The organism is Phreatobacter oligotrophus (genome assembly GCF_003046185.1).
Classification (GTDB): Bacteria; Pseudomonadota; Alphaproteobacteria; order Rhizobiales; family Phreatobacteraceae; genus Phreatobacter; species Phreatobacter oligotrophus.
Map to the genome: position 1 here is coordinate 1 of NZ_PZZL01000005.1, position 452,524 is coordinate 452,524.

Sequence of the window (452,524 nt, forward strand, 5' to 3'; positions counted from 1 at the left end):
AGCTTGCCGGCCGTGCCGGCCTGACAAACGCCCGACCTCGCTCGGCGGTCGGTCTGTGGTGATCAGAAGATACACCACGTCCTGGGACATCACCCCACGCTGCCGCGTCGAAAGTGCAGTTCCTGTTCGGGCCCGAGGTACACGCCTTCGTCCGTCGCCTGATTGAGGCGGTCGTGAACCTAGAAGTCGGGCACAGCCTTTACCAGACGGGCGACGCAGATCGCGGATGGCTCGATAAAATGCACGAGGCGCGAATGCTGATCAGCACCGCTTCTGGCGAACTAACGACCCTGTGTCGCCCATATATGGCGCTTGCTCCTAGGCGACGCCCGACGCGCCGCACACGCTAGCTAGCAAAAAGCACGAAACCCCGCGAGCCGTTCATCCGGGCGCCGCGGGGTTCTGAGGACGTGCTGGTGGCACGACCTTATGCAATCAGGACGCGATCCTTCCGTCAACCATCTACCGATGCTGCCCATCTTTAGGCGCGTCCTGTTCGAACTCCGCCTGGGTTCGGTCGAAGTACTCCCAAAGGGATGAATTCGGGCGAAGCGCGGGGTCTGGCGGCGGGCGCCGAAGGAGCTCCACCGAACCGGCCGTCACGAGCAAAAGAGGATCAATTTCCTCAACCCCCCAATCGTTCGCGAAAACTGGGATTGGCCCGAACCCGATCCGCCAAGGCACCAACCACTCACCAACGGGAAAGCGGCGCTCTCGCACAACCCGGGCGCCGTAGCGGTCCTCGACGGCGTTGGCGTGGAAACGGATAGCGGCATAGCGCCTAAGGTGGTCGCGCATGGAAGTTTTTGAGCGACGGAAGACGCGGTCCTTTTTCCAGCACTCAAAGCAGGGTTCGAACGACAGCGTTCCCGGGATCCACCGCATCCCGATCCTCGCGTAGGGCGGAAAGGGTCCGTCGTACCCGAACCAAGTTCGTTCCCACCCCGCTTCAACGAGGAGCGAGTCCGCCAGAGTGATTGTGGATTCGAACGTTTGCATGCGCAGATTGAACGCGGCTAAAGCGCGCCGGGCAATCCGGGGGATCCCCGACTAAGCCATTGTGCAACATGAAAAAATTTCGCCTAGTATTCGTTATACAAATTGAGCAAACGCCGGAAGAATTAGCGTATAACAAATTCGACAAATAGCGATTATTGGGGGTTTATTGAATATCCGCGCTCGATTTGGTACATTCAGGTGGCTTTAGAAAGGACAAGGGGCCTCCGAATGCTACCCAACGCCACAAATCAATCCCCCGTCATGAGCCGCCGCGAGGCGGCCACGTACCTGCGGCTTTCCGAAATGACGGTGCACCGCCTCGCATCCGCGGGACACATCCAGCGGGTGAAGATCGGCCGGCGCGCTCTCTACCGTCGCGAAGATCTCGACCGGCTCATTGCACAGGGGGCGCGACGCGCATGACGGACGAGCGCAAGTACCCGAATTCTGGAAAGCAGCCCCACCGCCTAGGCAGAGCCGCGTTTCATATCGCGGCCTTCGAATATGAGCGAAGCCTTCCGCCGCTTTCCTTCGCTACTCCGCCCTGGCCCGAAGGCGCCCAGCCCGCGACGGCCGAAGATGAGATGAAGGCGCGGCTGGCGGCTACCCAACGCAACATCGAAGCCGACCTGCGCGCATCTGCCGTGGAGGAGCTCCGCGACGCCGGAGCTCCGATACCTGTCAAGGGCCCCCGCCCTGCATGGATCGAACCCGCAATTGAACCGAAGATCGAACTGTTTCGAGCTCAGTGGAGAGGCCTGGAGTCGCTCCCGAGCCACGCTGCCGCCCGCGACGTACCCGCCTACTGCATAGTGTACCTCTGCGCCCGATGGGAGCATGGTTCCAGCGACAAGGCGGCGGAGCATCTGAATGGGGACGCACCGAAGAACCGCAGGCCTGTACCCAAAAGCGATGATGTCGAATATCGCGACTCGCGCCTGACCCGCCACCACATCGACCGTGCTGCAAAAAAGGCCAAAGCCGGCCTTATCGAACAGAGCATTCGCGCGCGACGACTGTTTAAGACGGACCTTCTTCCCTGGATCGTTGCGAGCTGGACACGAAGATACAGGGTGATCGATAGGGTTTACGATGAAGCGAAGCGATCGCCGTACTTCCCCGGACTGACGGGCCTGCCACTGTTCGAAGCGATCTGCGCTCGCAAGCCGTTCTACAAGGTGTTCGACGCGATCGACCCCACAGTCCCTGACCTTACGGGCCTGATAGTCGCGCGATTGCGGGCGGCGAAGGAGGCCTAGTTTCGCGCGGCGAACAGCAGCAGCGTTCCTCGACCCACAGAGGAGCGACCCTTGCCCACGACCAATCACCTTCGACCCGAGACCCTGACCATTGCCGAGGCTGCGAGCACCCTGGGGCGATCCCGCTCCTGGGTGCGCGACCAGATCACCCTGGGATGGCTGGAGCGTCTCGACGTGCCCGGCTCTCGGCAAATGCACGTCACAAAACGGAGCGTCCAGCGCATTGCGCCGTGGGCGCGCCAGAAGGCGGCGCCTCGGCCGCATCTGTACCTCATCGTCGACAACACCTGAAACTAATCGGCCGCCGCACCGCTGTAACGGTGCGACGGCCAAGCAACGAGTAAAGGCACTATGTCTATACCAAAAGACGCCGAACGCGTCCAGCTTGGCGACATACTGGCGACGCGACCTTCAGAGCACCCGCCGCAAGCCATACCAGCCGCCGGGCCTAGGAAGACTGACGTAGAAACGATCCGAGTGTTCTACGAAACGGTCTTCAAGCACTGCGGCCCGGGGGGACTACTGTGCCTGCGGTCGGTAGAGCACACGACCGAAAGGCCGGCGACCCGATGGGTGACCATCGGCGGCGGCGCTGCGGCGGCCGCAGCAGAGATGGCCGAGGCAACGGCCACCAAAGCCGAGCCCGCTGTGTTCTGCCCGCCGCTGTGCGTTTTTGGCAACCAGCGCAAGGAAGACGGGATGCCCTTCGCCGGTGAGAGCAACATCGCCGAGGCGCCTGTCCTATCAATCGAACTCGATGAGAATCCCGACACCGGACTGTGGCGCGTCATCGAGGTCATTGGCGTGCCTACCGTTCTTGTTCGCTCTGGCGGCGTCTGCAAGACAACTGGCCAGGACAAGCTGCACGCGCATTGGCGCCTGGCGCTGCCGGCGCGAGACCCCGATGCGATCGCCAAGCTGAAGACCGCCCGCGCCCTCGCCGCCGGACTCGCCAATGGCGACGCAACGAGCATCAGCCCGGTGCATCCGATCCGATGGCCCGGCAGCTTGCACCGCAAGGACCGTTTGCGCCCGCGGCTGGCGACGGCCGAATTTCTAGGCCCCGAAGCACGGGACATTGAACTGGACGGCGCGCTGGCAAAACTTCAGGCCGCGGCCGACAATGCGGGCTTGTCGGTGCACGGCGCCCAGACGCTGCGAGCCCATAAGGCATCGCCGGCCGGCCAACCGCTGGACAGGCGCCACTTGCTGGTATTGGCAGAAGCGATCCCAAACCCCGACAGGCCCGATTGGGAGCGCTGGAGCCGGATCGGAATGGCGTTCCACGCCGCGTCCGCCGGAAACGGAGACGGTCTGGACGCATTCATTCTGTGGAGTGAGAAAGCGGCGAGCGTGATCGATTACGACGCGATCGACGAGCGTTGGTCGCACTGGGACCGCTCTCCGGCCGAGTACATGACCGTCGACACGCTGGTCAGCGAGGCAGAGAAGCACGAGCCTGGCTTTCGTTCCCGATGGACGATCGAACGATGGTTCGACGAGAAAGCCGCAGCCGAGGCCGCCGATCGCTCGTTCTCGCGGTTGGCACAGGCCCCCCATCACTCTGACAATGACGAGCGCTGGCCTAAGCCGGATGACCTTTTCGGCTTTGGCGATGGCTTGGAGCGGCAGGAGCCGCCGACAGGAGCATTGCCGAGCGTCCTCGAGGACTTCAGCCGGGACGCGGCCCGCCGAATGGGCGCAAGCGTGGCGCAGTTCACCGGCGGTACGCTGGCCGCACTGTCTGGCGCCGTCGGGACGAAGTTCAGGATCCAGCCGAAAGACCGCGACGCGTCCTGGGCCGAGTTCGGGGTGATCTGGGTTATGGACGTCCAGCCGCCGGGCGGCAAGAAAACGCCGGTGATCCGGGCCGTGACGCAGCCGCTGGAAAGCCTGGAGGCGGAATGGGTGGAACAAGACGCGCCCGTCTTCCGGGCCTGGCTGGCGCAGGAGAAGCGAAAGCCAAAGGCCGGCGAACCGATAATGCAGGAGCCCGTCAGGCGCCGGTGCGTTGCAAAGGATGTGACGCTCGAAGGCCTTCCCGACATCCTTCGCCAGAACCGATCCATCCTCTACTTCAATGACGAGCTCGCCGCGATCATCGGCGGGGCCGGGCAGTACAAGCAGGGCAAAGGCAACGATCGGCAGAAGCTGCTTACGCTGTACGACTGCAACTCCGTGACCATCGACCGAAAGACGGCCGGAACGGTCCACGTCCCCGTCTGGGGCGCAGCCGTCTACGGGGGCATTCAGCCCGGCAAGCTCCGCGAGTTGATCGCTTCAGTCGAGGGCGATGGTTTCCTTCAACGCTTTCTGGTCATCCATGGCGACGGTACGCGCCGGAAAGGCGTGGACGACGAGCCCGGCCCCTCAAGAGAGCGATACCGGCAATTTATCCGGGAAGTCGCGGCCGTCCGCGAAGCAGTGTCAGAACCCGTCAAGCTTAGCGCCGCGGCCCGTGCCGTTTGGGGGCCGCACGAAGAGCGATGGGAAGCCCTGTTTGACATGCAAGGCGCCTCGGAGGCCTTCCAGGGCCACCTAAGCAAGATGGGCGGCATCGCCTATCGACTTCTCCTCCTCTGCCACGTGGCGAACGAGTGGGAGCCTACAGGCGGCCATCCAGAAACGCGGCTTGTGAGCGCCAAGACGGCGACGCAGGCGGCGCGCCTTGTCAGCTGGTTTCTGACGCAAAGCATCCGGTTCTATGAGGACTATGTCGGTGCGGGCGAAGCGGTCGAGGACGCCAGATGGCTGGCCGACCATCTCCTGACAACGGGGAAGCAGCAGCTCACGCGCCGCGAGATCGGCAGAGTTCGGAACGCCATGGCGGGCAAGCCATGGCGGATGTGCGCAGCGATGCGCCAGCTCGAATGGGCGAACTGGGTGGATGTCGACCCGAAGGGCGGAAGCGATAAGCACGGGCCCGAGTGGTGGACCGTCAATCCGCGCGTTCACGTCGCCTTCGCCGATCGAGCGAAAATCGTCGCTGCGCAGCGCGCAGACATTCAGGAACGCATTCGCACTGCCGGCGAAGCGCGTAGACAAATTGTCCAGGCAGCGTGAGGCGTCGGAAATGTCACTTGCGCGGGTGAAGTCTAAATTCATTCATAGCCCCATTCCTCCTTTTTCTCTCTTGCGCGCGCGTAAGCGACATTTCCGACACCTGCCCCCCAGGCAAGTTTTCGGAGCGCTGCCGGACAAATTGTCCAAGCGAGCGGGCGGCGAGCGGGCGAACAACTTGTCTAAGCCGGAGGCGCGACGGGACGCCCGTCGATACTTCACGGGTTCAACGCCGAGGAACGCCCCGTGACGAACACGCCCCGGCAAGGCTGGTCACAGTCGGCGCGATGGCGCCGGATCGCCAGCGAACACTGCAAGCGGATGAACGCCGACCCGAACCGGCCCCGCTGTGGCGCCAAACGGCGCAGCACTGGCGAGCCGTGCCGGAACGTCGCGATGGCGAATGGCCGTTGCTACATCCACGGGGGCCGCACGCCTAAGGGCGACGACTGGCACAAGCCGCGGTGGCCGGATCGGGAGCGACCTGACGCGAACGAGAAACTAAGCGAAAAGCTGCGCAGCCTCGAAAAGCGCGCCAACCGCCGCAGGCGAAAGCTCAAGACCATGACCGCCGAAGAGCGTGCGGCCCATGACGCCTGGCAGGCGACGCACACGCCAGGACCGGCCGCCGCGCGGCGCCGCAGGCGGGCCCAGAAGCTTCAAAACCAGGAAGCTGCCTGGATCATCGCGGGCGCCTCTCCTCCGCCATCGCCGCGGCCTGCGCCGCCGATCACTGCCATGCCGCCAAAGGAAACTCCGATGAGCAAAAAGATCCTTCCTCCTGACGTATCGCCGACGATGGTGGAGGCTGACCTAGCCGTCCGCGTACGCACAGAAGGCCTTCCCGCTGCCTATAAGGCTGCACTGGAAGTCTGCCAGGATAAGAAGGCCGCCCCCGCCGCGCGAGCGACTGCGGCCGGCTGGATCTTCCGCGTCGCCGGGTTCGACGCGAAAAAGAACGATGACCGGGGGCGCCAGCTTTACGAGATGTCGGCGGACGAACTCGCGGCCGAAGCGCAGCGGGCCCAGGGTGAGCTAGACCGCCTCGAGGCACTTCGCGCTCGCGGGCGGCGCTTTGAAGACGACGCCAGCGATGACGAAGAGTCGGACTGCTCGGACCGGGACCAGATCGAACAGGACGACGGCCCGGAGGCGAACGCTTTCGATTGAGCCGCCCCCGAACCGACCCCTGGCACCCCTAAAGACTTCGCCGTCTAGCGGGTCCGAAATCTGGGGCGTTTCGCCGCCAGTAGCAGAGCCGGAGGGGCGACGGAAAAACGGGCTCTGCCAGTTTCAAAGAGCCAGCAGTTAGGCGAAAAATCGCAGAGTTTGCTCGCCTAAGGTGGTGCGTTGCTAAATTTTGTTTTTCCGCACTTCCCCAAGATGACAACGATACATGACGGTTTTATTTGATAACCGCAACATTTATTCTTCGCTTCCAAAAGCATTGCATAGTGTTGATTGCGCCGATCGACAGCACAATACAAATTCAACAAGGTTTTTCTATTGCAATGTTTGAGCGCCCTGGTCCACCGTTGGTCCATTCCGCTGGATGAAGCGGCACAACGGAGGACCAAGATGCCTAGAAACGAAATGTGGAACTGGGAACATCTCGATAATTGCCGCCGCGCCACCTTAGGCTTCTGCGGTTGCGGCGACTGGATATACCCGGCGCTTGATATCTTTGCCGCCCGGGCGCAACAGGGTGCGAAGATCGAAGTAAAGCGATCTTACATAATCTCACAGGCACCCAACGTGCCGCCCCGCGAGTCGATCTGCTTCAAGATGATTGGAGATGCCGGCGTTGTCACTGAAACACTGATCGAAGTCGCCGGCTTAATGAAAGAACACTCTGTTCTTTGATGTTGGGCTGCAAAAAAGGGCGCCTGTGGCGCCCTTTTTCATTTCCCCTCTAGGGCGCGATATACGCTGGCCCTGCCGATCCCTAGGGCCTTTGCAGCGGCGGATACAGTCAATCCCTCACCCTTCACCAAGCGCACGGCATCGTCGGCCTTAAGAGCCGCGGAAGGCTTGCGGCCCTTGTATTTGCCTTCCGCCTTTGCCTTGGCGATCCCTTCCCGTTGACGCTCTAGCATCAGGTCTCGCTCGAACGCCGCGACGGCGCCGAGAACCGTCACCATGAGCCGGCCGGTTGGCGTCGTCGTGTCCAGATCCATCGACAGGATCCGCACTTGAACGCCCTTTGCCTGCAGCGTGTCCAGGATCGCTAAAAGGTCCTTCGTCGAACGCGCCAGGCGATCCGGCTTGGTGACGACGAAAACGTCACCCTCACGGGCCCATTCGATCGCCCTCGCCAGTTCCGGCCGCTTAGCGTCGACGGATGACAGTTGTTCGGAGAAGACCTTTGTGCACCCGGCGCGCTCCAGGTCTCTCCGCTGCGCCTCCAGCCCCGCTACCTGTTCGATGGTCGACGTCCGGGCGTAACCGATCACAGCGGACATGGCGTTTCCTCCCAAAATGTCCAATAGGCTCAAAAACGATGTGTTGCGAAACGTCCAGAAATCAAGGGGTACTCAAATGGACCGCGTGCCGCCCGATCCCGGACGCGTCCGCTAGGGCAGGCCTCATTGGACAGAGACGGCCCCCTGCCCCGCTGGGCGCCGCGCCACTTATCGATCACGAACGCGTGAGTGGCGCGCCCCTATGTCGGGTGCGGTCGGATGACTGTCGATCGACAGTCGACCCGCGGGGCGGACCCGACCCCTGCCGGGCAGTCCGATTGCCGAGCGACGGCGGGCGCAGGGTGCCCACACAAAATTGCGCCCCAGCCAAAAATCGTGTGCGCGATTTTCCCGGGCCGAAGCCACCTTTCATCGCGCACCCGGGAGCCGGAGGATCGTCCCGCAACGACGAAAGGCAACGTCATGACACGCGCGTACTTTGCTCGAGAAGAGCACCTGCTACCCGAAGACGAAGCGGCCCGCCGCATGATCGTCCACGGCATACACGAGCATCTCTCCGAGATTTCGGATCACACGACCATCGCGCCCGAATGGCGCCTTACCAACGCTCTTCGCGGCCTCCTTGCTCTCCAGGACTACGGCGCCAGGGCTCTCGCCGACGTCGAGGCTGACGGGATCCGCCGCGCACTCGACGATGTGACGCCATGCATCCTCGCCAAGCTTGAAGGCTTGATGCCGATGGCGGCGCTTCAGACCGGGCTTTTCGATTTTCGGGAGCTCGTGGCGCACCACACTGCGAGGCGCCCCAGCTCGGACCGGGAAACGCGAGACCTGATCGACCGGGCGCAGATCTTCGAGAACGAACTGCACAACGTTTCGCTCCGCAAGCTGATGGAGCGTCGCGCGGAGAAGGCGGCCGCCAAGGCGCTAAAGGCAGCGGTAGCGGCGGCTTCAACGGTCGCCGAAATGCCCGCGGCAACGCCGACCACGAACCAGAAAGTGGCGCCTACGGACAGCATCCCTCCTCTGTCTCTTTACTTCGACATTGGCGACGAAGAACTCGACTTGCTCCCGCCCGATCATCCCTGGCTGAAAGACTGAGGGGCGCCCTCATGGCTCGCATCATCGAATTCGAGGGACGCAGAATCGAAGTCCCCGCAGACGCTACTGACGCTGAGATCGCAACCATCCTGGAAGGCCCGGCGGGCCCTCCCAGCGCGCACAAAGCGGCTGAGAAGCCCACCCCGGGCGCTAGCGGCTTCATTGAGGTCGAGGCACCCGACGGCACGATCGTAGAGTTCCCGGCGGGCACGCCCTACGACGTGATGACCCAGGCCATGCGGCAGCGCTTCGGCGGTCCCCAGACCGGCCCCGCCAGCCCCGCCGCTCCGAACTACGGGGTGACGTTCGATGACCTTATCCCCCGGCCGGGGAGCCAGATCACTTTCGACGATCTGATCCCGCAGACGCCGACGCAGCGCGCCATGGCCGAGCAGAACGCGATGACGCGCCCGCCGACGCCGCAGAGCGTGGCGGAGATCGCCGCGCGTCCGCCGGCGCCGCGCACTTGGGGCGACACAGCTTCCGATGCCTGGAACTACGCGGCATCGACTGGCGCCATCATGGGCCGCGAGGGGCGCCGCGTCATTGCGATGGCCGCCGGTGCGCCGGTCGATCTCGTCAACAACCTGCCGCGCGTCCCCGCCATGGCCCAGGCCGCCGTCAATTGGGCGATCCCTGCGGCGCGAAATCTACCGCAGATCCCCGATCCCGGCCGGATAAGCGACATGGGCGGCGGGCGAACGGAGCCCTTCGGCGGTTCGGAGTCGATCGACCGCGCGCTCGGTGCGCCGATCGACGTCGTCGAAGCCGTTATGCGCCCACCCCAAGGCGACGTGCAGGGCCCGCAGATGCCCTGGCGCGAGGGCCCGGTCCCCCAGGACGCTTTCCAGCGCGTGGCCGGCCGGATCGGCGGAGAGCTCGGCGCCGCGATGATCCCGGCCGCCGGCGCCTTGGCGGTCGCCGGGCGCGTTGGCCGCGAAGGCGCACGGCAGATGGGGCCGGTTGCTCGGTTCATGGTCGAGCCCGCAGCGGTCGACCCCACCGGGTTTGTCCGGCGCGAAGCCGCAAACGCCGGCGCCGCGGGTCTTGGCGCGGGCATAGCGAACGAAGCCGTGGGCAATCCGCAGCGCGGCGACAACTTCGTATCCGACTTCGCCGGATCGATGGGCGGAATCGCGACGCTTGGCGCAGGCAAGGCGATCATCGGCGCGGGCGGCAACGCACTTTCGGCGCTCTTTGGCGGCGGTCGCTACGCCGACGAAGTGGCGCGTGAAGCTGTCGCGTCGCGGATCATGGCGAACTCTTCCGAGATCGGCCGCCAGATGACCGAGGGGCGGCCCATCGATACATCGCCACTCGTCGAGGCGCTTCGCCGACCATCCCAGGCCGAGACGCTCATTCCCGGCTATCAGGCGAACATCGCCGACCGCACCGGGGATCCCTCGCTCGCGACCTTCGCCTTCAATCAGGATATGCGCTCTCCAGGCGCCGCCAATTCGCGCACCGCGCGGAACGAGGCCGCCGTCTCGAGCACGATGGATCGCATGGCGCCCGATGGCGACCCCGCTCAATTCCGGGCCGCGCTGCAGTCGGGCCGGGACGTCCAGATTGCCGAGGCGACGGCAGCGGCGCGACAGGCCGAAGCGGGCTTCGCGGCGGCATCGCAGCAAGTCCAGCCCACGATGCGCGACGCGACGGCGCGCGGTTCGTCCATTCGCTCTGCGCTTCAGGACCGCGCCGACGCCGTTCAGACCAACGTTGTGCAGCCGGCATGGGAGCCGATGAACCAACCCGTGCCGACCGACGTCAACCCGTTGGTGCAGCGGTTCGCGCAGCGTGATGCCACGCTGCCGGCAAATGACGCGGCGCGCTTCCGCCCGGCCGAAGCCGACGTCGTCAAAGGGATGGCGCCCGACGCCGCCCCGGCCCCTGTCAGCACCGGCCTTCTAGACGCCAGCGGTCAGCCGATCATGCGCCAGCCGCCGGCGCCGGACCCGCGCGTCCCGATGTCCGAGATCACCGCCGTTCGCGGCGGCCTGTCGGACGACATCATGGCGGCGGAACGAGCCGGCCGCCTGAACGAGGCCCGCGTGCTCCGCGGCTACCGCGTCGACGTCGACGCAGCCATCAAGGAGGCCCTGCCGGCCGAGCTGGCCGGGGCCTATGAGAACGCCCGGGCGCTGACGCGTGACTTCAAGGATCGCTTCGCGCGCCAGGGCACGGCGATCGGGGACACGCTGATGCGTCGCGAGGGCGGCATGTACGCGCTGGACGACAGCGCCGTGCCCGCTCGGTTCGTGCAGCCCGACAGCGGCCGTGTGAACGACTTCCGGGCGTTGATGCGCGAGGTCGGCACCGACCCGCGGGCGCGCAACGGCGTTGCGGACGAGATCCTGGCCGACGTCCAGTCTTCCGGGCTTCTCCAGCGCCCCGAACAGCTTCAGCGATACATGAACGAGCGCGGCATCATGCTCGGCGAGTTTCCGGAGCTTCGGCAGAAGCTGCAGGCCGCCGCTGAGGCCAGCCGCGGTATGACGGCGGCGCAGCAGGCGGCGCGCGAGACGGAACAGCGTCTGACGACGCCGGGCCGTAGCGCGGTCGCCTCCTACTTGAAGTACGCCGACGAGGCGACGGTCGACGCGGTCCGCACAATCACCACGGGTCCGCGCCCGGCCGAAGCAATGCGTGAACTTCTTGACGCCGCCGGCAACACACCGGAAGCGATCGCCAACGCCCGCGCCGCCCTGTGGGAAGCTGTGAAGCGGCAACGGAACCTTGCGCCGGGGCTCGGTGGCGAGGAGCGTTGGAACGGGCGCAAGCTGCAGCAACTCGTCAACGATCCGAAGTTCAACGCTGCGGCCCGCGTCCTGTGGCGCGACAACCCCGAGGAGTTCGACCAGATCCGCGCCGTATTCAATGCGCTTGCAGGCTCGGAGCGCAGCACGGCCGCGCGTCTCCCCGGCACGTCCGGCACCAGGCAAGCCTTGCTCGGCGGCTTCGACCCGGCGCTGAGCGCGGCGTCGGTTGCGAGCCGCATCCGAAGCGTCAACCGTTCTCAGCTTTCGCCGTCGATCGCCGCGATCGATCTCGCAGCGACCTGGCTTCGCCGGCGGTCCGCCCAGGTCCAGAGTCGGGCGATCGACACGATCGCCAGTGCCGCGGTGAACAACCCCGGCATGGCGGCGACCTTGCTCGAGGAGTTCAACCCCGCTGATTGGGCCGCGCGCCGGCGTCTGATCCTTCAGAAGTACGGCGTGCGCGCGACGCAGTTGGTCAATCTCCTGGACGAGGCCCAGGACGACGACCCGGTTAAGGACGCCATCATGCGACAGCCGGAGGGCCGCCGATGAGCCGAGACCTGCGCCCGGATCCCCTCGCCTATCCGCCGCGCGGAATGAGCCGTGAGGAGGCTGCACGTTACGTCGGTGTCAGCGCGACGAAGTTCGACGAACTCGTCGCCGATGGTCGGATGCCGCCGCCAAAGCAGATCGACGGTCGTGTCGTGTGGGACCGTCTCCGCCTCGACGCGGCCTTTTCCGAAATCTCCGAGCGCGTGAATGCGATCGACGCCGCCTTGAAGGGCCGCGGCCGGGCTGCTTGACTGTTGCGATGGTCGAGCCTCCCCGCCCCTACCTCTCGTCGTTCAAGGACCGCCATGGCACGTTTCGATGGCGGTTCCGCCGGGGCGGCCGTTCTGTCTACCTCGCCGGTCAACCCGGGGAGCCGGCTTTCGAGGCGGAGTACGAAGCGCTCATCACTGGTCAGCGGCGCAAGATAGCCGACATGCGGCCGCTCCCCGGGGCGACGGTTCCGCGGTCATTCCGCGCGGCTTGGCGCATTGCCCAGAAGGATCCTGTCTGGCTTCGGAACACGCCTGAAACCCGGGCGCGCCACGCTGCGATCGTCGAAGCATTCCTGACGGCCAAGGTTTCAGCGGACGCTGACCTGACGTGGGCAGACGTTCCCGTCGAGGACCTGAAGCGCCGCCATGTGAAGGCGATCCTGGCAGAACGAGCCGACACCCCCCACGCTGCGCGCCATCTGTTGACGCGCATTCGGCAGATGATCGTCGCAGCGATGGACGAGGAATGGATCGAACACGACCCGACGCACAAGATATCGTGGCGCCCTGAGTACAAAGGCTGGCGCGCCTGGACGGATGCCGAGCGTCAGGCTTTTGAGCGACACTGGCCTGTCGGGACGACGCCCCGGCTCGTCTACGCCCTCGCCATCTGGCAGGGCCACCGGCGGAGCGACATCGCCCGCCTAAAGCCCGACGACATCGCAGGCGACTTGGTCCGGCTCCAGCAGAAGAAAACAGGCAAGGTCATTCAATTGCCGATCGTGTCCATGCTGCGAGAGGTCCTCGCCGCGACGGATCTCACAGGCAAGACGGTCCTGCGCACGAAGTACGGTGACCCGTTCTCGGCTAAGTCGCTCACCGGGCACATGGCCGTATGGACCAAGGCCGCCGGCCTCCCGCCTGGATGCACGATCCACGGTCTCCGCAAGACGCTTGGAAAGCTGATGGCCGAAGGCGGTGCGTCGACACGCGAATTGATGGACGTCCTCGGACACGACGACATCAACCACGCCGAGCTCTACTCGCGTGAGGCCGAACAGGTGCGGATGGCACGGCAGGGCCTTGAGGCGGCCGAACGAGTCGTGCGAGGCGGCAAGCGGAGTGTCTAGGCGGCTGTCTAACCGACTGACTAACACCGTAGCTAAGTTATTGAGATTAAGCGCTTTTGGCGCTCCCTAGGGGACTCGAACCCCTGTTTTCGCCGTGAGAGGGCGACGTCCTAGACCGCTAGACGAAGGGAGCGGACCGCCTCAAGCGGCGGAGGGCGCTTCATAAGCGCAAAGGCCCCGGCCGGTCAAGCGGGCCGCGCTGGGCTGTCGCAAGAAACTGGGGACCCCCGCGGGACGCCGCGAGATGCCGAGCCGGCGCGCCGCTGCGACCGCGATCAGGGCCGCGGCACCTGCGGGCCGCCGACGCGGATGCGGTGGCTTTCCTTCAGCGTCTTGAGGTCATAGATGACGATGGTGGCGCCGGTCTCCGCCTGATAGGTGACGGTGAGCCGGTTCTCGGCGCTGACCGCCGAGACGAGGCGGCCGGGCTCGGCGGGAATGGCGCCCGAGACGACCGTCCCCGGTCCCGGCACCGTCATCAGCCGGTAGACGATGACCGCGAGCACGCTGCCGACGCCGAGGATCATGACGAGGAACGAGATCACCGAGATGCGGCGCATGCGCGCCACCACCGCCTCGCTGGCGGGATCGGCGGCGTCCGTCTCGGTCGGGGCGGGGGTCGGCTGGATCTGGCTCATGGGCTTTGCGGCGACGGCAGGAGGGGCGGCGTGACGCGCACGGCCGACGAGGGAGCGGAGGGCCTCCGGATGGACGGCGTCGAACTGCAGGCCGACACGCCGCGCGAACGGCTGGACCGTCTCTTGGCGCGCCGCCTGCCGGACCTGTCGCGCTCGCGCCTCAAGGCGTTGATCGAGGCCGGACAGGTCAGGATCGGCGGGCGGACCATGACCGATGCCGCCCACAGGGTCAATGTGGGCGACGTGGTGGCCCTTGTCGTGCCGGAGCCCGAGGATCCGACGCCGCAGGGCGAGGATATCCCGCTCGCCATCGTCCACGAGGACGAGGCGCTCATCGTCATCGACAAGCCGGCGGGCCTCGTCGTCCATCCGGCGGCGGGCAACTGGACGGGCACGCTGGTCAATGCGCTCATCGCCCATTGCGGCGACAGCCTGTCGGGGATCGGCGGGGTCAGGCGGCCGGGCATCGTCCACCGCCTCGACAAGGACACGAGCGGGCTGCTGGTGGTGGCGAAGACCGATCGCGCGCATGCCTCCTTGAGCGCGCAGTTCGCCGATCACGGCCGCACCGGCCCGCTCGAGCGCGCCTATGTCGCCTTCGCCTGGGGCGTGCCCGCGCGCGCGAGCTTCACCATCGACGCCGCCCTCGACCGCGACCCTCGCGCGCGGGAGAAGATCGCCGTCCGCCCCTCCGGACGCGACGCGGTGACGCATGTGACCGTCGAGGAGCCCCTCGCGGGCGGGCTCGCGAGCCGGGTCACCTGCCGCCTCGAGACCGGGCGCACGCACCAGATCCGCGTCCACATGGCGCATGTCGGGCATCCCCTGCTCGGCGACGCGACCTATGGCAGCGGCTTCCGCACCAAGGCGGCGAAGCTTCCCGCGCCCGCCCGCGAGGCCCTCGACGCCCTCGGCCGCCAGGCGCTCCACGCAGCGATTCTGGGCTTCGAGCACCCGATAACGGGCCAAACCATGCGTTTCGAGAGCCCCCTGCCCGCCGATCTTGCCCGTCTGGCCGAGGCCCTGCGCGGCGCCTGAGCGCTGCGGGAACCCGCGCCGCCCCGCCGCCGTTGCATCCCCTAGCGGCGTCCTCCCATCACGCCGCCGTCACGGCAACGTGTAACGACACGATGGCCCGCTTCGTAGTTGACTATGGGCTGAGGTGATCGCCGAGCATCTTGCACGAATGCAAGCTTGACCTCGCGAACCTTCCCCTCTCGCGGGCATCTGTCAATGTTCTGCCATGATTGCCCGCAATGATCCGAACAGGTCGGCGGGCGGTATAGCCCAATGACCAGCGGGCCACCCAGGCTTTTGGGGTGGGTGGCTCGGGGCTCGCCGGATGGTCCGGGAGCCGAAGACAAGGAGCGCCCTATGGCTCATGCTGCATCCCTTCCGATCCTCTCGGCCGAAGCCGGGCTGTCGCGCTATCTCGATGAGATCCGCAAGTTCCCGATGCTGCAGCCGCAGGAGGAGTACATGCTCGCCAAGCGCTGGCGCGAGCACGGCGACAGCGCGGCGGCCCACCGGCTCGTGACCTCCCACCTCCGTCTCGTGGCGAAGATCGCCATGGGCTATCGCGGCTACGGCCTGCCGATCGGCGAGGTGGTTTCCGAGGGCAATGTCGGCCTCATGCAGGCGGTCAAGCGGTTCGAGCCCGACAAGGGCTTCCGCCTCGCCACCTATGCGATGTGGTGGATCAAGGCCTCGATCCAGGAATACATCCTGCGCTCGTGGTCGCTCGTGAAGATGGGCACCACCGCCAACCAGAAGAAGCTGTTCTTCAACCTGCGCAAGGCGAAGAGCTCGATCTCGGCGCTGGACGAGGGCGACCTGCGTCCCGACCAGGTCAAGGTCATCGCCACCAAGCTCGGTGTCGAGGAGCAGGACGTCATCGACATGAACCGCCGCCTCGGCGGTGACGCGTCCCTCAACGCGCCGCTCCGCGAGGACGGCGACGGCGAGTGGCAGGACTGGCTGGCTGACGATTCCGACAGCCAGGAGGCCGTGCTCGCCCGCGAGGAGGAGACGGACAACCGCCGTGCCGCGCTCACCAAGGCGCTCGGCGTCCTCAACGAGCGCGAGCGCATCATCTTCGAGGAGCGCCGCCTCAAGGACGACCCGATCACCCTGGAGGAGCTGGCGGAGCGCTTTGGCGTCTCGCGCGAGCGCGTCCGCCAGATCGAGGTCCGCGCCTTCGAGAAGGTGCAGGAGGCAGTGGTGAAGTCGATCCGCGAGATCGAGCGCCCGGCCGCCCAGGCCGCCGCCCTGCCGGCGCACTGAACGCCCGGCCGACAGGTCCGACACAACAAAAAGGGAGGCCGCGAGGCCTCCCTTTTTCATGTTCGGTCGGGGATGAAGCCGGAGCTCACTGGCCCCAGGCCTGCAACGCCTCCTCGAAAGCCCGGTCGCCGCTGGCCCCCTTCTCCACCGTGAGGATGGCGCGGCGGCCGGCGTCATAGCGCATCGGAATGTCGAAGAATGGCCGGGTGCGCAAGGCCTGCAGGTTGTTGTTGCGGTCCATGTCGAAGCCCGACAGGCCGACGAAGAAGAAGCCGTTGGTGACACGCACGGCCTGGCCGACCAGCGGCACGCCGCGGGCCTGCTCGGACACCTTCATCAGCACGCCGGGAACCTCCGCCACGCCGCCGAACTGGAAGTCGCGCGGCAGCGCGTAGAGGATCTCGATCGTGTGGCTCGCCGGCAGCGTCTGGTCGAGGTTGCGGCGAATGGTGATGGTCACCGTCATCCGCCGCTCTGGGATGGACACTTCGCCGAGCAGGGCAAGGTCCGGCGGCTGGCCGGGGCCGACGCTGACCGTCTGGGTGCGCCAGACGACGGTGCCCTGCATCAGGGTGCCGGCGGCATTGCCCGGCGTCTCCTCGAAGAGCGCGGCGCGGGCGGCCTGGCCGGGGACGGCCGGGGGCGCGGCGGGAGCGGGAGCAGCCGCCTGCGGCGCCACGGGAGCCGGGGCCGGAGCCGCGGGAGCGGCGGGCGCTGCTGCGACCGGCGGAGCAGCAGGCGCGGGCGAAGCCGGCACCGGGGATGGCGGCGGCGGCTCGTTGGAGGCAGCCTGCGAATCCGTCGAGCCCTCATTGGCCGGCGGCAGGGCCGCGGCGGGCGGGTCGACGGGAACGATGCGGCGGGGCGTCGGCGCCGGCGCGGCAGGGGCGGGTGCGGGCGCAGCGGGCGCCTGCACGGCCGGAGCCGGCGCGGGATCGCCGCCGACGCGATCGGTCGACTTCGGCCGGTCGGCATCCGGCGCACGCGGCGCGGGCGCCGGAGCCGGCGTCGCCGGCGGGGTCGGCGCGCGGGCCGTCGAGAAGGGCATCCGGTCGGGATAGGTGTTGGCCACGTACCAGCCGAGAGCACCGGCGCCGCCGAGCAGGATCAGCACCAGCACGATGGCGATGAGGCCACCCTTGCCCTTGCGCGGCGCCTCTTCGGCCTCCTCGCCGAGGACGGCGACACGCGGGCGGATGGGACCGCTCGCGGCATCGTTCGCATCGGTGAACGGCGTCGAGCGGCCGACCGACGGCTCGATCCGCTCGGCCTCGACCGAGGGCTCGGGCGTGGTCAGTTGGTCGCGGGCGGAGCGGCGCGCCTGCGCCGTGGCATCGCCCAGCGTCTGGGCGTCATGGGCCGCATCGCTGACGGTGCGGGCACCGGCGATGGAGATCGGCGCGGGCTTCTGCGCGGCGATGCCGAGGGAGGCGAACTCGCGCTCCAGCATGGCATCGAGGCTGTCGCCGGCATTGTCCGCCTCGACCTTGCGGATGGCATCTTCCAGCGCCATGCGCTCGCGGGTGATGTGCTCTTCGGGCAGCGGCGGGTTCATGCCGCGCAGCTGCGCGAGCAGCGCGGCGCGCGCGCGCTCATACACCGCGCGACGGGCTTCCCCGGTGTTCTCCGCCAGAGCCCCGACGGCGCGGGAGATAAGCGGCGTGTAATCGGCCATCGAAACTCGCTTCTTGCCCCCGAACTCTTACTCGAAGGGGTTGCGCACCAGAATCGTGTCGTCCCGCTCCGGGCTTGTCGATAGTAACGCGACGGGACAGCCGATCAATTCCTCGATTCGCCGGACATACTTGATCGCCTGAGCGGGCAATTCGCCCCAGGAGCGCGCGCCCATCGTGGTGGAATCCCACCCCTCGATGGTCTCGTAGATCGGCTTGATGCGCTGCTGCGCGTCCTGGTTCGCCGGGAAGATGTCGATCTGCTTGCCGTCGAGCTCATAGGCGACGCAGACCTTGATCTCCTTGAAGACATCGAGAATGTCGAGCTTCGTCAGGGCAATCCCGTCGATGCCGTTGGTCTTCACCGCCTGGCGCACCAGCACGGCGTCGAACCAGCCGCAGCGCCGCCGCCGGCCGGTGACCGTGCCGAACTCGCGGCCGCGATCGCCCATGATCTGGCCGTTCTCGTCTTCCAGCTCGGTCGGGAACGGGCCGCCGCCGACGCGCGTCGTGTAGGCCTTGGTGATGCCCAGCACATAGTTGATGGCGCTCGGCCCCATGCCCGAGCCGATCGCCGCCTGGCCAGACACGGTGTTGGACGAGGTGACGAAGGGATAGGTGCCGTGGTCGATGTCGAGCAGCGTGCCCTGCGCGCCCTCGAACAGGATGCGCTTGCCGGCGCGGCGCTGCTCGTCGAGCAGGTCGAACACCGTGGTGACGAAGGGCAGGACCTTCGGCGCGATGCCCGCGAGTTCGTCATAGATCGCCTGGGCCTCGATCTCCGGCAGGCGCAGGCCGCGGCGCAGCGCATTGTGATGGGCGAGGAGGCGCTCGATCTTCGGCATCAGCGTGCCGAGATCGGTGAGGTCCGTCATGCGGATGGCGCGGCGGCCGACCTTGTCCTCATAGGCCGGGCCGATGCCGCGGCCGGTCGTGCCGATCTTGGTGCCGGAATTGGCCGACTCGCGCTGCTGGTCCAGCTCGCGATGCAGGGACAGGATGAGGCAGGCATTCTCGGCAATGCGCAGCGTCTCTGGCGTGATCGACACGCCCTGCGCCGACACGCGCTCGATCTCGGCGATCAGGGCATGGGGGTCGATGACGACGCCGTTGCCCACCACCGACAGCTTGCCGGGGCGCACGATGCCCGAGGGCAGCAGCGACAGCTTGTAGGTGACACCGTCGATGACGAGGGTGTGGCCGGCATTATGTCCGCCCTGGAACCGCACCACCACGTCGGCCTGGCTCGACAGCCAATCGACGATCTTGCCCTTGCCCTCGTCGCCCCACTGCGAGCCGACGACAACCACGTTTGCCATGGTTCATATCCTCCACGGCAAGGGAAAACCCCGGCGACGCGTCCGCGCGTCCTGCCGGGGCCCTTGCACTGTGCGGATAATGGATCATCGCGAGGGTGGCAAGTGTGGAGCCGGCCACCTTCCACCGCCGCTTGGTCCGGCGGGCGCGGGAGCGCCGCGCCTCCGGCCCGTCACGACCTTCCCTGGACCTGCTGCACGCGTTTGTCGGCCGGCCAGCGGATCCGCCAGCCGTGGCGGATGTCGCGGCTGGTGCCCGGAGCGAGGTCGAGGCTCCAGGCGACGATGCCGCGCCTCCCGTCCGGCTCGCGCAGGGTCGGCGCCGTCACGCCCGGCAGCGGCTCGACCGTGATCTCCTGCTGTTCAGGCACGGGGATGCGGTCCTCGACCACCACGCGGCGGGCGACCTGCGCGCCGTTGCGCAGGACGAAGCGGAACTCGCGCTCCTCGGTCCGCGAGGTGGAGATGATGCCGGAGGAGCCATCGGTCCGCCGCACGACCTGATGCTCGACGCGCAGGAGGTCGTCGGGGCCGAAGCCGAGCTTCACCTCGTCCTCGCGCGTCGCCGCGCCGATCTGCCCGCGCCCGGCGAAGATGCCATCGCGATAGAGACTCACCGGCCCGGCCATGAGCGGCACATCCTCGCCATGGCGGAAGCGCGCCTCCAGGAAGGCGGTCGTGTCAAGGCTGGGCACGACCCGCGACACGAGGTCGGGTTCGAGCGTCGCGGAGGCGATGCGCAGCGTGCGGGAGCCGTCGCCCGAGGCGACCTGGGCACGGCCCGGCACGACGAAACTCGCCTGGAAGGCACCGACTTCCGCGACGGCCTCCTGCTCAACCGCCCGTGCGGTGGAAGCTTCTGCCTGCTCGCGGGCGGGAGCCGCCGGAGCCGGCATGGCGAGGGGACGCGGCATGCCGGAGACCGCCGATCGGTCGCGCATCGCCTCGGGGTCGTGGAAGCGCAGGACCAGCGGCTGCAGCACCGGCGCAGCCCCTCCCCGCGCCACCCGCGCGGTGGACACGGTGAGCGCGACATCCGTCCAGTCCTCGCCGGTCTGCTGGCGGATGTCGGCGCGGCGGACGAGCTCGAGCTGGGGCTTCGCCGCCGTCGTGACGAGGCGGGCGTCATAGACCGGCGCCCAGCGGGCCTGGCGCACGGCATAGGTGAGGGTCAGTTCGCCGCGGAAGGCCTGGGCAGCCTCCACCGCGATGCGGGCTTCGAGCCGTCGCGGCGGCTGGGCGCGCAGCTGCGCCTCGATCTCCGCGATCGAGCGGTCGAGGCCGCGCTGGGCCTGTTCGGCCTGGCGGATGGCGCGGTCGGCCGCAAGGGTCTCCTCATGGGCCGCCGCGAGGGCCTGCCGCGCCTCGGCGATGACGAGGCCACGCTCGCCGCCGGCCAGCGTGCCCGGAGAGACCAACGCTTCGGCCGCGCGCTTCCTCACCCGCTCGGCGGCGATCCGGTCGTCGAGGGACTGGCGCTCGTCCTTGAGCGTCTCCAGGCGCTGGACCAGCGCAGGGTCGCGCCGCTCCGTCGGCCGCGGCTGGCGGGCATCGACGGCGTTGATGGCAAGGCTCCCGGTGCCCGCGCCCTGCAGGCGGATCGACCCGGGATCGGCGGTGAGCGGCAGGTCGTCGATGACCAGCACATGCTCGCCCGCCGGGACGGAGACGGTGAGGCGGCGGGTGACGCTCGCCCCATCCGGAAACACGGTGACGGCGTCGGGCCGCGAGGCAACGGGAATGTCGGCGGCCAGCGCCGGCAGGGCGGCGGTGCAGGCAAGCGCCAGGGCGAGGATACTCGAGGCGGGCGCGGCGAGGCGGGGCATGGCGATCCTCCGGGTGTCAGGGCACCGCATGAGGACGCCGGAATGGGGCCGCCGCGGGGCTCAACCGCGGCGGCGATCCGTCCAAAATCAGCCGAAGCGGCCGGTGATGTAGTCGCGGGTGCGCGTGTCGGTCGGGTTGGTGAAGATCTGGTCCGTTGCGCCCTCCTCGACGAGAACGCCGAGGTGGAAGAAGGCGGTGCGCTGCGACACGCGGGCGGCCTGCTGCATCGAGTGGGTGACGATGACGATGGTGAAGTTCTGCTTCAGCTCGTCGATCAGCTCCTCGATCTTGGCGGTGGCGATGGGGTCGAGCGCCGAGCAGGGCTCGTCCATCAGGATCACCTCGGGCGAGACGGCGATGGCGCGGGCGATGCAGAGGCGCTGCTGCTGACCACCCGACAGGCCGGTGCCGGATTCCTGCAGGCGGTCCTTCACCTCGTTCCACAGGCTCGCCTTCTTCAGCGAGGTCTCGACGACCTCGTCGAGATCGGTCTTGCTCTTCACCAGGCCGTGGATGCGCGGGCCATAGGCCACGTTCTCGTAGATCGACTTCGGGAACGGGTTCGGCTTCTGGAACACCATGCCGACCCGGGCGCGCAGCTGCACCACGTCGAGGTCGCGGTCGTAGATGTCCTGGTCGTCGATGTTGATGTTGCCGGTGACACGGCAGATCGAGATCGTGTCGTTCATCCGGTTGATGCAGCGCAGGAAGGTCGACTTGCCGCAGCCCGACGGACCGATGAAGGCCATGACCGAGCGCTCGGGAATGTCGACGTTCACGTCCTTGATGGCGTGCTTCTCGCCATAGAAGACGTTGACGTTCCGGCCGGTGATCTTCGGTCGGGTCGCCGCCATCGGGGCGGTGGACTCGACCGCCGTCGTCTGGAAGGTGGGAAGCGAGTTCATCGATACATCCTTTACCTGAGGCACCGGCGGCTCACCAGCGGCGCTCGAACTTCTTGCGCAGGAACACGGCGACCGCGTTCATGAGGATGAGGAAGACGAGCAGCACCACGATGGCCGCCGCCGTCTTGCTCTGGAAGGCCTGCTCGGGGAAATCGGCCCACATGAAGATCTGCACCGGCAGCAGCGTCGCCGCGTCGGTGATGCTGTTCGGCGCGTCCACCACGAAGGCGACCATGCCGATCATCAGCAGCGGCGCGGTCTCGCCGAGGGCATGCGCCATGCCAAGGATCGTGCCGGTGAGGATGCCGGGCATGGCCAGCGGCAGGACGTGGTGGAACACCGCCTGCTGGTGCGAGGCGCCAACGCCCAGCGCCGCCTCCTTCACCGAGGGCGGCACCGCGCGGATCGCCGCCCGAGAGGCGATGATGATGATGGGCAGCGTCATCAGGGCGAGGACGAAGCCGCCGACGACCGGGGCCGAGCGCGGCATGCCGAAGACATTGAGAAACACCGCGAGGCCCAGCAGGCCGTAGATGATCGACGGGACCGCCGCGAGGTTGTTGATGTTCACCTCGATGATCTCGGTGAACCGGTTCTTCGGCGCGAACTCCTCCAGATAGACCGCCGCCGCGACGCCGATCGGGAAGGACAGGCCGAGCGTGATGAGGAGGGTGAGGAACGAGCCGACGATGGCGACCCAGACGCCGGCGAGCTCGGCCTCGCGCGACGCGCCCCCGAGGAAGAACTCCCGGGAGATGCGCTGCTCGACGAGGCCGCGCTCCTTCATCGCCATGAGGAAGGCGATCTCGCGGTCCGGCAGGCGGCGATTGGTCTCGGCCTGTGCGATGCGGACGATCTCCCATGTGCCGGCCGCGGCCGTACCGGCCGACGTCGGGGCGACGAGCACCTCGCCGGTGGCGCTGGAGGCCTCGATCCGGGCGAGCTTGATGATGCCGCCGTTGATCTTCACGAAATAGCTGGCGACCGTGTTGTCGAGGCTCTCCGAGGCATCCGCCCCAGCGATGCGCTGGTTCAGCTGCTCCAGACGCTGGCGCATCTGCGCCACATCGTTCTGGTTGGAGGCAAGCTGGCGACGCTCGCTCTCCACCCGGCCCTGCAGGCGCTCGCGGTCCGCGGGACCGGCGGCCTCGACGCTGCGGACGAGGGCGGCGATGTCGCGCTCGAGGCCTGCGGTGACCCGCTCGCGGCCGGCAAGGTCACGCTGCAGCGTGTCGCGCACGGTGATGAGCTGCGCCTTGATGGCGGCGAGCAGCGGCTGGAAATTGCTGGCCGTGGCGGTGAGCTGCACCTGGCCCGAGGTGCCCGACAGGCTGAGGTCGCCGGCGCCCTTCATCGTATCCGTCGGCGCCAGGAGGCCCTTCAGGAAAAGGTCGGCATTGTCGTCGAGCGGCAGGTAGAAGGTCTGCGTCGTGCCGATCCAGGAGGGGTTCGCCACCACCTGCCGGCGCATGGACGTGGGCGCGCCGGACGACAGGACGTTGCCGAGGGCGCGCCGGGCGGCGCGGTCCGTCGCACCGGGGAAGAAGGTCCGCATGGCGGCGGCGGTGATGCCGTCGAAATTGGCGGTGTCGATCGCCTTCACGAGGTCGGCGCCCGTCGCATTCTGCGGGTTGAAAGTCTCCGGCTTCAGCTCGATCGTCAGCTTCACATAGTTCTGCGTGAAGGCCGGGATGGCCTGGGTGATGATCGTCGACAGGAAGATGACGAGGAAGCCGGCGGCGATCAGCAGAGCGCCGAGGCCGAGGGCCTGGAAGATGAACTCCGACCGGTAACGCGCCTTCAGGCGACCCTTGGCCTGGTCGTTGGTATGCAGATCGGTGGCGATCCTGGGCAGCGAGACGTCAGTCATACTGTTCCCGATACTTGTTGACGACGCGCAGCGCGACGAGGTTGAGCGAAAGGGTCACGACGAAGAGCACCAGGCCGAGGCCGAAGGCGGCGAGGGTCTTCGGGCTGTCGAATTCCTGGTCGCCGGTGAGCAGCGTGCCGATCTGCACGGTCACGGTGGTCACGGCTTCCAGCGGGTTCAGCGTGAGGTTGGCGGCAAGGCCCGCGGCCATGACCACGATCATGGTCTCGCCCATGGCGCGCGACACGGCGAGCACCAGGGCGGAGACGATGCCCGGCAGCGCTGCCGGCAGCACCACCTTGCGGATGGTCTCCGACTTGGTGGCGCCGAGGCCCGCCGAGCCATCGCGCAGCGACTGGGGCACGGCGTTGATGACGTCGTCGGAGAGCGAGGAGACGAAGGGCACGATCATGATGCCCATGACCACGCCGGCCGCCAGCGCGCTCTCGGAGGCGACCTCAAGGCCCAGCGCATGGCCGGTGTTGCGGATGAAGGGGGCAACCGTCAGCGCGGCGAAGAAGCCGTAGACGACGGTCGGGATGCCCGCGAGGATTTCGAGGACCGGCTTGCCGACGGCACGCACCTGGGGGCTCGCGTAGTCGGACAGGTACACCGCCGCCATGATGCCGAGCGGCGCGGCCACGATCATCGCGATGAAGGTGATGAGCAGCGTGCCGGTGAGCAGCGGGATGAAGCCGAAGGCCGCATTGCCGCCGACCTGGTCGGCGCGGAAGGCCATCTGCTGCGGCGTCCAGGTGAGGCCGAAGAGGAAGTCGATGGGGCTGACCATCGAGAAGAAGCGCATCGACTCGGTGATGAGCGAGACGACGATGCCGATCGTTGTCAGGATGGCGATGGTGGCCGAGACCGCGAGGAAGACCTTCACCGCCGCCTCGACCTTGTGGCGGGCGCGGAAGGCGGGGTTGATGGCGCCGAAGCCGTAGATGAAGCCGCCAATGCCGACCGCCGACATGGTCGCGATCATCAGGCCCGTGGAGACCCACTGGCGGGAGGCGAGGACACCGGCCGCCTCGGTGCGGACGGCGTCGCGGATGCCCGCCGTGCCGCCAAAGGCCAGCGCCTGGATGTCACGCCAGAAGCCGTCGAGCTGGGCCGCGCTGGCCGTGCCGAGCTGGCCCGAGAACTGGCCGATCAACATCTGGCGCAGGATATTCGGCGCCACGATGGACCAGACGATGAGGATGAGGAGCGGAAGGCCGACCGTGGTCAGGGCGAGCCAGGAGCCGTGATAGCCGGGCAACGAATGCAGCGAGGCGTAGTTGGCGCCGGCAAGGGAGACGGAGCGACTCCGGCCGATGATGAAGCAGGCGACGGCAACCGCCACCAGGAGGCCGAACAGGGTCAGGAACATCGGAAAACCGCCCGTCTTGACTGGACCCGGCAGGTGCAGGGCCCTGATGCGGGAGGCCCGGCGAACCGGGCCTCCTCATGCGTAGCGCTGGATCAGAGACCGGCCATGCCGGTGGCGGCGCGCGCCGCGCGGGACACCGCCTCGCGACGGTCGGCCGGCAGCGGGACGAGGCCCTTCTTCTCGAGATAGCCGTCATCGCCCATGGCCTGGTCGGAGACGTACTCGTTGATGAACTCCTGCAGGCCGGGGACCACGCCGATATGCTCCTTCTTCACGTAGACGTAGAGGGAGCGGGAGAGCGGGTACTTGCCCGAGGAGATGTTCTCGACGGTGTCCTCGACGCCGTTGATGCGGGCGCCCTGGATCTTGTCGCGGTTCTCCTCGAGGAAGGAGTAGCCGAACACGCCGAAGGCCGACGGGTTGGCGGCAAGGCGCTGGACGATGATGTTGTCGTTCTCACCGGCCTCAATGAAGGCGCCGTCCGCGCGCAGCTGCTGGCAGGCGCGGTTGTCGATCTGCACGTTGGCGCGGCGCTGGACGGCCTTGCAGCCCTCGAGCATGGCGAGCTCGTTGAAGGCGTCGCGGGTGCCCGAGGTCGGCGGCGGGCCGAGGACCTCGATCTTGGCGTTCGGCAGGTTCGGGGCGATGTCCGACCAGTTGCGGTTCGGGTTATCGACCAGCTGGCCCTGGGCGTTCGGCACCTTGGCGGCGAGCGCCAGGAAGATCTGCTCGAGCGTCAGCTGGAGGGCCGGGCCCTGCTTGGAGTTGGCGAAGACGATGCCGTCGAAGCCGACGACGATCTCGATCGGCGTGACGCCGTTCTTCTTGCAGGTGTCGAACTCGGAGGCAGTGATGCGGCGCGAGGCATTCGCGACGTCGGGCGTGTTCACGCCGACGCCGGCGCAGAAGAGGCGCATGCCGCCGCCGGTGCCGGTCGACTCGACGATCGGCGCCTTGCCGGAGCGCTGGCCGAAGCGCTCGGCAACAGCCGTGGTGAAGGGGAACACGGTCGAGGAACCGGTGGCCTGGATGCGGTCGCGAGCCTCGGCCGAGCCGGGCAGCGCGGCGACGGCGCCAAGGGCGACCACCGCAGCGGAAAGAACCAGAGAGAGTTTCACAGGATGCTCCTGTCCTTGGAGGGGCTCGTCCGTCGCACCACCGTGCCGTATGGACGAGGGATGCGGCCCCATCGATAGGGCCGCCGCGCGATACTTCTATGACCTCTTCTTGACAGCTACATGAATTCGAAAATCCATGTTCGTCAGCGGGTTAGAAACGCACACGCGGATTTGTCGCAATGTACGGATGACTCGCGTTAACCCGTGGAATACCGCTGGTGGGCCGCACATTGCTCCCGTGCGCGGCGCCCGCTGCCCCCCGTCCCGCGGGCCGGTATAGTGCGCGTCCCTCGGTTTCCGGCGAGCGCATGCGTCTTTACGATCGACCCTATCTCATCCTCGGCGCGACCACCTTGATCTGGGCCGGCAACGCCATCGCAAGCCGTCTCGCCATCGGCCATGTCTCGCCCATGGTGCTCACCACCCTGCGATGGGTCGGGACGCTGACGCTGATGATCGCCATTGCCGGCGCAGCGTTCCGGTCGGAATGGCCGGTGATCCGCGCCCACTGGAAATGGCTGGCGGTGATGGGCGTGGTCGGTTTCACCGGCTTCAACGCCCTCTTCTACATCTCCGCCGTCTACACCACCGCCGTGAACATCGGCATCATCCAGGGGTCGATCCCGGTCATGGTGCTCGCCGGGGCCTATCTCGTCTATCGAACACCGGTGACCGGGCTGCAGGCCATGGGCATCGTCGTCACCATTGCCGGCGTCGCCCTGCTGGCGGCGCGAGGCGATCTCGCCGTCCTCACCGGCCTTGGCTTCAACCTCGGCGACCTGCTGATGCTCATCGCCTGTCTCGGCTATGCCGCCTACACGGTGGCGCTGCGCGAGCGGCCGCCCATCTCCCCCCGCCCCTTCTTCCTCGGCCTCGCCATCGTCGCGCTGATCTCATCGCTGCCGCTCGTCGGCATCGAGATCGCCCATGGCACGGCGCAGATGCCGGACCTGCGCGGCTGGCTCATCATCCTCTATGTCGCGGTCCTGCCGGGCTTCGTGGCCCAGCTCTTCTTCATGCGCGGCGTGGAGCTCATCGGCCCGGGACGGGCCGGCCTGTGGGTCAACCTGGTGCCTGTCTGGTCGGCGGTCCTCGGCCCGCTGATCCTCGGCGAAATCTTCGCCTGGTATCATGCCGTCGCGCTGCTGCTGGTCCTCGGCGGCATCGCCATTGCCGAGAGCGGCCGGCGCTGACGAGCCGGTGGCGGCAGGCCACCTGCGACAGCCGACCGCGACGCAAATTCACCGGAACGGCTTGCCAATTCCCATACGTCAAGCTTGTATTAGATACAGGGGACAAATGGGGTGATTCAGTCGGTCATGGACGAGACGTCGGATGACGGGAAGCCGTCGCTTCAGGCTTTTCTCCAGGACATTCGCAGCTCCTCCGAGCTCCTGGCGAGGGCGAGCCGAGCGGTTCACGAGATCGGCTTCATGAACCCCGAGAAGGTCGAGGGAGCCCTGCACGTTGCCGCCGCCAAGACGAGCCTCGTCATGGTCGCGGCGACAGAGGATGTCCGCGGCCGCATCGCAGGGTCATTGCCGCCGGGGCCAGATAGGCGCTGAGGGGCTCAGCGCACGGCGTAGCGCATGTAGCCGTTGAGAACCTGGCCGATCCAGGCGAGGCCAATGCCGAAGGCAGAGGCGAGCGCCGCGCCCGCCGCGATGCGGCCGGCATTGCCGCCCTCGAACAGCGCCGCGCCCTGGAGAGCCGGCCAGACGACCCAGAGCACGAGGCCGGGCCCGACGAGGCCGAACAGGATGCCGAAGCCGGCGCCCTTGACGATGCCGTCCCGGCCCCAGCGATCCCAGATCAGGATGAAGAGCAGCCCCCACAGGCCGCCGAGCAGGGCCGGCTGGGTGAGACCGGGGAGGCTCGCCGGCAGCGGCGCCCGCATAGGGAAGAGCTGAACCGGCGACAGGCCCAGCTGCCCGAAGACCCAGACGGCGCCCTGCAGGGCGAGCACCACCGCCAGGACGCCAACGGCGAAACCGAAGGACAGGCGGGCGACGACATACATGGGTCAGGGCTTTCGACGAATCGCGACGGCGTGAGTTTAGCGCAGGCCGTGTGAGGAATGTTTCGCCGGAGAGGTCAGTGCAAGGCCCCTCACCCGTCCCTCTCCCCGCAAGCGGGGAGATGGGACTTCGACGGTCCGCATGACCGGATGGCGCGCGCCAAGCACAACCGCTGTCGCCTCGAACGCGACGCTGTCGCCCCCCTCTCCCCGCTTGCGGGGAGAGGGAAGGGTGAGGGGCCCCGTCGAGGAGCCCGTCCCGTCAGAACGCCAGGCGCCGGGCGCGCTTCACATGCGGGATCTCGTGGATGCGCGCGAGAAGCTCGTCCGAAACGCGCTCGTCCACCGCCACGAAGCAGATGGCATCGCCGCCGGGCGTGTCGCGGCCGAGGTTGAAGGTGGCGATGTTGACGCCCGCATCGCCGAGCAGCGAGCCGAAACGGCCGATGAAGCCCGGCTTGTCGTCGTTGCGGACATAGAGCATGTGATCAGCGAACTCCGCGTCCATGGCGATGGAGCGGATCTCGACGATGCGCGGCTTGCCGTCTGCCAGCACCGTGCCGGCGGCGTGGCGCGGCATGTCCTCGGCCTCCACCGTGATCATGATGCGGCTCTCGAGGTTACCGCCCGGCGCCTCGCGCTTCACCTCGTCCACCGTGATCCCCTTGTCATTGGCGATCGGCACGGCATTGACCATGTTGATGTCGGAGAGGAACGGCCGCAGCACGCCGGTCACCGCGGCGGCGGTCAGCGGGCGCACGTTGAGATCGGCGACCTTGCCTTCATACTCGATGCGGATGCCCTTGATGGGGGCTTCCGTCAGCTGGCCGAGGAAGGAGCCGAGCTTCTCGGCGAGGGACACGAAGGGACGCAGCTTCGGCGCATCCTCCGCCGAGATGGAGGGGAAGTTCACCGCATTGGTGATGGCGCCCGACAGGAGGTAGTCGGACATCTGCTCGGCGACCTGCAGGGCGACATTCTCCTGCGCCTCGGTGGTCGCCGCGCCGAGATGCGGCGTGCAGATCACGTTCGGATGGCCGAAGAGCGGGTTCGCCGTCGCCGGCTCCTCGGAGAACACGTCGAAGGCCGCGCCCGCCACATGGCCGGACTCCAGCGCCTCGCGCAGCGCCACCTCGTCGACGAGGCCGCCGCGGGCGCAGTTGATGATGCGCACGCCCTTCTTCGTCTTCGCAAGCGCCTCGCGGGAGAGGACGTTCTTGGTCTGCGCGGTCATCGGCACATGCAGGGTGATGAAGTCGGCGCGGCGGAGCAGGTCCTCGAGCTCGACCTTCTCGACGCCGATCGACACGGCGCGTTCCGGCGAGAGATAGGGATCGAAGGCGATGACCTTCATCTTCAGGCCGAGCGCGCGGTCGGCGACGATGGAGCCGATATTGCCGCAGCCGATGATGCCGAGCGTCTTCGAGGTCAGCTCGACGCCCATGTACTTGTTCTTCTCCCACAGGCCCGCCTGCGTGGTGCGGTCGGCATCGGGGATCTGCCGGGCGATGGCGAACATCATGGCGATGGCGTGCTCGGCCGTGGTGATCGAATTGCCGAAGGGCGTGTTCATCACGATGATGCCCTTGGCGGTCGCGGCGGGGATGTCGACATTGTCGACGCCGATGCCGGCCCGGCCGATCACCTTGAGGTTCTTGGCATTGGCGAGGATCGCCGGCGTCACCTTGCTGGCCGAGCGGATGGCGAGGCCGTCATAGTCGCCGATGATCGCGGCGAGCTTGTCCTTGTCCTTGCCGAGGGACGGCTGGAAATCGACCTCGATGCCCCGGTCCTTGAAGATCTGGACGGCGGCGGGCGAGAGGGCGTCGGAAATGAGAACGCGAGGTTTGGTCATGATGGGCTCCACGGCCTCCTCCTGCGGAGAAGGGGCGCCTTTGGGCGCGGGGTGAAGAATCGGGCTCCGACCGACCCTCTCCCCCTGTGGGAGAGGGTGGCTGCGGAGCAGCCGGGTGAGGGGAAGAGAAACGTCGGCGATCGATGGAGCCGGCCATCAGCGCGGGCGAGGCCAGTCCCCTCACCCGCCCGCTGACGCGGGCACCCTCTCCCGCAAGGGGAGAGGGTTGCGTCAGCAGCCTCAGGCCGCCTTCTTCAGCTTGGCCTTCTCCAGCGCGAAGGCATAGGCGATCCACGGCATCAGCGCCTTGAGATCGCGCGCCTGCACCGTCGCGCCGCACCAGATGCGAAGGCCGGGAGGCGCATCGCGATAATGGCCGAGGTCGAGGCCGGCGCCTTCCTTCTCCAGCGTCGCGACGACGCCCTTGGCGAAGGCCGCCTGCGCATCCGCCGGCAGGGCCGTCACGGCCGGGTCGGTGAACTTGAGGCAGACGGAGGTGTTGGAGCGCGTCTTCGGCTTCACCGCGAGGAAATCGATCCAGTCGTTCTCCTTGACGAACTTGGCGATGACGCGGGTGTTGGCATCCGCGCGCTTCACCAGGCCGTCGAGGCCGCCGACCTTCTGCGCCCACTTCAGCGCGTCGATATAGTCCTCCACGCAGAGCATGGACGGCGTGTTGATCGTCTCGCCCTCGAAGATGCCCTCGATGAGCTTGCCGCCCTTGGTCATGCGGAAAATCTTCGGCAGCGGCCAGGCCGGCTTGTAGGTCTCGAGCCGCTCCACCGCGCGCGGGGAGAGGATCAGCATGCCGTGGGCCGCCTCGCCACCGAGCACCTTCTGCCAGGAGAAGGTCACGACATCGAGCTTCGGCCAGTCGAGGCGCTGGGCAAAGGCCGCCGAGGTGGCGTCGCAGATGGTGAGGCCCTCGCGATCCCCAGCGATCCAGTCGGCATTCGGCACGCGCACGCCCGAGGTCGTGCCATTCCAGGTGAAGACGACATCGCGGGTCTTGGTGTCGATCTTATTGAGGTTCGGCAGCTCGCCATAGGGCGCGGTGATGGTGCGCACGTCGCTGAGCTTCAGCTGCTTCACCACGTCGGTGACCCAACCCTCGCCGAAGCTCTCCCACGAGACCATGTCGACGCCGCGGGCGCCGAGCATCGACCACATGGCCATCTCGACCGCGCCGGTGTCGGAGGCCGGCACGATGCCGATCCGGTAGCCGGCGGGGACCTGCAGCACCTCGCGGGTGAGGTCGATGGCGAGCTTCAGCTTCGCCTTGCCGACCTTGGCGCGGTGCGACCGCCCGAGGGGCGCGTCAGCCAGAGCTTTGAGGGACCATCCGGGGCGCTTGGCGCAGGGGCCGGACGAAAAGGTATTCACGCGCGGACGCGCGGCAGGGGCAGTCGTCATCTGTGTCTCCATCCTTACAGATGGGCGTGCCCCGTTGGGGGGGCATGTCCCGCTGATGGGGATAGGACCAATGATGGGTCAGGTCAAGGAAAAGACGGGACCGTCGGGCGGCTCAGTGGCCCGCCAGCCCGTCACCGAACATGTAGCGCAGGCCGACGCGGATCTCGTGGGCCGCGACCGTCGTGCGATAGCTCCCGCCCACCGTGTCGATGAAGCGCAGCGAACCCATGTGCAGGTAGCGGTAGCCGATGTCGATCTTGGTCTGCGGCGTCACATCGACCGTCACGCCCGCCATGGCGGCCCAGGCGAGCGTCCACTTGGTCGTGTTGGCTAGGACCGGCGTGAAGACCGTCTCGCCGAGGGCTGCTGCGGCCGGCACCGGCGTCGAGACGAAGTTGGAGGCCGAGAGCCGCGCCGTGCCGAGACCGACGCCGACATAGGGCGTCAGCGGGCCGAAGGCACCGAGATCGGCATAGGCATTGATGAGCAGCGTCTGGGCGCTGACGCCGAAGCTGTTCAGCCGCGATGGCACGGGAAGAGGCCCGACATAGCCCCAGTTGCCCTGGGGCGGTGAGAAGCCCGAGAAGGTCGCGCGGCCATGGATGTCGAGCGTCGCGTCGAGGCGGAAGCTCTTGTACTTGAAGCCGGCGCCCAGGCCCCCGCCGAGCGAGCGGCCCGCCCGGGTGCCGCGCTGCTCGACGAGCGCGTTCGCCGTGTCGTCAAAGACCGCCATGGCCGGCGAGCGGAAGAGATTGGCGGTGAGATCGCCGCGCACATACCAGCCGGAGGAGAAGTCCTCCGGCAGCACGGGCGGCGCGAGAGGCGCATCGGGAAGCGGGGCGCGCCGGTCGGCGGCGAGCGCAGGCGCGGCCATGCAGAGGGCTGCGGCAAAGACGGCGATGCGGTGGGAAAGGCGGGGGTTACGCTTCATCGGACGTCCTGCAACGCTGACGCCGCCCTGCCGGGCGGATGACCATGGCGACACTGTCGCAGACCGCGGTTAAGGGGGATTTAAGGTTAAGAATTAACCACGCAGGCGACCTCGCGGACCCGTGGCCCCACCAGCCCGGACCAAAAGAAAACGGCGCGGGCCAAAGGCCCGCGCCGCTGCTGTGGGGAACGGTGCTGCGAGGTCAGTAGCGGGCGACGACCGGGGCCGGCGCGACCGGGGTCGAGCCGCCGAAGGCGTAGCGCAGGCCGAGGCGGATATCGTGCGAGGTGACCTGGCGGATCTCGTAGTTCTGGACCGCCGTTGTGCAGAGCGGGCACGGCGCGCCGGAGCGGAAGTTGCCGAGGTTGAGGTAGCGGTAGCCGATCTCGATCTTGGTGTTGGCCGAGACATCCCAGGCCATGCCGGCCATCAGCGCCCAGGCGAAGTTGCCGTTGGAGCCGCCATTGATCACGCCCGAGGAGGGGCCGACGCCGACGACCACGCCGGTGTCGAAGGTCGGGGCGAGGCGGTTGTGGGCATAGCCGATGCCGCCGCCGATATAGGGGGTGATGCCCCACCAGGTGCCGAGGTCGATATAGCCGTTCACGAGGGCCACGATCGAGGACATGTTGGTGTGCAACACGTTCTCATAGCTCTGCGGGCCCGTGAGGATGTCACGGCCGACGAACCGGCCGCCGGAGCGATATTCCAGCGAGGCGTCGACGCGGAACCAAGAATTGAAGGCGTAGCCGATGCCAGCGCCGATGAACATCGTCGACGACAGCGAGTGCTGGTAGGTCGCCTGGGTGATGCCGCCGGGCGGGTTCGGGTTGTACTGCCAGCGCTGGGCGGTCTGGGTGCCCAAGCCGACATCGCCGCGCAGGTACCAGCCGCCATTGTCGACCGGCTGCACGGCGGGGATGGATTCACGCAGCACCGGCGGCGCCATGTCGGCGGCGGTGGCGGCGGTGGCGACGAACGCCGCCGTGGCGGCGAAAGCGAGACTGATCAGGCGGCGCATGGCGGTGTCCTGGGAGAGGGCCTCGCCGTGCCAGGCGCGCCCGAGGGTTCAACACCCCGGAGCCTGCCGCAGATTGTTTAAAGTCCACTTAACCCTAACGGACGTGGTGAACGGCGCGTAAAGGCGCGCCCTCCCCCGCCCGCGGCGCCGTCAGGCGGCGGCCTTGGTCACCGCCTCGACGATCTGGTCGACCACCGTCTCGACGAGGTCGCGGTCATCGCCCTCGGCCATGACGCGGATGACCGGCTCGGTGCCCGAGGGGCGGATGACGAGACGGCCGTGATTGCCGAGCTTCACCTTGGCATCGTCGATGGCGGAGACGACGCTCTTCGCCTCCAGCGGCTTGCCGCCCTTGAAGCGGACGTTCTTGAGGATCTGCGGCAGCGGCTCGAAGCGATGGCAGACCTCGGAGACCGGCCGGCCCATCTTCAGGACGACGGCCAGGACCTGGAGCGCCGCCACGAGGCCATCGCCGGTGGTCGAATAGTCGGAGAGGATGATGTGGCCGGACTGCTCGCCGCCGACATTGAAGCCGTGCTCGCGCATATGCTCCAGCACGTAGCGGTCGCCGACCGGCGTGCGGGCGAGCTGCAGGCCGAGCCCGCCGAGGAAGCGCTCGAGGCCAAGGTTCGACATGACGGTCGCGACGATGCCGGGCTGGGCGAGGCGGCCATCCTCGAGCCAGGACTGGGCGACGACGGCCATGAGCTGGTCGCCATCGACCACATGACCCTTCTCGTCGACGATGAGCACACGGTCCGCGTCGCCATCGAGGGCGATGCCGATATCGGCGCGCATCTCGCGCACCTTCTCCACCAGCGTCTCCGGATGGGTCGAGCCGCAGGCATCGTTGATGTTGAAGCCGTCGGGCTTGTCGCCGATCGTCACCACCTCGGCGCCGAGCTCCCAGAGCGCCGCCGGGGCGACCTTGTAGCCGGCGCCATTGGCGCAATCGATGACGATGCGCAGGCCGTCGAGATCGAGGCTGCGCGGCAGGGTCCGCTTGGCGAATTCGATGTAGCGCGCCTGGGCGTCGTCGATGCGCTTGGCGCGGCCGAGATGGCGGGAGCTCGCGAGCTTCCGCGACAGGTCCTGGTCGAGCAGGCTCTCGATCTCCTTCTCCACCTCGTCGGAGAGCTTGTAGCCGTCGGGGGCGAAGAGCTTGATGCCGTTGTCGTCGAAGGGATTGTGGGAGGCGGAGATCATCACGCCGAGATCGGCGCGCATGGAGCGCGTCAGCATGGCAACCGCCGGCGTCGGCATCGGGCCGACCAGCAGCACGTCCATGCCCACCGAGGTGAAGCCGGCGACCAGCGCGTTCTCGATCATGTAGCCCGAGAGCCGCGTGTCCTTGCCGATCATCACGCGATGGCGATGCTCGCCGCGCTGGAACGCGACGCCCGCGGCCTGCCCGACCTTCATCGCCATGTCCGGCGTGATCGGGAAGGCATTGGCGCGACCACGGATGCCGTCGGTGCCGAAATATTTGCGGGCCATGGGTGCAGGTCTCGGGGTGAAGGTCACATCCGCGGCGAAGGAGGCGACGGGCGATTCGCGGGAACCGCCCACCGTCGCAGCCTTATAGGCGCGGCCCGGCGAAATGTCCCCGAATCCGGTTCAAAAATGGTGATGGACTGTGACAGCGGCGCCGGCCGGGCCGGCACCGCGCTGGCGCTTCAGCTCTTGAAATAGGGCTCGACCGGCCCCTTGAGCTTCACCGTCAGCGGATTGCCGTGCCGGTCGCGCGCATTGCCGGCGACAACCCGCACCCAGCCCTCGGAGACGCAGTATTCCTCGACATTGTTCTTCTCGACGCCCTTGAAGCGGATCCCGACCTCCCGGGAGAGGATCTCGGCATCGTAGAAGGGGCTGGCGGGGTCGGTGGACAGCCGGTCGGGCGGTGCGGCGCGGGTCTCGTCGGTCATGCCTGCTTCCGTCGCTGGAGGAGATCAAGGCGCGGACCAATAACGGCCCGGACCGGCCGTGCCAAGCGGCGGCCCTCATCGCTTCAGGAACTGCGGGCCGGCGGCGGCGTTGGCCTTGCAGAAGAGCGTCCATCGCGGACGCCCCCGTTTCCGGGAGAACGACCATGCACCGCCGATCCCTTCTCCATGCCGTCCTCGGCCTCGCTGTGGTCCCGGTCTTGGCGTCGCCGGTCCTTGCCGCCCCTGACACCGCCTTGCGTGAAATGCAGCGCGGACCCGGCGGTGGTGGTGGCCGCGGCGGCGGTGGGGGAGGCGGTCGCGGCGGCGGCGGGGGAGGCGGTCGCGGCGGCTTCGGCGGTGGCGGCGGGGGCGGCAGTCGTGGCTTCGGCGGCGGCGGTCGCAGCTTCCAGGGCAGCCCGGGCGGCTTCCGCGGACCCGGCTTCGGTGGTGGCGCCTATCGCGGCCGCGCCTGGGGCGGCGGGGGCTGGCGCGGCGGCCGGCGCTATTACGGCCGCCGCTATTATGGCGGCGGGGGTTGGGGCTATGGCGGCGGCCCCTATTACGGCGGCGGCTACTATCGTCGTTGCTGGATCAACCGCTGGGGCTACCGCGTCTGCCGGCGCCCAGCCGTGCCTCTGGTCCTTCCCTTCGCGCCGTTCTTCTGACGCGCCAGCCAGCGGGAGGCAGACCGGAGCCGAACGCAAAGCAACCCATCCTCCGACCGTCTATGGTCCGCGCCTCCGAGGGGGCGGGACCAGCCCGTCCCTTGATCAGGACGTACGGAGGAAACATGTCCACCATTTCGACCCGCTCTCCCGCCTCGCGCCGCGGCGTGCTCGGCGCAGGCCTTGCCGGCGCCGCGCTGGCGACGCCGGCCCTCGCCCAGGCCAATCCGAAGATCTCGTGGCGCCTCACCTCGTCCTATCCGAAGAGCCTCGAGACGCTGTTCGGCCTGTCGACGCAGGTTGCCAAGCGCGTCGCCGAGGCGACCGACGGCCAGTTCCAGATCCAGACCTTCGCCGCGGGCGAGATCGTTCCCGCGCTCCAGGCGCTCGATGCCATCCAGAATGGCACCATCGAATGCGGCCACACCCTGTCGAGCTTCTATATCGGCAAGGATCCCGCCTTCGCCTTCGACACCTCCCTGCCCTTCGGCCTCAACACCCGCCAGCACAATGCCTGGCTCTATCAGGGCGGCGGCCGCGAGCTCGTCGCCGAGTTCATGAAGGGCCACAACGTCCACGCCATCCCCTCCGGCAATACCGGCGCGCAGATGGGCGGCTGGTTCCGCAAGGAGATCAAGTCGCTCGCCGACCTGCGCGGCCTCAAGTTCCGCATCGCCGGCCTCGGCGGCACCATCATGGCCCGCCTCGGCGTGGTGCCCCAGCAGATCGCCGGCGGCGACATCTATCCCTCGCTGGAGCGCGGCACGATCGATGCCGCCGAGTTCTCCGGCCCGGCGGATGACGAGAAGCTCGGCTTCCAGCGGGTCGCGAAGTACTACTATTACCCGGGCTTCTGGGAGGGCTGCGCCAACGTCTCGTTCTTCGTGAACCTGGAACGCTGGAACGCCCTGCCCGCCCATTACCGCGCTATCGTCGAGGCCGCCTGCGCCGAGGCGCTCGCCCTGTCGGTCGCCAAATACGACCACCTCAACCCCGACGCCCTGTTCCGCCTCGTCGCCAGCGGCGCGGAGCTGCGCGCCTTCCCGCAGGACGTCCTCGCCGCCGCCTTCAAGGAGGCCCAGGCGCTCTATGGCGAGCTTGCCGCCAGCAATGCCAACTTCAAGAAGTTCTACGATTCCTGGCTGCCCTACTGGCGCAAGGAGCAGATCTGGTTCCGCGTCGCCGAGCTGCCCTTCGACGCCTTCACCTCCTCGCAGGTGCAGGGACGCTGACGGGGGGCTTCGACCGGGAACGACGACGGCGGTCGCGCGTCATTTTGACGAGCCACCGCCGTTGTTTTTTGCTAGCGTGGCGCTGGGTGGTGGCATCTCGTGACGAGGAGATGTTTCCGATGCATCGCAGACTGTTCCTGACGACCTTGGCCGCGGGTGTCGCGGCAGGAGCGGGGCTCGCCTCCGGCACGGCCCAGGCCGCGCCCGTGGGCGCCCCTGCGACCGATCTCGCAGGTGTGCGCGCGGCCCTCGGCCCCGCCCCCGCATCCGAACCCTCCCTGCTGGAGATGCGCCGCCGTGGCGGTGGCTTCCGCGGCGGTGGCCGTCGCTTCCGCGGCGGTGGCTGGGGTGGCGGACGGCGCTGGCGCGGTGGCGGCGGCTGGCGTCGGGGGGGCTGGGGTCCGGGCTGGCGGCGCCGCCGCTACTGGGGCCCGCGTCCGTGGGGCCCCCGTCCCTGGGGTCCGCCGCGTCGCTGCTTCTACAATCGCTGGGGTGAGCTGGTCTGCCGCCGGCCCTATTGGCGCCGTCCCATCTGGTGGTGACGCCTTTGCCTCTCTGACGATCCCGAAGGCCCGGCTGGACGCCGGGCCTTTTCTCATTCGCGACCCGGCCGCGGCTCGATCTGGCCGCGCCGCTGCAGCCACAGCGCCACGATCCAGCAGAGCAGCGCCCAGGCGGCGCCGAGGCACCAGCCTGCCAGCACGTCCGTCGGCCAGTGGACGCCGAGATAGACGCGGCTGATGCCGATGAGCACGGTCATCACCACCGCGACGCCGATGAAGAAGGCATGGACCCGCCGGGGTGCCTCGATGCGCGTCAGCAGCGCGCCGAGCGTCAGATAGGCCACCGCCGAAATCATCGCATGGCCCGAGGGGAAGCTCGCCGTCAGCTCGATCGGCGCCCCGGGGATGAGGTCGGGCCGCGGCCTGTCGAAGACGATCTTCAGCCCATGGCTGAGCGCCGTGCCGCCGATCACCGAAACGAGCACGAAGAGCGCCGCCGCGCGCTTGCCGGCGAGCAGCAGGTAGATCACCGCGAAAGCCACCAGCATCGACAGAACGGCGAGGCCGCCAAGCGCGGTGATGTCGCGCATGATGCCCGGCAGCCAGGAGGGCCCGGGCGCAAGGCCGGGATTGGCCGGATCGCGCATGAACAGCAGCAGCGCCCGGTCGAAGGCCTCGGTCTCGCCGTCGACGACGATGTCCGCGAGGCGGAGGAAAGCCAGCGTGCCACCGGTGATCACCACCAGCGCCACGACGAGGCCGATCTCGTCGCGCACCAGCCTCGCGAGGCGTCCGAGGGTCGAGGGCAGGGGGAGAGGGCTCGCCGTCATGGACCTTGAGGTGGCTGAGCCTGTCCGTGGCGTCAAGGCGAAAGCGCTGCGGCCGGACCTTCTGCCGCACGACAAGGCCCGAGGAACCGGCAGCGCGCCGCGACGTTGGCACCATCAGGCCGCGATGGTCTCCGCCGGCCGCAGACCCATCCAAGGAGGACGCCCATGAACCGCAGAACCCTGCTGACCGCGCTGGCGGCCGGTGTCGCCGTATCGGCCATGCCCTTCGCCTTCACGGGCGAGGCGAACGCCCTGCCCGCCTCGGCTCCCGCCGACCTGACGGGCGTGCGGGAGGCCCTGGCTCCCGCTGCCGCCGCCCCGCAGGACATGCAGTGGCGCCGCCGTCGCTGGCGCCGCCGCTACTGGGGCGGCCGCCCCTGGCGTCGCCGGCGCTGCTGGATCAACCGCCGCGGCTTCCGCGTCTGCCGCTGGTAATCGCGACGATCCGGGTTGCCGGCGACCCCGGCGACCCGGGTTTCTTGATCGACAAGTCGGTTCTGCATTTTCCGCAATCAGGACATGTCGTCGCGGCCTGCCTGCTTAACGAAGGTGCAAGCGTCGCCCGTCATCATGCGATCCATCGCCCGGACCCTGGTCCCAGGTGACGGATGACCGCGTGACCGAATATCTCCACCCGCGCACGATTGCCCTCGCCGTTGTCGTCGTCAGCATGACGGCCGGCCTGCTGCTGCTCATGTCGTCGCGGCGGAACAGCGAGGAGCCGAGCCTCTTCACCTGGGGCATCGCCAATGTGATGGGCAGCATCGGGGTGGCCATGCTGGCCATGCGGAACATCGCACCCGACACCCTGACGATCATTGTCGCCAACGCGCTCACCCTCTCCGCCTACATGGTGAATGTCGCGGGCGTGCTGCAGTTCTGCCGCCGACAGGTGCCCTGGGGTCTGATCGCCTTGCCGCCTCTGGTCTGGCTGCTCCTGTGCCAGGTCCCGGACTTTTACGGCAGCGTCGAGGCGCGCCTCACCTACATCTCCGCCATCGTCGTCATCGCCTCCTTCACGCCGGCCGCCGTCCTGTGGCGCCTGCGCGGCGAAGCCCTGCCGACCCGGATCCCGACCATCGTCTGGTACTGCCTGCACGGCTGCGTCTTCATCGTGCGGCTTGTCATCCCGCTGCTGAACACGGCCCCTGCCCCCACGGAGCTCCAGGCCTCGCCAGTCGTGGTCATCATCATGGTCGAGGCCCTCGTCCACGTGACGATGATCTCCTTCCTGCTGCTGCTGCTGATCAAGGACCGCGCCGAGGAGCGCTATCGCCGCGCGGCCGAGACGGACGTGCTCACCGGCCAGCCAAACCGCCGCGCCTTCATGGCCGAGGCCGAGCGCCTCGTTGCCGAGCCGACGCGCTGGCCGGCCTGCATGCTGGTCATCGACGTCGACCGCTTCAAGAGCATCAATGACACGGTGGGCCATGCCGGCGGCGATACCGTGCTGGTGACGATCGCCACGACCATCCGCTCGCATCTGCGCCCAACCGACACGTTCGGCCGGCTCGGCGGCGAGGAATTCGGCGCGCTGCTGCCCAACACGACGCTGGCCTGCGCCATGACCATCGCCGAGGGCCTGCGCGCCCGCGTCGCCGCCCTCGACATCGCGGCCGGCGGCACCACCCTGCGCGCCACCGTCAGCATCGGCGTCTCGATGATCGCCGGCGGTAAGCCGGACCTCGACACGCTCATCGACCGGGCCGATGCCTGCCTCTACGAGGCCAAGCGCACCGGCCGCAACCGCGTCGTCGCGCGCGAGGACGGGATCAGGCTCGCGGGGTGAGGCGGCACGCTCAGCCGCAGCGCGACACCCGCCCCTCCAGCGGATAGGCCGGGTCGGTATAGCCCGGCGTCGAGGGATGCCCCGCCGGCACCAGCCTGTCGACCAGCGCCTCATCGGCCTTGGTGAAGGCGTAACCCGGCGCGCCGAGATAGTCCTCGAACTGCTCCATGGTGCGCGGGCCGGCAATGGCCGCGGTGACGAAGGCGTTGTTCAGCACCCAGGCGGTGGCGAACTGGCCCGGCGTGATGCCGCGCTTCTCCGCATGGGCCTTCAGCTTTTGGGCGATGACGAGGGATTCCTTGCGCCACTCCGTCTGCATCATGCGGCTGTCGGCGCGGCCGGCACGCGAACCCTCCGGCGGCGGCGCCTTCGGGTCGTACTTGCCGGAGAGGATGCCGCGGGCGAGCGGCGAATAGGGCACGACGCCGAGGCCATAGAAGCCGCAGGCCGGCAGGTGCTCGACCTCGGGCATGCGGTTCATGGCGTTGTAATAGGGCTGGCTGACCACGGGCCGGTCGATGCCCATGCGGTCGGCGAGGTTGCAGATCTCGGCGACGCGCCAGGACCGGTGGTTGGAGACGCCGTAGTGGCGGATCTTGCCCTGCCGGATGAGGTCGCCGAGCGCCCGCACGGTCTCCTCCAGCGGCGTCCCGTGATCCTCCTTGTGGAGGTAGTAGATGTCGATGACATCGGTGCCGAGCCGCTTCAGCGAGGCCTCCACCGCGCGCATCATGTAGAGGCGCGACAGGCCGCGGTCATTGGGGCCAGGGCCGGTGGGATTGGCGAGCTTGGTGGCCAGCACCCAGTGCGAACGGTTCGCCTTGATGGCCCGCCCGGTGATCTCCTCGGAGCGGCCCTCGGTGTAGACGTCGGCAGTGTCGATGAAATTGACGCCGGCCTCGCGCGCCCGGTCGATGATGCGGACGGAGGCCTTCTCGTCCGTCGGGCCCCCGAACATCATCGTGCCGAGGCAGATCGGCGAGACCTTGAGGCCGGAGCGGCCGAGATTGCGCGGGGTCATGTCATTCCTCCCGGATGATCGTTGGACGGCAGTAGGCCGGGACGAGCGACGCAAGGGAAGCCACAGCCACGCATGGCGTGGCCGCTGAAACTGACGGGGCCGACCTCACGCCGCCTGGGCGAGCGCGGCCTTGAGCAGCTTGGTCGCCTGGTCGGCGGTCATGGGCTCGCCGAAGGCGAAGCCCTGGGCATAGTCGCAGCCGAGCTGGAAGAGTTCGACGGCATCCGCGTCGCTCTCGGCGCCCTCGGCCACCACCTCCATCCCGAGGTCCTGGCCGAGCGCGATGATGGTGCGCAGGATCACGGGGCGGACACCGCGCTGGTCGGCGCGCACGAAGCTCTTGTCGATCTTGATCGTGTCGAAGGGGAAGCGCTGCAGGTAGCTGAGCGAGGAATAGCCGGTGCCGAAATCGTCGAGCGACAGGCCGGCGCCGAGCTCGCGGATGCGCTGCAGCATCTGCGCGGCATATTCCGGGTTCTCCATTACCAGGCTCTCGGTGAGCTCCAGCTTGAGGGAGCCGCGGGCGACGGTGGAGCGCGACAGCACGCCCTTGATGTCCTGCAGCAGGTCGTGGCGCAGCAGCTGGCGGCTCGAGACATTGACCGAGACGAAGAGCGGCGGGTCGAGCGGCATGAGCTGCTGCCAGGAGGCAAGCTGGCGGGCCGAGCGGTCCATGACGAAGAGCCCGAGCTCGACGATGAGCCCCGTCTCCTCGGCAATGGCGATGAACTCGCCCGGCGGCAGGCGGCCAAGGCGCGGATGGTCCCAGCGCACCAGGGCCTCGAAGCCGGCAAGGGTGCGGTCGGCAAGGCGGACCACCGGCTGGTAGACGATGGCGATCTCGTTGCGCTCCAGCGCCCGGCGAAGGTCGCTCTCCAGCGCCAGCCGGTCGCTCTTCACCGCCCGCAGCGCCGGCTTGAACACCTCGATGCGGTCGCCGCCCAGCCGCTTGGCGTGATAGGCCGCGAGCTCGGCATCCTTCAGAAGGTCGTCGCGCTTCACCTGCGTGCCGTCCGCCAGGGCGATGCCGATGGAGCCGGTCAGGAAGATCTCGCGGTCGCCGAAGGCGATGGGCGCGCGCAGCGCCTTGCGCAGCGTCTCGGCAAAGCCGGTGATGCGCTCGGGCGTGCGCTCCGACACGAGGATGATGGCGAACTGGTCGCCGGCAAGCCGCGCCAGCGTGTCCTGCGGCTTGATGAGGCGGGCGAGGCGGCGCGAGACGCTGAGCAGGATGGAATCGCCGACCGAGACGCCGACGGAATCGTTGACCTGCTTGAAGCGGTCGATGTCGAGCACCATGACGGTCGGCCGGCGGCCGTCCTCGGCCGCGAGGCTGGTGAGCGAGGCGTCGAGGCGGTCGAGGAAAAGCTCGCGGTTCGGCAGGCCGGTGAGATTGTCGTGGACGGCGTCGTGGAGCAGCCGCTCCTCCGCCGCCTTGAACTCGGTGATGTCGGCGAGCGTACCGACAAGCCGGACGACCTCGCCATCGGAGCCGACGACCGGCCGGGCGCGCAGCACCATCCAGATGAAATGGCCGTCCGTCGCGCGCAGGCGAAACTCCTCGACGAGGCGGCCGCGGCGATGCTCCACCACCGTGTCGAGGGTGGAGCGGATGCGGTCGCGGTCGGCGGGATGCAGCGCCTCGATGAAACGGGTGGCGACCCCTTCGAGCGTGCCGCGCTTCAGGCCGAGCTGCGGCTCGAGCTCGGGCCCGACCCAGATGCGATTGGTGACGACGTCCCAGTCGAAGATGACGTCGCCGGCCCCGGTCAGCGCCAGCGCCTTGCGCTCGGTGTCGGAGACGAGGCCACGCGGCACGCCGGCGCCGGAGAAGGCGTGCTGCATCACCGTGAAGCCGATCAGCATGACGAGGAGCACCAGCGCGCCGAGCATGGCGGGCGCGGCGATCTCGTTGTTGAGGCGGCCGGAGACCATCAGCAAGGCGGCGCCCGACCAGACCATGAACAGGACCCAGGTCGGCAACAGGTTGATGGCACGGTCGTAGCGCAGCACCGAGAGGTAGACGAGGATGACCGTGCCGAGGATGGTCACCGCGCCGATGCCGAGGCGAGCGATGCCGGCGGCGATCGACGGGTCGAACCAGGCCACCGTGAGCATGCCGCCGGCAAAGGCGAGCCAGACCGCCATGAGCACGGTGTAGCGCACGTGCCAGCGGTTGAGGTCGAGATAGGCGAAGAGGAAGATCATCAGCGTCGCCGAGAGGATCGCCTCGGCCACGGCGCGCCAGAAGGCGACGACCTCCGGCGCCAGTTCCATCACCCGCGTCCAGAAACCGAAGTCGAGCGCCAGCGTGCCGAGCACGGCCCAGGCGAGGAGCGCGGCGGCCGGGAACATCAGCGAGCCCTTCACCACAAAGAGGATGGTGAGGAACAGCGCCAGCAGGCCGGCAATGCCGAGGATGATGCCGCGATAGAGCGTGAAGGAGTTCTCGCGGTCCTTGAAGGCATCCGGCTGCCATAGCGTGATCTGCGGCAGGCGCGGATCATGCAGCTCCGCCACGAAAGTGACGGTGGTGCCGGGGTCGAGCGTGATCAGGAAGACGTCCTGGTCGACAGCGGTTTGCCGCTCCGGGCGGAAGCCCTGGCTGGGGGTGAGCGAGACGAGGCGCTGGGCGCCGAGATCGGGCCGCAGCAGCCCTGAGCGGATCAGCCGGTAATGCGGCACGACGACGAGGCGATCGACCTGCTCGTCGGTGGCGTTGGAGAGGGTGAACACGCCCCAGACGGAGCTCGAATCGGTGCGGGTCTGGCGCACCTCCATGCGGCGGACGATGCCGTCGCTGCCGGGTGCGGTTGGAACCGAGACGCGGTCGCCCTCGCCCTGCACGAAGGTCAGGGCGCGGCCGAGATTGATGGCGGGCGACGTCGCCGTGACCGCCACGGCATCGACGCCCTGCGCCAGCGCCGGGGTCATGGCCGCGCCCAGCGCGAGAAGCGCCAGCGTCAGGAACCGGGAGAGAAGGAGAAGCGTCGTCCGCACGAGGACCCGTCGAGGCTTGGCCGTGAGCACTGGTTCTGCAACAGGCGGCACGCCATGAGCCCCGTGTGTGGCGCCATTGCGGCGCTCGTTTCTACGCAACCACCGAGACTTAGCCTCGCGGGGCGGTAACCGGCAAGGGCGGGCAGGGAAATTCGCCCATCAATCCAGCGATTTCGCGTGCGTGTCGAAGGCCTCGGGACGGATCGCGGTGCCGGCCCCCGGCTGCTCCGGACGCACCACGTCACCGTTGGTCACGGTGACCGGCTCCTCGAAGCAGGACCTGATCCACGGGATGTATTCGAAGGAGCTGGTGGCCGGGTGCCAGAAGGACAGGTGGACATGCACCTGCCCCATGTCTCCCGCATGGGCGACGACCGGCAGCCGCGCCGCATGGGCGGCCTCCGCGACGCGGATGTATTCGGTGATGCCGGCGAGCCTCGCCACGTCCGGCTGGACATAGTGCATGGCGCCGCGGCGGATGAAATCGAAGAAGGCCTCCGCCGTATAGAGTTGCTCGCCGAGCGCCACCGGCACGCCGCCTTGCGCGGCAAGGCGCACATGGCCCTCGACATCGTCGTACCAGAGCGGCTCCTCGAACCAGAGGAGGTCGAGGTCGCGCGCCGCCCGGGTGAAGCGCAGGCAGGTCGGCAGGTCCCAGCGGCCATTGGCGTCGGTGGCGATGGTGACGCGGTCACCGACGGCGCGGCGAACGGCGGCGAGCCTGTCGATGTCGCGGCCGATATCGGCCGAGCCGACCTTCACCTTGATGCCCCGGAAACCCTCTTCTTCCACCGCCCGGCGGGCGCCGGAGACGAGCGCCTCGTCGGAGAGGGACAGCCAGCCGATATCGGTGTTGTAGGCGGTCAGCCGCTCCGACGTGGCGCCACCGAGCAGCTTCCAGAGCGGCAGCCCGGCGGCTTGCGCCTTCAGGTCCCACAGCGCCACGTCGACGGCGCCGAGCGCCAGATGGGCGATGCCGGCCCGCCCGATCCATTGCAGCGGCGGATGGCGGGCGACCTTCTGCCAGAGCCGCGTCACATCGCGCTCGTCCTCGCCGATCAGCAGCTCGGTGAGCGAGGTGGCGATGCAGCGGGCGATCAGGCGGTCGCCGGCAATGTCCGCATGGGTGCCTGTGAAGCCGGTCCCGACCAGCCCCTCGCGGGTGTGGATGCGGCAGCCGACCACGCCCCAATGCGACAGCGTGTGGGTCGAGTCGGAGATCGACGAGCCCGTCACCGGCACATGCAGGATGAAGGGCTCGATGCGGCTGATGGTCATGGGGCGCCCCGCCAAAGGTCAGGCGGAGTGTGGGCGCGGGAGGAGGAGCGCTCAAGGCGGTCGGTGGGCATAGCCGTCTTAGCCGCTGATCTGACCAAAAGGGCGCGGCGCTCTTGGGCGCCCCTCACCCTTCCCTCTCCCCGCGAGCGGGGAGAGGGTGACATCGGCGTCCCGCCAGTCCGCAGCCGGCGTGTCAGGCGCAGCCGCTGCTGAACACCCGCGACGCTGCTACCCCCTCTCCCCGCTCGCGGGGAGAGGGAAGGGTGAGGGGCCAGATCAGAAACCGCCGCCAAAACGACAAAGGCGGGCATCGCTGCCCGCCTTCATCAAACCAATCGCCTGAGGTCGCTCACGCCTGCGGCTGCGGCTCCAGCCCGTCATCATTGGCGGGGCGGCGGCCCTTGCCGGCGGTCGGCACGGCGGAGTGGCGCACCTGGCCCTTGTCCGGCTCGCTGTCGCGCACCGGCGGCTTGCCGGCCAGCAGGTCCTTGATCTCGTCGCCGGAGAGCGTCTCGTACTCGAGCAGCGCCTCGGCGAGCATGATGAACTGCTCGCGGTTCTCGGTGAGGATGCGCTTCGCCTCCTCATAACCCTCCTGCACGAGCCGCTTCACTTCCTTGTCGATCTTCTGGGCCGTCGATTCCGAGACGTTCTGCTGCTTGCCCATGGACATGCCCAGGAAGACCTCTTCCTGGTTGTCGCCATAGGCCACCATGCCGAGCTCCTCGGAGAAGCCCATCCGGGTCACCATGGCGCGCGCCATCTTGGTGGCCTGGTCGATGTCGCCGACGGCGCCGGAGGTGACGTTCTCCTTGCCGAAGGTGATCTCCTCCGCCACGCGGCCGCCCATGGCGACAGCGAGGTGCGAGGTGTACTCCTTGTACTTCATCGAGTAGCGGTCACCCTCGGGCAGGAACTTCACCATGCCGAGCGCACGGCCGCGCGGGATGATCGTCGCCTTGTGCACCGGCATGCCGGCGGGAACCTTCAGGCCGACGATGGCGTGGCCCGCCTCGTGATAGGCCGTCAGCTTCTTCTCTTCCTCGCTCATGGCCATGGAGCGGCGCTCGGCGCCCATCATGACCTTGTCCTTGGCGTCCTCGAGGTCGCTCATCGTGACCATGCGCTTGCCACGGCGGGCGGCGAGCAGCGCGGCCTCGTTGACGAGGTTCATCAGGTCGGCGCCGGAGAAGCCAGGCGTGCCGCGGGCGATGATCTTCAGGTCGACGTCGGGCGCCAGCGGCACCTTGCGGGCATGGACCTTGAGGATCTTCTCGCGCCCGTTCACGTCCGGGTTCGGCACGACGATCTGGCGGTCGAAGCGGCCGGGGCGCAGCAGCGCCGGGTCGAGCACGTCCGGACGGTTGGTCGCGGCGATGATGATGATGCCCTCGTTGGGCTCGAAGCCGTCCATCTCGACGAGGAGCTGGTTCAGCGTCTGCTCGCGCTCGTCATTGCCGCCGCCGAGGCCGGCGCCGCGATGGCGGCCGACGGCGTCGATTTCGTCGATGAAGATGATGCAGGGCGCGTTCTTCTTGGCCTGCTCGAACATGTCGCGGACGCGGCTGGCGCCGACGCCGACGAACATCTCGACGAAGTCCGAGCCGGAAATGGTGAAGAAGGGCACGTTGGCCTCGCCCGCAACCGCCTTGGCGGTGAGGGTCTTACCCGTGCCAGGCGGGCCGACGAGGAGCACGCCGCGCGGGATGCGGCCGCCGAGGCGCTGGAACTTCTGCGGGTCGCGCAGGAACTCGACGATCTCCTGCAGGTCCTGCTTGGCCTCGTCGATGCCGGCAACGTCCTCGAAGGTGACGCGGCCATGGGCCTCGGTGAGCAGCTTCGCCTTGGACTTGCCGAAGCCCATGGCCTTGCCGCCGGCGCCCTGGATCTGGCGCGACATGAAGATCCACAGGCCGATCAAGAGGAGGACCGGGAACCACTGGGCGAGGAGCGCCACGAACCACGGAACCTGCTCGCCCGGCGCGCGGGCCTGGACCTGCACGCCCTTGTCGACGAGGCGCTGCGTGAGGCCCGGGAAGGGCGGTGCATAGGTCTGGAAGGTGCGGCCATCGGTGAAGTGGCCGGTCAGCTCGGGACCCTGGATGGTCACGTCGCGGACGCGACCGCCATCGGCCTCGGTGAGGAATTGCGAGAAGGGCAGGTCCGAGGACCCGGCCCGCTGCTGCGGGCTCTGGAAGAGCGTGAACAAGGCCAGCAGCAGGAGGACGATGATCACCCACAGGGCCAGGTTGCGGAAATTGGAGTTCATCGCGTGTCCATCCCCAGGGTCTCACCGCGGACGCGGCGCCGAAGCGGCGCGCTATCCGTGCTCATGCCCGATGCGTCATGCGGCATTACCCGTACCCGTCCAATGTAGGAGCCCGCCGGGGACTTGCCAAGGAGCAGCCTTCCGACCTTTCACGCGTTTGCGATGCAAATCCGCGAGGCGGTCAACCGTTTCCTACCATCAATTACGGGCGGAGCGGCGGGCCGGCTCACGTGCCACGATGACGCGCCCCTGCGGCGAGACCGAAACCAGCGCCCCCTGCAGGTTGCGCCGGAGCGCCTCGCCGCCGGCAATCGCCATCAGCACCTCGCCGGTGAGCCCTTCCAGCGCCTCGAGCCGCGCATCGACATCCGGGTCGCCGAGGCGGGCTATGGCATCGGCGAGGAGGCGCAGCACGTCGGTGAAGGGCGCCTCCAGCCAGGTCGTGCCGTCATAGGCCTCAGCGCCCTGGGTGCCCGCGGGCACCGTCGTCGCCTCGGCGAGCCGCGCGGCGTGGTGCGCGCCCGCGGCGTCGAGCATCTGCATGCGGCCGGCGAGGATGGCGAGCCTTTCGGCATCGAGCCCCTCCCCTTCGAGGTCGCGGAGGATCCGGCGGATGCGGACGCGGGTGAAGCGCGGGTCGTCGTTCGACGGATCGTGGACCGGGGAAAGCCCGGCGACGCGCGCCGTTGCCGCGAGCCGCGCCTTCGGCACGAAGAGGAAGGGGCGCAGCAGCGCGAGCCCGTCCCGCTCGGACGTTGACGCCATGCCCTTGAGGCCGAGCGGGCCGGAGCCGCGCAACAGCCGCATGAACACGGTCTCGGCCTGGTCCTCGCGATGATGGGCGAGGACGATTCCCGTCGCGCCGACCGCACGGGCATGGGCCACGAGCAGCGCGAGGCGGGCGTCCCGCGCGGCTTCCTGCAGGCCGGACGCCGGCTTGTCGCCTTCCCAGGCGAGGATGGTCGCGGGAAGCCCAAGGCGGCGGGCTGCCTCCACCACCATGGCGCATTCGCCCGCAGCCTCGGGCCTCAGGCCATGGTCGACGCTGGCCACATGCAGGGCAGGCCCCTCGCCGGCCAGGGCGCGCCAGCGGGCGGCAGCCACCATCAAGCCGAGCGAATCGGGACCGCCGGACACCGCGAGGACGAGCGCGGAATGGCCGTGGAAGGATGCGAGGAGGTCTTGGATCTCGTCGTCGTCGAGCGGGGCCTCGGCCACCGGCTCAGCAGCTGGCACGGCGCTGCTCGCTCACCACCGCCGTCTTGGTCGCGGGGGCGGCATTGGGGAACTTGCGATTGAATTCGGCATAGGCGGCGCAAGCGGCTTCGCGCTCGCCGAGGGCATTCAGGGACTGGCCGAGGCGCAGCAGGCTCGACGGCGCGCGGCTGGCGCGGGGAAAGTCGGTCGAGACCTTCAGGAACTGCTCGGCCGCCTCGCGATACTGGCGGCGCTGGTACATGGTCTCGCCGAGCTGGTGGGTGGCGTCACCCACCAGACGGTCGCGCGGATGGTTCTGCAGGAAGGCGCGCAGGGCGATCTCCGCCTGCTCGTAGTCGCGGCGGGAGATGAAGGCGACGGCGGCGTTGTACTCGTCGCGCGGCGAGGAAGCGATGATCGGCTGGGTCCCCGTGCTGCCGGTGGAGGCCACCGCGCCCGGGATCGCCGAGCGCGGCTCGGCGGGGTCCAGCGAGGGATCGGCAGCGGCGCGCCCGGCAAGCTGGCCAAGGTCGAGCGGCTGCGCACCGCCGGCGCCACCGGCCGCAGCCGTCCGGGGCGGCGCGGCATTGGAGCCGGGCGGAAGGGTGCCGAGGTCGCGGGGCGCGCCGGGGGCGGCCTGCTGCTCGGAGGGATCGAAGGCGTCGGAGCGTCGCTGCGGCGGCTGGCCCTGTTGCTGCGGCTGCTGGGGCGGCTGGCCGGCGGGCGGCTGCTGCGGCCGGCGGGCGCCACCGCGGGCATTCTCGAGCTCGTTGAGGCGGAACTCGATGTCGGCCTGCATGCGGCGCTGCTGGTCCTCCATCTGGCGGACGCGGAACTGCGACTGTTCCAGCTGGCCGTTGAGCGAGCGCACCTGCGCCTCCAGCCGCTGGATGCGGTCCATGAGGTCGGCGGCGCTCTGCGCGCGCACCGGCGCCACCGCAAGCCAGAGGGCGAGCAGCGCCGTGCCACCCACCATCACTGCCATGTCGAAACGGAACCAGGCCTTGGCCACCCGTCCGGTCATCATCTGTCGTCCTTCAGCCCGAGCAGAGGAAATTCATGCGGGGAATTGGGCGAGATTTCGGCCCATTTCAAGCGAAAACGGCGCCCGGTGGGTCCGGGCGCCGTTGGCTGATGCCGTGAAGACGGGATCAGGAGCCGGCGCCACCGGAGAGCACGGTGACCGTGCGGCGGTTCTGCGACCAGCAGGAGATGTCGTTGCAGACCGCGACCGGGCGCTCCTTGCCGTAGGAGATGGTGCGCATGCGGGCAGCCGAGACACCGCGGGCGGCGAGATAGTCACGCACCGTCTGGGCGCGGCGGGCGCCAAGCGCGATGTTGTACTCGCGCGTGCCGCGCTCGTCGGCATGGCCCTCGACCGTGAAGGAATAGCGGTTGTACTGGTTCAGCCAGACCGACTGCTTGTCGAGCGTGGCGCGAGCCTGGGGGGTCAGCTCGGAGGAATCGGTCTCGAAGAAGACGCGGTCGCCGACATTGACGATGAAGTCCTGGGCGCTGCCCGGGGTCGCCGCACCGGCGCCGCCGGCACCGGCCTGGTTGGTGGGGTTTTGGGCGCAGGCGCCGAGCACCAGCCCGAACGCCATGATGGCAGCAAACTTCAGATTGCGGCCCAGAGCCATGGTCAGCATGATGGTCTCCTTGACCTGAAAATGTGACGGCACCTCTAACAGGAGGTCGGTTAATCGAACCTTCCGCGGAAGGGCCGGTCCGGGCCCGCAGCCTTCACCGACAGCGGTCCGATGCGTCACATCCAGGTGGTTATCGTCCTGAATGATCTGTTCTTTTTGCGATCGCCCGGACGGTGAGGCGTTAAAACCTCGCTGCCCCGCCAATCGCCGGAATGGTCAACCATCGGTTAATGGAAGCCCGGGAATTCGTCGTGTCGGCGCGTGACGCACTGCGACACCACCCCCGCATCGCGGCGGAGCGTGACGAGACTGTGGCAAGCGGGTGGCCATGGGGAGAAGCTGGCCCGGTGCCGCACCCTTCGCCGCGACCGTTGCGGAAATGTCACGCAGGCCGGCGTCCCCAGGGCGTCACCCACAGGGCAAGGACCGATCCGGCGCCGTAAATGACCATGGCGAAGCCGACGAGGGCGAACATGGCCCAGGGCTGCTGGTCGGTGGCAACCAGCGCCCAGCCGCCGAGCGCGATGACGACGAGCCGCGCCGTGCCGGCCAGCACCGGGCCGATCACCCGGCCCGCACCCTGCGCCGCGAAATAGAGGCAGAGGCCGAGGCCGAAGAAGCCGAAGCAGGGCCCGGCCCAGGTGAGATAGGCGGCGGTGGCGGCGATGACCGCGGGATCGCTGGTGAACAGGCGGGCCCAGACCTCGGGGAACAGCCAGCCCGCGACACCGACGCCGCCGGTGACGAGGAAGGCCATGGCCCCGCCGGTCCAGGCGGCGCGGCGGGCGCGGGCGGCATTGCCCGCGCCGATCGCCATGCCGACCATCGGCACCAGCGACACGCCGACGGCGAAGGTGACGGGGATGAGCAGGAATTCGAGCCGCGAACCGATGCCGTAGCCGGCCAGCGCCGCATCGCCGAAGCGGGCGACGAGCCGGGTCAGGATCAGCACGGTCAGCACCGATTGCAGCGACGAGATCATGGCGATGGTGCCGACCTTGAGGATGTCGCTCGCATGGTCCCAGCGCGGCGTCAGGCCGACCAGCGGCAGGACGAACCGGCCGCGCCCGGAGCGCAGCCAGGCGAGCAGCGCCAGCGCGCCGAGGCCATAGGCGATGACCTGCCCGGCCGCGACGCCGGCCATGCCGAACCGCGGGATCGGCCCGAAGCCGAGGCCAAGGCCACCGCCGATCACCACCTGCAGGCCGGCGACCGCCAGCAGGATCGCCGAGGGCACGACCATGTTGCCCATGCCGCGCACCACCGAGGCGAGGAGGTTGCACAGCCAGATGGCGAGCGCGCCGACGAAGACGGCGTTGGAATAGGTCAGCGCCTCCGCCAGCGCCGCACCGCGCCCACCGAGCAGCGCATAGAGCGCCGGGCCGACGCCGATGAACAAGACGCTCATGCCGATGCCGCCGGCAAGCGCGATCAGCACGGTGTGGAAGGCGAGCGAGCGGGCCCTCTCGATGTCGCCGGCGCCGAGCGCCCGGCTGACCGCGGATGAGACACCGCCGCCCATGGCCCCTGCCGACATCATCTGCTGGAGCATCACGACGGGGAAGACGAGCGCCATGCCGGCGAGCGAGGCCGTGCCGAGAAGCCCGACATAGGCCGTCTCGGCGATGGCGACGGCCGCGGTCGCCACCATCGCCATGAGATTCGGGGTCGATAGCCGGAGGATCGTCGGCAGGATCGGCGCGACGAGGATGGGATTGGCGCGGGGCGCGGCGGCAGCGGGGGCGGTCATCGGGTCGGGCTCCGCAGCGTCGATCTATCGGGGGTCATGGCGCGGCCGCCGCAACGGGGCCGAGCCGGGCGAGCGAGCCGTCGAGCTGGGCGACGAGGGCAAGGCTCGCCTCATCGCCGAGCGCCGCGCGCATTTCCGCCTGCGCGGCCTCCCATCCGGCGCGGGCGCGCCGCAGCAGGGCGCGGCCCTCCTCCGTCAGGGTCAGGCGGCGGGTGCGCCGGTCGGCAGGATCAGGCGTCAGGGCGAGCAGGCCGCGCCGCTCCAGCGGCCGCAGCGCGCGGGTGAGGGTCGTCGGATCCATGACCATCCGCTCGGCCAGCTGGCCGATGGAGGGTGCATCCCCCACCCTCACCTGCGCCATTACCCCGAACTGGCTGATGGTGAGGCCATGGGGTTCGAGGTGCCGGTCGTAGATCTGCGACACGCGCCGCGTCGTCCGCCTCAGGCGGGCGCAGATACAGGGAAAGGACGGCGACGGGTCGCTCATGGCTCCACATTATCTGCATATGCAGGCTTCGCTACAGCCTGCACGCGGGGCTGGCCTGCGCCAGGCCTTGATTGCGGGCCGGCAGCCGCCCTACCCTTGCGCCGACGCTGCCCAGAGATCCCCGATGCGTCGCTTCCTCCGCCTCGCCCAAGCGCTGCTCGCCGGTGCCCTGCTTCCGGCAACCGCGGCGCTTGCCGATCCGCGCAGCTGCGCCCAGAGCGCCGACGTGGTGACGGCCGCCGATTATCTGCTCGTTGACCCGCAGAACGCGCACCGTTTCTGGCGCGATCGCTATGGCGCCGAGGCTGCCTACTTGCTGGTCCGCTATGGCGAGCTCCCGCCCGCCGCCGCCCTCTCGCTGGTGGAAAGGCTCGCGGCGCGGCAACGCCCGCCCGAGCGAATCGAGGAGTTGCGGCTCGTCCTGCTGCCGCCGGACCGCCGCCTCTCCGCCCTGGCCAGCGGTGACGCCGCGCTGAGCGCGGCGGCGCGCTCCTCCTCGGTCCAGCGGGCGCTGATCCTCGACGGCGAATGGCCACGGGTCTTCGCCGACATCGCCGCCCGCGCCACGGCGCCCGGCGGCACCGCCTCCGAGGAGACCGCGCTTGCCCGCGCCCTCGATGATGTCGATGACCTCGAGAAGTTGCGCCTCGCGGCCCTTGCCGAGGCGAGCGGCCTGCGCGACCTCGCCGGGACCCTGCTTGCGAGCCGCGCCGACCTCTCGCCCTGGCTCGCCCACATCCGGCGCGGACCACAGGCCCCCACAGGCGAGGCAGAGCTTGCGGCCCTCTTCGCGCCAATCTGGTTCGGCCGCCTCGTTCCCGGACGGGCGCCGCCGCCCCGCGCCGCGCTTCCGGCAGACCTGGCCGCCGCCGCCGACCGCCTGGAAGCAAGCCGCCAGCCCGGTTCTGCCGATCTCGACCGGGCCCTGGCGCTGGCGCAGATCGCCCCGGCGACGCTGATGCTCGCCAATGCCATCAACCAGTCCGGCGACCTGCGCCTCGCCGGCGAGGTGGCAGAGCCCCTGCTCGCGGCGATCCGCGCCGGACGCCAGTCGGCCGCCGATGTCGATGGGCTACGCGCAATGATCCTTGAGCGCAGCGTGGCCGTGCTCGGCCTCGACCAGGCCCGCGCCGTCTATGGCGGGGTCCGGCGCCAGCCGGACATGTGGACGTCGGGCTCGGCGCTGGAAACGCTTGAACGGTCGCTGGCCCGGCGCGCCCTGCTCGCCTTCGCGCGCCGCGAGGGCGAGGCCCCCGCGCGGCCGCAGCTCCTGTCACCGGGGTTCGACTGGGCCGGCTGGCGCAATGCGGCCGAGGCCATCAGGGCGGGCGAGCCGGCGCCCGACAGCTATCGCGGCATCGAGGCGGAACTGCTCCATGCCATGGGGCGGCACGGCCAGGCCCTGCGGCTCTTGCGCGAACTCGGCCCCTATGACGAGAACCGCCAGCGCGCCCACGGAATGCTCGCGACACTCGATCAGGCCTGCACGGGCCTGCTCAGCCCCCATCCGTGGCTGGGGACGCCGGTCTTCCGCTTTCCGCCGCGGCTGCGCTGAAGCCTCAGCGCAGCGTCGGGCTCCAGGCCGGGTCGGAGGCGAAGCTCGGCGTCGGCACCGGGTTTTCCGAGCGCGCGAAGATGTCGGCCTGGAACAGCTTCGGCCCGCCGCCCTGGTCGCGGAAGAACATCACGAACAGGCCGTTCGGCGCGAAGGTCGGGCCCTCGTTGTGGAAGCCCGAGGTGATGATGCGCTCGCCCGTGCCATCCGGCTTGATGACGCCGATGGCGAACTGGCCGCCGCCCTGGCGGGTGAAGGCGATGAAGTCGCCGCGCGGCGACCAGACCGGCGTCGAATAGCGGCCCTCGCCGAAGGAGATGCGGTTCGCGGCACCGCCGCCGGCGCTCATCACATAGAGCTGCTGGCCGCCGCCGCGATCGCTCTCGAAGACGATCTGGCGCCCGTCCGGCGAATAGGAGGGCGAGGTGTCGATGGCCGAGCCGTCGGTGAGGCGCACCGCCGCGCGCGAGCGCAGGTCGAGCGAATAGAGCGAGGCGCCGCCACCCTGCTGCAGCGACAGGACGATGCGCTGGCCGTCCGGCGAGAAGCGCGGCGAGAAGGTCATGCCGGGGAAATTGCCGACCTGCTCGCGCTGGCCGTTCTCGATGTTGAGCAGGTAGACCCGGGGCTCGCCGCCCGTATAGGCCATGTAGGTGATGTCCTGGCTCGACGGCGAGAAGCGCGGGGTCAGGACGAGGTCGCCGCCGCGGGTCAGGTAGCGCACATTGGCGCCGTCCTGGTCCATGATGGCGAGGCGCTTCTGGCGGCGATCCTTGGGGCCGGTCTCGTCGACGAAGACGATGCGGGTGTCGAAATGGCCCTTCTCGCCGGTCACCCGCTCGAAGATCTGGTCCGAGACGAGATGGGCGATGCGCCGCCAGTTCTGCTCCTGGGTGGCGAACTGCTGGCCGTGGAGCTGGTTGCCCTGGGCGACGTCCCAGAGGCGGAACTCGACGCGCGAGCGGCCGTCGGGGCCGCGGCCGGCGCGCCCGGTGACGATGCCGGCGGCGCCGAGCTGGCGGAACTGGGCGAAATTCGGCGGCGCATCCGGATCGAGGGTCGCATTGCCATAGGCCTGGCGGTCGATGATGCGGAAGAAGCCGGACCGGCGCAGGTTGTTCTCGATGACGCCCGACATGTTGCGGCCGAGATCGCCGTCGCCGCCGAGGTTCGGCACGACGATCGGGAAGGGCTGCACCTGGCCGCGGCGGATGTCGATGACCGGCGGCGCGCCCTGGGCCATGGACCAGGGCGAGAACAGGGTCGTGCTGGCGATGGCGGAGCCGGCAGACAGGACAGTGCGGCGTGTGAGGTGCAGGGTCATGGCGGGTCTCTTCGGGCTTTCAGATGGCGCTGCACGCGGCTCGCGTCGAGGGTGTGACAGGGGCCGGGCGCCGGTCCGTCAGCGCATCATTTCCTTGGGGTCGAAGTTGAGGACGACTTCGCGCCAGGTGTCGTAGCGCTCGGGCGGGAGGCGGACGCCACCCTCCTGCGAGCACCGCATCACCGCGCGAACGGCGGAATTGGCGAGGATCTGGAAGGCCGGATCCCCACGTGGATTCTGGATCTCCGGACGGGCCGTCACGGTTCCGTCGCGGTTGAAGGAGACGCGCAAGCGCACCGCCGGGCTGTTGCCCTCGCGCGCCGCGATCGGGATTTCCCAGCAGCGCTCAGCCCAGGCGCGGATGGCGTCGATCTCGCGGCCGGTGATGCGCGAGGCCGCGCCCGTCGCCGTGCCGAGCGAGGCGGTGCGGGCGGGCGCCGTCGCGCCCGTCGCCTCGGTGCGGGAGGCCTGCCGGCGGTCGTTCTCCTGCGCCGAGCTCGAGGCAAGCCGGGCGGCGATGGAATTGGGATCGAAGCGGCGGGCGTCGGCCTGCTCCTGGCGCTGCCGCTCGGCGCGCTCGCGGGCCTCGCGCTGCTGGCGCTCGCGCTGCTCACGGGCCTGGCGCTCGCGCTGTTCACGCTCCTGCCGCTCCCGGGCCTCGCGCTGCTCGCGTTCCTGGCGCTCCTGCCGCTCGCGCGCCTCACGCTGCTGGCGCTCGCGGATCTCCTGCTGGCGGCGCGCCTCGGCCTGGCGCTGCTGCTCCTGCTGGCGGCGCTCTTCCTCGCGCTTCTGCTGGGCGAGGAGCTCGGCCTCCTTGGCGGCCTGGTCCTCACGCTCCTGCGCGGCGACGGCCGCAGGCGTCGGCCGCGGCGCGGGCTGCGGCACCGGCACGGGAGGCGGCGGCGGGGCGGCCTGGGCCTGGCGGACGGGCGGCGTCGGCTCCGGCGGGCGAGGATCGGCCTGAGCCGGGCGCGGCGGCGGGGGCGGCGGCAGTTCGGTGTTCTGGACGCGCTCGCGGGCGACCGGCAGCGTCGCCGGGTCCTGGGTCTGGCGTTCTTCCGGAGCCTGCCGGTCGACGACGCGCTGCGGCGTCGGCGTCTGCTCGCCGCGGCGGTCGCCGCGGGTGGACTGGGCCGGCTCGTCGGAGACGATCTCCACCGGCACGCTCTCGCCCTCGTCGACCTTGGTGGGCGACGTCAGAAAGCCCACGAGCCCGGCGACGACGAGCAACACGTGCCCGCCGACCGAGATCCCGTAGCCGACCTTCTGGGGGTGAAGCGCCAATCCGGTCTCCTCAGCGCGACGCACGCTCGGTGGCGACCAGCGCCACCTTGGTGAAGCCGCCGCCCTTGAGCTGCGACAGCACGTCCATGATCGCCTGATAGTTGGCGGCGGCGTCGCCGCGCACGAAGATGCGCTCCTCGGCGCCGTTGGTCGCGGTGGCGCGGACACGCTCGACGAGGGCGGCCGCCTCGACCTTGTTGTCGCCGACATAGATCTCGCCGTTCTGGCGGACCGAGACGGTGATCGGCGGCTTGTCCTGCTGGATGGCGCGGGCCGAGGCCTGCGGCAGGTCGATCGGCACCGAGACGGTCATCAGCGGCGCGGCGACCATGAAGATGATGAGGAGCACCAGCATCACGTCCACGAAGGGCGTGATGTTGATCTCGTTCATGACGTGTGACCGGCGCTTGCGGCGTCCACTGCCGCGACCGCCCCCGCCTCCTGCGAGTGAAGCACCCATGATCGATGCTCCTTACGCGGCGCGCTGGTCGTAGCCGCCGGCCTGCTGGTCGATCTGGCGCGACAGGATGGCGGAGAATTCGTCGGCGAAGCCCTCGAGGCGGCTGGCGATCTTGTTCACCTCGCCGGCGAGCTTGTTGTAGGCGATAGTGGCCGGAATGGCGGCGACGAGGCCGATGGCGGTGGCGAACAGCGCCTCGGCGATGCCGGGGGCGACGACCGCGAGCGAGGTGTTCTTCGACACGGCGATGGCCTGGAACGAGGTCATGATGCCCCAGACCGTGCCGAACAGGCCGATGAAGGGACCGGCCGAGGCGACGGTGGCGAGCACCATCAGACGGGATTCGAGCCGCTCGACCTCGCGCTGGATCGTGACGTTCATGACGCGGTCGAGGCGCTGCTGCAGTCCGGCGAAGGACCGCGAGGCCGTTTCATGGCTGCGCTTCCATTCGCGCATGGCGGCGACGAAGAGCGCGGCCATGGCAGTCGTCGGCCGCTGGGCCAGCGAGCGGTAGAGCTCCTCGAGGCTCTGCCCGGACCAGAAGACCTGCTCGAAGCGGTCCATCTGCGTCTTGGTGCGGCGATAGACGATGATCTTCTCGACGATGATCGCCCAGACCCAGATCGAGGCCGAGACGAGGCCGAGCATCACGCCCTTGACGACCCAATGGGCGGCCCAGAAGAGGCCCCAGAGCGAAACGTCGTGGGAGACGGCCGCGGCTGCATCGGCGGGGTTCATGGCAATATCCTTCTCGCGACGGGTCCGGCTTGGTGGTCGCGCGAACGCTCCCCGCCCTGATCGACACGACGTTCCAGCGGTTTAAAGCGTGAATTTCGCCCGCTGATGACGCCTTTGAGGGCGAAATGGCCCCCGAATGTGTCTTGACCGTGGCGCGGACCGTGCTTCCGCGTGGAGACCTACCAAGCCATCGGTAAGGTTAAGGTCAGGTTATCTTCGGCACTGCACCATCATGGCGTGCGGGCGTGGCGGAACAAGGGCTGGTGATGGGGAACCACGGAAACACGCCCGGTATCCAACATCCTAGCCGTCGATCAAGTTCGACAGCAGGTCCGCAAGATCGCGCGCATCCATCTCGGTGAGCTTAGCCGCCACGTGGGTTTGGATCGCCTGCCGATAGCACGGCCACATGGTCTTCAGCAGCGCCCTGCCCTCGTCCGTAATCGATATCACCTGGCCACGACCGTCGTCCTGACAGCGTTGTCGTGCAACGTAGCCCGCCTTCTCCAGCCGATCGATCAGCCTGGAGACGTTGTGCTGGGCGATCAACAGACGACCTTCGATCTCGACCGGGCGCAATCTTCCGCGTTCTTCGCGGTTGAGCTCGAGCAGGACGTCGTACCAGGCGAGTGGCGGGAACCCGGCCGCCTTCAACTCCGCTTCGACCGCGCCAAGCACCAGCTGTGACGCCTTCATGAGGCGCGCCCAGGCGAGGATGTGGCTGTCCGACGGGTTGGCGCTCATCCAAGAACCTTAAACATTGGATGCAGATGCATCAAGATTGACAAAAGAATGCATCTGCATTTATCTCAATGCATATGCATGGAGATGTCACCATGGTTCAGCCACTGACCCTCGTGTCGTTTGATCTCTGCCCCTATGTCCAACGCGCGGCGATCGTGCTGGCCGAGAAGGGCATTCCCTTCGAGCGCATCGATGTGGATCTTTCGAACAAGCCCGACTGGTTCAAGGCGATATCCCCGCTCGGGAAAGTGCCTCTCCTGAAGGTCGGCGACGAGGTGTTGTTCGAGAGCTCCGTCATCGTCGAGTATCTGGAGGAAACCCACCAACCGGCCCTTCACCCAGCCAATCCGTTGCGCAAGGCGCGACATCGGGCATGGATGGAGTTCGGATCTTCGATCCTTGCCGACATTTGGGTCGTCGAAACCACCAAGGACCCTGTCGCTTTTGAACAAAAGCTCGCGATCCTGAAGGACAAATTCGCGCGCATCGAGGCGGAGCTAAGCGAGGGGCCCTACTTCTCCGGCCACGGCTTCACGATCGTCGACGCGGTGTTCGCGCCGGTCTTCCGCTACTTCGACGTATTCGATCAGATCGCGGACCTCGGGACATTCGACGGTTTGCCGAAGACCCTCGCATGGCGGCAGGCGCTGGCTGAGCGCCCCTCGGTCAAGCACGCGGTCGTTCCCGACTATCACGAACGCCTTCGCGCTTTCTTGAAGAGACATGCCGGTCAGATTACGCGGCAACTTGCCTGAAACCCTCTACCCTCCTGGGATGCGCAGGACGCGCTCAGGGCAGCGGATAACCCGTCAGCCGGCGCCAAAGAACACCCGCCGCGCCGTCGCCTCCATCGCCGCAATCGTCGCCCCGTCCAGCCCCAGCGCCTCCGGCAGCAGTTCCGCCGCCTTCGCCACCGCCTCATGCTGGGTCCAGGGCCAGTCGCTGCCCCACATCAGCCGCTCCGCGCCATAGGCCTCGACAATCCGGCCGGCGAGGCCACGGATGTCGGGATGGCGCACGCGATAGGGCGCCGACAGCTTCATGTGGATGCGCGGGTCCGCCGCCCATCCCGTGACGAGCGCGGCATCGTCCGGACCCGGCCGGCCGAAATGGTCGATGACGATCACCCCGTCGAAGCCGCGAAGGTACGGCAGCGCGGCGGCGAGGTCGGGAGCATCGGCATGGAGCTCGACATGCCAGCCGAGCGGCGCGGCCATGGCGAGCATGGCCCTCGCATCGGCCGAGGCGAGGACCTCCGGCGAGCGTCCCACGAGATTGTAGCGCAGGCCCCGGATGCCGGCCGCCGCCAGGGCCTCCGCCGCCTCGGGCGTGATGCGCTCCTCGACCACCGCGACCCCGGCAAGACGCCCTTTGGCCGCCGCCAGCGCCGCGAGAAGAAAACTGTTGTCGCTGCCAAGGAAGGAGGGCTGCACCAGCACGCCCTTCTCGGCGCCGATCCCGTCGAGGAAGGCGAGATAGGCGGCGAGCGGCGCGTCGTAGTCCGGCACGTAGCGGGCGGTGGGGATCGCCGGGAGGCCACGCAGGAAGACATGGGCGTGGGTGTCGATGGTGGTCATGCTTGCGCGCCGCTCCTCATTGCTCTAATCCTGTATAGGAATAGAGATCTCCATGACAACTGCCCTTCCGCCAACGCTCGATGACCGGCTGCCACGCTACCAGCAGCTGCGCGACCTGTTCGCGGCGGCCGTTGCTGACGGCCGCTGGCGTCCGGGCGAGGCCATCCCGCCCGAGGACAGCCTCGCGGCCACCCATGAGGTTGCCGTCGGCACCGTGCGCAAGGCCCTCGCCGTGCTCGTGGCGGAAGGCATGCTGGAGCGCCGGCAGGGGCGCGGCACCTTCGTGCGGCGCGGTAGTTTCGGCAATGCGCTGGCCCGCTTCTTCCGCATGACCGATGCCAAGGGCCGGCCGATGCGGCCGGTCTCGCGTATCCTGTCGCGCCAGGTCCTGCCCGCCAGTGCCGAGGTCGCCGAGCATCTCGGCGTCGCCGACGGCGCACCCATCATCGCCCTGACGCGACTGCGCCTGGTCGACGGCGCGCCGCTCCTCTTCGAGGAGGTCCACCTGCCGCGCGATCCCTTCGCGCTCCTCATGGACCTGCCCTTCGCCGAATTCGGCGACCTGCTCTACCCGCTCTACGAGACGGCCTGCGGCAAGGTCGTCGCCTCCGCCCGCGAGACCATCCGCTTCGGCATGCCGCCGGCCGCCGCCGCAGCGGCGCTCGGCATCGACGCGGGCGTGCCCACCGCCATCATCGACCGCGTCGCCTTCGGCTTCGACCAGGCGCCGCTGGAATTCCGCCGCTCCTACGGGCCGGCGGAGCGCTTTTCCTATTCCATCGACATCCGCTGAGGATCACGCCCATGACCGGACGGACCCCCGCCCCGATCGACCGCCGCACGGCGCTGGCCGGCGGCCTTGCCGCACTCGCCGCACCGGTGATCGCCCCCGGCGTCGCACGCGCCCAGGCCTGGCCCGCCCGCCCCGTGCGGGTCGTCGTGCCCTATTCGGCCGGCGGCGGCGCCGACACGGTCGGCCGCATCCTCTTCCAGAAGCTGGCAAGCCTGACCGGCGGCAGCTTCGTCATCGAGAACCGCGGCGGCGCCGGCGGCACGATCGGCGCCAATGCCGTGGCCACGGCCGAAGCCGACGGCTACACGATCCTCTTCGACGCCAGCGCCCACGCCTCCAATCCGACGCTCTTCCCGCGCCTGCCCTATGACACGGTCAAGGCCTTCCGGCCGGTCTTCCTCGCCGCCGTCGTGCCGAACGTGCTGGTGGTCCATCCGAGCGTGGCGGAAAAGACGGTCGCTGAGATCATCGCCGCGGCGAAGCGCGCACCGGGCAAGATCGACTGGGCCTCCTCCGGCAACGGCTCGGCGCAGCACCTGGCGCTGGAGCTGTTCAAGAGCATGGCGGGGGTCGACATCACCCACGTGCCCTATCGGGGCGGCGGACCGGCCCTGAACGACCTCGTGGCCGGCCAGATCAAGTATTTCTTCTCGAACCTGTCCTCGTCCATCGAGCACATCCGCGGCGGCCTGCTGCGCGCCGTCGCCCATACGGCCACCACGCCCGTCGAGGTCATGCCCGGCCTGCCGGCTGTCGCCGACACGCTTGCCGGCTATCAGGCGCTGGAATGGAACGGGGTCTTCGTGCCGGCCGGCACGCCGGATGCCGTCGTGGCGCGGCTCAGCAGCGCCCTGAACGAGGCGATCAGCGATCCGGCCATCAGCGCCCGGCTGACCTCCCTCTCGGTCACCAGCCGGCCCAATACCCCGGACGAGTTCGCCGCCTTCGTGCGGGCCGAGATGGAGAAGTGGGGCCCGATCATCCGCAGCGCCAACATCCGGCTCTAAGGGTTCCTCCTCAGTCGGCGCCCTTCGGCGACGTCACATTGCGTCCGACGCCTTCGGCGTCATGGCCCGCCTGAGCCCATCGGGAATGCGCACCGGCTTGCCGCCGGCGAGGAAGGCGACGCGCACGCTCGCCTCGACCAGCACCTCCTCGCCCCGCAGCACGCGCTGGGCAAGGTTCAGCGTCGCGCCCTTCACCACCTCGGTGCGGGTCTCGACCGTCAGCACGTCGTCGATGCGGGCCGGCCGCAGGAACTCGATGCCCATGGAGCGGACGACGAAGAAGAAGCCGGCGCCCGCCTCCTGCTTCGCCGTCTCGAACAGGTCGCCCTGGGCGACGCCGAGCAGGCGCAGGAAATCGGTGCGGCCGCGCTCCATGAAGCGCAGGTAGCTCGCGTGATAGACGACGCCGGAGAAGTCGGTGTCCTCGTAATAGACGCGCACCGGCAGGAGATGGGTCTCTCCGTCAATGCGGCCGGCCAGGCCCTGGCCATCGGTCATTCCGCTCGTCCCTTGTCGTGGATCGGGCTGCCAGCCTTAGCGAGGCCACGCGTCGAAAGCGAGGCGGACATGTTTCCCTTGCAGGGAAGGTCTGCGGAGCGGCGGCATCGCTTTGCCGCCGGCGGCATGGTTGGGTCCGCCCGCCGCGCAGCCGCGCGGTCCCATTGCATGAGAATCCCATGAAGACCCTTCTCGCCGCCGCTGTCGCCGTGGCCATTTCCTCCGCCGCCTTCGCCCAGACCCCGGACACCTGCGCCGGCTACCTGAAGGCCCTCGCCGACATGCAGGCAGCGATGCGCCAGTCCGGCGCCACCCCGCCGCCGACCGATCCGAACGACGCCAAGATCATCGCCTATTGCCGCGCCAACCCCAACGCGCCGCTGGCCGACGCCATGACCAAGGCGTTCCAGTAAGACGGGATCACGGCCGCCGGCAAAGGCCGGCGGTCACTCCTCCTCGTCGCCCTTGAACAGCATGAATTGCGCCCCTTCCCGCTGCGGTTCGGCAAGGCCGAGATGGCGGAAGGCGTGGGAGGTCAGCAGACGCCCGCGCGGCGTGCGCTGCAGGAAGCCTTGCTGAATGAGGAAGGGCTCGATGATCTCCTCGATGGCGTCGCGCGGCTCGGAGAGCGCGGCCGCCATGGTCTCGATCCCCACCGGCCCGCCGCCATAGTTCAGCGCAATGGCCTTGAGATAGCGCCGGTCCATGGCGTCGAGCCCGGCATCATCCACCTCGAGCCGCGTCAGCGCCTCATCGGCGATCTGCCGCGTCACCGTGTCGGAATCCCGGTAGATCGCGAAGTCGCGCACGCGGCGCAGCAGGCGGCCGGCGATGCGCGGCGTGCCGCGCGCGCGACGCGCGATCTCGTTGGCCCCGTCGGGCGTCATGCCGACGCCGAGGACGCGGGCGCCACGGGTGACGATCAGCTCCAGTTCCTCAACCGTGTAGAATTGCAGGCGGATGGGGATGCCGAAGCGGTCGCGCAGCGGGGTGGTGAGCAGGCCGGCGCGGGTGGTCGCCCCGACGAGGGTGAACTTGGCGAGGTCGATCTTCACCGAGCGGGCGGCCGGCCCCTCGCCGATGATGAGGTCGAGCTGGAAGTCCTCCATGGCCGGATAGAGGATCTCCTCCACCGCCGGATTGAGGCGGTGGATCTCGTCGATGAACAGCACGTCGCGCTCTTCGAGATTGGTCAGCTGTGCTGCGAGATCCCCGGCCTTGGCGATGACCGGGCCGGATGTGGCGCGAAAGCCAACGCCGAGCTCCTTGGCGAGGATCTGCGCCAGCGTCGTCTTGCCGAGGCCCGGCGGTCCGACGAACAGCACGTGGTCCAGCGCCTCGCCGCGGGTGCGGGCGGCGGAGATGAAGACCTCGAGGTTCGACCGCGCCTGGGCCTGGCCGATGAACTCGGCGAGCCGCTGCGGCCGCAGATGCGTGTCGGCATCGTCGTCGCGGCGTTCGGCATCGAGGAGACGGCGGGGCTCGGTCAAGACGACAGCTCCTTGAGGCCGAGCCGGATGAGCGTCTGCGTGTTCGCCTCATCGCCTGCCTTCTTGGCGGCGGCCGCGATGGCGGCGGCCGCCTGCGGCTGGCCATAGCCGAGATTGACGAGCGCCGAGATGGCATCGGCCACGGGGCCGGCGACGCGCTTCTCGTCGACGTCGCCGGCGAGCTTCGCCAGCGCCGGATCGATGTCGGTGAAGCCCGGCGCCTTGTCCTTCAGCTCGGTGACGATGCGCTCGGCGACCTTCGGACCGACGCCGTTCGCCCGGCCGATCGCCGCCTTGTCGCGCATGGCGATGGCATGGGCGAGGTCGGAGGCCTTGAGGGTGGAGAGCACCGACAGCGCCACCTTGGCGCCGACGCCCTGCACGTTCAGCAGGAGGCGAAACCACTCACGCTCGAGATCGTTGGCGAAGCCGTAGAGCCGGATCATGTCCTCGCGGACCATGGTCTCGATGGAGAGCACCGCCGCCTCCCCCGCCGAGGGCAGGGATTGCAGGGTCCGCGACGAGCAATGGACGACATAGCCGACGCCATGGACGTCGATGACGACCCAGTCAGGTCCGTAGCTGTCGATAGTGCCCTTGAGCTTGCCGATCATGATGGGTCCGCCGCTTCGAGACGCCGCTTATAGCGGATTCGGCAAACCACTTGCTCCTCATCCTCCCGAGGACCAGGGGCCGCCCTGTTGCCCCTCACCCTTCCCTCTCCCCGCAGGCGGGGAGAGGGGGCAACAGCGGCGAGATTCATAGGCGGCGATCATGAGTGGCACTCGGGCTGTCGATGAAGCGGGACGTCGAAGTCCCCCTCTCCCCGCCTGCCGGGAGAGGGAAGGGTGAGGGGCCATGCCGAAGCGGCACGCCGCCTGCACAAACCCTAGTCCTCGCCCGTCATGCGGCGCAGCGCCTCCGGCGAATGGTTCTCGCCGACCGCCATGGCGAGGATGCGCGAGATATGGGTCCGCGGCAGGCCAGTTTCGACGGCCCAGGCGTTCACCTGCGCCTGGATCTTCTTCATATCCCCCTTGGAGGTCGGCTGCGCCGCGACATCCACGCCCGCATCGCGCATTGCCGCGACCATGTCCTGCGAGGTGACGAAGCCGTCCCAGCCGACGAAGCGCAGGAAGTACTGGCCCGTCATGCCGCCGAGGCGGGCCCCGCGCTTGCCGAGGAGCTCCAGCAAGCCGACCTGGTCCTCCGCCGGCCATGCGCTCAGGAAGCGGCCGAAGGAGCCATGCTCTCGTGCGATCGCCTGGACGAAGGCGGCGTTGTCGCGCACCGACCTGATCTTCTGCGGGTTCTTCACGATCCGGCCGTCGCGCGACAGATCGTGCCAGAACTCGTCGGGCTGGAAGGTCAGCGCCTGCGGCGCGAAGCCGAGAAAGGCCTCCTCGAAGCCCGGCCATTTCTTCTCGATCACGCTCCAGACGAAGCCGGCGGAAAAGACCCGCTTCGTCATCTCGGCGAGGATCCGGTCGTCGGTCATGGCGGCCAGCGCCGCCCTGTCGGGGACAGCGGGGAGCAGGCCGGCGAGCACGGCCTCGCCGCCCTTGCGCTTGGCCGCGCGTGTCTGGATCGTCTTGAACGTCATCATGCGGCCGTCCCCCACCCCACATTCCACGCCCGAAGACCGCATCACGGCAAGAGCGCGTGCAAGGACGCTGCATCACCTCTCCCCGGCGGGGAGAGGTCGATGAGCGAAGCGAGGCGGGAGAGGGGGAGCCTTCGCGGAAGCGAACAGCCCCCTCTTCCGGCCTGCGGCCGACCTCTCCCCACCGGGGAGAGGTTGGAGGCGGCGCAGTCCCGCCACGCAGAAGGCCCTCACCGCCGCCCGGGGCCCGTCCGGTGATGGGCGTGGGTCACCGCGATGGCCAGCGCATCCGCAGCGTCCATGGTCTTCGGATCGGCCTTGGGCAGGAGGATGCCGATCATCATGTGGATCTGGTTCTTCTCCGCATGGCCCGCGCCCACCACCGACTTCTTGACCTTGTTGGGCTCGTATTCGGCGACGGGAATGCCGGCGAGCGCCGGCACCACCATGGCGATGCCGCGCGCCTGGCCGAGCTTCAGCGTCGCGGTCGCGTCCTTGTTGACGAAGGTCTGCTCCACCGCCGCCTCCTCCGGCGACCATGCGGCGAGCACATCGGTGAGGCCGCGGTGGAGGCTCGCCAGCCGCGTCGCGAGGTCCGCCTTGTCGTCGGAGGTGACGGTGCCGCAGGCGACGAAGGCGAGGCGGTTGCCGGTCACGTCGATGACGCCCCACCCCGTTCGGCGCAGGCCTGGGTCGATGCCAATGATGCGAATCGTGCCGGTCATGGCGCCAATCTAGCCCAAGTGCAGGCGTGCCCCGCGCCGCCCGATATTCCCGTCCGCGGCCAATGCCCTTAAGCGGGAGGGAACCACACGCCGCAAAGGCTCCACCTTGGACCTCCTCGCCTCTCTCGGCGCTCCCCCGCCCCTCGCCGTCATGCTCGCCGCCTTTTTCGCCGGGACGGTGCGTGGCTATACGGGATTTGGATCGGCCATGATCTTCATGCCGGTGGCCGGCGCCTATCTGGGGCCGAAGACCGCCATCGGCATCATGTCGATCATCGATGCGGTGCTGCAGCTCGCCATGATCCGCTCGACCTGGCGCCATGCCCGCTGGGGCGAGATCGGACCGCTCTTCGTCGGCTACGTCGTCGGCCTGCCGCTCGGCGTCTATCTCCTGGTGACGGTCGACCCCTCGCCGGTACGCTGGGTGACCTCGCTGTCGATCGTGCTGGTGCTGACGCTCCTGCTCACCGTTGGAAGGATCGAGCGCTCGCCGGGCCTTCCCGCCACCATCGCCACCGGCGTCACGTCGGGGATCATTTCGGGCCTCGCCAGCCTCGGCGGCATGGTGCTGTCGCTGTTCTGGCTGGCCGGCCCCAGCCACAATGCCGGGGTACGCGGCTCCTCGGTCGCCTTCTTCGTGCCGGCCTCGGTAATCTCGATGAGCCTGCTCGCCTATGCCGGCATCTTCACATCCGAGGTGTTCCGCGGCGCCGCCTGGACGATCCTGCCCTATGCGGTCGGCATCGGCCTCGGCTCATACCTGTTCGACAAGACCGACCCGCGCTTCTTCCGGCCCGTTGCGTTCGGAGTGATCGCGGCGGCCGCGATCACCAGCCTGCCGCTGCTCGACCGGGTGCTGCGCTAGAGGGCGGCCTCAGCCGCCCATCTTCGCCACGAGCGCCTCGGACAGCTCGAAATTCGAATAGACGTTCTGCACGTCGTCGTTCTCGTCGAGATTGTCCATCAGGCGCAGCAGCTTCTCGCCGGTCTCGTCGTCGACGGCGACATTGTTCTGCGGCTTCCAGGTGAGCGCCGTCTTCTTCGGCTCGCCGAACTTCGCCTCGAGGGCCTTCGCCACCTCGGCGAGGGCATCGGACGCGGTGGTGATCTCGTGGCCCGCCTCTGAGGAGACGACGTCCTCGGCGCCAGCCTCGATCGCCGCCTCGAGCATGTCGTCGGCGGAGGCCTTGTCGGCGGCAAACTCGATCGTGCCGACGCGATCGAACATGAAGGACACCGCGCCGGTCTCGGCGAGGTTGCCGCCGGACTTGGTGAAGTAGGAGCGCACTTCCGAGGCCGTGCGGTTGCGGTTGTCGGTGAGCGCCTCGACAATGACGGCAACGCCGCCCGGGCCGTAGCCCTCGTAGCGGATCTCCTCGTAGTTCTCGGTGTCGCCGCCGGCCGCCTTCTTGATGGCGCGCTCGATATTGTCCTTGGGCATGTTCTCGGCGCGGGCCGCGAGGATGGCGGCGCGCAGGCGCGGGTTCATGTTGGGATCGGGCAGGCCCATCTTGGCCGCCACCGTGATCTCGCGGGCGAGCTTGCCGAAGAGCTTGGACCGCATCGCGTCCTGGCGGCCCTTGCGATGCATGATGTTCTTGAACTGTGAATGCCCGGCCATGGGACTCTCTTCGCGATGGTCAGCCGGGCGGGGCGCCGTTCCGTGCGCCGCTCCAACGCGCCGGCTTGGTCAGTCGGCGCGACTTATAGGCAAGCGTGGCGGCGAAATCCAGCGCCGCCAGCCGGCTCAGCGACGGGCGCCGAAAGCGTTGGCGAGCAGGTCGATCTGGCTCGAAATGGCATTGGCGGCAGTGGGCGGCGCGATCTCGGCGAAGAGCAGCTTGTCCATGTGGACGATGCGCTCCTGCAGGCGCATGGCCTTGCCGATGAGGGCGGAGAGCTGCTCCGGCAGCTCGTCCAGCGTCGACTGCGGGGTCGGCGCACCGACCGAGGAGAGGCGAACCTTCGACTTCTCCTGCGCGGCCTGTTCCTGGGTGAGCTCGCCCTCGTTGACGGCACGCTGCAGCAGAAGCCAGGAGGCGAGCTGCATCAGGCGGGTGGTCAGCCGCATGCTCTCCGTGGCGTAGGCGAGAGCCGGCCCGCGATCGAGGCTGCGGCTGTCGTTGCGACCCGGACCGTCGAGATAGGCGGCGGTCTCCTCGACCAGCGACATCCCCTCGCGGAACAGGTCCTTGAAGGCCTGGGAGCTGGCGAGCCGGGTTCCGAAGGCCACGGCGGTCTCGGCGACGGGCGAAAGGCTCTCTTGCGACATCACGCTACTACTCCCTCAGGGGTTCTGGTGTGCCGCCGTTTGCCCGACCCGTAAAGCGAATGCTTAAGGAAAGGTAAACGGCAGTGGTTCAACGGTCGAACCCTGTCGAGCAATCGGGGTGCCACCCCGTCCTGTGCCGCTTCGGGACAGGTCCCTGCGCGGCGAGGCGAGCCCATCGAACGACGAAATCGCGGCGCTGCCAAGGCCGCGCGTCACCGCGCCCGCGACCTGTCCACCGTCCGGTCGGGCGAGGGGGCGCGTCCCGCGAGGCACAAAAAAAGGCCGCCCGAAGGCGGCCTTGAAGTGAAATACAGGGAGGCGTCAAACAGAGTGGACAGGAGCCACTCGCGTCCAGCGAACTGAACGATTTCCTTGATAAAGGAGAAAGGTTAACCAGCTCTTAGCCCTTGCCGGTGCAGCCAGCGATTCTTGCGGCGCGCCGGCCTTGACGGTGGCGTGAAAATGCTGTGCGACATGGGTCCGCGACGGCGGGCGCGGGCCCGCGGCTCTCCAGGACTTGCCGACATGCTCGATCTCGATCTCGCCATCCGCGGTGGCACCGTCGTCACCGCCTCGGACACCATCCGGTGCGACATTGGCGTCAAGGATGGCAAGGTCGCCCTGCTGGCGGGGTCCATCACCGAAGCGGCGCGGACGATCGATGCCTCGGGCCTCATCGTCATGCCGGGCGGCATCGACAGCCATGTCCATCTCGACCAGCCCTCGGGCCCGGACATCGTCATGGCCGACGGCTTCGAAAGCGGCACGCGCTCGGCGGCGGCTGGCGGCAACACCACCGTCATCCCCTTCGCCATGCAGATCAAGGGAACGTCGCTGCGCGCCTGCGTCACCGACTACCACAAGAAGGCCGAGGGCAAGGCCTATATCGACTACGGCTTCCACCTCGTCGTCTCGGACCCGACGCCGACCGTGCTGAACCAGGAGCTGCCGGCCCTGTTCGCCGATGGCTGCACCTCCTTCAAGGTCTTCATGACCTATGACGATCTCGTACTGTCGGATCGCCAGCTCCTTGAGGTCTTCGAGGTCGCCCGCCGCGAGCAGGCGCTGGTGATGGTCCACTGCGAGGGCTACGACAACATCCGCTTCCTCACCGAGCGGCTGGAGGCGGCCGGCAAGACCGCGCCCTACTACCATGGCCCGTCGCGGCCCCAGGTCATCGAGCGCGAGGCGACCCACCGCGCCATCAGTCATGCCGAACTGCTCGACGTTCCGATGATGGTCGTCCACGTCTCCGGCCGCGAGGCCATGGAGCAGATCCGCTGGGCCCGCCAGCGCGGCCTCAAGGTCTATGCCGAGACTTGCCCCCAGTACATCACGCTGGTCGAGGACGACATGAAGGGCCTGAACATGGACATGTCGGGCGCGAAATATGTCTGCTCGCCGCCGCCGCGCGACCGCGACAGCCATGCCGCCATCTGGGAAGGCCTGCAGCAGGGCATCTTCCAGACCTTCTCGTCGGATCACTGCCCCTTCTATTACGACAGCCCCAAGGGCAAGCTCGCCGAGAAGGGCCGCACCTCCTTCCGCTGGGTGCCGAACGGCATTCCCGGCGTGGAGACGCGCATGCCGATCCTCTGGTCGGAGGGCGTCGCCAAGGGCCGCATCTCCATGAACGAGTTCGTGGCGCTGACCTCCACCAACCACGCCAAGCTCTATGGGCTCTATCCGAAGAAGGGCACGATCGCGGTCGGCTCGGACGCCGACATCGTCCTGTGGGACCCGAACCGCAAGGAGACGATCCGCCAGGAGATCCTCCACCACGGCTCGGACTACACGCCCTGGGAAGGGTTCCAGGTCACCGGCTATCCGGTGATGACGATCGCCCGCGGCCGGACCATCGTCGAGGAGGGCAAGGTGCTCGGCGAGCCGGGCTTCGGCGGCTTCCTCGCCCGCGACAAGAGCCCCTACGCCGTCCCGAAGGGGGCGTAAGGGGAGATCTCAGGGCCCCTCACCCTTCCCTCTCCCCGCATGCGGGGAGAGGGGACTTCCACGTTGCGACCCAATCCGTCGCCGAATGCCAAGCGCGACCGTCGTTCAATGAGGCGCGACGCCGCAGCACCTCTCCCCGCATGCGGGGAGAGGGTCGGGTGAGGGGCTGTGGCTCCCACCTGGGCAGCCCGACGGGAGGCCTGTTCGGCCTCGCCCCATCAACCCATCACACCGTCAGCACGATCTTGCCGACATGGGTGCTGCCCTCCATGCGGGCATGGGCCTTCGCGGCCTCGGCCAGGGGATAGGTCGAATCCATCACCACCTTCACCTGCCCGCTCTCGAGGAGCGGCCAGACCTTCGCCTTCAGGGCGTCGGCCAGCGCGGCCTTGAAGGCGATGTCGCGGATGCGCAGGGTCGAGCCGGTGAAGGTGACGCGCTTCAGCATCAGCCAGCGCAGGTCGACCTTGACCTCCGAGCCGTGCAGGAAGGCGATCTGCACGATCCGCCCGTCGGCTGCTACGCAGTCGAGGTTCTTCTGCACATAGTCGCCGCCGACCATGTCGAGGATGAGGTTCGCGCCCTTCTTCCCCGTGATCGCCATGACCTCGGCGCCGTAATCCTGCGTCCGGTAGTTGATGGCGTGGTCGGCGCCCAGCGCCTTCGCGGCGGCGCATTTGTCGTCCGAGCCGGCGGTGGTGATCACCGTCGCCCCGAAGGCCTTGGCGAGCTGGATGGCGGTGACGCCAATCCCGGACGTGCCGCCATGGATGAGGATCGTCTCGCCGGCCTTGAGGCCGCCGCGGTCGAAGACGTTGGACCAGACGGTGAAGAAGGTCTCCGGGATGCCGGCGGCCTCGACCATCGACAGGCCCTTCGGCACCGGGAGGGCATTGGTCTCGTGCACCACGGCATATTCGGCATAGCCGCCGCCGGAGACGAGGGCGCAGACCGCGTCGCCGACCTTGAAGCGCGTCGCGCCATCGCCCAGCGCGACGACCTCGCCGGCAAATTCGAGGCCGGGAATGTCGGAGGCGCCCTTCGGCGGCGGATAGCCGCCAGCCCGCTGCAGCACGTCCGGCCGGTTGACGCCGGCCGCCGCGATCCTGACGAGGATCTCGCCCGCGCCGGGCGCCGGAACGGGGCGCGTTTCCGGCACCAGGGCCTCGGGGCCACCGGGGACGGGAATGGCAACGGCGGTCATGGTGGCGGGAACAGCGGTCATCAGGGCACCGTTTCGACAGCGGGGGGTGAGACGGTGTAGCCTCGCCCGGATCGCATTGCCAGTCGCCCGCCAGACGGGGAGGCCCTCATGTTCGACGATGACCTGAAACCCCGCCCGAAGCCGCCCGCCCACGTGGTGGGACAGGACCTCGCTGCCCTCTCCGTGCATGAACTCGCCGAACGGATCGCCCTCCTGAAGGAGGAGATCGTCCGGCTGGAGGCCGACATGGCGAAGAAGGAAGCGAGCAAGTCAGCCGCCGCCAGCGTCTTCAAGTTCTGAACGGTTGCGACTGCGTATTGTCACTGAGCAGCGCAATGGTTCAGTGGTACCGCTTCCGTTGCGTCATTTTGTGCTAAACCCTCTGCCAACTGTTCAGGCGTGGAGGGGCGTATGCTGGTCGAGATGCTGGGATTGCTGCTGGTCCTGTTCGCGTTGGGCATCCTGGTGTTCTGGCAGTTCAGCGCCATCGAGAAGCGCGACCGGGTCATTCGCGATCTGCAGGCTGAGCTGCGACTGGCCGGAGCGTCCGGTCCGCAGCAGCCTCGGGACGGCCTGATGTCATGACGTCCTTGCCAGCGGCAACCCGTCCGCGCCAAGGCCCACCGTCACCCGCTGCCCGATAACGAGGCCGGTCTCCGCACGGCACATGACCCGCGGCCCCTCGTCCAGCGTGACGAGGGCAATGGCGTAGCCGCCGGGAAGATCCAGTTCGGGAAGCGGCGCGCGCATGACCTGCGTCACCGACCAGACCGTCCCGCCACCGCTGGCCGTCACCTCGCGCACCGCCGTGGAGCCACATTGCGGGCAGCCGCCGCGGCGGAACTGCCAGACGCGGCCACAGGAGCCGCAAGACTGAAGCATCACGCCGCTCATGCCGTCCGCTCCAGCACGAAGCCGGCATGGCTGGAAAAGACCCCGCCGTCGGCATGGCAATAGGCGAGCGGCGGAGGTCCCGCGACCTGGCGATCGCCGGCCTCGCCGCGCATCTGCCGGATGACCTCGACGACATGGGCGAGGAACCCCGCGACCCCGGGATGGCCATAGGACAGGAGGCCGCCATGGAGGTTCAGCGGGAACCTTCCGTCGCGGCCGAAGAGGCCCTCGCGCGCCATGGCGCCGGCCCGGCCCGGCGGTGCGAAGCCCAGCGCCTCCAGGAAGATGGCGAGCGTCGGCGTGAAACTGTCGTAGAGGCCGAGGAGCCGCATGTCGGCGGCGCTCCGCCCCGCGCCGGCAAAGGCCTGGTTCGCCGCGATGCGCGCGCCGAGGCCGAGATCATCCGGCATTTCCGAGACGTGCTGGTGGGTGTGCGCCTCGCCCCAGCCGGCGAGGCGGATGGAGGCCCCCTGCCCCGGCTCCGCCGAGACAACGACCGCTGCCGCACCATCCGATATCGGACAGCAATCGAGAAGCTTCAGCGGCGTCGCCACGGGCTTCGAGGCCATGACGTCGTCGACGCTGATGGGCTTCGTCAGCTGCGCACCGGGATGGGCTGCGGCGTGGCGGCGCATCAGCACGGCGAGTTCGGCAAGATCGCGTTCGCTGGCGCCGGTCTCGTGGAGGTGGCGGGCCGCGACCAGCGCGTAATAGGCGGGAACCGAGGCGCCGAGCGGCACCTCGTGGACGGGATGTCCGACACCCGCGAGGGTCTTCACCGCATCGTCGCGGCTCTGCCCGGTGAGCCGGTTCTCGCCGCCCAGAACCAGCACGTGCCGGCAGGCCCCCGCAGCGATCAGGTGACGGGCGAGGAGAAGGCCCACCACACCCGTCGCGCCGCCCACGGCCGCCTGGTGCGCATGGCGCGGAGTGAGCCCGAGCCGCTCCACCATCACCGTGGCGGTCATCAGGTGGGGGAAGGTCGTGGCATAGCCGCAGACGAGACCGTCCACGGCCTCCAGCGGCAGGCCCGCATCGGCGATGGCAGCCCGCGCCGCCGTCTCCATCAGCGACGGCGCGTCGGAACCCGAATACTTGCCGAAGGCGGTGGCGGCGACGCCGGTGAGAAAGGCCATGCGTCGCCGGGTCCGTCAGGCCGTCGCTTCGAGGACGATGCGGCCGGCGACCTTGCCGGCCTCGAGGTCGTGCAGCGCCTCGTTCACGGCGCTCATGGGCCGCGTCTCGATCGGGATCGGCGGCAGCTTCACCTTGCGGACGAGATCGACGAACTCCTTGAGCTCCTTCAGCGAGCCGACATAGGAGCCGCGGATCGCAATGGCGCGCATCGGGATGAAGGGCAGCGGATAGCGCAGCTCGCCGCCATAGAGGCCGACGATGACGAGCTGGCCGCCCTTGCGCAGGGCGTTGATGGCCAGCGTCGTCGTGCCCTCGGCGCCGACGAAGTCGAGGGCGGCCGCGAGCTTGCCCTCACCGAAGGCGGCAAGCTGCTTGGCAGCGTCCGGCGCATTGGGGTCGAGCGTCGCGGCGACGCCGATGCTCTCGGCGATCTTGCGCTTCTCCGGCGAGGGATCGACCGCGATGACCGGCCCCATGCAGAGCGCCTTGAGAAGCTGCAGCGCCGTCTGGCCGAGGCCGCCAATGCCGAAGACGGCGATCTTCTCGCCCTCGCGGTGCGGACGGATCTTGTTGACGGCGCTGAACACCGTGACGCCCGAGCAGGCATAGGTCGCGGCGAGCGCCGGATCGAGCCCCTCGACATCGACCAGGAATTCCTCGTCGCGCACCAGCACGTGCTCGGCAAAGCCGCCGCGCGCCTGCACACCGAGGAACTGCGGCTGGGCGCAGAGGTTCTCATCGCCCGACTTGCAGAGCGCGCATTCCCCGCAGCCGATCCAGGTGTGGAGCAGACGCCGGTCGCCGGGCTTCACCGAGGTCACGTCCGGCCCGACCGCCTCGACGGTGCCGAGGATCTCATGGCCGAGTGTCAGCGGCAGTTTCAGGCCACGGTCGGAGAGGTTCAGCACCTTGCCGCCGCCGATATTGTACTTGCCCTCGCGGATATGGATGTCCGAGTGGCAGACGCCGCAATGGCTGACCTTCATCAGCACCTCGCGGCCCTTCGGCACGGGACGCGGCTCCTCGGTGAGCACCAGCGGCTCGCAGGAGACATTGAGCCGCCAGGAATGGGTGGTGCGGGCCTGCGTGAAACCGTCCATGGCTGTCCTCCGTTCGGCCGCGCCCGTTGTCCGGGCGTCGCTCAGCTGGAGGGGGACGCTACCACGCGTTGCAGGTGAGACAATGTGCCGAAGGGCCGATCCGCCCTGCGCCGGCGCTCAGGCCGCGGGCGTGGCGATGACGCTCACATGGGCGGCAACGACCCGCCAGCCCTCGGGCATCCGCGCCCAGGTCTGCATCTGCCGACCGATCTTCTCGGTACCCATGCTGGCGCGGCGGAAGAGGGTCGAGGCGGTCGCCATGTCCCGGCCATAGGTGGTGATGACCGTGCGCTCCAGCGTGCGCTCGAGGCCCATGGGCGAACGGCCGGCGCGGAAGGCGGCGATCTCGCTGAAGCCGTAGAGGTTCTCGGTCACGCCGTAGCGGATCGTCTGCGGCGCGTTCCAGAACAGCGCGTCGAGGGTCTCGACGTCGTTGGTGGTGAGGGCCTTTTCATAGATGGCGAAGGCGGCGCTCACCTCGGCGTGGACGTCTGGGTCGTTGATGACCATGGCAGGCTCCGGATGGGGGCGCCGCGGTCAGGGATGGATCCCCGCCGCCAGCGCGGGATGGATCAGGTTGAGGCCCGCCGCCGGATCGGCGGCGGCGACGATGGCGGCGACAGCGCAGGCGGTGACGAGAACCGTGGCGAAGACCAGGACACGCATGACATCCTCCCCGGACATGGGAGAGGAACGCCCTGAGCCGGCGAAGGTCCCGCCGACCGTTCACCTTTGACGACAATCGTCCCGATCATGGTGAACGGTCCGTTAAGCGCTGTCACAGCCGGGCGATGCGCGAGGCGACGACGCCCTCGCGCTCCAGATGGGCGGCGACCCGCACCGCCACGTCCTCGCGCCAGGGCGCGGCGATGACCTGCACGCCGATCGGCAGCGCCTCGCCTTCGGTCCAGACCGGCACGCTCACCACCGGCAGGCCGATGAAGGAGAAGGGCTGGGTGAACAGGCCGAGATTGGCGCGTACCGGCAGGGTCTTGCCGTCGAGCTCGAAGACCTTCTGGCCGAGCGCCGGCGCCCGGGTCGGCGTCGACGGCGCAAGGATCACGTCGACATCGCGGAACAGCTCCAGCAACGCGGCACGGTAGGTGCGGCGCAGTCGCTGGGCGCGGTGGACATGCACGGCCGGCAGCAGCGCCCCGGCGATGAGCCGGTCGCGGGTGTCCGGATCGAAATCGGCCGCGCGGGTCCTCAGCCGGTCGAGATGCAGCGCCCCGCCCTCGGAGCAGGTGATGACGAAGGCGGCGGCGCGGGCGGCGGCGACGTTCGGGATCTCGACCGTGCCGGCGCCCAGCGCCTCGGCGACACGCGCGGTGGCGGCGCGGGCCGCCTCGGTCTGCGTCCCGTCGAAATAGCCGATGGCGCGGGCAACCTGCAGCCCGCCGATGCCACGCTCGATCTCAGGGGTCAGCGGCGGGGCCGGCCGGTCCTGCGAGACCGGATCATCCGGGTCATGGCCGCGCATGGCGTCATAGAAGGCGGCGATGTCGGCGGTGGAGCGGCCGAGCGGGCCCAAATGGTCGAGGCTCGTCACGAAGGGGAACGAACGCGCGCGCGACAGCCGCCCGAAGGTCGGCTTGAGACCGAACAGGCCGCAGAGGGACGAGGGCACGCGGATCGAGCCATTGGTGTCCGAGCCCAGCGCCACCGGCACGAAGCCGGCCGCCGGTGCCGCCCCCGAGCCGCCGGACGAGCCGCCGGTCATGCGGGTGAGGTCATGCGGATTGCGCGAGGGCCCGTCATGGGCGTTCTCGCCGGTGAAGTCATAGGCATATTCGCCCATGTTCAGCGCGCCGAGCAGCACCGCATCCGCCGCCGCGAGCTTCTCGATCAGGGCGGCATCGCGTGGCGCGGGCGGATGGTCGCGGTTGATCTTGGAGCCTGCGACCGTCGGCATTCCCGCAATGTCTAAGAGGTTCTTCACCGCATAAGGCACGCCGGCCAGCGGCCCGACCGGCGCGCCGCCGCGGACCTTGGCATCGACCGCATCGGCCTCGGCCAGAGCGCGCTCGGTGGTGACGGCCGTGAAGGCCCCCACGCGGCTGTCATGGGTGGCGATGCGCACGAGATGGGCCTCGGCTACCGCGCGGGCGGAGAACTGGCCGGAACGGACGCCCGCCGCGATGGCGGTGGCGGAAAGCTGGGTCAGGTCGTCCATGGTCACGCCTCGAACACGGGCGCGGGCTCGTCATGGTCGCCGAGATCGGCGCTGGCGACGAGGGCGGCAAGCCGGAGCGCGATCTGCAGGTTGAGCACGACGCCCGGCCGATAGGTCTCGGTGACCTCGAGCCCGACCAGGGGCGCCATGGCATCGATCAGGCGCTCTGCATCCTCGGGTGTGGGTTCGGCGGCCGACATTGCATCCTCCCTGCCAGCACCACCCCCGCCCCTGCCTGATTAACAGGCAGAGTGCGTCTCGCAGGGCGGCGTTGCATACAGGAGAGCAAGAGCGGGGCCAGCCGACCGTTGGCGGCTCGCCAGCGTCAGTTGCCGCGATAGAGCAGGCGCGCGCGGATCGTGCCGGGCAGGTCGCGGATCTGGTCGAGGATGGCTTCCGCCTCCGGCACCGCGCCATCGGCCTCCAGCACCACATAACCGATCTCGCCATCGGTCTGGTAATACTGGGCGGCGATGTTGATGCTGCGGGCGGCGAAGACGTCGTTGAGGCGGCGCAGTTCGCCCGGCAGGTTGCGCTGCACCTGGATGAAGCGCGTGCCCGCGGGCCGCACCGGCAGCTGAACCTGCGGGAAGTTCACCGCACCGGTGGTCGAGCCAACGTCGGAATATTCCACGAACTTGCGCGCGACCTCGGCGCCGATGCGCTCCTGCGCCTCTTCCGTCGAGCCGCCGACATGCGGGGTGAGGATGACGTTGTCGAGGCCCTGGAGCGGGGTCACGAACGGGTCGGCATTGGACGACGGCTCCACGGGGAACACGTCGACGGCCGCGCCGCGCAGATGGCCGGACTTCAGCGCGTCGGCCAGCGCCGCCAGGTCCAGCACCGTGCCGCGGGCATTGTTGATGAGATAGGCGCCCTTCTTCATGGCGCCGATCTCGCGCGCGCCGATCATGCCCTGCGTCGCCGGGGTTTCCGGCAGGTGCAGCGAAATGACGTCCGAGCGGCCGAGGAGGTCCAAGAGGTCCTCCGCCGGTTCCACGTTGCCGTGGCGCAGCTTGTCGGTGTGGTCGAAATAGATGACCCGCATGCCCATGGCCTCGGCGAGCACGGCGAGCTGCGAGCCGATATTGCCGTAGCCGACGATGCCGAGCGTCTTGCCGCGCACCTCGTAGCTGTCGATGGCCGATTTGTCCCAGGCGCCGGCATGGGCCGCGGTGGACTTGGGGAAGATGCGCCGCATCAGCATGACGATCTCGGCGATCGTCAGCTCGGCCACCGAGCGGGTGTTGGAGAAGGGCGCGTTGAAGACGGGCACGCCCGCGCGGTTGGCGGCGACCAGGTCGACCTGGTTGGTGCCCACCGAGAAACAGCCGATGGCGATGAGCCGGTCGGCAGCGGCAAGGATCTCCGGCGTGATCTGGGTGCGCGAGCGGATGCCGAGCAGGTGCACGCCGCGGATCGCCTTGGTCAGCGCTGCCCCGTCCAGCGCCTTCGGCAGGCGCTCGATATTGGTGTAGCCGGCGGATTTGAGGACGTTCACCGCCGTGTCGGAAATGCCCTCGAGCAGGAGGATCTTGATTCGATCCTTCGACAGAGACAGCGCGGCCTTTGCGCCAGGCGCAGCGGTTTTCTTGGACGAGGGCATGGGAGTTTCCGTCAGCGGCGGTCGAGGCGACACGGCATGACAGGAAGAGGCCGTCCGGGCAAGGGCGGGAAGGCCCCACTATCCCTGGACAGGCCGGGACAGGCGCCGGGAGCCGCTGGTGCGGCTCCCGCGGCAGGGATCACCGCGTGCGGTCGATCATCTGGGTGAGCGTGTCGTGGGTGCGCTTCAGCTCGATGATCGCCTCTTCGATCTCGCGCTTCTGCTGCTCGAGATGGGCAATCTGCTCGAGGCACTTCTCGCGCGACAGCTTGAGCTGCTGGTCGGGGCCGGCATCGTTGCGCTCGTGGGCCTCGATCATCTCGGCGATCTCGGCGAGGGTGAAGCCGAGACGCTTGCCCTTGAGGATCAGCTGGAGACGAACGCGATCGGTCGCGCTGTAGAGGCGGGCGAGACCCTCGCGGCGGGGCGAGAGCAGGCCCTTGTCCTCGTAGAAGCGCAGGGCGCGCAGGGTGACGTCGAACTCACGAGCGAGGTCGCCGATCGTGTAGACGGCCGGACCTGACTTGGCGGCCTCGGCGTCGTCTTCGATCCAAAAGACGTCGTCGTCGTTGCGGGTCATGAAAGACTTCCGTTCCATAATCTGCTCCGTCCTCGCAGGCGAGGAAACCATAAGCGATGAAGGGACCACGTTAGCCGACGAGACGGGTCCTGATCCACCCTTAGGGCCATGCCGATACGTTAGTTACCGTTAGGAGAAGGCGACGTACGCAGACAGCTAGGCCTACAAACACTTACCAGCGGTTTAACGGTTAACGCGTGTTTCCGGGACGCCGAAATTTTTCTGTTAACGCTCCATTTACCATGAGGACCGAGATTGCACGTGGGTCGTGCTGCGGCGGCACCCAAGGATTCGCCACCGAGAATGCCCCGAACGGAACCAGCCGTCCAGCACGGCTGCCGTGACGTCTGTTTCGCCAAGTGTGGACCCGGCATGCGACACACGATCCCCTGGAGCGTGAAAGGCGTCGATCAGGACGCGAGGGAGGCCGCGAAAGAGGCCGCCCGCCGCTCCGGCATGTCGCTGGGCGAATGGCTGAACACTGTCATCGCCGAACAGGCCGCCGACGCGGCCCCGGAAGAGCAGGATACCGGTCTTGCCACCGTCACCCGCCGGCTCGAATCGATTTCCCAGCGCCTCGACGCGGTGACCCGCCGCGAGAGCGCCACCGCCATTCCCGCCGCGACGATTGCCCGCACCGACCAGACCGACATCGTTCGGGCTCTCGACGCCGTGGCGCGGCTCGCCGAGATTTCCGAGCGCCGGTCCGCCGCCGCCATCGAGGCCGTCGAACGCCTCGGCTCGCGCCCCGCCGCCCCGCCGGCGATCGCCCCCGCCGTTCCGCAGGCCCCTGCCCCGCGCCAGGATCATAGCGCCGAACTCGACGCCATTGCCCGGTCGATCCGCAATCTCGACATGCCGGCCCCGCGCCAGCAGCCGGTCGAGCCGCCGGCCGCGCGCCGCGGCCTGCGCGGTGACATCGATTCCGCCATGGCGGAGATCGCCGCCCGCCAGCAGGCGCTTGCCGGTGGACGCGGCGCCCCCGCAGCCGTCGCCGCATCGGCGCCGGTGACCGTGGCCGCACCGCCGCTCGCGCCGGCCCAGCCGATCACCCTCGACCTCAGCCCGATCGCCAACCGGCTCGACACCCTGTCGCGCCAGATCGACACGGTCCTCGCCCAGGCCCGCCCGGCGGCGAAGCCCGCCGACGCCCAGCTCGCCGGCGAGATCGGCCGCCTGTCGCAGCGCATCGACACCCTCGCCACCCCCGTCGGGGACGGCCTGCACAGCGAGATCCGCAGCCTGTCGGGCCGCATCGAGCAGATGCGCCGCGAGCTTGCCGAGCGTGAAAGCGGCCAGCATGACCATGCGGTCGCCAGCCTGCGCGCCGACATCGCCGCCATGGCCGAGCAGCTCTCCGACCTCGCCCCGCGCCGTGCCGTCGAGTCGCTCGAGGCCGAGGTTCATGCCCTCGCCGACCGCCTCCACGAAATCCGCGCCAAGGGCCTGCCGGCCGAGCCGCTGCAGGACCTCATCGGCGAGTTCGAGCGCACCATTTCCCGCCTGATGCCCGCCGAGGGCATTGCCGAGGAGCTCCGCGACATGTCGCGGCGCATCGACGACCTCGCCGCCCGCGGCATGAGCCAGGCGCAGGTCGCCCGTCTCGCCGACGAGACCTCCGCCATTCGGTCCATGCTCGCCGACACGGTGAGCCGCGACGTGATCGACGCGCTCGGCGCACAGATCGCTGCGCTGGGCCGCCGCATCGACGACATGGCCCACGAGATGGCCGAGGAGCGCGCACGCCCCGCTCCCGCCAGCGACGTCACAGCCATCACCGCCGCCATCGAGGCGCGCATCGACGAAATCGCCGATCGCCTGGCCGCGACGCCGCGCCCTGCCGGACCGGCCGCCTCCAATCCCCAGCTGGAAGAGGCGCTGCGCCGCCTCGCCGACAAGCTGGAGGACACCCACACCCGTCCGGACGATCCGAAGGCCCTCGCCGAGATCGAGCGCCACATCCTCAGCCTCGCCGCGAAGATCGACGCCGCCGATGGCCGCTTCGCCCAGCTCGGAACCATCGAGCGCGGCCTCTCCGACCTCTTCGTGCAGATGGAGGAGATGCGGGCGAGCGCCGTGGAGGCCGCCGAGCGTGCGGCCCGCCAGGCGGTCGCCGCCGCGAATGCCGGCGCCACGCCCTCCGAGGGCGAGATCGAGGCGCTGCGCCGGGAGATTGCCGAAGTCCGCCGCGCCCGCGAGGCACTGGACGCAGCTCCGGCTGCCCAGACGGTCGATGCCGTCCAGCAGACCTTCGAGCGTGTCGCCCGTCGCATCGCCGAGATCGAACCGGCCGCTGCGCCCGCCGCCGCCGAGCCTGCCGCAGCCCCGGCCCGCGCCGAACCCGCCGCCGAGCGCCGGGCCGCTGCGCCTGTCGTCTCCGAGCGCGCCGCCTCCCCGGTTGCCCGCCAAGGCGCCCCGTCGCGCCCGCCGGGCAGCGTCGACCTGCCGCTTGAGCCGGGCTCGGGCGCCCCGCGCGTCCGCCCGCCGGCCCCCGGCGCCGCTCCGGCTTCGACCACCAACAAGACCGATTTCATCGCCGCCGCCCGCCGCGCCGCCAAGGCTGCCGCGGCCGAGCCGGCCCAGCGCGACGATGCGGCCGATGCGCCGGCGAAAGCCGGTTTCCTTGCCCGCTTCCGTGGCGGCGCGAAGCCCGCTGCGACCGATGAGGCCGCTCCCGCCAAGGAGCCGCGCTTCCGCCTGCCCGGCAGGGGTAGCAAGGCGGCCGCGCCAAAGGTCGAACCCGAGGTTGAGGCTGCCCAGGCCCCAGCCCCGGTGGCCGCACCCGCCGCCGAACCGGTGATCGAGATCGACGCGGCCGAGCGGCCCGTCGTGTCGGTCAATCGCAAGACCCTGCTCATGGGCATCGCCGCGGCGCTTCTGGTCCTCGCCGCCGGCATCGCCACCATGCCGAAGATCCGCAGCCTCATCGACGCCACCGGCACGCAGCAGGTTGCAGCGCCCCGCGCCGCCAGCGAGGCGCCCGCCGCACCTGCGGCCGTCGCTCCGGTGTCAGCCACGGCTCCTGCCGCTTCGACCGCCGCGCCCGCGCCCGCCGAGGCCGCACCCGCACCCGAACCTGCGGCGACACCACCCGCGACCGAGGCTGCGCCGGAGACCACCGGCTCGGTGGCCCGCACGCCGCCGACGGGCCCCGGCTCCACGCTGTCGCCGTCCGGCTGGCAGCCCATCGATACCCGCACGGGCCGTCCGGTCACCGTGCCGCCGGCCCTCAAGGCTGCGGCGGATGCCGGCGACCCCATCGCCGCCTTCGAACTCGGCACCCGCTATCTCGAAGGCCGCGGCGTCGCCGTCAGCGCCAGCGAGGCGGCGAAGTGGTATCAGCGCGCCGCCGATGCCGGTGTCGTCCCGGCGCAGTACCGCCTCGGCAGCCTTTATGAGAAGGGCACCGGCGTGCTGCGCGACTTCGAGCGCGCCCGCCGCCTCTACGAGCGCTCCGGCGAGGCCGGCAACGCCAAGGCCATGCACAATCTCGCGGTCATGTACGCCCAGGGCCAGATCACCCAGCGGCCGGACTATCGCGCCGCCGCGACCTGGTTCCGGCGCGCAGCCGAACACGGCGTCGCCGATAGCCAGTACAATCTCGGCATCCTCTATGCCCGTGGCCTCGGCGTCGAGCAGAGCCTCGCCGAGAGCTACAAGTGGTTCGCCCTCGCTGCCGCCAGTGGCGACCAGGACGCCGGCAAGAAGCGCGACGAGGTCGCCGCCCGCATCGACGCCCAGACCCTGGTCGCGGCGCGCCTCGCGGTGCAGACCTTCACCGCCAAGACCGAGCCCGAGCAGGCGGTGCGCGTCGCCGCCCCCGCCGAGTGGAACGACGCCCCGGCCGATCCGGCCCAGCCGGCGCGTCCTGCCCCCCGCCGCGCCCAGTCGACGCGCTGAGATTGCTCATTCAGGCCTGACACTCGCCGTGTCACGGCATGGTGAGCAGGCCCTGATTGACAATCATGGTGCACTGCACAATATCCGTTGCTCTAGGGATGTGAACGCCTCGGGATTTTGATTCACGAGGAGATCACCATGGCACGAGCCACCAATGCGCTCGGCACGATCCGCGAACTGTCCGGCCGCGACGCCGACCTTCATCGCGAGCACCTCCTGCGGCTCGACGCCGAAGGCCGTCGCGAGCGTTTCAACGGCGTCGCCGGCGACCACTTCATCCGCGACTATGCGGCGCGCTGTTTCGCCGGCCGCACCCGCGTCTTCGCCTTCATCGACGCCGAGGGCATCGTCCGCGGCGCGGCGGAGCTTCATGCTCCCGCGCAGGGCGAACCGGCCGACATCGCCTTCTCGGTCGAGCCGACCTTCCGCCAGTCGGGCATCGGCAGCCGCCTGTTCGAGGTCGTCATGTCAGCCGCCCGCTATTCGCGCTATCCGGAACTCCGCATCACCTCAACCGCCGGCAACCGCGCCATGCGGGCGCTCGCCCGCAAGTTCGGGGCCCGCTTCACCTTCGAGGCCGGCGAGGTCGTCGGCCTGATCGGCCTCGACGTCAGCCACGGCAAGGTGGCGGCCACCCGCCGCGCGCCAGCCCTACCGGCGGAGCGCTACGCCGCGGCCGTCTGAGACGCCTCACGGCCGAACGCCATAGAAAAAGCCCGCCGGATCGGTCCGGCGGGCTTTGTCATGTCAGGGGAAAGAGGAAGGGCGATCAGGCGGCCTTGGCAGCCTTCGTGGCCTTGGTGGCCTTGGTCACGATGGCCTCGGCCTCGGTGCGAAGGGTCTCGGCGCCCTCGGTGGCGAGGCCGCGCAGCGTGGCAAAGCTGGCCTCGGCGCGGGCGCGGTTGTCGTCGGCAAAGGCCTTGGCGAAGGCAACCTGGCGCTCAAGGGCAGCCTGCAGGCTGGGGGCCGCCAGGACATCGCGGGTCGCGTCGATCACCAGATTGGCATTGGCGACAGCGCCGGCGAAGGCATCACGCATCAGCGCAGCGCCGGTGCCGGCGGCAGCGACGGCGGCCTTCTCGGCCTTGGCGGCGGCGGCGAGGGAAGCCGTCTCGGCCTCGGCAAGGCCGGCCTTGGCCGCATCGGCGGCGCGGACGGCGAAATCCTTGAGAGCGGGCGGCGGGGTCATCGCGCCCGGCGTGCCACCGAAGGCCGCAAAAGCCTGCTTCATCTGGTTCAGGGCGGTGTCGGCTGCGGTCTTGAAGGTCTGGTCGAACATCTCGGTCTCCATTCTCGTGTGTGAGCCATGGTCCGCCGTCCGAGCGCGGCCCGGCGGATCACCGCTATATAGGCCATCTTATTGTGCATTGCAACATGAATGGTGCAACGCACAATCGGCGAACCCTTCCTGCGCGGGGGCGTTGCGCCTATCTCAGGACGGCAAGCCTTCAGGGAGACGGCCGATCATGGCGCCGGAGCAGACCGCGGACACCGAGGCCGCCCAACGCGAGCGTGAGAAGCAGGCCGCCCTCACCCGCGCCAAGCGGATGGCGACGCTGCTGCTGCTCACCAGCATCACCGTCATGGTCATCGCCAAGGCGCTGGAACACCGCCATCCCGCCTTCGGCTTCATCGCCGCCTTCGCGGAGGCCGCGACCATTGGCGGCCTCGCCGACTGGTATGCGGTGGTGGCGCTGTTCCGCCATCCTATGGGCCTGCCGATCCCGCACACCGCCATCATCCAGAAGAACCAATCCCGCATCGCCGACAGCCTCGGCAAGTTCGTCGAGACCAATTTCCTCGCTCCCGGCCCGGTGGGGGCCAAGCTGCGCGAGGTCGACTTCGCCTCGATGATCGCCGCCTGGCTCGCCGATCCCGCCAAGAGCGCCAGCCTGTCGCGCTTCGTCGTCAACCTGCTGCCGCAGGCGGTCGCCGGCATGGACCAGTCGCGCATGAAGGAGTTCCTGGCCGAACGGCTCACGGACCAGCTCAGCGCGCTGAAGCTGGGCCCGCTCGGCGCCAAGCTCCTCGGCGCCATCACCGAGGATCGCCGCCACCAGCGGCTGCTCGACGAGGTCATCGACGCGGTGGAGCGCATCCTCGCCGACCAGGCGACCATCGACGGCATCCGCGACAAGATCCGCCAGGAGCTGCCGACCCTCTTCAACCTGTTCAAGGCCGATGCCTATCTGCTCGGCCGCATCCTGAAGTCCACCGGCAGCTTCCTCGACGAGGTCCGCACCGATCCCGACCACGCGCTGCGGCTGGAATTCGACCGCTTCGTCGAGAACTTCATCGTCAGCCTGCGGGAGAGCCCGGATTACGAGGCCCGCGCCGAGAAGCTGAAACAGGACATTCTCGGCCGCCAGGAGGTCCGCGACCTCGCCCAGACGCTCTGGCGCAACCTGGTCGACTATGTCGAGCGCGACGCCTCCTCACCGGATTCCCGCATCGAGGCGCAGGTGACATTGATCCTCAGCCATGTCGGCGAGAAGCTCGCCACCGACCCGCGGCTGAAGGCGGAGATGAACGACGGCTTCGTCGTCACGCTGTCCACCCTGGTGGAGCAGCAGAAGAGCGGCGCCTCCCGCTTCATCGCCGATCAGGTCAAGGCCTGGAACATGCAGCAGCTCATCCGGTTGATCGAACTGAATGTGGGGCGCGACCTTCAGTACATCCGGCTCAACGGAACGCTGATCGGCGGTCTCGCAGGCCTCGTGCTGCACACGATCGAGGTGCTGATCCGCGCGTCTTGATGTGGTCATCGCCGAGGCCTAGCGTCGCTGCCGCCCGGGCAGGCATTCCCGGCGTCGTTCCCCGCTTTTGCCATGACCGATGGAGTTGCCCCATGACGCCCAATCCCCAGCCCTTTCTCGATATGTTCAAGAAGCTCGGCGAAGACCTGAAAGTGCCGGCCATGGACCTTGAGCCGATCCTCGCCCATCACCGCAAGAACCTTGAGGCGCTGGCCGCCAGCGGCAAGGCTGCGGCCGAGGGTGCGACCGCTCTCGCTGCCAAGCAGCGCGAGATCATGGAAGCCGCGGTGAAGGACATCCAGGAGGCCGCGCAAGGCTTTCGCATGCCCGGCAGCGCCCAGGAGATGATGGCGGCCCAGACCGACTTCGCCCGCCGCGCCATGGAGGCCGCGGTCAGGAACACGCGCGACCTCGCCGAACTCGTGCAGAAGTCCAACAGCGAGGCTGTCCGCGTCATCCATGACCGGATGCAGGAGAGCTTCGAGGAGATCCGCCAGGCGTTCCAGCGCAAGGCCTGAGCCGCCTGAAGACCTCCGCCATCAGCGGCCGCGCGAGAAAAATCCGCGCGGCCTTTGAACCTGCAACGCTTGAAACGCGACCCAAGGGCTCGAACGGCACGCCTGACACGCACCGCGTGTACATGGCCGCCATCCCAACCCCTGGAGTTTCGCCATGTCCTACGTCGCAACCTCGGCTTCCAAGCCGGCTTCCACCCTCTCGCTCCTCGCCGATCGCATCGCCGCCAGCGTCATCCGTCTCCTGCGCGAGATCAGGATCCGCAACGCGTCGAATGAGCTGCGCGGCCTCAGCCCCGCCCTCCTGAAGGACATGGGCATCGCCCGGTCCGATATCGATCGGGTGGTCCGTCAGGGCCGCTGAACCACGGCGCGGGCGGCGGTCACTCCGCCGCCTGCTTGCCCCTGCTGGCGTCGAGCGCCGCGCGGATGCGGTCGGCGAGCGGCAGGTCCGCGACCCGCCGGCGGCGACCGCCGGTCGCCGGAACCGCGGCGAGGATCTGGTCGATCCGCGAGTCCGGGCCTTCCAGCATGGCGGTGACGCGCGCCACTTCGATGGCGACGTCGTCGATGCGGGCGCGCAGATCCTCGGCCTGCCGGGCGTCGCGCGCCAGGGCCGTTTCAGCGGCCTTGGTCAGCGAGGATACCTGCCGCTGGATGCGGGTGCGGTCCTCGCGCACTTTGGCGAGCGACCCTTCCAGCATGTTCTTCTCGGCAATCGCCGTCTCGGCGGCAACCTGGAGCCGCCGCGCGGTCTCCGCGGCCTCGTCCCGCACGGCCTGGATCTCACGCGCCAGACGGTCGCGCTCGCCCTCGATGCGGGCTGCCGCGCGCTCGGCGGCGTCGCGGGCCGACTGTTCGCGGGCGGCCCGTTCCGTCTCGCCGGCAAGGGCCGCTTCCAGCCGCTGGCGCTCCTCGTCGAGCTTGGCGACCTTGGCCTCCTCGGCGGCGAGGGCCGCGGCGAGCCGCTTGACCTCGGCGGCCCGCTCGGATGCGGAGCGCGCTTCGGCCGTGAGCCGCGTGGAGGTCTCGGCGAGTTCCCGGCCGCGCGCGGCGAGGTCGGACTTGAGCCCGGCCACCTCCTCCTGCTCCCGCTTCAGCTGCGCCTGCAGATCGGCGAAGCGCTGGCGCTCGGCAGTCAGCAGGTTGGATGTCTCGGCATAGGTCAGGCGATGGGCGGCAAGGTCGCTGTTCGCCGAGGCGAGTTCCGCCGTCAGCGTGGCGATCTGGCTCCTCTGGTTGTCACCCTGGGTGCGCAGCGCCACGATTTCCACGCGCTGGGCATCGCTCTCGGCCACCTTCGCCTTGTGTTCGGCGGTCAGCGCAGCAAGAGCCGCATCGCGGGCGGCGATGGTCTCATTGGCGGAGGCGATCTCGGCCGATTTGGCGGCGATGGTCTCCCGCGCGTCGGCGATGACCCCTTCGAGCCGGCTCACCTCGGCCTCCCGCCCGGTGATGGTCGCGGCACGGCGGTCGAGCTCGGCCTCGAGGTCGCGGATGGTCTCGGTGCGCCGGGCGAGGTCGATGAGATGGCGGTTCGCCGCCTCGCGCTGGCGCTCCGCCTCGATCTCGGCCTGGCGGACGCGCAGCGCGCCTTCAGCCCGCACCTGATCCTTCTCGGCCTTGATCTCGGCCATGGAGAGCGGCATCGCCGCCTGGACGCGCCGCGTCGTGAGCCGCACCGCCCGCTGCCAGACAGCCCCCATCAGCGCCAGCGCCAGGAGGCCGGCGACGACGAAGCCCAGGACAAAGACCATGGCGGTCTCGATGGTCACGGCTCAGCGCCTCCTCTGACGGCCTGTTCCCTCTTCTGCCATGGGCGCAGCGCCGCGGGAAGGGCCGAGACGGTGGTACGAGAGCCCTTGGGGCTCCCGCCGCACCGCTCGCGATCAGAAGGGGTTCCAGGTCGGCCGGGAGGTGAACTTGAGGTAACCGCCATTGACGCCGAGGCGGGCGCCGACGCCCGTGCGGATCGGCACGACCAGCATGTTGTCGGCGCCGAGCGCCGTCATGCCGAGGCCGCCCACGAGATAGGCGGAGCCGTCGATGCCGATGAAACGGCGCTCCAGGTCGCTGACGTCGCGGACCCGGTAGGCCAGCATCATCGTGCGGGCGCCATCGCCGCCGAAGTCGAAGCCGAGCGAGGGGCCCTGCCAGTAGACCTTCGAGTCGCCGCCGCCCTTGGTGTAGAGCATGCCCTCGCCATAGCGCAGGCCCGCGACGAAGGCGCCGGAGCCCTCCTGTCCGAGGATATAGGCGCTCGGGCGGCCCCACTGCTGGGTGGCGCGCTCGACGAGATTGGCAAGGCCCCGGCTGGTGCCGCCGAAGAAGCGATGGCCGGCGCTCAGCACCTCATTGCCGGAAAACGTGCTGGGGGACTGCGAATCGTAAGACCGCTGGGCGAAGGCCGGACCGGCGACGAGGCTGGCTCCGAGGCCGGCAAGAAGGGTTCGGCGGTCGAGGGAGGCGGGGCGGCGCATGATGACCTCTCGATTGGCTCCGCGGTTCTGCGGATGGCGGAACGAACTGCCTACAGACTAGACCGGCGATGGTAACCATTTGGTCACCAGACGCGGATTTCAGCACGCGCGGTAAGACTCCGGTTACCCTCCGCCGGCATGGTCCGGTGGTGTCGGGATGCGAGATTCGGGACCAAAAATGTCAGTGATGAGGCAGTTCCTTCGTCCGCTGCTCCTCACCCTCGCGGTGACCGGTCTTTATGCGGGTGTCGCCGTGGTCATCGGCATGACCGGCGACGAGAGCCGCGCCGCGACCACCGAGCGCGTGGTCACCGATCGCCTCACCGGCCTGGCCATCTACGGCTACGACCCGGTCGCCTATTTCACCGAGAGCGAGCCCCGCGAGGGGGTCGCTGCCTATGAACTGTCCTGGGCGGGCGCCACCTGGCGCTTCAGCAACGAGGGCAACCGCGACGCCTTCATGCAGGACCCCTCGGTCTATGAGCCGCGCTATGGCGGCTATGATCCCGTCGCCATCGGCACGGGCGTTCCCACCCCCGGCCATCCCGGCGTCTGGCTGGTGCACAACCAGCGGCTCTACGTCTTCCATTCCGAGGCGAACCGGGCGCTGTTCATGACCAGCCCGGCCGAAGCGATCCAGCGGGCCGAGGGTCACTGGGCGCAGGTGAAGGCCCAGCTCGTCCCCTGACGGTTCGGCAGGGTCACGGGCGCCGCTTGTCGGCGAAGAAGGCCCAGATCTCCTCGTCCGTCTCCATGTCATGGTTCGGCTGGCCGAGCATGGCGCCGACCACCGGGCGCATGCGGCGCTCCGCGCGCGTGGGCGTGTGATGGCCGCCGCCATCGACCCGGTAGAGCCGCGCTGCGTGCCGGCATCCGGTGCCCTCGAGGATGGTGATGCGGGAATTGTCGGTGCTGTCCTGGTCGGGAAGCGCGCGCTCGCCCGTGCCGGTGCAGCCGTTACGGCCGCGGTAGAACGTGAGCGTGTCGGGAACCGAGACCATGCCGCTGTCCGGGTCCGACCCGGAACCGCGGCCGCCAAAGGGCGTGATGCGATCCTCCGTGCCCGCCACCATCACCACCGGCACGGCCGATGCGGGGCATGACCGGGCCCAGATGATCGACAGCGAGGCCAGCAGCGGCGCGCCGGCGGCGAAAAGATCGCCGGCCTCGCAGAGCAGCCTGTGAACCATGTGCCCGCCGCCGCCGACGCCGACGACATAGACCCGGCGCCGGTCGAGCCGGCCGCGAGTCTCCAGTTCCGAAAGCAGGGTGCGGATGAAGGCGACGTCGTCGACCCGCGCCAGCGGGTTGAAGCGGCGTCCGTCCGTCGGCCGCCCGTCGTTCCAGGCGCCGCGCACGCCCTGCGGATAGATGAGGATCAGCTTCTCCCGGCCACCGACCTCGTCCCAGGTGAAATAGCGGCGGATCTGCTCCGGGCTGCCGTTCTCGTCATGCAGGACGAGGACGACCGGCGCCCGCCGTCCCTGGGCGTGGTCGACCATGAGCGCCGTGCGATTGCCGCCCGGTAGCTGGAAGCTGAGCGTCGTCGTGGTCGACTGGCCGGGCGCGGGCAGCACACCCGCGAGCACGACGAAAACCATCGCCAGGCCGGCGAGCGCCTTCCTTCCCGAACGGATGAGACCGCCACGAATCATGTGTGAATTGGGCGCTCATCACTGCCGAATGACAATCCGGCTAAGCTGGTAGGACCGCGTCAGACGATACCGTTCTTCAGCGGCTCGCCGCGGCCCAGCCGGCCGAGATTCTCCACGAGGACGTCGACCACCCGCCGCTCGTAGGAGGCCGTCTCGCCGCCGGTATGCGGGGTGATCAGCACGTTCTCCATGGTCCAGAGCGGCGAGGCCTCCGGCAGCGGCTCCTCGCGCGTCACGTCCAGGCCGGCGGCGGCGATGGTGCCGGCCTGCAGGGCGGCGATCAGCGCGTCCTCGTCCACCACCTTGCCGCGGGCGCAGTTGATGAGATGGGCCGTCGGCTTCATCGCCTTGAGGCGCTGGGCGTTGATGAGGCCCTCCGTCTCGGGGGTGAGCGGGCAGGTCAGCACGACGATGTCGGCCTCGCCCAGCGCCCGGTCGAGATCGGCCGGGCCGACGAGTGCGTCGACATTCTCGACCCTGACCGACGTGTCGCGCTTGAGGCCGACGACGCGCATGTCGAAGGCCTTGGCGAAGCGGGCGAGACGCCCGCCAATGCCGCCGAGGCCGATGATGAGCATGGTCTTGGCCGCGAGTTCATCCTCGCGCGCCAGCGGATCGGAGATCATCCCGCGCCAGTGCTTGCGCGCCTGGTTGTCGCGCGCCGTGTGAATCATGCGCGACAGCGCAAGCGTCAGGCCCATGGCGTGCTCGGCAACGGCGATCGCATTGGCCCCCTGGGCGCTGGCGAGGCGGATGCCCTTCGCCTTCAGCGCGTCGAGGCCGAAGACGTCGATGCCGGCGCTTACCGACTGGATGAACCTCAGCTTGCCGGCCTTCTCGATCGGCGCGTTGCGCCAGAAGGCGGAGACGCAGACCACGTCGAAAGCGTCGATCCGCGCATGGAAATCGGCCGCCGAGCGGAACTCCTCGAAGCGGATGCCGGTGTTGCGCCGCGCGAACTCGGCGCCCAGCTGGTAGGCCGAATGGCCGAAGCCGATGGTGATGTCGGAGAGCGGGGGCAGCGCGGTCATGGCGGATCCTGGGGCGACGAAGGCGCCGATCTTCCCGATCGCGGCTCCCATGGCAATGGGGTGCGGCGCGGCCGGCCCATGCGACGCATAGCCGGTCCACAGGACGGCATGGGCCTTGCTAGCCTCATGCGCCCCGCGGGCCCTCCCCGCCACCACAAGAGACGGATCCAATGTCCGACGCGTCCACCCCGCCCGTCCTTCCCAGCCACGGCCGCTACGCCTACAGCGCCATCACCAGGCGCCCCGTCTATGACTGGCCGGAGGGCAAGCGCCTCGCCCTCTATCTCGGCGTGAACCTCGAGCATTTCGCCTTCGGCACCGGGCTTGGCGCCGAGCTCGCCCCCGGCGGCCCGCAGCCCGACGTGCTGAACTATGCCTGGCGCGACTATGGCAACCGCGTCGGCGTCTGGCGGATGATCGAGCTCTTCGACCAGCTCTGCCTGCCGACTTCGGTCCTCGTGAACTCCTCCATCTACGCCTACTGCCCGGAGGTGATGGAGGCGTTTCGCGCGCGCGGCGACGAGATCCTCGGCCACGGCCGCACCAATTCCGAGCGGCAGGGCATTCTCGAGGAGGCTGGCGAGAAGACCCTGATCGAGGAGACGACGGCCGTCATCCGCGCCGCCGAGGGCAAGGCGCCGAAGGGCTGGCTCGGACCCTGGATCTCGCAGAGCCACGTCACGCCGGACCTGCTGGCCGAGGCCGGCTACACCTATCTCCTCGACTGGTGCCAGGACGACCAGCCCATCTGGTTCGCCACCCGCAACAACGGGCGCATCCTCTCCCTGCCCTATCCGCAGGAGCTGAACGACATCCCCGCCATCGTCGCGCGCAAGGACTCGGCGAGCCAGTTCGCCGACATGATCATCGACCAGTTCGACGAGATGCTGGAGCAGTCCAAGGCCATGCCGCTGGTCATGGGCATCGCGCTGCACCCCTACATCGTCGGCCAGCCCTATCGGCTGCGGCAGCTGCGCCGGGCTCTGGCCCATATCGTGGCGAAGCGCGACGAGGTCTGGGTCACCACGGCCGGGGCCATCGCGGCCCATGTCGCGGCGCTGCCCGAGGGCATCATCCCGGGATCGCGGGGGGCCTGAGCCCCCCGCTGCCGCGGTCAGGTCATCCGGTAGCTCATCTCGCGCTCCGAGCGCGCGGGGAGGAACGCCCGGTTGAACACCTCGGCCGGCGAGGGTGCGCGCGGCAGCTCGTAGCCGGTGACCACCATGCCGATGGCGCGGGCGAGGCGATCATCCTTCACGTCGCCGGCGCCGATCTCCTTGAGCTCCGGCGAGACGATCAGCTTGTCGAAGGCGTACTGCAGCCGGCGCTTCTCGACGGGGATGTTGACCAGGCCGTCATAGTTGCGGACCGCCGCCATGCCCATTTCCTGGTCGCCCGCGACCTCGAGATTGGCGCGGTTGACAGCGCGCACGAGGCCGGCCACGGCCTGCGGGTTCTCGCGGATCAGCTTCTGCGAGACCATCATGCCGTTGGAATAGAGGTCGAGGCCGTAGTCGCCGAAGGCGAACCAGACGAAGTCCTTGTCGGGGTCCTGCCGGTTGAGCACCAGGTTGAAGTAGCTGGTGATGTTGAAGACCAGCGCCGCGTCGATCTGGCCCTGGATCAGCATGGGCTCCTGCAGGTTCGGCGCCATGCTGGTGACGGTCAGCTTCGACAGGTCGAGATTGTTGGCGCGGGCGAAGACCGGCAGCAGGCGGGTCGTGGGCGTGCCCGGGGCGCCGCCGAGCTTCTTGCCTTCGAGGTCCTTGATGGTGGTGATGCCGGCCGACTTCTTCGCCACGAAGGAGAAGGGCGGCTGGTTCCACATCTGGTAGACCATGACCGGGGTCTCGGTCGGCCGCGTCGCTGCATTCTGAATGATCGCATTGATGTCGCCGAAGCCTGCATCATAGGCACCGCCCATGATGCGGGTGACGGTGGCGCCCGAGCCCTCGCCCTGGTCGATGGTCACGTCGAGGCCGGCGGCGCGGAAATAGCCCTTGTCGCGGGCGACGAAATAGGGGGCGTCGGAGCCCTGGGTCTTCCAGCCCAGCGTGAACTTGATGGGCGTCAGCGTCTGCGCACGCACGGCCGGGGCAAAGAGGGCGAGCCCGAGGCCGGCCGTGGCGGCGCGCCGCGAGATCATGTGGCTTGGGGTCTTGCCGATGGTCATGGGTCTGGCTCCGCTGGTGGGCCGCAGGGCGCGGCCGATCCGTCACGGCGCGGTTTCACGCAAGAACTTTGCCATATGGGGCAGACAGCTCGCCGCAGGCGTCAGCCGGCGGGCGGGAAGCTCACCAGCCGCCGGTAGAGATGCCAGGTCGCATGGCCCCAGAGCGGCAGGACGAGGAGCAGCCCGGCGAAGAACGGCGTCATGGCGAGGAAGACCGTCACCGCGGTGATCGCCCCCCATCCCAGCATCACCGTCGGGCTCGCCTGGACCGTGCGCACCGAGGTGATGATCGCGGTCACCACGTCGTAGTCGCGGTCGAGGAGGAGCGGGAAGGACACGACAGTGATGGAGAAGGTGAACAGCGCCATGCAGGCGCCGACGCAGGTCCCGACGGCGAGGAACGTCCAGCCGTCGGTGGTGAGGAACAGCGCCTTGGCGAAGAGCACTGGATCGAGGCTCGCGAAGCCGAAGAACAGCGCGTAGAGCATCCGCACCTGGTACATCCAGATGATGAAGATGAAGATGGTGAGGAAGGCTAGCCAGGAGAGCTCCCGCCCGCCCTGCCGCCAGACCGTGCCGAGCACCGCGCTCCAGGTCGGCGTGACGCCCTGCTCCCGCAGGCGCGACACCTCATAGAGGCCGACCGCCACGAAGGGGCCGATCAGCGCGAAGCCGGCGGCGAGCGGAAACACCGCCCAAGCGTAACCGAACTGCGCCGGCAGGATGATGAGCGCGAGGCCGCCGAGCCAGTAGATCGCCCCGAAGAACAGTCCGAAGAGCGGCGCAGCCTTGAGGTCGGCCCAGCCGGCCTCCAGCGCTCCCTTGATGTCGTCGATGGTCGCGGCGCGCACCATCGGCTCCGGCTGGCGCGGCAAGGCGGCGGCGGCATCATTCACGTCGGTCATGGCAGGGCTCCCCGAAAGCATGTTGGCCCGCCTGCGGTGACACCGCGGCGGCATGGTTCAACCGCCGGCGTCGAGGCCGGCGGCAGTCGGGGGATGGGTCAAGGATGGCGCGGCGGACCGCGCCGTCAAGAGTTTTGGGGGACTGCTCTCAGCTGGCGAGGCGCTGGGCCGTCTTCAGCGGCCAGGAGGTGACGCCCTGCAGGCTGCGATAGGCCTCGGCATATTCGCGCTTCAGCCGGGCGATGAACTCGCCGGCGCTCTCCACCGCCTTGATGGCGCCGATGCCCTGGCCGGAGCCCCAGATGTCGCGCCAGGCCTTGCTCTTCTCCGAACCGCCGGAGCCAAAGCTCATCTTGGACGGATCGCTCTCCGGCAGGTTGTCCGGATCCATGCCCGCATTGACGATGGAGGCGCGCAGGTAGTTGCCGTGCACGCCGGTGAAGAGGTTGGAATAGACGATGTCGCCGGCCGTGCCCTCGACGATGGCGTTCTTGTAGGCCTCGGAGGCATTGGCCTCCTTCGTGGCGATGAAGGCCGAGCCCATATAACCGACATCGGCGCCCATGGCCTGGGCCGCAAGGATCGAGCGGCCGGTGGCGATGGCGCCCGACAGCGCCAGGGGCCCATCGAAGAACTCGCGGATCTCCTGGATCAGCGCCAGCGGCGACAGCGTGCCGGCATGGCCGCCGGCGCCCGCAGCCACCGCGATCAGGCCATCGGCGCCCTTCTCCAGCGCCTTCTTGGCGTGGGTGATGTTGATGATGTCGTGGAAGGTGATGCCGCCATAGGAATGCACCGCCTCGTTGATCTCGGGCCGCGCACCGAGCGAGGTGATGACCACCGGCACCTTGTATTTCACGCACAGCTCCATGTCGTGCATGAGCCGGTCGTTGGACTTGTGGACGATCTGGTTCACAGCGAAGGGCGCCGAGGGAGCGTTCGGATGCGCCTCGTCATAGGCGCCGAGCTCTTCGGTGATGCGCTTCAGCCAGTCCTCCAGCACCGGGCCGGGCCGGGCGTTCAGCGCCGGGAAGGAGCCGACGATGCCGGCCTTGCACTGGGCGATGACGAGGTCCGGATTCGACACGATGAACAGCGGCGAGCCGATCAGCGGCAGCTGGAGCCGGCTGGCGAGCGAAGCGGGAAGAGCCATGGGGAGCGTTCCGGACCAATTGTTTCGTGACGTGTATCGACACGACGCATGAAAGCCGATCGACCGGGATGAGGGAAGCCCCGCCGGACGGCGGAGGCCGGCGGCGTCAGATGTCGAGGGCCATCTGGCCGGCCTTCGCCGCGGGCCTGGTCGGCTCCGGCGAGAGCGCGTCGAGAAAGGCTTCCGCCTCCTCAAGGATCTGCGCCTTGCGGCCGGCCTCCATCTTCTCCCAGGTCTTGTAGGGCATGGCCATGCGGGGGTTGCCCTTGAGCTTGCCCGCATTGGCGTCGATGAAGTGCCAGTAGAGCAGGTTGAAGGGGCAGGCCCCCTCCCCGACCTTCACCTTCGGGTCATAGGCGCAGCCGGCGCAATAGTCGGACATGCGGTCGATATAGGCCCCCGACGCCGCATAGGGCTTGGAGGCGAGCAGGCCACCGTCGGCGAACATCACCATCCCGTGGACATTCGGCAGCTCGACCCAGTCGAAGGCGTCGACATAGACGGCGAGATACCAGGCCTCGATCTCCGCCGGGCGGATACCGGCGAGCAGCGCGAAATTGCCGGTGACCATGAGCCGCTGGATATGGTGGGCATAGGCGTGGCGGCGGGTGTCGCCGACCACCTCGGCGATACAGGCGAGATCCGTCTCGCCGGACCAGTAGAACCACGGCAGCGGGCGGGTCGCACCCAGCGCGTTGGTCTCGGCATAGGCCGGCATTTGGTGCCAGTAGATGCCGCGGACATATTCCCGCCAGCCTAGGATCTGGCGGATGAAGCCCTCGACCGCATTGAGCGGCGCGGCGCCCCTGCGATAGGCGCTCTCCGCCGCGAGGCAGACCTCGCGCGCCGTCAGCAGGCCGGCATTGAGATAGGGCGAGACGAGGCCGTGATAGAGGAAGGGCTCCCCGCGCTTCATCGCGTCCTGCACGTCGCCGAAGAACGGCAGCGCCTCGGTGATGAAATGGTCGAGCGCCTCAAGCGCATCGGGGCGGGTGACGGCCCAGCCGAAAGGCTCGAGGTCACCGAAATGGTCGGGGCAGCGCGACGCGACCAGGGCCATCACTTCGCGGGTGATGGCATCGGGCGCGAAGCGCAGCCGGGAGGGCAGCCGCGCGCCTTTCGGCAGCGGCTTGCGGTTGTCGGCATCGAAGTTCCATTGCCCGCCGACCGGCTCGCCCTCTTCCATGAGAAGGCCCGTCTCCCGCCGCATCTCCCGATAGAAGAACTCCATGCGGAAGCCCTTGCGGCCCTCGGCCCAGCGGGCGAAACGGCCGCGCGAGGCGATGAAGCGGTCGTCCTCGCGGATCTCCACCGGCAGGCCGGTCTCCGCGCCCCATGTCTCCATCATGGCGCGGACGCGCCACTCGCCCGGCTCGGTCGCGACGATGCGCTCGACCGCGTGGCGGGCCAGCGCCCGCTTCAGCTCGCCGGTGAAGCTGCCGGTGTTCTCGGGATCATCGAGGCGGACGTAATCAACCGCGATGCCCTCGGCCTTCAGCTCCTCGGCGAAGTGCCGCATCGCCGAGAGGATGAAGACGATCTTCTGCTTGTGGTGCGGCACGTAGCGGGTCTCGTCCGCTACCTCGACCATCAGCACCACGTCGCGGGCCGGGTCGAGGCCATCCAGAGCCGCGACCTCGCGCGTCAGCTGGTCGCCGAGGACGACGCGCAGGACGGCCACGTCTTCAGCCCTTGGTGCGCAGCATGGAGCGGCCGCCATCGACGCCGATGATCTGGCCCGTGATCCAGCCGGCATCGCGGTCGAGGAGGAGCGCGCCGAGCGCCGCGACATCATCCGCCTCGCCGAGGCGCGGGATCGCATGCAGCGCGGCGATGGCCTTGGCCATGGTCTCGTTGGAGGTCAGGCCCTGCGCCAGCGGCGTGCGGGTGAGCGAGGGGGCGACGCAATTGACGCGGATCTTCGGCGCGAGCTCTGCGGCGAGCGCCACGGTGAGCCCCTCGACGGCACCCTTGGCCATGGAGACGGAGGCATGGGCGGAGAAGCCCTGCGCCACCGCGACCGTCGAAACGAGCAGGATGGAGGCGGTCTCGCCCTCATAGGCCTTCAGGGCGGGAAGAGCCGCCTGGACCGCGCGGACCGCGCCCAGCGCATTGATCTCGAAATCCCGGGTGAAATCGGCATCCGTCAGCCGCGCCACCGGCTTCAGGTTGATGGAGCCAACGCAATAGGCAAGGCCGGCAAGGCTCGGGCCGGCGGCGGCCGTGGCGGTGGCGATGGCCTCGCGGTCAGTGACGTCGGCGGCGGTCCAGGTGGCGCCGATCTCGCCGGCGAGCGCCGCGAGGCGATCGGCGTCCCGCGAGACCAGATGGACGCCATAGCCCTTCGCACGCAGCCGCCGCGCCAGCGCCGATCCGATGCCGCCCGCGCCGCCGTAGATGAGATAGGTGTCCGCCATGATGCCCTGCCTGCCGCCGGCCGAGCCCGATGCTCAAGCCCGCCGGTGAGGGTGATACGCGTCAGGGCGGGGGGCGGTTCAGGGGAAGGGAGTGCCGGCGTGGCGAAGATGATCCGCAAGGCGGACCTGCCGACCAAGACTTGCGCCAGCTGCGGCCGGCCTTTCGCCTGGCGCAAGAAGTGGGAGCGCGTCTGGGACGAGGTCCGCTATTGCTCGGACCGCTGCCGTGGCGCCCGCCCCTCGGCGAAGGGCGGGCAGACGAAGGCATCGTAATCCGGCTCAGCCGTAGCGGGCCTCATAGCGCGCCTCGCCCTGCGGCGGCGGCGGAATGGCATGGCCCTCGTCGGCATACTGGTTCAGCTTGTTGCGCAGCGTCCGGATCGAAATGCCGAGGATGTTCGCGGCATGGGTCCGGTTCCCCAGCGTGTGGCCGAGCGTGTCGAGGATGAGGTCGCGCTCGACATCCGCCACCGTGCGGCCGACGAGGCCACGCGTCACGGCTTCCGCTGCGATCGCCGCCTGCGCCGCCACCGCATCGGGGCCGCGGCGCTCGTCGAGGCGGGCGCCATCGGGGGTGCGGATGGCGTCGACATCGATCTCAGGACCGGTCGAGAGCAGCACGGCGCGATGCAGCGTGTTCTCGAGCTCGCGGACATTGCCCGGCCAGCGGGCGACGGTCAGCTGCCGGCGCGCCTCGGCCGAGAGCACTTTCGGCGGCATACCGTTGGCCTCGGCATATTTCTTGGCGAAATGGCCGGCGAGTTCGAGGATGTCGGCCGGGCGCTCGCGCAGCGGCGGCAGCTTCAGGTTCACGACGTTGAGGCGGTAGAGCAGGTCCTCGCGGAAGGTGCCCTTGCGCACTTCCTCGGAGAGGTTGCGGTTGGAGGTGGCGAGGATGCGGATGTCCACCGGCACGGGCCGGGTGCCGCCGACGCGGTCGATCACCCGCTCCTGGATGGCGCGCAGCAGCTTCGACTGCAGGCGGATGTCCATCTCGGAAATTTCGTCGAGCAGCAGCGTGCCGCCATTGGCCTCCTCGAACTTGCCGACGCGGCGGGCAACCGCGCCGGTGAAGGCGCCCTTCTCATGGCCGAAGAGCTCGCTCTCCAGGAGATTGTCGGGGATCGCCGCGCAGTTCACCGCGACGAAGGGCGCCTTGGCGCGGTTCGACTTGGCGTGGACGTAGCGGGCGAGCACTTCCTTGCCCGTGCCGCTCTCGCCGGTGATGAGGATGGAGGCTTCCGAGGCCGCCACCTGGTTGGCGAGCTGGACGACCCGGGCCATGGCCTCGTCGCGGTAGATCAGCTGCTTGGCATCGTCCGCCACCGCAGCCAGGACGGCGGCGATCAGCTCCGGATCGGGCGGCAGCGGGATGTATTCCTTGGCGCCCGCATGGATGGCGGCGACCGCGGCGCGCGCATCGTTCGAGGTGCCGCAGGCCACCACCGGCACCGCGATCATCTCGTCGGCGAAGGCCTGGACGAGCTGGCGCACATCCACCGCCACGTCGATCATGACGAGGTCGGCGCCCTTGGCGCGCATGACGCGGAGCGCGGTTTCCACGTCCTCCGCATTGGTGACGGCCGCGCCCTTCTCCACCGCCATCTTGGTGGCGATGGAGAGCTGGCCCTTGAGAGTTCCGACGATCAGGAGTCGCATCGTCCCGGTCCCTTCAGCGTTCGGCCTTGATGATTTCAGTCATGGTCACGCCGAGACGGTCCTCGACGAGGACCACCTCGCCGCGGGCGACGAGACGATCGTTCACATAGATGTCGATGGCTTCACCGACCTTGCGGTCGAGCTCCAGCACGGTGCCGGGACCGAGCTTCAGCAGCTCGCCCACATCCATGCGGGAGCGCCCCAGCACGGCGGAGACGTTGACGGGAACGTCGAAGATGGCCTCCAGATCGGCCGCCTCCTTCGCTGCCGCGTCATCGTCGCCTTCGACGGGAAAGCCGGCATTGGCGCCGGGAACGACGTCCATCCCCTCGCTCTCGAGATCGGGAAGGGTCATGCCGGGATCATTCGGGTTGCTCATGAGAAGTCTCCGGTCACGGCATGGCTGGAGGCGATGTAGCGGCCGACCGCCTCGGCGATCCGGGCGGCAATCTCGTCGCGGTCGAGCATGATGCCGCCCGTCGACCATTCGATGCGGCAGTCACCGACCGCGATGGACGGTTCGGCGAGGATGACGAGGCGCCCGTCGAAGCCGCGCTCCGCGGCAAGGCGCGTCAGCTCGGTGCTGGCATCATCGAGCAGGGCATCGTTCACGCGGACGACGAGATGCGGCACGCCGCGCAGGTTGGCGAAGCAATCAGCGACCAGGCGGCGGATCTCGTCCATCGGCTCGCGCGCCACCAGCGTGCCGGCGAGCTTGTTGGCGACCGCCACAGCGATGTCGATGGCCTCGGCCTCGAGCCGGCCCTCGATGCGCTCCAGCGCCGCCACCGCCCCGTCGAGCCGGTCGCCGAGCACGCCCAGTGCCAGCGCCCGCTGCCGCTCGATGGAGGCCATGGCCTGCGCTTCGCCGGCGACAAAGCCGGCGGCCTGCCCTTCCTGGCGGGCCAGCGCGAGGAGCTGGTGATGATCCGTCAACGCGATCTTCGGCTCGGCGGCGCGTTTCGCCTCCTGCGCGAATTCCGTGTCGAAGAGGAATTTGACCGGTGCCGCCACGTTCCGTTCCTCAGAAGACCAGTTCGTCGTCGGCGCGATTCTTGGTGATCATGATCTCGCCCTTGGCGGCGAGATCCTTGGCGAGGTTGACCAGGATGCCCTGGGCCTCGTCGACGTCCTTCAGACGCATCGGACCCAGCGCCTGCATGTCGTCCTGCATCATCTTCGCCGCGCGGGTCGACATCTGCGCGAGGAAGAAGTCGCGCATGGTCTGGCTGGCGCCCTTGAGCGCGACGGCGAGCTTGTCCTTGTCGACCTGGCGGACCAGCGTCTGCGCCGAGCCGGCATCGAGCTTGGCGAGATCGTCGAAGGTGAACATGAGATTCTTGATGCGCTCGGCGGAGTCGCGGTTCTGCTCCTCCAGCGCGGTCAGGAAGCGCGTCTCGGTCTGGCGGTCGAAGGAGTTGAAGATCTCCGCCATGGCCTCGTGGCTGTCGCGCCGCGAGGTCTGCGAAAGGTTCGACATGAACTCGGTGCGCAGCGTCTGCTCGATGCGCTCCAGCACGTCCTTCTGGATCGCCTCCATCTTCAGCATGCGGCCGACGACGTCGAGGGCGAACTCCTCGGGCAGGATGGCGAGGACGCGGCCGGCATGCTCCGGCTTGATCTTGGACAGCACGACCGCGACCGTCTGCGGGTACTCGTTCTTCAGGTAGTTGGCGAGCACCTGCTCCTGCACGTTGGAGAGCTTCTCCCACATGTTGCGGCCCGCCGGGCCCCGGATCTCCTCCATCAGCATGGAGACGCGCTCGGGCGGCATGAACTGGGCGAGGAGGCGCTCGGTCGCGTCGAAATTGCCCATCAGGCCGCCGGCAGCCGACAGGCGCCCGACGAATTCGAGCATGAGGCTTTCGACCACATCCGGCTCGACAGTGCCGAGCTGCGACATGGCGATGGAAAGCACGCGGATCTCGTCGTCGTCGAGCAGCTTCCAGATGCGCGCCGAGACCTTGTCACCGAGCGTCAGCATGAGGATCGCGGCACGCTGTTGACCGGTGAGGTTCTTGGCGGCGAGGGTGTTCACGCGCCCGTCGCTGGCGAGGGCGGCAAGGGCCTGTGTGAATTCGGCGTCGCGTTGGATCTGGGCAACGGTCACTGCTTCGGCTCCGCGTCATTCAGCCACTGACGAATGATGGCCACGGTCTCATGCGGGTTCTTGTCGACGAGCTCGCTCACCTTGGTGAGGGAGGCCTGGTGCACCTCGCCCTTGATCTGCGCCATCTCGATCATCTTCATCGTGGCGTTCTCGATGCCGGGGACGAGCGGTGGGGCTGCGAGCTTGCCGGCGGTCACGCCCTCTTCGCCCTCGGCGTTGCCGCCCGCGGCCCCCGATGCGCCGCCCGCCGCGCCGCCGCCGGCGGATGAAGCGCCTGCGGCGATGGCGGCCGCGCGCTCTTCCTCCGGCGCCATGATGCGGCGCATCAGCGGCCGGACCACGAAGAGCAGCACGAGGAGCGACACCAGCAGCAGCACCGCCATCTCGATGGCGTAGCGGATGTCGTCCTTGGTGAAATCGTAGACCATCCACCAGGGCTTCGGCGCCTCGGGAGCGGCGAGCTGCGGCGCCTCGGCAAAGCGCAGGTTGACAATCTCGATCTGGTCGCCGCGGCGCTGGTCGAAGCCGATGGCCGAGCGCACCAGCGCGCCGATGCGGTCGAGCTCCTCGGCCGAGCGCGGCTGGTAGTTGACGTTGCCCTGCGCGTCGCGGGCATAGATGCCGTCGACCAGCACCGCCACCGAGACACGCTTCACCCGGCCCGCCTCGATCACCTCGGTCCGCTGGGTGCGGGCGATCTCGTAATTGACCGTTTCCTCGGTCTTGCGGCTCGCCTCGCGGGAATTGTTGCCGGCGCCGCCCTGGTTGGCGCCGGGCAGTTCGTTGCCCACCGTGACCTGGCCCTCGCGGCCCTCGTTGGAGCTCGACTGCTCCTCGCGGGTCTGGGTCGATCGCACGACGCGGCGCTCCGGGTCGAAATCGTCGAGCGTCTGGGTGATGCGGTTGAAGTCCATGTCGGCCGTGACCTGGACCCGGGCGCGGCCGGGGCCGACCACCGAGGCGATGATGCTCTCGACCTGTTCGCGCAGGCGGCGCTCCTGGCCGGCCTTCCGCTCGTCCACCGTCGAGCCCATCATGCCCGAGGCATCGCCCGCACCATCGGCGAGAAGGCGGCCGCCCTCGTCGACGATGGAAATGCGCTGCGGCGACAGGCCGCGCACGGCGGAGGCGACAAGGTGGCGGATGGCGCGGATCTGCGCCGGCTCGAGGCCGCCGCGCACCCGCAAGACGATGGAGGCCGAGGGCTCGGAGCGCTCGCGGGAGAACAGCGCCCGCTCGGGAAGGACGAGATGGACACGGGCGCTCTGCACGCGCTCGATGCCGCGGATGGTGCGGGCAAGCTCGCCCTCGAGGGCGCGCAGCTGGTTCATGCCCTGGACGAAGGAGGTCGAGGAGAGCGCATCGCCCTTGTCGAAGATCTCGTAGCCGACGCCGCCGCCGCGCGGCATGCCGCCCTCGGCGAGCTGCAGGCGGACGCGGGCCACCTGGTCCTGCGGCACGAAGACCTGTGCGCCGTCATTGCGCAGCTGGAAGCGCACCTGGCGGCGCTCCAGCTCCTTCACGATGGCGGAGGAGTCTTCGAGGGTGAGGTCCGAGAACAGCAGCGACATCTGCGGCTGGCTCATCCTCAAGATGATATAGACGAAGAAGCCGACGAGGCCGAGCGCGACCGCGCCCATGGCCGCCAGCCGCGGGGCCCCCAGTTTCTTCGTGAACTCCAGCATGCCGTTCAAGACGCCACCAGCCGCCCGATGAAGCTTCGTCCGGCGCCGCGCCGAACCGCTGGGCAAGATTTGCCGGGTTGGTGGTTACCGGATGGTTAACGCGGCGACGCTTTTCGGCTCGGGCGGTGTTGTTCCGCCTTCAAAGGTGCCGGACCGAGTGACGGGGGTCGTCGGCGGCTGTCACACCGTCAGCATGTGGAACCGTACTGGAGGCCGGACGGCAATCTCTGACACGTCATCACAACCCGCACGAAATCCCTCTCTCGAGGATTGACCCTCGGGTCGATGGTGATTTCCCATCGCACGGTCTCAGTGGCAGTTGGAGCGGCAAAGCCGTTCACTGCTGTAGACGTCGTGGCCTCCTTCATGATCCTGCAACCCTGCAGACAACGGGACTCGTAACCCAGCAACAAGCCACTCGCGCCCTCACGGATCGCAAATTCTCGGATTGCTTCTTCCAGTCTCTCGCCTTTGTGCCCTCCAGAAGTCCAGGAGGAGGGCAGGCCATGCTCATTCACAACGCGATCCAAGGGGCGGTGATCGAGATCGGAGCCATGAATATGCACGGCGATCCACGAACATCCGCCCAAGAGACCTATCAGGGGGAAAAACAAAAGGGTAATCCTGAAGGGTCTGAGCAAACCAAAATCCATTGGGACATTTCCATTCGCGACCGGCGCTCGCACAGGAATAGCAGCAAGATCCATACAAGCCTGATGCTACACTAGTCATGACCGGCAAAGTCAACGTCAAGACTGCTATATCACTGGCCGCATTCTGGCCATGACGCGGGCAATCATCCTGCCCTCCGGCGCCGTTCGCACGGTCGCACCCTGCGTCCAGTTCGCGCACCCCGATTTAACCCCCCGTTAACCACACGCCCGGCAAATCTTGCCGGGCCCGTTCACCTTTGCGGGCCGGGGACCCCGCATGACCGATGTGACGTCAGGATCGCGGCCAGCCAACGCCATCGGCATGAATGCCGGCGACGTGGCAGCCTGGCTGCGCCGGCCGGACCTGTGGATGGCCGCGGGTGTCATCGGCATCCTGATCATCCTGATCTTCCCGCTGCCGGCGATCATCCTCGACCTGATGCTGGCGGTGTCGATCATCTCCTCGGTCATGATCCTCATGACCGCGCTGTTCATTCACAAGCCGCTGGAATTCTCCTCCTTCCCGACGGTGCTGCTCATCGCCACCATGCTGCGGCTGGCGCTGAACCTCGCCTCGACGCGCCTCATCCTGTCGCATGGCCACGAGGGCACGGCGGCCGCCGGCCACGTCATCGAGGCCTTCGGCAATTTCGTGATGGGTGGCTCCTTCGTCATCGGCATCATCGTCTTCGCCATCCTGGTGATCGTGAACTTCATCGTCATCACCAAGGGCTCGGGCCGCATCGCCGAAGTCGCGGCGCGCTTCTCCCTCGACGCCATGCCCGGCAAGCAGATGGCGATCGACGCCGACCTGTCGGCCGGCCTCATCGACGAGAAGACCGCCAAGACCCGCCGCAAGGAGCTGGAGGACGAAAGCGCCTTCTACGGCGCCATGGACGGCGCCTCGAAATTCGTGAAGGGCGACGCCATTGCCGGCCTGCTCATCACCTTCATCAACATCATCGCCGGCCTCATCATCGGCGTCGCCCAGCAGGGCATGCCCTTCATGGAGGCGGCCCGCACCTACACGATCCTGACGGTCGGCGACGGCCTCGTCAGCCAGATCCCGGCGCTGGTCATCTCGACCGCGGCCGGCCTGCTCGTCTCCAAGGCCGGCGTCACCGGCTCGGCCGACCAGGCCATGATGAAGCAGCTGACAGGCTATCCGAAGGCGCTCGGCCTCTCCGCCGCCGTCATGGGCGCCATGGCGCTGCTGCCCGGCATTCCCTTCATTCCCTTCGCCGGCCTCGCGGCGCTCGCCGGCTATGCCGCCTACACGCTCGGCGAGGAGGCCAAGCGCCTGTCGCGGGAGGCCGAGGCGACCGTGGCCACCGAGGCGGCCGCCGCCGCGGCGCCGCCGGCCGAGGAGCCCATCGCCTCGATCCTGAAGATCGACGACCTGAAGATCGAGCTTGGCTACGGCCTGCTGCCGCTCGTCCAGTCCGAGGGCGGTTCGGACCGCCTGACCGACCAGATCAAGGCGCTGCGCCGCCAGCTGGCCGCCGACATGGGCTTCGTCATGCCCTCGGTGCGCATCCTCGACAACGTCCAACTGCCGCCGAACCAGTACATCATCCGCGTCAAGGAGGTGGATGCCGGCCAGGGCCAGATCTGGCCGATGCAGTACATGGTCATGGATCCGGCCGGCGGCCGCGTCGATCTCCCCGGCGTCCACACGACCGAGCCGACCTTCGGCCTGCCGGCGACCTGGGTCGATGCCGCGCTGAAGGAAGAGGCGAGCGTGCGCGGCTACACGGTGGTCGATGCGGCCACCGTGCTCTCGACCCACCTCACCGAGATCCTCAAGGCCAATGTCTCCGATCTCCTCAGCTATTCCGAGGTGCAGAAGCTGCTCAAGGACCTCCCGAAGGAGCAGGGCGACCTCGTCAAGGACATCGTCCCCGGCCAGATCACCATTTCCGGCATCCAGCGCGTGCTGCAGGCCCTCCTCACCGAGCGCGTCTCGATCCGCGACCTGCCGACCATCCTCGAGGGCATTGCCGAGGCGGTCGCCTTCACCCGCTCGCCCTCGCAGATCGCCGAGCATGTGCGCACGCGCCTCGCCCGCCAGCTCTGCGCCCAGTTCGCCGGCATGGATGGCGGCCTCGCCCTCATCGCCCTGTCGCCGCAATGGGAGCAGGCCTTCGCCGACTCCATCGTCGGCCAGGGCGACGACCGCCAGCTCGCCATGCAGCCCTCGCGCCTGTCGGAATTCATCATGCTGGTGCGCGACGCCTTCGAGGACGCCGCGCGCATGGGCGAGGCGCCGGTGCTCCTCACCAGCCCGGGCATCCGGCCCTTCGTGCGCTCCATCGTCGAGCGCTTCCGCGCCCAGACGCCGGTACTCAGCCAGGCGGAAATCCATCCCCGCGTCAGGCTGAAGACCGTCGGCAGCGTCTGAGGCGGGAGGGTGCCCTCTACTGCCAGAGGCCCTTTCGCTGTAGCCAAGTCTGGATGAGCTGGGCGACGTCGCCGGAATTGCGGTCCATCATCAGCATATGGCTATTGCCGCGAATGCCGGCCGCCGGCAGGTCCACGACATCGACCGAACCACCTGCAGCTCTGATCCGCTCGGCAAAGGCCACGCCGTTACGCCGGATCGTCGGCCAGCGGCTGTCCTGCTCGATGAAGTCCCCATAGATCATCAGCGAAGGAATGCTCTTGAGCACGTCAACCTTCGCGGGATCGCCGAAACCGGCAGGCTCGACGGCGACCAGTGCCAGGACCTTGTCGGGACGGGCCTGGGCCACCTTGAAACCGAACTGCCCAGCCTGGCTGTGGAACACGATCACGCAGGGACAGACCTTGTCGACCAGCGCCACATAGGCCGCGATCGTCGGCTCGTCGGTGGTGGTCCAGCGCGGCGAGAGCTGGCGCGGGAACTGGTCATAGGCCTCGACCGGAAACTGGCTGCCGGGCAGCACCCGGCGCTTCGCCGGATCATCGCTATAGGAGCCCTCGCCCTGGCCGATGCGAAACCGCTCGAACGGGTTGCCGATCGGCACGTGAATCGCGGGAGCGGACCAGACCTCCGGCGGTGCCCAGCCGGACCGGCCCCGCTCGACCGCATCGGAATTGTAGACCGTCCAGCCCCGCCGGAGAAACCAGTTGAGCCAGCCTTCCCGGCCATCGGGCGTCGTCTCGTAGGTGACGCCAGACAGTCCGCCGCCGTGCCACAGCAGCAGCGGCACCCGCCCGCGCTGCGCCCGCGGCCGGAACCATTGCACATACATCTGCTCGACGGCATAGCGACCGTTGGGGTCGACCTTCGCCGGCGTGCCGCCGGGCGTGAAGGTGATCTCGCGCACCGGCTGGCCGGTGATCTCGGCGAGACGCCCGCCCACATGGAATGAGCCCATGCCGACGATCTCCAGCGGCGGCTCCTCCGCCATTGCCGGCACGGCCGCAAGAGCCAGAACACCTGCAAAAACAGCGCAATAGAAACGGTTCATCGCAATCCTCCCGGCAGGACTTATCGCGTCACTGCTCGACCGCGACTATCCGAACGGGGTCCAGGGCGGTCAACGATCACGGCCGCAAGGCATCCACGCGCGGCCGTGACAGAGTGGCTCTATTCATTCCGTTTCGTCACAACTGAGACTTGGAAGCAGATAATTGTTTCCATGAGGGAACGGATCGATCGTGATCCCGCGCCGCCGACCGGCGCCGTTCACGGAGGTTCCCATGCCCATCATCCAGGTGAAGTTCGCAACGCCCGCACCCGTCGCCCCGGCCCCGAAGGCCATCGCCGAGACCGTCGTCCGCCTCACCGCCGAGATCCTGCGCAAGCGGCCGGACCTCACGGCCGTGACCATCGACGAGGTTCCCGCCACCCACTGGTTCGTCGCCGGCCCGTCGCTCGCCGAGCAGGGCAAGGCCTCGTTCTTCCTCGACATCAAGATCGTCGATGGCACCAACACCAAGGACGAGAAGGCCGCCTATGTCGCCGCCATCTTCGCCGCCATGGCGGACCTGCTCGGCGACCTGCATCCCGAAAGCTACGTCTATGTCCACGATGTCCGGGCGGAGGCCTATGGCTTCGGTGGCCGCACCCAGGAGCATCGCTACATCGCCGGGCGGCTGTCGCAGGCCGCCTGAGGCCGCCCCGCGCCGGGACGGCCGGTTAACCTTTCCTTCAGGCTTTCCTCGACGCGAGGCCCGCCTCCGCTACAACGGAAGGCCAAGGGGCTTCGGCCCCGGCAACCTCTCGCCGATGGGGCTCCGCATGTCTCCGACCCAGGCCGTGGCGGCCACGATCACCGCCAACTTCGTCGTCTGGACGCTCATCATCGTCGCTGGCGTCCACTACTTCATCTGACCGCAAAGGCTCTTGCCGATGCACCCCAAGCCCCGGCCCCGGCCGGGGCTTTGTCGTTTCAGGCGTCGGGCGTGCTCGGGATTTCGCCGCGCCTGACCTTCTCGGCATGGGCGGTGGTGCCGCCGCTCGCGAGGAGCTTCGCCTGGCCGATCCAGTCCTCCCGCTCGATGCGGCCGGGAAAGGCGAGATAGCCGCCGACCCAGAGGGCCTCCTGCGGCGTCCAGGCCGCGATCTGGTCGAAATGGTAGATGCCGAGCTCATGCAGCTTGCGCTCGTTCTGCGGGCCGATGCCGCGAATGAGCTCGAGTTCGTCGGGCTTGCCGGCGCGCGGTGCGGTCTCTCCAACCGGCTTCGTGCCCTGCGCCATGGCCTCGGCGGCGGTCGGCTGGGGCGCCGGCGTCGCAGCCGCTGCCTGGGGCGCCGCGGCCGCCGCGGCGTTGCGCCGCTCGGCGGCATCGCCGACGAGGCGCGCGACGGATCCCGTCGCATCGGCCACGGCCTTGACCGCGCCGGCCGTCGAGGTCGCGGCCCCCACCATGTCGCCGAGCGGCGAGCCGACACTGTCCTCGACCTTGTCGGTGAAGACGCGCAGGAAGGCGCCGACGACGCAGCCGATCAAATAGGCGCCGATGAAGAGCACGGCCGTGTCGAGCCACAGGCCCGGCCGGCCCGGCACCCATTTAAGCGCCGCCGCCACCACCATCAGCGCGAAGGCGATCATCGCCGCCGCGGCAAGCGGGCTCGGGCCCTCGTCCTCCTTGTCGGAGGTCACCCAGCCCACGGCGAGCCCGCCGACGAGGGCCACGACGAGCGGAAGGGCGAAGGTCTGGACCAGATAGAGCATCGCCCCCTCCTCAGTTGCGCGGCCGCACGTGGAACTCGACCCGCCGGTTCAGCGCCCGGCCGGCCTCGCTGTCGTTCGGCGCGACCGGCCGCATCGCGGCATAGCCGACCACGACCAGGCTGTCCGCGGACACGCCGCGCCGCAGGAGCTCCTCGCGCATGATCGCGGCCCGGTCCTCCGAGAGCTTCTGGTTGCCGCCCGTCCAGTTGTGGATGTCGGCATGGCCGGCGATCTCGATCCGCTCGTCCGGCGCGCAGCGCTTGATGGCGGCGGCCAGGCGGTCGAGCACCGCCCCGTGCTCGGCCTTCTGCTCGGCGCGCCAGTAGTCGAAGAGGATGCGGTCACCCTCGAGCGCCGTCTGGATGATGACGGAACAGTCCGGCCGCGGTGCGGGCGGCGCCGGGGGCGGCGGCGCGACGGGCGCCGCTGCCGTTGCCAGCGAGGGGGCCGGAACCGGCGGAGGCGGTGGCGGCGGGGTCAGGTCGGCCGCCAGCGGCGGCGCCTCGGGGGGCGAGGGGATCGCCGCCTCCACCTCGACAGGCGGAGTGGGAGGCGGCGGCGGCGTGAGGTCCACGGCCAGCGGCGGCGGCGGTGGGGGCGGCGGGATGTCGGCGACCGGCAGGGCGATGTCGGTGATGCCGACCACCGGCGGCCCGAGGCCGGCCACCGCTTCCCGGATCTGCACGGCAAGGGCGGCATCGCTGGCCCGCCCCGCGAGGGTCAGCCGGTTGCCGGTGAGCTGCACCGAGCCTTCCGTGAGACGGAGGAGCTGGGTCAGGGCCGTCTCGGTCAGGAGACCGAAATCGACGCCGCTCGGAAAACCGGAGGCGAGCCGCGTCTCGTCGGAAACGGTCATGCCGCCGGCGAGGCGGCGCGCCAGCGCCATGACCCGGTCCCGCGCCTCGGCGGAAGGCGCAAAGCCCATCAGCGTGACGCCGTCGGGACCGCGCCGCGCGCTCCAGGTAAAGGGGCTGATCACGGGGGGCGCGACGATGAGGTCGCCCATCGTGTAGCCGTCGTTCCGGCCGCGCACCGCAGCGGCGAGCGTCTCGAAGGCTTCGTGGTTCGCGGCAACACCGGTGAAGGAATAGACCGTGCCGGCAATGCGCGCCGCACCGTTCGCCAGGCCCTTGAGCTGCTCGATGGCCGCAAGGGCCTTGGCCTCCAACGCCGCAGGCAGCGTCGGAACCACCGTCATGGCGTCGGTGACCGGGCCGGTCGTCGCCGCACGGGCGGCCGCAAGAATGCGCTGGCGCGCCTCCTCGGACGGCACGGATCCCTCCAGCCGGATCGCCCCGTCCTCCGCCTTGATCACCGACCAGTCCGCGACCGGCGGGAGGATGGCGGCCGGGGCCGGCGGCGGCTCGGCGGCGGCTGGGGTCGGGACGGTGACGTTGATGCCCCCGGTGGTGACGCCCTGCGGCAGCGTGGCGAGCGCCCGTTCGATGTCCGACTTGGCGGCGGCATCGGCCGCCGTGCCGGTGAAGCGGAAGGCATTGCCCGCAATGCTCGCCGAACCCGGCGTCACCTTGCCGAGCTGGGCGATGCCCATCTCCGCCGCACGGGTGGCGGCAGCGGGAATGTCGCGGGCGAGCGTCATGAGGTCGCTGACCTCGGCACCGGGGAAGGCCTTGCGGGCCGCCTCGACCAGCCGGGCGCGGGCGCCATCGGGCGCCACCTGCCCGGAGAGGACAATGATTTGGCCCTCGCGCCGGGCCGACCAGCCGAAGGGATTGGCAGGGGCGAGGAAATCATTGGCGGCATCGGCGCGGCGGATGCCGAACTGCGCTTCCGACAGATCCTCGGCGCGGGGGGCCGCGTCGAGCTCGGGAGCCGTGCCGGTGATGATGGCGTCGCGGCCGCGCATGGTCACCTGCGCCCAGGGCTTGCCGTCGACGGTGGAGACCGCCCCGATCGCATCGGTGGCGCGGCGGGCAAGGTCGGCCTCGATGGCCTCCTGCTTCGACCACAGCACACCGCCGGCCAGCAGCGCCAGCGGCAGGAGACCGGGAAGCCAGCGACGCGGCTGATGCAACATGAACTCGCCCTCATTCCATCGCCGCCGACCGGCGCCGGCTGTCCGGAACGGCGAAATCTCCTTACGGAAGATCGACGAAGTCAAGATCGGCCTTTGCGAATCGGTCATTATTCCCGGCGCAGGCTGCGCTTCCGCCTCCAGTCCGGGAGGATCACGTGAACGTCGAGGCCATCAGGTCCAGTCCGGCCGTCACGGCCCTCACCGCCGGCCCCCCCGCCGCGGCGCTGGAAGCGCTTGGCCTCAAGGCCGGCGACACCGTCGCGGTGAAGGTCGCGGCCATGACCGCCGAGGGCCTCGCCCGGCTCATGGTCGGCGGCGGTACGCTCGAGGTGAAGACCGATCGGCCGCTGACGCCCGGCACGACCTTGAACCTGACGGTCCAGCAGGACGGCGCGGCGGTGAAGCTGATGCTGGCCATGCCGGCGACGACCCCGGGTGCGGCCTCATCGGGTCCAACGCCCTCGTCGACGACAGCCCAGCCCGGCCTGCCGGCTGCCCCCGCTGCGCCCGCTCAGGGACCGGCCGCATCGCCCTCGCCCTCGCCGGCTGGCGCTCCGCTTCCCCTGCCCCCTCAGGCAACCGTCGCCGCAGCCGTCGTCGACCTGCTCGCCCGCGGCCTCGTGCCCGCCGCCACCGCCCAGCTGGGCGACGGCGCACGCGTGGCGCTCGCCGCCCGGGGCGCGCCGGCGACGACCCTCGTGGCCCTCGACAGCGAGACCGACACCTCGCCCGCCGCCCTCAAGGTCGCGGTGACCGAGGGGGTGCGTGCTGCCGCCGGTCGACAGGAGAGTCTCGCCACGCTCTTCGCCGATCTCGGCGCAGCTGGCCGCGGGGCCAATGCGAAGCTCCTGCCCCAGCCCGTCGCCAATGCCCTGGCGGAGGTCCTCGGCTTCCGCATCTCGCTGGAGAGCCTCGCGACGCCGAAAGGGCTTCAGGCCGCGCTCGCCAATGCCGGGACGCTCATGGAGGCGCGGCTCGCCGCCCTGCCCGAGGGGGCCCCGCTGCCCCCGGACCTGAAGACGGCGCTGCTGCGGCTGCGCTCGGCGCTGACCGACTGGACAGCCACCCTGCCCGACACGTCCGGCGAGACGCCGAAGCCCGCCGCGCACGAGAAACCGCCGATCCGCGGCGCCCTACCCCATGGCCAACCGCCGCAGCCGGCGACGCTGGCCGATGGCGTCCCGGCCAGTGAGCTTGCGCGCACCCTCACCGAGCGCACCGAGGCGGCGCTCGCCCGCCTCACCCTTCTGCAAGCGGCCTCGCTGCCCGACGGCCAGGCGCCGCGTGCCGAGGCGGCAGCCCAGACCCTGCAGATGGAAGTGCCCCTCCGCCTCGGGGCGGAGACCGCCATCGCGCAGTTCCAGATCCAGCGCGACCCGCCCGAGCCTGATGAGCGGCGGCCCGGCGCGTCGGCGCAGCGCGGCTGGACCATGCGCCTCTCCCTTGACGCAGAGCCCCTCGGGCCCCTGCACGCGGCGATCCGCTGGCGCGATGGCCATGTCGGCGTCGATATCTGGGCCGAGCGCGCCGGCACCGCCGCGGCGCTCGATGCCGAACGCGCCAACCTGTCGGAGGCGCTGGAAGCCTCGGCCTTCGCCATCGATAGGCTGGTCATCGCCGAGGGACGGCCGCCGGACCCGAAGCCCGCGGCCGTCACGCCCCACCGGCTGGACCGCTCGTCATGAGCGAGGCGCCGGCAGCCGGAAAGCCCGCCATCGCCGTGGCGCTGGAATATGAGATCGGCAAGGACGCGGCCCCGCGCGTCACCGCCTCCGGCCGGGGCCTCGTGGCCGAGAAGATCATCGAGACCGCCCGCCAGCACGGCGTCGCCATCGAGGGCAATCCCATCCTCGCCGAGGCGCTGGCCGGCGTCGCCGTGGACGACCACATCCCCGAGGAGCTCTACCGCGCAGTGGCCGAGGTCATCGGCTTCGTCCTGCGCGCGGCCGGAAAACTGCGCTGACCTCACTCTTTCGGGCGGCATTTGGTCCGCTGGCGGGCCGAACGCGCTTGGACTATAGGCTGAAGGTCAAGAACATCCCCGGGAGGATTGCATGACCACCGTCGAAGCCGCCCCTGCTCGGCCCTGGACGAAATTCTATTCCGTCGGCATGCGGCACACGATCGACGAGGCCCCCCACCCGAACCTCGCGGCCATGGTCCGCTCGGTGGCGCGCACCTATGGCGGCAAGACGGCCTTCTCGCTGTGCCTGCCGAACGGCATGGGCGGCTCGCTCTCCTATGCCGAGATTGACCGGTGGTCGGACGCCTTCGCGCTCTACCTGCGCGATGTGCTGAAGCTGCCCGCCGGCGCCCGCGTCGCGCTGCAGACGCCCAACGCCCTCGCCTTCCCGATCGTCGCCTTCGGCACGTTCAAGGCCGGCTGCGTGCTGATCAACATCAATCCGCTCTACACGGCGGAGGAGATGGGCAAGGTCTTCGCCGACGGCGAACCCGACGTGCTCGTCATCATCGACATGTTCGCCGGCAAGCTGCCGGCGGCCTTCGCGATCCACACGGTGAAGACGGTCGTGATCTCCTCGATCACCGACTTCATGCCCTGGCTGCAGGGCACGCTCGTGAGCCTGGTGCAGAAGTACAAGGACAAGTCGGTGAAGCCGGCGCCGGTGCCGCACACCACCTTCCGCGCAGCTCTCGCTGCGGGCGAGGCGCGCAAGGGGTCCACCCCGATCGCCGCCTATGCCGAGAATGTCGGGCTCGATACGCTCGCCGTGCTCCAGTACACCGGCGGCACGACCGGCGTGTCCAAGGGCGCCATGCTGACGCACGGCAACCTCGTCATGAACATGGCCCAGTCGCTGGAGATGGTCGCCTCCAACATGGTCAAGGGCGAGGAGACCATCCTGACGGCGCTGCCGCTCTATCACATCTTCGCTTTCACGGTGAACATGCTGGGCTTCTGGTACCTTGGCGCGCACAACGTCATGGTGCCCAATCCGCGGCCGCTGACGAACCTGCAGAAGGCCTTCGAGAAATATCAGGTCTCGATGCTCACCGGCGTGAACACGCTGTTCAACGGCCTCAACAACGAGCCCTGGTTCCGTGACAACCCGCCCAAGGCGCTGAAGAGCTCCTGCGCCGGCGGCATGGCGCTGCAGGACGCCGTGGCCCGGCGCTGGCAGGAGGTCACGGGCACCCCGGTCATCGAGGGCTATGGCCTGACGGAATCCTCGCCAGTCCTGACCTTCAACCCGCTCGACGCGGTGAAGGAGGGCACGATCGGCGTTCCCGTCCCGTCCACCGACATCAAGTGCGTCGATGACGAGGGCCGCGAAGTGCCGCTCGGCCAGCCCGGCGAGCTCATCGCCAAGGGCCCGCAGATCATGGCGGGCTACTGGCGCAAGCCCGAGGAGACCGCCCGCACGATCCGCGACGGCTGGCTTTATACCGGCGACATCGCCACCCAGGACGAGGACGGCTATTTCCGCATCGTCGACCGCAAGAAGGACATGGTGCTGGTGTCCGGCTTCAACGTCTTCCCGAACGAGGTCGAGGACACGCTGGCCAAGCACCCGGCAGTGCTCGAGGTCGCCGTGGTGGGCGTGCCGGACGGCGCGGCGGGCGAGGCGGTGAAGGCCTTCATCGTCGTGAAGCCCGGCGCCGAGCTGACCTCCGACGAGGTCCGCGCCTTCTGCAAGGAGCACCTGACCAACTACAAGGTGCCGAAGCTCGTGGAGTTCCGTTCGGAACTGCCGAAGACCAATGTGGGCAAGATCCTGCGCAAGGACCTGCGCGCCGAGGAACTCGCCAAGGCCAAGGCCTGATGCGACATTCTACAACTTGATCCGTCGCGCGGCGGTCATCCCGCCGCGCCAGTTGCATCGGCTCCGGGCGCCGCTAACCTGCGGCACCCGGAGCGCGCCATGCACGACGATCACGACCACGATCACGACCACCATCATCACGCCCATGGTCACGGCCACCACCACGGTCATGACCATGACCATGACCACGACCACAGCGAACTCTCGCCCATGGATGCGCGGGTGCGGGCGCTGGAGACGATCCTGGTCGAGAAGGGCTATGTCGACCCGGCCGCGCTCGATGTCCTGATCGAGACCTACGAGACCAAGGTCGGCCCGCATAACGGCGCCCGCGTCGTGGCGAAGAGCTGGGTCGATCCGGCCTATCGCGCCCGGCTTCTGAAGGACGCGACGGCCGCCGTCGCCGAGCTCGGCTATATGGGCCGGCAGGGCGAGCATCTCGTGGCGGTCGAGAACACGCCCGACACCCACAACATGGTCGTCTGCACCCTGTGCTCCTGCTACCCGTGGCCGGTGCTGGGCCTGCCGCCGGTCTGGTACAAGTCGGCGCCCTACCGCGCCAAGGCGGTGCGCGATCCGCGCGGCGTACTGGCGGATTTCGGCGTCACCCTGCCCGCGGACAAGGCCATCAAGGTCTGGGATTCCACCGCCGAGGTCCGCTACCTCGTCATCCCCGAACGGCCGGCGGGAACGGAGGGGCTGTCGGAGGAGGACCTCGCCGCCCTCGTCACCCGTGACGCGATGATCGGCACCGGCCTTCCCCGCGCGCCGGAGACGGCGGCATGAGCTACGTGACCCATGCCGATCTCGGCGGCCGCAAGGACCTCGGCCCCATCCAGATCGAGACGGACGAGCCGCTGTTCCATTCGCGCTGGGAGGCGCGGGCCCTCGCCCTGACCCTCGCCATGGGCGCCACCGGCTCCTGGACCATCGACCAGTCGCGCGCCGCCCGTGAGCAGCAGCCGGGCTATCTCGGCATGAGCTATTATGAGATCTGGATCGGCGGCCTGGAACGGCTGATGGCCGACCGCGGCCTCGTCTCCGAGGCCGACCTGTCCGCCGGCCATGCCGTCGACCCGGCGAAGCCGGTGGCCCGCGTCCTCTCAGCGGAGGCCGTGCCGGCCGTGCTCGCTCGCGGAGGCCCGACCGAGCGTCCGGCGACGAGCCCCGCACGCTTTGCCGTCGACGACCGCGTCAGGACAGCCACCATGCCGGTCCCCAAGGGCCACACGCGCCTGCCGCGCTATGCCCAGGGCAAGACGGGGACGATCACCCATTGCCACGGGGTCCATGTCTTCGCCGACGCCAATGCCACGACGGCGGGTGAGGCGCCGGAATGGCTCTACACCGTGCGCTTCGACGGCACCGAGCTCTTCGGCGATGAGGCCGATCCCAAGACCAGCGTCTCCGTCGACGCCTGGGACAGCTATCTGAGCCCCGCATGACCGTGTCAGCCGCAACGCCCGACCTTGCCGCCCTGCCGCACATTCCCTGCGATGCCGAGGGACCGGTCTTCCGCGAGCCCTGGGAGGCGCATGCCTTCGCCCTCGCCGTGACGCTCCACCAGAAGGGCCTGTTCACCTGGCCGGAATGGGCCGAGGCCCTCTCGGCCGAGATCACCCGCGCCCAGGCGGATGGCGATCCGGACACCGGCGAGACCTATTACCGCCATTGGCTGAAGGCGCTCGAAGGCCTGGTGATCCGCCGCGGCGTCGCAACGCCGGCGGCGATCGAGGCGACGACCGAGGCCTGGCATGCCGCCGCGGCCGCAACGCCGCATGGCCAGCCGATCGTCCTGCCGGGCCGCTGAGCCCTGGGCGCCGGCATTGGAATAGGCCATGCGGTCTAGGCCGCCGCCAGATGCGGCCCATGGCTTGACCTTCGGGAAGGGCTGCACTCAACGTCTCCCGCAGGTGCCGTCACTCCCGTTGCCGCCGCCACGGACCGGATCCTGGGCACCCCCGGCGCCGTGCGGCCCCTCCGAGATTCCCATGCGCGCTCTGCTGCTCGCGGCCTTCGCCGCCCTCTTCCTTTCCGTGGCCGGCGAAGCCAATGCCCAGGCCCGGCAGGACTTCGCCATCGTGAACCAGACCGGCTACACGATCGATGAGGTCTATGTGAGCCCGACCTCCGCCAACAACTGGGGTGACGACCTGATGGGCGATGAAAGTCTGGAGAACGGCATGACGCTGAACGTCAGCTTCCCGGTCGACACCACCGCCTGCCGCTATGACATCAAGGTCGTGTACGACGACGAAACTCCGGTGGAGTTCCGCAACGTGAACCTGTGCCGCATCGCCCGCGTCACGCTGTTCTACAACCGCGGCAGCGGCGAGACGCGCGCCGTCGCCGAGTGATCGGAACGGGGCCGGCCGGGCAGCGCCCGCCGGCCCCGCACCGCCTTACTTGACGGCCGAGAAGGCCGTCGGCGTGAGGAACGAGCTTGCGACATTGGACAGGATCGGCCCGTCAGCCTCGCTGGCGTTGCGCGCTGCGATCCAGTCCGGATCCTGCTGAAAAGCGGTCCATTTGCGCTCCCGCTCCGCCATCGACTCCCAGGCGACGAGATAGGTCAGGTCGTTGTTCGACGGGCCGATCACCGTGGTGAAGAAACCCGCCTGGCGAATGCCGTGCTTCTCCCAGAGTTTCAGCGTGTGGTCCTGGAAGCGCGCCAGGAGCTTGGGAAGCCTGCCCGGCAGGCAGGTATAGACGCGCAGTTCATAGATCATGGTGGTCCTCCCTCTGGGGAGCGACAGACTGCCCAAGCCACAGGCCGGCGCAAGTGCGCCTGGCGCGGGCCGGCCCGGCGCGTCCGCGCTGCCGCCACGCCCCGACGCGCTGAGGCCCGCAGCGCCGCGAGAGGCGCCCTTCGCCGAATGCACGGCTGAAGGAACCAATCGGCTCTATATCGGCTTGCCAGACAAAAGACCCCGCGACAGCGAGGACCTGGGCGCCGGATTGCTTAATGACATTTTTATGACAGAGTCGCTGTCTCGAATTTGTCCAGATGATTCGTTCTGATGGTTAGGCCCGGCGGGGCGCGACAGGAGAGCCTCACCGATGGCCGGCCCCGACAACGAGACCGAAGACATCGCAGCCGGTGACATGCTGGACGACGACGGCTCGGGCGCCGGCCGCAAGCGCCTGCAGTTTGCCGCCCTGCCCTACCGGCTGACCCCGGAAAGCGGCCTTGAGATCCTCCTGATCACCTCGCGCACCACCCGTCGCTGGATCATCCCGAAGGGCTGGCCCATGGGCAACCTGCCGCCCCGCAAGGTGGCCGCCACCGAGGCGGAGGAAGAAGCCGGCGTCGCCGGTCACGTCGGCCGACAGCCGATCGGCCGCTACGGCTATGACAAGGTCCTGTCCAACGGCACGACGGTGCGCTGCGCCGTCGATGTCTTCGCCCTCGAAGTCCAGAAGCAGCGCTCCTCCTGGCCGGAGCGCAAGCGGCGCGAACGGCGCTGGGTCCCGGCCCTTGAGGCCGCCGACATGGTCGGCGACGCGGAACTCGCCCCGATCATCCGCGCCTTCGCCACGCACAGCGCCACCGAGCAGGCGGCCATCGATTCCGGCACGATCACGCTGGCCTGACATCCGACTCGCGGCCGGCTGTCCGAGGCGCTAAAGGACGGGTCCCCGCGGCCTGCCGCCTCTCCTCGTCCGATCGCACACCATGTCCGACAAGCGCGTCCTCATCGCCGGCGGCGGCATCGGCGGCCTCGCCACCGCCCTCACCCTCCACCAGATCGGCGTCCCCTTCACGGTCTTCGAGGGCGTGCGCGAAATGCGCCCCCTCGGCGTCGGCATCAACATCCAGCCCAATGCCGTGCGCGAGCTCGGCGACCTTGGCATCGGCGAGGACATGCTCGACCAGGTCGGCGTGCCGGCGCGCGAATGGGCCCTCGTCGGCCTCAACGGCAATGACATCTATGCTGAGCCGCGCGGCCGGCTCGCCGGCTACAACTGGCCGCAATATGCTGTCCATCGCGGCCGCTTCCACGTCATGCTCTATGACACCCTGGTGGCCCGCGCCGGCGCGGATGCCGTGCGCCTCGGCTGCCGCGTGACCGGCTATCGCAAGGAGGGTGACGGCGTCGTCGCCCTCGTCGAAACGGCCAGCGGCGAACAGTTCGAGGAGCGCGGCGCGCTGCTGGTCGGCGCCGACGGAATCCATTCGGCCGTGCGCGCGCAGATGCATCCCGGCCAGCCGCCGATCCACTGGGGCGGGGCGCTGATGTGGCGCGGCACGAGCCTCGCGAAGCCCATCCGCACCGGCGCCTCCTTCATCGGCCTCGGCACCCACCGCCACCGCATGGTGATCTATCCGATCTCCCATCCGGATCCTGAAACCGGCCTCGCCATGATCAACTGGATCGCCGAGGTGGTGGTCGACGCCGGCGAGGGCTGGAAGCAGCGCGGCTGGTTCCGCGAGGTCGGCATCGACGACTTCATCCATCATTTCGAGGACTGGCGCTGGCCCTGGCTGGACGTGCCGGCGCTCATCCGCGGCTCGGCCGGGGCCTATGAGAACCCGATGATCGACCGCGACCCCGTGCCGACCTGGCAGGACGGGCCCGTCGGGCTGCTCGGCGATGCCGCCCACGCCATGTATCCGACCGGCTCGAACGGCGCGAGCCAGGCCATCATGGACGCCCGCATCCTCGGCGCCTCGCTGCTCGCGGAGGGCATCACGCCGGCGGCCCTCGCCGCCTATGACGCGCGGCTGTGCGGGCCCATCTCGCAACTCGTCCTGCGCAACCGCGGCGCCGGCCCCTTCGGCCTCCTCAACCTCGTCGACGAGCGCTGCGGCGGCACCTTCGACAATATCGACGACGTCATCCCCGCCGAGGAGCGCACCGCCTTCATGGCCGGCTACAAGGCGGCGGCGGGCTTTGCCATCAGCCAGCTCAACGAGGCGCCGCCGACCATCCTGCCCGGCGCCCGGATCGGCTGACGGCAGAAACGAAAAGGGCGCCGGAGCGAGTGCTCCGACGCCCTCATTCGGGGCGGCCCGGCCGCCATCCCTAACCTCACGGCGCGGGACGCGGCGCCCCGAGCTCGGGATAGTTCGGCAGCATCGCCGCGCCGTTCAGCGGCTTCGGCTGCTGCTGGTGGCAGGTGGTGCAGAACACCTTGGCATTGTCGCCCTCCGGGCCCAGCCGCTCCGGCGGCTGGATCGGCTGCAGCGGCGCGATGTGGTTGATGTTGATGTCACGCACCATGCGGATGCCGTGATAGGCGGTGGCGCGCTGCGGCGGACTGCTCGACCACGTCCCGAAATTGTTGGAGTTGTGGCAGAAGGTGCAGTTGACGCCGAGGCCCTCCGACATGTGGATCATCAGGCCGTAGGTGCGCTCCGTGTCCTGGATGGTCCGCGTATTGCCGGCCGGCAGCACGGTGGTGCTGACCGAGCGGATCTGCCCGGTATAGGCGAGCAGCTCGGTGAACGGATCCGTCGGCAGGGAGGTGAGGCCCACCAGCCGCCCGACGACGTTCTGGCCCTGGCGGCTCGCCGTCATGCCAGCCGCGCCCATCGGGCCGCTGTCCTGCTTGAACGTGTATTGCGGCTGAGGCTGGCCGCGATGGCAGGTGTAGCAGGTGACGCCGGTCTGGCCGACATGCGAGGTCCAGGTCGTGTTCAGCGAGCGCGTCATGATGAGCATCTGGCGCGCCACGCGGTACTGGTACTTCGACTCGTCCGCCATGTTCTCGAGGTTGTGGCAGTAGCCGCAGCTTTCCTCCTGCGGCGCCACCCACTCGGCCATGGAGGCCATCACCCTCAGGAACTCGGTCTCGCTGAGATCGCCGAGAACCTTGACGTTCTGGTAGATCGTCGAGACCCGCGGGCCCGTCGGATCCGCCGGGGGCTGAGCCTCCGGCGCCTGGTTGGCGGCCTCGCGCGCTGCCAGCGTGCGGGGATTGGCGACATTGCCCATGGACTGGCCGCGATAGCCGCGCTGCTCGGTGGCCGGAGGCGGAGCCTCGCAGCCGGCGATGAAGAGCGTCGCGCCCAGGAGAAGGGCCGTCAGGCAGGTGCGTGCGGAGTTCATCGCGTCGCTCCCGGCAGAGTGGAGGGGTCGATGGCAGGCACGTAGGGCAGCGACGGATAGCCCGGGGCGAAGTCGTGCTTGATCGCCCAGAGATACCAGTTGTCCACCACAGTGCCGGTGAGGAGGATGCCGATGCCGCCGGTCAGCGGCGTCAGCACGGCGAACCACCAGGCCCAGCGATGGATGGATTCCATCGTGGCATTGAAGCCCATGGTCCAGCGCCAGAACAGGGCGGCGCGCTCGGAGGCCGTGCCGCGGTCGACGATCTGCTCGATCTCGCGCTCGCCGCCGTAGCGGGACACGGCGAGGATCGTCGCGCCATGCATCGCGAAGAGCAGCGCCGACCCGTAGAGGAAGGTGATCGAGAGCGCGTGGAACGGGTTGTAGAAAAGGTTGCCGTAGCGGATCGAGAAGGCGGCCGTCCAGTCGAGGTGCGGGAAGATGCCGAAGGGCACGCCCTCGCTCCAGGACCCCATGAGCAGCGGCCGGATGAAGCCGAGCACGAGGAACAGCCAGATCGCCGCGGCGAAGGCCCAGGCGACATGGGTGCCCATGCCGAGCGCCCGCGCCCGCCGGTAGGTCCTGATCCACCACAGGATGACCGAGATGGTCAGGAAGAAGCCGGTGAGCAGCCACCAGCCGCCCTCCGCCATGGGCGGGATCGACAGGCCGTATTTCGGCGCCGGCGGTTCGAGCGCGAGCCAGAAGAGCTGGCGGACGAACTGCACGGGATCCCAGTTCACCGACGCCCACATGTTGAGGCCGATGATCTCGAAGGCGATGATGCCGAAGAGCAGCGAGACGCTGCCGTACCAGCCAAGATAGATCGGGCCGATCTGGGCATCGCCGATCTTGCCCAGCCAGTAATTGTGGAAGATCGAGGTGCCGCGCTTGTAGATCTGGCTCTCGATGGGCGGCCCGGTGTCGTCCGGGCCCCTGACCTGGATGCGGGTGAAGATGTTCTGATAGTCGATGGCAAAGCTCACGACACCCTCCTCAGCGCCAGATCGGCAGTTCGAGCCACCAGTTCCACCACTCGGGCCAGCCGAGGGTCCAGAAGGGGCCGGAGATGACGATGCAGACCGCGCTCCAGAACACCGCGGCCAGCGCCAGGAAGAGCCCGAGGCGATGGATGCCGATCGTGCCGACCGAGTAGCCGATCGTATCGCGGAAGAAGGCGTTCTCGTGCTCCGGCGTCTTCACAGCCTCGCCCTTCGGCGGGTTGGTGGCGGACAGCACGAGCGCCCCGTGGAGCGACAGCGCCAGCGTCGTCGTGAAGAAGAAGGTCACGGCGAGCATGTGCGCGGGATTGTAGTGGAAGTGCAGGTACTGGTAGCCGACGTTCGACACCCAATCGAGGTGGCTGAAGATGCCATAGGGGAACGCGTGTCCCCAGGCGCCCATCAGGACCGGGCGGATGACCTGCAGGGTGACATAGGCGAAGATCGCCATGCTGAAGGCGACGGGCACGTGGAGGCCCATGCCAAGCTTGCGGGAGATCTCGACCTCGCGCATCGCCCAGGAGCCGAAGGCGCCGATGGCGCAGATGGTGATGATCTGCCACAGCCCGCCCTCGGCGAGCGGGGCCAGGCCAAGACCATATTTCAGGTCCGGCGGCGCGATGTTGATCCGCCAGACGTTCCAGGTGTCGCCGAGCGCGGCGCCCCACAGGATCAGGCCGACGCCCAGAAGCGAAAAGAAGAAGGTGGTGACCCCGAAGAACCCGACCCAGAACGGTCCGACCCAGAAGTCGAACAGGTCGCCCCCGACCAGGGTGCCGCCACGCACGCGATATTTGGCTTCGAAGCTCAGCAAGGCCATGGTCGGCTCCTCTCGGCAGTGCATGCGCATGCGATGGGGTTGACCGGGGTCACCGGAAGCGTTGCGCGGGAAGCGCTTGGCCGCCGATGTCCCCGGGTCTTTCGCGTCAAACGCCCGCGATGGTGATCGTCGTGCCGGCGACCGTGATGGTCGGGGCCGAGATCACGTCGGCGCGGGGCGCAGGGCGGGCGCGAGGGCCTTCGATCCAGTTGAAGCGATCGGTGCTGAGCAGGATGAAGTGGATCAGCAGAGCGAGCGCGAACAGGAACGTGGCCATTGCGACGAGGACCCGCCTGGGGTCGAAGATGAGCCAGAGTTTCCACATGAGATCTTCTCCCGTCAGCCAATGAGCGTCTGAGCCACGACCGTGGCGCCGTCGATCATCGACTGCGCGTAGCCGCGGGGTCCGGGGAGCCAGGGCCGCCACTGCCACGCCAGGAAATGGGCGATGATCGCGACGACCGTGAATCCGACGAAACCCTGGATGAAGTACTTGTGGAACTCCTGAGCTTCCTCCTCGGTGAGGCCCGAAAGGGACTCTTTGTCAGCCATGATGGACTACTCCTCGTTTCGGCCCGAAGGCCGTCGCCGAGCCTTTCGGCACGGCAGGGTCGCCGAAGGGCTGACGCCCTCCGGCCATTCGCCCGGTGACCCGGGCGAGGCGGACCGTTCAGCCCATGAAGGCGAACGGAATGGCGGAAGCCGCGGCCGCGCGGGCCTCGGCGAAGAGGGACAGGCTTTCGGGGGAAACGGTGCGCTCGCCGCGCAGGCGCGCGATGGCGGTGACGCACAGAAAGAAGGGGAACGAGGCCAGCATCAGCAGCCGGAATTCGATCCGGTCCATGCGGCGTGACCGCGAGGAGGCGGGCATGCGGGCGGCGTGATCCATGGCTGGTCTCCCTGCCGGTCGCGTGGCGCGACCTTGTCAATTGGACTGCACTGCGAAGGCGTGGCGCTTCAGGCGCCGTAGGCAAAGTCAGTTGGGCGGACGGCCGAGCTGGCCGGCGGCGCGCGTCACGGAATCGGGCCGGACGACGCCGACACCGGTCGCGCGGGCGTCACGTTCGGCGCTGTCGCGCAGGCGCTTGGCCGCGGAGATGCGCACGAGCACCGGATGGGTCTCGACGACCGCATCGAGCATGGCGCGGGCCTCTTCGCTCCAGGGCAGCTCGTCCTCGAGCCGCGAGGGCGTCGCCTCGATGCGGTCCATGTCGCTGGCGAGCGGCAGGATGTGGAAGAGCGCGTCGAACAGCGCGTTGCAGACCTCCTGGAGGAGGTAGGTCGCGCCCGCATAGCCCATGAACGGCGTGCCGGTGTGGCGGCGGATGATGGCACCGGGAAAGGAGGCGGGGATGAACACCGCCCGCGCCCCGCAATCGGCGAGATACATGCGCTCGTTGAAGCTGCCGAAGAGAATGAGCGGCGTGCGGTCGCGGATCGCCTGGCGCACCGCCTCGTTATCCGGCTTCACGCCGGCGCGGCGGGAGACGGCGAAGTGGCAGGGCAGGCCGAGCTCCTCGGAGAGGAAATGCTTGAGGCCGCGCGCATAGGTGTCGGTGGCGACGACGCCGAAACTCGCCGTGCCGAGGAAGTCCTGCGTCACCGAGCGCCACAGGTCCCAGAGCGGCTTGATCGTCGTGTGCTTCTCGCGCGCGATGAAGGGCTGCGGGTCGACGCCGGCGAGTTCGCCGAGCTTCTCGAGGAAGGCGGTGGTCGAGTGCAGGCCGATCGGCGCCTGCAGGTAGGGGCGCTCCAGCCGCTCGCAGAGGAGCCGCCCGAACTCGCGATAGAGGCAGATGTTGACGTCCGCATCGGCGAGCTTCGCCACGTCCTGCAGGTGGCTGCCGAGCGGGAACTCCATGTTCACCTCGCAGCCGATCCCCTCGACGAGGCGGCGGATCTCGGCGAGATCGGAGGGCATGTTGAAGGTGCCGTAGGCCGGCCCGATGATGTTGACGCGCGGCTTGGCGCCCGCCTCGCGGCGGCGCTCCGGCACCTTGCGCGGGCCGAACTCGGTCCACAGCCAGGACAGCGCGCGATCGGCGCTCTGCCACTGGTCCTCGTCGATGGTGCGCGGCAGGAAGCGCTTGATCGCTGTGCCTTCCGGCGTCACGCCGCCGCCGATCATCTCGGCGATGGAGCCGGTGACGACCACGGCCGGCAGGTCGGGATCGAGGGCGCGGTGGGCGCGGCGCATGGCCTGCTCCGTGCCCTTCTGGCCGAGCTCTTCCTCGGCGAGGCCGGTGACGACGATCGGCAGCTCATGCGGCGGCAGGGCGTCGGTGTAGTGCAGCACGGAGGTGACGGGGAGGTTCTCGCAGCCCACCGGGCCGTCGATCACCACCTGCAGGCCCTTGATCGCGGTGAAGACATAGACCGCGCCCCAGTAGCCCCCTGCCCTGTCATGATCGAGGACGAGCATCAGAGCATCTCCTCGGCCTTGCGCTTCTTGGCGAGCGCATCGAGCTGGCGGCGGTACTTGGCGCGGAAATCCGGCCGCGGATCGGGGGTCTTGGACCAGACGCCGGCCGTGTCGCCGGAACCGACGCCCTCGAAGAAGGCCTTCATCCGGTCGAAGCGCGGCTTGTTGCCGAGCGCCGCATTGACGACAGTGGCGAGCGAACCCGCTCCGGCGAGGCCGAAGAGCGGCCGGGCCGAGATGAGGTTGGTGAAGTAGAGGGCGGGAATGGCCCGCTCCTTCGCCTTCTGCACGACCGGCGTCGTGCCGATGGCGAGGTCCGGCTGGTGCGCGTCGAGCGCCTCGAGATCCTGCTCCAGCGAGGCGCGGTAGCGCACCGTCACGCCGCGCGCCTCGAGCCAGGCGCGATCCGGCTCTGACCAGGGCGTCTGCGGGCAGGCGGTGCCGACATAGCGCAGGTCCGCGCCGCTCTCGACCAGCAGGCGGCCGACGAGCAACTCCGAACCCTCGTAGCCCGACAGGGTGATGCGGCCGGAGATGCGGGCCCGCTCCAGCGCGGCGCCGATCAGCGGCAGCGCGCGGTTCTGCGCCTCGGCGATGCGCTCGGGCGCAACACCGGCGGCCTTGCCGATGGCGGCGAGCCAGTCGGCGGTGCCGTCGCGCCCGACCGGGGCCGAGGCGACGACCGGACGGCCGGCGGCCTCAAACTCGCGGATGCTCGCGGTGTAGAAGGGATGGATGGCGGCGACCGCCACGCAGTCGAGCGCGGCATAGAGCTCGCGCCACTCGCGGGTCGGCACGGCGGGGCCGGCGGCGAGGCCCATCGGGTCCAGCAGAGCGCCGATGCCCATGGGATCGGCGGGGAACATCTCGCCGAGCAGCGTCACGGTCGGCCGATGGTTGGCGCGGGCGACACGGGGCGCCTGGACGGGGCCCTTTTCCGCCTCGCCGCGGGCATAGCGCAGCATGGCGCCGGCCAGCACGTCCTTGGCCTCGGCATGGGTCGGCACGCCGAAGCCCGGCACGTCGATGCCGATGACCCGCACGCCGTTGATCTGCTTCGGCAGCAGCTTCAGCGGCACGCCGGAGGCGGTCGGCACGCACAGATTGATGATGACGATCGCGTCGTAGAGCGCCGGATCGGCGAGGTCATGGACGGATTCGCGGATGTCCTCGAAGAGCTTGCCGGTGACCAGCGATTCCGAATTGAACGGCACGTAGCCGACGGTCCGCCGCGCGCCGTAGAAGTGCGAGGTGAAGGTGAGGCCGTAGACGCAGCAGGCGGAGCCTGAGAGCACGGTCGCGGTGCGCCGCATCCTCAAGCCGACGCGCAGCGAGCCGAAGGCCGGGCACATGCTCTGCGGCTGGTCATGCGGGCCCTTCGGATAGTCGGCCGCATATTGGTCCAGCACGTCGCTCTTGCCGGCGGCGCGCGCCGCCTCCTCCATCTGCGCCTTGCCGCCATGGCAGCCGGGCTCCGACGCCTCGGGAGGCATCGGCTTGGCAGCGGCCGAAAGGGGCTTGGCGAGGGTGTCGAGGAGGCGAGCCATCGTCACACCGTGTCGTAGATGATTTCGAGGGAGGGCTGCTGCAGCAGCACGCCGCCGCGCAGGTCCGCCTGGCTCGCCGGCTGCAGCACCACGCCGCGGCCGACCGCATCGCCCTTGAACAGGCCGAGAAGGGCGTCCTGGTTCAGCGGCTTCGGCCTGACGGGCGGAGCCCCCGCGACGTTCTGGGCGAGCTCGGCGAAGAGCGAGGCCCACTGGCTGTCGGGATGGCCGACGATCTCGTAATTGGCGCTCTTGCGCCTCAGGTCGTCGTCCTGCGGGATGGCCGCCAGGATGGGGATGCCGGCTTCCGCCGCGAAGGCCGAGGCCTCGCCCGTGCCGTCGTCCTTGTTGATGACCATGCCGGCGACGCCGACATTGCCGCCGAGCTTGCGGAAGTATTCCACCGCCGAGCAGACATTGTTGGCGACATAGAGCGACTGCAGGTCGTTCGAGCCGACGACGATGACCTTCTGGCACATGTCGCGGGCGATCGGCAGGCCGAAGCCGCCGCAGACCACGTCGCCGAGGAAGTCGAGCAGGACATAGTCGAAGTCCCACTCGTGGAAGCCGAGTTTCTCGAGCAGCTCGAAGCCGTGGATGATGCCACGCCCGCCGCAACCGCGGCCGACCTCGGGGCCGCCGAGCTCCATGGCGAAGACGCCGTCGCGCTTGAAGCAGACGTCCTCGATGCGGACCTCCTCGCCGGCGAGTTTCTTCTTCGACGAGGTCTCGATGATGGTCGGGCAGGCCCGGCCGCCGAAGAGCAGGGACGTCGTGTCGCTCTTGGGGTCGCAGCCGATCAGCAGGACACGCTGGCCCTGCTGCGCCATCATGTAGGAGAGATTGGCGAGCGTGAAGCTCTTGCCGATCCCGCCCTTGCCGTAGATGGCGATGATCTGGGTCTGCCGGGTCCCAGGAGCAGCCGCCGTGTCCTCGGCCTCCTGGATCATGGCATCCAGCGCGGGGCCGGTCGTGGCGGCGTTCGGCTCGAGAGCCGTGAGCGGCGCGTTCATGCGGATGCCCTCCAGGTGATGAGTGCCTTGACGCAGTCGGGGTCTTCGAAGGCCGTGCGATAGGCCTCAGCTGCGGCAGGCGGGGGAAAGCGGTGTGTGACGAGACCGTCGAGGCTGAGACGCCCCGAGCGCACCAGGGTCAGGGCGCGGTCGACGTCCTCGGGCCGGAACTCCGCGGCGATGCGGATCATCGCCTCGCGCATGAAGGCCGGCGGGAAGGTGAAGGCGAGCGGCTGCTCGTAGAAGCCGGCAAGGACGACGGCGCCGCCGCGACGCAGGCGCGCGATGAGCGTGTCGAGTAGGCCGGCATCGCCGCTGGCATCCATGATGATGCCGCGGTCGGCCGTGGCGTCCTCGGCGGGATCGATGACGGGATAGCCGGTGGCGCCGCTGCGCCGGCTGGCGCGGGTCTCCCACACGGTCGGCGCCGGGGCGCCCTCGGCCATCGTGACCCGGGCGATGAGGCGGCCAAGCACGCCGTGTCCGACGATGAGCTCGGGCAGGCCGCCGACGCGGATGGCGTGGCAGGCGGTGGCGGCAAGGGCGAGGAGGATGGCCTGGTCACCCATCGCGACATCGACGGGCGTGGCGCGATCGGCGGCGACGATGAGGCGCTGGGCGGCGCCGCCGAAGAGGCCGCGCACCGACTTGAAGCCGCGTGAGCCGGGAACGAAGACGCGCTCACCGATCCGATGGCGGGCATTCGCGCCGGCATCGACGATCTCGCCGACGGTCTCGTAGCCGGGAACGAGGGGATAGCCGAGGCCCGGGAACGGCGGCATGCGGCCGGACCACAGCAGCCGCTCCGTGCCGCTGCTGATGCCGGACCACAGCACGTCGACGATGACGTCGTTCTCAGACAGGCCCAAGAGTTCGACGCGGTCGAGATCCAGGCGGTGCGGCTCACGCAGGATGACTGCCAGCGTCTTCACGATCGACCTCCAGGGTCGTGCCCGCCTAAAGACTGGGCATAAGTCATCTTAGGATGACACGACAGAGTGTCAATTATTTTTTACGTTCAGGAGTGACGCGTCGCCGTGACAAGGCCGGCGAAGAGCGGCCGGCGGGTCGCAACGCGGCGCGGCGCCTGGAAACCGGCCTCGACCAGCATGGCCATCAAAGTGTCAGGCGAGCGGGCGCGGCCCTGGCCCATGGCGAGCAGGTAGAAGCCGAAATAGGCATCGGCCATCGGCGCGACCGCTGCCGATTCCGCCATGGGCTCGGCGATGACGATGCTTCCACCCGGCACCAGGGCCTCGTGGACCCGCTTCAGGAGGGGGCACACCACGGCATCTTCATGGTCGTGGACGACACGGACCAGCGTGACGAGATCCATGCCCGCAGGGAGCGGATCGTCGGGGAATCGGCCGCCATGGATCATCACCGATTCGGGCAGGGCCGGATTGTGTGCGGCATGGGCCGTCACCGCCGGCAGGTCGAAGAGGTGGAGCTCGGCCGCGGGCGCGCGGCGGTGGAGCGCGGCGAGGAAGGTGCCGTTGCCGCCACCGACATCGAGCACGACCCGGTGCTTGTCGACCGGATAGGCGTCAAGGATGTCGTCGGCCACCAGCGCCTGCGAGCGCGCCATGAGCGCGGTGTAGTCAGCCGCCGAATCCGCCGCCTCCGCCGAGCCGCCATCGCCATAGGCCCAGAAGCGCCTGAGATGGGAGGGCGGAGCCTCGCCGCGCAGCAGCGCGATCGGGTCGGCGAGGTCCGCATAGAGCATGGCATGGTGCTCGACCATGGCGAGCGCGCCGGGATTGCCGGTCAGCGCCGCGCCCTTGAGGCCGAGGCCAACCGTGTCGCCTCGCCATTCCAGGAGGCCGAGGGCGATGGCCGCCCGCACCAGCCGGTCCGCCGCCTCCGGCGAGAGGCGGGCACGTGCAGCAATGTCGGAGAGCGGCAGAGGCCCGCGCGTCAGCATCGCGAAGAGGTCCAGCCTCACGCAGGCGAAGAGCACCTGCGAATAGACAAAGCCGGCACACAGATCGAAGAGGTCGCTGGCATGGCGATGCGCCGTGCCCCGGGTCAGCGGGAACGAGGCCGAGAAACGCTGAAACGCCGGATCGGCGACGAGCCGATCACGGCGCTGCTTCAGCCAGCCGGCGAGCCGCTCGAAAGGGCCCGCGCGCCGGTCCGGCATGGTGGCGGTCATGCCGCAGTGCGGACGAGCCCCGCCGGCAGGAAGCGCTTGGTCTCAAGCAGGATGGCGGCGCGCAGCTGCGCCTGGCCGGGGCAGACCGGGACGGCGGCAATGGCCTCGACCACCGTGCGGTCGAGCAGCGCCAGCGCCTCGTCGAGGCCCATCTCATGGGCGACGTTCGGCCGGCCCAGCAGGCTATCGCGGTTGCTGGTCTTGCCCGTCTGCTCGGAGGTCGCGGCGATGTCGCTGATGTCGTCGGCGACCTGATAGGCCTCGCCGAGACGTTCGCCGAGATCCCGCCATGCCAGCGGATCGGCGCCGGCGGCGAGTGCACCGGCCGCCGTGGCGCCGGCGAAGAGCGACGCGGTCTTGGCGCGGTGATAGGCGGCGACCGAGACGGTCGGCTCGCTCTCCCAGGCCTGGCCGGCGCAGATGCCGGCCGGCGCACCGACGGCCTGACCGACGAGCCGGACCAGACCGCCGAGCTTGCGGGCATCGCCGGGCACGCCGCGGGCAATGGTCTCGAAGGCGAGGACGATCAGCGCGTCACCCGCCAGGACCGCGACCGGCTGACCGAAGGCGCGATGCACCGAGGGCTTGCCGCGGCGCTCGTCGGCATCGTCGAAACAGGGGAGGTCGTCATGGACGAGCGAGGCGCAGTGGAGGAACTCGATGGCCGCCGCCGCGGCATCGGCCGCATCGGGATCCGAACCGCCGCAGGCCTCCGAGACGGCCATCACCAGCCTCGGCCTGATGCGGTGCCCCGCCGGAAACACTGCATACCGCAGAGCCGCCGCAAGACCGGGGGGACAATCGGCGCCCTCCGCCTTGGTAAGAGCGACGTCCAGGGCCTTTTCGATCCGAATGCCGAGATCCATGGCCTTCCCCCTTCATGTCAATTTCATTTGACACTTGGAACCGTCATGTAAACTGTATCTGACACTTTCCGCTGTCAATGGGAATCTGGTGGCGCCGTGCAGGACCGTGTCGTCATCGTCGGGGCAGGCATTGCGGGGCTCACCGCGGCGATGCTGCTCGCCCACCGGGGATGTGCGGTCACGCTGGTCGAGGCCTCCGACCACACCGGCGGCAAGATCCGCGCAGTGGAGACCGGCGCGGGCCCGCTCGATTCCGGCCCCACCGTCTTCACCATGCGCCCGGTCTTCGAGGCGCTCTTCGCCAGCGTCGGCGAGAGCCTTGGGGATCACCTCGCGCTGACGCCCCTCGGCGTGCTGGCCCGCCACCACTGGCCCGACGGATCGACACTCGACCTCTTCGCCGATCCCGCCCGATCGGCCGAGGCCATCGCCGCTGTCGCCGGCCCTGCCGAGGCCGACGGCTTCCGCCGCTTCTGCGCCGATGCGGCCAGGGTCTATCGCCTGCTCGATGCGCCCTTCATGCAGACGGAGCGGCCGTCCATGCTCGGGCTGACGGCATCGCTCGGCCTCGGCGGGCTCGCCATCCGGCCCTTCGAGACGCTGTGGAGCGTCCTCGGCAGCTATTTCCGCGACCCGCGCCTGCGCCAGCTCTTCGGCCGCTACGCCACCTATTGCGGCTCCTCGCCCTTCGCGGCGCCGGCGACGCTCATGCTAATCGCCCATGCCGAACAGGAGGGCGTCTGGAGCCTGCCCGGCGGGATGCAGGACCTTGCCCGCGCCGTCACCGCACTCGCCCTTGCGCGCGGCGCAGAGCTGCGCAGCGGCTGCCGCGTGGCGGAAATCGTGGTGCGGCAGGGGCGCGCGGCCGGCATCCGCCTTGCCACCGGCGAGGAGATCGCCGCCGATGTGGTCATCCATGCCGGCGATGTCGGCGCGCTGGCCTCGGGACTCCTCGGCCCGGAGGCCCGGCGCGCCGTGCCGGCCCCCGACCCCGCCCTGCGCTCACTCTCCGCCGTCACCTGGTGCTTCGCCGCCAGGGCCGAGGGCTTTCCCCTCGCCCACCACACCGTCTTCTTCTCGGCCGACTATGTCGCCGAGTTCGCAGCGCTTGCCGCCGGCAGCCTGCCCGACGATCCGACGATCTATGTCTGCGCGCCCGACCGCTCTGGCGGATCGCCGCAGGCGAATGGCGCCGAGCGCCTCTTCTGCCTCGTCAATGCCCCGGCCCGCGGTGACGACGGCCGGCCTGATCCCGGGGAGATCGACCCATGCGAGACGCGTATGATGCAGCGGCTGGCGGCGGCCGGCCTCACCCTGTCGATCAGCGACCGGACGGTGACCACGCCGGCGGATTTCGCCCGGCGCTTTCCCGGTACGTCGGGAGCGCTCTACGGTTCGGCGACCCACGGAGCCATGGCCTCGTTCCGCCGCCCGGGCTCGCGGTCGGCGATTCCGGGGCTCTATCTGGCGGGGGGCAGCGTCCATCCGGGAGCGGGCGTGCCGATGGCGGCGACCTCCGGCCGGCTCGCGGCATCGGCCGTGATGGCGGACCTGACTTCGCGCTCGACGTCCCGAAGGACGGCTATGCTTGGTGGTATGTCGACGCGTTGAGCGATGACGGCCGCCATGGCCTCGTCATCATCGTCTTCATCGGCTCGGTCTTCTCGCCCTACTATGCGTGGCGCCGCCGCTCCGGCCCCGCCGATCCCCTGGCGCATTGCGCGGTGAACGTCGCGCTCTACGGGCCGGGTGGGCGCTGGGCCATGACCGAGCGCGGGGCGGGCCCGCGCGCACGCGCCAGCGACCACCTCGCCATCGGCCCGAGCCAGGTCTCCTGGGATCGCGGCCGCCTGACCATCGCCATCGACGAGATGGCCGTGCCCATCCCACGGCGGGTGCGCGGCACGGTCACGGTGACACCGACCTCCGCGCCCAGCCGGGCCTTCCACCTCGACGCCGAGGGTCATCATCGCTGGCGGCCCATCGCACCGGCGGCACGGGTGGAGGCGCGGTTCTCCGCCCCCGACCTGTCCTGGTCCGGCCACGGCTATTGCGACACCAATGATGGCGACCGGCCGCTCGAGCGCGACTTCCTCACCTGGAACTGGTCGCGCGAGGTGCGGGCCGCGGGCGGGCGCATCCACTACGACGCGCGCCGCGCCGATGGCGGCCGCACCACCCTCGCCCTCGGGCTCCAGCAGGACGGCCGGCTCGCCCCCGTCGAGGCGCCAGATCCTGCACCCCTGCCGCGAACCGGCTGGCGCGTGGCGCGCGAAACGCCGGCGGTGGGCGGGCATCGGCCGAGGGTGATCATGGGGATGGAGGACGCGCCCTTCTATGCGCGCGCCGTGGTCGGCACCGATTGGGGCGACGGGCCCGCGACCTTCGTCCACGAGGCGCTGTCGATGCCGCGCTTCAGCAATCCGATCGTGCAGGCCATGCTGCCCTTCCGCATGCCGCGACGGGCGGGGACCTAGGTCTTCGGTTCATCGCCGCGCGCGGCGGCCTCGCGCGCCTTGCGCTCGCGCTCTTCCCTGAGCTTTTTCAGCGAGCGGAGCTGATGCCACGCGAAGCCCAGGACCAGGCCGGCGGTCAGCACGAATTCCGCGGCGAAGAGCCAGTCGCTGCTCACGGCGCGCTCCTCAGGCGGTTGCGGTCAGGCGCGAGGCCCGCGTCCGCCCACGCCGTGGCCGCAGCACCCGGCCGGTGCGCGCCGAACCGGGTTCGCGGGCGAGCCGTTCGAAGATGTCCATAAGCCTGTCGAGCCCCTGATCGGCCATCAGCCCCTCGCCGCCCTCGGGCCGCACCGCATCGATCAGGAACTGCACCTCGGCCAGCGCCTTCTGGCGCGTCGGGCCACTGGCGAAGCCGGCATCCAGCAGGGCCCGGCCGACCAGCGCCAGCTTGCGGCCCTGCGGCACGACGCTGCGCTGCGCGATGCTGTCATAGCCGCGCGCCGCGAGCAGGATGCCGATTTCCTGGTAGATCAGACGCGCCGCATGGATGGCTGGCCGGCAACCGCCCGGCAAGGCGCCGATGCCACTCTGCGAGCGCCGGTAGAGCCGGTCGGCTTCGGCGAGCAGGCGCTCCACCAGGCCGGCAATCCGACGGTCGAAACGCGGATCGGCGAGGAAGGCGGCGGGCGAGAGCCCGGCCTCGGCCATCCAGTCGAGCGGCAGGTAGATGCGGCCGGCGCGGGCGTCCTCGCCGACGTCGCGGGCAATGTTGGTGAGCTGCATGGCGACGCCGAGATCGCAGGCCCGGGCCAGCACGCGCGGATCGCGGCGTCCCATCAGCAGGGTCATCAGCGTGCCGACCGTGCCGGCGACGCGCGCGCAATAGGCGATGAGGTCGGAGAAGGTCTCGTAGGTGCGCCCGCCGACATCCCAGGCGAGCCCCTCGATCAGGGCATCGAAGACGCTGCGCGGCAGGTCGTGGACCCGCACCACGATGGCCAGCGCCCGGTCCACCGGATCCTCATCCGGCGTACCGGCGAAGATCCCGTCGAGGCGCGCATGCAGGCGCGCGATGGCAGTGGCGGAGTTCGGCGACAGGTCCACCGCATCATCCGCCACCCGGCAGAAGGCGTAGAGGACCGTCGCGGGCTCCCGCACGGAGGCGGGCAGCAGCAGCGAGGCCGCGAAGAACGAGCGCGAGCCCGCCTGCAGCAGGCGGCGGCAGGCTGCGACATCGGCGGGATCAGGTCGCGACCGTGCTGCCATGGGGAACCACCTGGTCGAGGATGCGGGCCGAGGAGAGCACGCCCGGCAGGCCGGCGCCGGGATGGGTTCCCGCGCCGACGAGATAGAGGTCGCGGATGTCCTCGGAGCGATTGTGCGGCCGGAACCAGGCGCTCTGCAGCAGCACCGGCTCGAGGCTGAAGGCGGCGCCGAAGGGCGCGAGCAGCTCGTCGCGGAAATGGCCGGGATGCATGACGCGCGAGGTGACGATCTGGTCGCGGAAGCCGGGCATGACCGTCCGGTCGAGCTCGGCGGCGATCCTCTCGCGATAGGTCTCGGCAAGCCGATCCCAGTCCTGCCCGCCGGCGAGGTTCGGCACCGGCGAGAGCACGTAGAAGGCATCGTGGCCGGGCGGCGCGAGGCTCGGGTCGGTGGCGGTCGGCCGATGCAGGTAGAGGCTGAAATCCTCCGCCAGCGTCTTGCGGCGGAAGATGTCGTCGAGCAGGCCCTGGTAGCGCGGTCCCAGCAGGATCGTGTGATGCGGCACGTCGGCGCGGCGGCCCTTCGTGCCGAAGTACCAGACGAAGAGGCTCATGGACTGCGAGGCGCGCTTGAGCTTGGCCGGACGCCAGCGTTTCGTCGCCCCCTCCGGCACGAGCTTGCCATAGGTGTGGGTCACGTCGGCATTGGAGACGACGAGGTCGGCCCGGATCGCCTCGCCATCGGCCAGCACGACGCCGCGTGCCGCCCCGTCCTCGACGATGATGCGCGACACATCGGCGTTGAGCCGGACCGTGTTGGCCTGGCCCATGATGAGGTCGACCATGCCGGTGACCAGCGCGCCCGTGCCGCCGCGGGCGAAATGCACGCCCCAGCGCCGTTCGAGCGCGGCGATGAGCCCGTAGATGGCGCTTGCCGAGAAGGGATTGCCGCCGACGAAGAGCGGGTGGAAGGACAGGGCGATGCGCAGCCGCTCGTCCTTCACATATTTGCTGACGAGGTGGTGCACCGAGCGATGGCCGGAGAGCCGGAGCAGGTCCGGCGCAACGCGCACCATGTCCATGAAGGAGCCGAAGGGCACGTGACCCAGTTGCTCGAAACCGATGCGGCAGATCTCCTCGCTCTGCGCCATGAAGCGGTCGTAGCCCGCGACATCGGAGGGCGAGAGCTGGCCGACCGCGGCGCGCATCCGGTCCGGGTCGCCCGTGCAGTCGAGCGTCGAGCCGTCATGGAAGCGCAGCCGGTAGAAGGGGTCGAGCGGGACCATGTCGACATGGTCGGCGAGGCGCTTGCCGCAAAGGGTCCACAGGTCCTCAAAGAGGAACGGCGCGGTGACAATGGTCGGGCCGGCATCGAAGGTGAAACCGTCCTGCCGGAACACGCGGGCGCGTCCGCCTGGCTGGTCGTGCCGCTCCAGCACGGTGACGCGATAGCCGCGCGCACCGAGGCGGATGGCAGCCGCAAGCCCCCCGAAGCCGGAGCCGATGACGATGGCATGGGGTCGCCGGTCATCGACCGGCACGGGATGGCGCAGCGGTGCAGTCATGGGCCCCTCCCCCTCATGGTGTTGCCCCGATCGGCGCGACCGCCTCGGCGGGCAGGGCCGTCACCCGGTCGAACCAGTCGAGAACCGTGGCGGCGACGCGCTCGGGCGCTTCCTCATGGGCGAGATGGCCGAGGCTGCGCAGCCGAGCGACCTCCGCATGGGGCAGCCGGTGCGCGACGACATCGGCCTGCCGCGCCGGCACCATGCCGTCCTGCGTGCCGGCAACCAGCAGCACGGGCGTCGTCACCTTCGGAAAGCTGCGCTCCAGCGCCGAGAGGTCCCAATTGGCCATCATGCCGAGTGCCGCGCCCACATGGGGCGGCGAGGCGGCAAGGCGGGCGTAGATCGCCCGGTCCTCGGGCGGGATGCGCGATCCCGTCTGCTTGAGGAGATCATCGAGCACGGCAGGATCGCGGGCCCGCCAGGCGAAGACCTGGGGCACCACCGGGAGCAGCGCCAGCATCCGCGCAATCGGCGGAAAGAAGCGGCTGGCGAAGCCCTCCAGCGGCCGCAAGGCGCCATTGAGGCTGACGATGCCCCGCGGCGCGGCGAGACCCTTCAGGGCCATCTGGAGGGCAATGGCCGCCCCCGCGGAATGGCCGATGATGAGGTCAGGCATCCGCCCGAGCTTGACCATGAGCGCGGCGATGCTCTCCGCCATGGCGTCGAGCGACAGGCTGGAGGCGAAGGGCGCCCGGGTGAAGGCATGGCCCGGCAGGTCCGGCGCCACGACGGTGAAGCGGCCGGCGAGGAGCGGGGCAAAGCGGCGCCACGAATGGGTCGAGGCGCCGGTGCCGTGGAGGAGCAGGGCCACGGGCCCGTCGCCCGAGACCTGGACATGGAAGGTGTGCCCGGCGGCCTCGACGAAGCGGCTGTGCTCATGGCCCGGCCAGGTCGCTCCGTCACGCTTCCAGTCGAGGCGCTGGGTCATGGCTTCACCCCCGCCGCAAGGGCCGCTGACCCCGCCTGCACCGCACGGTGGAGCGAGGCGGAATCGGCATGGGGCAGCGCGAGATAGAGCGCGCCCATCGTGTCCGCGAGCGCCCGCGCCCGCGGCTCCGGCCGGGCGGAGCTGTCGATCACCAGGGCGCGCAGGTGATGGGCTGCGACCTCGCGGGCCGCCGTCGTGGCGTCCTCCGCGGCCCGGTCGCGGCCGGCAATGCCGCCGAAGCCGATATTGGGCCGGCCATCGGTGATGAGCACGAGGGTGGGCGTGCGGCCGCGGCGGGCCGTGTCGACGCCGAGACGGCAGGCGGCGGCGATGCCCTCGGCGAGCGGCGTGCCACCGCCGCCGGGCAGCGCCTGGAGGCAGGCACGCGCCCGCTGCAGCGACCGGGTCGGCGGCACGATGAGCGTCGCCTCCTGGCCGCGGAAGGCGACGAGGGCCACCTCGTCGCGGCGGACATAGCAATCCGCGAGGATCTGCTCGACCGCGCCCTTGGCCTCGGCGAGCCGTTCGAGGGCGGTGGAGCCGGAGGCATCGACGCAGAAGATCGTCGTGGCGCCCTTGCGGTTCTTCAGCCGCTTCAGCCGGAGATCGGCCGGGCGTAGGCTGAGCCGCGCACCCGAAGGCGGCGCACCGCGCAGCCGCTGCCAGGGGACGGCCGAACGGACGGAGGCGAGCAGGTCCAGCCGGCCACGGCGGGGGTCACCCGCGCGGGTGCCGATCTGGCGGCCACGCGCGGAGGCAGCCCCGGTGTCGCGCGAGCGCCCGGCCGGCGAGCGCCCGCGGGCTGGCGGCTTGCCCGCGGAGAGGGCTGCGAGAAGGTCCGGCGGCAGGGCCGCCACCGTTGCGTCGAGAACGCGGTCCTCGGCGACAGCGGGATCGCCGGGCGGCGGATCAGACGGGTTGTCGGCTTCGCTCTCGGGGGGCGGAGGCGGCGGATCCTCGGCCTCGGCGGGATCGGCCGCCGCCTGCGGCAGGCGCGTCGCCCGCGGCGCGAGAACGAGGATGGCGGCGGTCTCCGCATCGGCATCGGAGACGGTCATGCGCCTTGCAAGGGCGGCGAGGATGCGCGCGGCGCGAACGCAATGGAGCAGCGCGCGATCGGAGCGCACGCCGAGCGCGGAGGCTGCGGCCGCGAGGCGGACGACCGCCGCATCGGCAACGGTGACGCGGGCGAGACGGTCGCGGGCGGCAGCCACCACCTCCGGCTCGGTGGCGGGGATGGCGCTCTCGTCCAGGCCGGTCAGGTCGAGATGCAGGGCGAGGCGTTCGGCAAGGCAGCGCGCCGGACCATCCTCGTCGGCGAGGCTCTCGTCGCAGGCGACGATGCCGAAGCCCTCGCCGGGCTCGTCGAGGGCGAGCGCGACCAGTGCAGCCGCGGAGGGCTCCAGCCGCTCGGCCGAGCGCAGCACGAGAAGGCCGCGGCCGGCGCGGACGAAGAGGCCGGGATCGTGGATCAGCCGGCCTGCGGCAAGCGTCGCCGTGGTGTCGATTTCTCCGATGAGCCGTCCGGGGCCGACATGGCAGGGCACGGGCAGGACGGGGCTCCCGGCCGGCAAGGCGGCGGTCAGCGTGGCGATGAAGCGGTCGCGGACGGGACCCGCCGGCCCCTTCAGCAGCACGCCGCCGAGCGCCTTGGGGTCCACGGCGAGGAGCGCCGGGGCGACGGCCAGAGCCGCAGCCCGGAGGTCATCGCCGGTGGACGTCGCGCTCATGCGGCCCAGGCCTCGGCCAGGGCCCGCTCGACGCGGATGCGCGAACCGGCCTCGTCCATGGGGTTGCGCCGGAGGCGATGGCGCAGCGCCAGGGGCGCGGCCTGCCGCAGATGGTTGGCGGCAATGGTCGTGTCGCCCTCGAGCGCCGCCAGAGCCCGCGCCGCGCGGATGAGGGTCAGCTCGCCGCGCAGGCCGTCCGTGCCGAGCTTGATGCAGAGCCCGGCAATGGCGCGCCGCATCATGTCGGTGACCTCGATCGCTTCCAGCCGCTTGCGGGCGGCGGCGATGCGGCGGGCGAGGCGCTGCTGTTCCCGCGCCCAGGTGGCATGGAACGCATTCGCGTCGCGGTCGAAGGACTCGCGGCGCTTCACCGCCTCGACGCGCAGGTCGATGTCGTCGGGCGAGGTGACCTCCACCGACAGGCCGAAGCGATCGAGAAGCTGCGGGCGCAACTCGCCCTCTTCCGGATTGCCGCTGCCGATGAGCACGAAGCGGGCGGGATGGCGCACCGACAGGCCCTCGCGCTCGACGATGTTCTCGCCGGAGGCGGCGACGTCGAGCAGCAGGTCCACCAGGTGGTCCTCCAGCAGATTGACCTCGTCGACGTAGAGGAAGCCGCGATTGGCGCGGGCAAGCAGGCCCGGCTCGAAGCGCTTGCGGCCATGGACCAGCGCTTCCTCGATGTCGAGCGCGCCGACGACACGGTCCTCGGTGGCGCCGAGGGGGAGGTCGACCACGGGGACGGGCCCCGTCCCGAGGGTGCGCGTCGTCGCACTGCTGCAATGGGGGCAGCACTCCGGGCTATCGCCGGGGCCACAGCGATACGGACAATCGGCGACGACGCGCAGGGGCGGCAGGATGGCGGCAAGTCCACGCACGGCGGTCGACTTGCCGGTGCCGCGGTCGCCCGTGATCAACACACCGCCGATGCGGGGATCGACGGCCGCGACCAGCAGCGCCTGCTTCATTTCGGATTGGCCGACGATGGCCGTGAAGGGAAAGGGCTCAGCCATGTCACGGGCTCCCTGTCTGGAGGGCGTGGCCGGGGGCGGGATCACGCTCGCGCGGGGTCGATGCGAGAGCGGGAGGAAGGCGGAACTCGACGGTCTCATGGACGTCGCCGACGCTTTCGACCGTGACCGTCCGGAAGGCGGAGAGCCGGTCGATCAGGCCGCGGACGAGGTCCTCCGGCGCCGAGGCGCCGGCGGTGATGCCGACCCGGGTCACACCGTCGAGCCAGCGCGGATCGACCTCGGAGGCATCGTCGACGAGATGGGCGGGGATGCCCGCCTTGATGCCGATTTCGCGCAGCCGGTTGGAATTGGAGCTGTTGGCCGAGCCGAGCACGATCAGGAGCTCGACATCCTCGACCATCATCGTCACCGCCGTCTGGCGGTTCTGCGTGGCGTAGCAGATGTCGTCGAGCTCGGGGCCGACGGCGGCGGGGAAGCGCGCCTTCACCGCATCGACCACCTCGCGGGTGTCGTCGACGGAGAGCGTCGTCTGGGTGACATAGGCGACGCGCGAGGGATCGGCGACGTTGAGATGCGCCACCTCCTCCGCGCTACCCACGACGGTCACGCCGCCCGGCACCTGGCCGCGCGTGCCCTCGACCTCGGCATGGCCTTCATGGCCGATCAGCACCACCGAGAAACCCTTCTCGGCATAGCGCCGGCCCTGGCGATGCACCTTGGTGACCAGCGGGCAGGTTGCGTCGATGACGGCAAGACCGCGGTCGCGGGCCTCCTCCTCCACCGCCTGCGACACGCCATGGGCGCTGAAGACGGTGACGGCGCCAGCCGGCACCTCCTCGAGGCTCTCGACGAAGATCGCGCCCTGGCGCCGGAGCCGCGCCACCACGTGGCGGTTGTGGACGATCTCGTGGCGCACATAGACCGGTGCGCCGTGCAGGGCGAGCGCCCGCTCGACGATCTCGATGGCCCTGACCACCCCCGCGCAGAAGCCGCGGGGATTGGCGAGGACGACGGTGAGCTCTTCACGAAGCGGCATGGATGCCTCCCGGCGAGCGGTGAAAAGGTCAGGCCCCGGCGAAAGGGCCGTTCATGCGAACGATGGAGCGGTTCAGCGCCGAGGCGATGCCGACCCAGACGAGGTAGGGCACCAGCATCAGGCTGGCCGCGCGGTTGATCGGATAGGTCGCGACGACGAGCGCGAGGATGGAGAGCCAGAGGAAGGCCACTTCGACCATCGCCAGATCGGGCCGGCGGATGAAGAAGAAGAGGTAGTTCCAGAGGATGTTGAGCAGCCCGTTCAGCACGAAGAGGCCGGAGACGATGGTGCGCTCCAGCGAGGACGACGCGCCCTCCCAGGCGATGGCGGCGGACAGCGCCACCAGCGCGAGGATGGTCGTCCAGATCGGCCCGAAGGCCCAGTCTGGCGGCTTCCAGGCGGGGAAGCGCAACGTCCGGTACCAGCCGGTCGTGTCCGTCATGACGCCCCCCGCGACCGCCACGACCACCGTGCCGACAGCAGCGATGGCGATGACCTGCCAGGCGGGGAGAATGAAATCCATCATGGCCGCACCAGCCCGAGCAGGTGGCCCATGTCCTTGATGAAGATGCGGAAATGCGCGGCGGGGCTCTGCCGCACGAGTTCCTTGTGCATGTAGGCCTGCCATGTGAGGCGCTGCACGTCCTTGTCGGCGCACATGGCGACGAAGCGCTCGCGCACCCAGTCGTTGCGGTACCAGAACCACTGCATGATGCCGAGGACGAGGAAGACGCGGCCGTGGCTCTTCATGAAGCGCTTGCGGGCGCCGGCCAGCGCCGCGGCGCGGCCCGTCGCCAGCATCTCCTCGGCGGCGGTAGCGACCTCGGTGGCCGAGGCCATGGCGTAGTAGATACCCTCGCCGGACGCCGGCGCGACGACGCCTGCGGCATCGCCGGCGACGATGACGTCGCGGCCATTGTCCCAGCGCTTCAGCGGCTTCAGCGGGATCGGCGCACCCTCGCGCCGGATCGTCTCCCAGCCGGCGAAGCCATGGCGCTCGCGGAAGGCGGCGATGGATTCGCGCAGGCCGAAGCCCTTGTGATGGGTGCCCGTGCCGATGCTGGCGGTCCGCCCGTGGGGGAAGACCCAGCTGTAGAAGTCGGGCGAATAGCGGCCGTCATAGTGGACGTCGCAGCGCCGGCCGTCGAAATCGATGGCCGTGTTCTCGGGCACGCGGACGATCTCGTGATAGGCGAAGACATGCGGCACGCGGTCGGCGCCTGCGATCTCCTGGCGCGCGAGGATCGAGTTAGCTCCGTCCGCGGCGATGACGAGGCGCGCCTTGGCGGTCTCGTTGCGCAGGTCGCCACCGGCATCGCTGCCCGCCCGCCAGTGGACGGTGGCGACACCGTCCTCGCGGGTGAGCTTGAGATAGCGGCCGGTGCGGCGCTCGGCCCCGCGGTTCACGGCGCGCTCGCGCAGGAACTCGTCGAAGACCTCGCGGTCGACCATCGCCACGTAGCCGCCGTCGATATGCATGTCGACGTGACGGGCCGAGGGCGCCACGATCCGCGCCGAGGCGATGCGGGCGCAGATGATGTCCTCGGGAATGGCGTAATCCTTCACGAGGCGCGGCGGGATGGCGCCGCCACAGGGCTTGATGCGCCCTCCCCGGTCGAGCAGCAGCACGCTGCGGCCGCGGGCGGCGAGTTCGGCCGCGGCGGTCGCCCCGGCGGGGCCGCCGCCGACCACGATGACATCGTAGATCCGTTTCTCGTCCATGGGTCAGCCTCCCCCGGCGCCGAGGGCAAAGGAGGGCTCGGACCGCGCCGGCGCTGGCAGCGGATCCTGGCCGGAGAGGCGGGCGATCTTCAGCGCCAGCATGGCGGCGACGCCGAAGAGCAGCGCCTCGACAACGAAGACGCTGCCATAGGCGAGAAGGCTCGAGCCGGTGGCCCAGCGCAGCACGTCGACGGCAACCGTGCCGAGGAAGCCGCCGATGCCGAAGGCGATGGCTTGCGAAGCGCCCCAGACACCCATGCGGGTTCCTTCGCGCCGCTCGGCGCCGGTGCCCGCGAGGGCCATCATCGAGCCGATGGCCGCGCCGGCATAGGCGCCGTTGGCATAGCCGAGCAGGAAGATGTTGAGGCGGATCGGCCAGGCCGGGGCGAGGATGCCCGAGACGGCGATGCCGGCGAGCGCGAAGGCCGAGGCGACGCAGCCGATGAAGGTCCAGAGCTTCGGCGATCCAGCCCCGTCCTCACGCAGCAGCGTGCCGAGCACCGCGACCGTCACCATGCCCGCAAGGACGCCGCCGTTCTGGATGCCGGAGAGCCGCGTGGTCTCGCCGGGCGTGAGGTCGTATATCAGCCCAGCGAAGGGCTCGAGGATCAGGTCCTGGCCGGAAAAGGCCAGCATCGAGACGAAGATGAAAATGGTGAAGAGCCGCGCCTTGGGCTCGGCCCAGACATCGGCGAGGGCGGCGCGGAACGCCTTGCGGTCGACAGGCGGCGCGGCCTGCGCAGGGGCGGCGGCGCGGGGTTCGGCCTGCCCTTCGATGCCGATCACCGCCACGATGGCGACCACCAGGGCGACGAGGCTGATGCCGGTGGCGACCAGCACCAGCCGCTCCAGCGAGAAGGGATCGAGCAGGGCCCCGGCGGTGATTCCCGTCACCGCGAAGCCGGCGATCATCATGATCCATACGATGGTGGCCGCCGCCGGCCGCCGCTGCGGCGCGACGCGCTTGGCAAGCAGCGCGAGGAGGGACGTTCCGGCAGCGCCCACGCCCGCACCGATGAGGGTGAAGGCAGCAATGGCGACGGCGATGCCGAGCGGCAGGGATGCCGCCATCAGCGCCGTCGACAGCGCCGCGAGGCTGCCGCCAATGGCGAGCACGGCCATGCCGCCGATGATCCACGGGGTGATGCGCCAGCCCTGGTCGGCGCCGAAGCCCCAGCGGGGCCGCAGCATCTGCAGCGCATAGTGCCAGCCAACCAGCGCGCCCGGCAGCATGGCCGGCAGGGCGAGCTCGATCACCATGATGCGATTCACGGTCGAGGTGGTGAGCACGACGATGGCGCCGAGCGCCGTCTGCACCAACCCGAGGCGGATGATCTGCGACCAGGTGAGCGGTGCTTGGATCAGCTGGGCTTGGGACATGAGAGCCTCAGCTCGACCGGAGTGCGAAGGCGGCGACGAGCATGCCCAGCACGTAGAGCGTCGTGCCGGTGGCGTTGTAGCGGGCGGCCTGGCCGCGCGGATCGGCGACGAGCTTGCCCATCAAAACGACCTGGACCGCCAGCAGCGCGGTGACCGCGAGGGCGTGCCAGGGCTGGCCGAACAGGGTCAGCAGCCCGATCACGGCGATCTGCGGCACCGCCATCATCACACAGGCGAGGCGCGCCGCTGCATCCGCGCCAAGCTGCACGGGCAGCGAGCGGATGCCCATGCGGGTGTCACCCTCAATGGCCTTGAAGTCGTTGAGGGTCATGATGCCGTGGGCGCCGATGGAATAGAGCCCGGCGATCAGCAGGATCCGCCAGTCCGGCAGGACGGTCGCCATGATGGCGGCGCCGGTGAACCAGGGCAGTCCCTCGTAGCAGAAGGCGACGGCGGCATTGCCGAACCAGCCGTTCTGCTTCAGCCGCAGCGGCGGGGCGCTGTAGGCCCAGGCGAGGATGAGGCCGATCATGGTGGCGGCCAGCACCCAGGAGCCGAGCGCCCAGGCCACGGCGAGCGAGACGCCCGACCAGATCACCGCGATGTAGAAGCCCCAGCGCCCGGGAATGCGGCCCGACGGGATCGGCCGGTGCGGCTCGTTGATTCCATCGACATGGCGGTCGAACCAGTCATTGACGGCCTGGCTTGTCGCACAGACGAGAGGCCCCGCCAGCAGCACCCCGGCGGCCACCACGGGCCAGGAGGCGCCGTTGTCGCCACCCACCGAGACCACGCCGCAGAGGAAAGCCCACATCGGCGCGAACCAGGTGATGGGCTTGAACAGTTCGAGGACGGCAGGCGCACTCGGGTAGGTCATGGGGGCATGCTAGGAGCCCCGAACCAGAGTGTCAATTTTTGTTTACACGTAAAAGCGTCAATCTGCTTCCGGCATCTCGTCCATGAAGCCGAAGCGCCGCATCTTCAGGTAGAGGCTCTGGCGGCTGAGGCCGAGCAGCTCCGCGGCGGTGGCGCGATTGTCCTTGGTCATCTCGAGCGCCGCCTCGATGCAGAGGCGTTCGATGATGTCGGTGGTCTCGCGCACCAGTTCCTTCAGCGACACGCGACCCACCAGCTCGATGAACTGGTCGACCGAGCGCGGGATGGCCGCGGCCGCATGGCCGTTCGGCGCGGAGGCGCGGGGACCAGACCGCAGCACGAAGCCGTAGCAGGGCAGCTCGCCATCCTCGACGAGGACCGCCGACACCTCGACCGTCTCGGTGATGCCGAAGCCGCCGCGGACGATGGTGGGGAAGTTCCGCACGGTGCCATGCTCGCGCAGCGAAGCGGTCAGGCTCGGGAAATCGATGCCCATCCGTCCCAGCCAGTCGCCGAGCGACTTGCCGCGCACCTGCTCGGTCGAGGCCGCCTGGGCGAGGTCGAGGAACGCGGCATTGGCCTCGAGAATCAGGCCGGAGAGATCGGTCACCACGAAGCCGTCGGGGAGCTTCTCGATCAGTCCCATGACGCGCGCCGTGTCATCGGCACCGATCGGCCGGCCATCGGTCGGGGCCAGGCGGACGAGGACCAGCGTGGTTCCGCCGCTGCGGATGAGCGAGGCGGTCGCATCGAAGGACTGTCCGGAGGCTGCCGCGACGACCCGCGCCTCGACGGCGCCATTGCCGACGGCGGCCCGCGACATCAGCCCGTCGAGATCCGCCGCGCCCGCCGGCTCGAAGAGCGAGGCGAGCAGGCGGCCCGCGAGCCGGCCGGAGCTGCTGGCGAGGGCGCGCAGGGCGGCCGGATTGGCCTCCGTCACCTTGCGCGAGGCAAGGTCGGCGATGAGGATCGGTTCACCGGTCAGCTGGAACAGGGCGCGATAGCGTGTTTCCGAGGCGCGCTGCCGGGCATAGTCCCGCTCCATGGCCTGGTGGGCCTGGACAAGCTGCTGCTGGACCTCGGCGAGCGCGCTGAGGTCGCGGCCGGCAATGACGATGTCGCCCTTGGTGCCGCGGATGGCGGAATAGCGGATCGGGATCGTCGCCAGCGGATCCTTGGAGGAATGATTGATCTCGCGCGGCGTGGCCGTGCGGCCCTTGCCGGCCTCGCTCAGCAGGGAGGCGGCCTTGTTGCGGCTGTCGGGCGCCACCGTCTCGATCCAGCGCTTGCCGCGCCAGGCCTCAGCATCGCGGGCAATGGCGACGCCGGGGCTCGCCTTGAGGTCACGGACAATGCCCTCGCCGTCCACCACCACGACGATGTCGGCGATGGCAGCGGCGATCTCGACGGCAGCCGCGCCGTCCGGTTTGGCGGAAGATGTGGGACCAGGCGTCGGCATCAGGATCTTCGCTTTGGAGGCCGCCGGAGGAACGGCAGACCTCGGCCATGGTTCAATTGCCTCTGGGCGACCTCATCCCGACCCCGACCAGATGCTCGGCAATTTTGACGGCTTCCCTGGCATTCGGTGCGGAGGCATCGGCCCCGACCTCTCCGGAGCGTTCCGGATGGTCGAGAAAGGCCGGACCTCCGACCAGAACGGCAAGTGCCTGATTCCGTGACCCGCGGCGCCAAGTGCTTATCGCCGAAGTCAAATCGTTCAGCAAGTCGTCGTTGCCGAGCGACACGCCGAGGACATCGAACCAGGAATCGCGGACCACTTCGGTGGCCTCTTCGACAGAGGCGGGCGCCACCAGGGTCACCTGCCAGCCGGAGCACAGGAACATCTCCTGCACCAGCGACAGGCCGAAGCGGTGCTGCTCCCGCGGGAAGTGGAACAGCAGCGCGTGGCGTGTGCGCCCGTCGCCCGGCTCGACCCGCCGGCCCGAGCCGGTGATGTCGCGCATGATGTGCTGCAGCCGCACCAGGCCCAGCGAGACGTCGGCGAAGCTGCAGCGGTCGCGCAGCCAGAGGTCGCCGAGGAGCCGCGCGATGGCGCCAGCAGGTCGAGGAGCACGTCCGAGACCGGCAGGCCGCGCTCGCGCAGCGCCTCGATGAAGGCGCCGGCTGCACGGCGGTCATGCGCCATGACCAGCTGCGTGAAGTCCTCGATGTCGGCTGCCGTCACGGTGACATTTCCCAATCCGCTGCCGCGCTCCTCGGCGCGACCGCGGGTAGCCACGAGCAGGCGGGGCACCACCTCGCGCTGGATGGCGCGGGCGACCGTCGCGAGCACGTCTTTCGGCTCGGTCTTCCGTTCTGCGACACATGGTTCGGTGTCGGACCGGGAGCCTGGCCTTTGGCCGGCTCCAGACGATCGGCGTGATGACCGATCGTCGAACCTGATATCCGTCATGGGCCTCTCCCCCTTTATGAACCGGTTCGGCCAGGAGAGCCGTCCAGTCCCTTTTTTTGGGCAGGCTATGCAGGATCATCACACGCTGGAGTTGCGCCAGCTTGGGGTGGTCCACCTTAACCATGAGCCGATTTCCGGTGTCGTGCAAGCGTCACCGCCCCGCCGGCTCGTTGACACACTAACTGTGAAATCGACTTGACGTAAACTTTTTTTTACACTCAGATGATCGTCAGTCGCGACCGGTTCCAAAAACAATCCGGCACGGCCCCCGACCCTGGGGAGGTCCCATGCCCGGCCGTGCAGTCCATGAGGAAATCGTCGGGCGGCTCTATACCGCCGAGCAGCGCCGCAGGCGTGACGAGACGCGGTGGACGATGGTCCAGGGCCTCCTCGCTCCGGTGCAATTCCTGATTTTCATCGTCAGCCTCGTCCTCGTGCTGCGCTACCTGCGCACCGGCGAAGGCTTCGAGGCCGCCACCGCCTCGGTGATCGCCAAGACGGCCGCCCTCTACACGATCATGGTGACCGGCTCGCTCTGGGAGCACGCGGTTTTCGGCCGCTACCTCTTCGCCCCCGCCTTCTTCTGGGAAGACGCGGTCAGCATGGTGGTGATCGCGCTCCACACCGCCTATCTCGCCACCCTCATCTGGCCGGGCGTGACGCCGGGCACGCAGATGGCGGTCGCACTCGCCGCCTACGGCCTCTACGTCGTCAATGCCGCCCAGTACATCGTGAAGCTGCGCCGCGCCCGGCTCGAGGGGGCCGCTCCCTTGGTGGAGCAGACGTCATGACACCCGCCACCGACACCCTCGCCCGTGCTGGCTCGGCTGGCTGCACCGACGCCCCCATCATCCAGGAGCGCGGCCAGCGGGAGGTCTTCTGCGGCCTCACCAGCATCGTCTGGCTGCACCGCAAGATGCAGGACGCCTTCTTCCTCGTCGTCGGCTCGCGCACCTGCGCCCACCTGCTGCAATCGGCGGCCGGCGTCATGATCTTCGCCGAGCCGCGCTTCGCCACCGCCATCATGGAAGAGCGCGACCTCGCCGGCCTCGCCGACGCCAATGAGGAGCTCGACCGGGTCGTCGCCCGCCTGCTGGAGCGCCGGCCCGACATCCGCGCCCTCTTCCTCGTCGGCTCCTGCCCCTCCGAGGTCATCAAGCTCGACCTGAAGCGCGCCGCCGGCCGGCTCGACCGCGCCTTCGCCCCGCGCGTCCGGGTGTTCAACTATTCCGGCAGCGGCATCGAGACGACCTTCACCGAGGGCGAGGACGCAGCGCTTGCCGCCCTCGTCCCGCAGATGCCGGACGAGGCGCCCGGTGCGGCGCCGTCCCTCCTGGTCGCCGGAACCCTCCCCGACGTGGTCGAGGACCAGTTCCGCAGACTCTTCGCCGACATGGGCATCGCCCGCGTCGGCTTTCTTCCCGCTCCCCGGCTCGCGGACCTGCCGTCCGTGGGACCGTCGACGCGGGTCCTGCTCGCACAGCCGTTCCTCCGGGACACGGCCAGAGCGCTCGAGGAGCGCGGCGCGAGCCTCCTCTCGGCACCGCTCCCCGTTGGCGCCGAGGGCACTACCCGCTGGCTTCAGACTGCCGCTACGGCCTTCCTCGTCCCACGCGAGCTGTTTCAGAACGTCACCGCCGCCGGCGCGGCGCGCGCTGAGCGCGCCTTACTCCGGCACCGGACTGCTCTCGCGGGCAGGCGGGTCTTTCTCTTCCCCGATTCGCAGATGGAGGTGCCGATCGCGCGCTTCCTCCACCGCGAACTCGGCATGGAGCTGGTGGAGGTCGGCACGCCCTATCTCCATCGCACGCACCTCGCCGCCGAACTGGCGCTGCTGCCGGAAGGCACGCGGATCGTCGAGGGCCAGGACGTCGACCGCCAGCTCGATCGCTGCCGCCAGGCCGCGCCCGACCTCGTCGTCTGCGGCCTTGGCCTCGCCAATCCGCTGGAGGCCGAGGGCATGACCACCAAGTGGTCGATCGAGCTGATGTTCACGCCCATCCAGGGCTACGAGCAGGCCGGCGACCTCGCCGAGCTCTTCACGCGTCCGCTCGCGCGGCGCCAGCGGCTGGCGGTGTAGTCATGCAGCTGACCCTCTGGACCTACGAAGGACCTCCCCACGTCGGCGCCATGCGCATCGCCACCGCGATGGAAGGGCTGCACTACGTGCTGCACGCCCCGCAGGGCGACACCTATGCCGACCTGCTCTTCACCATGATCGAGCGGCGCGACCGCCGCCCGCCGGTGACCTACACGACCTTCCAGGCGCGCGACCTCGGGGGCGACACGGCCGGCCTGTTCCAGGAAGCCTGCCGCTCCGCCTACGAGCGCTTCAAGCCCGAGGCGATGATCGTCGGCGCCTCCTGCACCGCCGAGCTGATCCAGGACGATCCGGGGGGCCTCGCCGCCCGCCTCGGCCTGCCGATACCGGTGATCCCGCTGGAGCTGCCCGCCTATCAGAAGAAAGAGAACTGGGGCGCCGGCGAGACCTTCTATCGCCTCGTCCGGGCGCTGGCCCGGCCGCGCGAGACCGCGACCAGCATCGGCCGCCCGCGCTGCAATCTCCTCGGCCCGACCGCGCTCGGCTTCCGCCACCGCGACGACGTGATGGAGGTGACCCGCATCCTCGCCGCCCTGGGCGTCGATGTGAACGTCGTCGCCCCGCTCGGCGCCCGCCCGTCCGACATCGCCCGCCTGGGTGACGCCGATTTCAACGTCGTTCTCTACCCGGAAGTCGCCGAGCCGGCGGCCCGCTATCTCGAGAAGACCTTCGGCCAGCCGGCCGTGCGCACGGTGCCGATCGGCGTCGGCGCCACGCGCGATTTCATCGCCGAGGTGGCGCGGATCGCCGGTGTCTCGCCGGTCCTGGCCGATGCCGCCTCGCGCCTGCCCTGGTACTCGCGCTCGGTCGATTCGACCTATCTCACCGGCAAGCGCGTCTATGTGTTCGGCGATGCGACCCACGCCCTCGCTGCCGCCCGCGTCGCCACCTCCGAACTCGCCTTCGACCTGGTCGGCCTTGGCACCTATTCCCGCGAGTTCGGCCGCGAGATCCGCGCCGAAGCCGCCCGCCACGGCATCGAAGCGCTGGTCACCGATGACTACCTCGACGTCGAGGCGGAGATTTCCGCGCTGCGGCCGGAGCTCATCCTCGGCACGCAGATGGAACGCCACATCGCCAAGCGCCTCGGCATTCCCTGCGCCGTCATCTCGGCGCCGATCCATGTCCAGGATTTCCCGGCGCGGCACTCGCCGCAAATGGGCTTCGAGGGCGCCAACGTGCTCTTCGACACCTGGGTCCACCCGCTGATGATGGGCCTGGAGGAGCACCTGCTCCACATGTTCCGCGGCGATTTCGAGTTCAACGACCGCACCGGCTCGCATCTCGGCAAGACCCACATGCCCGCGGCCGCCGAGGCCGCTGTCGCCGAGCCGGTCCTCGCCTCTCCTCCCTCTCAACCCGGCCCGACCGCGTGGGACGCGGTCGCCGAACAGGAGCTTCGCAAGATCCCCTTCTTCGTCCGCGGCAAGGCCCGGCGCAACACCGAACGCTTCGCTCTCGAGCGCGGCATCACCACCATCACCCTGGACACGCTCTACGATGCGAAAGCCCATTTCGGCCGCTGACGCGACGCCGATCCGCGTCGCCATCGTCACGCTGGACAACCACCTGGCGGGTGTTGTCGCGCGAGCGCGGGTTCGCATGGCGGCGAGCCTGCCGGGACTGGACCTGTCGCTGCACGCCGCCTCCGAATGGGCGAGCGACGAGGGGGCTCTCGCCCGCTGCCGCAGCGCCATCGACAATGCCGACATCATCCTCTGCTCCATGCTGTTCATGGAGGAGCATGTCGCGCCGATCATCGACAACCTGCGCGCCCGTCGCGAGACCTGCGACGCCATCGTCGGCTGCATGTCGATCCCCGACGTCGTCAACCTCACCCGCCTCGGCCGCTATCGTTTCGGTGAGAAGTCGGGAGGTGCCCTGTCCTTCCTGAAGCGCCTGCGCGGCAAGTCGAGCCCCGGCGGCGGATCGGGCGCCGGACAGATGCGGATGCTGCGGCGCCTGCCGAAGATCCTGCGCTTCATCCCGGGCTCGGCCCAGGACCTGCGCGCCTATTTCCTCGTGCTGCAATACTGGCTCGCCGGATCCGACGACAACGTCGAGAACATGATCCGCCTGCTGATCGACCGGTATGCAGACGGCCCGCGCAAGGGCCTGCGCGGCAAGGTCCCCGCGGCAGCGCCCATCGACTATCCCGATGTCGGCCTCTACCACCCGCGGCTGCCGGAGCGGATCACCGAGACCGCGTCGCGCCTGCCGGCCAGCGGCGGCGCCCGCGTCGGGCTCATCGTCCTGCGCTCCTACCTGCTCGCCAGCGACACCCGCCACTATGACGGCGTCATCGCCGCCCTCGAGGCGCGCGGCCTCACCGTCGTTCCGGCCTTCGCCAGCGGCCTCGATTCGCGGCCCGCCATCGAGCGCTTCTTCCTCGACCACGGCCGACCGACCGTCGACGCGGTGATCTCGCTCACCGGCTTCTCGCTGGTCGGCGGCCCCGCCTACAACGACTCGGCTGCCGCCGAGGCGACGCTGGTCCAGCTCGGCGTGCCCTACATCGCCGCCCACCCGCTGGAGTTCCAGACCCTGGAGGAATGGGGCGCCTCGGGCCGCGGGCTGCTGCCCGTCGAGAACACCATCATGGTGGCGATCCCCGAGATCGACGGCGCCATCCAGCCGACCGTCTTCGGCGGCCGCGCCGCCGGCGCCGGCGAGCCCTGCACCGGCTGCGAGAAGCTCTGCCGCTTCCCCGCGAACCGCGACGGCCGCGAGATGCAGGCCTGCCCGGAGCGGGCCGCCACCCTCGCCGCCCGCGTCGACCGCCTCATCGGCCTGCGCCGCCGCGCCCGGGCCGAGCGCAAGGTCGGCATCGTCCTGTTCAACTTCCCGCCGAATGCCGGCAATACCGGCACGGCCGCCTATCTCGCCGTGTTCGAATCGCTCTTCAACACGCTCACCGCCATGGCCGCCGCCGGCTACAGCGTCGAGGTGCCGGAGGACGTCGACGCGCTCCGCCATCGCATCCTCGATGGCAATGCCGCCCGCTACGGCACCACCGCCAACGTCGCGCATCGCATTCCCGCCGCCGACCATGTCCGGCGCGAGCCCCATCTCGCCGAGATCGAGGCCCAGTGGGGCCCGGCCCCCGGCCGCCAGCAGAGCGACGGCGCCGGCCTCTTCGTCCTCGGCGAGCGCTTCGGCAATGTCTTCGTCGGCATCCAGCCCGCCTTCGGCTGGGAGGGCGACCCGATGCGCCTGCTCTTCGAGAAGAGCTTCGCGCCGACCCATGCCTTCTCCGCCTTCTATCGCTACCTCCGCGAGGATTTCGGCGCCGACGCCGTGCTGCATTTCGGCACCCATGGCGCGCTGGAATTCATGCCGGGCAAGCAGGCGGGCCTCTCCGCCCGCTCCTGGCCCGACCGGCTGATCGGCGACCTGCCGAACTTCTACCTCTACGCCGCCAACAACCCGTCCGAGGGGGCGCTGGCCAAGCGGCGCTCGGCGGCGACCCTCGTCAGCTACCGCACCCCTGCCCTCACCCAGGCCGGGCTCTATCGCGGCCTGCTCGACCTCAAGGCCTCGATCGACCGCTGGCGGCTCTGCGATCCCGTCGACGTGGGATCGCGCAAGGCCCTCGCCGAACTGATCCAGGCCCAGGCCTCGGCGGTGGAACTTTGCCCGGCGAGCCCGGCCTTCGCCGGCAATCTCGACGTCATCATCGCCAAGCTGGCGGCGGATGTGCTCGAGCTGGAATACGCCCTCATCCCGCACGGCCTGCATGTGGTCGGCCGCGCCGCCGGCACGGAGGAGCGCCTCGACCTCCTCACCGGCATCGGCGAGGCGAGCCACGGCTTCACGCCGGACCGCGAGACGCTTGCCGCCATCGTCGGCGGCGAGAGCGTCGAGCGGGCGCTCGCAAGCCACCGCATCGCCACCGACGACGCCACCCGCGAGGCCTGGACGCAGCTCGCCGCCACCGACCGGCTGCTGGCCGCCGAGACCGAGATCGGTGGCATCCTCGCGGCCCTCGACGGCACCTTCATCCGCCCCGCCCCCGGCGGCGACGTGCTGAAGACCACCGCCGTCCTGCCCACCGGCCGCAACCTCCACGGCTTCGACCCCTTCCGCATCCCCAGCGCCTTCGCCGTGCGCGATGGCGCGGCCCAGGCCGAGCGCATCCTCGCCCGCCATGCCGCCGACGGGCACGGCGTGCCGGAGACCATCGCCCTGGTGCTCTGGGGCACGGACAACCTGAAGACCGAGGGCGGCCCCATCGCCCAGGCCCTCGCCCTGATGGGCGCGCGGCCCCGCTTCGACGCCTATGGCCGCCTCGCAGGCGCCGAGCTCATCCCGGCTGCCGAGCTCGGCCGGCCGCGCATCGACGTGGTGATGACCCTCTCCGGCATCTTCCGCGACCTGCTGCCCCTGCAGATCAAGCTCTTGGCCGATGCCGCCCATCTCGCGGCCGCCGCCGACGAGGCCCCCGAGGCCAATTTCATCCGCAAGCACGCCCTCGCCTGGCAGGCCGAGCATGGCGGCACGCTGGACGAGGCCTCGCTCCGCGTCTTCTCCAATGCCGACGGCGCCTATGGCGCAAACGTCAACGGCCTCATTCAGAGCGGCCGCTGGTCGGACGAGGAGGAGATCGCCGAGACCTTCGCCCGCCGCAAGTGCTTCGCCTATGACCGCGGCGGCAAGCCCGCCAAGGCGGGCGAACTGCTGGAAAGCGTCCTCGCCGGTGTCGACTTCGCCTACCAGAACCTCGACTCGGTCGAGCTCGGCGTCACCACGGTCGACCAGTATTTCGACACGCTCGGCGGCATCACCCAGGCGGTGAAGCGCGCCCGTGGCGCCGTCGTCCCCGTCTACATCTCCGACCAGACCCGCCGCAGCGGCGTCGTCCGCACGCTGGGCGAACAGGTCGCGCTGGAGACCCGAACCCGCACCCTCAACCCCAAATGGTACGAGGGCATGCTCCAGCACGGCTATGAGGGCGTGCGGATCATCGAGGAGCACGTCACCAACACCGTCGGCTGGTCGGCCACGACCGGTGCCGTGGCGCCCTGGATCTACAAGGACATCGCCGACCTCTACGTCCTCGACCCCGCCATGCGCGATCGCCTGGCGAGCCTGAACACCACGGCCTCGGCACGTCTCGCCAACCGCCTCATTGAAGCCCACGAACGCAACTTCTGGACCCCCGATCCGGAAACCCTCGCCGCATTGCGCGCGGCCGGGGAGGACCTCGAGGACCGTCTGGAGGGCGTCAGCCCCGGGAGAGCTGCATGAGCGGCCTCGTTACACCCCTCGCCATCCGCAAGCCCGTGCCGCGTCCCCCCGACGGGGAAGGCTCGGTGCAGGTGATGATCGACTCCAAGCTCGACGTCTCCGCCAAGGTCTTCGCCGTCTACGGCAAGGGCGGCATCGGCAAGTCGACCACCTCGTCGAACCTGTCGGTCGCCTTCTCCAAGATCGGCAAGCGCGTGCTGCAGATCGGCTGCGATCCGAAGCACGACTCGACCTTCACCCTGACGAAGAGCCTCATCCCCACCGTCATCGACGTGCTGGAGGGCGTGAACTTCCACAGCGAGGAGCTGCGGCCCGAGGACTTCGTCTTCGAGGGCTACAACGGCGTCATGTGCGTCGAGGCGGGCGGCCCGCCGGCGGGCACCGGCTGCGGCGGCTATGTCGTCGGCCAGACGGTGAAGCTGCTGAAGGAGCACCACCTCCTCGACGAGACCGATGTCGTCATCTTCGACGTGCTCGGCGACGTGGTCTGCGGCGGTTTCGCCGCCCCGCTCCAGCATGCCGAACGCGCCATCATCGTCGCCGCCAACGACTTCGACTCGATCTTCGCGATGAACCGCATCGTCGCGGCCATCAAGGCCAAGTCGAAGAACTACGACGTGCGCGTCGCCGGCGTCATCGCCAACCGCAGCGCCGACACCGACCAGATCGAGCGCTTCAACAACGCGGCCGGCACCAAGACCCTCGCCCGCCTGCCCGACCTCGACGTCATCCGCCGCTCGCGGCTGAAGAAGGCGACGCTGTTCGAGATGGAGCCGACGCCGGAAGTGCTTGCCGTCCAGCGCGAATACATCCGCCTCGCCCAGCTGCTGTGGGACGGCACCGAGCCGCTCGACGTCGGCCCGCTCAAGGACCGCGAGATCTTCGACCTTCTGGGGTTCGACTGATGCCCACCGTCACCTATCGCGACCGCCGCCACGAGCTTGAGACCTACTTCGACCGCACCGCGGTCGAGGCCTGGAAGCGCCTGACCTCGGACGCGCCCGTCGGGCGCATCCGGGCGACCGTCCGCGCCGGCCGCGACACGATGCGGTCGACCCTGCTCTCCTGGCTGCCGGATGACCTGCGCGGCGCCCGCATCCTCGATGCGGGCTGCGGCACCGGGGCCCTCGCGGTCGAGGCGGCCCGCCGCGGCGCCGAGGTGGTGGCGATCGACCTCTCGGCGACCCTGGTGGGCCTTGCCCGCGAGCGCACCGCCAACACCGCCATGCCCGGCCGCATCGACTTCCGCGTCGGCGACTTCCTCGACCCGCTGCTCGGCCGGTTCGACCATGTGGTGGCGATGGACTCGCTCATCCACTACCGCGCCGACGACATGGTGCGGGTCCTCGCCCAGCTGTCGCGCCAGACCGGCTCCTCCATCCTCTTCACCTTCGCCCCGCGCACGGCTCTTCTCGGCGCCATGCACGCCGTCGGCCGGCTCTTCCCCCGCGGCGACCGGGCCCCGGCCATCGAGCCGGTGAGCGAGGGCGGGCTTGCCCGCCGCATCGCCGCCGACGCGACGATCGGCTCGTGGGGCCAGGCCCGCACGATCAAGGTCGCCCGCGGCTTCTACATCAGCCAGGCCCTGGAGCTCGTGCGGCCATGATCCGGGCAAGCGGCAGCATCCTCTCCCTCTGGCGCCGGATCGGCCCGCGCTTCCTGCCGTTCGCCGATGCGGCGAGTGCGGAGGTGCCGCTGTCGCGCCTGGTGAGGCTGTCGCTCTTCCAGGTCTCCGTCGGCATGGCGACCGTCCTGCTGGTCGGCACGCTGAACCGTGTCATGATCGTCGAGCTGAAGGTGCCGGCCTCGCTGGTCGCCATCATGGTGGCCCTGCCGCTGCTCGTCGCCCCCTTCCGCGCCTTCATCGGCTTCCGCTCCGACACCCATGTCTCGGCGCTGGGCTGGCGGCGCGTGCCCTATATCTGGATGGGTTCGCTGCTGCAGTTCGGCGGCCTCGCCATCATGCCTTTCGCGCTGCTGGTGCTCTCCGGCGACGGCGAGGGCTCTGTCCTCGCCGGCCAGATCGGCGCCGCCCTCGCCTTCCTGCTCGTCGGCGCAGGGCTCCAGACGACCCAGACCGCGGGCCTTGCGCTCGCCACCGACATCACCCGGCCCGAGGCGCGGCCGCGTGTCGTCGCCCTCATGTATGTGATGCTGCTGGTCGGCATGCTGGCCGCTGGCGCCGTCTTCGGCGTGCTGCTCACCGATTTCAGCGCCATGCGGCTGATCCAGGTGATCCAGGGCGCGGCGCTGGCCACCATGGTCCTCAACGTCATCGCCCTGTGGAAGCAGGAGGCGCGCGACCCCTCCCGCAACCGCAACCGGACCGAGGAACCCTCGTTCCGCGAGGCCTGGGGCCGGCTGATGGCCGAGCCCAAGGCGCGCCGCTTCCTCGTCGCCGTCGGTCTCGGCACCGCCGCCTTCAACATGCAGGACATCATCCTCGAGCCCTATGGCGGCGAGGTGATCGGCCTCAGCGTGTCGGCCACCACGGGCCTCACCGTCCTGTTGGCGCTCGGCGCCCTGCTCGCCTTCGCCCTCGCCGGGCGGCTGCTCGCCCGCGGCTTCGATCCGGCGCGCCTCTCCGGCCTCGGCGGCGTGGTCGGCATCGCCGCCTTCACCGCGGTGATCCTCGCCGCTCCCCTCGCCGCTCCCACGCTCTTCCGCGCCGGCGCCTTCCTCATCGGCTTCGGCGGCGGGCTCTTCGCGGTCGGCACGCTCACCTACGCGATGGGCCTCGACGGGCGCGGCTATAACGGCCTCGCGCTCGGCGCCTGGGGCGCGGTGCAGGCCACCGCCGCCGGCCTTGCCGTCGGCTGCGGCGGCATCCTGCGCGACCTGACCGGTGCGCTCGCGACCCGCGGCGCCCTCGGCCCCGCCCTCACCGATCCGTCTGCCGCCTACGCGGCCGTCTATCACCTCGAGCTGTTCCTGCTCTTCGCCATGCTCATCGCGCTCGGTCCGCTGGTCGGCCGGGCCTCAACCACCGTGCACGCCGAGACACCCGTCCTGGCGCCCTTCGGCCTGTCGCAGTTTCCCCGATAGGCCGAAGGGCGTCCCACACAGCCCCTGGAGGCGACCATGATCACCGGATTTGACGACCGCGGCATCGACCTGGCGCTGTTGACCTTCTGGGCCTTCCTCATCTTCTTCGCCGGCCTGATCTTCTATCTGCACCGGGAGAACAAGCGCGAGGGCTACCCGCTCATCGAGAGCTCGGGCGACCGCAGGCGCGGCCGCGTCAGCATCATCGGCTGGCCTGCCCCGCCGCCCTCCAAGACCTACCACCTCGCCAGCGGCGAGAGCGTCCTGGTCGCCGGCGGGCGCCCCGACACCCGCGCCATCGCCGCCACCCCCATGGCGAAGTTCCCCGGCGCCCCGCTCATCCCGACCGGCAATCCCCTCATCGACGGTGTGGGCCCTGCCGCCTATGCCGAGCGCGCCGATGTTCCGGACCGCCTCTTCTCCGGCGAGCCGCGCATCCTGCCGCTGCGCATCCTCACCGACTTCCACGTCGCCGAGCAGGATCCCGATCCGCGCGGCATGACGCTGGTCGCCGGTGACCGCGAAGTGGTCGGCACCATCGCCGATGTCTGGGTCGACCGCGCCGAATACGTGATCCGCTACCTCGAGGCGGAGATCCCCGGTGCCGGTTCGCCCCGCCGGGTCATGATCCCCATGGGCTTCTGCAGCTTCCAGCCCTCGCGCCGCCGCGTGGTGGTCGATGCCCTCTACGGCAAGCACTTCGCGGACGTGCCGGCCCTCGCCAATCCCGACCGGATCACCCTCCTCGAGGAGGACAAGGTCATGGGCTACTTCGGCGGTGGTCTGCTCTACGCCGCCCCCGGCCGCCAGGAGCCGATCATATGAGCGACGATTTCGACTTCGAGCCGATCCCGGGCCTGCCGGCTGTCCCGCCCCAGGGCGAGCGCATCCTCTGGCAGGGCAAGCCGGAATGGCGGGGCCTCGCGGTCCGCGCCTTCCACATCCGCAAGGTCGCGATCTACTTCGCCCTGCTGGTGGCCTGGCGCGGCATCGCCGCCCATGCCGATGGCATGGCGGTGGCGGCGGCCTCGCGGCAGATGGCCTGGATCGCCCTGCTCGGTCTGGCCTGCATGGCGGTCCTCGCCCTGCTCGCCTGGGCCTATTCCCGCAGCACGATCTACACGGTGACGACCAAGCGCATCGTCATCCGCTCCGGCGTCGCCCTGCCGCTGACGGTCAACGTGCCCTTCAGCCAGATCGAATCCGCGGCGCTCAAGGTCCGCGGCGACGGCACTGGCGACCTGCCGGTCCGCCTGGTCGCCGGCCAGCGCATCGCCGCCCTCGCCCTCTGGCCCAACTGGCGCCCGTGGCGGGTCACGCGGCCGGAGCCGATGCTCCGCGCCATCGCCCGGCCCGAAGCCGTCGCGGCGGTGCTCGCAGGTGCCCTGCGCGGCGAGGCCGTGCAGCCCCTCCCGACGGCTGCCCCCGAGATGCCGGCGCCCGCCGCGCTCGGCCAGCCGGCCACGAGCTGAGGAGACAATCATGACCACGGCGACCGTCCCCAACACCCGGTTCGGCATCTGGCCCGTCGCCACCGCCGGCGTGGTGCTGGCGCTCGCCATCCTCTTCGCGGCGCTCGGCCGCCATGCCGGAATCGGCACGGTCCAGCTGCCCGCCGCCGAAGCCGCAACGTTCATCGACCTGCGGTTTGAAGACCGGGAGGGTTCCATCCGCGTGCTCAGCGCCTCGGATGGCCATCTCCTGCTGGCAGTCCCGCCCGGGGAGGGCGGTTTCATGCGTGGCGTCATGCGCGGGCTCGCCCGTGACAGGAAGATGCGCGGCATTGGCCCGGAACAACCCTTCCGCCTCGAGCGGCGGGTGAACGGGATGCTCATCCTCCACGACACCGCGACCGGTCGCGACATCGCGCTCGGATCCTTCGGCCCAACGAACCTGGAGGCGTTTTCCCAGCTCCTCCAAAACAAGGAAGGTTCACGATGACTGAGAACGGGAAAAACGGGGAAAGACAGTTCGACGTGCCCTGCACGATCGACCTGGAGAACACGCCTGAGAGCCTGCACGCCTATGTCGATATCGGGACGGTCGAAATCCGCCCCGGCGACCGCGTGCTGGTCCATAATGCGCCGTCGCACATCGAATTCGGCGAGCGCCGGGTGATCGAGAGCACCGCGACCATCATCCGCGCCGGCGGCCTCGCCCGCCTCGCGACGCGCATTGCCGCCTATCTCGAGCTCACCGAGCTCTACGAGGTGGGCTTCCAGCCGGCGGGAGGTGAGTCATGACCCCCGAAGGCGGCACACGCGCAACCTTTTCTGCCGACATCGCCAAGGACGAGGCCCTGCTCTCGCCCCGCTTCTACACCACCGATCACGCGGCCATGGACCGGCTCGACATCTCCTCGGTTCGCGCCGAGTGGGACGAGCTCATGGCCGAGATGCGCCGCGACCCCAATCGCGGCCACTTCAAGCGTGACGGCGCCTTCGATGTCGACCTGGAGAAGCTCCCGCCCGAACTGAGGGCCGAGTTCCTCGACTTCATGGTCTCCTCGCTCACCGCCGAATTCTCCGGCTGCGTGCTCTATTCGGAGATCAAGAAGCGGATCCAGAACAAGGAGATCCGCGATCTCTTCACCTTCATGGCGCGGGATGAATCGCGCCATGCCGGCTTCATCAACGAGTCGCTCAAGGATTTCGGCGTCGGCGTCGACCTCGGCTTCCTGACGCGGGAGAAGAAGTACACCTACTTCAAGCCGAAGTTCATCTTCTACGCGACCTACCTGTCGGAGAAGATCGGCTACGCCCGCTACATCACCATCCACCGCCTGTTCGAACGGGACCCGGAGCGCCGCTTCCACCCGATCTTCAAGTGGTTCGAGAACTGGTGCAACGACGAGTTCCGCCATGGCGAGGCCTTTGCCCTCATCATGCGCGCGAACCCCGAGCTGCTCCGGGGCCGCAACCGCCTGTGGATCCGCTTCTTCCTGCTCGCCGTCTACGCCACGATGTATGTCCGCGACCACATGCGGCCGGCCTTCCACGCCCAGCTCGGCATCGATCCGGCGGACTACGACTTCAAGGTCTTCCGCATCACCTCGGAGATCTCCAAGCAGGTCTTCCCCTTCACGCTGGACATCGACCATCCCGCCTTCAAGCCCGGTCTCGACCGCCTGCTCGCCCTGGTGCGCGCCGGCGAGGAGGCGAAGGCCCAGGGCGGCATCATGGGCCGCGTCAAGCGGGCCTGGCTCAGCGTCAAAGGGGCGGCCATTTTCGCCCGCCTCTACATGATCCCCGTCGTCCGGAACGAGCTGCCCACGCAGGTGCGGCTCGCTCCGGCCTGGTAGGACGGACGCCATGGGCGAGATCGCTCTCCCGGTCATCGTGACCATCGTGCTGTGGTGGGCCAGCACGGGAGCGATCCTCTATGTCGACGGGCTGCCGCGCCCGACGCATCGCTGGAGTCTCGCGGTTGCGAGCCTCCTCGCCCTTCTCGCCCTTGCCGCGATTGGGTGGACGGCGGCCGACACGTCGGTCGCCGCCGCCTACACCGCCTTCGTCGCAGCCCTGGTTCTGTGGGGCTGGACGGAGCTGACCTTCCTGACCGGCACCATCGCCGGCCCCCGGCGGGCCCCCTGCCCGCCCGGCGCGACGGGTTTCCGTCGCTTCCGCCTCGCGGCCTCCGCGATCATCGACCACGAACTCGCCATCGCGGCCGCCGGCATCACCGTCCTCGTCCTCACCTGGGACGCGGCCAATCCCGTCGCCTTCTGGACCTATGGGGTGCTGTGGCTCATGCGGCTCAGCGCCAAGATCAACCTGTTCCTCGGCGTGCCGAACCCGCCGGACGCCTTCCTGCCGGCGCATCTCGCCTATCTCGGCAGCTATTTTCGCCGCCGCGCCATGAACCCCTTCATGCCCGTGGCGATGACCGCCGCGACCGTGGCGCTCGTCCTCTTCGCCCTGCCCGGTTTCGACGCGGCGACCGATCCCTTCCGGCGCATCGCCCATCTCCTGCCCGGCACGCTGCTCGCGCTCGGCATCCTCGAGCACTGGCTGATGGTGCTGCCCATCGCCTCGACCAAGCTGTGGGAATGGGGCTTCGCCTCCCATCGCCGCAGCGCCCCCCAGGCGGCGCCCGACGCGCTGGTCTCGTGGGAGACCTCGATGACCGGCGATGTCGATGCCGGCGCGCTGCGCGGCGTCCTGGAACAGGTCGCCATCGGCCAGTTCGGCCAGGTCATCAGCCTGACCGGCACCAGCCGCGCCGGCACAGGCTGGATCCGTTTCGCGGTGGCCCACGGGCGCGCCGAACTTCATCCGGCGGCCCCGCGCCGCTTCAGCCCACCCGTTGTCACGGCCATCGGCCGGGACTTCGACGCCGCCCGGCTCGAACGGGCCTTCGCCGCCTGTGCGGCATGACCGTGAAAACCACGGAGAGGGAGGACTAGCATGACACAAGAACTCGGCCTCGAAAGCCGCACCGGTTCCCTCCCCCCCGAGGCGCCGCATCCCGTCACCGATGACCGGCCGGTCTCGGCCTGTCCCTATGCGGGCGCCTTCGCGCGGCGGCCAACCAAGCCCATCGACCACGAGGCGTTCTTCGTCGGAGAGCTTGACCGGCTCCGCCTCGAGGGCCGCTACCGCGTCTTCGCCAATCTGGAGCGCCATATGGGCGCCTTCCCGAAGGCGACGCACCGGGCCGGCCGCCGCCAGCGCGAGGTCACCGTCTGGTGCTCCAACGACTATCTCGGCATGGGCCAGAACCCGGCCGTGCTCCAGGCCATGCACGAGGCGCTCGACCGCTGCGGCGCCGGCGCCGGCGGCACGCGCAACATCTCCGGCACGAACCACTACCACGTGCTGCTGGAGCGCGAGCTCGCCGACCTCCACGGCAAGGAAGCCGCCCTGCTCTTCACCTCCGGCTATGTGTCGAACTGGGCGAGCCTCTCGACGCTGGCCTCGAACATCCCGGACTGCGTCGTCATCTCGGATGCCGGCAACCACGCCTCGATGATCGAGGGCATCCGCCATTCGCGGGCGCCGAAGAAGGTCTTCAAGCACAACGACCCGCGCGACCTCGAGCGCAAGCTCGCCGAGCTCGATCCGTCCGTGCCGAAGCTGGTGGCCTTCGAGTCGGTCTATTCGATGGATGGCGACATCGCCCCCATCGCCGAGATCTGCGACGTGGCGGACGCCTTCGGCGCCATGACCTATCTCGACGAGGTCCATGCGGTCGGCCTCTACGGCCCCCGCGGTGGCGGCATCTCCGAGCGTGACGGCGTCAGCCATCGCCTCACCGTCATCGAGGGCACGCTCGGCAAGGCCTATGGCGTGGTCGGCGGCTATATCGCGGCCTCCGATGCGCTGTGCGACTTCGTCCGCTCCTTCGCCTCGGGCTTCATCTTCACCACCTCGCTGCCGCCCGCGGTGGCGGCTGGCGCCCAGGCCGCGATCGCCCATCTCAAGGACAGCAATGTCGAGCGGATGCAGCAGCGCGATCGCGTGGCGCTGGTCCGCCGGCGGCTGGCTGCGGCGGGCATCCCGACGCTCGACAATCCCAGCCACATCGTGCCGGTGATGGTCGGCGACCCAGTCCGCTGCAAGGCGATGAGCGACATGCTGCTGGAGGATTTCGGCATCTACGTGCAGCCGATCAACTATCCCACCGTGCCGCGCGGCACGGAGCGCCTGCGGATCACCCCGCTGCCCATGCATACCGACGCCGACGTGGATCACCTCGTCGATTCACTGAAGGCGGTGTGGACGGCGGTCTGATCCCGCCCGCCCACATAGAAAAAGGGGGCCGACGGGCCCCCTTTTTTTGACTGCTGTCGCCTGGCGCGATGACTGAATGTCAGGACGGCTCTGCTGTGAGGCGCGTGGCGCCCGACCCCCGCGGGCGGCCCCGTGCCGTCACTGCGAGCGAACGCCCTCGGCGTTGTACTGCTTCAGGAACGCGATCAGGTTGGTGATCTGCCCCTCGTCGCGCAGGCCGTTGAACACCATGCGGGTGCCCGGCGTGACCTCGCGGGGATTGCGGATGTAGACGCGGAAATTGTCCTCGTCCCAGACCTTGTTGAGCGCCTGGTAGGCCGGCGAGTAGTTGAACCCGGCGACGCTGCCGGCCTTGCGGCCGAAGATCCCGTTCAGCTGCGGGCCGACGCCGTTGCGGGCGGTCGGGCCGATCTGATGGCAGGCGCGGCACTGGGCGAAGATGCGCTCGCCGGCGGCCGGATCCGCCGCACCAGCGGCGGGCGCCGCGGCAGGGGCGGGTGCAGACTGAGCGAATGCGGGGGACGCTGCGGCGGCCAAAGCGAGGCCGGCGAGAGCGATCATGCGACGTCTGAATGCCATAGGGATGCTCCTCCGTGAGGGCGATGCTTCCTGGCTTCGCCTTATTGCGAAGACCATTTACGTCTCGCTCCGGGATCGGATCGGCGAGTCCGTAGTCCTGCTGACTCTAGCCAACGCTGCTCCGGCGCTGCGCAGCACCCTCCGCGGGCGCGAGCTCGCGGATGCGGTCGGCGATGGTCTCGGCGTCGAGACCGGCCTCGCGATACATGCCGGCGGGAGAGTCCTGCGCCTGGAACCGGTCGGGCAGCGCCAGCGTGCGCACCTTCAGGCCCTGGTCGAGCAGGCCCTCGCCGGCCATCCACTGCAGCACATGGGCACCGAACCCGCCGGATGCGCCGTCCTCGAGGGTCAGCAGCGCCCGGTGACGGGTGGACAGATCCGCGATGAGGGCGGTGTCGAGCGGCTTGGCGAAACGCGCATCGGCCACGGTGACGGAAATGCCCTCCGCGGCGAGAAGGTCGGCGGCGGCGAGCGCCTCCGACAGCCGCGTGCCGTAGGAGAGGACGGCGACATCCGCGCCCTCGCGCAGCACACGCCCCTTGCCGATGGGCAGAACCTCGCCGCGCGCCGGCATGTCGACGCCGGTGCCGTCGCCGCGGGGATAGCGGAAGGCGATCGGGCCATCCTCATAGGCCGCGGCGGTCGCGACCATGTGCACGAGCTCGGCCTCGTCGGCGGCGGCCATCAGCACCATGCCGGGGACGCAGGCGAGCGAGGCGACGTCGAAGGCCCCCACATGGGTCGGCCCGTCGGCGCCGACGAGCCCCGCCCGGTCGATGGCGAAGCGTACGGGCAGGCCCTGCAGCGCCACGTCATGGATGATCTGGTCATAGGCGCGCTGCAGGAAGGTCGAATAGATCGCCACGAAAGGCTTGAGCCCCTGGCAGGCGAGGCCCGCGGCGAAGGTCACCGCATGCTGCTCGGCGATGCCGACGTCGAAGCAGCGCTCCGGCAGGGTGCGGGCGAAGAGGTCGAGCCCCGTGCCGGTCGGCATGGCCGCGGTAATGGCGACAATCCGCGGATCATCCATGGCCTCGGCCACCAGGCTCTCGGCGAAGACCTTGGTGTAGCTCGGCGCATTGGACTTGGTCTTGACCTGCACGCCCGAGCCGACATCGAACTTGACGACGCCGTGGTAGCGGTCGGCGGCGGTCTCGGCAGGCTGGTAGCCCTTGCCCTTCTCGGTGACCACATGGACCAGCACCGGGCCGGGCGGGCCATCGCGCGCCTCGACGAGCACCGGCACGAGGCGGTCGAGGTCATGGCCGTCGATCGGGCCGACATAGCGGAAGCCGAGATCGACGAAGAGGCCACCATCGGCAAGCGGGCTGCGGGCGCGCTCGGCGGATGGCGTCAGGAGCCGGTCGGGATGGGTCGGCGCAAGCCGCGCGAGGAAGGTCGTCAGCGCCCCCACCGAGGGCGAGATCGACATCTCGTTGTCGTTGAGCACGACGATCAGCCGGGAACCGAGCGCCCCGGCATTGTTGATCGCCTCATAGGCCATGCCGCCGGACAGCGCGCCATCGCCGATGACGCAGACGACGGAAAAGTCATCGCCGGCGAGGTCGCGCCCCACCGCGAAGCCGAGCCCTGCGGAGATGGAGGTCGAGGCATGGGCCGCGCCGAACGGGTCGTACTCGCTCTCGGCCCGGCGGGTGAAGCCCGACAGGCCGTCCTTCTGCCGGAGCGTGTGGATGCGGTCACGCCGGCCGGTGAGGATCTTGTGCGGATAGCACTGGTGGCCCACATCCCAGATGATCTTGGAGCGCGGCGTGTCGAAGACATGGTGGAGTGCCACCGTGAGCTCGACCACGCCAAGCCCGGCGCCCAGATGGCCGCCGGTGCGCGACACCGCATCGATGGTGGCGACGCGCACATCCTCCGCCAGCTCGGCGAGATCGGCAGGGCTGAGCCTGCGGATGTCCTGCGGTGAGGTGAGCCTGTCGAGCATGGGAGTGACGGTCACGACACCCTCCTTCGTGGGAAGCGTCCAGGAAGCAGGAGATTATCGTGACATAAAAAAGTGTCAATTGAATTTGACACTTCTGTGCTACAACGGATCTGCGTCGTCATGGAACCAGGTGACGGTTCCGAAGTTCCGAGTGGCGCTGCGACAGGATGCGGTCCGGGCTTGCGCGCAAGCCCCTGGCGCTCCGCCGCTGCGTGAAAGTTCTGCGGACATCATTGCAGTCGGACAACCGACTGGTGTATCGGACGTGACACTCATGATCCTCTCCCCGCGCCCCAATGACGCGCCGACCGACCCTGTCCTCGAAGCCGAGGCGGCGCTCGAAGCTGCGTTTCAGGACCTCGTGGCGCGCGCCGTCGCGGCCGGGTGGAAACCCATGGTGGTGGCGCAGGCCCTCGTCAGCCTGTCCATCGCCCAGACCGCCGCGGCCATGGCCGAGGTGGAGGCAGACCGGCATATCGGCCGAACGACGGATACCGAGGTCAACTGACGGACCCGGTCCGCACTGATCCGGCGGCGACGCCGGGTCGTAGTCAGGCGCCGAACGAAGCGCCTGCCATGATCCAGCCCCCGAAGACCCAGCCCGAAGACCCCGATCACCTCGACGAAGCCGAGATGGTTCTCGAGCCCGCCCTCGAACAGCTCATCGCCGACATGGTGGAGCGCGGGTGGGACCGGCAGACCGCCATCGAGGCGGTGCTGCGCATCGCCCATGCGAACCTCGCGCGGGGCTCGTCATCGCAGGGCTCGCAGCACTGAGGCCCGTCAGCGGCCGAGCCAGCCAGGGGGCGCCACACCGGCATGGCGGTGGATGCGCAGCAGCACCTCGCGCATTGCCTGCCGTCGATCCGCATGGATCGGGCCGCGATAGACCGCCGCCAGGCAATCGGCATTCGCGGCGAGGCTGAACTCACGCGCGAAAAGCTCGCCTGCGCGCTGCACGGTTCCAGCGAAGGCCTGGCGGTCGCCGAGCAGCTTGGCGAGCGCAGCATCAAGCGCACCCTCCCCGGTAACCGGCACCAGGGCCCCGGCCGCATGGATGTCCCGCAGCGGCGGCACCTCGGTGGCCAGGACCGGAACGCGCGCCGCCATCGCATCGGTCAGCTTCGCCGGGATCTGCGCGACTGACACCCGAAACTCCGGACGTTGCAGAAGGGGAACCGCGTCGGCCATCGCCACGAGATCGGCGACGCGGGAAAAGGGCTGGTCCGGCAAGAGCTGCACACGCCCGCGACGCGCTCTCAGTGCCGTGGCGGTGGCCGCGTCGCGGATATCGCCAGCCACGACGAGAACCAGCCGCGGGTCGCCTGCCCGGTCGAGGGCCGCGACCACGTCGCCAAGGCCCTTGTGGGCCCGAGGCGTACCGACGAAGGCCAGCACGACATCGTCACCCCGCAATCCGAGGCCACGGCGGGTCGCGAGGCGCTGCGCGAGATCCGGCGGCTGGCGTGTTTCATCGCGGGCGTGCCGGATGAGGGTTCCGCCGAGCCGCTCCAGGAGCGCGACATTGGCGACTGTGACGGCGTCGGCGAGAGGGACGAGGGTCGGGGCGAAGCAGGTCCAGACCCTGTCATGCGGCCAGGAGGCGCCGGCATGGACGCCACTCTCTGCGACGGCCTCGTCCCATGTCAGGGGCTCATTGCCGCCGACGAAGGCGAGCTCGTCATCGTCCACATCGATGATGAGGCGGGCGCCATGCGCCAGAGCCGTCATCATGCCGAGCAGCAGCGACGGCAGCCGCGGCTTGGACACGTGGACCACGTCCACCGGACCGGCATCCGCGACGTCCCGGGCAAGGCCTGCCAGGAATGGCGCCAGAGGCCGTCCGGGAAGCAGACGGAGAGGATGGCCCACCTGCCCCGCGAGGGGCGGCCAGAGACCGGGGCCGCCGATGCCGAAGAGGGGCGCCACGAGGCTGGGCGTAGCGAAGCGGGCGGCAATATCCGCCAGCGTATGGGCACGGCCGAACGCATTGTGGGACCCGTCCCACGCGACGATTCGCACGGTCGGGCGCGCGCCGGCCACGTCGCAGCCGCGCAGCGCGCTCAGGCGCTCCTGAACGGCCTGATGGTGACGCCGGCGGCTTCCAGCGTCTGGCGCACCGTGCGCGCCATGGCGACCGCCGCCGGATTGTCGCCGTGCACGCAGATCGTGTCGATCTGCACCTTCAGCTTCTTGCCCGTGATGGTGATGACCTCCTGGTCCTCGACCATGCGCAGCACGCGCTCGGCGGCGAGCGCGGCGTCATGGATGACCGCGCCCTCCTTCTTGCGGCTGGTGAGATTGCCGCTGTCGTCATAGGTGCGGTCGGCGAAGACCTCGCGCGCCATTGGCAGGCCGAGCGTCTCGGCTGCCTGCTCGGTGACGAGGCCGGGCATCACCACATAGACGAGGCTCGGATCGACGGCCTTGATGGCGCGGCCGACCGCCATGGCCATGTCGAGGTCGTCGTTGCACATATTGCCGAGGGCGCCGTGGGTCTTCACATGGGTGACCTTGTGGCCGGCCATGACCGCCAGCGCCTGCATGGCGCCGATCTGGTAGGCCATCTGCTTTTCCAGGTCGCTCATGCTGTCGCCGCGAATGACGCGGCGCCCGAAGCCCCACAGGTCGCCGAAGCCCGGATGGGCGCCGATCGACACGCCCTTCGCCTTCGCGATCTCGGCGGTGCGGTGCATGATGAGCGGGTCGCCCGCGTGCCAGCCGCAGGCGATGTTGGCGGAGGAGACGATGGAGAGCATCGCCTCGTCATCACCCATCTGCCAGGGGCCGAAGCCCTCGCCCATGTCGGAATTGAGATCGACGGCGGTCATGGCGCCCTCCTTCAGGCGACGGTGTCCAGGGCAGGATCGACCAGGGGCGCGTGGGCGTCCACCCAGCCATCCACCAGATTGACGGAGAGCAGGTGCTCTGTGTCGAGGCCGAGCCCGACCGGTTTCAGCCCGGCGCGCACCGCCTCCAGCATCGCCGCCTGCTCGCGCGCGGCCGCGATGGCCTCGGCCAGCGTCACGGCGGTGAAGCGCATGGCGCTGCCCGGCCGCTGCTGCACGAAGCGCGGCAGGTCGGCCGAGACGATGGTGGCGATCTTCGGATAGCCGCCGGTGGTCTGCCGGTCGGCGAGGAGGACGATGGGCTCGCCCGAGCCCGGGACCTGCACCGAGCCGGTGACGATGCCGTCCGAGACGATGTTGAAGCCCTTGGCGTGCTCGATCACCGGCCCGGAGAGCCGGTAGCCCATGCGGTCGGCCTCGGCCGAGACGGTGTAGGTCTCGGACAGGAACGTCGCCTTGCCGGCCTCGCTGAAATAGTCGTCCTGCGGGCCGAAGACGACGCGATAGGCACCCGCCGAGACCTTCGGCGGCACGGTCGCCGTCAGGTCCGGGCCCTGCGGCGCGCCGGCGACCGGCAGCGTCTGCCCCGGCCGGACCGGGGCACGCTCGACCCCGCCAAGACCGCCGCGCAGGTGGAAGGACCGGCTGCCGAGATCGCGCTTCACGTCGAAGCCGCCGGAGACCGCCAGCACCATGAAGGTGCCGGCCTTGGCCGGCCCCACCGTGATGGTCTGTCCGGGCTCGGCCGTGGCGCTGGTCATCGCCGCCACCGGCTCGCCATCGACCTTGAGGTCGGCCAGCGCGCCGGCCAGCGCCACGCGCACCGGCCCGCCCTCCACGACGAAGGAGCCGCCGAGCACGGTGAACTCCATCGCCGCCTCGCCGGGCGAATTGCCGACCAGCATGTTGGCGACCGCCAGTGCGATCTTGTCCATGGCGCCGGCAGGCCCCACACCATAGCGCTGGTAGCCGAACCGCCCGGCGTCCTGGATGGTGGTCCCGGCGCCGCAATCCTTCACCGCGAGGCGCGTCATGATGCGAGCACCGCCACCTGTTCGCCGGCCGCGGCGGCGCGATCGAGCGCATCCCACTCACGCTCCGGGATCGGCTGGAACACCACCTCGTCGCCGGCGCCGACCAGGAAGACCGGGTCGCGGTCCGGCATGAAGTTGCGGACCGGTGTGCGGCCCAGCAGATGCCAGCCCGAGGGCGCCTCGACCGAGGCGAAGAGCGCCTGGACGCCGCCGATGGACACCGTGCCGGCAGGCGTCTTGAGACGCGGGCTGGTGCGGCGCGGCAGGGCGATGGAGGGATCGGCTCCCGACAGGTAGCAGAAGCCGGGCAGGAACCCGAGCATCGCCACCCGGTAGGTGCGGCTGGAATGGCGGCGGATCACCTCCTCGGTGGTGATACCGTGAGCCTTCGCGACGTCCTCGAGGTCGATGCCGAACTCCCCGCCATAGACCACCGGAATGGTCCAGCGCCGGGGCGGTGCGCCCGACGGCGCCAGCCCGTCGAGGATGGCATGGACGCGCGCCTCGAAGGCCGGCATGTCGATCACCAGCGGATCGACCTGCACCAGCACCGAGCGATAGGTCGGCAGCGTCTCGATGACGCCGGGGATCGCCGCCGCCTTCAGCGCCTCGTCGAAGGCGAGGCAGAGGGCATTGACCGCGTCGTCGATCTCGGTGCCGAACTCGATCGTCACCGCCGTGTCGCCACACGGCAGGAAGCGGGGAACGGGCGATGCCATGGCGCTACCTTGGACCGCCCGCCTGCGTCGCCTCCACGAACATGCGCGGCAGCACCGTCACGATGTCCGGGAAGATGGTGATGACGACGATGGCGATGACCAGCATCAGGAAGAACGGCAGCGAGGCATAGGCGACGTACCAGCTGTCCCGTCCGCTCATCGATTGCAGCACGAAGAGCACGAAGCCCACCGGCGGCGTCACCTCGGCGATCTCGACGAGGAGCACGATGAAGATGCCGAACCAGACCGGATCGATGCCGACCTTCTGGATCATCGGCAGCACGATGGTGGTGGTCAGCACGATCATCGACACGCCGTCGAGCGCCGTGCCGAGCAGGATGTACATGACGGTCAGCACGCCGATGAGCTGGAACTTCGACGGGTTGAGCCAGGCGACATATTCCGCCAGCGCCCGAGGAATGCCGGTGAAGCCCATGGCGAGCGTGAGATAGGCCGCGCCCGCCAGGATGAACATGATCATCGCCGAGAGCCGCGTCGCGCCAAGGAGGCTCTCGCGGAAGTTCTCGAAGGTCAGCGAGCCGCCCCACCATGCCAGGATCAGCGAGCCCACCGCGCCGAAGGCCGCGGCTTCCGTCGCCGTCGCATAACCGGCGACGATCACCCAGATGACCAGCAGGATGAGCAGCATGCAGGGGATGAGCTCGCGCGAGGCGTAGAGCTTCTGGCGCAGCGTCGTCGAGCCGAGATCGTCCGGCGGCACCTGCGAGGGATTCAGCAGCGCCCAGATGATGATGTAGCCGGAGAACAGCACCATCACGAGCAGGCCGGGCAGGAAGCCGGCGAGGAAGATCTGGATGATCGAGACCTCGGCCGCCACCGCATAGACCACCATGATGATGGAGGGCGGGATGAGGATGCCGAGCGTGCCCGATCCGGCGAGCGAGCCGAGCGACATGTGGTCGGGATAGCCGCGCCGCTTGAGCTCCGGCACGGTCATCTTGCCGATGGTGACGGCGGTGGCGGCGGACGAGCCCGACACCGAGCCGAAGATGCCGCAGGCCAGCACGTTCACATGCAGCAACCGGCCGGGAATGCGCCGGAGCCAGGGCGCAAGGCCGATGAACATCTGGTTGGCGAGATTGGTGCGGAACAGGATCTCGCCCATCCACACGAAGAGCGGCAGGGCCGCGAGCTCCCAGGAGGCCACCGACTGCCACACCGCGGTGGCGAGGTTCAGGCTGGGCGAGGAATTGGTGAAGAAGGCCATGCCGACCCAGCCGGTGATGGCCAGGCCGAAGCCGATCCAGGCGCCGAGCGTCAGCACGACGAACATGACGACGAGCAGGACGCCGCCGATCGCGAGGGTGGACATGGCTCAGACCTCGCCGGAATAGTCGCCGGCCGCGTGGCGGTCGCGAACCTGCTGGACGTAAGTGGGCACGAGGCCTGCAGCGACGCGCAGGAACTCGTCGACCAGGGCGATGGTCAGCACGGCCGACCCCACCGCCACCGGCGTCTGCGGGATCCACAGCGGCAGCGGCAACAGGCCCTGGCCGCGGTCGTTGAAGATGTAGCTCTCGTAGACCATGTTGCCGAGCGCGTAGGTCATGTAGACCGAGAAGGCCGCGCACATGGTGAGCGCCACCAGCTCGATCCACCGCGCCGTGCGATCGTCGAAGCGGTCGATGAAGATGCCCATGCGGACGAGCTCGCCGCGCTTGAAGGTGGCGGCCAGCGGCAGGAGGGCGGCCCCGGCGCAGATCCAGGCGGTGATGTCGTCGGCGCCGCGGATCATGCCGCCGCCGAGCCGCAGGATCGCCTGCGCCATCATCAGGATGCAGATGGCGAGCACGCATCCGGCGCCCGCCCAGGCGGCGCCGGTGTAGAGAAGGTCGAGTGATTTCCGCATGGGAGGTCCGGGGCCGCCGGCCGCGATGTGATCGCCCGGCGCGCATGACGAGAAAAGGGCTGCGGGGAGGCGGCGGGCCCGGAGGTCCGGGCCGCCGCGGCGGCCCGGCCTCGTCAGGCTCAGGCGCCGATGCGCTTGCGGAAGTCCGCGATCACCGCGCGGCCGGTATCACCGGCCTTGGCGACCCATTCTTCGGTCAGCTTGGCGCCGACCGCCTTGACGTCCGTGAGCAGCTGGGCCGACGGCTCGACGATGGTCATGCCGTTCTTGCGCAGCTCCTCGATCGAGTTGGTCTCGACCTCGCCGGCGAGCTTCCAGCCGCGCTCCTCGGCCTTGGCCGAGACCTCGGTCATCGCCTTGCGGACCGCTTCCGGCAGGCGCTGCCAGGCGCGCTCGTTCACCAGCACCGCGTTCTTCGGCATGGAAGCGCGCAGGTTGACGAACTGGCTCGAGAACTCCCAGGCGCGCGACTGCACGCCGGTGGCGCCCGAGGTGATCATGCCGGTGACGATGTTGGTGGCGAAGGCCTGCGGGACTTCCGAGGCCTGCACCAGCGTCGGCACCGCGCCGAGCAGCTCGGCCATGCGCGAGGTGATCGGCGACACCGTGCGGAACTTCATGCCGCGCATGTCGGCGGCCGAGTTGATCGGGGTCTTCGAGTAGAAGGCCTGGCTCGGCCAGGCGACCGAGTAGAGCACGCGGATGCCGCGACGCTGGCAGGCGGCTTCCAGCGCAGCCTTGGAGGCGGCGTAGAGCGCCTGGCCCTGGTCGAAGCCCTGGGCGAGGAAAGGGATCGAGTCGAGCTCGAAGATCGGGTCCTCGTTGCCGAACTGGCTGATGAGGATCTCACCGGCGGCGACCTGGCCCGAACCGACGGCGCGCAGGATCTCCGGCAGGCGGATCAGCGAGTTGTTGGAATGGACCTGGATCTTGATGCCGTTGTTGGTGGCCTTGGCGATCTCATCCACCCACCAGCGGACATTCTGGGTGTGGTAGGTGCCGTCGGTATAGGGCACGGGCATGTCCCAGGCCGTCTGCGCGCGCAGAACGGTGGGTGCGGCGAGGACGGTCGTGCCGGCGAGGCCGGCGACGAACTGGCGGCGGTCGAACATGTGGCGGGACTCCTGTTCCGGTCTCTGGACTGCGTCCGCCATTGTGGCGGTCGGGCTTTTTGCCCTTCTTCGAATTGGATCGCCGTTCAGCGGTAATGACAAGGTCGAATTCCGCAACGCGGCACAAGCGTGCACGCGAGGCGTGTTCGGCCCGCAGGATCGGCTGCGGAGATCGTGAGCCGACGATCCGTCACGACCGAAGTCTTGTCAACATGACGTTGATGTTTTCTCGCTAAATTATCTATTTGATCTCGGCGAAAAGTACAGGCATCCTCTGTGGCCCATCTCGGAGGAGCCTTGCGATGAAGCCCGCCGTGCCGCTTGGCCCGATCGTCTCCTCGGCCCATCTCGCCGCCGGCGAGATGCCCGCACTCTCGGAGTTCGAGTTCGGGATGATCATGGTCAGCCATGCCTTCCACCGCTGGACGGTGCGCTGCGCCGCTGCCGCCGGAGCGCCGGGGCTGTCGCCGCTGGAGAACATGATCCTCCACACGGTCTATCATCGCGGCCGGCCGAAGCGCATGGCCGACATCGCCCTCGTGCTGAACGTCGAGGACACCCACCTCATCACCTATGCGGTGAAGAAGCTGGAGACGGCGGGCCTGGTGAAGGGCGAGAAGATCGGCAAGGAGAAGGCCATCTCGGTGACCAAGAAGGGCGCCGAGGTGGTGACGCGCTATCACGAGATCCGCGAGGCGCTGCTGATCCAGGGGGTCAAGGCCTTCGGCACGGAGGCGGCGATCCTCAGCCGCATCGCCACCGAGATGCGTGCCCTCTCCGGCCTCTACGACCAGGCCGCCCGCGCCGCCGCGAGCCTCTGACGCCTCAGTCGCGGATGTCGTAGGCGCAGCGGAACCCGACATAGACGGCGAAGAAGGCCGCCGGCTTCCACTGCGCGCCCGACGCCTGCGCCTGGGACGGGCCGTACCACCACGACCCGCCCGCCGTCAGCGCATCATCACCGCGCCGGTCGGCGATCCATTCCCAGACATTGGCGCCCATGTCGAAGAGGCCGTTGACGCCCCGCTTCGTGGTGGCGACGGCCACATGGGCGCGGCGGTTGTTGTTCATGCCGTCAGGCTGGTCACCGACCGGATAGGCATAGGTGCGGCCGCGCTCGAACCCATCGGTCGGCGTGGCGCGCGTCTCGGTATAGGCGGCCTGCCGCCACTCGGCCATGGTGGGCAGCCGCCCGCCGACGGAGCGGCAATAGGCGCCAGCCTCCTCCCAGGTGACATGCACCGCCGGCTCTAGATCGGCGCCGGGCGCGCCCTGCGGCCGCTCGTAGGTCCAGCCGGGCCGCCGCGTCCAGCCGGCGGCAAACTCGAAGCCACCGCCCTCGCGCTCGGCCGTCGTGACCAGCCCTGCGGCCCGGGCGAAGGCACGGAACCGGCCGATCGTCACCTCGGTGCGGTCCAGCGCGAAGGCGCCGATGCGGACGCGGTCGGGCTCCGACGCCGCGGCTGGCATGGCCGAGCACAGCAGGACAGCGAGGATGGCAAGGCGGCAGGTCATGCGAACTCTCCAGGCCGGTCTTGTCGTGACCTACGCCGCCGGCCCCGTCACGGTTTTCTCGCGCTGCCCGGCTCAGTGGTCGTGGGCGGGGCCGTCGCCGTGGGCGTGAGCCTGGCCGGGGAAGATCTGCAGGCGTCCGAACCGCACCCCCCGTTGCGTGACGACGCTGTCGGCGAAGTCGCGGACCTCCCCGACGGGCCCCTTCAGGACCGACACCTCGAGGCATTCGTGGTGGTCCATGTGGACGTGGAGGGTCGAGACGGACAGGTCGTGGTGGTGGTGCTGCATGCCGGTGATGCGGCGGGCAAGATCGCGGGTGTGGTGGTCATAGACATAGGTCAGCGTCGCCCAGCAGGGCGCCGCGCGATCTTCCGCCGCCTCGTCCACGGCGGCGGCGCGGACGAGGTCGCGGATGGCCTCGGAGCGGCTCGCATAGCCACGTCGCGCGGCCAGCTTGTCGACCACGTCCAGCAGATCGTCGTCGATGGTGATGGTGATGCGCTGCATGGGACCCGTCCTTGGCCGAACCCCACCACACTAGCCCGCCCGGTCGCCGCCACCAGCCTCCAGCGAGTATGATTTTTCGGCGAAAAGCTCATATTTTGGACTTGTCCCTCACGGCCGTCCCGCGCAACGTTCCGGCGGGGGGAAGGCATGGCCTGGGGCGCGGCGAGAACAGGTGGCAGGTGGGCGACGGTCGCAGCGATGCTCCTGTCGGGCACCGCGCATGGCCAGACCGCCCTCCCCGAGATCACCATCAGCGCCGAGCGACCCGGCGCCGGCCGCACCATTCCCGATGACGGTCCCGCTCCCCAGCGCGCCGCCTCGGAGGGCACCATCTCCGCCGCGGAGATCCAGTCCCGCCCGGTGACGCGGCCGGGCGAGGTGCTCGAGGCCATTCCGGGCCTCATCGTCACGCAGCACAGCGGCGAGGGCAAAGCCAACCAGTACTTCCTGCGCGGCTTCAACCTCGACCACGGCACCGACATCGCCATCCATGTCGACGGCATGCCTGTGAACATGCGCAGCCACGGCCATGGCCAGGGCTATGCCGACCTCAATTTCCTCATCCCCGAACTGGTCGGCGGCGTGTGGTTCCGCAAAGGCCCCTACTATGCCGACGAGGGCGATTTCGCCTCGGCCGGCTCCGTCCGCATCAACTATGTCGACCGGCTCGACCGTGGCCTCGTCCAGACGACGATCGGCAGCTACGGCCACTGGCGCAATCTCGTCGCCGGCTCCGGCGCGCTCGGCGAGGGCACGATCCTCGCGGCGATCGACACGACGATCTATCGCGGGCCGTGGCAGGTCTCCGACGACATCCGCAAGTTCTCCGGCCTGCTGCGCTACAGCCAGGGCACCGACACCAACGGCTTCTCGCTGACCGCCATGGCCTATGCGAACCGCTGGACGTCGACCGACCAGGTGCCGGTGCGCGCCGTGGCGAGCGGCCTCATCGACCGGTTCGGCTCGCTCGATCCGACCGACGGCGGCAATGCCCACCGATTCAGCCTGTCCGGCCGCTGGAGCCGAAGCGAGGCCGACAGCGCCTCGCGCGTCGAGGGCTATGTCATCCGCTCCGGGCTCAACCTGTGGAACAACTTCACCTATTATCTCGATGATCCGGTCCGCGGCGACCAGTTCCGCCAGCGGGACCAGCGCACCCTCATCGGCCTCAATGCCAGCCACACCTGGTTCGGGCGCCTCGGCACGATCCCGCTGGAGACCCGGGTCGGCCTCCAGACGCGCCACGATGACATCCGCGTCGGCCTGTCACGGACGCAGGCGCGCGACCTCCTCGACGTGGTGCGCGACGACCGTGTCAGGGAGACCAGCGCCGCCCTTTTCGCCGAGACAACGCTGCGCTGGACGCCTTGGGCCCGCACCACGGCCGGGGCCCGCGTCGACTGGTACACCGCCTCGGTGGCAAGCGACACGGCCGCCAATTCCGGCCGCGCTCAGGCCGCCATCGTCAGCCCCAAGCTCGGCCTCGTGCTCGGCCCCTTCCACGGCGCCGAACTGTTCCTGAACTACGGCGAGGGCTTCCACTCCAACGACGCCCGCGGCGCCACCATCACCGTCGATCCGAGGGACAAGGTCACGCCCGTCGACCGAGTGCCGCTGCTGGTGAAGTCGCGCGGCGCAGAGGCCGGCCTGCGCTACCGGCCTGTCGCCGGGCTCGAGACCAGCTTTGCCGTCTTCGGGCTCGACTTCGCCTCGGAGAACCTCTTCGTCGGCGATGCCGGCACCACAGAGCCGAGCCGCCCCAGCCGCCGCATCGGCGTCGAATGGACGGCGAAATGGCAGCCGGCCGCCTGGGTCACCCTCGACGCCGAGATCGCCTATACCCGCACGCGCTTCACCAATGCCGATCCCGCCGGGCCCTTCGTGCCGGGGGCGCCGGTCGCCATCGCCGCGGCCGGCTTCACCCTCGGCGGCGCGACGGGTTGGTATGGCGGCATGCGGCTGCGCTATTTCGGGCCGCGCCCTCTCATCGAGGACAACAGCCAGAAGGCCCCGGCCACCACGCTGGTCAACGGCCGGGTCGGCTATCGCTTCGACAATGGCGTGGCCGTGCAGCTCGACGTGCTGAACCTGTTCAACGTCGCGGCCAGCCAGATCGACTATTTCTACACCTCGCGCCTGCCCGGCGAGCCCGCCGGCGGCATTGCCGACCGTCACTTCAAGCCGGTGGAGCCGCGGGCGCTCAGGCTGACGGTCTCGGGCCGGTTCTGAACGCCGGGGGATCAGCAGTTCAGGGGCTGATCGCAGAAGCCATGATGAACCGGCGGAACTTCGCCGCCGCCTCGCCGCCCGGCTGGAGCGGCATGACGAGACGCAGCTCCGTCGTCAGGCCTTCCTCCGGCGCGAAGGGGAGATAGACGACGCCGGGATGGGCGATCATGCGCAGGGTCTGGGGCAGCAGCACCACCCCGAGGCCGAGGCCCACCATCGCCACGGCGGCACTCAGCCGCGCGGCCTCCGCGCCGAAGCGCGGCGAAAACCCGGCCCGGTGACAGGCGGCGATCGTGGCGGCGAAGAGACCGAATCCGTCGCGGCGACCATAGACGATGAAGGTCGCATCGGCGAGGGCGGCAATCCGGATCGGTCCGGTGCCGAGCCGCTGCGCCACGGCCTCCGGCACGGCGGCAACGAGCGGCTCGCTGGTCATGTCGCAGGTCGACAGCCCGTCGGCCGGAGGGGTCCACAGGAAGGCGGCATCCAGACTCGCGCCGCGCAGCGCGTCCACCAGCTGCGCGCTCTGTCCCTCCTGCAGCGTCAGCGCAATGTCCGGGTAGCAGGCCCGGAACCGCCCGAGCCGGTCCTGCACCGCCGCGTGGAGGGCGCTGGTCGCCGTGACGCCGATCACCAGGCGGCCCCGCTCGCCACGCGCGGTCTGCCGCGTCGTCTCGGCCAGCCGATCAGCATCCGCAAGCAGCCGCAGGGCGCCGTCGCGGAAAAGACGCCCTGCCTCGGTCAATTCGACACCGCGGGGGCGGCGCGCCAGCAGCCGCGCCCCGACGCGAAGCTCCAGCTTCTGCAGGGCGCGGCTCAGCGGCGGCTGCTCGATCCCGAGCCGGGCGGCCGCCCGCGAGACCTGCCCTTCCTCGGCGACGACGAGGAACTGCGTGAGGAGGTGATGGTCCAGCCAGTCCATACCCGCTCCGGTATCGATGTCGCCAAAATCGATCATGGACCGCAGGGTCGCAAAACCACAACATGATCATGTGAACAGATGAGGCCGCGCCATGCGGCCCGGCGGAGGGACGGCACCATGACGCGCGCAGCCTTAATCGCATGCCTCGCCGCGGGCCTCGCCAGCGCTGCCCTTGCCGGCCCCGCGGCCGCCGATTATCCGCAGCGGGCGATCACCCTGGTCGTGCCCTATGCCGCCGGCGGCACCAACGACACGCTGTCGCGCATCATCGGCGAACATCTCGCCAAGACGCTCGGCCGCCCCGTGCTGATCGAGAACGAGGCGGGGGCTGCCGGCACGCTCGCGGCGCGCCGTGTGGCGCGGGCCGCGCCCGACGGGCACACGCTGATCATGGGCAACATGGGCACCCATGCGGTGGCCGTCTCGCAATATCGCAGCCTCGGCTACCAGCCGCTGGCCGACTTCACCCCGATCGGCCTCACGGCGTCGGTGCCGGCAGTGGTGGTGGCCCGCCGCGACTTCCCCGGCACGACGCTCGCCGACCTGCGATCGGCGCTGCGCGCCAAGCCCGAGGGTCTGTCGGAGGCCCATATCGGCGTCGGGTCGCCGACCCATACCTTCTGCACGCTGCTGCATGGCATGATGGGCACCCGCGCGGTGCGCGTCGCCTATCGCGGCGGATCGCAGGCCATGAGCGACCTCGTCGGCGGCCACGCGGATTTCAGCTGCATCTCGCTGAGCGGCGCCATCTCCCAGATCAATGCCGGGAGCCTGAAGGCCCTCGCCGTCGCAACGAGCGAGCGCGTCGGCATCATCCCTTCCGTTCCGACGGCGGCGGAGAGCGGCCTGCCGGGCTTCGAGGTCTCGACCTGGAACGGGCTCTTCGCCCCGCGCGGCCTGCCGCCGGCCATCCGCGACCGGCTGTCCGCCGCCATGGATGCCGCACTGGCCGATCCGGGCGTGCAGGCGCGGCTGCTCGAACTTGGCTTCGTCCTGCCCACGCCGGCCGAACGCGGCGGCGAGGTCCTCGGCGGTCTCGTCGCACGGGAGATCCCGCGCTGGGCCAAGGTCCTGCAAGAGGGCGGCATCGCGCAGGAGTGAAGGTGCCGCACCCGATGAGCCGAACCGGCGGCCCATCCCTTCATCCTAAGCAACTCTACGTAACCGGGCTTTAAGGCGCCGCGGGCACGATCGCGCACTCTTTGCGAACGAGGCGCCCGAATGTCGTCCCTTGACCCCACCATGACGCAGGGCCTGGACGGCCGATCGTCGACGGTGATGCGGCTCGCACTCCCGGTTTTCGCGCTGGGAATCTTCGTTTCGGCGTTCCTGCTGTTCAGCGTCCAGCCCCTCTTCACCAAGATGGTGCTGCCCAAGCTCGGCGGCGCCCCGGGCGTCTGGTCCGTGGCGATGGTCTTCTTCCAGGCCGTCCTGCTGCTCGGTTATCTCTATGCCCACGGTCTCACGCGCTGGCTGGCCCCGCGGCATGCCGTCGCGGTGCATCTGGCGCTGATCGTCCTCGTCGCCAGCCTCGCCCTGCCGATCGGCCTCGCCCCGGGATGGGGCCGCCCGCCCGTCGAGGGTGAGGCGTTCTGGTTGCTCGGCCTGTTCGCGGTGTCGGTGGGCCTGCCGTTCTTCGCGGTCTCCGCCAATGGCCCGCTGCTGCAGGCCTGGTTCGCACGCACCGGCCATGGCGCCGCCACCGACCCCTATTTCCTCTATGGCGCCTCCAATCTCGGCTCCTTCATGGCGCTGATCGCCTATCCCTTCGTGATCGAGCCGCTCCTGCCGCTGAACATGCAGTCGGGGTTCTGGTCGCTGGGCTTCGCCGGGCTCGGCGCCATCATCGCCCTGTGCGGGGCCATGCTCCTGGCCTCGCCGCGCGAGGCGGCGGCGAAGGCGCCGCCGCTGGCCAGCGTGCGGGTCGGCTGGGGCGAACGCGCGGCCTGGATCGGTCTGTCGGCGGTCCCGTCCGGCCTGCTGGTGGCCGTCACGGCGCATGTGACGACGGACGTCGCGGCCGTGCCGCTCCTGTGGGTCGTGCCGCTGGCGATCTTCCTCCTGACCTTCGTCCTGGCGTTCCGCGACGGCGCCGAAAAACTCCACGCCACGATGCTGGCCGTGCAGCCGGCCTTGCTCGCCGTCCTGCTGATCTCGCACGTGCTTGGCGCGACGGTGCCCTGGCTCCTCGCCGCGGCCCTGCATATCGGCTTCTTCTTCGTCGCGACCATGGTCTGCCACGGCGAACTCTACCGTCGCCGACCGCCGGTCGCCCGCCTGACCGAATTCTATGTCCTCCTCTCGCTCGGTGGGGTCATCGGCGGAGCCTTCGCGAGCCTCGTCGCCCCGGTGCTGTTCTCGAGCCTGCTCGAATATCCGATCCTCCTGGTCGCGACGGTGCTGTGCCGGCCCGGGGTGATGAAGGGCCTCGCCGCCCTCGGCGCGACGCGCCTCCTGCTCGCCGTTCTCGCGCTCGTGGCCTTCACCCTGAGCCCGGTCGTGCTGAAGGACACGCTGGCCGCAGTCCCGGTCTGGGCCTTCCTCATCGCCGTCCTGCTCCTCGGCGGCCTGACCGCCCTCAGCCGGGAGAGGCCCGTGGCTCTCATGATGAGCACCGCCCTTCTCGCCGCCACAGCCCAGAAGCCGGACGCCCTCAACCCGCCGCTTGCCCGCGAGCGCTCCTTCTTCGCCGTTCACGAAGTGACGGAGACGGCATCGGGCAACGGCCGGTTTCTCGTCCATGGCACCACCGTTCATGGCGCCGAGCGGGTGAGGAACGCCGATGGCAGCCCGGTCCGCGACCGGCCGGAACCGGTCAGCTATTTCTACCGGGGCGGTCCCTATAGCGAGGCGATCGAGGCGGTCCGCACACTCCGCGGCGGCCGGATCGGCCGCGTCGCGGTGGTCGGGCTCGGCATGGGCTCCCTCGCCTGTCACGCCAGGCCCGGCGAAGAATGGGTCTTCTTCGAGATCGATCCCGTCGTGGTGAAGATCGCCCAGGACCAGCGGCTCTTCCGCTCGCTGTCCGCCTGCACGCCCGGCGCCCGCGTCGTCACTGGCGACGGCCGGCTGACCCTCGCCGACGAACCGCAGCCCTACGATCTCATCATCCTGGATGCCTTCAGCTCCAACGCCGTTCCCGTGCACCTGCTGACGGCCGAGGCCCTCGCCGGCTATGGCGCCAAGCTGACGCCCGATGGCGCCCTGCTCTTCAACATCACCAACCGCAGCATGGAGCTTGCCTCGGTGGTGGCCGCCTCGGCCAAGGCCAACGATATGGTGACGGCAGCCAAGGCGGACCGGAACCCCATCGGCGATCCCGATGTCACCCTGCTCGCCAAAGCCGAGGTCGCCATCGTGGCGCGCTCGCCGAGGGCCCTCGGGCAGCTCGCCGATGACCCGAACTGGCGGCGGGTCGAGGCACCCGCCAGTGTCCGCACCTGGACCGACGACTATTCGAACGTCGTCGACGCCATCCGCCGTCGCGTCTTGGAGCCGTGACACGCCCATCTGGCGGACGAGCCACGGCTAACCTCCTGCCTCAGGCGTCGACCGTCGCGCTCAGCGCGTTCTCCTGGATGAACTCGCGCCGCGGCTCCACCACGTCGCCCATCAGCTTGACGAATATGTCGTCGGCCTCGTCGATCTCCTTGATCTTCACCTGCAGGAGCGAGCGGGCATTGCGGTCGAGCGTCGTCTCCCAGAGCTGCTCGGCGTTCATCTCGCCGAGGCCTTTGTAGCGCTGCAGCTTGATGCCGTGGGCGCCGGCGTCGCGAACGAGCTCGAACAGCGCCATGGGGCCGGCGACCAGGTCCTCGCCGGACTTGCGGCGGAAGTGGGCGGGCTTGTCGTAGACGGCGCCGAGGCGGGCCGAGTACTCGTCGAGCTTGCGCGCCTCCAGCGAGGAGAGGAGCGCGCCGTCGAGCATGGCGACTTCCTTCACGCCGCGCACGGTGCGCGAGAACAGGTAGCGCTCGCCGTCGAAGGAGCCTTCCCAGCCGCGCTCGATCTCGTCGGAGATGGCGTCGAGCCGGCGGGCGATCTCGGTGGCGAGCTCCGCCGCACGGGCGGGATCGCGGGCGAGCGCCGGATTGAGCGCGCCGGCAATCGCCGCCTGCTCGACCACGGCCGGGCTGTAGCGGGAATGGACGGCGGCGATCAGGTTCTTCACCTGCCGCGCCTCCTCGACGATGGCGGCAAGGTCGGGACCGGCGCAGATCTCGCCCGAGCCGAGCACGAGGAGGCTGTCCTCGATGCCCCCGGAGATCAGGTAGTCGTCCAGCGCGCGCTCGTTCTTGATGTAGGTCTCGCTCTTGCCGCGGCTGACCTTGTAGAGCGGCGGCTGGGCGATGAAGATATGGCCGCGCTCGATGATCTCCGGCATCTGCCGGAAGAAGAAGGTGAGCAGCAGGGTCCGGATGTGGGAGCCGTCGACGTCGGCGTCCGTCATCAGGATGATCTTGTGATAGCGCAGCTTCTCGATGTTGAACTCGTCGCGGCCGATGCCGGTGCCGAGCGCCATGATCAGCGTGCCGATCATTTCCGACGAGAGCATCTTGTCGAAGCGGGCGCGCTCGACGTTGAGGATCTTGCCACGCAGCGGCAGCACCGCCTGGAAGGCGCGGTCGCGGCCCTGCTTGGCGGAGCCGCCGGCCGAGTCACCCTCGACGATGAAGAGTTCGGACTTGGCGGGGTCGCGCTCCTGGCAGTCGGCGAGCTTTCCCGGAAGCGAGGCGACGTCGAGCGCCGTCTTGCGGCGGGTGAGCTCGCGCGCCTTGCGGGCGGCCTCGCGCGCCGCGGCAGCTTCCGCCACCTTCTGCACGATGGCCTTGCCCTCGGCCGGATGCTCCTCGAACCAGGTGGACAGCGCCTCGTTGACGATGCTCTCGACCACCGGACGGACTTCCGACGAGACCAGCTTGTCCTTGGTCTGCGAGGAGAACTTCGGATCCGGCACCTTGACCGAGATGATGGCGGTCAGGCCCTCGCGGCAATCGTCACCGGTGAGGTCGACCTTCTCCTTCTTGGTGACGCCAGAGCTCTCGGCATAGTTCGTCACCTGGCGGGTCAGCGCGCCGCGGAAGCCGGCGAGGTGGGTGCCGCCGTCGCGCTGGGGGATGTTGTTGGTGAAGCACAGCACGTTCTCGTGGTAGCTGTCGTTCCACCACAGCGCGACCTCGACGGTGATGCCGTCGCGCTCGGCCTTGAGCATGATCGGGTTCGGCACCAGCGGCGTCTTGTTGCGGTCGAGATAGCGCACGAAGGCCTCGACGCCGCCCTCGTAGAACAGCTCGACGCGCTTCTCCTCCACATGCCGCCGGTCGGTCAGGACGATCCGCACGCCGGAATTGAGGAAAGCGAGCTCGCGCAGCCGGTGCTCCAGCGTGGCGAAGTCGTACTCCACCATGGTGAAGGTGTCGGTGGAGGCGAGGAAGGTCACGGCCGTGCCGCGCTTGCCGTTGGCCGGGCCGACCTCGATGAGGGGCGCCACCGGGTCGCCGTGGCGGAACTCGACGAAATGCTCCTTGCCGCCGCGCCAGATGTTCAGCTTCAGCCAGGTCGACAGGGCGTTGACCACCGAGACGCCGACGCCGTGCAGGCCGCCGGAGACCTTGTAGGAGTTCTGGTCGAACTTACCGCCGGCATGGAGCTGGGTCATGATGACCTCGGCCGCCGAGATGCCCTCGGTCGGATGCAGGTCGGTCGGGATGCCGCGGCCGTTGTCGGTGACGGTCACCGAATTGTCGGCGTTCAGCGTCACCGTCACTTCCGTCGCGTGGCCGGCCAGCGCCTCGTCGATGGCGTTGTCGACGACCTCGTAGACCATGTGGTGGAGGCCCGAGCCGTCATCGGTGTCGCCGATATACATGCCGGGGCGCTTGCGGACGGCGTCGAGACCCTTGAGGACCTTGATGCTGTCGGCGCCATAATCGGCTTCGTTGACGTCGGTACGGGCGGGTTCGGCCATGAGCCTCGATCTCTCCTTGGGGCACGCCACGGGCGCGCCCGCGCGAGCCTTGCGATTCGGTCCGGCAGTCTAGCGGGAACGGGTCGGGGTGTCCTGCAGCGCGCGAGGGCGTGACCCGAACCGGCCCCTTCATAGGCCCGAAAAGGGGAGAATGAAAGGCGCAGCGGCCTGCCGCGCCGCCGTGTGGAAGGGCCGTTGACCCGAGGTCACGTTCAGGATTGCTTAGCGCCTACCGTGCTACCCCCACGGACGACGTGTGATTTAGGTTCCCTTGGTTTGGTTATCCGCATCCAGCATCTCCAGTGGCTCGGTGGGGTCGTGGCGGCTGCAGCCTGCCTCGCCCTGGGAGTCCTGTCGCTGCACGCCAACCTCTCCGATCACATGCGCTATCGCCGCGCCGGCGAGCAGCTGCAGCGCTTCCATGCCTCGCTGATCGCCGCCACCTCCGTGTCCGCCGAACGCGGCCCCGCCAACAGCGCCATGGGCGGCCGCGAGGAGGATCGCGCCATCCTCGCCGCGGCCCTCGCCGCCCGCAGGGCGCTGACCGACCGCGACATCGCCGTCGCCGAGGCGCAGATCGGTCGCGACGCGCGCTCCCAGGCCATCGCCCAGATTGCCCGCCAGCTGCGCGAGGACCTCGCCGCCGGCCGCGCGGCAGTGGATGCCGTCATCGCCCGTCCGGCCGCCTATCGCGGCGGCGCACCGACGCGGCAGGCCATCGAGGCCATGTTCACCGCCGCCGATACGGCGGGGAGGCTCCGGGAGGCCCTCGGCCACGACGCGGTGCTGGAAGCCTCCGAGCTTGCCTCCGACGTCATCATCAACACCGTCGCCGGCGCCCTGCGGGAGGAGACCGGCCGCCTCGGCTCCTTCGTGGTGATGAAGCTCACCAGCGACGAGGCGGTCCATCCCCGCCTCGATGCCGCCATCGCCACCACCCGCACCCGCATCGACATGCTGCGCGCCGCCCTGCGCAACTATGCCGCGGCCTTCCTGCCGGGCACCGGTCTCGAGCAGGCAGTCGCCACCGTCGAGGACACCTATTTCCGCGGCGCCCTCCCCTTCGTCGAGCGGATCGCCGCCCTGCGCTCCGACGAGCCGCGGCCCGATGCCGACACCTTCACCCGCCTCTATGTGCCGGGCATGAAGCCGGTCGAGGAGCTGCGCGACAAGGTCGCCGCCGCCTCGCGGGTGACCATCGAGAAGCTCAGCCACCAGTCCTACCTGATGGTGCTCGCCTCGCTGCTGCTCACCACGGTTGCGGTGCTCGCCATCCTCGCCATCGCCCTCGTTTTCCGTGACGGCCTGTTCCGGCCGCTGATGACCGCCCATCGGCAGGTGCTGCGCATCGCCAATGGCGACCTGTCCGACCCGCCGCGCCAGCAATCCGCCAGCGCCGAGGTGCGCGCCATGTTCGAGGGCCTCGAGATGCTGCGCCTCCAGCAGCGCCGTCGCCTCGAACTCGAGGAGGAGCAGATGCGCCTCTCCGAGCGCCTGCGCCACCTCTCGCGCACCGACATGCTGACTGGCCTGCTCAACCGCCGCGCCCTGCAGGAGGCGGCCGATCATGCCTTCGCCGCCTCGGATGCCGGCGGCGGCCCGATGGCAGTGATCCTCTTCGACATCGACCACTTCAAGGCCATCAACGACGGCCATGGCCATGGCGTCGGCGACGACGTGCTGCGCGCCATCGCCGAGACGCTCGGCGCCCATCTCGGCCCCGAGGCCGCGTTCGGCCGCCATGGCGGCGAGGAATTCATCGTCCTGCTGCCCGGCGACGAGGACGAGGCGACCGCCCGCGCCGAGGCTTTGCGCCGGACGCTGGAGCGAGTGGTCGTCGCCACAGCGCCCGGCCTCACCGTGACCGGCAGCTTCGGCGTCGCCGTCCGCTTGCCGGGCAGCGGCCTGCCGCTCGAAGACCTCGTCGCGGTCGCCGACCGCCGGCTCTACCTCGCCAAGATCGCCGGCCGGAACCGCGTTTGCAGCAGCGATCCCCTCGGCCCCCTGCCGCGCCGCGCCGTCGGCAACTGAGGCCAGGGGCTGGCGCGGCCCCGCGCATCGCCGCCACATCCGCGCTACCTTCTCATGCGAATCAGTCCGCGCTCCCCGCTCGTCGAGGCTCCGCCGCCATGGTCGCACGCCCCCTTCTCGCGCCGCCCCGCATCACCCTGTCCCGCCGCGCCGCCCTCGCCGGCCTCGCAACCCTTGCGACCCCCGGTCTCGTGGGGCCGGCGGAGGCCCAGTCCTTCGAAAGCTTCGTCGCCGGCCTCTGGCCCGCCGCCTCCTCGGCCGGTGTCTCCCGCGCCACCTTCGACCGCGCCTTCTCCGGCGTGCAGCCCAACCCGCGCGTCATCGAGCTTTCCCAGCGCCAGCCGGAGTTCCGCCGCACCCTCGGCGATTACGTCGACGTGCGCGCCTCCAACAAGCGGGTGACCAATGGCCGCGCTGCCATCCGCGAGCATGCCGCGACCTTCCAGGCGGTGCAGTCCCGCTACGGGGTGCCCGGCGAGATCGTCTGCTCCATCTGGGGCAATGAGACCTCCTACGGCACGTCCCGCGGCGAGCACTACGTCATCCAGGCCATGGCGACGCTGGCCGCCGCCGGCCGGCGCGCCGACTTCTTCCGCCGCGAGCTGATCGCCGCCCTGCGCATCCTCCAGTCCGGCGACACCACGCCGCAGAACATGATCGGCTCCTGGGCCGGGGCCATGGGCCATGTCCAGTTCATGCCGACGAGCTTCCATGCCTTCGCCGTGGACTTCACCGGCGATGGCCGCCGCGACATCTGGACCTCGATCCCCGACGCCATGGGCTCGGCGGCGAACTACCTGCGCCGCAACGGCTGGCAGCCGGGCGTGCCCTGGGGCATGGAGGTCCACGCGCCCGGCCTTCCCGGCAACCGCGGCCAGCGCAAGAGCTTCGACGGCTGGGCGGCTTCCGGCGTCCGGCGCATCGGCGAGGGATCGCTCGTCGGCGGCGCCGAGGCGACGCTCTGGAAGCCGGCTGGCGAGGGCGGCCCGCACCTGCTGCTGACCTCCAACTTCAACGTCATCAAGCGCTACAACAACGCCGATTCCTATGCTCTCGCCGTCGCGCATCTCGGCGACCGGATCCGCGGCGCGGGCCGCTTCTCCAAGCCCTGGCCGCCCGGCGAGGGCGGGCTGACCCATGCCGACCGGGAAGAGATCCAGACACGGCTGAACCGCCTCGGCTTCGACCTCGGCGATGTCGACGGCATCCTCGGCGACAAGTCGAAACAGGCGGTGCGAACCATGCAGGGCCGCTTCGGCATGCCGCAGACGGGCGAGGCCGACCGCGCGTTCCTCGAGCGCCTGCGCCGCGGCTGAGGCGCCAGCTGGCACGGGCCTTGTAACGGCGGCCGGCAGGAGGACCGCCGTATGGCCGCACCGATGACCGTCGCCTTCACCGCCGGAGACAGCGGCGACTGGCGCATCACCGCGGTGACCGGGGTCAGCGGCCCGCCGCTGCCGGTCGCGCCACGCCTCGCGGTGACGACCGGCGGGCCCCCGCCCCCGGGGACCTGGACGCTCACCGGCACGACCAGCAATGTCCGCTATGCGACCAGCAGCGAGATGGGCCAGCTCGCCGCCCGCCAGGAAGGCCTTGGCCGTCCGCAGGCGAGGCGCGCCGCCCTCATCCCCATCCGCAAATCCGAGGCCTGGTGGGACCTCGCCCAGGACGAACGCCGCGCCATCTTCGAGGAGCGCTCGCGCCATACCGCCATCGGCATGGACTATCTGCCCGCCATCGCCCGCCGTCTGCACCATTGCCGCGAGCTTGGCGGTGCCTACGATTTCCTCACCTGGTTCGAGTTTTCGCCTGATGCCGAGACAGAGTTCGACGCCATGCTCGCCCGCCTCCGGGCCACCGAGGAATGGCGTTTCGTCGCGGCCGAGGTCGATATCCGCCTTGCCCGCGACTGACCCATGGACGGCATCGGCAGGCCGCGCTTAACTCTTCGTTCAGCGTAAGCGTTGTTTTCCTTGGAGCCTGGGGCTGCCCGTTCCGCACCGGAGGCGCTTGGCATGACGACCGACACGCATCGACGCGGAACTTTCGGCGCAGCCTTGGCGCTCGCATTGCTGTCGGCAGCGCCCGCCATGGCACAGGGCAGCTTCCAGGACTGCCTGCGCGGCCTCGAGCAGCAGGCCCGCTCGCGCGGCGTCCTCCCCCAGGTCTTCGCCGAGGCAACCGCCGGCCTCAGCCCCGACAATTCCATCCTCGCCCTGCTCGACCGGCAGCCGGAATTCTCCCGCCAGCCCTGGGACTACATCAACGGCCTCGTCGCGGCGAACCGCATCGCCGAGGGCCGGCGGATGCTGCAGGTCCATCGCGCCGCCTTCGACCGGGCCCAGCAGGAGACCGGCGTCGACAAGCACATCATCGCCGCGATCTGGGGCATCGAGACGAGCTTCGGCAAGGCCAAGGGCAATACCAGCGTCGTCCGCGCCACCGCCACGCTCGCCTGCTATGGCCGCCGCCAGGATTTCTTCCGCGGCGAGTTCGTCGCGGCGCTGCAGATCATCAACCAGGGCCACGTCGCCCCCGCCGCCTTCCGCGGCTCCTGGGCCGGCGCCTTCGGCCACACCCAGTTCATGCCCTCGACCTTCCTCCGCGCGGCGCGCTCGGCCAATGGCTCGCAGCGCATCGACCTCGTCGGCTCGGTCCCCGATGCGCTGATGTCGACCGGCAACCTCCTGCGGGCCGAAGGCTGGCAGGCGGGTCAAGGCTGGGGCTACGAGGTGACGGTGCCGGCGGGGCTCGACCTGTCGCTGGCCGGTCGCGACCGGCCTCAGACCGTCGCCCAGTGGGAGGCGCGCGGCGTGCGCCGCGTCGGCGGCCAGGCCTTCCCGCGCCGCGGCGACCAGGCCTTCCTGCACCTGCCGGGCGGCGCTGCCGGCCCGGCCTTCCTGATGCTCCCGAATTTCCGGGTCATCATGAAGTACAACAACTCCGAGAACTACGCGATGGCGGTGGGCCATCTCGCCGACCGGCTGCGCGGCGGCGGCGGCTTCGTGCGGCCCTGGCCGACGGCCGAGCGGCCGCTCACCCAGCAGGAGCGGATCGAGCTGCAGCAGCGCCTCGCCCAGGTCGGGCTCTACAGCGGCACGGTGGACGGCAAGCTCGGCGCGGGAACCCGCGAAGCCCTGCAGCGCTTCCAGCAGCGGGCGGGGATGCCCGCCGACGGTTTTCCGACCGCCGCCCTGCTCCAGCGCCTGCGCCGCGGCGGCTGACCCGGGGATATATTCCGCCGCAAAGCCAGGCGGCGCCTCACCCGACGGTGAAACTTGTCCCCATCGGACGGGGCGATGCTAGACTGGCGGTCCCTCGAACCAGACGGACCTGCCGGTGACCCTTCTTCGACATCTCCTGCTGCTGGCCTGCCTCGCCATCGCCGCCCTCGCGGCGGTGCCGGCTGGCGCGCAGTCGCCCTATGTCGACGACCGCTACCCGCATCTCCTCGCCCCGCGTGACCAGCGCCCGCGCATCCTGTCGATCCCGCAGGGCTCTCGCCAGACGCCGCGCGCCGCCCGCCCCACAGAATCCGTCCGCCCGCCGACCACCACAACGGCCCGCGGCGCGGCGACGGAAGGCGGCGCGCCCGCCGAGGCGCCGGCCCCCACCACCTTCGTCCTCGTGCTCGGCGACAATCTCGCGGAATGGCTCGCCTATGGCCTCGGGCCCGCCTTCGAGGACGTGCCCGAACTCGGCATCATCGACCGTAGCCGGCTCGCCTCCGGCCTGACGCGGCCGGATGTCCTCGACTGGGCCAAGGCGGTGCCCGAAACCTTCGCCGGCATCGCCAAGATCGACTTCGTCGTCATGCTGGTCGGCTCCAACGACCGCCAGGCCATCCGCCTCGAGCGCGAGACGGTGGACCCCGAGGACGAGCGCTGGCGCGGCCTCTACGCCGAGCGCGTCGACCAGGTGATGCAGGCCATGAAGGCGCGCGGCGTGCCGGTCTACTGGGTCGGCGTGCCGCCGCTGCGCGGCCAGCGCCTGTCGACCCACATGCAGCTGCTCAACGCGATCTACAAGGAACGGGCCGAGCGCAACGGCGTCACCTTCGTCGATGTCTGGAACGGCTTCGTCGACGAGCACGGCAACTACACCCAGTTCGGCCCCGACTTCGCCGGCCAGATCCGCCGCCTGCGCACCGCCGACGGCGTCCATTTCACCACGGCAGGCGCGCGCAAGCTCGCCCTCTTCCTCGAACAGGAACTGCGGCGCGATCTCGTCGGCCGCATCACGCCGGCCCTGCCGCCGGGCACGGACCCGGGTGCTCCCGGGACACCACCGGCGGGACCGGAAGCCGCGGCCCCGGGCGCGACCACGCCGGGCACGCCCGCACCCGCCGCGCCGCCGCGTCCCGCCATCGGCCCGGTCTTCGTCCTGCATGGCAACCCGACCCTGCCCGCCGGCACCACCGCCCCGACGGCCGCGCCTGTCGGCGGCCAGCTCGCGGGGGCAAGCGGCGCCCGTCCGGCCGGCAGCGCCGCCGCCTCCGTCCTGGTGCGGGGCGAGGCCCCCGCCCCGATGACCGGCCGCATCGACGACTTCCGGTGGCCCCGGCCGGGGGAGGCGACCAACCCTCCCGCGGCGACCGTTCCCGCCCGATCCCCCTGAGGGTCATAATCTTGCGTCCCGAAGGGCTTATCCGTTGCCTTCGGGATGCCATCGCGGGAGCCTTCGCAATAAAGGTGATCCTGGGCCGCCTCGCGGCACGTAATGGCGCTTGTGTCGCTGTTTGAAATCTGTCAAATAACGGCCGGAGAAAGGTCAGCATCGCTGCCCTATCCGTCAAGACCCCGATCAAGGGGCTCCGGGGAGGACGAAAAGGGCCCCGAATCTGCATGCCGGTCGGTGGCGGGATGGTCCCGTCGCTTGCGCCGGCTTCCTGTGTCACGGTGAGGGCACGAACCGCGGCTTTGGCCGCAATTGAGGTGGATGATGAGCACGCAGCCTTTTGGTGCGATGTCGGGTCTGGGGGTCGAGGCGGGCATGGGCCGCGCCACGAAAGCCAATACGCCGGCCGCCACCAAAAACCGCACGCGTGCCGTGATCGATCCGGGCCTGCCGGAAGCGCAGGGTCTTTATGATCCGCGCAACGAGAAGGATTCCTGCGGCGTCGGCTTCATCGCCGACATGAAGGGCCGCAAGTCCCACAAGATCGTCCAGGACGGCATCCAGATCCTGCTCAACCTCGAGCATCGCGGCGCCGTCGGCGCCGATCCGCGCGCCGGTGACGGCGCCGGCATGCTCGTCCAGATCCCCGACGCCTTCTTCCGCAAGGAAGCGGCGAAGCTCGGCTTCTCCCTGCCCGAGCCCGGCCACTACGCCGTCGGCTTCATCTTCTTCCCGCGCGACCCGGCCGGCCAGGCCATCGTCCGCGAGGCGATCGAGAAGGTCGTCGCCGACGAGGGCCAGGTGCTGCTCGGCTGGCGCGACGTGCCGACCGACAACGCCTCGCTCGGCGAGAGCGTCAAGCCGACCGAGCCGCTGCACAAGCAGATCTTCGTCGCCCGCGGCCCGGGCGTGGAGAGCGAGGAGGAGTTCGAGCGCCGCCTCTTCGTGCTGCGCAAGGTCATCTCGAACCTCGTCTATGACCTGAACGACCCGCGCACCAAGGGCTACTACCCCGTGTCGCTGTCGTGCCGGACCATCGTCTACAAGGGCATGTTCCTGGCCGACCAGCTCGGCTCCTACTATCCGGACCTGCACGATCCGAGCTTCGAGAGCGCACTGGCCCTCGTGCACCAGCGCTTCTCGACCAACACCTTCCCGGCCTGGTCGCTCGCCCACCCCTACCGGATGGTCGCCCATAACGGCGAGATCAACACCCTGCGCGGCAACGTCAACTGGATGGCGGCCCGCCAGGCAAGCGTCGATTCCGAGCTCTTCGGCAACGACATCTCCAAGCTCTGGCCGATCTCCTACGAGGGCCAGTCGGACACCGCCTGCTTCGACAACGCGCTGGAGTTCCTCGTCCAGGGCGGCTACTCGCTCGCCCATGCGGTGATGATGCTGGTGCCCGAGGCCTGGGCCGGCAACAAGCTCATGGATGAGCAGCGCCGCGCCTTCTACGAGTACCATGCCGCGATCATGGAGCCCTGGGACGGCCCGGCCTCCATCGCCTTCACCGACGGCCGCCAGATCGGCGCGACGCTGGACCGCAACGGCCTGCGCCCCGCCCGCTGGTTCGTCACCAAGGACGACCGCATCATCATGGCCTCCGAAATGGGCGTGCTGCCCGTTCCGGAGAGCGAGATCGTGCGCAAGTGGCGTCTCCAGCCGGGCAAGATGCTCCTCGTCGACCTCGCCGAGGGCCGCATCATCTCGGACGAGGAGATCAAGGCCCAGCTCGCCGCCTCCAACCCCTACAAGGAGTGGCTGGAGCGCTCGCAGCTGATCCTCGAGGACCTGCCGCCCGTCGAGCCGCGCGCCTCGCGCACCGACGTGCCGCTGCTCGATAAGCAGCAGGCCTTCGGCTACACCCAGGAGGACGTGAAGATCCTGCTGGAGCCGATGGCCACCACCGGCCAGGAGGCCGTGGGCTCGATGGGCACCGACACGCCCATCTCCGCCCTCTCCTCCAAGTCGAAGCTGCTCTACACCTACTTCAAGCAGAACTTCGCCCAGGTGACGAACCCGCCGATCGATCCGATCCGCGAGGAGCTCGTCATGAGCCTCGTCTCCTTCATCGGGCCGCGGCCGAACCTGTTCGACCTCGACGGCACCTCGCGCCGCAAGCGCCTGGAGGTCCGCCAGCCGATCCTCACCAACGAGGACCTGGAGAAGATCCGCTGCATCGGCCACCGCGAGGATTCCTTCGACACGAAGACCCTCGACATCACCTATCCGGCCGCCAAGGGCGCCGCCGGCATGGCGGAAGCCCTGCAGCTGCTCTGCGACCGCGCCGAGGCCGCCGTCCACGGCCGCTACAACATCATCATCCTGTCCGACCGCATGGTCGGCCCGGACCGCATCCCGATCCCGGCGCTGCTCGCCACCGCCGCCGTGCACCATCACCTGATCCGCAAGGGCCTGCGCACCGCCGCCGGCCTCGTCGTGGAGACCGGTGAGGCGCGCGAGGTGCACCACTTCTGCTGCCTTGCCGGCTACGGCGCCGAGGCGATCAACCCCTATCTGGCCTTCGAGACCCTCGAGGAGCTGCACGAAAAGGGCCAGCTGCCACCGGAGGTGGACGCCCACGAGGTGGTGAAGCGCTTCATCAAGTCGATCGGCAAGGGCATCATGAAGGTGATGTCCAAGATGGGCATCTCCACCTACCAGTCCTATTGCGGCGCCCAGATCTTCGACGCCGTCGGCCTCGCCGACGACTTCGTCGCCCGGTACTTCACCGGCACCGCCACCCGCATCGGCGGCGTCGGCCTGCCCGAGGTCGCCGAGGAGACGGTGTCGCGCCACACCGGCGCCTTCTCCGATGACCCGACCCTGCTCACCAACCTCGAGGTCGGCGGCGAATACGCCTATCGCATCCGCGGCGAGGACCATGTCTGGTCGCCGGAGACGGTGGCAGCCCTCCAGCACGCCGTGCGCGGCAACAGCCAGGACCGCTACCGCGAGTTCGCCCGCCTGGTGAACGAGCAGGCGAGCCGGCTGCAGACAATCCGCGGCCTGTTCCGGATCAAGACCGCCGAGGAGGTGGGCCGCAAGCCCGTGCCGCTCGACGAGGTCGAGCCGGCCGCCAGCATCGTCAAGCGTTTCGCCACCGGCGCGATGTCGTATGGCTCAATCTCGCGCGAGGCCCACACGACGCTGGCGCTGGCCATGAACGCCATCGGCGCCAAGTCGAACACCGGCGAGGGCGGTGAGGAATCCGAGCGCTTCCAGCCCCTGCCCGACGGGCGCTCCATGCGCTCGGCGATCAAGCAGGTGGCCTCCGGCCGCTTCGGCGTGACCACGGAATATCTCGTCAATTCCGATGTCATGCAGATCAAGATGGCCCAGGGCGCCAAGCCCGGTGAGGGCGGCCAGCTGCCCGGCCACAAGGTCGATGCGGTCATCGCCAAGGTGCGCCACTCGACGCCGGGCGTCGGCCTCATCTCGCCGCCGCCGCACCACGACATCTACTCGATCGAGGACCTGGCGCAGCTCATCTACGACCTGAAGAACGTCAACCCGCGGGCCGACGTCTCGGTGAAGCTTGTCTCCGAGGTCGGTGTCGGCACGGTCGCGGCGGGTGTCGCCAAGGCGCGCGCCGACCATGTGACGATCTCCGGCTTCGAGGGCGGCACCGGCGCCTCGCCGCTGACCTCCATCAAGCACACGGGCTCGCCGTGGGAGATCGGCCTCGCCGAGACCCACCAGACCCTGGTGCTGAACCGCCTGCGCTCGCGCATCGCGGTGCAGGTCGACGGCGGCCTGCGCACCGGCCGTGACGTGGTCGTGGGCGCCCTGCTGGGTGCCGACGAGTTCGGCTTCGCCACCGCGCCGCTGATCGCCTCCGGCTGCATCATGATGCGCAAGTGCCATCTCAACACTTGTCCCGTCGGCGTCGCCACCCAGGACCCGGTGCTGCGCAAGCGCTTCAAGGGCCAGCCCGAGCACGTCATCAACTACTTCTTCTTCGTCGCCGAGGAAGTGCGCGAGCTGATGGCCTCCATGGGCTACCGCTCCATCGACGAGATGGTCGGCCAGATGCAGATGCTCGACCGCCGCGAGGCCGTCGACCACTGGAAGGCCAAGGGCCTGGACTTCTCGCGGCTCTTCCACAAGCCCGATGTCCCGGCCGAGGTGGGCGTTTATCACTCCGAGACGCAGAACCATCACCTTGAGGCGGTGCTCGACCGCAAGCTCATCGAGGCGGCGAAGCCCGCCCTCGAGGAGGGCAAGCCGGTCGTCATCGAGACGGCCATCGGCAGCGTCAACCGCTCGGTCGGCGCCATGCTGTCGGGCGCGGTCGCGGCGAAGTTCGGCCATAACGGCCTGACGGACGACGCCATCCACGTGAAGCTGAAGGGCACCGCCGGCCAGAGCTTCGGCGCCTGGGTCGCCCGCGGCGTCACGCTGGAGCTCGAGGGCGAGGCCAACGACTATGTCGGCAAGGGCCTCTCGGGCGGCAAGCTGATCGTCTATCCCGCCGCCGAGGCCACCAGCCTCGACGTCGACAACTCGATCATCGTCGGCAACACCGTGCTCTACGGCGCCATCGAGGGCGAATGCTACTTCCGTGGCGTCGCCGGCGAGCGCTTCGCCGTGCGCAACTCGGGCGCCATCGCGGTGGTCGAGGGCACCGGCGACCACGGCTGCGAATACATGACCGGCGGCGTCGTGGTCGTGCTCGGCCAGACCGGGCGCAACTTCGCGGCCGGCATGTCCGGCGGCATCGCCTATGTGCTCGACGAGGAGGGCGACTTCGCCCGTCGCTGCAACCTCGCCATGGTCGAGCTGGAACCCGTTCCGGAGGAGGACGAGCTCCTGTCGCGCGTCTATCACCAGTCCGGTGGCCTCGACAGCCACGGCCGGGTGGACGTGATGAGCGACATGAGCCGCTTCGACGCCGAGCGCCTGCACCAGCTCATCGCCAACCACGCCCGCTACACGGGCTCCAAGCGCGCCAGGGACATCCTCGACAACTGGTCGGAGATGCTGCCGAAATTCAGGAAGGTGATGCCGGTCGAGTACCGCCGCGCGCTTCAGGAAATGGAACAGGCCCAGCAGCGCCCGCTCGCGCTGGCAGGAGAGTAAGACAATGGGGAAGGTCACGGGCTTTCTGGAGATCGACCGCCAGGACCGGCGCTATGCGCCGGCCGGCGACCGCATCCGCCACTACCGCGAATTCGTCATTCCGCTGAGCGAGGAAGGCACGCGCGACCAGGCTGCGCGCTGCATGAACTGCGGCATTCCGTTCTGTCACAACGGCTGCCCGGTCAACAACCAGATCCCCGACTGGAACGACCTCGTCTACAATGGCGGCTGGCGTGAGGCGTCGATCAACCTCCACTCCACCAACAACTTCCCCGAGTTCACCGGCCGCATCTGCCCCGCGCCTTGCGAGGCGGCCTGCACGCTGAACATCGAGGACACCCCGGTCACCATCAAGACGATCGAATGCGCCATCGTCGACCGCGCCTGGAACGAGGGCTGGATCACGCCCCAGCCGGCCAAGGTGAAGACCGGCAAGAAGGTCGCCGTCGTCGGTTCGGGCCCTGCCGGCCTTGCCGCCGCGCAGCAGCTCGCCCGCGCCGGCCATGACGTCCATGTCTACGAGAAGTTCGCCAAGGCCGGCGGCCTGCTCCGCTACGGCATCCCGGACTTCAAGATGGAGAAGCGGCTCATCGACCGCCGCATCCATCAGATGGAGGCCGAGGGCGTCACCTTCCACTACAACGAGCATATCGGCGTCACCCGCCCGGTGCAGGAGCTGCTCGACGGCTATGACGCCGTGCTGCTCTCGGGTGGCTCGGAAAAGCCGCGCGACCTGCCGGTTCCCGGCCGCGACCTCGACGGCGTCCATTTCGCCATGGACTTCCTGCCCCAGCAGAACCGCCGCGTCTCCGGCGAGCCCATCGGCACCAACGAGCCGATCCTCGCCTCCGGCAAGCACGTCGTCGTCATCGGCGGCGGCGACACTGGATCGGACTGCATCGGCACGTCGGTGCGCCAGGGGGCCCTCTCGGTCACCCAGCTCGAGATCATGCCGAAGCCGCCGGTGAAGGAAGACAAGTCGCTGGTCTGGCCGCTCTGGCCGCTGAAGCTGCGCACCTCCTCCAGCCACGAGGAAGGCGCCGAGCGTGACTTCGCCGTCATGACCTCGGAGTTCACCGGTGCCAATGGCCGGGTGAAGAGCCTCAAGTGCGTCCGCGTCGACGACAAGATGCAGCCGGTGCCGGGTTCCGAGTTCGAGCTGAAGGCGGACCTCGTCCTCCTCGCCATGGGCTTCGTCAACCCGGTCCACGAGGGCATGGTCGAGAGCCTCTCCGTGGGCCTCGATGCGCGCAAGAACGTCGCCGCCAACACCAACGACTACCGGACCTCGGTGGCGAAGGTCTATGCGGCCGGCGACATGCGCCGCGGCCAGAGCCTCGTCGTCTGGGCGATCCGGGAGGGCCGCCAGGCCGCCCACGCCATCGACAAGGATCTGATGGGCACGACCACCCTGCCGCGCTGAGCGGCGGGGGTTTGCAAGAGGCCCCACGTTCCATGGCACGTGCGGGCACGGCATCCTGATCTGACAGCCGTCGTCGGCGCCATTTCCTCCACCGTCATGCCCGGGTTCATCCCGGGCATCCACGACTTATCCTGGGACGGCGGTGGTCAAGTCGTGGATGCCCGGCACAAGGCCGGGCATGACGCGGAAAGGGCGGCATTCCGTTCCGGCGGTCGAGCGTCCCACGATCTTCATCTCTCCCCACACCCCGCTCATGCGCCGCTCCCCCTTGCGGCGGAAGGCCTGACCGGCTTGTGATGCGTCAGCATCTGATCGACATCCGGAGCCTCCATGTTCTTCGCAAGCGACAACGGCCTCGGTGCCTCCGACAAGGTCATGCAGGCGATCCTCGCCGCCAATGGTGGCGCCCGCCTCGGCTACGGCAATGACGATGCGACCAAGGCGGTCGAGCGCCGGCTCGCCGATCTCTTCGAGCGCGAGGTCGCGGTGTTCATGGTGGCTACCGGCACGGCGGCGAACGGCCTTGCCCTCTCCACCCTGACGCCGCCCTGGGGCATCGTCCTCTGCCACGATGAGAGCCACGTCATCGAGGACGAGTGCTGCGGGCCGGAATTCTTCACCGGCGGCGCCAAGCTGGTCGGCATTCCCGGCCGCGGCGCCAAGATCACCGCGAAGGCGCTGGAGGCGACCATCGCCGGCCTCGGCCGCCGGGTGCCGCACAATGCGCCGATCCACGCCCTGTCCATCACCCAGTCCACCGAACTCGGCCAGGTCTATTCCGTCGCCGAGGTGACCGAGCTTGCCGGCATTGCCAAGCGCCATGGCCTCGGCGTGCACATGGACGGCGCGCGCTTCGCCAATGCGGTGGCCGCCCTTGGCTGTACGCCGGCCGAGATCACCTGGAAGGCTGGCGTCGACGTCCTCTCCTTCGGCACCACCAAGGGCGGCACCATCGCCTGCGAGGCGCTGGTCTATTTCGACCCCGCCAAGGCCAGCGAGATGGTCCGCCGGCGGATGCGCGCGGGGCACCTGCTCTCCAAGCACCGCTTCCTCGCCGCCCAGATGGAGGCCTTCCTCGAGGGTGGCCACTGGCTGGAGCTCGCCCGCCATGCCAATGGCGCCGCCGCGCGCCTCGCCGAGGGGCTTGCCGCCATTCCCGGCGTCCGCCTGCCGATCACGCCTGAGGCCAACGGCCTCTTCCCGATCTTCCGGCAGGAAATCGTCGATGCCCTGAAAGCCGAGGGTGCGGTCTTCTATCCCTGGTCGGACAAGGGCCTGCCGGAGGCCGAGCGCGCCGGCCCCGGCGAGTGCATGATGCGGCTCGTCACCTCCTTCGCCACCACGGGCGCCGATATCGAGCGCTTCCTCTCCATCGCCGCCAAGGCGGCCCGGCCGCTCGCGGCGGAGTGATCCGCCAAAACGCCTCCGCCTCACCCGGCACGGCATGCCGCCCTGAAATCGCCGTTCTCCTTGCCGAAAGGTTGCGAGGGGCTTGAGGGGAAGAGAAGGACGCGTTTCGTGCGCCACGGTCTCATCACGGCGGCCACCGCCGCCATCATCGCCGCAACCGGCGCGCTGCTGACGGCCCCGCTGGCCGCAGCGCCCCTGGCAGGTCCACGCCTCGCAGCTCCCGCCACAGCGACATCCGACCTCGTGCCCGTCCAGTACTGGGGCGGCTGGGGCCCTCGCTACTACGAGTATGACGACGAGCCGCCGGTCTATCGCCGCCGCTATGTCGTGCCGGAGGTCGAGGACGTCATCCCGGCAAGCGAGGCCATCGCCATCGCCCGCTCCATGGGCTACCGCGCCATTTCAAGGCCGCGCCTTGCCGGCCGCGTCTGGGTGGTCGAGACGGTCGGCGGCTCGGGCCAGCGCGCCCGGGTGACGCTCAACGCCTATTCCGGCGCGCCCATCAACATCCGCGAGCTGGAGCCCGCCGGTCCCCGCTTCCCGACCCCGCCGGTCTGGCCGGAGGAACGGCCGAATTTCGGCCGCGAGGGCGGCGTCCGCACACCCCCGCCCATCCGCGAGGGCCGCCTTGATCCCGACGGCCTGCCCCCGCCCGACCGTCCGGAGCGCCCGGCCCGCCCGGCGCCGAACATCACCGCCCGCGCCGTGCCCGTCCCCGAGCCGCGCCCGAGCCTTGGCCGCGGCCTCGACGAGCGCCCGGCGGAGACCCCGCCCCTGCCGCCCGTCGCGAGCCCGCCGCCGGCCGAGGCCCCGGTGAGCCCGCCGCCGGCTGCCGCTGTGCCGCCGCGCCGCGTGGATCCCCCGGCCGCCGTGCCCGTGCCGCAGACGCCGCCGCTCAGCGTCGAGCCGCAGCAGCCGATCAACCCGCCGGCGGCAAGTGCCCCGGCCGTGGAGCCCGCGCCGCCGCCCGCCGCCGTCGCGCCGCCCGTGGTGGTCGAACCGCCTGCTCCCGCCGTCACCGCACCGCCGGTGGAGCCGGCCCCGCCGGCCGCGGCAACGCCCGCTCCGCAGGCCGAACGCTCGGCGGTCGAACCGCCGGCCGCGCCAGTTCCCGCCGCCCCTCCGGTGGCTGAGCCGCCGGTCGCGGTGCAGCCGCCCGTGGTGACGCCGCCGGCCCCAGCGGCGCCCTCCACTACCACGGCCCAGAGGCCGGAGAGCGAAGGCGTGCTGATCGACGGCCGCTTCCTCGGCCCCAATGGCGAGGCGCCGCCCCCCGGCAGCCGGCCCTGAGGTCGCCACTCGCTCCGTCCTCAACATAACGAAACGCCCCGGTGATGCCTCACCGGGGCGTTCGCGCATCTCAGGAAGGGCCGTTGGAGGGCGGCCCGGCCGTCAAGGTGATGCCGGATCCGGATGTGACGGGATCAGGCGGCCTGGCGGTTGGACGAGCCCTCGATGACCCGCGGCGTGGCATTGCCGCCGCCGATCGGGATCTGCCGCGGCTTCATGGCCTCGGGGATCTCGCGGACGAGATCGACATGCAGGAGGCCGTGGTCGAGGACCGCACCCTTCACCTGCACATGGTCGGCGAGCTGGAAGCGGCGCTCGAAGGCGCGGGCGGCGATGCCCTGGTGGAGATAGTCGGGCTTGCCCTCACCCTCGCCCACGGCCTTCTCGCCGCGGATGGTGAGCGCCTGCTCTTTGACCTCGATGGAGAGGTCCTTGTCGGTGAAGCCCGCCACCGCCACCGAGATGCGGTACGCGTTCTCGCCGGTGCGCTCGATGTTGTAGGGCGGGTAGGACGGGGCCGGGCCTTCGAGGCCGGCGGCCTGGTCGAGCATGGAGAAGAGACGGTCGAAGCCCACGGTCGAACGGTAGAGCGGGGCGAGGTCAAAATGGCGCATGGATGTCCTCCTTCAAGCGACATCGGAACACGTGAGACCCGCCTGTTGCGGCCGGGTCCGGTTGGGTGTGCAGCCACTCGGGGCCTGCACAGAAAGAGAGTTAGGAAGCCCGTTTCGGTCGCGCAAGGGGGGATCGGAGCGCGATTTTTCCGCATGAAGGCCGGGTGAACGCCGCTTTCCGGGAGGGTTCAGGCGGCAGGCGGCAGAGTGGCGACCATCATGGACCCGTCGCCTGTCCCGGCGGGTCGTCCAGAACGGGTCCCGCCATGCGGCTCTCCTCCACTACCCTCGCCTCGCGCTCGCCGGCCGTGCTCGGCATCGTCGCCGCCTCCACCACCATCGCCCTCGCCGTGGCGCTGCTCGCCTGCGCCGGCGGCCTCGCCCGCGCCGACGAGGCTGGCCGCCGTCGCCCCGCGCCGCAGGAGATGAGCGCCGCCGACGTGCCCGCCAGGCTCTCCCAGCGCGGCTATGCCGTCACCGACCCGGTCGTGCGCCGCGGCAGCACCTACCTCACCCACGGCACCGACCGCTTCGGCCAGCGCCTGCGGCTCGTCATGGACGCGCGCAATGGCGAGCTGATCGGCCTGAGGGTCGTCGGCGAAGGCCGGGCGCCGCGCACGCCGCAAGGGGCGCCGTGACCTTAAGCGGCGGTCTCACCTTGCGGCAGGCGGCGATATCGCCAAGACTGCCGAGGCAAGAAGACTGCGAACGCAAATCCCGGGAGGACCGCCATGAAGACGCCGACCCTCGCCGCTCTCATCCTCGCCGCCACGTCAGCCACGGCCAGCGCCATGCCTTTGGTCGCGCCCGCCCCGCTCGAGGGGCCACTCGTCCAGGTGCAGGATTGCGGGCCGCCGATCCGCCGGATCCAGATCGATCCCTTCACCGGCGAGCAGCGGCTTGTCTGGATCCGCCGCCCCTGTGGCCCGGGCAATTATGGCGGCAGCGGCTGGGGTGGCCCGCGCGTCTATGAGGAGCGTCCCTACTACCGGCCGGCGCCGCGCTATTACGAGCCGCCGCCGGTGCGCTACTACGAGGAGGAGCCGGTCTATCGCCCGCGCCGTCCGCCGGCGCCCGGCTGGGAGCGCGATCCCTATACCGGCCGCGACACCCGCATCCTGCGCTGACCGCCCGGCGCGGCCATGGTAAGCGGGCAAGAGCCCTGAACGCTCCCGCCGCCGATTCGTGAGCCCTGCTGCCGATGGACCTCGTCGCGCTTCCCGACTGGCCGATCCCGCCCGGCGTCCGCGCCGGGACGATCACCACCGAGGACCGCATCCCCATCCGCTATGCCCGCTGGGAGGCGACCGGCGCGCCGCGCCGCGGCACCGTGGTCATCTGCCAGGGCCGGGCCGAGTTCATCGAGAAATATATCGAGGTGATCCCGGAACTGCGCGAACGCGGCTTCGGCGTCCTCGCCTTCGACTGGCGCGGCCAGGGTGGCTCGGGCCGGCTGCTGTCCGATGGCCGCAAGGGCCATGCCCGCCGCTTCGCCCATTACCAGCGCGACCTCGAAGCGGTCATGACCCTCATCGGCCTGCCGGATTGCCGCCCGCCCTACTTCGCCCTCGGCCATTCCATGGGCGGCGCCATCCTCATCGAGGCGGCGAAGGCCGGCCGCACCTGGTTCGACCGGATGGTGCTCACCGCCCCCATGGTGAAGCTGCGCCAGGTGAGCCATCCCAAGGCGCTCGGCCTGATGCTCGGCGCCCTGTCGCTCGCCGGCCTCGGCGGCATGGTCATCCCCGGCGGTTCGGCCAAGCCCATGGCGCTGAAGCCCTTCGAGGGCAATCCGGTGACGCAGGACCCGGAGCGCTATGCCCGCACCGCCGCCTATGCGCTGGCCGACGTCCGCCTCGGCCTTGGCGCGCCCACCATCGGCTGGCTGCGCGAGGCCCTCGCGGTGACGCAGCGCTTCGCCCATCCGCTCTACACGCGCGACATCCGCCAGCCCATGCTGCTGATGGGCGCCGCGCTCGACCCGCTGGTGGACACGCCGGCCGTGGAGGATTTCGCCCGCCGCGCCAAGGCCGTGGGCTGCGTCGTCGTGCCGGGTGCGAAACACGAATTGCTGCAGGAGCGCGACACCATCCGCAGCCAGTTCTGGGCCGCCTTCGACGCCTTCATTCCCGGCGAACAGGCCTATCTCTGAACCTCAAGGATTGAGGATCGCCAGCGCCTCGGCATGGACTCGCTTGTCACCGGCCGCGACGATGCGGCCGCCGCCGCTGGCGGGACCGCCGTCCCAGGTGGTGACGATGCCGCCCGCGCCCTCGATAATCGGCACCAGCGCGGCGATGTCATAGGGCTTCAGGCCCGCCTCGACCACGAGGTCGACATGGCCGGCGGCCAGCATGCAATAGGCGTAGCAATCGGCGCCGTAGCGATAGGTGCGGCAGCGCGCCTCGACCTGCTCGAACAGGCCCTTGGTCTCCGCATCGAAGAGCTTCGGCGAGGTCGTCATGATGGTCGCCGCCTCGAGGCCGGTGCAGGGCCGGGTGCGAAGGCTGCGCTGGCCCGCCGGGCCCTCGTAGCGCGCCGCGGCGCCGTCGCCCCAGAAGCGCTCGCCGATGAAGGGCTGGTGCATCATGCCGAAGATCGGCGTGCCCTGGCGGGCGAGACCGATCAGCGTGCCCCAGACCGGAATGCCGGCGATGAAGGCCTTGGTGCCGTCGATGGGATCGAGAATCCAGACATGCTCGGCATCCTCGTTCTCCGCGCCATATTCCTCGCCGACGATGCCGTGGGCCGGGAAGGTGCGCTTGATCAGCTGGCGCATCACCGCCTCGCCGGCGCGGTCGCCCTCCGTGACGGGGTCGAAGGCGCCAAGGCCCGCCTTGTTCTCCACACCGATGGAGGAGCGGAAGAAGGGCAGGATCGCCTCGCCTGACAGGCGGGCGAGGTCGCGGACGAAGCTTTCGAAATCGACGGCGCTCAAGGGGGGCGTCCTTCTCTGTCGGCCGGGCCCCGTCCTATAGGCAGGCCGCCCCGCCGCGGCAATGGGAGAGCCGCTCCCGCCATTGCGGCATCATGCGCGTGAGGAGGTCCAGCGCTGTGCCGTGCGTGCTTGCCGATGGGGGAGGCGGCGGGCAGTGTCGCCGCCCGACGAGAAAGGCAGCCTACCGGTGACCGAGCAGACCTCCACCCGCATGGGCGCCGTCGGCGTGACCCTCGCCGTCCTCGTCGCGGTGCTCGCCACGGCCACCCTGATGAGCCAGTTCTTCCGCAACTCGGTGGGCGTCATCGCGACCACCCTTGCGGGCGAGCTCGGCCTCGACCCGGACCAGCTCGGCCTCGTCGCCTCCTCCTTCTTCCTCATCTTCGCGCTCTGCCAGATCCCCGTCGGCATCGTCATCGACCGCTGGGGCCCGCGCACCGCCCTCCTCGGCTCCGGCCTCTTCGTGGTGGCGGGGTCGATCGTCTTCGCCAGCGCCACCGGACAGGCGGGCCTCGTCGCCGGCCGCCTTCTCCTCGGCATCGGATGCTCGACCTTCTTCATGGCGCCGCTTGTCGTCTATGCCCGCAGCTTCGACCCGGCGGTCTTTGCCAGCCTCACCGGCTTCCAGATCGCCTTCTCGAGCCTCGGCACGCTCATCGCCACCGCGCCGCTCGGCTGGATGACCGCCACCCATGGCTGGCGGTCGGCCTTCCTGCTCGCCGCCGCCGTCTCCGCCCTGCTCCTCCTCGCCATCCTCCTCGTCGTCCGCGGCCCTGCCACCGGCCGCCTGGCGGGAGCCAAGCCCGAGACGCTCCGCCAGGCCTTTGCCGGCATCGGCGCCGTGGTGAGGACTAAGGGCTTCGTGCCGCTCTTCCTCATGTCCTTCTCAACCTATTCCACCTTCGGCCTTATCATCGGCCTCTGGGGCGGCCCCTATCTCGCCCATGTCCACGGCGCCGACCTCGCCATGCAGGGCAAGGTGCTCTTCGCCATGGCGCTGGCGCAGATCATCGGGACGATGGCCTGGGGTTCGGCCGACCGCATCGCCGGCGCCTACAAGCCGGTGGCGGTCACCGGGGCCGCGCTCTCGCTCGTGCTGATGGCCGCGCTCATCCTCGGCGGCGCCGCCTCGCCGCTGGCCGCCGCCGTGCTCATGGCGGTGCTCGGCTTCTCCTGCGCCTTCACGCCGGTCCTTGTCGCCCATTCCAAGGCGCTGTTCCCGCCCGAGCTCACCGGCCGCGGCCTGTCGCTCATCAACATGGGGACGATGAGCGGCAGCTTCGCCACGCAATGGATCACCGGCCTTGCGGTGAAGGGCGTGGCGGGCGGCGCGGCCGTCTATCCGCTCACCGCCTTCCAGCTCGCCTTCGCGATGCAGGCCGCGCTCCTCGCCTGCGCCACCCTCGCCTATCTCAGGGCCCCGGACCCCCGCCGCGGCCTCTGACGCGAAGCTGTATTATCGGTCGCAAAAAAATGGGACAGCCTTCTTGCCTTTTCCGGCGACCCTAGGCATATTGTTGCAGCGCGGTATCGCCTTGCGATGCCCCGCAGCCCTCCTTGGGCGTTTCCTCCCTAGACTTGGGCCGCTCACGAAAGTGAGCGGCCTCTTTCTTTTGCGGAGGCTACAAAATCGTTTGAAAACAACGATTTGGGCCCAGTTTCCCCGCCACGTCAGGGGTTCTCCAAAACCGTATAAAATCTAAAAATGGGTGACTGGCCTTGTGCGCCGCACCCTGATCGACCGATCAGCACGACGGAATCGTGACAAGCCCTCCCTCGGTCGAAACCGGGCCCGCCGGGCTCGTCATGCAAAATTGTGGGGGCAGATACGGCTATTCCGCGGCGATGCGCCAGTCGCCGCCGCGCTCCAGCGGCAGCCGCGCCAGGGCCTCCGCCAGCACCATCATGTCGGCCTGCAGCTGCGGGAAATGGTCGGTGAGGCGATAGCTGCGCTCGTCCATGTAGAGGGCGCGGTTGATCTCGATCTGCACCGCGTGGACGCCCGTCTGCGGCTGGCCGTAATGCTCGGTGATGAAGCCGCCGGCATAGGGCTTGTTGCGCACCACGTTGTAGCCGCACTCGCGCAGCACCGCCTCGATGAGGTCGCCGACTGCCGGGGCGCAGCTCGTGCCGTAGCGATCGCCGATGACCATGTCGGCGCGCGGCCGGTCCTCGCGGACCGGCGCCATGGACGGCATGGAATGGCAGTCGACCAGCAGCGCCCCGCCGAAGGCCCGGTGCGTCGCCGAGATGAGACGCCTCAGGGCGCGGTGGTAGGGCTTGTAGAGCGTCTCGATGCGCATCAGCGCCTCGTCCACCGGCAGGCGGCGGGCATAGATCTCCTGCGCCTCGCCGACGACGCGCGGGATGGTGCCGAGGCCGCCGGCGACCCGCATGGAGCGGGTGTTGGCGAAGGTCGGCAGCCGCCCGTCGAACATGCGGGGGTCGAGCTCGTAGGGCTCGCGGTTCACGTCGACCATGGAGCGGGGGAAATGCACCCGCATCAGCGGCATGCCCCGCTCGACCACGCCGGCGAACAGCGAATCCACCGCCGTATCCTCAGAGCGGCGGAGCAGCGCCATGTCGAGACGGACCTGGCGGAGGAACTGCGGCGGATAGACCCTGCCCGAATGCGGCGAGTTGAAGATCACCGCCGCGCGCATCTCCACCGGTTCGAGCGCCTCGAAAGCTGGGTCGATGTCGCAGATCGCCGGGTCCGTCATCATCCGTCCGTCGCTGGGTCTTGTCCGCACATTAGCGCGCGGGCCCGCGCTGTGAACCCCCGCCGCTGCGGGGCCGGTGCGCCGAGGCCGTTTTCGGGCGGTCCGTTCACCAAGCCTTTACCAAGTTCCGGCTTGATGGCCACAACCGGGATCGGGTTCGCTACACCGCTCTCCCGACGACGGACGGACTGAGGATCGCATTCGGCATGGGCAAGATTCTGCTGGCGGAAGACGACAACGATATGCGCCGCTTCCTGGTGAAGGCGCTGCAGACGGCCGGCTACGATGTCGCCCATTTCGATAATGGCCTGTCCGCCTATCATCGCCTGCGGGAGGAGCCCTTCGAGCTCCTGCTCACCGATATCGTCATGCCGGAAATGGACGGCATCGAGCTCGCCCGCCGCGCCACCGAGCTCGACCCGGACATCAAGGTGATGTTCATCACCGGCTTCGCCGCCGTGGCCCTGCAGCCGGATTCGCAGGCCCCGAAGGATGCCAAGATCCTCTCCAAGCCCTTCCACCTGCGCGACCTCGTCAACGAGGTCGAGAAGATGCTGAAGCAGGCCGCCTGAGGCGCCTGCGGCGACACCGGATTTTGGGTCCCGCGGGCCTCTTGCACGCTCGCGCGATCCCCACTATACGGTGCGCCTCGCTTCCGCGGCCCCCGGGCCGCAAAGGGCGCGTAGCTCAGCGGGAGAGCACTACGTTGACATCGTAGGGGTCGCTGGTTCGATCCCAGCCGCGCCCACCATTCAAACCCCGGCGGACCGACAGGTCCGCCGGGGTTTTTCGTTGTTGGGGTACCGCGCCGCCGAAAGCACTCTTCGCGAGCGTTGTTGGCACGTCGATCATCGCCGCAGACCGATACCGCCATCGGCGCCGCGGTCTCCCGACGGTGCCAAGGCACCTTGCAACCCATTCCTCGCCATGCAACCCTTGATAGGTGCGACTGTGCGCCTGCAGGGGGGACCTTCTCGATGTCGGACGCGAAGGATAGCGGGATCGCATTGTGCCTCTCCGGCGGCGGCTATCGCGCCATGGTTTTCCATCTTGGCGCCCTGGTTCGGCTCAACGAGGCCGGAATCCTGCAGAAGCTGACGCTGATCTCGTCCGTGTCCGGCGGCTCCATCACCGCGGCCTATCTGGGGATGCGGTGGAAGGAACTGACCTTCGTGGACGGCCGCGCCACCAATCTCGATCTGATCCTGTCCAGCGTTCGGAAGATGGCCTCCACATCCATCGACGTCGGCGCCATCCTCGGGGGAATATTCCTGCCTGGCACGATCAGCGATCGCGTCGCTGCTGCCTATGACGATGCGCTATTCCACGGCGCGACCCTGGCGAACCTCCCGGACGCTGCCAAAGGCAAGGGCCCGCGCTTCGTCATCAATGCCACCAACATCCAGTCAGGCGCGCTATGGCGGTTCTCGCGCGCCTTCATGGGCGACTACAGGGTCGGGCTCGTCAAAAATCCCAAGGTTTCGCTGGCCGTCGCCGTAGCGGCGTCGTCGGCTTTTCCTCCCTTCCTGTCGCCTGTCACGCTGCGCGTGGAAGACCCCTACGAGACGGTCGAGGGCGTCGACCTTGCGACAGCTCCCTTTCGTGAGATGGTCGTCCTCAGTGATGGCGGTGTCTACGACAACCTCGGTCTGGAGACGGCGTGGAAGGGCAAGGGCACCTTGCTGGTGAGCGATGCCGGCCAGAAGATGTCGGCCGAAAGTGACCCGGCGCATGACTGGGCCCGGCATTCCCTCCGCGTTCTCGACGTGGTCGACAATCAGGTCCGCAGCTTGCGCAAGCGCCAATTGATCGACGCTTACAAGATCGCCGCTGACAAGGAGGGCCATCGGCCCGGAGCTTACTGGGGCGTCCGCTCGCACTTCGCGAAGTACAAGCTTGCGACTGACCCTCTTGGCTGTGCCGCCCGCAATCCGGAACCGCTTGCCGGCATCCCCACGCGCCTTGAGGCGATGCCTGAGGCTGTCCAGGACAAGCTGATGAATTGGGGTTACGCGATTACCGACGCGGCCCTGCGTGCGCACATCTCCAAACCGCTGCAGGCCCGACTGGGCGTGTCCGTCTCGCCACCGAATGGCTTTCCTTGTCCCGGCGGTTACTGACCCGGTTCGAGCCGATGCGGGACGCCTGAACGCCGTGACCTCGAACGCGCGTTGACTGATGCGACACGACGCCCTTCACGGCGAACCCGGGTGGCGACCGCTCAAGACCCCCGCGCTGACAAACTGTCGCAGGTTGCAGGATACCGGCCATGCCGGCTTCGTTAACGCTTTCGGCCAAAAATCACGCGCACTTTATGGAGATCCCATCGTGCGCATCCGCTTCGGAATGATCAGCAAGGTCGTCGCTCTGGCGATCGTCGTCAGCATGGCCTCTCTCGGCGTCTTCGCCGCCGTCGCCATCACCAAGAGCGCAGAGACCAAAATGGACCTGCGCAGGGAGTCGATCGCCCGCACGAGCGGTCTGGCCCTCGCCGTGGTCGAGACCGGCTTTCCCGGCGCGCGGGGCGAATTCACCGCCGACGGCCTTGTCAGCAAGATCATCATGAAGGGCCCGATCGATGTCGGCCAGCATCAGGTCGTCGACCGGATCGCCCAGTCGCTGGCCGGTGTCGCGACCATCGTCGGCCGCCGTGACGACGGCTCCTATGTGCGCCTGTCCACCACCGCCCGTCGCGAGGACGGCAGCCGCGCCATCGGCGTGCAGGTCGACCGCGCCAGCCCGGTCGTGGCGGCGCTGGAGGCGCGCCAGCCGGTCGTCGCCCCGACCCGCGTCGGCGGCATCGATTACCTGACGCGCTGGGTGCCCATCGTCGATCCCTCGGGCGCCGTCCTCGGCGGCATCGCCAGCGGCTCCTCCCTCGCCAGCGTCCAGGGCTCCATCGCCGATTTCAACCAGACGCTGACGATCATCGGCATCGTCGCGGCCATCGTCTCGGCGCTGGCCATGTGGTGGGTGGTGCGCCGGCAGGTCTCGCCGCTGGCGGACCTCAGCGCCGCGGCCGGCAAGCTTGCCGAGGGCCAGATCGCCGTTGTCATTCCGCACCAGGACCTGCGCGACGAGCGCGGCGGCCTCGCCCGCAGCCTCGAGGGCCTGAGGAACAGCCTCGAGGAGCGCCAGCGGCTCGAGGGCCAGACCGCGGCTGACCGCATCCGCGAGGCCGACCGCGCGAAGGCGCTGGGCGGCATCATCGAGAGCTTCCGCGAGCGCATCGCCAGGACCGTGTCGCAGGTGGCCGCCCGCGCCGACCAGCTCGACTCGACCGCCGCCAGCCTCGCCGCCGGCATGGGCGAGGCCCGCACCCAGGCGGGCGCCGCCTCCGAGGCCGCCGCCCAGTCCGGCACGCAGGCCCAGACCATCGCCGCCGCCATCGTCCAGCTGACCGCCACCGCCGAGGAGATCCGCCGCCAGGCCTCGGAGATGGCCGGCGCCTATGAGAAGACGGCCGCAACGGTCGAGGGCACGGTGCAGGAGGTGCAGAAGCTGTCGGACTCGGCCAACGACGTCGCCAATGTCATCACCCTCATCGGCACCATCGCCGAGCAGACCAACCTGCTGGCGCTGAACGCCACGATCGAGGCGGCCCGCGCCGGCGAGGCCGGCAAGGGCTTCTCGGTCGTCGCCAGCGAGGTGAAGGCTCTGGCCGCCCAGACCAAGCGCGCCACCGAGCAGATCTCCTCGAAGATCATCGCCATCCAGGACGCCACCAACCAGACGGTCCAGGCCATCAACTCGATCGCCACCGCCACCTCCGGCAACGTCCAGGCGACCGGCATCATCCGCACTTCGATCGACGAGCAGACGGCCGCCTTCGGCGAGATCGCCAAGGCTGCGGCGACCAGCGTCGAGGGCACCGCCGTCACCGGCCGGCAGGTCAACGAGATGCTGCACCGTGTGGACAGCACCGAGGAGACCTCGCGGGCGATTGCCAGCGTCGCCGGTGAGTTGGCGCAGGACGTCGTCAACACCCGCGCCGTGGTCGACGAATTCCTCCAGCGCGTCCAGGCGGCCTGACGCCAAGAACCTCCCTGTCCCCTGTCCTAGGCGGCGCGCGGAACACCGCGCGCCGCCTTGGCTGTGGGGGCACAGGCAAGCCGATGAAATTCATCATCGATCATGGTTTTTCTGGCCGATGAAAAAGTGGTCAGGACCTGCGTGAAAATTTTCGCTCGAACTGACCTCAAATAAAATCTCTTGCTCTTTCAGAACAATCATCGTACAAAGGCAAATCGATATTTGCTCGGTCGGCCTTTGTTTTTTGCCGCTTCGGCGTGCTCCTGACGAACACCTCCCCTTCGAAAATCGTTACCCCCGGCTGTGCATTCGCACAGACGGACTTTGATTGCCAAAAGGGAGGATCATCCAATGACCACCGGCACCGTGAAATGGTTCAACGCCACCAAGGGCTTCGGCTTCATCCAGCCGGATGACGGCGGCGCGGACGTTTTCGTGCACATCTCGGCCGTCGAGCGCGCCGGCATGAGCACCATCAACGAGGGTCAGAAGCTCGGCTTCCAGGTCATGCGGGACAACAAGTCCGGCAAGATGGCAGCCGAACAGCTCCAGGCGGCCTGACGCCGCGTGCCTTCAGGTCCGGTTGCCACGGATGTACTGGGACCGGACCGCAAGGCACCCCTCGACGACAAGGCCGGGCATCGCCCGGCCTTTTTCTTGATGCCCTCGACACCCCTCTCGTTCTCATGAGGATGCCATGACCAGCCAGACCAAGACCCGCGCCTCCGCCAATGCCGCCTTCCTCAAGGGCGAGAAGCAGATCGCCCGCGACCGCGTGCATCTCGACATTGCCGCCATGGCCAATGCCCGCGACGCCAACATGAACAAGCTGCGCCAGCTGCGCCTCGAGCGCGACGCCCGCGACCGCCACACCGCCGCCGCCATGGCGCCGGCCAAGGCCGCCGGGCGCAAGGGCCGCAAGGGCTGACGACAGCGTGCACCAGCCTCGGCCGGCCCTCGCCGGTCCGATGCCACCGCCGATCCGAAAGCCCGCCGCATCCCGGCGGGCTTTTCGCTTCGAGGAGACCCCGCCCGGAACCCCGCACCGCCAGCCGCGTTGACCGGGCATGATGAGCCGGTCCCCGCGCGCGAGCCTGAAAGCCCTCGGCGGCATGGCCGCCGGGCTGATGCTCTCCGCCTGTGCCGGCAATTACGCGACGCAGGGGCCGATCACGGTCGGGTCGAACCTGCCGGCGACCTATGTCGCAAGCTGCATCGAGAACCTCTTCAACACCCGCCTGCCCCTGGTTCGGCGCTCGCCCCTCATCGGCGGCACGCTGATCAAGGTGATGGACCTCAATGACCACACCATTGCGGCCGCGAGCGTCCTGACCGAGGACGGGCGCACGCGCGTCTCCTTCGTCTCCGACCATGCCGACCGCTACTGGTACGAGGATCTCTTCCGCCGCTGCGTGGCCGTTCCGAACGGCTGGCGCTGACACACCGATCCGGGACCGATCGGCTATGATCGCGCCTGAGCGAATCGGGGCGGCACCATGGATGCGGAAGCGGCGGCACGCGACATCGAGGCGAAGATCCGCGACCTCGTCGCCTTCATCACCGGCGAGGACGGGGCGGGCCTGACAGCCGCCTCGCCGCTGGTCGGCGACGGCGCCGTGGTCGACTCGCAGGGCCTCCTGGAGATCATGCTGGCGCTGGAGGATTTTGCCGGCGAACGCTTCGGCAAGCCCTTCGACTGGATGAACGACGCCGCCTTCTCCTCCTCGCGCAGCCCCTATCGCTCCATCGGCACGCTCGCCGCCCACATGGCCGCGCAGATGGTGGACGCGTGAGGCGCACCCTCCTCGTCACCGGCGCGAGCCGCGGCCTCGGGCGCGCGGTGGCCGAGCGCGCGCTGGCCGCCGGCTTTGACGTCATCGGCATCGCCCGCAAGCCGGCGGAAGCCCCCTTCCCCATCCATGCCTGCGACGTCGCCGATGCCGCGGCGGTGAAGGCCGTGGCGAGCGCCCTGCCGCGCGAGACGCCGCTCTGGGGCGTCGTCAACGCCGCCGGCGTCGCCAGCATGAACCTCGCCCTGATGACCCCGCCGGCGACGGTCAGCAAGGTGATCGCCACCAATCTCATGGGGGCGATCCATGTGAGCCAGGCCTTCGCTCCGGCGCTGATCCGCGCCAAGGCGGGCCGCATCATCCATTTCTCCACCATCGCCGTGCCGCTCGGCCTTGCCGGCGAGGCCGTCTATGTCGCCTCCAAGGCGGGCGTCGAGGGCTTTGCCCGCGCCTTCGCCCGCGAGGTCGCCGGCTTCGGCGTGACGGTGAACTGCATCGCGCCCGGCCCCATCGACACCGACCTCATCGCCAAGGTGCCGGCCGAGGCCATCGACCGCATCGTCCGCCGCCAGGTGGTGCAGCGGAAGGGCACGCCCGACGATGTCTGGAACCTCGTCGCCTTCCTCCTGTCGGAGGAGAGCGCGATGATCTCCGGCGAGGTCCTCCACCTCGGGGGCGCCTGATGGCGGGGCTGGTCGCGGAGATCCTCGCCCGGCAGGCCGATCCCACCCGCCCCTTCCTGGTGGGCGCCGGCGGCACCCTCGCCTTCGCCGATATCGTCGCGGCCGTGGGTCCTGATCTCTCGGCCATCGCGCCGGGCGACGTCGTCGCGCTGGTCGGCGATTTCGAACCGGCCAGCGTCGCGACGCTGCTGCGCCTCGTCGATGCCCGCGCCATCATCGTGCCGCTCACGCGCCAGACCGCCCCCGACCACGCCTATTTCCACGAGGCGGCGCATGTGAACGTGGTGATCGACGGCGGCGCCGTCACGCGCCACCCCCAGGCCGGCCTCGACCATCCCATGCTCGCCGAGCTGAGGGCCCGCGGCCATGCCGGCCTCGTGCTCTTCTCCTCCGGCACGACGGGGCGGCCGAAGGCGATCCTCCACGATTTCGAGCCCTTCCTCGCCCGTTTCCGCACGCCGCGCGAGGCGCTGGTCACCATGAGCTTCCTCATGTTCGACCATATCGGCGGCATCAACACGCTGCTCCACACGCTGTTCAACAACGGCCGCATCGTCGTGCCGTCGAAGCGCACGGCAGAGGCGGTGGTGGCCGAGATCATCGAGAACGGCGTCGAGCTCCTGCCGACCACGCCCACCTTCCTGCGCATGGCGCTGATGAGCGGGCTGCTGCCGCGCCTTGCCGGCTCGACGCTGAAAGTCGTCACCTACGGCACCGAGCGCATGGACGAGCCGACCCTGCTCCGGCTCTGCGAGGCGCTGCCGACGGTCGACTTCCGCCAGACCTACGGCATGTCCGAGCTCGGCATCCTCCGGGTGAAGTCTGAGGCGCGCGACAGCCTGTTCATGAAGGTCGGCGGCGAGGGCGTGGAGACGCGCGTGCGCGCCGACAGCGTGCTGGAGATCCGCGCCGCCAACCGCATGATCGGCTATCTCAACGCCCCCTCGCCCTTTTCCGAGGACGGCTGGTACGACACCCGCGACGTGGTGGAGGTGAAGGGCGATTATCTTCGCGTGGTCGGGCGCACCAGCGACGTCATCAATGTCGGCGGCCAGAAGATCCTGCCCGGGGAGATCGAGCGCGTGGCGCTGCTCCACCCGGCCGTGGAACTGGCGGCGGCCTCGGGCGGGCGCAATCCCATCACCGGCGAGCATGTCGAGGTGCTTGTCCAGGCGAAGGCGGGCGAGACGCTGACCCGCGAGGACATGATGCGCCATTTCCGCGCCCATCTGCCGCCGGGCCTCCAGCCCCACCGGGTGCGCTTCGGCGAGGTTGCGGTGGGGCATCGGTTCAAGCGGCTTTAGGCCCGAGGAGGCTTAGGGCCCCTCACCCTTCCCTCTCCCCGCCAGCGGGGAGAGGGGGCAACTGCCTCGAGTGTAAGAGGGCAACGGTCATGCCTGGCATCCGGCCTCAAAGTCGGGCGGGACGTCGTTGTTCCCCTCTCCCCGCATGCGGGGAGAGGGAAGGGTGAGGGGCCAAGGATCGACAGCCCTCACGCCTGCTGGAAGTTCAGCATCAGCCCTGAATTCTCCCACTCGGTGGCCACCAGTCGCCCGGTGGAGGACAGCGTGAGATAGGCCGTGCGCAGCTCCGGCCCGCCGAAGGCGATGTTGGTCACCCAGCGCTCGCCCGGCACGGGGATGTGCCTGAACTCCCCCGTGTCCGGCGCGATCACGGTGATCCCGCCATTGACCAGCGTCGCCACACAGATGTTGCCGTCGGCATCCACGGCGAGGGAATCGAAGCGGTTGTAGCCGCCGATCCCCGCGACGATCCGCCCGCCATGCGGCGAGGGGAAGGGATGGCGGCGGATGCGCCCCGGACCGTCGAGATCGAAGGCCCAGAGCCGCGCCGTCTCGGTCTCGGCGACGTAGAGCACGCTGCCGTCCGGCGACAGGCCGATGCCGTTCGGCGTTACCATGGGATGGGCGAGCTCGGTGATGAAGGAGCCGTCGGCCTTGGCGTAGTAGACGCCGCCGCGGTCCATGTCGCGCGGCCGGGCCTTGCCGAGATCGGTGAAATAGAAGCCGCCCTCGGCGTCGAAGACGATGTCGTTCGGCCCCCTGAAGGGGCAGGCCTCGGTGGCGGTGTAGAGCACCTCCAGCGCACCGGTGGTGAGGTCCAGCCGCTCGATCCGGCCGCCCGAATAGTCCTCCGCCTGGCCGAGCGGCAGCATGCCGCGCGCATCGCCCGGCGGGGTCCATCGGAAGCCGCCATTGTTGCAGATGTAGAGCTTGCCGTCGGGCCCGAGCGCGAGGCCATTCGGCCCGCCGCCGGGCGTCGCGACATAGCTCACGGCGCCGTCGGGGACGATCTTCGTGACCGTGCCGCGGGCGATCTCGACGATGAGAACGGCGCCATCGGCGAGCACCACCGGCCCCTCCGGGAACATCAGCCCCGTCGCCAGTTCGCGAAATTCCATCATGTCAGTCCTCCCGATGCCGGACCGTTTCGGTCTCTCGGGCGTCATCCAACCACGCCATCGCCATGGCCGCGAGCCGCGCGGGAACAGGGCAGCCGCGCCACCGTTGCTATCGCGCACGGCACGGTGTTTGATGCCGCGACCCAACCGCGCGGGGCAGGGCGTTCATGGCGTTGGAAATCGAACGCAAGTTCCTGGTCACCGGCAATGGCTGGCGCGCGGGCGCACGGACCCGCACCATCGCCCAGGCTTATCTCACCCCTCCCGGCCCGACTTCCGTGCGCGTCCGCATCCAGGACGGTCGGGCGACGCTCACCATCAAGGGCGAGTCCCGCGGCGCTGTCCGCGACGAATTCGAATATCCGCTGCCGCTCGAGGATGCCGAGGCGATGATGACGCTGTGCCAGCGTCCGCCGATCCGCAAGACGCGCCACGAGATCGTCCATGCCGGCAAGCTCTGGCAGGTCGATGTGTTCGAAGGGCCGCTCGCCGGCCTGATCATGGCCGAGGTCGAACTCCTGCGCGCTGATGAGGCGGTGTCGCTGCCCGACTGGGTCGGCCGCGAGGTCACCGACGATCGCCGCTACCGCAATTCCAGCCTGATCGCCTCGGGCCTTGCCGGCCTCGACCTCGACGCGACGGCCTGCGTTCCCGCCTGACACGACAGCATCCGCGTCGCTTCCCGCAGCCCTTCGCCGGTGCTAACCAAGGCGACCCCAGCGATCCCGAGAGAAGGTTCGTATGACCGTCATCACCAGCATCGAAGACCTGCGCGTCCTCGCCAAGCGCCGTGTCCCCCGCATGTTCTACGACTATGCCGATTCCGGCTCGTGGACCGAGGGGACCTACCGGGCCAACACCTCGGACTTCGCCAAGATCAAGCTGCGCCAGCGCGTTGCCGTCGACATGCGCAACCGCTCGCTCGCCACCGAGATGATCGGCCAGCCCGTCTCGATGCCGGTGGCCCTTGCGCCCACCGGCCTCACCGGCATGCAGCATGCCGACGGCGAGATCCTCGCCGCGCGCGCCGCCAACAAGGCCGGCATCCCCTTCACGCTCTCGACCATGAGCATCTGCTCGCTGGAGGACATCGCCGAGGCCACCGGCAAGCCCTTCTGGTTCCAGCTCTATGTGATGCGTGACCGCGAGTTCGCGGCCAACCTCATCGACCGTGCGAAGAAGGCGGGCTGCTCGGCCCTCGTGCTCACGCTGGACCTGCAGATCCTCGGCCAGCGCCACAAGGACATCAAGAACGGCCTCTCCGCCCCGCCGAAGCCGACGCTGAAGAACATCATCAATCTCGCCACCAAGCTGCGCTGGTGCATGGCCATGCTGGGCACCAACCGGCGCACCTTCGGCAACATCGTCGGCCACGCCAAGGGCGTCGACGACATGTCCTCGCTCTCGTCCTGGACCTCCGAGCAGTTCGACCCGGCGCTGAACTGGGACGACGTGAAGTGGATCAAGGACCGCTGGGGCGGCAAGCTGATCCTCAAGGGCATCCTCGACGCGGAGGACGCCGAGCTGGCGCTGGGGTCCGGCGCCGATGCGATCATCGTGTCGAACCATGGCGGCCGCCAGCTCGACGGCGCCATGTCCTCCATCGAGGCCCTGCCGGGCATCGTCGAGGCCGTGGGCTCGAAGGTCGAGCTGCACATGGACGGCGGCATCCGCTCCGGCCAGGACGTCATCAAGGCGATCGCACTCGGCGCCAAGGGCACCTATATCGGCCGCGCCTTCCTCTATGGCCTCGGCGCCATGGGCGAGGAGGGCGTCACCGCCGCCATCGAGATCATCCGCAAGGAGCTCGACATCACCATGGCGCTCTGCGGCCTGCGCGACATCAAGACCGTCGACGGCAACATCCTGGTGCGCTGAGCGCTAGATCGGCCATCCCAGGACGAGGCGCTCCGCCTCGTCCCCGCGCCCGGCGATGAAGCGGCGGACGGCGACGCTGATCCCGCCCTCGCCGAGGGTCAGGTGGTTCCAGGCATTGACCTCGCCGCGCAGCCGGTCGGAGGTCGCCGATCCCGCATGGAGGATGACCACGTCGTCCGCGGCGAGGCGCTCGCCCGTCACGGCCGGGCGCTCGCCCGCGGCCGGGTTCCAGACGCTGGCATGGGAGCGGTGGCGGTGGCCGAGCAGCAGCACGCTCTTCGACCGGCGAGCCAGCGTTGCGAGCAGCCTGTCGCCCCCGGTGACGAGGTCATAGGCCTGCGCCGTGTCATTGCCATAGGCGACGGGATGGTGGGCGGCGACCAGCAGCGGCCGCGGATCGCGCTCGGCGGTGGCGAGCGCCTCCACCTGTGACGACGAGACAATGCCCCGCGACCAGTTGAGATAGGGGCCGAAAGGCCGGGCGCTGTTGACCCCGCGGATGAGCACTTCCGCATTCGACCATTCCGGGCTGAGGCCATCGGCAATGAAGTGCCGCCAGCGGCGGAAGGGCGCGAAGAAGCGCTCGCTCAGGGGAAAGGCGACGATGTCGTGATTGCCCGGCACGACGAGGACCGGCGCCGGCATCCGGTCGAGGAAGGCGCGCGCCTCGGCGAATTCCCGCCGGCTGGCCGACTGGGTCATGTCCCCACTGACCACCACCACGTCCGGCCGGAGCATGGCGAGGTCGGCGAGAAGCGCCTCCACCGCCTCCGGCAGTTCCCGCCCGAAATGGATGTCGGAGACATGGGCGATGACGGTCATGCCCGTCAGCCCGGTGCGACCGGCCGGGGCACCACGACCCTGAGCGCCCGGGGCATGACCTCGAAGCGCAGCGGCGTCGACACGCGGCGGATCTCGCCGTCATTGAGGATGGTCAGGAACGGCCGGTTCGTGTCGATCGTGAGCCGGGCCGTCTCGTGATAGCCGATGGTCGGCGCCTGCCGCGCCGTGCCTGAGAAGATCGCCGCGGCCAGCCGGAAAAGCGTGAAATAGCCGCTCTCCCGCGCCGCATAGACCGCGAGCAGCCCATCATCGAGCTTCGCCCGGAACGGGATGCGCGAGACGATCTCGGCCAGCGGATTGACGGAGACGATGACGCCGCGCGTCGTTTCGGTCCAGGCGCTCGCGCCGTCGCGGATGGCGAGGCGGGCGGGGCGCAGCATCATCGCCTTCCAGCCCGTGCGCAGGAAGGAGACCAGCGTCGCGGCGAGCCGGCCGCGCGCCTCCTCGCGGTAGCGCTGGAGCTTCGCCAGCGGGCCGATGACGCTGGTGCAGAGGAAGGCCTGGCCGTTGACCGCACCGACATCGATGGCGCGGACCTCGCCGGAGACGAGCGCCTCGATGGCGGCATCGGGAAGCAGCGGGATGAGGAGGTCGCGGGCGAGCTGGTTCACCGTGCCCTGCGGCACCACGGCGACGATCGTCGGCGTGCCGAGAAAGGCCTCGGCCACGGCGAGAATCGTGCCGTCGCCGCCGGTGACGACGACCACGTCGGGCGCCTGCGCCTTGCAGGCGGCGATGGCCTCGGCGAGCTTGCCGCCGCGCGCCATGAAGATGCGGGGATAGATCCCGAAGCGCGACAAGGTCGAGACGATGGCATCCACCGCCGCGCCGCGCCCATTGAGGCCGGAACTGCGATTGGCGAGGATGGCGACGGAGGGCGTGCCGTCGAACCCGAAAATGCCGTCCTCAGCCATGACACCCCTTCCCTCGGCCCGATGGGACCCGGTCGCCGTGGCGACGGCCATGACAACGGCCGAGCCGCACGCGCGGTTCCGGCGATCACCAGCAGATGGGGTGTGCGAGGAGTATCCGCGGCGCGACCTATGGGCGCATCGGCCGGCAGGACAACGACCGGCGGGCCCGACGACAAAAGGGCCACCTCGCGGCGGCCCTCGGTCGATGGTCGATCAGGCTGATGGGATCAGCGGCGGCCGCCCTTGGCGGCGGCCTTGGCGCGAGCCTCCGCATAGGCGGCGATCTCGCGATAGATCTGCTTCGGACGCGCCTTGGCGCGGGCCTCTTCCTCTTCGAGACGCTTCAGCTCGGCCTCTTCGGCCAGCCGGCGCTCCTCTTCCTTGCGGATGGCCTCCTCGGCGGCGAGGCGCTCGGCCTCGGCACGGCGGGCGGCTTCCTTTTCGGCCTCGCGCGCGGCGCGGGCTTCCGCGATGGCGCGACGTTCGGCCTGACGCTTCTGGAACTCCGGATCATCCGGGCCCGGGCGCGACTTGAACTTCTGGAGCAGGGCCTGCTTGGCCTTCTGCTGGGCTTCAAGACGCTCGCTCAGGCCGTTCTGGGATTGAATGCGCAAAGGGCACTTGTCCTTCGTCAGGGTGGTCGGGTTGTGAGGTACCGCAGCCGGCAGGCTCGTCCCGAGGTCGGGAGGCCACGTCGCGGCTGCATCCGGGTACAGAAAGGCTGGCCGAACGTCAACGTCTAAACATGGTGGAATGACATATGGTTGACGCTTGGCAGCCATTCGCCGGCGCATGATCCGGCAAGGCACGGCTCACGTCGTGCGGGCGAGCACCCTCAGGAGGTCGCGGCGCACCGCCTCGATATGGTGGACGAGGAACCGGCCCGCCTCCACGAAGGCCCCGGCACGGCACAGGCGGATGAGCTCGGCATGTTCGAGCTCGGCGACGCCCATGGCCTCGGTGTTCGAGAGCTGCACCCGGGTGTAGCGGTCGCTGGTCTGCAGCAGCGCCACGACGATGGACTGCGTGCGCGGCTGGTTCGCCTTGGCGTAGAGCGCCAGGTGGAACTCGGCGTTGATGGCGCCCCACTGCGCCACGTCGCCCGCCGCGATGGCCGCCTCGAACCGCGCCTGGATGGCGTCGAGGCCCGCGAAGTCATCGGCATCGAAACGCGGCGCGGAACTCGCGAGCATCCGCGGCTCGAGCAGCGCCCTCAGGTCGAAGACGTCGTTGACCTCGTCGAAGGACAGCTCCGAGACGATGGCGCCCTTGTGCGGCACGATCCGCACGAAGCCCTCGGCCTCCAGCTGGAACAGCGCCTCGCGCACCGGGATGCGGCTGACGCCGTAGGTCTCGGCGAGGGCGTCCTGGCGCAGCTGCGTGCCGGCGGGATGCGATCCGTCGAGGATCGCCGTCCGCAGCCGGTCGACGATGGCGGCAGAGAGGGTGCGGTGCTTGAGCGGTGCGGTCATGCGTGTCTCGTTCCAGCCCGACTCACCGGGCCATGATTGCAGGCGCTCGCCCACCCGCGGAAGGGTTGTAGCACCCCTTTCCCCGAATGGCCGCTGGGGGATGAGAAAACATCTCGCAACCCCGTTGACTCGAAGATTGTATAAAATCTACCGTGCAAAAAATCCAGAGCCAAGCGCGTGTCGGGGGACGGCGCAACGATGAATGACACCATCACCACGGAACGGCCACGGGCCGGGGCGGCCGCCGCGATCCAGGCGCTCTCGGCGGGCCTGCTCGCCGTCGAGCGCCTCGCCATCATGGGGCTGATGTTCCTGCTCTCCGGGCTCATCCTGCTCAATGTCGTCACCCGCTATTCCGGCATGCCGATCTACTGGATCGACGAGTCGGCGGTTTACTCGGTGGTCTGGCTCACCTTCATCGGTGCCTCCGCCATGACGCGCCTGAGGCTCGACTTCGCCGTCACCATGCTGACCGAGCGCCTGCCGGAGGGCCAGCAGCGGGTCGCCAAGGTCATCGCCACCGGCCTCGTCGTGGTGTTCGGCATCGGCCTTGGCGTGATGTGCTGGCTGTGGATGGACCCGGTCGGTCTCGCCAAGGCCGGGTTCGACGCCCGCGAATTCGCCGGCCAGACCTTCAACTTCCTCTACACCGAGCGCACCCAGACGCTGAACTGGCCGACCTGGGTCCTCTATCTCATCCTGCCGCTCTTCGCCGTCACCATGACGGTCCATGGCCTCGCCAACCTGGTCGAGGACATGGGGCTGGCGCCCCGCGTGCCGCTCCGCGGCTTCGTCCTCTCCGATGTCGACGGGGTGAACTGATGCTCACCACCGCCGCCTTCGTCGCCATCATGCTGGTCGGCGTGCCGATCGGCCTGTGCCTCTGCCTTGCCGGCATCGTCTACATCTGGGCCTCGGGCAATCCGCTGCTGTTCCAGTCCTACCCGCTGCAGATGTTCGGCGGGGTCGACAGCTACGGCCTCATCGCCATCCCGCTCTTCATCCTCATCGGCGAGATCATGAACGGTGGCGGCATCACCCGCCGCATCGTGGAGCTCTCCATGGCCTTCGTCGGCTCGGTGCGCGGCGGCCTCGCCTATGTGAACATCCTCGCCAACATGTTCGTCTCCTCGATCCTCGGATCGGCCACGGCGCAGGTCGCCATCATGGCCCAGATCATGGTCCCGGAGATGGAGAAGCAGGGCTACGACAAGACCTTCGCCGCCGGCCTCACCGCTTACGGCGGCATGCTGGGACCCATCATCCCGCCCTCGGTGATGTTCGTCGTCTATTCGGTGCTGGCGCAGGTCTCGGTCTCGGACATGCTGATCGCCGGCATCCTGCCCGGCATCCTGCTCACCGGCCTGTTCTTCATCTGCATCGCCATCATGGGGGTGAAGTACAACTATCCCCGCGCGCCGAAGCAGACGCTGCGCGAGCGCTTCGCCACCGTCATGGCGGCCGGCCCAACGCTCGCCATCCCGCTCGTCATCGTCGGCTCGATCCTCTCGGGCCTTGCCAATGCCACCGAGTCGGCGGCCGTCGGCACGGTCGCAGCCGCCCTCGTCGGCCGCTACTGGACGAAGGAATTCTCCTTCTCCCGCCTTCCCGAGATGATGCTGCGCGCCGGCATCTACTCGGCCGTCGTGCTCTTCCTCGTCGCCGCCGCGGCGGTGTTCTCGTGGATCCTCATCTACGGGAAGGTGCCGCAGGAGACGGCGGCCTGGATCCAGACGGTCGCCAAGGACCCGGTCTCCTTCATGCTGCTGACCAACGTCATCCTGCTGGTCATCGGCACGGTGATCGACGGTATTCCCGGTCTGATCATGACCGTGCCGATCCTGTTGCCCATCGCCACCGACATCTACGGCATCGACCCCCGCCATTTCGGCGTGGTGGTGGTCATCAACCTCGTCCTCGGGCTGCTCTCGCCGCCTGTCGGCCTGTGCTTCTTCGTCGCCGCCGCCGTCACCGGGGCCAAGCCGGGGAAGATGTTCCTCGTCACCATGCCCTTCTTCGGCGTGAGCTGCATCCTCCTGGTGCTGCTCTCGCTCTACCCCTTCCTCTCCCTCGCCCTTGTGAAGTGACCCCCTGAAAGGAGCCTGCCGATGACCCTGTCCCGTCGCCATCTCATCGCCGCCGGCGCCAGCCTGCCGCTGGCAGCCCCGTCGCTCGCCCTTGCCCAGGCGAAAGAATTCCGCCTCGGCATCCTCACCCCCAACGGCCATCCCTGGAACAAGGCCGCGCTGAAGGTGGGCGAGGACCTGAAGGCCGCCACCAACGGCCGCCTGACGCTGACCGTCTTCCACTCGGGCCAGCTCGGCAACGAGGCCGCCATGCTGCAGCAGATGCAGTCCGGCGCCCTCGACATGGGCTGGATCATGGCCGCCGAGCTCGGCTCGCGCGTGCCGACGATCGCCGCCATCACGGCTCCCTACGTGGTCGACTCGACCCCGAAGATCGCCAAGCTGGTGCGCGACCCCGTCGCCATGAAGCTCTTCGACGTGCTGCCGCGCGAGACCGGCACGATCGGCCTCGCCTGGGGCATCACCGGCATGCGCGCCGTCTTTGCCGCCAAGGACATCTCCAAGGTCGCCGACATCCGCGGCATGAAGCTGCGCATCAACCCGACGCCGGTCTATCGCGACTTCTACCAGGCGCTGGGCGCCGCCCCGACGCCGATCCCGACGCCGCAGGTCTTCGACGCCATGACCAACGGCCAGGTCGACGGCCTGGAGGCGGATCTCGAGTTCTCGTGGAACCAGCGCTTCGACAAGGTGTCCAAGTCGATCCTGCAGATGAACGCCGTTTTCATGCCGGTCATCGCCCTCGTCTCCGGCCGCGTCTGGCAGACCGTGCCCGCCGCCGACCGCGAGCTCATCACCCGGACCGTCAAGGCCGCCCTTGACCAGCAGATCGACGAGCTCGCCGGCAACGAGCCGAAGCTGATCGAGCAGTTCAAGGCCACCGGCATCCCCTTCCGCAACGCCGACCCGAAGGAGGCCGAGGCGGTGGTGGCCGAGTTCGACAAGATCTGGCTGCCGAAGGCCCCGATCCTCGCCGACCTGCGCAAGGCCGGCGCGGCGCTCTGAGCGACCGGAACACCGTCCGCCATCCCCGGCCGACCGAGCGTCAGCGAGGGAGGGGAAGGGGATCCAGGAGCGGCAGCGGTCGCGCCTGCGGCCCCTGGACCCCCTTCCCTCGCTTCGCTCGCCGGGGGTGACGGACCCTGAATCCCCCTACCCGCCGATGGCGCCCGGAGCGCCGTCGGCCACGACCGATCTTTTGGAGAAAACCCCATGGCAGCCCGCATTTCCTGGGAAGGTGTCTTCCCGGCCGTCACCACCCAGTTTCACGACGACCTGTCGCTCGATATCGACTCCACCGCCAAGGTCATGGACAACCTGATCCGCGACGGCGTCTCCGGCCTCATCATCTGCGGCTCGGTGGGCGAGAACACCTCGCTCGAGCGGTCCGAGAAGATCCAGATCATGGAAGCCGCCAAGGCGGTGGCGAAGGGCCGCGTGCCGGTGCTCTGCGGCATTGCCGAGTTCACCACGGCCTTCGCGGTTCAGACGGCGAAGGAAGCCGCCCGCGTCGGCATCGACGGCATCATGGTCATGCCGGCCCTGGTCTATTCCTCCAAGCCGCACGAGACCGCCGCGCATTTCCGCGCCGTCGCCAAGGCCACCGACCTGCCGGTGATGCTCTACAACAACCCGCCGATCTACAAGAACGACGTCACCCCCGACATCCTGGTCTCGCTCGCCGATGTCGACACCGTCGTCTGCTTCAAGGATTCCTCCGGCGACACCCGCCGCTTCATCGACACCCGCAACATGGTCGGTGACCGCTTCGTGCTCTTCGCCGGCCTCGACGACGTCATCGTCGAGAGCGTCGCCATGGGCGCGGTCGGCTGGGTCTCCGGCATGTCCAACGCCTTCCCGCGCGAGGGCGAGACGCTGTTCCGCCTCGCCAAGGCCGGGCGCTTCGCCGAGGCCATGCCGCTCTACGAGTGGTTCATGCCCCTCCTCCACCTCGATGCCCGTCCGGACCTCGTCCAGTGCATCAAGCTCTGCGAGAACATCATGGGCCGCGGCACGGCGCTGACCCGTCCGCCGCGCCTGGCCCTGCTCCCGCACGAGAAGGCCGAGGTCGAGGCGATGATGGCCAAGGCGCTGGCCAACCGGCCCCTGCTGCCGGACGTCGGCCTGCCCGCCGCGGCCTGACACAATCTGCGACCCCGGCGCGCTGGGCGCGCCGGGCACACGCATGGTAACGCGTTCTTAGGTTGCATATTGTTTGCTCGCCTTGTTACCGAGGCGTGCATGACCGAAATCGCTCAGCTTCACGGCGAACCGCGATGGTGGCTGACGCGCTGGCTGGCCGGCACCGGCCAGAGCGTGCCCGACGACGTGCGCGCCAGCCTTCAGGCCATGCTCTTCGGCAACCTGCCGATCTTCCTGGGCGGCGCCGCCAGCACCACCGGCATCGCCGTCCTGGTGGCGCTGTTCTTCCCCTCCCCCGCCATCCTCGCCTGGTGCGCCGTCGAGATCGCCATCAACCTCGCCCGCCTCGCGGTGATGGCCCACGCCCATCTCGCGATCAAACGCGGGCGGGCGCCGCTGATCGACCTCAACATCCTGCTCGCCGTCGCCTGGGGCTTTTCCACCGGCCTCGGCGCCGGCCTCAGCCTGATCTCCGGCAACTGGGCGGTCGCCATCGTCGTCTGCATCTCCGCCGCCGGCATGGTGGGCGGCATGTGCTTTCGCTATGTCTGCGCGCCACGCCTTGCCTCCGCCGTCATCGGCGGCGCCCTGATCCCGGCGACGGCCGGAGCGCTGGCCTCGGGCAATCCGATCCTGCTCATCTCGGCGGTGCAGGCGCCCGCCCTGCTCGTGGCCATGACCATGGCGGCCTTCCAGCTCCATCGCATCCTGCTCGCCAGCATGATGGCCGAGCGCGAGCACCGCCACCGCTCCCGCCACGACCCGCTCACCGGCCTGCCGAACAGGCTCGGCATTCTGGGCGACGCGGAGCGGTCTATCGCCGCCGCCGGCCCGGACCGGCCGCTCGCCCTTCTCTATCTCGACCTCGACGGCTTCAAGCAGGTCAATGACGGTCATGGCCATATGGCCGGCGACCAGGTCCTCACGGCCGTCGCCGACCGGCTGCGGCAGGCGCTCGCCGCGAACGAGGCGGTCGGGCGCATCGGCGGCGACGAGTTTGTGGTGCTCTGCGGCGGCGACCGCGCAGCGGCCGAGCAGGCCGCCCAGCGCATCACCGCAGCCCTTGCCCCGCCCTATCCGCTGCCCTCCGGCTCACATGCCCGCATCGGCGTCAGCATCGGCATCGCGCTGCTGCCCGAGGACGGCATGGACATCGACACGCTGCTCGGCCGCGCCGACGGTGCGCTCTATGCCGCCAAGGCCGGTGGCAAGGCCCGCCATGCCTTCGCCTCCGACATCTCGCGCAGCGAACCGGCCGATCTCGCGCTGAGCGCCGCCGAGTGAGGACATGCCCCTGCGGAAGGCGGCATTTTCTCGAAAAAGTTGACGCTAAACGGCAGCTTACGTTGCGGCCTTTACCACTCGTTCAGCTTGTCGGGGCATGTGTCATTCAACCCCTCGGGTGAACGCATGCAGATCGACGGTTCCGCTTACACGCTGCCGCGCTGGCGGCTGACGCGCTGGTTGGCCGAGCCGCCACCCGGAACGCCGGAGCCCGTTCGCCGCAGGCTGATCGCAACGCTCTATTCCGGGCTTCCCGTCTTCTTCGGCGGCATCATCGCCACCGTCGTCGGTCCCGCGACCGTCGCCATTTTCCGGCCGAGCATCTGGTTCGCCGCCTGGCTGTTCGTGGAGGTGGTGATCTCCGCCGTGCGCCTCGGCCTGCTCGTCCACGGCCTGCGGGCCTCGCGCCGCGGCCGCGGCACCCAGACCGATCTCGTCATCCTCATGTCGGTGGCCTGGGCCGCCGGGCTCGGCTTCGGCTGCTACGCGGCCATCGCCTCCGGCGACTGGATGATCGCCACCATCGCCTGCGTGCCAGCCGCGGCAATGATGGGCGGCCTGTGCTTCCGCAACTTCGCCGCACCGCGCATGGTGACGGTGATGATGGCCTTCTCCCTCGGTCCGATGGGCATCGCCGCCATCGCCACGGGCGAGCCGATCATGATCACCGTGGCGTTCCTGGTGCCGCTCTTCCTCATCAGCATGTCGCTCGCGGCCTTCCGCATGAACGCCATGTTCGTGGCCGTCCTCGTGGCCGAGATGGAGAACCGCCACCGCGCCTTCCACGACGACCTCACCGGCCTCAGCAACCGCGCCTTCCTTGTCGGCCAGCTCGACGAGCGGCTGGCGCGCTCCACCGGCCAGGGCGTCGCGGTGTTCTATCTCGACCTCGACGGCTTCAAGGCGGTGAATGACAGCCACGGCCACGCCACCGGCGACCGGCTGCTGCAGCTCGTCGCCGACCGCATCAATGCCGCGGTCCGGGCCGGCGACATCACCGCGCGCCTCGGCGGTGATGAGTTCTGCGTCGTCGCCGACCGCCTCCACCGCGACGAGGCCCTGGCGCTGGGACAGCGGCTCTCCGACAAGATCACCCGCATCTATGACATCGACGGCAAGGCCTGCCCCATCGGGGTCAGCATCGGCATCGCGCTCGCCCCCGACCACGGCGAGCGATCCAGCGCGCTGCTCGCGGCCGCCGACGGCGCCCTCTACGTCGCCAAGGGCCGCCGGGTCTGTTCGGTGGTGATGGCCGACAGCGTCATCGACGCCCCGTCGATCGCCCCGGTCGACCTCGCGGCGCCAGCCTTGCCGCCATCGCAGCCCGTCCCGTCCGCCTGAGCGGTTGCGCCCTTCGCGGCGCCATCCCATAGCTGGAGCAACGACGACGCTCCGGGGATGGCCGATGGCCCGCACCACCTTCACCTGCATCGATGGCCACACCTGCGGCAATCCCGTCCGGGTCGTCACCGGCGGCTCGATCCCGCAACTCACCGGCGCCACCATGTTCGACCGGCGGCAGGACTTCCTCGCCCGCTTCGACTGGATCCGCACCAGCCTGATGTTCGAGCCGCGCGGCCACGACATGATGTCGGGCTCGATCCTCTATCCACCGACCCGGCCCGACTGCGACGTCGGCATCCTCTTCATCGAGACGTCGGGCTGCCTGCCCATGTGCGGCCACGGCACCATCGGCACGGTGACCACGATCATCGAGCATGGCCTCGTCACCCCGCGCGAGCCGGGGCTCCTCAGGCTCGACACGCCGGCCGGCCTGGTCGAGGCCCGCTATGTCCAGAACGGGCCCTATGTGGAGAGCGTGCGCATCACCAACGTGCCGTCCTTCCTGCTCGGGCGCGGCTACGAGGTGGAGGTCGAGGGGCTCGGGTCCGTCACCGTGGACGTCGCCTATGGCGGCAACTTCTACGCCATCGTCGAGCCGCAGCCGGGCTATGCCGACCTCGACGACCTGCAGCCCTCCGAGGTGATCCGCTTCTCGGCGCTGCTGCGCAAGGCGTTCAATGCCCGGCACGCCATCGTCCATCCGGAGAATCCGGCGCTGAACCGGCTGACCCACGTGCTCTGGACCGGCGCGCCGCGCCACGGCGGCACGGCCCGCAACGCGGTGTTCTACGGTGACAAGGCCATCGACCGGTCGCCCTGCGGCACCGGCACCTCGGCCCGCATGGCCCAGCTCGCCGCCACGGGGCGTCTCTCCGAGGGCGAGGCCTTCGTGCACGAGAGCATCATCGGCTCGCAATTTGTCGGCCGGATCGAGGGCAGCGCCAGGGTCGGCGGGCTCGACGCCATCATCCCCTCCATCGAGGGCTGGGCGCGGGTCACCGGCATCAACACGATCTTCGTCGACGACCGGGACCCGTACTGGCAGGGCTTCCAAGTAGCGGACCGCTAAAGTCGCGGCTGTCACCCTTCGCCATCGCCCCTCGCTCTTCCCTCTCCCCGCAAGCGAGGAGAGGGGGCAACGGCGTTCCGCCAAATCGGGCGACGTCTGTGCCTGGCACCGGTGGTGAGACCACTCGCGACGTCAAAGCCCCCTCTCCCCGCTTGCGGGGAGAGGGAAGGTGAGGGGCCTGAAAAGGCTAAGCCCTGGCCTCTTTCATCCATCCGTCAGCTGCGCGGCGCCACCACCGGGTGGGCCGAGCGGTAGGACTCGATGCGCACGATGCCCGCCGCCATCAGCGCGACCTTGTCGGCCGGCGCCATGACCAGCGAGCCACCCTCGCCGCGCCCGACGACGTAGTGCCAGACGGTCATCTGGCCGTCGGCGGCGATCTTGCGCGCCAGGGCCTCGGTGGGGTTGCTGCCGCCGAGCGCCGACATCTCCGCCGCGGTCAGGCCGATGACCATCGTGTCGCGCGGGCTGACGACATTGAACAGCGTCACAGCCGCCGTCGCCGACTGGGCATTGGCCATGGCGGGCACCGCCACGGTGGCGGCGACGAGACCGGCGGCAAAGCCGGCGAGGAGGCGGCGGCGGGAAGCGGCACGCAGAATCAGGGTGGTCATGGTCGATCTCCGTTGGGGCGCAGGACTGCGCCGCTGTCGGCATCGCTTGTCGCCGGCTCCCGTTTCAGCCGCACGGCTCCCGTGACCTCGGCCGTTTCAGCGTGGAAAGGTTGGACGTGAGGGCAGCCCTGCCCCGGCCCCGCGGTTGACAGCGGCAGCACAACGGGACAAGAGAGTTATGTTGTAACGTTACAGGCAGCCGGCCTCATGTCCCGTCTCCGCCCCCTCTCGACCGTTGCCGGCCTTGCCCTCCTGACCGCCGCGGCGGGGCCTGCGGGCGCCCAGACGGCCCTGCCGGAGATCCTGATCGAGGCGCCGCGCAACCCGGAGGGCGCACGCCGTGACCTCGGCCTCAGCGAGGGGCAGCTGCAGGTGATCGACCGCGCCTTCGTGCCGGTCACCGTGGTCCCGGAGAGCGAGATCCGCCGCAATGGCGGCGGCACGCTCGGCGACCAGCTGAACAACCTGCCCGGCGTGACCAGTTCCTCCTTCGCGCCCGGCGGTGCGAGCCGTCCGATCATCCGCGGCCTCGACAACACCCGGGTGCGCATGCAGGAAAACGGCATCGGCGCGCAGGACGTCTCCGACCTGTCCGAGGACCACGCCGTGCCGATCGATCCGCTCGCCGCCGAGCGCATCGAGGTGATCCGCGGCCCCGCCGCCCTGCGCTTTGGCTCGCAGGCCATCGGCGGCGTCGTCAACGTCACCAACGAGCGCATTCCCACCCGCCTCGGCCCGCCCGGCATCAGCGGCACGGCCACGGGCTCGCTCTCCTCGGTCGACAACGGCATCGACGGCGCCATGCGCGTGCGCGGCTCGTCCGGCCAGTGGGCCTATTCCGCCGACGTCTTCGGCCGCAACGCCGGCGACTACGCGACGCCGCAGGGACGGCAGGCCAATTCCTTCGCCCGCACCTTCGGCGGCTCCTTCGGCGCCTCCTACTTCTTCGACCAGGGCTATATCGGCGCGGCCATCTCGCAGTTCCGCTCGCTCTACGGCATTCCCGGGATCGAGTCGGCGGCCACCCGCACCCGCATCGACATGATCCAGACCCGCCTCACCTCGAAGGGCGAGATCCGCTTTGATGGCCAGGTGGTCGACACCATCCGCTTCTGGCTTGGCGGCACGCTCTACCGCCACAATGAGCAGGCGCTCGACGCCGGCCAGTTCCAGACCGCCGCCACCTTCCGCAACCAGGAGATCGAGGGGCGCGTCGAGACCGCCTTCCGCCCGCTGGCGACGCCCCTGGGCACGCTGAACTCGGTCTTCGGCGTGCAGTTCGGCGCGGCGCGCCTTGGCACGTCGGGCGAGGCGGGCGGGCTGCTTGCCCCGGCCAACAGCCGCACCGTCGCCGCCTTCCTGTTCAACGAGCTGGAGCTCACCCGCACCACCCGCCTCCAGGCCTCGGCCCGGATCGAGCAGGCCCGCGTCGCCGGCACCGCCGCCGCCTTCCCCGGAACCTATGATCCGCTGGGAGGCCTGCCCGTCGAGTTTGGCGCCGTGCGCAACTTCACCCCCATGAGCGGCTCGATCGGCCTGCTGCAGGAGCTCGGCGGCGGTTGGGTCACCAGCCTCACCGGCAGCTATGTCGAGCGCGCGCCGCGGGCCCAGGAGCTCTACTCCAAAGGCCCGCACGATGCCTCGGGCACCTTCGAGATCGGCGATCCCAACCTGACCAAGGAGAAGGCCCAGACCATCGAACTCGGCCTGCGCCGGTCGCAGGGGTCCTGGCGCGCCGAGGCCACGGCCTTCTACACGCGCTACAACGGCTTCATCTACAAGCGGCTGACCGGCCTCACCTGCGGCGACGATTTCGGCTCCTGCGGATCGGGAGGCGGCACGGAGCTTCGGCAGGTCGTCTTCACCCAGCAGGACGCGACCTTCTATGGCGCGGAGCTGCGCGGCCAGGTGGATCTCGGCGAGATCGCCGGTGGCACCTTCGGCGTCGAGGGCCAGTACGACTTCGTGCGCGCGCGCTTCGCCGACGGCACCAATGTCCCGCGCATCCCGCCCCATCGCCTCGGTGGCGGCCTGTTCTGGCGCGATGCCAACTGGTTCGCCCGCGTGACGCTGCTCCACGCCTTTGCCCAGAACCAGACGGCCACCGCCGAGACGCCGACACCGGGCTACAATCTCCTCAATGCCGAGATCAGCTACCGCATGGCCCTGAAGCCCGGCTCGGGCGCGGAGAGCCTCACCTTCGGCCTCGTCGGCACCAACCTCCTCGACGCCGACATCCGCAACCACGTCTCCTTCAAGAAGGACGAGGTGCTGATGCCGGGCCGCGGCGTGCGGTTCTTCACGACGGTCCGGTTCTGACAGGCCTGCACCCGCCGGAGGGCCTTGCCGCCCGCTGCGGAAGGGTCGAGACTGCGGGGATGCTGAGCGATCCCATCTCCCTGACGCGGCCGGGCCTGCGCGGCATTCTCACCGGCACGCTCGCCGTGCTCACCGCGGCGCTGATCCTCTCGGTCACCGCGGTCGTCGTCTGGACCGCGACGCGCGAGACCCAGCGCTCGATCGGCCGCTCGCTCGGCGATCTCGCCGCCTTCATGCGCGAGGCGCTGGAGAGCGACGTCTATGAGCGCTGGCGCTCCATGCGCACACTCTCGACCCTTCCGGCCTTCACCAATGCGGGTGCCAGCTACCAGGGCCGCCGCATCATCCTCGACCGCGTGAAGTCCAACGTCGAGGAGATCGTCTGGATCGGCCTCGCCGACATGGACGGCCGCGTCATCGTCGCCTCCGGCGGCGAGCGCGAGGGATCGTCCGTCGCCGACCGCCGCTGGTTCGCCGCGGCCCGTGCCCGCACCGCCCCCTCCAACGGCCAGCAGGAGCGCCCGACGGTGCAGACCACGCCCGGCGAGCGCGTGGTCGAGATCGGCGTCCACCTGCGCGACAATGACGGCCAGTCCGTCGGCATCATGGGGATGCTGGTGAGCTGGGACTGGCTCGGCCACCTGCGCCGTTCGCTCATCGACCGCTCGCAGGGCCGCCAGTCCGACCTCGAGGTGATCGTGCTGGACCGCGATGGCCGCGTCGTCATCGGCGATCCCGCCCATCTCGGCGCCGGCCTCGCGCGGCGCACCGCCGATCGCAGTGACGGCTTCCAGATCGACACGCTCCCCGATGGGCGCACCATGGTCATCGGCACCAGCCGTGCCTCTGGCGGGCGCAACATCGACGGCCTCGGCTGGCAGATCGTCGTGACCTCCAACGCCGAGGTGGCCTTCGCGCCCGTGCGGGAGCTGCGCCGCCAGATCGTCGCCGCCGGCGGCATTGTCGGCCTCATGGTGCTGATTGCCGGCTGGTGGGTGGCCGGCCGCATCGCCAGCCCGCTGCAATCCATCGCCGCCCGCGCCGACCGCGTCGGCCTCGCCGATGCGCTGGACGGCGTGGTCATCGAGGTGCCGAAGAGTTCGTCGCAGGAGATCGTCTCGCTCGCCGCCTCGCTGCAGGGGATGATCGACCGCCTCGCCGACAACGAGGAGGCGCTGAGGCACCTCGCCAATACGCTGGAGCACCGCGTGGCCGACCGCACGGCGGAGCTCGAGACGGCGAACCGCGCCCTTTCGGCTGCGCGCGACGACGCGGTGGCCGCCACCGCCGCCAAGTCGCGCTTCCTCGCCGCAGCGAGCCATGACCTGCGCCAGCCGCTCCATGCGCTGTCGCTCTTTGCCAATGCGCTGTCCCGGCGCGTGCAGAACGACGAGCAGCGCCGCCTCGTCTCCAACATGGAGACGACGCTGGGATCGCTGCAGGACATGTTCAGCGCGCTGCTGGATGTGTCGCGGCTGGATGCCGGCATCGTCATCGCCGAGCCGCGCACCTTCGTCATCGGCGACCTCCTGGAGCGCGTCGCCGTCGACTTCCGGGCGCAGGCCGCATCCCATGGCCTCGACTTCGGCCTCGTCTCCTCGCGGCTCGCGGTCGTCAGCGACCCGATCCTCCTCGAAACGATCCTCCGCAACCTCGTCGGCAATGCCCTGAAGTTCACCGCCGACGGCAAGGTGCTGGTCGGCATCCGCCGCCGCGGCGACCATGCCGTGCTCGAGATCCACGATACAGGCCCCGGCATCGCCGAAGAGGATCGCGAGCGCATCTTCGACGAGTTCGAACGCTCGAAGGACGCGGCCCATGGGCAGAACGACGGCCTCGGCCTCGGCCTGTCCATCGTGCGGCGCCTCTGCGCCCTGCTCGGCCACCGCATCACCCTCACCGGACGGCGCGGCCATGGCACGGTGGTGCGGGTGGAACTGCCCATCGCCACCTCGGACCTCCCGGCCGTCGCCTCGCCCGCCGTGCAGCCGGACCTGTCGCTTGCCGGCCGCCACATTCTCATCCTCGACGACGAGCCGATGATCGTCGACGCCCTCGCCCGCACCCTGCGCGACGACGGCGCCACGGTCTCGGCGGCCGGGGACAGCGCCCAGGCGACGCGCCTCCTCGCCGACGGCGAGCCGGTGGACCTCGCGGTCATCGATCTTCAGCTGGAGCGCGGCGTCGACGGCCTCGACCTCATCGAGCGCTGGCGGCGGGAGAGCGCCTTCGGCAAGCCGGCCCTCATCGTCACGGGTTCGACCGATCCGCAGACCCTGGCGCGGCTGCAGGCGAGCGGCACGCCCTGGCTCACCAAGCCGGTGGCCCTGCCGGTGCTGCGGGCGACGCTCGCCCGGTTGATGGCCTGATCAGCGCCCGAGGAGCGGCGCCGCGATGGCCGCAGCCGCGGCGCGGTTCGACACGCCGAGATGGCGGAACACAGCGGCGAGGTGGATCTTCACCGTGCCATGGCCGAGATCGAGCGCGCGGGCGATCTCCTTGTTGGAGCGGCCCTCGACCAAGAGGTCCAGCACCTCGCGCTGGCGCGGCGTGAGCCGGGCGAGGTCGATGCCGGAGGAGGACGGCTCCGCGGCGTGGCCCGTGGACTGGGCGAGCGTCGCCGGCACGTAGATGGCGCCGCCAAGGATGGTGCGGAGCGCCGCCACGAGGTCGTCGTCCTTGAGGCCCTTGGGCACGAAGCCATTGACCCCCGCGGCAAGCGCCGCCAGCACGTCGGTGCGGCTGTCGGAGCCACTCACCACGGCGATGGGCAGGTCCGGATAGCATTCGCGGACAGCGGCGAGCGAAGCGGCGCTCTGCATGCCCGGCATGGACAGGTCGAAAATGGCGAGGGCGATGCCGTCCGTATCGCCGAGGCGGGACAGGGCCTCGTCCAGCGAGGCGGCCTCCTCCACGTCGTCGAAACCGAGCCTGTCCTTCAGCGTGAAGGCCAGGCCCATGCGATACATTCCGTGGTCGTCGGCGATGACGGCAATACGCGACATGGACGACAGGCGTAGGGCCGCAGCGGCTTGTCTGTCAATTGGGACAGGTCGCGGGGTGGGTCACAGCCCCGCGACCTTGATCGATCACTCGGCCGGCTGGCGCACGCCGGTGCCGGCCTCGACGGTCGCCGCCTCCGGCGCGTTGCCGCGACGCGACAGCCAGGTCGCGAGGCCATCGAACATCAGATAGACGACCGGCGTGATGTAGAGCGTCAGCAGCTGCGACACGGCGAGGCCGCCGACCACCGCCACGCCCAGCGGCATGCGCAGCTCGGCGCCGGCGCCATGGCCGATGGCGATCGGCACCGCGCCGAGGATGGCGCAGAGCGTCGTCATCATGATCGGGCGGAAGCGCAGCACCGCCGCCTCGACAATGGCCTCCTTCGCCGACACGCCCTGGTGCCGTCGTTCGATCGCGAAGTCGACCATCATGATGGCGTTCTTCTTGACGATGCCGATCAGCATGACGAGGCCGATCATGGCGATGACCGAGAGGTCGAAGCCGGTGAGCTGCAGCGTCAGGAGCGCGCCGATGCCGGCCGATGGCAGGCCCGACAGGATGGTCAGCGGGTGGATGAAGCTCTCATAGAGGATGCCGAGGATGATGTAGATCACCAGCACCGCCGCGAAGAGCAGCAGGCCCTGGTTGGCCACCGCCTGCTGGAACACCTGCGCGGTGCCCTGGAAGCTGGTCGCCACCGTCGCCGGCAGGCCGACCTCGCGGGCCGCCGCCTCGATCCGCGTCACCGCCTCCGACAGGGCGAGGCCCGGCGGCAGGTTGAACGAGACCGTCACGGCGGGAAGCTGGGCAAGGTGGCCGACGGTCAGCGCCGTCGGCTGCTCGCGCAGCGTCGCCACCGCATCGAGCGGCACGATGGCGCCGTTCGAGGAGCGCACCGTCAGGCGGCGCAGCATGGTGGTCGTGTCGTTGAACTTCGGATCGGCCTCGATGATCACCTGGTAGGTGTCCTCGGAGGCATAGATGGTCGAGACCTGCCGCGCGCCGAAGGCCGAGTAGAGCGTCGAGCGCACCTGGTCGGCGTTGACGCCGAGCCGGGATGCCGCGTCGCGATTGACATCGACGATCGTCGAGCGGGCCCGCATCTGCAGGTCCGAATTGACGTCGAGGATGCCCGGCAGCGTGCGCATCTTCGCCTCGACGAGCTGGGCGTAGTGGCGCAGCTGCTCGAGGTCGGGGCTGGTCAGCGTGTACTGGTACTGCGACCGGCTCTGCACCGCGCCGACATTGATCGACTGGACCGGCACGAAGAAGATCTGGATGCCCGGAACCTCGCCGGCCAGCCGGCGCAGGCGGCTGATGACCACCTGGATCGAGTCCTTGCGCTCCGGCTTGTCGCGCAGCGTGATGAACAGGCGGCCGGCATTCTGCGTGTTGGCGGCATTGCCGCCGCCGGCATTGGCCATGACCAGCGCGACGTCGGGATCCTTGCGGATCGCCGCGGCCAGCGCCTGGGTCCGCTCCACCATGGTGGCGAAGGAGGCATCGTCCGGCGCGATCGTGGCGGCGGTGATGAGGCCGTTATCCTCGATCGGGAAGAAGCCCTTCGGGATGTCGCGGAACAGCACGTAGGTCAGGCCGAACGTGCCGAGCGTGACGCCGAGCATGATGACCGGGATGCCCACCACCTTGCGCACAGACCAGCCGTAGCCGCGGGTCACCGCGGTGAAGAAGGCCTCGAACCAGCGCAGCAGGAAGAAGGGCTTGGCGTGATGGTCGATGGGCTTCAGGACGCGCGAGCACAGCATCGGCGTCAGCGTCAGCGACACGATGCCGGAGATGAGGATGGCCACCGAGATGACCACGCCGAACTGCGCGAACATGCGGCCGACAACGCCGCCCATGAACAGGACTGGGATGAACACCGCGACCAGCGAGATGGTCATGGAGATGATGGTGAAGCCCACCTCGCGCGAGCCGACCAGCGCCGCCTGGAAGGGGTCCATGCCCTCCTCGATATGGCGCATGATGTTCTCGAGCATGACGATGGCGTCGTCGACCACGAAGCCCACAGCCAATGTCAGGGCGAGCAGCGAGATGTTGTCGATCGAATAGCCGAGCACATGCATCACCGCGAAGGTGCCGACGATGGAGATCGGCAGCGCCGCGGCGGGGATCAGCGTCGCGCGCCAGCTCTTCAGGAAGAACCAGATGACGATGATGACGAGCAGTGCGGCGAGGGCCAGCGTGAACTGCACGTCGGCGACGGACTCGCGGATGGAGATGGAGCGGTCGTTCAGCACGCTGATCTCATAGGAGGCAGGAGCCTCCTGGCGGATCTGCGGCAGCAGCGCGCGCACCCGGTCCACCACCTCGACGGTGTTGGCGTCGGGCTGGCGCTGGACGGCGAGCACGATGCCGCGCTTGCCGTTGAGCCAGGCGGCGATGCGGTCATTCTCGACGCCGTCGATGGGCGTGGCGACATCGGAGACGCGCACAGGCGCGCCGTTCTGCCAGGCGACGATCACCGGGCCATATTCGGCGGCGCGCATCAGCGGGCCGGTGGCGTCGAGGATCGCGGCGCGGCCGCCCTCGTTGACCGAGCCGAGCGGACGGTTGGAATTGGCGTTGGTGAGCGCATTCTGCAGGTCGGCCAGCGTCAGGCCGCGGGCGGCCAGCTGGTCGAGGTCGGCGCGCACGCGCACCGCATATTTCTGCGTGCCGAAGACCTGCACCTGGGCAACGCCCGGCAGCGAGGCCATGCGCGGCAGGATCGTCGAGTTGGCGAAGCGGTCAACGTCGGACAGGCGCGCGAGGTCCGAGGAGATGGCGAGGAAGATGACCGGCTGGTCGGCCGGGTTGACCTTCCTGAAGCTCGGCGGCGTCGTCAGCTCGGCCGGCAGGCGGCGCATGGCCGTCGAGATCTGCGACTGCACGTCGAGCGCGGCGCCGTCGATGGAGCGGTTGAGGTCGAACTGCAGCACGATGGAGGTGTTGCCGAGCGACGAGGTCGAGGTCATCGAGGTGACGCCGGCAATGGTCGAGAACTGCTTCTCGAGAACCAGGGCCACCGAGGAGGCCATGGTCTCCGGGCTGGCGCCGGGAAGCTGGGCTGTGACCTGGATCGTGGGGAAGTCGACGCGCGGAATGGCCGCCACCGGCAGCTGCCGGTAGCCGAACATGCCGGCGGCGAGGAAGGAGACCATCAGCAGGATGGTCATCACGGGACGGCGGATGCAGAGCTCCGAGATCATGGCGGTGCGCTCCTCAGCTCTGCGGATCGCGGGCGGCGGGCGCCTCGGCCGTGCCGGCCGCTCGCTCGGTCACGGCGACGCCGTTGGCGATGCGCAGCTGGCCTGACGTGATGACCTGTTCGCCACCCGACAGCCCCTCGCTGATGACGGCGACGTCACCCATGGTGCGGGACACCTTGACCTGGGCGACCGCAGCGCGGCCGTCCTTCACGGTGAAGACGTAAGGCCCGTTCTGGCCAACCTGCAGGGCCATCACCGGCACGACCACCGCGTCCTGCTGGGAGCCGAGCGTCACCTTCACCGGCACGAAGGCGCCCGGCCAGAGCTGCTCGGAGCCGTTCTGCATCAGCGCCTTGGCGGTGACGGTGCCGGTGGTGAGGTCGACCTGGTTCTCGACGAAGGCGATGGAGCCGGTCGCCGTGCGGCTGCCGGCCCGGGCCTCGACCTGGATGCGGGTCGGATCGTCCTGCACCATCGCGCGCATCTCGAAGAAGGTCGTCTGCGGCACGGCGAAGGCGATGTAGATCGGGTCGATCTGGTTGATCGTGGTCATCGCCGCCACGTCCGCCGAGCGCACGAAGGCGCCGGGCTTGGAGGTGATCGAGCCGATGCGGCCCGAAACGGGGGCGCGGATCAGCGTATAGCTCAGCTGGGTGGCGATGGAGTTGCGGTTGGCCTCGTCGGAGGCGAGCTGCGCCTCGACCGCCTTGACGTTGGAAATGGCGTTGTCGCGGGCGACCTCGGTGCCGACATTGCGGCGGGCGAGATCGATGGCGCGGTCGCGATCGCGGACGGCCTGCTCGAGCTGGGCCTTGGTGCGCAGGATCTGCGCCTCGATCTGCGCGAGCTGGGCCTTCAGCACCCGGTCATCGAGCGTGAAGAGCAGGTCGCCCTCCTTCACCGAGGCGCCCTCGGCGACGTGGACCTGCGCGACCTGCGTGTCGAGGCGCGACTTGATCTGCAGCGCGGCGATCGGCTGGACCGTTCCCACCGCCTCGACCTCGATCGGCATGGTGCGCCGCTCGGCGCGGCCGAGCGTGACGGAGACCGGGGGCGGGCCCGCCGGACGCCGGGCCTGCTGGCCCTGGGGCGCCGCAGCCTGCTGCGTGCCGCCCTGGCCGATCAGGGCCTGGGCCTGGTGATAGGCCTTCTCGGCAAGATCGGGGCGCCAGGTGGCAATCCCCCCGATGACCGCCAGCAAACCGAAGACGATAATGACCCGCAGCATGGACCCGCCTGTCCCTGACTGGGCAAGGCCATGGACGAGATCCACAGCCAGCCGGAATTTCCCTTAGGACAACATAGGACAATTTCCGGCGACGACCATTCGACCCGATGGTCTAGGCCATGTCTTCGCGAGGCAGGCGCGGGCGCCCGGCAGATGTCAGCCGGCGGAGGCAGGCTCCGGGCGCACCGTGCGGGTCCAGAGCGAGTGCTTCGGGTCGAGGATGAAGGTCAGCAGCAGCTTCGTCCACGAGCGGTGCGAGGGCAGCGTCAGGTAGAATTCCGGTGCAATCCGCGTCACTTCGGGCAGCTTGTTCCACGGAATCGACGGAAAATCGTGGTGCTCGTTGTGGTAGCCGATGTTCAGCGCGATGCCGTTGAGCGGCCCGTAATAGTTGGCCGTGTCGTGCTGCTCGTCGCCGGTGAAATGCTCCTGCACCCAGCGCGCCCCAAGCGGATGCAGGCTGAGCGCGAACCAGAACGAGGCGAAGAGATAGACCACGGCGTTCCAGCCGAAGGCATAGGCAAGGCCGAGGGCGACCGCCGCATTGGCGGCATAGTTGGCGACCGCCCAGCCGTCGGCCGGCACGACGCCGCGGACCCGCGTCACCCGCAGCAGCTGGAACACGGGGAAGAACAGGAACCAGAGCGCCTTGCGCCAGGCGGAGTGGCCGACCAGCCGCGCCTCCCATTCGGAGGGAATGTCGGTGTCGCGCTCCATCTCGCCGAGATGCGAGTGATGGGCGAGGTGGCAGGAGCGGAAGCCCATGCCGCCCGGAAGCACCGAGGGCAGGTCGGCGGCCAGCAGCACCAGGCGGTTGGCGAAGCGGCTGCGGAAGATGAGGTTATGCGTGGCGTCGTGGATGACGACGTAGAGCGCGTGGTTCAGGAACGCGCCGAAACCGTAGGCGACGATCAGCGCCAGCCACCACCAGGAGAGGCCTGCCCAGCCGAAGGCGGCGGCAAGGCCGAGCTGGGTGGAGACGTAGAGCGCCATGATGGCGGCCGTCCAGGGATTGCGCCCGATGAGACCGCGGATCTCCGGATGGGCCTTGAGGATCATCTTGGCGCGGGTGGAATGGGTGTCGCCGAGTGCGGGGACAAAGGTCTCCTCTTCGTCGACGTCGAATTCCACGGTGCGCGGAAGGCTGTTCATGCCGGTCTCCTCGGTGCCGGCGAGCTCCGCCTGCTGCGCCGCACCATCGGCGTTGAGCGATGCCCGAAGCGACAGGGGCGGTCAAGCGCCGCCATGCCCGCCCGAGGTCACGATCCCGCAAGCCCCGGGGTCAGGCGGCGACGCGGGCAAGGATTACCGCAACGTCGGCCGCCGCCGGCAGGACGCCGAAGCTGCGTCCGCCCTCGGCCCCGAGCCGCGTCGCGATGAAGGCCTCGGAGACGGCCGCCGGCGCGCCCTGCACCAGCAGCGCCCCCTGCAGCACCAGCGCCATGCGCTCGGCCACACGGCGGGCATCGGCCTCCGCGGGGATGCGCTTCAGGAGGCCGAAGAGATCGTCCATGGCCGCATCGAGCACCGCGCTCTGCCCGCGGGCCGCCATGACCTCCGCCGCGAAGGCCTCCCGCGCCGCCGGCTCACGGTGCAGCGTGCGCAGGATGTCGAGCGCAATGACATTGCCCGAGCCCTCCCAGATGGCGTTGAGCGGGCTTTCGCGGAACAGCCGCGGCAGCGGGCTCTCCTCCACGTAGCCGGCGCCGCCATGGCACTCCATGCATTCGTAGACGAAGTTGGGATTGCGCTTGGTGAGCCAGTATTTCGCCACGGCCACCGCCAGCCGGGCGAAGGCGCGCTCATGCTCATCCGTTCCCGAAAAGGCGCGGGCCACCCGCAGGGTCAGCGCCACCGCCGCCTCGTATTCGAGCGCGAGATCGGCCACCACCGCCCGCATGGCCGGCTGGTCGATCAGCGTCTTCTGGAAGGCGCGGCGGTTGGCGACGTGATGATGGGCCTGGGCCAGCGCCATGCGCATGATGCCGATGGTTCCGGCGATCGTGTCGAGGCGGGTGTGGTGCACCATCTCGATGATGGTCGAAACGCCCCTGCCCTCCTCGCCGAGCAGCACGGCATGGGTGTCGTGATACTCGATCTCGGAGGAGGCGTTGGACTTGTTGCCGAGCTTGTCCTTGAGCCGCATGACATGGAGGCTGTTGCGCTCGCCGTCGGGCTGGATGCGCGGCACCAGAAAGCACGAGAGCCCCGCCTCGGTCTGCGCCAACGTCAGGAAGGCGTCGCACATCGGCGCCGAGCAGAACCACTTGTGGCCGACGAGGCGCCAGGCCCCGCCATCCCGGAAGGCGCGCGTCGTGTTCGCGCGCACGTCGCTGCCGCCCTGCTTCTCGGTCATGGCCATGCCGATGGTGACGCCGCGCTTCTCGGCGATGGGCCGCAAGGGCGCGTCGTAGCGGCCGCCGACGATCTTAGGCACCCACTGCGCCGCGACCTCGCTCTGGTGGCGCAGCGCCGGCACGCTCGCATAGGTCATGGAGATCGGGCACATCGTCCCCTGCTCGACCTCGGAGAACAGGGCGAGCAGCGCCGCATGGGCGACATGGGCGCCCGGCCTCTCCTCGGCCCAGGCGATGGAGTGGATGCGATGCTCCATCGCGAGGTCCATCAGCCGGTGATAGCTCGGATGGAACCGCACCTCGTCGATGCGCCGGCCATAGCGGTCGAAGACGGTGAGCTCCGGCGGATAGCGGTTGGCCTCCTCGCCCGCCGCCAGAACCTCCTCGCGGCCGAGTTCCGCACCCAGCGCCGCGAGCGGCGCGCCGACCCAGTCGCCGCCCTCCCTCAGCGCCCAGTGCGACAGGATCGGATCGGAGGCGAAGAGGTTCCGCCCGGCAAAGTCCGGCGGCTGGTTGAAGACCTCATGGGTGAGGAGCCGGGTCGAGGGCGCGTGGCGGGGCATGATGTCTCTCCGCGATCGGACGCTTCAGACAGCCGAGAGTGCCACAGGGCGACCCGTCCCGCCCCTCGCCCGAATGGCGGTCAGGCGCACGAATAGAGATCAGACGCCCATGGCCGCCTTGTAGGAGGGGTGCAGGAGGTCGCGAGCCTCCGGGTGCTTGCCGAACCAGGCGGCGAAGAACGGGCAGAGCGGCACCACCGACAGGCCCCGCTCGCGGGCGGCGGCAAGTCCCGCCTTGATCAGGGCCGAGCCGATGCCGCGGCCACCGAGCGCCTCCGGCACTTCCGTGTGGGTGAAAAAGATCGAGCCCCCGGCGATGCGATAGGCCGCGAAGGCGAGATGGCCCTCGACGCTCGCCTCGAAACGCTGCGCGGCTGGATTGTCGACGACGGCAATGGCGGCGGCTTCGGTCATGGCGGGGCTCCTTGGGGAGTGAAACGGCGTGAGCCCCAGCCTCGTTCCAGCAAGGCGCGAGGGCAAGCGGCGGGAGCCCAAGCCGGGATTGCGGGGATGCAAGGCGCCCACGCAAGCCCCTCACCCTTCCCTCTCCCCGCAGGCGGGGAGAGGGTCAACAGCCTCGCGCACTGGGGGCAACGGTCAGGCTTGGCGCGCCGCACCAGAATGGATCGCGACGTCATCGCCCCCTCTCCCCGCGAGCGGGGAGAGGGAAGGGTGAGGGGCCGTTCTCCACCCGGAAACCGCCCCCTGCGACCTCACCCCAACTCCAGGACGACCTTCTGCAGCGCCGGATCGTCCGGGTCCGCGCCGATGCGGAAGCCGAGGTCGCGGGCCAGAGCCAGCATGCGGACATTCTCCGCCAGCACCTGGCCATAGATGCGCTTCGTGCCCTGCCGCCGGCCGTAATCGATGATCAGCTTCATCAGCGACAGGCCGAGCCCACGGCCCTGCTGGTCGGAGCGCACGAAGATCGCATATTCGGCATTCTCGTTGTCCGGGTCGGCATGGAGGCGCACCGCCCCCAGCATCTCGCCGCTGTCGGGATCGAGCGCCACGAGCACCATGGACCGCGCATAGTCGATCTGGGTGAGGCGGGCGATGAAGGCGTGGGTGAATTCCTTGATCGGCGCGAAGAAGCGCTGGCGCACGTCATCCGGGTCGACGCGCTGGAAGAAGTCGCGGAACAGCTGCTCGTCCTCGGGCCGCACCGGGCGGATGCGGCAGGCAAAGCCGCTCTCGGTGACGAGGTCGCGCTCCCATTCGGTGGGGTAGGGACGGATGGCGAAGCGCGGATGGCCGCCGCGCACCAGGCCCCTGGCGCGGGGCGCGCCGACGGCGATGCGCGCGTCCAGCGCGACGATGCAGCCGGCATCGGCCAGCAGCGGATTGATGTCGATCTCGGCGACCTCCGGCAGGTCGGCGGCGAGCTGCGACAGACGCACCAGGATCTCCGCGACCTTCGCGGTGTCCACCGGCGGCACGTCGCGATAGCCCGCCATCTGCTTGGCGATGCGGGTGCGGGCGATCATGTCGCGGGCGATCCGCATGTCGAGCGGCGGCAGCGCCAGCGCGCGGTCCTTGATGAGCTCGACGGCCTTGCCGCCGCGCCCGAACAGCATGACGGATCCGAAGGTCGGATCATCGGCGAGGCCGACGATGAGCTCGATGGCGCCGGGCCGGTGCACCATGGGCTGGACCATCACGCCGTCGATGCGGGCCTTGGGCATCTGCCGGGACACCCGCGCCAGCATCTCGGTGACCGCCGCGCCCACCGCCTCGCGGGTCGCAAGGCCGAGGCGGACGCCGCCGACATCGGATTTGTGGGTGATGTCCGGCGACAGGATCTTCACCGCGATGGCCTGGCCCTGGTCGAGGAAGGGGGCGGCGAAGGTGACCGCCTCCTCCGCCGTCCGCGCGGCGGCGATCGGCACGGTCGGGATGCCATAGGCGGTGAGGATGCGGTCGACGAGCAGCGGATCGAGCCAGCGCTTGTTCGCCTTCACCGCGGCGCCGAGCTCCGCCCTCAGGGCCGCGAGATCGTCGGGCGCGACGATGGCGGCGTTCTCCGGCGTCTCCATCAGCGCGTCCTGGCCGCGCCGGTAGCGCACCATGTGCATGAAGCCGCGCACCGCCTCGGATTCCGTCGGGTAGCTCGGCAGGCCGGCCTTGGCGAAGATGTCGGTCGCCGCCTCCTGGTCGCCGAGCCAGACCGTGAAGACCGGCTTCAGGCGCCCGCCGCGGCTCTTGCGGCCGGTGACGACGCTCGCCACGGCCTTCGCCGCATCAAGGCTCGGCAGCAGCGCCGTCGGGCAGTTCATGACCAGCACCGCATCGACCTCGCGGTCGTCGAGGACGGCCTCCATGGCCGCGGCATAGCGGGCGGCGTCCGCGTCGCCGATGATGTCGATGGGATTACCCCCCGACCAGGTCGCCGGCAGCACCGAATCGAGCCGTCCCCGGGTCTCCTCGCCGATGCCGGCAAGGCGGCCGCCATGGTCCATCAGCGCATCGACGGCTAGCACGCCGAGCCCGCCGCCATTGGTGACGATGCCGAGCCGGTCGCCGGCGAAGGACGGATAGCGCGACAGCGTCTCGGCCGCGGCGATGAGTTCGTCGAGATCGGTGACGCGCACGAGGCCGGCGCGGGCGAAGGCGGCGGCATAGACGTCGTCCGCGCCCGCGAGCGCGCCCGTATGCGACTTCGCGGCGCTGGCAGCTGCGGACGAGCGGCCCGACTTCAGCACGATGACCGGCTTGGAGCGCGCCGCGGCGCGGGCCGAGGCCATGAACTTGCGCACGTCCTTGATGGCCTCGATGTAGACGAGGATGGCACGGGTCCGGTAGTCGGCGGCGAAATAGTCGAGGCAGTCGCCCGTATCGACGTCGAGCTGGTCGCCGAGGGTGACGACCCCCGAGAAGCCGATATGGCGCACCTCCGCCCATTCGAGCAGTGCGGCGGCAATGGCGCCGGACTGCGAGATGAGGGCGAGCGAACCGGGCCGCGTCTTGCGCGAGGAGAAGCTCGCATCCACCCCGCCATGGGGCGCGATGACGCCAAAGCAGTTGGGCCCGACGATGCGCAGGCCCTTGTCGCGCACGGCGCCGGCAAGACGGCCGCTCGCCTGCTCATAGCCGTCGCGCTCCAGCGCCGAGATGACGACGGTCGCGGGAATGCCGAGCCGTGCCGCCTCCTCGACGAGTCCCGGCACCGTCGCGCCCGGCGTCGCGATGACCGCGAGGTCGGGCGGTGCGGGAAGATCGGCGAGCCGCGCATGGGCTTTCACGCCCCCGACGACGCGATGCTTCGGGTTGATGGGGTAGAGCGTTCCGGAAAAGCCCGCCCGGGCCATGTTGGCCATCAGCGCCTGACCCATCGAATGCGGCCGGTCCGTCGCCCCGACAATGGCGACAGAGCGCGGGGCGAAGAACCGGTCGAGGCGGTAAAGCGACATGGAACGTGGTCTCCGTCGGGGGACAGGGCAGAGGCCGTGCGCCACTCTAGGACGCGGGCCGCACCATCGGAACCCGAGAACCGCCGCACTCTCCCGTCCACGGCGTCGCGGGGCGACGACATGGATCAATGCTGCACCGCACAACAAGGCTTAATGAAGGCCGGCTGCGCCCGAAGGCCGCGACTCAGCCGCCGTGCTTCTCCAGGAAGCCCTCGACCGGCAGGGTGCGGAAATCCGTCAGGGCCTGCCGCAGCCGCTCGTGCTCCCAGTCCCACCAGGCGAGCGCCATGAGCCGCTCGGCCACAGCCTCGCTGAAGCGCCGCTTGATCACCCGCGCGGGATTGCCGCCGACCACCGTGTAGGGCGCGACATCCTTGGTGACGATGGCGCCCGCCGCCACCACCGCGCCCGTTCCGACCGACTTGCCGGCGAGCACCACGCCGCCATGGCCGATCCACACGTCATGTCCGATGGTGACCGCATGGGAGCGCCGCCAGTCGAAGAAGCCAGCCTCGTCCGGCTCGCCGTCGAAATAGCGCGAGGCCCGGTAGAGGAAGTGGCTCTGGCTCGCACGCTCCATCGGGTGGTTGCCGGGATTGATGCGCACATGCGAGGCGATCGAGCAGAACTTGCCGATGGTCGACATGTCGATCTGCCCGTCCTGCACGATGTAGGAGTAGTCGCCCATCACCGTCTCGGAGATCACCGTGCGCGCGCCGACCTCGGTGTAGGCGCCGAAGCGGCTGTCGCGGACGATGGCGGTCGGGTGGATGGAAGGCTCGAGGCCGAGGCGGCTCATGATGCGGCGTCCGTGGTCAATGCTTCAGCAGGCTGCCTTGGATGACGCCAACATGACGATGTGATGACAGTGTCCACAGTATTCGCTCTGGGAGCGCGGGCAAATCGCCACCCGGGGACTGTCACACGACTGTAATGCAGCACTCCTAGAGCCGACCCGAGAGAGTGTGGGCGTCCGTTCGGCGTCTGCCCGTCCCGGGAGTGTGCCATGCTGAGGATCGAAGGGCTGACACGGCGCTTCGGCACGATGACGGCGGTGGACAATGTGTCCCTCGAGATCGACCGCGGCGCCTTCATCGGCGTGATCGGTCGTTCCGGCGCCGGCAAGTCGACGCTGCTGCGCATGATCAACCGCCTGCAGGACGCCTCCTCCGGCCGCATCCTTTGCGAAGGCCAGGACGTCACCGGCCTGAAGGGCGCGGCGCTGCGCGACTGGCGCCAGTCCTGCGCCATGATCTTCCAGCAGTTCAATCTGGTCGGTCGCCTCGACGTGCTCACCAACGTGCTGATGGGCCGGCTGAACCATGTCGGCCAGGCCCGATCGCTGCTGAAGCTGTGGAGCGCCGAGGACAAGGCCATCGCCCTGTCCGCCCTCGAGCAGTTCGACATTGCCGGGCTCGCCGCCCAGCGCGCCGAGAGCCTCTCCGGCGGCCAGCAGCAGCGCGTCGCCATTGCCCGCGCCCTGGTGCAGGAGCCGCGCATCATCCTCGCCGACGAGCCGATCGCTTCGCTCGACCCGCGCAACACCCGCATCGTCATGGACGCGCTGCAGCGGATCAACAGGCACTACGGCATCACCGTCGTCTGCAATCTCCACTCGCTCGACCTCGCCCGCTCCTACTGCGACCGGCTGGTCGGCATGGCCCAGGGCCGCGTCGTCTTCGACGGCGCGCCCGACGCGCTCACCGATGACGTCGCCCGCCAGCTCTACGGCATCGAGTCCGGCGAGGTCCTCGACGGCCATACCCCCGTTCCCATGCCCGCGCCGGCGCTGCCCGCCGCGGTTCCCGCCTGAAACCCGACCGTTCGGAGATCTGACCCATGTTCGACCGCCGCCAGCTTGTCGCCGGCCTTGCCGGCCTGCCGCTCCTGCCCGCCGCCGCCTCCGCCCAGGGCGCCTGGCAGACCCGCTTCCCCGAGCTCGTCTTCGCCGTCATCCCGGCCGAAAACGCCTCGGGCACCGTCGAGCGCTACACCCCCTTCACCGAGTACCTGACCCGTGAGCTCGGCACCAAAGTGACCCTGCGCGTCGCCAACGACTATGCCGCGGTCATCGAGGGCCAGCGCGCCGGCAACATCCACTTCGCCTTCTACGGCCCGTCGTCCTACGTGCGCGCCCACACCGTCACCAATGGCGGCGTGGTGCCCTTCGTGGTCGAGGTCCTGCAGGACGGCTCGGTCGGCTACTATTCGGTGCTCTATGTGCGCGCCAACAACCCGGCGACCCGCATCGAGGACCTGCGCGGCAAGAACCTCTGCCTCGTCGACCCCAACTCGACCTCGGGCAATAACGTGCCGCGCTTCGCCATGTCGAAGCTCGGCATCAACACCCCCGACCAGTTCTTCTCCCGCGTCGTCTATGCCGGCAGCCACGAGAACGCCGTGACCGCCGTCATGCAGGGCACCTGCGACGCCGCCTTCAACTGGTGGAACTCCGAGACCGACTCCAACCTCAGCCGCATGGTGGCGAAGGGCATGGTGAAGGCCGAGGACTTCAAGATGATCTTCAAGTCCGACCTCATCGCCGGCTCGCCGGTCGCCTACCTGACCTCGCTGCCCGAGGAGGCCAAGGCCGCCCTCACCAAGGCCTTCGTCGAGGCCCCGGTGAAGGCCAAGGCCGCCTTCGACCGCTGGTCGGATGGCAAGAACCAGGGCTTCCGCCCCACCACCCACGCCGACTACCAGTCCATCGTCGACCTGCAGCGCTTCGTCGACCAGATGCGCCGCAACCGCAGCTGATGGAACGCCGGGCTCCCGCCGTGGTGCGGGAGCCCGGCCGATTTCCTGCCGAACCCGGATACGAGCCATGCAGTCCCGTCGCGACGCCCTCGCGCTCCTTGCCTCGTTTCCCTGGGCCGGCAACGCATTTGCCCAGGCCGAGGACTGGCGGCGCGCCTATCCTGAACTTGTCCTCTCGGTGACCCCGGCGGAGAATTCAGGCGGCGTCATCGACCGCTTCGCACCTTTTGCCGAGTACTTGTCGCGCACCCTCGGCGTCAAAGTCACGATCCGCATCGCCAACGACTATGCGGCGGTGATCGAAGGCCTGCGCTCCGGTCAGGTGCATATCGCCCATATGGGTCCGGCAGCCTATACCCGCGCCTCCATCGTGACGCAGGACGGCATCGAGCCACTGGTCACGATGGCCAATTCCGAGGGCGCCATCGGCTACTATTCGGTGCTCTACGTCCGCGCGAACGATACCGCGCGCTCGCTCCAGGACCTGCGCGGCCGCAACCTCTGCCTTGTCGATCCGAATTCGGCGTCCGGCAACAACGTGCCGCGCTATGCCCTGTCCAAGCTCGGCATCGAGCCGGAAAGCCATTTCGACCGGGTCGTCTATTCCGGCAGCCACGAGAATGCGGTCATCGCGCTCTCGCAGGGCACCTGCGACGCGGCCTTCAACTGGTGGAACACCGAGCGCGAGTCGAACCTGCAGCGCATGGCCACGAAGGGCATGGTGAAGACCGAGGATTTCCGCATCGTCTTCCGGTCCGAGCTGATCCCCGGCTCGCCGGTGGCGATGATGCGCTCGACACCCGAACCGCTGCGGCGCGCCGTCCAGCAGGCCTTCGTGGATGCAGCGGAAAAGGGCCGTGAGGCCTTCCTGCGCATCAGCGACGGCAATGCCACCGGCTACGTGCCCGTCAAGGCCGAGGACTATCGCGTGATGATCGACCTCTCACGCTACATCGACCAGATGCGGCGGCGGCGGAGCTGAAGAAAGACGCCATGTCCCACACCGTCCAGAGCCTGCCAGACCACCAGCTTGCGCCCCTCGCCCGCGCCTATGCCGAGGCGGTCTCCGCCAAGCGCCGGCAGGTGCTCATCGGGCTGGTGCTGTTCGTCGGCGCCTTCATCGTCGCCGGCATCGTCGCCGACGTGAAGCCGGCGACCTTCTTCACCAATCTCTGGCGCTTCACCGACTATCTCGGCCGCATCTTCACCCTGGAACAGGGCCCCTATGCCGGCCGCTTCGTCCTCTTCGACGTGGTCGAGTGGATGTGGGGCTTCGACAAGTGGCTGAAGCTGCTGTGGGAGACGATCCTCATCGCCTATGTCGGCACGCTCTCCGGCGCCATCGGCGGCTTCGTCTTCTCCTTCCTCTCGGCCCGCAACCTCACGCCGAACAGCACGATCGGCTTCCTCGCCAAGCGCTGGCTCGAGTTCTGCCGAACGGTCCCTGAAATCGTCTTCGCGCTGATCTTCGTCGTCGCCTTCGGCCTGGGCCCGCTGGCCGGTCTCCTCGCCATCGCCGTCCACACCTTCGGCGCGCTGGGCAAGCAGTTTGCCGAGGTCGCCGAGAATATCGACATGAAGCCGCTGGACGGCCTCACCGCCACGGGCGCCACCTGGACCGAGCGTATGCGCTTCGCCGTCCTGCCGCAGGTCATGTCGAACTATGCCAGCTACGCCCTGCTGCGCTTCGAGGTGAATGTCCGCGGCGCGGCGGTCATGGGCTTCGTCGGCGCCGGCGGCATCGGCCAGGACCTCGTCGAGGCGATCCGCAAGTTCTACTACGCCGACGTCTCCGCCATCCTGGTGCTCATCGTCCTGACCGTCATGCTGATCGACCTCGGCACCGAGCGGCTGCGCCACCACTTCATCGGACTGGAGAACCGCTCGTGACCGACGCGATCCATCCGCTCCGCAAGGCCGCGCTCGACGACCGCGAGGCGCTCGCCGCCGGCTACCCGCAGGTCTTCTCACCCCCGCTGTGGACCCGGCTGCAGCCTCTGGTCATTCTTGGCGGGATGGTCCTGCTCTTCGTCTACGGGCTCGTCGCCCTCGACGTGCAGCCCGGCCGCATCATCACCGGCATCGGCAAGCTCGGTGAATTCATCTGGTTCATGCTGCCGCCCTCGACCGACACCTGGGCGAAGTTCTGGATCTACATGCATGCGCTCGGCGAGACGGTCGCCATCGCCTTCCTCGGCACTTTCACCGCGGCGATCCTCGCCCTGCCGGTCGGGTTCCTGGCTGCGAAGAACATCGTGCCGAACATCGTCATCCACTTCGCCTCGCGCCGCTTCCTCGACACGATCCGCGGCGTGGACGAACTCATCTGGGCGCTGATCTGGGTGAGCGTCGTCGGGCTTGGCCCCTTCGCCGGCGTCCTCGCCCTGATCTGCTCGAATTTCGGCCTCTTCGCCAAGCTCTTCTCCGAGGCGATCGAGGCCGCCGACCGCAAGGCCTCCGAGGGCGTCGCCTCCACCGGCGGCAGCTCGCTGCACGCGATCCGCTTCGGCATCCTGCCGCAGGTCCTGCCGATCTTCGGCAGCCAGGTGCTCTACTTCTTCGAGAGCAACACCCGCTCGGCGACCATCATCGGCATCGTCGGCGCCGGCGGCATCGGCCTGCACCTCGCCGAGCAGATCCGCGTGCTGGAGTACCAGCATGTCTCGGCGCTGATCCTGATGATCCTCGTCACCGTCGCCATCATCGACCAGGTCTCGACGCGGCTGCGCTTCGCCCTCATCGGCGAGCGCAAGGCGGCCTGAGCCTCAGCCGCCGACCGTCAGGCGGACGCGGTCGGCGCAGAAATGCGAGCGCGCCCACTGGATGGGCACGCCCTCGGGATCGACATTGACGCTGTCGATGACGAGGACCGGTCGCCCCTCCGCGATCTCCAGCCTTTTCGCATCGACGGCATCGGCAACCGACGCGCCGATCCGCGTCGTGGCGCGGCGATAGTCCGGCACGCCGCAGGCGGCGAGCGCCGCGGTGATCGAGCCGGTCGCGCCATAGACCTGGGGCACCTCGGCAAAGCGCGGCAGCGGAAAGGCCGTGACCGCCCAGGAGATCGGCACGCCATCGGCGAAATGGGCGCTCTCGACCATCACCACCGGATCCTCCGGCGACAGGTCCAGCGCCTCCGCGATCTCGACGCTCGCGCCCATCTCGCGGAAGCCCAGCAGCTTGCCGGCGGGGTCGCGTGCCTGTCCCACCACGATCTCGGAGAAGCGCGTGCGCCGGCCGATCGGGTAGGAGAGCGGCTTCGCCTCAACATAGGTGCCGGACCCCTGGGTCACCCGCACCAGGCCCTTGTCCACCAGCGACTTGATCGCCTGGCGCACGGTATGGCGGTTGACGCCGAAGCGTTCCGTCAGCGCGGCCTCGGTCGGCAGCCGCGTGCCGGGCGTCAGCCCGCCCCCGGCAATCTCCGCCTCGATCGTCTCGGCGATCTGGCGCCAGACCGTGACGCCCCTGCCCCTCGCCAGCATCCTGCCTCCGTCATGCTCCTGTCATCGGCCGGGCCGATAGGACGGGCCATCCGATCACGCCGGAACCGCATTTCCGCTTGCCCGCCGCACGCTTGCCGTTGTAGGACATAATTGGTCTAGATGAATACACCAATCATGCACACCGAACCCGCCCACAGCGATTCGACGAGCGCCCGCAAGGCTATCATGGCGGTGGTCGCCCGGGCGACCGTGCCTGAGCTTTCCGCGCTCGAAACGCTTGCCGCCGACGCCAAAGTCCTGCGCGCCCCCGAGATCGGCCTCGTGATGGTCCGAGGCCGCATCGGCGGCGACGGCGCGCCCTTCAATCTCGGCGAGGCGACGGTGACCCGCGCCGCGCTCGCCCTGCCCGGCGGCGAGATCGGCTACGGCCACGTGCTCGGCCGCGACAAGGACAAGGCGCGGCTGGCCGCCCTCGCCGATGCGCTCTGGCAGGCGCCCGCCACCCGCGAGGCGGTGGAGGCGGTGCTGGCGCCGGTGCGCGCACGGATCGACGCCGAAGCCACGCTCAAGCGCGAGCGCACCGCCGCCACCCGCGTCGACTTCTTCACCATGGTCCGCGGAGACAATTGATGGCCGTCGCCCTCGCCTTCGCCGATCCCGTCCGCGACGCTCAAGGCACCTTTCGCGCGGTGATGAACGCCATGGCCCGGCCGGGCTCGGTGCAGCCCATCGCCGGCCTCGCCGGCGCGCCCGCGCCCCTCAGCCCCACGGCCGCGGCCATCGCGGTGGCCCTCGCCGACTACGAGACGCCGCTCTGGCTCGATCGGGCCCTTGCGGCGGCTCCCGATGTCGGCGCCTGGCTGACCTTCCACACCGGCGCGCGGATCATCGCCGAGCCGGCCCGTGCCGCCTTTGCTCTGATCGCCGATGGGGCCGCGCTTGTCGATCTGGAGACCTTCGCGCAGGGCACGGACATCTACCCCGACCGCTCGACCACGCTGATCCTGCAGGTGGCGTCCCTGGGCGCTGCACTCCCCACACCTCTCCCCGGCGGGGAGAGGTCGGACGCGCAGCGTCCGGGAGAGGGGGCACCAACCTCCGCTCACCCCCTCTCCCGGCCTTTGGCCGACCTCTCCCCGCCGGGGAGAGGTACAGGGGTCGCGCCCGGCTTGATCCGCCTGGATCTCGCCGGTCCGGGGATCAAGGGCCACGCCCATCTCGCGGTGGCCGGCCTTCCCGCCGACATCGCTCCGCGCCTTGCCGCCAACCACGCCCTCTTCCCGCGCGGCGTCGACCTCGTCCTCGCCGGTCCCGAGGGCGTCGCCGCCCTGCCGCGGACCACCCGCGTCACCGTGGAGGCCTGAACCATGTATGTGGCCGTCAAGGGTGGCGAACGCGCCATCGACAATGCCCACCGGCTCCTCGCCCACCGCCGCCGCGGCGATCCGGCGGTGCCGGAAGTCGCGCCCGCCCAGATCCGCGAGCAGCTGACCCTCTCGGTCGACCGCGTCATGACCGAGGGCTCGCTCTATGATCGCGACCTTGCGGCGCTGGCCATCAAGCAGGCGCGCGGCGACCTCGTGGAGGCGGCCTTCCTCGTCCGCGCCTTCCGCACCACCCTGCCGCGCTTCGGCGCCACCGAGCCGATCGATACCGGCGCGATGCAGGTCTCCCGCCGTGTCTCGGCGACCTTCAAGGACATTCCCGGCGGCCAGGTTCTGGGGCCGACCTTCGACTACACCCATCGCCTCATCGATTTCCTGCTGGAGGCGGGCGGCGAGCCGCCCGAGCCGGCCCGCGCGGCGGCGGACGAGACGGCCATGCCGCGCGTCACCGACCTGCTCGGCGCCGACGACCTCATCGAGCGCAACCCGCCCGGCGATCCCGACGCTCCCGTGCCGGATCTCACCCGGGAGCCGCTGGACCTCCCCGCCGGCCGCGACCTGCGCCTGCAGAACCTCGCCCGCGGCGACGAGGGCTTCCTCCTGGCGCTCGGCTATTCGACGCAGCGCGGCTTCGGCCGCTCCCATCCCTTCGCCGGCGAGATCCGCCTCGGCGAGGTTGAGGTCGAGCTTTTCTCCGAGGATCTCGGCTTTGCCGTCCCGCTCGGCGACATCACCGTCACCGAGTGCCAGATGGTCAACCAGTTCAAGGGCTCGGCGACCGAGCCGCCGCGCTTCACCCGCGGCTACGGCCTCGCCTTCGGCCATTGCGAGCGCAAGACCATGGGCATGGCCCTCGTCGACCGGGCGCTCCGCGCCGAAGAGCTCGGCGAGGAGGTGAAAGCCCCGGCGCAGGACGAGGAATTCGTGCTGATGCATTCGGACAACGTCCAGGCGACCGGCTTCGTCGAGCACCTGAAGCTGCCGCACTACGTCGACTTCCAGGCCGAACTCGGCCTCATCCGCCAGATGCGGCGCGAGATCGCCGAGCGGCAGGCCGCTGCCGACGTGGTGCTCAAGGAGGCCGCGGAATGACCCACCAGCCCACCGCCTCCGGCTACAACTTTGCCTATCTGGACGAGCAGACGAAGCGGATGATCCGCCGGGCCATCCTCAAGGCGATCGCCATTCCGGGCTACCAGGTGCCCTTCGCCTCCCGCGAAATGCCCATGCCCTATGGCTGGGGCACAGGCGGCGTGCAGGTGACCGCCGCCATCCTCGGGCCCGACGACCGGCTGAAGGTCATCGACCAGGGCGCCGACGACACCACCAACGCCGTCTCCATCCGCAAGTTCTTCGAGAAGACCGCAGGCGTCGCTACCACCACCCACACGGCGAAGGCCACCGTCATCCAGACCCGCCACCGGATTCCTGAGAAGACGCTCTCGGCCGACCAGGTGCTGGTCTACCAGGTGCCGATACCCGAGCCGCTGCGCTTCCTCGAGCCGCGCGAGACCGAGACGCGCGTCATGCACGCGCTGGAGGATTACGGCCTCATGCACGTGAAGCTCTACGAGGACATCGCCAAGCACGGCCACATCGCCACGACCTATGCCTATCCGGTGAAGGTCGAGGACCGCTACGTGATGGACCCCTCGCCGACGCCGAAATTCGACAATCCGAAGATGAACGACTGCGCCGCGCTGCAGCTCTTCGGCGCCGGCCGCGAGAAGCGCATCTACGCCCTGCCGCCGCACACCAAGGTCGTGTCGCTCGACTTCGAGGACCATCCCTTCGAGCCGACCAAGTTCGACCATGCCTGCGGCCTCTGCGGCGCGACGCATACCTATCTCGACGAGGTCATCACCGATGACGCGGGCGGGCGCATGTTCGTCTGCTCCGACACCGACCATTGCGAGGAGCGGCGCGCCGAGGGCCACCGCGGCGCCCTGCTCGGCGAGGCCCCTGCGGCGATCGCGGGAGCGGCGGAATGAGCGGCACCCTGACTCGAGTCACCACGAGCGAGGCAACCCTCCCCCCGTCATCCCCGGCCGAGCGAAGCGAGGGGAAGGGGATCCAGAGGCCGCATCGCAGTCTCAAGGACCTTGGCTCCCTGCCACTCCTGGACCCCCTTCCCTCGGCCTCAAAGCATCGAGCGAACGCAAGATGCGTTCGCGTCGCCGCTTTGAGCCTCGCCGGGGGTGACGGGCTGGGCATTTCCGAAAGGGCGCGGCCATGAGCCACGCGAGCACCGAGATGGACACCCCGCTGCTGACCGCCGAGGGCCTGACCAAGTTCTACGGCGCCCGCCTCGGCTGCCGCGACATCGGCTTCGAGCTCTTTCCCGGCGAGGTCCTCGCCGTGGTGGGCGAATCCGGCTCCGGCAAGTCGACGCTGCTGAAGCTGCTCTCCGGCCAGCTCGAACCGACCGACGGCCGCGTCCTCTACCGGATGCGTGACGGGATCACCCGCGACATCCTCGCCCTCTCCGAGGCCGAGCGCCGCTTCCTGTTCCGCACAGACTGGGGCTTCGTCCACCAGCATGCCGAACTGGGGCTCCGCATGGGCGTCTCCGCCGGCGCCAATGTCGGCGAGCGGCTGATGGCGGTCGGCTGGCGTCATTACGGCCGCATCCGCGAGGAGGCCGAGACCTGGCTGGAGCGCGTCGAGATCGACCCCTCGCGCATCGACGACCGCCCCACCGCCTATTCGGGCGGCATGCGCCAGCGCCTGCAGATCGCCCGCAACCTCGTCACCGCCCCGCGCCTCGTCTTCATGGACGAGCCGACCGGCGGCCTCGACGTCTCGGTCCAGGCGCGCCTGCTCGACCTCGTGCGCGGCCTCGTCGCCGATCTCGGCCTCGCGGCCATCGTCGTCACCCACGACCTGGCGGTCGCCCGCCTTCTGTCGCACCGCATCCTCGTGATGAAGGACGGCCGCGCCATCGAGACCGGCCTCACCGACCAGGTGCTGGACGACCCGCGCGAGCCCTACACCCAGCTCCTCGTCTCCTCGATCCTGCAGCCGTGAGGACGGACATGACCGCGCCCCTCCTCGACATCCGCGACCTCGGCAAGACCTTCACCATGCACCTGCAGGGGGGCCTCGTGATCCCCGTGGTCTCCGGCGTGAGCCTGACCGTTGCGGCCGGCGAATGCGTCGTTCTCGGCGGCCCGTCGGGCGCCGGCAAGTCGTCGATCCTCAAGATGATCTACGGCAACTATCGCGCCGACAGCGGCGCCATCGCGGTCGTCGCCGGAGACGAGACCGTGGATGTCGCGAGCGCCGCGCCGCGCCGCGTGCTGGCGCTTCGCCGCACCACCATCGGCTATGTCTCGCAGTTCCTGCGCGTCATTCCGCGCGTGCCGGCCCTCGCCGTGGTGGCCGAGGCGGCCACCGCCTTCGGCATCGACCGGGACGAGGCCGAACGCCGCGCGCGTGACCTCCTGACCCTGCTCAACGTGCCGGAGCGCCTGTGGTCGCTGCCGCCCGCCACCTTCTCCGGCGGCGAGCAGCAGCGGGTCAACATCGCCCGCGGCTTCATCGCCGACCATCCGATCCTGCTGCTCGACGAGCCGACCGCGTCGCTCGATGCCCGCAACCGCGCCGCCGTGGTCGAGCTCATCGAGACCAAGAAGCGCGCCGGCACGGCCATTGTCGGCATCTTCCACGACGATGACGTGCGCGAGCGCGTTGCAAGCCGTATCGTCGACGTGACTCGTTTCGCGGCCGCAGCCGCCTGAGGACAGCCATGCCCGAGACCGGACAGATCGCCCCTGAAGAGACCGGATCCCTCGCCCTTTTCTCCCGCCGCGTCGTGCTGGCGGACCGCGAGGTGGCTGGCACCGTCACCATCGAGGATGGCATCATCACCGCCATCGAGGCGGACAGCCAGCACCCCGGTGCCCTCGACCTTGGCGAGGACATCCTCATCCCCGGCCTGGTCGAGCTGCACACCGACCATCTCGAGCCGCATTACGCCCCGCGCCCCAAAGTCTACTGGGACCCGCTCTCCGCCGTCTTCGCCTATGACGCGCAGATCGCGGCCTCCGGCATCACGACGGTGTTCGACAGCCTGCGCGTCGGCCGCGACGACGACCGCTTCTCGGTCTCCAACGCCCTTCTCGACCTCTCCGAGGCCATCGAGGCGGCGAAGCGCACCGGCCTCCTGCGCGCCGACCACCACACGCACCTGCGCTGCGAGATTCCCTCGCGCGGCGTGGTCGAGGAGGCGGAGAGCTATCTTGCCCGCTTCGACGTGCGCCTGATGTCGCTGATGGACCACACGCCGGGCCAGCGGCAGTTCCGCGACGAGGAGAAGCTGCGCACCTATTACCGCGGCAAGACCGGCCTGTCGGAGGCCGATCTCGACGCCCTCTTCGACAGCCGGCGCGCCCGCGCCGCCGAGATCGGCGAGCCGAACAAGCGCGGGCTTGTCGCCCTCGCCCACAAGGGCGGCATCGCCCTGGCAAGCCATGACGACACGATTGAGGACCACGTGGCGGAATCGGTCGCCGACCGCGTCTCCATCGCCGAGTTCCCGACGACGGTGGAGGCGGCCCGCGCCTCGCATGCCGCCGGCATCGCCGTGCTGATGGGCGCGCCGAATGTCGTGCGCGGCGGCTCCCATTCCGGCAATGTCTCGGCGGTGGAACTGGCCGAGGCGGGCGTCCTCGACATCCTCTCCTCCGACTATGTGCCGATCAGCCTCATCCAGGGCGCCTTCGGGCTGCAGGACGTGCCGGCCATGGGCGGCCTGCCCGGCGCCATCCAGACGGTGACGCTGAAGCCTGCTCTCGCCACCGGCATGACCGACCGCGGCGAGATCGCGGTGGGCAAGCGCGGCGACCTCGTCCGGGTCGCCCTTGTCGGCCAGAAGCCGGTGGTCCGCGAGGTCTGGCGCCTCGGCCGCCGGGTGGCCTGACATGCACGGCGCGGCGACCATGCCACTTGGCCCGGGGCGCCTCGTCCTCGTGGTCGGCCCCAGCGGCGCCGGCAAGGACACGCTGATCAGTGCCGTCCGCGACGCGCTCGCGGGCGATGCAGCCGTGGTCTTCCCGCGCCGTGTGGTGACCCGCCCCTCGTCGGCGGCGGAGGACAATGTCGAGGCCGATGCCGAAGGCTTCGCCCGGCTCGCGGCCGAGGGAGCCTTCGTCCTGTCATGGACCGCGCATGGCCATGCCTATGGCATTCCCGCGACGATCGACGCGGCCATCGCCGCAGGCCGCACCGTCGTCTGCAACGTCTCGCGCGAGATCATCGCCGAGGCCCGCCGCCGCTATCGCAACGTGACCGTGGTCGAGATCACCGCCTCGCCCGAGGTGCTCGCCGCACGCATCGCGGCGCGATCGCGTCCCTCCGACGGCGATCCCGTTGCCCGCGCGGCCCGCAAGGTCTCGGCACCCGTCGCGGCTGACGTGGTCGTCGTCAATGACGGCGCCATCGCGCAGGCGGCCGAGCAGTTGCGGGCCGCGATCAGCGGCAGTGTCGGCCAGCAGGTCCGCTGACTGACGTCCCACCGCCATTGCGCGACAGCACGATCAGCGCTTGGATACCGCAGCGTCAGGATGCCCTGGCGCCAGGAGACCCGCCCGTGCATCGCTTCACTGCCCAGATCCCCATGTCCCTCGCCTGCCCCGAGCCGATGGAGGCGGCGATCCGCCATGTCCTCGAAGGCGAGTACGAGACGGGCTATGACGGCACAGGCCTCGACATCCTCGACATCGGCGCCAATGTCGGCTCCTTCGCGCTGTGGTCCTCGCTGCGCTGGCCGGGCAGCCGGGTGCGTTCCTACGAGCCCCATCCCGGGACCTTCGAGCTGCTGAAGCGCAACACGGCCGGCCGCGCTGACATCACCATCGTCAATGCCGCGCTGTTCCCGGGCGGCCAGACGCGCGCCACCTTCCATTCCCGCTTTGCGGGTGACGGGGAATCGGGCCTTGCGGCCTATGCCGGCGACACCTTCGTCGAGGGCACCATGGTCGAGACCTACGAGGTCGACGTGATCGATCCGGCCTCGCTCCCCTCCGCCGACGTGGTGAAGCTCGACATCGAGGGTGGCGAGGGCGAGGTCCTGGCCCATCTCGACCTGTCGAAGACTTCCCTCGTCCTGCTCGAGTTCCAGAACCGCAAGAACCGCGAGATGATCCGCTCGACGCTCGCCGCCGAGTTCGACCTGCTCCACGACGAGGAGTTCCCCTGGGCCGAGCTCCTCGGCTACGAGGGCTACCGCCCCGACCTCAAGGGCGATGTCTGGGGCCGCATCTTCGCCGTGCGCCGCAAGCTCACGCGCATGTGCCGCGCGAGCGCCTGACCCCCCAGACGCAGAAGGCCCGGCACGGGCCCGGGCCTTCCGATCAGCGATTGGCGGTCGCTCAGCGGGCGCGGAGGAATTCCGGCACGCGCAGCAGCACCATCTCGTTGCCGTCGGCCTTGTTGGGGTCGCGGCTGGACGAGAAGGGCAGGTTGTTGTCGTTGCCCACCACGATGTGGTCGGCATCCACCACCTCGACGTTCTCGATGGTGAAGAACGGCATCTGGAAGTGGCCGCCCGACAGCGGGACGCGCGAGCGGTTGTTCGGGTCGCGGATCTTCAGGAGGTCGATGAAGCCGATCTTGCGCACGGCATTGCCGGCATTGGCGTCGGTCATCTCGATCTTCCAGACGCGCTTGATGCGCGGCAGGGCATGGAAGCAGTTCTCGGCGCGCTGGCCGGCCGGGCAGGCTCGCTCAGGCACGCCCTCGTTGTCGTCCCGCTCGATGATGAGGCCGGTTGTGGCGTCGATCATGTTGAAGTCGCCGATCGACAGGCCGTTCTCGTCGAGGACGTACTTCCAGTGGCGGCCGGTGTAGCGGCCGGCCTGCACATCGAACTCGAGGATGCGCAGGTACTCGCGGCCGTTCACCTGCTCGAAGCCGCGGGTGGCGGGATCCCACAGGGCGCCCTCGAGCAGCGGATAGAGGAAGCGGCCATCCGGAGAGGCGGCCATGCCCTCGAAGCCCTTGGAGCGGCGGACGCGGAAGTCCACGGCGCCGCCGGGCGCGTTCGGGGTGGTGACGGCGGGATGGTCGGGCGAACGGACGGGCTGACCGTCAACCTGCGTCTCGAAGATCGCCTCGATCTTGCCGGTCATGTCGGCGCGGATGAGGAAGGGGCCGAACTCCTCGCCGATCCAGATCTTGCCATTGATGATCTGGAAGCTCTCGGGGTCGAAGTCGGCGCCGGTCAGGTAGCGGCGCTCGGTGCCCTCGTTGGCGATGCGGAACGGCACCTTCTTGTCGGGGTCCGACAGGAACACGGTGGCGATGCGCTCGATCGTGCCCTTCTCGAAGTCGAAGCGATAATGGCTCAGGAAGAGCATCGCGTCGGGCGAGTTGCGCTTGTTGCCGAAGCCGTTGTCGGTCAGCACCCAGTAGGTGCCATCCGCCATGCGGCGAATGCCCGAATGGCCCTGCACCGGCTGGCCGCGGAACGGCACGGAAAGGCCGGTCGGACGGCCCGCGGACAGGCCCATCACCGTGCCGACAGCGTCGGTGCGGGCAGCGCCGGTGAACTTGCCGGAGATCTGGAGGTCGGCCGGGGCATCGGCCGGCGGGGCAATGAACGTGTCGGCGGGCAGGATCGCGTGACCCGCCAGCGTGGCGGGGAATTCGGCGTCGGCGAAGGCCGGCGTCGCGGCCAGCAGGCCGGCGACGAGCAGCAGTGAGGCTCGCATGGGATGCTCCTGTCGGTGAGAAGGACGGCGCGTTCTGACGGGCCTTCGTGACGCCCCGGCAACACCGATGCGACAGATGCGTGACGCTCGTTGCGTCGTGGGGTTGCAGATCGCCCGAAGACCCTCTCGACAGCGCTGCGGCCGCAGCCGATGAATGGCGGCATGACTGCGCCCGACACGAGCCTTGCCGCCCTCTCCGTCGACACCTGCATCATCGGCGACGATCCCGGAGGCCATGCCGTGGCCCTGGCGCTGGTCGCAGGCGGCCTTTCGGTCGTTCTGGTGCGGATTCCCGCGACCGGGCGAGGCGGACAAAACCTCGCCCGCCGGCTTGGCTCTCTCCGCGACGCCGACCCGGCCCATGGCTGGGCCGCGGCGATGCGCCGCATCTCGCAGGCCGGCCGCGACGCCGCCACGCGGGAGCATCCGCGCCATCTGGCGGCCGCCGGCATCCGCGTTGTGGAGGGCGAGGCGCGCTTCACCGGCCCCCGCAGCCTCGCCGCCGGAGGCCTTGCCATCACCGCGCGCCGCTTCGTCCTAGCGACCGGCGCGGCAGAAGCCCCCTCCCCCTGGCCGGACCTGCCGACAGGGCGGGTCCTGACCCCCGAGACGATCTGGGACCTCCCTGACGCGCCCTCGAGCCTTGCCGTGATCGGCGCCGACGGGACCGCCGCGGCCCTCGCCCAGGCCTTCCGCCGTTTCGGAACGGCGGTGAGCCTCTTCGCAACAGGTGGATTGCTTCCAGGTCTCCACCCCGACCACAGCCAGGCCTTGCGCGACCGGCTGGTCGCCGACGGCATCGACCTCTTCGAGGATGCCGAGGTCGCCGCCGTCGAGCCCGACGATGCTGGCCTCGCCGTGACCGCCACCCGCGGCGGCGACCGGGACCGGCTGCGCGTCGCCCACGTGCTGCATGTCGGTGACCGCCTGCCCCGCCTCGACGGCCTGAACCTCGAAGCGGCCGGCATCGCCCGCGACGGGACCGGCCTGCGCGTCGATGGCGGCCTGCGCACCACCAATCGCCGCGTCCTTGCCCTGGGCGAGGCCGCCGGCCCGTCCGATCCCGGCCTGTCGCTGCGCCAGGCGCCCGCCCTGGCCGGCGCGCTCCTTTTCGGCCGCACCATTGGCGCCTCGGACATCGTACGAGTCACCGCCGTGCCGACGCGCCCCGCCCTGATCGAGATCGGCCTTTCGGAAACGGAGGTGCGCGCGAAAGACCGGAGCGCGCGCCTGCTGCGCCTGCCCCTCTCGGACAGCGCCGCCCCTGGCGCCGGACCCGGCCACATCGCGCTCGTTGTCTCGGGCGCGGGAAAGGTGCTGGGGGCCGGGATCGTCGCCGACAATGCAGAGCCCTTGATCGGATTGCTCGCCTTGGCGGTCGGCCGGCAACTCTCCGTTCAGGACCTCGCCGCCATCCAATTGCCATATCCGGCCGTATCAGACGTCATTGGCAAGGCCATTGCGCCCATTACCGCGGCGCGATTGTCAAATCACTGGACAAGGCGGATCATCCGGCTGGTGCGGATGTTCGGCTGAAAGAGCCGGAAAGCGCGGGGAGGTCATGGCGGGTTCGGGTGAGGATCGACAGGCGCGGGAGGCCGGCCGGATGCCGGCCGCGCCGGCGGTCGACCAGAGCGCGCTCGATGCCGCAGTGCCTGCCCCCTCCCGCGGCATCGGCCTGTCCGGCAAGCTGCTGCTGCTGACCATCCTCTTCATCCTCGGCGCGCAGGTGCTGATCTATGCGCCCGCCGTAGCCAATTTCCGCAACTCATGGCTCGACGACCGGCTGTCCTCCGGCCGGACTGCCGCGCTCGTGCTGGAGGCAGCGCCCTCCGGCATGGTGCCGGAAGCCCTTGTCCGCGAGCTCCTCGACAGCGCCGGCGCCAAGGCCGTGGCGCTCAAGACCGGGCCGGCGCGCCGGCTGCTCGCCGCCTCCGACGAAATGCCGGACGTCGACGTCACCGTCGACATGCGCGACCAGCCGATCTTCCGCGCCATCCCCGAGGCCTTCGCCACGCTCTTCGCCGATGACGGCCGCACCATGCGCGTCATGGGCGATGCCCGCCGCGTCGGCGACTTCGTCGAGATCGTCATGGACGAGACGCCCTTGCGGCAGGCGATGCTGCGCTTCTCGCGGACGCTGCTCGTCTATTCGCTGTTCATTTCGATCCTGTCCGGCGCCCTCGTCTACCTGACCCTGCACCTCATGTTCGTGCGGCCCATGCGGCGCCTCACCGACACGATGGTCGCCTTCCGCGAGAACCCCGAGGACATCAGCCGCGCCATCGTGCCCACCGGCCGCAAGGACGAGGTGGGCGTCGCCGAATACGAGCTGCAGTCGATGCAGCATTCGCTGCATGACATGCTGGCCCAGCGCTCGCGCCTTGCCGCGCTCGGCCTCGCCGTGTCGAAGATCAACCACGACCTGCGCAACCTCCTCGCCTCGGCCCAGCTCTTCTCCGACCGCCTCGCCAACGTGCCGGACCCGACGGTGCAGCGCTTCGCGCCGAAGATGATCCAGGCCCTCGACCGCGCCATCGCCTTCTGCCAGTCGACGCTCTCCTATGGCCGCGCCCACGAGGCGCCGCCGCAGCGGCTGTCCATTGACCTCGCCCCGCTGGTGGAGGAGGTGCGCGACACGATGGGCCTTGGCGACGAAGCCCGCATCGCCTTCATCAACGCGGTGGACGATGGCATCACCATCGATGCCGACCCGGACCATCTCTTCCGCGTGCTGCTGAACCTCGCCCGCAATGCCCACCAGGCCCTCGAGACCCGCGCGCCGAACGACCCCGCGCGCGACCAGATCCGCATCGCCGGTCGCCGCGAGGGCGCGGTCACCATCGTCGAGGTCTCCGACACCGGGCCCGGCGTGCCGGAGCGCGCCCGCCAGCACCTTTTCGAGGCCTTCCAGGGCTCCACACGCCCCGGCGGCACCGGCCTGGGCCTGGCAATCGCCTCCGAACTCATTCGCGCCCATGGCGGCGCCATCGCACTGGCGGAGGGCACCCTCGGCGCGACCTTCCGCATCACCATCCCCGACCGCCCCATCGACCTCGCCAGCATTCGCCGCAGCCAGAAGAAGCGCGCCTGAGGCGCCTGCGGCCGGCCGCCGCCCTCGCGGGGCAGCCATCCACAAGTGGCCGGCGAGCCCTTGCGACCCCCTCTTGCAATCGCCGGAGAAACAGCGTATCCGACCGCCTCCGTCGGCGAGGCACCTGCCCATCCGACGCGGCGCGCGCCCGTAGCTCAGCTGGATAGAGCACCAGACTACGAATCTGGGGGTCAGAGGTTCGAATCCTTTCGGGCGCGCCATTTCTCCGCAATCCCCTCTGACTGTTGATCCACCGCCTGATGCCTTGCATCGGCGCGCGGCGGGCTTATGACGCATCGTCATGGTGGCTCCAGCGGGAGCGCGGGGAGCGTCGTCATGCAGCAGGTTCGGCTCGGGCTCATCGGGGACAAGATCGCCCGCTCCCGGTCGCCGGAACTCCATCGGCTGGCCGGCGCCCTGTGCGGCCTCGACGTGACCTATGACCTGCTCATCCCGCCGGAGCGGGGCGAGAGCTTCCGCGAGGTCTTCGATCATTGCCGTCACGACGGCTATCGCGGCCTCAACATCACCTATCCCTACAAGGAAGCGGTCGTGCCGCTGCTGGCGCCGCTCGGGCCTGACCTTGGCCCCCTCGGCGCCTGCAACACGGTGACCTTCGGCGAGGCCGCGCCGCAGGGCGCCAATACCGACTGTTCCGGCTTCGCCAGCGCCTTCCGCAACGCCTTCCCCGGCACGCCGCCGGGCATCGTCGCCATGGCCGGCACGGGCGGGGTCGGCAAGGCCATCGCCTTTGCCCTCGCGGCGCTGGGCACGCGCGAACTGCGCCTCTGCGACACCGACCGGGCGAAGGCGGAAGCGCTGGCCACCGCGCTCGCGCCCGTCGCCGGCGCCATGGCCATTGTCACCACGCCGGACATCCAGGCGGCGGCCGACGGCGCCGATGGCCTGATCAACGCCACGCCGCTCGGGATGGACGGGATCGGCAACGCCATTCCGGACAGCGTGCTCGCCGGCCGCAGCTGGGCCTTCGACGCCGTCTACACGCCGGAGGACACGCCCTTCGTCATCGCCGCCCGCGCGCGCGGCCTCGCCATCCTCAGCGGCTTCGAACTCTTCCTCTTCCAGGGCGTCGACGCCTTCCGCATCTTCACCGGCCATGAGGTCGATGCGGGGGAGCTTCGCCGGCTCCTGCGCGGCACAAGCCGGCCCTGACCCGGACAGCAAGGCCCTTTCAGCCCGGGCCATACGTGGTTGTGCTTATCGAAATTACGCAACCCCAAGGCGTTTTCTCAAACCGTCGTTAACCAAGCCGCGCGAGTCATCGAGGGTCCAGCCCGGAGGACGCCGCCCATGTTGTCGCGCCTGAAGATTTTCCCGAAGATCCTGCTCGTCATCGGAACGTTGATGATCGCTCTCGCCGTGGTGGCGCTCGTCGCGCTGTCCTCGCTCGGCGGGCTGCAGCAGGACCTTGAACTGGTCGGCAATGCCGGCGCACGCAGCACCGCCTCGGCCCGGCTCAACCGTCTGATCGTCAATATCCGGCTGGTCCAGCTCGAAATGGCGGTGGCCCCGACGGGCCGTGAACTGGCCGAGAGCGCCCGCCAGCTCGAAGGGCTCGTCGCCGGCATCGGCGAGTTCGCCGACCAGATCCGCAGTTCGCCCGCGCGCGAGGTGGTGCAGGCCCTCGCCACGACCGAGCGCGAACTCGCCCCGCTTCTTGCCGCGGCGCAGAAGTCCATCGCTCTCGGCCGCTCCGGCCGCGAGCCGACCGTCGCCGATCGCGCGGCCCTCGCCGAAGAGGCCGCGAAGGCCCAGCCCGCTTTCGTCGCCAGCCGCGAAGCTGCGCGGGTGATGACGGACACGCTGCTGAAGCGCAACGTCGATCTGCGCGCCCAGGCCCGCGCGGATGCCGCCCGCGCCTGGTCGATCCTCGTCGCCGTCACCGTTGTCGGTGCCTTGCTCAGCCTCGCCATCGGCTTTGTGGTGGCCCGCAGCGGCATCACCGGGCCTCTCGCCCGCCTGAACGGCGTCATCGCCGCCCTCGCCGCCGGCGACTACACCGTGACGGTGGCGGGCACGGAGCGCCGGGACGAGATCGGCGAGATTGCCCGCGCCACCGACATCTTCCGCGCCGAGGGGCTGGAGGCCCAGCGGCTTCGGGTCGCGCAGGAGGCCGCCAAGGCCGCCGAGGAAGAGGCCGTGCGCCACCGCCTCGCGCTGTCGGAAGCCTTCGTCGAGCGGATGAAGGACCTCGCCGAAAGCTTCAGCAGCGCCTCCGCCGAGGTGGCCGATGCCGCGCGCAACCTCGCGGCCACCGCTGAGGAGACGTCCCGCCAGGCGCAATCCGTCGCCCATGCCGCCGAGGAGGCCTCGGGCAGCGTTGGAACGGTCGCAGCTGGCACGGAAGAGCTCGCCTCCTCCATCGGTGAGATCAATGCCCAGGTCGGCAATTCCACCACGGTGGTGACGGAAGCCGCGACCGGCGTGCGCCAGACCAGCGACACGATCCGCAACCTCGCCGACGCCGCATCGCAGATCGGCGCCGTGGTCGAGCTCATCAACAACATTGCCGGCCAGACCAACCTGCTGGCGCTCAATGCGACGATCGAGGCGGCCCGCGCCGGCGAGGCCGGCAAGGGCTTCGCTGTCGTTGCCTCCGAGGTGAAGGCGCTGGCCTCGCAGACCGCCCGCGCGACCGAGGAGATCAGCCGCAAGATCGACGAGATCCAGTCGGCAACTGGCATTGCGGTCGAGTCCATGGCCCGCGTCGTCGGCACGATCGACCGGATCCGCGAGATCACCACCTCCGTGGCCGGGGCCGTCGAACAGCAGTCGGCTGCGACAGGCGAGATCGCCGCCAACACGCACCAGGCCTCGATCGGCACCCAGGCCGTGAACCAGAACATTGCCGGCGTCGGTACCGCCGCCGAGATGACCGGGGCGGCCTCGACCCAACTCATGGGCCTGTCATCGCAGCTCCTCGACAAGTCGGCGCTGCTGCGCAACGAGGTCGGCGCCTTCGTCGCCTCGATGAAGGCAGCCTGAGACCCGCCGGGACCGGGAGCGGCCCCCCCGCCCCCGACAACGGATCGCGGGCTCAAGCCGCCAGCGCGCCGAGGGACAGCGCGAAGGCGAGGATGACCACGTAGACCCGGGCCCTGTGCCAGGCCGCCCACCGGCTCAACGCCTCCGGCAGATCGGCCGCCGGAACGGCATGCCGGGCGAACGCGTCGTTGGCCGCGCGGAAGAACACGGCGTAGATGGCGAGCAGGCTCAAGGCGAGGAGGGCAGCGGCCACCGCCAGGGCCGTACGCAGGCCGAAGGGTCCGCCGAAGACCAGCGCCTGCAACATGGCGAGCACCGCGGCGGTCGGTGCCGCGGCGGTCAGCGGCGCGTAGAACCGGAAGAGCAGAGGCCCGAAGGTCGGGTGCAGCGCGTAGAACGTGTCGGCGGGCAATGTCCGCCAATAGGGCACCAGCAGCTGGTCCTCGGCGAGCAGGGCGCCGGCCAGCAGGCCGAGGGACAGGGCGGCGAGCAAAGGCAGGGTCTGACTGAGCAAAGACATCACGATCGAACCTCCTTTATCGAGCAATCAGAACAGGTTGGCATGCAGGGGCAGGCCACGCAAGGCAGGCGTGCAAGCGCCCGCCGACACACCCGTGGCCATGCCGGTCCCGGCGGTCTATCAAGGGGCCCGCCGACCAGCGAGCATCCGCATGCCCTTCCCGCCGCGCCGCATCGTCTGCCTGACCGAGGAGACGGTGGAGACCCTCTACCTTCTGGGTGAAGAGGACCGCATCGTCGGCGTCACCGGCTATGCCGTCCGCCCGCCGCGCGTGAGGCGGGAGAAGCCGCGGGTCGGCGCCTTCACCTCCGCAGACCTGCCGAAGATCATCGGCCTCGAGCCCGATCTCGTCCTGACCTTCTCCGACCTCCAGGCGGACATCGCCGCGGGACTGATCCGCGCCGGCATCGCCGTCCATGCCTTCAACCAGCGCGACGTCGCCGGCATCCTCGCCATGATCCGTACCCTCGGCGCGCTGGTCGGCAATCCCGACAAGGCCGACGCCCTCGCGACGCTGCTCGAAGGCCGCCTGCAGGCGGTGGCGGCGGCGGCCCAGGGCCTGAAGCGCCCGAAGGTCTATGTCGAGGAATGGGACGAGCCGATGATCAGCGGCATCGGCTGGGTCTCCGAACTCGTCACCATCGCCGGGGGCGAGGACGTCTTCGCGGACCTTGCCGGCCAGAAATCGGCCCGCGACCGCATCATTGCGGCCGAGCAGGTCGTGGCCGCGGCTCCCGACCTCATCCTCGCCTCCTGGTGCGGCAAGAAGGTGCGGCCGGAAGCCATCGTGTCCCGGCCGGGCTGGGACGCGATCCCTGCCGTGCGGGCCGGCCGCATCGTCGAGATCAAGTCGCCACTGATCCTCCAGCCGGGCCCCGCCGCGCTCACAGACGGGCTCGACGCCATCGTCGCGGCGGTAGAGGCGGCGCGCGGCTGAGGCGCCGCGCCTCCGCCGTTTTGCGCGCTAGGACAAGCGCCTGCGAGGCATTATGACGCTTTGACGACACTGCGAATCGGAGCGGCGCCATGCTCGGCTGGTTTCACAAGCTCCTGCCCCGCGAAGACAAATTCTTCGACCTGTTCGAACTCCATGCAGCGACCCTGGTCGCTGGCGCTGAAGCCTTGAAGGGCCTGCTGGACGGCTCGCTCGAGGTCGAGATGGGAAGCCGCGAGGTGCTCGCCCAGGAGAATCGCGCCGACGAGATCGCCGCTCAGGTGATGGTCGCCCTCGGCCGCACCTTCATCACCCCCTTCGACCGCTCCGACATCGAGGCGCTCATCGGCTCGATGGACGATGCCATCGACCAGATGCAGAAGACCGTGAAGACCATCGGCCTCTACGAGGTCACGGCTTTCACGCCCGCCATGAAGGATCTCGGCTTCACCATCGTCGAGGCCGCCGCACGCGTCGCCGACCTCCTGCCCATGCTGCGGGATATCAAGAAGCACGTCGACGCCATCAATGCGCTGACCAAGGAGATCGGCCGCATCGAGGAACGCTCGGACGAACTCTGCGACCGCGGCCTGAAGGAGCTGTTCCACGCCCATCGTGGCGGCGATGCCATGGCCTTCATCACCGGCGCCGAGGTCTATGATCACCTGGAAAAGGTGGTGGACCGCTTCGAGGACGTCGCCAAGGGCGTCAGCCGCATCGTCCTCGAACATCTCTGACGCGGACGGGCCCCGTGGACCTCTCCAGCGTCGCCTTCGCCCTCATCTTCCTCATCGCCGTGGCGCTGCTGTTCGATTTCCTGAACGGCCTCCACGATGCCGCCAATTCCATCGCCACCATCGTCTCCACCCGCGTGCTGGCGCCGCAATGGGCGGTCTTCTGGGCGGCCTTCTTCAACTTCATCGCCTTCCTGTTCTTCGGCCTGCACGTGGCCCAGACAGTCGGCTCGGGCATCGTCCAGGCGGCCATCGTCGATGACCGCGTCATCTTCGGCGCGCTGACCGGCGCCATCACCTGGAACGTGGTGACCTGGCTCGCCGGCATCCCCTCCAGCTCATCCCACGCACTCATCGGCGGCCTGGTCGGCGCGGCGCTGACCAAGGTCGGCTTCTCCAGCATCGTCTGGTGGGGGCTCGGCAAGACCTTCGTCGCCATCTTCATGTCGCCGGCCATCGGCTTCCTGCTGGCCCTGCTGCTGGTGCTGATCGTCTCCTGGGCTTGCGTCCGGGTGCCGCCGATGAAGGTCGACTCCTCGTTTCGCCTGCTGCAGTTCGTCTCCGCCTCGCTCTATTCGCTCGGCCACGGCGCCAATGATGCCCAGAAGACCATGGGCATCATCGCGGTCCTGCTCTTCTCCCATGGCTACATGGGCGACAAATTCGAGGTGCCCTTCTGGGTGGTCATTTCCTGCCAGGCGGCCATGGCCATCGGCACGCTGTTCGGCGGCTGGCGCATCGTCCACACCATGGGCTCGAAGATCACGCGGCTGACGCCCCAGCAGGGCTTCTGCGCCGAGACGGGCGGCGCCATCACGCTCTTTGCCGCGACCTCCCTTGGCGTGCCGGTGTCCACCACGCATACGATCACCGGCGCCATTGTCGGCGTCGGCGCGGCGCGCCGGGTCTCGGCGGTGCGGTGGGGCGTGGCGCGCGGCATCGTGGTGGCCTGGATCATCACCATGCCCATGTCCGGCCTGATCGCGGCAGGGGCCTATCTGGCCTCCGGCCTGTTCCTCACGGGCCGCTGAGGCTCACCGCCGGTCGGGCGCGCCGCCACGGTCGAAGACCGGCATGTCCGGATCGGCCGTCCGGCCGATCGGAACCTCCTCGGCGCCGCGCCGGAGGGCTTCGTCGTTCTGCACCAACCCGTCCTCCGTCTCGTCATCCGAGCCGGGATCGTGAAAGGCGGTGATGGCGCTGCGTGGCATGGCCGGCACCTCGCCGGCCTCCTGGTCATGCAGCGAGGTCTCGGCGGGCTCGCGGTCCGTATCCTCGCCGCCGGGCGTCGCCAGCAAGGGCCGGTCGGCGGCGTTGATCTCGCCTTCATTGGCGAAGGTGCTGGGGCGCTCTCCCTGCTGCTTGCGTTCCAGTCGATCCATGGCAGCCTCCTTTGGCGTGAGCAGGGGCAAGCCTGCAGTGGACGCGGCGTTCCCCCCGGCCGTGGTGGCGGACTGATCCGGCGCGATAGGACATGCGCCTCAGCGGCGGTCGTCGCGGCGCGTCGGCGTGCCTTTCGGGATCTCGCTCTTGCTGAGCTTCGGGATCGGATCGTCGGGACGATGCGTGACGTTGTCCCCGTCGATGCGATCCCCCTGCCCCTTCGGCGCGCCGGCGGAAGCTTTGTCGGCAGGAGGGCGGGTCTTGTCGGTCATGGGATGTCTCCGGGTGAGGGCTCGTGGCGGCAACCCGCGCGCCGGCTCTCTGGTTCCCCGTCACGGCTTGCGCGGCTTGATCATCGATCCGTCGGAGGTCGTCTGGCTCTGCCCGCCAGGTGTCACCGCGTCGCGGATCGCGTGACGGCCAGCGCCCTCGTCGACATCCCGCGGATAGGCCCGGTCGGGATGGCGGGTGCGGTCAGGCGTGCCGCGCGGCTGGTCGGGAACCTCCGGCCCGTCGGGAGCCTCGTTCCGTTTGCCGACCTTGGTGCCGTCGGTCTTCCTGCCATCCATGGCGCCCTCCCGGTGATCGTCCAGCAGTTCCGCGGCCCCGTTGCCGGTCAACCTGACGGAATGGCGTCGCCCGGCGGACCGGGCGACGCGGATCGTCCTCAGTTCATGCGGTTGCGACGACGGCGAATCCGCCGGCGACGGCGGCTGCGGCGGGGCATGTTGGCCATCGGCTCCGCGGTCGGGTTCGGCGTTCCGGCCGCCCCGCCGCCACGACCGCGCGGCGGCACGTCGCTGCCGGACTGAGCGGCGCCGGCGCCACCGCCGCCGCTCCCGCCACCACCGCCTGCGGCCTGCATCTCGATCGGCGCGGCGCTGGCCGCGCTGAGCGCGAACGGCAGTGCCGCTGCGGCGACCGCGAGGCCGAGAATGTTGCGTCTCGTGTCCATGGAAATCCTCCCAAGCCAGGGCAAATGTGCCCGGTACGGTGGCAACGCGCGGTGGCTCCCGGCGTTCGACAGCGGCCACGCTGGGCAGCCCTGCGCCGGCGATTGGAACGATGCGCCCCATGGCTCGTTGGCGTGGTCGTCCCGGTCTCGCCGCTCGGCCGGCCATCTCAGGAGTGCACCCATGGGCTCGTCCGCCGTCTTCCAGATCGCCGAACTTGACCAGCGCATCGAGCGGTTGCGTGCGGAGATGCGCGAGGTCTCCGATCGCGCGGCGAGCGCCGCCGGCAATGCCAGCGAGGAGCGTCTCAGCGACATGCTGGCGAGCCAGGAGGAGCAATTGCGGGAGCTGATCGCGGCGCGCGAGAAGGTCGTCGCGCAGGGATGACTTCCAGCGGTTTCTTCGGAACCACCCTTGCGATGGTGCGTTGAACCGACGTTCGTCCGGTTTCGCCGGTCGAACTGTGCCTGGCCGCACCCCCCTCCGGCCATGCCGGCGGACCGTCGCACCTCGTGCGACGGTCCCTTGCCCGCCCCTCCTCTGTCCGGCCCTAACATGGGTGAGTGCATCACCCCGCCCCAAGGCCGATGCTGGGCGCCTCACCAGAGGAGCAAGCCATGACAGACGATGCTTGCCGCCCGGCCCGCCAGCCCCAGATCATCGCCCGCGGCGTCGATTTCACCACACAGGAATTGCAGGGCATGGAGCGCGCCTTCCGGAAGGCCCGCGCCGCCTCCGAAGGCGCCCGTGACGGCGAACTCGTCATGCGCGTCATCCGGGCCTGCCTCTCGGCCCGCAAGGCGGCCTAGGGCCTTTCCCGTTCGGCGGCACAGGTTCCCCCGCCCACGGAAACCGGCCCTCGCCCCCACAGCCGAAGACGTGCGACATCCATGCTCGATCTCACCATCCTGCTGGTGGAGGATCTCCAGTCCCGTGGCTGGACCCTGGCCACGGCCGAATCCTGCACCGCCGGCCGCATCGCCCAGACCTTCGCCGACGCCAAGGGCAGCGGCGAGGTCTATGTGGGTGGGGTCATTGCCTATCGGAAAGACCGCAAGGCCATGGTGCTCGGCGTGCCCGAAGACCTTCTGCGACAGCCCGAGGGCGCGGTGTCCGAAGCGGTGGCCGTGGGGATGGCGGAGGGTGTGCGGCACCTCATGGGGTCGACCCTCGCGATCGCCTCAACGGGGGTGGCAGGCCCCTCGCCTGACGAGGACGGCAACCCCGTCGGCCGGGTCTACCTTGCCATCGCCGGCCATGGTCTCGAGGCCGACTGCCGCCGCTTCGACTTCGGCGAGATGGACGCGGACGCGATCCTTGCCCGCACCGTCGATGCCGCCCTGCTGATGCTGGCCGGGCTGCTCGGGCGAGACGCGGGCTGACATCCGTTCACCGCACAAAAAACCCGGGCACGAGGCCCGGGTTTCGGTATTGGTTGAACGGCCGGCGCCGCGTCAGGCCGCCTTGCGGTTGACGTTGCCCTCGGCAATGCCGGTAAGCTTCTCGTCGGCAGCCTTTTCCTCGGCCAGCGTCTGCTCGAGCACGGCGGCGCAGTCCGTGCGGCCGAGCTGCTTCGCCCAGGCGGCCAGCGTGCCGTAGCGCGTCATCTCGTAATGCTCGACGGCCTGCGCGGCGGCGATCAGGGCGGCGTCGAGGACGCGCTTGTCCTCCACCTCGCCGGCCACTTCGTTGGCCTCCTCGAGGATGCCGTCGATGGCCGGGCAATCCTGCCCCTTGACCTCGGCCCCGTGCATCCGGAACACCTTCTCCAGCCGCGTGACGTGGGTCTCCGTCTCGCGCAGATGGTTCTGGAAAGCGGTCTTGAGGCCGGGATCGGTGGCCTTGTCGATCATGTCGGGCAGCGCCTTCAGGATCTGCTGCTCGGCGTAATAGATGTCCTGGAGCTGATGGACGAACAGATCGTCCATGGTCTGAATGTCCTTCGAGAACCAACCCATGGCCAAACTCCCTGTTGTCGGGTGGGGATGAAGGACAAACCACCCGACCCCAGATGCGTTCCAAGGGAGATGCGCGCGAACTGTCGCCGGCCTCAGGGAATCGGCTCGCCCCGCTCCACCGCGGAGAGCCAGGTCTCCAGCAGCGTGACCGCCTCCTCAGTGGTCTGCAGGAGGGCGCGGTTCTCATCCAGCTTCGCCTTGATCTGCGCCGGGCCGAGGGCGATGCGCACCGGATCGTCACGACCCGGACCTTCGGCGATGTGGGCGACGATGTCGTTGACGCCGAAACCCGCGGATCGCAGCAGAAGGATCAGGCGGACCTTGTCGCGATCACGCTGCGAATAGAGGCGGATGTTCCCCTTCCGGCGTGGCCGGAGCAGGCCGTTCTCCTCATAGAACCTGAGCGCGCGGGCCGTGACGCCGTACTCGCTGCACAGATCGGAGATAAGGATCGGATCGCTGGCGGCCTCGGGGGAAGCGGTCTGCGGTGCGGCCGCGGGGACTGCGGTCTTGCGAGGAGGATGTCTGTATCGGGGCATCATGGAGCCGGAAACTGCCGCGGGGCGTCTTGGTGACAACGCACGCGGGAATGGGCCGGGTTCAAACCGCCGCGCCGGGGGGCTTGCGGAGATCGCGAATGGAGGCGGCAGGCATGGGACTGTGGCTGGTCAAGGAGAGCTCCGCGGGGAAGGCAGCCAGCGTCGTTGGTGGCCAAATCATCAGGCCGTCATAACCTATATAAAATAGTTCATTCGTGAAACAGCAATCATTGAATATTGCAGCAACGGCGCTATTCTTACGTCACGTAATATAATTTACGTATCGTCAAACACCTACTTGAGCGCGAGACTTTATCGGTACACACCACGTCAATACTAAAGAACGATAGCGGATTTTCGAAAATCCGTCGATCGACAATAATCTCGCACGTCCAATAATACCTCCGATCCCTTGCGATCATCAGATTCGACGGGATGCGGATCAGCCCCGCCAGGGCGACGCGATGGCCCCATGGGGCCGCACGGCGAGCACGGTCTGGCGAATCATGCCGGAGGGTCGAGGGCGCTCAGCGCGGCAGGCGCGGACCGGTTTCGCGATCGACCACCAGCGGGGTCGCCGTATCGATGGGTTGGCTCGGGCCGCCACCAAGCGCCTTGCCCAGCGCGATGAAGCGGGTGGCGATCAGCACCTGGCTCTGCAGCAGCGAGTCCTCGGAATCGTAGAGCGATCGCTCGGTGTCCAGCACTTCGAGGAAGCTCGATGCGCCCTGCTGGTAGAGCACGCGGGCCAGACGCCCGGCCTCGCGGTTGCTGCGCGCCGCGACCGCCAGCCGCTGGTACCGCAGCCGCTGCTGGGCGAGGCCGACGAGGGCGTTCTCGACATCCTCCAGCGCCCGCAGCACCGCCTGGTGGAAGGTGGCGTAGGACTGGTCGCGCTGGGCCTCGGCGATCTCCACGCCAGCCCGCAGGCGCCCGCCGTTGAACACGGGAATGGTGACGGAGGGACCATAGGACCAGGCGAGCGAGGAGCCGTTGCCGAGATCGCCGATGCGGATGCCGCTGGTGCGCAGATTGCCGGTGAGGCTGACGCTCGGATAGAGCGCCGCCTCGGCCCGGCCGATGCGCGCGGTCGCCTGGGCGAGGCTGCGCTCGGCCGCCCGCACGTCCGGACGGTTGAGCAGGACATCGGCGGGAATGCCGGGCGGCAGGTTACGGCGCGGCGAGGGAATGCCGCCCCGCCGCAGGATGCCGACCACCGCCGCGGGCTCGCGCCCCAGCAGCACGCCGATCCGGTGGGCGGAGGCGGCGAAGGCCGTCTCCAGCGTAGGCACATTGGCGGCGGTGCTGTTGGCGATCGCCGTGGCGCGGGCGACATCGACGGCGGAGGCAGCGCCGGCGTCGAACTTCGCGCGCGTCAGCGCCGCCGTCTGCCGCTGGAGCTCGGCGCTGCGGCGGGCAAGGTCCGCACGCGCGAGGAAACCGCGCGCCTCCACATAGTTCTGCGCCACGTCGCCCACGAGCACCAGCAGCGTGGTCCGCAGGTTCTCCTCGGCCACCTCGATGCCGCGATCGGCCGCCTCGATCCCCCGGCGCGTCTCGCCGAACAGGTCGATCTCCCAGCTCACCGCGAAGCCCGACTGGTAGCTGTTGGAGGAGATGTTGAAGCCGGTGGCGGAGGCGCTGGTGCGGCTGTGGGTGGACGAGGCGGTGCCGTTGACCTCGGGGGCAAGGCCCGCCGCCGTCTGGCGCAGCGTCGCCCGCGCCTCGCGGATGCGCGCCTTGGCCGTCGCCACGTCGAGGTTCGCGGCGATCGCCTGGTCGATCAGGCTGTCGAGGGTCGGGTCGCCGAACCGCTTCCACCAGTCCGCGAGCTCGCCGGGCCGGATGGGCCGCGCCTGCGGGGCCTGGGCGTGATGCGCCGGCAGGGCGAGGTTGGGCGCCTGGTAGTCCGGCCCGACCACGCAGCCCGCCAGCCCGCCGGCGAGCAGCGCCAGGAGGCCGGACAGCCGGAAACGAACGGGAACGCAGGCGGTCATGGACTCGTGGGGCGCGAAGGACGACGAACGGCGCCGCGACCCTAGGCTTTGCCGCGCCGCGGCGAAAGGGGCCGCCGCGCCGGACGCGCCCTCCTCCACAGCGCCGCTGTTTCAGGACGTGTCGCGCCGTCAGCGGCCCGGCAGGCAGAGGATGCCGCCCTCCGGCCCGATCACGACCGACAGGACCGCGAAAGCCGTGATGGCGAGACCGACCGCGAGGGCGAGTTGCGGCTTCCGCCCGAGATCGCGCAGGGCGCTCACGCCCATCGCCCCCGCCATGACGGCGGGGATCGTGCCAAGGCCGAAGCCGAGCATCATGGTTGCGCCGCCCGCCCCCGTGCCGGTGAGCATGGCGGTGAAGAGCGCGCCATAGACCATGGCGCAGGGCATGAAGCCCCATGCGATGCCAACCGCCAGCGGCGCACCGACGCCAAGACCGGGATGGCGGGACGTCATGGTCATCACGGCGGTGCCCACGGGCGCCGCCAGCCGGTCGAAGGCGGCCAGCGAGGGGACGAGGCCGGCGGTGGAGAGGCCGATCCAGGCAAGCGTCACCGCGCTCGCCCATTGCAGCATCCGGTAGGCAGCTGCCTGGTCGAAGGCGCCCGCGAGAGCCGAGCCGAAGGCGCCTAGAATGCCACCGGCGATCGCATAGGCGAGGACACGACCGACCTGGGTCAGCAGCAGCATCCGCGCCCGGGTCGCCTGGTCGGCGGTCGGCTGGGTCGTCATCATCAGCGCCGAGCCGATGGAGCCGCACATGCCCGCGCAATGCAGGCTGGAGGCGAAGCCCATGAGCATGCCGGCCGCAAGGGTGACGGGGGAAACCGGCATGGGTCAGACCGCGGCGGAGTGCCGGCCGGCCTTGGCGAGATGGGCGTCGAACAGCGAGGCGACGACGCGCACCAGCGGCTTGCCGGCCTCGCTCACCACCACGCGGCGATCCGAGCGGGAGACGAGGCCCTCCCGCTCCAGCGGATCGAGCCGGGCGAGGTCACCGTCGAAGAAGTCACCGGACACGCCATGACGGCGGGCAACCGCCTCGAGATCGGCGGCGAAGTCGCACATCAGCCGCTCGATGGCATCGCCCCGCACCCGGTCCTCGACGGAGAGGGCAAGTCCGCGCACCGTCGCCGGGCGACCTGCATCGATGGCGCGCTGGTAGCCGCCAAGGTCGGGCGCGTTCTGCACGAAGCCCTGCGGCAGCCGGCCGATGGCTGAGGCGCCGAAGCCGATGAGCGCCTCGGCGTCATCCGTCGTGTAGCCCTGGAAATTCCGCTTCAGCGTCTGCTCGCGGGCGGCGATGGCCATGGAATCGTCGGCGCGCGCGAAGTGGTCGAGACCCACCGCCTCGTAGCCGAGGCCGATCAGCGCCTCGCGCGCCGCCGCCGCCTGATGGAAGCGCGCGACGGCATCGGGAAGGGCCGCCTCGTCGATCAGCTTCTGGTGGCTCTTGAACCAGGGCACATGGGCATAGCCGAAGAGCGAGATGCGGCTCGGCGCCATGGCGGCCGCGAGCGTGATCGAATGAAGGAGGTCGGCGGCGCTCTGGTGCGGCAGGCCATACATCAGGTCGAAGCTGATCCGGTCGATACCGGCGGCGTGGAGCGCCTCCACGGCGGCCACCACGACGGCGTGGGGCTGAACCCGGCCGATGGCCTCCTGCACATGCGGGTTGAGATCCTGAACGCCGAGGCTGGCGCGGGTCACGCCGGCGCGGCGCAGGGCCTCGGCAAGGGCGGGCGTCACCTGGCGGGGGTCGAGCTCGATAGCGTGCTCGACATCGGCGGTGAGTTGGAACCGCGACGCGATGCGGGCAGCGACGGCGGTGAGCCCCTCCTCGCCCAGCCTGGTCGGCGTGCCGCCGCCCCAGTGCAGGTGCTTCACCCGGCGCGCCGGGGTGAGCGAGGCGATGAGATCGATCTCGGCAAGGAGCCGGTCGCGATAGGCGGCAATCGGCTCGGCCTTGCGCGTCACCTTGGTGTGGCAGCCGCAATAGGCGCACATGGCGGCGCAGAAGGGCACGTGGAGATAGAGCGACAGGCTGGTGCAGGGCGACAGCGTCCCGAGCCAGCCGCGATAGGTGTCGGCGGTCACCGCCGGCGTGAAATGCGGCGCCGTCGGATAGGACGTGTAACGGGGCACCGCGCGCTCGGCGAGGGCGATGTTGCCGAGCGAAGCCGGGATCTGATCGGCCGGAGCGGCTGTCGCGGCGGTGTTCTGCGTCATGGAAGGGGTCTGCGTCATTGCAGTCATGGGGGCGGACCTGACGACGGGGCGGGCACCATGCCGCCGATGGAGCACCATCCACCCGCCGGGGCACCGCCCGCGTTGATCGACATCAATCGCCCTGCGCGCCCGTCCACAGGCCTCGCGCCGTCTTGATGCACATCAATGTGGCGATGGCCCGTCCTGCCATTGGTGCTGTGCAATGCGGGATAGCCATGTGGGGCGTCCCGCCTGCCGCCATGCAGGACGAGGGGGACCCCTATGGCCCAAAGCCAAGTTCAAAAGACACTATCGGTACCGGAGATCGGGGCATCCCTCGCCTTCGCCGCCACGGCGCTGCTGTGCCTGTTCATCGCCTCCGGCTCGGTGGACCCCGCCTATTCCTTCCACATCTACATCTTCGCGGCGGCCTCGGTGGCGGCGATCTTCGCCATCGGCAACCGCTACTTCGCCCGCCCGGCGGTGATCCCGCAGGAGATCGACGGCAAGCCCAACTACAACATGGCACCCGTCCAGTTCGCGGTGGCGGCGGCGGTGTTCTGGGGCGTTGCCGGCTTCACGGTGGGCCTCATTATCGCCTGCCAGCTCGCCTGGCCGGCACTCAACTTCGACCTGCCCTGGATCAATTTCGGCCGGCTGCGCCCGCTGCACACCTCGGCGGTCATCTTCGCCTTCGGCGGCAACGTGCTGCTCGCGACCTCGTTCTACGTGGTGCAGAAGACCTGCCGCGCCCGCCTCGCCGGTGAGATCGCGCCCTGGTTCGTCATCCTCGGCTACAACCTCTTCATCGTCATCGCCGGCACGGGCTACCTGCTCGGCATCACCCAGGGCAAGGAATACGCCGAGCCCGAGTGGTACGCCGACCTGTTCCTGACCGTCGTCTGGGTCGTCTACCTGCTGGTCTTCCTCGCCACCATCTGGAAGCGCAAGGAACCCCATATCTTCGTGGCGAACTGGTTCTACCTCGCCTTCATCGTCACCATCGCGGTCCTGCACCTCGGCAACAACGCGGCGATCCCGGTCTCGATCTTCTCGCCGAAGAGCTACATCGTCTGGTCCGGCGTCCAGGACGCCATGTTCCAGTGGTGGTACGGCCACAACGCCGTCGGCTTCTTCCTGACCGCCGGCTTCCTCGCCATCATGTACTACTTCGTGCCGAAGCGGGCGGAGCGGCCGATCTACTCCTACCGGCTGTCGATCGTGCACTTCTGGGCGCTGATCTTCCTCTACATCTGGGCCGGCCCGCACCACCTCCACTACACCGCCCTGCCCGACTGGGCGCAGACCCTCGGCATGACCTTCTCGGTGATGCTGTGGATGCCGTCCTGGGGCGGCATGATCAACGGCCTGATGACGCTCTCGGGCGCCTGGGACAAGCTGCGCACCGACCCCGTCCTGCGCATGATGGTGGTCTCGCTCGCCTTCTACGGCATGTCGACCTTCGAGGGTCCGCTCATGTCCATCAAGGCGGTGAACTCGCTGTCGCACTACACCGACTGGACCATCGGCCACGTCCATTCCGGCGCCCTCGGCTGGGTCGCCTACGTGTCCTTCGGCGCGCTCTACTGCCTCGTGCCGTGGCTGTGGAACAAGAAGCAGCTCTATTCGAACCGCCTGGTCGAATGGCACTTCTGGGTCTCGACCCTCGGCATCGTCTTCTACATCTCGGCCATGTGGGTCGCCGGCATCATGCAGGGCCTGATGTGGCGCGCCTACACCGCGCTCGGCTTCCTCGAATACTCGTTCATCGAGACGGTCGACGCCATGCACCCCTACTACGTGATCCGTGCTCTCGGTGGCGCCCTGTTCGTCATCGGCTCGCTGATCATGGCCTACAACCTGATCATGACGGTGCGGACGGGCGAGGCTGCAGAGCCTGAAGCCACCCCCGCCCTCGTGCCTGCCGAGTGAGGAGGCGAACCATGTCGCTCTGGAACAAGCACGCGATCTTCGAGAAGAACTCGATCATCCTCGTCCTCGGCATCGTCGTGGTCGTCGCCATCGGCGGCCTCGTCGAGATCGCCCCGCTCTTCTACCTCAAGAGCACCATCGAGAAGGTGGACGGCGTGCGCCCCTACACGCCGCTGGAGCTGGCGGGCCGCGCCATCTATGTCCGCGAGGGCTGCTACAACTGCCACAGCCAGATGATCCGCCCGCTGCGTGACGAGGTCGAGCGCTACGGCCACTATTCGCTGGCGGCCGAGAGCATGTTCGACAAGCCCTTCCAGTGGGGCTCCAAGCGCACCGGCCCGGACCTTGCCCGCGTCGGCGGCAAGTATTCCGACGCCTGGCACGTCGCCCACCTGCAGAACCCGCGCTCGATCGTCCCGCAGTCGATCATGCCGGGCTACGCCTTCCTCGCCCAGGCCGAGATCCGGCCCGAGCAGGTCGACGGCCACCTGCGCACCAACAGTATCGGCGGCGTTCCCTACACCCCCGACCAGATCAGCAATGCGCTGGCGGACCTGCGCACCCAGGTGAACCCCGACAGCCCCAATGTGCAGGCCCTCCAGGCCCGCTATCCCGGGGCCACCGTCAGGGCCTTCGGCGGCAATGCGGCGGCGGCCTCGTCCGGCACCGTGACCGAGATGGACGCTCTCGTCGCCTATCTCCAGGTGCTCGGCACCATGGTCAATTTCCGCACCTACGACGCCCGCGCCAACATCCGCTGACCGGAGGAGACGATGAGCACCTACACGACGCTGGCCAGCTTCGCGCAGACGGTCGGCCTTCTCTACTTCGTCGGCATGTTCCTCGCGATCGCCGCCTATGCCTTCTGGCCCCGCAACAAGTCGCGTTTCGACGAGGCCGCCCAGATCCCGCTGAGGGAGGAGTGAACCATGGCCGTCCAACCCGAAATCGACCACGCCACGGGTCGCACCACCACCGGCCATGAATGGGACGGGATCAAGGAGCTGAACTCGCCGCTGCCGAAATGGTGGCTCTACATCTTCTACGCCACTATCGTCTGGTCGGTCGGCTACTGGATCGTCTATCCGTCCTGGCCGCTGGTGACGAACTACACCAAGGGCGTCTTGGGCTATGCCTCCCGGCAGGACGTGACGCGCGAGCTCGACGCGCTGAAGGCGCTCAGGGCCGAGCGCGCCGGCGCCCTTGCCCGTACTCCCCTCGAGGACATCGCCAAGGATCCGACGCTACTGACCTTCGCCCTCGCCCAGGGCAAGGCCGCCTTCGGTGACAATTGCGCGCCGTGCCATGGCCTCTCGGCCACCGGCTCGCCGAGCTTCCCGAACCTGCGCGACGACACCTGGCTCTGGGGCGGCGGCATTGCCGACATCCACCAGACCATCTCCTTCGGCATCCGCAACGCGGATGATCGCTCGCGCCAGGGCCAGATGCCCGCGCTCGGCGGCCCCAACGGCGCGCTGAAGCCGGATGAGGTGATCACGGTCGCGAACTTCGTCCGCGCCCTCTCCGGCCAGCCGACGCGCCAGGGCTACGATCCCGCCAAGGGCAAGGAACTCTTCGCCAGCAACTGCGCCGCCTGCCATGGCGACGAGGGCCGCGGCAACCGCGAACTCGGCGCGCCGAACCTGACGAGCCGCAACTTCCTCTATGGCTCGGACGAGAAGACCATCATCGAGACGATCAACCTCGGCCGCGGCGGTGTGATGCCCGGCTGGGCCGGCCGCCTCGACGAAACGACGGTGAAGTCCCTCGCCGTCTATGTCCACGCGCTGGGCGGCGGGCAGTAACCCGACCGTCCACGCGGAATGGGGGCGCGCACCGTGGCAGCGGTGCGCGCCTTCTTCCGTTTCGGGGGGATTGTTGAGCCACATCAAGGCCCGACAGGCGGCCTTCGGTGATGGTGCGATCGACGCGCCGCATCTGGCGCCCGCACCCCCCGGTTGACCGTCATGTCGGACGTCCTCGCCTCTCCCGCCGCCAAGAAGGGCGCACCGCCGGTCCTTCCCGAATACGACGACGAGCCGCTCTACGAGGGCCGCCGGGAGATCTACCAGCAGAGCGTCAAGGGCAGGCTGCGGACCATCAAGTGGGTCGTCTTGGTCGGCTGCCTCGCCGTCTATTATTTCCTGCCCTTCCTGCGCTGGTACCGCGGCCCCAACCAGCCGGACCAGGCGGTCCTTGTCGATCTCGCCCACAACCGCTTCTACTTCTTCTTCATCGAGATCTGGCCGCAGGAGGTCTACTACTTCACCGGCCTGCTGGTGATGGCGGCCCTCGTCCTGTTCCTGATGAACGCCGTCGCCGGCCGCGTCTGGTGCGGCTATCTCTGCCCGCAGACGGTCTGGACCGACCTCTTCACCACCGTCGAGCGCTGGGTCGAGGGCGACCGGCGCGAGCGGATGTTGGCGGACGCCCAGCCGATGACGGCGGCGAAGTTCGGCCGCAAGACGCTGAAGCACGTTCTCTGGCTGATGATCGCCTGGTGGACCGGCGGCGCCTGGGTCCTCTACTTCGCCGATGCGCCCACCCTGGTGAAGGACCTCGCCACCTTCCAGGCGCCCATGGTCGCCTATGTCTGGATCGGCATCCTCACCTTCACAACCTATTCCCTCGCCGGGCTGATGAAGGAGCAGGTCTGCCTCTACATGTGCCCCTGGCCGCGCATCCAGGCAGCGCTGACCGACCAATACGCCCTCAACGTCACCTATCGCTACGACCGCGGCGAGCCGCGCATGTCGATGAAGGCCGCCGCCAGGGCGCGTGAGGCCGACCAGCCGGCCGGCGATTGCATCGACTGCCGCCAGTGCGTCGTCGTCTGCCCCACCGGCGTCGACATCCGTGACGGATCGCAGATGGGTTGCATCCAGTGCGGCCTGTGCATCGACGCCTGCAACTCCGTCATGACCAAGGTGAACCGGCCGCTCGGCCTCATTGCGTATGACAACGACGTCAATATCGACCGCCGCCGCCAGGGCCTCGACGAGGTCTATCCGATCATCCGGCCGCGCACCCTCGTCTATGCCGGGCTCATCGCCGCCGTCGGCCTCGTCATGCTCTACGGGCTGATGACGCGCAGCTTCACCGACCTCTCGGTGCTGCACGACCGCAACCCGCTCTACGTCCAGCTCTCCGACGGCTCGGTGCGCAACAGCTACACGGTGCGCATCTCCAACAAGCGGCCGGTCCACCGCATCTTCGTCCTCGCCGTGGATGAACTGCCGCTCGCCCGCCTCACCGCCGTCGGCATCTCCATGACCGCCGGCGACTGGCCGGTCATCGATGTCGGCCCCGACTCGACCCGCGAGATCATCGTCCACCTCACCGCGCAGAAGCCGGCCGACCTGCCGCCCTCCTCGCGCGTCACCTTCCGCATCACCGAGCTCGGCACCGGCGAGAAGGCGAGCATGTCCGACCACTTCATCGTCCGCTGACGGAAGGATGCCCCCGATGTCCTCGACCCTCGACACCGCCCTTCCCCGCCAGCGCCGCCTCACCGGCCGCGCGGTCTTCCTCACCTTCGTCGCCTTCTTCGGCGTGGTCATCGCCGTCAACGCGGTGATGCTGTCGCTCGCCCTCGACACCATGCCGGGCCTGACGACGGACAGCTCCTACAAGGCGAGCCAGCGCTTCAACCGCGACCTCGCCGCCGCCGGCCAGCGCGATGCCCGCGCCTGGACCGTGGAGGCGCGTGTGGATCGCGACGCCAGCGGCACCGGCGCCGTGACCATCGCGGTGCGCGAACCCGAGGGCGTGCCGGTGGAACGCATCACCGTGAAGGCCTCGGTGCAGCACCCGGTGCGGCGCGCCAATGACCGCGCCTTCGACGTCGCCCGCACCGGCCCCGGCACCTATGCCGGCACGGCGGATGGCCTCGTCGCCGGCGCCCATGACCTCGTCATCGAGGTCGAGCGCGACGGCGAGACCCTCTACCGCTCGCGCAACCGCGTCATGCTGCCCTGAGCGCCGCGCCATGGCTTCGACCCTCACAGCCGACCTCCCCCGCGCCGTCGATCCGCCAGCCATTTTGCCGGCGGCCGCCGCGACGCCGGACGCCACCGACCTGTCGCTCTTCGTCGAGCCGCTGGGCGAGGGCCGGGCGCGCATGGATTTCGCCGTGGACGGCATCACCTGCGCCGCCTGCATGCCCGTCATCGAGCAGGGCCTCGCCCGCGAGCCGGGCATCGAGGAGGCCCGCGTCAACCTCACCAACCGCCGCCTGACCGTCCGCTGGCGCGAGGCAGAGACGACACCCCAGCGGATCGTCCAGCGCCTCTCCGCGCTCGGCTTCCGCGCCTTCCCCTTCGACCCCAAGGCGGTGGAGGGCGAGGAGGTGCGCGAGGCGCGCTTCCTGCTCCAGTGCCTCGGCGTCGCCGGCTTCGCCATGATGAACATCATGCTGCTGTCGGTGTCGGTCTGGTCCGGCAACATCTCCGACATCACCCAGGAGCAGCGCGACTTCTTCCACTGGGTCTCGGCGCTCATCGCCGTTCCGGCGGTGGCCTATGCCGGCCGGCCCTTCTTCCGCTCGGCGCGCATGGCGATCGCCGCCCGCCAGCTCAACATGGACGTGCCGATCTCGCTCGGCGTCCTGCTGGCCGTCGGCATGTCGCTGGTGGAGACCGCCCACCACGGCACCCACGCCTATTTCGACAGCGCGGTCATGCTGCTCTTCTTCCTGCTGGCCGGCCGCTATTTCGAGCAGCTGATGCGCCGCAAGACCCGCGCGGTCGCCGGCAATATCGCCGCTCTCAAGGCCGAGACGGCGGTGAAGCTCATGCCCGACGGCGCGCTGCGGCAGGTGCCGATCGCCGCCGTGGCCGCGGGCGACCGCGTCCTCGTCCGGCCCGGCGAGCGGGTCTCGGTCGACGGCCTCGTCGTCGAGGGCCGCTCCAGCCTCGACCAGAGCCTCGTGACGGGCGAGACCCTGCCACAGGAGGTCACGGCCGGCGATGCCGTCTATGCCGGCACACTGAACCTCTCCGGCGCCCTCACCATCGAGGTCCGCGCCGCCGCCAAGGGCACGCTGCTCGACGAGGTGACGCGCCTGCTCGAGACCGCGCTCGAGGCGCGCTCCAACTACCGCCGCCTCGCCGACCGCGCCGCGGCGCTCTATTCGCCGGTGGTCCATCTCACCGCGATCTGCACGCTGGCCGGATGGATCCTTGCGGGGCTCGCCTGGCAACAGTCGCTGATCATCGCCATCACGGTGCTCATCATCACCTGCCCCTGCGCCCTCGGCCTTGCCATTCCCGCCGTGCAGGTCGTGGCCTCGGGCGCCCTGTTCAAGGCCAATGTCCTGCTCCAGGCGGGCGATGCGCTGGAGCGGCTCGCCGAGGCCGACACCATCGTCTTCGACAAGACCGGCACGCTGACCCTGCCGGACCTCGCCGCCGAAGGCACTGCGGACATTCCCGCCGCCGATCTCGCGATGGCAGCCGGCCTTGCGGCCGCCTCGCATCATCCACTCGCCCGCGCCCTTGTCGCGGCGGTGCCCAATGCCCTTCCCCTCGCCGAGGCGCGCGAGGAAACCGGCCGTGGCGTCGTCGCCATGATCGACGGCCGCGAGGCGCGGCTCGGTAGCCTCGCCTTCTGCGACGCCGAGGCGGAGGGGGCGAGGGTGGCCGCCCGGCATCCCGATGCCTCGCTCATCGCCTTCCGCCATGGCGAGACCTGCCATGTCTTCGCCATCCGCCAGCAGCTGCGCCCGGACGCCGAGGCCGTCGTCGCGGCGCTGTCCCGGGCCGGCCTGCAACTGGAGATCCTGTCCGGCGACAGGCCGGAGGCGGTCGCGCCCGTCGCGGCCGCCCTCGGCATCCCCGTCGCGCGCGGGGGGCTCAAGCCGGCCGACAAGATCGAGCGGCTCGACGCGTTGAAGGCGGCCGGCCGCAAGGTGCTGATGGTCGGCGACGGCCTCAACGACGCGCCGGCGCTTGCCCGTGCCCATGTCTCGATGTCGCCGATCACCGCCGTGCACCTGACCCAGGCCGCGGCCGACGCGGTCTTCCTCGGCGACCGCCTCGCCCCGGTCGCCGATGCGGTCGCTGTCTCGCGCACCGCGCTCATGCTGATGAAGCAGAATCTCTGGCTGGCGGTCGTCTACAACGCCATCGCCGTGCCCATCGCCATCGCCGGCTGGGTGACGCCGCTCATCGCGGCGCTCGCCATGTCCGGCTCGTCGGTCATCGTCACCGCCAACGCGCTGCGCGCGCGCCACGGCCGGCTCTGAAGGAGGCACCCATGGACGTGCTGATCTTCCTCGTTCCCCTCGCCCTCGGCCTCGGCCTCCTCGGCCTTGCCGGCTTCCTCTGGTCGCTGAAGACCGGCCAGTACGACGATCTCGACGGCGCCGCCTGGCGCGCGATCATGGATGACAATGCGGGATTGCCGGAAGCTGCCGGCACGGTGCAGGCTCAGGCGGCCTCGGGGACAGCCTTCACGAAGCCGACGCTGCCCGGCCGGAACTGATGGGCCGCTAGCGCCTCGTCGAGGTCGCCCCACTGCGTGAGGGGCCCGTCGGCCAGCCGCGTCACGGCCTCCTCGATCACGATGGTCGAGCAGTGTTCCTCACGGGCCAGTTCGTCGACGAAATCGAACAGGGTGTCCGGTGCGGTGCTGGCCGGGAGTTCGGCCTTCGACAGGTAGGACAGTTCCATCCGGCGGCCGGACATGGGGTCTGGCGTGACGCGGAACAGGCATGCCGCGTGGACATAACCGCGCTGGTCGCTGACGACCAGGCAACCCGCCTTGCGGCGTTTGCCGCCGCCAAGCCCCTGAAGATGCTGGCGCCAGGCGTCGATCTCGATATCGGGATAGCACAGCCGGACCAGCCCGAAGACGGTCATCGCCTCATTCGCGTCGATGATGCGGGCTCTGAACATCGAGGCGAAGGCTCCCAGCATGCTTGAGAGCCGGGAGGATGAGGGGCTAGTCGAATGGCGTCCTTGTTCTGAATCAAACGCTGGCCGAGACTCTCCTCTATGATGACAGCGATAAGTGCCTTGTTCCCCCACCAAGGGTCACTGCCATGACCGCGACCATCGAACTCACGTCTCCCAAGGCGGCCCACGCCTGCGGGCGCCAGCCCGGCGACAACTACTGCGATAACTGCAAGGTGCGTTCGCTCGCGGTTTGCGCCGCGCTCGGGCCGGAAGAGCTCCCCGAGCTGGACGACATCGTCCATCACACCCGCGCCGACGGAAAGACCACGTTCATCCACCAGGGCGAGACCGCCGAATCGGTCTTCTCGGTCACCGAAGGCATGGTGCGGCTCTACAAGCTGCTCTCCGACGGCCGCCGCCAGATCATCGGCGTCGCCATGCCGGGCGACTTCCTCGGCCTCGCCCTGCACAACCGCTACGGTTTCTCGGCCGATGCCGTGGACGATGTCGCGCTCTGCCGCTTCGACCGGCGCGAGTTCGACAATCTCGTCACCGCCAAGCCGCACTTCCTGCGCCGCCTGCACGAATTCGCCACCCATGAGCTGGTCATCGCCCAGGAGCAGATGACGCTGATCGGCCGCCGCTCGGCCGAGGAGCGCGTCGCGGCCTTCCTCGTCGCCATGCGCGAGCGCTGGACCCGCATCAAGGGCCCGTCGGTGACGATCCAGCTGCCGATGCAGCGCATCGACATGGCCGACTATCTCGGCCTCACCATCGAGACCGTGAGCCGCACGCTGACCAAGCTCGCCCGCGACGGCGTGATCCTTATCGTGCCGGAGGCCGTCCGCGTCCTCGACGAGAAGAAGCTCCTCTCCATCGCCCGCGCCTGATCCGCGTGGGGCGGCGCCGGCTCACGCCTTGAGCCGGTAGCCCGTCCGGAAGATCCAGCCGATGGCCGCAAGGCACAGGCCGAGGAAGACCAGCGTCATGGCGAGGCTGACGCCGATGGCGACATCGGCGGTGCCGAAGAAGCTCCAGCGGAAACCGCTCACCAGGTAGACGACCGGGTTGAACAGGCTGACCGTCCGCCAGAAGGGCGGCAGCATGTCGATGGCGTAGAAGCTGCCCCCAAGGAACGTCAGCGGCGTCACCACCAGCATGGGGATGAACTGCAGCTGCTCGAAACCGTCGGCCCAGATGCCGATGATGAAGCCGAACAGGCTGAAGGTGACGGCGGTGAGCACGAGGAAGGCAAGCATCCAGAGCGGATGCTCGATCCTCAGCGGCACGAAGAGGGCCGCGGTGGCGAGAATGATGATCCCGAGGATCACCGACTTGGTCGCCGCCGCGCCGACATAGGCCGTGACGATCTCGAAGGGCGACACAGGCGCCGACAAAACCTCGTAGATCGTGCCGGTGAAGCGCGGGAAATAGATGCCGAAGGACGCGTTGGAGATGCTCTGCGTCAGCAGCGAGAGCATGATCAGCCCCGGCACGATGAAGGCGCCATAGGCGACCCCGTCGATCTCCTGCATCCGGGCCCCGATGGCCGCGCCGAAGACGACGAAATAGAGCGAGGTGGAGATGACCGGCGAGACGATGCTCTGCCACAGCGTCCGCCAGGTGCGCGCCATCTCGAACAGGTAGATGGCCTTGATCGCCTGAACGTTCATCGGGTGCTCACCAGGTTCACGAAGATCTCCTCGAGCGAACTCTGCTCGGTCTGCAGGTCCTTCAGCCGGAGGCCGGCGTCGGACAGCCCCTGGAGCAGCGCCGTGATGCCGGTGCGTTCGGCCTGCGAATCGTAGCTGTAGACGAGGGCATTGCCGCCATCGGCCAGCGCGAGGTCGAAGGCGGCGAGGGAGTCCGGGACCGCCGCGACGGGGGCCTGCAACTCCACCGTCAGGCGCTTGCGGCCGAGCTTGCGCATGAGCTCCGCCTTGTCCTCCACGAGGATGATGCGCCCCTTGGAGATGACGCCGACCCGGTCGGCCATCTCCTCCGCCTCCTCGATGTAGTGGGTCGTCAGGATGATCGTCGCGCCATTGTCGCGCAGCCGCCGGACGAGGGCCCACATGTCGCGCCTCAGTTCCACGTCGACGCCGGCTGTCGGCTCGTCGAGGAAGAGGATGTCCGGCTCGTGGGAGAGCGCCTTGGCGATCATGACGCGCCGCTTCATGCCGCCCGACAGCGTCATGATCTTTGCGTCCTTCTTGTCCCACAGCGACAGGTCCTTGAGGATCTGCTCGATCAGGGCGGGGTTTGGCGCCTTGCCGAACAGGCCGCGCGAGAAGCTCACCGTCGCCCAGACCGACTCGAAGGAATCGGTCGTCAGCTCCTGCGGCACGAGGCCGATCATCGCCCGCGCGGCGCGATAGTCGCGGATGATGTCGTGTCCGCCGACGCTCACCGTCCCCCCGGTGGGCCGGACGATGCCGCAGATCGTCGAGATCAGCGTCGTCTTGCCAGCGCCGTTCGGCCCCAGCAGCGCGAAGATTTCGCCCTTGCCGATCGACAGGTCCACGTCATCAAGGGCCTGGAACCCGGATGCGTAGCGCTTTGAGAGTTTCTCAACCTTAATGATGCTAGTCATGGCGCGGAACATAGGCACTGGCTGCCGCCCACGGGAGGGGGTGTTTGGCAGCAGACGTGGCGGCAAGGGAGTGCGGTCGACGCGGTCCCCTCGTGCCGGTTAAGGTTACCCGGACGTCGTCCGGGAGAGCCCTCAGTGGTCCGGAATCCGGGATTTCGTCTTCGTATTGCGTCCGAAAGGTCTGGAATGGTGGCTGACGGGACATTCAAATCCCGCCGATACGCCTGTGTTCTCGCCGGTGTGCTGAACGTCAGCACGCCGCAGACCTCCCATGCCTTCGATTTTTTTGGCCTCTTCGGCGAGCGCCCGCCGACCGTCTCGGCCCAGGCCGTGGCCTATCAGCTCGACATCCAGGGGCTCGGCTCCGACGCGACAGCACTGACCGCGGTGCGCGACGTCTCCATCCTCCATCGCCTGCGCGCCGAGGCGCCGGAGAACGGCGACGAGCTCGTCCGCCGCGCCGAGGCGGACCTCCCGCGCATCGTCGATGCCCTCTGGGGCTCGGGCTACTACGCCGCGAAGGTGTCCATCGTCGTCGGCGGCCAGGCCATCACCCTCGACCGTCCCGCTGGCGCTGGCGCCCGCGCCACCATCGACAGCTTTCGCGGCCGCGCCCTCGTCCCCGTGGCGGTGATCGTCGAGACCGGGCCGCTCTATCGCTTCGGCCGCGTCCAGGTGCTCGACCAGCGCAGCGAACTGCCCTTCGACCCTGCCGTGCTGCCGCCGCGGCTGGTGACCATCAAGCCGGGCGATCCCGCCCGCACCGAGGAGGTTCTGGGCGCCGCCGCCATCCTCGCCGACCATTTCCGCGATCGCAGCCACCCCTTCGTCAAGGTCGGCCGCCGCCAACCGGTCATCGACCACCCCTCCCGCACCGTCGACCTGACGCTGATGGTCGATCCCGGCGCAAGGGCCGGCATCGGCGGCATCGGCGTCTCCGGTACGCAGCAGGTCGACCCCGCCGTCGTCCGCTCCTTCATCTATGCCGAGCGCGGCGATCCCTATTCGCGCAAGGCCATGGCCGATATCCGCCGGTCGGTGGCGCGGATCGAGGCCATCGGGGGCGTGCGCGTGCGCGAGGGCACCGCCCTCGACGCCAATGGCCAGTTACCCATCGATGTCGAGGTGACCGAGCGGCCCCTGCGCGTGCTCGGCGGCTCGCTGCGCTACTCGACCATCGACGGCCCGGCGCTCAAGGCCTACTGGGCCCACCGCAACCTGTTCGGCGGGGCGGAGCGCCTGCGTCTTGACGCCGACCTGTTCTATTTTACCGGCAACCAGAACTGGCCGGGTGGCTCCACCCGGCGCGGCTTCAACACCGACGACATCGGCGGCCGCCTCTCCGCCTCGTTCCTGAAGCCGGCGCTCTGGGGAACGCGCAACGACCTCCTGGTCGACGCCTTCGTGCAGCGGGAGATCACCGACCTCTATACCAGCAACCTCGCCAATGCGACGGTCGCCATCCGCCACCGCTTCACCGACACGTTCAACGTCCGGGCTGGCGTCGAAGGCGAGGTCGGCCGCTCCATCGACGTGCTCGGCCGCTACGATTACGGCCTCGTGGGCCTGCCGGTCGCGGCCTCCTACGACACCACCGACCGGCCGCTGGACCCGAGCCGCGGCGTCCGCGTCACCGCCACGGTGACGCCCTATCTCGGCTTCGGCGCGGCGCCGGACACGTTCCTCATCAGCCGCATCCAAGCCTCGGCCTACTATGCCATCGACGAGCAGGCCCGCACCATCCTCGCCGGCCGCGTCGCCTTCGGCTCGATCCTCGGCGGCACGCTGGCCGACATCCCGGCCTCCCGCCGCTTCTATGCGGGCGGCGGCGGCTCGGTGCGCGGCTACGAGTTCAAGAGCCTCGGCCCCCGCGACGCCTTCGGCAATGTCACCGGCGGCAAGAGCCTGTTCGAGGCCTCCCTCGAGGCGCGGATCAGGATCACCGAGACGCTGGGCGTCGTGCCCTTCTTCGACATGGGCCAGGCCTATTCGGGTTCGCTGCCCGACGGCTCGGCGCCGCTGCGCTACGCCGCCGGCCTCGGCCTGCGCTATTACACCGCCGTCGGCCCCATCCGCTTCGACGTCGCCGTGCCCCTGCAGCGCCGCACCGGCGAGCGGCCCTATGCCTTCTACGTCAGCATCGGACAGGCCTTCTGATGACGACCCGGACCCGCACCCTCTTCGCCCTTCTGCTCCTCGCCGTGCTGGTGACAGGCGCCGCGCTGCTGCTGGGGCCGACCCGCCCGCAGGCGCAGGAAGACCAGGGCGTCCTTGCCGGCTTCATCTCGCGCACCCTGTCCTCGCCGGGATCGACAGTCGCCATCGGCGCGGTGGAGGGACCGCTCTCCTCCGACGCGATGATCCGCAACGTCACGATTGCTGATCGCGATGGCGTCTACCTGCGCATCGACACGATCCGCCTCGTCTGGCGGCGGGTGGCGCTGCTGTCGCGACGGCTGGAGATCCAGAACCTCGAGATCGGCCGTGTCGAGCTCCTGCGCCGGCCGGTGGCCGATCCCTCGGCCGCCCCGCCGCCGAGCGATGGACCGCTGCTGCCCGAGCTGCCGGTGAAGGTGGAGATCGGCAAATTCGCCATCGGCGAGTTCATCCTGGGCGAGCCCGTCCTCGGCGTCGCCGCCCGCTTCACCGCCGCAGGCACGGCCTCCCTCGGACGCGCGGCCGAGGGCCTCAATGCCGATGTCCAGGTCCGCCGCACCGATGCGCCCGGCCTCTCCGCCATCAAGCTCGGCTTCGTGCCGTCGAGCCAGCAGCTCGACCTCTCGGTGCAGCATGACGAGCCGGCCGGCGGCATCCTCGCCCGCCTCGCCAATCTGCCCGGCCTGCCACCGGTCAAGCTCGACCTTGCCGGCACCGGCCGCCTCGACGACTGGCGCGGGCGCATCGCCTTCGATGCCGGTCCCGACATCAACGCCCGTGGCGACGCCATCCTGTCGCGCGATGCCCAGATCCGCCGCCTCGGCCTCAGGCTCGATGCCCGCATCGAGAACCTGTTGCCGCCCGGCGTCTCGACCGTCTTCGCCGGCGCGACGAAGCTCGAGGGCCGCATCGTCTTCGGCGATGATGGCGGCTATGCCATCGAGGCCTTCCGCCTCGCCTCCGACATCGCCGAACTGACGGCGGCCGGCTATCTCACCGCCCGCAACGAGCTGAACGTCACCGCCCGCGGCCGCGCCCTGCCCAATGCCGGCGGCGCCACCGCCCGCGGCTCTGCCCGCATCGAGCGCCTGATCTTCGACATGAGCGCCATGGGCGCCCTCGACGCCCCGCGGGTGGAGGGCAAGCTCAACCTCGCTGGCCTGGACGGGCCCGGCGCGAAGATCGGCAGCATGAGCGCCCTGATCGCCGCCGAGCCAGAGGCGGCAGGCTCCAAGCGCTATCGCGTCGATGCCGACGGGGCGGTCGAGGGTCTCGTCCTTGCCGATGCCGGCGTCTCCGAGGCCATCGGCCCGCGTGCCTCGGTGAAGCTGCGGGCGGTGGTCACCGAGGAGGCGATCACCGACGTCTCGGAGTTCACGCTCGCCTCGCCGAACCTGCGCCTCGCCTTCACCGGCCGCAGCGGCGCCAAGCTGCTGGAAGGCCAGGTCCAGGCCGACATCCTCCGCCTCTCGGCCCTGTCGCGGCTCGCCGGCCGGCCGCTCTCCGGCCAGGGCTATGTGGCGGCGACGCTGTCCGGCGACCCGTCGCAGGGCCTCACCCGCGCCGTGCTCAACGGCCGCGCCACCGAACTCGCCCTCGGCCACCCGGTCGCCGACCGCGTCATCGGGCGGCAGGCGAGCCTTGCCGGCACCATCATCCGCCGCCGCGCCGTCATGACGTTCGAAGGCGTGACGCTGAGCGGCCGCCATGTCACCGCCGGCCTCGACGGCACGATGGGCGATGGCCGCATCGCCATGCGCGCGGCTTTGGCCCTGCCCGATCTCTCGCAGGTGGACGGCCAGCTGGCCGGGGCCGGCCGCGCCGATGCCACGCTCAGCGGCGACCTCATCGACCCCGACATGGTCCTGCGCCTTGCCGCCCCCAATGCCCGCGCGCTCAACCGCCCGATCCGCGACCTCGCCCTCAGCATCGACGCCAAGACCATCGCGTCCCGCCCGGCCCTCACCCTGACCGGCCGCGGCGACATCGATGGCAAGCCCCTGACGGCGGATGCGGTCGCCCGCAGCGAGGGCGCTGGCTGGGTCCTCGACCGGCTGGCACTGCGCCTTGGCTCGGTGACGGCGGAGGGCCAGGGCCGAACCGGTCCCGGCAAGCTCGCCAGAGGCCGCATGACCATCGCCGCCGGCGACCTCGACGACCTGTCTCCCCTCGTCCTCACCCGCCTCTCGGGAAGCCTGCGCGCCACCCTCGTCGCCGATGCCACCGGCGGCCGCCAGTCCATCGCGGTGCAGGGCGACGGCCAGCGCCTGGTTTTCGGAGCCGCCAGCCTCAACATCCTGCGCGCCGACCTCCGCGGCGATGACCTCTATGGCCGCCCGCGCCTCCAGGGCGAGGCGACCGTCGACCGCCTGGTCGCCGGCGGCGAGACCGTCGAGCGCATCGAGCTGAAAGCCACCGGCAGCGGCGAGGCGACCGACCTGACGCTCGCCGCCCGCGCCCGCGGTTTCCTGCTGGCGAGCAATGGCCGCCTCATCCCCGGATCGCCGAACCGCCTCGACCTCGCAAGCTTCACCGCCACCCGGCAGGGCGCCCGCATCGCCCTCGCCCGTCCGGCGACCCTCACCTTCGAGGGCGCCGAGATCCGCACGGAGCGGCTGACGCTCGCCCTGCAGGGCGGCGAGGTGGAGGTCACCGGCACGCTGGGCGCCCAGCTCGACGCCACCGTCCAGGCCCGCCGCGTGCCGCTTGCCGCCATCGACATCCTCGCGCCCGGCACCGGCCTTGCCGGCACCCTCGATGCCCGCGCCACGCTGCGGGGACCGGCTGCAGCGCCCCGCGGGCCCTTCAAGGCGACGGTGCGTGGCTTTGCGGCGCCCGCCACCCGCAATGCCGGCGTGCCCGCCCTCGACATCACCGCCCGCGGCGAGGCGCGGGGCGAGCGCGCCAGCCTCGACGCGACCATCAATGGCGGGCGGACCATCGCGCTCACCGTTGCCGGTTCGGTGCCCATGACCGCCACAGGCGCCCTCGATCTTGCCGTCCGGGGCACACTCGACGCGGCCCTCGCCAATGCCCAGCTCGCCGGCTCCGGCCAGCGCGTCACCGGCCGCCTCGCCGTCGACGGCGCGCTGCGCGGCACCGCCACCCGTCCGGACATCCAGGGCGCCGCGACGCTCTCCGGCGGCTCGTTCAGCGATCCCCTTAACGGCATCGCCTTCACCGCCATCGAGGGCCGCGTCACCGGCCGCGGCACCGACATCGTCGTCGAACGCCTCACCGCACGGGCGAAGAACGGCGGCACGGTGGCGCTCACCGGCCGCGTCAGCGCCGATCCGCTGCGCAACTTCCCCGCCGACCTCAAGGTCACCGCCCGCAATGCCGAGCTGGTGTCGAGCGACGTGATGCAGATGACCGCGAGCCTCGACCTCGCGGTGACCGGACCGCTGGCGACCACGCCGCGCCTCTCGGGGCGGATCGATGTCGCGACCATCGAGGTGCGCGTGCCGGACCGGCTGCCCTCCAATGCCGAGCCGTTGCGTGATGCCCGCCATGTCGGCGCCCCGGCGCAGACCCGCGCCCGCCTCGCCCAGCTGGCCCGCCAGCGCGCCGCGGCCGCGACGCGTGGCCGGGCGCCGTTCAACGCGACGCTCGATGTGGTGCTCGACGCGCCGGGCCGGGTCTTCGTGCGCGGCCGTGGCATCGACGCCGAGCTCGGCGGCGAGCTGCGCCTCGCCGGCACCACCCGCGACATGCGCGCCAATGGCGCCTTCGAGATGCGCCGCGGCCGCCTCTCGCTCCTCACCCAGCGGCTCGACTTCACCCGCGGCCGCGTCACGTTCGGCGGCGGCGACCTGGTCCCCGACCTCGATTTCGTCGCGGAGACGCGGGCAACCGACATCACCGCCAGCATCGGCATCACCGGCCGGGCCACGCAGCCCGAGTTCACGCTCACCTCGACGCCCACCCTGCCCCAGGACGAGGTGCTCTCGCGCCTGCTGTTCCAGCGCGCCGCCGCGGGCCTCTCGCCCTTCCAGGCCGTGCAGCTTGCCCAGGCCGTGGCGATCCTCTCGGGTAGCGGCGGGGCCGATGCCTTCGAGGCGACGCGCCGGGCGCTCGGCGTCGACAATCTCGACGTCACCACCGGCGCTTCGGGCCCGACCGTCGGTGTCTCGCGTGCCATCAACGAGCGCGTGCGGGTCGGCGTACGCACCGGCGCCAAGCCTGAGAACAGCGCCATCGGCGTCGACATCGACCTCACCCGCCGCATCCGCATCCAGACGGAGATCGGCGCGGACGGGCGCGCCGCCGCCGGCATCGGCGCCGAGGTGGAGTGGTGAAGGACGCCGCCGCAGCCTAGTCGCGCCGCGCGACGAGGAAGATGCGCGGATCGGTTCGTCCCGACCCGTGGCGGCCCCGCTCGATGATGGTGAAGCCGGCGGCGGCCACCGCGGCTTCGAGCTCGGCGGCCCCGAAAACATCGACCGGCGGCGCCTTGCCGATCAGCTGCATGACCGGGATGGCGAGGCGAATGAGCGGGTTCATCTCCTTGAGGCACGGCGTCTTGGAGATGAACAGCCTGCCGGGCTTGAGGAGCCGATGGGCCTCGGCGAGCACGGCGGCGCGATCGGCGACCAGATGCAGGAGATTGAAGGCCAGGACCGCGTCGTGAAGCCCCGCCGGGCCACCCGGCTCCTCGGCGGCACGCGCCTCGAAGGTGACGTTGGCGCAGCCCTGGGCCTCGGCCTTCTTCCGGGCGATGGCGATCATCGCCGGGGAGACATCGCTGGCGATGATCCGCGAGACGGAGGGCGCCAGCCTGAGCGCGGTGGTGCCCGTACCGCAGCCGATCTCGACGACGCTGTCGCTTGGCTTGAGCAGGGCCGCCGTCCGCTCCAGCGTGCGCTCATAGCCCGCCATATCCTTTATCGGATCGGCGGCATAGCGTTCGGCGATGCGGTCCCAGAAGCGCGTGGCGGCGGCAATGGTCATCAGGCCCTCCTGCCCCAGCGCTAGCACGGCCAGCGCGGATTCGGATCGCCTGCGACATCGTGGCGGCAAACGAAAGGGCGGGCCGGTGACCCGGCCCGCCCCATGGTGGTGAGCGATGTGGCTGGCTCAGAAGTCCATCCCGCCACCCGGCATGGCCGGGGCGGGCGCGTCCTTCTTCGGCTTCTCGGCGATCATCGCTTCGGTGGTGATCAACAGGCCCGCGACGGAGGCCGCGTCCTGGATCGCCGTGCGCACGACCTTGGTCGGGTCGATGATGCCGAGCTTGAACATGTCGCCATAGGCATCGCCCTGGGCATCATAGCCATGGGCATAATCGGCCTTGTCGGTGACCTTGCCCACGACGATCGAGCCCTCGACGCCGGCATTCTCGGCGATCTGGCGGATGGGGGCCTCCAGCGCCTTGCGGACGATGTCGATGCCGGTGCGCTGGTCGTCATTGGCGCCCTTGAGGCCCTCCAGCGCCTTGGCGGCGCGCAGGAGGGCGACGCCGCCGCCGGGCAGGATGCCTTCCAGCACCGCCGCGCGGGTGGCGTTGAGCGCGTCGTCGACGCGGTCCTTCTTCTCCTTGACCTCGACCTCGGTGGCGCCGCCGACGCGGATCACCGCGACGCCGCCGGCGAGCTTCGCCAGCCGCTCCTGCAGCTTCTCGCGGTCGTAGTCGGAGGTGGTCTCCTCGATCTGCGCCTTGATCTGGGCGACGCGGGCCTCGATGTCCTTCTTCGAGCCGGCGCCGTCGACGATGGTCGTGGCCTCCTTCTCGATGCGGACCTTCTTGGCGCGTCCGAGCATGTTGAGAGTGACGTTCTCCAGCTTGATGCCGAGATCCTCGGAGATCGCCGTGCCGCCGGTGAGGATGGCGATGTCCTCCAGCATGGCCTTGCGACGGTCACCGAAGCCCGGCGCCTTCACCGCGGCGATCTTCAGGCCGCCGCGCAGCTTGTTGACGACGAGGGTGGCGAGCGCCTCGCCCTCGACGTCCTCGGCGACGATGAGCAGCGGCTTGCCGGTCTGCACCACGGCTTCGAGCACCGGCAGCATGGCCTGCAGGCCGGTCAGCTTCTTCTCGTGGATGAGGACGTAAGGGTCCTCGAGCTCGGCCACCATCTTGTCGGCATTGGTGACGAAGTAGGGCGAGAGGTAGCCGCGGTCGAACTGCATGCCCTCGACCACGTCGAGCTCGGTCTCGAGGCTCTTGGCCTCCTCCACCGTGATGACGCCCTCGTTGCCGACCTTCTGCATGGCCTCGGCGATCATCTTGCCGATGGCGACGTCGCCATTGGCCGAGATCGTGCCGACCTGGGCAACCTCGTCGGACTTGGTGACCTTGCGGGAGTTCTTCTCCAGCTCCTTGGTCACCGCCTCGACCGCAAGGTCGATGCCCCGCTTCAGGTCCATCGGGTTCATGCCGGCGGCAACCGACTTCGCGCCCTCCTTGACGATGGCCTGGGCGAGAACGGTGGCGGTGGTGGTGCCGTCACCGGCAGCGTCGTTCTGCTTGGACGCCACCTCGCGCACCATCTGCGCGCCCATGTTCTCGAACTTGTCGGAGAGCTCGATCTCCTTGGCGACGGTGACGCCGTCCTTGGTGATGCGCGGGGCGCCGAAGCTCTTCTCGATGACGACGTTGCGGCCCTTGGGACCGAGCGTCACCTTGACCGCATTGGCCAGGATGTCGACGCCGCGCAGCATCTTCTCGCGCGCGTCCTGCGAAAACTTCACGTCCTTCGCAGCCATGGTTCCTCACTCCATTGATCAGACTTGAGGGATAGGATCAGGCCCCGCTCAGGCGGCCTTCTTCAGGCTCGCCGAGCTCTCGACGATGCCCATGATGTCGCTCTCCTTCATGATCAGGTAGTCGACACCGTCGATCTTGACCTCGGTGCCGGACCACTTGCCGAAGAGCACGATGTCACCCGCCTTGACGTCGAGGGCGACGAGTTCGCCGCGCTCGTTGCGCCCGCCGGGGCCGACGGCGATCACCTCGCCCTCCTGCGGCTTCTCCTTGGCGGTGTCGGGGATGATGATGCCGCCGCGGGTCTTCTCCTCGGCGTCGATGCGCTTGACGACGACACGGTCATGCAGTGGCCGAAACTTCATGAGTTCCTCCGGATGTGGATCATCGCTTCTGTCAGTGGCCGGGACCCGTCGCGAGGAGTGAGCGAGCGCATCGCCCGATGCCCTCCGGCATCCCGTCCGGGCGATGAGTTAGGAAGCCGGATTTTGCCCTTCAAGACCCCTGTCAGCACTTTTTTCAAACGAGTGCTAACAGACTGATTTCGATGACGAAAATGAATTTTCTTGTTGCCTGGCGCTTGATGTTGCGCTGCACTCGGATTCGTCATCCGGCAAAGGAGGTTCGTGCATGGCATCGGCAGATTTCGCCCGCCAGATCGAGGGCTACGGGCTGACCACGGCAGGCATTCTCTACCGCCTGCCCGACCATCCCTCCATCCTCCAGGAATATGTCTGGCAGGCCTATGACCTCGCCCCGCGCTTTCCCGAGCTGAACCGCTTCCTGGCCTTCTGGCAGGCGAGCCTGGAGGGCAAGCTCTACCGCGTCACCGTCGCCCACAAGGACCTGATCGGCCCGGCCGAGCTGGCCATGGTCGCCGGCGAGTTCCGGGTGCATTGAGGCGGCTAGCGCGAGAAGAGCTTTCTGTCGCGCAGCGCCTGGCTATCCGGCTTGTAGAAGCGGTCGAACCAGCTCGCCCCGGCGCCGGAAATGGCGACGGGCTTCTGGAGCACCAGTTTGCGCCGAGTAGTGGCGGCTGAAGGCTTTTTGCGTCGGCCGCGCTTCGGAGCTTTGCCGCTCTTGGCCTCCTCCATCCGGTTGCGAAAATGGAGATGGTCGAAGATGCGGATCGCCTCGATCGCGTAGGCGGCAGCGATCTTTCGATCCTCGATCATGATGAGGTGATCGCCGTTCTTGCTCTCGCCGCTCGGCGAAAGATTGCTCGACCCGGTGAACACCTTGGCGGTCGGCAGATCAAAGTCCGTGACGACGAACTTGTTGTGGATGGTGCGGCCCTTGCCGCCGGACCACTCGCTGGCGAACGGCTCGGGCGCATTGGCTCCGAGGAACTTGAAGTCGACGACACCAAGGGAACCGTCGGGCTTTTTCAGTTCAAGTCCGCCGCGCTGGTCCACGGTGCCATAGCTGAAAAGGGGTTTCTTGATGAGATCATCGAGCGTTTCCCGGGTCGGCCCCTTCGTCGTCTGCCCGAGGAAGGCGATGGAGTAGAGCACTGAGGACGTTGCCTGCTCGATGGCGGCACCGACAGGGCTGAGGGACAGGTCGGTGTTCTGGTGGGGAGAGAAGCACAGGTGAAACCTTGGCCCAGGGCGATGGTCGACGAGATGCCAGGTGCGGGCGAAGGCCGAATCACGGAAACTCGATGGGTCGACGAAAGCAAGGTCGAACATGGTGCCGAACAACGCACCGACCTCTGGAGAGTGGAAGACGAGGACGTTGTTGGCCTGGATATACAGGCCACGGAAGGTGAAATTGGTGGAGCCGCACAGCACCTTCTCTACCACGCCACCGCGGCGCTGGATGAAAACCTTGTTGTGCTGGAGGCCTGAAAAATGCGTTCGCTTGACGGCGCCACCACCGGCACTGGACTTGAAACGCTTGAACGCCCGGGACTCCGAACTGGTGGGTTTATTGTGATCGGGCGGCGAGTCATCGACGATGATGCGCAACCGACTGCCGAGACGTTCGAGACGGCCGATGATGTCAGGCTCATTCAGATCGTAGGCCATGACGTCCAGCGTCACACCGGGGTCTGCCGCGGCCGTATCCAGGAAGTCGAAGATCAGCCGTCGGGCCTCGAAACCGAGCCAGTCATAGACACTTTCGCCCCATGGCGCCCGGAGATCCGGTTTGACGAAATCGATCCCGTCCTCGCTTTTGGCGGGAATGATATCCGCGGCATTGTGGAAGGTCTGGGCATAGGCTTGCGAGGAGGCGAAATTACGAGTGAAGCCGATATCAACTAGGCCGTCATAGGTGACTTCCGCATGGTCCATATCGACCTGTAGGGAGGTTCCCTTGGTGAGGACATTGTCCCTGGGCATGTGCATCTTGGTGACGCGGTAAAGGTAGGTTCCATCCCTCCCTTGGGGCGGGAAGTCGATCCAGCGGAATTTTTGAATGGGTGCTTCTGTTGTGGGGAAAGCCCGGGCGCCGGTCACGGCCGTCCCCGCTGGCTGATCATAGGAAAACGCCAACCGATTACGCAGGGGAATGAAGTCAGCCTCTCCGGGATTTTTCACCTCGATGGCGAAGCCGACGAAATCGTCCTCCGGATGATCCACGTCGAAGCCGAGCAGCGTGGTACGTTCGCCGCGCGTGAGCTTGCAAACGAAACCGTCCTTGTCTTTGCGGTTCTCGAAATCCGTCATGATACGCTCCCCCCCAATAGGATTAGAGCAACTCAGGGTAGAGCGACCGGTAAATAGAGGTATATTCCGGATAGGCTCTCTCCCGATGAGGGCCAAAGGCCATCCTCCAAACCCGCCTTGACTCTCGCCGGAAGAGTCCCCTCTATATAAGAACAAAACAGGAACAATCATGACCGCGCGACGCGACACCCTCGCGGCGCTGAAGGGCACCCTTGCGCGTCTGGAGCGGGGGGGCATGCCCCCGGCGTCGCCTCATGCTGACCTTGGGCCCGGCCTCGTGCCGCTTGGCGCGGCGAGCCTCGACGCGGCGATCGGCGGCGGCATCGCCCGCGCCGCCCTGCACGAGGTCCATGCCGAGGCGCCGATCCATGTGCCGGCGGCAACCGGCTTCACCCTCGGCCTCGCCCGCCGCACGGCCCCGTCAGGGCCACTCGTCTGGGTGCGCCAGCGCTTCATCGACCAGGAATTCGGCCGGCCCTATGGCCGCGGCCTCGCCGCTCTCGGTCTCGATCCCTCATGCGTCGTGCTGGTGCGCGTCAAGGACGCCGAGGAGGCGCTGAAGGCGACACTGGACGCCGCGCGCTGCGGCGCCGTCGGCGCCATCGTCGCGGAGATCTGGGGCGCGCCGAAGATCCTCGACCTCACCGCCAGCCGCCGCCTGTCGCTGGCCGCCGCCGAGAGCGGCGTCACCGTGCTGATGACCCGCGCCGGCGCCGAGCCCGAGCCCTCCGCCGCCCTCTCCCGCTGGCGCGTGCGCGGCCTTGCCTCCGAGGCCGCCGAGGGCGGCCTGCCCGGCCGGCCCGCCTTCTCCGTCACCCTGCTGCGCCACCGCGCCGGCATTCCTCCCCGCGACTGGTCCATGGAGTGGGATCGTGAACATGGCCGCTTCCGCGAGCGGACGGCGCTACCTGGCCGTCTGGCTCCCCTTCCTGCCGAGCGAACGGCTGCGCCGGCTGTGGAGGCGCAACCCGTCCCCTTCCGCCGCGCCGGCTGACGCGCCGCTCGTCCTCGCCGAGAAGGTGGCGGGCGCCCTGCGCGTCGCCGCGGTTGACCCGATGGCGCGCGACCTTGGGCTAGGCCCCGGGCTGAAGCTCGCGGATGCGCGGGCCTGCGTTCCCCATCTCGTCGCCATCGATCACGACCCGGCGGCGGACCTCAGCCTGCTGGAGCGCCTCGCCGACGCCGCCGACCGCTACACGCCGCTCGTCGCCCTCGACGGGCCGGACGGCCTCGTCCTCGACGTGACCGGCTGCGCCCATCTCTTCGGCGGCGAGGCGGCGCTCTGCCGCGATTTTCTCGAACGTCTGCGCAGCGCCGGCTTCACCGCAAGGGCGGTGCTGGCGGGAACGCCGGACGCGGCCGCGGCGCTCGCCCGCCACGGCAGGCCCGGCATCGTGCCACCCGGCGGCGAGGCGGAGGCCGTGGCGCGGCTCCCCGTCGCCGCCCTCGGCATCGACGCCGCAACCGTCCTCGCCCTCACCCGCGCCGGCCTCAAGACCATCGGCGACCTCATGGGCCGGCCGAGCGACATCCTCGTCGCCCGCTTCGGCGCGGGCCTTGCCACCCGCCTGCGCCGCGTCACGGGGCGCGAGGACACGCGGCTGACGCCGCGCCGGGCGGTCGCCGCCTGCATGGTGGAGCGGCGCTTCGCCGAGCCGGTGGCGCGGCGCGAGGACCTTGCCGGCGCCCTCGGCCTCATCCTCGGCAAGGCCGCCGCGACGCTGGAGCAGCGCGGCGAGGGCGGCCGGCTCTTCGAGGCGAGCTTCTATCGCACCGACGGCGTCGTGCGCCGCATCGCGGTGGAGACGGGCGAGGCAACCCGCGACACCGCCGCTGTTGGCCGCCTCTTCGCCGAGCGCATGCACCTGCTGGATGATCCCACCGATCCCGGCTTCGGCTTCGACCTCATGCGCCTCGCCGTGCCGCGCACCGAGGTGCTTGCCCCCCGCCAGGTGCTCATCGACGGCCGCGGCGAGGCCGAGCGCGAGACCGCCGCCCTCGTCGACCATCTGGTCGCCCGCTTCGGCCGGTCCAACGTACTGCGCTTCCTCGACCGAGCCTCCCATGTGCCGGAACGCGCCGAGGTCATGGTGCCCGCCATTGCGGTCGGCGGCGGCGGCTATCGCAGCGCCGGACCCCAGGTCACGCGGCCGCTAGCCCGCCCGCTGCAGCTCTTCGATCCGCCGCAGCCCATCGAGACCCTCGCCGAGGTGCCGGACGGGCCGCCCGCCAGCTTTTTCTGGCGGCGCACCACCTTCCAGATCATCCGCGCCGAGGGACCGGAGCGCATCGCCGGGGAATGGTGGCGCGACGGCGAGGACATGCTGACGCGGGACTATTACGGCCTCGAGGACCGCGAGGGCCGCCGCTTCTGGGTCTTCCGCCAGGGCCTCTATGGCCGCGAGACCGCAAGTCCCCGCTGGTTCATCCATGGGCTCTTCGCCTGAGGCGGCCATGGTCTATGCCGAGCTTGCCACCCACACGAACTTCTCCTTCCTGCGCGGGGCCTCCCATGCCCGCGACCTCGTGCTCACCGCCCTGCTGCTCGGGCAGGCCGGCATCGGCATTGCCGACCGCAACACCGTGGCGGGCGTCGTGCGCGCCCATGCGACGCTGGAAGAGTTGCGCACCGTGGGCCTGCCGCCGCCCGAACGGGTGCGCGAGGGCTCGGGCCCTGGCGAGGTCACCTTCGTCGAGGCGCCGCGCCCCGACCTGTCGCAGGAGGTGGTGAAGGCGGCCGCCGCCCGCTTCCGCCTCGCGGTGGGCAGCCGCCTCGTCTTCTGCGACGGGTCGCCGGAGGTCATCGTCTATCCGCAGAACCGGGTGGGCTGGGGCCGGCTCTGCCGCCTCCTCACCACCGGAAACTTGAGGGGCCGCAAGGGCGAGTGCCGGCTCACGCTCGATGACCTCGCCGCCGACACCCGCGACCTCCTGCTGATCGTCATGCCCAGCGAGGACGAGGCGGCCCTGACCCGTAGCCTCCAAACGCTCGGCGAGGCGGCGCCCGGCCAGCTCTGGCTCGCCGCCACCATGGGCCGCGACGGCGAGGACCGCCGCCGGCTCTTTGGCCTGCGCGACATGGCGACGGCGCGCGGCCTGCCGCTCCTCGCCGTCAACGACGTGCTCTACCACGACCCCGCCCAGCGCGACCTTCAGGACGTGCTCACCTGCATCCGCGAGGGCGTCACCATCGAGGAGGCAGGCTTCCGGCTTCAGGCTCATGCCGAGCGTCACCTCAAACCCTCGGCCGAGATGGCCCGCCTCTTCCGCGACTGCCCGGAGGCCGTGGCCGAGACACAGAACCTCCTCGCCCGCATCGACTTCTCGCTGTCGGAACTGAAATACGAATATCCGCAGGAGCCCGTGCCGCCCGGCTGGACGCCGCAGGGCTGGCTCGAAAAGATCACCTGGGAGCGCGCCGCCCACCGCTATGGCGGCACCGTGCCGGACAAGGTCCGCAAGCTCCTCGCCGACGAGCTCGCCCTCATCGCCCAGCTCGACTATGCCCGCTACTTCCTCACCATCGTCGACATCGTCCGCGTCGCCGAGGACAAGGGCATCCTCTGCCAGGGCCGCGGCTCCGCCGCCAATTCCGCCGTATGCTACGTGCTCGGCATCACCGCGGTGGATCCGAACGACCACGACCTGCTCTTCGCCCGCTTCATCTCCTCCGAGCGCAAGGAACCGCCGGACATCGACGTCGATTTCGAACACGAGCGGCGCGAGGAGGTCATCCAGCACATCTATGCCCGCTACGGCCGCGAGCGCGCCGGCATCGCCGCCACCGTCATCAGCTACCGGCCGCGCAGCGCCATCCGCGAGGTCGGCAAGGCCCTCGGCCTCACCGAGGACGTCACCGGCCGCCTCGCCGGCATGGTCTGGGGCTCCTGGGGCACGGAGATTGGCGACCATTACGTCCGCGAGGCCGGCCTCGACCCGAAGAACCCGCTGATCCGCCGCGCCGTGGACCTGGCGAGCCGCCTCATCGGCTTTCCCCGCCACCTCTCCCAGCATGTCGGCGGCTTCGTGCTCACCGGCGGCCGGCTCGACGAGACCGTGCCCATCGGCAATGCCGCCATGGCGGACCGCACCTTCATCGAGTGGGACAAGGACGACATCGACGCGCTCGGCCTGATGAAGGTCGATGTCCTGGCGCTCGGCATGCTCACCTGCATCCGCAAGGCCTTCGCCCTGCTGCGCGACACCGGCGGGCCGGACCTCGACCTGGCGACAGTCCCGCCAGAGGACCCGGCGGTCTACGAGATGCTCTGCCGCGGCGATTCCATCGGCGTGTTCCAGGTGGAGAGCCGGGCGCAGATCAACATGCTGCCGCGCCTGAAACCGCGGAAGCTCTACGACCTCGTCATCCAGGTCGCCATCGTCCGCCCCGGGCCCATCGAGGGCGACATGGTCCACCCCTATCTCAAGCGCCGGGCGGGGCTCGAACCCGTCGTCTATCCCTCGCCTGCGCCTGAGCATGGCGAGCCGGACGAGCTCTTCCAGGTGCTGAACAAGACCTGCGGCGTGCCGCTCTTCCAGGAACAGGCCATGCGGCTCGCCATGGTGGCGGCGAAGTTCACCGCCGACGAGGCCAATGGCCTGCGCCGCGCCATGGCGACCTTCCGCAATGTCGGCACGATCGGCCGCTTCGAGCGGCTGATGGTCGATCGCATGGTCGCCCGCGGCTACGACCCGGCCTTCGCGCGGCGCTGCTTCGACCAGATCAAGGGCTTCGGCAGCTACGGCTTCCCGGAGAGCCACGCCGCCTCCTTCGCCAAGCTCGTCTACATCTCCTCCTGGATCAAATGCCACCACCCCGCGATCTTCGCCTGCGCCCTCCTCAACGCCCAGCCCATGGGCTTCTACGCGCCGGCGCAGATCGTCCGTGACGCGCGCGAGCACGGCGTCGAGGTCCGCGCCGTCGACGTCAATGCAAGCAGCTTCGACAACACGCTGGAGCGCGATGGCGAAGGCTCAGCCCTGGCCCTGCGCCTTGGCTTCCGCCAGCTCGACGGTTTCCACCTCGCCTGGGCCGAACGGCTGGCGGCGGCGCGCAGCTGCCCCTTTCGCGATGTCGAGGACCTTGCCCGCCGCGCCGCCCTGCCGGCGCGGGCTTTGCGCATCCTCGCCGATGCCGATGCCTTCCGTTCCCTCGGCCTCGACCGGCGCGAGGCGGCCTGGGCGGTGCGGCGCCTGCCCGACGACGATCCCCTGCCGCTCTTCGCCGCCGCCGATGCCAAGGAACTCGGCACGGAAGCCGATGCGAACCTGCCCGCCATGCCGCTCTCGGAGCACGTCGTCGCCGACTACCAGACGGTGCGCCTCTCCCTGAAGGCCCATCCGCTCACCTTCCTGCGCCAGCGCTTCCGCACCGAGGGTGTGATGACCTGCGCCGAGATTTCAGCCGCCGCCAATGGCGCGCCGGCACAGGCTGCCGGCGTCGTGCTGGTGCGCCAGCGCCCCGGCAAGGGCACGGCCGTCTTCATCACCCTCGAGGACGAGACCGGCATCACCAATGTCGTGCTCTGGGCCCGCCGCATGGAGGCCTTCCGCCGCGCCATCATGGGCGGGCGGCTGCTGCTGGTGCGCGGCGTGGTTCAGCGCAGCCCCGAGGGCGTCGTGCATCTCATGGCCGAGGACATCATCGACCGGACCGCGGACCTGTCATTGCTCTCCGAGGACGCCATGCGCGACAGCCTCGCCCGCGCCGACGAGGTCAACCGGCCGCAATATCCGCGGACCGGCGGACGCCATCCCCGCGATGTCAGGGTGCTGCCGAAGTCACGCGACTTCCACTGACAGCTTCGGCTTGACGTCGACCGAGGGCACGTCGAAGGCGTGGGGCTTTTCGCCCCGCCGCCAGATCTCCACCATGCCCTCATAGGCCCGGCCGAGATGCTCGGCGAAGCGCGCGGGATCGAAGAGCGGCATCGTGTCCCGGCGGCGCAGCAGGTCCTCGCGCATCGCCGCGGCCGTGCCCGGGTCGTTGCCGAGCGCGATGGCCTTGGCGACATATTCGTCGAGGTCGGTGGCCACGAGGTGCGGCACGCCGGCCGCCGTGACGATGCTGCCCGAGACGCGGGAGATGAAGGAGCGGCCGGCCAGGGCCAGCAGGGGCGCGCCCATCCAGATCGCATCGCTCGCGGTGGTGTGCGAGCCGACCGGGAACGTGTCGAGGGCAAGGTCCACCAGGCCGTAGCGGGCAAGGTGCATCTCGTTCGACAAGGTCGGCGCAGCCACGATCCGCGACGGGTCGACGCCATGCGCCTCGGTCCGGGCCTTCAGGCGATCGGCCGTTGCATCATCCTTGATGAGGAGCCACAGCACCGATCCCGGCACGCCCTTCAGGATGTCCATCCAGGCCCCGAAAACGGGAGCGTTGATCTTGTAGACCTGGTTGAACGAGGCGAAGACGAAGCCGGTCTCGGGCAACCCCACCATCTCGCGGGTCGGTGTCTCCACCACCTCGCGCATGCGGTTGTTGGGCTGGTAGCAATCGGGAAGCCTCACCACCGCCTCGCTGTGGTCCGACTCGGCGGAGGGCGGGATGATGAAGGGGTCGGCGATGATGTAGTCGGTCTCGGCGAAGCCATAGGTGCCGGGATAGCCGAGCCAGTTCACCTGGATCGGTGCCGGCCGGTGCTTCAGGGCGGCAAGGCGCGAGCCACGCGTATAGCCTTTCAGATCGACGAGCACATGCACGCCGTCCTCCCGCACGAGCTCCGTGAACTCCTCGTCCGACAGGGCGACGATGTCGCGGAAATGCTCGACAGCCGCCCGGGCCCTCTCGCGATCGGGATTGTCGGGGCTGGCGTCGTAGGAATAGGCGAAGACCTCGAAGCGGGACCGGTCGGTCGCCTCAAGCGTCTCCACGATCAGCTTCATCGTGGCGTGGTTGTGGAAGTCGTTCGAGAAATAGCCGATGCGCAGCCGCTCGCCGGGAGCCGGCGGCCGGATGGAGGGCAAGCTCGGCGGAGCAGAGGGTCCTCCCATGCGGTCGGCGCGCTGGATGGCCGCGAGTTTGTGGACGGCCGGATCGTCCGTTAGCGACATGACGACGAAGGGCGACATGCTCGATCCGGCGATGCGGTCCTCCAGGGGATGCAGCGCAGCCTTCATCTCCTCGAACAGGTCGAAATCGCCCACATGGGCAGCCGAGTGGCCGATGGTGGACTGCAGCACGGCATTGTCGGCGATGCGTTCCCGCACCAGCGATCCGAAGTCGACGACGAGCCGGTGAGCCGACATGTCGGACAGAAGGGCAATGAGCCGGTCCAGCATGTCCAGCCGGACGCCGCTGGATGACACCAGGGCCGCCTGAGCCTTCGCAGCGCCGATCTTGTCGTCCTTGGCAACGAGCGCCATCACCTTGAAAAGCGCCGCCCAACGGTCGTCCGGGATGGAGGCCAGGACCTGGTCGGCACCGGCGATCGCGTCGTCGTTGCGTCCATCCTGGATGGCCTGGCCGATCGGGTAGAGGTGCATGACCGCGGCGAGGTCCTCCAGCCGTCCGCCGAGGCGCAGGGACGCGGCATTGACCACACCTGTCGAGGCGAAGACCGCGCCGTGTGGGAGCCAGGCGAAGGCGTCGGCAAGGTGCTGCGCACGCTGGGCTTCGGCGAGGGCCTCCTCGTCCTTCCCCGCCGATAGGGCCAGCATCATCCTCAGCGCGGCCACCTTGGCGTGGGTCGTATCGCCCAGACGGGCGGCAATCTGGGTGGCGATCTCATCGTTCCCGGCGCGGGCCATGCACCAGGCGAAGCTGACGAAGGCGTCGGTGCGCGAGGGGTCGCTGCGGGCGAGCGCGAGCCAAAGCTGGCTGGCCGCGATGATGTCGCCGAGGGCGAGGTGGCTCGCAGCCAGGCCGTTCATCGTATCGGGGTCGGTCGAGCCGGCATGTCGCGCAATGAAGTCGGAAGCGGCGTCCCGTGCAGCGACACCTTCGGCCAGGAGGTCGCGATGCGCCATGTCGCCGGGCTGGGCCATGACAAGCTGGCGAGCGATACGGACGGCGATGCTCGCCTCGCCACGCTTCAGGGCGTAGCGCGCCGCGCCGGTGGCATATTCCACCGCATGGCGCGTGGTGCGTTCGTCGAGCGGGCGCGCCCATTGCACTGACGTGGCCATCTGCGTCTCCCCTGCGCACGACAGGACGGCGCCGCGCGAGCCGCAGGGCCGTCCGTTAACGCAGTCTTGCCGAAGCTGGTTAACGTCCCTCTAACGCATCGCCTCGCGGCGCCGGGAAGGCTGCAAACGAAAAGGGCGGCCCGAGGCCCGCCCTTCCCAGTTGTCTCCGAGGTGTGGACTTACCGGAGGAACTGCAGGACCTGCTGGTCGCCCTGGGAGGCGAAGGACAGGGCCGAGGTGGCGAGCTGGGCGCGGGTGTTGAGGGCCAGCAGGTTCGCACCCTCTTCGTTCTGGTCGGCCAGCGTCAGGTTGTCGGCGCCGCCCTTCAGGGTGTTGATCATGGACTTGGTGAAGTCCTGGCGGTTCTGCACCACCGAGAGGTTCGAACCGAAGGCCGAGGACTGCGACCGCAGCGAGTTCATCGCCGTCGTGAGCTTGCCGAGGATCGAGTCGAGGCTCGAGTCGCTGTCCGCCACCGAGGTGACCTGCGCGTCGATGCCGAGGTTGCTCGAGTTGATGGCCTTGCCGCCCTTCGACTGGATCGTCACCGAGGACGAGCCGGTCTCGTTGAAGGTGATCGCCAGGGAGTCGCCGCGCAGCAGGTTGATGCCGTTGAAGGAGGCGTCTTCCGCGGTGCGGTCGAGCTGCTGGCGCAGGTCGTTGAACTGCGTGATCAGGTCAGCGCGGACAGTGTTGCCGCCAACGGTGCTGCCGGTGCCGACCGAGCCCGAGTTGGTGACGGTCAGATCAGCGGTCGAGAGGTTCTCGATGCGCAGCTTGCCGTTATCGTTCGAGGCGCGGACCTTGCCGGTCAGCGAGCTGTTATTGTTGATGTTCTTGACGACGTCGTCGATCGTGTCGGTGGACGTCACGGAGATGTTGACGGCGGTGGAGCCAACCGCGCCGTTCGAGATCGAAACGGTACCAGCGGCGCCGGCCGTGAAGCTGTAGCTGTCGCCCTTCCAGGACTTGTCCTGACGAGCCTGGCGGATCGTCGACTGCAGCGACTCGACGGTCTTGGTGATCGACTTCAGGCCGTTGTCGGCGGCTTCGAGGGTCTTGATGCCGTTCGACATGCCGTCGAGCAGGGCACCGAGGTCGTTACCGCGCGAGTTGAGCGCAGCGGCGGTGAAGAAGTTGGTCGGGTTGTCGAGGGCCGAGTTGACCTTCTTGCCCGAGGCCAGGCGGCCCTGAATGACTTCGCGGTTCGAAGCGATGTTCTGCAGGGCGAGGAGGTTCGAGCGGACGCCGCGCGAGATGGTGATGTCAGACATGGATACTGCCCTCTCCTAGGGACCCCTGCTTCTGAGGGGATAACGAAACGCAACCTCCACTTCCTGGGAGGGCCCTCAGTTCTCGAAGGCCCGGACAGTCTGCAGCCGACATCGTTAACAAAGCGCATACGGGCAGGAACTTTTTACCATCTCCGCTGACGGAGCATTATCCTTGATCTTTCGTTGCCGCCGTAAGCCCTTGGCTCGCCATGGAAAGAGGCCGTGGCGCAGCGGCCCCGCGACAACGAAAAAGGGCGGCCCGAAGGCCGCCCTTTCCGTCGTCCCGTGAAGGGAGATCAGCGGAGGAACTGCAGGACCTGCTGGTCGCCCTGGGAGGCGAAGGACAGGGCCGAGGTGGCGAGCTGGGCGCGGGTGTTGAGCGCCAGCAGGTTCGCACCCTCTTCGTTCTGGTCGGCCAGCGTCAGGTTGTCGGCGCCGCCCTTCAGGGTGTTCATCATGGACTTGGTGAAGTCCTGACGGTTCTGCACCATGGAGAGGTTCGCACCGAAGGCCGAGGACTGCGAGCGGAGCGAGTTCAGCGCCGTCGACAGCTTGCCGAGCACCGCGTCCAGACCCGAGTCGCTGTCCGCCACCGAGGTGGCCTGGGCGTCGATGCCGAGGTTGGTCGCGTTGATCGCCTTGGCGCCCTTCGACTGGATCGTCAGCGAGGACGAGCCGGTCTCGTTGAAGGTGATCGACAGCTTGTCGCCGCGCAGCAGGTTGATGCCATTGAAGGAGGCGTCTTCCGCGGTGCGGTCGAGCTGCTGACGCAGGTCGTTGAACTGCGTGATCAGGTCAGCGCGAACGGTGTTGCCACCAACCGTGCTGCCGGTGCCGACCGAACCCGAATTGGTGACGGTGAGGTCCGACGTCGAGAGGTTCTCGATGCGCAGCTTACCGTTGTCGTTCGAGGCGCGGACCTTGCCGGTCAGCGAGCTGTTGTTGTTGATGTTCTTCACGACGTCGTCGATCGTGTCGGTGGACGTCACGGAGATGTTGACCGCCGTGGAACCGACGGAACCGTTCGAGATCGAAACGGTACCAGCGGCGCCGGCCGTGAAGCTGTAGCTGTCACCCTTCCAGGACTTGTCCTGACGGGCCTGGCGGATGGCCGACTGCAGCGACTCGACGGTCTTGGTGACCGACTTCAGGCCGTTGTCGGCAGCTTCGAGGGTCTTGATGCCGTTCGACATGCCGTCGAGCAGGGCGCCGAGATCGTTCGAACGCGAGTTGAGCGAAGCAGCCGTGAAGAAGTTGGTCGGGTTGTCGAGGGCCGAGTTGACCTTCTTGCCCGAGGCCAGGCGGCCCTGGATCGTCTCGCGGCTGGAGGCGATGTTCTGGAGAGCGAGGAGGTTCGAACGAACGCCGCGCGAGATGGTGATGTCAGACATTTCAGATCCCTTTCCTAGGGTCCCCTGCTTCTGAGGGGAGGACGATGACGCCTCCCAATCCTGGGAGGTCCTTCAGTTCTCGAAGGCACGGCGACTGTCCCTTACGCGACTTAAAGAATGCTTTTTTCTGAGCTGAACTTTGACAAACCGGAATTAATGGTAAACAGAACCAGAATACTACTATATTAACTGAACATTAACCTTGACAATTTACTTACAAGCACCGTTCGAGCACTCAGGTGATTCATGGCCGAGATCGTCGCAGACACCGCCCTTCCCGCTCTCGCCGACGGCCCCGGGGCGCAGGAACTCGGCGTGCTGCTGCAGATCGAGGACATCGATACCGTGGGCAAGAGCATCGCCTGGCTGGTCCAGGAGATGCTGCTGAAGGGCTTTGACGCCATCAGCCATGCCGATCTCGCCGCACGGGTGGAGCTGATCCTCACGGCGATGCCGAGCGCCCGGCCGCTGATCCTCGGCATGCAGTTCGCGATCATGGAGGAGGACTTTGCCCTCGCCTTCGATCACGCCGCGCTGCTGGTCGAGCGCGAAAGCGAGCTGATGGCGAAGGCGCTGGCCGCAAAGGGCGCCGGCGTCTGAGCCGCGCCCGCCGGGCCGGGAGCGTCCGGCAACGGCATTCACCGTTTACCATGCGTTTACCATGTCCGCCCATCCTCCGCCCCATGCGGACCAGGGGCCATTCATGCGGGTCGTGATTCTCGCGGGCGGAAGGGGCACTCGGATCTCTGAAGAGACCGATGTGAAGCCCAAGCCCATGGTCGATGTCGGCGGCCGGCCGATCCTCTGGCACATCATGCGCCACTATGCGGCCCAGGGCTTCGACGACTTCGTCATCGCCGCTGGCTACAAGGCCGACGTCATCAAGCGCTTCTTCCTCGACGAGATGCGCCTCGCCGGCGACATCCTGGTCGACACCCGCCACGGCCAGGTCACCCGGAGCGGCCCGGTCTTCGACAACTGGCGCGTCCGCATCGTCAATACCGGCCTCGACACCAATACCGGCGGCCGCATCCTGCGCCTCAAGCCCCATCTCGACGGCGCGCCCTTCCTCGTCACCTATGGCGACGGCGTCAGCGACGTGCCCGTCAAGGCCGTGGTGGCGCAGCACCAGGCCCAGGGCCACCTCGCCACCATCACCGCCGTCCATCCCCCCGCCCGCTTCGGCGGCATCCGCTTCGAGGGCGACGACATCGCCGGCTTCGTCGAGAAGCCGCAGATCGGCGAGGGCTGGATCAATGGCGGCTTCGCCGTCTTCGAGCCCGGCGTCTTCGACTATCTCGCCCTCGACGGCGATGACGGCTCGCTCGAGGTCGCGCTCTACGAGCGGCTCGCCCGCGACGGCAAGCTCGGCGCCTATCGCCACGAGGGCTTCTGGCAGTGCGTCGACACGCTGCGCGAGCTCCGCCTGCTGCAGGGCCTGTGGGACTCCGGCAAGGCGCCCTGGAAAACCTGGATCGACGAGCCCCGCCGCTCCGTCGCCGCAGCGTGAGGCACCCCATGAAGATCCTGCTCACGGGCCATGCCGGCTATGTCGGCACCGTTGCCACCGGCGTGCTGACGGAAGCCGGCCACGAGGTGATCGGCCTCGACACCGGCTATTTCGTCCCCTGCCACACCGAGGGCCTGGAACCCGTCGATCCGGTGCGCACCATCGCCAAGGACGTGCGCGACATCACGGCCGAGGACCTCGCCGGCTTCGATGCGGTGGTCCATCTCGCCGCTCTCTCCAACGATCCGATGGGCGATCTCGCCCCGGAGCTCACCGCCGCCATCAACCGCGACGCCACCATCGCCCTCGCCCGCATCGCCAAGGCGGCCGGCGTCACGCGCTTCGTCTTCGCGTCGTCCTGCTCGATCTACGGCGCCGGCAACCCCGACCTGCTCCTCGACGAAAGCGCACCGGTCAATCCGCTCACCGCCTATGCGTCGAGCAAGGTCGAGAGCGAGGCGGGCCTGCTGGCCCTCGCCGACGACGGTTTCGTCCCCACCTTCATGCGCAACGCCACGTGCTACGGCCTGTCGCCGCGGCTGCGCACCGACCTCGTCCTCAACAATCTCGTCGTCTCGGCCCTGTCCACCGGCGAGGTGAAGCTCCTCTCCAGCGGCCTGTCGTGGCGCCCCCTGCTGCATGTGCGGGATCTCGCCCGCGCCGCCGCGGCCATCCTCGCCGCCGACCCCGCCACGGTGCGGGGCGAGGCCTTCAACATCGGCCAGAACAGCGAGAACCACCTCGTCCGCGACATCGCGACCATCGTCGCCGAGGCCGTGCCGGGCTCCCGCGTCACCTTCGCCGAGGGCAACACGATCGACCCGCGCTCCTATCGCGTCGACTTCGGCAAGTTCGCCGCCGCCTTCCCCGACTTCCGCTTCCTCCACACCGCCGCATCCGGCGCCAAGGAGCTCGTGGCCGCCCTTGCCGGCCGCACCACCGCCGATGATCTCAGCGGCCAACGCTATGTGCGCCTCGCCCGGCTGAAGAGCCTCATGGCATCGGAGAAGCTGGGCGGCGACCTCACCTGGCGCACGGCGCGCGAGACTACCCCGCTCACCGTCAAGCGCGAGCGCGTGCCGGTGGCCGGGCCCTCCATCACCCAGCGCGAGGTCGACCTGACCGCCGAGGCCGCGCGCCACGCCTGGTTCGAGAACCACGCCAAGTACAACCAGCGCTTCGAGGCCATGGTCGCCGAGCAGACGGGGCGCAAGCACGCCATCTCGCTCGCCCATTGCACCTCGGCCATCCACCTCGCCCTCGCGGGCCTCGGCATCGGCCCTGGCGACGAGGTCATCGTCCCCGAATGCACCTGGGTCGCCACCGCCTCCCCGGTGGTGCAGATCGGCGCCACGCCGGTCTTCGTCGACATCGATCCGGTCTCCTGGTGCATGTCGCCGGCGAGCCTTGCCGCCGCCATCACGCCGAAGACCAAGGCCGCCATCGTCGTCGACCTCTATGGCGGCATGCCCGACTGGGCCCGCCTCGAGACCATCGCCCGCGACGCCGGGATCATCCTCATCGAGGACGCGGCCGAGGCCATCGGCTCGCGCTTCCGCGACAAGCCCGCCGGCGCCTTCGGCCGCGCCTCGGTCTTCTCCTTCCACGGCTCCAAGACCGTCACCACCGGCGAAGGCGGCATGCTCGTCACCGACGACGATGCGCTGGCCGAACGGGTCAACATCCTGCGCGACCAGGGGCGTCATCCCACGTCCCGCGCCCTCGTCACCGAGGAGGTCGGCTTCAAGTACCGGATGTCGGCCATGCAGGCCGCCATGGGCATCGCCCAGATGGAGCGCCTCGACGACCTCATCGCCATGAAGCGCGACATCTTCCACTTCTACGCCGAGGCGCTCGAGGGCACGCCGGGGCTCACGCTGAATGCCGAGCCGCCCCATGTCTTCAACACCTACTGGATGGTCACGGCCGTCCTCGACCCGAAGCTCGGCCTGCTCAAGCAGCAGGTCGCGGCCGAGCTCGGCGCCGAGGGCATCGACACCCGGCCGTTCTTCTATCCGCTGAGCTGGCAGCCGGCCTTCCGCAACCAGCCCTCGGCCGCAGGCGCGAGCGCCCGCAATCCCAACGCCTACGCGATCTCGCCGACCGGCATCAACCTGCCGAGCGGCTACAACGTCACCCGCGACGTCGCCGGCCGCGTCGCCCGTAGCCTCAAGTCCATCCTCGCGCGGCACGCCCGCCGCGTCGCCTGATCCGGAGCCCTCCATGGCCGCCAGCGCCGTCGCCTCGACCCCGACCGCCCCCGCCGAGGCGCGGCGGCCGCTGGTCACCATCGCGCTGCCGACCTACAACCGCGCGCAATATCTCGACCGCTTCTTCACCCACCACATCCAGGCCTTCGAGGCCCGCGGGATCGATTTCGAGATCCTCGTCTCCGACAACAAGTCGACCGACGACACCCCGGCCATCGTCGCCCGCTGGGCCGCGGCGGACCCGCGCATCCGGCCGGTACGCCAGATCGAGAACATCGGCGCCTACGGCAACTTCCTCTACACCTGGCGGCAATCGCGCGGCGAATTCGCCATCTGGGTCGGCGACGACGACCTGCTCGTGCCGGATGTCGTCATTGGCTACCTCGGCCGCCTTGCCGCCGATCCCAACCTCGTCATGGTCCAGGCGCCCTGGATGCTCATCGACGAGACCCGCGACAATGCGGAGATGGGCACCTTCTACCGCATCGGTGGTGAGCGCCTGTTCCGCAAGGGCGAGCATGAGGCCTGCCTCGACTTCATGCTGACCCACCACATCTTCCCCGAATGGTTCATCATCCGGACGAGCGTGGTCCACGACGTCATCGAGCCAGTCACCCCTTACGCCTTCCATTACTTCGCCCATCTTGCCCGCGCGCTGGCCGTCGGCTCGGTGCTCTTCGCGCCCGAGCCCTTCGCCCGCGTCACCGCCATCTCCAAGGGCGGCGTGAACCATTCCGGCAACAGCGAGACCATGGACGGCTGGGACCGCTTCCGCGGCGGCGTCGAGTTCTTCGCCTCCTATATCGAGCCGGCGCCGCTTGCCGATCCCGTCGCGTCCGCGCCGCTGCTGCGCCGGTTCCAGGAGTTCACCATCAAGCGCATGCAGGTGGCCATCAACCTGCACATCTTCGCCGGCAACTGGAGCCACGCCTATCACCTCGACCGCCGTGTGCGGGCCTATGGCCAGCCCGGCTGCCATCCGGACATGCGCCCCGTCGTGTCCGGTCTCTGCGCCCTCGAGACCCTCGTAGCAGAGGCCCGCGCCCAGGCGCGCCATCTCGTCGTGCTCGACGACATGATCGCCGACGACACGCTTGAGAGCCTGACGCCCAAGGTGCGCGAGGCCTTCATCCGCCGCCGGGACCCGCGCGCCGCCTCGCCGACGCCCAAGGCCTTCGCGCTGATGACGCCGCCGGCGACCGACCTCCTCGGTCCCGACGACATCATCCTCGACCTTCACGCCGCCTTCCGGCGCACGCCGGCCTGACATGACCTGGACGCTGGCGGGGGCATCCGGCGCGCGGCTCGCCATCCGGCCGACGCCATGGGACGCGCGCGCGCTGGGACGTCCGACCCTCGACATCACCGAGGCCTCCCTGGCGGGCGATGAGGGCGTCGCCGACGACACGGACGTCATCACCGCATTTCGCGACCTCTGCGAGGCGGAACAGGCGGGCCTCGTCACCGGCCGCCTTCCCGCCGAACGCCGCATCGCCATCGCCCGGCTCCAGGCCATCAGCTTCCGCTATGTCGAGACGGTACAGACCCTGCGCTTTGCCAACCTCGCCCGCTTCGAGCCGCCCTGCCGGCCCGCGCCCTTGCGCCTCGCCGCCGCGGAGGACCATGCGGCCCTCCTCACCCAGGCCGCCGAGACCTTCCACTATGGCCGCTTCGCCGAGGACCCGGCCATCCCGCCCGAGGTGAACCGGCGCCGGCAGGTCGACTGGATGGAAGGGCTGCTCGCCGGCCGGGCCACCGTGCTCGTCACCGGCGCGTCCCCCCGGCCCGGCGCCTTCATGGCCTTCACCACCGCGGACGGCTCGGCCGACCTCGTGCTGGGCGGAACCCAGCCGGACCAGGCCGTGCTCGCCCTGCCCTTCTGGACGGCGATCCTGCTTCATCTGAAAGAGCAGGGAATCCGCCGCGTCGACACGGTGGTCTCGGCCGCCAATATCGGCGTCGCCAACCTCTATGCGCGCCTCGGCTTCCAGCTGACTGGCACGCTGGTCGGCCTGCACCTCCACCGCCCCTAACCAGCCACAAACGAAACGGGCGCCCGAAGGCGCCCGCTCGCATCTCTCAGGCCGGCAGCTTTACTGCGGCGCCTGGGTGTTCTGCTGGTTGAGAAGGTCGGTGATCCGGCGCAGCGTCACGCGGCGGTTCTCCGCCGAGGGCCCCTGCGTCTGCACCTTGAGGTTCTGCTCGCCATAGCCCTGGGTCGTCAGGTTCTCCGGCGGGATGTTGTAGGTCTGCGTCAGCGCCGTCGCGATGGACTGGGCGCGCCGGTCCGACAGCGACAGGTTGTCGACGTCATTGCCCACCGCATCCGTGTGGCCCTCGATGAGGAAGACCTCGTTGGGATTGGCCGTGATCGCCCGGCCCAGCGCCGCCGCGATCGTGTCGAGGCGACGGACCTGGTCCGGCTTGATCTCCCACGACCCCGTATCGAAGGTGATCGTGTTGACGTCGACGCTGCGGGTATAGGCGCGGACCGTCGGGCTGTAGCGCACCTCGTCGAGTGTGTAGCGGCGCGGCGGACGCTGCACCAGCGGCGCGCTCAGCGCCTCGTAGATCACCTCCGGCGATGCCTCATCGGCGTCGACGATGTAGCGGTTGCGCGGGAACGAATATTCCGGCGGCGGCAGCTCGATGATCTGCTCCTCGAAGGTCCGCGGGCGCGGCCGGAACGAGTTGTCAATCAGGATCACCTCGCGCCCGTCGGGATAGCGGCGGATGCGGCGCACCAGTTCGCCACTCTCGTCGGTGACGGTGATGACACGCACGCCGTCCGGCCGGTCATAGATCGAGACCATCTCGTTGCCACGACGCTCGGTGCGGAAATTGCCGCCGAGCTCGCGGAAGCGCGCCGTCTCGTCGTGACGGATGAAGGTGCCCTCGCCGTCCCGGATGATGGTGCGGCCTGGCTCGTGGATGACGGTGACGCCGTCCTGGGTGAACTCGCGGCGGCTGTCGCGGATCTCGTCGACCCGCTCGGCGCGCGCGCCCCGGCTCAGCATGAAGCCGCCGACAAGGCCAGCGCCGATGCCGATGGCGGCGGCACCCGCGGGGCCGATGCGCGAGCCGCGACGCTGCTCGGGCGGACCCTGGCGCGGCGGCTGGCCGGCGAAACCACCGGGAACGCCCACGCCGGGCTGACCGGGCTGGCCCTGGAAGCCGCCGGGAGCCCCGGGCCCGCCGGGCCGCTGCTGGCCGAAGCCCTGGCCCGGAGGCAGCGCCGGAGACTGGGCGGGACCGCCGGTCTGCGGCTGGTTGGGAAGACCGGGCGGCTGGGCCGGGCCGCCGATCTGCGGCTGCCCTGGCTGGCCGGGAACGACACCCGGCGGACGCTGTCCGATGGGCGGCTGGCCGGTCGGGGGCTGCTGGGCGCCACCGGTCTGCGGCTGGCCCGGCTGACCGGGAACGACGCCCGGCGGACGCTGTCCGATGGGCGGCTGGCCGGTCGGGGGCTGCTGGGCGCCACCGGTCTGCGGCTGGCCCGGAACGACTCCCGGCGGACGCTGGCCGATGGGCGGCTGGCCGGTCGGGGGCTGCTGCGCCCCACCGGTCTGCGGCTGGCCGGGAACGACACCGGGCGGGCGCTGGCCGATCGGCGGCTGGCCGGTCGGGGGCTGCTGCGCCCCACCGGTCTGCGGCTGGCCGGGAACGACACCGGGCGGGCGCTGGCCGATCGGCGGCTGGCCGGCCGGGGGCTGCTGCGCGCCACCGGTCTGCGGCTGGCCCGGCTGGCCGGGAATGACGCCCGGCGGGCGCTGGCCGATCGGCGGCTGGCCGGTCGGGGGCTGCTGAGCGCCGCCGGTCTGCGGCTGGCCGGGAACGACGCCCGGCGGACGCTGGCCGATGGGCGGCTGGCCGGCCGGAGGCTGCTGGGAACCGCCGGTCTGCGGAACCGCGCCGGGACGCTGCACAGGCGGCTGCGCCGTCTGGCCGGGCGGGTTCCCGCCGAAGGGCGGGCGGCCGTCCTGCGGCCGGATGGCGCCAGGCGTCGGACGCTGCCCGTCACCCGAGGCCGCGGGCGGCGTGACACGGTTCGGCTGAGGCTGTCCAAGGCCGGGACGCGGGGCCTGGCCGGCGCCGGGCTGCTGACCCTGGCCGGGCGGCTGCCCGGTGAAGCCCGGGCTGCGCGGCGGCTGCGCGCCGGAGGGCGGGTTCACCCGCGGCGGGGTCGGCTGCGTGGGCTGGGCGATGGGCGGCGCGGTCCGCTGGGGCTGCTGCGACTGAACCGGCGGCGCAATGCGCTGCTGCTGCGGCGGCTGCTGGACCGGAGGGCGCTGCTGGATGGGCGGTGCCTGCCGCTCCGGCTGGACCTGGCGCTGGGGCTGCTGGACCGGCGCAACGGGCGGGCGCGGCTGCTGGACCTGACCTCCGCCACCGCCACCGAAGCCACCCTGGGGGGGACGGGGCTGCTGCACCTGCCCGCCACCGGGAGCACCCCCGCCGGGCGCCCGGCCCTCGGGCGGACGGCCCTGCTGGCCCTGCCCGCCCGGCCGCTGCTGGCGCGGATCGCGCTCCTGCTGCGGGTTGAGCTGCGCCACCTCAAGCCGCCCCGACGGCAAGGTCTCGGCAAGGCCGGGAGCCATGGCGAGCACCGGCAGGATGGTGCCGGCGAGCAGGGCGCGTTTCAGGGCGTTCATCGGTCACTCCACGGAATCAGCGGCGGCCCGAAAGCCGACAGGCCTCCATGGCAACCGCAAATGACGGCACAATCGCGACGCTCGCGAGGGAACGGCGCGGCATTTGGCTTAAACGCCGTTCATCTGCCGCCGTTCCCGACTACCGTCGCCCGGCCGTCACAAGGGCTTCTTCAGCCACTTTCCGATGACGCCGACAATGCCCTCGCGGAACACGAGCACGCAGACCACGAAGATCACGCCCTGAACGATCGTCACCCATGCGCCGAGGCCGGCGAGGAAGTTCTGCATGGAGATGATGACGGCCGCCCCGACGATGGGGCCGAAGACCGTGCCCATGCCGCCGACCAGCGTCATCAGCACCACCTCGCCGGACATGCTCCAGTGCACGTCGGTGAGCGAGGCGAGTTGCACCGCCACCGCCTTGGTGGCGCCGGCAAGGCCCGCCAGCGAGGCCGAGAGCACGAAGACCGCCAGCTTGTACTGGTTCACCCGGTAGCCGAGCGAGACGGCGCGCGCCTCGTTGTCACGGATCGCCTTCAACACCTGGCCGAAGGGCGAGTGGATGATGCGGTAGATGAGCAGGATGCCGGCCATGAAGATGGCGGCGACGAGGTAATAGGTGACGGTGTCGTTGGAGAGCGGCAGCACGCCGAAGATGGCGTTGCGCGGCACGGCCTGGATGCCGTCCTCACCGCCGGTGAAGCGCGGCGTCTGCAGCGAGAAGAAGTAGACCATCTGGGCCAGCGCCAGGGTGATCATGGCGAAGTAGATGCCCTGGCGGCGGATGGCGAGCGAGCCGAAGGCCAGACCCAGGATGGCGCCGGAGGCGGTGCCGAGAAGGATCGAGGCCTCGGGCGTCAGGCCCCAGTGCTTGGCGGTGTAGGCCGAGACATAGGAGGCGAAGCCGAAATAGGCGGCATGGCCGAAGGACAGCAGGCCGCCATAGCCGAGCATGAGGTTGAAGGCGCAGGCGAAGAGCGCGAAGCACAGCACCTTCATCAGGAAGAACGGATAGCCGATCACCGGGATGAAGGGCAGCACGACCAGAAGCGCCGCCAGCACGATGAACAGGGTGCGATGCAGCGCCGAGTGGTCGGCAGCCTCGGACGGGCTGGCAGGCGCCGCGGCGATGGAGATCTCGGCCATCAGGCGGCCCTCCCGAACAGGCCCGCCGGCTTCACGAGAAGCACGATGGCCATGATGATGAAGATGACGGTGGCGGAGGCTTCCGGATAGAAGACCTTGGTCAGGCCTTCGATCAGGCCGAGGCCGAAGCCGGTGACGATGGCGCCCATGATCGAGCCCATGCCGCCGATGACCACCACCGCGAAGACGACGATGATGAGGTCGGCGCCCATGTTGGGGTTCACCGAATAGATCGGGGCCGCCAGCACGCCCGCGAAGGCGGCAAGGCCGACGCCGAAGCCGTAGGTCAGCGTGATCAGCAGCGGCACGTTGATGCCGAAGGCCTGGGTCAGCGTCGGGTTTTCGGTGGCGGCGCGCAGATAGGCGCCGAGCCGCGTCTTCTCGATGACGAACCAGGTGGCAAGGCAGACGACCAGCGAGGCGACGACCACCCAGGCGCGATAGTTCGGCAGGAACATGAAGCCGAGGTTCTGGCCGCCGCGCAGCTCGGCCGGGATCTGGTAGGGCAGGCCCGACGAGCCGAACTGGTTGCGGAACAGGCCCTGGATGATGAGGGCAAGGCCGAAGGTCAGCAGCAGGCCGTAGAGATGATCGAGATGATAGAGGCGTTTGAGCAGCGTCCGCTCGATGATGACGCCCGTCACGCCGGCGACGATGGGCGCCAGCAGCAGCGCTGGCCAGTAGCCGATGCCCACCCAGTTGAGCAGCATCCAGGCGATGAAGGCGCCCATCATGTACTGGGCGCCGTGGGTGAAGTTGATGATGTTCAAGAGGCCGAAGATCACCGCGAGCCCGAGGCTCAGGATGGCGTAGAAGGACCCGTTGATCAGGCCGAGCAGAAGCTGGCCGAACAGGGCTTGCGGCGGAATGCCGAGAAGCTCGAACATCGATGCGAACCTGGCTAAGGCGGACCTTGCTGAAGGATGAGGGGAAGCGCCGCGGACGGCGCCTCCCCGAATGTCTTAGGCGCGGACCAGCGAGCAGCCGCCGGCGTTGAGCGGCCGGAAGGCCTCCTCGCCCGGGATCGTGGCGATCAGCTTGTAGTAGTCCCACGGGCCCTTCGACTCCGACGGCTTCTTCACCTCGAAGAGATAGGCCGGATGGATCTTGCGGCCGTCCTGGCGAATGGTGCCCTGGCCGAACAGCGGATCGTCGGTGCCGTTGGCCTTCATCCAGGCCATGACCTGGGCCGGGTCCTTGCTCTTCGTGGCGGCGACGGCCTTGAGGTAGTGCAGCGTCGAGGAATAGACGCCGGCCTGGACCATGGTGGGCATGAAGCCGTTGCGCTGCGCGCCGAAGCGACGCGACCAGGCGCGGGTGTTGTCGTTGAGATCCCAGTAGAAGGTCTCGGTCAGCACCAGGCCCTGCGCCGTCTGCAGGCCGAGGGCGTGCACGTCGACGACGAAGACGAGGAGGCCGGCGAGCTTCTGGCCGCCTGCCGTGATGCCGAACTCGGCCGCCTGCTTGATCGAGTTGACGGTGTCGCCGCCGGCATTGGCGAGGCCGATGACCTTGGCGCGCGAGGCCTGGGCCTGCAGCAGGAAGGACGAGAAGTCCGTGCCCGGGAAGGGCGTGCGCACGCCGCCGAGGACGCGGCCGCCGGCGCGCTGCACCACGGCGGTGGTGTCACGCTCCAGCGCATGGCCGAAGGCATAGTCGGCGGTGAGGAAGAACCAGGTGTCGCCACCGGCCTTCACCATGGCGCCGCCGGTGCCCTGCGACAGCATGTAGGTGTCGTAGGTCCAGTGGATCGTGTTGGGCGAGCACTGGGCACCGGTGAGGTCCGAGGTCGCCGAGCCCGAGTTCAGGTGGATGCGGTTCTTCTCGCGGGTGATCTGGTTGATGGCGAGACCGACCGAGGAGGTCGGCACGTCGGTGATCACGTCGACCGCGTCGTTGTCGTACCACTGGCGGGCGATGTTGGCGCCGACGTCCGGCTTGTTCTGGTGGTCGGCCGAGACGATCTGCACGTTGATGCCGTTGGCGGCGGCGCGGAAGTCCTCGACGGCCATGCGGGCGGCGATGACCGAACCCTCGCCGGTGAGGTCGGCATAGAGACCGGAGCGGTCATTCAGCACGCCGATCTTGACGTTGATGGGCTGCTGGGCCTGGGCCATCGACCGGGCGGTGAAGGCGGTGGCGGCGGCGCCGGCCATGAGCGAGCGGCGATTCATGCGGAAGGTCATGGTCGTCTCCTCCAGAGAGAACAGATGGGTCGGTTGTTCTTGTTGTTGCGGGCTCACACGCCGAGATGGGCGTGCAGCTTGTCGATGTTCTGGTCGAGCGCGTCATTGGGGATCATGTCGACGACACGTCCCTGCTCGACCAGATAGTGGCGGTCGGCGACCGTCTGGGCGAAGCGGAAGTTCTGCTCCACCAGGATGATGGTGTAGCCCTCGCGCTTCAAGCGGGCGATCGTCCGGCCGATCTGCTCGATGATGACGGGGGCGAGGCCCTCGGTCGGCTCGTCGAGCAGCAGGAACTTGGCGCCGGTGCGCAGGATGCGGGCGATGGAGAGCATCTGCTGCTCGCCGCCGGACAGCTTGGTGCCCTGGCTGTTCAGCCGCTCCTTGATGTTGGGGAAGAGCTCGAAGATCTGATCGACGCTCATGCCGCCGGGGCGCACCTGCGGCGGCAGCATCAGGTTCTCTTCCACCGACAGCGAGGCGAAGATGCCGCGCTCCTCCGGCACATAGCCGATGCCGAGCTTGGCGATGGCCCGCGACGACATGCCGATGGTCTCGCCGCCCTCGAAGGTGATGGAGCCCGTCCGCTTGCTGATGATGCCGATGATCGACTTCAGCGTCGTGGTCTTGCCGGCGCCGTTGCGGCCGAGCAGGGTCACGACCTCGCCCTCGGCGACGTCGAGGCTCATGCCGTGCAGCACGTGGGACTCGCCGTACCACGCATTGAGGTCACGCACGGACAGCATGGGGCGGGCGGCCGTGGTGGCGGCGGGCGTTGCGAGGGCAGCGTCAGCCATGACCGGCTCCGATATAGGCTTCGATCACGCGCGGATCCTTCGACACGGTGGCATAGTCACCTTCCGCCAGCACCTTGCCGCGGGCGAGCACCGTGATGCGGTCGGAGAGCGAGGCGACGACCGAGAGATTGTGCTCGACCATGAGGATGGTGCGGTTCGCCGAGACGCGGCGGATCAGTTCGGCGATGCGGTCGACGTCCTCGTGGCCCATGCCGGCCATGGGCTCGTCGAGCAGCATCATTTCCGGATCGAGCGCCAGCGTCGTCGCGATCTCGAGCGCCCGCTTGCGGCCATAGGAGAGCTCGACCGCCTGGTGGCGGACGAAGTCCTTGAGGCCCACGGCCTCGACGAGCCGCTCGGCCTCGGCATCCAGCGAGGACAGGACGCTTTCGGAGGTCCAGAAATCGAAATTGTCACCGCGCTTGCGCTGCAGGGCGATGCGGACGTTCTCCAGCACGCTCATATGCGGGAAGACGGCCGAGATCTGGAAGGACCGCACGAGGCCGAGGCGGGCAATGTCCGCCGGCTTGGTGCGGGTGATGTCCTGCCCCTTGTAGGTGATCGTCCCCCGCGTCGGGATGAGGAACTTGGTCAGCAGGTTGAAGCAGGTCGTCTTGCCGGCCCCGTTCGGACCGATCAGCGCGTGGATGCTCCCCCGGCGCACGTCCAGGTCCACCTCGCTGACAGCCGTGAAGCCTTTGAAATCCTTCGTCAGACCACGGGTCTGGAGGATGATCTCGTCGGTCGTTCCCACCATGCACTCTGTTCTTTTGCCGTGCGTTGGCGGCATTGCTGCATGGCGCAGTCAGCATAGTCAATCGAAAACCTGACTGGCACGTCATGTCCTTAGGACAGAGGGTGCGGCCTGTCGGCGCATATGCGCGCACCGGCTGCGCGTGCTCCACCCCTGCGCTTCTTGCCAATACATTAGAATGATTCTAAGAGAACCATGTCGCGCGCCCCCGGCCGACTCCAGTCCATCCGAGGGCCTCGCCATGACCACCCCATCCTCCCCCGCTTATGACCGCCTCAGCATCGCGCTGCACTGGATCGTCGCCATCGGCATCGCCGGGTGCTACGGGCTCGGCCTCGCGCAGGACGAGGGTCCGCGGGCGATGCGCCAGGGCCTGCAGAACCTGCACATATCGGTCGGCATCGTCGTTCTCGCCCTGGTGGCCTTGCGCCTCGCCTGGCGCGCGGGCCGCTGGGCGCTCTCGCCTCGCCCCGTCACCACAGACACCTTCGCCGCCAGGCTTGCCCACGCTGGGCTCTACGCCGTGATGGTGGCGGTGCCGCTGCTTGGCCTGTTCATGCTGTGGACGCGTGGTCTCGACGTCTCGGTTCTCGGCGTGTCCTTGCCATCGCCCTGGCCGGCCGACCGTGCCCTCGCCAAGGTCATCAGTGGTCTCCACGAGGCGGCGGCCCATGGCCTGCTGCTGCTGGCGGGCCTCCATGCCGCGGCCGCCCTCGGCCATCACTACCTCCTGCGCGACGACGTGCTCGGTCGGATGCTGCCGCTGGCGCGCCGCTCCTGACCCTCCGTTCCTATCGGCCGGGCACGGCTGCCATGTCGCGCATTGTCACGATCCGTGATGTGGAAATACGAACTGGATCCCGATCCGCACGTTGTCAGGACATGCCCTTCCGGCATTCCAGATGGAGGATCCCATGAAGAAACAGCTTCTCGCCGGCGCCATGCTCGCCAGCGCTTTCGCCCTCGCCCTTCCCGCGAACGCCCAGACCCGTGAGCCCGGCGTTCCGCCCGGCGTCGGTGCCGGTGCAGCCACGGGCGCCGTCGGCGGCGCCGTGATCGGTGGCCCGGTGGGCGCGGTGGTCGGCGGCGCGGCTGGTGCGATCGTCGGCGGCATCGCCGAGGCGTCCCGCCCGAAGTTCCGCGAATATGTCGTGGAGCGCCGCCATCCCTCCTACACCTACGAGGGCGAGGTCGCGGTCGGCCGCGAGCTGCCGTCGAGCGTGACCTACTACGAGGTGCCGCGTCAGTACGGCGAGACCCAGTATCGCTACACGGTCGTCAACAACCGGACGGTCCTGGTCGAGCCGGGCACCCGCCGCATCGTCCAGGTCATCGACTGACCCGGACTGAACCGGCCATGGACAGGGCGCCCCGCGGGGCGCCCTTTTCGCATGGGCGGCCGACGCCTCCCGTCCTTGCGCGTCCGGTTGGGGCGGCTGACACTCCCTCCACCCGCCGGAAGAGCGGCCACGCGGAGGTGCGCATGTGGGAGCCGAGCCCGATCTATCCCGACCCGTCCATCGAGATCCTCGATCCGCGGTTCCTGAAGTACCGCCTGTTCAATGCCGCGGTGGAGCGCCTCGCCACCGGCCTGCGCTGGGGCGAGGGTCCCGTCTGGCTGGGCGATCAGCGCTGCCTCTTGGTCAGCGACATTCCCAATGACCGCATCCTGCGCTGGGACGAGGAGACCGGCGCCGTCACGGTTTTCCGAAAGCCCAGCCACAAGGCCAACGGCAACACCCGCGACCGCCAGGGCCGCCTCGTCACCTGCGAGCATGGCGGCCGGCGGGTGATCCGCACCGAATACGACGGGTCCATCACCGTCCTGGCGAGCCATTACGAGGGCCGCCGCCTGAACTCGCCCAACGATGTCGTGGTGAAGTCGGATGGCTCCATCTGGTTCACCGATCCGCATTTCGGCCTGCTGAGCCACTACGAGGGCGAGCCCGCTCCGCAGGAGCTGCCGCAGAACGTCTACCGCATCGACCCTGACGGGCTCGGCATCGCCGCCGTCGCCGAGAATGTCGCCGGCCCGAACGGCCTGTGCTTCTCACCCGATGAGCGCACCTTCTACCTCGTCGAGTCGCGCGCCACGCCCCATCGCCTGATCGCGGCCTATGACGTCACCGCCGACGGCCGCGCCATCGCCAACCGCCGCGTCTTCGTCGATGCGGGGCCCGGCGGCACGCCGGACGGCATCCGCTGCGACGTCGATGGCAATCTCTGGTGCGGCTGGGGGATGGGGACGCCGGAGCTCGACGGCGTCATGGTCTTCGCGCCCGACGGCACGGCCATCGGCCGCATCCGCCTGCCCGAGCGCTGCGCCAATGTCTGTTTCGGCGGCCGCCACCGCAACCGCCTGTTCATGGCGACCGGCCGCGGCATCTACGCGGTCTATGTGAACACCCAAGGGGCGCCCGGCGGCTGATCCCCCTGAAACGGAAACCGCCGCGCCCCTTGCGGAGCGCGGCGGATGAACCGGCCGTGCGGCGTGCCCTTAGAGCACGCGGCGCGGGTCGAAGGTGTCGCGCAGGCCATCACCGATGAAGTTGATGGTCAGCACGGTGATGAAGATCGCCGCGCCCGGGAACAGCGCCCAGTGCGGCGCATAGTCCAGGAAGTCCTTGGCGTCGAACAGCAGGCGACCCCAGGTCGGGATATCCGGCGGGAAGCCGAGGCCGAGGAAGGACAGCGTCGATTCCGCGATGATGGCGGCGGCGACGTCGATGGTCGCCGCGACGATCACCGGACCCATGGCGTTCGGCAGGATGTGCCGGACCACCTGCCGCATCCGCGAGGCGCCGAGCGCGTGGGCGGCCTCGACGAACTCCTTCTCGCGCAGCGACAGGAACTGGGCGCGCACGAGACGGGCGACAGGCATCCATCTCAGGCCGCCGATGACGACGACGATGAGGATGAAGACGCCCATCTCGACGCCGAAGAGATCCTTCAGCGCATCGCGGAACAGGTAGATGATCAGCAGCAGCAGCGGCAGCTGCGGCAGCGACAGGAACAGGTCCGTCACCCACATCAGCGCCGCGTCCACCGGACCGCGCGAGATGCCGGCGATGGCGCCCACCACCACGCCGACGATGATGGCCACCAGCATGGCCGCAAGACCCACGGCGAGCGAGATACGCCCGCCATAGATCATGCGCGCCAGCAGGTCCTGTCCGAGGTCGTCCGTGCCGAAGGGGTGCTTCGGCGACGGAGGCGCAAGGCGCGCCGTGAAATCGATCTCGTTGATCGGGACGCGCCAGACCCACGGGCCGACGATCACCGCAAGGATGATCGCGCCGAGGATCACCGTGCTGGCCACGGCCAGCTTGTGACGGCGGAATTTGCGCCAGGCATCCAACCAGGGCGAGACGTGCTCCGCCCTGGCGAGGACACCGATATCGGCCACCGCCGGATCAGCGGAAGGCGATGCGGGGGTCGAGCCAGCCATAGAGGACATCTGCAAGGAGGTTGAAGAACACGACGAGGCACGCGAACACGAAGGTCACGGCCATGATGACGGGAGTATCGTTGGACAGGATGGCGCTGATCAGCAGCGAGCCGATGCCCGGCACGCGGAAGATCTGCTCGGTGACGATGGCGCCGCCGAAGACGGTCGGCATCTGCAGCGCGACCAGCGTCACGACCGGGATGAGCGCGTTGCGCACCACGTGCTTGACGATGACGCGCTTCTCGCCGAGGCCCTTGGCGCGGGCCGTGGTGACGAAGTCGAGCCGGATGACGTCGAGCACCGCCGACCTGACATAGCGGGTGTAGGACGCCGCCTGGAACAGGCCGAGCACCATGACCGGCATGATCGCCTGCCGGATCTGCTCCCAGTACCAGCGCCAGCCGGTCGCATCGATGTCGGACCGGAAGACGAAGGGCAGCCAGTCCAGCCAGATCGAGAAGACCAGGATGAACAGGAGGCCGGTGAAGAAGGTCGGCAGCGAGAAGCCAATGAAGGCGAAGGTGTTGGCGATCTGGTCGAAGACCGAATAGGGCCGCGTCGCCGCGTAGATGCCCACCGGCAGCGCGATGGCGAGCGCCAGAACCTGCGAGGAGCCGATGACGAAGATCGTCGCCGGCAGGCGCTGCAGGATGAGGTCGTCGACATTGACGCGGCTGGCGAAGGAGAAGCCCCAGTCGCCCTGCAGCATCGCCGTCAGCCAGCGGATGTAGCGAATGTAGACGGGATCATCGATGCCGAACTTTGCCCGAAGCGCGAGGCGCACTTCGGGCGGGATGTTCGGATTGGTGGCCATCTCCTCGAAGGGATCGCCAGGAGCCAGCGCCAGCACCGTGAAAAGCACGATGCTGATGCCAAGCAGGCTCGGAATGGCGATCAGCAATCGCCGGAGGAGGTATGTACCCATAAGTGAACTGCCTGGTTCCTCTTGAGCGGGACCTGAGGTGTTCCGGCCTCAGGAGGGCCGGAACCACGCATTCAGGAGCCACAGGTCAAGATCCCAGCCCGAAAGCGTGGGTGTGAGCCTGTTGCTGCTGGCAGCCATGCGGGTGCGGGCGAGAACGGGCAGGAGGATGTTCTCGCTGCAGAAGATGTCGTTCATGCGGATGAACAGCGCCGCGCGACGGGCCGGATCCAGAGAGTTCTGGGCCTCCTTGAACGCATCGTCCGCCTCCTTGCTGGTGAAGCGGGTGATGTTCCGGCCCTGCCACTTGTTCTCCTTGTTCGCGATCTCCCACGAGACCAGCTGGAGCAGGAACCGCTCGGGGTCCGGCTGCAGCATGGTGGTCGTGTACATCTGCATGTCGCAGTAGAACTTGGAATAGGTGTCCGGGTTGGCGACGTCGGAGGAGAAGAAGACCGAAGCCGTGACCGACTTCAGCTCCAGGTCGATGCCGGCGCGCTGGGCGGCCTGCTTGATGATGGCCTGGGTCTTCTGGCGCGGCGCGTTGATGGACGTCTGGTAGACGAACTTCAGCTTCTTGCCGTCCTTGGCGCGGATGCCGTCGGAGCCGCGGACCCAGCCCGCGTCGTCGAGGATCTTGTTCGCCTTGTCGACGTTGAACTCGTACTTCATGTTCGGCGAGGTGAACTTCGCCGGGGCGTTGACGAAGTTGGCGGTCGCCTTGCCGCCGCGGCCGTAGATGAACTTCTCCACGGAATCGCGGTCGATCAGCAGGTTGATCGCCTGGCGCACGGCCGGATCGGTCAGCGTCGGGTGCTTGGTCTTCACGCTCGAACGCTCGCCGTCGACCTCGGTCCACGGATCGGTGACGTTGAGCATGATGAACTCGATGTTGCCGCTGGCGACCGGAATGGCCTTGCCGCGACCGCCACGCTCCATGCGCAGGAGGATCTCGTCCTCCACCTGCATGTTCCAGGCATAGTCGAACTCGCCCGTCTGGATGACCGCGCGGGCGGCCGACACGGCGTCACCGCCGCCCTTGACCTCGAGCGTGTCGAAGAAGGGCTGGTTGGCGATGTGATACTCGGTGTTGCGCTCGCCACGCAGCATGTCGCCGGGCTTGAAGTCGACGAACTTGTAGGGGCCCGTGCCGACCGGCTTGAGGTTCGCCGGCGCATCGCGCGAGGCGGCGCCCTTGAACTGCTCGAACACGTGCTTCGGCAGCACCATGCCGGCGGCGCCGACATAGGCGTCGGCCCAGAAGGGCGTCGGCTGCGGGAAGGTGATCTTGACCGTCAGGTCGTCGACCTTCTCGACCTTGATGTTCTGGTAGGTGCCGATCGTCGTCGCGGCCGTGGCCGGGTCGCCGGCATACTGCCAGGTGAAGATCAGGTCATCGGCGGTCAGCGGCTTGCCGTCATGCCACTTCACGCCCGCCTTCAGCTTCCAGGTGACCGAGAGGCCGTCGGCGGAGACGGTGCCCTTCTCGCGGCTGGGGATCTCGGCGGCGAGGATCGGCACGAGGTTGCCGTCGGTGTCCCAGCCGGCCAGCGGTTCATAGAACACGCGCGAGGCTTCCTGGTCCTTGGTGCCGATGGCGAAATGGGGGTTCAGCAGGGTGGGCGCCTGCCAGAGCAGGATCTTCAGCGGGCCACCGCCGCCGGCCTTGGTGGGCGTGTAGCGCGGCAGCGACTGGGCCTGGGCCACGCCGTGGAAGTCCAGGATGTGCCAGGACATCGGCGCGGTGACGCCGACGGCGAGCATGCGGTTCACGAAGTCACGACGGGAGAGTTTGCCCTCCTTCACGTCGGCGACCATGCCGCGGATTTCAGTTTCCTTCATTGCCCTCACTCCTCGCGCGCCTTTGGCGTACCACTCTCTGTCGGGCCGACTTCGCAGGGGGTCGGCTCACGAAGCGGGGATCGGAGCGTTTTCGGGAACGGAAGTCAACGCGGATTCGCGTGATCTCCACGGCAAGGACAAACCTTGACCGCAATGGCGGCAAGATGCCTAGGAACCTCGCGTTTCTTGCCAAACAGGCAGGCAAAACCTCCTGCGACCGGCTGCCTCATGCCGTTGCGGCATGTGGATACCGGCCCCGGGACACCCTATTCGGCGGCCTCCGTGAGATCGGCGAGGAAGCCGCCGGACTGGCGGGCCCAGAGCTGGGCATAGAGACCGCGGCGGGCGATGAGCGCGTCGTGGGAGCCCTCCTCGACGATGCGCCCGCCATCGATGACCACCAGCCGGTCCATGATCTTCAGGGTGGACAGCCGGTGGGCGATGGCGAGCACGGTCTTGCCCTCCATGAGGTCGCCGAGGCTCTCCTGGATCGCTGCCTCCACCTCGCTGTCGAGGGCGGCCGTCGCCTCGTCGAGGACGAGGATCGGCGCGTCCTTGAGGATGACGCGGGCGATGGCGATGCGCTGGCGCTGGCCGCCGGACAGCTTGACGCCGCGCTCGCCGACATGGGCGTCGTAGCCGGTGCGTCCCGCAATGTCGCGCAGGCCCGGGATGAAGCTGTCGGCATGGGCCTGGCGCGCCGCCGCCTCCAACTCCGCCTCGCTGGCATCGGGCCGCCCGTAGAGAATGTTGTCGCGGATCGAGCGATGCAGCAGCGAGGTGTCCTGGGTGACCACCGACACCGCCTGGCGCAGGCTCTCCTGCGTCACCTCGCGGACGTCCTGCCCGTCGATGCGGATGGCGCCCTCCTCCACGTCATGGAAGCGCAGCATGAGGTTCACCAGCGTGGACTTGCCGGCGCCCGAGCGGCCGACGAGCCCGACCTTCTCGCCCGGCCGGATGGTCAGCGACAGCGCGTCGATCACCGGCCGGTCCTTGCGGCCATAGCCGAAGGTGACGCGATCGAAGGTGATGCCCCCGCCGGTGACCGCCAGCGGGCGCGCCTGCGGCGCATCGCGCATGGTGATGGGGCGAGCGATGGAGCCCATGCTCTCCTGCACCACGCCGACATTCTCGAAGATTCCCTGGATCTCCGCCGCCACCCAGCCGGACATGCTGATGAGCTGGATGGTCAGCGGCAGCACCATGGCCACCGCACCGATCTCGACGCGGCCGGCCTGCCACTGCACCACGGCGAGCGTGCCGACCGCCGCGAGGAGCGCGGCGTTGAGCAGGTTCAGCAGCACCGTGAACAGCGTGTTGACCCGGTGCTGGGCGAGGAACGCCGTGTTCATCTCCAGCATGGCGTCGCGGATGTAGCGGTCCTCGTCGGCGGTGCGGGCGAAGAGCTTCACCGTCTGGATGTTGGTGTAGCCGTCGACGACCTTGCCGGTGACCGCCGAGCGCTTGGCGGAGGCCTCGCGCGAGCGGTCGCGCAGCTTCGGCACCATGGCGGTGAGCAGCGTGACATAGAGCACGACCCAGACGAGGATCGGCAGGGCGAGGCGCCAGTCCTGCGCCAGCATCAGGCCGGTCGCGGCGACGCCGTAGAACAGGATGTGCAGCACGGAGCGCATGGTGGCGAGCGCCGTCTCGCGCACGCCGCCACCCGCCTGCATCACGTGGTTGGCGATGCGGCCAGCGAAGTCGTTCTGGAAGAAGCCGAGCGACTGGCGGATGACGTGATGGTGGCTCTGCCAGCGCGTCAGCGTGTTGAGGGGCCCTGAAATGCCGTGGTTGGAGATGGCGCGCTGCACGAACAGGATGGCGGGGCGCGCCACCAGGACCACGCCGAGCATGGTCGCGAAGGTCGGCCAGGCCGTGGCGAAGAGTTCCTCGCGCGGCGTCGAGGTCAGGATCGCCACCAGGCGGCCGATGAAATAGGGGATCGCCGTCTCGACCAGCGCAGCCGCGATGCCGACGACGAAGAGCGCCGCGAAAAGCCATTTCGCCTGCGAAATGAAATACCAGAAGAAGGCGATGAGGCCCGCGGGCGGCCCCTCGCCGGGCGGCGCGGCGACGGGATCGACGCGGGTTTCGAGATAGCGGAGCATGAAGACCTTGCAAAAAGCGCGGCGCCCACCGGCCGGGCCGGCGGGCTCAAAGGGACGGGACTCGTGATGCCCCTCCAATGTGGTCCTGCCGCGGTGCGGCGTCGACCCCTTTGCGGCACGCGCTCACGGATTGCTGACATGCCCCGGCAGCACCCCGGACGCGGAAAACCCCAGCCTTTCGACCGGGGCTCCCAAGCATCTGCTCTGAAGGGGACGGATCAGTTGCAGACGCGGACCGTGCGGCGCTCGACGCCGTAGGGGGTGTCGACCCAGCGGCGGGTCAGGTAGCACTCGGAAGCGTAGGCGCGGGAGTTGGCCGCCGCGATGGCGCCGCCGACGATGAGGCCGGTGGCGAGGGCGCCGACGCCGAGGGCGACGCCGCGGCCGTGATGATGATGCCAGGGGCCAGCCTGGGCCTGGGAGGCGACGCCCACCGAGAGGGTGGCGACGGCGGCGGCGGCGAGAGCGAGGGTCTTGAAGCGGTTCATGGTCGTGGTCCTTGTCAGGTGGGGGCTCCTGTCGCCCCGAATGACCATGGGTCGCGCCGCCGCGGAAAAAGGTTCGGGCCCGCCGCGATTTTTTCGCAGCGGGCCCGGCCAGGCGTTCGAGGGGTATAGCGGATCAGGCCGCCGCGACCAGCCGGCCGTAATCGGCGACCTCGCTGATGTGATGGTCGGCATCGCCGAACAGCGTGTCGATCATGGTCAGCCGCTTGAAATAATGGCCGGCCTTGTACTCCATCGTCATGCCGATGCCGCCATGCAGCTGGATGCCCTGCTGGCCGATGAACTTGGCGGAGCGGCCGATCTGCACCTTGGCCGCGGAGGCGAGCGCCCGGCGCTCGCGGGCATCCTCGGTGGCCGCCGTCATGGCCGCGAACATGGCCATGGAGCGCGCCTGCTCCAGCGCCACGAACATCTCGGCAGCGCGATGCTGCAGCGCCTGGAACTGGCCGATATTGATGCCGAACTGCTTGCGCTGCTTGAGGTAGTCGACCGTCACGTCGGTGAGCTCGCTCATCGCGCCGACCGCCTCGGCGCAGAGCGCGGCGATGGCCTCGTCGGCCACCGCCTCGAGGATCGGCAGGCCGCCTTCCGGATCGCCCAGCACATGGGCCGCATCGACGCGCACGCCCGACAGGGTCACCTCGGCGGCGTGGGTGCCGTCCTGGGTCGGCGAGGAGCGGCGCGACAGGCCCGCCGCATCCGCCGCCACGAGGAAGAGGCCGATGCCGCCCTTGTCGCGGCGCGCGCCGGCCGTGCGGGCCGAGACGACAAGGTGATCGGCCGTGCCGCCATGGACGACGACGGCCTTCTCGCCGTCGAGCACAAAGGAGCCGCCATCCTTCTTCGCCGTGGTGGTGACGTCGAAGAGGTCATAGCGCGAATGCCGCTCGGTGGTGGCGAGCGCATAGGTGCTGGTGCCCTCGGCAATGGCGGCGATATGAGCCGCCTTCTGCTCGGCGGACCCGGCACGCTTCAGCACGCCGCCGGCCAGCACGACGGTCGCGAGATAGGGCTCGAGCACGAGATGCTTCCCGAAGCTCTCGAAGACCAGCATGGTCTCGACGGCGCCGCCGCCGAAGCCGCCATCCTCCTCGGCGAAGGGCAGGCCGAGAATGCCGAGCTCGGCGAACTTCGCCCAGACCTCGGGGCTCCAGCCACCGGGGAGCGCGGCGATCTTCTTGCGCTCCTCGAAGCCGTAGGTGTCGGAGAGGAAGCCCTCCACCGAGTCCTTCAGGAGTTGCTGTTCTTCGGAGAGATCGAAATCCATGGCGGGAGCCTGTCCGTGGGGTTCCGTGCGAAGCTGAAGCGGTGTGGTCGTCATGCCCGGCCTTGTGCCGGGCATCCACGACTTCCTTCAGCGACGGTGGTGTTCAAGTCGTGGATGGCCGGGACAGGCCCGGCCATGACGGAGCGTGGGCCGCGGGGTGCAGCCTGTCGGGCTCAGAGACCCAGCACCGCCTTGGCGATGATGTTCTTCTGGATCTCGTTCGAGCCGCCGTAGATCGAGACCTTGCGCACGTTGAAATAGGTCGGCGCGATGGTCTGGGCCCATTCCGGCCCGATCGGCGGCTCGTTGGAGCCCGGCTCCTCCGGCGCGTAAGGAGCAGAATGGGGGCCGATGACCTCCATGAGCAGCTCGGTCGTCGCCTGCTGCAGCTCCGAGCCCTTGATCTTCAGCACGGAGGAGGCCGGATCCGGCTTGCCCTTCTCGCGCTTCTTCTCGCCGGCGATGACGCGCAGCTGGGTGATCTCCAGCGCCTTCAGCTCGACCTCCACCTCCGCGATCTTCTCGCGGAAGCGCTGGTCCTCGATCAGCGGGCGCCCGCCGCGCTGCTCGATGGCCGCCATCTCCTTGATGCGGCGGATGCGCTGCTTGGAGATGCCGACGCGGGCGATGCCGGTGCGCTCGTTGCCGAGCAGGAACTTGGCGTAGTCCCAGCCCTTGTTCTCCTGGCCGACGAGGTTCTCCAGCGGCACCTTCACGTCGTCGAAGAAGACCTCGTTGACCTCGCGGCCGCCGTCGATCGTCTGGATCGGCTTCACCGTGATGCCCGGCGTCTTCATGTCGACGAGGATGAAGGAGATGCCCTCCTGCTTCTTCACGGTCGGGTCGGTGCGGGCGAGGACGAAGATCCAGTCGGCATACTGGCCGAGCGTGGTCCAGGTCTTCTGGCCGTTGATGACCCAGTGGTCGCCGACCTTCTCGGCGCGGGTCTTGAGGCCCGCAAGGTCCGAACCGGCGCCGGGCTCCGAGAAGCCCTGGCACCACCAGTCGTCGAGATTGGCGATGCCCGGCAGGAAGCGCTTCTTCTGCGCCTCCGAGCCGAAGGTGTAGATGACCGGGCCGACCATGGAGGTGCCGAAGGCGAGCGGCGGCGGGGCCGGCGCCATCATCATCTCCTCGAGGAAGATGTACTGCTTCACCGCGTCCCAGCCGGTGCCGCCATATTCGACGGGCCAATGGGCGACGCCCCAGCCCTTCTCGTTCAGCGTGCGCTGCCAGAAGACGATGTCGTCGCGGGTCGGATGATGGCCGGCGGCGAGCTTCTCGCGCAGCGCCCGCGGCAGTTTCGCGTCGATGAAGGCCTGCACCTCCTTGCGGAAGGCGAGCTCCTCGTCGGTGAACCTCAGTTCCATCTGAGCCTCCTCAGCGGCCGGGACGATACCCGGCATCAGCATTTCCTCGTCGCCCGAAAACATACCGGTGCGAATGTTTCTTGGGCGCATTCAATCGCTGCCCGGGACGGAAGGCAACAGGAACCTTGCGCCCTCCACCGAGTGGACGAGGCCATCGGGAAGAGCACGTTTGACAAAACTTGTATGGTAGTCAGCATGGCATCCAATCGGCCGGAAGCGCCGAGGTCATTTCAGGGACGAACGCCATGATGAGAAGCCTTTTCGCCGCGGCGGCGACGCTCGCCGCCTGCCTTGCCGCGCCGGCGTCAAACGCCGCCACGATGGTCTACATTTCCAATGCCGAGAGCCGCGAGATCGTCGCCATGGCGCTGGACGCGGAAACGGGCGCCCTTCGCGAGGTGTCGCGAGTCCCGACCTCCGGCACCGCCATGCCCATGGCCGTCTCGCCCGACAAGCGGTTCCTCTATGTCGGGCTGCGCTCGGCGCCCTTCTCGGTCTCGACTTTCGCCATCGACCCGAAGACCGGCGGCCTCGCCCACGTCGAGACCGCGCCCCTGCCCGACAACATGGCCTATCTGTCGACAGACCGAACGGGCCGCTACCTCTTCTCGGCGTCCTATGGCGGCAATCGGATCGCCGTGACGCCGATCGAGGCGTCCGGCGTCGCGCGCGGCGAGCCAATCCAGGTGATCGAGACGCGCAAGAACGCCCATGCGATCCTCGCGGACCGACAGAACCGCAACGTCTTCGCCACCAATCTCGGCGGCGACATCGTCCTTCAGTACCGGCTCGATGCGGCGACCGGGCGTCTTGCCCCCAACACGCCGCCCTTCGTCGAGACCCGGGCCGGCGCCGGGCCGCGGCATTTCGTGTTCCACCCGAACGACCGCTTCGTCTTTCTGATCAACGAGCTCGATGGCTCCATCAACAGCTACCGCTATGACGCAGCCGCCGGGACGCTCGCGGAGGCCTCCACCTCCACGGCGATGCCGGCGGGTGCCGCCGGCGCCAAGCCCTGGGCGGCCGACATCCACCTGACGCCGGACGGCCGCTTCCTCTACGCCTCCGAGCGGACGACCTCGACGCTGACCGCCTACCGCGTCGACGCCGCCACCGGTGCCCTCACGACGATCGGCAGCGTGCCGACGGAGACGCAGCCGCGCGGCTTCAACGTCGACCCGCGCGGGCGATTCCTCGTGGCCGTGGGGCAGAAGTCGAACGGCGCGACCGTCTATGCCATCGACCAGGCGAGTGGCGCGCTGCGAACATTGCAGCAGTACCCCATCGGCCGGGACCCCAACTGGGTCGAGATCATCGACCTGCCCTGACGGGCCGCTCGGCCGCCACGCCCCGTGCGTCGCGGACATGGCAGGCCGCGCCCAGCCATCGGAGCGGGGTGAAGCGGCCTGTGCCATGCTCGGCCACTCCCGGCGGCAGGCCGGATCATGAGGGATCGACCATGGCATTCGACTTCAAGGGCAAGCGCGTCGTCGTCTGCGGCGGCAGCCGCGGCATCGGCCGCTCCATCGCGCTGGGCTTTGCGGCGGCGGGCGCGGGCGTCTCCATCTGCGCCCGCGGCGAGGAGGCCCTGAAGGCCACGGCCGCCGAGATCGCCGCCCATGGCGTGACAGCCCATCAGGCCTCCTGCGACCTCGCCGATGGCGAGGCGATCGCCGCCTATGTCCCGGCCGCCGCCAAGGCCCTCGGTGGCATCGACATCCTCGTCAACAACGCCTCGGGCTTCGGCATGGGCGACACCGAGGAGGGCTGGCAGAAAGGGCTGAACGTCGACGTCATGGCGACGGTGCGGGCGAGCCACGCCGCCATGACCTTCCTCGAGGCCGCGACCGGCGCCTCGATCGTCAATGTCGCGTCGATCTCCGGCTACCGTCCGTCGGTCCGCACGGCCGCCTATGCGGCGGTGAAGGCGGCGGTCATCCAGTACACGTCGAGCCAGGCGGCGGCGCTCGCGCCGAAGGGCATTCGCGCCAATTGCGTGGCGCCCGGCTCCATCGAGTTTCCCGGCGGCAGCTGGGAGCAGCGCAAGACGACCGCTCCCGCCCTCTACAACCGCATCCTCGGCTCGATCCCCTTCAAGCGGCTCGGCACCCCGCAGGAGGTCGCCAATGTCGTGCTCTTCCTTGCCTCGCCCTATGCCGGCTGGGTGACCGGGCAGACCGTGGTCGTGGATGGCGGGCAGCTGCTGGGGTGAGGCCGCGTTTAGGGGGAGGGACCGAACGGCCCCTCACCCTTCCCTCTCCCCGCAGGCGGGGAGAGGGGGCAAAAGCGTCGCGGGATAACGGCTACGGCCGGGCCTGGCACGCAGCGATCGGAAAGGTCGGGACATCGTGGTCACCCTCTCCCCGCGAGCGGGGAGAGGGAAGGGTGAGGGGCCAATGAGGCCCTTGGTCAGGGGCAATCACATGACGTGATGAGCCCCCTCCCCGTCATGCCAGCGTGTAGGAGGTCTTCACCGTGGTGTAGAACTCGCGGGCATAGGCGCCCTGCTCGCGCGGGCCATAGCTCGAGCCCTTCCGGCCGCCGAACGGCACGTGATAATCGACGCCCGCCGTCGGCAGGTTGACCATGACCATGCCGGCCTCGGCATTGCGCTTGAAGTGCGACGCATACTTCAGCGAGGTCGTGCAGATGCCCGCCGAGAGGCCGAAATCGGTGTCGTTGGCGATCGCCAGCGCCTCGTCATAGCCCTTGGCGCGGATGACCGCCGCCACCGGCCCGAAGATCTCCTCGCGGGCGATGCGCATGGTGTTGGCGACGCCGGTGAACAAAGCCGGCTGCAGGAAGAAGCCGGGATTGTCGCGGTTCAGACGCTCGCCACCCCAATGGAGCTTCGCGCCCTCGTCGCGGCCGATGGCGATGTACTTCTCGTCCTGGTCGAGCTGGCTCTGGTCCACGACCGGGCCGATATGGGTGCCGGACTTCATCGCGTCGTCGACGACCAGGCCCTTCAGCCGCTCGGTCAGCGCATCGACGAACTTGTCGTGGATGCCGTCGGTGACGATGAGGCGCGAGGAGGCCGTGCAGCGCTGGCCGGTGGAGAAGAAGGCGCCATTGGCGGCGCATTCGACGGCCACGGCAAGATCGGCGTCATCCAGCACGACGAGCGGGTTCTTGCCGCCCATTTCCAGCTGCACCTTCTTCATTGGCGTCGCGGCGACGCAGGCCGCGGCGATGCGGCGGCCGGTCGAGACCGAGCCGGTGAAGGAGATGGCGTGGACATCCGGATGCTCCAGCATCGCCTGGCCCACCACCGAACCACGGCCCATGACGAGGTTGAGCACGCCCCTGGGCAGGCCGGCGCGGTTGAGGATGTCGACCAGCGCCCAGGTCGAGCCCGGCACGAGGTCGGCCGGCTTGATGACGATGGTGTTGCCGTAGGCCAGCGCCGGGGCGATCTTCCAGCAGGGGATGGCGATGGGGAAGTTCCACGGCGTGATCATGCCGATGACGCCAACGGCCTCGCGGGTGATCTCGATGCCGACGCCCGGACGGACCGAGTTCACCAGCTCGCCGTTGAGGCGCAGCGCCTCGCCGGCGAAGAAGGACAGGATCTGGCCGGCGCGGGCGACCTCGCCGATGCCCTCGGGAAGGGTCTTGCCCTCCTCGCGGGAGAGCAGCGCACCGAGCTCTTCCTTGCGCGCCATGACCTCGTTCGAGGCCTTCATCAGCACGTCGTAGCGCAGCTGCGGGTTGGACCGGCTCCAGGCTGGGAAGGCCTCCTTGGCGGCGGCGACGGCGGCGTTGAGGTCCTCGACCGTACCCTGGGCATACTCGCCGACCACCTCGGTGGTGTTGGACGGGTTGAGGTTCGGCGCCGCCTTGGCGGGCGAGACGAACTCGCCGGCGATGAAGTTGCGGAACACTTGGGTCATGGGCGGTGCCTCCTCGGATCGCATCGCGGACGGTGCGGCAGGCCGCCCGTCCGTTCGGGGGCGGCACAGAACCACACTCGCCGCGTGCCGACCAGCCGCCCCGTCGCATAACGGGAGGGCGGGCTTTGCAGGCGCGTCAGCCCGCCGTGGCGCCGAGCCCGCGGAACCGGGTCTCCAGCTTGGCCACGCCCTCGGGTCCGAGGCCGTCGACGCCGCCGATGACCGTGTCGCGGATGGGGCCGACGCCGATGAAGCCGAGGATGTTGCGCTTCAGGGCCTTGAGGCTGTGGGCGCCGTAGAACCAGCGATAGAGAAAGCCGGGCATGCCCATGGTCACGACCACGTGGGCGCTGCGGCCGGCCATGAGCTTCTCCGGGAAGCCCTTGTCGCGGTAGCGGAAGGCGAAACCGGGCCGGCCCACCTGCTCGAAGAAGCCCTTGAGCAGGGCCGGCATGGAGCCGAGCCACAGCGGATAGAGAATGAGCCAGTGCTCGGCCCAGGCCAGCGTCTCCTGCGCCGCGCGGGCCGCATCCGGGGCGGTGCCGGTCTCGAAATCGGCCTTGGTGGCGAGCATCGGCAGGTGGAGCGTCGCGACGTCGATGACACGGACCTCATGGCCCGCCTCGGCGGCGCCGGCGGCGTAGGCCGCGGCCAGCCGGCGGCAGAGGCGTTCCGGCGCGAGGTCCGGATGCCCCTGGATGATGGCGATGCGCCGTCCCATGGTGCGTCCCCGATCAGCCCCGCGACGAGGGCGCGACGACCTCCGCCGCGGTGCGGGCAACCTCCTGCAGGTGCATGGCCTCGTCGGCATAGGCGCCGAGGGTTTCCGCCGCAAAGCGCAGCTCGATGTCGATGAAGTCGAGCGGCGAGCGGATCGACGACCAGGCGCGGATGCGCTCGCCCTGCGCCTTCAGCCGTTCTGCGGCGAAGTCGCGCAGTTCGGCGCCGACGGCGCTCGCCACCGCCGGCAAGGCGGCAGCATAGGCGACGAGGTCGGCGGGACCGGGTTGGGACGGGGACGGGGGTGCGGGAGTCCGTGCGAGCATGGGAACCTCCTGTGTGACCATGACGGGCAGCATGGACCTCTCCCGCCCGCCAGTCGCTGCGCTGGATCAACTCACAGCCGGCCTGTCATGCCGGCTGTCCCCTTTCCGTCGGCGGCGGAACCGCCCTAGTCTGCGGGCCCTTCTGCCCAAAGGCCCCGGACAGGACATGCCCAGACCGCGCCCATCGACCGCGCTCGACCACATTCGCGTCCTTGATCTCACGCGCGTGCGCGCGGGGCCCACCTGCTGCCGCGTCCTCGCGGATTTCGGCGCGGACGTGATCAAGATCGAGGCCCCGCCCGGCGTTGACCCGAACGAGAACATGTCGGGCGACCGCCACGGCTTCGACATGCAGAACCTGCACCGCAACAAGCGGTCGCTGACCCTCAACCTCAAGACCCAAGAGGGCCGCGCCGTCTTCCTGAAGCTGGTGGAGACGGCCGACGTGGTCGTCGAGAACTACCGGCCGGACGTGAAGGACCGCCTCGGCATCGGCTACGAGGCCCTGCGCGCGGTGAACCCGCGCATCATCCTCGCCTCGGTCTCCGGCTTCGGCCAGACCGGCCCCTACCGCACCCGCGCCGGCTTCGACCAGATCGCGCAAGGCATGGGCGGGCTCATGGCCATCACCGGCCATCCCGGCGAGGGGCCGATGCGCGCCGGAATCGCCGTCGCCGACTCCGCCGCCGGTGTCTATGCGGCCACCGGCATCCTCGTCGCGCTGGCCGAGCGCGAGAAGTCCGGCGAGGGCCAGTGGGTGCAGACCTCGCTGCTCCAGGCCATGATCGCCATGTGCGACTTCCAGGCCGCCGTCTACACGGTCGAGGGCAAGGTTCCTCCGCAGAACGGCAACGACCATCCGCATTCCACGCCCATGGGCGTGCTGCCCACCGCCGACGGCTACATCAATGTCGGCGTTGGCGGCGAGGGCCAGTGGAAGAGCTTCTGCACGGCCATCGGCCGCGACGACCTTGCCGACCATCCCGACTACGCCGACGCAAAGCTTCGCTTCAAGAACCGCCCGGCCCTGATGGGCCTCCTCGGCGACCTGTTCCGCACCCAGTCCACCGCCCACTGGCTCGATCGCCTGGAGAGCGAGGGCGTGCCGGCAGGGCCGATCTACACCATGGACGAGGTCTTCGCCGATCCGCAGGTCGAGCATCTCGGCATGGCCGTGCCGGTCCACCACCATGCCCGCGGCGACATCCGCCTCATTGCCCAGCCCCTCGTCATGTCGCGCACGCCCTGGGCCATCGAGACGCCCGTCGCCGAGCCCGGCGAACATACCGAAGAGGTGCTGGCCGAGGCCGGCTTCTCCCCCGACGAGATCGCCGGCCTGCGCGCCTCCCGCGTCGTCTGAGCCAAAGCCCATTCCAGGACCCAAGGACTGATCCGTGACCGAAGCCCACACCCCCTCCGTCCGCTATGCCGTCGCAGCCGGCGTCGCGACGCTGACCATCGACCAGCCCGCCAAGATGAACGCCATGACGTACGACATGTGGTCGAGCGTCCCAGGCCTGGTGAAGCGCGCGGAGGAGGACCGCTCCGTCCGTGTCATTGTCGTCACCGGTGCCGGCGACAAGGCCTTCTGCGCCGGCGCGGACATTTCGCAGTTCGGCGAGAAGCGCACCGGCGAGGAGGCCGTGCGCGCCTATGACATCGCCGTCGCCAACGGCATGGCGGCGATCCACGATGCGGCCAAGCCGACCATCGCCGTCATCCGCGGCATCTGCTTCGGCGGCGGTTGCGCCCTCGCCCTCACCTGCGACCTGCGCTTTGCCACGGCGGATTCGCGCTTCCGCGTGCCGGCGGCCCGCCTTGGCCTCGGCTACGGCTTCTCCAGCGTGAAGATGATGGTGAAGAAGCTCGGCGTCGCCGCTGTCGCCGACATCCTCATCTCCGCCCGCATCCTCGATTCCACCGATGCCGAGCGCGCCAAGGTCGTCCATCGCGCCTGGCCACGCGAGAGCTTCGATGCCGAGGTGAAGGCCTATCTCGACACTGTGGCCGCCAATGCCCCGTTGACGCTGGCCGCGATCAAGCGCTCGCTGGTCGAACTGTCGAAGCCCGAGGCCGAGCAGGACGCCGATGCGGTCGACGCCCTCGTCGCCCGCTGCTTCGCCTCCGCCGACTACAAGGAGGGCCAGAAGGCTTTCCTCGAAAAGCGCCTGCCCGACTTCAAGGGCGAGTGAGGAGCCCATCATGGATCTCGGTCTCGCCGGCAAGAAGGTCATCGTCACCGGCGCCTCGAAGGGGATCGGGCGCGCCTGCGCCGAGGTCTTCGCTGCCGAGGGCGCCCATGTGGTGATGGTGTCGCGGGACGCGACGCGGCTGAAGGCAGCGGCGGCGGAGATCCAGGCCCGCCACCAGGGTCCGGTGGAGATCACCTCGGCGGACCTATCCCGCCCCGCCGACCGGGAGGCGCTCTGGGCCAACCACCGCGACGCCGACATCCTCGTCAACAATGCCGGCGCCATCCCCGCAGGCGGCCTCCTCGACATGTCCATGGAGACCTGGGAGGAGGCCTGGGCGCTCAAGGTGATGGGCTACATCCACCTCACCAAGCTCGCCCTCGGCGGCATGAAGGAACGGGGCGGCGGCGTCATCGTCAACATCATCGGCATGGCCGGCCGCCTTCCCCGCTACAGCTATGTCTGCGGCGGCGCCGGCAATGCCGCTCTCATGGCCTTCACGGGCGCTGTCGGCGGCAAGTCGCAGGAATGGGGCGTGCGGGTCTTCGCCATCAATCCTGCCGCCACCCGCACCGACCGCATCATCTCGCTGTCCAAGAAACGGGCACTCGATGCCTTCGGCGACGAAAGCCGCTGGGAGGAGATGCTGACCGACCTGCCGCTCGGCCGCCTCATCGACCCGAAGGAAATCGCCAACGCGGCGGCCTTTCTCGCCTCCCCCGCCTGTGGATACGTCTCGGGCGCGACCCTCGACATCGACGGCGGCCTCGCCTTCAAGGGCTGAGCCGGGGCGCGACAAGGCGCCTCGCTCTCCCTTGCCGACTTGGCTCATGTCTTGCTTATGATACAAGCCTCTCCGGAGGCGCCCCTTCGCCGCGTGCGGCAAGGGCCTGGAAGGAAGACCCCAGCATGGCTCGTTTCACCACCCGGCCGGAGATCGACGGCACGTTCGGCGTCGTCGCGACGACGCACTGGATCGCCTCTGCCGTCGCCATGGGCATCCTGGAGCGCGGCGGCAACGCCTTCGATGCCGGCTGCGCCGCGGCCTTCACCCTCCAGGTGGTCGAGCCGCACCTGAACGGCCCGGGCGGCGACGTGCCGGTGATCCTCTACGACGTCAGGAAGGGCGAGGTGGAGGTCATCTGCGGCCAGGGCCCGGCCCCCGCCGGCGCCACCATCGACCACTACCGCTCGCTTGGCCTCGACCTCGTGCCCGGCACCGGGCTCCTCGCCACCTGCATTCCCGGCGCCTTCGACACCTGGATGTTGATGCTGCGCGACTACGGCACGATGCGCCCGCGCGACGTGCTGGAGGCGGCCATCGGCTATGCCCGCCACGGCTATCCGCTGGTCGAGCGCATCACCGACACGATCAAGACGGTCGAGAGCCTCTTCCGCGAGCACTGGGCCTCCTCGGCCGCCGTCTATCTGCCCGGCGGGGCCGTGCCGAGGCCCGGCGACCTCTTCACCAACGTCAAGCTCGCCGAGACCTACGAGCGCATCCTCCGGGAATGCGAGGGCGGTACGCGCGAGCAGGAGATCGAGCGGGCCCGCAAGGCCTGGTCACAGGGCTTCGTCGCCGAGGCCATCGACCGCTATTGCCGCACCGAGGCCGTGTTCGACGTCACCGGCCAGCACAACCGCGGCGTCCTCACCGGCCAGGACATGGCGACCTGGACCGCCACCGTCGAGGCGCCTATCCACTACGACTACGGCCGCTACCGCGTCTTCAAGCCGAGCACCTGGAGCCAGGGCCTCGCCTGCCTGCAGCAGCTTGCGCTGCTCAAGGGCTTCGACCTCGACGGCATCGACGTCGCAGGCCCGGACTTCGTCCACCTCGTCACCGAGGCCGCCAAGCTCGCCTTCGCCGACCGCGAGGCCTTCTACGGCGACCCGGCCTTCGTCGACGTGCCGATCGAGACCCTCTTGTCCGAGGCCTACAATGCCGAGCGCCGGAAGCTGATCGGCGACACCGCTTCGCTGGAGCTGCGCCCCGGCACCATCGCGGGTGCCGGCGGCAAGGTCGATGCCCGCGTCGCATCCGGCAAGCGTATCGCGGTCGGCGCGACGGGCGCCGGCGAGCCGACCGTCGGTGACATCGACACCGACCCGAACGGCGTCACCCGCGGCGACACCGTCCATTTCGACATCATCGACCGCTGGGGCAACATGGTCTCCTCGACGCCCTCGGGCGGCTGGCTGCAATCCTCGCCGGTCATCCCCGAGCTCGGCTTCTGCCTCGGCTCGCGCGCCCAGATGTTCTGGCTCGACGAGACCCACCCCGCCGCCCTCGTGCCGGGAAAACGTCCGCGCTCGACGCTGACCCCCACCATCGCCTTCCGCGATGGAGCGCCCTATCTCGCCTGGGGGTCGCCCGGCGGCGACCAGCAGGACCAGTGGATCCCGCAGATGTTCCTTCGCCACGTCCATGCCGGCATGAACATCCAGGAAGCGATCGATGCGCCCGCCTGGCACACCGAGCATTTTCCCGGCTCGTTCTGGCCGCGCACCTCGCGCCCCGGCGTCATCGTGGTCGAAAGCCGCTTCCCGCAGGCGACCATCGACGAGCTGCGCCGTCGCGGCCACGAGGTCGAGGTCGGCGGCGCCTGGTCGGAGGGCCGCCTCACCGGCGCCCGCAAGGAGGGCGTGCGCCTCAAGGCCGGCGCCAATCCGCGCGGCATGCAGGGCTACGCGGTGGGCCGATGATGAACCGGCGCGGAAGGATCGCGGCATGACCTGGTCGCTCATCGCCCGGGACGAGGCCACGGGGGCCATCGGCATTGCCGTGGCGACGCGGTTCTTCGCCGTCGGCGCGTTGCTGCCGCATATCGACCCGGCCGGCGGCGCTGTCGCCACGCAGGCCCTTCTCAACCCGACCTATGGCCCGCGCGGCCTGCGCCTCCTGCGCGAAGGCGTGCCGGCCGATGACATCGTGCGCTTCCTCGTCGCCTCCGATGCCGGCGCCGACCATCGCCAGCTCCACGTGATGGACCGCGCCGGCCGTTTCGCCGCCCATACGGGCGGGGCTTGCATCGACTGGTGCGGCCACGCGATCCATGAGGGCTTCTCGGTCGCCGGCAACATGCTGGCCGGTCCCGAGGTCATCGCCGAGACCGCCCGCGCCTTCCGCGACGGGGCGGGCCAGCCCTTCGCGCGCCGGCTTATCGCGGCGCTGAAGGCCGGCGAGGCCGCAGGCGGCGACAAGCGCGGCAAGCAGTCCGCCGCCATCCTCATCCACGAGGGCCAGGAATACCCGGCCCTGTCGCTGCGCGTCGACGACCATGCCGATCCGCTCGCCGAGCTCGAGAGACTGGAAAAGGTCTCGCGGGAGCGCTTCGTCCATTTCGCCCGATTCTTCGCCACCGCCGAGGACCCGAGCGGCACCTTCGACCGCGACGTGATCAACGCCGCCATCGATGCCGCCGTGGCCCGAGAGGCCGGCGGCTGATCCCCTTCCCCCCAACCATCAGAAGCGCCCAAGGCGCCGACATCACCAGAGGACGACACGGATGACCAAGTTGAAGCTCCTGACCGCCGCCCTCCTCGCGGCCGGTACGCTGACCGCCGCCGCGCCCGCAGCTCACGCCCAGCAATCCGTGCTGCGCATCGGCCTCGCCGAGGATCCGGATGTGCTGGATCCCTCACGCGGGCGCACCTATGTCGGCCGCATCGTCTTCGCCTCGCTCTGCGACAAGCTCTTCGACATCGACGACAAGCTGAACATCGTCCCCCAGCTCGCCCTGTCGCATGAGACCTCGGCTGACGGCCTCAGCGTCACGATCAAGCTGCGCCCCGGCGTCAAGTTCCACGACGGCGAGCCCATGGATGCCGAGGCGGTGCGCTTCACCCTCGACCGTCACATGACGCTGCAGGGCTCGTTCCGCCGGCCCGAGATCTCCGCCATCGACAAGGTCGAGGTGGTCGATCCGCTCACCGTCCGCCTGGTGCTGAAGCAGCCCTTCTCGCCGCTCCTCGCCCAGCTCACCGACCGTGCCGGCATGATCGTCAGCCCCAAGGCGGCCCGCGAAGCCGGCGAGCGCTTCGGCTCGGCCCCGGTCTGCGCCGGGCCCTACCGCTTCGTCGAGCGCGTCCAGCAGGACCGCATCGTCGTCGAGCGCTTCGCCGACTACTGGGACAAGGACAAGGTCACCATCCAGCGCATCGAGTACCGCCCGATCACCGACGCGACCGTGCGCCTCGCCAACCTGCGCTCCGGCCAGCTCGACCTGATCGAGCGGGCGCTCGCCACCGACATCCCGCAGATCCGCAGCAATCCGCAGCTGCGCCTCGCCGTCGGCGTCGACCTCGGCTACCAGGGCATCACCCTCAACATCGCCAAGTCCGATGCCGGCCGGCAGTCCTTCGGCCGCGATCCCCGCATCATCCAGGCCTTCTCGCTCGCCATCGACCGGCAGGCCATCAACCAGGTCGTGTTCAACGGCTCGGCCATGCCGGGCAACCAGTGGGTGAACCCCGACAATCCCTATTTCCAGTCGCGCTTTCCCGTGCAGCAGCGTGATGTCGCCAAGGCCCGCCAGCTGATGCAGGCGGCCGGCGTGCGCGGGCCCCTTGCCATTGATTTCATGGTGCCGAACAACCCGGAGGTCCGTCAGGTCGCCGAGGTGCTGCAGGCCATGACGGCCGAGGCCGGCTTTGACCTGAAGATCCGCGTCACCGAGTTCGCGACCTCCCTCCAGGAGGCCGAGCAGGGCCGCTACCAGGCCTATATGCTGAACTGGTCGGGCCGCACCGATCCGGATGGCAACGTCTACTCGTTCCACGCCTGCAACCAGCCGCAGAACTACGGCGGCTACTGCAATCCTGCGGTCGACGCGCTGCTCAACGAGGCCCGCACCAAGACCAGCCCGGCCGAGCGCAAGGCGATCTACGAGAAGGTCACCGAGATCCTGCTGGCCGAGGGCAACATCGTCTATCTCTACCACCGCCCCGTGGTCATCGTTCACTCCGCCCGCCTCGAGGGCTTCAAGCCGCTCCCGGACGGTCTCGTCCGCGTCGTCGGCCTGCGCTTCCGCGGCAACTGACACGATAGCGACCCATGTTCACGCTCATCGCCCGGCGCCTGATCCAGCTCATACCGACCATCTTCTTCGTGTCGGTGATGATCTTCCTCCTGCAGCAATTGCTGCCCGGAGACCCTGCCCTCGTCATGGCGGGTGAGGAGAAGGACCCGGCGGTGATCGAACAGATCCGCCAGCGCTACCGGCTCGACCAGCCGCTCCCCGTCCAGTACCTCGCCTGGATCGGGGGCGTGCTGCGCGGCGATCTCGGCGAGAGCATGCGCCTCGCCGAGCCCGTCTCCACCCTCGTCGCGCAGAAACTGCCGGTGACGGTGCAGCTCGCCATCATGGCGATGATCTTCACCCTCGGCATCGGCATTCCTGCCGGCATCATCTCGGCGGTGAAGAAGGACACGGCCTGGGACTACGTGGTCAACGTCGTCGCGCTGTGGGGCATTTCCACGCCGAACTTCTGGCTCGGCATCATGCTGATCTTCCTGTTCTCGGTGCAGCTGGGATGGCTGCCGGCCTCGGGCTATGTCTCGCCCTTCGAGGATTTCTGGGCCTCCATGGCGGCGACGATCATGCCGGCCTTCGTCCTCGGCAATTCCTTCGCCGGCGTCATCATGCGCCACACCCGCGCCGCCATGCTGCAGGTGATGGAGAGCGACTATGTGCGCACGGCGCGGGCCAAGGGCCTCGATTCCCGCACGGTCATCCTGAAGCACGCGCTGCGCAACGCGCTCACCCCGGTCATCACGCTGGGCGCGCTGGAATTCGGCACGCTGCTCTCCGGCGCGGTGCTGACCGAGCAGATCTTCTCCATCCCCGGCTTCGGCAAGCTCATCGTCGACGCCGTGTTCAACCGCGACTACGCGGTGGTGCAGGGCGTCGTGCTGATCACGGCGACGACCTATATCGTGCTGAATCTCCTGGCCGATATCGGCTACATCCTCGCCAATCCGCGGCTGAGGAGCTGACCCATGGCCGCCTCCTCCACCCTTGCGTCACCCGCCGACGACATGACCCACGAGAGCCCCGGCGCCCGCGCCTGGCGGCGCCTGAAGAAGCGCCGCACCGCCATGGTGGCGCTGGCCATCCTCGTCGTGCTGACGCTGCTGGCGGTCTTCGCGCCGCTGATCGCCACCCACGACCCGACGCAGCAGAGCTGGCGGGCGGTCCGCCAGGCCCCGTCCTGGATGCACTGGTTCGGCACCGACGAGGTCGGCCGCGACATCTTCTCCCGCATCGTCTACGGAACCCGCGCCTCGCTCTCGGCCGGCGTCATCTCGGTCGCCATCGCCATTGCCGCAGGCGTGCCGCTGGGGCTGCTCGCGGGCTATGCCGGTGGCTGGGTGGACGCGCTCATCTCGCGCATCACCGACGCCATGCTGGCGAGCCCCTTCCTCATCCTCGCCATCGCGCTCGCGGCCTTCCTCGGCCCCTCGCTGCAGAACGCCATGATCGCCATCGGCATCACCGCGACGCCGGTCTTCGTGCGCCTCACGCGCGGCCAGGTCCTGTCGATCAAGATGGAGGACTATGTCGAGGCGGCGCGGGCGGTGGGCAACACCAAGCTGCGCATCGCCTTCACCCACATCCTGCCGAACGTCATGCCGCAATTGCTGGTGCAGGGCACGCTCACCATCGCCACGGCGATTATTGCGGAAGCCTCGCTCTCCTTCCTCGGTCTCGGCCAGCAGCCGCCCGCGCCCTCCTGGGGATCGATGCTGAACGTCGCCCAGCGCTTCCTGTCGAACGCGCCGTGGATGGCGGTCTTCCCGGGGATCGCGATCTTCCTGACGGTGCTGAGCTTCAACCTGCTCGGCGACGGCCTGAGGGACGCGCTGGACCCGAAGGCGAAGTGAGGGGCGCTCGGGCCTGTCCCCGGACCGTCTTCCCCGCGTCATGCCCGGCCTTGTGCCGGGCATCCACGACTTGACCACCGCCATCAGAGGAATTCGTGGATGCCCGGGATAAACCCGGGCATGACGGGTGGAGGTTCACGCGTTAGACCCTCCCGCGCGGCGTGCGAAACGGCGACCCTTACCCCGGCAGGAAGGCCGTTCGCCCGCCCGGCTCCACGACCGTCTCCACCGGCGCGCCGTAGAGCGCCGCGAGCCGCTCCTGCGACAGGACCTCGGCGACTGGCCCCACCGCCATCACCCCACCGTCGCGCAGCAGCGCGACGCGATCGGCATGGCCGAGCGCCTGGTTCGGGTCGTGGGTCGTGAACAGGACGCCGAGCCCGTCGGCCGCCAGGCTGCGGATCTGCCGCATGACCTTGCCCTGGTTGCCGAAGTCGAGGCTCGCCGTCGGCTCGTCGAGCACGATGAAGCGTGGCTCTTGGGCGAGGGCGCGGGCGACCAGCACGAGCTGCCGCTCACCGCCCGAGATCATCGTCACGGACCGGCCGGAGAGATGGGCGATGCCGAGCCGTTCCAGCATGGCGGCGGCAACCGCCCGGTCCTTCGCGCCGGGACGGGCGAAGAGCCCGCCATGGGCCGTGCGGCCCATCAGCACCACGTCGAAGGCGGTGAAGGCGAAGGTGCCGTGATGGCTCTGCGGCACATAGGCGACGAGGCGGGCGCGCTCGCGGACCGGGATCGCCGCGAGGTCGCGCCCGTCGAGCATCACCGACCCGGCCTGGGGCGGCAGCAGTCCGAGCAGCGTCTTGAGAAGCGTCGTCTTGCCCCCACCATTGGGGCCGAGCAGCGCCAGCACCTCCCCCGCCGCGACGGCGAGGCTGACCCCCTGCCCCACGGGGTGGCCGCGATAGCCGAAGGCGAGATCCTGGGCGGCGAGCGTCACGACCAGCCCCCACGCGACGAGGCGAGGAGCCAGATAAAGAAGGGCGTCCCGATCACCGCCGTGAGGATGCCGAGCGGCACCTCGACCGGCCCAAGCGTGCGGGCAAGCGTGTCGATGAGCAGGAGATAGCCGCCGCCGAGCAGCGCCGAGGCCGGGATGAGCTTGCCGAAATCAGGGCCGACCAGGAACCGCGCGAGATGCGGCACGACCAGCCCCACCCAGCCGATGATGCCGGCGGCAGCGACGCTTGCCGCGGTGGTCAGCGTCGCCGCGACGACGATGACGATGCGCAAGAGGCCCGTGGGAAGGCCGAGGGCGCGGGCCTCCTCCTCCGGCAGCGACAACGCGTTCATCCGCCAGCGCAGCGCCACCAGGACCGCCGCGCCGATGACCACGGGACCTGCAAGCGGCAGGAGATCGGCGGGGCTCGCGGCCGAGAGGCTCCCGAGCAGCCAGAAGGTCATGGCCGGCAGCTGGTTGTAGGGATCGGCGAGCACCTTCACGAGCCCGACGCCCGCGCCGAGCAGCGCGCCCATGACCACGCCGGTCAGCACCAGGGTCAGGATCGGATCGCCCGACCGGATGGTGGAGCCGACCGCATAGACGGCCGCGACCGCCACCAGTCCGCCGACGAAGGCCGCGGCCTGGATGCCGAAGATGCCGAAGGAGAAGAGGATGGCCAGCACCGCTCCCAGCGCCGCCCCCGATGACGCCCCGAGAATGTCCGGGGAGACCAGCGGATTGCGGAACAGCCCCTGGAAGGCGGCGCCCGCAATGGCCAGCGCCGCACCGCAGGCGAGCGCCGCCAGCACGCGTGGCCCGCGGATCTGGAAGATCACCGCCTCCACCGCCGGCGACAGGCCCGAGGGCGTGCCGGTCAGGCGCGACCACAGCGCCACCGCGATATCGGTCAGGGTGACAGGAAACCGCCCCACCGCGAAGGCGACGCCGATGCCGAGGACGAGCACCGCCACCGCGACGGCCCCGCCGCTGAAGGATCGCGCCGGGCTCATGATCAGTCGCGGCCGGCGAGGACGCGGTCGATCTGCGCCTCGGTCGGGGTCACATGGTAGAACAGCGTGTGGAAGTCGCGCGTCAGCGTCCGGATGTCCTCGCTGACCAGCGCGGGATAGAGGATCTTGGCGAGCCACCAGAGCCCGGCGAGCCGGTTCACCGAGGGCGGGAAATCCACCCAGCCGAAGGGGATCTTCGGTGAGAGATGGACCCGCCCATCCGCCACCGCCTTCACCCCGCGCCAGGCCGGGTCGGACCGCACAGTGGCGGCGAAGGTCTGGTCGATGGTGATGATCACCTCGGGATTCCAGGCAAGCACCTGTTCGAGCGAGACACTGGCGAGCCCGCCGCCCATGGCGTCGCGGGCAACGTTCACCGCGCCGAGGAACTCCACCGTCTCGACATTGATGGAGCCGGCGAGGCCCGTCTCGAGGCCGCGGGGCCCGCGGGCATAGTAGACGCGGGGCCGGCGCTCCTGCGGCACGGTCTCGGTGCGTGACAGCAGCGTCTTCATCGTCTCTTCGGCCCAGTCCGACAGGAGCTTCGCCCGCCGTTCGAAGCCGGTGAGCTGGCCAAGCGTGATGTAGCTGCCGGGAATGGCGTCGAAGCGGCCGTCGAGCAGCGCATAGGGAATGCCGGTCTGCCCCTGCACGCGGTCGGCGAGTTCGGCGAAGGTGCGACGGGTCGAGCCGGAATCGAGGATGAGATCCGGGCGGAGCGCCAGCACCAGTTCGAGATTGGCGGTGTTGCCGCGGCCGGTGATGCGGCCGACCTCCGGCCGCGACCCGACCTCGGGCAGCAGGAACTCGCGTTCCTCCGGCCGATTGGCGCGCGGCCAGCCGATGAGCAGATCAGGGGCGAGCGTGTAGAGCAGGATGGCGGCCGGGGGGCCGGCCGGGAAGACACGGCCGACGCTCGCCGGGATCGGCACCTGCCGTCCCGCGCCATCGATGACGAAGGGCGTGCGCGCGAGCGCCGGCGCGGCGAGGCCCGCCGCGAGCGTACCGAGGGCCAGCCGCCTGTCGATGCGCAGGCTCATGCCGAAGCCGCCCCTGAGATCATGCCGCATGCCGCGACCTTCATGCCGCGTCTCCTTCGGTGTAGAGGTCGGCGCGACCATGCCTCGTCGTCCCATCGGCGTCGAGGGCCAGCAGGACGCATCCCCCATGACCCTCCTGAACCTCGACGGCTATACGGACCTGCCCGCAGGCAAGATCGCCGCCGTGGTGACCTATCTGGAGATGAAGGAACGGCCCGCCGCGCCACCCGCCGAGCCGTTGCCGCTCCGCCCGGTCCCCGCGCCAGACCTCGCCTGGTATCGGAGCCTCTATGCGCGGATCGGCCTCGACTGGCTGTGGACCTCCCGGCTTCTCATGACCGATGCGGAGGTCGCCGCCGTCCTGCACCACCCCGCCAATGCCCTGTTCGTCGCCGAGGAGGCGGCGGACGCGATCGGCATCGTCGAGCTCGATCGCCGAAACCCTGAGGATGTCGAGATCAGCTTCTTCGGTCTCGTGCCCGGGGCCACCGGCCAGGGCCTCGGCCCCCGGATGATGGCGGCGGCGCTTGGCCAGGCCTGGCAGCCGGAGACACGGCGCGTCTGGCTGCACACCTGCACCCTCGACCATCCGGGTGCCGTCAGCTTTTACCGGCGCTGTGGCTTCACGCCCTACAAGCGCGCCATCGAGGTGATGGACGACCCGCGGCTCACCGGCGCCATCCCGCGCGAGGCGGCGCCGCGCGTGCCCCTCATCTGAGGGTGTTGGGCACCGGCGTCCAGACGACCTCCTCGATGTGGCGGGCGCCGGTGGCAAGCATCACGAGACGCTCGAAGCCCAGCGCGATGCCGGCGGTCGGCGGCATGAGGGCGAGGGCTGCGAGAAGCTCCTCGTCGATCGGATAGGCCTCGCCATAGACGCGCTGCTTCTCCGCCATCTCCGCCGTGAAGCGGCGGCGCTGCTCGGCAGGATCAGTGAGCTCGCCAAAGGCATTGGCGAGTTCGACGCCGCAGGCATAGAGCTCGAAGCGCTCGGCGACCCGCGGGTCGGCCGCCTTGGGCCGGGCCAGCGCCGCCTCCGAGACCGGATACTCGCAAAGGATGGTCGCGCGGCCGAAGCCGAGATGCGGCTCGATCCGCTCCACCAGCACCTTCGAGAAAATGTCGGCCCAGGTGTCGTCCTCGGACACGCGGATCCCGGCGGAAACCGCCTGCCTCGCGAGGCCATCGCGGTCGGTGGCGCCCCCCTCCGCAACGGTCGCCAGCAGGTCTATGCCGGCATGGCGGCGGAAGGCTTCGGCCAGCGTCAGCCGCTCAGGCTCCAGCGCAGGATCGCAGTCGTGCCCGCGCCAGGTCAGGCGGTCGCGGCCGGCGGTGGCGCAGGCGAGGCGCATTAGGTCGGCGCAATCCGCCATCAGCTGCTCGTAAGCCTCGCCCACCCGATACCACTCGACCATGGTGAACTCGGGATGGTGCAGCGGGCCCCGCTCGCGGTTGCGGAAGACGCGGGCGAAATCGACGATGCGCGTCTCGCCGGCGGCGATGAGCTTCTTGGCGGCGAACTCGGGCGAGGTTTGGAGATAGAGCGGCTGCGCCCGCCCCTCGATGGTCAGGGCCTGCGTGGCGAAGCCGTGGAGATGCGCCTCGTTGCCCGGCGAGACCTGCAGGATGCCGGCCTCGACCTCGGTGAAGGCGCGGTCCGCGAACCAGCCCCGCAGCGCCGCCTTGATGCGGTTGCGCGACAGGAGGAACGGGCGGCGATCGGCATGGCGGTCACGGTCCCACCAGGGCGAAGCGGTCATCGGTCAGCACCCATGACCTTCGGCATCATTGCCGAAGGGCAGCCCCCCTCATAGGCTCCGCCGCTTCACGAGAAAACCTCCCCCGAGCTCTCCATGACCGATGCCCTCCACCCGCTCGACGCCGCCCTCGCCTTCACAGCCGGCGCGGACGGGGCCCTCGCCGGCCGCACTTCGCCGGCCTACTGGAACATGGTCGGGCCCTTCGGCGGGATCACCGCGGCGCAGCTCCTGAAGGCGGCGCTCGACCACCCGGCCCGCATCGGCGAGCCGGTGGCGCAGACCGTCAACTTCTGCGCGCCCATCGCCGAGGGCGACTTCGTCATCCGGGTGAAGGAGGTGCGCTCCGGCCGCTCGGTGCAGCATTTCTATGCCGAACTGGTGCAGGGCGAGACCATCGCGGCGAGCGCCACCATGGTCTTTGCCAGGCGCAGCCCGACCTGGGGCCACCACACCGCCGCGATGCCGGAGGCGCCGCCTCCGGCAGACGTGCCGGTGCTCACCAAGAAGCCGCCGCTCGCCTGGCTCGGCGCCTATGAGTTCCGCTACGTGTCAGGCCTTCCGATCATGGCGAGCGAGGCCTTCCCTGAGCCCCAGAGCGCGAAGTCGCTGATCTGGGTGGCCGACCAGCCGCCGCGGCCGCTCGACCACGTGGCGCTCGCCTCGCTCTGCGACGTCTTCATCGTCCGGGTGTTCCAGGTCCGCGGTCTCAGGACCCCCGCCGGTACCGTGTCGATGACGTCCTACTTTCACGCCAGCACCGAGGAGCTGGCACGGCAGGGCACGCGCCCCCTGCTCGCAAGGGTCGATTCGACCCGCTTCGGCGACCAGTTCCACGACCAGCAGGCCGAGCTCTGGTCCGACGAGGGCAAGCTCCTCGCCACCACCACGCAGGTGGTCTGGTTCCGCGAGTAAGTCGCGGGGGTGGCGCTTTTGCGCAACTTCGTCTATGCGACGGCGCGACAGATCACGCGGGTCAGACCCGCCAATCCCCAAGGACCCATCCCGTGCCGAAGGTCATCGCCTCCTCCGTCCGCAAGGGCAACATCCTCGAAGTCGACGGCAAGCTCTACCTGATCGTCTCCGCCCAGAACATTCATCCGGGCAAGGGCACGCCGGTCACCCAGGTCGACATGCGTCGCCTGTCCGATGGCGTGAAGGTCTCCGAGCGCTGGCGCACCACCGAAATGGTCGAGCGCGCCTATGTCGAGGACCGTCCCTACACCTACCTCTACTCGGATGGTGACGGGAACCACTTCATGAACAAGGAGACCTACGAGCAGATCGCGGTCCCTGACGACATCCTCGGCGACGCCAAGCCCTATCTCCAGAACGAGATGGAAGTGAAGCTGTCGGTCTATGAGGGCAATGCCGTGGGCATCGAGCTGCCGCAGCGCGTCACCCTCGAAGTGGTCGAGACCGAGCCGGTCACCAAGGGCCAGACGGCCTCCTCCTCCTACAAGCCCGCGATCCTCTCCAACGGCGTGCGCACGCTGGTTCCCCCGCATATCGGCGTCGGCACCCGCATCGTCGTCATGACCGAGGACGGCTCCTATTCCGAGCGCGCCAAGGACTGAGATTTTCGCTCTTGGTTGAGTGCATCAAGGCCGGGCCAACGCCCGGCCTTTTTGTTTCGGGGAAGCCTCGTGCTGATGAAGGCCCCACCCGTACCCTCCCCGCTGCGCGGGGAGGGAGACTTCGACCTCGCGCCATATGTCTGATGGGTTGAGCCAGGCAGGACGGTTGGGCGAACACCCGGGACGTCGTGGTCTCCCTCCCCGCGCAGCGGGGAGGGTGCGGGTGGGGCCTGTTGTGAGGCGCCGCGGTCCTAGACCTTCGCCATCGCCGTCGCGAAGCTCCAACTGTCCGGATAGACCTCGTAGGCCGCGACGCGGTCGCCCTCGAAGCGGAAGAGGTTCGCTGCGCGCACCTTGAGTTCCTCCCCCGTGGCGCGCACCCGCCAGTGGCCCTCCAGCACGATGACGACACCGCCCTCGCCCTCGATGCGATGGACCGTGTCGATGCCAAGGATCTCCAGGTGCTCGGCGACGCGCTTGAAGAAGGTTAGCACCTTCGGCCGTCCCTCCCAGACGCCGGCCCACGGGACGATCCCCGCCGGGCCGTTCCAGCGCACCACCACGTCGTCGGTGGTCACGGCGGCGAGGGCAGCGGCATCACCGGCGCGCAGCGCGGCATACCAGCGGTCGAGAATGGCCTGGGTCATGCCGCCTTCATGGCCGCCACCGGTCCTCAGCGCAAGATGCGGATGAGACGGGTCAGGTCCAGCAGGGTCACCAGCGCCGAGGCGACATAGGTGAGCGCCGCCGCGCGCAGCACGGATCGCGCCGCCGGCACGTCATTCTCGTGGAGATAACCGCCGCCGGAGAGGACGGGCAGCGCCTTGCCGAAGCTGGCGTCGAACTCCATCGGCAGCGTCACCACATGGATGGCGAGGCGCGAGCCGAGCAGCAGCAGCGCCACCGCCACCTGCACCACCGCGATCACCGGCGAGCGCACGAAGGCGAGGACGAGCGGCGCCGTGGCGAAGAGGATCGCCGCGCCGATCTCCAGCTTCTGCGCGAGCTGCGCCATGCGGATGCGGGCAAGGAACAGCCGGTCGCCGTCGCGATGCTGGATGGCATGGCCGACCTCGTGGGCGGCCACCGCCACCGCCGTCACCGAGCGGCCCGCATGGATCTCCGGTGACAGCCGCACCACGCGGTCGATGGGGTCGTAATGATCGCCGGAATCGGTCACCTCGACCTTCACGTCGGTGAGGCCCGCCTGCTCGAGCAGGTGCTCGGCCAGTTCGCCGCCGGTGCCGGGGAAATCCTCGCGCTCGACGCCATGGCGGCGCATTTCCCGCTTCACCCACCATTGCGGGCCGAAGATCAGGGCGAGGAGGGCGACGACGCCGAGGATAATGAGAAAGGGCATGACGCGATTTAAGTCGTCATGCCCGGGGCGCAAGTTCAAGGGCCGCGTCGACGCGCCGCGGCGGATTTGCCGGCGTCAGGCCAGCCAGCGCTTCCGGCGCTTGTAGCTCTTCACGTTCCGGAAGCTCTTCTTGTCGCCTTCGGCGACGCCCAGATAGAACTCCTTCACGTCCTCGTTCTCGCGCAGTGCCTTGGCGTCGCCGTCCATGACGATGCGTCCGGTTTCCATGATGTAGCCGAAGGTGGCGTAGCGCAGCGCCATGTTGGTGTTCTGCTCGGCCACCAGGAAGGAGACGCCCTCGCGGGAATTGATGTCGCGGACGATCTCGAAGATCTGCTCGACGATCTGCGGGGCAAGACCCATGGAGGGCTCGTCGAGGAGGATCATCTTCGGCCGGCTCATCAGCGCGCGGCCGATGGCGCACATCTGCTGCTCGCCGCCCGATGTGTAGCCGGACATGGAATTCCGCCGCTCCTTGAGGCGCGGGAAGTAGGTGTAGATCTTCTCGAGGTCGTCGCGGATCGCCGCCTTGCCGTCGCGCCGGGTGAAGGCGCCGGTGAGCAGGTTCTCCTCGATCGTGAGATGGCCGAAGCAATGCCGGCCCTCCATCACCTGGATGCAGCCGCGCCGCACGAGATCGTTGGGTGAGAGCGCCTGCACCTCCTCGCCCTCGAAGAGGATGGAGCCCTTGGTCACCTCGCCGCGCTCGGCGTGGAGCAGGTTGGAGATGGCCTTCAGCGTCGTCGTCTTGCCGGCGCCGTTAGCCCCGAGGATGGCGACGATGCCGCCGCGCGGCACCACCAGCGACACACCCTTCAGCACGAGGATGACGTGGTCGTAGATGACCTCGATGTTGTTGACGGCGAGGATCAGGTCCTGGGCCGTCTCGGCAACGGGGGTGACGTGGGTCGGGGCACTCATCGCGGTCCTCACACCCGCCGTTCGTCCTGCCCGGGCTTGTCCCGGGCATCCACGAATTTTCGAATGGCGGTGTTCTAGTCGTGGCTGCCCGGGACAAGCCCGGGCATGACGCTGTGGAGAGGGGGAGCCGCCACCGGCGGCTCCCCATGTCAGGCGGTCAGGACCGCTGGTCGCAGGCCTCGGTGCGGCGCGGCCAGCCCTGGTTGGAGGTGGTGTAGGCGCGGGCGCCCTCCTCCAGCAGCGGACGGATGCGGTTGCGCTCCGGCTGGATCCAGTCGGTGGCGCGGCCCCACTTGGTGCCGTCCCACTGGATCATGAAGCCGGCGAAGTGGCCGGAGTGATCCTGGCAGGTCAGGCGCACCGGCGCGGCGAACTCGGGCGCGCCGAGCTCGGCCCAACGGGCCGCCGAGATGTCGAGGCTCTCGAGGCCCCGGCGCATGTCCTCGCCGGTGATCGACTTGCGGCCCGACAGGCGCTGGGCGTTGCGCATGGCCTCGGCAATCAGGATGCCCTGGTAGACGCCGCGATTGTAGAGGTTCTCGCCGACCTTATCGCGCGGCGACTGCGACTGCCCGCGGTCCACCACGTGCTTGATGATGTCCTGGATGACCGGGAAGTTGGTGCCGACCTGGTGCCAGGAGATCGAGAGGTAGCCGCGGCCATCGGCGCCCGCCGGACGAGCGTCGTCGTCGCCGCCGGCCCACCAGATGCCGAGCAGCTTGTCGCGCGGGAAACCGGCGCGGCCGGCCTCGCGGACGGCGGTCGGGTTCATGGCGCCCCAGCCCTGCAGCAGGATCCAGTCGGTGCGGTCGCGGCGGATGCCGAGCCAGGTCGAGGACTGGTTCTGCATCTCGGTCGGATTCACCGGATAGAGCTTCAGGTTGAAGCCATGCTCCTTGGCGAGGGCCTCAAGCACCGGGATCGGCTCCTTGCCGAAGGGCGCGTCGAGATGGACGAGGCCGATGGTCTTGCCGCGCAGCTTGTCGAAGCCGCCCTCGCGCTGGGCGATGTACTGGATCCAGATCGAGGCGCCGTCCCAGTAGGTCATCGGCGGGTTGAAGACCCACGGGAAGGTCTCGCCGACCGCGGCCGGCGACAGGCCGTAGGCCATGGCGAAGATCGGGATCTTGTCGATATGGGCGCGCGGGATGGTCGCGAGCGCCGCACCCGTCGACCAGGGCGCATAGAGCACCGAGCCGCGGGCCTTGGCCTGCTCCCAGCACTCGACGGAGCGGCGGGTGTCGTACTGCGTCTCGCACTCTTCCAGCACGATGCGGGCGCCGTTGATGCCGCCGTCGCGGGCGTTGAGCATCATCAGGTAGTCGCGGGTGCCGTCGGCGATCGGAATGCCGGAGCCGGAGAAGGGCCCGGTCCGGTAGGTGTTGCTGACGAAGATGATCTGGTCCTGCTGGGCCGCGGCAGGGCCGGCCATCAGGGCCGCGCCGGCAGCGAGAGCCAGGGCGTATCGGGCAAGTTTCATCATGTCCTCCCTTTGGATCATGTTGGCCCTGGGGCGTGAGCCGGGGCGGTGGTTGCACTGCCGGGCGTTGGTCGCCCGGTCATGGCTGTTGGGGTCGGCTCAGTAGGGATAGGGCCAGACCCGGAGTTTCTGCTTCGCGATCTGCCACAGCCGCGCGAGGCCATGCGGCTCGACGATGAGCAGGAAGATGGTGAGCGCGCCGATGATCATCAGCACGACCTTCTCGGCCACCGCGCCGGTGATCGGGATGCCGATGGTCGGCAGGCCGAACTTCAGCACCGTCGGCAGGCCTACGATGAAGGCCGCGCCGAAGAACGAGCCGATGATCGAGCCGAGCCCGCCGATGATGACGGCGAAGAGGATGAGGAAGGAGAGGCGGATGGAGAACTCCGTGCCGGCCTCCGCACCGCCGAGATAGATGAAGACGAAGAGCGCGCCGGAGACGCCGCAATAGAAGGACGAGACGGCGAAGGCGAGGAGCTTGGTCGGCAGCAGGCGGATGCCCATCAGCTCGGCGGCGATGTCCATGTCGCGCACGGCCATCCAGGAGCGGCCGATGCGGCCATGGACGAGGTTGGAGGCGAACCAGGCGAGGATGACGACGAAGGTCAACGCCACCAGGTACTTCACCTCGACCTCCGCGGTCGGCCCGGTGATCGGGATGCCGAAGAGCGTCCTGAGCGGCACCTCGATCGCGCCCGAGGCGTTGTAGTTGTAGAGCCAGGGGATGCGGACGAAGCACCATTGCAGGAAGAACTGCGCGGCGAGCGTGGCAACCGCGAGATAAAGACCCTTGATGCGCAGCGAGGGCAGGCCGAAGACGACGCCGATGGCGGCCGAGAAGAAGCCGGAACACAGGATCCAGACGAGGATGTTCACCTCGGGAAACAGGGTCGTCAGCTTGTAGCAGGCATAGGCGCCGACCCCCATGAACCCCGCCGAGCCCAGCGAGATGAGGCCGGTATAGCCGGTGAGGATGTTGAGACCGATCACCGCCGGCACCAGGGCCATGAGCGGCAGCATGACGGTGGAGATGGCGAAATCGCCGGCGAGCAGAGGCACGCCGAGATAGGCGATGAGGAGGATCACGGCGATGCCGACCCGGTCCTGGCGGAGCGGGAAGATCGCCATGTCGGCGGCGTAGGACGTCTTGTACTGGCCGGCGTCGCGGTAAAACATGACCGCCTCTCAGATGCGTTCGATGATCTTCTCGCCGAACAGGCCCTGCGGCCTGAACAGCAGGAAGACGAGGGCGATGATGTAGGCGAGCCAGGTCTCGATGCCGCCGCCCATGAGCGGGCCCCAGTAGAACTCGCCAAGCTTCTCGCCGATGCCAATGATCAGGCCGCCGACGATGGCGCCCGGGATCGAGGTGAAGCCGCCGAGGACGAGGACGGGCAGCGCCTTCAGCGCAATGACCTCCAGCGCGAAGGAAACCTCCGAACGCGCGCCCCACATGATGCCGGTGACGAGGGCGACGATGCCGGCCGTGAACCAGACGATGATCCAGATCTGGTTGAGCGAGATGCCGACCGAGAGGGCCGCCTTGTGGCTGTCGGCCACCGCGCGCAGCGCCCGGCCGATGCGGGTCTTCTGGAAGAAGATGCCGAGCGAGACGATGAGGATGGTCGCGATGATGGCGGCGGCCACGTCGAGATGCTGCACGTTGATGCGCCCGCCCGGCACGTCGATGGAGGAGGAGCCGGTGGGAAGCCCCAGGGCTGACGTGATCATCACCTTCGGATTACCGCCGAAGGCGAGCTCGCCGAAGCCGGTGAGGAAGAAGGACAGGCCGACGGTCGCCATCAGCATGATGATGTCGGGCTGGTTGACGAGCGGGCGCAGCACGATCCGCTCCACCGCGATGGCGAGCAGGAGCATGATGCCGAGCGCGCCGATCAGCGCCACCATCGCCGCGGCATAGCCGGCGGGGATGCCGAGGCGGCCGACAAGGATCTCGTAGAAGCCGATGAGGGACAGGGCGGCGAAGACCACCATGATCCCCTGCGCGAAGTTGAACACGCCCGAGGCCTTGAAGATCAGCACGAAGCCGAGCGCGATCAGCGCATAGAGCACGCCGGCGACGAAGCCCTCCCACAGCGTCTGGATGAGGAGGTCGGGCAGCGACCACATGGTCACGAAGGGATCGACGAGGATCTTGTAGGTCCAGTCGCTGGGACCGATGGCCCCGGACCGCGTCAGCAGCGTCAGCACGACGACGAGGAGAACTGGTCCGGCGATCCAGGCGATGCGGCGGATCTGCTGGGGCGAGAGGGCCGGCTTGGCCGTGAGGGTGGCGTCGGTCATCGATCGGTCCTCAATGCGGCACGCCGAGATAGGCGTCGATGACGGCCTGGTCGCGCTTCACCTCGTCCGGCGTGCCGTCGGCGATCTTGCGGCCATATTCGAGCACGACCACGCGGTCGGAGAGGTCCATCACCACGCCCATGTCATGCTCGATCAGCGCGATCGTCGTGCCGTACTGGTTCGACACGTCGAGGATGAAGCGGCACATGTCCTCCTTCTCCTCGAGGTTCATGCCGGCCATGGGCTCGTCGAGCAGCAGGACCTCCGGCTGCATGGCGAGCGCGCGGCCAAGCTCGACGCGCTTCTGCAGGCCGTAGGGGAGTTTGCCGACCGGCACCTTGCGGATGTGCTGGATCTCGAGGAAGTCGATGATCTCCTCGACGAAGTGGCGGTGCTCGATCTCCTCGGCCATGGCCGGCCCATGGCGCAGCACCTGCCAGAAGAAGCCCTTGCTCATCTTCAGCGTGCGGCCGGCCATGATGTTGTCGAGCGTCGACATACCCTTGAACAACGCGACGTTCTGGAAGGTGCGGGCGATGCCGCCGGCCGCCGCCTCGTAGGGGCGCATCTTCGGGCGCGTCTTGCCCCTGAAGGTGATGCGGCCCTCGGTCGGGTGGTAGAAGCCGTTGATGCAGTTGAGCATCGAGGTCTTGCCGGCGCCGTTCGGGCCGATGATGGCGCGCACCTCGCCCTTCTTGATGTCGAAGGACACGTCGGTCAGCGCCTTCACGCCGCCAAAGGCCAGCGAGACGTTCTCGACCGCGAGGATCACCTCGCCGGCAGCAATGTCGGTGGGGGACGGCGCCCTCATTCCGCGGCCTCCCGGAAAGCGGTGCCGGTGGCCTCGTGCACCGGCATGTCGATGATCTCCACGTCGCCCTCGATGACGCCCTTGCGGCCGTCCTCGAAGGTGACCTCGGTGCGGATGCGCCCGCGCGGCGAGCCGTCGAACAGCGCCTCGACCAGCGGCAGGTAGCGGTCGGCGATGAAGCCGCGGCGCACCTTCTGGGTGCGCGTGAGCTCGCCGTCATCGGCGTCGAGCTCCTTGTGCAGCACGAGGAACCGGCGGATCTGCGAGCCCGCCATCATCGGCTCGCTCGCGAGCGACCGGTTCACCTCGTCCACATGGGCGGTTATCATCGTCAGCACCTCGCGGTGGCCGGCGAGCTCCTGGTAGGAGCCGTAGGACACGTTGTTCCGCTCGGCCCAGGACCCGACCGCCGTCAGGTCGATGTTGAGGAAGCAGGTGACGAAGTCACGGTCCTGCCCGAAGGCCACCGCTTCCTTGATGTTCGGATAGAATTTCAGCTTGTTCTCGAGATATTTCGGCGCGAAGAGCGCGCCCGAGCGCAGCTTTCCGACATCCTTGGCGCGGTCGATAATCTTGAGGTGCCCGGTCTTCGGGTCGAAGAAGCCGGCATCGCCCGAGCGCACCCAGCCGTCCGGCGTCTTGGTCTCGGCGGTCTTTTCCGGGTCCTTGTAATAGCCAACGAAGACGCCCGGCGAGCGGTAGAGCACCTCGCCGTTGTCGGCGATCTTCACCTCGACGTCGATGTTGGGCTTGCCGACCGTGTCGGCATAGATCTCGCCGTCCGGCTGCGCCGTGATGTAGACGCTGGCTTCCGTCTGGCCGTAGAGCTGCTTCAGGTTGATGCCGAGCGAGCGGAAGAAGCGGAAGATTTCCGGCCCGATCGCCTCGCCCGCCGTGTAGCCGACGCGGATGTTGGTGAAGCCGAAGCGGTTCTTCAGCGGGCCATAGACCAGCACCTCGCCGAGGGCATATTGCAGCCGCGCCGACAGCGGCACCGGCTCCTTGTTGAGGATCTTCTCGCCCCACTGCCGCGCCACGCCGAGGAAGTGGTGGAACATCTTCTTCTTCAGCGGCCCGGCATCCTCCATCCGCACCATGGTCTGGGTGAGGAGGTTCTCGTAGACCCGCGGCGGCGCGAAGGCATAGGACATGCCGATCTCGCGGCGGTCCTCGACGATGGTCTCGGCGCTTTCCGGGCAGTTGACGCAGAAGCCGAGGACATAGGACTGGGCGTAGGAGAAGATGTTGTCGCCGACCCAGGCCAAGGGCAGGTAGGCGATCGTCTCCTCGGTCTCGCGCAGGTGGTCGAACAGGCCACCATTGCGGGCCGAGATGATGACATTGTCGTTCGACAGCATCACGCCCTTCGGCCGGCCGGTGGTCCCGGACGTGTAGAGGATGATGGCGAGGTCCGCGCCCTTGCCCGTGGCGATGGCGGCCTCCAGCGCGGCGGCCTTGGTTGCATCCTCGCCGGCCTTGCGGCCCTTCGCCTGCACCTCCTCGAAGGCGTGGAGGCGGGAATGGTCGTAGTCCCGAAGGCCCCGCGGCTCATCGTAGATGAGATGGGTCAGGTGCGGCAGGCGGTCCGAGACAGAGAGGATCTTGTCGACCTGCTCCTGGTCCTCGACCACCGCCATACTGGCCCCGGCATGTTCGAGCACATAGGCCATCTCGTCGGCGACGGAGTCCGAATAGACCGGCACGGGGATGCCGCCCCAGGCCTGGATCGCCGCCATGGACCAGTAGAGCTTCGGGCGGTTGCGGCCGACGATGGCGACGCGGTCGCCGCGCTGCAGGCCAAGCTCGCCGAGGCCGAGGGCGAAGGCGCGCACCTCGTCCGCCACCTCGCGCCAGGTCCAGGTGCGCCAGATGCCAAGGTCCTTGTGGCGCATGGCCGGACGGTCGGCGAAACGCGTCGCGTTGAGCGCCAGAAATTTCGGAAACGTGTCCTGCGCGGCGGATGCGCCGCGCGGCTCGGCGTGGGTGTCCACGGCCGGCATCCTCCCTGGTCCTGCGCGGGCCGTTGGCCCGTTCCCTCGTCGCCCCTCGTGTCGGGGGCTTGTGCCCCAGGCTGGTAAGTCCGGCCTCGGGAGGGCGGAGTGTTCATGGACGCAGGCGCGAAATCAAGGGGACCAAAGGCTAAAGTGGCTTAGGCCGGACGGCAGATGGCGGGTTTCCGGCGCAAAACACACGCCACCAGGCCGATTTTCTTCAAGAGCCGCAGCGCCGGCATGATAAGACGTCGCGCATGCGCGGTGACACCGACCCATGTGACGGGATGAGCCTCGGGCCGCTGTCGGCCGGCGAGACGGCGCGTTTCTTCGCGGCCCATCGACTCGACGGGATCGACTGCCTCAGCGCCACATTCCGCACCCATGTCTACCCGCCGCACATGCACGAGACCTACGTCATCGGCACCATCGAGAGTGGCCGCGAGAAGGTCTCCGCTCTCGGCATGAAGGGCCACGCCGTCCCCGGCGACCTCGTCTTCGTCATGCCGCAGGACGTCCATGACGGCGCGCCTGCCGATGGCGGCTATTCCTATCGCATGACCTATCCCGGCGAGGCGTTCCTGCGCGATCTCGCCGAGGCCGTCAGCCGCCGGCCGGCGGCCGCAGCGCCCTTCTTTCGCGATCCCGTGGTCCACGATCCCGAGGGAGCCCGCCTCTTCTCCGCCGCCCATCACGCGCTCGAAGCGGGCCGCGACGGCTTGGCCGGCGAGGAACTGCTGCTGCGCGCCTATGCCCGCACCCTCGTGCTCCATGCGGGGGTGCGCCCAGCCACCGAGGGGGATGAGGCGGGGCCGGTACGCCGCGTCCGCGACCTCATCGAGGCGCGCCACCAGGAGGACCTCTGCCTCGCCGATCTCGCCGCCGAGGCGGGCTGGTCGCGCCACCATCTCATCCGCGCCTTCCGCCGCGAGGTCGGCCTGACGCCCCATGCCTATCTGGTCGACGTGCGCGTGCGCCGCGCCCAGGAGCGCCTGCGCGCCGGCATCCCGCTCGCCACCGTGGCTGCCGAGACGGGCTTTGCCGACCAGGCCCACCTGACGCGGGCCTTCAAGGCGCGGATCGGCGTGCCGCCCGGCGCCTATCGCCGCGCGGTGGCGGAGAATCGCGCCGCCGCCTGAGGCACAGGATAGGGTCCATTTCGTTCAAGAGAGCGACCGACGCCTCTGGCAATGAAGACCCATGACTGACGCATCCCCCGATTCCGCCGCGAGCGCCTTTTCCGAATGGCGCGACGGCATCGCCGAGCTCGCCCCCGCCATGATCGCGGCCATGCCGCTGGCCCTGCTCTACGGGGCCATCGCCGCCGGCAAGGGGCTGTCGCCCTTCGCCGTGGCGCTCTCCTCCGGGCTGGTCTTCGCAGGCGGCGCGCAGCTCGCTGCCATCGAGATGTGGACGAGCCCCGTGCCGGTCGCCGGGATCATCCTCTCCACCGTGCTGATCAATGCCCGCTACGTGCTGATGGCCGCCTCGCTTGCGCCGAAGGTCGGGCATATGCCGATCTGGGCGCGCCTCCTCGGCTTCCACGTCCTTGCCGACGAGAACTGGGCGCTGGCCGAGCGCCGGGCCGCGGCGCGGCGGCTGACGCTGGCCTATTTCCTGGGGGCCGGCGCGGTGTTCTGGGTCAACTGGGTGTTCTTCTCCTGGCTCGGCGCCATTGTCGGCCCGCTCATCGGCGATCCCCGCCGCTTCGGCGCCGACTTCGCCTTCACCGCCATCTTCATCGGCCTCGTCGCCGGCTTCGTCACGACGCGCCGCCATGTCGCCGTGGTGGTCGCCAGCGCCGCGGCGGCGACCCTTGTCCATCAGATGCTCGGCTCGCCCTGGCACGTGCTGGCTGGCGCCTTCGCCGGCATGGCCATGGCGGTTTGGGTCTGGCGCCCCGAAGCGGAGGCCCTGGCATGAACATGGACACGACTACCCTCCTCGCCATTCTCGGCATGGCGATCGGCACCTATGCCTGCCGCCTGACCGGCCTGATGGTCGGTGCGCGGCTGGCGCTGACCGGCCGCGCCAAGGCGGCGCTCGACGCCATTCCTCCAGCCGTGCTCACCGCGGTCATCGCCCCGACACTCTTCGCCACCGGCTGGCCGGAGAGTGTCGCCGGCGCGATCACCATCCTCGCCGCCATGCGCCTGCCGCTGCTCGGCGTGATCCTCACCGGCGTCGTCAGCGTCGTGGTGCTGCGGGCGCTCGCCGGCTAGGCGCTGCGCCCTCGGCGACCGCCTCCGCCACCCAGCCGATGACACGGCGATGCAACGCGCCGATCTTGTCGATGTTCAGGTGGTTGATGCCGGAAGCATCCCGCAGGTCCTCGTTGGCGAAGCGGCCGGCGAAGGCCGGGCCGCGGTTCACCGGCACCGCCCAGCCATTGTTGGACTGGTAGAGGTTCACGACCCGCCGGGCTCCCCCCCGCAATTCCTGCCGCGAGGTCGGATCGAAGGTGACGACGAGGGCGAGCGGCGCCGCGCCAGCGGCGGCCACACGATTGGCGATGCGGATGGCGGCATCCGCCCCCAGCGAATGCCCGATGACAACGACGGTCTCCTCGGGCATGGCCTGCCGACGGCTGATGATCTCGGCGGTGAGGGCGTCGGCGCTGGCGACGCCGAGCACCGTTGCGCGGTGGCCCTCGCGGCGGAGGTGGCTGGCGAGCCGGTCCATGCCGAGGGAGAAGACATCGAAGAGCCCGCGCATGAGGTAGGTGCGGGCCGGTGCTGCCGCTGCGGCGGGGCCGTTGGCCGCAAGACCGGCAATGGCGGCAAGGAGGGCGCGGCGATGGATCGGCGTCATCGGGGGCTCCGGGGGCTCTGCCCCTCCGCCTTGCCGCGACGTGCCTGAACCGGCGCTGAATTCAGGCCCTGGGGCGGCCAAGCCCGGACGCAATGAGGATGCCCGACAGGGCGACAAGGCCGATGCCGGCAGCGGTGATGAGGTCCGGCCGCTCGCCGAAGAAGAGGATGCCGATGACCACGGCGAAGGCGGTCTTGGTGTAGTTGAACGGCCCGACCTGCGAGACCGGCGCCATGCGCAGCGCGGTGATGATCGCCGCCTGCCCCGCCGCCAGCAGCAGCCCTGCGAGCCCCAGCATGCCCGTCTGTTTCACGCCCATGGGGCCAAGCCCCTGGATCGTCGCCAGCGCCAGCGCGGCGGCCATGACGACACTGACGGTGGAGAAGGTGACGGTGGCCGAGGCGATGTGCGGCGGGATGAACTTCACGGTCACGTCGCGCAGCACGAAACAGATGGTCGTGCCTATGGCGAGGCCGATGGCCGGGTCGAAGCCGGCCGAGGCGGGCTTGGCGATCAGCACGATGCCGATGAAGCCGAGGATGACGAGCGCCCACTGCACCGGGCTCACCTTCTCGCCGAGGACCAGCACGGCGATGGGCAGCAGGAACAGCGGCATGGACTGCGAGACCGCCGTCACGTCGCCGATCGGCATCCGCCACAGCGCCTGGAAGAGAAAGAACACCGCCAGCCCCTCGGCCAGCGAGCGTCCGACGACCAGCGGGTGCCAGTAGCCGGCCAGCGTCAGGCGCGTGCCCGAGGCCATGAGGAAGGCCGCGACGCCGATGGTCGCGAAGATGCCGCGCACGCCCAGCGCCTGCGCCACCGAGAGGGCGCCCATATGCGCCTTCACCAGCGCGTCATTGGTGGCGAAGAGCAGCATGCCGAGCGTCATCAGCCCCATGCCGCGCCTGATGTCGCGCGGTTCGGCTGACGCGCTCACGCCACGCCCGCCCGCAGGAGGTCGTGCAGGTGCAGGATGCCGACGGGGCGGCCGCCCTCCACCGCAAAGAGCGCGGTGATCTTGGAGCGGTTCATGACATCGAGGATCTCGCTGGCGAGCTGGTCCGGGCGGGCCGTCTTGGGCCCGCGCGTCATCACCGTCTCGACGGGCAGCGCCAGAAGGTCGCCCTTCATGTGGCGCCGGAGGTCGCCGTCCGTGACGATGCCGGCGAGGAGCCCCGCCTGATCGACGATGCCGCAGCAGCCGAAGCCCTTGGCCGTCATCTCGATGAGCACCTCGCTCATGGCGGTGCCGATGGGCTTCAGCGGCAGGGCGGCGCCGCCATGCATGATGTCGCGCACCTGTGCCAGGACCGCGCCGAGCTTGCCGCCGGGATGGAAGGTCCGGAAATCGGCTGCGGTGAAGCCACGCTCCTCCAAGAGGGCGATGGCGAGCGCGTCGCCGATGGCGAGCTGCATCAGGGTCGAGGTCGTGGGCGCGAGGCCATTGGGGCAGGCCTCCTCCGCCCGCGGCAGGGCGAGGACCACATCCGCCGCCTTGCCGAGCGCCGATTCGGCATCCGAGGTGATGGCGACGAGGCCGACGGCGAAACGCCGCGAGAAGGCGACGAGGTCGCGCAGCTCCACCGTCTCGCCCGACCAGGACAGCGCCAGGATGGCATCATCGGCAGTCACCATGCCGAGATCGCCATGGCTTGCCTCGCCGGGATGGACGAAGAAGGCGGGCGTGCCGGTGGAGGCGAGGGTCGCGGCGATCTTGCGGCCGACATGGCCCGACTTGCCCATGCCGGTGACGATGACGCGGCCCTGAACCCGCTTCAGCAACGCCACAGCGGCGTCAAAGGGCTCGCCGAGCCCGTTCGACAGGGCGGCGTTGAGCGCGGCAAGGCCGGCGGCCTCGACGGTCAGCGTGCGAAGCGCCGAGGCAATGGCGGGAGAGGATGCGGAACGGTCTGCCATGGTCACGTCGGATGGACCGGCGCCGGCCGGCCTTGGGTCGCGCGAGGCGCGGATGAGCCGGTGCTTAGCATGGTGAGGCCGGGGAGGCGACCTCCGCCGGCGCAGGGGTCCGTCAACGCCCCGTTAACCACGGTTGTTTACCTCTGGTTGACGATCTTGCGGGGGATACGCGCGTCTTGGGTCGAACCGCCCGTCTCATCTGGGGTGCCAGCCTGATGGCGCTCGTCCTTGCCGGGGCGGGCGTGAGCGCGCATGCCCAGCGCCTGCGGACGGCCCCGCCCCCCGGCGGCAGCGACACGGCCGGAGAGACGGGCTGGCAGGGCCTTGCCCCGGTCGAGCCCCCGGATGCCGATTCGGGCCTGGCCCCGCGCACCGATGCAGAGGCCGCCGGCCTCAGGACCGATGCGCCGCCCCCCGCCCCCGGCGAATCCCGCACGGTGTCCGCGCAGCGCGAACGCGCCCGCGGCGATGCCCGTCGCGCCCCGTGGACATTGCGGCCGGCGCGCCCTTCTCCCCTTGCCGCCGAAGCGGGCGTTTCAGGTCCTGCGCCCGTGACGCGACCAGCGCCCCGTCCAACCTCGCGCCCCGCCCCCGTCGCCAATCCCCGCACCGGGCGGCTGCCACGCCGGCCGCCGGAGCCCCCCGCCAATGCGCGCAACCTCGGCCTGCGGACCTTGCCGGCTCCGACAACCGGCGCCAATTCGGGGAGCAGCCTCACACCATCGCGCCAGGATTCGCTCGCCCTGTCCTCCGGCACGCGCGGCGTCACCCCGCCGACGCAGCAGCGTCGCCCGGTCGACGTTCCCATCGTCACGAACCGGGTGCAGCAGCCCTCGGGCCGCGTGCTGCCCAACGCCAACCCGCTCGGCCGCAACGTCGTCGTCGACCCGCGCACCGGCGAGGTCATCTCCTTCGACCGGCGGCCGCCCGCCGAGACCGACGCCTTCGCGCCGACCGGCATCCGCGTCGGCTCTTTCATCGTCACGCCGACGGCGGATGCGACGCTGGGCTACGATTCCAACCCGCGGCGCCTCACGGCAGGCAGCCCCGGCTCGCTCTTCACCCAGTCCTATGGCGAGCTCCAGGCACGCTCCGACTGGTCCCGGCACGAGGTGACGGCGCGGCTGCGCGGCACCTACTCCGCCTATTTCTCCGACCCCGGCGTCAACCGGCCGGAGGTCAATGCCGTCGTCACCGGCCGCCTCGACGTGGCGCGCGACACGCGCGTCGAGACCGAGGGGCGCTACACGCTGAACACCAACTCGCCGGGCTCGTCGAACCTGCCCTCCTCGCCCACCGGCCTGCGCAACCTGCCGCTGATCCACCAGGTCGGTGGCAGCGCCGGCGTGGTGCAGGATATCGGGCGCGTGCAGGTGACGCTGCGCGGCACCTTCGACCGCTTCATCTACGACGACGCCATCACCAATGCCGGGACCGTGCTCAGCCAGAGCGGACGCGACTATAACGCCATCGGCGGGCGGCTGAGGACCTCCTACGAGCTGACGCCGGGCCTGCGTCCCTTCGTCGAGGCAGCGCTTGAGCAGCGGCGCTTTGACCAGCGCCTGTCGAGCGGCGGCACGCTGCAGGGCTCGTCCAGCGTGACGTTCCGCGTCGGCACGACCTTCGAGCTGACGCGGCTGCTGACCGGCGAAATCTCGGCCGGTTACCTGCGGCGCGACAATCTCGACCCGACCTTCGGCGACATTGCCGTGCCGGTCCTCGATGCCTCGCTGGTCTGGGCAATGACGGCGCTGACCACCGTCCGCTTCACCGCGCGCTCCACCATCGACGAGAGCTTCACCACGGGCGCCTCGGGCATCGAGAAGCGTGATGCGGCGGTGGAGCTGGAACATGCGTTCCGGCGCTGGCTGGTGGGCACGGCGCGGTTCGCCTATGGCCACGACACCTATCGCGGCACGAGCCGCGTCGACCAGCGCACGGTGGCCTCCCTCGGCCTCGTCTACCGGGCCTCGCGTGCCCTGCAGATCCGCGGCGAGATCCGCCGCGAGACCCTGCAGTCGAACACCGCCGACGCCAGCTATTCCGCCAACGTCTTCCTCCTCGGCCTGAGGCTCCAGCGCTAGCGCGCGGGATCAGACCTTGAGACGGGCGATCTCGGCCTTCAGCGGGCCGGACAGGTCGTCGCGGCGCAGCGCATAGGCGAGGTTGGCGGTGAGGAAGCCGAGCTTCGTGCCGGTATCGTGGATCTCGCCGTCGAAGGTGAAGCCGAAGAAGGGCTGGCGGTCCTTCAGCTTCAGCATGCCGTCGGTCAGCTGGATCTCGCCGCCCGCGCCGCGCTCCTGGGTCTCCAGGATCTTGAAGATCTCCGGCTGCAGGATGTAGCGGCCGGAAATGGCGACATTGGAGGGCGCGGTGCCCTTCGGCGGCTTTTCGACCATCGCGGCGATCTCATAGGCGCCGGCTGCGGCCGCCTTGCCCTTGCCGATGATGCCGTACTGGTGCGTCTCGCTGTCCGGCACCTCGTAGCCGGCGACGTAATTGCCGCCGGTGGCGTTGTAGGCCTCGATCATCGCGGCGATGCAGCCCTTCGAGCCAGACTTGGCGAGGTGCAGCATATCCGGCAGCAGCAGCGCGAAAGGCTCGTCGCCGACGATATCGCGGGCGCACCAGACGGCATGGCCAAGCCCGAGCGGCTCCTGCTGGCGGGTGAAGGAGGTGGCGCCGGCGGCCGGCAGATCGCGCTTCAGCTCCTCGAGTTGGGCGGTCTTGTTGCGCGCGGCCAGCGTCGTGTCGAGCTCGAAGGCCTTGTCGAAATGATCCTCGATCACCTGCTTGTTGCGGCCGGTGACGAAGACGAAATGCTCGATGCCCGCCTCGCGCGCCTCATCGACGACATGCTGGATCACCGGCCGGTCCACGACCGTCAGCATCTCCTTCGGAATGGCCTTGGTGGCGGGCAGGAAACGCGTGCCGAGACCGGCGACCGGAAACACGGCCTTGCGGATGCGACGATGCATGAAGTCGAACCTCGAGAGAGGATGGAGAAGGACTGGTAATGTAGTCCGACAAACCTGAACGTCCGGTGAGCGCCGGCGTTCCCATGGGCCGCGCTGACCGGAGAAACGCTACGTCAGCGCTCGATCCGCGGCTCGGAGGCCTTGGGCGGCTCGGCCCGGAAGGCGTTGAACACCATGTCGGGCGCCGAGGTATTGTGCCGCGACGCCGAGAGGCGCCCCGCCCAGAGGTCGGTGGCATTGGCCCGGCGGAAGCCCATGATCGGCTCCTCGCGCCAGCCCGGCGCATCCTTCTCGCGCACCGCGATCCGCGCCACGTCGGCATTGAACTCGGTGACATACATGGAGCGCAGCGCCGCGAAGGGTCCGCCGGTGATCGGCCGGGCGAAGGTGACGTCGAGGCCGAGCAGTTCCTGGTTCAGCGTCGACAGCTGCACCGTCGCGCTGTTGCCGTCCGGATAGGTCAGCGTGAAGGTCTTGGTGGCGGGATCGAAGGCGACGTCGCGCAGCTTCACGATCGGCCGGCCCTCCACCACGACAGGGCCGATGAGGAACGACGAGCCATAGGCCGTCCAGCGCAGGTTCGAGGGCGGCAGGGGCCGGGCGCGCCAGTAGCCATCGGTCGGGTAGAGGACGAGGACCTCCTCGGCGCGGTCACGGAACCGGTACCAGATCTGCAGCAGGTGGATGTCCTTCTCCACCCGGTCGCCGACCCGCACGGTCGTGTCGGCGCTGCGCCAGAAGCGCTGCTCGCGATAGCCGATCACCTGCCACTCCACCGTCTCGTAGAGGGTGATGCGCTGCGGCATGGGCTGGGCCAGCGCCTCCTCCTTCATCGGACAGGCGGTCCAGTCCGGCGCGAAGCGATCGACGGCGAGCGAGCCGATATAGGCGGGGTGCGCCGCCTCGATCCGGAACGAGCGCACCGCACCGCTGGCGAGGTTCAGCGTGACATTGTCCTTCTCGGCGCATAGCACCGGCTCGGAGGCATTGGTGATCTCCACCGGAAGCCCGTCGAGGCTCGCCGCGCGGGCGGCCGTGGCGAATGCAAGCGCTGCGGCGGCGAGGAGGAGACGCATGGGATCAACCCTTCACGAGAACCGCATAGACGTCGCCGGAATTGGCCTCGTGCGGCAAGTCGGCGATATGGGCGGCCATGGCCTGTCGGTCGATGGCAGAGCCGAACGTCATCTGCTGGCTCTCGCCGAGGGCGACGTCGAAACGATAGGGCCCGAGCGCGGCCAGCCGGTCGAGGCAGGCGAAGGCCACGTCGCGCTGGATCGTCGTGAACTCGAAGGACAGCGCCGGGATCGGCCGCGACAGCCCCGCCAGCACATCGGCTTCGAAGCCCTCGACATCGATCTTCACGAAGTCCGGCACGCCATGGTCGGCGATCAGCCCGTCGAGGGTGAGGCAGGGCACGGTGATCTCGCGGTCCCAGACCTGGCCTTCCCAGCCGCCGGCGCCCGCTGCCGAGGCGACGAAGGCGGCGGAGGCCGTCGTCACGGTGGGGTTGGCGGTATTGACCTTCAGCGTGATCTCGCCGGCTGAAGCGCCGCAGGCGGCCTGCCGGAGCGCGACCCCTGCGTCGCCCTCGAAGAGCCGCGCGATGACACCCGCAGGCCCCGGCTGGGGCTCCAGCGCCACCACCCGCGCGCCGAGGCGCCGGAAGCTCGCGACCCGGTCGCCGACATGGCTGCCGATGTCGAAGGCGAGGCCCCCCGGCCGCACGAAGCGGCCGTAGAGCGCGTCCATGGCAGCCCGCTTTTCGGGATCGCCGTGATAGGTGACGACGGAGCGGGCCACCGCCACCATCTCGGCAATGCGCTGGTCGAGGTCGCTCATGCTGCGCGCGCCTTGGCGATTTCGTCGGGCGTCTCGAACTCCTCGGGGATGCCGCAGAAGCGCGTCGAGACGAAGAGCCGGCCGAGGGCCGGCGAGGCGGTGAGCACCGCGAAGGGCACCGCGACGAGGAAGCCGGCGGTGAGCGGCAGCGACCAGAGCGCAGCCGCGGGCGAGGCCATCCAGAGAAGACCGAAGATCACCCAGCCGAAGGCCATCTGCGGCCAGAAGGCATCCCAGGCCTCGCGCCAGGACAGCGCCATGGCGTCGCGCTGCTGGCCGCCCCAGGTCACCGACTTGCCGAAGGCGAGGCCGATCATGAACACCGTGATCCGGAACGAGGTGAGCGCGCCGAGCAGGAAGGAGAAGACGAGCTCGGTGGCGGCAGCGCCGATGAAACGGGCGCGCCCGCCATAGCGTTCCGTACCGTCCTCGGTCATCAGGATATCGGCGAAGCCGGCGATCTTCGGCATCAGGTACATGGCGAAGAACAGCACATAGACGAAGGCGGCGAAGGTCGTCGGGAAGGCGGCGCTGCTGGCCCCATGCCAGGCAAGGAAGGGCGACAGCGTGATCATGAGCGTCCAGGCCGGGACGCCGACGAACATCAGGATGGCCCAGACCAGCTGGAAGCGGCTGATGGGTTTGAGACCCTGCTCATCCAGCAGCTTCACATACTGCATGTTGCCCTGGCACCAGCGCACGTCGCGGCGCGAGAATTCGAGGATGGTCGGCGGGTTCTCCTCCCAGGAGCCCTCCTCGACGGGCAGCACGCGCACCTCGTAGCCGGCGCGGCGCATGAAGGTCGCCTCCACCTGGTCATGGGAGAGGATGTGGCCGCCGAGCGGCGGCTCGCCCGCCAGCAGCGGCAGGTGGCACTGCTCCATGAAGGGCCGAATGCGCACGAGGGCATTGTGGCCCCAGAACGGGCCGCAATCGCCGACCCACCAGGCCTGGCCCATGGTGTAGGAGCGCATGCCCTGGCGCATGCCGAACTGGAAGATGCGGGCGAAGGCCGAGGAGGAGGGCATGCCGACGACGAGGCTCTGCAGGATGCCGAGCCGCGGATAGGCCTGCATCATCCGGACATGCTTCACGATGGTCGCGCCCGACATGAGGCTGTCGGCATCGAGCGGCAGCATCAGCTCGTAGCGGGCGCCCCAGCGGTCGAGGAAATCGCGGACATTGCCGGCCTTGAAGCCGGTGTTGACGGTGCGGCGGCGGTAGACGACGCGCCCCTCGCCGGCTTCCGCGGCAAAGGCGGCGGCGGCCACCGCCTCGCGTTCACCGATATCGTCGCGGTTGGTGTCCGAGAGGATGAAATAGTCGAACTGGCCGCCCTCGCCGGTGGCGTCGATGCTCGCCTTGACGATCTTCAGCCGCGCGATGGCCCGCTCGGGGTCCTCGTTGCGCAGGGTCATGAAGACGGCGGTGCGGATGCCGAGCGGCGTCGGCATGTCACCCGCCTTGGCGAAGGGGGCGACCTCCTCCATGGCATCCTTCTCGCCATGCAGGAGCCAAAGGCCGATCAGCGCGTTCCAGAAGCCGAGGACGGTCCAGGGGGTGGCGATGGCGAAGGCGAGCGCGAGCACGATGTCGACGATCGTCCAGCCCCCCGAACCGAGGATCGACCAGGCCGCCGCGTTCAGCACGAACCAGGTCGAGACATTGAGGCCGAGGACGATCAGCCGGCGCTGGCGCAATTCTGCCGTGGACTGGATGCCTGCCGGCGTCGTAGAGCCCTCGGGCGGCCGGGTCTCACCGGTCGCGGCCGGAAACGGCGAAAGATCGTTCATCGATGAGCCTCCGTCGCCCGGTCCGGGCGGCGATGCGGGAGAATGCGACATGGCGGCGACCGCCCGAGCCCTCTGGTACGCCTCGCGCCGGACCGTAGACCTGCGCGAGACAACGCTGGATGAACGCCGGCCGACCGATGCCGAGATCCGCATGCTCTATAGCGGTGTCAGCCGCGGCACGGAAAGGCTCGTCTTCAACGGACTCGTTGCCGCACCCGAGCGCGAGCGCATGCGCTGCCCGCTGCAGGAGGGCGAGTTCCCCTTCCCGGTGAAATACGGCTACTGCGCCGTGGGCGTGGTCGAGGCCGGACCCGAGACGCTGGTCGGCCGCACCGTCTTCACCCTTGGTCCCCACCAGACCCGTTTCCTCGCTCCCACGGACAAGGTCTCGGTCATCCCGGTGCCGGAGGGCGTGCCGGCCCGCCGCGCCATCCTCGCCGCCAATATGGAAACGGCGCTCAACGCCGTGTGGGATTCCGGCGCCGGCCCCGGTGATCGCATCGTGGTCGTGGGCGGCGGCGTCCTCGGCCTGCTGGTCACCGCCATCGTGTCGCAGATCCCCGGCACGGACGTCACGCTGGTCGATCCGGAGCCCTCGCGCCGCGACTTCGCCAAGCTGTTCGGCGTCAGGTTCTCCAAGCCCCTCGATGGCCCCGCCGATTGCGATGTTGCCTTCCACGCTTCGGCGACCTCCGGCGGCGTTGCCTGCGCCCTCGCCTGCTGCGGCGACGAGGCGACCGTCGTCGAACTCTCGTGGTTCGGCGACCAGGACCCTGCCGTACCGCTCGGCGCCGGCTTTCACTCCAAGCGCCTGAAGCTCGTCTCCTCGCAGGTCGGCATGGTCGCCACATCCAGGCGCGCCCGCTGGTCGTATGCGAGACGTCTCGCCAAGGCGCTCGAACTCCTCGCCGACGACCGCCTCGACCAGCTCATCACCGCCGAGGTCGCCTTCGACGACCTGCCCGCCGCCCTGCCCCGTATCCTCGAGCCCGGCGCGCATGGTCTCATGACTGCGGTGCGCTATGCCTGACGTTTCCGGGCCACCGAATGCTTTTGTGCCGTCCCTCGTACCAGAACTGGTCGTGAGGGATATCGACCGGAGCCTGTCCTTCTGGATTGAGGTCATGGGCTTCGGTATCCGCTACCAACGCCCAGAACACCGTTTCGCCTATCTGATGCGTGGCCACTCGCATGTCATGCTCGTCGAACAGCGCCCCCCGGATCATCCTCGGGGCGAGACCTGGACGGGTGGCCCGCTCGAGCGACCTTACGGCCGCGGGATCAACCTCCAGATCGAAGTGGACGACATGGGGCCGACCATAGCTGCCCTGGCGCAGCGAAACTGGCCGTTATTCCGTGAGCCGAGAGACGCTTGGTATCGTAGAGATGACATCGAAGTCGGGCAGCGGGAACTGATGTTCCAGGATCCCGATGGCTATCTCATTCGTTTCGGCCAGTTCCTCGGCCAACGTCCACGTGCCACCTGACTGTGGGAGACCCCATGTATTCCGTCGAAGTCCGCGACCGCATCATGATCGCCCATTCGCTGCCCGACCCGTTCTTCGGGCCGGCCCAGGGCAAGCACGGCGCGAGCTTCGTCATCGACGTCGCCTTCTTCCGCGAGACGCTCACCGCGCAGAACGTGGTCGTCGATATCGGCGCGGCGCTCGACGTGCTCGGCAAGACGCTGAAGCGCCTCGCCTACCAGGACCTCGACACGCTGCCGGAATTCGCCGGCAAGCTCACCACCACCGAGTTCCTCTGCAAATATGTCTTCGACCGCATGGCCGAGGCCGCGCGCTCGGGCGCGCTCGGCGCTGATGCCGGCGGCCTCGCCAAGATCCGCGTGACGCTGCACGAGCATGACCTCGCCCGCGCCACCTTCGAGGCGCCGCTGCCGCAAGCCGCCTGACGCGCGGCGGGCAGGCAAAGCGATGATCACGGCGACCTTCGCCATTCCCGGGGACCTTGCGACGCCCACCGGCGGCTATCGCTATGACCGGGAGGTGCTGGCCCGCGCCAGCGCCCATGGCGTCGAGTTCGACCACCTCGCCCTGCCCGGCTCGTTCCCTTTTCCCACTCCGGACGAGCTCCTGCGCACGGCCGGTCTCTTCGTCTCCCACCCGGCCGACCGCGTCCTCATGGTCGATGGCCTGGCCTATGGCGCCCTCCCCGAGAGCATCTGCCTCTCGGCCAAGAGCCCCATCGTGGCGCTGGTCCATCATCCCCTGGCGCTGGAGAGCGGCCTTGCGGCCGAGACGGCGGTGCGGCTGAAGGCGAGCGAGGCCGCTGCCCTGGTCCATGCCCGGCGCATCATCGTGACGAGCCGCATCACCGGCCGCATCCTCATCGAGGAATACGCCGTGCCGGCCGACCGCATCACCGTCGCCGAGCCTGGCACCGCCCCCGCGCCGCGGGCGATCGGCTCCGGGCGGAGCGAGCCGACCATCCTCACCGTCGGCGCCATCTCCGCCCGCAAGGGTTACGACGTGCTGGTGGCGGCGCTGGCGCGGCTGCAGGGCGAGGCCTGGCGGCTCGTGATTGCCGGGGCGACCGACCGCGCGCCCGAGGTCCACGCCGCGCTGCGCGAGGCGATCCGGCACCACGGGCTTGAGGCGCGCATCACCCTCACCGGCGCCATCTCCGATGCAGAGATCGAGGACCTCTACGCGCAGGCCGACCTCTTCGTCATGCCCTCGCGCTACGAGGGCTACGGCATGGTTTTGGCGGAAGCCATGGCGCGCGGCCTGCCGATCATCACCACCACCGGCGGAGCTGCCGCGGAGACCGTGCCGGACGGCGCGGCGGTGAAGGTGCCGCCCGACGACGCACTCGCCCTCTCCGCCGCCCTGTCGCGCCTCATCCAGAGCCCGCGCATGCGCGCCGACCTCGCCGCCCGGTCCTTCGAGGCTGGCCGCGCCCTGCCCGGCTGGGACGACACGGCCCGCATCGTCGCGTCCGTCGTCGCAGGACTCGCGACGGGCGCCCCTTCCCATTTCCACCATCCGGGGTCGCCGCGATGAGCTTCTCACCCGACTGGCTGGCGCTGCGTGAACCGGCCGATCATGCCGCCCGCTCCGCCCATCTCCTGTCGCGGCTCGCGACCCAGTTCGGCGACCGCGACCAGGTCAGCGTCGTCGACCTCGGCTGCGGCGCCGGCTCCAACCTGCGCGGCACCTGGCGCGCCCTGCCGGACCGGCAGAGCTGGCGGCTCGTCGACTACGATCCGGTGCTTCTCGCGGCCGCGCGCCAGCGCCTTGCCGCCTGGGCCGACCGGGCCGAGGAGGCGGGCACCGCCCTCGTCCTCTCCAAAGGCGCGAAAGTGCTCACCGTCTCCTTCCACCAGGCCGACCTCAACGGCGACCTCGATGGGGTCTTTCCCGAGAGCACGGACCTCGTGACGGCGGCAGCCCTGTTCGATCTCGTCTCGGAGGCCTGGATCGCCCGTTTCGTCGCGGTCCTCGCCGCAAGGGCGCTGCCGCTCTACACGGTGCTGACCTATGACGGCACCGAGCGCTGGGACCCGCCGCATCCCGCCGATGCGGCCATGCTCGCCGCCTTCCATGCCCATCAGGGCACCGACAAGGGCTTTGGGCCGGCCGCCGGCCCGCGCGCCACAGCCGCCATGGCGGAGGCCTTCGCGGCCTCGGGTTACGCGGTGGAGCGGGCGCCGAGCCCCTGGCGTCTCGATGAGGCCTTCCGCGACCTCGCCCGCGAGCTCGTCACCGGCTTTGCCGGCGCTGTGAGCGAAACGGGCCGGGTGCCGCAGGCCGAGATCGACGCCTGGCTGGCGGCACGCCGGGCCGGCGTCACCTGCCATGTCGGCCACGAAGACCTGCTGGCCCTGCCGCGCTGAGCCACAGACGGCGAAAAGCCCCGGTGCATGGCCGGGGCTTCCGCAGACATCGCAGTTTTGGAGGTCGGTGCGCTGTCGGCGTTTCGCGGGTTGCGATCACTCGCAGACGCGGACCGTGCGGCGCTCCATGCCGTAGGGGGTCTCGACCCAGCGGCGGGTCAGGTAGCACTCGGAAGCGTAGGCGCGGGAGTTGGCCGCGGCGATGGCGCCGCCGACGATCACACCCGTGGCGAGGGCGCCGACGCCCCAGCCGATGTGGCGGCGGTGCCACGGGCCGGCCTCGGCCTGGGAGGAGATGCCGACCGACAGGGTGGCGACGGCGGCGGCGGCGAGAGCGAAGGTCTTGAAGCGGTTCATGGCGGTTCCCCTTTTGGATCTGAGGGGCTCATCTGCCCCTGATATCCATGGGTCTCCGTGACCGCGAAAAAGGTTCGAGCCCGCCGCGATTTTTTTTCGCAGGCGGGCTCGCAATGTCTCGGGGACTGCTGGAGAGGCTTACTCGGCGGCCTCGCCGGCACGGCGACCGGCCGCGTCTTCCACCGCCTGCTCCGCCGCATCCAGCGTCTTCAGCGCCTCGGGGCGGGGCATGGAGATGATGTTGTAGCCGGAATCGACATGGTGCACTTCGCCGGTGACGCCGCCCGACAGATCCGACAGCAGGTAGAGCGCCGAGCCGCCGATATCGTCCAGCGAGACGGTCCGCCGCAGCGGCGCGTGGCGCTTCTGGAAGTTGAACATCAGCCGCGCGTCCGAGATGCCGGCGCCGGCCAGCGTCCGCACCGGGCCGGGCGACAGCGCGTTGACGCGGATGCCGAGCGGGCCGAAATCGGCGGCGAGATAGCGGACCGACGCCTCGAGGCCGGCCTTGGCGACGCCCATGACGTTGTAGTTCGGCATGACGCGGGTCGAGCCACCATAGGTCAGCGTCAGCAGCGTGCCGCCCGGCTGCATCAGCGGCACGGCGCGCTTGGCGACTTCCGTGAACGAGAAGCAGGAGATGACCATGGTCCGCGAGAAGTTCTCGCGGGTGGTGTCGGCATAGCGGCCCTTGAGCTCGCTCTTGTCGGAGAAGCCGATGGCGTGGACGACGAAGTCCAGCCCACCCCAGGTCTCGCCGATCCGGGCGAAGGTGGCATCCACCGTCGCCACGTCCTCGACATCGCAGGGCAGCACCATCGTCGAGCCGATGCTCTCGGCCAGTGGCTTCACGCGCTTGCCCAGCGCGTCGCCCTGGTAGGTGAAGGCGAGCTCGGCGCCATGGGCGGCCAGCGTGCGGGCGATGCCCCAGGCGATGGAATGGTCGTTCGCCACTCCCATGATCAGGCCACGACGGCCCTTCATCAATCCGCTCACGCGCGAGCTCCTGGATTCGGGGTCAGCCTCCGGGCCGCGACCGACGACCCTGAGGCGGGGATGCGCAAACCGGTCAGTCCACATGGGCGTTCACGATTCAGGGGACGATCCGTCCCCTGTGCCACGCCACTGCGACCATCCGGTGACAGCTTGGCGGACGGCGAGGCCGTCCTCAAGCGTCGACGTTCTTCAGCACGATCGTGGCGTTGGTGCCGCCAAAACCGAAGGAATTCGACACGACCACGCCGAGATTGGCATTGTCGATTCGCTGGCGGACGATCGGCATGTCGGCGACCTCCGGGTCGAGTTCCTCGATATGGGCGCTCTCGCAGATGAAGCCGTTGTTCATCATCAGCAGCGAATAGATCGCCTCCTGAACGCCGGTCGCGCCGAGCGAGTGGCCGGTCAGCGACTTGGTGGCGGAGATCGGCGGGCTCTTGTCGGCGCCGCCGAAGACCTCGCGGATCGCCTCGATCTCCCTGACGTCGCCCACCGGGGTCGAGGTGCCGTGCGGATTGATGTAGTCGACCTTCGGACCGACGCCCTCCAGCGCCATGCGCATGCAGCGCACCGCGCCCTCGCCCGAGGGGGCGACCATGTCGTAGCCGTCGGAGGTCGCGCCATAGCCGGCGATCTCGGCATAGATCTTCGCGCCGCGCGCCTTGGCGTGCTCGTACTCCTCCAGCACCACCACGCCGGCGCCGCCAGCGATGACGAAGCCGTCGCGGTTCGCGTCATAGGCGCGGGAGGCGGTCGAGGGCCGGTCGTTGTACTTGGTCGACATGGCGCCCATGGCATCGAAGAGCACCGAGAGCGTCCAGTCCAGTTCCTCGCAGCCGCCGGCGAAGACGATGTCCTGCTTGCCCCACTGGATCATCTCGGCGGCATTGCCGATGCAGTGATTCGACGTCGCGCAGGCCGAGGAGATCGAATAGTTCACGCCCTTGATCTTGAACCAGGTGGCGAGCGTCGCCGAGGCGGTCGATGACATGGCCTTCGGCACGGCAAAGGGGCCGACGCGCTTGGAATTGCCGCTCTCCTTGGCCTTCTCATAGGCGTCGATCAGCGCACGGGTGGACGGACCGCCCGAGCCCATGATGATGCCGGTGCGCTCGTTGGAGATCTCGCCGACCTCGAGGCCCGCATCGAGGATCGCCTGGTCCATGGCGATGTGATTCCAGCCCGTACCGCCGCCGTGGAAGCGCATGGCGCGGCGGTCGAGCATGGTGGTCGGATCGAGGGTGGGCGTCCCCGACACCTGCGAGCGGAAGCCGTGCTCCACGAAGGACGGGTCGAGGGCGATGCCGCTCTTGGCTTCCCGCAGCGAGGCGAGCACCTCGTTGGTGTTGTTGCCGATGGAGGAGACGATGCCCATTCCGGTGACGACGACGCGGCGCATGAGGGCCTCTTGATGTTGCGGGGCCTCGGGGGCCCTCGGACCTAGGTGGGGACGTCAGGCGGTGGTGAAAAGACCGACCCGCATGTCCTTGACCTCGTAGATGCGCTTTCCGTCCGCTTCCAGCCAGCCATCGGCGATGCCGAGCACCAGCTTGGACTTGAACACGCGCTTGAAATCGACGCCGTAGACGACCTTCTTGGTGGTCGGCAGCACCTGCTCGGAAAATTTCACCTCGCCGACGCCCAGCGCCCGGCCACGGCCGGGAAGGCCGAGCCAGCCGAGGTGGAAGCCGGTGAGCTGCCAGAGGGCATCGAGGCCAAGGCAGCCCGGCATGACCGGATCGCCCTGGAAATGGCAGGGGAAGAACCAGAGGTCGGGCTTGATGTCGAATTCGGCGACGACATGGCCCTTGTTGTTGGCGCCGCCGTCCTCGCCGATCGAGGTGATGCGGTCGAACATCAACATGGGCGGGAGGGGGAGCTGCGCATTTCCCGGCCCGAAGAGCTCGCCACGCCCGCAGGCCAGAAGCTCTTCATAGGTGAAACTCGACTTGCGCTCGCTCATCGCCTGGACTGTCCGCATTCCTTTGGGGGCCGCACATGGCGGCCGGGGTGGGGGTGCTGTCTAACACAGGGGTACGGGAGGGGCAAAAGGCCCTTGGTATGCATCCGTCACGCGGGGTTTCCGGCAGGGAACACCGCCTCATGGTTGCAGTCCGGATCCTTACGGGTTGCGAATGCCTTGCAAATTCGCCGCCTCGCACATAAAACAGGAGCCATGACGATCCGCACGCTCATTGACGTGACCTATCAGGATGCGGCGCAGGCCGATGGCGCCAAGCTTTCGGCGCAGGAGCGCGTGACGCTGCTGCAGAAGACCGGCTGCCCGATCCACGACGTTCGCACCATGCTGCGCGAGGTGGGCCTGCGCCCGACGCGCCAGCGCATGGCGCTCGGCTGGATCCTCTTCGCCAAGGGCGATCGTCACGTCACCGCCGAGATGCTCTACGACGAGGCCACAAAGGCCCGCGTGCCCGTCTCGCTCGCCACCGTCTACAACACGCTGCACCAGTTCACCGAGGCTGGCCTGCTGCGCGAGATCGCGGTGGATGGCTCCAAGGCCTATTTCGACACCAACCTGTCGGACCACCACCATTTCATCGTCGAGGGTGAGACCACCGTCTTCGATATTCCCGGTCCGCATATCGGCGTGGACAAGCTGCCCGAGGCCCCCGAGGGCTACGAGGTCGCCCGCGTCGACGTTGTTGTCCGCCTGCGCCGCAAGGAAGGCCAGGCCTGACATTCGTTCCCGCATGAACGGTTCACCGAGGGGTCGTCGCGCCAGCGCCGGCCCTTTTTCGTGGCCGCTCAGTCCTCGGCGAGCAGCGCCGCCCCCGCGCCCAGCGGCACGATGACAGCCAGGAACCCGGCAGCCTTGGCGAGCGCCGCGACGATGATCGGCGGACCGGCCTCGATCGTGACGCTCAGCCGCGTCGCCACGATGGCGAGCAGGGTGCCTGCGACGATGGCGGTGCAGATGATCGCCGTGGTGCGCTCGGAGAGGGTGAACAGGCGGCGGCCCGCATCGGCCAGCCCCACGACCGCGCCATAGGTCGAGCCTGCCAGGGCCGTCGCCCCCGCCAGGATGACCAGCAGCGCCGCAAGGCCCGAGAGCGTGGCGATGGCCCGGAGAATCGTCTGCGGCCAGCCCGCTCCTTCGGATGGCGGCGCCGCCGCGATGACGAGGTCGAGCACGCCCACCAGCGCCAACGCCGCGATGGCGGCGATCAGTCCGATCGTTGCGCTCTCAACCCCAATGCGCCAGGCCCGGCGGAAGAGATGGCGGATCGGCGCCGGCTCCCGCCCCCGCCGGACAGCCAGCCTCAGGCTGGCGACATGGGCGGCGAGCAACACCGCGATGAACAGGCTGGCGAGCACCAGCGCCACCATGGGCAGCTTCCAGGGCAGCGTCAGCCGCAGGCTCAGCGTCCCCTCGGTGATCACCCCGCAGGCGACCGCATAGGGCAGGACGTGCAGGACCGTGCGCCAGCCCGCCTCCCCCATCAGCGACAGGAAGCGACGCGGGAAACCAGGCGTGGCGGAGGCTTCCGTCACGCGCGGGCGACCGGCCTGACGTGCGACCGGCGGCTCAGAGCAGCACCTCGATGAGGAAGGGCCCCTTGCGGCGGTTGGCGGCGGCGAAGGCGTCGGCGAAGGCCTCTGCCGTCTCGACCCGCGTCCCCTCGACGCCCATGCCGGCGGCGAGCTTCACCCAGTCGAGGTCGGGATCGCCCAGCGACAGCATGTCATGCGCCTTCCGGCCCGGGTTCTCCGCGCCGACATTGGCGAGTTCGCCCTTGAGGATAGCATAGGCGCGATTCGCCCAGATGCAGACGGTCACGTCGAGCTTCTCGCGCGCCATGGTCCACAGCGCCTGCAGCGAATACATGCCGGAGCCATCGGCCTGCAGCGCCACCACCTTGCGGTCTGGGCAGGCCACCGCTGCGCCCACGGCGAGCGGCAGGCCCTCGCCGATGGCGCCGCCGGTGAGCGACAGCCAGTCATGCGGCGCAGCCCCGTGGGTGTCCTTGAAGAAGTTGCGGCCCGTCGTGACCGATTCGTCGGTGACGATGGCGTTCTCCGGGAGGAGATGACCGATGACGGCGGCGACCGAATCCTGGGTCAGCGCCCCCTTCGGCAGGTCCGGGCGCTTCGGCTGGTTCAGCACCGGCACCGCCTTGTCCGCGCCGAGGCGCTCGGCGAGGCGGGCGAGTGCGTCCTCGGCATCCTCGTGGAAATGCGCCAGCGTGACGACCTCCGCCTCGGGCGGATAGAGGATCGAGGGCTTGCCCGGATAGGCGAAGAACGCCACCGGCGCCTTGGCGCCGACGAGGATGAGATGCGTGACGCCCTTGGTGGCGGCCAGCGCCACGTCCACCGGATAGGGCACGCGCTCCAGCGGCATCCGGCCGACGCCGCGCTCGATACGGCCATTGGAGCCCTCGGCGCGGATCTGCGCGCCGGTCTTGGCGACGATCTTCGCGGCATGGATCATCGGCTTCTCGCGCACGGCGCGGGTGCCCATGACGATGAGCGGCCGGCCACCGGCCTCGATGGCGCGGGCGGCGGCTTCCACCGCATCCTCGGCGACCTTCGACGGCACGGCGGGCGCGGCGATGGCGGCAGGGCCGGTGCCATCGGTCCAGGCGGTGTCGGCGGGAAGGATCAGGGTGGCGATCTTGCCCGGCGGGTCCATCGCCACACGGATCGCCTCGGCGCCATCGGCCGCGACCTCCTTCGCCGAGGTCGAGGTCTTCACCCAGTGCGACATGGTCCCGGCGATGCCCTCGATGTCCGAGGTCAGCGGGGCGTCGAACGCGCGGTGATAGGTCGCGTGCTCGCCGACGATGTTCACGACGCCGGAGCGGGCGCGCTTGAGATTGTGCAGGTTCGCCAGCGCATTGCCGAGGCCGGGGCCAAGATGGAGCAGGGTCGAGGCCGGCTTGCCGGTCATGCGGTAATAGCCGTCGGCAGCGCCCGTGGTGACCGTTTCGTGCAGGCAGAGCACACAACGCATCCCGTCGACGCGGTCGAGCGCGGCGACGAAATGCATCTCGGACGTGCCGGGATTGGTGAAGGCCACCGTCACGTCGCCGGCAACGAGGGTCCGCACGAGGCTCTCGGCCCCGTTCATGGGCTTGGTCATGATGTCAGGTCACTTCATCGGGGAGAAGGCGGTGGGAACCAGGATGCGGTTCTCCATCTTCACCAGGAACGGCGTCGCCGCATCGAGATAGGCGCCCCAGCCGGCCGCCGTGGCGAGCTTGGCGCGGCGCTGCTCGCGGTCGGCCATGCTGTCGTAGCGCCACATGTGCACGACCTGGTTCAGGGTGCCGATGTCGCTGACGAAGAAGCCGATGGGGTCGCCGAGAAGCGGCCACTGGATCGGCTTCGCCAGCCGCTCATAGACCTCCAGGAAGGCCTTCACCTTGCCGGGGTGGCACGTATAGGTGCGTTCGTCGATGATCATGGCGTTTGTCCGGTTGGGAAGGGGGATCAGGAGCCGCGAAGGCCGATGCGCTGGCCGCCGTCGACGGTGACCGTCGTGCCGGTCATGAAGGCGCCCGCGTTCGACAGGAGCAGCAGCAGCGCGCCGTCGAGATCTTCCTCGCGGCCGAAGCGGCCGACCGGGATCTCGCGCGTCATCTCCGCGCCCTTGCCGCTGGTGAGGTAGTCGCGGTTGATGTCGGTGACGACATAGCCGGGGGCGATGGCGTTCACGCGGATGTTCTTGAAGGCCCATTCGATCGCCAGCGCCTGGGTCATCTGGATGACGGCGGCCTTGGACACGGCATAGGAGGCGTTGCCCTTGCCGACGCCATAGCCGAGGATCGAGGCGATGTTGACGATGGCGCCGGGCTTGCCCGCCTTGAGGAGGCGCTGGGCGGCCTCGCGCGCCGTGTAGAAGACGCCGTCGAGATTGGTCGCCATGGTCTTGCGCCAGTCCTCGTCAGAAATCTCGACGGCCCGTCCCGGCACGGCGATGCCGGCATTGGCCACGACGGCATCGACCGTTCCGAAGGCCTTCTCCGCCGCGTCGAAGGCGGCCTTGATGGACGCGCTGTCGGTGACATCGCCTGACACCGCGATGGCCCGTCCGCCGGCCTTGCGGATCGCCTCGGCCACGGCCTCGACCTTCTCGGCCCGTCGCGCGACCGCCGCCACGGCGGCGCCATGCTCGGCCAGCGCCATGCAGAACCGGGCGCCGAGGCCGGTGCCGGCTCCGGTCACCAGCGCCACGCGGCCGGTCATGTCCAGGATGTTCTTCGGCGCCATCCGCGCTTCTCCTTCGCTGTCGCCGGCAGACTGGCAAGGCGCTCCCGGCGCCGCAACCCAGCCGGGCGGAGGACAGCGATGCGCCGCCTGCGTCCGCCCGCTGCGGCAACGGTCACTGTGACGGCCCCTTGACGGCGCGCGCGGGAAGGTCGCATGTCGCCGGGGCTGCCGGTGGCAGCGCGTACCAGGTATCCGAGGCCTCATGCGACTGCCGACCTTCGCCCGCCGCGACGCCCTGAAGCTTCTCGCCGCAGCCAGCCTCTCCTGGCCCGCCCTCGCCCAGGCGCAGCAGCCCGGCGGCCAGCCGCCCGCGGCACCCGCCTCGCCCCAGCCGCAGTCGCGCTTCGTCTATGACGACGTCGTCCGCCGCGCCCGCGATCTCGCCGCCCTGCCCTACGAGGCGCCGCGCAACGACCTGCCGGCCTCTCTCACCGGCATGAACTTCGACCAGTACCGGGACCTGCGCTTCCGGCCCGACCGCTCGCTGCTGCAGCAGGGCGGTGGCCCGTTCCGGATGCAGATGTTCCACCTCGGCTTCATCTACCGCACGCCGGTGGTGGTGAACGTCATCCGCGAGGGCATCGCGACGCCGATCCCCTATGCCGCCGCCCTCTTCGACTATGGCCGCAACCGCTTCGAGCGGCCGCTGCCCGTCGATCTCGGCTTTGCCGGCTTCCGCATCCACCACCCGCTGAACGACCCGCGGGTGCATGACGAGCTCATCTCCTTCCTCGGGGCGAGCTATTTCCGCTTCCTCGGGCGCGGCCAGAAATATGGCCTCTCGGCCCGCGGCATTGCCGTGAACACGGCAGGCCCCGGCCAGGAGGAATTCCCGGTCTTCCGCGAATTCTGGGTGGAGACACCCTCGGCCGAGGCGCAGTCCTGCCAGATCTACGCCCTGCTCGACGGCGAGAGCCTGACCGGCGCCTTCCGCTTCACCGTCTTCCCGGCCCAGGAGACGGTGCTGGACGTCCATTGCACCCTCTTCCCCCGCCGCGCCATCCCGAAGCTGGGCGTGGCGCCGCTGACCTCGATGTTCTTCTACGCCGAGAACGATCGCCGCTTCTTCGACGACTACCGCCCCGAACTGCACGATTCCGACGGCCTGCTGATCCATTCCGACACCGGCGAATGGCTGTGGCGCCCCCTGCGCAACCCGCGCCAGGTCGAGGTGTCGCAATTCGCCGACCGGCAGGTCCGCGGCTTCGGCCTGATGCAGCGCGACCGCATCTTCGAGCACTACCAGGACCTCGACCTGAACTACGAGCTGCGGCCGAGCTACTGGGTGGAGCCACGCGAGGGCTTCGCCGATGGCCGGGTCGAGCTGGTCGAGATCCCGACCACCGACGAGACCAACGACAACATCGTCGCCTACTGGGTGCCGAACCGCGCCGTCGACCAGGGGCAGACGCTGACCTTCGCCTATCGCGTCGTCTCGACCATGACGGAGGGCCGGCTGCATCCCGGCGGCTTTGCGCTCAACACGTTCCGCACCAAGCCGATCGCCCTCGGCTCCGGCGAGCAGGCGCCCTCCAATGCCACCCGCTTCATCGTCGATTTCGTCGGTGGCGACCTCGAATATCACCTGAACCATCCGGACACGGTGCAGGTCGTGCCCTCGGCGACCAATGCCCGCATCACCCGGACCTTCCTGATACCGAACCCGCAGACCCGCGGTTTCCGCGCCGGCATCGACGTGGTGGGCGAGGCCGGCCAGACCGCCGACCTGCGCGCCTTCCTGCGCACCGGCACCAAGGCCCTCACCGAGACCTGGACCTTCCCGTGGAAGGTCGAGTGACCGCCTGACGACGCAGAAGCGCCCGGCACAAGGCCGGGCGCTGCGGTCCGATCGGGAGGGACGGGCCGATCAGCCCGCGGGTCGTGGGTTACTCGATGACCTGGACGATGCGGCGGTCGGACGGGTTCACCAGGTAGAGATTGTCGCCGACCACGACGTAGCGGTACTGCGTGATGCCGACCTCGGCCGGGAACGTCCGCAGCTCGACGGCCTCGGGGAGCACAGCGCCACGCGAGACGACGACGCCGTTCGGGAGAACCGTGGCGCGCGGACGCTCGGCCTGCCAGTAGGTGCGGACGGCGCGCTGCTGTTCGACCGAGACGCCGACGCTGCCGGTGACGGAGGTCGGGTCGGGCACGCGCGTCGGGGATTCGCCCGCCTGGGCGAAGGCGGAAGTGCTGGCGGCAAGCGCGATGGCCGAAGCCATGAGGATGGTCTTCATGGGGGAATCCTTGAATTGTCGCAGTGGGATGGCCGCCGGGTGGGGCCTCGCTGCAACAACGTCAGGAACCTGATCGCGTTCCGCCGTGGACTGTGATCATTCCGTGGCAGCGGTCCGGGCGACCAGCCGCTGGTAGATCTGCCCGCCGATGATGGCGACGAGGATCAGGGCAATGTAGCCGCGCACGAGGTTGCTGTGCCAGGCGGCCAGCAGGACCCTCTGGTCGGCGGCGGGCGGCAGTCCCGCCGGCATCAACGCGGTTGCCTCGGCGACCATGCGATGGAACCCGTAGCCCGCCAGCGCCGGCAGGGCGGCGACAACGGCGGCGAGGGCATGGCGGGCGCGACGCGCCCAGTCCTGCCGCCGCAGCGTGATCCACAAGCCGAGGCACCCATGCAGCCAGCCCGGCGCGAGCAGCGCGAGCTGCCAGCCCTCCGCGCCCGACACCGCGAGATTGGCGACGGTGCGGCCATAGGATTGCGGGATGTCGAAGAGGACCTGTGTCATGCGCGTCGCCATGACATGGCCGATGAGCAGCAGCGGCAGCGTCAGGCCCGAGGCGAGGCGGACCACCTCGATCAGCGGCAGCCGCCAGTGGCGGCGAAGGGCGAGCGTGCGCAGCGCCAGCAGGAAGTGAACCGCCGCGGCGCCGTAAAGCACCACGGTGCCCGGCAGGCTGTGCCACACCTTCATGGCGAGGCGCAGACCCGCCTCGGCATGATCGAGCGAGATGATGCCGAGGCTGTGGTTGATGAGGTGGCTGAGGATATAGGCGAAGAGGACGAGCCCGGAGCCGAGTCTCAGGCGCCTGATCGCCCCGTCGCTCACGCCGTCACGCCCTCGAAGCCCTTGCGGATCTTGTCGATCGGCAGGTCGCGGCCGATGAAGACGAGGCGGCTCTCCCGCTTCTCGTCCTCCTTCCAAGCGCGCTGGTGGTCGCCGTCGAGGATCATGTGGACGCCCTGGAAGACGAAGCGTTCGGGGTCGTCCTTGAAGGCGACGATGCCCTTGCAGCGCAGGATCTTCGGCCCCTCGACCTGGGTCAGGTCCTGGATCCACGGGAAGAACTTGTCGGGGTCGAGCGGCGTGTCGGTGCGCAGCGACACCGACTGCATGTGCTCGTCGTGATAGTGCTTCAGGCCGCCATGGCTCGGATGGTCGCAATCCGGCCCGCAGGCATGGTCGTGATCGTGGTGGTGATGGTCGTGCCCATGATCATGGCCATGATCGTGCCCGTGGTCATGATGATGATCATGCCCGTGGTGGCGGTCATGGTGGTGATCATGGTCGTGGTGATGATGACCATCGCCGCGGTCGAGGAAGGCCGGCTCGATCTCGAGGATGCGCTCGAGATCGAAGGCGCCGCGGGCCAGCACCGCATCGAGCGGCACGGCGCATTTCTGCGTCCGGTGCAGCACCGCATAGGGGTTGATGGCGCGGATGCGGGCCTCCACCTCGCGCAGCTGCGCAGGGGTCACGAGGTCGGTCTTGTTGAGCAGGATGACGTCGGCGAAGGCGATCTGGTTCTTCGCCTCCGGCGCATCCTTCAGGCGGTCGAGCAGCCACTTGGAATCGGCCACCGTCACCACCGCGTCGAGGAACGACTTGGCGCCGACCTCCTCGTCGACGAAAAAGGTCTGCGCCACCGGCGCCGGATCGGCGAGGCCGGTCGTCTCGACGATGATCGCGTCGAACTTGCCCTTGCGCCGCATCAGGCCCTCGATGATGCGGATCAGGTCGCCGCGCACGGTGCAGCAGATGCAGCCGTTGTTCATCTCGAAGACTTCCTCGTCGGCGCCGACAACGAGGTCATTGTCGATGCCGATCTCGCCGAACTCGTTGACGATGACGGCGAAGCGCTTGCCGTGGTTCTCGCTGAGGATGCGGTTGAGCAGCGTCGTCTTGCCGGCGCCGAGATAGCCGGTCAGCACGGTGACCGGGATCTTCTGCAGCTGGCTGGTCGTGAGCGAGGCGTCGGTCATGATCGTTCCATCGGCCGAAAGGGGCTGGCCATCATATAGGCGAGGGTTGGCCTGCGCGGAATGGGCTCTCAGCCCTGCACCAGGGCACCGGCGATCTGGCCGGCATTGTGCCGCATCATCGCGGCATAGGTGGCGGCGGGACCATCGGCCGGGGACAGGGCGTCGGAATAGAGCTTGCCGCCGATCCGGGCGCCGGTTTCCGCGGCAATGCGCTGGATGGCGCGGGGATCGGAGATGTTCTCCATGAACAGCGCCCGCACCTTGCGGTCGCGGATCTGGCGGATCACCGCGCCGATCTCGCGCGGCGAGGGCTCTGCCTCCGACGAGACGCCGCGCAGGGCGAGGAAGTCGACCTCATAGGCCCGGGCGAAATAGGCGAAGGCGTCATGGGTGGTGAGGATGCGGCGCTGGTCGCGCGGCACGGCGCCGATGCGGGCGCGGATCTCCTTGTCCAGCACATCCAGTTCGGCGGTGTAGGCCTGGGCCCGTGCCGCATAGGCACCGGCATTGGCGGCGTCGGCCGCCGCGAGGCCGTCGGCAATCGCCTTCACGTAGAGCTTCGCATTGGCGACGTCCTGCCAGGCGTGGGGGTCGTTCGCGCCATGCGAATGGCCATGGCCGTGACCATGGCTGTGCCCACCCTCGGCCTTGAGCGGGGTCACGCCGGAACTCACGGTGACCTGCTGCGCCCGGCTGCCGGAGGAGCGGACGAGGCGGGTCATCCAGCCCTCGAAGCCGAGCCCGTTGGCGAAGATCACCCGCGCTGCGGCAAGGGCGCGGGCATCGGCCGGCGTCGGCGAATAGGAATGGGCGTCGCCGTCGGGGCCGACCAGGCTGGTGACCGCGACACGGTCGCCGCCGACCTGGCGGACGAGATCGCCGAGGATCGAGAAGGTCGCGACCACTGGCAGGGCGGCTGCCTGCGCGGAGACACGGCTGACAAGGACAGGAGTGGCGAGAAGGGCCGAAACGGCGCTGCGGCGCGTGATCATGCGGTGGGATCCCCGATGAGGTCAGGCCGCGCGGTGCCGGGCCGGCCAGTAGGTCGGCACGAGGCCGCCCCGCGGGCCGAAGACCAGCGACACCAGGTAGATCACCCCCGCCATGAGGACGATCGACGGGCCCGACGGCAGAGACATGTTATAAGATAACGTTAGCCCTGCATAGCCCGCAACGATGCCGAACCCGACCGCCATGGCGACGAGGCTGGTCACGTCGCGCGCCCAGAACCGGGCGGCAATCGCCGGCAGCATCATCAGGCCCACGGCCAGCAGCGTTCCAAGGGCGTGGAACCCCGCGACGAGATTGAGGACCACCAGCGCCAGGAACACGAGATGGGCCGGCGCGCCCGATCGCGACACCGACCGGAGGAAGCCGGGATCGACGCAGTCGAGGACGAGGGGCCGCCAGAGCAGGGCCAGGGCGAACAGCGTCACCGTGGTGATGAGGGCGACGAGGATGAGCGTTGGGTCGTCGAGCGCCAGCACGGAGCCGAAGAGCACGCGGAAGAGATCCACGTTGGAGCCGCGCAGCGAGACGATGGTGACGCCGAGGGCGAGCGACATCAGGTAGAAGGCGGCGAGCGAGGCATCCTCCTTCAGCGCCGTGAAGCGGGCGACGAGGCCGGCGGTGAGCGCCACGGCAAAGCCCGCGGCGATGCCCCCGAGCGTCATCGGCACCAGGGCGAGGCCGAAGAGGAGATAGCCGGCTGCAGCGCCCGGCAGGATCGCATGGGCCATGGCGTCGCCCATCAGCGACATGCGTCGCAGCATGAGGAACACGCCGACCGGGGCGCCGCCGAGTGACAGGGCCACGGCGCCGACCAGCGCACGGCGCATGAACTCGAATTCGACGAAGGGGCCGATCAGGAGGTCGTACATGGGACCCGTCAGGCCGCTTCGGTGCAGATGTCGGCGTGGTCGTCGAAGGCTTCCGTCATCCGCCGCGCCGCCAGCATGTTCTCGGGCGTCAGCACATCGGCGGTGTGGCCCCAGGCGATGGCGCGCCGTGCCAGGAGAAGCGAGCGCGGGAAGGCCTGCCGCACCGTCTCCATGTCATGGAGCACGGCGACGACGGTGCGCTGCTCGGCGTTCCAACGACGGACGAGGTCGAGCAGGTCGGCGCAGGTCCGCGCATCGATGGCGGTGAAGGGCTCGTCGAGCAGGATGACGCGGGCATCCTGCACCAGCAGGCGGGCGAAGAGCATGCGCTGCATCTGGCCGCCCGACAGCGTGCCGATGGCGCGCCGCTCGAAACCGGTGAGGCCGACCGCCGCAAGCGCGTCGCCGACGGCCTGCCGGTCCGCCCGCGACAGGCCGCCGAACAAGCCGGTGCGGCGCCACAGGCCCATGGCGACCAGTTCGAACACGGTGATGGGAAAGCTGCGGTCGAGTTCTGCCGCCTGCGGCAGGTAGGCGATGTCGTGGCGGCCGAGGCGCGGCAGTTCCACCGTGCCGCCGAGCGGCGCGATGGCCCCGGCGAGACCCTTCAACAGCGTCGACTTGCCGGCGCCGTTCGGCCCGACCACGGCGAGCATGTCGCCCTGCTCGATCGTGCCGTCGAGGTGGTGGACCGCCGGGTGGCGGTCATAGCCGAGGGTGAGGTTGCGGATCTGGATGGCGGACATCGTCGACCTCACGCCATCGCCCAGGCGACGAGCGCCCAGAGCCCGGCGGACAGCCCCACCGCGACGGCGAGGCGTCCGCCGACCGAGAAGGTCAGGGCCGAGATCACCGGCCTTGCTTCGACGGCAGGCCGGACGATCCGCGCAGGCGCAGCCGTCGCGCCATGGAAATGACCATGATGACCGTGGTCGTGCGAGTGGTGGTGATGCGCGTGATCGTGATGGCCGTGGTCATGATGGCCGTGATCATGCGCATGGCCGTGCCCCGGCGCGCTGGCCGTGGCCGCGTCCTGATCCGGTGCCGTGGGAAGGTGAGATGCTGCGGCCAAGTCGGGCGGTCCCGCGTATCGTGAGCTCAACGTTATATAGTATCGGAAGCGGACGGTCCAACCCGGGCCGCGGGCGGGCAGGCACCGCAACCTTTTCGGCTCTGGCGCATTGATCGGGAACCCCATCCACGCACCGGAGACGATCATGACCCGCACTCTCGCCCTTGCCGGCGCTGCCGCCCTGGCGGCCACCGCCATGCTGGCAGCCCCCGCTGAAGCGCAGCAGCGCACCACCCGGGTCGGCGTCCTCCAGTGCGAGGTTGCGCCCGCCGTCGGCCTCGTCCTCGGCTCGCGCCGCGAGATGACCTGCCTCTTCCGCCCGGATCGCGGCCGCCGCGAGGCCTATGCCGGGGCCTTCACCCGCGTCGGCCTCGATGTCGGCATCACCGGCCGCGGCGTCCTCGCCTGGACGGTCTTTGCCCCGACCCGCCGCCTGTCGCCCTACCAGCTCGCGGGCAGCTATACGGGCGCCAGCGCCCAGGCGACGGTGGCCGTCGGGCTCGGAGCCAATGTCCTGGTCGGCGGCTCCCGCGACACGGTCGCCCTGCAGCCGCTCTCCGTGCAGGCGCAGACGGGTGCGAACCTCGCGCTCGGTGTCGGCAACCTGACGCTCCAGCGCGCCGAGATGCGCCGTCGCTGACCAGATCAGCTCACGGGAATGACGAAAGAGCCGGCACCACGGGGTGCCGGCTCTTTGCGTTTGAAATCAAGGCGATCGCTTACTGGCGATACTGCTGGATGCGCGTGGTGCGCAGGCCGGCCAGACCATGGCGGTCGATCGAGGCCTGCCAGTTGAGGAATTCCTCGACGGTCAGGGTGTACCGCTTGCAGGCCTCTTCGAGGCTGAGAAGACCGCCACGCACGGCGGCCACCACCTCGGCCTTGCGCCGGATGACCCAGCGGTGAGTGTCGGGCGGGGGAAGATCGGCGATCGTCAACGGACTGCCGTCCGGTCCGATCACATATTTCACCCGGGGGCGCATGGGCTCGGTCATACTCACTCTCACACAACGCACGCGACTGACCACGTCATGGGGAGAAAGTACCGGCAGGACGTTAAATTTGGCCTAAATGCGAAAGTGCAATCCGAATCACCCATCGGCCGAACGGCAAGGGCCGCCCGTGAGCGGCCCCGAGGGTCGGATTGAACGGCCATCACCGCCGCCCGCCGTCGATCACATCGCGATGCCGAGCACGCGCGCGAGCGGGATATTGCTGGTCCCCACGGTAAGCCGCGGCGTGCCGCTCGTCATGTCGACGGCCGTCACCTGGCCCTTGTGGGTGACCTGGACCTGCGTCGTCGCCGTGCCGGTGCCGCGATAGAGCTCCATGGTGTAGGGCTGGGTGCCCATGCTCAGGCCGTCGGAGCGCTTGCCGTCCCAGGAATATTCGCTCGACTGGTTGGCGGTGAGCGACACCTTCTTCTCCTGCACCACGACGCCGTTGGAATCGCGGATGCGCAGCGTGTAGTCGCCGCTCTGGGTCGGGGTGAAGTTCCAGGTGGCGCCCGACGAGGTCGGCGACACCGTGCTGGAATCGTAGGTGACGGTCTTGCCGAGATAGCCGAGCGAGGTCGTCGTCTGGTTGCCGGTGAAGGCGGCCAGCAAGTTGTCCAGCTTGGAGTTGGTCGCCAGCTGCTGCTCGACCTGGGAATATTGCACGAGCTGCTGGGTGAACTGGTTGGCGTCCATCGGCTGGGTCGGGTCCTGGTTCTTCAACTGCGTGGTGAGCAGCTGCAGGAACGTGTCGAAATTGTTCGACAGCCGGGCCTGGGCGGTGGCGGTGCTGGTGGTGGTCGAAGACGAGCCGACCGAGGAGGTGGTGGTCATGGCGCGGCGTCCTTTCAGATACGGATGTCGACGCCGCCCCTGAGGGCGGCCGCGCGGGCATAGGTGGAGGCGCTGGCCTGCAGCGCGGCGATGGTCTCGGGATCCTCGATCACCACCTGCTGGCGGGTGGATCGCGGCTCCTGCTGCTGGTCCCGGGTGCTCTGGCCGCCCTGGTCCTTCAAGGAGAATTCGAGGCTGCCCTCGCTCGTCTGCACACCGGCCTGGGTGAGCACCCGCTCGAGGTTGCGCTGGTCGCGCTGCAGGAGGTCGAGGGTCTCCTGCTTCTCGACGACCAGCTTGGACTTCACATGGCCGTCGCGATCGACGGTCAGCTGCACGTCGATGCGGCCGAGCTCGGCCGGGTCGAGGCGAATGTCGAAGCGCGTCGCCCCTTGCGAGGCACGCGCCGCAATGGTCACCGCGAGGGCATGGACCGGCACGGGCGAGCCGGCGCTCGCGGTCTGGGCGGCGACCTTCTGCGCCACCTCCATGCCGAAGGAGGACGGTCCCGCCGGTGCGGGTGTCGCCTGGGTCTGGGCGGGCGTGTCGGGGGTGGCGTGCGGCGTCGCATCCGCCTGGACCTGAGGCTCCTTGCGCTCGGCCGTCGACGCGCTCGCGGCGGCCTCGCTGCGATGGGTGGTGGGCTGCTCGGCCTTGGATGCCTTCTCGGAGCCCTCGGTGCGCGGCCTGGCCTCGGCGACGGGCTGCACCTGTTCCGTCGGGCGCTGCTGCGCCGCATCCGCTGTCTTCGGCGCGGCCTCGGCGGTCTTGGCCTGGGCGTCCGTGGGGGTCGTCTCGGCCGGCGTGGTCGCCGCCGCCTGGGCGGCGGCCTGTGCCTCCGCACTGCCGTCGGCAGCGGCTTGGGCTGCGGCAGCCTGGGCAGCCGCCGGATCGGTCGGCGCGGGCGTCGCCGCAGCCTGGGCGGCAGGCGCGGCGGCGGTCGTGGCGGAGGCCTCGACGACAGCCTCGCCTTCCGCCTTGCCCGTCGCGGGCTGCTGGGCCATCGGCGCCGGCGTGGGCGTCGGCACCACCGCGACCGGAGCCTGCGGCGCATCGGCCGGCTTGGCGTCAGTCGCCACGACCGGCTCGGTCTTGTCGGTGGCGGCGGCTTCGTCGCCCGCCGCGGTCTTGGCCGGAGCCTCGGTGCCCTCGGCGCCGGTCTTCACCGCCTGTATTGCGCTGGCCGGCTCCTGCACCGGCTGGCCGGTGACGGTCTGCGGATTGCTCGCTTCGACCGCCGTGCCGGACGGGGTGGTCGGCCGGGTCTGGCGCGCACGGGTCACGCGGCTGTCGCGCTCCGGCTCACCGAACTGACGCTCCATGGCGTCCAGCGCCTCGGCGAAGGCCGAACGGCCGTCCTCGCTCCGCGGCATGGCGGAGGAAGACCGGCTGCGGGCCGGGGTGGACTGGGAGGAAGAGAGAGCTTGTGCCGACGACGCTGCCACGGACTGCCCCTGCGGACGCAAAATGACCTGCCACGGGTTCAGCAAGGCGCGGGCCAAGGCCACCGCGACCAAAAGCCGTGTCTTTTCAAGGGGAGCCCAAGCGCGCAGCGATGCCATCGGGTGGAAAAGCCTGCCCTGCGCGGCAAGAATTGCCGGGCACCGCGCGACGGGCTAGAGCTTGTCGCAACGACAAGCACATCAGGGCGGATCCATGCTCCTCGGCTGCATCGCGGACGATTTCACCGGCGCGAGCGACCTCGCCAACACCCTGGCGAAGGGCGGCATGGCCACCATGCAGTTCGTCGGTGTGCCGGATGGCGCGGCCCCCGCGAGCTGCGAGGCCGGCGTCGTCGCGCTTAAGAGCCGGACCATCCCCGTCGCCGAGGCCGTCCGCCAGTCGCTCGCCGCCTGCGAGTGGCTGCTGTCGCAGGGCGCGACGCAGATCCTCTTCAAATATTGCTCGACCTTCGATTCCACGAAGGAGGGCAATATCGGCCCCGTCGCCGAGGCGCTGATCGCCCGGCTCGGCGCCGATGTCGCGGTGGTCTGCCCGGTCTTTCCCGCGACCGGCCGCACGCTCTTCAACGGCCATCTCTTCGTCAACGGCGTGCTGCTGAACGAGAGCGGGATGCAGAACCATCCGCTCACCCCGATGACCGATCCGGATATCCGCCGCTGGCTGCGCCACCAGACCAGGGGCGAGGTTGGGCTCGTGCCCTTCTCGACTGTCCGGCAGGGCGCCGAGGCGATCCGCGCGGCACTTGGCGCCGAGGCCGCCGCAGGACGCCGCCTCGCCGTGGTGGATGCCGTCGGCGACGACGATCTCGTCGCCATCGGCGCGGCCATCGACGGCGCGAAGCTCGTCACCGGCGGCTCCGGCATCGCCCTTGGCCTGCCCGCCAATTTCCGCCGCCGTGGCCTGCTCTCAGGGAACGGCACCAGCTTCACGCCCGGCCACGGCCCCGCCGCGGTGCTGTCCGGCTCCTGCTCCAACCAGTCGCGCGCGCAGGTGAAGGCCTATACGGCCAAGCATCCAGGCCTCGCCGTCATGCCCGACGACGTCATGAGCGGTGCCATGACCGTCGACCAGGCCTTCGACCATGTCATGAGCCGCATCGGCCACGCCCCCATGGTCTATTCCTCCGCCGATCCGGCAGAGGTGAAGGCCGCGCAGGAGCGCCATGGCAAGGACAGGGTGGCGGAGGCCATCGAGGGCTTCTTCGGCGAGCTCGCCGTGCGCCTCGCCGATGCCGGCATCGCCCGCCTCGTGGTCGGCGGCGGCGAAACCTCCGGCGCCGTTGTCACCGCCCTTGAGGTCGAGTGCTTCCATATCGGCCCGGAGATCGATCCGGGCGTGCCGGCGCTCGCCGCCGAGGGTCCGCGCCCCATCCGCCTCGCGCTGAAGAGTGGCAACTTCGGCGCCATCGATTTCTACGACAAGGCGCTGGCCGCGCTGGGTGATGCATGAACGATGAGGAAAGGCGCGCCCGCGAAGGCCTCGTCCGCTGGGGGAAGTCGCTGTTCGACCGCGGCCTGACGCCGGGCTCCTCCGGCAATCTCAGCGTCCGGCTGGCCGACGGCTATCTCTTCACGCCCACCAATTCCTGCCTCGGCTTCCTCGATGCGGACCGGCTGTCGAAGCTCGACGCGGCGGGCCAGCATGTCGGCGGCGATCCGCCGACCAAGGAATTGCCGCTGCACTTCGCCTTCTATGAATCGCGCCCGTCCGCCCGCGCGGTGGTGCATCTGCATTCGACCCACGCGACCGCCCTCTCCTGCCTCGCCGACACGGATCCCGACGACGCCATCCCGCCGATCACCCCCTATGTGGTCATGCGCGTCGGCAAGGTGCCCGTCGTGCCCTATACCCGCCCGGGCTCGGCGGATGTCGCCCCGCTGATCCGCGCCAAGGCGCCGGACCATCCGGCGATCCTCCTCGGCAACCACGGCCCGGTCGTCGCTGGCGCGAGCCTGGAGAGCGCCGTCTTCGCCATGGAGGAACTGGAGGAGACGGCCCGGCTCGTCCTCCTCACCCGCGGCATGGCCGTGCGCCACCTCGCCACACAAGAGATCGCCGACCTCGAGGCGACGTTCAAACTCAGGGGATAGGACGCCCATGCCGCGCTTTTCTGCCAATCTCGGCTTCCTCTGGCAGGGCATGCCGCTCCTCGACCAGATCGAGGCCGCCGCCCGCGCCGGCTTCCGCGCCGTCGAGATGCACTGGCCCTACGACACCGATCCGAAGGCGGTGCGCGCCGCCTGCGAGCGGCTCGGCCTCGCCATGCTCGGCGTCAACACGGTGAAGGGCGACGTGGCGAAGGGCGAGAACGGCCTCGGCGCCCTGCCCGGCCGCGAGGCGGAGTTCCAGGCCGCCATCGACCAGGCCATTGCCTGGCAGGTCGAGGCCGGCGGCAAGGCGATCCACGCCATGGCCGGCATCGTCCGCCCGGCGGACAAGCCGGCCGCCACCGCGGTCTGGGTCGAGAACCTGTCGATCGCCGCCGACAAGGCCGCCGCCCACGGCATCACCCTGCTGCTGGAACCGCTGAGCCCCCGCGCCGCCCCCGGCTATTTCTATTCCACGCTGCGCGGCGCCGGCGAGATCATCGCCCGCGTCGGCAAGCCGAACGTGAAAATCATGTTCGACGTCTTCCATGTCGGCTGCGCCGAGGGCGACGTGCTGACGAACCTGAAGGCGTGGTGGCCCCATATCGGCCATGTCCAGATCGCCGCCGTGCCGAGCCGGGCCGAACCCGATGAGGGCGAGATCGATTTCCGCGCCATCTTCCAAGCGCTCGACGCCCAGGGCTATGACGGCTGGGTCGGCGCCGAATATCGCCCGCGCGGCGATACCGATGCGGGCCTCGGCTGGACGAAGACGCTCGGCGTCACGCTCGGCTGACCTGCCTCATCCGCGGGCGCGAACAGCGATTGTGCAGCGCAGCAATTTTGCCTGCCGCCTCAAGCCGTTACGCAATAGCGTTGCGCCCGCCCTGCCGAGAACGAAATCGACAGAACGATTCCAATGTGACAGCGTTCTTGACCTAAGCGGCGATGAACAGCCGCGACGATTCCGGGCCTACCGGGCCCAGAAGGTCATGAGGAGACCGCGATGGCGAAGGCACCCCCAGCTTCGGCCGATCTCGCCAACAGCTTGCGCTTCGACGACGTCTCGCTCGACGACAAATATGACCTGACGAAAGAGCGAGTCTTCCTGACCGGCGTGCAGGCGCTGGTGCGCCTCACGCTGATGCAGAAGGAGCGCGACCGCCGCGCCGGGCTCAACACCGCCGGCTTCGTCTCCGGCTATCGCGGCTCGCCGCTCGGCGGCCTCGACCAGGCCTTCTTCAAGGCCCAGCGCAATCTCCTCGCCAGCGACGTGATCTTCACCCCCGGCCTCAACGAGGATCTCGCCGCCACCGCCGTCTGGGGCACCCAGCAGGCCGAGATGCGCGGCGAGGGCAAGTTCGATGGCGTCTTCGGCGTCTGGTACGGCAAGGGCCCGGGCGTCGACCGTTCGGGAGACGTCTTCCGCCATGCGAACCTCGCCGGCACCTCGCCGAATGGCGGCGTCCTCGCCCTCATGGGCGACGACCACACAGCGGAATCCTCCACGGTCGCGCACCAGTCGGAATTCCACTTCGTCGACGTGATGATGCCGATCCTGAACCCGGCCGGGGCGCAGGAGATCCTCGACTACGGCCTCTACGGCTGGGCCATGTCGCGCTTCTCCGGCACCTGGACGGCGCTCAAATGCATGAAGGACACGGTGGAATCCACCGGCGTCGTCGACGGCTCCGTCGACCGCGTGAAGATCGTCCTGCCCGGCGACGACGAGTTCGTCATGCCGCCCGGCGGCATCTCCATCCGGCCGAACGACGACCGGCACGAGCAGGAAATGCGGCTGCACATGTACAAGCGCGCCGCGGCCCTCGCCTTCATCAAGGCCAACAAGCTCAACCGCATCATCACCTCAGGCGGCCGCCAGCCGAAGATCGGCATCATCACCACCGGCAAGAGCTATCTCGATGTCCGCCAGGCGCTCGACGAGCTCGGCATCGACGAGGTGAAGGCCAACGATCTCGGCCTGCGCCTGTTCAAGATCGCCTGTCCCTGGCCGCTCGACCCGGCGGAGCTGCGCGCCTTCGTCGCCGGCCTCGACCTCGTCGTCGTGGTGGAGGAGAAGCGTTCGCTGCTCGAGGTGCAGGTCCGCGAGGAGCTCTACGGCCACTCCCACCAGCCCATCGTCATCGGCAAGAAGGACGAGAGGGGCGAATGGCTCTTCCCCGTCCATGGCGCCCTCGACCCCAACGACGTCGCCATCTGCATCGGCGAGCGGATCCTCAAGCATGTCGGCCACAACGACCAGATCGCCGCCAATGTCGCACGCCTGAAGGGCGCGCAGGATGTCCTGAAGACCACGCCGGTCATCGCCACCCGCATCCCCTATTTCTGCTCGGGCTGCCCGCATAACACCTCGACCGTCGTGCCGGAAGGCATGCGCGCCTATGCCGGCATCGGCTGCCATTACATGGCGCTGTGGATGGACCGGAACACCGAGGGCTTCACCCAGATGGGCGGCGAGGGCGCCAACTGGGTCGGCGAGGCACCGTTCTCGAAGCGCGGCCATGTCTTCCAGAACATCGGCGACGGCACCTACAACCATTCGGGCTCGCTGGCGGTGCGCTTCGCCGTCGCCTCGAAGGTGAACATCACCTACAAGATCCTCTTCAACGACGCCGTGGCCATGACCGGCGGCCAGCGCCACGAGGGCGGCCTGACCATGCCGATGATCGCCGCGCAGATGCGCGCTGAGGGCGTCGAGCGCATCGCCGTCGTCACCGACGAGCCGGACAAATATGCCGGGCACGGCATCGCTTTCCCGACCGGCACGACCATCGACCACCGCGACGATCTCGACCGGGTGCAGAAGGAGCTGGCTGAAGTCGGCGGGGTCTCCGTGCTGATCTACGACCAGACCTGCGCCGCCGAGAAGCGCCGCCGCCGCAAGCGCGGCACGTTCCCCGATCCAGTGAAGCGCGTCATCATCAACGAGGCGGTCTGCGAGGGCTGCGGCGATTGCGGCGTGGCCTCCAACTGCGTCTCGGTGCAGCCGCTCGACACCGAGTTCGGCCGCAAGCGCACCATCGACCAGTCGTCCTGCAACAAGGACTTCTCCTGCGTGAAGGGCTTCTGCCCGAGCTTCGTCACGGTGCATGGCGCCGAGCCCAAGAAGGGCCAGGCCATGGCCGTGCAGGCGGACATTTCCGCCCTGCCCGACCCGGTCATCCCGACCATCGAGCACACCTACAACGTCCTCATCGAGGGCGTCGGCGGCACGGGCATCGTCACGGTCGGCGCCATCCTCGGCATGGCCTGCCATCTCGAGAAGAAGGGTGTCGGCCTCATCGACATGGCGGGCCTCGCCCAGAAGGGCGGCGAGGTCTTCTCGCACATGCGCATTGCCCGCCTGCCCGAGGACATCCACTCCATCCGCGTCCATGCCGGCTCGGCCGACCTCGTCCTCTCCGGCGACATCGTCGTCGCCGGCGGCAAGAAGTCCCTCGCCGCCATGAAGCCGACCACCAAGGTGGTGGTGAACACAGTCGAGACCCTGCCCGGCCAGTTCACCCGCGACGCCAATTTCTCGCTCCCCTCGGAGCGGCTGAAACGGGCGATCATCGGCCATGCCAGCCGCGAGACGACGCATCTGGTGGACGCCCAGCGCCTCGCCACGGCGCTGATGGGCAATTCCATCGCTACCAACCTCTTCCTCGTAGGCTACGCCTACCAGATCGGTGGCCTGCCGCTCACCGCCGCCGCCATCGAGCGGGCCATCGAGCTCAACGGCGAGGCGGTGAAAATGAACATCACCGCCTTCCGCTGGGGCCGCCTCTGCGCCCATGACCGGGCGGCGGTGGAGGCCCTCGTCGCGCCGGTGACGAAGCCGACCGGCATCGAGACCCTGTCGCAGACGCTGGACGAGGTCATCGCCCGCCGCATCGACCAGCTCACCCGCTACCAGAACGCGGCTTACGCCGCGCGCTATGCGGGCCTTGTCGAGACGGTCCGCAAGGCGGAGGCCGAGAAGGCGCCGGGCAAGCAGGGCCTCACGGAGGCGGTCGCCCGCTTCCTCTACAAGCTCATGGCCTACAAGGACGAGTACGAGGTCGCCCGGCTCTACACCGACGGCAATTTCCTCAAGCAGGTGGCCAAGACCTTCGACGGCAAGGACCTGCGCTTCGAGTTCCACCTCGCCCCGCCGCTCCTCGCCCGCCCCGATGACGGCGGCCGTCCCCGCAAGATGAGCTTCGGGCCGTGGATGATGAAGGCGTTCCGGGTTCTCGCGGCGCTGAAGGGCCTGCGCGGCACCGCCTTCGACATCTTCGGCTACACCGAGGAGCGCAAGACCGAGCGCCAGCTCATCCGCGACTACGAGGCGCTGGTCGCCGAGATCGTCGCGAAGCTGACGCCCGACAACCACGCGCTCGCGGTCGGCCTCGCCTCGATCCCGGAGAAGATCCGCGGCTTCGGCCACGTGAAGGCGCGCCATCTCGAGGTGGCGAAGAAGGAAGAGGCCGCCCTGCTGGCCGAGTTCCGCTCCGGTCCGACGCCCGAGGTCAAGCTCGCGGCGGAGTAAAAGGTGGGCCCGGCTGGGCGACCTGCATAACGGAAGTGCGTCCTTCGAGGCTCGCTGTCGCTCGCACCTCAGGATGAGGACGGTGGAGCGCTGCATGAGGGTCGCACGCGCAGTCTTGCGCACTGCGCGAGGCCTTTAAATCCGTCTGCCGTTCATCACCCTCCCTCATCCTGAGGTGCGAGCGACAGCGAGCCTCGAAGGACGCACTTCATCCCTGCAGCCCTGTCGTCCCCGCTCCCGCTGCAGGGCCCCGCCCCATCGGCCGCCTATCCCGCCCCCCTGTTTCATGGCAGAGACAAACTCCCCGCGTCTCGGACGGACCCTGCCATGACCTCGCCCTTCACCCCCTCGCCCGTGGCCGCTGGCTGGGAGACCGTCGCTCCCGCCGAGGCCGGCTTCAACCCCGCGAAGCTCGCCGCCGCGACCGCCTTCGCCGAAGGGGCCGAGAGCCCCTGGCCGATGAGCCTCTACTATCCCGACGGGCGCTATGTCGGCATCGTCGAGTGGAACGAGACCGGCCCCTGGAGCGCCATCGTCGGGCCCGTCATCCCGCGCGGGAAGCCCGCAGGCGTCATCGTCAAGGGCGGCCGCATCGCCGCCTCCTGGGGGGATGTCTCCCGCGTCGACATGACCTTCTCCATCGCCAAGAGCTATCTCGCGGTGCTCGCAGGTCTTGCCGTCGATGACGGCCTGATCCGCCTCGACGACCCGGTGGCGAAAACCGTCGACGGCCCGCACTTCGCCTCGGCCCACAACGCCAAGATCACCTGGCGCCACCTCCTCACCCAGGCGAGCGAGTGGGAGGGCGTGATCTTCGAGAAGTCCGACCAGGTCGACCATAATCGCCAGATCGGCGCCGGCGCCGACAACAGCCGCAAGGGCGAGAAGCGGGAACTGCGAGAGCCGGGGACCTTCTACGAATACAACGATGTCCGCGTGAACGTGCTCTCCTACGCCCTGCTGCGCCGTTTCGACCGGGCGCTTCCCGAGGTGCTGAAGGAGCGGATCATGGATCCGATCGGCGCCTCCGACACCTGGCGCTGGCACGGCTATGAGAACTCGTGGGTCGACCTCGGCAACGGCCGCAAGGCCCAGTCCGTGCCCGGCGGCGCCCATTGGGGCGGCGGCATCTTCATCTCCGCCCTCGACCATGCCCGCCTCGGCCTCCTGATCGGCCGGCAGGGCGAATGGGGCGGCCGCCAGCTCCTGTCCAAGGCCTATATCGCCGAGATGCTGGCGCCTTCCGCCACCAATCCCGACTACGGCTTCCTGTGGTGGCTGAACCGCGGCAAGGCGCGCTATCCCGCCGCCACCGAGCGCAGCGTCTTCGCGCTCGGCGCCGGGTCCAACATCATCTGGGTCGAGCCGGAGAACGACCTCGTCGTGGTCGGCCGCTGGGCGGACCAGACGAAGTTCAACACCTTCTTCGATCATGTGATGGGGGCGCTCGCCTGACGGCTGCCGGCGCAGCTTTCCCCATCACCCCCTTGCCGCGGCTTGATCCTGTCGCCATTTCAGGCGACAAGACGCGGCACTTCAGCGCAGACGGGAACCACCCATGGCCTCTGCCGGCTCGACCAACTGGACCAATGTCGTCAACGTGCTCGGCGCGACGATCATCGTCGGCTCGGAGGCGGTGGGCGCCGGCGGCGCCACCGGCTGGGCCGTCGCCAGCCTGATGAAGCTCGGCGACCAGGCCGTCCTCGTCTCGACGGTGGTCGGGGTCGGACTCGGCATTCTCGCCACCATCGCCTTCCTGCGGTCGGCCTATCGCGCCGAGCCCTTCCGCTGAGGCCCGCGGGACCTCAGGCGTAATCCTTGCGCATGTATTGGACCTTGCGGTCCTCCATCTCCTTCACGGTGGTGCGCACGAAGCCGCGCCGCGCATACCAGTCGATGCGCTGCACCAGCTTGAAGTTCGTGTAGAGCGTCACGAAGGGCGCCCCGAGGTCGCGCAGCCGCCGCTCGGAAAAGCGCAGGATGGCATCGCCATAGCGCTTGCCGTGATGGCGCGGATGCACCGCCAGCGAGACGATCACCGGCTCCTCCCCCATCTCGATGACGGCGCAGGCGGCGATGTCCCCGTCCTCCTCCGCCACCCAGATCTCCTGCGTCGCCATCGCCTCGGCATAGTCCACCATGCGCGGGAATGAGACGGCGCCGGTCAGCGTCTCGTTCGGCAGGTAGGCTGCCTCCTTCAGCGCGGTGATGGCCGGTACGTCGCGCAAGGTGGCGCGGCGAAGCGTCAGGCCGCCCTCCTCGGCGGTCAGCTGGTTCATCACCGCGAGGCTCACCTTCTGCTGGCCAGCCGCGTCGAAATTCTCCGGCGCGAGCCAGCGGGTGAAGGCGAGCCGCCGCTGCGGCCATTCGCAATCCAGCATGGAGAACCAGGCGGTGTCGCGGTTGGCGCCCTTGGCGATCATGTGCTGGCGGAACAGGCCCTCGAAGGAGAAGCCGAAGCGCAGGGCCGCCTTCTTGGAGGGCTCGTTGAGGTCGTTGCACTTCCACTCGTAGCGGCGATAGCCCAGCGTCTCGAAGACATAGGTCATCAGCAGGAACTGCGCCTCGGTCGCGGCCGGGGTGCGCTGCAGGGCAGGCGTGTAGAGGATCGAGCCGACCTCGATGACCCGGTGTGTCGTGTCGATGCGCATCAGCGAAAGCCAGCCGATGGCGCGATCGTTGAGGTCGGTGATCGCCCAGTAGACGGGATCATTGGTGCCGGCGGCGATGGTCCGCACATGGGCGTCGAAATCGGCCTTCTGCGCATAGGGGCCCGAGAAGAGATAGGCCCATTGCCAGGCCGCCTCGGGCCCGTGCGACAGCGCGTAGAGCCCGTCCGTGTCGCGGGCGGGATGGAGCGGCCTCAGGGCGCAGTATCGGCCCTTGAGCGTGACGTGGGTCGGGCGCGGAGCCGGATGGGTGTCGACGGGAAAGCCGAAGGTCGGGGCGGTCAAGGAGCGGCTCCGGGATGCGAACAAGGTACCGCCGAAAAACGTCGCGCGGCGAAGGCCGCGCGACAAATGCCTTTTGGTGATGGCGGGGATCGCCGGAGGCGATGGCCCGTCAGTGATTGTCGCGGGGGATGCCACGCTTCTGGGCGATCTTCTGGTATTTGACCGCCGGCTTCAGCACCATGCCGTCGGAGAGCTGGCTCACCATCGAGCGCTGGATCTCCTGCCAGGGCGTCTGGCTCTTCGGCACCTTGAAGCCGCCATTGGCCTTGAGCTCGGCCATGCGCGCGGTGAACTCCTCCTCGGAGATGAGGATATTGGCCGAGCGCTTCTTCAGGTCGATGCGCACCCGGTCGCCGGTCTTCAGCACGGCAAGCCCGCCGTTGGCGCCGGCCTCGGGCGAGGCATTGAGGATGGAGGGCGAGCCGGACGTGCCGGACTGGCGGCCATCGCCGATGCAGGGCAGGTCGCGGATGCCCTTCTTCAGCAGCGCGGCTGGCGGCTGCATGTTCACCACCTCCGCCGAGCCGGGATAGCCGAGCGGGCCGACGCCGCGCACGAAGAGGATGCAGGTCTGGTCGATCTTCAGCGCGGGATCGTCGATCCGGTGGTGATAGTCCTCAGGCCCCTCGAAGACGATGGCACGCCCCTCGAAGGCGTCGGGGTCCTTGGGGTTCGACAGGTAGCGCTTGCGGAAGTCGGCGGAGATGACGCTCGTCTTCATGATGGCGCTGTCGAAGAGGTTGCCCTTCAGCACGATGAAGCCGGCATCCTTCACCAGCGGCTTGGCATAGGGGCGGATCACGTCGGGATCGGTGATGACCGCGTCCTTGACGTTCTCGCCCATGGTCTTGCCGTTGGCGGTGATCGCATCGCCATGGATCTTGCCGGCCTTCAACAGCTCGTTCATCACCGCCGGCAGGCCGCCCGCACGGTAATATTCCTCGCCGAGATAGGCGCCGGCCGGCTGCATGTTGACCATGAGCGGCACCTCGTGGCCGACCGTCTCCCAATCCTGGATGTCCAGCTTCACGCCGATATGCTTGGCGATGGCGTTGATGTGGATCGGCGCATTGGTCGAGCCGCCGATGGCGGAATTCGCCACGATGCAGTTCTCGAAGGCCTTGCGGGTGAGGATGTCGGAGGGCTTCAGGTCCTCCCAGACCATGTCGACGATGCGCTTGCCCGTGGCGAAAGCGATCTGGCCGCGCTCGCGATAGGGCGCCGGGATGGCGGCGCAGGAGGGCAGCGACATGCCGAGCGCCTCGGCCAGCGCGTTCATGGTCGAGGCCGTGCCCATCGTGTTGCAATGGCCGATGGAGGGCGCCGACTTGGTGACGACGTCGATGAACTCGTCATAGGTGATGGTGCCGTCGGCCTGGAGCTTGCGGGCCTCCCAGACGACGGTGCCGGACCCGGCGCGCTTGCCGTTCCACCAGCCGTTCAGCATCGGGCCGCCCGACAGGACGATGGCGGGGATGTTGACCGTGGCGGCCCCCATGACGAGGGCCGGCATGGTCTTGTCGCAGCCGGACATCAGCACGACGCCATCCATCGGATAGCCGTAGAGGATCTCGACCAGCGACAGGTACTGCAGGTTCCGGTCCAGCGCCGCGGTCGGGCGCTTCAGCGTCTCCTGGATCTGGTGGACCGGGAATTCCAGCGGAATGCCGCCGGCATCGCGGATGCCGTCCTTCACGCGCTGGGCGAGCTCGATGTGGTGGCGGTTGCAGGGCGAGATGTCGGAGCCCGTCTGGGCGATGCCGATGATCGGCCGGCCGGAGCGCAGCTCCTCGACGGTCAGGCCCCAGTTGACCGTCCGCTCCAGATAGATCGCGGTCATTCCCGGGTTTTCCGGATTGTCGAACCACTGCCGCGAACGCAGGTTCTGGGGCTTCATCTTGCGGCGGGCCATGCCCTTCCTCCCATGTTGCGCTGCGAAGCGTTCAATCGATTGAAGTGCTTGCCGCGTCGTCGTTTCCGCGATTTGAGCGCGCGTCTCCGCCGATTGCAACGGCAAAAGAGAGGGAGGCGACATGCGGGCGCGCGGAACTTGTGATATGCTGCGGCAGCATATGCTTCCGGAGGATTAGGCCATGGCCATCACGGTTCGGAACAAGGCCTTGGAAGAGCGGATCAAGCGGATCGGCCGCCAGCGGGGCATCGGGCCGACCGCCGTGATCACCTGGGCGGTCGAAACCGCTGACAACACGCCAGTGGCGCCGCTACCGCCCGAAGAGGTCGAGCAGCGGATGAAGGCTCTCGATGAGATCACGCAGCGCATTCGTGCGAAGATCACCGATGCGGATCGCGCGACAATGAAGTCCATCGAGGACGACATGTATGACGAGTTCGGCCTGCCAAAATGATCGTCTGCGACACGTCGGCCCTCATCGCGATCCTGAAGGTCGAGCCTGAGTCCCTCGCGTTCCGGCGTGCGATCGCAGAGGCAAGGCCAATCGCCATGCCTGCTTCGGTCTATCTGGAAGCCGCCATGGTCGCCTATGGCCTCAAACTTGGACGCGAGGAGTTGGACGCCATCATCGCCGCCTCGACCATCGCCTTCATCCCGCTCGACGAACCCATCGCCCGCATCGCGGCCGACGCCTTCGCCCGCTATGGCCGTGGTACCGGCCATCCAGCCGCCCTCAATTTCGGCGATTGCATCAGCTATGCGACGGCCAAACATCTCGATTGCCCACTTCTGTTCAAGGGCGACGACTTCCGGCATACGGATGTGAAGGCTGCCCTCTAGCGCGGCCGTGACGCCAGCCGGAAACGCACCATGACCTTGCAGACCGTCGCCAATTTCGACCGCATCGGCGAGGAGAACGCCTTCGCCGTCCTCGCCCGCGCCACCGCGCTGATGCGGGCCGGCAAGGACGTCATCAATCTCGGCATCGGCCAGCCGGATTTCGCCACCCCTGAGAACATCACCGAGGCCGCCATCAAGGCGATCCGCGACGGCCATCACGGCTACACGCCGGCCAACGGCATCCTGCCCCTGCGCGAGGCGGTGGCCGCCGATCTCGACAGGCGGTTCAAGGTCAGCGTTTCGCCGGAAGAGGTGATGATCGTCCCCGGCGGCAAGGTCACGATGTTCATGGCGATCCTGATGTTCGGGGAGCCGGGCGCGGAGATCCTCTATCCGGATCCGGGCTTCCCCATCTATCGCTCGATGATCGAGTACACGGGTGCGACGCCGATCCCGGTGCCGATCCGCGAGGAGAACGGCTTCGCCTTCTCCGCCGACGAGCTCCTGTCGCTGATCACGCCGAAGACCCGCCTCGTCATCGTCAACTCGCCGGCGAACCCCACCGGCGGCGTCACCCCGAAGGCCGAGATCGACAAGCTGGTGAAGGGGATGGAGCGCTTTCCCGACGTCGCCATCATGTCGGACGAGATCTATGACCAGATGGTCTATGACGGCGAGGAGCATGTCTGCCTCCTCTCCTACCCCTCGATCCGCGACCGCACGATCCTGCTCAACGGCTGGTCCAAGACCTATGCCATGACCGGCTGGCGCCTCGGCTACTCGGTCTGGCCGGGCAAGCTCTACGAATATGCCCGCAAGCTCGCCGTGAACTCCTTCTCCTGCGTGAACGCGCCCTCGCAATACGCGGCACTCGAGGCCCTCACCGGCCCGCAGGACGCGGTGGCGAGAATGGTCGCCGAGTTCGACGCCCGCCGGAAGCTGGTGGTCGAGGGCCTGAACAAGCTGCCCGGCGTCTCCTGCATCGTGCCGAAGGGCGCCTTCTACGCCTTCCCCAACATCAAGGAGACCGGCTGGAAGGCGAAGCCGCTGGCCTCGGCGCTGCTTGAGGATGCGGGCGTCGCCACCATCGGCGGGCCGGATTTCGGCGTCCATGGCGAGGGCTATATCCGCCTATCCTATGCCAATTCCGCTGAGAACATCCTCAAGGCGCTCGACCGGATGAAGGGGTTCCTGGAGCGGCGGAATAGCTAAGCGGCTCTGGATGCGCGGCGTGTGGACTGGCCCAATGGCAAAGGCAATTCGTGGATGCCCGGCACAAGGCCGGGCATGACGCGAAGAGGTCAGTGGCAGACCGTGGCCTCGCAGGCTCGGGAAGCTCCGTCCGTCATGCCCGGCCTTGTGCCGGGCATCCACGACTTTGGGCCGGGAGAACCGCTAGCCCCGCCCGGTCAGCAGCATCACGCCCCAGGCGGTGAGGATCGGCAGCGGCAGGGAGGCGGCGACGCGGAGCCACACGACCCGTGTCGGCATCACCGGCAGCTCCCAGACGATGAGCCGCTGGAAGGCGAAGAGCGCCCAGGCCGTCACATAGGTCATCACGGCGAGATAACCCGCGCCGCTCTTCAGCGCCGTCGCGCCGATGGCGAAGCCGATCACCGGCCCGCCCGGCGTGAGCGCCCCGGCCAGCGTCGCGAGCAGCAACCCCGTCACGCCGGAATCTGGGCCGAGCCAGGACCGCACCACGTCCTGCGGCAGCAGCGCGGCCAGGAAGCCCGAGCCGATCACGCCGATGGCGAGCCGCGGGATCAGGTAGAGGAAATCGAGCACGCCATGGCGCGCCGCCCCTGAGAGCACCTCCGGCCCCTTGCGCCAGGCGAACAGCGCCAGCACCGCCGCGATCACCCACAGCGACAGCGTGACGGCGAGGGTGGCGCTCATCGCGGCCCTCCCGGCACGATGCGGGCGAGCCAGTGGGCGCCGAGCCCGGCGAGGATCGGCAGCGGCAGCGACACGATCATCCGCGTCGTGACGAAATCGACGCCAAGGAACGGCGCTTCCCAGATGATCGCGCGGTTGAGCCCGATCAGCGTCCAGCTGGTGACGAAGGCGACGGCCGGCCCGACGCCCGCGCCGATGGCCAGCAGCGCTCCGGCCAGCGGATAGATGGTGAAGGGCCCACCCGGCATGATGGCGCCAACCGCGGTGGCGATGACGAGGCCCGTGACCCCGGAATCCGCGCCGATCCAGCGCGAGACGAATTCGCGCGGCAGGACGGCGGCGACGAAGGCGCCGATGAGGCAACCGGCCAGCACCTTCGGCAGGATGTCGAGGAAGAGGATGGAATCCTCGGTGAGGATATGGGTGAGGCCGGCGACACCCTCGCGACGGAAGACGATCACCGCGCCCGCGATCACCAGAGCCAGGACGAAGAGCGTCGAGCCGTCGATGAGGCTGCGCGGCTTCTGGGGAGGCGGGTCTGTAGCTGACAAGCAGGGGCCGGATCGATGCGGATTGCCGAGGGCGATCTCGTCACCGTAGCGGCCTCTCCGCCGCGCCGGAACGGGCGCGGAGGCGTATCAGGCGTGCAGCAACGGCCCGGTCAGGCGCGCGCCGCCTTGGCTTCGGCCGCCGCCTGGTCGAGATGCGCGACGAGCGAGGGCTCGAGCCCCAGCGCCGCCGCGAAGTCACGCAGGAACTGCGCCTCGGCCGCCGTGTCGACCTCCATGCCGAGATGGGCGGCGATATAGGCCTGCGCCTTCATCTCGTCGGTGGTGCAGGAGGCCGCGATGATTGTCATGCTTACCGGTGCGGCGAGCGCCCCGTCGAGGAAGCTCTTCTCCGCCTGGCCAAGCCCCATGGTCTCCAGCTGCCCGACGATCATCGCGCGCTCATCCGGCGACATCTCGCCATCCGAATAGGCGGCGGCCACCATGGAGCGCAGCAGGATTTCCGCCGTGTCCTGGATGGTGCCACCGGCCTCGGCATAGCCCTGCGGGGCCTGTCCCATGCCGAGCAGCGAGGTCACGTCGTTGATCGTGCCCTGCACCACCGGCTTGCCCTGCTGGTAGTTGCGCAGCGCCACATAGGCGAGGCCCCCAATGGCCGCGAGGCCGCCGACCTGCACCGCCGTGCCGGCAATCTTGCGGCCCGCACCGGTGCCGAGCAGCAGACCCGCGAGCGTGCCGACCGCGGCGCCGCCGCCGAAGCCACCGGCGTGCTTCTGCAGCACCTCGGCCGCCTGGCCGAACATGCCGCCGGCGCCGCCCTGCCCCTGCGCGGTGCGCAGGGAGGTCATCAGCTGGTCGAGGAGATTGCCGCCGGGCGCACCGGGAGTTGCCGGCACCGAGGGGACAGCCGGCTGGGGGAACCCGGTCTGGCCCGGCACGCCGGCCGACGGCTGGCCGCGCCCCTGCGCCTGCTGCAGCACTTCGCCGATCTGGCCGAGGAGACCGCCGCGCTGGCCCTGGGCCATGCCGGCGATCTGCCCGAGGAGGCCACCGCCGCCGCCCTGCTGCGTGCCGCCCGAAAGGACTGAGGTAAGGATCTTGGCGATGTCGGTCACTGGTGCCTCCTGTGCGCCCCTCCCCGAGGTATGCATGAGGATTGCGACAACAAGTGCGACAGTTCGCGCAAGCGGGCGCAGTCAGGGCCGAAGCGCCCGCGCCTCCGCGGCAAGGCGGGTGATGCGGGCGAAGTCGCCGCTTGCCAGCGCGTCGTCCGGCACCACCCAGGAGCCGCCCACCGCGCCGACATTGGCAAGCGCCAGATAGGAGGGCGCCTTCGCGGCATCGATGCCGCCGGTCGGGCAGAAGACGAGGCCCGGCAGCGGGCCGGAGAGGCTCTTGAGGAAAGCCGCACCGCCCGAGGGCTCGGCCGGGAAGAACTTGAGGGCGGTGAAGCCATAGGCCGCAAGCGCCATGGCCTCGGTCACCGTGGCGCAGCCCGGCAGCACCGGCACCGGGCAGGACGACAGCCCGACTGCGAGAGCCGCGGGCGTGCCCGGCGAAACCAGGAACCGCGCCCCGGCGGCGGTTGCCACCTGGATGTCCTCGACCCGCGTGATGGTGCCGGCGCCGACCACCGCCTCCGGCACCTCGCGGGCGATCTCGCGGATGGCGGAGAGCGCCTGCGGCGTGCGCAGCGTCACCTCGATGACCGGCAATCCGCCGGCCACCAGCGCCCGGGCGAGCGGCACCGCGACGCTGGCGTCCTTGATGGTCAGGACGGGAATGACGGGAGCGGCGGCAAGCAGCGGGCGGGCATCGGCAAGCATGGCGGTCTCACTGGTATGGAAGATACCTAGCACCGCGCAGGGGCAGGCGGGAAGGCCGGGCGTCAGCGGATGGTCGCCGGATCGTAGAAGAACCGCTCGCGTTGGATCAGCTCACCGCGCCAGGTCTGCAGCGCAATCTCGTCGAAGCGGCGCGTCGATCCGTCCGGCAGCGTGAAGTCGAAGATCCAGTGGATCGCCACCTGGTCGCCGTCGATCAGCAGCGCCTGCGGCGGGTGCGTATGGACCGACGCCACCCGCGCCAGGGCAGCCTTCTCATGGGCGATCAACGCGGCCTTGCCGACCCGTGGCGGGGCGAGGTTCTCCTGCATGGAGGCATCCTCGGCATAGAAAGCCTCGATCGCCCCGACATGATCGCCGGAGACGACCATCGCCACGAAGCGCTCGACGGTGTCGCGGGATGGCATGGTTTTCGGCTCCGTCGATGGGACAGCGTCAGTTCCGGTTGGCCAATCCGTTCGCCTGGCGCTGCGCCCGGATCGTCTCACGCTGGGCAACGATCTGCGCGCGGAATTGCTCCATCCCGGTGCGCACGGTGCGGCTCGCCTGCGGAAACTCGGCCGGCGAGGTGAAGCGGTCCGGGTTCGCCCGATCATAGGCCATGACCGCCTGCAGCGTCCGGTCGAGGGCCGGAATGTCGCCGAAGGCATGTTCGTTGACCGGCCGGCCCACCACCTCGGACAGCGAGGCGAAAAGCGCGGGATCGCGGTCGCGAGGCAGGTCGGGGCGGGCAGCGAGATGGGTGCGGTAGCGCAGCTGGCCGAGATAGAAGACGAAGACCGCCTCGTCGCGGCGGCCGGCGCGCATCAGGTCGGCGGCGCGGCGATAGTAGCCGGCGGGATGGTCGCCTTCGACGCCCTGAAGGAGGGCCGCCTCGCCGGAGGCGAGGACAGGACGGCCGGCAGCGAGAACCAGGGTGGCGAGGATCAGGCGGCGGGACGGGATCATAGCAAGGGCTCCGGATCGTTCCGCGGCGATCTAGGCCCGCTTCGTTTCAGCCGCGCGGCGCGGCGCGGATGGCTTCGTCTCAACGCCCGGTGAGCGGCAGGCGCGGATCGTCCTTCAGCGTCTCCAGCACGATGGAGGAGCGCACCCGCGCCACGCTCTCATGCGGCAGCAGCACCTCGTTGACGAGGGTCGACAGGCCCTTGAGGTCGCGGACCACGAGTTTCAGCAGGTAGTCGGCATCCCCCGTCATGGCGTGGGCTTCCTGGACCTCCGGCATGGCCCGCACGAGATCGGCGAAGCGCCGGGCATTGAGGCCGGAATGGGTGGCCAGCGACACGAAGATGAAGACCGCGACGCCGAAGCCGAGGCGGCTCGCATCGAGATCGGCGCGGTAGCGGCGGATGAGACCCGCCTCCTCCAGCCGCTGGCGGCGCCGCGACACCTGGCTCGGCGATAGCCGCACGAGGTCGGCCAGCTGCTGGTTGGTTCGTGCGCCATCTTCCTGCAAGGCATCGAGAAGCCGCAGGTCGAAGCCATCGATCTCGACAGAAGCGTTCATCGCAGCAGTCAATCACGCACGATCCATGCACGCAATAGGGACCAACGCCCTCCGATCTCACGCTCCTTGCAGTGGAATCGCACGATACTGATCCCATCCGGCCACCCCCGAGGAGGATGCCATGGGTCCGTTCCCGCACGATGCCCCGCCCGCCGAGATCAGCGCCCACAACCCCATGGGCACCGACGGCTTCGAGTTCGTCGAGTTCGCCCATCCCGATCCGGCCGAGCTCGGCCGCGTGCTGGAACTGATGGGCTTCCGCCCCGTCGCCCGCCACCGCTCGAAGGCCGTGACGCTCTATCGCCAGGGCGACGTGAACTACATCGTCAATGCCGAGCCGGACAGCTTCGCCGCCGCCTTCGCCGCCGAGCATGGCCCCTGCGCCTGCGCCATGGCCTTCCGGGTCAGGGATGCGAAGTATGCCTATGAGCGCGCCATCGCGCTCGGCGCCGAGCCCTATATCGGCAAGGTCGGCCCTATGGAGCTCTCCATCCCCGCGGTGCGCGGCATTGGCGGCTCGCTGCTCTATTTCGTCGACCGCTACGGCGACAAGGGCTCGATCTACGACGTCGATTTCGTCTGGACGGGCGAGCGCGACCCGCACCCGGAACAGGCGGGCCTCTACTATCTCGACCACCTCACCCACAACGTCCATCGCGGCCGCATGGATTTCTGGGCCGGCTGGTACGAGAAGCTCTTCAACTTCCGCGAGATCCGCTTCTTCAACATCGAGGGCAAGCTGACGGGCCTCATCTCTCGCGCCCTCACCTCGCCCTGCGGCAAGATCCGCATTCCCATCAACGAGAGCCTCGACGACAAGAGCCAGATCGAGGAGTACCTCCGCGAGTACAAGGGCGAGGGCATCCAGCACATCGCCTGCGGGTCCCGCGACATCTACGCGACCGTCGAGGCGCTGCGGGCGAACGGCCTGCCCTTCATGCCCTCGCCGCCGGCCACCTATTACGAGAAGGTCGATGCCCGCGTGCCCGGCCACGGCGAGCCGGTGGACCGCATGCAGGCCAACGGCATCCTCATCGATGGCGAAGGCGCCGTGGCGCTCGGCGAGAAGGAGGGCCGCATGTCGCGCGTCCTGCTGCAGATCTTCTCCGGTACGGTGCTCGGGCCGATCTTCTTCGAATTCATCCAGCGCAAGGGGGACGACGGCTTCGGCGAGGGCAATTTCCGCGCCCTGTTCGAGTCGATCGAGGAGGATCAGATCCGCCGCGGCGTCATCGGCGACAAGGCAGCCTGACGCAATCCGTGACACATGCGGGGCTGATTCATGCCCCGCGATGGGTTAGGAAGTCCGTATCGCCCCCCGGTCCGGTCCCATGCTTCTGATCGACGCCGCCGCCAAGGTCGTCTTCGACTGGCGCCGCCGAAATTTCCTGTTGCTGGTCTTCGCCGCCATGCTGGTGAAGACCGGCATCTGGCACATCCCGAACATCAACGAAACGATCGCCTTCGCGCGCAATCCCTTCGTTGTTCCGTTCGACGATCCGCTCAAGCAATATCTGCTGACCAACTGGCTCTCGCCCTTCATCGCCTGGGCCATCGGCGCGACCTCGGACGCCGGTTTCGCGCTGCTTCACCTCGGCTTCGCCGTCGCCTTCACCGCGCTCTTCACCTGGCTCTGCTTCCATCGCCTGCCCGAGCGCGAGGCGCGGATCGCCATGGTGATCTTCGCCTCCCTCCCCGCCTCGACGACGGCCTATTTCTGGGTGGGGATGGACGGGCTGACCCTGCTCCTCATGCTGACTGTGGCGGCGAGCGACAGACGCCCATGGCTCGCCGGCCTGTTCGGCATCGCCCTCGGCCTGCAGCATTTCGAACAGGGCTTCGTCGGCCTGTCGGTCCTCCTCTTCGCCGTCCTCTTCGCCGCCCGCCTGCAGCAGGACGAGGAGGCCTATCCCTGGCGCGCCGTGGCCTTTGCCTGGATGGGGGTGATCCTCGGCAAGATCCTGCTCGTCCTGATCTTCTGGAAGGCCGGCATGGACGTCGCCGGCCGCGACACCTGGTTCATCACCCATTGGCGGATGCTGCAGGACCAGTTCTGGCTCCACACCCAGGTGGTGGTCTGGTCCGTGCTGGGCCCCGGCTGGTTCATGGCTATGCGCTATGCCGACAGGGGACGGCGGAGCCTGCCCTTCTTCCTCGCGCTCTTCGGCGTGCTGCCGCTGCTCATGTTCGTGGGCGACCAGACACGCGTTCTCGCCATCGTCACCTTCCCGCTGATTCTCACCTTCTGGCTTACCCAGCGCAGCGTCCTCGCCGAGGTCACCCGCCTTCAGGCGGGCGGCCTTCTCCTGCTGTGGCTGGTGATCCCGTGGGTCTGGGTCTGGGGCGGCCAGCCCAGATGGTCGGTGTTCCCCTATGGGATCGCCTTCGCCATCGGCAAGCTCACCGGCTGGTACCAGCTCCCGGCCGTCGATATCGGCGATTGGCCGTTCCGCTAGTGGCGGCGGCTCACGCCGCCAGCCGCCCCTCGGTCACGGCGTGGCAGGCGACGGTCCCCAGCGCGTCCGTCACCGAGGCCGGCACCTCGGTGCGGCAGCGGCCATTGGCGAGCGGGCAGCGCGGATTGAACGGGCACCCGGCCGGCGGGGTGATCGGGTTCGGGATCTCGCCGAGCACGGGCTTGCGGGCCCGGCCCGTCATGTCGAGGTCCGGCACCGCGTCGAGCAGCATCCGCGTATAGGGATGGCGCGGCGCGGCGAAGAGCTGCCGGCCCGGCGCCACCTCGACGAGGCGGCCGAGATACATCACGCCGATCCGTGTCGCCATGTGCCGGACGACCGCGAGATTGTGCGAGATGAACAGGTAGGTCAGGCCGTACTGGTCCTGCAGGTCGCGCATCAGGTTGAGGATCTGCGCCTGCACCGACACGTCCAGCGCCGAGGTCGGCTCGTCGCAGACGATGAATTCGGGGCGCGAGGCGAGCGCCCGGGCGATGGCGACGCGCTGGCGCTGGCCGCCGGAGAATTCGTGCGGGAACTTGGTGCCGTCGGCCGGGTCGAGGCCGACGGTGCGCAGGAGCCGTCCCACCTCCTCGGCGATCTCGCGGGAATCGCTCATCAGGCCGAAGGCGCGGATCGGTTCGGCGATGATGCGGTCCACCCGCCAGCGCGGATTGAGCGAGGCGAAGGGCGACTGGAAGATCATCTGGATCTTCGAGCGCACCGCCTTCAGCTTCGCCGGATCCTTCGTCGAGGCCATGTCGACGCCGTCGATCAGGACCGAGCCGGCAGAGGGCTCCAGCAGGCCGACGACCATGTTGGCGACGGTCGACTTGCCCGACCCCGATTCGCCCACCAGCGCGAAGGTCTCGCGCTTGCCGATGGTGAAGGAGACGTCCTGCACGGCGCGCAGCAGCCGGCGCTCCTCGCGCTCCAGCACGCGGTTCAGCCAGGGCTTCGAGACGTCGAAGGTCCGCGACAGGTTGCGGACGGTGACGAGCGGCTCGCTCATGCCGCCTTCTCCTGATCAGAGGAATGGAGCCAGCAGGCGACTTGGCTTGCGCCGACCGGGATCGGGTCCGGCCGCTCGTCCCGGCAGCGGGCGAAGACAGCCGGGCAGCGCGGATTGAAGGCGCAGCCCTTCGGGATGGCGGTCAGCCGCGGCATCGAGCCGGGGATCTGCACCAGGCGGTCGGAGGTCGCATCCAGCGACGGGATCGAGCCCATGAGGCCCTGCGTGTAGGGGTGCTTCGCCCGCTTGATGACGTCCTGCACCGGGCCGATCTCGGCGATGCGGCCGGCATACATCACCGCGACGCGGTCGGCCGTCTCGGCGATCACGCCCATGTCGTGGGTGATGAGCATGACGGCGGTGTTGTGCTGTTTGCAGAGGTTCTTCAGCAGCGAGATGATCTGCGCCTGCACCGAGACGTCGAGCGCCGTGGTCGGCTCGTCAGCGATGACGAGCTCCGGCTCGGCGCAGAGCGCCAGGGCCAGAACCACGCGCTGGCGCATGCCGCCGGAGAACTGGTGCGGATAGGCGTCGATCCGCTTGTCCGGCGCCGGGATGCCGACCTCGGTGAGGAGGTCGATGGCCCGCGCCCGCGCCTGCGCCGTCGTCAGGGTCGTGTGCGTCTGGATCGTCTCAATGAGCTGTTCGCCGACGCGATACAGCGGATTGAGCGAGGTCAGCGGGTCCTGGAAGACCATGCCGACGCGCTTGCCGCGCACCTTGCGCATGGCCTCGGGCGGCAGGTTGTCGATGCGCTCGCCCTTCAGGAGGATCTCGCCGCCGGCAATGCGCCCGGGCGGCTCCAGCAGGCCGATGACGGCAGCGCCGGTCATCGACTTTCCGGCGCCCGATTCACCGACGACGCCAAGCACCTCGCCCGGCGCGATGTCGAAAGAGATGCGGTCCACGGCGGTGAGCGTGCCGCGGCGGGTGGGGAATTCCACGACCAGGTCGCGGACGGAGAGGACGGGTGTGGTCATCGCCGCTCACCTCAGCCTGGGATTGAGGGCATCGCGCAGCCAGTCGCCGAGCAGGTTGATGGAGAGCGCCAGAAGGACCAGCGCCAGCGCCGGGAAGAACAGGATCCACCACTCGCCGGAGAACAGGTACTGCTGGCCGAAGCGGATCAGGGTGCCGAGCGAAGGCTGGGTCGCCGGCACGCCGACGCCGAGGAACGACAGCGTCGCCTCCTCGATGATGGCAAGCGCCAGGTTGATGGTGGCGATGACCAGCACCGGCCCGGTGACGTTCGGCAGCACGTGCCGCGCCATGATGAACAGCGCCGGCCGGCCCATGACGCGGGCGGCCTGCACATATTCCTTGTTGCGCTCGACCATGGTCGAGCCGCGCACGGTGCGGGCGTATTGCGCCCAGTTGGACAGGCCGATGGCGACGATCAGCACCCAGATCGCCATCTGCTCGTGATGCGAGGGCGGGATGACGCCGCGCGCCACGCCGAAGAACAGCAGCGCGATCAGGATGGCGGGGAAGGAGAGCTGGATATCGGCGACGCGCATGATGAAGGCGTCGGTCCGCCCGCCGACATAGCCGGAGATGAGGCCGAGGCCGACGCCCATCACCACCGAGAAGGCGACCGACAGGAAGCCGACGAAGAGCGACACGCGCGAGCCGTAGAGGATCGCCGAGAACAGGTCGCGACCCTGGTTGTCGGTGCCGAGCCAGAACACCGTGTTCGAGCCCATGCCGATGTCGCCGGGCTTGGTATAGGCATCGAGCAGGTTGATGGCCGCGGGGTCGAAGGCGTTCTGCGGCGCGATCCAGCCGGCGCAGAGCGAGGCCGTGAGCAGCAGCACCGTCATCGCGGTCGCGACGATGGCGACCGGCGAATGGCGGAAGCTCCAGGCGAGGTCGCTGTCCCAGGCCTTGGCAAGACGGGCGCGAAGGGTCACGCGCGGCGGCGTGGCGGGAACGACGGGGGGTGTGTCGGTGGTCATGGTCATGGCCAGCCTCAATGCGCCGAGGCCGGACCCGCGCCGCGCAGGCGAGGATCGAGGGCGAAATAGAGCAGGTCGACCACCAGATTGGTGACGACGAAGACGAAGGCGACGAACATCAGGTAGGCGGCCATGACGGGGATGTCGACGAACTGCACCGCCTGGACGAAGAGCGCGCCGAGGCCGGGCCACTGGAAGACGCTCTCGGTGACGATGGCGAAGGCGATGACGCCGCCGAGCTGCAGGCCGGCAATGGTCATGACCGGCACCATCGTGTTCTTCAGCGCGTGGCGGAACCAGATGACCCGGTCCGGCACGCCGCGGGCACGGGCGAACTTCACATAGTCGGTGCGCATGGTCTCCAGCATCTCGGCGCGCACCAGGCGCATGATGAGGGTGAGCTGGTAGAAGCCGAGGGTGAGCACCGGCATGACCAGCGACTTCAGGCCGGAGGTGGTGAGCAGACCCGTGGACCACCAGCCGAGCTGGACGACGTCGCCCCGTCCGAAGGAGGGAAGCCAGCGCAGCTCCACGGCGAAGAGCCAGATGAGGCCGATGCCGATGAGGAAGGTCGGCAGCGACACGCCGACGAGCGACACCGACAGGATGACGTGGGAGAGCCAGCCGTTGCGGTTGATGGCGGTGTAGACGCCGAGCGCGATGCCCACCACCAGGGCGAACAGCGCCGAGAGCAGGGCGAGCTCGACGGTCGCCGGCAGGCGCTCGGCGATCAGCGCCGAGACGGGGCGGCCCTGGCGATAGCTGACGCCGAATTCGAGCCGCGCCGCATTGCCGACGAAACGGATGAACTGGACGGGGATCGGGTCCTCGAGGCCGAGGTCGCGGGCAAGCTGCGCGCGGTCCTCGATGGTGGCCTCCTGGCCCACGAGGTTCGACACGGGGTCGCCGATGAAACGGAACATGGAGAAGGCGACGAAGGCGACCGCCAGCATGACGAGGATGGCCTGCGCCAGGCTTTTGACGACATAGGCGATCATGAACGCAATCCGCCCGGAAAAGACATCAAGGGATGGCTGAAAAGATCAGCCCCCTCCCGTCGCCGGGAGGGGGCCGCGATGCCGTGACGGCGGATCAGGAGCCGGCGAAGCGGAACAGCTTGAACCAGGCGCCCGCGTCCGGATGGACCGGCACTTCGATGCCGCCGCGCGAGGCGTGGCTGATCGACTGCAGGTGCAGCGGAATGTAGATGGCCTGGTCACGCAGCTGCTTCTGGATGTCGGCGAGCTCGGCGTTGCGCTTGGCGATGTCCGGCATGGTCTGGAGGGCCAGCATGCGGGCATCGAGCGACGGGTTGGAATAGCGGGTGCCGTTCCAGGTGCCGTTATTGGCCGTGCGCGTATGGTAGAGGAAGGTCAGGACGTACTCGGCGTCATAGGTGGGGATGCCCCAGCCGACGAGGTAGAAGTCCAGCTCCTGGCGCTGCAGCTCGGGGAAGTGCTGGGCCGCCGGCTTCGCCACCATGTTGGTGCGGATGCCGATCTGGCCGAGCATGGTCACCACCGCCTGGCAGATGTTCTCATCCGAGACGTAGCGGTTGTTGGTGCACTGGAGCGTCACCGAGAACCGGGTGTTGCCCTCGCTGGCGCGGCGGGGATAGCCGGCCTCGTCCAGCGCGCGGTTGGCCGCGGCGGGGTCGAAGCGCGGGATCGCCGCGAGCTCGGCCGAGTAGCCGGAGATGAAGGGCGAGCCGATATAGCCGATGGGCTGGCCCTGGCCGCGCATGACGACGCGGGTGATCGCCTCGCGGTTGATCGACACGTTGATGGCGTTGCGCACGCGCACGTCGGCGAAGGGGTTGCGACCCTTGATGTCCGACGACTTCAGCTCGGCATCGCCGACGTTGAAGCCGAGGAAGATCACGCGGTTCTCGGGGCCCGAGGTGACGCGGATGCCCTGGCTCTGCTGGAGACGGGCGATGTCCTGCACCGGCACGTCATGGACCACGTCCACTTCGCCGGAGAGCAGCGCGGCGATGCGGGTGGCGTCCTGCTGGATCGGCACGACGATCAGCTCGGTCACCTGCATCGGGAACTGGCCCTTGCCCCAGTAGTCCGCGAACTGGCGCATGACGGTGCGCACGTCCGGCTCGCGCGAGACGAGGGTGAAGGGACCGGTGCCCATGGCGTTGCGGGTGGCGCCGTTCTCGGCCCGCTCGCGGATGTTCTGCGGATCGGCGGCGTTGTTCGCCTCCGACCAGGCCTTGGACATCATGAAGATGTTGGTGAGGTTCTCGACCAGCAGCGGGTTCGGCGCCCGCGTCTTGATGCGGATCGTGTGGTCGTCGACCTTCGTGACGCTCTCGATCGAGGTCAGCAGGCCGCGATAGTCGGAGGTCGGCTTGCGGGCGCGCTCGAAGGAGAAGATCGCGTCGTCGGCGGTGAAGGCGGTGCCGTTGTGGAACTTGACGCCCTGGCGGAGCTTGAACTCCCACACCGTCGGATCGTCGGGGAGGATGCGCCACTCGGTGGCGAGGGTGGCGACCAGCTTGCCGTCATAGCCGCGGATGACCAGCGGCTCGTAGATCTGGTGCACGAGGTTGGAGGTCGGGCCGATATTGGCCGACATCGGGTCGAGCGTCTGGGCATCGACCGAACGGGCCCAGCGGATGGTGCGGGCATCGGCCGCCGTGACGAAGGCCGCGGCAGCCAGCATCGCGCCCGCAAGGAGCTTCAATCCGAAACGCATAAAATCACCTCTCTGGAAAGAGCCGGGTCTCGGCCCGGTTTCTGAGAGGGATTGTAAACAGCGCGTTAGGGGCTGTCATCGCCAAGTCACGGACGAAATGTCGCGTTGACTTGGCCGATGCAACCGGGAGCCGCGTCAGGGCTTGATCTCGATCTCGATGAAGGCGAAGTCGCGCCCGGTGATGTTGATGATGTTGTGGTTGACCCCTTCCTTGCGGAAGTAGGGCTCGTGGGTCTTCATCTCGTACTCGCCCGACGTGCCGTCGGCGAGTTCGGCGATCAGCTTCCCGTCGGCAAGCGGCACCACGACATAATCCCAGCCATGGGTGTGCCAGCCGGTCTCCGCTCCGTCCTGGAAGTTCCAGCGCGTCACCTTGACCTTGTCGTTGTCGATCATGACCTGCGGATCGGCGGGCGGGCGGCAGGTGAAGGTCATGGGTCAGGTCCTTTCAGGGATGGGCAGCCCGGCCGAGCGGCCGGCGATGAGCCAGGAAACGAGGGCACCGCAAAGGCCAGCGCCAAGCGTCACGGCAATGCGGGCGGTGGTGAGGACCGGTTCCTCGCCGAGGATCGGGTCGGGCACCTCCTGCGGCGCCTGCCACCAGGTCCAGCCGAGCACCGCCGCGGCGGCGAGAAGGCCAAGGCCCAGATGGAGCGCCAGCGCCCGCCAGCGCATCACCTCGGCGAGCAGCAACACGAGCAGCAGCGGCCAGAGCATCCGCGCAGCGAGGAAGGTGAAGAAGCCGATGGCGGCAGCCCCCGCCAGCGGTTCGGGCAGGCCGCCCTTGTTGAGGTCGAGGATGACGACCATCGCGGCGGCGACCGCCAGCCCGGCGATGAAACCGATGGCGACGCGCAGGAGCCGGACGAGATAGGACCCGAAGCGATTCATGGCGCGAGACTAGGCGTCCGGCGCCGGCCGGGGTAGCGGCCGGGCGGCATGGCTGCCGCACCGGCCTTCGTGCGGGGGTCAGCGCACCAGCGCCCCGTAGATCAGGTTCTTGAACAGCATCCGCGTATGGGTGCGGTTCGAGGGCCCCTGCGCCATCAGGATGCCCACCACGCCCTCGCGCGGATCGATGGTGAAGCTGGTGCCCCAGGCGCCCGCCCACATGGCGTCACCCGTCGAGCCCGGCGCCACCGCGAACCCGTCCTGCCGCCGCACGGCGAAGCCGAGACCGAAGCCATAGCCGGGTCCGGTCGAGGCGGCCGTCGTGCCGCCCATGCCGATCAGGTGGTCGGAGAGCATGAACTCTACCCACTTGGTCGAGACGAGCCGACGGCCCTCGAAGGTGCCGCCATTGAGGATCATCTGGGCGAACTTGAAATAGTCGTCGGCCGTGGAGACGAGGCCGGCGCCGCCCTTGAAGTACTGGCCGTTGTCGGCCGGGTTCTCGAAGATGCGGTAGGCGCGCCACATGTCGGCCTTGGCCGGATCGGCATCGAGCGCCTCGGCGAGGCGGGAGCGACGCCCTTCCGCGACGAACCACGTGGTGTCGCGCATGTCGAGCGGGTCGAGGATCATCTCCTTGATGAGGATGTCGAGCCGCTTGCCGCTGACGCGCTCCAGCAGCAGGCCGAGCACGTCCGTGGAGATCGAATATTCGAAATTGGTCGCCGGCTGATGCACCAGCGGGATCTGGCCGAGGCGGCGCAGCATCTCGTCGCCGGTGATGTTGGCGGTGCGCGCCTCGATGTTCTGGTCGTCGAGGAGCTGCTTCAGCCGCGGCGAGCGCACGGAACCGGCATAGGTGAAGCCTGAGGTGTGGCGCAGCAGGTCCTGCACGGTGATGGGCCGGGCGAGCGCCACGTCCTCGGTCGTGGTGGTGCCGTCGGCATTGCGCCGCTCGACCTGCACCTTCATGTCGCGCAGCTCGGTGAGCCAATTGGAGATGGGGTCGCCGAGCTTCATCTTGCCCTGCTCGATGAGCATGACCGCTGCCGTCGACACGATCGGCTTGGTCATCGAGGCCAGCATGAAGAGCGTGTCGCGCGTCATCGGCTGGGTCTTCGCCGCGTCGCGGAAGCCGTGCGCCTCGAAATGGATGATGCGGCCGCGCCGGGCGATCAGCGTCACCGCGCCGGGGAACATGCCGCGGTCCACCTGCTCGCGCATGACCGGGGCGATGCGGGCGAGCCGCTCGCGTGAGAAGCCCATGATGGTCTCCTCCCCCCGCCCGCGGCGTCCCTCGCGCTCGAAACGGCCGCCGCGGTCCATGCCAGGCCCGCGCTCGAAGCCGCGATCATCCCGGCCGGGACCCGGCCCCATCTGGGCGATGGCAGGCGCAGAGGCCGCGATCAGCGCGGCGGCGATGGTGGCGAGGCTGAGCCTTCGTGCAGGCAGGCGGCCGTGCGACATGAAATCCTCCCGGGATGTGATGAGCGTCCGGTCTTGGCGCCGGATGGACGAAGCTCATCACCGGGGAGGATGGGGGTCAAGGACGGCGGGCAGCATGCCAGCCGCCCGGCGACGCCGCGGCAGTTCAGTCGACCATGCTCATGGCGCGGAAGGCGTCCTGCTCGGCCTTGGACATCAGCGCCGCCTTGTCCTTGGCGCGCAGGCGCTCCGTCTCGCTCTTCAGCTGCCCGCAGGCGGCGAGGATGTCGCGGCCGCGCGGCGTGCGCACCGGCGAGGAATAGCCGGCATCGAAGACGACCTCGGAGAAGCGCTCGATCTGCTCCCAGTCCGAGCACTCGTATTTCGAGCCGGGCCAGGGGTTGAACGGGATGAGGTTGATCTTGGCCGGGATACCCTTGAGGAGGCGCACGAGACGCCGGGCATCGTCGACGCTGTCGTTCACGCCTTTGAGCATGACATATTCGAAGGTGATGCGCCGCGCGTTCGAGACGCCGGGATAGGTGCGGCAGGCCTGGAGGAGCTCGGCGATCGGGTACTTGCGGTTCAGCGGCACCAGCTCGTCGCGCAGGCCGTCGGTGACGGCGTGCAGCGAGATGGCGAGCGACACGCCGGTCTCGGCGCCGACCCGGCCGATCTCCGGCACGACGCCCGAGGTCGAGAGCGTGACGCGGCGCTTGGAGAACTGCAGCCCGTCCGGGTCGAGCAGGGTCTTCAGCGCTGCCGTGACGTTGTCGACGTTGTAGAGCGGCTCGCCCATGCCCATGAGCACGATGTTGGTGACGAAGCGCCCGCCATCATCCGGCACGAAGGCGCCCTCGGGCGGCGACTGGTCTGGCCAGTCGCCGAGCCGGTCGCGCGCGACGATCACCTGCGCCACGACTTCCGCCGCGGTGAGGTTGCGCACCAGCTTCTGCGTGCCGGTGTGGCAGAAGGAGCAGGTGAGCGTGCAGCCGACCTGGCTCGAGATGCACAGCGTGCCGCGGTCGCGGGTGGGGATGTAGACGGTCTCGATCTCGTGCCACTTCTCGCCGGCGACGGAGGGCGGAATGCGCATGAGCCACTTGCGGGTGCCGTCCTGCGACACCTGCTCGACAACCACCTCCGGCCGATCGAGCGTGTAGGCCTCGTCGAGCGCGGCGCGCAGGTGCTTGGAGACGTTGGACATCTCCGCGAAGGTCTTGGCGCCGCGCTGGTAGATCCAGCCCCAGAGTTGGGCGACGCGCATCCGCGTCTCGCGGCCCTCGATGCCGATGGCCTCCAGCGCCGCCTTCAGCTCGTCGCGGCCGAGGCCGACCAGCGAGGGCTTCGAGGGAAGGGCGCGCGTCTCCACCGCCGGTGCGGCGGGGGTGGCAGCGGCGGCTTTGGAAGACGGCTTGGCTTTCGAGAGGTCGAGCGTCGGCATTGGGTCTCTGATCCTGGCAAGCGCGGGCCTATAGCACGAAAGGACGGCGCCGGCAGCCTTTCCCGCGCAAGCGCCGGTCAGTTGCTCAAGGCGCCATCGGCGCATTCCCGCCGCGCCTGCGCCAGCGCATCGGCAAATCCGCTGAGGGAATAGATGTCCACCGTGACGCCACCCTCGGCGCGCATAGCATGCACCGTCATATGGGCATTCGCACGCATGGCGTCGATGAGCCGGACCTCGTCGGCGCGGTCACGGATCCAAGCGCCGTCGTCACGCGTGGCGAGATCAAAGGTCTCGGCCCCCAGCTTGGCGATGGCGCCGGCCGGGGCATAGCCAAACTCGGCGGCGAATTCATCGCGCACCTGATCCTGCGGGCGTGTCGTCACGAAGACGAAAGCGCCTTCGGCGGAAACGCCCTTCGGCAGGCGGCGCGGCGTCCCGGCCGCATAGCACTGCTTGCCGCGATCGGTTTCGGCCACGACGACGCTCCACTCGCCATGAATGGCGACGACTGTCGTCACGCCCGTGGGACGGTCGTCGGCCCGGAGCAGGGCCGGCAGCGTGAGGAGACAGAGGCCTGAGAGAAGGCCGGAGCCCAGGGCGCGCGCCAGACGGGCCGCGCCAGGCCTCACCGGCACTCCTGCGCGACGCGGTCCAGCGCCTGGCCGAGGCCGGTCAGCGAATAGGTGTCGGTGGTCACGTTGCCGCGCAGCGAGGTGGAGCGCACGGTCAGCTGCGAGCCGCCGCGCATGGCCTGCACCATGCGGCCCTCTTCCGCCGCGTTCTTGATCCAGGCGCCGTTCTGCTGGGTGTAAAGCGCGAAGCTGGCGCTGCCGATGGTGGCGGTGGCGTCGCCCTTCAGAGGGAAGCCGAGGGTCAGCGAGACCTCGTTGCGGACGTTCTCGCCGGGGCGCGAGGTGAGGAAGAAGAAGGCGGGATCGCGCTGCAGGCCGGCCGGCGCCCGGCTCTTCGGCTGCGAGGCGGCGTAGCAGACCTTGCCGCGCTGGGTCGTCGAGGTGAAGACGCCCCAGTCGCCGAACTGCGCCACGGCCGCGCCCTGCTGCGCCCCGCCGCCGGAGGCGGGCCTGTTGCCCTGCGCCGGCTGGCCCTGCTGGGCCTGCGGGCGCTGCTGCTGCTGCGCCTGGGCATCGACGGCGACCGCGGCCACCGTCAGGGCGAGGAGAGCGAGGTAAGGGGTGGAGCGCATCGCGATACTCGGCTTGAGAGACGGGCGAACGGGAACGGCGGCCCCGCAGACGGCCCTTTAGATGTCGACAATCAGGGTAAACAGCCGGTTAACCCGGAGGGATTTTACCCTCTGGCGACCCCGTCCGCAGACCGATTTTCGACCCCGGGGACGGTAACTTACGGTCAATCCGGGCAAGACTAGGGCGGATCGGCAGCCACACCCGGCTTCAGACGCAAAGAGCGCCCGTCTCCGGGCGCTCTCGGGTCGTGCAGGCACCGGATTTCAGCCCCAGGTGCGGATGTCCACGAAGTGGCCTTCCACCGCCGCCGCCGCCGCCATGATCGGCGAGACGAGGTGGGTGCGGCCCTTGTAGCCCTGGCGGCCCTCGAAATTGCGGTTCGAGGTCGAGGCGCAGCGCTCGCCCGGCTGCAGGCGATCGGGGTTCATGGCGAGGCACATGGAGCAGCCTGCCTCGCGCCACTCGAAACCGGCGGCGAGGAAGATCTTGTCCAGACCCTCCTGCTCGGCCTGCTCCTTCACGAGACCCGAGCCCGGTACGATCATGGCCGAGACGGTCGGGGCGACCTTCTTGTCCTTCACCACGCGGGCGACCTCGCGCAGGTCCTCGATGCGCGAATTGGTGCAGGAGCCGATGAACACCTTGTCCAGGCGGATGTCGGTGATCTTCGTTCCCGGCGTGAGCCCCATGTATTCGAGCGCGCGCCACTTGGAGAGGCGCTTGTTCTCGTCCTGGATGTCGTCCGGGTTCGGCACGGCGCCGGCCACCGAGATGACGTCCTCAGGGCTGGTGCCCCAGGAGACGATCGGCGGCAGGTTGTTGGCGTCGAGCACGACGGTGCGGTCGAAATGGGCGCCCTCCTCGGTGAAGAGCGTTTCCCAGTACTTCTGCGCCATGTCCCAGGCCATGCCCTTGGGCGCCTTCGGCTTGCCCTTGAGATAGGCGTAGGTCTTCTCGTCCGGGGCGATCAGGCCGGCACGGGCGCCGCCCTCGATCGACATGTTGCAGATGGTCATGCGGCCTTCCATCGACAGCGAGCGGATGGCCTCGCCCGCATACTCGATGACCGAGCCGGTGCCGCCGGCCGTGCCGATCTCGCCGATGATGGCGAGGATGATGTCCTTGGCGGTGACGCCGTCCTTCAGCTGCCCGTCGACGCGGACGAGCATGTTCTTCGCCTTCTTCTGGATCAGCGTCTGGGTGGCGAGCACGTGCTCGACCTCAGACGTGCCGATGCCATGGGCGAGAGCGCCGAAAGCGCCGTGGGTCGAGGTGTGGCTGTCGCCGCAGACGATGGTCGTGCCCGGCAGGGTGAAGCCCTGCTCCGGCCCGATGACGTGGACGATGCCCTGGCGGATGTCGGCGGCGTCGTAATACTCGATGCCGAATTCCGCGGCGTTCTGGGCGAGGGCCTCCACCTGGGTGCGGCTCTCCTCGTCCTTGATGCCGAACTTGCGGTCCGGCGTCGTGGCGATGTTGTGGTCGACCACGGCGAGGGTCTTCTGCGGCGCGCGCACCTTGCGGCCGGTGGCGCGCAGGCCCTCGAAGGCCTGCGGGCTCGTCACCTCGTGGACGAGGTGGCGGTCAATGTAGAGAAGGCAGGTGCCATCGTCCTGCGTCTCGACCACATGGTCGTCCCAGATCTTGTCATACAGCGTGCGCGGCGCGGCCATGGCGGACCTCCCGTTCCAAAAAGGTGGCGGGTCTCTTAGCCTTGAATGGTTCTGGAGAGAAGAGGGATCAAGGCGGAGGTACAGCGGGCCTGCCTTGTTGTGCCGTGACGGCAGGCTGAGCCGCCGTGACGATTCGGGCGGCGAGGGACCTCAGCCGCCGGCCGATCGTGTCGTCGTTGTAGGCGCCTGCCGTCATGGCGATGGCGAGGCCGAGATCGGGAGCCAGAAAAAGCCGTTGCCCGCCATTGCCGACCATCGCCGCGAAGGGCACGCGACCGCCGTCGCGCTCGAAGGAGCCGGTCCAGATCTGGTAGCCGTAGCCGCCGCCCCCTTCCGTGCTGATGCGCGGCGTCAGGGCCGTGGCGATCCATGCCGCCGGAATGAGCTGCCGGCCGTCGACTCGCCCGCCGTCCAGCACCAGACGCCCGATCTTCAGGAGGTCGCGAGGGGTCAGCCTGAGCCCCGCAAAGGCGAGATCGCGGCGATGCAGGTCACGCACCCATTCCCACCTCACAATCCCCAGAGGCGCGAAGAGCCGCTCGCGGGCGTAGTCCCGCACAGCCAGCCCCGTCACCTTTTCGATGATCGCCGCGAGGACGGCCGTGCCCCCGCCATTGTAGGCGAAGCGCTCACCGGGGCGCGCCGTCACCGCCCTGTCGAAGACGAAGCGCGGCTGGCTCCATGTCCAATAGAGCCGCGTCTCGTCATTGCGCAGGCTTCCATAGGAGACAGTGCTCTCGTTCCAGTCGAGGCCGCTGCTCATGGTCAGGAGATGCTCGACTGTGATGGCGAGCCGCTCTGGAGTCCTCAGCCTGGCGAGCTCAGGGAAATAGTCGAGGACCGGCTTTTGGGGATCGATGCGTCCTTCGCCCACGGCGATGCCGACGAGCAGCGCAACCACCGTCTTGCTGATCGATCTCATGTCATGGAGGACGGTGGGACCGAAGGCCGTCTCGTGACCGAAAACGCTGTAGATCGAACGGTCCGTGCCCCGTCGATAAAGCTCGGCGACAAGAGCGCCGTTGCGCATCACGACGAGGGCGTGAAGGGGCTCGGCAATGCTGGCCTCGGCCATGAGGGCACAGAGCGCTGCCTCGTCAAACCCGGTTTTGCCGCTGTCGGCGATCTGCCAACCGTCGTCGCGCTGGACAGGCGGCGCGCAGGCCAGAGATCCCGCCGCGGCGGGCCACCCGGCCAGGAGAAAGAGCAGAAGGCCCAGCACCGCGCGGGTGATGCCGGGCCGTCGCATCAGCTCACACCCCGAAGCACCAGGCGAGCACGCCCTTCTGCGCATGCAGGCGGTTCTCGGCCTCGTCGAAGACCACGGACTGCGGGCCGTCCATGACCTCGTCGGTGACCTCCTCGCCGCGATGGGCGGGCAGGCAATGCATGAAGATGGCGTCGGAATTGGCCGCGCTCATCAGCTGCTTGTTGACCTGGTAGGCCTTGAGCAGGTTGTGGCGACGCCCGGCATCCTCGTCGCCCATCGACACCCAGCAATCCGTGACGACGCAATCCGCCCGCTCCACCGCCTGGTAGGGGTCGGAGGTCCAGGAGATGTCGGCGCCCTCGCGCTGGGCGAGCGCGATGATCTCGCGGCGCGGCGCCAGTTCCTCGGGGGTGGCGATGTTCAGCTTGAAGCCGAAGCGCGGCGCCGCCTGGATCCAGGAGGCCAGCACATTGTTGGTGTCGCCGGCCCAGGCCACCGTCTTGCCGCGGATCGAGCCCTTCTTCTCCTCGAAGGTCATGATGTCGGCCATGATCTGGCAGGGATGCGACAGCTTGGTGAGGCCGTTGATGACCGGCACGGTCGCCGCTTCCGCCAGCTCGCGCACGGCATTGTGGTCGAGCATGCGGATCATGATCGCGTCGACATAGCGCGAGAGGACCTTCGCCGTGTCGGAGATGGTCTCGCCGCGGCCGAGCTGCATCTCGGCGCCGGTGAGCATGATCGTCTCGCCGCCAAGCTCGCGCATGCCGACGTCGAAGGAGACGCGGGTGCGGGTCGAGGGGCGCTCGAAGATCATGGCCAGCACCTTGCCGGCGAGCGGCTTGCCGGCCTCAGGGGTCCGGCGGACGCGCTTCAGCGCGCCCGCCTTGTCCAGAATGGCCTTCAGATCGGCCCCGCCGAAATCGGCGAGGTCGATGAAATGACGCGGCGAATGGGTCACTCGGCCGCTCCCTTGACGAGGCTGGCCTCGAGACCCTTGGCGGCGCGCTCCAGCATACCCACGGCCGTGTCGATCTCCTCGTCGGAGACGACGAGCGGCGGGATGAGGCGGATGACATTGTCGCCGGCCGGCACCACGAGAAGCCCCTCGCGGCGGGCGGCGGCGGTCACGTCGCCGTTCGGCAGCACGCATTTCAGGCCGGTGAGCAGGCCGAAGCCGCGCACCTCCTCGAAGACCTTCGGATGCTGGTCGACGAGGCCGGCGAGCTTCTGTTTGAAGACCAGCGCCTTGCGCTGCACCTCCTCGAGGAAGCCGGGGGCGAGCACCACGTCCAGCACGGCATTGCCGACGGCGGCCGCCAGCGGATTGCCGCCGAAGGTCGTGCCATGGGTGCCGGGCGTGAACACGGCGGCGCATTTCTCCACCGCCAGCACGGCGCCCATGGGGAAGCCGCCGCCAATGCCCTTGGCGATCGCCATGATGTCCGGCGAGACGCCCGCCCATTCATGGGCGAAGAGCTTGCCGGTGCGGCCGACGCCGGTCTGCACCTCGTCGAAGATCAGGAGCAGGCCGTGCTTGTCGCAGAGCTCGCGCAGGTAGCGCAGCTCCTCGGTCGGCACGGTGCGCAGGCCGCCCTCGCCCTGGATCGGCTCGATCAGCAGCGCCGCGGTGTCCGGCCCGATCGTCGCCTCCAGCGCCTTGCGGTCGCCGAAGGGCACCTGGTCGAAGCCCTCGACCTTTGGGCCGAAGCCCTCCAGGTACTTCTTCTGGCCACCGGCGGCGATGGTCGCCAGCGTACGGCCGTGGAAGGCGCCCTCGAAGGTGATGATGCGGTAGCGGTTCTCCTCGCCGCGCACGGCGTGGTACTTGCGCGCCATCTTGATGGCGCCCTCGTTGGCTTCCGCGCCCGAATTGCAGAACAGCACGCTGTCCGCGAAGGTCGCCTCGGTCAGGCGCTTGGCCAGCTTCTCCGCCGCCGGCACATTGTGCAGGTTGGAGACGTGCCAGAGCTTCTGCGCCTGCTCGGTGAGAGCGGCCACCAGATGCGGATGGGAATGGCCGAGCGCGTTCACCGCGATGCCCGCGCCGAAATCGAGGACTCGTCGCCCGTCCGCCGTCACCAGCCAGCAGCCCTCGCCCCGCTCAAAGGCGAGTTCGGTCCGTGCATAGTTCGGCATCAGCGGCGTGATCACTTCGACCTCCCGTCGAAACTCCAAGACAAACAGACAAACTGGAGAGACCAGAAAAAAACGGCCGCCCCGAAGGGCGGCGCGCGCAAATTCTATGCTGGCGACACCGGGAAAAGTCAAGATTGCCGCAGGGTTTGTCGTGCTGCAGCGCAGCGTTGCCGGCTCGCAATCAGGGCGCCTTTCCCACGACCTCCCCATCCTCCTTGGTGAAGGAGGCCGGCGGCGCATCGAGAAGGTCGAGGACCAGTTCCGAGGGCCTGCACAGCCGCGTGCCCTTCGGCGTTTCGACGATGGGCCGGTTGATGAGGATGGGATGCGCCATCATCGCATCAATGAGCTGGGCATCGGTGAGCGCGAGGTCGGCGAGGCCGAGCTCGGCATAGGGCGTGCCCTTCTCGCGCAGGAGTTCCCGCGGCGTGATGCCCATCGCGGCGATCAGCGCCTCAAGCCGCTCCCGGCTCGGCGGCGTCTTGAGATACTCGACCACGGTCGGCTCGACGCCGCTCGCCTGGATCATGGCGAGCGTGTTGCGGGAGGTGCCGCAGGCGGGATTGTGGAAGATGGTCACGGTCATGGGGCGGCCTTGTCGGCAGTGTTGGCGAAGAGCCAGCGGGCGAGGAGCAGCGCCAGCAGGGCGCCGATACATTCGGCGGCGATGAAGGCCGGCACGTCGAGCGGACGGATGCCGGAGAAGGTCGGCGTGAAGGCGCGGGCGATGGCCACCGCCGGATTGGCGAAGGAGGTCGAAGCGGTGAACCAGTAGGCGGCGGTGATGGTGAGGCCGACGAGCCAGGGTATCGCCGCCGGCGCGCTCCTCAAGCCCCCGAGTATGACGGTGACGAGCAGGAAGGCGGCGACGACCTCGGCGAACCATTGCGGCGGCCCGGTCCTGACCTTCGCCGAGGCGGCGAGCGGCGCGAGGTCGAACATGAGATGCGCCAGCACCGTGCCGAGAATGCCGCCGGCGACCTGCGCCGCCACGTAAAGCAGGGCATCGCGGCGGGCGAGGTCGCCGCGCAGCGCGAAGACCAGCGTCACGGCCGGGTTGAAATGCGCGCCCGAGATCGGCCCGAGGATGGTGATGAGCACCACGAGGATGGCTCCGGTCGGCAACGTGTTGCCGAGCAGCGCCAGCGCCGTATCGCGGGTGAGGCTCTCCGCCATGATGCCTGAGCCGACGACGGTGGCGACGAGCAGCGCGGTGCCGAGACCTTCGGAGGCAAGGCGGCGGGACAGGTCGGGCGCGGTCATGGCGATGCCGGCTCGCAGCAGGAGGGGCGAGACAGTTCGGCCACCAGCGGTGTGCAGAGTTCGGGGCGCCCGCCGCAGCAATCGTTGACGAGATAGAGCGTCATCGCCCGGAAGCGCGCGAGATCGGCGCGGTAGACGATGGTGCGGCCCTGTCGCTCGGCGCGCACCAGACCGGCCCGCGACAGCACCGCGAGGTGGGCGGACATGGTGTTCTGCATCACGGCCAGGGCACGCCCCACCTCGCCGGCGGCAAGGCCCTCCGGCTCGTGGGCGACGAGCAGGCGGAAGGTGGCCAGCCGGGTCGGCTGGGCCAGGGCGGCAAGGCTGGCGATGGCGTCGTTCTCATCCATATATCGAGAATGATCGATATTTCGTGACAGGTCGATGACGTGACGGGAGGCGGGATGAGGCCAACCGACCCCTCAGGTCCGGCTATCCGGCGATTCCGGGCGGGATTCCGCGGATTCCCGCACAACAGAGCTGGGGAGAGTGACTCAAAAACAACACCCGTTTTAAGGCCTTGGTAAGACTCATGCATCCGGAGCCGGGAAAGCGGTTTGGCCCTGTGGACGGCCTCTCAGGCGGCTCAACCGCTTGGGGAAAAACGCAGGGAGATTCGCCGGACTCTTGATGCCGATTCAATCGATAGCGTAGTGTCCGGCCGTCGGCATACGACATCTCGTGCGGCGGACCTTAGTGACAAGGGTATCGGCAGTGCAGCGGCGCCTCTCCCGGGGCGACGAGCGCTATGCGATTCCGCGGGGCCCGTCGCCTCGCCCAGGAGGAAACAGGACATGCAGCAGTTGCAGTGGACCGACGAACGGGTCGAGCTCCTGAAGAAGCTCTGGAATGACGGCCTGAGCGCCAGCCAGATCGCCAACGAGCTGGGACAGGTCACCCGCAACGCCGTCATCGGCAAGGTCCATCGCCTCGGCCTGTCCGGCCGCGCCAAGGCCCCCTCCTCCGCCGCCCCGCGGGCCCGCAAGCCGGCGCGCTCCGCGCCCTCGGCCCCGCCGCGGCCCTCCATGCCGGCATCGCGCTCGAACCTCGCCTTCAAGCCGCGCCCGGCCGCCGAGATCATGCCCGAGGTGGAGGTCGCTCCCCTGCCGGCCATCGACAATGTCGTGCCCATGGGCGAGCGCTGCACCATCATGGAGCTGAAGGAATATTCCTGCCGCTGGCCGATCGGCGAGCCTGGCAAGGACGACTTCCGCTATTGCGGCGCCCGCTCCTCCACCGGCCTTCCCTATTGCGCCTACCATTCCCGCATCGCCTACCAGCCGGTTGCCGACCGCCGTCGCGACCGCAAGCAGGCCGCGGGCGGGCGCTGATCCCACCAGGCGGCGGGCCTGAGACAACGACAACAAAAGCTCTGAAGACCGACATGCCCCCTCCTCGCGAGGGGGTTTTCTTTTGTCCGGCGTCAGAAGGGCATGGCGCCTTCGGTGACGAGATAGCCGGTGAGCAGGCCGGCGCCGAAGAGGATGACGAGCACGGCGGCGCCAACCTCGACGCCGCTGAGCAGCACGGTCGTGGCGCCCGGACGCGCCGAAGCGAGCCGGACGGCGAGGCTCTTCGCCCCCGAGGCGAGCGCGGCAATGGCCGCCACGGTGATCGCCGTGCCCACCGCCATGGCGAAGGTCGCGGCGATGCCCGCCTGGATGATGCCCTGCGACAGCGCGAAGACGAGGACGAGGATGGCCCCCGTGCAGGGCCTGAGGCCGACCGTCACGATGATGGCCAGCGCCTCGCGCCAAGAATGGATGCGCGCCACCTGCTCGGCGGCGGGAAGATGGACGCAATTGTCGTCGCAGCCGACGCCCGCCACCGGCTGGGCCTGACGCCAGGCCCTGAACCGGACGAGGAAGGCGCGGCCCTTCTGCCAGAGCAGGCGCAAGCCGATCAGGACGATCAGCCCATAGCCGACGAGCTCCACGATGTTGACCACCTGGCGCATGGTCCGCGCCGTGGTGCCGAGAATGGCCGCGAGCAGGCCGACAAGGGCGATGGCAGTCAGCGCCTGGACGAGCGAGGACAGGGCGGCGAGCGTCACACCGCGCCGCACCGTCTCGCCGGTGGCGACGATGTAGGAGGAGATCACCGCCTTGCCGTGGCCGGGACCGGCGGCATGGAACACGCCATAGAGGAACGACAGGCTGACCAGCGTCCAGAAGGCGCCGGCATTGCCGGCCCGGATGGCGCGCACCGTGGCGGAAAGCTGGCGATAGAACTGCACCTGCTGCTCGATGATCCAGCCGGTGATGCCGGTCGGCGCCGGCGGGCGCGGGCCGAAGGCCGGCGGCGGCGCCTGCGCCAGCACCGGCGCGACCACGACGAGGACGGCCGTGGCGGCGAGCGCCACCAGCAGGGCATCGCGACGACCGAGCCTCACGGGCAGGTCACCGTGAAGGTCGCCGCGAATTGCTGGCCGAAATTGGCGTTGGTGTTGAGCGCCTGGAAGAAGCTCTCGGAGAGGCTTCCGACCGCGGCATTGCCGGTCTTCGGCGGCGTGAAATCGAGCTTGCAGCCCTGGGGGGCGGCGACGAGGCGCATGGGCTCGCCATCGGCGGGCGTGAAGGCGACGAAATAGTCGGGATCATAGACCTGCAGCGTCACCGGCTTGCTCTCGGCCGCGAAGGGCGTCGCCACCGGCACGGTGAAGTGCAGACGCAGCTTGCCGCCGACCACCTCCGACCAGGCATCGCGCACCGGGCCGAAGGACACGAAGCGCCGCTCGTGGCGCAGGACGGTGAAGAACTTCTGCTGGCCGAGATGCTCGACATTCACCTGCGTGAGCTCGGCGAGTTCCTCGCGGCTGAACGTGCCGTCACGATCCTTGTCGAGCCCCTGGGTCGCGAAGGTCGAGTACATCTCATCGAAGGTCCAGGCATGGACGAGGCCGGTGACGCGGCCGTTCTCGAAGACCACCTGCGTCTCGGTCTCGACCATCACATGCGGATGCGCCGCGGCAGGCCGGCCGCCGAGGAGGACGACCAGCACGCCCAGGAAAGCGGCAAGGAGACGGAATGGCGGCACGGCGGACCCTGTGGCTCGGTGGACCTTCTTGAGGCCGCGAAGACGGCCAAGATATGGCGGAGATCATGGTTAACGAAGCGTTGACGATGCCGCAGGAGGCAGCGCCGTCGCGCCTCGCCTGATCCTTTTCCCGCGCCGATGTGCAGTGCGCCTCTGTGGCTTGTGCGACGGCCCGGCCGGTGGAAAGGTCCGCCCACCCCGCGAGAGCCATGCCGAGGATGCCCATGCGCGCCAACCTGACCATCGACAGCCGCCGCCTCTGGGACATGCTCATGGATACAGCGCAGGTCGGCGGCACGCCGAAGGGCGGCATCCGCCGCCTGTCGCTCACCGACGAGGACCGCCGCATCCGCGACTGGTTCCGCGCCGAGTGCGAGGCGCTCGGCTGCTCGGTCCACATCGACACCGCCGGCAACATGGTGGCGATCCGCCCGGGCAAGGACAATTCCCGCAAGCCGATTGCCATGGGCAGCCATCTCGACACCCAGCCGACGGGCGGCAAGTTCGACGGCATCCTGGGCGTGCTCGGGGGCCTCGAGGTGCTGAAGACGCTGCATCAGGCCGGCTACGAGACCACCTCGCCGCTTGCCCTCGTCAACTGGACCAACGAGGAGGGCGCGCGCTTCTCGCCCTCCATGGTGGGCTCGGCCGTCTATGCCGGCGTCTACAGCCAGGCCCAGATGGACGCCGTCCAGGACAAGGACGGCATCACCCAGGGGCAAGCGCTGGAGGGCATCGGCTATCGCGGCACGGTGAAGCCCGGCGACCTCACCTTCCAGGCCTATTTCGAGCTGCATATCGAGCAGGGCCCGATCCTCGAGGAGGAGGCCAAGACCATCGGCATCGTCACCGGCATCCAGGCAATCAAGTGGTTCACCTGCACCATCACCGGTCGCGAGAGCCATGCCGGCACGACGCCCATGGCCTATCGCCGCGACTCGCTCGCCGCCTTCGCCGAGGCCGCGACCGAGATCCGCCGCATCGCCATCGACCATGACGGCCTTGCCACCATCGGCATCGTCAATGCTTTCCCCGGCTCGCCCAACATCATTCCCGGCGAAATGCGCTTCACCCTCGACCTGCGTCACCACAAGGACGAGGTGCTGAAGACCATGGTGTCGAAGGCGCGCATCGCCATTGCCGAGGCGGCGACCCGCCATGACGCGGCCTACGAGGTCGCGCCGCTGCAGGACAGCCCGGCCCAGCCCTTCGACGCCACCTGCATCGCCATGGTGAAGGCGGCCGCCGAGAAGCTCGGTCTGCCCGCCCGCGAGATCACCTCCGGCGCCGGCCACGACGCCATGTACACGGCGCGTGTCTGCCCCACGACGATGATCTTCGTGCCCTGCGCCGGCGGCCTCAGCCACAACGAGGCGGAGAGCGCCACCCAGGCGGATTGCGGCCATGGCGCGCAGGTGCTGCTGGAGGCGGTCCTCGCCTATGACGATCGCGGCTGAGCCGCTGCTTTCCATCGCCGCCGCGGACTGGTAGAGGGCGCCCGACTGCCTGAAGGGAGCGCCCGCCCATGTCCGACATGCGGATCGTCGTCGCCGGAGCCGCCGGCCATATGGGCCGCGTGCTCGTGCGCCTGGTGCAGCAGACCAACGGCATGGTGCTGACAGGCGCGACCGAGCCCGCCGGCCACGCAGCGCTCGGCGAGGATGCCGGCCTCCTCGCCGGTGCCGGCCGCGCCGACGTGGCGGTGACGGCCGATGCCGAGGCTGCCATCGCCGCGGCCGACGCGATCCTCGACCTCACCGTGCCGAAGGCCTCCGTCGCCATCGCCGGCATGGCCGCCCGCCACGGCAAGATCCACATCTGCGGCACGACCGGCTTCACTGACGAGGAGACCGCCGCCATTGCCGCGGCGGCGGCGAAGGCGACCATCGTCAAGTCGGGCAATTTCTCGCTCGGCGTGAACCTGCTGGCCGCGCTGGTGCAGCGGGCCGCCGAAGCGCTCGACGAGGATTTCGACATCGAGATCGTCGAGATGCACCACAACCGCAAGGTCGATGCCCCCTCCGGCACGGCGCTGATGTTCGGCGAGGCCGCCGCCCGCGGCCGCAAGGTCGATCTCGCGGCAGCGCGCGACAGCGGCCGCGACGGCCAGACCGGCGCCCGCACCCGCGGCGACATCGGCTTCGCGGCGCTCCGCGGCGGCACGGTGGTCGGCGACCATTCGGTGATCTTCGCCGGCCCGAGCGAGCGGGTGGTGTTCAGCCACTATGCCGAGGACCGCACCCTCTTCGCCCGCGGCGTGCTGAAGGCAGCGCTCTGGGCCCGCGGCCGCCCTGCCGGCCTCTATTCCATGGCCGACGTGCTCGGCCTCTGACCTGCCCGAAGGAACTGCGACCATGACCGAACGGCTTCTCGTCCTCTCGCGCCACGGCGAGAGCGAGTGGAACCTGAAGAACCTCTTCACCGGCTGGAAAGACCCCGGCCTGACGGAGAAGGGCGTCGAGGAAGCGAAGGCCGGCGGTCGCCGCCTCAAGGCCCTCGGCATCTCCTTCGACGTCGCCTTCACCTCGGCGCTGTCGCGCGCCCAGCGCACCTGCGAGCTGATGCTGAACGAGATCGGCCAGCCGAACCTCGAGACCATCCGCGACTGGCGCCTCAACGAGCGCGACTATGGCGATCTCTCCGGCCTCAACAAGGCCGAGACGGCGGCGAAATACGGTGACGAGCAGGTGCACATCTGGCGCCGCTCCTACGACGTCCCGCCGCCGGGCGGCGAGAGCCTCAAGGACACGGTGGCCCGCGTGCTGCCCTATTATGTCGAGACCATCCTGCCCCGCGTCATGCGCGGCGAGCGCGTCTTCGTCGCAGCCCACGGCAATTCGCTGCGGGCGCTGATCATGGTGCTCGACCATCTCGACGACAAGACGATCCCGACGCTGGAGCTGAAGACCGGCGTGCCGCTCGTCTACCGGCTGAACGCCGACACCACCGTTGCCAGCCGTCAGGTCCTCGACGCCTGAGCCTTCGGCGGAACGGCGTCGTCGAAGACGCCATCGGGGGGCGCAACCTGCGCCCTCCCGCTCACCAGGGCCATGGTGGCGGTGTCGTAGAAGCCCTTGATGCTGCGGGCGAGGCCATCGCGGAAGGTGATGAGGTCGCAGCGCTCGCTGTCGATGACCCGGCCATTGGCGCGGAAGACCAGTGACGAGTGCCAGTGCACGACGGCGTCGTCGTCCTTGACGATCATCTTCTCGATCAGGAAGTCCCGCACCTCGAAGACGCTGTGGAACAGCTCCAGCGCGTCACGGATACCGGCATGTCCGACCCTGAGGCCGGAATGCGGGTTCAGCGCGGGGTTGCCCATGAGCATGAGCTCGCAGTCATCCGCGACGAGCGACGAGAGAATCGACGCGTCGCCACGCCCCCAGGCGGCATAGGCGACCTTGAGCTTGTGCTCGAGGCTCAATTCCTCTGTCACCAGATGCAAGGCCATGCGCTGCGCATCGTCCCCGGGGGAGAACCATCAATCCGCGACGGATCGCGGTCAGATCAGAGATGTAGAATAACCTGCCGCGTCATCATCGTGAAGCGGCGATATAGGGTAACAGGTTGCGGCGGATGCGCTCGATGACTGTCGCTCCCTCGTCGCGAAGCACGAAGGGGCGTCCGGTGATCGTCTCGTAGGCCTCGATATAGACGGCCGCGGTTGCGACGATCACGTCGCGCGGGATCTCCGGAATGGCGTCCTTGTAGGGGTCGCAGCGCGCCACCACCCAGTTGCGCACGAAATCCTTGTCGAAGCTGTCGGGCTTCTCGCCGGCTGCGAAGCGGGAGGGATAGGTATCCGCGCGCCAGTAGCGGCTCGAATCCGGCGTGTGGATCTCGTCGGCCAGGATGATGGTGCCGTCGCGGTCGGTGCCGAACTCGTATTTGGTGTCGACGAGGATCAGCCCCTGCTTGGCCGCCAGTTCCTGGCCGCGGGCGAACAGGGCGAAGGCGTAGTCCGACAGGACCTTCCACTGCTCCGGTGTCACCAGCTTCTGCTCGAGGATCTGCTCCGGCGACAGCGGCTCGTCATGGCCGCCATCGAAGGCCTTGGAGGTCGGCGTGATGATGGGATGCGGCAGGCGCTGGTTGTCCCTCAGGCCGTCGGGCAGCGTGACGCCGTACATCTGCCGCTGCCCCTTCTTGTAGAGGGTCAGGACCGAGGTGCCGGTCGTCCCGGCGAGATAGTCCCGCACGACGATTTCGACGGGCAGGATGTCCAGGCGCTTGCCGACCACGACGTTCGGATCGGGATAGGCGATGACATGGTTGGGGCAGATGTCCGCCGTCTGCTCGAACCAGTAGCGCGCCGTCTGGGTCAGCACTTCGCCCTTGAAGGGAATGGCGGCGAGGATGCGGTCGAAGGCGCTGATCCGGTCGCTGGCGATGATGACGCGGCTGCCGTCGGCCAGGTCGTAATTGTCGCGCACCTTGCCGCGATAATGGTTCGGCAGTCCCGGGATGGTGGCATCGCCCAGCACGCGGTCCGCGAGCGCCGTCAGCCTGTCGAGATCCATGGTCATCGTCCCCGGTGGTGCGACCTGCATAGACCCGCGGGCCCCTGCCGTCGACGCCCCGCGACGATTGTCCACCGTGCGCGCGCTTGACCCATGGGGCGGGATCGTCTTGGGTCCGTCACCATCTCCCCCAAGCGAGCCGGCGAACCCATGGAAGCCTACGTCACGCCCGTGATCGAGTTCGTCAAGGCCAACCAGGCCTGGGCTCCCGCCATCATCTTCGCGCTCTGCTTCGCCGAGTCGCTGGCGGTCCTGTCGCTGGTCGTGCCGGCCTGGGCGATGATCGTCGCCTTCGGCCCGCTGATCGGCTCGGCCGGCATTCCCTTCTGGCCGATCCTCGTCGCCGCCGCCCTCGGGGCGACGCTCGGCGATGCCGTCTCCTACTGGTTCGGCTATGTCTTCAAGGACAAGATCGGCAAGATATGGCCGCTGTCGAAGCACCCGGACATGCTGCCCAAGGGCCATGCCTTCTTCGAGAAATGGGGCGTCTGGGCCATCTTCATCGGCCGCTTCTCCGGTCCCCTCCGCGCCTCGGTGCCGCTGGTCGCGGGCATGCTGGCCATGTCGCAGTGGAAGTTCCAGATCGCCAACATCCTGTCGGCCTTCATCTGGGCGGGTGCGCTGCTGGCGCCGGGCAGCATGTTCGCCAATTACCTGACCAAATTGCACTGATCGCGCGGGGCCGGGTCAGGCCAGCGTCGCCGTCCCAAGCAGGCCGGCCGGGAAGGCGTGGATGTCCTGCAGCAGCTCGACGAAGGCGCGCGCGGTGAACTCCGTCTGCTCGCGCCCGCTCGCCGGGGTCGCCGCCGCGGCATTGCCAATGGCGCCCGAGGCCGACAGGTCCTCGGTCATCCAGCCGAAGGAGACGCGTTGCGTCGCGCGCAGGTGCTTGTAGCGCTGCTCCATCAGCACCGCGGCGGAGGTGAAGTCGCGCGCCTTCGCCATGTGAACGAGGTCACGGCGAAAGTGCAGCATCTGCGAGGTCTCGATCTCGCCGCCATGGATGCCGTGGGTGGTCTCGGCCTCGGAGAAGAGCCCCGCCGGTGATCCCAGCCGGTGCCAGGAGCACTGGACCACGAACAGGCCGAACCGGCGGCGCAGATCCCGCGCCACGATCTCCATGGTCGCGACATTGCCGCCATGGGAATTGGCAAGGACGAGCTTGCGGACGCCCGCCCGGGCAATGCTCTCGCCGATCTCGGTGAGCAGGCGGATCTGCGTCTCGGCCGAGATGGTGATGGTGCCGGGAAAGGCGACATGTTCGTCGGACTTGCCCATCCAGACGGTGGGCAGGAAGGTGACGGGCAGGTCCTTCGGCAGGATGGCGCGCACCGCCGCGACATTGCCCTCGGCGATGACCGTGTCGACGGCGACCGCCAGATGCGGACCATGCTGCTCGATCGCGGCGATGGGCAGGACCGCGATCCACGACGCGGTATCGCCGGCGCGGAACTCCTCCGTGGTCATCTCGGCCCAGAGTTGCCGCGGCGCCATGAGGGCCTCCCGTCAGCCGGCCTTGGCCGCCACCACCTCGACCTCGACCTTGAACTCGGGCTTGGTGAAGCCGGAGACGATCATCAGCGTCGAGGCAGGCGGCGGGCTCGTCACGTGCCGGTCGCGCGAGGCCATGTAGCCGGCCATATGGGCGCGGTCGGTGACGAAGGCGTTAATGCGGACGATGTCGGACATGTCCATGCCGGCGGCGCGCAGCATGTGGCCGATGGCGGCGAAGCAGAGATCCGCCTGCGCCTCGGCGCTCTCCGGGATCGTGCCATCGGCGGCAAGGCCGAGCTGGCCCGAGCAGAAGAGCATCCGCGTGCCCGCCGGGACCACGACCGCATGCGAATATTTCGCGAAGGGCGCCGGCATTTCCGGCGGGGTGAGCTTCTCCAGCCCGCTCATGGCAGGGCCACTCATGGCTTGCCCGCCTGGATCGGCAGCGCCGTGGTCTGCTTGATCCGCTCCATGGCGAAGCGCGAGGTGACGTTCTTCAGCGGCATCTGGGCGATGAGGCGCTTGTAGAAGGCGTCATAGGCGTCCATGTCGGCGACGACCACGCGGAGCATGTAGTCGACGTCGCCGGCCATCCGGTAGAATTCCATCACCTCCGGCATGGCCGAGACGACCTCGGCGAAGCGGGCGAGCCAGCCTTCGGAATGGTCGGCGGTCTCGATCGAGACGAAGACCGTCAGGCCGAGGCCGAGCTTCTTGGGATCCAGCAGGGCGACACGGCCCTTGATGATGCCTTCCGCCTCGAGCTTCTGGATGCGCTTCCAGGCCGGCGTCGTCGACAGGCCGGAACGCGAGGCCACTTCCGCAATCGAAAGCGACGCGTCCTGCTGCAGCACCGAGAGAATGCGGCGGTCGGTATCATCCATCCCTGGACATCCCTTCGTTGGGGGATTGGTGGGAGCAAGGATTACCGTCTCCTTCGCCTCAAGGCGAGGGAGTCCAATGTCCCATGCGCGTTATGCGGGAAGGATTGTCCAGACGCAATCGGGGGATCAGTTGCCGGCGTAGAAGGCCGCCGGCCAGGGCCAGTTCACCATGTTGGCCGGGCCGCCCCAGAAGCGGTCGGGGCCGATGCGGCTGCCGCGCATCGAGGTCGACATGGCCACCGGATCGCCATTGGCGAAGGTGTTGCCGTAGATGATGTCCGGACGGGCGCTGAGGCGGTCGCCGGGGAAGGAGACCTTCGGCGTCACCAGCCAGCTCGGGCGCGACACGCGAACCTCGGGCACGCCACGGCGGCGTTGCTGGGCCTCAGCCTGGAACGTGGCGGCCTCGACCGCGAAGAGCGCGGTGGCGGCGACGAGGCCAAGGGCGAACTGGCGGATCATTGATGTGCTCCCGATGCGTCGCCGAACGATAGACGGCGGCCGCGGTCCGGTCGAGAGCATGACGGTCACACCTTGAGGAAGTGTGACCGCCATGCATCGCTCGCCTCAGGCAGCAATGCGCCAGGCCTGGCCGAGTTCCAGACCCGGCCAGCGGGGCGCCTCGCGGCCCGTCGGGCTGACGAGGCCGCTGGCGCCGTCCAGAGCGCCTTCGGCCAGTTCCAGCCCGAGAAACCGGGACCGCTCCACCGGACCCGGAAGCCAGAGCCGCTCCATCTTCGACGGATCGAAGCCGAAGCGGCGGTAATAGGGCTCGTCGCCGACGAGCACGACGGCGCGATGGCCGGCCTCGCGGGCGCGGCCGATCGCCTCACGCATCAGCAGCGCGCCGATGCCGGCCGAGCGGAGGGAGGTGTCGACCGCGAGCGGACCCAGCATCAGGCCGGGGCGATTCGCGCCGAGGCTGACGTTCCACAGGCGCACGGTGCCGACGAGCGTGTCGCCCATCAGGGCGACGAGGGCGAGCCCATCCGCCGGCAGGCGGCCTTCGCGCAGCCGCTCGCAGGTCTTGGCGAAGCGCTCCTCGCCGAAAGCGGCGTCGAGCAGCGCCTCGCGGGCCGCGATGTGACGGACCTGCTCCTCGCCGACAACGACGGGGCCAGGACGGGCGGACGCATGGTCCTTCAGGGAGACGTGCACGGTCATGGCCGCGGTCCTTCTCAGGCGAGAGAGACGACAGCCCTCGTGCCGGGGCATTAGCCCACGGCCGGTCGGGACGCTTTCAGGAGAGTGAAGCCCGCCCGGTCACCCGGGCGGGAGGAGCGTCAGATGCAGACGCTAGCCAGCGGCGCGAAGCCGTTGAAGCCGACCGTGGAATAGGTCGTGGTGTAGGCGCCGGTCGCCTCGATCAGCACCTTGTCGCCGATGGAGAGCGACACGGGCAGGTCGTAGGGCTTCTTCTCGTACATCACGTCGACCGAATCGCAGGTCGGGCCGGCCAGCACGCAAGGAGCGACGGCGTCGCCGTCGCGATCCGTGCGGATCGGATAGCGGATCGCCTCGTCCATGGTCTCGGCGAGGCCATGGAACTTGCCGATGTCGAGATAGACCCAGCGCACCTCGTCCTCGTCCGACTTCTTCGAGATGAGCACGACCTCGGACTCGATGATGCCGGCATTGCCGACCATGCCGCGACCCGGCTCGATGATCGTCTCCGGGATGCGGTTGCCGAAATGCTTGGTCAGCGCCTCGAAGATGGACGCGCCATAGGCTTCCGCCGCCGGAACGTCCTTGAGGTAGCGGGTCGGGAAGCCGCCGCCCATGTTGACCATCTTCAGCTCGATGCCGCGCTCGGCGAGCGTGGCAAAGATCGAGGAAGCGGTCGTCAGGGCCTCGTCCCAGGCGCCCATGTTGGTCTGCTGCGAGCCGACATGGAACGACAGGCCGTAGGCGACGAGGCCGAGCCGGTGGGCGTGCTCGAGGACGCGCGGGGCCATCTCCGCCGCGCAGCCGAACTTGCGGGAGAGCGGCCACTCGGCGCCCTCGCAGTCCTGCAGGAAGCGGCAGAAGACCTTGACGTCCTTGGCGCCGATGGCGGCGGCCTGGCGGGCGATCTTCTCGACCTCGGCCTCGCAATCGACGGCGAAGAGACGCACGCCGTACTGGAGGGCACGGGCGACGTCCTTCTCCTTCTTGATCGTGTTGCCGAAGGAGACGCGGTCGGCGGCGACGCCGGTGGCGAGCGCCTGCTCGATCTCGACCACGGAAGCGCAGTCGAAGCAGGAGCCCATCTCGGCGAGGAGGTTGAGGATCTCCGGCGCCGGATTGGCCTTCACCGCGTAGAACACGCGGGTGTCGGGCAGGGCGCGGGCGAATTTGGTGAAGTTCTCGGCGACGACCTCGAGGTCGACGACGAGGATCGGGCCATCCTCACGGCGGTTGCGGAGGAACTCGCGGATGCGGTCGGTCATTGTAATCCCCCCAAGCCCTCGCTCTCGAGGACCCTCAAAGGGTTGAACCCATGGGCGGCGTTCGCTTTCCGGGTCCGCTGTGGAGACGGAACACCGGTGGCGTCGACCACCCGATGACGTTCGCCGAGACATTGCGATCGAGGCCGGGCTGGACACCCGTCAGCGATAGCGACGCCTTCGATTGGATTGGGGAGTTCCCGATCCGCACGGCCGGCAAGAAGAACAAGCCTCTTCGGTAGCTGGCTCTGGACACCAGCTGAGACCAAAAAAGCCCGATCGTCGTTGCTTCAAGTCGCGTCCCCTGCGGAGGGCAGGGTTCGCCGGTTTCGCCTCCGGCTGCCGGTTAGGTTATCGAAGACCCCGCGTCTTGCGACGCCCCTGGAACACGGCCCGGTAGGTCCCGGCGCATTCCCAAGTCTTCGGGCGGCTGTCCGGCCTCTTGTCCGGATGCCCACCAACCGGCACGCAACCACAGGCACGTGCGAAATTGGGCAAGGGGGTAGATATCAGATTCCGCCCGGGGTGCAAGTGGATTTTCCGCTCCGGAAAAAAGAAAATTGCCTTGGCCGGCCATCAGCTTAACATCCGTTCATCGGATCGCCGGCTAAGCGTTCTGCAATGGACATTTCGACGCAGCGCCGCATAGGTTTGGAACACCGCGGCTGATCCGGCCCGGTGCCGAGGGGAGACGACACACGCATGGCCGCCGCGGTTGAGCTCGCAGCCTATAAGGACGCGCTGATCATCCTCGCCTCGACGGCGGTGACGGTCCCCCTGCTCAAGCGCATCGGCATCAGCCCCGCCCTCGCCTTCCTGAGCATCGGCCTCATCGCCGGGCCGTCGGTGCTCGGCGGCCTCTCCGCCACCTATCCCTGGCTCGCCTGGTTCGCCGTCTCCGACAGCAAGCAGATGGCCGCCTTCGCCGAACTCGGCGTTGTCTTCCTGCTCTTCCTCATCGGCCTCGAACTCTCCTACGAGCGCCTCACCCGCATGAAGAAGCTGGTGCTCGGCCTCGGTTCGCTGCAGGTGCTGGTCACGGCCTCCATCATCGTCCTTGCCGCCTGGTGGCTCGGCCGGCCAGTCGCCGCCGCCCTCATCATCGGCGGCGGCCTGGCGCTCTCGTCCACCGCCGTGGTGGTGGAATATCTCGCCGAGCAGCGGCGGCTCACCACCACGACCGGCCGCGCCACCTTCGCCATCCTGCTGATGCAGGATCTCGCGGTGATCCCCCTGCTCTTCCTCGTCGTCGCCCTGTCGCAGCGGGGCGAGGAGGGTTCAGTCCTCTTCGGCCTCGCCATGGCCCTCGTCCAGGGCGCCGCGGCCGTCGCCATCGTCGTGCTGGTCGGACGGCGGGTCCTGCGCCCGTTCCTGCGTCTGGTCGCGGCGATGCACGAGCCGCAGGTCTTCACCGCGGCCGCCATCCTCATCGCCATCGGCACCGGGCTGCTCACCGCCGCCTTCGGCGTCTCCATGGCGCTCGGCGCCTTCGTCGCCGGCCTGCTCATCGCCGAGACGGAATTCCGCCGCGCCATCGAGGCGACGCTGGAGCCCTTCAAGGGCATCCTGCTCGGCGTCTTCTTCTTCTCGGTGGGCCTGTCGCTGGACCTGCCCGCCGTCATCGCCAGCCCGGGCACCTTCGGCGCCGCTCTGGCTGCGCTCATCGTGCTGAAGATCGCCGTCATCGTGCCGCTGGGCCGCGCCTTCGGCCTCAGCTGGATCGTCGCCTTCCGCACCGCGCTGCTGCTCGGGCCGGCGGGCGAATTCGCCTTCGTCCTGATGCAGCAGGCGACGGGAAGCGGCGTTGTCGCACCCGAGGTCGGCTCCTTCATCGTCACGCTGACGGCGCTGAGCATGGCGACCGTGCCCTTCCTCGACAAGCTCGGCGCCCTCGTCGCCCGCCGCGTCGAAAAGAAGGCGGCGCCCGACCCCGAGCTCACCGTCGCCCCTCCCGTGGCGACTGGTCGCCGCGTCATCGTCGTCGGCTATGGCCGCGTCGGCCAGCTCGTCTGCGAGATGCTGAAGACCCACGGCGTGCCCTATATCGCCGTCGACCGCGACGCCCGCGAGATCGCCGATCTCCGCCGCCAAGGGCACGACGTCTATTTCGGCGATGCCAACAACCACGCCTTCCTGGAACAGTGTGGCGTGCGCGACGCCGCATCCCTCGTGCTCACGCTGCACACGGAGGGCGCGCTCGACGAGATCGCGCAGATTGCCCGCGCCCTGAACCCGAAGCTCACCATCATCGCCCGCGCCCGCGACGCCGACCACGCCAAGCGCCTCTACCGCCTTGGCGTGACCGACGCGGTCCCCGAGACGATCGAGGCGAGCCTGCAGCTCTCCGAAGCCGTGCTCTTCGACCTCGGCGTCCCCGCCGGCAAGGTCATCGCATCGGTGCACGAGCGTCGCGACGTGTTCCGCCGCGAACTCCAGGACGCCGGCGTGGACGAGGCGCGGGTGCGCAATGCGGTGCGCTCCAGCCATCCCGGATCCGGCGTCCGCGGTGCCCCCTTGCCGGCGGAGCGAAGCTGAGCCATCATCGGATGCTTCTTCGACGGCCCTCCGCCTTTCTCCGACGGGGGGCCGTATCCGTTCCGCAAGGCCTCATGGCATCGAGGACAGGATGAGCGTCAACAAGTCGGGTCACATCAGGCTGACCTCG

General features: G+C 69.0%; 428 protein-coding genes, 3 tRNA genes and 2 pseudogenes (1 of these 433 cut by a window edge). 196 read left to right on the forward strand and 237 right to left on the reverse strand.

What is annotated here, in order from left to right; genetic code table 11:
• The first annotated feature begins 1,260 nt into the window (after positions 1-1,260).
• From C8P69_RS24565 to C8P69_RS23525, 6 genes are all read left to right on the forward strand, one after another.
• Entirely contained in the window at positions 1,261-1,422 is a 162-nt protein-coding gene (locus tag C8P69_RS24565) for a helix-turn-helix domain-containing protein (protein ID WP_170118226.1), read from the forward strand.
• Positions 1,419-2,258 (forward strand): hypothetical protein, encoded by an 840-nt coding sequence (locus tag C8P69_RS12290; RefSeq protein WP_146167329.1) that lies wholly within the window; start codon positions 1,419-1,421, stop codon positions 2,256-2,258. Before C8P69_RS24565 ends, C8P69_RS12290 begins: the two co-directional genes overlap by 4 nt.
• Positions 2,259-2,309: 51 nt before the next feature.
• Positions 2,310-2,549, forward strand: coding sequence for a hypothetical protein (locus C8P69_RS12295; RefSeq protein WP_108177562.1), 240 nt, complete (start codon positions 2,310-2,312; stop codon positions 2,547-2,549).
• A 282-nt stretch (positions 2,550-2,831) separates the two neighbouring features.
• Positions 2,832-5,321 (forward strand): DUF3987 domain-containing protein, encoded by a 2,490-nt coding sequence (locus C8P69_RS12300; RefSeq protein WP_170118227.1) that lies wholly within the window; start codon positions 2,832-2,834, stop codon positions 5,319-5,321.
• A 243-nt stretch (positions 5,322-5,564) separates the two neighbouring features.
• Positions 5,565-6,488, forward strand: coding sequence for a hypothetical protein (locus C8P69_RS23520; protein ID WP_146167330.1), 924 nt, complete (start codon positions 5,565-5,567; stop codon positions 6,486-6,488).
• A 408-nt stretch (positions 6,489-6,896) separates the two neighbouring features.
• A complete protein-coding gene (locus tag C8P69_RS23525; protein ID WP_146167331.1) occupies positions 6,897-7,181 on the forward strand; it encodes a hypothetical protein in 285 nt (94 codons plus the stop codon).
• A gap of 38 nt (positions 7,182-7,219) precedes the next feature.
• Here C8P69_RS23525 and C8P69_RS12310 read toward each other — a convergent pair whose 3' ends face one another.
• Positions 7,220-7,780, reverse strand: coding sequence for a recombinase family protein (locus C8P69_RS12310; RefSeq protein WP_108177568.1), 561 nt, complete (start codon positions 7,778-7,780; stop codon positions 7,220-7,222).
• A gap of 423 nt (positions 7,781-8,203) precedes the next feature.
• Here C8P69_RS12310 and C8P69_RS12315 point away from each other — a divergent pair, with 423 nt between their 5' ends.
• The 4 genes from C8P69_RS12315 to C8P69_RS12330 are packed head-to-tail and all read left to right on the forward strand — an operon-like array spanning position 8,204 to position 13,495.
• The gene (locus C8P69_RS12315) at positions 8,204-8,842 is read left to right on the forward strand and encodes a hypothetical protein (protein ID WP_108177570.1); all 639 of its coding nucleotides are present in this window, start codon (positions 8,204-8,206) and stop codon (positions 8,840-8,842) included.
• Between the two features lie 11 nt (positions 8,843-8,853).
• Entirely contained in the window at positions 8,854-12,153 is a 3,300-nt protein-coding gene (locus tag C8P69_RS12320; protein WP_146167332.1) for a hypothetical protein, read from the forward strand.
• Positions 12,150-12,404, forward strand: a complete 255-nt coding sequence (locus C8P69_RS12325; protein ID WP_108177574.1) for a helix-turn-helix transcriptional regulator — start codon at positions 12,150-12,152, stop codon at positions 12,402-12,404. The genes C8P69_RS12320 and C8P69_RS12325 overlap by 4 nt, the downstream gene beginning before the upstream one ends.
• Positions 12,405-12,412: 8 nt before the next feature.
• A complete protein-coding gene (locus C8P69_RS12330) occupies positions 12,413-13,495 on the forward strand; it encodes a tyrosine-type recombinase/integrase (protein ID WP_108177576.1) in 1,083 nt (360 codons plus the stop codon).
• A gap of 57 nt (positions 13,496-13,552) precedes the next feature.
• Here the strand turns inward: C8P69_RS12330 and C8P69_RS12335 are convergent.
• Positions 13,553-13,628, reverse strand: a tRNA-Glu gene (locus C8P69_RS12335).
• A 142-nt stretch (positions 13,629-13,770) separates the two neighbouring features.
• Positions 13,771-14,133: a hypothetical protein gene (locus tag C8P69_RS12340; protein WP_108177578.1), complete on the reverse strand. Its 363-nt coding sequence runs from the start codon at positions 14,131-14,133 to the stop codon at positions 13,771-13,773.
• Between the two features lie 69 nt (positions 14,134-14,202).
• Between C8P69_RS12340 and C8P69_RS12345 the strand changes: the two genes are divergently transcribed.
• Both C8P69_RS12345 and rpoH read left to right on the forward strand, forming a co-directional pair.
• Positions 14,203-15,171 (forward strand): RluA family pseudouridine synthase, encoded by a 969-nt coding sequence (locus C8P69_RS12345; RefSeq protein ID WP_108178110.1) that lies wholly within the window; start codon positions 14,203-14,205, stop codon positions 15,169-15,171.
• A gap of 336 nt (positions 15,172-15,507) precedes the next feature.
• The gene (gene rpoH, locus C8P69_RS12350; protein ID WP_108177579.1) at positions 15,508-16,416 is read left to right on the forward strand and encodes an RNA polymerase sigma factor RpoH; all 909 of its coding nucleotides are present in this window, start codon (positions 15,508-15,510) and stop codon (positions 16,414-16,416) included.
• Between the two features lie 85 nt (positions 16,417-16,501).
• On the opposite strand, the gene C8P69_RS23880 is transcribed toward rpoH, so the two are convergent.
• The 8 genes and pseudogenes from C8P69_RS23880 to C8P69_RS12385 form a co-directional block, all read right to left on the reverse strand.
• Positions 16,502-18,091 carry a hypothetical protein gene (locus tag C8P69_RS23880; RefSeq protein ID WP_108177581.1) on the reverse strand — a complete coding sequence of 530 codons (1,590 nt, stop codon included), beginning with the start codon at positions 18,089-18,091 and terminating at the stop codon, positions 16,502-16,504.
• A gap of 27 nt (positions 18,092-18,118) precedes the next feature.
• Positions 18,119-19,408 (reverse strand): adenylosuccinate synthase, encoded by a 1,290-nt coding sequence (locus C8P69_RS12360; RefSeq protein WP_108177583.1) that lies wholly within the window; start codon positions 19,406-19,408, stop codon positions 18,119-18,121.
• A 170-nt stretch (positions 19,409-19,578) separates the two neighbouring features.
• On the reverse strand, positions 19,579-21,231 hold the full coding sequence (locus tag C8P69_RS12365) for a mucoidy inhibitor MuiA family protein (protein ID WP_108177585.1): 1,653 nt from the start codon (positions 21,229-21,231) through the stop codon (positions 19,579-19,581).
• Between the two features lie 87 nt (positions 21,232-21,318).
• Complete coding sequence (gene pstB / locus C8P69_RS12370) at positions 21,319-22,086, reverse strand: phosphate ABC transporter ATP-binding protein PstB (protein ID WP_245902044.1); 768 nt, start codon at positions 22,084-22,086, stop codon at positions 21,319-21,321.
• Between the two features lie 82 nt (positions 22,087-22,168).
• Positions 22,169-22,954: pseudogene (pstA, locus tag C8P69_RS24235) on the reverse strand (phosphate ABC transporter permease PstA); the annotation flags it as partial.
• A gap of 567 nt (positions 22,955-23,521) precedes the next feature.
• A pseudogene (locus C8P69_RS24240) lies at positions 23,522-24,007 on the reverse strand (DUF3333 domain-containing protein); the annotation flags it as partial.
• Entirely contained in the window at positions 24,000-25,379 is a 1,380-nt protein-coding gene (gene pstC / locus C8P69_RS12380) for a phosphate ABC transporter permease subunit PstC (protein ID WP_108177591.1), read from the reverse strand. The pseudogene C8P69_RS24240 and the gene pstC, both read right to left, overlap by 8 nt.
• A 92-nt stretch (positions 25,380-25,471) precedes the next feature.
• Positions 25,472-26,497, reverse strand: coding sequence for a substrate-binding domain-containing protein (locus tag C8P69_RS12385; RefSeq protein WP_245902015.1), 1,026 nt, complete (start codon positions 26,495-26,497; stop codon positions 25,472-25,474).
• A gap of 308 nt (positions 26,498-26,805) precedes the next feature.
• On the opposite strand from C8P69_RS12385, the gene C8P69_RS12390 reads away from it, so the two are divergent.
• Together C8P69_RS12390 and C8P69_RS12395 are read left to right on the forward strand one after the other, a co-directional pair.
• Positions 26,806-27,690: a DMT family transporter gene (locus C8P69_RS12390; protein ID WP_108177594.1), complete on the forward strand. Its 885-nt coding sequence runs from the start codon at positions 26,806-26,808 to the stop codon at positions 27,688-27,690.
• Positions 27,691-27,801: 111 nt separating this feature from the next.
• Complete coding sequence (locus C8P69_RS12395; protein WP_108177596.1) at positions 27,802-28,062, forward strand: hypothetical protein; 261 nt, start codon at positions 27,802-27,804, stop codon at positions 28,060-28,062.
• A 5-nt stretch (positions 28,063-28,067) separates the two neighbouring features.
• Here C8P69_RS12395 and C8P69_RS12400 read toward each other — a convergent pair whose 3' ends face one another.
• The 7 genes from C8P69_RS12400 to C8P69_RS12430 all read right to left on the reverse strand — a co-directional run bounded on the left by C8P69_RS12400 (position 28,068) and on the right by C8P69_RS12430 (position 35,659).
• Positions 28,068-28,517 carry a hypothetical protein gene (locus tag C8P69_RS12400; RefSeq protein ID WP_108177598.1) on the reverse strand — a complete coding sequence of 150 codons (450 nt, stop codon included), beginning with the start codon at positions 28,515-28,517 and terminating at the stop codon, positions 28,068-28,070.
• Positions 28,518-28,776: 259 nt separating this feature from the next.
• Entirely contained in the window at positions 28,777-30,369 is a 1,593-nt protein-coding gene (gene serA / locus C8P69_RS12405; protein ID WP_108178111.1) for a phosphoglycerate dehydrogenase, read from the reverse strand.
• A 240-nt stretch (positions 30,370-30,609) separates the two neighbouring features.
• Positions 30,610-31,782: a phosphoserine transaminase gene (locus C8P69_RS12410; RefSeq protein ID WP_108177600.1), complete on the reverse strand. Its 1,173-nt coding sequence runs from the start codon at positions 31,780-31,782 to the stop codon at positions 30,610-30,612.
• 112 nt (positions 31,783-31,894) lie between these two features.
• Entirely contained in the window at positions 31,895-32,713 is an 819-nt protein-coding gene (locus C8P69_RS12415) for an outer membrane protein (RefSeq protein WP_108177602.1), read from the reverse strand.
• Between the two features lie 202 nt (positions 32,714-32,915).
• Positions 32,916-33,734, reverse strand: a complete 819-nt coding sequence (locus C8P69_RS12420) for an outer membrane protein (protein ID WP_108177604.1) — start codon at positions 33,732-33,734, stop codon at positions 32,916-32,918.
• A gap of 150 nt (positions 33,735-33,884) precedes the next feature.
• Complete coding sequence (gene glmM / locus C8P69_RS12425) at positions 33,885-35,231, reverse strand: phosphoglucosamine mutase (RefSeq protein WP_108177606.1); 1,347 nt, start codon at positions 35,229-35,231, stop codon at positions 33,885-33,887.
• Between the two features lie 179 nt (positions 35,232-35,410).
• Positions 35,411-35,659 (reverse strand): DUF3297 family protein, encoded by a 249-nt coding sequence (locus C8P69_RS12430; protein WP_108177608.1) that lies wholly within the window; start codon positions 35,657-35,659, stop codon positions 35,411-35,413.
• A 164-nt stretch (positions 35,660-35,823) separates the two neighbouring features.
• Here C8P69_RS12430 and C8P69_RS24075 point away from each other — a divergent pair, with 164 nt between their 5' ends.
• The 3 genes from C8P69_RS24075 to C8P69_RS12445 all read left to right on the forward strand — a co-directional run bounded on the left by C8P69_RS24075 (position 35,824) and on the right by C8P69_RS12445 (position 38,098).
• Positions 35,824-36,324 carry a hypothetical protein gene (locus C8P69_RS24075; protein ID WP_211353823.1) on the forward strand — a complete coding sequence of 167 codons (501 nt, stop codon included), beginning with the start codon at positions 35,824-35,826 and terminating at the stop codon, positions 36,322-36,324.
• Between the two features lie 134 nt (positions 36,325-36,458).
• Positions 36,459-37,556 (forward strand): TRAP transporter substrate-binding protein, encoded by a 1,098-nt coding sequence (locus C8P69_RS12440; RefSeq protein ID WP_425440759.1) that lies wholly within the window; start codon positions 36,459-36,461, stop codon positions 37,554-37,556.
• A 119-nt stretch (positions 37,557-37,675) separates the two neighbouring features.
• Positions 37,676-38,098, forward strand: a complete 423-nt coding sequence (locus C8P69_RS12445; RefSeq protein ID WP_108177612.1) for a hypothetical protein — start codon at positions 37,676-37,678, stop codon at positions 38,096-38,098.
• Between the two features lie 53 nt (positions 38,099-38,151).
• Here C8P69_RS12445 and C8P69_RS12450 read toward each other — a convergent pair whose 3' ends face one another.
• Positions 38,152-38,889 carry a phosphatase PAP2 family protein gene (locus tag C8P69_RS12450; RefSeq protein WP_108177614.1) on the reverse strand — a complete coding sequence of 246 codons (738 nt, stop codon included), beginning with the start codon at positions 38,887-38,889 and terminating at the stop codon, positions 38,152-38,154.
• 165 nt (positions 38,890-39,054) lie between these two features.
• Between C8P69_RS12450 and C8P69_RS12455 the strand changes: the two genes are divergently transcribed.
• On the forward strand, positions 39,055-39,324 hold the full coding sequence (locus C8P69_RS12455; protein ID WP_108177616.1) for a twin-arginine translocation (Tat): 270 nt from the start codon (positions 39,055-39,057) through the stop codon (positions 39,322-39,324).
• 181 nt (positions 39,325-39,505) lie between these two features.
• The gene (locus C8P69_RS12460) at positions 39,506-40,678 is read left to right on the forward strand and encodes a GGDEF domain-containing protein (RefSeq protein ID WP_108177618.1); all 1,173 of its coding nucleotides are present in this window, start codon (positions 39,506-39,508) and stop codon (positions 40,676-40,678) included.
• Positions 40,679-40,688: 10 nt separating this feature from the next.
• Here the strand turns inward: C8P69_RS12460 and C8P69_RS12465 are convergent, their stop codons facing one another.
• From C8P69_RS12465 to C8P69_RS12505, 9 genes are all read right to left on the reverse strand, one after another.
• On the reverse strand, positions 40,689-41,699 hold the full coding sequence (locus C8P69_RS12465) for an aldo/keto reductase (protein ID WP_108177620.1): 1,011 nt from the start codon (positions 41,697-41,699) through the stop codon (positions 40,689-40,691).
• 105 nt (positions 41,700-41,804) lie between these two features.
• Positions 41,805-44,633, reverse strand: a complete 2,829-nt coding sequence (locus tag C8P69_RS12470) for an EAL domain-containing protein (RefSeq protein WP_108178112.1) — start codon at positions 44,631-44,633, stop codon at positions 41,805-41,807.
• 225 nt (positions 44,634-44,858) lie between these two features.
• A complete protein-coding gene (locus C8P69_RS12475) occupies positions 44,859-45,977 on the reverse strand; it encodes a mandelate racemase/muconate lactonizing enzyme family protein (protein ID WP_108177622.1) in 1,119 nt (372 codons plus the stop codon).
• A 349-nt stretch (positions 45,978-46,326) separates the two neighbouring features.
• The gene (gene ftsH, locus C8P69_RS12480) at positions 46,327-48,246 is read right to left on the reverse strand and encodes an ATP-dependent zinc metalloprotease FtsH (RefSeq protein WP_108177624.1); all 1,920 of its coding nucleotides are present in this window, start codon (positions 48,244-48,246) and stop codon (positions 46,327-46,329) included.
• A 198-nt stretch (positions 48,247-48,444) separates the two neighbouring features.
• On the reverse strand, positions 48,445-49,482 hold the full coding sequence (tilS, locus tag C8P69_RS12485; RefSeq protein ID WP_146167333.1) for a tRNA lysidine(34) synthetase TilS: 1,038 nt from the start codon (positions 49,480-49,482) through the stop codon (positions 48,445-48,447).
• Positions 49,469-50,467, reverse strand: a complete 999-nt coding sequence (ybgF, locus tag C8P69_RS12490) for a tol-pal system protein YbgF (RefSeq protein ID WP_170118228.1) — start codon at positions 50,465-50,467, stop codon at positions 49,469-49,471. Before ybgF ends, tilS begins: the two co-directional genes overlap by 14 nt.
• Before the next feature lie 127 nt (positions 50,468-50,594).
• The gene (gene pal, locus C8P69_RS12495; RefSeq protein ID WP_108177630.1) at positions 50,595-51,092 is read right to left on the reverse strand and encodes a peptidoglycan-associated lipoprotein Pal; all 498 of its coding nucleotides are present in this window, start codon (positions 51,090-51,092) and stop codon (positions 50,595-50,597) included.
• Between the two features lie 382 nt (positions 51,093-51,474).
• Positions 51,475-52,842 carry an MATE family efflux transporter gene (locus C8P69_RS12500; protein WP_108177632.1) on the reverse strand — a complete coding sequence of 456 codons (1,368 nt, stop codon included), beginning with the start codon at positions 52,840-52,842 and terminating at the stop codon, positions 51,475-51,477.
• A 34-nt stretch (positions 52,843-52,876) separates the two neighbouring features.
• The gene (locus C8P69_RS12505; RefSeq protein WP_108177634.1) at positions 52,877-53,329 is read right to left on the reverse strand and encodes a MarR family winged helix-turn-helix transcriptional regulator; all 453 of its coding nucleotides are present in this window, start codon (positions 53,327-53,329) and stop codon (positions 52,877-52,879) included.
• A gap of 124 nt (positions 53,330-53,453) precedes the next feature.
• Here C8P69_RS12505 and C8P69_RS12510 point away from each other — a divergent pair, with 124 nt between their 5' ends.
• Positions 53,454-54,884, forward strand: coding sequence for a hypothetical protein (locus tag C8P69_RS12510; RefSeq protein ID WP_108177636.1), 1,431 nt, complete (start codon positions 53,454-53,456; stop codon positions 54,882-54,884).
• A 4-nt stretch (positions 54,885-54,888) separates the two neighbouring features.
• Here C8P69_RS12510 and tolB read toward each other — a convergent pair whose 3' ends face one another.
• From tolB to C8P69_RS12535, 5 genes are all read right to left on the reverse strand, one after another.
• Positions 54,889-56,208, reverse strand: a complete 1,320-nt coding sequence (gene tolB / locus C8P69_RS12515; RefSeq protein WP_108177640.1) for a Tol-Pal system beta propeller repeat protein TolB — start codon at positions 56,206-56,208, stop codon at positions 54,889-54,891.
• Between the two features lie 78 nt (positions 56,209-56,286).
• Complete coding sequence (gene tolA / locus C8P69_RS12520; protein ID WP_170118229.1) at positions 56,287-57,492, reverse strand: cell envelope integrity protein TolA; 1,206 nt, start codon at positions 57,490-57,492, stop codon at positions 56,287-56,289.
• A 10-nt stretch (positions 57,493-57,502) separates the two neighbouring features.
• The gene (tolR, locus tag C8P69_RS12525; protein WP_108177644.1) at positions 57,503-57,952 is read right to left on the reverse strand and encodes a protein TolR; all 450 of its coding nucleotides are present in this window, start codon (positions 57,950-57,952) and stop codon (positions 57,503-57,505) included.
• 12 nt (positions 57,953-57,964) lie between these two features.
• Positions 57,965-58,690: a protein TolQ gene (tolQ, locus tag C8P69_RS12530; RefSeq protein WP_108177646.1), complete on the reverse strand. Its 726-nt coding sequence runs from the start codon at positions 58,688-58,690 to the stop codon at positions 57,965-57,967.
• Positions 58,691-58,993: 303 nt separating this feature from the next.
• The gene (locus tag C8P69_RS12535; RefSeq protein WP_108177649.1) at positions 58,994-59,434 is read right to left on the reverse strand and encodes a MarR family winged helix-turn-helix transcriptional regulator; all 441 of its coding nucleotides are present in this window, start codon (positions 59,432-59,434) and stop codon (positions 58,994-58,996) included.
• A 92-nt stretch (positions 59,435-59,526) separates the two neighbouring features.
• Here C8P69_RS12535 and C8P69_RS12540 point away from each other — a divergent pair, with 92 nt between their 5' ends.
• Positions 59,527-60,189 carry a glutathione S-transferase family protein gene (locus C8P69_RS12540; protein WP_108177651.1) on the forward strand — a complete coding sequence of 221 codons (663 nt, stop codon included), beginning with the start codon at positions 59,527-59,529 and terminating at the stop codon, positions 60,187-60,189.
• A gap of 54 nt (positions 60,190-60,243) precedes the next feature.
• On the opposite strand, the gene C8P69_RS12545 is transcribed toward C8P69_RS12540, so the two are convergent.
• Positions 60,244-61,011, reverse strand: a complete 768-nt coding sequence (locus C8P69_RS12545; protein ID WP_108177653.1) for an amidohydrolase family protein — start codon at positions 61,009-61,011, stop codon at positions 60,244-60,246.
• 52 nt (positions 61,012-61,063) lie between these two features.
• Here C8P69_RS12545 and C8P69_RS12550 point away from each other — a divergent pair, with 52 nt between their 5' ends.
• Both C8P69_RS12550 and C8P69_RS12555 read left to right on the forward strand, forming a co-directional pair.
• On the forward strand, positions 61,064-61,804 hold the full coding sequence (locus C8P69_RS12550) for a GntR family transcriptional regulator (RefSeq protein ID WP_108177655.1): 741 nt from the start codon (positions 61,064-61,066) through the stop codon (positions 61,802-61,804).
• A gap of 11 nt (positions 61,805-61,815) precedes the next feature.
• Positions 61,816-62,811 carry a Bug family tripartite tricarboxylate transporter substrate binding protein gene (locus tag C8P69_RS12555; protein ID WP_108177657.1) on the forward strand — a complete coding sequence of 332 codons (996 nt, stop codon included), beginning with the start codon at positions 61,816-61,818 and terminating at the stop codon, positions 62,809-62,811.
• Positions 62,812-62,844: 33 nt separating this feature from the next.
• On the opposite strand, the gene ybgC is transcribed toward C8P69_RS12555, so the two are convergent.
• Entirely contained in the window at positions 62,845-63,309 is a 465-nt protein-coding gene (gene ybgC / locus C8P69_RS12560; RefSeq protein ID WP_108177659.1) for a tol-pal system-associated acyl-CoA thioesterase, read from the reverse strand.
• A gap of 179 nt (positions 63,310-63,488) precedes the next feature.
• On the opposite strand from ybgC, the gene C8P69_RS12565 reads away from it, so the two are divergent.
• Complete coding sequence (locus tag C8P69_RS12565; protein ID WP_108177661.1) at positions 63,489-63,722, forward strand: hypothetical protein; 234 nt, start codon at positions 63,489-63,491, stop codon at positions 63,720-63,722.
• A gap of 33 nt (positions 63,723-63,755) precedes the next feature.
• Here C8P69_RS12565 and ruvB read toward each other — a convergent pair whose 3' ends face one another.
• The 4 genes from ruvB to ruvC all read right to left on the reverse strand — a co-directional run bounded on the left by ruvB (position 63,756) and on the right by ruvC (position 67,127).
• Positions 63,756-64,799 carry a Holliday junction branch migration DNA helicase RuvB gene (ruvB, locus tag C8P69_RS12570; RefSeq protein ID WP_108177663.1) on the reverse strand — a complete coding sequence of 348 codons (1,044 nt, stop codon included), beginning with the start codon at positions 64,797-64,799 and terminating at the stop codon, positions 63,756-63,758.
• Positions 64,796-65,413 carry a Holliday junction branch migration protein RuvA gene (gene ruvA, locus C8P69_RS12575; protein WP_108177665.1) on the reverse strand — a complete coding sequence of 206 codons (618 nt, stop codon included), beginning with the start codon at positions 65,411-65,413 and terminating at the stop codon, positions 64,796-64,798. The genes ruvB and ruvA overlap by 4 nt, the downstream gene beginning before the upstream one ends.
• 275 nt (positions 65,414-65,688) lie before the next feature.
• Complete coding sequence (locus tag C8P69_RS12580) at positions 65,689-66,405, reverse strand: DNA-3-methyladenine glycosylase I (protein WP_108177667.1); 717 nt, start codon at positions 66,403-66,405, stop codon at positions 65,689-65,691.
• A gap of 227 nt (positions 66,406-66,632) precedes the next feature.
• On the reverse strand, positions 66,633-67,127 hold the full coding sequence (ruvC, locus tag C8P69_RS12585) for a crossover junction endodeoxyribonuclease RuvC (RefSeq protein ID WP_108177669.1): 495 nt from the start codon (positions 67,125-67,127) through the stop codon (positions 66,633-66,635).
• Between the two features lie 106 nt (positions 67,128-67,233).
• Here ruvC and C8P69_RS12590 point away from each other — a divergent pair, with 106 nt between their 5' ends.
• The gene (locus tag C8P69_RS12590) at positions 67,234-67,992 is read left to right on the forward strand and encodes a sulfite exporter TauE/SafE family protein (RefSeq protein WP_108177671.1); all 759 of its coding nucleotides are present in this window, start codon (positions 67,234-67,236) and stop codon (positions 67,990-67,992) included.
• Between the two features lie 9 nt (positions 67,993-68,001).
• On the opposite strand, the gene C8P69_RS12595 is transcribed toward C8P69_RS12590, so the two are convergent.
• Positions 68,002-68,748 (reverse strand): YebC/PmpR family DNA-binding transcriptional regulator, encoded by a 747-nt coding sequence (locus tag C8P69_RS12595; RefSeq protein ID WP_108177673.1) that lies wholly within the window; start codon positions 68,746-68,748, stop codon positions 68,002-68,004.
• A gap of 126 nt (positions 68,749-68,874) precedes the next feature.
• The gene (gene rcdA, locus C8P69_RS12600) at positions 68,875-69,399 is read right to left on the reverse strand and encodes a protease adaptor protein RcdA (RefSeq protein WP_108177675.1); all 525 of its coding nucleotides are present in this window, start codon (positions 69,397-69,399) and stop codon (positions 68,875-68,877) included.
• 525 nt (positions 69,400-69,924) lie between these two features.
• Here rcdA and hydA point away from each other — a divergent pair.
• Complete coding sequence (hydA, locus tag C8P69_RS12605; protein ID WP_108177677.1) at positions 69,925-71,349, forward strand: dihydropyrimidinase; 1,425 nt, start codon at positions 69,925-69,927, stop codon at positions 71,347-71,349.
• Positions 71,350-71,575: 226 nt separating this feature from the next.
• Here the strand turns inward: hydA and C8P69_RS12610 are convergent, their stop codons facing one another.
• The gene (locus C8P69_RS12610; RefSeq protein WP_108177679.1) at positions 71,576-72,574 is read right to left on the reverse strand and encodes an NAD(P)H-quinone oxidoreductase; all 999 of its coding nucleotides are present in this window, start codon (positions 72,572-72,574) and stop codon (positions 71,576-71,578) included.
• Positions 72,575-72,661: 87 nt separating this feature from the next.
• Between C8P69_RS12610 and C8P69_RS12615 the strand changes: the two genes are divergently transcribed.
• Together C8P69_RS12615 and C8P69_RS23885 are read left to right on the forward strand one after the other, a co-directional pair.
• The gene (locus C8P69_RS12615) at positions 72,662-72,853 is read left to right on the forward strand and encodes a DUF1192 domain-containing protein (RefSeq protein WP_108177681.1); all 192 of its coding nucleotides are present in this window, start codon (positions 72,662-72,664) and stop codon (positions 72,851-72,853) included.
• A gap of 111 nt (positions 72,854-72,964) precedes the next feature.
• Positions 72,965-73,138, forward strand: a complete 174-nt coding sequence (locus tag C8P69_RS23885; protein WP_170118230.1) for a hypothetical protein — start codon at positions 72,965-72,967, stop codon at positions 73,136-73,138.
• Here C8P69_RS23885 and C8P69_RS12620 read toward each other — a convergent pair.
• The 9 genes from C8P69_RS12620 to C8P69_RS12655 form a co-directional block, all read right to left on the reverse strand.
• Positions 73,133-73,447, reverse strand: a complete 315-nt coding sequence (locus C8P69_RS12620) for a Zn-ribbon domain-containing OB-fold protein (RefSeq protein WP_108177683.1) — start codon at positions 73,445-73,447, stop codon at positions 73,133-73,135. The two genes, C8P69_RS23885 and C8P69_RS12620, sit on opposite strands and share 6 nt — an antisense overlap.
• The gene (locus C8P69_RS12625; protein WP_108177685.1) at positions 73,444-74,583 is read right to left on the reverse strand and encodes a thiolase family protein; all 1,140 of its coding nucleotides are present in this window, start codon (positions 74,581-74,583) and stop codon (positions 73,444-73,446) included. The genes C8P69_RS12620 and C8P69_RS12625 overlap by 4 nt, the downstream gene beginning before the upstream one ends.
• Positions 74,584-74,598: 15 nt before the next feature.
• Positions 74,599-75,684, reverse strand: coding sequence for an alcohol dehydrogenase (locus tag C8P69_RS12630; protein ID WP_108177687.1), 1,086 nt, complete (start codon positions 75,682-75,684; stop codon positions 74,599-74,601).
• A 117-nt stretch (positions 75,685-75,801) separates the two neighbouring features.
• On the reverse strand, positions 75,802-76,194 hold the full coding sequence (hpxZ, locus tag C8P69_RS12635) for an oxalurate catabolism protein HpxZ (protein ID WP_108177689.1): 393 nt from the start codon (positions 76,192-76,194) through the stop codon (positions 75,802-75,804).
• A 27-nt stretch (positions 76,195-76,221) separates the two neighbouring features.
• Positions 76,222-76,350, reverse strand: a complete 129-nt coding sequence (locus C8P69_RS24445; protein ID WP_273512957.1) for a hypothetical protein — start codon at positions 76,348-76,350, stop codon at positions 76,222-76,224.
• Positions 76,351-76,462: 112 nt separating this feature from the next.
• Positions 76,463-77,857: an AtzE family amidohydrolase gene (locus tag C8P69_RS12640; RefSeq protein ID WP_108177691.1), complete on the reverse strand. Its 1,395-nt coding sequence runs from the start codon at positions 77,855-77,857 to the stop codon at positions 76,463-76,465.
• A gap of 2 nt (positions 77,858-77,859) precedes the next feature.
• The gene (locus C8P69_RS12645) at positions 77,860-78,057 is read right to left on the reverse strand and encodes a DUF4089 domain-containing protein (RefSeq protein WP_108177692.1); all 198 of its coding nucleotides are present in this window, start codon (positions 78,055-78,057) and stop codon (positions 77,860-77,862) included.
• Between the two features lie 125 nt (positions 78,058-78,182).
• Complete coding sequence (gene serA / locus C8P69_RS12650) at positions 78,183-79,463, reverse strand: phosphoglycerate dehydrogenase (RefSeq protein WP_108177694.1); 1,281 nt, start codon at positions 79,461-79,463, stop codon at positions 78,183-78,185.
• Positions 79,464-79,602: 139 nt separating this feature from the next.
• Entirely contained in the window at positions 79,603-80,043 is a 441-nt protein-coding gene (locus C8P69_RS12655) for a MerR family transcriptional regulator (RefSeq protein WP_108178113.1), read from the reverse strand.
• Between the two features lie 372 nt (positions 80,044-80,415).
• Between C8P69_RS12655 and C8P69_RS12660 the strand changes: the two genes are divergently transcribed.
• Complete coding sequence (locus C8P69_RS12660; protein WP_146167334.1) at positions 80,416-83,943, forward strand: SEL1-like repeat protein; 3,528 nt, start codon at positions 80,416-80,418, stop codon at positions 83,941-83,943.
• Between the two features lie 138 nt (positions 83,944-84,081).
• The gene (locus C8P69_RS12665; RefSeq protein ID WP_108177698.1) at positions 84,082-84,627 is read left to right on the forward strand and encodes a GNAT family N-acetyltransferase; all 546 of its coding nucleotides are present in this window, start codon (positions 84,082-84,084) and stop codon (positions 84,625-84,627) included.
• 85 nt (positions 84,628-84,712) lie between these two features.
• Here C8P69_RS12665 and C8P69_RS23890 read toward each other — a convergent pair whose 3' ends face one another.
• The gene (locus tag C8P69_RS23890) at positions 84,713-85,222 is read right to left on the reverse strand and encodes a hypothetical protein (protein ID WP_170118231.1); all 510 of its coding nucleotides are present in this window, start codon (positions 85,220-85,222) and stop codon (positions 84,713-84,715) included.
• 187 nt (positions 85,223-85,409) lie between these two features.
• Between C8P69_RS23890 and C8P69_RS12675 the strand changes: the two genes are divergently transcribed.
• From C8P69_RS12675 to C8P69_RS12685, 3 genes are all read left to right on the forward strand, one after another.
• Positions 85,410-86,699 carry a DUF445 domain-containing protein gene (locus C8P69_RS12675; RefSeq protein WP_108177702.1) on the forward strand — a complete coding sequence of 430 codons (1,290 nt, stop codon included), beginning with the start codon at positions 85,410-85,412 and terminating at the stop codon, positions 86,697-86,699.
• Positions 86,700-86,791: 92 nt separating this feature from the next.
• Positions 86,792-87,217 carry a phasin family protein gene (locus tag C8P69_RS12680; protein ID WP_108177704.1) on the forward strand — a complete coding sequence of 142 codons (426 nt, stop codon included), beginning with the start codon at positions 86,792-86,794 and terminating at the stop codon, positions 87,215-87,217.
• Between the two features lie 154 nt (positions 87,218-87,371).
• Positions 87,372-87,578 (forward strand): YjiS-like domain-containing protein, encoded by a 207-nt coding sequence (locus tag C8P69_RS12685; RefSeq protein ID WP_108177706.1) that lies wholly within the window; start codon positions 87,372-87,374, stop codon positions 87,576-87,578.
• 19 nt (positions 87,579-87,597) lie between these two features.
• Here the strand turns inward: C8P69_RS12685 and C8P69_RS12690 are convergent, their stop codons facing one another.
• Positions 87,598-88,989: a coiled-coil domain-containing protein gene (locus C8P69_RS12690; RefSeq protein WP_108177708.1), complete on the reverse strand. Its 1,392-nt coding sequence runs from the start codon at positions 88,987-88,989 to the stop codon at positions 87,598-87,600.
• 114 nt (positions 88,990-89,103) lie between these two features.
• Positions 89,104-89,694, reverse strand: coding sequence for a DUF1134 domain-containing protein (locus C8P69_RS12695; RefSeq protein WP_108177710.1), 591 nt, complete (start codon positions 89,692-89,694; stop codon positions 89,104-89,106).
• Positions 89,695-89,881: 187 nt separating this feature from the next.
• Here C8P69_RS12695 and C8P69_RS12700 point away from each other — a divergent pair, with 187 nt between their 5' ends.
• A complete protein-coding gene (locus C8P69_RS12700) occupies positions 89,882-90,382 on the forward strand; it encodes a YHS domain-containing (seleno)protein (RefSeq protein ID WP_108177711.1) in 501 nt (166 codons plus the stop codon).
• Between the two features lie 13 nt (positions 90,383-90,395).
• Here the strand turns inward: C8P69_RS12700 and C8P69_RS12705 are convergent, their stop codons facing one another.
• Together C8P69_RS12705 and C8P69_RS12710 are read right to left on the reverse strand one after the other, a co-directional pair.
• Positions 90,396-91,349: a CE1 family esterase gene (locus C8P69_RS12705; RefSeq protein ID WP_108177713.1), complete on the reverse strand. Its 954-nt coding sequence runs from the start codon at positions 91,347-91,349 to the stop codon at positions 90,396-90,398.
• 59 nt (positions 91,350-91,408) lie between these two features.
• Positions 91,409-92,380 (reverse strand): D-2-hydroxyacid dehydrogenase, encoded by a 972-nt coding sequence (locus C8P69_RS12710; RefSeq protein ID WP_108178114.1) that lies wholly within the window; start codon positions 92,378-92,380, stop codon positions 91,409-91,411.
• A 170-nt stretch (positions 92,381-92,550) separates the two neighbouring features.
• Between C8P69_RS12710 and C8P69_RS12715 the strand changes: the two genes are divergently transcribed.
• Positions 92,551-93,477 (forward strand): polysaccharide deacetylase family protein, encoded by a 927-nt coding sequence (locus C8P69_RS12715; RefSeq protein WP_108177715.1) that lies wholly within the window; start codon positions 92,551-92,553, stop codon positions 93,475-93,477.
• A gap of 17 nt (positions 93,478-93,494) precedes the next feature.
• Here C8P69_RS12715 and C8P69_RS12720 read toward each other — a convergent pair whose 3' ends face one another.
• From C8P69_RS12720 to C8P69_RS12740, 5 genes are all read right to left on the reverse strand, one after another.
• Positions 93,495-94,526, reverse strand: a complete 1,032-nt coding sequence (locus C8P69_RS12720; RefSeq protein ID WP_108178115.1) for an ABC transporter substrate-binding protein — start codon at positions 94,524-94,526, stop codon at positions 93,495-93,497.
• A gap of 128 nt (positions 94,527-94,654) precedes the next feature.
• Positions 94,655-95,458 (reverse strand): DUF2189 domain-containing protein, encoded by an 804-nt coding sequence (locus tag C8P69_RS12725; RefSeq protein ID WP_245902017.1) that lies wholly within the window; start codon positions 95,456-95,458, stop codon positions 94,655-94,657.
• 148 nt (positions 95,459-95,606) lie between these two features.
• Positions 95,607-96,611, reverse strand: coding sequence for an NAD(P)H-dependent flavin oxidoreductase (locus tag C8P69_RS12730; protein ID WP_108177717.1), 1,005 nt, complete (start codon positions 96,609-96,611; stop codon positions 95,607-95,609).
• 106 nt (positions 96,612-96,717) lie between these two features.
• Complete coding sequence (locus C8P69_RS12735) at positions 96,718-98,292, reverse strand: cryptochrome/photolyase family protein (protein WP_108177719.1); 1,575 nt, start codon at positions 98,290-98,292, stop codon at positions 96,718-96,720.
• A 4-nt stretch (positions 98,293-98,296) separates the two neighbouring features.
• A complete protein-coding gene (locus C8P69_RS12740; protein WP_108177721.1) occupies positions 98,297-99,028 on the reverse strand; it encodes an SDR family NAD(P)-dependent oxidoreductase in 732 nt (243 codons plus the stop codon).
• Between the two features lie 99 nt (positions 99,029-99,127).
• Between C8P69_RS12740 and C8P69_RS12745 the strand changes: the two genes are divergently transcribed.
• Positions 99,128-99,301, forward strand: a complete 174-nt coding sequence (locus tag C8P69_RS12745) for a DUF2256 domain-containing protein (RefSeq protein ID WP_211353825.1) — start codon at positions 99,128-99,130, stop codon at positions 99,299-99,301.
• A 6-nt stretch (positions 99,302-99,307) separates the two neighbouring features.
• On the opposite strand, the gene flbD is transcribed toward C8P69_RS12745, so the two are convergent.
• The 5 genes from flbD to fliF are packed head-to-tail and all read right to left on the reverse strand — an operon-like array spanning position 99,308 to position 104,491.
• On the reverse strand, positions 99,308-100,687 hold the full coding sequence (gene flbD / locus C8P69_RS12750; protein ID WP_108177723.1) for a sigma-54-dependent transcriptional regulator FlbD: 1,380 nt from the start codon (positions 100,685-100,687) through the stop codon (positions 99,308-99,310).
• 13 nt (positions 100,688-100,700) lie between these two features.
• Positions 100,701-101,012, reverse strand: a complete 312-nt coding sequence (fliN, locus tag C8P69_RS12755) for a flagellar motor switch protein FliN (protein ID WP_245902045.1) — start codon at positions 101,010-101,012, stop codon at positions 100,701-100,703.
• A gap of 50 nt (positions 101,013-101,062) precedes the next feature.
• Positions 101,063-101,701 (reverse strand): FliH/SctL family protein, encoded by a 639-nt coding sequence (locus C8P69_RS12760; RefSeq protein WP_108177725.1) that lies wholly within the window; start codon positions 101,699-101,701, stop codon positions 101,063-101,065.
• Positions 101,702-101,711: 10 nt separating this feature from the next.
• The gene (fliG, locus tag C8P69_RS12765; protein WP_245902018.1) at positions 101,712-102,797 is read right to left on the reverse strand and encodes a flagellar motor switch protein FliG; all 1,086 of its coding nucleotides are present in this window, start codon (positions 102,795-102,797) and stop codon (positions 101,712-101,714) included.
• Positions 102,794-104,491 (reverse strand): flagellar basal-body MS-ring/collar protein FliF, encoded by a 1,698-nt coding sequence (gene fliF, locus C8P69_RS12770; protein WP_108177727.1) that lies wholly within the window; start codon positions 104,489-104,491, stop codon positions 102,794-102,796. The genes fliG and fliF overlap by 4 nt, the downstream gene beginning before the upstream one ends.
• Before the next feature lie 497 nt (positions 104,492-104,988).
• On the opposite strand from fliF, the gene C8P69_RS12775 reads away from it, so the two are divergent.
• Both C8P69_RS12775 and flhA read left to right on the forward strand, forming a co-directional pair.
• On the forward strand, positions 104,989-105,210 hold the full coding sequence (locus C8P69_RS12775; protein ID WP_108177728.1) for a hypothetical protein: 222 nt from the start codon (positions 104,989-104,991) through the stop codon (positions 105,208-105,210).
• 202 nt (positions 105,211-105,412) lie between these two features.
• Positions 105,413-107,536, forward strand: coding sequence for a flagellar biosynthesis protein FlhA (flhA, locus tag C8P69_RS12780; protein ID WP_108177730.1), 2,124 nt, complete (start codon positions 105,413-105,415; stop codon positions 107,534-107,536).
• 16 nt (positions 107,537-107,552) lie between these two features.
• Here the strand turns inward: flhA and C8P69_RS12785 are convergent, their stop codons facing one another.
• A complete protein-coding gene (locus tag C8P69_RS12785) occupies positions 107,553-108,587 on the reverse strand; it encodes an alpha/beta hydrolase (protein WP_108177732.1) in 1,035 nt (344 codons plus the stop codon).
• A gap of 232 nt (positions 108,588-108,819) precedes the next feature.
• Here C8P69_RS12785 and C8P69_RS12790 point away from each other — a divergent pair, with 232 nt between their 5' ends.
• On the forward strand, positions 108,820-109,233 hold the full coding sequence (locus tag C8P69_RS12790) for a tautomerase family protein (protein ID WP_108177735.1): 414 nt from the start codon (positions 108,820-108,822) through the stop codon (positions 109,231-109,233).
• Positions 109,234-109,511: 278 nt separating this feature from the next.
• Here C8P69_RS12790 and C8P69_RS12795 read toward each other — a convergent pair whose 3' ends face one another.
• Both C8P69_RS12795 and C8P69_RS12800 read right to left on the reverse strand, forming a co-directional pair.
• Positions 109,512-110,297 (reverse strand): hypothetical protein, encoded by a 786-nt coding sequence (locus C8P69_RS12795; protein ID WP_108177737.1) that lies wholly within the window; start codon positions 110,295-110,297, stop codon positions 109,512-109,514.
• A gap of 10 nt (positions 110,298-110,307) precedes the next feature.
• Positions 110,308-112,335 (reverse strand): OmpA family protein, encoded by a 2,028-nt coding sequence (locus C8P69_RS12800; protein WP_170118232.1) that lies wholly within the window; start codon positions 112,333-112,335, stop codon positions 110,308-110,310.
• A 155-nt stretch (positions 112,336-112,490) separates the two neighbouring features.
• Here C8P69_RS12800 and fliK point away from each other — a divergent pair, with 155 nt between their 5' ends.
• The 7 genes from fliK (at position 112,491) to C8P69_RS12835 (ending at position 118,477) form a co-directional block, all read left to right on the forward strand.
• Positions 112,491-114,020 carry a flagellar hook-length control protein FliK gene (gene fliK, locus C8P69_RS12805; RefSeq protein ID WP_108177741.1) on the forward strand — a complete coding sequence of 510 codons (1,530 nt, stop codon included), beginning with the start codon at positions 112,491-112,493 and terminating at the stop codon, positions 114,018-114,020.
• A complete protein-coding gene (locus C8P69_RS12810) occupies positions 114,017-114,298 on the forward strand; it encodes an EscU/YscU/HrcU family type III secretion system export apparatus switch protein (RefSeq protein WP_108177743.1) in 282 nt (93 codons plus the stop codon). The genes fliK and C8P69_RS12810 overlap by 4 nt, the downstream gene beginning before the upstream one ends.
• 91 nt (positions 114,299-114,389) lie before the next feature.
• Positions 114,390-116,120 carry an AMP-binding protein gene (locus tag C8P69_RS12815; RefSeq protein WP_108177745.1) on the forward strand — a complete coding sequence of 577 codons (1,731 nt, stop codon included), beginning with the start codon at positions 114,390-114,392 and terminating at the stop codon, positions 116,118-116,120.
• 99 nt (positions 116,121-116,219) lie between these two features.
• The gene (nthA, locus tag C8P69_RS12820) at positions 116,220-116,906 is read left to right on the forward strand and encodes a nitrile hydratase subunit alpha (protein ID WP_108177747.1); all 687 of its coding nucleotides are present in this window, start codon (positions 116,220-116,222) and stop codon (positions 116,904-116,906) included.
• Complete coding sequence (nthB, locus tag C8P69_RS12825; RefSeq protein ID WP_108177749.1) at positions 116,903-117,565, forward strand: nitrile hydratase subunit beta; 663 nt, start codon at positions 116,903-116,905, stop codon at positions 117,563-117,565. Before nthA ends, nthB begins: the two co-directional genes overlap by 4 nt.
• Positions 117,562-117,930: a nitrile hydratase accessory protein gene (locus C8P69_RS12830; protein ID WP_108177751.1), complete on the forward strand. Its 369-nt coding sequence runs from the start codon at positions 117,562-117,564 to the stop codon at positions 117,928-117,930. The genes nthB and C8P69_RS12830 overlap by 4 nt, the downstream gene beginning before the upstream one ends.
• A 181-nt stretch (positions 117,931-118,111) precedes the next feature.
• Positions 118,112-118,477 carry a hypothetical protein gene (locus tag C8P69_RS12835; protein ID WP_108177753.1) on the forward strand — a complete coding sequence of 122 codons (366 nt, stop codon included), beginning with the start codon at positions 118,112-118,114 and terminating at the stop codon, positions 118,475-118,477.
• A gap of 45 nt (positions 118,478-118,522) precedes the next feature.
• On the opposite strand, the gene C8P69_RS12840 is transcribed toward C8P69_RS12835, so the two are convergent.
• Positions 118,523-118,849 (reverse strand): NIPSNAP family protein, encoded by a 327-nt coding sequence (locus tag C8P69_RS12840; protein ID WP_108177755.1) that lies wholly within the window; start codon positions 118,847-118,849, stop codon positions 118,523-118,525.
• 331 nt (positions 118,850-119,180) lie between these two features.
• On the opposite strand from C8P69_RS12840, the gene C8P69_RS12845 reads away from it, so the two are divergent.
• The gene (locus tag C8P69_RS12845) at positions 119,181-119,714 is read left to right on the forward strand and encodes an NUDIX hydrolase (RefSeq protein ID WP_337957415.1); all 534 of its coding nucleotides are present in this window, start codon (positions 119,181-119,183) and stop codon (positions 119,712-119,714) included.
• An 82-nt stretch (positions 119,715-119,796) separates the two neighbouring features.
• Positions 119,797-121,077 (forward strand): flavin-dependent oxidoreductase, encoded by a 1,281-nt coding sequence (locus C8P69_RS12850; RefSeq protein ID WP_108177757.1) that lies wholly within the window; start codon positions 119,797-119,799, stop codon positions 121,075-121,077.
• 76 nt (positions 121,078-121,153) lie between these two features.
• Here C8P69_RS12850 and pufC read toward each other — a convergent pair whose 3' ends face one another.
• From pufC to C8P69_RS12910, 12 genes are all read right to left on the reverse strand, one after another.
• Entirely contained in the window at positions 121,154-122,173 is a 1,020-nt protein-coding gene (gene pufC / locus C8P69_RS12855) for a photosynthetic reaction center cytochrome PufC (protein ID WP_108177759.1), read from the reverse strand.
• Positions 122,170-123,159 carry a photosynthetic reaction center subunit M gene (gene pufM / locus C8P69_RS12860; RefSeq protein ID WP_245902019.1) on the reverse strand — a complete coding sequence of 330 codons (990 nt, stop codon included), beginning with the start codon at positions 123,157-123,159 and terminating at the stop codon, positions 122,170-122,172. Before pufM ends, pufC begins: the two co-directional genes overlap by 4 nt.
• 10 nt (positions 123,160-123,169) lie before the next feature.
• Positions 123,170-123,994, reverse strand: coding sequence for a photosynthetic reaction center subunit L (pufL, locus tag C8P69_RS12865; RefSeq protein WP_108177760.1), 825 nt, complete (start codon positions 123,992-123,994; stop codon positions 123,170-123,172).
• Positions 123,995-124,100: 106 nt separating this feature from the next.
• Positions 124,101-124,319, reverse strand: a complete 219-nt coding sequence (gene pufA / locus C8P69_RS12870) for a light-harvesting antenna LH1, alpha subunit (protein WP_108177762.1) — start codon at positions 124,317-124,319, stop codon at positions 124,101-124,103.
• Positions 124,320-124,333: 14 nt separating this feature from the next.
• The gene (gene pufB / locus C8P69_RS12875; protein WP_108177764.1) at positions 124,334-124,546 is read right to left on the reverse strand and encodes a light-harvesting antenna LH1, beta subunit; all 213 of its coding nucleotides are present in this window, start codon (positions 124,544-124,546) and stop codon (positions 124,334-124,336) included.
• Positions 124,547-124,664: 118 nt separating this feature from the next.
• Positions 124,665-124,838, reverse strand: a complete 174-nt coding sequence (locus tag C8P69_RS12880) for a hypothetical protein (protein WP_245902020.1) — start codon at positions 124,836-124,838, stop codon at positions 124,665-124,667.
• A gap of 132 nt (positions 124,839-124,970) precedes the next feature.
• Positions 124,971-126,416, reverse strand: coding sequence for a chlorophyllide a reductase subunit Z (gene bchZ / locus C8P69_RS12885; protein WP_108177768.1), 1,446 nt, complete (start codon positions 126,414-126,416; stop codon positions 124,971-124,973).
• A complete protein-coding gene (bchY, locus tag C8P69_RS12890) occupies positions 126,416-127,963 on the reverse strand; it encodes a chlorophyllide a reductase subunit Y (protein WP_108177770.1) in 1,548 nt (515 codons plus the stop codon). The genes bchZ and bchY overlap by 1 nt, the downstream gene beginning before the upstream one ends.
• Before the next feature lie 2 nt (positions 127,964-127,965).
• A complete protein-coding gene (locus C8P69_RS12895) occupies positions 127,966-128,976 on the reverse strand; it encodes a chlorophyllide a reductase iron protein subunit X (RefSeq protein WP_108177772.1) in 1,011 nt (336 codons plus the stop codon).
• Positions 128,973-129,908, reverse strand: a complete 936-nt coding sequence (gene bchC, locus C8P69_RS12900) for a chlorophyll synthesis pathway protein BchC (protein WP_108177774.1) — start codon at positions 129,906-129,908, stop codon at positions 128,973-128,975. Before bchC ends, C8P69_RS12895 begins: the two co-directional genes overlap by 4 nt.
• An 86-nt stretch (positions 129,909-129,994) precedes the next feature.
• Positions 129,995-131,131 carry a methyltransferase gene (locus C8P69_RS12905; protein ID WP_108177776.1) on the reverse strand — a complete coding sequence of 379 codons (1,137 nt, stop codon included), beginning with the start codon at positions 131,129-131,131 and terminating at the stop codon, positions 129,995-129,997.
• Entirely contained in the window at positions 131,128-131,997 is an 870-nt protein-coding gene (locus C8P69_RS12910) for a polyprenyl synthetase family protein (RefSeq protein WP_108177778.1), read from the reverse strand. Before C8P69_RS12910 ends, C8P69_RS12905 begins: the two co-directional genes overlap by 4 nt.
• A 96-nt stretch (positions 131,998-132,093) precedes the next feature.
• Here C8P69_RS12910 and crtD point away from each other — a divergent pair, with 96 nt between their 5' ends.
• The gene (gene crtD / locus C8P69_RS12915) at positions 132,094-133,608 is read left to right on the forward strand and encodes a 1-hydroxycarotenoid 3,4-desaturase CrtD (RefSeq protein ID WP_108177780.1); all 1,515 of its coding nucleotides are present in this window, start codon (positions 132,094-132,096) and stop codon (positions 133,606-133,608) included.
• Complete coding sequence (locus C8P69_RS12920) at positions 133,605-134,474, forward strand: carotenoid 1,2-hydratase (protein ID WP_245902021.1); 870 nt, start codon at positions 133,605-133,607, stop codon at positions 134,472-134,474. Before crtD ends, C8P69_RS12920 begins: the two co-directional genes overlap by 4 nt.
• Here the strand turns inward: C8P69_RS12920 and C8P69_RS23895 are convergent.
• The 13 genes from C8P69_RS23895 to C8P69_RS12980 are packed head-to-tail and all read right to left on the reverse strand — an operon-like array spanning position 134,471 to position 147,836.
• Positions 134,471-134,629, reverse strand: a complete 159-nt coding sequence (locus C8P69_RS23895; RefSeq protein ID WP_170118233.1) for a hypothetical protein — start codon at positions 134,627-134,629, stop codon at positions 134,471-134,473. The genes C8P69_RS12920 and C8P69_RS23895 overlap by 4 nt on opposite strands.
• 10 nt (positions 134,630-134,639) lie before the next feature.
• Entirely contained in the window at positions 134,640-135,719 is a 1,080-nt protein-coding gene (locus C8P69_RS12925; RefSeq protein ID WP_108177782.1) for a phytoene/squalene synthase family protein, read from the reverse strand.
• Positions 135,697-137,223: a phytoene desaturase gene (locus tag C8P69_RS12930; RefSeq protein WP_108177784.1), complete on the reverse strand. Its 1,527-nt coding sequence runs from the start codon at positions 137,221-137,223 to the stop codon at positions 135,697-135,699. The genes C8P69_RS12925 and C8P69_RS12930 overlap by 23 nt, the downstream gene beginning before the upstream one ends.
• A 13-nt stretch (positions 137,224-137,236) precedes the next feature.
• On the reverse strand, positions 137,237-138,154 hold the full coding sequence (bchO, locus tag C8P69_RS12935; RefSeq protein WP_108177786.1) for an alpha/beta fold hydrolase BchO: 918 nt from the start codon (positions 138,152-138,154) through the stop codon (positions 137,237-137,239).
• Positions 138,151-139,884 carry a magnesium chelatase subunit D gene (locus C8P69_RS12940; protein WP_108177788.1) on the reverse strand — a complete coding sequence of 578 codons (1,734 nt, stop codon included), beginning with the start codon at positions 139,882-139,884 and terminating at the stop codon, positions 138,151-138,153. The genes bchO and C8P69_RS12940 overlap by 4 nt, the downstream gene beginning before the upstream one ends.
• Positions 139,881-140,897, reverse strand: a complete 1,017-nt coding sequence (bchI, locus tag C8P69_RS12945) for a magnesium chelatase ATPase subunit I (RefSeq protein WP_108177790.1) — start codon at positions 140,895-140,897, stop codon at positions 139,881-139,883. The genes C8P69_RS12940 and bchI overlap by 4 nt, the downstream gene beginning before the upstream one ends.
• Position 140,898: 1 nt before the next feature.
• Entirely contained in the window at positions 140,899-141,894 is a 996-nt protein-coding gene (ispH, locus tag C8P69_RS12950; protein WP_108177792.1) for a 4-hydroxy-3-methylbut-2-enyl diphosphate reductase, read from the reverse strand.
• Positions 141,895-141,922: 28 nt separating this feature from the next.
• Complete coding sequence (locus C8P69_RS12955) at positions 141,923-142,420, reverse strand: TspO/MBR family protein (RefSeq protein ID WP_108177794.1); 498 nt, start codon at positions 142,418-142,420, stop codon at positions 141,923-141,925.
• Positions 142,417-143,616: a geranylgeranyl diphosphate reductase gene (locus C8P69_RS12960; RefSeq protein WP_108177796.1), complete on the reverse strand. Its 1,200-nt coding sequence runs from the start codon at positions 143,614-143,616 to the stop codon at positions 142,417-142,419. Before C8P69_RS12960 ends, C8P69_RS12955 begins: the two co-directional genes overlap by 4 nt.
• A gap of 3 nt (positions 143,617-143,619) precedes the next feature.
• Positions 143,620-144,996, reverse strand: coding sequence for a BCD family MFS transporter (locus C8P69_RS12965; protein WP_245902022.1), 1,377 nt, complete (start codon positions 144,994-144,996; stop codon positions 143,620-143,622).
• Between the two features lie 7 nt (positions 144,997-145,003).
• Positions 145,004-145,873 carry a chlorophyll synthase ChlG gene (chlG, locus tag C8P69_RS12970; protein ID WP_108177798.1) on the reverse strand — a complete coding sequence of 290 codons (870 nt, stop codon included), beginning with the start codon at positions 145,871-145,873 and terminating at the stop codon, positions 145,004-145,006.
• A gap of 57 nt (positions 145,874-145,930) precedes the next feature.
• A complete protein-coding gene (ppsR, locus tag C8P69_RS12975) occupies positions 145,931-147,331 on the reverse strand; it encodes a transcriptional regulator PpsR (RefSeq protein WP_108177800.1) in 1,401 nt (466 codons plus the stop codon).
• Between the two features lie 52 nt (positions 147,332-147,383).
• A complete protein-coding gene (locus C8P69_RS12980; protein WP_146167335.1) occupies positions 147,384-147,836 on the reverse strand; it encodes a cobalamin B12-binding domain-containing protein in 453 nt (150 codons plus the stop codon).
• Between the two features lie 173 nt (positions 147,837-148,009).
• Between C8P69_RS12980 and C8P69_RS23535 the strand changes: the two genes are divergently transcribed.
• The 15 genes from C8P69_RS23535 to hemA all read left to right on the forward strand — a co-directional run bounded on the left by C8P69_RS23535 (position 148,010) and on the right by hemA (position 164,410).
• Positions 148,010-148,255, forward strand: coding sequence for a hypothetical protein (locus C8P69_RS23535; RefSeq protein WP_146167336.1), 246 nt, complete (start codon positions 148,010-148,012; stop codon positions 148,253-148,255).
• A 317-nt stretch (positions 148,256-148,572) separates the two neighbouring features.
• Positions 148,573-149,076 carry a 2-vinyl bacteriochlorophyllide hydratase gene (bchF, locus tag C8P69_RS12985; protein WP_108177804.1) on the forward strand — a complete coding sequence of 168 codons (504 nt, stop codon included), beginning with the start codon at positions 148,573-148,575 and terminating at the stop codon, positions 149,074-149,076.
• On the forward strand, positions 149,073-150,365 hold the full coding sequence (locus tag C8P69_RS12990; protein WP_108177806.1) for a ferredoxin:protochlorophyllide reductase (ATP-dependent) subunit N: 1,293 nt from the start codon (positions 149,073-149,075) through the stop codon (positions 150,363-150,365). The genes bchF and C8P69_RS12990 overlap by 4 nt, the downstream gene beginning before the upstream one ends.
• Positions 150,366-150,367: 2 nt before the next feature.
• Entirely contained in the window at positions 150,368-151,912 is a 1,545-nt protein-coding gene (bchB, locus tag C8P69_RS12995) for a ferredoxin:protochlorophyllide reductase (ATP-dependent) subunit B (RefSeq protein WP_108177808.1), read from the forward strand.
• Complete coding sequence (locus C8P69_RS13000; protein WP_108177810.1) at positions 151,887-155,633, forward strand: magnesium chelatase subunit H; 3,747 nt, start codon at positions 151,887-151,889, stop codon at positions 155,631-155,633. The genes bchB and C8P69_RS13000 overlap by 26 nt, the downstream gene beginning before the upstream one ends.
• Positions 155,630-156,538 (forward strand): ferredoxin:protochlorophyllide reductase (ATP-dependent) iron-sulfur ATP-binding protein, encoded by a 909-nt coding sequence (gene bchL / locus C8P69_RS13005; protein ID WP_108177812.1) that lies wholly within the window; start codon positions 155,630-155,632, stop codon positions 156,536-156,538. The genes C8P69_RS13000 and bchL overlap by 4 nt, the downstream gene beginning before the upstream one ends.
• Entirely contained in the window at positions 156,538-157,239 is a 702-nt protein-coding gene (bchM, locus tag C8P69_RS13010) for a magnesium protoporphyrin IX methyltransferase (protein WP_108177814.1), read from the forward strand. Before bchL ends, bchM begins: the two co-directional genes overlap by 1 nt.
• Positions 157,236-158,678 carry a PucC family protein gene (locus tag C8P69_RS13015; protein ID WP_108177816.1) on the forward strand — a complete coding sequence of 481 codons (1,443 nt, stop codon included), beginning with the start codon at positions 157,236-157,238 and terminating at the stop codon, positions 158,676-158,678. The genes bchM and C8P69_RS13015 overlap by 4 nt, the downstream gene beginning before the upstream one ends.
• 36 nt (positions 158,679-158,714) lie before the next feature.
• Positions 158,715-159,503, forward strand: a complete 789-nt coding sequence (gene puhA / locus C8P69_RS13020; RefSeq protein WP_108177818.1) for a photosynthetic reaction center subunit H — start codon at positions 158,715-158,717, stop codon at positions 159,501-159,503.
• A complete protein-coding gene (puhB, locus tag C8P69_RS13025; RefSeq protein WP_108177820.1) occupies positions 159,500-160,150 on the forward strand; it encodes a photosynthetic complex putative assembly protein PuhB in 651 nt (216 codons plus the stop codon). The genes puhA and puhB overlap by 4 nt, the downstream gene beginning before the upstream one ends.
• Positions 160,151-160,160: 10 nt before the next feature.
• On the forward strand, positions 160,161-160,619 hold the full coding sequence (gene puhC / locus C8P69_RS13030; RefSeq protein ID WP_108177821.1) for a photosynthetic complex assembly protein PuhC: 459 nt from the start codon (positions 160,161-160,163) through the stop codon (positions 160,617-160,619).
• The gene (locus C8P69_RS13035) at positions 160,616-160,921 is read left to right on the forward strand and encodes a hypothetical protein (protein ID WP_108177823.1); all 306 of its coding nucleotides are present in this window, start codon (positions 160,616-160,618) and stop codon (positions 160,919-160,921) included. The genes puhC and C8P69_RS13035 overlap by 4 nt, the downstream gene beginning before the upstream one ends.
• Positions 160,918-161,979: a magnesium-protoporphyrin IX monomethyl ester (oxidative) cyclase gene (acsF, locus tag C8P69_RS13040; RefSeq protein WP_108177825.1), complete on the forward strand. Its 1,062-nt coding sequence runs from the start codon at positions 160,918-160,920 to the stop codon at positions 161,977-161,979. The genes C8P69_RS13035 and acsF overlap by 4 nt, the downstream gene beginning before the upstream one ends.
• Before the next feature lie 10 nt (positions 161,980-161,989).
• Complete coding sequence (gene puhE / locus C8P69_RS13045) at positions 161,990-163,054, forward strand: putative photosynthetic complex assembly protein PuhE (protein WP_108177827.1); 1,065 nt, start codon at positions 161,990-161,992, stop codon at positions 163,052-163,054.
• A 162-nt stretch (positions 163,055-163,216) separates the two neighbouring features.
• Positions 163,217-164,410, forward strand: a complete 1,194-nt coding sequence (hemA, locus tag C8P69_RS13050) for a 5-aminolevulinate synthase (RefSeq protein ID WP_108178124.1) — start codon at positions 163,217-163,219, stop codon at positions 164,408-164,410.
• A gap of 138 nt (positions 164,411-164,548) precedes the next feature.
• Here the strand turns inward: hemA and C8P69_RS13055 are convergent, their stop codons facing one another.
• The gene (locus C8P69_RS13055) at positions 164,549-164,989 is read right to left on the reverse strand and encodes a c-type cytochrome (RefSeq protein ID WP_245902023.1); all 441 of its coding nucleotides are present in this window, start codon (positions 164,987-164,989) and stop codon (positions 164,549-164,551) included.
• 106 nt (positions 164,990-165,095) lie between these two features.
• Complete coding sequence (dxs, locus tag C8P69_RS13060; RefSeq protein WP_108177831.1) at positions 165,096-166,940, reverse strand: 1-deoxy-D-xylulose-5-phosphate synthase; 1,845 nt, start codon at positions 166,938-166,940, stop codon at positions 165,096-165,098.
• A gap of 274 nt (positions 166,941-167,214) precedes the next feature.
• On the opposite strand from dxs, the gene C8P69_RS13065 reads away from it, so the two are divergent.
• Both C8P69_RS13065 and C8P69_RS13070 read left to right on the forward strand, forming a co-directional pair.
• A complete protein-coding gene (locus tag C8P69_RS13065) occupies positions 167,215-167,448 on the forward strand; it encodes a hypothetical protein (protein ID WP_108177833.1) in 234 nt (77 codons plus the stop codon).
• Between the two features lie 68 nt (positions 167,449-167,516).
• Positions 167,517-167,717, forward strand: a complete 201-nt coding sequence (locus tag C8P69_RS13070) for a hypothetical protein (protein ID WP_108177835.1) — start codon at positions 167,517-167,519, stop codon at positions 167,715-167,717.
• 6 nt (positions 167,718-167,723) lie between these two features.
• Here C8P69_RS13070 and C8P69_RS13075 read toward each other — a convergent pair whose 3' ends face one another.
• The 7 genes from C8P69_RS13075 to C8P69_RS13105 all read right to left on the reverse strand — a co-directional run bounded on the left by C8P69_RS13075 (position 167,724) and on the right by C8P69_RS13105 (position 174,524).
• The gene (locus tag C8P69_RS13075) at positions 167,724-168,983 is read right to left on the reverse strand and encodes a glycosyltransferase (protein WP_108177837.1); all 1,260 of its coding nucleotides are present in this window, start codon (positions 168,981-168,983) and stop codon (positions 167,724-167,726) included.
• A gap of 20 nt (positions 168,984-169,003) precedes the next feature.
• Complete coding sequence (locus tag C8P69_RS13080; protein WP_108177839.1) at positions 169,004-169,771, reverse strand: LamB/YcsF family protein; 768 nt, start codon at positions 169,769-169,771, stop codon at positions 169,004-169,006.
• 11 nt (positions 169,772-169,782) lie between these two features.
• Positions 169,783-170,823, reverse strand: a complete 1,041-nt coding sequence (locus tag C8P69_RS13085) for a 5-oxoprolinase subunit C family protein (RefSeq protein ID WP_108177841.1) — start codon at positions 170,821-170,823, stop codon at positions 169,783-169,785.
• Positions 170,820-171,542, reverse strand: coding sequence for a 5-oxoprolinase subunit PxpB (pxpB, locus tag C8P69_RS13090; RefSeq protein WP_108177843.1), 723 nt, complete (start codon positions 171,540-171,542; stop codon positions 170,820-170,822). Before pxpB ends, C8P69_RS13085 begins: the two co-directional genes overlap by 4 nt.
• Before the next feature lie 4 nt (positions 171,543-171,546).
• Positions 171,547-172,875: a TRAP transporter large permease gene (locus tag C8P69_RS13095; protein ID WP_108177845.1), complete on the reverse strand. Its 1,329-nt coding sequence runs from the start codon at positions 172,873-172,875 to the stop codon at positions 171,547-171,549.
• Positions 172,876-172,878: 3 nt separating this feature from the next.
• Positions 172,879-173,412: a TRAP transporter small permease subunit gene (locus tag C8P69_RS13100; RefSeq protein WP_108177847.1), complete on the reverse strand. Its 534-nt coding sequence runs from the start codon at positions 173,410-173,412 to the stop codon at positions 172,879-172,881.
• A gap of 119 nt (positions 173,413-173,531) precedes the next feature.
• On the reverse strand, positions 173,532-174,524 hold the full coding sequence (locus C8P69_RS13105; protein WP_170118234.1) for a TRAP transporter substrate-binding protein: 993 nt from the start codon (positions 174,522-174,524) through the stop codon (positions 173,532-173,534).
• Positions 174,525-174,826: 302 nt separating this feature from the next.
• Here C8P69_RS13105 and C8P69_RS13110 point away from each other — a divergent pair, with 302 nt between their 5' ends.
• On the forward strand, positions 174,827-175,345 hold the full coding sequence (locus C8P69_RS13110; protein WP_108177851.1) for a winged helix DNA-binding protein: 519 nt from the start codon (positions 174,827-174,829) through the stop codon (positions 175,343-175,345).
• Between the two features lie 4 nt (positions 175,346-175,349).
• Here C8P69_RS13110 and C8P69_RS13115 read toward each other — a convergent pair whose 3' ends face one another.
• Together C8P69_RS13115 and nikR are read right to left on the reverse strand one after the other, a co-directional pair.
• Positions 175,350-176,039: a formylglycine-generating enzyme family protein gene (locus C8P69_RS13115; protein WP_108177853.1), complete on the reverse strand. Its 690-nt coding sequence runs from the start codon at positions 176,037-176,039 to the stop codon at positions 175,350-175,352.
• A gap of 72 nt (positions 176,040-176,111) precedes the next feature.
• Entirely contained in the window at positions 176,112-176,546 is a 435-nt protein-coding gene (nikR, locus tag C8P69_RS13120; protein WP_108177855.1) for a nickel-responsive transcriptional regulator NikR, read from the reverse strand.
• 198 nt (positions 176,547-176,744) lie between these two features.
• Between nikR and C8P69_RS13125 the strand changes: the two genes are divergently transcribed.
• Positions 176,745-178,775, forward strand: coding sequence for a TonB-dependent receptor (locus C8P69_RS13125; RefSeq protein WP_245902024.1), 2,031 nt, complete (start codon positions 176,745-176,747; stop codon positions 178,773-178,775).
• A gap of 19 nt (positions 178,776-178,794) precedes the next feature.
• Here the strand turns inward: C8P69_RS13125 and C8P69_RS13130 are convergent, their stop codons facing one another.
• On the reverse strand, positions 178,795-179,733 hold the full coding sequence (locus tag C8P69_RS13130) for a LysR family transcriptional regulator (RefSeq protein ID WP_108177859.1): 939 nt from the start codon (positions 179,731-179,733) through the stop codon (positions 178,795-178,797).
• Between the two features lie 81 nt (positions 179,734-179,814).
• Between C8P69_RS13130 and C8P69_RS13135 the strand changes: the two genes are divergently transcribed.
• Together C8P69_RS13135 and C8P69_RS13140 are read left to right on the forward strand one after the other, a co-directional pair.
• The gene (locus C8P69_RS13135; protein WP_170118235.1) at positions 179,815-180,798 is read left to right on the forward strand and encodes a Bug family tripartite tricarboxylate transporter substrate binding protein; all 984 of its coding nucleotides are present in this window, start codon (positions 179,815-179,817) and stop codon (positions 180,796-180,798) included.
• Between the two features lie 120 nt (positions 180,799-180,918).
• Positions 180,919-183,198, forward strand: coding sequence for a fused MFS/spermidine synthase (locus tag C8P69_RS13140; protein WP_108177863.1), 2,280 nt, complete (start codon positions 180,919-180,921; stop codon positions 183,196-183,198).
• Between the two features lie 40 nt (positions 183,199-183,238).
• On the opposite strand, the gene gyrB is transcribed toward C8P69_RS13140, so the two are convergent.
• Positions 183,239-185,665, reverse strand: a complete 2,427-nt coding sequence (gene gyrB, locus C8P69_RS13145; RefSeq protein ID WP_108177865.1) for a DNA topoisomerase (ATP-hydrolyzing) subunit B — start codon at positions 185,663-185,665, stop codon at positions 183,239-183,241.
• A 276-nt stretch (positions 185,666-185,941) separates the two neighbouring features.
• Here gyrB and C8P69_RS13150 point away from each other — a divergent pair, with 276 nt between their 5' ends.
• From C8P69_RS13150 to C8P69_RS23540, 9 genes are all read left to right on the forward strand, one after another.
• Positions 185,942-187,696: a GGDEF domain-containing protein gene (locus tag C8P69_RS13150; protein WP_108177866.1), complete on the forward strand. Its 1,755-nt coding sequence runs from the start codon at positions 185,942-185,944 to the stop codon at positions 187,694-187,696.
• A 98-nt stretch (positions 187,697-187,794) separates the two neighbouring features.
• A complete protein-coding gene (locus tag C8P69_RS13155) occupies positions 187,795-189,012 on the forward strand; it encodes a lytic murein transglycosylase (protein ID WP_108177868.1) in 1,218 nt (405 codons plus the stop codon).
• A gap of 51 nt (positions 189,013-189,063) precedes the next feature.
• Positions 189,064-189,609 carry a chlorite dismutase family protein gene (locus C8P69_RS13160; protein WP_108177869.1) on the forward strand — a complete coding sequence of 182 codons (546 nt, stop codon included), beginning with the start codon at positions 189,064-189,066 and terminating at the stop codon, positions 189,607-189,609.
• Between the two features lie 102 nt (positions 189,610-189,711).
• A complete protein-coding gene (locus C8P69_RS13165) occupies positions 189,712-190,920 on the forward strand; it encodes a lytic murein transglycosylase (protein WP_108177871.1) in 1,209 nt (402 codons plus the stop codon).
• 115 nt (positions 190,921-191,035) lie between these two features.
• Positions 191,036-192,313, forward strand: coding sequence for an SGNH/GDSL hydrolase family protein (locus tag C8P69_RS13170; protein WP_108177873.1), 1,278 nt, complete (start codon positions 191,036-191,038; stop codon positions 192,311-192,313).
• Positions 192,314-192,661: 348 nt separating this feature from the next.
• Positions 192,662-197,398, forward strand: a complete 4,737-nt coding sequence (gltB, locus tag C8P69_RS13175) for a glutamate synthase large subunit (protein ID WP_108177875.1) — start codon at positions 192,662-192,664, stop codon at positions 197,396-197,398.
• A 4-nt stretch (positions 197,399-197,402) separates the two neighbouring features.
• Complete coding sequence (locus C8P69_RS13180) at positions 197,403-198,821, forward strand: glutamate synthase subunit beta (protein ID WP_108177877.1); 1,419 nt, start codon at positions 197,403-197,405, stop codon at positions 198,819-198,821.
• A 330-nt stretch (positions 198,822-199,151) separates the two neighbouring features.
• Entirely contained in the window at positions 199,152-200,231 is a 1,080-nt protein-coding gene (locus C8P69_RS13185; protein WP_108177880.1) for a threonine aldolase family protein, read from the forward strand.
• A gap of 108 nt (positions 200,232-200,339) precedes the next feature.
• Positions 200,340-201,521 (forward strand): PepSY domain-containing protein, encoded by a 1,182-nt coding sequence (locus tag C8P69_RS23540; RefSeq protein WP_146167337.1) that lies wholly within the window; start codon positions 200,340-200,342, stop codon positions 201,519-201,521.
• 134 nt (positions 201,522-201,655) lie between these two features.
• Here the strand turns inward: C8P69_RS23540 and C8P69_RS13195 are convergent, their stop codons facing one another.
• Positions 201,656-202,135 (reverse strand): Hsp20 family protein, encoded by a 480-nt coding sequence (locus C8P69_RS13195; protein ID WP_108177882.1) that lies wholly within the window; start codon positions 202,133-202,135, stop codon positions 201,656-201,658.
• 266 nt (positions 202,136-202,401) lie between these two features.
• Between C8P69_RS13195 and C8P69_RS13200 the strand changes: the two genes are divergently transcribed.
• From C8P69_RS13200 to C8P69_RS13210, 3 genes are all read left to right on the forward strand, one after another.
• Complete coding sequence (locus C8P69_RS13200; RefSeq protein WP_108177884.1) at positions 202,402-202,773, forward strand: PepSY domain-containing protein; 372 nt, start codon at positions 202,402-202,404, stop codon at positions 202,771-202,773.
• A 93-nt stretch (positions 202,774-202,866) separates the two neighbouring features.
• Positions 202,867-203,262, forward strand: coding sequence for a hypothetical protein (locus C8P69_RS13205; protein WP_108177886.1), 396 nt, complete (start codon positions 202,867-202,869; stop codon positions 203,260-203,262).
• A gap of 74 nt (positions 203,263-203,336) precedes the next feature.
• Complete coding sequence (locus C8P69_RS13210) at positions 203,337-204,287, forward strand: alpha/beta fold hydrolase (protein ID WP_108177887.1); 951 nt, start codon at positions 203,337-203,339, stop codon at positions 204,285-204,287.
• 3 nt (positions 204,288-204,290) lie between these two features.
• On the opposite strand, the gene hisN is transcribed toward C8P69_RS13210, so the two are convergent.
• Positions 204,291-205,073, reverse strand: coding sequence for a histidinol-phosphatase (gene hisN / locus C8P69_RS13215; RefSeq protein ID WP_108177888.1), 783 nt, complete (start codon positions 205,071-205,073; stop codon positions 204,291-204,293).
• Positions 205,074-205,260: 187 nt separating this feature from the next.
• Between hisN and C8P69_RS13220 the strand changes: the two genes are divergently transcribed.
• Entirely contained in the window at positions 205,261-206,517 is a 1,257-nt protein-coding gene (locus tag C8P69_RS13220) for an MFS transporter (RefSeq protein WP_170118236.1), read from the forward strand.
• Between the two features lie 388 nt (positions 206,518-206,905).
• Here the strand turns inward: C8P69_RS13220 and C8P69_RS13225 are convergent, their stop codons facing one another.
• The gene (locus C8P69_RS13225) at positions 206,906-207,796 is read right to left on the reverse strand and encodes an N-formylglutamate amidohydrolase (protein WP_108178125.1); all 891 of its coding nucleotides are present in this window, start codon (positions 207,794-207,796) and stop codon (positions 206,906-206,908) included.
• Between the two features lie 206 nt (positions 207,797-208,002).
• On the opposite strand from C8P69_RS13225, the gene cpdR reads away from it, so the two are divergent.
• The 10 genes from cpdR (at position 208,003) to C8P69_RS13275 (ending at position 215,605) form a co-directional block, all read left to right on the forward strand.
• Positions 208,003-208,368, forward strand: coding sequence for a cell cycle two-component system response regulator CpdR (gene cpdR / locus C8P69_RS13230; protein WP_108177890.1), 366 nt, complete (start codon positions 208,003-208,005; stop codon positions 208,366-208,368).
• Between the two features lie 104 nt (positions 208,369-208,472).
• Positions 208,473-208,547, forward strand: a tRNA-Val gene (locus C8P69_RS13235).
• Positions 208,548-208,773: 226 nt separating this feature from the next.
• Entirely contained in the window at positions 208,774-209,916 is a 1,143-nt protein-coding gene (locus C8P69_RS13240; RefSeq protein ID WP_108177891.1) for a patatin-like phospholipase family protein, read from the forward strand.
• Between the two features lie 208 nt (positions 209,917-210,124).
• The gene (locus tag C8P69_RS13245; RefSeq protein ID WP_170118237.1) at positions 210,125-211,828 is read left to right on the forward strand and encodes a methyl-accepting chemotaxis protein; all 1,704 of its coding nucleotides are present in this window, start codon (positions 210,125-210,127) and stop codon (positions 211,826-211,828) included.
• A gap of 351 nt (positions 211,829-212,179) precedes the next feature.
• Positions 212,180-212,389, forward strand: coding sequence for a cold-shock protein (locus C8P69_RS13250; protein WP_108177893.1), 210 nt, complete (start codon positions 212,180-212,182; stop codon positions 212,387-212,389).
• A 136-nt stretch (positions 212,390-212,525) separates the two neighbouring features.
• Complete coding sequence (locus tag C8P69_RS13255) at positions 212,526-212,756, forward strand: hypothetical protein (RefSeq protein WP_108177894.1); 231 nt, start codon at positions 212,526-212,528, stop codon at positions 212,754-212,756.
• Positions 212,757-212,895: 139 nt separating this feature from the next.
• Positions 212,896-213,267, forward strand: coding sequence for a hypothetical protein (locus C8P69_RS13260; protein WP_108177895.1), 372 nt, complete (start codon positions 212,896-212,898; stop codon positions 213,265-213,267).
• Positions 213,268-213,324: 57 nt separating this feature from the next.
• Positions 213,325-213,621, forward strand: a complete 297-nt coding sequence (locus C8P69_RS13265; RefSeq protein ID WP_108177896.1) for an acyl carrier protein — start codon at positions 213,325-213,327, stop codon at positions 213,619-213,621.
• Complete coding sequence (locus C8P69_RS13270; RefSeq protein ID WP_108177897.1) at positions 213,618-214,301, forward strand: SDR family oxidoreductase; 684 nt, start codon at positions 213,618-213,620, stop codon at positions 214,299-214,301. The genes C8P69_RS13265 and C8P69_RS13270 overlap by 4 nt, the downstream gene beginning before the upstream one ends.
• Positions 214,301-215,605, forward strand: coding sequence for a class I adenylate-forming enzyme family protein (locus tag C8P69_RS13275; protein ID WP_108177898.1), 1,305 nt, complete (start codon positions 214,301-214,303; stop codon positions 215,603-215,605). The genes C8P69_RS13270 and C8P69_RS13275 overlap by 1 nt, the downstream gene beginning before the upstream one ends.
• Before the next feature lie 188 nt (positions 215,606-215,793).
• Here C8P69_RS13275 and C8P69_RS13280 read toward each other — a convergent pair whose 3' ends face one another.
• Positions 215,794-216,726: an SMP-30/gluconolactonase/LRE family protein gene (locus tag C8P69_RS13280; protein ID WP_245902025.1), complete on the reverse strand. Its 933-nt coding sequence runs from the start codon at positions 216,724-216,726 to the stop codon at positions 215,794-215,796.
• 164 nt (positions 216,727-216,890) lie between these two features.
• On the opposite strand from C8P69_RS13280, the gene C8P69_RS13285 reads away from it, so the two are divergent.
• The gene (locus tag C8P69_RS13285; protein WP_108177899.1) at positions 216,891-217,382 is read left to right on the forward strand and encodes a CYTH domain-containing protein; all 492 of its coding nucleotides are present in this window, start codon (positions 216,891-216,893) and stop codon (positions 217,380-217,382) included.
• A gap of 82 nt (positions 217,383-217,464) precedes the next feature.
• The gene (locus C8P69_RS13290; RefSeq protein WP_108177900.1) at positions 217,465-218,601 is read left to right on the forward strand and encodes an alpha-hydroxy acid oxidase; all 1,137 of its coding nucleotides are present in this window, start codon (positions 217,465-217,467) and stop codon (positions 218,599-218,601) included.
• 3 nt (positions 218,602-218,604) lie between these two features.
• On the opposite strand, the gene C8P69_RS13295 is transcribed toward C8P69_RS13290, so the two are convergent.
• The 4 genes from C8P69_RS13295 to C8P69_RS13310 form a co-directional block, all read right to left on the reverse strand.
• A complete protein-coding gene (locus C8P69_RS13295; protein ID WP_108177901.1) occupies positions 218,605-219,423 on the reverse strand; it encodes a metallophosphoesterase family protein in 819 nt (272 codons plus the stop codon).
• A gap of 5 nt (positions 219,424-219,428) precedes the next feature.
• Positions 219,429-220,358 carry a diacylglycerol/lipid kinase family protein gene (locus tag C8P69_RS13300; protein WP_170118238.1) on the reverse strand — a complete coding sequence of 310 codons (930 nt, stop codon included), beginning with the start codon at positions 220,356-220,358 and terminating at the stop codon, positions 219,429-219,431.
• Between the two features lie 227 nt (positions 220,359-220,585).
• The gene (locus tag C8P69_RS13305) at positions 220,586-220,972 is read right to left on the reverse strand and encodes a DUF6481 family protein (RefSeq protein ID WP_108177903.1); all 387 of its coding nucleotides are present in this window, start codon (positions 220,970-220,972) and stop codon (positions 220,586-220,588) included.
• Positions 220,973-221,170: 198 nt separating this feature from the next.
• A complete protein-coding gene (locus tag C8P69_RS13310; RefSeq protein WP_108177904.1) occupies positions 221,171-221,830 on the reverse strand; it encodes a GntR family transcriptional regulator in 660 nt (219 codons plus the stop codon).
• Positions 221,831-222,127: 297 nt separating this feature from the next.
• Between C8P69_RS13310 and C8P69_RS13315 the strand changes: the two genes are divergently transcribed.
• The 7 genes from C8P69_RS13315 (at position 222,128) to C8P69_RS13345 (ending at position 229,756) form a co-directional block, all read left to right on the forward strand.
• Entirely contained in the window at positions 222,128-222,652 is a 525-nt protein-coding gene (locus C8P69_RS13315; protein ID WP_245902050.1) for a TRAP transporter small permease, read from the forward strand.
• Positions 222,652-223,917 carry a TRAP transporter large permease gene (locus C8P69_RS13320; RefSeq protein ID WP_108177906.1) on the forward strand — a complete coding sequence of 422 codons (1,266 nt, stop codon included), beginning with the start codon at positions 222,652-222,654 and terminating at the stop codon, positions 223,915-223,917. Before C8P69_RS13315 ends, C8P69_RS13320 begins: the two co-directional genes overlap by 1 nt.
• 21 nt (positions 223,918-223,938) lie before the next feature.
• Positions 223,939-224,922, forward strand: coding sequence for a TRAP transporter substrate-binding protein (locus tag C8P69_RS13325; protein ID WP_108177907.1), 984 nt, complete (start codon positions 223,939-223,941; stop codon positions 224,920-224,922).
• A gap of 207 nt (positions 224,923-225,129) precedes the next feature.
• Positions 225,130-226,059: a dihydrodipicolinate synthase family protein gene (locus C8P69_RS13330; RefSeq protein WP_108177908.1), complete on the forward strand. Its 930-nt coding sequence runs from the start codon at positions 225,130-225,132 to the stop codon at positions 226,057-226,059.
• 99 nt (positions 226,060-226,158) lie between these two features.
• A complete protein-coding gene (locus C8P69_RS24450) occupies positions 226,159-227,343 on the forward strand; it encodes a GGDEF domain-containing protein (protein ID WP_108177909.1) in 1,185 nt (394 codons plus the stop codon).
• A gap of 126 nt (positions 227,344-227,469) precedes the next feature.
• Positions 227,470-228,684, forward strand: a complete 1,215-nt coding sequence (locus C8P69_RS13340; protein WP_108177910.1) for a GGDEF domain-containing protein — start codon at positions 227,470-227,472, stop codon at positions 228,682-228,684.
• Positions 228,685-228,748: 64 nt separating this feature from the next.
• Positions 228,749-229,756 carry a 4-hydroxyproline epimerase gene (locus tag C8P69_RS13345; RefSeq protein WP_108177911.1) on the forward strand — a complete coding sequence of 336 codons (1,008 nt, stop codon included), beginning with the start codon at positions 228,749-228,751 and terminating at the stop codon, positions 229,754-229,756.
• Positions 229,757-229,971: 215 nt separating this feature from the next.
• Here C8P69_RS13345 and C8P69_RS13350 read toward each other — a convergent pair whose 3' ends face one another.
• The gene (locus tag C8P69_RS13350) at positions 229,972-230,370 is read right to left on the reverse strand and encodes a hypothetical protein (protein ID WP_108177912.1); all 399 of its coding nucleotides are present in this window, start codon (positions 230,368-230,370) and stop codon (positions 229,972-229,974) included.
• A gap of 207 nt (positions 230,371-230,577) precedes the next feature.
• Between C8P69_RS13350 and C8P69_RS13355 the strand changes: the two genes are divergently transcribed.
• Together C8P69_RS13355 and C8P69_RS13360 are read left to right on the forward strand one after the other, a co-directional pair.
• Positions 230,578-232,689 carry a TonB-dependent receptor gene (locus C8P69_RS13355; protein ID WP_108177913.1) on the forward strand — a complete coding sequence of 704 codons (2,112 nt, stop codon included), beginning with the start codon at positions 230,578-230,580 and terminating at the stop codon, positions 232,687-232,689.
• A gap of 59 nt (positions 232,690-232,748) precedes the next feature.
• On the forward strand, positions 232,749-235,058 hold the full coding sequence (locus C8P69_RS13360; protein WP_108177914.1) for a hybrid sensor histidine kinase/response regulator: 2,310 nt from the start codon (positions 232,749-232,751) through the stop codon (positions 235,056-235,058).
• Here C8P69_RS13360 and C8P69_RS13365 read toward each other — a convergent pair whose 3' ends face one another.
• The 8 genes from C8P69_RS13365 to C8P69_RS13400 all read right to left on the reverse strand — a co-directional run bounded on the left by C8P69_RS13365 (position 235,059) and on the right by C8P69_RS13400 (position 247,264).
• Complete coding sequence (locus C8P69_RS13365; protein WP_108177915.1) at positions 235,059-235,694, reverse strand: response regulator; 636 nt, start codon at positions 235,692-235,694, stop codon at positions 235,059-235,061. It lies immediately after the preceding gene.
• Positions 235,695-235,778: 84 nt separating this feature from the next.
• The gene (locus C8P69_RS13370) at positions 235,779-238,907 is read right to left on the reverse strand and encodes an efflux RND transporter permease subunit (RefSeq protein WP_108177916.1); all 3,129 of its coding nucleotides are present in this window, start codon (positions 238,905-238,907) and stop codon (positions 235,779-235,781) included.
• A gap of 13 nt (positions 238,908-238,920) precedes the next feature.
• A complete protein-coding gene (locus C8P69_RS13375) occupies positions 238,921-240,135 on the reverse strand; it encodes an efflux RND transporter periplasmic adaptor subunit (protein WP_108177917.1) in 1,215 nt (404 codons plus the stop codon).
• A gap of 156 nt (positions 240,136-240,291) precedes the next feature.
• Entirely contained in the window at positions 240,292-241,287 is a 996-nt protein-coding gene (locus C8P69_RS13380) for a fatty acid desaturase (protein ID WP_108177918.1), read from the reverse strand.
• 130 nt (positions 241,288-241,417) lie between these two features.
• Complete coding sequence (locus tag C8P69_RS13385) at positions 241,418-243,055, reverse strand: acyl-CoA dehydrogenase family protein (protein WP_108177919.1); 1,638 nt, start codon at positions 243,053-243,055, stop codon at positions 241,418-241,420.
• Positions 243,056-243,154: 99 nt separating this feature from the next.
• Positions 243,155-243,469, reverse strand: a complete 315-nt coding sequence (locus tag C8P69_RS13390; RefSeq protein ID WP_108177920.1) for a GNAT family N-acetyltransferase — start codon at positions 243,467-243,469, stop codon at positions 243,155-243,157.
• Positions 243,470-243,768: 299 nt separating this feature from the next.
• On the reverse strand, positions 243,769-246,465 hold the full coding sequence (locus C8P69_RS13395) for a bifunctional acetate--CoA ligase family protein/GNAT family N-acetyltransferase (RefSeq protein ID WP_108177921.1): 2,697 nt from the start codon (positions 246,463-246,465) through the stop codon (positions 243,769-243,771).
• Positions 246,466-246,649: 184 nt separating this feature from the next.
• The gene (locus C8P69_RS13400; protein WP_211353826.1) at positions 246,650-247,264 is read right to left on the reverse strand and encodes an LbetaH domain-containing protein; all 615 of its coding nucleotides are present in this window, start codon (positions 247,262-247,264) and stop codon (positions 246,650-246,652) included.
• A gap of 207 nt (positions 247,265-247,471) precedes the next feature.
• On the opposite strand from C8P69_RS13400, the gene phnC reads away from it, so the two are divergent.
• From phnC to phnE (C8P69_RS13425), 5 genes are all read left to right on the forward strand, one after another.
• Positions 247,472-248,278, forward strand: coding sequence for a phosphonate ABC transporter ATP-binding protein (gene phnC, locus C8P69_RS13405; protein WP_108177923.1), 807 nt, complete (start codon positions 247,472-247,474; stop codon positions 248,276-248,278).
• Between the two features lie 26 nt (positions 248,279-248,304).
• Positions 248,305-249,222, forward strand: a complete 918-nt coding sequence (gene phnD, locus C8P69_RS13410; RefSeq protein ID WP_108177924.1) for a phosphonate ABC transporter substrate-binding protein — start codon at positions 248,305-248,307, stop codon at positions 249,220-249,222.
• A 67-nt stretch (positions 249,223-249,289) separates the two neighbouring features.
• Positions 249,290-250,204, forward strand: a complete 915-nt coding sequence (gene phnD, locus C8P69_RS13415; protein WP_108177925.1) for a phosphonate ABC transporter substrate-binding protein — start codon at positions 249,290-249,292, stop codon at positions 250,202-250,204.
• A gap of 11 nt (positions 250,205-250,215) precedes the next feature.
• A complete protein-coding gene (phnE, locus tag C8P69_RS13420; protein ID WP_108177926.1) occupies positions 250,216-251,112 on the forward strand; it encodes a phosphonate ABC transporter, permease protein PhnE in 897 nt (298 codons plus the stop codon).
• A complete protein-coding gene (gene phnE / locus C8P69_RS13425; RefSeq protein ID WP_245902026.1) occupies positions 251,109-251,984 on the forward strand; it encodes a phosphonate ABC transporter, permease protein PhnE in 876 nt (291 codons plus the stop codon). The genes phnE (C8P69_RS13420) and phnE (C8P69_RS13425) overlap by 4 nt, the downstream gene beginning before the upstream one ends.
• Before the next feature lie 3 nt (positions 251,985-251,987).
• On the opposite strand, the gene phnF is transcribed toward phnE (C8P69_RS13425), so the two are convergent.
• On the reverse strand, positions 251,988-252,707 hold the full coding sequence (phnF, locus tag C8P69_RS13430) for a phosphonate metabolism transcriptional regulator PhnF (RefSeq protein WP_108177927.1): 720 nt from the start codon (positions 252,705-252,707) through the stop codon (positions 251,988-251,990).
• A gap of 135 nt (positions 252,708-252,842) precedes the next feature.
• Here phnF and phnG point away from each other — a divergent pair, with 135 nt between their 5' ends.
• The 9 genes from phnG to C8P69_RS13475 all read left to right on the forward strand — a co-directional run bounded on the left by phnG (position 252,843) and on the right by C8P69_RS13475 (position 260,363).
• Positions 252,843-253,298, forward strand: a complete 456-nt coding sequence (gene phnG / locus C8P69_RS13435; RefSeq protein WP_108177928.1) for a phosphonate C-P lyase system protein PhnG — start codon at positions 252,843-252,845, stop codon at positions 253,296-253,298.
• Positions 253,298-254,032, forward strand: coding sequence for a phosphonate C-P lyase system protein PhnH (gene phnH, locus C8P69_RS13440; protein WP_108177929.1), 735 nt, complete (start codon positions 253,298-253,300; stop codon positions 254,030-254,032). Before phnG ends, phnH begins: the two co-directional genes overlap by 1 nt.
• 3 nt (positions 254,033-254,035) lie before the next feature.
• Complete coding sequence (locus C8P69_RS13445) at positions 254,036-255,145, forward strand: carbon-phosphorus lyase complex subunit (protein WP_108177930.1); 1,110 nt, start codon at positions 254,036-254,038, stop codon at positions 255,143-255,145.
• A complete protein-coding gene (locus tag C8P69_RS13450) occupies positions 255,142-256,044 on the forward strand; it encodes an alpha-D-ribose 1-methylphosphonate 5-phosphate C-P-lyase PhnJ (RefSeq protein ID WP_108177931.1) in 903 nt (300 codons plus the stop codon). Before C8P69_RS13445 ends, C8P69_RS13450 begins: the two co-directional genes overlap by 4 nt.
• Positions 256,045-256,306: 262 nt before the next feature.
• Complete coding sequence (gene phnK / locus C8P69_RS13455) at positions 256,307-257,080, forward strand: phosphonate C-P lyase system protein PhnK (protein WP_425440760.1); 774 nt, start codon at positions 256,307-256,309, stop codon at positions 257,078-257,080.
• Between the two features lie 8 nt (positions 257,081-257,088).
• Complete coding sequence (phnL, locus tag C8P69_RS13460) at positions 257,089-257,793, forward strand: phosphonate C-P lyase system protein PhnL (protein ID WP_108177933.1); 705 nt, start codon at positions 257,089-257,091, stop codon at positions 257,791-257,793.
• An 8-nt stretch (positions 257,794-257,801) separates the two neighbouring features.
• Positions 257,802-258,974, forward strand: coding sequence for an alpha-D-ribose 1-methylphosphonate 5-triphosphate diphosphatase (locus C8P69_RS13465; RefSeq protein ID WP_108177934.1), 1,173 nt, complete (start codon positions 257,802-257,804; stop codon positions 258,972-258,974).
• Position 258,975: 1 nt separating this feature from the next.
• On the forward strand, positions 258,976-259,557 hold the full coding sequence (gene phnN, locus C8P69_RS13470; RefSeq protein WP_108177935.1) for a phosphonate metabolism protein/1,5-bisphosphokinase (PRPP-forming) PhnN: 582 nt from the start codon (positions 258,976-258,978) through the stop codon (positions 259,555-259,557).
• A gap of 86 nt (positions 259,558-259,643) precedes the next feature.
• A complete protein-coding gene (locus tag C8P69_RS13475) occupies positions 259,644-260,363 on the forward strand; it encodes an FkbM family methyltransferase (RefSeq protein WP_108177936.1) in 720 nt (239 codons plus the stop codon).
• A 61-nt stretch (positions 260,364-260,424) separates the two neighbouring features.
• Here C8P69_RS13475 and C8P69_RS13480 read toward each other — a convergent pair whose 3' ends face one another.
• The gene (locus tag C8P69_RS13480; protein ID WP_108177937.1) at positions 260,425-261,765 is read right to left on the reverse strand and encodes an esterase-like activity of phytase family protein; all 1,341 of its coding nucleotides are present in this window, start codon (positions 261,763-261,765) and stop codon (positions 260,425-260,427) included.
• Positions 261,766-261,927: 162 nt separating this feature from the next.
• On the opposite strand from C8P69_RS13480, the gene C8P69_RS13485 reads away from it, so the two are divergent.
• From C8P69_RS13485 to C8P69_RS13505, 5 genes are all read left to right on the forward strand, one after another.
• Positions 261,928-263,301, forward strand: a complete 1,374-nt coding sequence (locus tag C8P69_RS13485) for an FAD-dependent oxidoreductase (protein WP_170118239.1) — start codon at positions 261,928-261,930, stop codon at positions 263,299-263,301.
• A 25-nt stretch (positions 263,302-263,326) separates the two neighbouring features.
• A complete protein-coding gene (locus C8P69_RS13490) occupies positions 263,327-264,859 on the forward strand; it encodes a sensor histidine kinase (RefSeq protein ID WP_245902027.1) in 1,533 nt (510 codons plus the stop codon).
• 144 nt (positions 264,860-265,003) lie between these two features.
• Positions 265,004-265,080: transfer RNA gene (locus C8P69_RS13495), tRNA-Arg, on the forward strand.
• Positions 265,081-265,195: 115 nt separating this feature from the next.
• Positions 265,196-266,032 (forward strand): shikimate dehydrogenase family protein, encoded by an 837-nt coding sequence (locus C8P69_RS13500; protein ID WP_108177940.1) that lies wholly within the window; start codon positions 265,196-265,198, stop codon positions 266,030-266,032.
• 138 nt (positions 266,033-266,170) lie between these two features.
• Positions 266,171-267,865: a methyl-accepting chemotaxis protein gene (locus tag C8P69_RS13505; protein ID WP_108177941.1), complete on the forward strand. Its 1,695-nt coding sequence runs from the start codon at positions 266,171-266,173 to the stop codon at positions 267,863-267,865.
• Positions 267,866-267,917: 52 nt separating this feature from the next.
• On the opposite strand, the gene C8P69_RS13510 is transcribed toward C8P69_RS13505, so the two are convergent.
• Positions 267,918-268,385 (reverse strand): hypothetical protein, encoded by a 468-nt coding sequence (locus C8P69_RS13510; RefSeq protein WP_146167338.1) that lies wholly within the window; start codon positions 268,383-268,385, stop codon positions 267,918-267,920.
• A gap of 151 nt (positions 268,386-268,536) precedes the next feature.
• On the opposite strand from C8P69_RS13510, the gene C8P69_RS13515 reads away from it, so the two are divergent.
• The 3 genes from C8P69_RS13515 to C8P69_RS13525 all read left to right on the forward strand — a co-directional run bounded on the left by C8P69_RS13515 (position 268,537) and on the right by C8P69_RS13525 (position 271,084).
• A complete protein-coding gene (locus C8P69_RS13515; RefSeq protein ID WP_108177943.1) occupies positions 268,537-269,322 on the forward strand; it encodes a cobalamin-binding protein in 786 nt (261 codons plus the stop codon).
• Positions 269,323-269,411: 89 nt separating this feature from the next.
• Positions 269,412-270,056 carry a DUF47 domain-containing protein gene (locus tag C8P69_RS13520; protein ID WP_108177944.1) on the forward strand — a complete coding sequence of 215 codons (645 nt, stop codon included), beginning with the start codon at positions 269,412-269,414 and terminating at the stop codon, positions 270,054-270,056.
• A 14-nt stretch (positions 270,057-270,070) separates the two neighbouring features.
• Positions 270,071-271,084: an inorganic phosphate transporter gene (locus C8P69_RS13525; RefSeq protein WP_108177945.1), complete on the forward strand. Its 1,014-nt coding sequence runs from the start codon at positions 270,071-270,073 to the stop codon at positions 271,082-271,084.
• Between the two features lie 3 nt (positions 271,085-271,087).
• On the opposite strand, the gene C8P69_RS13530 is transcribed toward C8P69_RS13525, so the two are convergent.
• The 4 genes from C8P69_RS13530 to C8P69_RS13540 all read right to left on the reverse strand — a co-directional run bounded on the left by C8P69_RS13530 (position 271,088) and on the right by C8P69_RS13540 (position 272,391).
• On the reverse strand, positions 271,088-271,435 hold the full coding sequence (locus tag C8P69_RS13530) for a hypothetical protein (protein WP_108177946.1): 348 nt from the start codon (positions 271,433-271,435) through the stop codon (positions 271,088-271,090).
• A 99-nt stretch (positions 271,436-271,534) separates the two neighbouring features.
• Positions 271,535-271,708: a hypothetical protein gene (locus C8P69_RS23900; protein ID WP_170118240.1), complete on the reverse strand. Its 174-nt coding sequence runs from the start codon at positions 271,706-271,708 to the stop codon at positions 271,535-271,537.
• 60 nt (positions 271,709-271,768) lie between these two features.
• A complete protein-coding gene (locus tag C8P69_RS13535) occupies positions 271,769-272,005 on the reverse strand; it encodes a hypothetical protein (RefSeq protein WP_108177947.1) in 237 nt (78 codons plus the stop codon).
• Between the two features lie 98 nt (positions 272,006-272,103).
• Positions 272,104-272,391 (reverse strand): hypothetical protein, encoded by a 288-nt coding sequence (locus C8P69_RS13540; protein WP_108177948.1) that lies wholly within the window; start codon positions 272,389-272,391, stop codon positions 272,104-272,106.
• A 181-nt stretch (positions 272,392-272,572) separates the two neighbouring features.
• Between C8P69_RS13540 and C8P69_RS13545 the strand changes: the two genes are divergently transcribed.
• The 3 genes from C8P69_RS13545 (at position 272,573) to C8P69_RS13555 (ending at position 273,771) form a co-directional block, all read left to right on the forward strand.
• Entirely contained in the window at positions 272,573-272,776 is a 204-nt protein-coding gene (locus C8P69_RS13545; protein WP_108177949.1) for a hypothetical protein, read from the forward strand.
• Positions 272,777-273,006: 230 nt separating this feature from the next.
• Positions 273,007-273,198, forward strand: coding sequence for a hypothetical protein (locus C8P69_RS13550; protein ID WP_108177950.1), 192 nt, complete (start codon positions 273,007-273,009; stop codon positions 273,196-273,198).
• 81 nt (positions 273,199-273,279) lie between these two features.
• Entirely contained in the window at positions 273,280-273,771 is a 492-nt protein-coding gene (locus C8P69_RS13555; protein WP_108177951.1) for a CinA family protein, read from the forward strand.
• 72 nt (positions 273,772-273,843) lie between these two features.
• Here the strand turns inward: C8P69_RS13555 and C8P69_RS13560 are convergent, their stop codons facing one another.
• The 5 genes from C8P69_RS13560 to hemN all read right to left on the reverse strand — a co-directional run bounded on the left by C8P69_RS13560 (position 273,844) and on the right by hemN (position 279,112).
• Entirely contained in the window at positions 273,844-274,347 is a 504-nt protein-coding gene (locus C8P69_RS13560) for a YciE/YciF ferroxidase family protein (protein ID WP_108177952.1), read from the reverse strand.
• 92 nt (positions 274,348-274,439) lie between these two features.
• Positions 274,440-274,886 (reverse strand): MerR family transcriptional regulator, encoded by a 447-nt coding sequence (locus C8P69_RS13565; RefSeq protein ID WP_170118241.1) that lies wholly within the window; start codon positions 274,884-274,886, stop codon positions 274,440-274,442.
• Positions 274,887-275,413: 527 nt separating this feature from the next.
• Positions 275,414-276,883, reverse strand: coding sequence for an efflux transporter outer membrane subunit (locus C8P69_RS13570; RefSeq protein ID WP_108177954.1), 1,470 nt, complete (start codon positions 276,881-276,883; stop codon positions 275,414-275,416).
• A 129-nt stretch (positions 276,884-277,012) separates the two neighbouring features.
• Positions 277,013-277,717 carry a sulfite exporter TauE/SafE family protein gene (locus tag C8P69_RS13575; protein ID WP_108177955.1) on the reverse strand — a complete coding sequence of 235 codons (705 nt, stop codon included), beginning with the start codon at positions 277,715-277,717 and terminating at the stop codon, positions 277,013-277,015.
• A gap of 3 nt (positions 277,718-277,720) precedes the next feature.
• Positions 277,721-279,112, reverse strand: a complete 1,392-nt coding sequence (hemN, locus tag C8P69_RS13580; RefSeq protein WP_108177956.1) for an oxygen-independent coproporphyrinogen III oxidase — start codon at positions 279,110-279,112, stop codon at positions 277,721-277,723.
• A 261-nt stretch (positions 279,113-279,373) separates the two neighbouring features.
• On the opposite strand from hemN, the gene ccoN reads away from it, so the two are divergent.
• The 8 genes from ccoN to ccoS all read left to right on the forward strand — a co-directional run bounded on the left by ccoN (position 279,374) and on the right by ccoS (position 287,506).
• The gene (ccoN, locus tag C8P69_RS13585; RefSeq protein ID WP_108177957.1) at positions 279,374-281,023 is read left to right on the forward strand and encodes a cytochrome-c oxidase, cbb3-type subunit I; all 1,650 of its coding nucleotides are present in this window, start codon (positions 279,374-279,376) and stop codon (positions 281,021-281,023) included.
• Positions 281,024-281,034: 11 nt separating this feature from the next.
• A complete protein-coding gene (ccoO, locus tag C8P69_RS13590) occupies positions 281,035-281,784 on the forward strand; it encodes a cytochrome-c oxidase, cbb3-type subunit II (RefSeq protein WP_108177958.1) in 750 nt (249 codons plus the stop codon).
• A gap of 12 nt (positions 281,785-281,796) precedes the next feature.
• Entirely contained in the window at positions 281,797-281,949 is a 153-nt protein-coding gene (locus C8P69_RS13595) for a cbb3-type cytochrome c oxidase subunit 3 (RefSeq protein WP_108177959.1), read from the forward strand.
• Positions 281,950-281,952: 3 nt separating this feature from the next.
• On the forward strand, positions 281,953-282,828 hold the full coding sequence (gene ccoP / locus C8P69_RS13600) for a cytochrome-c oxidase, cbb3-type subunit III (protein WP_108177960.1): 876 nt from the start codon (positions 281,953-281,955) through the stop codon (positions 282,826-282,828).
• Positions 282,829-282,990: 162 nt separating this feature from the next.
• On the forward strand, positions 282,991-284,472 hold the full coding sequence (gene ccoG / locus C8P69_RS13605; protein WP_108177961.1) for a cytochrome c oxidase accessory protein CcoG: 1,482 nt from the start codon (positions 282,991-282,993) through the stop codon (positions 284,470-284,472).
• 16 nt (positions 284,473-284,488) lie between these two features.
• A complete protein-coding gene (locus C8P69_RS13610; protein ID WP_170118242.1) occupies positions 284,489-285,001 on the forward strand; it encodes a FixH family protein in 513 nt (170 codons plus the stop codon).
• A 142-nt stretch (positions 285,002-285,143) separates the two neighbouring features.
• A complete protein-coding gene (locus tag C8P69_RS13615) occupies positions 285,144-287,267 on the forward strand; it encodes a heavy metal translocating P-type ATPase (protein WP_245902052.1) in 2,124 nt (707 codons plus the stop codon).
• An 11-nt stretch (positions 287,268-287,278) separates the two neighbouring features.
• Positions 287,279-287,506, forward strand: a complete 228-nt coding sequence (gene ccoS / locus C8P69_RS13620) for a cbb3-type cytochrome oxidase assembly protein CcoS (protein WP_108177964.1) — start codon at positions 287,279-287,281, stop codon at positions 287,504-287,506.
• On the opposite strand, the gene C8P69_RS13625 is transcribed toward ccoS, so the two are convergent.
• On the reverse strand, positions 287,452-287,940 hold the full coding sequence (locus C8P69_RS13625) for a hypothetical protein (protein ID WP_146167339.1): 489 nt from the start codon (positions 287,938-287,940) through the stop codon (positions 287,452-287,454). The genes ccoS and C8P69_RS13625 overlap by 55 nt on opposite strands.
• Before the next feature lie 125 nt (positions 287,941-288,065).
• Between C8P69_RS13625 and C8P69_RS13630 the strand changes: the two genes are divergently transcribed.
• On the forward strand, positions 288,066-288,809 hold the full coding sequence (locus C8P69_RS13630) for a Crp/Fnr family transcriptional regulator (RefSeq protein WP_108177966.1): 744 nt from the start codon (positions 288,066-288,068) through the stop codon (positions 288,807-288,809).
• Between the two features lie 21 nt (positions 288,810-288,830).
• Here C8P69_RS13630 and C8P69_RS13635 read toward each other — a convergent pair whose 3' ends face one another.
• Entirely contained in the window at positions 288,831-289,592 is a 762-nt protein-coding gene (locus tag C8P69_RS13635) for an ABC transporter permease (protein WP_108177967.1), read from the reverse strand.
• Entirely contained in the window at positions 289,589-290,512 is a 924-nt protein-coding gene (locus C8P69_RS13640) for an ABC transporter ATP-binding protein (protein WP_108178128.1), read from the reverse strand. The genes C8P69_RS13635 and C8P69_RS13640 overlap by 4 nt, the downstream gene beginning before the upstream one ends.
• Positions 290,513-290,752: 240 nt before the next feature.
• Between C8P69_RS13640 and C8P69_RS13645 the strand changes: the two genes are divergently transcribed.
• The gene (locus tag C8P69_RS13645) at positions 290,753-292,669 is read left to right on the forward strand and encodes an autotransporter assembly complex protein TamA (RefSeq protein ID WP_245902028.1); all 1,917 of its coding nucleotides are present in this window, start codon (positions 290,753-290,755) and stop codon (positions 292,667-292,669) included.
• Positions 292,669-296,967: a translocation/assembly module TamB domain-containing protein gene (locus tag C8P69_RS13650; protein WP_108177969.1), complete on the forward strand. Its 4,299-nt coding sequence runs from the start codon at positions 292,669-292,671 to the stop codon at positions 296,965-296,967. The genes C8P69_RS13645 and C8P69_RS13650 overlap by 1 nt, the downstream gene beginning before the upstream one ends.
• 16 nt (positions 296,968-296,983) lie before the next feature.
• Here the strand turns inward: C8P69_RS13650 and C8P69_RS13655 are convergent, their stop codons facing one another.
• The 3 genes from C8P69_RS13655 to groES all read right to left on the reverse strand — a co-directional run bounded on the left by C8P69_RS13655 (position 296,984) and on the right by groES (position 299,737).
• Positions 296,984-297,619: a class I SAM-dependent methyltransferase gene (locus tag C8P69_RS13655; protein WP_108177970.1), complete on the reverse strand. Its 636-nt coding sequence runs from the start codon at positions 297,617-297,619 to the stop codon at positions 296,984-296,986.
• 126 nt (positions 297,620-297,745) lie between these two features.
• Complete coding sequence (gene groL / locus C8P69_RS13660) at positions 297,746-299,374, reverse strand: chaperonin GroEL (protein ID WP_108177971.1); 1,629 nt, start codon at positions 299,372-299,374, stop codon at positions 297,746-297,748.
• A gap of 48 nt (positions 299,375-299,422) precedes the next feature.
• On the reverse strand, positions 299,423-299,737 hold the full coding sequence (groES, locus tag C8P69_RS13665) for a co-chaperone GroES (RefSeq protein WP_108177972.1): 315 nt from the start codon (positions 299,735-299,737) through the stop codon (positions 299,423-299,425).
• 265 nt (positions 299,738-300,002) lie between these two features.
• Between groES and C8P69_RS13670 the strand changes: the two genes are divergently transcribed.
• Entirely contained in the window at positions 300,003-300,272 is a 270-nt protein-coding gene (locus C8P69_RS13670; protein ID WP_108177973.1) for an usg protein, read from the forward strand.
• Between the two features lie 5 nt (positions 300,273-300,277).
• On the opposite strand, the gene C8P69_RS13675 is transcribed toward C8P69_RS13670, so the two are convergent.
• Entirely contained in the window at positions 300,278-302,044 is a 1,767-nt protein-coding gene (locus C8P69_RS13675) for a phospholipase D-like domain-containing protein (RefSeq protein ID WP_108177974.1), read from the reverse strand.
• A gap of 169 nt (positions 302,045-302,213) precedes the next feature.
• Between C8P69_RS13675 and C8P69_RS23545 the strand changes: the two genes are divergently transcribed.
• From C8P69_RS23545 to C8P69_RS13685, 3 genes are read left to right on the forward strand one after another with little or no spacing between them, the layout of a single operon-like run.
• Positions 302,214-303,038, forward strand: coding sequence for an ImuA family protein (locus C8P69_RS23545; protein ID WP_146167340.1), 825 nt, complete (start codon positions 302,214-302,216; stop codon positions 303,036-303,038).
• The gene (locus C8P69_RS13680; protein ID WP_108177975.1) at positions 302,923-304,491 is read left to right on the forward strand and encodes a Y-family DNA polymerase; all 1,569 of its coding nucleotides are present in this window, start codon (positions 302,923-302,925) and stop codon (positions 304,489-304,491) included. Before C8P69_RS23545 ends, C8P69_RS13680 begins: the two co-directional genes overlap by 116 nt.
• The gene (locus C8P69_RS13685; RefSeq protein WP_245902029.1) at positions 304,475-307,843 is read left to right on the forward strand and encodes an error-prone DNA polymerase; all 3,369 of its coding nucleotides are present in this window, start codon (positions 304,475-304,477) and stop codon (positions 307,841-307,843) included. The genes C8P69_RS13680 and C8P69_RS13685 overlap by 17 nt, the downstream gene beginning before the upstream one ends.
• On the opposite strand, the gene C8P69_RS13690 is transcribed toward C8P69_RS13685, so the two are convergent.
• The 3 genes from C8P69_RS13690 to C8P69_RS13700 all read right to left on the reverse strand — a co-directional run bounded on the left by C8P69_RS13690 (position 307,826) and on the right by C8P69_RS13700 (position 312,836).
• Positions 307,826-310,171, reverse strand: coding sequence for an O-linked N-acetylglucosamine transferase, SPINDLY family protein (locus C8P69_RS13690; protein WP_108177977.1), 2,346 nt, complete (start codon positions 310,169-310,171; stop codon positions 307,826-307,828). The genes C8P69_RS13685 and C8P69_RS13690 overlap by 18 nt on opposite strands.
• 179 nt (positions 310,172-310,350) lie before the next feature.
• Entirely contained in the window at positions 310,351-311,445 is a 1,095-nt protein-coding gene (locus C8P69_RS13695; protein ID WP_108177978.1) for a flagellin N-terminal helical domain-containing protein, read from the reverse strand.
• A 296-nt stretch (positions 311,446-311,741) separates the two neighbouring features.
• Positions 311,742-312,836, reverse strand: coding sequence for a flagellin N-terminal helical domain-containing protein (locus C8P69_RS13700; RefSeq protein ID WP_108177979.1), 1,095 nt, complete (start codon positions 312,834-312,836; stop codon positions 311,742-311,744).
• Positions 312,837-313,082: 246 nt separating this feature from the next.
• On the opposite strand from C8P69_RS13700, the gene C8P69_RS13705 reads away from it, so the two are divergent.
• From C8P69_RS13705 to C8P69_RS13725, 5 genes are all read left to right on the forward strand, one after another.
• Positions 313,083-313,436, forward strand: a complete 354-nt coding sequence (locus tag C8P69_RS13705; protein WP_108177980.1) for a hypothetical protein — start codon at positions 313,083-313,085, stop codon at positions 313,434-313,436.
• 103 nt (positions 313,437-313,539) lie between these two features.
• Positions 313,540-314,346: a glucose-1-phosphate cytidylyltransferase gene (gene rfbF / locus C8P69_RS13710; RefSeq protein WP_108177981.1), complete on the forward strand. Its 807-nt coding sequence runs from the start codon at positions 313,540-313,542 to the stop codon at positions 314,344-314,346.
• A gap of 8 nt (positions 314,347-314,354) precedes the next feature.
• Positions 314,355-316,556 carry a bifunctional SDR family oxidoreductase/aminotransferase class I/II-fold pyridoxal phosphate-dependent enzyme gene (locus C8P69_RS24250; protein WP_245902031.1) on the forward strand — a complete coding sequence of 734 codons (2,202 nt, stop codon included), beginning with the start codon at positions 314,355-314,357 and terminating at the stop codon, positions 316,554-316,556.
• A gap of 13 nt (positions 316,557-316,569) precedes the next feature.
• Entirely contained in the window at positions 316,570-317,823 is a 1,254-nt protein-coding gene (locus C8P69_RS13720; RefSeq protein WP_108177982.1) for a glycosyltransferase family 2 protein, read from the forward strand.
• Between the two features lies 1 nt (position 317,824).
• Positions 317,825-318,589 (forward strand): N-acetyltransferase, encoded by a 765-nt coding sequence (locus tag C8P69_RS13725; RefSeq protein WP_108177983.1) that lies wholly within the window; start codon positions 317,825-317,827, stop codon positions 318,587-318,589.
• A 60-nt stretch (positions 318,590-318,649) separates the two neighbouring features.
• On the opposite strand, the gene C8P69_RS24455 is transcribed toward C8P69_RS13725, so the two are convergent.
• The 6 genes from C8P69_RS24455 to C8P69_RS13755 form a co-directional block, all read right to left on the reverse strand.
• Positions 318,650-321,208, reverse strand: coding sequence for an OmpA family protein (locus tag C8P69_RS24455; protein ID WP_108177984.1), 2,559 nt, complete (start codon positions 321,206-321,208; stop codon positions 318,650-318,652).
• A 156-nt stretch (positions 321,209-321,364) separates the two neighbouring features.
• Entirely contained in the window at positions 321,365-322,354 is a 990-nt protein-coding gene (locus C8P69_RS13735) for a branched-chain amino acid ABC transporter permease (protein WP_108177985.1), read from the reverse strand.
• Positions 322,354-323,241, reverse strand: coding sequence for a branched-chain amino acid ABC transporter permease (locus C8P69_RS13740; RefSeq protein WP_108177986.1), 888 nt, complete (start codon positions 323,239-323,241; stop codon positions 322,354-322,356). The genes C8P69_RS13735 and C8P69_RS13740 overlap by 1 nt, the downstream gene beginning before the upstream one ends.
• A 75-nt stretch (positions 323,242-323,316) precedes the next feature.
• Positions 323,317-324,471 carry an ABC transporter substrate-binding protein gene (locus C8P69_RS13745; RefSeq protein ID WP_245902054.1) on the reverse strand — a complete coding sequence of 385 codons (1,155 nt, stop codon included), beginning with the start codon at positions 324,469-324,471 and terminating at the stop codon, positions 323,317-323,319.
• 122 nt (positions 324,472-324,593) lie between these two features.
• Positions 324,594-325,337, reverse strand: a complete 744-nt coding sequence (locus C8P69_RS13750; RefSeq protein ID WP_108177987.1) for an ABC transporter ATP-binding protein — start codon at positions 325,335-325,337, stop codon at positions 324,594-324,596.
• Entirely contained in the window at positions 325,330-326,094 is a 765-nt protein-coding gene (locus C8P69_RS13755; RefSeq protein WP_108177988.1) for an ABC transporter ATP-binding protein, read from the reverse strand. The genes C8P69_RS13750 and C8P69_RS13755 overlap by 8 nt, the downstream gene beginning before the upstream one ends.
• A gap of 238 nt (positions 326,095-326,332) precedes the next feature.
• Between C8P69_RS13755 and C8P69_RS13760 the strand changes: the two genes are divergently transcribed.
• The 3 genes from C8P69_RS13760 (at position 326,333) to C8P69_RS13770 (ending at position 328,519) form a co-directional block, all read left to right on the forward strand.
• Positions 326,333-326,872 carry a cytochrome b gene (locus C8P69_RS13760; protein WP_170118244.1) on the forward strand — a complete coding sequence of 180 codons (540 nt, stop codon included), beginning with the start codon at positions 326,333-326,335 and terminating at the stop codon, positions 326,870-326,872.
• 133 nt (positions 326,873-327,005) lie between these two features.
• Positions 327,006-327,431 carry a DUF1236 domain-containing protein gene (locus C8P69_RS13765; RefSeq protein ID WP_108178131.1) on the forward strand — a complete coding sequence of 142 codons (426 nt, stop codon included), beginning with the start codon at positions 327,006-327,008 and terminating at the stop codon, positions 327,429-327,431.
• Between the two features lie 143 nt (positions 327,432-327,574).
• The gene (locus tag C8P69_RS13770; RefSeq protein WP_108177990.1) at positions 327,575-328,519 is read left to right on the forward strand and encodes an SMP-30/gluconolactonase/LRE family protein; all 945 of its coding nucleotides are present in this window, start codon (positions 327,575-327,577) and stop codon (positions 328,517-328,519) included.
• A 69-nt stretch (positions 328,520-328,588) separates the two neighbouring features.
• Here the strand turns inward: C8P69_RS13770 and C8P69_RS13775 are convergent, their stop codons facing one another.
• The 7 genes from C8P69_RS13775 to pimC form a co-directional block, all read right to left on the reverse strand.
• Positions 328,589-329,539, reverse strand: a complete 951-nt coding sequence (locus tag C8P69_RS13775; protein WP_108177991.1) for an ABC transporter permease — start codon at positions 329,537-329,539, stop codon at positions 328,589-328,591.
• Entirely contained in the window at positions 329,505-330,464 is a 960-nt protein-coding gene (locus C8P69_RS13780) for an ABC transporter permease (RefSeq protein WP_108177992.1), read from the reverse strand. Before C8P69_RS13780 ends, C8P69_RS13775 begins: the two co-directional genes overlap by 35 nt.
• 48 nt (positions 330,465-330,512) lie before the next feature.
• On the reverse strand, positions 330,513-332,303 hold the full coding sequence (locus tag C8P69_RS13785; RefSeq protein ID WP_108177993.1) for a peptide ABC transporter substrate-binding protein: 1,791 nt from the start codon (positions 332,301-332,303) through the stop codon (positions 330,513-330,515).
• Between the two features lie 266 nt (positions 332,304-332,569).
• Positions 332,570-334,417 (reverse strand): ABC transporter ATP-binding protein, encoded by a 1,848-nt coding sequence (locus C8P69_RS13790; protein ID WP_108177994.1) that lies wholly within the window; start codon positions 334,415-334,417, stop codon positions 332,570-332,572.
• Positions 334,418-334,635: 218 nt separating this feature from the next.
• Positions 334,636-334,905, reverse strand: coding sequence for a hypothetical protein (locus tag C8P69_RS13795; protein ID WP_108177995.1), 270 nt, complete (start codon positions 334,903-334,905; stop codon positions 334,636-334,638).
• Positions 334,906-335,038: 133 nt separating this feature from the next.
• Positions 335,039-336,190 (reverse strand): acyl-CoA dehydrogenase family protein, encoded by a 1,152-nt coding sequence (locus tag C8P69_RS13800; RefSeq protein WP_108177996.1) that lies wholly within the window; start codon positions 336,188-336,190, stop codon positions 335,039-335,041.
• Between the two features lie 173 nt (positions 336,191-336,363).
• Positions 336,364-337,560, reverse strand: a complete 1,197-nt coding sequence (gene pimC / locus C8P69_RS13805) for a pimeloyl-CoA dehydrogenase large subunit (RefSeq protein ID WP_108178132.1) — start codon at positions 337,558-337,560, stop codon at positions 336,364-336,366.
• A gap of 245 nt (positions 337,561-337,805) precedes the next feature.
• Between pimC and C8P69_RS13810 the strand changes: the two genes are divergently transcribed.
• Both C8P69_RS13810 and C8P69_RS13815 read left to right on the forward strand, forming a co-directional pair.
• Positions 337,806-338,888 carry a lactonase family protein gene (locus C8P69_RS13810; RefSeq protein ID WP_108177997.1) on the forward strand — a complete coding sequence of 361 codons (1,083 nt, stop codon included), beginning with the start codon at positions 337,806-337,808 and terminating at the stop codon, positions 338,886-338,888.
• 131 nt (positions 338,889-339,019) lie between these two features.
• Positions 339,020-339,772, forward strand: a complete 753-nt coding sequence (locus tag C8P69_RS13815; RefSeq protein ID WP_108177998.1) for an SDR family NAD(P)-dependent oxidoreductase — start codon at positions 339,020-339,022, stop codon at positions 339,770-339,772.
• Positions 339,773-340,007: 235 nt separating this feature from the next.
• Here the strand turns inward: C8P69_RS13815 and C8P69_RS13820 are convergent, their stop codons facing one another.
• From C8P69_RS13820 to C8P69_RS13830, 3 genes are all read right to left on the reverse strand, one after another.
• Complete coding sequence (locus C8P69_RS13820; protein WP_108177999.1) at positions 340,008-341,453, reverse strand: aldehyde dehydrogenase family protein; 1,446 nt, start codon at positions 341,451-341,453, stop codon at positions 340,008-340,010.
• Between the two features lie 136 nt (positions 341,454-341,589).
• A complete protein-coding gene (locus C8P69_RS13825) occupies positions 341,590-342,174 on the reverse strand; it encodes an NAD(P)H-dependent oxidoreductase (protein ID WP_108178000.1) in 585 nt (194 codons plus the stop codon).
• A 13-nt stretch (positions 342,175-342,187) separates the two neighbouring features.
• Entirely contained in the window at positions 342,188-342,499 is a 312-nt protein-coding gene (locus C8P69_RS13830) for a hypothetical protein (protein WP_146167341.1), read from the reverse strand.
• A 166-nt stretch (positions 342,500-342,665) separates the two neighbouring features.
• Here C8P69_RS13830 and C8P69_RS13835 point away from each other — a divergent pair, with 166 nt between their 5' ends.
• The 8 genes from C8P69_RS13835 (at position 342,666) to C8P69_RS13870 (ending at position 351,577) form a co-directional block, all read left to right on the forward strand.
• Positions 342,666-343,859 carry a CaiB/BaiF CoA transferase family protein gene (locus C8P69_RS13835; RefSeq protein ID WP_108178002.1) on the forward strand — a complete coding sequence of 398 codons (1,194 nt, stop codon included), beginning with the start codon at positions 342,666-342,668 and terminating at the stop codon, positions 343,857-343,859.
• 34 nt (positions 343,860-343,893) lie between these two features.
• A complete protein-coding gene (locus C8P69_RS13840) occupies positions 343,894-344,691 on the forward strand; it encodes an enoyl-CoA hydratase (protein WP_108178003.1) in 798 nt (265 codons plus the stop codon).
• Positions 344,692-344,701: 10 nt separating this feature from the next.
• The gene (locus C8P69_RS13845; RefSeq protein WP_108178004.1) at positions 344,702-345,475 is read left to right on the forward strand and encodes a short-chain dehydrogenase/reductase; all 774 of its coding nucleotides are present in this window, start codon (positions 344,702-344,704) and stop codon (positions 345,473-345,475) included.
• Between the two features lie 125 nt (positions 345,476-345,600).
• Positions 345,601-347,397, forward strand: a complete 1,797-nt coding sequence (locus C8P69_RS13850; RefSeq protein WP_108178005.1) for a gamma-glutamyltransferase family protein — start codon at positions 345,601-345,603, stop codon at positions 347,395-347,397.
• A 25-nt stretch (positions 347,398-347,422) separates the two neighbouring features.
• The gene (locus tag C8P69_RS13855; protein ID WP_108178006.1) at positions 347,423-348,139 is read left to right on the forward strand and encodes a DUF1028 domain-containing protein; all 717 of its coding nucleotides are present in this window, start codon (positions 347,423-347,425) and stop codon (positions 348,137-348,139) included.
• 61 nt (positions 348,140-348,200) lie between these two features.
• Positions 348,201-349,733, forward strand: coding sequence for an ABC transporter substrate-binding protein (locus tag C8P69_RS13860; protein WP_108178007.1), 1,533 nt, complete (start codon positions 348,201-348,203; stop codon positions 349,731-349,733).
• Positions 349,734-349,747: 14 nt separating this feature from the next.
• Complete coding sequence (locus tag C8P69_RS13865; RefSeq protein WP_108178008.1) at positions 349,748-350,689, forward strand: ABC transporter permease; 942 nt, start codon at positions 349,748-349,750, stop codon at positions 350,687-350,689.
• A gap of 42 nt (positions 350,690-350,731) precedes the next feature.
• Entirely contained in the window at positions 350,732-351,577 is an 846-nt protein-coding gene (locus tag C8P69_RS13870; RefSeq protein WP_425440761.1) for an ABC transporter permease, read from the forward strand.
• Between the two features lie 178 nt (positions 351,578-351,755).
• On the opposite strand, the gene C8P69_RS13875 is transcribed toward C8P69_RS13870, so the two are convergent.
• The 3 genes from C8P69_RS13875 to C8P69_RS13885 are packed head-to-tail and all read right to left on the reverse strand — an operon-like array spanning position 351,756 to position 354,603.
• Positions 351,756-352,520, reverse strand: coding sequence for an ABC transporter ATP-binding protein (locus tag C8P69_RS13875; RefSeq protein WP_108178010.1), 765 nt, complete (start codon positions 352,518-352,520; stop codon positions 351,756-351,758).
• The gene (locus C8P69_RS13880; RefSeq protein WP_108178011.1) at positions 352,517-353,533 is read right to left on the reverse strand and encodes a FecCD family ABC transporter permease; all 1,017 of its coding nucleotides are present in this window, start codon (positions 353,531-353,533) and stop codon (positions 352,517-352,519) included. The genes C8P69_RS13875 and C8P69_RS13880 overlap by 4 nt, the downstream gene beginning before the upstream one ends.
• Before the next feature lie 2 nt (positions 353,534-353,535).
• Positions 353,536-354,603: an iron ABC transporter substrate-binding protein gene (locus C8P69_RS13885; RefSeq protein ID WP_245902032.1), complete on the reverse strand. Its 1,068-nt coding sequence runs from the start codon at positions 354,601-354,603 to the stop codon at positions 353,536-353,538.
• A 49-nt stretch (positions 354,604-354,652) separates the two neighbouring features.
• Here C8P69_RS13885 and C8P69_RS13890 point away from each other — a divergent pair, with 49 nt between their 5' ends.
• Entirely contained in the window at positions 354,653-355,291 is a 639-nt protein-coding gene (locus tag C8P69_RS13890; protein ID WP_245902033.1) for a GNAT family N-acetyltransferase, read from the forward strand.
• Here the strand turns inward: C8P69_RS13890 and epmA are convergent.
• Positions 355,284-356,333 carry an EF-P lysine aminoacylase EpmA gene (epmA, locus tag C8P69_RS13895; RefSeq protein ID WP_108178013.1) on the reverse strand — a complete coding sequence of 350 codons (1,050 nt, stop codon included), beginning with the start codon at positions 356,331-356,333 and terminating at the stop codon, positions 355,284-355,286. The two genes, C8P69_RS13890 and epmA, sit on opposite strands and share 8 nt — an antisense overlap.
• 93 nt (positions 356,334-356,426) lie before the next feature.
• Between epmA and C8P69_RS13900 the strand changes: the two genes are divergently transcribed.
• Together C8P69_RS13900 and efp are read left to right on the forward strand one after the other, a co-directional pair.
• Positions 356,427-357,245, forward strand: coding sequence for an acyl-CoA thioesterase (locus tag C8P69_RS13900; RefSeq protein ID WP_108178014.1), 819 nt, complete (start codon positions 356,427-356,429; stop codon positions 357,243-357,245).
• A 92-nt stretch (positions 357,246-357,337) separates the two neighbouring features.
• Positions 357,338-357,907: an elongation factor P gene (gene efp / locus C8P69_RS13905; RefSeq protein ID WP_108178015.1), complete on the forward strand. Its 570-nt coding sequence runs from the start codon at positions 357,338-357,340 to the stop codon at positions 357,905-357,907.
• Positions 357,908-358,158: 251 nt separating this feature from the next.
• Here efp and C8P69_RS13910 read toward each other — a convergent pair whose 3' ends face one another.
• The 8 genes from C8P69_RS13910 to C8P69_RS13945 all read right to left on the reverse strand — a co-directional run bounded on the left by C8P69_RS13910 (position 358,159) and on the right by C8P69_RS13945 (position 366,786).
• The gene (locus tag C8P69_RS13910) at positions 358,159-358,554 is read right to left on the reverse strand and encodes a nuclear transport factor 2 family protein (protein WP_108178016.1); all 396 of its coding nucleotides are present in this window, start codon (positions 358,552-358,554) and stop codon (positions 358,159-358,161) included.
• Between the two features lie 26 nt (positions 358,555-358,580).
• Positions 358,581-359,267 (reverse strand): zinc metallopeptidase, encoded by a 687-nt coding sequence (locus tag C8P69_RS13915; protein WP_108178017.1) that lies wholly within the window; start codon positions 359,265-359,267, stop codon positions 358,581-358,583.
• Positions 359,268-359,342: 75 nt separating this feature from the next.
• On the reverse strand, positions 359,343-360,188 hold the full coding sequence (locus C8P69_RS13920; protein WP_108178018.1) for an ABC transporter ATP-binding protein: 846 nt from the start codon (positions 360,186-360,188) through the stop codon (positions 359,343-359,345).
• A gap of 157 nt (positions 360,189-360,345) precedes the next feature.
• Positions 360,346-361,668 (reverse strand): ABC transporter substrate-binding protein, encoded by a 1,323-nt coding sequence (locus C8P69_RS13925; RefSeq protein WP_108178019.1) that lies wholly within the window; start codon positions 361,666-361,668, stop codon positions 360,346-360,348.
• 99 nt (positions 361,669-361,767) lie between these two features.
• On the reverse strand, positions 361,768-362,847 hold the full coding sequence (locus C8P69_RS13930) for a branched-chain amino acid ABC transporter permease (RefSeq protein ID WP_108178020.1): 1,080 nt from the start codon (positions 362,845-362,847) through the stop codon (positions 361,768-361,770).
• Positions 362,848-362,856: 9 nt separating this feature from the next.
• Positions 362,857-363,801: a branched-chain amino acid ABC transporter permease gene (locus tag C8P69_RS13935; protein ID WP_108178134.1), complete on the reverse strand. Its 945-nt coding sequence runs from the start codon at positions 363,799-363,801 to the stop codon at positions 362,857-362,859.
• 184 nt (positions 363,802-363,985) lie between these two features.
• Positions 363,986-364,786, reverse strand: coding sequence for an ABC transporter ATP-binding protein (locus tag C8P69_RS13940; RefSeq protein ID WP_108178021.1), 801 nt, complete (start codon positions 364,784-364,786; stop codon positions 363,986-363,988).
• Positions 364,783-366,786, reverse strand: a complete 2,004-nt coding sequence (locus tag C8P69_RS13945; protein WP_108178022.1) for an AMP-binding protein — start codon at positions 366,784-366,786, stop codon at positions 364,783-364,785. Before C8P69_RS13945 ends, C8P69_RS13940 begins: the two co-directional genes overlap by 4 nt.
• A 248-nt stretch (positions 366,787-367,034) precedes the next feature.
• Here C8P69_RS13945 and C8P69_RS13950 point away from each other — a divergent pair, with 248 nt between their 5' ends.
• The 3 genes from C8P69_RS13950 to C8P69_RS13960 all read left to right on the forward strand — a co-directional run bounded on the left by C8P69_RS13950 (position 367,035) and on the right by C8P69_RS13960 (position 368,999).
• Positions 367,035-367,916 carry an AraC family transcriptional regulator gene (locus tag C8P69_RS13950; RefSeq protein ID WP_108178023.1) on the forward strand — a complete coding sequence of 294 codons (882 nt, stop codon included), beginning with the start codon at positions 367,035-367,037 and terminating at the stop codon, positions 367,914-367,916.
• A gap of 61 nt (positions 367,917-367,977) precedes the next feature.
• On the forward strand, positions 367,978-368,700 hold the full coding sequence (locus C8P69_RS13955) for an AzlC family ABC transporter permease (RefSeq protein ID WP_108178024.1): 723 nt from the start codon (positions 367,978-367,980) through the stop codon (positions 368,698-368,700).
• Positions 368,697-368,999, forward strand: coding sequence for an AzlD family protein (locus C8P69_RS13960; RefSeq protein WP_108178025.1), 303 nt, complete (start codon positions 368,697-368,699; stop codon positions 368,997-368,999). The genes C8P69_RS13955 and C8P69_RS13960 overlap by 4 nt, the downstream gene beginning before the upstream one ends.
• Here the strand turns inward: C8P69_RS13960 and C8P69_RS13965 are convergent.
• The 3 genes from C8P69_RS13965 to C8P69_RS13975 all read right to left on the reverse strand — a co-directional run bounded on the left by C8P69_RS13965 (position 368,965) and on the right by C8P69_RS13975 (position 371,508).
• Positions 368,965-369,588 (reverse strand): alpha/beta hydrolase family protein, encoded by a 624-nt coding sequence (locus C8P69_RS13965; protein ID WP_108178026.1) that lies wholly within the window; start codon positions 369,586-369,588, stop codon positions 368,965-368,967. The genes C8P69_RS13960 and C8P69_RS13965 overlap by 35 nt on opposite strands.
• 61 nt (positions 369,589-369,649) lie before the next feature.
• On the reverse strand, positions 369,650-370,528 hold the full coding sequence (locus C8P69_RS13970) for a DMT family transporter (protein ID WP_146167342.1): 879 nt from the start codon (positions 370,526-370,528) through the stop codon (positions 369,650-369,652).
• Positions 370,525-371,508: a KpsF/GutQ family sugar-phosphate isomerase gene (locus tag C8P69_RS13975; protein WP_108178028.1), complete on the reverse strand. Its 984-nt coding sequence runs from the start codon at positions 371,506-371,508 to the stop codon at positions 370,525-370,527. The genes C8P69_RS13970 and C8P69_RS13975 overlap by 4 nt, the downstream gene beginning before the upstream one ends.
• A gap of 176 nt (positions 371,509-371,684) precedes the next feature.
• On the opposite strand from C8P69_RS13975, the gene C8P69_RS13980 reads away from it, so the two are divergent.
• Positions 371,685-373,592, forward strand: coding sequence for an outer membrane beta-barrel protein (locus C8P69_RS13980; RefSeq protein ID WP_146167343.1), 1,908 nt, complete (start codon positions 371,685-371,687; stop codon positions 373,590-373,592).
• Positions 373,593-373,601: 9 nt separating this feature from the next.
• Here C8P69_RS13980 and C8P69_RS13985 read toward each other — a convergent pair whose 3' ends face one another.
• From C8P69_RS13985 to mdoH, 4 genes are all read right to left on the reverse strand, one after another.
• Complete coding sequence (locus C8P69_RS13985) at positions 373,602-374,486, reverse strand: UTP--glucose-1-phosphate uridylyltransferase (protein ID WP_108178030.1); 885 nt, start codon at positions 374,484-374,486, stop codon at positions 373,602-373,604.
• Positions 374,487-374,599: 113 nt separating this feature from the next.
• Positions 374,600-375,562, reverse strand: coding sequence for a hypothetical protein (locus C8P69_RS13990; RefSeq protein WP_108178031.1), 963 nt, complete (start codon positions 375,560-375,562; stop codon positions 374,600-374,602).
• Positions 375,563-375,566: 4 nt separating this feature from the next.
• Positions 375,567-376,328 (reverse strand): FkbM family methyltransferase, encoded by a 762-nt coding sequence (locus tag C8P69_RS13995; protein WP_245902034.1) that lies wholly within the window; start codon positions 376,326-376,328, stop codon positions 375,567-375,569.
• A complete protein-coding gene (gene mdoH, locus C8P69_RS14000; RefSeq protein WP_108178032.1) occupies positions 376,325-378,121 on the reverse strand; it encodes a glucans biosynthesis glucosyltransferase MdoH in 1,797 nt (598 codons plus the stop codon). The genes C8P69_RS13995 and mdoH overlap by 4 nt, the downstream gene beginning before the upstream one ends.
• A gap of 49 nt (positions 378,122-378,170) precedes the next feature.
• Between mdoH and C8P69_RS14005 the strand changes: the two genes are divergently transcribed.
• The 5 genes from C8P69_RS14005 to C8P69_RS14025 are packed head-to-tail and all read left to right on the forward strand — an operon-like array spanning position 378,171 to position 381,977.
• Positions 378,171-379,151 (forward strand): zinc-dependent alcohol dehydrogenase, encoded by a 981-nt coding sequence (locus C8P69_RS14005; RefSeq protein ID WP_108178033.1) that lies wholly within the window; start codon positions 378,171-378,173, stop codon positions 379,149-379,151.
• A gap of 52 nt (positions 379,152-379,203) precedes the next feature.
• Positions 379,204-379,608 carry a bleomycin resistance protein gene (locus tag C8P69_RS14010; RefSeq protein ID WP_245902035.1) on the forward strand — a complete coding sequence of 135 codons (405 nt, stop codon included), beginning with the start codon at positions 379,204-379,206 and terminating at the stop codon, positions 379,606-379,608.
• Positions 379,609-379,622: 14 nt separating this feature from the next.
• Positions 379,623-380,033 carry a 6-pyruvoyl trahydropterin synthase family protein gene (locus tag C8P69_RS14015; RefSeq protein WP_108178035.1) on the forward strand — a complete coding sequence of 137 codons (411 nt, stop codon included), beginning with the start codon at positions 379,623-379,625 and terminating at the stop codon, positions 380,031-380,033.
• Between the two features lie 22 nt (positions 380,034-380,055).
• On the forward strand, positions 380,056-381,144 hold the full coding sequence (locus C8P69_RS14020) for a glycosyltransferase family 4 protein (protein WP_108178036.1): 1,089 nt from the start codon (positions 380,056-380,058) through the stop codon (positions 381,142-381,144).
• Entirely contained in the window at positions 381,141-381,977 is an 837-nt protein-coding gene (locus C8P69_RS14025) for an SAM-dependent methyltransferase (protein ID WP_108178037.1), read from the forward strand. Before C8P69_RS14020 ends, C8P69_RS14025 begins: the two co-directional genes overlap by 4 nt.
• Before the next feature lie 96 nt (positions 381,978-382,073).
• Here C8P69_RS14025 and C8P69_RS14030 read toward each other — a convergent pair whose 3' ends face one another.
• From C8P69_RS14030 to fabA, 4 genes are all read right to left on the reverse strand, one after another.
• Complete coding sequence (locus C8P69_RS14030) at positions 382,074-382,334, reverse strand: hypothetical protein (protein WP_108178038.1); 261 nt, start codon at positions 382,332-382,334, stop codon at positions 382,074-382,076.
• 138 nt (positions 382,335-382,472) lie between these two features.
• Entirely contained in the window at positions 382,473-383,330 is an 858-nt protein-coding gene (gene fabI, locus C8P69_RS14035; protein ID WP_245902036.1) for an enoyl-ACP reductase FabI, read from the reverse strand.
• A gap of 172 nt (positions 383,331-383,502) precedes the next feature.
• Positions 383,503-384,729, reverse strand: a complete 1,227-nt coding sequence (gene fabB / locus C8P69_RS14040; RefSeq protein ID WP_108178040.1) for a beta-ketoacyl-ACP synthase I — start codon at positions 384,727-384,729, stop codon at positions 383,503-383,505.
• A gap of 54 nt (positions 384,730-384,783) precedes the next feature.
• A complete protein-coding gene (fabA, locus tag C8P69_RS14045) occupies positions 384,784-385,293 on the reverse strand; it encodes a 3-hydroxyacyl-[acyl-carrier-protein] dehydratase FabA (protein WP_108178041.1) in 510 nt (169 codons plus the stop codon).
• 213 nt (positions 385,294-385,506) lie between these two features.
• On the opposite strand from fabA, the gene irrA reads away from it, so the two are divergent.
• Complete coding sequence (gene irrA / locus C8P69_RS14050; protein ID WP_108178042.1) at positions 385,507-386,028, forward strand: iron response transcriptional regulator IrrA; 522 nt, start codon at positions 385,507-385,509, stop codon at positions 386,026-386,028.
• A gap of 68 nt (positions 386,029-386,096) precedes the next feature.
• On the opposite strand, the gene C8P69_RS14055 is transcribed toward irrA, so the two are convergent.
• From C8P69_RS14055 to C8P69_RS14070, 4 genes are read right to left on the reverse strand one after another with little or no spacing between them, the layout of a single operon-like run.
• On the reverse strand, positions 386,097-386,843 hold the full coding sequence (locus C8P69_RS14055) for a hypothetical protein (RefSeq protein WP_108178043.1): 747 nt from the start codon (positions 386,841-386,843) through the stop codon (positions 386,097-386,099).
• Between the two features lie 34 nt (positions 386,844-386,877).
• Positions 386,878-388,422 (reverse strand): acetolactate synthase large subunit, encoded by a 1,545-nt coding sequence (locus C8P69_RS14060; protein WP_108178136.1) that lies wholly within the window; start codon positions 388,420-388,422, stop codon positions 386,878-386,880.
• Positions 388,423-388,443: 21 nt separating this feature from the next.
• A complete protein-coding gene (locus C8P69_RS14065) occupies positions 388,444-388,758 on the reverse strand; it encodes an NIPSNAP family protein (RefSeq protein WP_108178044.1) in 315 nt (104 codons plus the stop codon).
• A 26-nt stretch (positions 388,759-388,784) separates the two neighbouring features.
• Positions 388,785-389,564 carry an SDR family NAD(P)-dependent oxidoreductase gene (locus tag C8P69_RS14070; RefSeq protein ID WP_108178045.1) on the reverse strand — a complete coding sequence of 260 codons (780 nt, stop codon included), beginning with the start codon at positions 389,562-389,564 and terminating at the stop codon, positions 388,785-388,787.
• Positions 389,565-389,766: 202 nt separating this feature from the next.
• Between C8P69_RS14070 and C8P69_RS14075 the strand changes: the two genes are divergently transcribed.
• Complete coding sequence (locus C8P69_RS14075) at positions 389,767-391,362, forward strand: OpgD/OpgG family glucan biosynthesis protein (RefSeq protein WP_108178046.1); 1,596 nt, start codon at positions 389,767-389,769, stop codon at positions 391,360-391,362.
• Positions 391,363-391,450: 88 nt separating this feature from the next.
• On the opposite strand, the gene C8P69_RS14080 is transcribed toward C8P69_RS14075, so the two are convergent.
• The 7 genes from C8P69_RS14080 to C8P69_RS23905 all read right to left on the reverse strand — a co-directional run bounded on the left by C8P69_RS14080 (position 391,451) and on the right by C8P69_RS23905 (position 396,665).
• The gene (locus tag C8P69_RS14080) at positions 391,451-391,804 is read right to left on the reverse strand and encodes a DUF1236 domain-containing protein (RefSeq protein WP_108178047.1); all 354 of its coding nucleotides are present in this window, start codon (positions 391,802-391,804) and stop codon (positions 391,451-391,453) included.
• 96 nt (positions 391,805-391,900) lie between these two features.
• A complete protein-coding gene (locus C8P69_RS14085; protein WP_108178048.1) occupies positions 391,901-392,632 on the reverse strand; it encodes a hypothetical protein in 732 nt (243 codons plus the stop codon).
• Positions 392,629-393,786 (reverse strand): CobW family GTP-binding protein, encoded by a 1,158-nt coding sequence (locus C8P69_RS14090; RefSeq protein WP_108178049.1) that lies wholly within the window; start codon positions 393,784-393,786, stop codon positions 392,629-392,631. The genes C8P69_RS14085 and C8P69_RS14090 overlap by 4 nt, the downstream gene beginning before the upstream one ends.
• Before the next feature lie 68 nt (positions 393,787-393,854).
• Positions 393,855-394,778 carry a metal ABC transporter solute-binding protein, Zn/Mn family gene (locus C8P69_RS14095; protein WP_108178050.1) on the reverse strand — a complete coding sequence of 308 codons (924 nt, stop codon included), beginning with the start codon at positions 394,776-394,778 and terminating at the stop codon, positions 393,855-393,857.
• Positions 394,779-394,799: 21 nt separating this feature from the next.
• Positions 394,800-395,666: a metal ABC transporter permease gene (locus C8P69_RS14100; protein WP_108178051.1), complete on the reverse strand. Its 867-nt coding sequence runs from the start codon at positions 395,664-395,666 to the stop codon at positions 394,800-394,802.
• 8 nt (positions 395,667-395,674) lie between these two features.
• Positions 395,675-396,412: a zinc ABC transporter ATP-binding protein AztA gene (gene aztA, locus C8P69_RS14105; protein ID WP_108178052.1), complete on the reverse strand. Its 738-nt coding sequence runs from the start codon at positions 396,410-396,412 to the stop codon at positions 395,675-395,677.
• Between the two features lie 103 nt (positions 396,413-396,515).
• Positions 396,516-396,665 carry a hypothetical protein gene (locus C8P69_RS23905; protein ID WP_170118225.1) on the reverse strand — a complete coding sequence of 50 codons (150 nt, stop codon included), beginning with the start codon at positions 396,663-396,665 and terminating at the stop codon, positions 396,516-396,518.
• A gap of 218 nt (positions 396,666-396,883) precedes the next feature.
• On the opposite strand from C8P69_RS23905, the gene C8P69_RS14115 reads away from it, so the two are divergent.
• On the forward strand, positions 396,884-397,378 hold the full coding sequence (locus tag C8P69_RS14115) for a DUF992 domain-containing protein (protein WP_108178053.1): 495 nt from the start codon (positions 396,884-396,886) through the stop codon (positions 397,376-397,378).
• Between the two features lie 79 nt (positions 397,379-397,457).
• On the opposite strand, the gene sciP is transcribed toward C8P69_RS14115, so the two are convergent.
• The 3 genes from sciP to C8P69_RS14130 form a co-directional block, all read right to left on the reverse strand.
• Positions 397,458-397,733, reverse strand: a complete 276-nt coding sequence (sciP, locus tag C8P69_RS14120; RefSeq protein WP_106749419.1) for a CtrA inhibitor SciP — start codon at positions 397,731-397,733, stop codon at positions 397,458-397,460.
• 180 nt (positions 397,734-397,913) lie between these two features.
• Positions 397,914-398,567 (reverse strand): flagellar hook assembly protein FlgD, encoded by a 654-nt coding sequence (locus C8P69_RS14125; protein ID WP_108178054.1) that lies wholly within the window; start codon positions 398,565-398,567, stop codon positions 397,914-397,916.
• A gap of 14 nt (positions 398,568-398,581) precedes the next feature.
• Positions 398,582-399,940 (reverse strand): flagellar hook-length control protein FliK, encoded by a 1,359-nt coding sequence (locus C8P69_RS14130; protein ID WP_108178055.1) that lies wholly within the window; start codon positions 399,938-399,940, stop codon positions 398,582-398,584.
• Positions 399,941-400,223: 283 nt separating this feature from the next.
• On the opposite strand from C8P69_RS14130, the gene otnK reads away from it, so the two are divergent.
• The 6 genes from otnK (at position 400,224) to C8P69_RS14160 (ending at position 408,444) form a co-directional block, all read left to right on the forward strand.
• A complete protein-coding gene (otnK, locus tag C8P69_RS14135) occupies positions 400,224-401,480 on the forward strand; it encodes a 3-oxo-tetronate kinase (RefSeq protein ID WP_108178056.1) in 1,257 nt (418 codons plus the stop codon).
• Positions 401,477-402,121 carry a 3-oxo-tetronate 4-phosphate decarboxylase gene (gene otnC / locus C8P69_RS14140; protein ID WP_108178057.1) on the forward strand — a complete coding sequence of 215 codons (645 nt, stop codon included), beginning with the start codon at positions 401,477-401,479 and terminating at the stop codon, positions 402,119-402,121. Before otnK ends, otnC begins: the two co-directional genes overlap by 4 nt.
• A 7-nt stretch (positions 402,122-402,128) precedes the next feature.
• Positions 402,129-402,914 carry a hydroxypyruvate isomerase family protein gene (locus C8P69_RS14145; RefSeq protein WP_108178058.1) on the forward strand — a complete coding sequence of 262 codons (786 nt, stop codon included), beginning with the start codon at positions 402,129-402,131 and terminating at the stop codon, positions 402,912-402,914.
• A gap of 210 nt (positions 402,915-403,124) precedes the next feature.
• Positions 403,125-406,652 carry an indolepyruvate ferredoxin oxidoreductase family protein gene (locus C8P69_RS14150; RefSeq protein WP_108178059.1) on the forward strand — a complete coding sequence of 1,176 codons (3,528 nt, stop codon included), beginning with the start codon at positions 403,125-403,127 and terminating at the stop codon, positions 406,650-406,652.
• A 327-nt stretch (positions 406,653-406,979) separates the two neighbouring features.
• Positions 406,980-408,107 (forward strand): serine hydrolase domain-containing protein, encoded by a 1,128-nt coding sequence (locus C8P69_RS14155; protein WP_108178060.1) that lies wholly within the window; start codon positions 406,980-406,982, stop codon positions 408,105-408,107.
• A gap of 103 nt (positions 408,108-408,210) precedes the next feature.
• A complete protein-coding gene (locus C8P69_RS14160; protein ID WP_108178061.1) occupies positions 408,211-408,444 on the forward strand; it encodes a hypothetical protein in 234 nt (77 codons plus the stop codon).
• 13 nt (positions 408,445-408,457) lie between these two features.
• On the opposite strand, the gene C8P69_RS14165 is transcribed toward C8P69_RS14160, so the two are convergent.
• Together C8P69_RS14165 and C8P69_RS14170 are read right to left on the reverse strand one after the other, a co-directional pair.
• On the reverse strand, positions 408,458-409,606 hold the full coding sequence (locus tag C8P69_RS14165) for a GNAT family N-acetyltransferase (protein WP_170118245.1): 1,149 nt from the start codon (positions 409,604-409,606) through the stop codon (positions 408,458-408,460).
• A 109-nt stretch (positions 409,607-409,715) separates the two neighbouring features.
• On the reverse strand, positions 409,716-411,518 hold the full coding sequence (locus tag C8P69_RS14170; RefSeq protein WP_245902038.1) for an IlvD/Edd family dehydratase: 1,803 nt from the start codon (positions 411,516-411,518) through the stop codon (positions 409,716-409,718).
• A 181-nt stretch (positions 411,519-411,699) separates the two neighbouring features.
• Here C8P69_RS14170 and C8P69_RS14175 point away from each other — a divergent pair, with 181 nt between their 5' ends.
• The 3 genes from C8P69_RS14175 to C8P69_RS14185 are packed head-to-tail and all read left to right on the forward strand — an operon-like array spanning position 411,700 to position 413,570.
• Positions 411,700-411,972 carry a type II toxin-antitoxin system VapB family antitoxin gene (locus C8P69_RS14175; RefSeq protein WP_108178064.1) on the forward strand — a complete coding sequence of 91 codons (273 nt, stop codon included), beginning with the start codon at positions 411,700-411,702 and terminating at the stop codon, positions 411,970-411,972.
• Positions 411,969-412,358 (forward strand): type II toxin-antitoxin system VapC family toxin, encoded by a 390-nt coding sequence (locus C8P69_RS14180; protein ID WP_245902039.1) that lies wholly within the window; start codon positions 411,969-411,971, stop codon positions 412,356-412,358. Before C8P69_RS14175 ends, C8P69_RS14180 begins: the two co-directional genes overlap by 4 nt.
• 30 nt (positions 412,359-412,388) lie before the next feature.
• Positions 412,389-413,570: a pyridoxal phosphate-dependent aminotransferase gene (locus tag C8P69_RS14185; protein WP_108178065.1), complete on the forward strand. Its 1,182-nt coding sequence runs from the start codon at positions 412,389-412,391 to the stop codon at positions 413,568-413,570.
• Between the two features lie 183 nt (positions 413,571-413,753).
• Here the strand turns inward: C8P69_RS14185 and C8P69_RS14190 are convergent, their stop codons facing one another.
• The 7 genes from C8P69_RS14190 to C8P69_RS14220 all read right to left on the reverse strand — a co-directional run bounded on the left by C8P69_RS14190 (position 413,754) and on the right by C8P69_RS14220 (position 418,117).
• Positions 413,754-414,257: a hypothetical protein gene (locus C8P69_RS14190; RefSeq protein ID WP_108178066.1), complete on the reverse strand. Its 504-nt coding sequence runs from the start codon at positions 414,255-414,257 to the stop codon at positions 413,754-413,756.
• The gene (locus C8P69_RS14195; RefSeq protein ID WP_245902040.1) at positions 414,254-414,808 is read right to left on the reverse strand and encodes a permease; all 555 of its coding nucleotides are present in this window, start codon (positions 414,806-414,808) and stop codon (positions 414,254-414,256) included. Before C8P69_RS14195 ends, C8P69_RS14190 begins: the two co-directional genes overlap by 4 nt.
• Positions 414,809-414,918: 110 nt before the next feature.
• Positions 414,919-415,881, reverse strand: a complete 963-nt coding sequence (locus tag C8P69_RS14200; RefSeq protein ID WP_108178068.1) for a tellurite resistance TerB family protein — start codon at positions 415,879-415,881, stop codon at positions 414,919-414,921.
• A gap of 81 nt (positions 415,882-415,962) precedes the next feature.
• Positions 415,963-416,592: a bifunctional 4-hydroxy-2-oxoglutarate aldolase/2-dehydro-3-deoxy-phosphogluconate aldolase gene (gene eda, locus C8P69_RS14205; protein WP_108178069.1), complete on the reverse strand. Its 630-nt coding sequence runs from the start codon at positions 416,590-416,592 to the stop codon at positions 415,963-415,965.
• Between the two features lie 62 nt (positions 416,593-416,654).
• The gene (locus C8P69_RS14210) at positions 416,655-417,017 is read right to left on the reverse strand and encodes a nuclear transport factor 2 family protein (RefSeq protein ID WP_108178070.1); all 363 of its coding nucleotides are present in this window, start codon (positions 417,015-417,017) and stop codon (positions 416,655-416,657) included.
• Between the two features lie 28 nt (positions 417,018-417,045).
• On the reverse strand, positions 417,046-417,558 hold the full coding sequence (locus C8P69_RS14215; RefSeq protein ID WP_108178071.1) for a hypothetical protein: 513 nt from the start codon (positions 417,556-417,558) through the stop codon (positions 417,046-417,048).
• Positions 417,559-417,637: 79 nt separating this feature from the next.
• A complete protein-coding gene (locus C8P69_RS14220; protein WP_108178072.1) occupies positions 417,638-418,117 on the reverse strand; it encodes an Lrp/AsnC family transcriptional regulator in 480 nt (159 codons plus the stop codon).
• A gap of 121 nt (positions 418,118-418,238) precedes the next feature.
• Here C8P69_RS14220 and hppD point away from each other — a divergent pair, with 121 nt between their 5' ends.
• Positions 418,239-419,369, forward strand: a complete 1,131-nt coding sequence (gene hppD, locus C8P69_RS14225; RefSeq protein WP_108178073.1) for a 4-hydroxyphenylpyruvate dioxygenase — start codon at positions 418,239-418,241, stop codon at positions 419,367-419,369.
• 79 nt (positions 419,370-419,448) lie between these two features.
• The gene (locus C8P69_RS14230; RefSeq protein WP_108178074.1) at positions 419,449-420,573 is read left to right on the forward strand and encodes a hypothetical protein; all 1,125 of its coding nucleotides are present in this window, start codon (positions 419,449-419,451) and stop codon (positions 420,571-420,573) included.
• 10 nt (positions 420,574-420,583) lie between these two features.
• On the opposite strand, the gene C8P69_RS14235 is transcribed toward C8P69_RS14230, so the two are convergent.
• From C8P69_RS14235 to C8P69_RS14320, 18 genes are all read right to left on the reverse strand, one after another.
• On the reverse strand, positions 420,584-421,585 hold the full coding sequence (locus tag C8P69_RS14235; protein ID WP_108178075.1) for an ABC transporter ATP-binding protein: 1,002 nt from the start codon (positions 421,583-421,585) through the stop codon (positions 420,584-420,586).
• Positions 421,582-422,565, reverse strand: a complete 984-nt coding sequence (locus tag C8P69_RS14240; RefSeq protein ID WP_108178076.1) for an ABC transporter ATP-binding protein — start codon at positions 422,563-422,565, stop codon at positions 421,582-421,584. The genes C8P69_RS14235 and C8P69_RS14240 overlap by 4 nt, the downstream gene beginning before the upstream one ends.
• Positions 422,566-422,571: 6 nt before the next feature.
• Positions 422,572-423,540, reverse strand: coding sequence for an ABC transporter permease (locus C8P69_RS14245; RefSeq protein WP_108178138.1), 969 nt, complete (start codon positions 423,538-423,540; stop codon positions 422,572-422,574).
• Positions 423,541-423,554: 14 nt separating this feature from the next.
• Positions 423,555-424,538 carry an ABC transporter permease gene (locus C8P69_RS14250; RefSeq protein ID WP_108178077.1) on the reverse strand — a complete coding sequence of 328 codons (984 nt, stop codon included), beginning with the start codon at positions 424,536-424,538 and terminating at the stop codon, positions 423,555-423,557.
• A gap of 94 nt (positions 424,539-424,632) precedes the next feature.
• On the reverse strand, positions 424,633-426,246 hold the full coding sequence (locus C8P69_RS14255; protein ID WP_108178078.1) for an ABC transporter substrate-binding protein: 1,614 nt from the start codon (positions 426,244-426,246) through the stop codon (positions 424,633-424,635).
• Between the two features lie 135 nt (positions 426,247-426,381).
• A complete protein-coding gene (locus C8P69_RS14260) occupies positions 426,382-426,681 on the reverse strand; it encodes a cupin domain-containing protein (protein ID WP_108178079.1) in 300 nt (99 codons plus the stop codon).
• 3 nt (positions 426,682-426,684) lie between these two features.
• Complete coding sequence (locus C8P69_RS14265) at positions 426,685-427,137, reverse strand: hypothetical protein (RefSeq protein WP_108178080.1); 453 nt, start codon at positions 427,135-427,137, stop codon at positions 426,685-426,687.
• Positions 427,138-427,215: 78 nt separating this feature from the next.
• Complete coding sequence (locus tag C8P69_RS14270) at positions 427,216-428,604, reverse strand: serine hydrolase domain-containing protein (RefSeq protein WP_245902041.1); 1,389 nt, start codon at positions 428,602-428,604, stop codon at positions 427,216-427,218.
• Positions 428,605-428,728: 124 nt separating this feature from the next.
• Positions 428,729-430,006, reverse strand: coding sequence for a dual-specificity RNA methyltransferase RlmN (rlmN, locus tag C8P69_RS14275; RefSeq protein WP_108178081.1), 1,278 nt, complete (start codon positions 430,004-430,006; stop codon positions 428,729-428,731).
• 77 nt (positions 430,007-430,083) lie between these two features.
• Positions 430,084-430,638: an invasion associated locus B family protein gene (locus C8P69_RS14280; RefSeq protein ID WP_108178082.1), complete on the reverse strand. Its 555-nt coding sequence runs from the start codon at positions 430,636-430,638 to the stop codon at positions 430,084-430,086.
• Positions 430,635-431,213 (reverse strand): invasion associated locus B family protein, encoded by a 579-nt coding sequence (locus C8P69_RS14285; RefSeq protein ID WP_211353828.1) that lies wholly within the window; start codon positions 431,211-431,213, stop codon positions 430,635-430,637. Before C8P69_RS14285 ends, C8P69_RS14280 begins: the two co-directional genes overlap by 4 nt.
• A gap of 264 nt (positions 431,214-431,477) precedes the next feature.
• Positions 431,478-432,887, reverse strand: coding sequence for a 3-isopropylmalate dehydratase large subunit (leuC, locus tag C8P69_RS14290; protein ID WP_108178083.1), 1,410 nt, complete (start codon positions 432,885-432,887; stop codon positions 431,478-431,480).
• Between the two features lie 67 nt (positions 432,888-432,954).
• Positions 432,955-434,181: a serine hydrolase domain-containing protein gene (locus C8P69_RS14295; RefSeq protein ID WP_108178084.1), complete on the reverse strand. Its 1,227-nt coding sequence runs from the start codon at positions 434,179-434,181 to the stop codon at positions 432,955-432,957.
• Complete coding sequence (gene argF, locus C8P69_RS14300) at positions 434,141-435,058, reverse strand: ornithine carbamoyltransferase (RefSeq protein WP_108178085.1); 918 nt, start codon at positions 435,056-435,058, stop codon at positions 434,141-434,143. Before argF ends, C8P69_RS14295 begins: the two co-directional genes overlap by 41 nt.
• Entirely contained in the window at positions 435,055-436,251 is a 1,197-nt protein-coding gene (locus tag C8P69_RS14305) for an aspartate aminotransferase family protein (RefSeq protein ID WP_108178086.1), read from the reverse strand. Before C8P69_RS14305 ends, argF begins: the two co-directional genes overlap by 4 nt.
• 166 nt (positions 436,252-436,417) lie before the next feature.
• On the reverse strand, positions 436,418-436,822 hold the full coding sequence (gene arsC / locus C8P69_RS14310) for an arsenate reductase (glutaredoxin) (protein ID WP_108178087.1): 405 nt from the start codon (positions 436,820-436,822) through the stop codon (positions 436,418-436,420).
• Positions 436,819-437,499 (reverse strand): aquaporin, encoded by a 681-nt coding sequence (locus C8P69_RS14315; RefSeq protein ID WP_108178088.1) that lies wholly within the window; start codon positions 437,497-437,499, stop codon positions 436,819-436,821. Before C8P69_RS14315 ends, arsC begins: the two co-directional genes overlap by 4 nt.
• Positions 437,496-437,849, reverse strand: coding sequence for an ArsR/SmtB family transcription factor (locus tag C8P69_RS14320; protein ID WP_108178089.1), 354 nt, complete (start codon positions 437,847-437,849; stop codon positions 437,496-437,498). Before C8P69_RS14320 ends, C8P69_RS14315 begins: the two co-directional genes overlap by 4 nt.
• 444 nt (positions 437,850-438,293) lie before the next feature.
• On the opposite strand from C8P69_RS14320, the gene C8P69_RS14325 reads away from it, so the two are divergent.
• Positions 438,294-438,830 (forward strand): GcrA family cell cycle regulator, encoded by a 537-nt coding sequence (locus C8P69_RS14325; RefSeq protein WP_108178090.1) that lies wholly within the window; start codon positions 438,294-438,296, stop codon positions 438,828-438,830.
• Between the two features lie 92 nt (positions 438,831-438,922).
• On the opposite strand, the gene C8P69_RS14330 is transcribed toward C8P69_RS14325, so the two are convergent.
• Both C8P69_RS14330 and C8P69_RS14335 read right to left on the reverse strand, forming a co-directional pair.
• Entirely contained in the window at positions 438,923-439,891 is a 969-nt protein-coding gene (locus tag C8P69_RS14330; RefSeq protein WP_245902042.1) for a nickel/cobalt transporter, read from the reverse strand.
• Complete coding sequence (locus tag C8P69_RS14335; protein ID WP_108178092.1) at positions 439,888-440,535, reverse strand: DUF1007 family protein; 648 nt, start codon at positions 440,533-440,535, stop codon at positions 439,888-439,890. The genes C8P69_RS14330 and C8P69_RS14335 overlap by 4 nt, the downstream gene beginning before the upstream one ends.
• Before the next feature lie 224 nt (positions 440,536-440,759).
• Between C8P69_RS14335 and C8P69_RS14340 the strand changes: the two genes are divergently transcribed.
• From C8P69_RS14340 to C8P69_RS14350, 3 genes are all read left to right on the forward strand, one after another.
• Positions 440,760-441,992, forward strand: coding sequence for a M20 family metallo-hydrolase (locus C8P69_RS14340; protein ID WP_108178093.1), 1,233 nt, complete (start codon positions 440,760-440,762; stop codon positions 441,990-441,992).
• Between the two features lie 68 nt (positions 441,993-442,060).
• Positions 442,061-442,867: a 4-hydroxy-tetrahydrodipicolinate reductase gene (gene dapB / locus C8P69_RS14345; protein ID WP_108178094.1), complete on the forward strand. Its 807-nt coding sequence runs from the start codon at positions 442,061-442,063 to the stop codon at positions 442,865-442,867.
• A gap of 22 nt (positions 442,868-442,889) precedes the next feature.
• Positions 442,890-443,513: a 2,3-bisphosphoglycerate-dependent phosphoglycerate mutase gene (locus C8P69_RS14350; protein WP_108178095.1), complete on the forward strand. Its 624-nt coding sequence runs from the start codon at positions 442,890-442,892 to the stop codon at positions 443,511-443,513.
• On the opposite strand, the gene C8P69_RS14355 is transcribed toward C8P69_RS14350, so the two are convergent.
• Together C8P69_RS14355 and C8P69_RS14360 are read right to left on the reverse strand one after the other, a co-directional pair.
• A complete protein-coding gene (locus tag C8P69_RS14355) occupies positions 443,495-443,986 on the reverse strand; it encodes a nuclear transport factor 2 family protein (RefSeq protein ID WP_108178096.1) in 492 nt (163 codons plus the stop codon). The two genes, C8P69_RS14350 and C8P69_RS14355, sit on opposite strands and share 19 nt — an antisense overlap.
• A gap of 85 nt (positions 443,987-444,071) precedes the next feature.
• A complete protein-coding gene (locus C8P69_RS14360; RefSeq protein ID WP_108178097.1) occupies positions 444,072-445,055 on the reverse strand; it encodes a phosphoribosylaminoimidazolesuccinocarboxamide synthase in 984 nt (327 codons plus the stop codon).
• A 150-nt stretch (positions 445,056-445,205) separates the two neighbouring features.
• Here C8P69_RS14360 and C8P69_RS14365 point away from each other — a divergent pair, with 150 nt between their 5' ends.
• Positions 445,206-445,727: a DedA family protein gene (locus C8P69_RS14365; protein ID WP_108178098.1), complete on the forward strand. Its 522-nt coding sequence runs from the start codon at positions 445,206-445,208 to the stop codon at positions 445,725-445,727.
• A gap of 15 nt (positions 445,728-445,742) precedes the next feature.
• Here C8P69_RS14365 and C8P69_RS14370 read toward each other — a convergent pair whose 3' ends face one another.
• From C8P69_RS14370 to C8P69_RS14395, 6 genes are all read right to left on the reverse strand, one after another.
• The gene (locus tag C8P69_RS14370) at positions 445,743-446,549 is read right to left on the reverse strand and encodes a creatininase family protein (RefSeq protein ID WP_108178099.1); all 807 of its coding nucleotides are present in this window, start codon (positions 446,547-446,549) and stop codon (positions 445,743-445,745) included.
• A 12-nt stretch (positions 446,550-446,561) separates the two neighbouring features.
• A complete protein-coding gene (locus C8P69_RS14375; protein ID WP_108178100.1) occupies positions 446,562-446,957 on the reverse strand; it encodes a RidA family protein in 396 nt (131 codons plus the stop codon).
• Between the two features lie 11 nt (positions 446,958-446,968).
• Complete coding sequence (locus C8P69_RS14380; protein ID WP_108178101.1) at positions 446,969-447,433, reverse strand: Lrp/AsnC family transcriptional regulator; 465 nt, start codon at positions 447,431-447,433, stop codon at positions 446,969-446,971.
• A gap of 126 nt (positions 447,434-447,559) precedes the next feature.
• Positions 447,560-447,895: a hypothetical protein gene (locus tag C8P69_RS14385; RefSeq protein ID WP_108178102.1), complete on the reverse strand. Its 336-nt coding sequence runs from the start codon at positions 447,893-447,895 to the stop codon at positions 447,560-447,562.
• Positions 447,896-448,000: 105 nt separating this feature from the next.
• A complete protein-coding gene (locus C8P69_RS14390) occupies positions 448,001-448,597 on the reverse strand; it encodes a GNAT family N-acetyltransferase (protein WP_108178103.1) in 597 nt (198 codons plus the stop codon).
• A 119-nt stretch (positions 448,598-448,716) separates the two neighbouring features.
• Positions 448,717-449,862 (reverse strand): type III PLP-dependent enzyme, encoded by a 1,146-nt coding sequence (locus tag C8P69_RS14395; RefSeq protein ID WP_108178104.1) that lies wholly within the window; start codon positions 449,860-449,862, stop codon positions 448,717-448,719.
• Between the two features lie 699 nt (positions 449,863-450,561).
• Here C8P69_RS14395 and C8P69_RS14400 point away from each other — a divergent pair.
• Both C8P69_RS14400 and C8P69_RS14405 read left to right on the forward strand, forming a co-directional pair.
• Positions 450,562-452,394 carry a cation:proton antiporter domain-containing protein gene (locus C8P69_RS14400; RefSeq protein ID WP_108178105.1) on the forward strand — a complete coding sequence of 611 codons (1,833 nt, stop codon included), beginning with the start codon at positions 450,562-450,564 and terminating at the stop codon, positions 452,392-452,394.
• A gap of 91 nt (positions 452,395-452,485) precedes the next feature.
• Positions 452,486-452,524: the start of a GTP cyclohydrolase II gene (locus C8P69_RS14405; RefSeq protein WP_108178106.1), read on the forward strand. The gene runs 1,215 nt beyond the window's last position; only the first 39 of its 1,254 coding nucleotides appear in the window; its start codon is at positions 452,486-452,488; its stop codon lies off the right edge, out of view.

Coding starts and splice junctions, on each gene's coding strand:
- C8P69_RS24565 (WP_170118226.1), top strand. CDS start 1,261: ATGAGCCGCCGCGAGGCGGCCACGTACCTGCGGCTTTCCGAAATGACG.
- C8P69_RS12290 (WP_146167329.1), top strand. CDS start 1,419: ATGACGGACGAGCGCAAGTACCCGAATTCTGGAAAGCAGCCCCACCGC.
- C8P69_RS23525 (WP_146167331.1), top strand. CDS start 6,897: ATGCCTAGAAACGAAATGTGGAACTGGGAACATCTCGATAATTGCCGC.
- C8P69_RS12310 (WP_108177568.1), bottom strand. CDS start 7,780: ATGTCCGCTGTGATCGGTTACGCCCGGACGTCGACCATCGAACAGGTA.
- C8P69_RS12315 (WP_108177570.1), top strand. CDS start 8,204: ATGACACGCGCGTACTTTGCTCGAGAAGAGCACCTGCTACCCGAAGAC.
- C8P69_RS12320 (WP_146167332.1), top strand. CDS start 8,854: ATGGCTCGCATCATCGAATTCGAGGGACGCAGAATCGAAGTCCCCGCA.
- C8P69_RS12325 (WP_108177574.1), top strand. CDS start 12,150: ATGAGCCGAGACCTGCGCCCGGATCCCCTCGCCTATCCGCCGCGCGGA.
- C8P69_RS12330 (WP_108177576.1), top strand. CDS start 12,413: ATGGTCGAGCCTCCCCGCCCCTACCTCTCGTCGTTCAAGGACCGCCAT.
- C8P69_RS12340 (WP_108177578.1), bottom strand. CDS start 14,133: ATGAGCCAGATCCAGCCGACCCCCGCCCCGACCGAGACGGACGCCGCC.
- C8P69_RS12345 (WP_108178110.1), top strand. CDS start 14,203: ATGGACGGCGTCGAACTGCAGGCCGACACGCCGCGCGAACGGCTGGAC.
- rpoH (WP_108177579.1), top strand. CDS start 15,508: ATGGCTCATGCTGCATCCCTTCCGATCCTCTCGGCCGAAGCCGGGCTG.
- C8P69_RS23880 (WP_108177581.1), bottom strand. CDS start 18,091: ATGGCCGATTACACGCCGCTTATCTCCCGCGCCGTCGGGGCTCTGGCG.
- C8P69_RS12360 (WP_108177583.1), bottom strand. CDS start 19,408: ATGGCAAACGTGGTTGTCGTCGGCTCGCAGTGGGGCGACGAGGGCAAG.
- C8P69_RS12365 (WP_108177585.1), bottom strand. CDS start 21,231: ATGCCCCGCCTCGCCGCGCCCGCCTCGAGTATCCTCGCCCTGGCGCTT.
- pstB (WP_245902044.1), bottom strand. CDS start 22,086: ATGGCGGCGACCCGACCGAAGATCACCGGCCGGAACGTCAACGTCTTC.
- pstC (WP_108177591.1), bottom strand. CDS start 25,379: ATGTTCCTGACCCTGTTCGGCCTCCTGGTGGCGGTTGCCGTCGCCTGC.
- C8P69_RS12390 (WP_108177594.1), top strand. CDS start 26,806: ATGCGTCTTTACGATCGACCCTATCTCATCCTCGGCGCGACCACCTTG.
- C8P69_RS12400 (WP_108177598.1), bottom strand. CDS start 28,517: ATGTATGTCGTCGCCCGCCTGTCCTTCGGTTTCGCCGTTGGCGTCCTG.
- serA (WP_108178111.1), bottom strand. CDS start 30,369: ATGACCAAACCTCGCGTTCTCATTTCCGACGCCCTCTCGCCCGCCGCC.
- C8P69_RS12410 (WP_108177600.1), bottom strand. CDS start 31,782: ATGACGACTGCCCCTGCCGCGCGTCCGCGCGTGAATACCTTTTCGTCC.
- C8P69_RS12415 (WP_108177602.1), bottom strand. CDS start 32,713: ATGAAGCGTAACCCCCGCCTTTCCCACCGCATCGCCGTCTTTGCCGCA.
- C8P69_RS12420 (WP_108177604.1), bottom strand. CDS start 33,734: ATGCGCCGCCTGATCAGTCTCGCTTTCGCCGCCACGGCGGCGTTCGTC.
- glmM (WP_108177606.1), bottom strand. CDS start 35,231: ATGGCCCGCAAATATTTCGGCACCGACGGCATCCGTGGTCGCGCCAAT.
- C8P69_RS12430 (WP_108177608.1), bottom strand. CDS start 35,659: ATGACCGACGAGACCCGCGCCGCACCGCCCGACCGGCTGTCCACCGAC.
- C8P69_RS24075 (WP_211353823.1), top strand. CDS start 35,824: ATGCACCGCCGATCCCTTCTCCATGCCGTCCTCGGCCTCGCTGTGGTC.
- C8P69_RS12445 (WP_108177612.1), top strand. CDS start 37,676: ATGCATCGCAGACTGTTCCTGACGACCTTGGCCGCGGGTGTCGCGGCA.
- C8P69_RS12450 (WP_108177614.1), bottom strand. CDS start 38,889: ATGACGGCGAGCCCTCTCCCCCTGCCCTCGACCCTCGGACGCCTCGCG.
- C8P69_RS12455 (WP_108177616.1), top strand. CDS start 39,055: ATGAACCGCAGAACCCTGCTGACCGCGCTGGCGGCCGGTGTCGCCGTA.
- C8P69_RS12465 (WP_108177620.1), bottom strand. CDS start 41,699: ATGACCCCGCGCAATCTCGGCCGCTCCGGCCTCAAGGTCTCGCCGATC.
- C8P69_RS12470 (WP_108178112.1), bottom strand. CDS start 44,633: ATGACCCCGGCGCTGGCGCAGGGCGTCGATGCCGTGGCGGTCACGGCG.
- C8P69_RS12475 (WP_108177622.1), bottom strand. CDS start 45,977: ATGACCATCAGCCGCATCGAGCCCTTCATCCTGCATGTGCCGGTGACG.
- ftsH (WP_108177624.1), bottom strand. CDS start 48,246: ATGAACTCCAATTTCCGCAACCTGGCCCTGTGGGTGATCATCGTCCTC.
- ybgF (WP_170118228.1), bottom strand. CDS start 50,467: ATGACCGGACGGGTGGCCAAGGCCTGGTTCCGTTTCGACATGGCAGTG.
- pal (WP_108177630.1), bottom strand. CDS start 51,092: ATGCTGACCATGGCTCTGGGCCGCAATCTGAAGTTTGCTGCCATCATG.
- C8P69_RS12500 (WP_108177632.1), bottom strand. CDS start 52,842: ATGACCGCCCCCGCTGCCGCCGCGCCCCGCGCCAATCCCATCCTCGTC.
- C8P69_RS12505 (WP_108177634.1), bottom strand. CDS start 53,329: ATGAGCGACCCGTCGCCGTCCTTTCCCTGTATCTGCGCCCGCCTGAGG.
- C8P69_RS12510 (WP_108177636.1), top strand. CDS start 53,454: ATGCGTCGCTTCCTCCGCCTCGCCCAAGCGCTGCTCGCCGGTGCCCTG.
- tolB (WP_108177640.1), bottom strand. CDS start 56,208: ATGACCCTGCACCTCACACGCCGCACTGTCCTGTCTGCCGGCTCCGCC.
- tolR (WP_108177644.1), bottom strand. CDS start 57,952: ATGGGTGCTTCACTCGCAGGAGGCGGGGGCGGTCGCGGCAGTGGACGC.
- tolQ (WP_108177646.1), bottom strand. CDS start 58,690: ATGAACCCCGCCGATGCAGCCGCGGCCGTCTCCCACGACGTTTCGCTC.
- C8P69_RS12535 (WP_108177649.1), bottom strand. CDS start 59,434: ATGAGCGCCAACCCGTCGGACAGCCACATCCTCGCCTGGGCGCGCCTC.
- C8P69_RS12540 (WP_108177651.1), top strand. CDS start 59,527: ATGGTTCAGCCACTGACCCTCGTGTCGTTTGATCTCTGCCCCTATGTC.
- C8P69_RS12545 (WP_108177653.1), bottom strand. CDS start 61,011: ATGACCACCATCGACACCCACGCCCATGTCTTCCTGCGTGGCCTCCCG.
- C8P69_RS12550 (WP_108177655.1), top strand. CDS start 61,064: ATGACAACTGCCCTTCCGCCAACGCTCGATGACCGGCTGCCACGCTAC.
- C8P69_RS12555 (WP_108177657.1), top strand. CDS start 61,816: ATGACCGGACGGACCCCCGCCCCGATCGACCGCCGCACGGCGCTGGCC.
- ybgC (WP_108177659.1), bottom strand. CDS start 63,309: ATGACCGATGGCCAGGGCCTGGCCGGCCGCATTGACGGAGAGACCCAT.
- C8P69_RS12565 (WP_108177661.1), top strand. CDS start 63,489: ATGAAGACCCTTCTCGCCGCCGCTGTCGCCGTGGCCATTTCCTCCGCC.
- ruvA (WP_108177665.1), bottom strand. CDS start 65,413: ATGATCGGCAAGCTCAAGGGCACTATCGACAGCTACGGACCTGACTGG.
- C8P69_RS12580 (WP_108177667.1), bottom strand. CDS start 66,405: ATGATGACGTTCAAGACGATCCAGACACGCGCGGCCAAGCGCAAGGGC.
- ruvC (WP_108177669.1), bottom strand. CDS start 67,127: ATGACCGGCACGATTCGCATCATTGGCATCGACCCAGGCCTGCGCCGA.
- C8P69_RS12595 (WP_108177673.1), bottom strand. CDS start 68,748: ATGGCCGGGCATTCACAGTTCAAGAACATCATGCATCGCAAGGGCCGC.
- rcdA (WP_108177675.1), bottom strand. CDS start 69,399: ATGTCGCAAGAGAGCCTTTCGCCCGTCGCCGAGACCGCCGTGGCCTTC.
- hydA (WP_108177677.1), top strand. CDS start 69,925: ATGCTCGATCTCGATCTCGCCATCCGCGGTGGCACCGTCGTCACCGCC.
- C8P69_RS12610 (WP_108177679.1), bottom strand. CDS start 72,574: ATGACCGCTGTTCCCGCCACCATGACCGCCGTTGCCATTCCCGTCCCC.
- C8P69_RS12615 (WP_108177681.1), top strand. CDS start 72,662: ATGTTCGACGATGACCTGAAACCCCGCCCGAAGCCGCCCGCCCACGTG.
- C8P69_RS23885 (WP_170118230.1), top strand. CDS start 72,965: ATGCTGGTCGAGATGCTGGGATTGCTGCTGGTCCTGTTCGCGTTGGGC.
- C8P69_RS12620 (WP_108177683.1), bottom strand. CDS start 73,447: ATGAGCGGCGTGATGCTTCAGTCTTGCGGCTCCTGTGGCCGCGTCTGG.
- C8P69_RS12625 (WP_108177685.1), bottom strand. CDS start 74,583: ATGGCCTTTCTCACCGGCGTCGCCGCCACCGCCTTCGGCAAGTATTCG.
- C8P69_RS12630 (WP_108177687.1), bottom strand. CDS start 75,684: ATGGACGGTTTCACGCAGGCCCGCACCACCCATTCCTGGCGGCTCAAT.
- hpxZ (WP_108177689.1), bottom strand. CDS start 76,194: ATGGTCATCAACGACCCAGACGTCCACGCCGAGGTGAGCGCCGCCTTC.
- C8P69_RS24445 (WP_273512957.1), bottom strand. CDS start 76,350: ATGCGTGTCCTGGTCTTCGCCACGGTTCTCGTCACCGCCTGCGCTGTC.
- C8P69_RS12640 (WP_108177691.1), bottom strand. CDS start 77,857: ATGGACGACCTGACCCAGCTTTCCGCCACCGCCATCGCGGCGGGCGTC.
- C8P69_RS12645 (WP_108177692.1), bottom strand. CDS start 78,057: ATGTCGGCCGCCGAACCCACACCCGAGGATGCAGAGCGCCTGATCGAT.
- serA (WP_108177694.1), bottom strand. CDS start 79,463: ATGCCCTCGTCCAAGAAAACCGCTGCGCCTGGCGCAAAGGCCGCGCTG.
- C8P69_RS12655 (WP_108178113.1), bottom strand. CDS start 80,043: ATGACCCGCAACGACGACGACGTCTTTTGGATCGAAGACGACGCCGAG.
- C8P69_RS12660 (WP_146167334.1), top strand. CDS start 80,416: ATGCGACACACGATCCCCTGGAGCGTGAAAGGCGTCGATCAGGACGCG.
- C8P69_RS12665 (WP_108177698.1), top strand. CDS start 84,082: ATGGCACGAGCCACCAATGCGCTCGGCACGATCCGCGAACTGTCCGGC.
- C8P69_RS23890 (WP_170118231.1), bottom strand. CDS start 85,222: ATGTTCGACCAGACCTTCAAGACCGCAGCCGACACCGCCCTGAACCAG.
- C8P69_RS12675 (WP_108177702.1), top strand. CDS start 85,410: ATGGCGCCGGAGCAGACCGCGGACACCGAGGCCGCCCAACGCGAGCGT.
- C8P69_RS12680 (WP_108177704.1), top strand. CDS start 86,792: ATGACGCCCAATCCCCAGCCCTTTCTCGATATGTTCAAGAAGCTCGGC.
- C8P69_RS12685 (WP_108177706.1), top strand. CDS start 87,372: ATGTCCTACGTCGCAACCTCGGCTTCCAAGCCGGCTTCCACCCTCTCG.
- C8P69_RS12695 (WP_108177710.1), bottom strand. CDS start 89,694: ATGCGCCGCCCCGCCTCCCTCGACCGCCGAACCCTTCTTGCCGGCCTC.
- C8P69_RS12700 (WP_108177711.1), top strand. CDS start 89,882: ATGAGGCAGTTCCTTCGTCCGCTGCTCCTCACCCTCGCGGTGACCGGT.
- C8P69_RS12705 (WP_108177713.1), bottom strand. CDS start 91,349: ATGATTCGTGGCGGTCTCATCCGTTCGGGAAGGAAGGCGCTCGCCGGC.
- C8P69_RS12710 (WP_108178114.1), bottom strand. CDS start 92,380: ATGACCGCGCTGCCCCCGCTCTCCGACATCACCATCGGCTTCGGCCAT.
- C8P69_RS12715 (WP_108177715.1), top strand. CDS start 92,551: ATGTCCGACGCGTCCACCCCGCCCGTCCTTCCCAGCCACGGCCGCTAC.
- C8P69_RS12720 (WP_108178115.1), bottom strand. CDS start 94,526: ATGATCTCGCGGCGCGCCGCCACGGCCGGCCTCGGGCTCGCCCTCTTT.
- C8P69_RS12725 (WP_245902017.1), bottom strand. CDS start 95,458: ATGACCGACGTGAATGATGCCGCCGCCGCCTTGCCGCGCCAGCCGGAG.
- C8P69_RS12730 (WP_108177717.1), bottom strand. CDS start 96,611: ATGGCTCTTCCCGCTTCGCTCGCCAGCCGGCTCCAGCTGCCGCTGATC.
- C8P69_RS12740 (WP_108177721.1), bottom strand. CDS start 99,028: ATGGCGGACACCTATCTCATCTACGGCGGCGCGGGCGGCATCGGATCG.
- flbD (WP_108177723.1), bottom strand. CDS start 100,687: ATGCGACTCCTGATCGTCGGAACTCTCAAGGGCCAGCTCTCCATCGCC.
- fliN (WP_245902045.1), bottom strand. CDS start 101,012: ATGGACGTCGTTCCCGGCGCCAATGCCGGCTTTCCCGTCGAAGGCGAC.
- C8P69_RS12775 (WP_108177728.1), top strand. CDS start 104,989: ATGCTCATTCACAACGCGATCCAAGGGGCGGTGATCGAGATCGGAGCC.
- flhA (WP_108177730.1), top strand. CDS start 105,413: ATGACCGATGTGACGTCAGGATCGCGGCCAGCCAACGCCATCGGCATG.
- C8P69_RS12785 (WP_108177732.1), bottom strand. CDS start 108,587: ATGAACCGTTTCTATTGCGCTGTTTTTGCAGGTGTTCTGGCTCTTGCG.
- C8P69_RS12790 (WP_108177735.1), top strand. CDS start 108,820: ATGCCCATCATCCAGGTGAAGTTCGCAACGCCCGCACCCGTCGCCCCG.
- C8P69_RS12795 (WP_108177737.1), bottom strand. CDS start 110,297: ATGCTCTATCTGGTCCAGACCTTCGCCCTTCCGCTCGTCGTGGCCCTC.
- C8P69_RS12800 (WP_170118232.1), bottom strand. CDS start 112,335: ATGTTGCATCAGCCGCGTCGCTGGCTTCCCGGTCTCCTGCCGCTGGCG.
- C8P69_RS12810 (WP_108177743.1), top strand. CDS start 114,017: ATGAGCGAGGCGCCGGCAGCCGGAAAGCCCGCCATCGCCGTGGCGCTG.
- C8P69_RS12815 (WP_108177745.1), top strand. CDS start 114,390: ATGACCACCGTCGAAGCCGCCCCTGCTCGGCCCTGGACGAAATTCTAT.
- nthA (WP_108177747.1), top strand. CDS start 116,220: ATGCACGACGATCACGACCACGATCACGACCACCATCATCACGCCCAT.
- nthB (WP_108177749.1), top strand. CDS start 116,903: ATGAGCTACGTGACCCATGCCGATCTCGGCGGCCGCAAGGACCTCGGC.
- C8P69_RS12830 (WP_108177751.1), top strand. CDS start 117,562: ATGACCGTGTCAGCCGCAACGCCCGACCTTGCCGCCCTGCCGCACATT.
- C8P69_RS12835 (WP_108177753.1), top strand. CDS start 118,112: ATGCGCGCTCTGCTGCTCGCGGCCTTCGCCGCCCTCTTCCTTTCCGTG.
- C8P69_RS12840 (WP_108177755.1), bottom strand. CDS start 118,849: ATGATCTATGAACTGCGCGTCTATACCTGCCTGCCGGGCAGGCTTCCC.
- C8P69_RS12845 (WP_337957415.1), top strand. CDS start 119,181: ATGGCCGGCCCCGACAACGAGACCGAAGACATCGCAGCCGGTGACATG.
- C8P69_RS12850 (WP_108177757.1), top strand. CDS start 119,797: ATGTCCGACAAGCGCGTCCTCATCGCCGGCGGCGGCATCGGCGGCCTC.
- pufC (WP_108177759.1), bottom strand. CDS start 122,173: ATGAACTCCGCACGCACCTGCCTGACGGCCCTTCTCCTGGGCGCGACG.
- pufL (WP_108177760.1), bottom strand. CDS start 123,994: ATGGCCTTGCTGAGCTTCGAAGCCAAATATCGCGTGCGTGGCGGCACC.
- pufA (WP_108177762.1), bottom strand. CDS start 124,319: ATGTGGAAACTCTGGCTCATCTTCGACCCCAGGCGGGTCCTCGTCGCA.
- pufB (WP_108177764.1), bottom strand. CDS start 124,546: ATGGCTGACAAAGAGTCCCTTTCGGGCCTCACCGAGGAGGAAGCTCAG.
- C8P69_RS12880 (WP_245902020.1), bottom strand. CDS start 124,838: ATGGACCGGATCGAATTCCGGCTGCTGATGCTGGCCTCGTTCCCCTTC.
- bchZ (WP_108177768.1), bottom strand. CDS start 126,416: ATGCTCGTCCTCGATCATGACAGGGCAGGGGGCTACTGGGGCGCGGTC.
- bchY (WP_108177770.1), bottom strand. CDS start 127,963: ATGGCTCGCCTCCTCGACACCCTCGCCAAGCCCCTTTCGGCCGCTGCC.
- C8P69_RS12895 (WP_108177772.1), bottom strand. CDS start 128,976: ATGAACGCGCCGCTCACGGCTCTCGAGCCGAACGCCGCCACGACCGGC.
- C8P69_RS12905 (WP_108177776.1), bottom strand. CDS start 131,131: ATGACCGCCACCATGCCGGACCGGCGCGCGGGCCCTTTCGAGCGGCTC.
- C8P69_RS12910 (WP_108177778.1), bottom strand. CDS start 131,997: ATGGATCTCGGCATTCGGATCGAAAAGGCCCTGGACGTCGCTCTTACC.
- C8P69_RS12925 (WP_108177782.1), bottom strand. CDS start 135,719: ATGGCAGCACGGTCGCGACCTGATCCCGCCGATGTCGCAGCCTGCCGC.
- C8P69_RS12930 (WP_108177784.1), bottom strand. CDS start 137,223: ATGACTGCACCGCTGCGCCATCCCGTGCCGGTCGATGACCGGCGACCC.
- bchO (WP_108177786.1), bottom strand. CDS start 138,154: ATGACCCAGCGCCTCGACTGGAAGCGTGACGGAGCGACCTGGCCGGGC.
- C8P69_RS12940 (WP_108177788.1), bottom strand. CDS start 139,884: ATGAGCGCGACGTCCACCGGCGATGACCTCCGGGCTGCGGCTCTGGCC.
- bchI (WP_108177790.1), bottom strand. CDS start 140,897: ATGGCTGAGCCCTTTCCCTTCACGGCCATCGTCGGCCAATCCGAAATG.
- ispH (WP_108177792.1), bottom strand. CDS start 141,894: ATGCCGCTTCGTGAAGAGCTCACCGTCGTCCTCGCCAATCCCCGCGGC.
- C8P69_RS12955 (WP_108177794.1), bottom strand. CDS start 142,420: ATGATGGATTTCATTCTCCCCGCCTGGCAGGTCATCGCCATCGCTGCT.
- C8P69_RS12960 (WP_108177796.1), bottom strand. CDS start 143,616: ATGGACGAGAAACGGATCTACGATGTCATCGTGGTCGGCGGCGGCCCC.
- C8P69_RS12965 (WP_245902022.1), bottom strand. CDS start 144,996: ATGTCCCAAGCCCAGCTGATCCAAGCACCGCTCACCTGGTCGCAGATC.
- chlG (WP_108177798.1), bottom strand. CDS start 145,873: ATGACCTACCCGAGTGCGCCTGCCGTCCTCGAACTGTTCAAGCCCATC.
- ppsR (WP_108177800.1), bottom strand. CDS start 147,331: ATGCCGACGCCTGGTCCCACATCTTCCGCCAAACCGGACGGCGCGGCT.
- C8P69_RS12980 (WP_146167335.1), bottom strand. CDS start 147,836: ATGCGCGACATCACCGGCTCGGGCCGGCGGGTCGAGCCGGGCGACGGG.
- C8P69_RS23535 (WP_146167336.1), top strand. CDS start 148,010: ATGCGCCATGACCAGCTGCGTGAAGTCCTCGATGTCGGCTGCCGTCAC.
- bchF (WP_108177804.1), top strand. CDS start 148,573: ATGCCCGGCCGTGCAGTCCATGAGGAAATCGTCGGGCGGCTCTATACC.
- C8P69_RS12990 (WP_108177806.1), top strand. CDS start 149,073: ATGACACCCGCCACCGACACCCTCGCCCGTGCTGGCTCGGCTGGCTGC.
- bchB (WP_108177808.1), top strand. CDS start 150,368: ATGCAGCTGACCCTCTGGACCTACGAAGGACCTCCCCACGTCGGCGCC.
- C8P69_RS13000 (WP_108177810.1), top strand. CDS start 151,887: ATGCGAAAGCCCATTTCGGCCGCTGACGCGACGCCGATCCGCGTCGCC.
- bchL (WP_108177812.1), top strand. CDS start 155,630: ATGAGCGGCCTCGTTACACCCCTCGCCATCCGCAAGCCCGTGCCGCGT.
- bchM (WP_108177814.1), top strand. CDS start 156,538: ATGCCCACCGTCACCTATCGCGACCGCCGCCACGAGCTTGAGACCTAC.
- C8P69_RS13015 (WP_108177816.1), top strand. CDS start 157,236: ATGATCCGGGCAAGCGGCAGCATCCTCTCCCTCTGGCGCCGGATCGGC.
- puhA (WP_108177818.1), top strand. CDS start 158,715: ATGATCACCGGATTTGACGACCGCGGCATCGACCTGGCGCTGTTGACC.
- puhB (WP_108177820.1), top strand. CDS start 159,500: ATGAGCGACGATTTCGACTTCGAGCCGATCCCGGGCCTGCCGGCTGTC.
- puhC (WP_108177821.1), top strand. CDS start 160,161: ATGACCACGGCGACCGTCCCCAACACCCGGTTCGGCATCTGGCCCGTC.
- C8P69_RS13035 (WP_108177823.1), top strand. CDS start 160,616: ATGACTGAGAACGGGAAAAACGGGGAAAGACAGTTCGACGTGCCCTGC.
- acsF (WP_108177825.1), top strand. CDS start 160,918: ATGACCCCCGAAGGCGGCACACGCGCAACCTTTTCTGCCGACATCGCC.
- puhE (WP_108177827.1), top strand. CDS start 161,990: ATGGGCGAGATCGCTCTCCCGGTCATCGTGACCATCGTGCTGTGGTGG.
- C8P69_RS13055 (WP_245902023.1), bottom strand. CDS start 164,989: ATGGCATTCAGACGTCGCATGATCGCTCTCGCCGGCCTCGCTTTGGCC.
- dxs (WP_108177831.1), bottom strand. CDS start 166,940: ATGCTCGACAGGCTCACCTCACCGCAGGACATCCGCAGGCTCAGCCCT.
- C8P69_RS13065 (WP_108177833.1), top strand. CDS start 167,215: ATGATCCTCTCCCCGCGCCCCAATGACGCGCCGACCGACCCTGTCCTC.
- C8P69_RS13070 (WP_108177835.1), top strand. CDS start 167,517: ATGATCCAGCCCCCGAAGACCCAGCCCGAAGACCCCGATCACCTCGAC.
- C8P69_RS13080 (WP_108177839.1), bottom strand. CDS start 169,771: ATGACCGCCGTCGATCTCAATTCCGACATGGGCGAGGGCTTCGGCCCC.
- C8P69_RS13085 (WP_108177841.1), bottom strand. CDS start 170,823: ATGACGCGCCTCGCGGTGAAGGATTGCGGCGCCGGGACCACCATCCAG.
- pxpB (WP_108177843.1), bottom strand. CDS start 171,542: ATGGCATCGCCCGTTCCCCGCTTCCTGCCGTGTGGCGACACGGCGGTG.
- C8P69_RS13095 (WP_108177845.1), bottom strand. CDS start 172,875: ATGTCCACCCTCGCGATCGGCGGCGTCCTGCTCGTCGTCATGTTCGTC.
- C8P69_RS13100 (WP_108177847.1), bottom strand. CDS start 173,412: ATGCGGAAATCACTCGACCTTCTCTACACCGGCGCCGCCTGGGCGGGC.
- C8P69_RS13105 (WP_170118234.1), bottom strand. CDS start 174,524: ATGTTCGACCGCCGCCAGTTCGTCGCCGGCCTCGCCGGCACGACCGTC.
- C8P69_RS13110 (WP_108177851.1), top strand. CDS start 174,827: ATGAAGCCCGCCGTGCCGCTTGGCCCGATCGTCTCCTCGGCCCATCTC.
- C8P69_RS13115 (WP_108177853.1), bottom strand. CDS start 176,039: ATGACCTGCCGCCTTGCCATCCTCGCTGTCCTGCTGTGCTCGGCCATG.
- nikR (WP_108177855.1), bottom strand. CDS start 176,546: ATGCAGCGCATCACCATCACCATCGACGACGATCTGCTGGACGTGGTC.
- C8P69_RS13125 (WP_245902024.1), top strand. CDS start 176,745: ATGCTCCTGTCGGGCACCGCGCATGGCCAGACCGCCCTCCCCGAGATC.
- C8P69_RS13130 (WP_108177859.1), bottom strand. CDS start 179,733: ATGATCGATTTTGGCGACATCGATACCGGAGCGGGTATGGACTGGCTG.
- C8P69_RS13135 (WP_170118235.1), top strand. CDS start 179,815: ATGACGCGCGCAGCCTTAATCGCATGCCTCGCCGCGGGCCTCGCCAGC.
- C8P69_RS13140 (WP_108177863.1), top strand. CDS start 180,919: ATGTCGTCCCTTGACCCCACCATGACGCAGGGCCTGGACGGCCGATCG.
- gyrB (WP_108177865.1), bottom strand. CDS start 185,665: ATGGCCGAACCCGCCCGTACCGACGTCAACGAAGCCGATTATGGCGCC.
- C8P69_RS13155 (WP_108177868.1), top strand. CDS start 187,795: ATGGTCGCACGCCCCCTTCTCGCGCCGCCCCGCATCACCCTGTCCCGC.
- C8P69_RS13160 (WP_108177869.1), top strand. CDS start 189,064: ATGGCCGCACCGATGACCGTCGCCTTCACCGCCGGAGACAGCGGCGAC.
- C8P69_RS13165 (WP_108177871.1), top strand. CDS start 189,712: ATGACGACCGACACGCATCGACGCGGAACTTTCGGCGCAGCCTTGGCG.
- gltB (WP_108177875.1), top strand. CDS start 192,662: ATGTCGGGTCTGGGGGTCGAGGCGGGCATGGGCCGCGCCACGAAAGCC.
- C8P69_RS13180 (WP_108177877.1), top strand. CDS start 197,403: ATGGGGAAGGTCACGGGCTTTCTGGAGATCGACCGCCAGGACCGGCGC.
- C8P69_RS13185 (WP_108177880.1), top strand. CDS start 199,152: ATGTTCTTCGCAAGCGACAACGGCCTCGGTGCCTCCGACAAGGTCATG.
- C8P69_RS13195 (WP_108177882.1), bottom strand. CDS start 202,135: ATGCGCCATTTTGACCTCGCCCCGCTCTACCGTTCGACCGTGGGCTTC.
- C8P69_RS13200 (WP_108177884.1), top strand. CDS start 202,402: ATGCGGCTCTCCTCCACTACCCTCGCCTCGCGCTCGCCGGCCGTGCTC.
- C8P69_RS13205 (WP_108177886.1), top strand. CDS start 202,867: ATGAAGACGCCGACCCTCGCCGCTCTCATCCTCGCCGCCACGTCAGCC.
- C8P69_RS13210 (WP_108177887.1), top strand. CDS start 203,337: ATGGACCTCGTCGCGCTTCCCGACTGGCCGATCCCGCCCGGCGTCCGC.
- C8P69_RS13225 (WP_108178125.1), bottom strand. CDS start 207,796: ATGACGGACCCGGCGATCTGCGACATCGACCCAGCTTTCGAGGCGCTC.
- cpdR (WP_108177890.1), top strand. CDS start 208,003: ATGGGCAAGATTCTGCTGGCGGAAGACGACAACGATATGCGCCGCTTC.
- C8P69_RS13240 (WP_108177891.1), top strand. CDS start 208,774: ATGTCGGACGCGAAGGATAGCGGGATCGCATTGTGCCTCTCCGGCGGC.
- C8P69_RS13250 (WP_108177893.1), top strand. CDS start 212,180: ATGACCACCGGCACCGTGAAATGGTTCAACGCCACCAAGGGCTTCGGC.
- C8P69_RS13255 (WP_108177894.1), top strand. CDS start 212,526: ATGACCAGCCAGACCAAGACCCGCGCCTCCGCCAATGCCGCCTTCCTC.
- C8P69_RS13260 (WP_108177895.1), top strand. CDS start 212,896: ATGATGAGCCGGTCCCCGCGCGCGAGCCTGAAAGCCCTCGGCGGCATG.
- C8P69_RS13265 (WP_108177896.1), top strand. CDS start 213,325: ATGGATGCGGAAGCGGCGGCACGCGACATCGAGGCGAAGATCCGCGAC.
- C8P69_RS13275 (WP_108177898.1), top strand. CDS start 214,301: ATGGCGGGGCTGGTCGCGGAGATCCTCGCCCGGCAGGCCGATCCCACC.
- C8P69_RS13280 (WP_245902025.1), bottom strand. CDS start 216,726: ATGATGGAATTTCGCGAACTGGCGACGGGGCTGATGTTCCCGGAGGGG.
- C8P69_RS13285 (WP_108177899.1), top strand. CDS start 216,891: ATGGCGTTGGAAATCGAACGCAAGTTCCTGGTCACCGGCAATGGCTGG.
- C8P69_RS13290 (WP_108177900.1), top strand. CDS start 217,465: ATGACCGTCATCACCAGCATCGAAGACCTGCGCGTCCTCGCCAAGCGC.
- C8P69_RS13295 (WP_108177901.1), bottom strand. CDS start 219,423: ATGACCGTCATCGCCCATGTCTCCGACATCCATTTCGGGCGGGAACTG.
- C8P69_RS13300 (WP_170118238.1), bottom strand. CDS start 220,358: ATGGCTGAGGACGGCATTTTCGGGTTCGACGGCACGCCCTCCGTCGCC.
- C8P69_RS13310 (WP_108177904.1), bottom strand. CDS start 221,830: ATGACCGCACCGCTCAAGCACCGCACCCTCTCTGCCGCCATCGTCGAC.
- C8P69_RS13315 (WP_245902050.1), top strand. CDS start 222,128: ATGGGGCTGATGTTCCTGCTCTCCGGGCTCATCCTGCTCAATGTCGTC.
- C8P69_RS13320 (WP_108177906.1), top strand. CDS start 222,652: ATGCTCACCACCGCCGCCTTCGTCGCCATCATGCTGGTCGGCGTGCCG.
- C8P69_RS13325 (WP_108177907.1), top strand. CDS start 223,939: ATGACCCTGTCCCGTCGCCATCTCATCGCCGCCGGCGCCAGCCTGCCG.
- C8P69_RS13330 (WP_108177908.1), top strand. CDS start 225,130: ATGGCAGCCCGCATTTCCTGGGAAGGTGTCTTCCCGGCCGTCACCACC.
- C8P69_RS24450 (WP_108177909.1), top strand. CDS start 226,159: ATGACCGAAATCGCTCAGCTTCACGGCGAACCGCGATGGTGGCTGACG.
- C8P69_RS13340 (WP_108177910.1), top strand. CDS start 227,470: ATGCAGATCGACGGTTCCGCTTACACGCTGCCGCGCTGGCGGCTGACG.
- C8P69_RS13345 (WP_108177911.1), top strand. CDS start 228,749: ATGGCCCGCACCACCTTCACCTGCATCGATGGCCACACCTGCGGCAAT.
- C8P69_RS13350 (WP_108177912.1), bottom strand. CDS start 230,370: ATGACCACCCTGATTCTGCGTGCCGCTTCCCGCCGCCGCCTCCTCGCC.
- C8P69_RS13355 (WP_108177913.1), top strand. CDS start 230,578: ATGTCCCGTCTCCGCCCCCTCTCGACCGTTGCCGGCCTTGCCCTCCTG.
- C8P69_RS13360 (WP_108177914.1), top strand. CDS start 232,749: ATGCTGAGCGATCCCATCTCCCTGACGCGGCCGGGCCTGCGCGGCATT.
- C8P69_RS13365 (WP_108177915.1), bottom strand. CDS start 235,694: ATGTCGCGTATTGCCGTCATCGCCGACGACCACGGAATGTATCGCATG.
- C8P69_RS13370 (WP_108177916.1), bottom strand. CDS start 238,907: ATGATCTCGGAGCTCTGCATCCGCCGTCCCGTGATGACCATCCTGCTG.
- C8P69_RS13375 (WP_108177917.1), bottom strand. CDS start 240,135: ATGCTGCGGGTCATTATCGTCTTCGGTTTGCTGGCGGTCATCGGGGGG.
- C8P69_RS13380 (WP_108177918.1), bottom strand. CDS start 241,287: ATGAACAGCCTTCCGCGCACCGTGGAATTCGACGTCGACGAAGAGGAG.
- C8P69_RS13385 (WP_108177919.1), bottom strand. CDS start 243,055: ATGCCCCGCCACGCGCCCTCGACCCGGCTCCTCACCCATGAGGTCTTC.
- C8P69_RS13390 (WP_108177920.1), bottom strand. CDS start 243,469: ATGACCGAAGCCGCCGCCATTGCCGTCGTCGACAATCCAGCCGCGCAG.
- C8P69_RS13395 (WP_108177921.1), bottom strand. CDS start 246,465: ATGTCGCTTTACCGCCTCGACCGGTTCTTCGCCCCGCGCTCTGTCGCC.
- C8P69_RS13400 (WP_211353826.1), bottom strand. CDS start 247,264: ATGAGCCGCCTCGGCCTCGAGCCTTCCATCCACCCGACCGCCATCGTC.
- phnC (WP_108177923.1), top strand. CDS start 247,472: ATGCTGAGGATCGAAGGGCTGACACGGCGCTTCGGCACGATGACGGCG.
- phnD (WP_108177924.1), top strand. CDS start 248,305: ATGTTCGACCGCCGCCAGCTTGTCGCCGGCCTTGCCGGCCTGCCGCTC.
- phnD (WP_108177925.1), top strand. CDS start 249,290: ATGCAGTCCCGTCGCGACGCCCTCGCGCTCCTTGCCTCGTTTCCCTGG.
- phnE (WP_108177926.1), top strand. CDS start 250,216: ATGTCCCACACCGTCCAGAGCCTGCCAGACCACCAGCTTGCGCCCCTC.
- phnF (WP_108177927.1), bottom strand. CDS start 252,707: ATGCTGGCGAGGGGCAGGGGCGTCACGGTCTGGCGCCAGATCGCCGAG.
- phnG (WP_108177928.1), top strand. CDS start 252,843: ATGCACACCGAACCCGCCCACAGCGATTCGACGAGCGCCCGCAAGGCT.
- phnH (WP_108177929.1), top strand. CDS start 253,298: ATGGCCGTCGCCCTCGCCTTCGCCGATCCCGTCCGCGACGCTCAAGGC.
- C8P69_RS13445 (WP_108177930.1), top strand. CDS start 254,036: ATGTATGTGGCCGTCAAGGGTGGCGAACGCGCCATCGACAATGCCCAC.
- C8P69_RS13450 (WP_108177931.1), top strand. CDS start 255,142: ATGACCCACCAGCCCACCGCCTCCGGCTACAACTTTGCCTATCTGGAC.
- phnK (WP_425440760.1), top strand. CDS start 256,307: ATGGACACCCCGCTGCTGACCGCCGAGGGCCTGACCAAGTTCTACGGC.
- phnL (WP_108177933.1), top strand. CDS start 257,089: ATGACCGCGCCCCTCCTCGACATCCGCGACCTCGGCAAGACCTTCACC.
- C8P69_RS13465 (WP_108177934.1), top strand. CDS start 257,802: ATGCCCGAGACCGGACAGATCGCCCCTGAAGAGACCGGATCCCTCGCC.
- phnN (WP_108177935.1), top strand. CDS start 258,976: ATGCACGGCGCGGCGACCATGCCACTTGGCCCGGGGCGCCTCGTCCTC.
- C8P69_RS13480 (WP_108177937.1), bottom strand. CDS start 261,765: ATGCGAGCCTCACTGCTGCTCGTCGCCGGCCTGCTGGCCGCGACGCCG.
- C8P69_RS13485 (WP_170118239.1), top strand. CDS start 261,928: ATGACTGCGCCCGACACGAGCCTTGCCGCCCTCTCCGTCGACACCTGC.
- C8P69_RS13490 (WP_245902027.1), top strand. CDS start 263,327: ATGGCGGGTTCGGGTGAGGATCGACAGGCGCGGGAGGCCGGCCGGATG.
- C8P69_RS13500 (WP_108177940.1), top strand. CDS start 265,196: ATGCAGCAGGTTCGGCTCGGGCTCATCGGGGACAAGATCGCCCGCTCC.
- C8P69_RS13505 (WP_108177941.1), top strand. CDS start 266,171: ATGTTGTCGCGCCTGAAGATTTTCCCGAAGATCCTGCTCGTCATCGGA.
- C8P69_RS13510 (WP_146167338.1), bottom strand. CDS start 268,385: ATGTCTTTGCTCAGTCAGACCCTGCCTTTGCTCGCCGCCCTGTCCCTC.
- C8P69_RS13515 (WP_108177943.1), top strand. CDS start 268,537: ATGCCCTTCCCGCCGCGCCGCATCGTCTGCCTGACCGAGGAGACGGTG.
- C8P69_RS13520 (WP_108177944.1), top strand. CDS start 269,412: ATGCTCGGCTGGTTTCACAAGCTCCTGCCCCGCGAAGACAAATTCTTC.
- C8P69_RS13530 (WP_108177946.1), bottom strand. CDS start 271,435: ATGGATCGACTGGAACGCAAGCAGCAGGGAGAGCGCCCCAGCACCTTC.
- C8P69_RS23900 (WP_170118240.1), bottom strand. CDS start 271,708: ATGACCGACAAGACCCGCCCTCCTGCCGACAAAGCTTCCGCCGGCGCG.
- C8P69_RS13535 (WP_108177947.1), bottom strand. CDS start 272,005: ATGGATGGCAGGAAGACCGACGGCACCAAGGTCGGCAAACGGAACGAG.
- C8P69_RS13540 (WP_108177948.1), bottom strand. CDS start 272,391: ATGGACACGAGACGCAACATTCTCGGCCTCGCGGTCGCCGCAGCGGCA.
- C8P69_RS13545 (WP_108177949.1), top strand. CDS start 272,573: ATGGGCTCGTCCGCCGTCTTCCAGATCGCCGAACTTGACCAGCGCATC.
- C8P69_RS13550 (WP_108177950.1), top strand. CDS start 273,007: ATGACAGACGATGCTTGCCGCCCGGCCCGCCAGCCCCAGATCATCGCC.
- C8P69_RS13555 (WP_108177951.1), top strand. CDS start 273,280: ATGCTCGATCTCACCATCCTGCTGGTGGAGGATCTCCAGTCCCGTGGC.
- C8P69_RS13560 (WP_108177952.1), bottom strand. CDS start 274,347: ATGGGTTGGTTCTCGAAGGACATTCAGACCATGGACGATCTGTTCGTC.
- C8P69_RS13565 (WP_170118241.1), bottom strand. CDS start 274,886: ATGCCCCGATACAGACATCCTCCTCGCAAGACCGCAGTCCCCGCGGCC.
- C8P69_RS13570 (WP_108177954.1), bottom strand. CDS start 276,883: ATGACCGCCTGCGTTCCCGTTCGTTTCCGGCTGTCCGGCCTCCTGGCG.
- C8P69_RS13575 (WP_108177955.1), bottom strand. CDS start 277,717: ATGCCGGTTTCCCCCGTCACCCTTGCGGCCGGCATGCTCATGGGCTTC.
- hemN (WP_108177956.1), bottom strand. CDS start 279,112: ATGACGCAGAACACCGCCGCGACAGCCGCTCCGGCCGATCAGATCCCG.
- ccoN (WP_108177957.1), top strand. CDS start 279,374: ATGGCCCAAAGCCAAGTTCAAAAGACACTATCGGTACCGGAGATCGGG.
- ccoO (WP_108177958.1), top strand. CDS start 281,035: ATGTCGCTCTGGAACAAGCACGCGATCTTCGAGAAGAACTCGATCATC.
- C8P69_RS13595 (WP_108177959.1), top strand. CDS start 281,797: ATGAGCACCTACACGACGCTGGCCAGCTTCGCGCAGACGGTCGGCCTT.
- ccoP (WP_108177960.1), top strand. CDS start 281,953: ATGGCCGTCCAACCCGAAATCGACCACGCCACGGGTCGCACCACCACC.
- ccoG (WP_108177961.1), top strand. CDS start 282,991: ATGTCGGACGTCCTCGCCTCTCCCGCCGCCAAGAAGGGCGCACCGCCG.
- C8P69_RS13610 (WP_170118242.1), top strand. CDS start 284,489: ATGTCCTCGACCCTCGACACCGCCCTTCCCCGCCAGCGCCGCCTCACC.
- C8P69_RS13615 (WP_245902052.1), top strand. CDS start 285,144: ATGGATTTCGCCGTGGACGGCATCACCTGCGCCGCCTGCATGCCCGTC.
- ccoS (WP_108177964.1), top strand. CDS start 287,279: ATGGACGTGCTGATCTTCCTCGTTCCCCTCGCCCTCGGCCTCGGCCTC.
- C8P69_RS13625 (WP_146167339.1), bottom strand. CDS start 287,940: ATGCTGGGAGCCTTCGCCTCGATGTTCAGAGCCCGCATCATCGACGCG.
- C8P69_RS13630 (WP_108177966.1), top strand. CDS start 288,066: ATGACCGCGACCATCGAACTCACGTCTCCCAAGGCGGCCCACGCCTGC.
- C8P69_RS13635 (WP_108177967.1), bottom strand. CDS start 289,592: ATGAACGTTCAGGCGATCAAGGCCATCTACCTGTTCGAGATGGCGCGC.
- C8P69_RS13640 (WP_108178128.1), bottom strand. CDS start 290,512: ATGACTAGCATCATTAAGGTTGAGAAACTCTCAAAGCGCTACGCATCC.
- C8P69_RS13650 (WP_108177969.1), top strand. CDS start 292,669: ATGACGACCCGGACCCGCACCCTCTTCGCCCTTCTGCTCCTCGCCGTG.
- C8P69_RS13655 (WP_108177970.1), bottom strand. CDS start 297,619: ATGACCATTGCCGCCGCCACGCGCTTCTGGGACCGCATCGCCGAACGC.
- groL (WP_108177971.1), bottom strand. CDS start 299,374: ATGGCTGCGAAGGACGTGAAGTTTTCGCAGGACGCGCGCGAGAAGATG.
- groES (WP_108177972.1), bottom strand. CDS start 299,737: ATGAAGTTTCGGCCACTGCATGACCGTGTCGTCGTCAAGCGCATCGAC.
- C8P69_RS13670 (WP_108177973.1), top strand. CDS start 300,003: ATGGCATCGGCAGATTTCGCCCGCCAGATCGAGGGCTACGGGCTGACC.
- C8P69_RS13675 (WP_108177974.1), bottom strand. CDS start 302,044: ATGACGGATTTCGAGAACCGCAAAGACAAGGACGGTTTCGTTTGCAAG.
- C8P69_RS23545 (WP_146167340.1), top strand. CDS start 302,214: ATGACCGCGCGACGCGACACCCTCGCGGCGCTGAAGGGCACCCTTGCG.
- C8P69_RS13680 (WP_108177975.1), top strand. CDS start 302,923: ATGGCCGCTTCCGCGAGCGGACGGCGCTACCTGGCCGTCTGGCTCCCC.
- C8P69_RS13685 (WP_245902029.1), top strand. CDS start 304,475: ATGGGCTCTTCGCCTGAGGCGGCCATGGTCTATGCCGAGCTTGCCACC.
- C8P69_RS13690 (WP_108177977.1), bottom strand. CDS start 310,171: ATGGCCACGTCAGTGCAATGGGCGCGCCCGCTCGACGAACGCACCACG.
- C8P69_RS13695 (WP_108177978.1), bottom strand. CDS start 311,445: ATGTCTGACATCACCATCTCGCGCGGCGTCCGCTCGAACCTCCTCGCC.
- C8P69_RS13700 (WP_108177979.1), bottom strand. CDS start 312,836: ATGTCTGACATCACCATCTCGCGCGGCGTTCGTTCGAACCTCCTCGCT.
- C8P69_RS13705 (WP_108177980.1), top strand. CDS start 313,083: ATGGCCGAGATCGTCGCAGACACCGCCCTTCCCGCTCTCGCCGACGGC.
- rfbF (WP_108177981.1), top strand. CDS start 313,540: ATGCGGGTCGTGATTCTCGCGGGCGGAAGGGGCACTCGGATCTCTGAA.
- C8P69_RS24250 (WP_245902031.1), top strand. CDS start 314,355: ATGAAGATCCTGCTCACGGGCCATGCCGGCTATGTCGGCACCGTTGCC.
- C8P69_RS13720 (WP_108177982.1), top strand. CDS start 316,570: ATGGCCGCCAGCGCCGTCGCCTCGACCCCGACCGCCCCCGCCGAGGCG.
- C8P69_RS13725 (WP_108177983.1), top strand. CDS start 317,825: ATGACCTGGACGCTGGCGGGGGCATCCGGCGCGCGGCTCGCCATCCGG.
- C8P69_RS24455 (WP_108177984.1), bottom strand. CDS start 321,208: ATGAACGCCCTGAAACGCGCCCTGCTCGCCGGCACCATCCTGCCGGTG.
- C8P69_RS13735 (WP_108177985.1), bottom strand. CDS start 322,354: ATGGCCGAGATCTCCATCGCCGCGGCGCCTGCCAGCCCGTCCGAGGCT.
- C8P69_RS13740 (WP_108177986.1), bottom strand. CDS start 323,241: ATGTTCGAGCTTCTCGGCATTCCGCCGCAAGCCCTGTTCGGCCAGCTT.
- C8P69_RS13745 (WP_245902054.1), bottom strand. CDS start 324,471: ATGGCCCAGGCCCAGCAGCCCATCAACGTCAAGATCGGCGTGCTGAAT.
- C8P69_RS13750 (WP_108177987.1), bottom strand. CDS start 325,337: ATGGCTGACGCTGCCCTCGCAACGCCCGCCGCCACCACGGCCGCCCGC.
- C8P69_RS13755 (WP_108177988.1), bottom strand. CDS start 326,094: ATGGTGGGAACGACCGACGAGATCATCCTCCAGACCCGTGGTCTGACG.
- C8P69_RS13760 (WP_170118244.1), top strand. CDS start 326,333: ATGACCACCCCATCCTCCCCCGCTTATGACCGCCTCAGCATCGCGCTG.
- C8P69_RS13765 (WP_108178131.1), top strand. CDS start 327,006: ATGAAGAAACAGCTTCTCGCCGGCGCCATGCTCGCCAGCGCTTTCGCC.
- C8P69_RS13770 (WP_108177990.1), top strand. CDS start 327,575: ATGTGGGAGCCGAGCCCGATCTATCCCGACCCGTCCATCGAGATCCTC.
- C8P69_RS13775 (WP_108177991.1), bottom strand. CDS start 329,539: ATGGCTGGCTCGACCCCCGCATCGCCTTCCGCTGATCCGGCGGTGGCC.
- C8P69_RS13780 (WP_108177992.1), bottom strand. CDS start 330,464: ATGGGTACATACCTCCTCCGGCGATTGCTGATCGCCATTCCGAGCCTG.
- C8P69_RS13785 (WP_108177993.1), bottom strand. CDS start 332,303: ATGAAGGAAACTGAAATCCGCGGCATGGTCGCCGACGTGAAGGAGGGC.
- C8P69_RS13790 (WP_108177994.1), bottom strand. CDS start 334,417: ATGCTCCGCTATCTCGAAACCCGCGTCGATCCCGTCGCCGCGCCGCCC.
- C8P69_RS13795 (WP_108177995.1), bottom strand. CDS start 334,905: ATGAACCGCTTCAAGACCCTCGCTCTCGCCGCCGCCGCCGTCGCCACC.
- C8P69_RS13800 (WP_108177996.1), bottom strand. CDS start 336,190: ATGGATTTCGATCTCTCCGAAGAACAGCAACTCCTGAAGGACTCGGTG.
- pimC (WP_108178132.1), bottom strand. CDS start 337,560: ATGGAACTGAGGTTCACCGACGAGGAGCTCGCCTTCCGCAAGGAGGTG.
- C8P69_RS13810 (WP_108177997.1), top strand. CDS start 337,806: ATGATGAGAAGCCTTTTCGCCGCGGCGGCGACGCTCGCCGCCTGCCTT.
- C8P69_RS13815 (WP_108177998.1), top strand. CDS start 339,020: ATGGCATTCGACTTCAAGGGCAAGCGCGTCGTCGTCTGCGGCGGCAGC.
- C8P69_RS13820 (WP_108177999.1), bottom strand. CDS start 341,453: ATGACCCAAGTGTTCCGCAACTTCATCGCCGGCGAGTTCGTCTCGCCC.
- C8P69_RS13825 (WP_108178000.1), bottom strand. CDS start 342,174: ATGGGACGGCGCATCGCCATCATCCAGGGGCATCCGGACCTCGCGCCG.
- C8P69_RS13830 (WP_146167341.1), bottom strand. CDS start 342,499: ATGCTCGCACGGACTCCCGCACCCCCGTCCCCGTCCCAACCCGGTCCC.
- C8P69_RS13835 (WP_108178002.1), top strand. CDS start 342,666: ATGCCCAGACCGCGCCCATCGACCGCGCTCGACCACATTCGCGTCCTT.
- C8P69_RS13845 (WP_108178004.1), top strand. CDS start 344,702: ATGGATCTCGGTCTCGCCGGCAAGAAGGTCATCGTCACCGGCGCCTCG.
- C8P69_RS13850 (WP_108178005.1), top strand. CDS start 345,601: ATGGCTCGTTTCACCACCCGGCCGGAGATCGACGGCACGTTCGGCGTC.
- C8P69_RS13855 (WP_108178006.1), top strand. CDS start 347,423: ATGACCTGGTCGCTCATCGCCCGGGACGAGGCCACGGGGGCCATCGGC.
- C8P69_RS13860 (WP_108178007.1), top strand. CDS start 348,201: ATGACCAAGTTGAAGCTCCTGACCGCCGCCCTCCTCGCGGCCGGTACG.
- C8P69_RS13865 (WP_108178008.1), top strand. CDS start 349,748: ATGTTCACGCTCATCGCCCGGCGCCTGATCCAGCTCATACCGACCATC.
- C8P69_RS13870 (WP_425440761.1), top strand. CDS start 350,732: ATGACCCACGAGAGCCCCGGCGCCCGCGCCTGGCGGCGCCTGAAGAAG.
- C8P69_RS13880 (WP_108178011.1), bottom strand. CDS start 353,533: ATGAGCCCGGCGCGATCCTTCAGCGGCGGGGCCGTCGCGGTGGCGGTG.
- C8P69_RS13885 (WP_245902032.1), bottom strand. CDS start 354,603: ATGCGGCATGATCTCAGGGGCGGCTTCGGCATGAGCCTGCGCATCGAC.
- C8P69_RS13890 (WP_245902033.1), top strand. CDS start 354,653: ATGCCTCGTCGTCCCATCGGCGTCGAGGGCCAGCAGGACGCATCCCCC.
- epmA (WP_108178013.1), bottom strand. CDS start 356,333: ATGACCGCTTCGCCCTGGTGGGACCGTGACCGCCATGCCGATCGCCGC.
- C8P69_RS13900 (WP_108178014.1), top strand. CDS start 356,427: ATGACCGATGCCCTCCACCCGCTCGACGCCGCCCTCGCCTTCACAGCC.
- C8P69_RS13910 (WP_108178016.1), bottom strand. CDS start 358,554: ATGACCCAGGCCATTCTCGACCGCTGGTATGCCGCGCTGCGCGCCGGT.
- C8P69_RS13915 (WP_108178017.1), bottom strand. CDS start 359,267: ATGCCCTTTCTCATTATCCTCGGCGTCGTCGCCCTCCTCGCCCTGATC.
- C8P69_RS13920 (WP_108178018.1), bottom strand. CDS start 360,188: ATGAGTGCCCCGACCCACGTCACCCCCGTTGCCGAGACGGCCCAGGAC.
- C8P69_RS13925 (WP_108178019.1), bottom strand. CDS start 361,668: ATGAAACTTGCCCGATACGCCCTGGCTCTCGCTGCCGGCGCGGCCCTG.
- C8P69_RS13930 (WP_108178020.1), bottom strand. CDS start 362,847: ATGTTTTACCGCGACGCCGGCCAGTACAAGACGTCCTACGCCGCCGAC.
- C8P69_RS13935 (WP_108178134.1), bottom strand. CDS start 363,801: ATGTGGTCGCTGCCCGACCTCCTCATCCAGACGCTGTGGGAGGGCTTC.
- C8P69_RS13940 (WP_108178021.1), bottom strand. CDS start 364,786: ATGAGGGCGCCGTCCCCCACCGACATTGCTGCCGGCGAGGTGATCCTC.
- C8P69_RS13945 (WP_108178022.1), bottom strand. CDS start 366,786: ATGCCGGCCGTGGACACCCACGCCGAGCCGCGCGGCGCATCCGCCGCG.
- C8P69_RS13950 (WP_108178023.1), top strand. CDS start 367,035: ATGCGCGGTGACACCGACCCATGTGACGGGATGAGCCTCGGGCCGCTG.
- C8P69_RS13955 (WP_108178024.1), top strand. CDS start 367,978: ATGACTGACGCATCCCCCGATTCCGCCGCGAGCGCCTTTTCCGAATGG.
- C8P69_RS13960 (WP_108178025.1), top strand. CDS start 368,697: ATGAACATGGACACGACTACCCTCCTCGCCATTCTCGGCATGGCGATC.
- C8P69_RS13965 (WP_108178026.1), bottom strand. CDS start 369,588: ATGACGCCGATCCATCGCCGCGCCCTCCTTGCCGCCATTGCCGGTCTT.
- C8P69_RS13975 (WP_108178028.1), bottom strand. CDS start 371,508: ATGGCAGACCGTTCCGCATCCTCTCCCGCCATTGCCTCGGCGCTTCGC.
- C8P69_RS13985 (WP_108178030.1), bottom strand. CDS start 374,486: ATGCATCGTCGCATCCGCAAGGCCGTGTTTCCGGTCGCCGGTCTCGGC.
- C8P69_RS13990 (WP_108178031.1), bottom strand. CDS start 375,562: ATGCGTCTCCTCCTCGCCGCCGCAGCGCTTGCATTCGCCACGGCCGCC.
- C8P69_RS13995 (WP_245902034.1), bottom strand. CDS start 376,328: ATGAGCGACCTCGACCAGCGCATTGCCGAGATGGTGGCGGTGGCCCGC.
- mdoH (WP_108178032.1), bottom strand. CDS start 378,121: ATGAACGATCTTTCGCCGTTTCCGGCCGCGACCGGTGAGACCCGGCCG.
- C8P69_RS14005 (WP_108178033.1), top strand. CDS start 378,171: ATGGCGGCGACCGCCCGAGCCCTCTGGTACGCCTCGCGCCGGACCGTA.
- C8P69_RS14015 (WP_108178035.1), top strand. CDS start 379,623: ATGTATTCCGTCGAAGTCCGCGACCGCATCATGATCGCCCATTCGCTG.
- C8P69_RS14020 (WP_108178036.1), top strand. CDS start 380,056: ATGATCACGGCGACCTTCGCCATTCCCGGGGACCTTGCGACGCCCACC.
- C8P69_RS14025 (WP_108178037.1), top strand. CDS start 381,141: ATGAGCTTCTCACCCGACTGGCTGGCGCTGCGTGAACCGGCCGATCAT.
- C8P69_RS14030 (WP_108178038.1), bottom strand. CDS start 382,334: ATGAACCGCTTCAAGACCTTCGCTCTCGCCGCCGCCGCCGTCGCCACC.
- fabB (WP_108178040.1), bottom strand. CDS start 384,729: ATGCGCCGCGTCGTCGTCACCGGAATGGGCATCGTCTCCTCCATCGGC.
- fabA (WP_108178041.1), bottom strand. CDS start 385,293: ATGAGCGAGCGCAAGTCGAGTTTCACCTATGAAGAGCTTCTGGCCTGC.
- irrA (WP_108178042.1), top strand. CDS start 385,507: ATGACGATCCGCACGCTCATTGACGTGACCTATCAGGATGCGGCGCAG.
- C8P69_RS14060 (WP_108178136.1), bottom strand. CDS start 388,422: ATGAACGGGGCCGAGAGCCTCGTGCGGACCCTCGTTGCCGGCGACGTG.
- C8P69_RS14065 (WP_108178044.1), bottom strand. CDS start 388,758: ATGATCATCGACGAACGCACCTATACGTGCCACCCCGGCAAGGTGAAG.
- C8P69_RS14070 (WP_108178045.1), bottom strand. CDS start 389,564: ATGGCGCCGAAGAACATCCTGGACATGACCGGCCGCGTGGCGCTGGTG.
- C8P69_RS14075 (WP_108178046.1), top strand. CDS start 389,767: ATGCGACTGCCGACCTTCGCCCGCCGCGACGCCCTGAAGCTTCTCGCC.
- C8P69_RS14080 (WP_108178047.1), bottom strand. CDS start 391,804: ATGAAGACCATCCTCATGGCTTCGGCCATCGCGCTTGCCGCCAGCACT.
- C8P69_RS14090 (WP_108178049.1), bottom strand. CDS start 393,786: ATGACCGACGCCTCGCTCACGACCAGCCAGCTGCAGAAGATCCCGGTC.
- C8P69_RS14095 (WP_108178050.1), bottom strand. CDS start 394,778: ATGATCACGCGCCGCAGCGCCGTTTCGGCCCTTCTCGCCACTCCTGTC.
- C8P69_RS14100 (WP_108178051.1), bottom strand. CDS start 395,666: ATGTACGACCTCCTGATCGGCCCCTTCGTCGAATTCGAGTTCATGCGC.
- aztA (WP_108178052.1), bottom strand. CDS start 396,412: ATGTCCGCCATCCAGATCCGCAACCTCACCCTCGGCTATGACCGCCAC.
- C8P69_RS23905 (WP_170118225.1), bottom strand. CDS start 396,665: ATGCGCATGATCACGGCCATCATGACCACGGCCATCACGATCACGCGC.
- C8P69_RS14115 (WP_108178053.1), top strand. CDS start 396,884: ATGACCCGCACTCTCGCCCTTGCCGGCGCTGCCGCCCTGGCGGCCACC.
- sciP (WP_106749419.1), bottom strand. CDS start 397,733: ATGACCGAGCCCATGCGCCCCCGGGTGAAATATGTGATCGGACCGGAC.
- C8P69_RS14125 (WP_108178054.1), bottom strand. CDS start 398,567: ATGACCACCACCTCCTCGGTCGGCTCGTCTTCGACCACCACCAGCACC.
- C8P69_RS14130 (WP_108178055.1), bottom strand. CDS start 399,940: ATGCCGCGGAGCGAGGACGGCCGTTCGGCCTTCGCCGAGGCGCTGGAC.
- otnK (WP_108178056.1), top strand. CDS start 400,224: ATGCTCCTCGGCTGCATCGCGGACGATTTCACCGGCGCGAGCGACCTC.
- otnC (WP_108178057.1), top strand. CDS start 401,477: ATGAACGATGAGGAAAGGCGCGCCCGCGAAGGCCTCGTCCGCTGGGGG.
- C8P69_RS14145 (WP_108178058.1), top strand. CDS start 402,129: ATGCCGCGCTTTTCTGCCAATCTCGGCTTCCTCTGGCAGGGCATGCCG.
- C8P69_RS14150 (WP_108178059.1), top strand. CDS start 403,125: ATGGCGAAGGCACCCCCAGCTTCGGCCGATCTCGCCAACAGCTTGCGC.
- C8P69_RS14155 (WP_108178060.1), top strand. CDS start 406,980: ATGACCTCGCCCTTCACCCCCTCGCCCGTGGCCGCTGGCTGGGAGACC.
- C8P69_RS14160 (WP_108178061.1), top strand. CDS start 408,211: ATGGCCTCTGCCGGCTCGACCAACTGGACCAATGTCGTCAACGTGCTC.
- C8P69_RS14170 (WP_245902038.1), bottom strand. CDS start 411,518: ATGGCCCGCCGCAAGATGAAGCCCCAGAACCTGCGTTCGCGGCAGTGG.
- C8P69_RS14175 (WP_108178064.1), top strand. CDS start 411,700: ATGGCCATCACGGTTCGGAACAAGGCCTTGGAAGAGCGGATCAAGCGG.
- C8P69_RS14180 (WP_245902039.1), top strand. CDS start 411,969: ATGATCGTCTGCGACACGTCGGCCCTCATCGCGATCCTGAAGGTCGAG.
- C8P69_RS14185 (WP_108178065.1), top strand. CDS start 412,389: ATGACCTTGCAGACCGTCGCCAATTTCGACCGCATCGGCGAGGAGAAC.
- C8P69_RS14190 (WP_108178066.1), bottom strand. CDS start 414,257: ATGAGCGCCACCCTCGCCGTCACGCTGTCGCTGTGGGTGATCGCGGCG.
- eda (WP_108178069.1), bottom strand. CDS start 416,592: ATGCTTGCCGATGCCCGCCCGCTGCTTGCCGCCGCTCCCGTCATTCCC.
- C8P69_RS14210 (WP_108178070.1), bottom strand. CDS start 417,017: ATGCCATCCCGCGACACCGTCGAGCGCTTCGTGGCGATGGTCGTCTCC.
- C8P69_RS14215 (WP_108178071.1), bottom strand. CDS start 417,558: ATGATCCCGTCCCGCCGCCTGATCCTCGCCACCCTGGTTCTCGCTGCC.
- C8P69_RS14220 (WP_108178072.1), bottom strand. CDS start 418,117: ATGAACGCTTCTGTCGAGATCGATGGCTTCGACCTGCGGCTTCTCGAT.
- hppD (WP_108178073.1), top strand. CDS start 418,239: ATGGGTCCGTTCCCGCACGATGCCCCGCCCGCCGAGATCAGCGCCCAC.
- C8P69_RS14230 (WP_108178074.1), top strand. CDS start 419,449: ATGCTTCTGATCGACGCCGCCGCCAAGGTCGTCTTCGACTGGCGCCGC.
- C8P69_RS14235 (WP_108178075.1), bottom strand. CDS start 421,585: ATGAGCGAGCCGCTCGTCACCGTCCGCAACCTGTCGCGGACCTTCGAC.
- C8P69_RS14240 (WP_108178076.1), bottom strand. CDS start 422,565: ATGACCACACCCGTCCTCTCCGTCCGCGACCTGGTCGTGGAATTCCCC.
- C8P69_RS14245 (WP_108178138.1), bottom strand. CDS start 423,540: ATGACCACCGACACACCCCCCGTCGTTCCCGCCACGCCGCCGCGCGTG.
- C8P69_RS14250 (WP_108178077.1), bottom strand. CDS start 424,538: ATGATCGCCTATGTCGTCAAAAGCCTGGCGCAGGCCATCCTCGTCATG.
- C8P69_RS14255 (WP_108178078.1), bottom strand. CDS start 426,246: ATGCGTTTCGGATTGAAGCTCCTTGCGGGCGCGATGCTGGCTGCCGCG.
- C8P69_RS14260 (WP_108178079.1), bottom strand. CDS start 426,681: ATGACCTTCACCTGCCGCCCGCCCGCCGATCCGCAGGTCATGATCGAC.
- C8P69_RS14265 (WP_108178080.1), bottom strand. CDS start 427,137: ATGAATCGCTTCGGGTCCTATCTCGTCCGGCTCCTGCGCGTCGCCATC.
- C8P69_RS14270 (WP_245902041.1), bottom strand. CDS start 428,604: ATGTCGCACGGCCGCCTGCCTGCACGAAGGCTCAGCCTCGCCACCATC.
- rlmN (WP_108178081.1), bottom strand. CDS start 430,006: ATGCCGACGCTCGACCTCTCGAAAGCCAAGCCGTCTTCCAAAGCCGCC.
- C8P69_RS14285 (WP_211353828.1), bottom strand. CDS start 431,213: ATGCGCTCCACCCCTTACCTCGCTCTCCTCGCCCTGACGGTGGCCGCG.
- leuC (WP_108178083.1), bottom strand. CDS start 432,887: ATGGCCGCGCCGCGCACGCTGTATGACAAGATCTGGGACGACCATGTG.
- C8P69_RS14295 (WP_108178084.1), bottom strand. CDS start 434,181: ATGCGCAGAAGGGCGTGCTCGCCTGGTGCTTCGGGGTGTGAGCTGATG.
- arsC (WP_108178087.1), bottom strand. CDS start 436,822: ATGACCGTGACCATCTTCCACAATCCCGCCTGCGGCACCTCCCGCAAC.
- C8P69_RS14315 (WP_108178088.1), bottom strand. CDS start 437,499: ATGACCGCGCCCGACCTGTCCCGCCGCCTTGCCTCCGAAGGTCTCGGC.
- C8P69_RS14320 (WP_108178089.1), bottom strand. CDS start 437,849: ATGGATGAGAACGACGCCATCGCCAGCCTTGCCGCCCTGGCCCAGCCG.
- C8P69_RS14325 (WP_108178090.1), top strand. CDS start 438,294: ATGCAGCAGTTGCAGTGGACCGACGAACGGGTCGAGCTCCTGAAGAAG.
- C8P69_RS14340 (WP_108178093.1), top strand. CDS start 440,760: ATGCGCGCCAACCTGACCATCGACAGCCGCCGCCTCTGGGACATGCTC.
- dapB (WP_108178094.1), top strand. CDS start 442,061: ATGTCCGACATGCGGATCGTCGTCGCCGGAGCCGCCGGCCATATGGGC.
- C8P69_RS14350 (WP_108178095.1), top strand. CDS start 442,890: ATGACCGAACGGCTTCTCGTCCTCTCGCGCCACGGCGAGAGCGAGTGG.
- C8P69_RS14355 (WP_108178096.1), bottom strand. CDS start 443,986: ATGGCCTTGCATCTGGTGACAGAGGAATTGAGCCTCGAGCACAAGCTC.
- C8P69_RS14360 (WP_108178097.1), bottom strand. CDS start 445,055: ATGGATCTCGACAGGCTGACGGCGCTCGCGGACCGCGTGCTGGGCGAT.
- C8P69_RS14365 (WP_108178098.1), top strand. CDS start 445,206: ATGGAAGCCTACGTCACGCCCGTGATCGAGTTCGTCAAGGCCAACCAG.
- C8P69_RS14370 (WP_108178099.1), bottom strand. CDS start 446,549: ATGGCGCCGCGGCAACTCTGGGCCGAGATGACCACGGAGGAGTTCCGC.
- C8P69_RS14375 (WP_108178100.1), bottom strand. CDS start 446,957: ATGAGCGGGCTGGAGAAGCTCACCCCGCCGGAAATGCCGGCGCCCTTC.
- C8P69_RS14380 (WP_108178101.1), bottom strand. CDS start 447,433: ATGGATGATACCGACCGCCGCATTCTCTCGGTGCTGCAGCAGGACGCG.
- C8P69_RS14385 (WP_108178102.1), bottom strand. CDS start 447,895: ATGATCCGCCAGTTCGCCCTTGGCCTCGTCGCCGCCACCGCGCTCTTC.
- C8P69_RS14390 (WP_108178103.1), bottom strand. CDS start 448,597: ATGACCGTGCACGTCTCCCTGAAGGACCATGCGTCCGCCCGTCCTGGC.
- C8P69_RS14395 (WP_108178104.1), bottom strand. CDS start 449,862: ATGACCGACCGCATCCGCGAGTTCCTCCGCAACCGCCGTGAGGATGGC.
- C8P69_RS14400 (WP_108178105.1), top strand. CDS start 450,562: ATGGCCGCCGCGGTTGAGCTCGCAGCCTATAAGGACGCGCTGATCATC.